411 protein-coding genes and 6 pseudogenes (2 of these 417 running past the window's edge) are annotated in these 454,852 nt (G+C 71.2%); 180 read left to right on the top strand and 237 right to left on the bottom strand.

The features are described from left to right. Positions 1–806 carry the 5' portion of a histidinol-phosphate aminotransferase family protein gene (locus ACOKM3_RS40970; RefSeq protein WP_426906377.1) on the bottom strand. It extends 961 nt beyond the left edge of the window, so the window shows 806 of its 1,767 coding nt (coding positions 1–806); it begins with the start codon at positions 804–806; its stop codon lies off the left edge, out of view. 216 nt (positions 807–1,022) lie between these two features. Here ACOKM3_RS40970 and ACOKM3_RS40965 point away from each other — a divergent pair, with 216 nt between their 5' ends. Further along, positions 1,023–2,051 (top strand): endonuclease/exonuclease/phosphatase family protein, encoded by a 1,029-nt coding sequence (locus ACOKM3_RS40965; RefSeq protein ID WP_426906376.1) that lies wholly within the window; start codon positions 1,023–1,025, stop codon positions 2,049–2,051. Here ACOKM3_RS40965 and ACOKM3_RS40960 read toward each other — a convergent pair. The 4 genes from ACOKM3_RS40960 to ACOKM3_RS40945 all read right to left on the bottom strand — a co-directional run bounded on the left by ACOKM3_RS40960 (position 2,008) and on the right by ACOKM3_RS40945 (position 5,329). After that, positions 2,008–3,186, bottom strand: coding sequence for an acyl-CoA dehydrogenase family protein (locus ACOKM3_RS40960; protein WP_426906375.1), 1,179 nt, complete (start codon positions 3,184–3,186; stop codon positions 2,008–2,010). The two genes, ACOKM3_RS40965 and ACOKM3_RS40960, sit on opposite strands and share 44 nt — an antisense overlap. A gap of 120 nt (positions 3,187–3,306) precedes the next feature. After that, entirely contained in the window at positions 3,307–3,735 is a 429-nt protein-coding gene (locus ACOKM3_RS40955; RefSeq protein WP_426907022.1) for a ferredoxin, read from the bottom strand. Between the two features lie 248 nt (positions 3,736–3,983). Further along, positions 3,984–4,976 carry an LLM class F420-dependent oxidoreductase gene (locus ACOKM3_RS40950; protein WP_426906374.1) on the bottom strand — a complete coding sequence of 331 codons (993 nt, stop codon included), beginning with the start codon at positions 4,974–4,976 and terminating at the stop codon, positions 3,984–3,986. Positions 4,977–5,158: 182 nt separating this feature from the next. Next, complete coding sequence (locus ACOKM3_RS40945; RefSeq protein ID WP_403844977.1) at positions 5,159–5,329, bottom strand: hydrophobic protein; 171 nt, start codon at positions 5,327–5,329, stop codon at positions 5,159–5,161. Between the two features lie 72 nt (positions 5,330–5,401). Here ACOKM3_RS40945 and ACOKM3_RS40940 point away from each other — a divergent pair, with 72 nt between their 5' ends. Further along, positions 5,402–6,337: a cation diffusion facilitator family transporter gene (locus ACOKM3_RS40940; protein ID WP_426906373.1), complete on the top strand. Its 936-nt coding sequence runs from the start codon at positions 5,402–5,404 to the stop codon at positions 6,335–6,337. An 11-nt stretch (positions 6,338–6,348) separates the two neighbouring features. Here ACOKM3_RS40940 and ACOKM3_RS40935 read toward each other — a convergent pair. The 3 genes and pseudogenes from ACOKM3_RS40935 to ACOKM3_RS40925 form a co-directional block, all read right to left on the bottom strand. Next, positions 6,349–7,764 (bottom strand): annotated as a pseudogene (locus tag ACOKM3_RS40935) (VWA domain-containing protein). Beyond that, positions 7,761–8,993, bottom strand: coding sequence for an AAA family ATPase (locus ACOKM3_RS40930; protein ID WP_426907021.1), 1,233 nt, complete (start codon positions 8,991–8,993; stop codon positions 7,761–7,763). Before ACOKM3_RS40930 ends, ACOKM3_RS40935 begins: the two are co-directional and overlap by 4 nt. Before the next feature lie 83 nt (positions 8,994–9,076). Continuing rightward, positions 9,077–10,876 (bottom strand): thiamine pyrophosphate-requiring protein, encoded by a 1,800-nt coding sequence (locus ACOKM3_RS40925; protein WP_426906372.1) that lies wholly within the window; start codon positions 10,874–10,876, stop codon positions 9,077–9,079. A gap of 135 nt (positions 10,877–11,011) precedes the next feature. Here ACOKM3_RS40925 and ACOKM3_RS40920 point away from each other — a divergent pair, with 135 nt between their 5' ends. From ACOKM3_RS40920 to ACOKM3_RS40905, 4 genes are all read left to right on the top strand, one after another. Next, positions 11,012–11,413 (top strand): VOC family protein, encoded by a 402-nt coding sequence (locus tag ACOKM3_RS40920; protein ID WP_426906371.1) that lies wholly within the window; start codon positions 11,012–11,014, stop codon positions 11,411–11,413. Positions 11,414–11,524: 111 nt separating this feature from the next. After that, entirely contained in the window at positions 11,525–11,683 is a 159-nt protein-coding gene (locus ACOKM3_RS40915; protein ID WP_426906370.1) for a hypothetical protein, read from the top strand. Between the two features lie 66 nt (positions 11,684–11,749). After that, complete coding sequence (locus ACOKM3_RS40910) at positions 11,750–12,247, top strand: response regulator (protein WP_426906369.1); 498 nt, start codon at positions 11,750–11,752, stop codon at positions 12,245–12,247. A 129-nt stretch (positions 12,248–12,376) separates the two neighbouring features. Continuing rightward, the gene (locus tag ACOKM3_RS40905) at positions 12,377–13,441 is read left to right on the top strand and encodes a hypothetical protein (protein ID WP_426906368.1); all 1,065 of its coding nucleotides are present in this window, start codon (positions 12,377–12,379) and stop codon (positions 13,439–13,441) included. 86 nt (positions 13,442–13,527) lie between these two features. Here ACOKM3_RS40905 and ACOKM3_RS40900 read toward each other — a convergent pair whose 3' ends face one another. Next, a complete protein-coding gene (locus ACOKM3_RS40900) occupies positions 13,528–14,154 on the bottom strand; it encodes an HdeD family acid-resistance protein (protein ID WP_426906367.1) in 627 nt (208 codons plus the stop codon). 139 nt (positions 14,155–14,293) lie between these two features. Here ACOKM3_RS40900 and ACOKM3_RS40895 point away from each other — a divergent pair, with 139 nt between their 5' ends. Beyond that, positions 14,294–14,683, top strand: a complete 390-nt coding sequence (locus tag ACOKM3_RS40895; protein WP_426906366.1) for a DUF488 domain-containing protein — start codon at positions 14,294–14,296, stop codon at positions 14,681–14,683. 7 nt (positions 14,684–14,690) lie between these two features. On the opposite strand, the gene ACOKM3_RS40890 is transcribed toward ACOKM3_RS40895, so the two are convergent. The 10 genes from ACOKM3_RS40890 to ACOKM3_RS40845 form a co-directional block, all read right to left on the bottom strand. Then, positions 14,691–15,068, bottom strand: coding sequence for a helix-turn-helix domain-containing protein (locus ACOKM3_RS40890; protein WP_426906365.1), 378 nt, complete (start codon positions 15,066–15,068; stop codon positions 14,691–14,693). 61 nt (positions 15,069–15,129) lie between these two features. After that, positions 15,130–15,708 carry a dihydrofolate reductase family protein gene (locus tag ACOKM3_RS40885; protein ID WP_426906364.1) on the bottom strand — a complete coding sequence of 193 codons (579 nt, stop codon included), beginning with the start codon at positions 15,706–15,708 and terminating at the stop codon, positions 15,130–15,132. 19 nt (positions 15,709–15,727) lie between these two features. Then, a complete protein-coding gene (locus tag ACOKM3_RS40880) occupies positions 15,728–16,078 on the bottom strand; it encodes a luciferase domain-containing protein (RefSeq protein WP_426906363.1) in 351 nt (116 codons plus the stop codon). 54 nt (positions 16,079–16,132) lie between these two features. Further along, the gene (locus ACOKM3_RS40875) at positions 16,133–16,894 is read right to left on the bottom strand and encodes an SDR family oxidoreductase (protein ID WP_426906362.1); all 762 of its coding nucleotides are present in this window, start codon (positions 16,892–16,894) and stop codon (positions 16,133–16,135) included. Beyond that, positions 16,891–18,111: an acyl-CoA dehydrogenase family protein gene (locus tag ACOKM3_RS40870; protein WP_426906361.1), complete on the bottom strand. Its 1,221-nt coding sequence runs from the start codon at positions 18,109–18,111 to the stop codon at positions 16,891–16,893. The genes ACOKM3_RS40875 and ACOKM3_RS40870 overlap by 4 nt, the downstream gene beginning before the upstream one ends. Positions 18,112–18,143: 32 nt before the next feature. Continuing rightward, positions 18,144–18,773, bottom strand: a complete 630-nt coding sequence (locus tag ACOKM3_RS40865) for an HAD family hydrolase (protein WP_426906360.1) — start codon at positions 18,771–18,773, stop codon at positions 18,144–18,146. Continuing rightward, positions 18,770–19,582 carry an SDR family oxidoreductase gene (locus tag ACOKM3_RS40860; protein WP_426906359.1) on the bottom strand — a complete coding sequence of 271 codons (813 nt, stop codon included), beginning with the start codon at positions 19,580–19,582 and terminating at the stop codon, positions 18,770–18,772. Before ACOKM3_RS40860 ends, ACOKM3_RS40865 begins: the two co-directional genes overlap by 4 nt. 101 nt (positions 19,583–19,683) lie before the next feature. Next, a complete protein-coding gene (locus tag ACOKM3_RS40855) occupies positions 19,684–21,204 on the bottom strand; it encodes a long-chain-fatty-acid--CoA ligase (protein WP_426906358.1) in 1,521 nt (506 codons plus the stop codon). A 184-nt stretch (positions 21,205–21,388) separates the two neighbouring features. After that, positions 21,389–22,192, bottom strand: coding sequence for an enoyl-CoA hydratase-related protein (locus ACOKM3_RS40850; RefSeq protein ID WP_426906357.1), 804 nt, complete (start codon positions 22,190–22,192; stop codon positions 21,389–21,391). Next, positions 22,189–23,583, bottom strand: coding sequence for an MFS transporter (locus tag ACOKM3_RS40845; RefSeq protein ID WP_426906356.1), 1,395 nt, complete (start codon positions 23,581–23,583; stop codon positions 22,189–22,191). The genes ACOKM3_RS40850 and ACOKM3_RS40845 overlap by 4 nt, the downstream gene beginning before the upstream one ends. Positions 23,584–23,743: 160 nt before the next feature. Between ACOKM3_RS40845 and ACOKM3_RS40840 the strand changes: the two genes are divergently transcribed. Together ACOKM3_RS40840 and ACOKM3_RS40835 are read left to right on the top strand one after the other, a co-directional pair. Further along, positions 23,744–24,694, top strand: a complete 951-nt coding sequence (locus tag ACOKM3_RS40840; protein ID WP_426906355.1) for an alpha/beta fold hydrolase — start codon at positions 23,744–23,746, stop codon at positions 24,692–24,694. Between the two features lie 57 nt (positions 24,695–24,751). Then, positions 24,752–25,438: a TetR/AcrR family transcriptional regulator gene (locus ACOKM3_RS40835; RefSeq protein WP_426906354.1), complete on the top strand. Its 687-nt coding sequence runs from the start codon at positions 24,752–24,754 to the stop codon at positions 25,436–25,438. On the opposite strand, the gene ACOKM3_RS40830 is transcribed toward ACOKM3_RS40835, so the two are convergent. Next, on the bottom strand, positions 25,378–25,998 hold the full coding sequence (locus ACOKM3_RS40830) for a PadR family transcriptional regulator (RefSeq protein WP_426906353.1): 621 nt from the start codon (positions 25,996–25,998) through the stop codon (positions 25,378–25,380). The two genes, ACOKM3_RS40835 and ACOKM3_RS40830, sit on opposite strands and share 61 nt — an antisense overlap. Positions 25,999–26,089: 91 nt before the next feature. Here ACOKM3_RS40830 and ACOKM3_RS40825 point away from each other — a divergent pair, with 91 nt between their 5' ends. From ACOKM3_RS40825 to ACOKM3_RS40815, 3 genes are all read left to right on the top strand, one after another. Beyond that, complete coding sequence (locus ACOKM3_RS40825; protein ID WP_426906352.1) at positions 26,090–26,491, top strand: nuclear transport factor 2 family protein; 402 nt, start codon at positions 26,090–26,092, stop codon at positions 26,489–26,491. 176 nt (positions 26,492–26,667) lie between these two features. Beyond that, positions 26,668–29,013: a molybdopterin cofactor-binding domain-containing protein gene (locus ACOKM3_RS40820; RefSeq protein ID WP_426906351.1), complete on the top strand. Its 2,346-nt coding sequence runs from the start codon at positions 26,668–26,670 to the stop codon at positions 29,011–29,013. Positions 29,014–29,060: 47 nt separating this feature from the next. Further along, entirely contained in the window at positions 29,061–29,537 is a 477-nt protein-coding gene (locus ACOKM3_RS40815; RefSeq protein ID WP_426906350.1) for a (2Fe-2S)-binding protein, read from the top strand. A 17-nt stretch (positions 29,538–29,554) separates the two neighbouring features. Here the strand turns inward: ACOKM3_RS40815 and ACOKM3_RS40810 are convergent, their stop codons facing one another. Both ACOKM3_RS40810 and ACOKM3_RS40805 read right to left on the bottom strand, forming a co-directional pair. Then, positions 29,555–29,968, bottom strand: coding sequence for a Zn-ribbon domain-containing OB-fold protein (locus tag ACOKM3_RS40810; RefSeq protein ID WP_426906349.1), 414 nt, complete (start codon positions 29,966–29,968; stop codon positions 29,555–29,557). A gap of 134 nt (positions 29,969–30,102) precedes the next feature. Further along, complete coding sequence (locus tag ACOKM3_RS40805) at positions 30,103–30,822, bottom strand: TetR family transcriptional regulator (protein WP_426906348.1); 720 nt, start codon at positions 30,820–30,822, stop codon at positions 30,103–30,105. Positions 30,823–30,957: 135 nt separating this feature from the next. Here ACOKM3_RS40805 and ACOKM3_RS40800 point away from each other — a divergent pair, with 135 nt between their 5' ends. Then, positions 30,958–31,746 (top strand): electron transfer flavoprotein subunit beta/FixA family protein, encoded by a 789-nt coding sequence (locus ACOKM3_RS40800; RefSeq protein WP_426905438.1) that lies wholly within the window; start codon positions 30,958–30,960, stop codon positions 31,744–31,746. Between the two features lie 59 nt (positions 31,747–31,805). Next, the gene (locus tag ACOKM3_RS40795; RefSeq protein WP_426906347.1) at positions 31,806–32,768 is read left to right on the top strand and encodes an electron transfer flavoprotein subunit alpha/FixB family protein; all 963 of its coding nucleotides are present in this window, start codon (positions 31,806–31,808) and stop codon (positions 32,766–32,768) included. Between the two features lie 33 nt (positions 32,769–32,801). Here the strand turns inward: ACOKM3_RS40795 and ACOKM3_RS40790 are convergent, their stop codons facing one another. Both ACOKM3_RS40790 and ACOKM3_RS40785 read right to left on the bottom strand, forming a co-directional pair. Then, entirely contained in the window at positions 32,802–33,371 is a 570-nt protein-coding gene (locus ACOKM3_RS40790; RefSeq protein ID WP_426906346.1) for a hypothetical protein, read from the bottom strand. Between the two features lie 184 nt (positions 33,372–33,555). Then, the gene (locus ACOKM3_RS40785; RefSeq protein WP_426906345.1) at positions 33,556–34,005 is read right to left on the bottom strand and encodes a cyclic nucleotide-binding domain-containing protein; all 450 of its coding nucleotides are present in this window, start codon (positions 34,003–34,005) and stop codon (positions 33,556–33,558) included. A gap of 224 nt (positions 34,006–34,229) precedes the next feature. Here ACOKM3_RS40785 and ACOKM3_RS40780 point away from each other — a divergent pair, with 224 nt between their 5' ends. Further along, the gene (locus tag ACOKM3_RS40780) at positions 34,230–35,351 is read left to right on the top strand and encodes a D-alanyl-D-alanine carboxypeptidase family protein (protein WP_426906344.1); all 1,122 of its coding nucleotides are present in this window, start codon (positions 34,230–34,232) and stop codon (positions 35,349–35,351) included. Continuing rightward, complete coding sequence (locus tag ACOKM3_RS40775; RefSeq protein WP_426906343.1) at positions 35,351–35,998, top strand: class F sortase; 648 nt, start codon at positions 35,351–35,353, stop codon at positions 35,996–35,998. The genes ACOKM3_RS40780 and ACOKM3_RS40775 overlap by 1 nt, the downstream gene beginning before the upstream one ends. Before the next feature lie 30 nt (positions 35,999–36,028). Here ACOKM3_RS40775 and ACOKM3_RS40770 read toward each other — a convergent pair whose 3' ends face one another. Continuing rightward, entirely contained in the window at positions 36,029–36,388 is a 360-nt protein-coding gene (locus ACOKM3_RS40770) for an ArsR/SmtB family transcription factor (protein WP_426906342.1), read from the bottom strand. 128 nt (positions 36,389–36,516) lie between these two features. On the opposite strand from ACOKM3_RS40770, the gene ACOKM3_RS40765 reads away from it, so the two are divergent. After that, entirely contained in the window at positions 36,517–37,863 is a 1,347-nt protein-coding gene (locus tag ACOKM3_RS40765; protein ID WP_426906341.1) for an MFS transporter, read from the top strand. Between the two features lie 157 nt (positions 37,864–38,020). Next, the gene (locus ACOKM3_RS40760; protein ID WP_426906340.1) at positions 38,021–39,169 is read left to right on the top strand and encodes a PLP-dependent aminotransferase family protein; all 1,149 of its coding nucleotides are present in this window, start codon (positions 38,021–38,023) and stop codon (positions 39,167–39,169) included. On the opposite strand, the gene ACOKM3_RS40755 is transcribed toward ACOKM3_RS40760, so the two are convergent. Next, positions 39,159–40,490: a carboxypeptidase regulatory-like domain-containing protein gene (locus ACOKM3_RS40755; RefSeq protein ID WP_426906339.1), complete on the bottom strand. Its 1,332-nt coding sequence runs from the start codon at positions 40,488–40,490 to the stop codon at positions 39,159–39,161. The genes ACOKM3_RS40760 and ACOKM3_RS40755 overlap by 11 nt on opposite strands. 53 nt (positions 40,491–40,543) lie before the next feature. Between ACOKM3_RS40755 and ACOKM3_RS40750 the strand changes: the two genes are divergently transcribed. Then, a complete protein-coding gene (locus tag ACOKM3_RS40750) occupies positions 40,544–41,098 on the top strand; it encodes a TetR/AcrR family transcriptional regulator (protein ID WP_426906338.1) in 555 nt (184 codons plus the stop codon). Between the two features lie 181 nt (positions 41,099–41,279). Here ACOKM3_RS40750 and ACOKM3_RS40745 read toward each other — a convergent pair whose 3' ends face one another. Continuing rightward, the gene (locus ACOKM3_RS40745; RefSeq protein ID WP_426907020.1) at positions 41,280–41,633 is read right to left on the bottom strand and encodes an ANTAR domain-containing protein; all 354 of its coding nucleotides are present in this window, start codon (positions 41,631–41,633) and stop codon (positions 41,280–41,282) included. A gap of 164 nt (positions 41,634–41,797) precedes the next feature. Continuing rightward, positions 41,798–43,255: an MFS transporter gene (locus tag ACOKM3_RS40740; protein WP_426906337.1), complete on the bottom strand. Its 1,458-nt coding sequence runs from the start codon at positions 43,253–43,255 to the stop codon at positions 41,798–41,800. A 192-nt stretch (positions 43,256–43,447) separates the two neighbouring features. On the opposite strand from ACOKM3_RS40740, the gene ACOKM3_RS40735 reads away from it, so the two are divergent. The 3 genes from ACOKM3_RS40735 (at position 43,448) to ACOKM3_RS40725 (ending at position 46,005) form a co-directional block, all read left to right on the top strand. Next, complete coding sequence (locus tag ACOKM3_RS40735; protein ID WP_426906336.1) at positions 43,448–43,900, top strand: MarR family winged helix-turn-helix transcriptional regulator; 453 nt, start codon at positions 43,448–43,450, stop codon at positions 43,898–43,900. A 123-nt stretch (positions 43,901–44,023) separates the two neighbouring features. After that, complete coding sequence (locus ACOKM3_RS40730) at positions 44,024–44,926, top strand: LLM class F420-dependent oxidoreductase (protein WP_426906335.1); 903 nt, start codon at positions 44,024–44,026, stop codon at positions 44,924–44,926. A gap of 92 nt (positions 44,927–45,018) precedes the next feature. After that, the gene (locus tag ACOKM3_RS40725) at positions 45,019–46,005 is read left to right on the top strand and encodes a hypothetical protein (RefSeq protein WP_426906334.1); all 987 of its coding nucleotides are present in this window, start codon (positions 45,019–45,021) and stop codon (positions 46,003–46,005) included. On the opposite strand, the gene mftF is transcribed toward ACOKM3_RS40725, so the two are convergent. The 6 genes from mftF to mftA are packed head-to-tail and all read right to left on the bottom strand — an operon-like array spanning position 45,887 to position 51,018. Then, complete coding sequence (mftF, locus tag ACOKM3_RS40720) at positions 45,887–47,413, bottom strand: mycofactocin biosynthesis glycosyltransferase MftF (RefSeq protein ID WP_426906333.1); 1,527 nt, start codon at positions 47,411–47,413, stop codon at positions 45,887–45,889. The genes ACOKM3_RS40725 and mftF overlap by 119 nt on opposite strands. After that, positions 47,410–48,141 carry a mycofactocin biosynthesis peptidyl-dipeptidase MftE gene (gene mftE / locus ACOKM3_RS40715; RefSeq protein WP_426906332.1) on the bottom strand — a complete coding sequence of 244 codons (732 nt, stop codon included), beginning with the start codon at positions 48,139–48,141 and terminating at the stop codon, positions 47,410–47,412. The genes mftF and mftE overlap by 4 nt, the downstream gene beginning before the upstream one ends. Continuing rightward, a complete protein-coding gene (mftD, locus tag ACOKM3_RS40710) occupies positions 48,134–49,318 on the bottom strand; it encodes a pre-mycofactocin synthase MftD (RefSeq protein WP_426906331.1) in 1,185 nt (394 codons plus the stop codon). The genes mftE and mftD overlap by 8 nt, the downstream gene beginning before the upstream one ends. 34 nt (positions 49,319–49,352) lie before the next feature. Then, the gene (gene mftC / locus ACOKM3_RS40705) at positions 49,353–50,567 is read right to left on the bottom strand and encodes a mycofactocin radical SAM maturase (protein WP_426906330.1); all 1,215 of its coding nucleotides are present in this window, start codon (positions 50,565–50,567) and stop codon (positions 49,353–49,355) included. Then, on the bottom strand, positions 50,564–50,863 hold the full coding sequence (gene mftB / locus ACOKM3_RS40700) for a mycofactocin biosynthesis chaperone MftB (RefSeq protein WP_426906329.1): 300 nt from the start codon (positions 50,861–50,863) through the stop codon (positions 50,564–50,566). Before mftB ends, mftC begins: the two co-directional genes overlap by 4 nt. A gap of 2 nt (positions 50,864–50,865) precedes the next feature. Beyond that, positions 50,866–51,018 carry a mycofactocin precursor MftA gene (gene mftA / locus ACOKM3_RS40695; RefSeq protein ID WP_426906328.1) on the bottom strand — a complete coding sequence of 51 codons (153 nt, stop codon included), beginning with the start codon at positions 51,016–51,018 and terminating at the stop codon, positions 50,866–50,868. 142 nt (positions 51,019–51,160) lie between these two features. Between mftA and ACOKM3_RS40690 the strand changes: the two genes are divergently transcribed. After that, positions 51,161–52,705, top strand: coding sequence for a GMC family oxidoreductase (locus tag ACOKM3_RS40690; protein ID WP_426906327.1), 1,545 nt, complete (start codon positions 51,161–51,163; stop codon positions 52,703–52,705). Positions 52,706–52,741: 36 nt separating this feature from the next. On the opposite strand, the gene mftR is transcribed toward ACOKM3_RS40690, so the two are convergent. Together mftR and ACOKM3_RS40680 are read right to left on the bottom strand one after the other, a co-directional pair. After that, complete coding sequence (gene mftR, locus ACOKM3_RS40685) at positions 52,742–53,365, bottom strand: mycofactocin system transcriptional regulator (RefSeq protein WP_426906326.1); 624 nt, start codon at positions 53,363–53,365, stop codon at positions 52,742–52,744. Positions 53,366–53,479: 114 nt separating this feature from the next. Beyond that, positions 53,480–53,788 carry a hypothetical protein gene (locus ACOKM3_RS40680; protein ID WP_426906325.1) on the bottom strand — a complete coding sequence of 103 codons (309 nt, stop codon included), beginning with the start codon at positions 53,786–53,788 and terminating at the stop codon, positions 53,480–53,482. A 453-nt stretch (positions 53,789–54,241) separates the two neighbouring features. On the opposite strand from ACOKM3_RS40680, the gene ACOKM3_RS40675 reads away from it, so the two are divergent. From ACOKM3_RS40675 to ACOKM3_RS40640, 8 genes are all read left to right on the top strand, one after another. Then, the gene (locus ACOKM3_RS40675; protein WP_426906324.1) at positions 54,242–55,156 is read left to right on the top strand and encodes a hypothetical protein; all 915 of its coding nucleotides are present in this window, start codon (positions 54,242–54,244) and stop codon (positions 55,154–55,156) included. A gap of 3 nt (positions 55,157–55,159) precedes the next feature. Next, on the top strand, positions 55,160–55,510 hold the full coding sequence (locus ACOKM3_RS40670) for a hypothetical protein (RefSeq protein ID WP_426906323.1): 351 nt from the start codon (positions 55,160–55,162) through the stop codon (positions 55,508–55,510). A 125-nt stretch (positions 55,511–55,635) separates the two neighbouring features. After that, complete coding sequence (locus ACOKM3_RS40665; protein ID WP_426906322.1) at positions 55,636–57,840, top strand: YfgM family protein; 2,205 nt, start codon at positions 55,636–55,638, stop codon at positions 57,838–57,840. Between the two features lie 86 nt (positions 57,841–57,926). Continuing rightward, positions 57,927–58,445, top strand: coding sequence for a hypothetical protein (locus ACOKM3_RS40660; RefSeq protein WP_426906321.1), 519 nt, complete (start codon positions 57,927–57,929; stop codon positions 58,443–58,445). Positions 58,446–58,616: 171 nt separating this feature from the next. After that, positions 58,617–59,402, top strand: coding sequence for an SDR family NAD(P)-dependent oxidoreductase (locus ACOKM3_RS40655; protein ID WP_426906320.1), 786 nt, complete (start codon positions 58,617–58,619; stop codon positions 59,400–59,402). Between the two features lie 137 nt (positions 59,403–59,539). Next, on the top strand, positions 59,540–60,367 hold the full coding sequence (locus ACOKM3_RS40650; protein ID WP_426906319.1) for a phosphotransferase enzyme family protein: 828 nt from the start codon (positions 59,540–59,542) through the stop codon (positions 60,365–60,367). 54 nt (positions 60,368–60,421) lie between these two features. Beyond that, on the top strand, positions 60,422–61,153 hold the full coding sequence (locus tag ACOKM3_RS40645) for a phosphotransferase family protein (RefSeq protein ID WP_426906318.1): 732 nt from the start codon (positions 60,422–60,424) through the stop codon (positions 61,151–61,153). Between the two features lie 132 nt (positions 61,154–61,285). After that, on the top strand, positions 61,286–62,440 hold the full coding sequence (locus tag ACOKM3_RS40640; RefSeq protein ID WP_426906317.1) for an LLM class flavin-dependent oxidoreductase: 1,155 nt from the start codon (positions 61,286–61,288) through the stop codon (positions 62,438–62,440). A gap of 12 nt (positions 62,441–62,452) precedes the next feature. On the opposite strand, the gene ACOKM3_RS40635 is transcribed toward ACOKM3_RS40640, so the two are convergent. Continuing rightward, a complete protein-coding gene (locus ACOKM3_RS40635) occupies positions 62,453–63,307 on the bottom strand; it encodes an IclR family transcriptional regulator (RefSeq protein ID WP_426906316.1) in 855 nt (284 codons plus the stop codon). A 186-nt stretch (positions 63,308–63,493) separates the two neighbouring features. On the opposite strand from ACOKM3_RS40635, the gene ACOKM3_RS40630 reads away from it, so the two are divergent. Further along, complete coding sequence (locus tag ACOKM3_RS40630) at positions 63,494–64,408, top strand: alpha/beta hydrolase fold domain-containing protein (RefSeq protein ID WP_426906315.1); 915 nt, start codon at positions 63,494–63,496, stop codon at positions 64,406–64,408. Positions 64,409–64,417: 9 nt separating this feature from the next. Here the strand turns inward: ACOKM3_RS40630 and ACOKM3_RS40625 are convergent, their stop codons facing one another. Further along, a complete protein-coding gene (locus ACOKM3_RS40625) occupies positions 64,418–65,302 on the bottom strand; it encodes an NAD-dependent protein deacetylase (RefSeq protein ID WP_426906314.1) in 885 nt (294 codons plus the stop codon). A gap of 150 nt (positions 65,303–65,452) precedes the next feature. Beyond that, positions 65,453–66,421 carry an SDR family oxidoreductase gene (locus tag ACOKM3_RS40620; RefSeq protein WP_426906313.1) on the bottom strand — a complete coding sequence of 323 codons (969 nt, stop codon included), beginning with the start codon at positions 66,419–66,421 and terminating at the stop codon, positions 65,453–65,455. 141 nt (positions 66,422–66,562) lie between these two features. Between ACOKM3_RS40620 and ACOKM3_RS40615 the strand changes: the two genes are divergently transcribed. Further along, positions 66,563–67,402, top strand: a complete 840-nt coding sequence (locus ACOKM3_RS40615) for a helix-turn-helix transcriptional regulator (protein ID WP_426906312.1) — start codon at positions 66,563–66,565, stop codon at positions 67,400–67,402. Positions 67,403–67,417: 15 nt separating this feature from the next. Here ACOKM3_RS40615 and ACOKM3_RS40610 read toward each other — a convergent pair whose 3' ends face one another. Beyond that, a complete protein-coding gene (locus ACOKM3_RS40610; protein WP_426906311.1) occupies positions 67,418–68,011 on the bottom strand; it encodes a TetR/AcrR family transcriptional regulator in 594 nt (197 codons plus the stop codon). Between the two features lie 169 nt (positions 68,012–68,180). On the opposite strand from ACOKM3_RS40610, the gene ACOKM3_RS40605 reads away from it, so the two are divergent. From ACOKM3_RS40605 to ACOKM3_RS40595, 3 genes are read left to right on the top strand one after another with little or no spacing between them, the layout of a single operon-like run. Continuing rightward, entirely contained in the window at positions 68,181–68,606 is a 426-nt protein-coding gene (locus ACOKM3_RS40605; protein ID WP_426907019.1) for a nuclear transport factor 2 family protein, read from the top strand. After that, positions 68,603–69,469, top strand: coding sequence for an NmrA family NAD(P)-binding protein (locus ACOKM3_RS40600; protein ID WP_426906310.1), 867 nt, complete (start codon positions 68,603–68,605; stop codon positions 69,467–69,469). Before ACOKM3_RS40605 ends, ACOKM3_RS40600 begins: the two co-directional genes overlap by 4 nt. 31 nt (positions 69,470–69,500) lie before the next feature. Then, positions 69,501–69,803, top strand: coding sequence for a hypothetical protein (locus ACOKM3_RS40595; protein ID WP_426906309.1), 303 nt, complete (start codon positions 69,501–69,503; stop codon positions 69,801–69,803). A 51-nt stretch (positions 69,804–69,854) separates the two neighbouring features. Here ACOKM3_RS40595 and ACOKM3_RS40590 read toward each other — a convergent pair whose 3' ends face one another. From ACOKM3_RS40590 to ACOKM3_RS40580, 3 genes are all read right to left on the bottom strand, one after another. Beyond that, positions 69,855–70,595, bottom strand: a complete 741-nt coding sequence (locus tag ACOKM3_RS40590) for an IclR family transcriptional regulator (RefSeq protein WP_426906308.1) — start codon at positions 70,593–70,595, stop codon at positions 69,855–69,857. A 102-nt stretch (positions 70,596–70,697) separates the two neighbouring features. Next, complete coding sequence (locus tag ACOKM3_RS40585) at positions 70,698–71,624, bottom strand: dihydrodipicolinate synthase family protein (RefSeq protein ID WP_426906307.1); 927 nt, start codon at positions 71,622–71,624, stop codon at positions 70,698–70,700. Between the two features lie 3 nt (positions 71,625–71,627). Beyond that, a complete protein-coding gene (locus ACOKM3_RS40580) occupies positions 71,628–72,806 on the bottom strand; it encodes a mandelate racemase/muconate lactonizing enzyme family protein (protein WP_426906306.1) in 1,179 nt (392 codons plus the stop codon). A gap of 170 nt (positions 72,807–72,976) precedes the next feature. On the opposite strand from ACOKM3_RS40580, the gene ACOKM3_RS40575 reads away from it, so the two are divergent. Continuing rightward, on the top strand, positions 72,977–74,308 hold the full coding sequence (locus ACOKM3_RS40575) for an MFS transporter (protein ID WP_426906305.1): 1,332 nt from the start codon (positions 72,977–72,979) through the stop codon (positions 74,306–74,308). On the opposite strand, the gene ACOKM3_RS40570 is transcribed toward ACOKM3_RS40575, so the two are convergent. Beyond that, entirely contained in the window at positions 74,287–75,183 is an 897-nt protein-coding gene (locus ACOKM3_RS40570) for an EamA family transporter (protein WP_426906304.1), read from the bottom strand. The two genes, ACOKM3_RS40575 and ACOKM3_RS40570, sit on opposite strands and share 22 nt — an antisense overlap. A 68-nt stretch (positions 75,184–75,251) precedes the next feature. On the opposite strand from ACOKM3_RS40570, the gene ACOKM3_RS40565 reads away from it, so the two are divergent. Beyond that, a complete protein-coding gene (locus ACOKM3_RS40565; RefSeq protein ID WP_426906303.1) occupies positions 75,252–76,127 on the top strand; it encodes a LysR family transcriptional regulator in 876 nt (291 codons plus the stop codon). Between the two features lie 12 nt (positions 76,128–76,139). Here the strand turns inward: ACOKM3_RS40565 and ACOKM3_RS40560 are convergent, their stop codons facing one another. Next, the gene (locus ACOKM3_RS40560) at positions 76,140–77,666 is read right to left on the bottom strand and encodes an alpha/beta fold hydrolase (RefSeq protein WP_426906302.1); all 1,527 of its coding nucleotides are present in this window, start codon (positions 77,664–77,666) and stop codon (positions 76,140–76,142) included. 70 nt (positions 77,667–77,736) lie between these two features. On the opposite strand from ACOKM3_RS40560, the gene ACOKM3_RS40555 reads away from it, so the two are divergent. Beyond that, entirely contained in the window at positions 77,737–78,708 is a 972-nt protein-coding gene (locus ACOKM3_RS40555) for a helix-turn-helix domain-containing protein (RefSeq protein ID WP_426906301.1), read from the top strand. 43 nt (positions 78,709–78,751) lie between these two features. On the opposite strand, the gene ACOKM3_RS40550 is transcribed toward ACOKM3_RS40555, so the two are convergent. From ACOKM3_RS40550 to ACOKM3_RS40515, 8 genes are all read right to left on the bottom strand, one after another. Then, entirely contained in the window at positions 78,752–79,867 is a 1,116-nt protein-coding gene (locus ACOKM3_RS40550) for a lytic transglycosylase domain-containing protein (RefSeq protein WP_426906300.1), read from the bottom strand. Beyond that, positions 79,864–81,255 (bottom strand): ABC transporter substrate-binding protein, encoded by a 1,392-nt coding sequence (locus ACOKM3_RS40545; protein ID WP_426906299.1) that lies wholly within the window; start codon positions 81,253–81,255, stop codon positions 79,864–79,866. The genes ACOKM3_RS40550 and ACOKM3_RS40545 overlap by 4 nt, the downstream gene beginning before the upstream one ends. A gap of 77 nt (positions 81,256–81,332) precedes the next feature. Further along, entirely contained in the window at positions 81,333–82,028 is a 696-nt protein-coding gene (locus ACOKM3_RS40540) for an ABC transporter ATP-binding protein (protein WP_426906298.1), read from the bottom strand. Continuing rightward, positions 82,028–82,813, bottom strand: coding sequence for an ABC transporter ATP-binding protein (locus ACOKM3_RS40535; protein ID WP_426906297.1), 786 nt, complete (start codon positions 82,811–82,813; stop codon positions 82,028–82,030). The genes ACOKM3_RS40540 and ACOKM3_RS40535 overlap by 1 nt, the downstream gene beginning before the upstream one ends. Next, a complete protein-coding gene (locus ACOKM3_RS40530; protein ID WP_426906296.1) occupies positions 82,810–84,795 on the bottom strand; it encodes a branched-chain amino acid ABC transporter permease in 1,986 nt (661 codons plus the stop codon). The genes ACOKM3_RS40535 and ACOKM3_RS40530 overlap by 4 nt, the downstream gene beginning before the upstream one ends. After that, positions 84,783–85,238 (bottom strand): hypothetical protein, encoded by a 456-nt coding sequence (locus tag ACOKM3_RS40525; protein ID WP_426906295.1) that lies wholly within the window; start codon positions 85,236–85,238, stop codon positions 84,783–84,785. The genes ACOKM3_RS40530 and ACOKM3_RS40525 overlap by 13 nt, the downstream gene beginning before the upstream one ends. Continuing rightward, entirely contained in the window at positions 85,235–85,615 is a 381-nt protein-coding gene (locus ACOKM3_RS40520) for a hypothetical protein (protein WP_426906294.1), read from the bottom strand. The genes ACOKM3_RS40525 and ACOKM3_RS40520 overlap by 4 nt, the downstream gene beginning before the upstream one ends. Next, the gene (locus tag ACOKM3_RS40515; protein WP_426906293.1) at positions 85,603–86,892 is read right to left on the bottom strand and encodes a hypothetical protein; all 1,290 of its coding nucleotides are present in this window, start codon (positions 86,890–86,892) and stop codon (positions 85,603–85,605) included. Before ACOKM3_RS40515 ends, ACOKM3_RS40520 begins: the two co-directional genes overlap by 13 nt. A gap of 334 nt (positions 86,893–87,226) precedes the next feature. Here ACOKM3_RS40515 and ACOKM3_RS40510 point away from each other — a divergent pair, with 334 nt between their 5' ends. The 5 genes from ACOKM3_RS40510 to ACOKM3_RS40490 all read left to right on the top strand — a co-directional run bounded on the left by ACOKM3_RS40510 (position 87,227) and on the right by ACOKM3_RS40490 (position 93,097). Further along, positions 87,227–88,039 (top strand): IclR family transcriptional regulator, encoded by an 813-nt coding sequence (locus ACOKM3_RS40510; RefSeq protein WP_426906292.1) that lies wholly within the window; start codon positions 87,227–87,229, stop codon positions 88,037–88,039. Positions 88,040–88,126: 87 nt separating this feature from the next. Further along, positions 88,127–89,728, top strand: coding sequence for an AMP-binding protein (locus ACOKM3_RS40505; protein WP_426906291.1), 1,602 nt, complete (start codon positions 88,127–88,129; stop codon positions 89,726–89,728). A gap of 44 nt (positions 89,729–89,772) precedes the next feature. Then, positions 89,773–90,309 carry a helix-turn-helix domain-containing protein gene (locus ACOKM3_RS40500; RefSeq protein WP_426906290.1) on the top strand — a complete coding sequence of 179 codons (537 nt, stop codon included), beginning with the start codon at positions 89,773–89,775 and terminating at the stop codon, positions 90,307–90,309. Between the two features lie 109 nt (positions 90,310–90,418). Continuing rightward, positions 90,419–91,564, top strand: a complete 1,146-nt coding sequence (locus tag ACOKM3_RS40495; RefSeq protein ID WP_426906289.1) for an aminotransferase class V-fold PLP-dependent enzyme — start codon at positions 90,419–90,421, stop codon at positions 91,562–91,564. 42 nt (positions 91,565–91,606) lie between these two features. After that, on the top strand, positions 91,607–93,097 hold the full coding sequence (locus tag ACOKM3_RS40490; RefSeq protein WP_426906288.1) for an amino acid permease: 1,491 nt from the start codon (positions 91,607–91,609) through the stop codon (positions 93,095–93,097). On the opposite strand, the gene ACOKM3_RS40485 is transcribed toward ACOKM3_RS40490, so the two are convergent. From ACOKM3_RS40485 to ACOKM3_RS40465, 5 genes are all read right to left on the bottom strand, one after another. Next, on the bottom strand, positions 93,085–93,474 hold the full coding sequence (locus tag ACOKM3_RS40485) for a VOC family protein (protein ID WP_426906287.1): 390 nt from the start codon (positions 93,472–93,474) through the stop codon (positions 93,085–93,087). The genes ACOKM3_RS40490 and ACOKM3_RS40485 overlap by 13 nt on opposite strands. A gap of 46 nt (positions 93,475–93,520) precedes the next feature. Next, a complete protein-coding gene (locus ACOKM3_RS40480; RefSeq protein WP_426906286.1) occupies positions 93,521–94,222 on the bottom strand; it encodes a type 1 glutamine amidotransferase domain-containing protein in 702 nt (233 codons plus the stop codon). A 98-nt stretch (positions 94,223–94,320) separates the two neighbouring features. Continuing rightward, positions 94,321–95,586, bottom strand: coding sequence for an NADH:flavin oxidoreductase/NADH oxidase family protein (locus ACOKM3_RS40475; RefSeq protein WP_426906285.1), 1,266 nt, complete (start codon positions 95,584–95,586; stop codon positions 94,321–94,323). A 152-nt stretch (positions 95,587–95,738) separates the two neighbouring features. Beyond that, on the bottom strand, positions 95,739–97,565 hold the full coding sequence (locus tag ACOKM3_RS40470; protein WP_426906284.1) for a glycoside hydrolase family 2 protein: 1,827 nt from the start codon (positions 97,563–97,565) through the stop codon (positions 95,739–95,741). Between the two features lie 164 nt (positions 97,566–97,729). Further along, a complete protein-coding gene (locus ACOKM3_RS40465) occupies positions 97,730–98,746 on the bottom strand; it encodes a LacI family DNA-binding transcriptional regulator (RefSeq protein WP_426906283.1) in 1,017 nt (338 codons plus the stop codon). A gap of 267 nt (positions 98,747–99,013) precedes the next feature. Between ACOKM3_RS40465 and ACOKM3_RS40460 the strand changes: the two genes are divergently transcribed. Further along, complete coding sequence (locus tag ACOKM3_RS40460; protein ID WP_426906282.1) at positions 99,014–99,280, top strand: hypothetical protein; 267 nt, start codon at positions 99,014–99,016, stop codon at positions 99,278–99,280. Next, positions 99,277–101,640: a glycoside hydrolase family 31 protein gene (locus ACOKM3_RS40455; RefSeq protein ID WP_426906281.1), complete on the top strand. Its 2,364-nt coding sequence runs from the start codon at positions 99,277–99,279 to the stop codon at positions 101,638–101,640. The genes ACOKM3_RS40460 and ACOKM3_RS40455 overlap by 4 nt, the downstream gene beginning before the upstream one ends. A 66-nt stretch (positions 101,641–101,706) precedes the next feature. Here ACOKM3_RS40455 and ACOKM3_RS40450 read toward each other — a convergent pair whose 3' ends face one another. The 6 genes from ACOKM3_RS40450 to ACOKM3_RS40425 all read right to left on the bottom strand — a co-directional run bounded on the left by ACOKM3_RS40450 (position 101,707) and on the right by ACOKM3_RS40425 (position 108,181). Then, entirely contained in the window at positions 101,707–102,558 is an 852-nt protein-coding gene (locus ACOKM3_RS40450; protein WP_426906280.1) for an alpha/beta fold hydrolase, read from the bottom strand. Beyond that, entirely contained in the window at positions 102,555–103,205 is a 651-nt protein-coding gene (locus tag ACOKM3_RS40445; RefSeq protein ID WP_426906279.1) for a LuxR C-terminal-related transcriptional regulator, read from the bottom strand. Before ACOKM3_RS40445 ends, ACOKM3_RS40450 begins: the two co-directional genes overlap by 4 nt. A gap of 31 nt (positions 103,206–103,236) precedes the next feature. Continuing rightward, positions 103,237–104,541, bottom strand: coding sequence for a sensor histidine kinase (locus ACOKM3_RS40440; protein WP_426906278.1), 1,305 nt, complete (start codon positions 104,539–104,541; stop codon positions 103,237–103,239). A gap of 67 nt (positions 104,542–104,608) precedes the next feature. Next, positions 104,609–105,946, bottom strand: coding sequence for an ABC transporter permease (locus ACOKM3_RS40435; protein ID WP_426906277.1), 1,338 nt, complete (start codon positions 105,944–105,946; stop codon positions 104,609–104,611). 4 nt (positions 105,947–105,950) lie between these two features. After that, the gene (locus tag ACOKM3_RS40430; RefSeq protein ID WP_426906276.1) at positions 105,951–106,778 is read right to left on the bottom strand and encodes an ABC transporter ATP-binding protein; all 828 of its coding nucleotides are present in this window, start codon (positions 106,776–106,778) and stop codon (positions 105,951–105,953) included. Between the two features lie 113 nt (positions 106,779–106,891). After that, a complete protein-coding gene (locus tag ACOKM3_RS40425) occupies positions 106,892–108,181 on the bottom strand; it encodes an MFS transporter (protein WP_426906275.1) in 1,290 nt (429 codons plus the stop codon). Between the two features lie 331 nt (positions 108,182–108,512). On the opposite strand from ACOKM3_RS40425, the gene ACOKM3_RS40420 reads away from it, so the two are divergent. The 6 genes from ACOKM3_RS40420 to ACOKM3_RS40395 all read left to right on the top strand — a co-directional run bounded on the left by ACOKM3_RS40420 (position 108,513) and on the right by ACOKM3_RS40395 (position 114,314). Next, positions 108,513–109,322, top strand: a complete 810-nt coding sequence (locus ACOKM3_RS40420; RefSeq protein ID WP_426906274.1) for a Rossmann-like domain-containing protein — start codon at positions 108,513–108,515, stop codon at positions 109,320–109,322. 137 nt (positions 109,323–109,459) lie between these two features. Next, positions 109,460–110,344 carry a GHMP family kinase ATP-binding protein gene (locus ACOKM3_RS40415; RefSeq protein WP_426906273.1) on the top strand — a complete coding sequence of 295 codons (885 nt, stop codon included), beginning with the start codon at positions 109,460–109,462 and terminating at the stop codon, positions 110,342–110,344. Continuing rightward, entirely contained in the window at positions 110,265–111,278 is a 1,014-nt protein-coding gene (locus ACOKM3_RS40410; RefSeq protein ID WP_426906272.1) for a pyridoxal-phosphate dependent enzyme, read from the top strand. Before ACOKM3_RS40415 ends, ACOKM3_RS40410 begins: the two co-directional genes overlap by 80 nt. 168 nt (positions 111,279–111,446) lie before the next feature. Next, positions 111,447–112,469, top strand: coding sequence for a FecCD family ABC transporter permease (locus ACOKM3_RS40405; protein ID WP_426907018.1), 1,023 nt, complete (start codon positions 111,447–111,449; stop codon positions 112,467–112,469). A 1-nt stretch (position 112,470) separates the two neighbouring features. Then, positions 112,471–113,256 (top strand): ABC transporter ATP-binding protein, encoded by a 786-nt coding sequence (locus ACOKM3_RS40400; protein WP_426906271.1) that lies wholly within the window; start codon positions 112,471–112,473, stop codon positions 113,254–113,256. Between the two features lie 38 nt (positions 113,257–113,294). Then, the gene (locus ACOKM3_RS40395; protein ID WP_426906270.1) at positions 113,295–114,314 is read left to right on the top strand and encodes an ABC transporter substrate-binding protein; all 1,020 of its coding nucleotides are present in this window, start codon (positions 113,295–113,297) and stop codon (positions 114,312–114,314) included. A gap of 2 nt (positions 114,315–114,316) precedes the next feature. On the opposite strand, the pseudogene ACOKM3_RS40390 reads toward ACOKM3_RS40395, so the two are convergent. The 4 genes and pseudogenes from ACOKM3_RS40390 to ACOKM3_RS40375 form a co-directional block, all read right to left on the bottom strand. Further along, positions 114,317–115,593: pseudogene (locus tag ACOKM3_RS40390) on the bottom strand (3-hydroxybutyrate oligomer hydrolase family protein). A 35-nt stretch (positions 115,594–115,628) separates the two neighbouring features. Beyond that, a pseudogene (locus ACOKM3_RS40385) lies at positions 115,629–116,648 on the bottom strand (extracellular catalytic domain type 1 short-chain-length polyhydroxyalkanoate depolymerase); the annotation flags it as partial. A gap of 174 nt (positions 116,649–116,822) precedes the next feature. Beyond that, complete coding sequence (locus ACOKM3_RS40380; RefSeq protein ID WP_426906269.1) at positions 116,823–117,500, bottom strand: response regulator; 678 nt, start codon at positions 117,498–117,500, stop codon at positions 116,823–116,825. After that, complete coding sequence (locus tag ACOKM3_RS40375; protein ID WP_426906268.1) at positions 117,497–118,687, bottom strand: sensor histidine kinase; 1,191 nt, start codon at positions 118,685–118,687, stop codon at positions 117,497–117,499. Before ACOKM3_RS40375 ends, ACOKM3_RS40380 begins: the two co-directional genes overlap by 4 nt. A gap of 191 nt (positions 118,688–118,878) precedes the next feature. Here ACOKM3_RS40375 and ACOKM3_RS40370 point away from each other — a divergent pair, with 191 nt between their 5' ends. Continuing rightward, positions 118,879–120,378, top strand: coding sequence for an alpha/beta hydrolase (locus ACOKM3_RS40370; RefSeq protein ID WP_426906267.1), 1,500 nt, complete (start codon positions 118,879–118,881; stop codon positions 120,376–120,378). Between the two features lie 13 nt (positions 120,379–120,391). Then, complete coding sequence (locus ACOKM3_RS40365) at positions 120,392–121,045, top strand: hypothetical protein (protein ID WP_426906266.1); 654 nt, start codon at positions 120,392–120,394, stop codon at positions 121,043–121,045. Between the two features lie 31 nt (positions 121,046–121,076). Here ACOKM3_RS40365 and ACOKM3_RS40360 read toward each other — a convergent pair whose 3' ends face one another. Then, positions 121,077–122,096, bottom strand: a complete 1,020-nt coding sequence (locus ACOKM3_RS40360; protein WP_426906265.1) for a LacI family DNA-binding transcriptional regulator — start codon at positions 122,094–122,096, stop codon at positions 121,077–121,079. A gap of 206 nt (positions 122,097–122,302) precedes the next feature. Between ACOKM3_RS40360 and ACOKM3_RS40355 the strand changes: the two genes are divergently transcribed. From ACOKM3_RS40355 to ACOKM3_RS40340, 4 genes are read left to right on the top strand one after another with little or no spacing between them, the layout of a single operon-like run. Beyond that, on the top strand, positions 122,303–123,607 hold the full coding sequence (locus ACOKM3_RS40355) for an extracellular solute-binding protein (protein ID WP_426906264.1): 1,305 nt from the start codon (positions 122,303–122,305) through the stop codon (positions 123,605–123,607). Continuing rightward, on the top strand, positions 123,604–124,587 hold the full coding sequence (locus ACOKM3_RS40350) for a carbohydrate ABC transporter permease (protein ID WP_426906263.1): 984 nt from the start codon (positions 123,604–123,606) through the stop codon (positions 124,585–124,587). Before ACOKM3_RS40355 ends, ACOKM3_RS40350 begins: the two co-directional genes overlap by 4 nt. Next, a complete protein-coding gene (locus ACOKM3_RS40345) occupies positions 124,584–125,435 on the top strand; it encodes a carbohydrate ABC transporter permease (protein ID WP_426906262.1) in 852 nt (283 codons plus the stop codon). Before ACOKM3_RS40350 ends, ACOKM3_RS40345 begins: the two co-directional genes overlap by 4 nt. 49 nt (positions 125,436–125,484) lie before the next feature. Further along, complete coding sequence (locus tag ACOKM3_RS40340) at positions 125,485–127,212, top strand: glycoside hydrolase family 13 protein (RefSeq protein ID WP_426906261.1); 1,728 nt, start codon at positions 125,485–125,487, stop codon at positions 127,210–127,212. Positions 127,213–127,256: 44 nt separating this feature from the next. Here the strand turns inward: ACOKM3_RS40340 and ACOKM3_RS40335 are convergent, their stop codons facing one another. Continuing rightward, on the bottom strand, positions 127,257–128,810 hold the full coding sequence (locus ACOKM3_RS40335) for a DUF1593 domain-containing protein (RefSeq protein ID WP_426906260.1): 1,554 nt from the start codon (positions 128,808–128,810) through the stop codon (positions 127,257–127,259). A gap of 210 nt (positions 128,811–129,020) precedes the next feature. Between ACOKM3_RS40335 and ACOKM3_RS40330 the strand changes: the two genes are divergently transcribed. The 9 genes from ACOKM3_RS40330 to ACOKM3_RS40290 all read left to right on the top strand — a co-directional run bounded on the left by ACOKM3_RS40330 (position 129,021) and on the right by ACOKM3_RS40290 (position 138,921). Beyond that, positions 129,021–130,055 (top strand): sugar phosphate isomerase/epimerase family protein, encoded by a 1,035-nt coding sequence (locus ACOKM3_RS40330; RefSeq protein ID WP_426906259.1) that lies wholly within the window; start codon positions 129,021–129,023, stop codon positions 130,053–130,055. Beyond that, the gene (locus tag ACOKM3_RS40325; RefSeq protein ID WP_426906258.1) at positions 130,052–130,960 is read left to right on the top strand and encodes a transketolase; all 909 of its coding nucleotides are present in this window, start codon (positions 130,052–130,054) and stop codon (positions 130,958–130,960) included. Before ACOKM3_RS40330 ends, ACOKM3_RS40325 begins: the two co-directional genes overlap by 4 nt. After that, positions 130,957–131,910, top strand: coding sequence for a transketolase family protein (locus tag ACOKM3_RS40320; protein ID WP_426906257.1), 954 nt, complete (start codon positions 130,957–130,959; stop codon positions 131,908–131,910). The genes ACOKM3_RS40325 and ACOKM3_RS40320 overlap by 4 nt, the downstream gene beginning before the upstream one ends. A 5-nt stretch (positions 131,911–131,915) precedes the next feature. Then, on the top strand, positions 131,916–133,403 hold the full coding sequence (locus tag ACOKM3_RS40315; protein ID WP_426907017.1) for an FGGY-family carbohydrate kinase: 1,488 nt from the start codon (positions 131,916–131,918) through the stop codon (positions 133,401–133,403). Between the two features lie 49 nt (positions 133,404–133,452). Beyond that, positions 133,453–134,088 carry a DUF2291 family protein gene (locus ACOKM3_RS40310; protein ID WP_426906256.1) on the top strand — a complete coding sequence of 212 codons (636 nt, stop codon included), beginning with the start codon at positions 133,453–133,455 and terminating at the stop codon, positions 134,086–134,088. Beyond that, a complete protein-coding gene (locus ACOKM3_RS40305; RefSeq protein ID WP_426906255.1) occupies positions 134,085–135,650 on the top strand; it encodes a sugar ABC transporter ATP-binding protein in 1,566 nt (521 codons plus the stop codon). Before ACOKM3_RS40310 ends, ACOKM3_RS40305 begins: the two co-directional genes overlap by 4 nt. After that, complete coding sequence (locus tag ACOKM3_RS40300) at positions 135,643–136,776, top strand: ABC transporter permease (protein ID WP_426906254.1); 1,134 nt, start codon at positions 135,643–135,645, stop codon at positions 136,774–136,776. Before ACOKM3_RS40305 ends, ACOKM3_RS40300 begins: the two co-directional genes overlap by 8 nt. A gap of 55 nt (positions 136,777–136,831) precedes the next feature. After that, on the top strand, positions 136,832–137,839 hold the full coding sequence (locus ACOKM3_RS40295; protein ID WP_426906253.1) for a D-ribose ABC transporter substrate-binding protein: 1,008 nt from the start codon (positions 136,832–136,834) through the stop codon (positions 137,837–137,839). Between the two features lie 116 nt (positions 137,840–137,955). Then, complete coding sequence (locus ACOKM3_RS40290; RefSeq protein WP_426906252.1) at positions 137,956–138,921, top strand: sugar-binding transcriptional regulator; 966 nt, start codon at positions 137,956–137,958, stop codon at positions 138,919–138,921. Positions 138,922–138,942: 21 nt separating this feature from the next. Here the strand turns inward: ACOKM3_RS40290 and ACOKM3_RS40285 are convergent, their stop codons facing one another. The 3 genes from ACOKM3_RS40285 to ACOKM3_RS40275 are packed head-to-tail and all read right to left on the bottom strand — an operon-like array spanning position 138,943 to position 143,008. Continuing rightward, a complete protein-coding gene (locus ACOKM3_RS40285; protein WP_327674490.1) occupies positions 138,943–139,419 on the bottom strand; it encodes a (2Fe-2S)-binding protein in 477 nt (158 codons plus the stop codon). A gap of 47 nt (positions 139,420–139,466) precedes the next feature. Then, complete coding sequence (locus ACOKM3_RS40280) at positions 139,467–141,776, bottom strand: molybdopterin cofactor-binding domain-containing protein (RefSeq protein ID WP_426906251.1); 2,310 nt, start codon at positions 141,774–141,776, stop codon at positions 139,467–139,469. Between the two features lie 8 nt (positions 141,777–141,784). Beyond that, positions 141,785–143,008, bottom strand: a complete 1,224-nt coding sequence (locus ACOKM3_RS40275; RefSeq protein ID WP_426906250.1) for an oxygenase MpaB family protein — start codon at positions 143,006–143,008, stop codon at positions 141,785–141,787. Between the two features lie 171 nt (positions 143,009–143,179). Here ACOKM3_RS40275 and ACOKM3_RS40270 point away from each other — a divergent pair, with 171 nt between their 5' ends. From ACOKM3_RS40270 to ACOKM3_RS40250, 5 genes are all read left to right on the top strand, one after another. Next, entirely contained in the window at positions 143,180–143,815 is a 636-nt protein-coding gene (locus tag ACOKM3_RS40270) for a TetR/AcrR family transcriptional regulator (RefSeq protein ID WP_426906249.1), read from the top strand. A gap of 138 nt (positions 143,816–143,953) precedes the next feature. Further along, entirely contained in the window at positions 143,954–145,816 is a 1,863-nt protein-coding gene (locus ACOKM3_RS40265; protein ID WP_426906248.1) for an AMP-dependent synthetase/ligase, read from the top strand. A 6-nt stretch (positions 145,817–145,822) separates the two neighbouring features. Continuing rightward, a complete protein-coding gene (locus ACOKM3_RS40260) occupies positions 145,823–146,449 on the top strand; it encodes a TetR/AcrR family transcriptional regulator (protein ID WP_426906247.1) in 627 nt (208 codons plus the stop codon). Between the two features lie 50 nt (positions 146,450–146,499). Further along, positions 146,500–147,642: an acyl-CoA dehydrogenase family protein gene (locus tag ACOKM3_RS40255; protein ID WP_426906246.1), complete on the top strand. Its 1,143-nt coding sequence runs from the start codon at positions 146,500–146,502 to the stop codon at positions 147,640–147,642. Positions 147,643–147,729: 87 nt separating this feature from the next. Then, positions 147,730–148,335, top strand: coding sequence for a dihydrofolate reductase family protein (locus tag ACOKM3_RS40250; RefSeq protein WP_426906245.1), 606 nt, complete (start codon positions 147,730–147,732; stop codon positions 148,333–148,335). Here ACOKM3_RS40250 and ACOKM3_RS40245 read toward each other — a convergent pair. Beyond that, positions 148,329–149,237 carry a LysR substrate-binding domain-containing protein gene (locus ACOKM3_RS40245; RefSeq protein ID WP_426906244.1) on the bottom strand — a complete coding sequence of 303 codons (909 nt, stop codon included), beginning with the start codon at positions 149,235–149,237 and terminating at the stop codon, positions 148,329–148,331. The two genes, ACOKM3_RS40250 and ACOKM3_RS40245, sit on opposite strands and share 7 nt — an antisense overlap. 84 nt (positions 149,238–149,321) lie before the next feature. Here ACOKM3_RS40245 and ACOKM3_RS40240 point away from each other — a divergent pair, with 84 nt between their 5' ends. After that, positions 149,322–150,257 (top strand): EamA family transporter, encoded by a 936-nt coding sequence (locus tag ACOKM3_RS40240; RefSeq protein ID WP_426906243.1) that lies wholly within the window; start codon positions 149,322–149,324, stop codon positions 150,255–150,257. A gap of 45 nt (positions 150,258–150,302) precedes the next feature. After that, a complete protein-coding gene (locus tag ACOKM3_RS40235) occupies positions 150,303–150,668 on the top strand; it encodes an iron chaperone (RefSeq protein WP_426906242.1) in 366 nt (121 codons plus the stop codon). Here ACOKM3_RS40235 and ACOKM3_RS40230 read toward each other — a convergent pair whose 3' ends face one another. Beyond that, the gene (locus ACOKM3_RS40230) at positions 150,669–151,109 is read right to left on the bottom strand and encodes a DUF6194 family protein (protein WP_426907016.1); all 441 of its coding nucleotides are present in this window, start codon (positions 151,107–151,109) and stop codon (positions 150,669–150,671) included. It lies immediately after the preceding gene. Positions 151,110–151,188: 79 nt separating this feature from the next. Here ACOKM3_RS40230 and ACOKM3_RS40225 point away from each other — a divergent pair, with 79 nt between their 5' ends. Beyond that, entirely contained in the window at positions 151,189–151,980 is a 792-nt protein-coding gene (locus tag ACOKM3_RS40225; protein ID WP_426906241.1) for a MerR family transcriptional regulator, read from the top strand. Here the strand turns inward: ACOKM3_RS40225 and ACOKM3_RS40220 are convergent. The 3 genes from ACOKM3_RS40220 to ACOKM3_RS40210 form a co-directional block, all read right to left on the bottom strand. After that, entirely contained in the window at positions 151,949–152,593 is a 645-nt protein-coding gene (locus ACOKM3_RS40220; protein WP_426906240.1) for a class I SAM-dependent methyltransferase, read from the bottom strand. The two genes, ACOKM3_RS40225 and ACOKM3_RS40220, sit on opposite strands and share 32 nt — an antisense overlap. Positions 152,594–152,685: 92 nt before the next feature. Beyond that, positions 152,686–153,966, bottom strand: a complete 1,281-nt coding sequence (locus ACOKM3_RS40215) for an MFS transporter (protein WP_426906239.1) — start codon at positions 153,964–153,966, stop codon at positions 152,686–152,688. 331 nt (positions 153,967–154,297) lie between these two features. Beyond that, positions 154,298–154,858, bottom strand: a complete 561-nt coding sequence (locus ACOKM3_RS40210; RefSeq protein WP_426906238.1) for a TetR/AcrR family transcriptional regulator — start codon at positions 154,856–154,858, stop codon at positions 154,298–154,300. Between the two features lie 381 nt (positions 154,859–155,239). On the opposite strand from ACOKM3_RS40210, the gene ACOKM3_RS40205 reads away from it, so the two are divergent. Continuing rightward, positions 155,240–156,049, top strand: a complete 810-nt coding sequence (locus ACOKM3_RS40205) for an ArsR/SmtB family transcription factor (RefSeq protein WP_426906237.1) — start codon at positions 155,240–155,242, stop codon at positions 156,047–156,049. A 7-nt stretch (positions 156,050–156,056) separates the two neighbouring features. Here the strand turns inward: ACOKM3_RS40205 and ACOKM3_RS40200 are convergent, their stop codons facing one another. After that, positions 156,057–156,416: a hypothetical protein gene (locus ACOKM3_RS40200; protein ID WP_426906236.1), complete on the bottom strand. Its 360-nt coding sequence runs from the start codon at positions 156,414–156,416 to the stop codon at positions 156,057–156,059. Between the two features lie 40 nt (positions 156,417–156,456). On the opposite strand from ACOKM3_RS40200, the gene ACOKM3_RS40195 reads away from it, so the two are divergent. Next, on the top strand, positions 156,457–156,957 hold the full coding sequence (locus tag ACOKM3_RS40195; RefSeq protein ID WP_426906235.1) for a hypothetical protein: 501 nt from the start codon (positions 156,457–156,459) through the stop codon (positions 156,955–156,957). A 99-nt stretch (positions 156,958–157,056) separates the two neighbouring features. On the opposite strand, the gene ACOKM3_RS40190 is transcribed toward ACOKM3_RS40195, so the two are convergent. The 6 genes from ACOKM3_RS40190 to ACOKM3_RS40165 all read right to left on the bottom strand — a co-directional run bounded on the left by ACOKM3_RS40190 (position 157,057) and on the right by ACOKM3_RS40165 (position 164,330). Next, a complete protein-coding gene (locus tag ACOKM3_RS40190; RefSeq protein WP_426906234.1) occupies positions 157,057–159,516 on the bottom strand; it encodes a GcvT family protein in 2,460 nt (819 codons plus the stop codon). A 151-nt stretch (positions 159,517–159,667) separates the two neighbouring features. Beyond that, entirely contained in the window at positions 159,668–160,342 is a 675-nt protein-coding gene (locus ACOKM3_RS40185; RefSeq protein WP_426906233.1) for a GntR family transcriptional regulator, read from the bottom strand. A gap of 112 nt (positions 160,343–160,454) precedes the next feature. Then, complete coding sequence (locus tag ACOKM3_RS40180) at positions 160,455–161,648, bottom strand: NAD(P)/FAD-dependent oxidoreductase (RefSeq protein WP_426906232.1); 1,194 nt, start codon at positions 161,646–161,648, stop codon at positions 160,455–160,457. Continuing rightward, on the bottom strand, positions 161,645–161,965 hold the full coding sequence (locus tag ACOKM3_RS40175; protein ID WP_327659154.1) for a bifunctional 3-phenylpropionate/cinnamic acid dioxygenase ferredoxin subunit: 321 nt from the start codon (positions 161,963–161,965) through the stop codon (positions 161,645–161,647). Before ACOKM3_RS40175 ends, ACOKM3_RS40180 begins: the two co-directional genes overlap by 4 nt. A gap of 28 nt (positions 161,966–161,993) precedes the next feature. Beyond that, positions 161,994–163,127 carry an aromatic ring-hydroxylating oxygenase subunit alpha gene (locus ACOKM3_RS40170; protein WP_426906231.1) on the bottom strand — a complete coding sequence of 378 codons (1,134 nt, stop codon included), beginning with the start codon at positions 163,125–163,127 and terminating at the stop codon, positions 161,994–161,996. Between the two features lie 117 nt (positions 163,128–163,244). Beyond that, the gene (locus ACOKM3_RS40165; RefSeq protein WP_426906230.1) at positions 163,245–164,330 is read right to left on the bottom strand and encodes an S-(hydroxymethyl)mycothiol dehydrogenase; all 1,086 of its coding nucleotides are present in this window, start codon (positions 164,328–164,330) and stop codon (positions 163,245–163,247) included. 432 nt (positions 164,331–164,762) lie between these two features. Here ACOKM3_RS40165 and ACOKM3_RS40160 point away from each other — a divergent pair, with 432 nt between their 5' ends. Continuing rightward, entirely contained in the window at positions 164,763–165,560 is a 798-nt protein-coding gene (locus ACOKM3_RS40160; RefSeq protein WP_426906229.1) for an IclR family transcriptional regulator, read from the top strand. Here the strand turns inward: ACOKM3_RS40160 and ACOKM3_RS40155 are convergent. Then, the gene (locus ACOKM3_RS40155; RefSeq protein WP_426906228.1) at positions 165,548–167,860 is read right to left on the bottom strand and encodes an FdhF/YdeP family oxidoreductase; all 2,313 of its coding nucleotides are present in this window, start codon (positions 167,858–167,860) and stop codon (positions 165,548–165,550) included. The genes ACOKM3_RS40160 and ACOKM3_RS40155 overlap by 13 nt on opposite strands. A gap of 161 nt (positions 167,861–168,021) precedes the next feature. Between ACOKM3_RS40155 and ACOKM3_RS40150 the strand changes: the two genes are divergently transcribed. From ACOKM3_RS40150 to purU, 6 genes are all read left to right on the top strand, one after another. Next, positions 168,022–168,927, top strand: coding sequence for a LysR family transcriptional regulator (locus ACOKM3_RS40150; RefSeq protein ID WP_426906227.1), 906 nt, complete (start codon positions 168,022–168,024; stop codon positions 168,925–168,927). Positions 168,928–169,083: 156 nt separating this feature from the next. After that, positions 169,084–170,310, top strand: a complete 1,227-nt coding sequence (locus ACOKM3_RS40145) for a sarcosine oxidase subunit beta family protein (RefSeq protein WP_426906226.1) — start codon at positions 169,084–169,086, stop codon at positions 170,308–170,310. A 21-nt stretch (positions 170,311–170,331) separates the two neighbouring features. Beyond that, positions 170,332–170,640: a sarcosine oxidase subunit delta gene (locus ACOKM3_RS40140; protein WP_426906225.1), complete on the top strand. Its 309-nt coding sequence runs from the start codon at positions 170,332–170,334 to the stop codon at positions 170,638–170,640. Then, positions 170,637–173,501: a 2Fe-2S iron-sulfur cluster-binding protein gene (locus ACOKM3_RS40135; RefSeq protein ID WP_426906224.1), complete on the top strand. Its 2,865-nt coding sequence runs from the start codon at positions 170,637–170,639 to the stop codon at positions 173,499–173,501. Before ACOKM3_RS40140 ends, ACOKM3_RS40135 begins: the two co-directional genes overlap by 4 nt. Then, positions 173,491–174,096 (top strand): sarcosine oxidase subunit gamma, encoded by a 606-nt coding sequence (locus ACOKM3_RS40130; protein ID WP_426906223.1) that lies wholly within the window; start codon positions 173,491–173,493, stop codon positions 174,094–174,096. The genes ACOKM3_RS40135 and ACOKM3_RS40130 overlap by 11 nt, the downstream gene beginning before the upstream one ends. A gap of 13 nt (positions 174,097–174,109) precedes the next feature. Then, on the top strand, positions 174,110–174,988 hold the full coding sequence (gene purU, locus ACOKM3_RS40125) for a formyltetrahydrofolate deformylase (RefSeq protein WP_426906222.1): 879 nt from the start codon (positions 174,110–174,112) through the stop codon (positions 174,986–174,988). Positions 174,989–175,054: 66 nt separating this feature from the next. Here the strand turns inward: purU and ACOKM3_RS40120 are convergent, their stop codons facing one another. Both ACOKM3_RS40120 and ACOKM3_RS40115 read right to left on the bottom strand, forming a co-directional pair. Next, positions 175,055–178,951, bottom strand: coding sequence for a glycoside hydrolase family 2 TIM barrel-domain containing protein (locus ACOKM3_RS40120; protein ID WP_426906221.1), 3,897 nt, complete (start codon positions 178,949–178,951; stop codon positions 175,055–175,057). Between the two features lie 209 nt (positions 178,952–179,160). Next, complete coding sequence (locus ACOKM3_RS40115) at positions 179,161–180,474, bottom strand: MFS transporter (RefSeq protein ID WP_426906220.1); 1,314 nt, start codon at positions 180,472–180,474, stop codon at positions 179,161–179,163. Between the two features lie 340 nt (positions 180,475–180,814). Here ACOKM3_RS40115 and ACOKM3_RS40110 point away from each other — a divergent pair, with 340 nt between their 5' ends. From ACOKM3_RS40110 to ACOKM3_RS40100, 3 genes are all read left to right on the top strand, one after another. Continuing rightward, complete coding sequence (locus ACOKM3_RS40110) at positions 180,815–182,881, top strand: TerD family protein (protein ID WP_426906219.1); 2,067 nt, start codon at positions 180,815–180,817, stop codon at positions 182,879–182,881. A gap of 79 nt (positions 182,882–182,960) precedes the next feature. Further along, positions 182,961–183,383, top strand: coding sequence for a helix-turn-helix domain-containing protein (locus tag ACOKM3_RS40105; RefSeq protein ID WP_426906218.1), 423 nt, complete (start codon positions 182,961–182,963; stop codon positions 183,381–183,383). An 80-nt stretch (positions 183,384–183,463) separates the two neighbouring features. After that, on the top strand, positions 183,464–183,904 hold the full coding sequence (locus ACOKM3_RS40100) for a VOC family protein (protein ID WP_426906217.1): 441 nt from the start codon (positions 183,464–183,466) through the stop codon (positions 183,902–183,904). 21 nt (positions 183,905–183,925) lie between these two features. Here ACOKM3_RS40100 and ACOKM3_RS40095 read toward each other — a convergent pair whose 3' ends face one another. The 3 genes from ACOKM3_RS40095 to ACOKM3_RS40085 form a co-directional block, all read right to left on the bottom strand. Beyond that, positions 183,926–184,222, bottom strand: a complete 297-nt coding sequence (locus ACOKM3_RS40095; protein WP_267073742.1) for a WhiB family transcriptional regulator — start codon at positions 184,220–184,222, stop codon at positions 183,926–183,928. A 236-nt stretch (positions 184,223–184,458) separates the two neighbouring features. Continuing rightward, positions 184,459–184,824, bottom strand: a complete 366-nt coding sequence (locus ACOKM3_RS40090) for a hypothetical protein (RefSeq protein ID WP_426906216.1) — start codon at positions 184,822–184,824, stop codon at positions 184,459–184,461. A gap of 61 nt (positions 184,825–184,885) precedes the next feature. After that, positions 184,886–187,426 (bottom strand): PEP/pyruvate-binding domain-containing protein, encoded by a 2,541-nt coding sequence (locus ACOKM3_RS40085; protein ID WP_426906215.1) that lies wholly within the window; start codon positions 187,424–187,426, stop codon positions 184,886–184,888. A 129-nt stretch (positions 187,427–187,555) separates the two neighbouring features. On the opposite strand from ACOKM3_RS40085, the gene ACOKM3_RS40080 reads away from it, so the two are divergent. Continuing rightward, positions 187,556–188,317, top strand: a complete 762-nt coding sequence (locus tag ACOKM3_RS40080; protein ID WP_426906214.1) for a class I SAM-dependent methyltransferase — start codon at positions 187,556–187,558, stop codon at positions 188,315–188,317. Positions 188,318–188,348: 31 nt separating this feature from the next. Here the strand turns inward: ACOKM3_RS40080 and ACOKM3_RS40075 are convergent, their stop codons facing one another. Both ACOKM3_RS40075 and ACOKM3_RS40070 read right to left on the bottom strand, forming a co-directional pair. Then, complete coding sequence (locus ACOKM3_RS40075; protein WP_426906213.1) at positions 188,349–190,373, bottom strand: hypothetical protein; 2,025 nt, start codon at positions 190,371–190,373, stop codon at positions 188,349–188,351. A gap of 130 nt (positions 190,374–190,503) precedes the next feature. Then, on the bottom strand, positions 190,504–191,367 hold the full coding sequence (locus ACOKM3_RS40070) for an ArsR/SmtB family transcription factor (RefSeq protein WP_426906212.1): 864 nt from the start codon (positions 191,365–191,367) through the stop codon (positions 190,504–190,506). 174 nt (positions 191,368–191,541) lie between these two features. Between ACOKM3_RS40070 and ACOKM3_RS40065 the strand changes: the two genes are divergently transcribed. Further along, entirely contained in the window at positions 191,542–191,862 is a 321-nt protein-coding gene (locus ACOKM3_RS40065) for a DUF6191 domain-containing protein (RefSeq protein WP_426907015.1), read from the top strand. Between the two features lie 45 nt (positions 191,863–191,907). Here ACOKM3_RS40065 and ACOKM3_RS40060 read toward each other — a convergent pair whose 3' ends face one another. After that, positions 191,908–192,084, bottom strand: coding sequence for a hypothetical protein (locus ACOKM3_RS40060; protein WP_426906211.1), 177 nt, complete (start codon positions 192,082–192,084; stop codon positions 191,908–191,910). 110 nt (positions 192,085–192,194) lie between these two features. Between ACOKM3_RS40060 and ACOKM3_RS40055 the strand changes: the two genes are divergently transcribed. Then, positions 192,195–192,908 (top strand): N-acyl homoserine lactonase family protein, encoded by a 714-nt coding sequence (locus tag ACOKM3_RS40055; protein ID WP_426906210.1) that lies wholly within the window; start codon positions 192,195–192,197, stop codon positions 192,906–192,908. On the opposite strand, the gene ACOKM3_RS40050 is transcribed toward ACOKM3_RS40055, so the two are convergent. Beyond that, positions 192,905–193,786 (bottom strand): MurR/RpiR family transcriptional regulator, encoded by an 882-nt coding sequence (locus ACOKM3_RS40050; protein WP_426906209.1) that lies wholly within the window; start codon positions 193,784–193,786, stop codon positions 192,905–192,907. The two genes, ACOKM3_RS40055 and ACOKM3_RS40050, sit on opposite strands and share 4 nt — an antisense overlap. Positions 193,787–193,973: 187 nt before the next feature. On the opposite strand from ACOKM3_RS40050, the gene ACOKM3_RS40045 reads away from it, so the two are divergent. Both ACOKM3_RS40045 and ACOKM3_RS40040 read left to right on the top strand, forming a co-directional pair. Continuing rightward, a complete protein-coding gene (locus tag ACOKM3_RS40045; RefSeq protein WP_426906208.1) occupies positions 193,974–195,389 on the top strand; it encodes an MFS transporter in 1,416 nt (471 codons plus the stop codon). A 9-nt stretch (positions 195,390–195,398) separates the two neighbouring features. Next, complete coding sequence (locus tag ACOKM3_RS40040; RefSeq protein WP_426906207.1) at positions 195,399–196,634, top strand: metal-dependent hydrolase family protein; 1,236 nt, start codon at positions 195,399–195,401, stop codon at positions 196,632–196,634. Positions 196,635–196,704: 70 nt separating this feature from the next. On the opposite strand, the gene ACOKM3_RS40035 is transcribed toward ACOKM3_RS40040, so the two are convergent. The 6 genes from ACOKM3_RS40035 to ACOKM3_RS40010 all read right to left on the bottom strand — a co-directional run bounded on the left by ACOKM3_RS40035 (position 196,705) and on the right by ACOKM3_RS40010 (position 203,833). Continuing rightward, positions 196,705–197,928, bottom strand: coding sequence for an amidohydrolase family protein (locus ACOKM3_RS40035; protein WP_426906206.1), 1,224 nt, complete (start codon positions 197,926–197,928; stop codon positions 196,705–196,707). A 66-nt stretch (positions 197,929–197,994) separates the two neighbouring features. Beyond that, positions 197,995–199,002 carry an ABC transporter ATP-binding protein gene (locus tag ACOKM3_RS40030; RefSeq protein WP_426906205.1) on the bottom strand — a complete coding sequence of 336 codons (1,008 nt, stop codon included), beginning with the start codon at positions 199,000–199,002 and terminating at the stop codon, positions 197,995–197,997. Next, on the bottom strand, positions 198,999–200,009 hold the full coding sequence (locus ACOKM3_RS40025; RefSeq protein ID WP_426906204.1) for an ABC transporter ATP-binding protein: 1,011 nt from the start codon (positions 200,007–200,009) through the stop codon (positions 198,999–199,001). Before ACOKM3_RS40025 ends, ACOKM3_RS40030 begins: the two co-directional genes overlap by 4 nt. After that, positions 200,009–201,010: an ABC transporter permease gene (locus ACOKM3_RS40020; protein WP_426906203.1), complete on the bottom strand. Its 1,002-nt coding sequence runs from the start codon at positions 201,008–201,010 to the stop codon at positions 200,009–200,011. Before ACOKM3_RS40020 ends, ACOKM3_RS40025 begins: the two co-directional genes overlap by 1 nt. A gap of 6 nt (positions 201,011–201,016) precedes the next feature. Continuing rightward, positions 201,017–202,759, bottom strand: a complete 1,743-nt coding sequence (locus ACOKM3_RS40015) for an ABC transporter substrate-binding protein (protein ID WP_426906202.1) — start codon at positions 202,757–202,759, stop codon at positions 201,017–201,019. Between the two features lie 36 nt (positions 202,760–202,795). Next, positions 202,796–203,833 (bottom strand): ABC transporter permease, encoded by a 1,038-nt coding sequence (locus ACOKM3_RS40010; RefSeq protein WP_426907013.1) that lies wholly within the window; start codon positions 203,831–203,833, stop codon positions 202,796–202,798. Positions 203,834–204,098: 265 nt separating this feature from the next. Between ACOKM3_RS40010 and ACOKM3_RS40005 the strand changes: the two genes are divergently transcribed. From ACOKM3_RS40005 to ACOKM3_RS39995, 3 genes are all read left to right on the top strand, one after another. Beyond that, positions 204,099–205,604, top strand: coding sequence for a chlorohydrolase family protein (locus ACOKM3_RS40005; RefSeq protein WP_426906201.1), 1,506 nt, complete (start codon positions 204,099–204,101; stop codon positions 205,602–205,604). A gap of 113 nt (positions 205,605–205,717) precedes the next feature. Beyond that, positions 205,718–206,356 carry a GntR family transcriptional regulator gene (locus tag ACOKM3_RS40000; protein ID WP_426906200.1) on the top strand — a complete coding sequence of 213 codons (639 nt, stop codon included), beginning with the start codon at positions 205,718–205,720 and terminating at the stop codon, positions 206,354–206,356. A gap of 149 nt (positions 206,357–206,505) precedes the next feature. Next, the gene (locus tag ACOKM3_RS39995; RefSeq protein ID WP_426906199.1) at positions 206,506–207,888 is read left to right on the top strand and encodes a phosphatase PAP2 family protein; all 1,383 of its coding nucleotides are present in this window, start codon (positions 206,506–206,508) and stop codon (positions 207,886–207,888) included. A gap of 61 nt (positions 207,889–207,949) precedes the next feature. On the opposite strand, the gene ACOKM3_RS39990 is transcribed toward ACOKM3_RS39995, so the two are convergent. Beyond that, the gene (locus ACOKM3_RS39990; RefSeq protein WP_426906198.1) at positions 207,950–208,591 is read right to left on the bottom strand and encodes a maleylpyruvate isomerase family mycothiol-dependent enzyme; all 642 of its coding nucleotides are present in this window, start codon (positions 208,589–208,591) and stop codon (positions 207,950–207,952) included. A 126-nt stretch (positions 208,592–208,717) separates the two neighbouring features. On the opposite strand from ACOKM3_RS39990, the gene ACOKM3_RS39985 reads away from it, so the two are divergent. Both ACOKM3_RS39985 and ACOKM3_RS39980 read left to right on the top strand, forming a co-directional pair. Continuing rightward, positions 208,718–209,335: a DUF1707 SHOCT-like domain-containing protein gene (locus tag ACOKM3_RS39985; RefSeq protein ID WP_426906197.1), complete on the top strand. Its 618-nt coding sequence runs from the start codon at positions 208,718–208,720 to the stop codon at positions 209,333–209,335. A gap of 27 nt (positions 209,336–209,362) precedes the next feature. Further along, positions 209,363–210,127, top strand: a complete 765-nt coding sequence (locus ACOKM3_RS39980; RefSeq protein WP_426906196.1) for a class I SAM-dependent methyltransferase — start codon at positions 209,363–209,365, stop codon at positions 210,125–210,127. 58 nt (positions 210,128–210,185) lie between these two features. On the opposite strand, the gene ACOKM3_RS39975 is transcribed toward ACOKM3_RS39980, so the two are convergent. Continuing rightward, positions 210,186–211,400 carry a beta-ketoacyl-[acyl-carrier-protein] synthase family protein gene (locus ACOKM3_RS39975; protein ID WP_426906195.1) on the bottom strand — a complete coding sequence of 405 codons (1,215 nt, stop codon included), beginning with the start codon at positions 211,398–211,400 and terminating at the stop codon, positions 210,186–210,188. A gap of 358 nt (positions 211,401–211,758) precedes the next feature. Here ACOKM3_RS39975 and ACOKM3_RS39970 point away from each other — a divergent pair, with 358 nt between their 5' ends. The 10 genes from ACOKM3_RS39970 to ACOKM3_RS39925 all read left to right on the top strand — a co-directional run bounded on the left by ACOKM3_RS39970 (position 211,759) and on the right by ACOKM3_RS39925 (position 223,098). After that, on the top strand, positions 211,759–212,790 hold the full coding sequence (locus ACOKM3_RS39970) for a hypothetical protein (RefSeq protein ID WP_426906194.1): 1,032 nt from the start codon (positions 211,759–211,761) through the stop codon (positions 212,788–212,790). A 40-nt stretch (positions 212,791–212,830) separates the two neighbouring features. Then, a complete protein-coding gene (locus tag ACOKM3_RS39965) occupies positions 212,831–214,102 on the top strand; it encodes an FAD-dependent monooxygenase (RefSeq protein ID WP_426906193.1) in 1,272 nt (423 codons plus the stop codon). Between the two features lie 22 nt (positions 214,103–214,124). Further along, the gene (locus ACOKM3_RS39960; RefSeq protein ID WP_426906192.1) at positions 214,125–214,775 is read left to right on the top strand and encodes an isochorismatase family protein; all 651 of its coding nucleotides are present in this window, start codon (positions 214,125–214,127) and stop codon (positions 214,773–214,775) included. 4 nt (positions 214,776–214,779) lie between these two features. Beyond that, positions 214,780–216,234: an alpha/beta fold hydrolase gene (locus ACOKM3_RS39955; RefSeq protein WP_426906191.1), complete on the top strand. Its 1,455-nt coding sequence runs from the start codon at positions 214,780–214,782 to the stop codon at positions 216,232–216,234. Between the two features lie 79 nt (positions 216,235–216,313). After that, the gene (locus ACOKM3_RS39950) at positions 216,314–217,072 is read left to right on the top strand and encodes a maleate cis-trans isomerase family protein (RefSeq protein ID WP_426906190.1); all 759 of its coding nucleotides are present in this window, start codon (positions 216,314–216,316) and stop codon (positions 217,070–217,072) included. Between the two features lie 157 nt (positions 217,073–217,229). After that, positions 217,230–218,678: an MFS transporter gene (locus ACOKM3_RS39945; protein ID WP_426906189.1), complete on the top strand. Its 1,449-nt coding sequence runs from the start codon at positions 217,230–217,232 to the stop codon at positions 218,676–218,678. Beyond that, complete coding sequence (locus ACOKM3_RS39940) at positions 218,641–219,489, top strand: FAD binding domain-containing protein (RefSeq protein ID WP_426906188.1); 849 nt, start codon at positions 218,641–218,643, stop codon at positions 219,487–219,489. Before ACOKM3_RS39945 ends, ACOKM3_RS39940 begins: the two co-directional genes overlap by 38 nt. After that, the gene (locus tag ACOKM3_RS39935) at positions 219,486–221,858 is read left to right on the top strand and encodes a xanthine dehydrogenase family protein molybdopterin-binding subunit (protein ID WP_426906187.1); all 2,373 of its coding nucleotides are present in this window, start codon (positions 219,486–219,488) and stop codon (positions 221,856–221,858) included. Before ACOKM3_RS39940 ends, ACOKM3_RS39935 begins: the two co-directional genes overlap by 4 nt. Continuing rightward, the gene (locus ACOKM3_RS39930) at positions 221,855–222,406 is read left to right on the top strand and encodes a (2Fe-2S)-binding protein (protein ID WP_426906186.1); all 552 of its coding nucleotides are present in this window, start codon (positions 221,855–221,857) and stop codon (positions 222,404–222,406) included. The genes ACOKM3_RS39935 and ACOKM3_RS39930 overlap by 4 nt, the downstream gene beginning before the upstream one ends. Continuing rightward, positions 222,397–223,098, top strand: coding sequence for an SRPBCC family protein (locus tag ACOKM3_RS39925; RefSeq protein ID WP_426906185.1), 702 nt, complete (start codon positions 222,397–222,399; stop codon positions 223,096–223,098). Before ACOKM3_RS39930 ends, ACOKM3_RS39925 begins: the two co-directional genes overlap by 10 nt. Before the next feature lie 12 nt (positions 223,099–223,110). Here the strand turns inward: ACOKM3_RS39925 and ACOKM3_RS39920 are convergent, their stop codons facing one another. After that, positions 223,111–223,863 (bottom strand): IclR family transcriptional regulator, encoded by a 753-nt coding sequence (locus ACOKM3_RS39920; RefSeq protein ID WP_426906184.1) that lies wholly within the window; start codon positions 223,861–223,863, stop codon positions 223,111–223,113. Between the two features lie 63 nt (positions 223,864–223,926). After that, positions 223,927–225,243: an MFS transporter gene (locus ACOKM3_RS39915; protein WP_426906183.1), complete on the bottom strand. Its 1,317-nt coding sequence runs from the start codon at positions 225,241–225,243 to the stop codon at positions 223,927–223,929. Positions 225,244–225,425: 182 nt separating this feature from the next. On the opposite strand from ACOKM3_RS39915, the gene ACOKM3_RS39910 reads away from it, so the two are divergent. Beyond that, the gene (locus tag ACOKM3_RS39910) at positions 225,426–226,397 is read left to right on the top strand and encodes a 2-hydroxyacid dehydrogenase (protein ID WP_426906182.1); all 972 of its coding nucleotides are present in this window, start codon (positions 225,426–225,428) and stop codon (positions 226,395–226,397) included. Between the two features lie 15 nt (positions 226,398–226,412). Here ACOKM3_RS39910 and ACOKM3_RS39905 read toward each other — a convergent pair whose 3' ends face one another. The 3 genes from ACOKM3_RS39905 to ACOKM3_RS39895 are packed head-to-tail and all read right to left on the bottom strand — an operon-like array spanning position 226,413 to position 228,054. Beyond that, positions 226,413–226,832 (bottom strand): (R)-mandelonitrile lyase, encoded by a 420-nt coding sequence (locus ACOKM3_RS39905; RefSeq protein WP_426906181.1) that lies wholly within the window; start codon positions 226,830–226,832, stop codon positions 226,413–226,415. 29 nt (positions 226,833–226,861) lie between these two features. Then, positions 226,862–227,698, bottom strand: coding sequence for an SDR family oxidoreductase (locus ACOKM3_RS39900; RefSeq protein WP_426906180.1), 837 nt, complete (start codon positions 227,696–227,698; stop codon positions 226,862–226,864). 32 nt (positions 227,699–227,730) lie between these two features. After that, the gene (locus ACOKM3_RS39895; protein ID WP_426906179.1) at positions 227,731–228,054 is read right to left on the bottom strand and encodes a carboxymuconolactone decarboxylase family protein; all 324 of its coding nucleotides are present in this window, start codon (positions 228,052–228,054) and stop codon (positions 227,731–227,733) included. Positions 228,055–228,188: 134 nt separating this feature from the next. On the opposite strand from ACOKM3_RS39895, the gene ACOKM3_RS39890 reads away from it, so the two are divergent. Next, a complete protein-coding gene (locus tag ACOKM3_RS39890; RefSeq protein ID WP_426906178.1) occupies positions 228,189–229,055 on the top strand; it encodes a helix-turn-helix transcriptional regulator in 867 nt (288 codons plus the stop codon). 28 nt (positions 229,056–229,083) lie between these two features. Here the strand turns inward: ACOKM3_RS39890 and ACOKM3_RS39885 are convergent, their stop codons facing one another. The 3 genes from ACOKM3_RS39885 to ACOKM3_RS39875 are packed head-to-tail and all read right to left on the bottom strand — an operon-like array spanning position 229,084 to position 232,646. Then, entirely contained in the window at positions 229,084–230,586 is a 1,503-nt protein-coding gene (locus tag ACOKM3_RS39885) for a peptide MFS transporter (protein ID WP_426906177.1), read from the bottom strand. Beyond that, the gene (locus ACOKM3_RS39880) at positions 230,583–232,022 is read right to left on the bottom strand and encodes an NAD(P)/FAD-dependent oxidoreductase (protein ID WP_426906176.1); all 1,440 of its coding nucleotides are present in this window, start codon (positions 232,020–232,022) and stop codon (positions 230,583–230,585) included. The genes ACOKM3_RS39885 and ACOKM3_RS39880 overlap by 4 nt, the downstream gene beginning before the upstream one ends. Positions 232,023–232,073: 51 nt before the next feature. Continuing rightward, the gene (locus tag ACOKM3_RS39875; protein ID WP_426906175.1) at positions 232,074–232,646 is read right to left on the bottom strand and encodes a helix-turn-helix domain-containing protein; all 573 of its coding nucleotides are present in this window, start codon (positions 232,644–232,646) and stop codon (positions 232,074–232,076) included. A gap of 150 nt (positions 232,647–232,796) precedes the next feature. On the opposite strand from ACOKM3_RS39875, the gene ACOKM3_RS39870 reads away from it, so the two are divergent. The 5 genes from ACOKM3_RS39870 to ACOKM3_RS39850 are packed head-to-tail and all read left to right on the top strand — an operon-like array spanning position 232,797 to position 235,838. Continuing rightward, a complete protein-coding gene (locus ACOKM3_RS39870) occupies positions 232,797–233,312 on the top strand; it encodes a hypothetical protein (protein WP_403717032.1) in 516 nt (171 codons plus the stop codon). After that, positions 233,309–233,638 carry a transcriptional regulator gene (locus ACOKM3_RS39865; RefSeq protein WP_426906174.1) on the top strand — a complete coding sequence of 110 codons (330 nt, stop codon included), beginning with the start codon at positions 233,309–233,311 and terminating at the stop codon, positions 233,636–233,638. The genes ACOKM3_RS39870 and ACOKM3_RS39865 overlap by 4 nt, the downstream gene beginning before the upstream one ends. Further along, on the top strand, positions 233,635–234,549 hold the full coding sequence (locus tag ACOKM3_RS39860) for an ABC transporter ATP-binding protein (protein ID WP_426906173.1): 915 nt from the start codon (positions 233,635–233,637) through the stop codon (positions 234,547–234,549). Before ACOKM3_RS39865 ends, ACOKM3_RS39860 begins: the two co-directional genes overlap by 4 nt. Positions 234,550–234,560: 11 nt before the next feature. Continuing rightward, the gene (locus ACOKM3_RS39855) at positions 234,561–235,400 is read left to right on the top strand and encodes an ABC transporter permease (protein ID WP_426906172.1); all 840 of its coding nucleotides are present in this window, start codon (positions 234,561–234,563) and stop codon (positions 235,398–235,400) included. 57 nt (positions 235,401–235,457) lie between these two features. Beyond that, the gene (locus tag ACOKM3_RS39850; RefSeq protein ID WP_426906171.1) at positions 235,458–235,838 is read left to right on the top strand and encodes a hypothetical protein; all 381 of its coding nucleotides are present in this window, start codon (positions 235,458–235,460) and stop codon (positions 235,836–235,838) included. 101 nt (positions 235,839–235,939) lie between these two features. Here the strand turns inward: ACOKM3_RS39850 and ACOKM3_RS39845 are convergent, their stop codons facing one another. Both ACOKM3_RS39845 and ACOKM3_RS39840 read right to left on the bottom strand, forming a co-directional pair. Beyond that, positions 235,940–236,506 carry a DinB family protein gene (locus ACOKM3_RS39845; protein WP_426906170.1) on the bottom strand — a complete coding sequence of 189 codons (567 nt, stop codon included), beginning with the start codon at positions 236,504–236,506 and terminating at the stop codon, positions 235,940–235,942. A 59-nt stretch (positions 236,507–236,565) separates the two neighbouring features. Continuing rightward, positions 236,566–237,444: an NADP-dependent oxidoreductase gene (locus ACOKM3_RS39840; protein ID WP_426906169.1), complete on the bottom strand. Its 879-nt coding sequence runs from the start codon at positions 237,442–237,444 to the stop codon at positions 236,566–236,568. Positions 237,445–237,594: 150 nt separating this feature from the next. On the opposite strand from ACOKM3_RS39840, the gene ACOKM3_RS39835 reads away from it, so the two are divergent. Beyond that, positions 237,595–237,987, top strand: a complete 393-nt coding sequence (locus ACOKM3_RS39835; protein WP_426906168.1) for a MerR family transcriptional regulator — start codon at positions 237,595–237,597, stop codon at positions 237,985–237,987. Positions 237,988–237,990: 3 nt separating this feature from the next. Here ACOKM3_RS39835 and ssuE read toward each other — a convergent pair whose 3' ends face one another. The 10 genes from ssuE to ACOKM3_RS39785 form a co-directional block, all read right to left on the bottom strand. After that, a complete protein-coding gene (gene ssuE / locus ACOKM3_RS39830) occupies positions 237,991–238,548 on the bottom strand; it encodes an NADPH-dependent FMN reductase (protein ID WP_266724607.1) in 558 nt (185 codons plus the stop codon). 59 nt (positions 238,549–238,607) lie between these two features. Next, positions 238,608–239,384, bottom strand: coding sequence for an alpha/beta hydrolase (locus tag ACOKM3_RS39825; RefSeq protein WP_426906167.1), 777 nt, complete (start codon positions 239,382–239,384; stop codon positions 238,608–238,610). Further along, complete coding sequence (locus tag ACOKM3_RS39820) at positions 239,381–240,730, bottom strand: LLM class flavin-dependent oxidoreductase (RefSeq protein WP_426906166.1); 1,350 nt, start codon at positions 240,728–240,730, stop codon at positions 239,381–239,383. The genes ACOKM3_RS39825 and ACOKM3_RS39820 overlap by 4 nt, the downstream gene beginning before the upstream one ends. 36 nt (positions 240,731–240,766) lie before the next feature. Next, the gene (locus tag ACOKM3_RS39815; RefSeq protein WP_426907012.1) at positions 240,767–241,612 is read right to left on the bottom strand and encodes an ABC transporter ATP-binding protein; all 846 of its coding nucleotides are present in this window, start codon (positions 241,610–241,612) and stop codon (positions 240,767–240,769) included. A gap of 23 nt (positions 241,613–241,635) precedes the next feature. Beyond that, positions 241,636–242,535, bottom strand: a complete 900-nt coding sequence (locus ACOKM3_RS39810) for an ABC transporter ATP-binding protein (RefSeq protein ID WP_426906165.1) — start codon at positions 242,533–242,535, stop codon at positions 241,636–241,638. Next, positions 242,532–243,413 (bottom strand): ABC transporter permease, encoded by an 882-nt coding sequence (locus ACOKM3_RS39805; protein ID WP_426906164.1) that lies wholly within the window; start codon positions 243,411–243,413, stop codon positions 242,532–242,534. The genes ACOKM3_RS39810 and ACOKM3_RS39805 overlap by 4 nt, the downstream gene beginning before the upstream one ends. A gap of 6 nt (positions 243,414–243,419) precedes the next feature. Beyond that, positions 243,420–244,421: an ABC transporter permease gene (locus tag ACOKM3_RS39800; RefSeq protein WP_426907011.1), complete on the bottom strand. Its 1,002-nt coding sequence runs from the start codon at positions 244,419–244,421 to the stop codon at positions 243,420–243,422. Positions 244,422–244,426: 5 nt separating this feature from the next. Further along, complete coding sequence (locus ACOKM3_RS39795; protein WP_426906163.1) at positions 244,427–245,962, bottom strand: ABC transporter substrate-binding protein; 1,536 nt, start codon at positions 245,960–245,962, stop codon at positions 244,427–244,429. 426 nt (positions 245,963–246,388) lie between these two features. Next, positions 246,389–247,348 (bottom strand): DsbA family oxidoreductase, encoded by a 960-nt coding sequence (locus tag ACOKM3_RS39790; protein WP_426906162.1) that lies wholly within the window; start codon positions 247,346–247,348, stop codon positions 246,389–246,391. Further along, the gene (locus ACOKM3_RS39785) at positions 247,345–247,785 is read right to left on the bottom strand and encodes an RrF2 family transcriptional regulator (RefSeq protein WP_426906161.1); all 441 of its coding nucleotides are present in this window, start codon (positions 247,783–247,785) and stop codon (positions 247,345–247,347) included. The genes ACOKM3_RS39790 and ACOKM3_RS39785 overlap by 4 nt, the downstream gene beginning before the upstream one ends. A 137-nt stretch (positions 247,786–247,922) precedes the next feature. On the opposite strand from ACOKM3_RS39785, the gene ACOKM3_RS39780 reads away from it, so the two are divergent. Continuing rightward, a complete protein-coding gene (locus tag ACOKM3_RS39780) occupies positions 247,923–248,447 on the top strand; it encodes a cupin domain-containing protein (protein WP_426906160.1) in 525 nt (174 codons plus the stop codon). A 46-nt stretch (positions 248,448–248,493) separates the two neighbouring features. After that, complete coding sequence (locus ACOKM3_RS39775; protein WP_426906159.1) at positions 248,494–249,423, top strand: aldo/keto reductase; 930 nt, start codon at positions 248,494–248,496, stop codon at positions 249,421–249,423. A gap of 70 nt (positions 249,424–249,493) precedes the next feature. Here the strand turns inward: ACOKM3_RS39775 and ACOKM3_RS39770 are convergent, their stop codons facing one another. The 4 genes and pseudogenes from ACOKM3_RS39770 to ACOKM3_RS39755 all read right to left on the bottom strand — a co-directional run bounded on the left by ACOKM3_RS39770 (position 249,494) and on the right by ACOKM3_RS39755 (position 254,740). Then, entirely contained in the window at positions 249,494–250,723 is a 1,230-nt protein-coding gene (locus tag ACOKM3_RS39770; RefSeq protein ID WP_426906158.1) for an MFS transporter, read from the bottom strand. A gap of 163 nt (positions 250,724–250,886) precedes the next feature. Then, the gene (locus tag ACOKM3_RS39765; RefSeq protein ID WP_426907010.1) at positions 250,887–251,702 is read right to left on the bottom strand and encodes an MSCRAMM family protein; all 816 of its coding nucleotides are present in this window, start codon (positions 251,700–251,702) and stop codon (positions 250,887–250,889) included. Between the two features lie 126 nt (positions 251,703–251,828). Next, positions 251,829–254,033, bottom strand: a pseudogene (locus tag ACOKM3_RS39760) (MMPL family transporter); the annotation flags it as partial. Between the two features lie 116 nt (positions 254,034–254,149). Continuing rightward, positions 254,150–254,740: a TetR/AcrR family transcriptional regulator gene (locus tag ACOKM3_RS39755; protein ID WP_426906157.1), complete on the bottom strand. Its 591-nt coding sequence runs from the start codon at positions 254,738–254,740 to the stop codon at positions 254,150–254,152. Positions 254,741–254,884: 144 nt separating this feature from the next. Here ACOKM3_RS39755 and ACOKM3_RS39750 point away from each other — a divergent pair, with 144 nt between their 5' ends. Next, the gene (locus ACOKM3_RS39750; RefSeq protein ID WP_426906156.1) at positions 254,885–255,289 is read left to right on the top strand and encodes a GNAT family N-acetyltransferase; all 405 of its coding nucleotides are present in this window, start codon (positions 254,885–254,887) and stop codon (positions 255,287–255,289) included. Positions 255,290–255,292: 3 nt separating this feature from the next. Here the strand turns inward: ACOKM3_RS39750 and ACOKM3_RS39745 are convergent, their stop codons facing one another. The 5 genes from ACOKM3_RS39745 to ureA are packed head-to-tail and all read right to left on the bottom strand — an operon-like array spanning position 255,293 to position 262,327. Next, positions 255,293–256,978, bottom strand: a complete 1,686-nt coding sequence (locus ACOKM3_RS39745; protein ID WP_426906155.1) for a thiamine pyrophosphate-dependent enzyme — start codon at positions 256,976–256,978, stop codon at positions 255,293–255,295. Next, complete coding sequence (locus tag ACOKM3_RS39740; protein ID WP_426906154.1) at positions 256,975–258,309, bottom strand: MFS transporter; 1,335 nt, start codon at positions 258,307–258,309, stop codon at positions 256,975–256,977. The genes ACOKM3_RS39745 and ACOKM3_RS39740 overlap by 4 nt, the downstream gene beginning before the upstream one ends. Next, positions 258,306–260,024, bottom strand: a complete 1,719-nt coding sequence (locus ACOKM3_RS39735) for an amidohydrolase (protein ID WP_426906153.1) — start codon at positions 260,022–260,024, stop codon at positions 258,306–258,308. The genes ACOKM3_RS39740 and ACOKM3_RS39735 overlap by 4 nt, the downstream gene beginning before the upstream one ends. A 21-nt stretch (positions 260,025–260,045) precedes the next feature. Next, a complete protein-coding gene (locus tag ACOKM3_RS39730) occupies positions 260,046–261,731 on the bottom strand; it encodes an urease subunit alpha (protein WP_426906152.1) in 1,686 nt (561 codons plus the stop codon). Then, positions 261,728–262,327, bottom strand: a complete 600-nt coding sequence (gene ureA / locus ACOKM3_RS39725) for an urease subunit gamma (RefSeq protein ID WP_426906151.1) — start codon at positions 262,325–262,327, stop codon at positions 261,728–261,730. The genes ACOKM3_RS39730 and ureA overlap by 4 nt, the downstream gene beginning before the upstream one ends. Before the next feature lie 124 nt (positions 262,328–262,451). Here ureA and ACOKM3_RS39720 point away from each other — a divergent pair, with 124 nt between their 5' ends. Beyond that, positions 262,452–263,636, top strand: a complete 1,185-nt coding sequence (locus ACOKM3_RS39720; RefSeq protein WP_426906150.1) for a PucR family transcriptional regulator — start codon at positions 262,452–262,454, stop codon at positions 263,634–263,636. A 24-nt stretch (positions 263,637–263,660) separates the two neighbouring features. Further along, positions 263,661–264,494, top strand: a complete 834-nt coding sequence (gene mltG / locus ACOKM3_RS39715) for an endolytic transglycosylase MltG (protein WP_426906149.1) — start codon at positions 263,661–263,663, stop codon at positions 264,492–264,494. Here mltG and ACOKM3_RS39710 read toward each other — a convergent pair. The 12 genes and pseudogenes from ACOKM3_RS39710 to ACOKM3_RS39655 all read right to left on the bottom strand — a co-directional run bounded on the left by ACOKM3_RS39710 (position 264,473) and on the right by ACOKM3_RS39655 (position 276,644). Beyond that, positions 264,473–265,183 (bottom strand): glutathione S-transferase C-terminal domain-containing protein, encoded by a 711-nt coding sequence (locus ACOKM3_RS39710; RefSeq protein ID WP_426906148.1) that lies wholly within the window; start codon positions 265,181–265,183, stop codon positions 264,473–264,475. The two genes, mltG and ACOKM3_RS39710, sit on opposite strands and share 22 nt — an antisense overlap. A 53-nt stretch (positions 265,184–265,236) precedes the next feature. Then, the gene (locus tag ACOKM3_RS39705; RefSeq protein WP_426906147.1) at positions 265,237–265,392 is read right to left on the bottom strand and encodes a hypothetical protein; all 156 of its coding nucleotides are present in this window, start codon (positions 265,390–265,392) and stop codon (positions 265,237–265,239) included. A gap of 60 nt (positions 265,393–265,452) precedes the next feature. Then, positions 265,453–266,580, bottom strand: a complete 1,128-nt coding sequence (locus ACOKM3_RS39700; RefSeq protein WP_426906146.1) for an LLM class flavin-dependent oxidoreductase — start codon at positions 266,578–266,580, stop codon at positions 265,453–265,455. Next, positions 266,573–267,955 carry an NtaA/DmoA family FMN-dependent monooxygenase gene (locus ACOKM3_RS39695; protein WP_426906145.1) on the bottom strand — a complete coding sequence of 461 codons (1,383 nt, stop codon included), beginning with the start codon at positions 267,953–267,955 and terminating at the stop codon, positions 266,573–266,575. Before ACOKM3_RS39695 ends, ACOKM3_RS39700 begins: the two co-directional genes overlap by 8 nt. 16 nt (positions 267,956–267,971) lie before the next feature. Beyond that, positions 267,972–269,174, bottom strand: coding sequence for an LLM class flavin-dependent oxidoreductase (locus ACOKM3_RS39690; protein ID WP_426906144.1), 1,203 nt, complete (start codon positions 269,172–269,174; stop codon positions 267,972–267,974). 52 nt (positions 269,175–269,226) lie between these two features. Next, entirely contained in the window at positions 269,227–270,219 is a 993-nt protein-coding gene (locus ACOKM3_RS39685; protein WP_426906143.1) for an ABC transporter substrate-binding protein, read from the bottom strand. Positions 270,220–270,271: 52 nt separating this feature from the next. Further along, positions 270,272–271,036, bottom strand: a complete 765-nt coding sequence (locus ACOKM3_RS39680; RefSeq protein WP_426906142.1) for an amino acid ABC transporter ATP-binding protein — start codon at positions 271,034–271,036, stop codon at positions 270,272–270,274. Then, entirely contained in the window at positions 271,033–271,893 is an 861-nt protein-coding gene (locus ACOKM3_RS39675) for an amino acid ABC transporter permease (protein WP_426907009.1), read from the bottom strand. The genes ACOKM3_RS39680 and ACOKM3_RS39675 overlap by 4 nt, the downstream gene beginning before the upstream one ends. A gap of 171 nt (positions 271,894–272,064) precedes the next feature. Next, positions 272,065–272,418 (bottom strand): annotated as a pseudogene (locus ACOKM3_RS39670) (GNAT family N-acetyltransferase); the annotation flags it as partial. A gap of 35 nt (positions 272,419–272,453) precedes the next feature. Further along, positions 272,454–273,590 carry an LLM class flavin-dependent oxidoreductase gene (locus ACOKM3_RS39665; protein ID WP_426906141.1) on the bottom strand — a complete coding sequence of 379 codons (1,137 nt, stop codon included), beginning with the start codon at positions 273,588–273,590 and terminating at the stop codon, positions 272,454–272,456. Between the two features lie 448 nt (positions 273,591–274,038). Further along, positions 274,039–275,250 carry an amidohydrolase gene (locus ACOKM3_RS39660; RefSeq protein ID WP_426906140.1) on the bottom strand — a complete coding sequence of 404 codons (1,212 nt, stop codon included), beginning with the start codon at positions 275,248–275,250 and terminating at the stop codon, positions 274,039–274,041. Further along, a complete protein-coding gene (locus ACOKM3_RS39655; protein ID WP_426906139.1) occupies positions 275,247–276,644 on the bottom strand; it encodes an MFS transporter in 1,398 nt (465 codons plus the stop codon). Before ACOKM3_RS39655 ends, ACOKM3_RS39660 begins: the two co-directional genes overlap by 4 nt. Before the next feature lie 137 nt (positions 276,645–276,781). Between ACOKM3_RS39655 and ACOKM3_RS39650 the strand changes: the two genes are divergently transcribed. Then, complete coding sequence (locus tag ACOKM3_RS39650) at positions 276,782–277,801, top strand: Lrp/AsnC family transcriptional regulator (protein ID WP_426906138.1); 1,020 nt, start codon at positions 276,782–276,784, stop codon at positions 277,799–277,801. A 3-nt stretch (positions 277,802–277,804) separates the two neighbouring features. On the opposite strand, the gene ACOKM3_RS39645 is transcribed toward ACOKM3_RS39650, so the two are convergent. Continuing rightward, the gene (locus ACOKM3_RS39645; RefSeq protein WP_426906137.1) at positions 277,805–278,230 is read right to left on the bottom strand and encodes a hypothetical protein; all 426 of its coding nucleotides are present in this window, start codon (positions 278,228–278,230) and stop codon (positions 277,805–277,807) included. Between the two features lie 60 nt (positions 278,231–278,290). After that, positions 278,291–278,728, bottom strand: a complete 438-nt coding sequence (locus ACOKM3_RS39640) for a YdeI/OmpD-associated family protein (RefSeq protein ID WP_426906136.1) — start codon at positions 278,726–278,728, stop codon at positions 278,291–278,293. 190 nt (positions 278,729–278,918) lie between these two features. Here ACOKM3_RS39640 and ACOKM3_RS39635 point away from each other — a divergent pair, with 190 nt between their 5' ends. Then, positions 278,919–280,625, top strand: coding sequence for an amidohydrolase (locus tag ACOKM3_RS39635; protein ID WP_426906135.1), 1,707 nt, complete (start codon positions 278,919–278,921; stop codon positions 280,623–280,625). Between the two features lie 40 nt (positions 280,626–280,665). On the opposite strand, the gene ACOKM3_RS39630 is transcribed toward ACOKM3_RS39635, so the two are convergent. Further along, entirely contained in the window at positions 280,666–281,547 is an 882-nt protein-coding gene (locus tag ACOKM3_RS39630; RefSeq protein ID WP_426906134.1) for a LysR family transcriptional regulator, read from the bottom strand. Positions 281,548–281,672: 125 nt separating this feature from the next. Here ACOKM3_RS39630 and ACOKM3_RS39625 point away from each other — a divergent pair, with 125 nt between their 5' ends. Further along, positions 281,673–282,038 carry a YybH family protein gene (locus ACOKM3_RS39625; RefSeq protein ID WP_426906133.1) on the top strand — a complete coding sequence of 122 codons (366 nt, stop codon included), beginning with the start codon at positions 281,673–281,675 and terminating at the stop codon, positions 282,036–282,038. Positions 282,039–282,046: 8 nt separating this feature from the next. On the opposite strand, the gene ACOKM3_RS39620 is transcribed toward ACOKM3_RS39625, so the two are convergent. Both ACOKM3_RS39620 and ACOKM3_RS39615 read right to left on the bottom strand, forming a co-directional pair. Next, on the bottom strand, positions 282,047–282,844 hold the full coding sequence (locus ACOKM3_RS39620; RefSeq protein WP_426906132.1) for a hypothetical protein: 798 nt from the start codon (positions 282,842–282,844) through the stop codon (positions 282,047–282,049). Positions 282,845–282,963: 119 nt separating this feature from the next. Further along, the gene (locus ACOKM3_RS39615; RefSeq protein ID WP_426906131.1) at positions 282,964–283,593 is read right to left on the bottom strand and encodes a TetR/AcrR family transcriptional regulator; all 630 of its coding nucleotides are present in this window, start codon (positions 283,591–283,593) and stop codon (positions 282,964–282,966) included. 87 nt (positions 283,594–283,680) lie between these two features. Between ACOKM3_RS39615 and ACOKM3_RS39610 the strand changes: the two genes are divergently transcribed. Further along, positions 283,681–284,667: a zinc-dependent alcohol dehydrogenase family protein gene (locus tag ACOKM3_RS39610; protein WP_426906130.1), complete on the top strand. Its 987-nt coding sequence runs from the start codon at positions 283,681–283,683 to the stop codon at positions 284,665–284,667. A 29-nt stretch (positions 284,668–284,696) separates the two neighbouring features. Here the strand turns inward: ACOKM3_RS39610 and ACOKM3_RS39605 are convergent, their stop codons facing one another. Beyond that, on the bottom strand, positions 284,697–285,443 hold the full coding sequence (locus tag ACOKM3_RS39605) for an IclR family transcriptional regulator (RefSeq protein ID WP_426906129.1): 747 nt from the start codon (positions 285,441–285,443) through the stop codon (positions 284,697–284,699). Between the two features lie 123 nt (positions 285,444–285,566). On the opposite strand from ACOKM3_RS39605, the gene ACOKM3_RS39600 reads away from it, so the two are divergent. Both ACOKM3_RS39600 and ACOKM3_RS39595 read left to right on the top strand, forming a co-directional pair. Further along, on the top strand, positions 285,567–286,262 hold the full coding sequence (locus tag ACOKM3_RS39600; RefSeq protein ID WP_426906128.1) for a type 1 glutamine amidotransferase domain-containing protein: 696 nt from the start codon (positions 285,567–285,569) through the stop codon (positions 286,260–286,262). A gap of 92 nt (positions 286,263–286,354) precedes the next feature. Beyond that, positions 286,355–286,972: a histidine phosphatase family protein gene (locus ACOKM3_RS39595; RefSeq protein ID WP_426906127.1), complete on the top strand. Its 618-nt coding sequence runs from the start codon at positions 286,355–286,357 to the stop codon at positions 286,970–286,972. Positions 286,973–286,993: 21 nt separating this feature from the next. Here ACOKM3_RS39595 and ACOKM3_RS39590 read toward each other — a convergent pair whose 3' ends face one another. The 3 genes from ACOKM3_RS39590 to ACOKM3_RS39580 all read right to left on the bottom strand — a co-directional run bounded on the left by ACOKM3_RS39590 (position 286,994) and on the right by ACOKM3_RS39580 (position 289,809). Continuing rightward, a complete protein-coding gene (locus ACOKM3_RS39590; protein WP_426906126.1) occupies positions 286,994–287,824 on the bottom strand; it encodes an aldo/keto reductase in 831 nt (276 codons plus the stop codon). A gap of 147 nt (positions 287,825–287,971) precedes the next feature. Beyond that, positions 287,972–289,081, bottom strand: coding sequence for a pyridoxal-phosphate dependent enzyme (locus tag ACOKM3_RS39585; RefSeq protein ID WP_426906125.1), 1,110 nt, complete (start codon positions 289,079–289,081; stop codon positions 287,972–287,974). Between the two features lie 83 nt (positions 289,082–289,164). Beyond that, entirely contained in the window at positions 289,165–289,809 is a 645-nt protein-coding gene (locus tag ACOKM3_RS39580) for a hypothetical protein (RefSeq protein ID WP_426907008.1), read from the bottom strand. Positions 289,810–290,032: 223 nt separating this feature from the next. On the opposite strand from ACOKM3_RS39580, the gene ACOKM3_RS39575 reads away from it, so the two are divergent. After that, positions 290,033–291,829: a DUF4091 domain-containing protein gene (locus ACOKM3_RS39575; protein WP_426906124.1), complete on the top strand. Its 1,797-nt coding sequence runs from the start codon at positions 290,033–290,035 to the stop codon at positions 291,827–291,829. Then, positions 291,826–295,002, top strand: a complete 3,177-nt coding sequence (locus ACOKM3_RS39570; protein WP_426906123.1) for an alpha-N-acetylglucosaminidase TIM-barrel domain-containing protein — start codon at positions 291,826–291,828, stop codon at positions 295,000–295,002. Before ACOKM3_RS39575 ends, ACOKM3_RS39570 begins: the two co-directional genes overlap by 4 nt. A 124-nt stretch (positions 295,003–295,126) precedes the next feature. Here ACOKM3_RS39570 and ACOKM3_RS39565 read toward each other — a convergent pair whose 3' ends face one another. The 4 genes from ACOKM3_RS39565 to ACOKM3_RS39550 are packed head-to-tail and all read right to left on the bottom strand — an operon-like array spanning position 295,127 to position 298,273. After that, on the bottom strand, positions 295,127–296,140 hold the full coding sequence (locus tag ACOKM3_RS39565; RefSeq protein ID WP_426906122.1) for an LLM class flavin-dependent oxidoreductase: 1,014 nt from the start codon (positions 296,138–296,140) through the stop codon (positions 295,127–295,129). Continuing rightward, entirely contained in the window at positions 296,137–296,472 is a 336-nt protein-coding gene (locus ACOKM3_RS39560; protein ID WP_327659260.1) for a TIGR04076 family protein, read from the bottom strand. Before ACOKM3_RS39560 ends, ACOKM3_RS39565 begins: the two co-directional genes overlap by 4 nt. Then, positions 296,469–297,995, bottom strand: a complete 1,527-nt coding sequence (locus tag ACOKM3_RS39555) for a sodium:solute symporter family protein (RefSeq protein WP_426906121.1) — start codon at positions 297,993–297,995, stop codon at positions 296,469–296,471. The genes ACOKM3_RS39560 and ACOKM3_RS39555 overlap by 4 nt, the downstream gene beginning before the upstream one ends. Further along, a complete protein-coding gene (locus ACOKM3_RS39550) occupies positions 297,992–298,273 on the bottom strand; it encodes a DUF3311 domain-containing protein (RefSeq protein ID WP_426906120.1) in 282 nt (93 codons plus the stop codon). The genes ACOKM3_RS39555 and ACOKM3_RS39550 overlap by 4 nt, the downstream gene beginning before the upstream one ends. Positions 298,274–298,435: 162 nt before the next feature. Here ACOKM3_RS39550 and ACOKM3_RS39545 point away from each other — a divergent pair, with 162 nt between their 5' ends. Beyond that, positions 298,436–298,972, top strand: coding sequence for a helix-turn-helix domain-containing protein (locus ACOKM3_RS39545; protein ID WP_426906119.1), 537 nt, complete (start codon positions 298,436–298,438; stop codon positions 298,970–298,972). Positions 298,973–299,017: 45 nt separating this feature from the next. On the opposite strand, the gene ACOKM3_RS39540 is transcribed toward ACOKM3_RS39545, so the two are convergent. Next, positions 299,018–300,502 (bottom strand): GntP family permease, encoded by a 1,485-nt coding sequence (locus ACOKM3_RS39540; RefSeq protein ID WP_426906118.1) that lies wholly within the window; start codon positions 300,500–300,502, stop codon positions 299,018–299,020. A 147-nt stretch (positions 300,503–300,649) separates the two neighbouring features. Here ACOKM3_RS39540 and ACOKM3_RS39535 point away from each other — a divergent pair, with 147 nt between their 5' ends. Continuing rightward, a complete protein-coding gene (locus tag ACOKM3_RS39535) occupies positions 300,650–301,576 on the top strand; it encodes a LysR family transcriptional regulator (RefSeq protein WP_426906117.1) in 927 nt (308 codons plus the stop codon). Positions 301,577–301,646: 70 nt separating this feature from the next. Continuing rightward, the gene (locus ACOKM3_RS39530) at positions 301,647–302,714 is read left to right on the top strand and encodes a tartrate dehydrogenase (protein WP_426906116.1); all 1,068 of its coding nucleotides are present in this window, start codon (positions 301,647–301,649) and stop codon (positions 302,712–302,714) included. A gap of 26 nt (positions 302,715–302,740) precedes the next feature. Here ACOKM3_RS39530 and ACOKM3_RS39525 read toward each other — a convergent pair whose 3' ends face one another. Both ACOKM3_RS39525 and ACOKM3_RS39520 read right to left on the bottom strand, forming a co-directional pair. Then, positions 302,741–303,841: an ArsR/SmtB family transcription factor gene (locus tag ACOKM3_RS39525; RefSeq protein ID WP_426906115.1), complete on the bottom strand. Its 1,101-nt coding sequence runs from the start codon at positions 303,839–303,841 to the stop codon at positions 302,741–302,743. A 28-nt stretch (positions 303,842–303,869) separates the two neighbouring features. Continuing rightward, entirely contained in the window at positions 303,870–305,438 is a 1,569-nt protein-coding gene (locus ACOKM3_RS39520) for an AbgT family transporter (protein ID WP_426906114.1), read from the bottom strand. Between the two features lie 198 nt (positions 305,439–305,636). On the opposite strand from ACOKM3_RS39520, the gene ACOKM3_RS39515 reads away from it, so the two are divergent. After that, positions 305,637–307,547: a CocE/NonD family hydrolase gene (locus tag ACOKM3_RS39515; protein WP_426906113.1), complete on the top strand. Its 1,911-nt coding sequence runs from the start codon at positions 305,637–305,639 to the stop codon at positions 307,545–307,547. A 20-nt stretch (positions 307,548–307,567) separates the two neighbouring features. Here ACOKM3_RS39515 and ACOKM3_RS39510 read toward each other — a convergent pair whose 3' ends face one another. Then, on the bottom strand, positions 307,568–308,029 hold the full coding sequence (locus ACOKM3_RS39510; protein ID WP_426906112.1) for a hypothetical protein: 462 nt from the start codon (positions 308,027–308,029) through the stop codon (positions 307,568–307,570). Positions 308,030–308,269: 240 nt separating this feature from the next. Between ACOKM3_RS39510 and ACOKM3_RS39505 the strand changes: the two genes are divergently transcribed. Further along, entirely contained in the window at positions 308,270–309,886 is a 1,617-nt protein-coding gene (locus tag ACOKM3_RS39505; RefSeq protein WP_426906111.1) for a translation initiation factor 2, read from the top strand. 22 nt (positions 309,887–309,908) lie between these two features. On the opposite strand, the gene ACOKM3_RS39500 is transcribed toward ACOKM3_RS39505, so the two are convergent. Both ACOKM3_RS39500 and ACOKM3_RS39495 read right to left on the bottom strand, forming a co-directional pair. Further along, positions 309,909–311,873, bottom strand: coding sequence for a hypothetical protein (locus tag ACOKM3_RS39500; RefSeq protein ID WP_426906110.1), 1,965 nt, complete (start codon positions 311,871–311,873; stop codon positions 309,909–309,911). A gap of 85 nt (positions 311,874–311,958) precedes the next feature. Beyond that, positions 311,959–312,540, bottom strand: coding sequence for a TetR/AcrR family transcriptional regulator (locus ACOKM3_RS39495; protein WP_426906109.1), 582 nt, complete (start codon positions 312,538–312,540; stop codon positions 311,959–311,961). A gap of 127 nt (positions 312,541–312,667) precedes the next feature. On the opposite strand from ACOKM3_RS39495, the gene ACOKM3_RS39490 reads away from it, so the two are divergent. After that, positions 312,668–313,549, top strand: a complete 882-nt coding sequence (locus tag ACOKM3_RS39490) for an SDR family oxidoreductase (RefSeq protein WP_426906108.1) — start codon at positions 312,668–312,670, stop codon at positions 313,547–313,549. A 49-nt stretch (positions 313,550–313,598) separates the two neighbouring features. Here ACOKM3_RS39490 and ACOKM3_RS39485 read toward each other — a convergent pair whose 3' ends face one another. Then, complete coding sequence (locus ACOKM3_RS39485) at positions 313,599–314,918, bottom strand: amidohydrolase (protein ID WP_426906107.1); 1,320 nt, start codon at positions 314,916–314,918, stop codon at positions 313,599–313,601. Between the two features lie 75 nt (positions 314,919–314,993). After that, complete coding sequence (locus ACOKM3_RS39480; protein ID WP_426906106.1) at positions 314,994–316,295, bottom strand: MFS transporter; 1,302 nt, start codon at positions 316,293–316,295, stop codon at positions 314,994–314,996. A gap of 157 nt (positions 316,296–316,452) precedes the next feature. Here ACOKM3_RS39480 and ACOKM3_RS39475 point away from each other — a divergent pair, with 157 nt between their 5' ends. Then, complete coding sequence (locus tag ACOKM3_RS39475; RefSeq protein WP_426906105.1) at positions 316,453–317,577, top strand: Lrp/AsnC family transcriptional regulator; 1,125 nt, start codon at positions 316,453–316,455, stop codon at positions 317,575–317,577. Between the two features lie 66 nt (positions 317,578–317,643). Here ACOKM3_RS39475 and ACOKM3_RS39470 read toward each other — a convergent pair whose 3' ends face one another. Genes ACOKM3_RS39470 through ACOKM3_RS39460 form a run of 3 tightly spaced genes read right to left on the bottom strand, consistent with a single transcriptional unit; the run spans position 317,644 to position 320,764 of the window. Next, positions 317,644–318,696: an NAD(P)-dependent alcohol dehydrogenase gene (locus ACOKM3_RS39470; protein ID WP_426906104.1), complete on the bottom strand. Its 1,053-nt coding sequence runs from the start codon at positions 318,694–318,696 to the stop codon at positions 317,644–317,646. Continuing rightward, positions 318,693–319,175: a DUF4334 domain-containing protein gene (locus ACOKM3_RS39465; protein WP_426906103.1), complete on the bottom strand. Its 483-nt coding sequence runs from the start codon at positions 319,173–319,175 to the stop codon at positions 318,693–318,695. Before ACOKM3_RS39465 ends, ACOKM3_RS39470 begins: the two co-directional genes overlap by 4 nt. Beyond that, the gene (locus ACOKM3_RS39460) at positions 319,172–320,764 is read right to left on the bottom strand and encodes a succinic semialdehyde dehydrogenase (RefSeq protein WP_426906102.1); all 1,593 of its coding nucleotides are present in this window, start codon (positions 320,762–320,764) and stop codon (positions 319,172–319,174) included. Before ACOKM3_RS39460 ends, ACOKM3_RS39465 begins: the two co-directional genes overlap by 4 nt. Before the next feature lie 220 nt (positions 320,765–320,984). Between ACOKM3_RS39460 and ACOKM3_RS39455 the strand changes: the two genes are divergently transcribed. Further along, complete coding sequence (locus ACOKM3_RS39455) at positions 320,985–322,193, top strand: oxygenase MpaB family protein (RefSeq protein ID WP_426906101.1); 1,209 nt, start codon at positions 320,985–320,987, stop codon at positions 322,191–322,193. Positions 322,194–322,228: 35 nt separating this feature from the next. Here ACOKM3_RS39455 and ACOKM3_RS39450 read toward each other — a convergent pair whose 3' ends face one another. After that, positions 322,229–323,401 carry a TetR/AcrR family transcriptional regulator gene (locus tag ACOKM3_RS39450; protein WP_426906100.1) on the bottom strand — a complete coding sequence of 391 codons (1,173 nt, stop codon included), beginning with the start codon at positions 323,399–323,401 and terminating at the stop codon, positions 322,229–322,231. A gap of 226 nt (positions 323,402–323,627) precedes the next feature. Between ACOKM3_RS39450 and ACOKM3_RS39445 the strand changes: the two genes are divergently transcribed. The 3 genes from ACOKM3_RS39445 to ACOKM3_RS39435 all read left to right on the top strand — a co-directional run bounded on the left by ACOKM3_RS39445 (position 323,628) and on the right by ACOKM3_RS39435 (position 328,092). Beyond that, positions 323,628–324,833: an EfeM/EfeO family lipoprotein gene (locus tag ACOKM3_RS39445; protein WP_426906099.1), complete on the top strand. Its 1,206-nt coding sequence runs from the start codon at positions 323,628–323,630 to the stop codon at positions 324,831–324,833. After that, positions 324,830–326,065, top strand: a complete 1,236-nt coding sequence (gene efeB, locus ACOKM3_RS39440) for an iron uptake transporter deferrochelatase/peroxidase subunit (protein ID WP_426906098.1) — start codon at positions 324,830–324,832, stop codon at positions 326,063–326,065. The genes ACOKM3_RS39445 and efeB overlap by 4 nt, the downstream gene beginning before the upstream one ends. Before the next feature lie 158 nt (positions 326,066–326,223). Next, positions 326,224–328,092 carry a phospholipase C gene (locus tag ACOKM3_RS39435; protein ID WP_426906097.1) on the top strand — a complete coding sequence of 623 codons (1,869 nt, stop codon included), beginning with the start codon at positions 326,224–326,226 and terminating at the stop codon, positions 328,090–328,092. 69 nt (positions 328,093–328,161) lie between these two features. On the opposite strand, the gene ACOKM3_RS39430 is transcribed toward ACOKM3_RS39435, so the two are convergent. The 5 genes from ACOKM3_RS39430 to ACOKM3_RS39410 form a co-directional block, all read right to left on the bottom strand. Continuing rightward, positions 328,162–328,575, bottom strand: coding sequence for a VOC family protein (locus ACOKM3_RS39430; protein ID WP_426906096.1), 414 nt, complete (start codon positions 328,573–328,575; stop codon positions 328,162–328,164). Positions 328,576–328,635: 60 nt separating this feature from the next. Continuing rightward, entirely contained in the window at positions 328,636–329,790 is a 1,155-nt protein-coding gene (locus ACOKM3_RS39425; RefSeq protein WP_426906095.1) for an FAD-dependent oxidoreductase, read from the bottom strand. Positions 329,791–329,978: 188 nt separating this feature from the next. After that, the gene (locus tag ACOKM3_RS39420; RefSeq protein ID WP_426906094.1) at positions 329,979–330,626 is read right to left on the bottom strand and encodes a class I SAM-dependent DNA methyltransferase; all 648 of its coding nucleotides are present in this window, start codon (positions 330,624–330,626) and stop codon (positions 329,979–329,981) included. 127 nt (positions 330,627–330,753) lie between these two features. Beyond that, positions 330,754–331,860 carry an o-succinylbenzoate synthase gene (gene menC, locus ACOKM3_RS39415; protein ID WP_426906093.1) on the bottom strand — a complete coding sequence of 369 codons (1,107 nt, stop codon included), beginning with the start codon at positions 331,858–331,860 and terminating at the stop codon, positions 330,754–330,756. After that, entirely contained in the window at positions 331,857–332,687 is an 831-nt protein-coding gene (locus ACOKM3_RS39410) for a chorismate synthase (protein ID WP_426906092.1), read from the bottom strand. Before ACOKM3_RS39410 ends, menC begins: the two co-directional genes overlap by 4 nt. Before the next feature lie 117 nt (positions 332,688–332,804). Here ACOKM3_RS39410 and ACOKM3_RS39405 point away from each other — a divergent pair, with 117 nt between their 5' ends. Then, on the top strand, positions 332,805–334,382 hold the full coding sequence (locus ACOKM3_RS39405) for a PucR family transcriptional regulator (protein WP_426906091.1): 1,578 nt from the start codon (positions 332,805–332,807) through the stop codon (positions 334,380–334,382). On the opposite strand, the gene dapE is transcribed toward ACOKM3_RS39405, so the two are convergent. After that, complete coding sequence (gene dapE / locus ACOKM3_RS39400) at positions 334,371–335,510, bottom strand: succinyl-diaminopimelate desuccinylase (protein WP_426906090.1); 1,140 nt, start codon at positions 335,508–335,510, stop codon at positions 334,371–334,373. The genes ACOKM3_RS39405 and dapE overlap by 12 nt on opposite strands. Before the next feature lie 140 nt (positions 335,511–335,650). On the opposite strand from dapE, the gene ACOKM3_RS39395 reads away from it, so the two are divergent. After that, positions 335,651–337,123: an APC family permease gene (locus ACOKM3_RS39395; RefSeq protein ID WP_426906089.1), complete on the top strand. Its 1,473-nt coding sequence runs from the start codon at positions 335,651–335,653 to the stop codon at positions 337,121–337,123. Between the two features lie 4 nt (positions 337,124–337,127). Here ACOKM3_RS39395 and ACOKM3_RS39390 read toward each other — a convergent pair whose 3' ends face one another. From ACOKM3_RS39390 to ACOKM3_RS39365, 6 genes are read right to left on the bottom strand one after another with little or no spacing between them, the layout of a single operon-like run. Next, positions 337,128–338,759: a fucose isomerase gene (locus ACOKM3_RS39390; protein ID WP_426906088.1), complete on the bottom strand. Its 1,632-nt coding sequence runs from the start codon at positions 338,757–338,759 to the stop codon at positions 337,128–337,130. A 38-nt stretch (positions 338,760–338,797) separates the two neighbouring features. After that, positions 338,798–340,291, bottom strand: a complete 1,494-nt coding sequence (locus ACOKM3_RS39385; RefSeq protein ID WP_426906087.1) for an FGGY-family carbohydrate kinase — start codon at positions 340,289–340,291, stop codon at positions 338,798–338,800. A gap of 32 nt (positions 340,292–340,323) precedes the next feature. Next, positions 340,324–341,163 carry a carbohydrate ABC transporter permease gene (locus ACOKM3_RS39380; RefSeq protein WP_426906086.1) on the bottom strand — a complete coding sequence of 280 codons (840 nt, stop codon included), beginning with the start codon at positions 341,161–341,163 and terminating at the stop codon, positions 340,324–340,326. Further along, complete coding sequence (locus tag ACOKM3_RS39375; RefSeq protein ID WP_426906085.1) at positions 341,153–342,115, bottom strand: carbohydrate ABC transporter permease; 963 nt, start codon at positions 342,113–342,115, stop codon at positions 341,153–341,155. Before ACOKM3_RS39375 ends, ACOKM3_RS39380 begins: the two co-directional genes overlap by 11 nt. Next, on the bottom strand, positions 342,112–343,470 hold the full coding sequence (locus tag ACOKM3_RS39370; RefSeq protein WP_426906084.1) for an ABC transporter substrate-binding protein: 1,359 nt from the start codon (positions 343,468–343,470) through the stop codon (positions 342,112–342,114). Before ACOKM3_RS39370 ends, ACOKM3_RS39375 begins: the two co-directional genes overlap by 4 nt. A 44-nt stretch (positions 343,471–343,514) precedes the next feature. Continuing rightward, positions 343,515–344,618, bottom strand: a complete 1,104-nt coding sequence (locus ACOKM3_RS39365) for a glycoside hydrolase family 172 protein (protein WP_426906083.1) — start codon at positions 344,616–344,618, stop codon at positions 343,515–343,517. A 274-nt stretch (positions 344,619–344,892) separates the two neighbouring features. Between ACOKM3_RS39365 and ACOKM3_RS39360 the strand changes: the two genes are divergently transcribed. Beyond that, positions 344,893–345,924: a LacI family DNA-binding transcriptional regulator gene (locus tag ACOKM3_RS39360; protein ID WP_426906082.1), complete on the top strand. Its 1,032-nt coding sequence runs from the start codon at positions 344,893–344,895 to the stop codon at positions 345,922–345,924. Positions 345,925–345,974: 50 nt separating this feature from the next. After that, on the top strand, positions 345,975–346,919 hold the full coding sequence (locus ACOKM3_RS39355) for a fumarylacetoacetate hydrolase family protein (RefSeq protein WP_426906081.1): 945 nt from the start codon (positions 345,975–345,977) through the stop codon (positions 346,917–346,919). 26 nt (positions 346,920–346,945) lie between these two features. On the opposite strand, the gene ACOKM3_RS39350 is transcribed toward ACOKM3_RS39355, so the two are convergent. From ACOKM3_RS39350 to ACOKM3_RS39315, 8 genes are all read right to left on the bottom strand, one after another. After that, entirely contained in the window at positions 346,946–348,418 is a 1,473-nt protein-coding gene (locus ACOKM3_RS39350) for an FAD-dependent monooxygenase (RefSeq protein WP_426906080.1), read from the bottom strand. A 28-nt stretch (positions 348,419–348,446) separates the two neighbouring features. Beyond that, positions 348,447–349,264 (bottom strand): IS5 family transposase gene (locus ACOKM3_RS39345; protein ID WP_426906669.1). Its coding sequence is split into 2 segments (ribosomal slippage): positions 348,447–348,919 and positions 348,919–349,264, totalling 819 coding nucleotides; the frame shifts between segments, so codons are not numbered across the junction. Between the two features lie 106 nt (positions 349,265–349,370). Beyond that, positions 349,371–349,982: an acyl-CoA-like ligand-binding transcription factor gene (locus ACOKM3_RS39340; RefSeq protein WP_426906079.1), complete on the bottom strand. Its 612-nt coding sequence runs from the start codon at positions 349,980–349,982 to the stop codon at positions 349,371–349,373. 142 nt (positions 349,983–350,124) lie between these two features. After that, entirely contained in the window at positions 350,125–351,024 is a 900-nt protein-coding gene (locus tag ACOKM3_RS39335; RefSeq protein WP_426906078.1) for an LLM class F420-dependent oxidoreductase, read from the bottom strand. 25 nt (positions 351,025–351,049) lie between these two features. Beyond that, positions 351,050–352,783: an IlvD/Edd family dehydratase gene (locus tag ACOKM3_RS39330; RefSeq protein WP_426906077.1), complete on the bottom strand. Its 1,734-nt coding sequence runs from the start codon at positions 352,781–352,783 to the stop codon at positions 351,050–351,052. 74 nt (positions 352,784–352,857) lie between these two features. After that, complete coding sequence (locus ACOKM3_RS39325) at positions 352,858–354,303, bottom strand: Nramp family divalent metal transporter (protein WP_426906076.1); 1,446 nt, start codon at positions 354,301–354,303, stop codon at positions 352,858–352,860. A gap of 146 nt (positions 354,304–354,449) precedes the next feature. Next, positions 354,450–355,823, bottom strand: a complete 1,374-nt coding sequence (locus ACOKM3_RS39320) for a sodium/glutamate symporter (protein WP_426906075.1) — start codon at positions 355,821–355,823, stop codon at positions 354,450–354,452. A gap of 128 nt (positions 355,824–355,951) precedes the next feature. Continuing rightward, on the bottom strand, positions 355,952–357,040 hold the full coding sequence (locus tag ACOKM3_RS39315) for an alcohol dehydrogenase catalytic domain-containing protein (RefSeq protein ID WP_426906074.1): 1,089 nt from the start codon (positions 357,038–357,040) through the stop codon (positions 355,952–355,954). A gap of 156 nt (positions 357,041–357,196) precedes the next feature. On the opposite strand from ACOKM3_RS39315, the gene ACOKM3_RS39310 reads away from it, so the two are divergent. After that, positions 357,197–358,087 (top strand): LysR family transcriptional regulator, encoded by an 891-nt coding sequence (locus tag ACOKM3_RS39310; RefSeq protein ID WP_426906073.1) that lies wholly within the window; start codon positions 357,197–357,199, stop codon positions 358,085–358,087. 47 nt (positions 358,088–358,134) lie between these two features. Here ACOKM3_RS39310 and ACOKM3_RS39305 read toward each other — a convergent pair whose 3' ends face one another. The 3 genes from ACOKM3_RS39305 to kdgD form a co-directional block, all read right to left on the bottom strand. Next, complete coding sequence (locus tag ACOKM3_RS39305) at positions 358,135–359,457, bottom strand: gluconate:H+ symporter (RefSeq protein ID WP_426906072.1); 1,323 nt, start codon at positions 359,455–359,457, stop codon at positions 358,135–358,137. 119 nt (positions 359,458–359,576) lie between these two features. Further along, a complete protein-coding gene (gudD, locus tag ACOKM3_RS39300) occupies positions 359,577–360,926 on the bottom strand; it encodes a glucarate dehydratase (RefSeq protein ID WP_426906071.1) in 1,350 nt (449 codons plus the stop codon). A gap of 87 nt (positions 360,927–361,013) precedes the next feature. After that, positions 361,014–361,946, bottom strand: coding sequence for a 5-dehydro-4-deoxyglucarate dehydratase (kdgD, locus tag ACOKM3_RS39295; RefSeq protein ID WP_426906070.1), 933 nt, complete (start codon positions 361,944–361,946; stop codon positions 361,014–361,016). Positions 361,947–362,256: 310 nt separating this feature from the next. Between kdgD and ACOKM3_RS39290 the strand changes: the two genes are divergently transcribed. Together ACOKM3_RS39290 and ACOKM3_RS39285 are read left to right on the top strand one after the other, a co-directional pair. Continuing rightward, on the top strand, positions 362,257–362,856 hold the full coding sequence (locus tag ACOKM3_RS39290) for a TetR/AcrR family transcriptional regulator (protein ID WP_426906069.1): 600 nt from the start codon (positions 362,257–362,259) through the stop codon (positions 362,854–362,856). 55 nt (positions 362,857–362,911) lie between these two features. Beyond that, positions 362,912–365,281 carry an MFS transporter gene (locus ACOKM3_RS39285; RefSeq protein ID WP_426906068.1) on the top strand — a complete coding sequence of 790 codons (2,370 nt, stop codon included), beginning with the start codon at positions 362,912–362,914 and terminating at the stop codon, positions 365,279–365,281. 97 nt (positions 365,282–365,378) lie between these two features. On the opposite strand, the gene ACOKM3_RS39280 is transcribed toward ACOKM3_RS39285, so the two are convergent. Continuing rightward, the gene (locus tag ACOKM3_RS39280; RefSeq protein WP_426906067.1) at positions 365,379–366,278 is read right to left on the bottom strand and encodes a LysR family transcriptional regulator; all 900 of its coding nucleotides are present in this window, start codon (positions 366,276–366,278) and stop codon (positions 365,379–365,381) included. Positions 366,279–366,442: 164 nt separating this feature from the next. On the opposite strand from ACOKM3_RS39280, the gene ACOKM3_RS39275 reads away from it, so the two are divergent. From ACOKM3_RS39275 to ACOKM3_RS39265, 3 genes are read left to right on the top strand one after another with little or no spacing between them, the layout of a single operon-like run. Beyond that, positions 366,443–367,873, top strand: coding sequence for a M20 family metallopeptidase (locus ACOKM3_RS39275; protein WP_426906066.1), 1,431 nt, complete (start codon positions 366,443–366,445; stop codon positions 367,871–367,873). Then, positions 367,870–369,159: an MFS transporter gene (locus ACOKM3_RS39270; protein ID WP_426906065.1), complete on the top strand. Its 1,290-nt coding sequence runs from the start codon at positions 367,870–367,872 to the stop codon at positions 369,157–369,159. The genes ACOKM3_RS39275 and ACOKM3_RS39270 overlap by 4 nt, the downstream gene beginning before the upstream one ends. A 37-nt stretch (positions 369,160–369,196) precedes the next feature. Beyond that, positions 369,197–370,204 (top strand): 1-aminocyclopropane-1-carboxylate deaminase, encoded by a 1,008-nt coding sequence (locus ACOKM3_RS39265; protein WP_426906064.1) that lies wholly within the window; start codon positions 369,197–369,199, stop codon positions 370,202–370,204. Here the strand turns inward: ACOKM3_RS39265 and ACOKM3_RS39260 are convergent. After that, the gene (locus ACOKM3_RS39260) at positions 370,183–371,076 is read right to left on the bottom strand and encodes an NAD(P)H-binding protein (protein WP_426907007.1); all 894 of its coding nucleotides are present in this window, start codon (positions 371,074–371,076) and stop codon (positions 370,183–370,185) included. The genes ACOKM3_RS39265 and ACOKM3_RS39260 overlap by 22 nt on opposite strands. 50 nt (positions 371,077–371,126) lie before the next feature. Continuing rightward, positions 371,127–373,052, bottom strand: a complete 1,926-nt coding sequence (locus ACOKM3_RS39255) for an alkyl/aryl-sulfatase (protein ID WP_426906063.1) — start codon at positions 373,050–373,052, stop codon at positions 371,127–371,129. 197 nt (positions 373,053–373,249) lie between these two features. Here ACOKM3_RS39255 and ACOKM3_RS39250 point away from each other — a divergent pair, with 197 nt between their 5' ends. Then, entirely contained in the window at positions 373,250–373,798 is a 549-nt protein-coding gene (locus ACOKM3_RS39250; RefSeq protein ID WP_426906062.1) for a DapH/DapD/GlmU-related protein, read from the top strand. Between the two features lie 22 nt (positions 373,799–373,820). Here ACOKM3_RS39250 and ACOKM3_RS39245 read toward each other — a convergent pair whose 3' ends face one another. Together ACOKM3_RS39245 and ACOKM3_RS39240 are read right to left on the bottom strand one after the other, a co-directional pair. Then, positions 373,821–374,774 (bottom strand): IS481 family transposase, encoded by a 954-nt coding sequence (locus ACOKM3_RS39245; RefSeq protein WP_426906061.1) that lies wholly within the window; start codon positions 374,772–374,774, stop codon positions 373,821–373,823. A 107-nt stretch (positions 374,775–374,881) separates the two neighbouring features. Further along, positions 374,882–375,307, bottom strand: coding sequence for a nitroreductase/quinone reductase family protein (locus tag ACOKM3_RS39240; RefSeq protein ID WP_426906060.1), 426 nt, complete (start codon positions 375,305–375,307; stop codon positions 374,882–374,884). 115 nt (positions 375,308–375,422) lie between these two features. On the opposite strand from ACOKM3_RS39240, the gene ACOKM3_RS39235 reads away from it, so the two are divergent. Beyond that, positions 375,423–375,860 carry a MarR family winged helix-turn-helix transcriptional regulator gene (locus tag ACOKM3_RS39235; RefSeq protein ID WP_426906059.1) on the top strand — a complete coding sequence of 146 codons (438 nt, stop codon included), beginning with the start codon at positions 375,423–375,425 and terminating at the stop codon, positions 375,858–375,860. Between the two features lie 25 nt (positions 375,861–375,885). Here ACOKM3_RS39235 and lysA read toward each other — a convergent pair whose 3' ends face one another. From lysA to ACOKM3_RS39210, 5 genes are all read right to left on the bottom strand, one after another. Then, the gene (lysA, locus tag ACOKM3_RS39230; protein WP_426906058.1) at positions 375,886–377,223 is read right to left on the bottom strand and encodes a diaminopimelate decarboxylase; all 1,338 of its coding nucleotides are present in this window, start codon (positions 377,221–377,223) and stop codon (positions 375,886–375,888) included. 17 nt (positions 377,224–377,240) lie between these two features. Continuing rightward, positions 377,241–377,627 (bottom strand): SAV_915 family protein, encoded by a 387-nt coding sequence (locus ACOKM3_RS39225; RefSeq protein WP_426906057.1) that lies wholly within the window; start codon positions 377,625–377,627, stop codon positions 377,241–377,243. 291 nt (positions 377,628–377,918) lie between these two features. Continuing rightward, the gene (locus tag ACOKM3_RS39220; protein WP_426906056.1) at positions 377,919–379,892 is read right to left on the bottom strand and encodes an enoyl-CoA hydratase; all 1,974 of its coding nucleotides are present in this window, start codon (positions 379,890–379,892) and stop codon (positions 377,919–377,921) included. Continuing rightward, positions 379,889–382,792 carry an FAD-binding and (Fe-S)-binding domain-containing protein gene (locus tag ACOKM3_RS39215; RefSeq protein ID WP_426906055.1) on the bottom strand — a complete coding sequence of 968 codons (2,904 nt, stop codon included), beginning with the start codon at positions 382,790–382,792 and terminating at the stop codon, positions 379,889–379,891. The genes ACOKM3_RS39220 and ACOKM3_RS39215 overlap by 4 nt, the downstream gene beginning before the upstream one ends. Further along, entirely contained in the window at positions 382,789–383,955 is a 1,167-nt protein-coding gene (locus ACOKM3_RS39210; protein WP_426906054.1) for a pyridoxal-phosphate-dependent aminotransferase family protein, read from the bottom strand. Before ACOKM3_RS39210 ends, ACOKM3_RS39215 begins: the two co-directional genes overlap by 4 nt. Before the next feature lie 206 nt (positions 383,956–384,161). Here ACOKM3_RS39210 and ACOKM3_RS39205 point away from each other — a divergent pair, with 206 nt between their 5' ends. Together ACOKM3_RS39205 and ACOKM3_RS39200 are read left to right on the top strand one after the other, a co-directional pair. Next, on the top strand, positions 384,162–384,902 hold the full coding sequence (locus ACOKM3_RS39205; protein WP_426906053.1) for an IclR family transcriptional regulator: 741 nt from the start codon (positions 384,162–384,164) through the stop codon (positions 384,900–384,902). A gap of 125 nt (positions 384,903–385,027) precedes the next feature. Then, positions 385,028–386,425, top strand: coding sequence for an SLC13 family permease (locus tag ACOKM3_RS39200; protein WP_426906052.1), 1,398 nt, complete (start codon positions 385,028–385,030; stop codon positions 386,423–386,425). Positions 386,426–386,446: 21 nt separating this feature from the next. On the opposite strand, the gene ACOKM3_RS39195 is transcribed toward ACOKM3_RS39200, so the two are convergent. The 4 genes from ACOKM3_RS39195 to kdpF are packed head-to-tail and all read right to left on the bottom strand — an operon-like array spanning position 386,447 to position 391,016. Further along, positions 386,447–387,091, bottom strand: coding sequence for a potassium-transporting ATPase subunit C (locus tag ACOKM3_RS39195; protein WP_426906051.1), 645 nt, complete (start codon positions 387,089–387,091; stop codon positions 386,447–386,449). Positions 387,092–387,115: 24 nt separating this feature from the next. Next, a complete protein-coding gene (gene kdpB / locus ACOKM3_RS39190; RefSeq protein ID WP_426906050.1) occupies positions 387,116–389,257 on the bottom strand; it encodes a potassium-transporting ATPase subunit KdpB in 2,142 nt (713 codons plus the stop codon). Further along, complete coding sequence (gene kdpA / locus ACOKM3_RS39185; protein WP_426906049.1) at positions 389,254–390,918, bottom strand: potassium-transporting ATPase subunit KdpA; 1,665 nt, start codon at positions 390,916–390,918, stop codon at positions 389,254–389,256. Before kdpA ends, kdpB begins: the two co-directional genes overlap by 4 nt. Before the next feature lie 8 nt (positions 390,919–390,926). Continuing rightward, the gene (gene kdpF / locus ACOKM3_RS39180) at positions 390,927–391,016 is read right to left on the bottom strand and encodes a K(+)-transporting ATPase subunit F (RefSeq protein ID WP_175264873.1); all 90 of its coding nucleotides are present in this window, start codon (positions 391,014–391,016) and stop codon (positions 390,927–390,929) included. A gap of 369 nt (positions 391,017–391,385) precedes the next feature. Here kdpF and ACOKM3_RS39175 point away from each other — a divergent pair, with 369 nt between their 5' ends. Continuing rightward, on the top strand, positions 391,386–391,571 hold the full coding sequence (locus ACOKM3_RS39175) for a DUF5999 family protein (protein ID WP_266724424.1): 186 nt from the start codon (positions 391,386–391,388) through the stop codon (positions 391,569–391,571). Between the two features lie 31 nt (positions 391,572–391,602). On the opposite strand, the gene crcB (ACOKM3_RS39170) is transcribed toward ACOKM3_RS39175, so the two are convergent. Together crcB (ACOKM3_RS39170) and crcB (ACOKM3_RS39165) are read right to left on the bottom strand one after the other, a co-directional pair. Next, positions 391,603–391,977, bottom strand: coding sequence for a fluoride efflux transporter CrcB (gene crcB / locus ACOKM3_RS39170; protein ID WP_426906048.1), 375 nt, complete (start codon positions 391,975–391,977; stop codon positions 391,603–391,605). 28 nt (positions 391,978–392,005) lie between these two features. Further along, the gene (gene crcB / locus ACOKM3_RS39165; RefSeq protein WP_426906047.1) at positions 392,006–392,470 is read right to left on the bottom strand and encodes a fluoride efflux transporter CrcB; all 465 of its coding nucleotides are present in this window, start codon (positions 392,468–392,470) and stop codon (positions 392,006–392,008) included. Between the two features lie 212 nt (positions 392,471–392,682). Here crcB (ACOKM3_RS39165) and ACOKM3_RS39160 point away from each other — a divergent pair, with 212 nt between their 5' ends. The 3 genes from ACOKM3_RS39160 (at position 392,683) to ACOKM3_RS39150 (ending at position 394,701) form a co-directional block, all read left to right on the top strand. Next, on the top strand, positions 392,683–393,654 hold the full coding sequence (locus ACOKM3_RS39160) for a lysylphosphatidylglycerol synthase transmembrane domain-containing protein (protein ID WP_426906046.1): 972 nt from the start codon (positions 392,683–392,685) through the stop codon (positions 393,652–393,654). 85 nt (positions 393,655–393,739) lie between these two features. Continuing rightward, complete coding sequence (locus tag ACOKM3_RS39155) at positions 393,740–393,874, top strand: hypothetical protein (RefSeq protein ID WP_426906045.1); 135 nt, start codon at positions 393,740–393,742, stop codon at positions 393,872–393,874. Positions 393,875–394,317: 443 nt separating this feature from the next. Beyond that, the gene (locus tag ACOKM3_RS39150) at positions 394,318–394,701 is read left to right on the top strand and encodes a VOC family protein (RefSeq protein WP_426906044.1); all 384 of its coding nucleotides are present in this window, start codon (positions 394,318–394,320) and stop codon (positions 394,699–394,701) included. A 54-nt stretch (positions 394,702–394,755) separates the two neighbouring features. Here the strand turns inward: ACOKM3_RS39150 and ACOKM3_RS39145 are convergent, their stop codons facing one another. Continuing rightward, a complete protein-coding gene (locus ACOKM3_RS39145) occupies positions 394,756–396,129 on the bottom strand; it encodes an NAD-dependent succinate-semialdehyde dehydrogenase (protein WP_426906043.1) in 1,374 nt (457 codons plus the stop codon). Between the two features lie 143 nt (positions 396,130–396,272). On the opposite strand from ACOKM3_RS39145, the gene boxC reads away from it, so the two are divergent. The 4 genes from boxC to ACOKM3_RS39125 are packed head-to-tail and all read left to right on the top strand — an operon-like array spanning position 396,273 to position 401,823. Next, positions 396,273–397,934, top strand: coding sequence for a 2,3-epoxybenzoyl-CoA dihydrolase (boxC, locus tag ACOKM3_RS39140; RefSeq protein WP_426906042.1), 1,662 nt, complete (start codon positions 396,273–396,275; stop codon positions 397,932–397,934). Positions 397,935–397,936: 2 nt separating this feature from the next. Next, positions 397,937–399,355 (top strand): benzoyl-CoA 2,3-epoxidase subunit BoxB, encoded by a 1,419-nt coding sequence (gene boxB, locus ACOKM3_RS39135; RefSeq protein WP_426906041.1) that lies wholly within the window; start codon positions 397,937–397,939, stop codon positions 399,353–399,355. Between the two features lie 36 nt (positions 399,356–399,391). Next, positions 399,392–400,966 carry a benzoate-CoA ligase family protein gene (locus ACOKM3_RS39130; RefSeq protein WP_426906040.1) on the top strand — a complete coding sequence of 525 codons (1,575 nt, stop codon included), beginning with the start codon at positions 399,392–399,394 and terminating at the stop codon, positions 400,964–400,966. After that, positions 400,966–401,823, top strand: coding sequence for an amidohydrolase family protein (locus ACOKM3_RS39125; RefSeq protein ID WP_426906039.1), 858 nt, complete (start codon positions 400,966–400,968; stop codon positions 401,821–401,823). The genes ACOKM3_RS39130 and ACOKM3_RS39125 overlap by 1 nt, the downstream gene beginning before the upstream one ends. On the opposite strand, the gene ACOKM3_RS39120 is transcribed toward ACOKM3_RS39125, so the two are convergent. The 5 genes from ACOKM3_RS39120 to ACOKM3_RS39100 form a co-directional block, all read right to left on the bottom strand. Continuing rightward, positions 401,807–402,634, bottom strand: a complete 828-nt coding sequence (locus ACOKM3_RS39120) for a PaaX family transcriptional regulator (protein ID WP_426906038.1) — start codon at positions 402,632–402,634, stop codon at positions 401,807–401,809. The two genes, ACOKM3_RS39125 and ACOKM3_RS39120, sit on opposite strands and share 17 nt — an antisense overlap. A 95-nt stretch (positions 402,635–402,729) precedes the next feature. Continuing rightward, on the bottom strand, positions 402,730–403,539 hold the full coding sequence (locus ACOKM3_RS39115) for an SAM-dependent methyltransferase (protein WP_426906037.1): 810 nt from the start codon (positions 403,537–403,539) through the stop codon (positions 402,730–402,732). Between the two features lie 118 nt (positions 403,540–403,657). Beyond that, entirely contained in the window at positions 403,658–403,921 is a 264-nt protein-coding gene (locus ACOKM3_RS39110) for a GlsB/YeaQ/YmgE family stress response membrane protein (protein WP_426906036.1), read from the bottom strand. A gap of 113 nt (positions 403,922–404,034) precedes the next feature. After that, the gene (locus ACOKM3_RS39105; RefSeq protein ID WP_426906035.1) at positions 404,035–405,057 is read right to left on the bottom strand and encodes a hemolysin family protein; all 1,023 of its coding nucleotides are present in this window, start codon (positions 405,055–405,057) and stop codon (positions 404,035–404,037) included. Then, positions 405,054–406,400 (bottom strand): hemolysin family protein, encoded by a 1,347-nt coding sequence (locus ACOKM3_RS39100; protein ID WP_426907006.1) that lies wholly within the window; start codon positions 406,398–406,400, stop codon positions 405,054–405,056. Before ACOKM3_RS39100 ends, ACOKM3_RS39105 begins: the two co-directional genes overlap by 4 nt. Positions 406,401–406,677: 277 nt before the next feature. Here ACOKM3_RS39100 and ACOKM3_RS39095 point away from each other — a divergent pair, with 277 nt between their 5' ends. Then, entirely contained in the window at positions 406,678–407,118 is a 441-nt protein-coding gene (locus ACOKM3_RS39095) for a BlaI/MecI/CopY family transcriptional regulator (RefSeq protein ID WP_426906034.1), read from the top strand. 3 nt (positions 407,119–407,121) lie between these two features. Further along, entirely contained in the window at positions 407,122–408,054 is a 933-nt protein-coding gene (locus ACOKM3_RS39090; protein ID WP_426906033.1) for a M56 family metallopeptidase, read from the top strand. A gap of 32 nt (positions 408,055–408,086) precedes the next feature. Here ACOKM3_RS39090 and ACOKM3_RS39085 read toward each other — a convergent pair whose 3' ends face one another. Continuing rightward, positions 408,087–408,542, bottom strand: a complete 456-nt coding sequence (locus tag ACOKM3_RS39085) for a tellurite resistance TerB family protein (RefSeq protein ID WP_426906032.1) — start codon at positions 408,540–408,542, stop codon at positions 408,087–408,089. A gap of 161 nt (positions 408,543–408,703) precedes the next feature. Here ACOKM3_RS39085 and ACOKM3_RS39080 point away from each other — a divergent pair, with 161 nt between their 5' ends. Together ACOKM3_RS39080 and ACOKM3_RS39075 are read left to right on the top strand one after the other, a co-directional pair. Beyond that, positions 408,704–409,711, top strand: coding sequence for a sporulation protein (locus tag ACOKM3_RS39080; RefSeq protein ID WP_426906031.1), 1,008 nt, complete (start codon positions 408,704–408,706; stop codon positions 409,709–409,711). 2 nt (positions 409,712–409,713) lie between these two features. Next, positions 409,714–409,959, top strand: a complete 246-nt coding sequence (locus ACOKM3_RS39075; protein ID WP_426906030.1) for a twin-arginine translocase TatA/TatE family subunit — start codon at positions 409,714–409,716, stop codon at positions 409,957–409,959. Between the two features lie 6 nt (positions 409,960–409,965). Here the strand turns inward: ACOKM3_RS39075 and ACOKM3_RS39070 are convergent, their stop codons facing one another. Together ACOKM3_RS39070 and ACOKM3_RS39065 are read right to left on the bottom strand one after the other, a co-directional pair. Continuing rightward, a complete protein-coding gene (locus ACOKM3_RS39070) occupies positions 409,966–410,235 on the bottom strand; it encodes a hypothetical protein (RefSeq protein ID WP_426906029.1) in 270 nt (89 codons plus the stop codon). Then, positions 410,232–411,050 (bottom strand): phytanoyl-CoA dioxygenase family protein, encoded by an 819-nt coding sequence (locus ACOKM3_RS39065; RefSeq protein ID WP_426906028.1) that lies wholly within the window; start codon positions 411,048–411,050, stop codon positions 410,232–410,234. The genes ACOKM3_RS39070 and ACOKM3_RS39065 overlap by 4 nt, the downstream gene beginning before the upstream one ends. A gap of 70 nt (positions 411,051–411,120) precedes the next feature. Between ACOKM3_RS39065 and ACOKM3_RS39060 the strand changes: the two genes are divergently transcribed. Then, entirely contained in the window at positions 411,121–411,906 is a 786-nt protein-coding gene (locus ACOKM3_RS39060; protein ID WP_426906027.1) for an AraC family transcriptional regulator, read from the top strand. A gap of 6 nt (positions 411,907–411,912) precedes the next feature. Here the strand turns inward: ACOKM3_RS39060 and ACOKM3_RS39055 are convergent, their stop codons facing one another. The 7 genes and pseudogenes from ACOKM3_RS39055 to ACOKM3_RS39025 all read right to left on the bottom strand — a co-directional run bounded on the left by ACOKM3_RS39055 (position 411,913) and on the right by ACOKM3_RS39025 (position 419,162). After that, positions 411,913–412,683, bottom strand: a complete 771-nt coding sequence (locus ACOKM3_RS39055) for a GNAT family N-acetyltransferase (protein ID WP_426906026.1) — start codon at positions 412,681–412,683, stop codon at positions 411,913–411,915. Positions 412,684–412,727: 44 nt separating this feature from the next. Then, entirely contained in the window at positions 412,728–414,200 is a 1,473-nt protein-coding gene (locus ACOKM3_RS39050) for an arylsulfatase (RefSeq protein WP_426906025.1), read from the bottom strand. Between the two features lie 50 nt (positions 414,201–414,250). Next, the gene (locus ACOKM3_RS39045) at positions 414,251–414,796 is read right to left on the bottom strand and encodes a YciI family protein (RefSeq protein ID WP_426906024.1); all 546 of its coding nucleotides are present in this window, start codon (positions 414,794–414,796) and stop codon (positions 414,251–414,253) included. A 78-nt stretch (positions 414,797–414,874) separates the two neighbouring features. Further along, entirely contained in the window at positions 414,875–415,816 is a 942-nt protein-coding gene (locus ACOKM3_RS39040; RefSeq protein WP_426906023.1) for a carbohydrate kinase family protein, read from the bottom strand. Between the two features lie 59 nt (positions 415,817–415,875). Then, a pseudogene (locus tag ACOKM3_RS39035) lies at positions 415,876–417,312 on the bottom strand (sugar porter family MFS transporter); the annotation flags it as partial. Next, complete coding sequence (locus ACOKM3_RS39030; protein ID WP_426906022.1) at positions 417,302–418,300, bottom strand: zinc-dependent alcohol dehydrogenase family protein; 999 nt, start codon at positions 418,298–418,300, stop codon at positions 417,302–417,304. The gene ACOKM3_RS39030 and the pseudogene ACOKM3_RS39035, both read right to left, overlap by 11 nt. 100 nt (positions 418,301–418,400) lie before the next feature. Beyond that, positions 418,401–419,162, bottom strand: coding sequence for a DeoR/GlpR family DNA-binding transcription regulator (locus ACOKM3_RS39025; protein ID WP_426906021.1), 762 nt, complete (start codon positions 419,160–419,162; stop codon positions 418,401–418,403). 322 nt (positions 419,163–419,484) lie between these two features. On the opposite strand from ACOKM3_RS39025, the gene ACOKM3_RS39020 reads away from it, so the two are divergent. From ACOKM3_RS39020 to ACOKM3_RS39005, 4 genes are all read left to right on the top strand, one after another. Next, on the top strand, positions 419,485–420,246 hold the full coding sequence (locus tag ACOKM3_RS39020; protein ID WP_426906020.1) for a GntR family transcriptional regulator: 762 nt from the start codon (positions 419,485–419,487) through the stop codon (positions 420,244–420,246). A 31-nt stretch (positions 420,247–420,277) separates the two neighbouring features. Then, positions 420,278–421,420, top strand: coding sequence for an N-methyl-L-tryptophan oxidase (solA, locus tag ACOKM3_RS39015; RefSeq protein WP_426906019.1), 1,143 nt, complete (start codon positions 420,278–420,280; stop codon positions 421,418–421,420). A gap of 95 nt (positions 421,421–421,515) precedes the next feature. Then, positions 421,516–422,976, top strand: a complete 1,461-nt coding sequence (locus tag ACOKM3_RS39010) for a sodium:solute symporter family protein (RefSeq protein ID WP_426906018.1) — start codon at positions 421,516–421,518, stop codon at positions 422,974–422,976. Continuing rightward, positions 422,973–424,163: an NAD(P)/FAD-dependent oxidoreductase gene (locus ACOKM3_RS39005; RefSeq protein ID WP_426906017.1), complete on the top strand. Its 1,191-nt coding sequence runs from the start codon at positions 422,973–422,975 to the stop codon at positions 424,161–424,163. The genes ACOKM3_RS39010 and ACOKM3_RS39005 overlap by 4 nt, the downstream gene beginning before the upstream one ends. Positions 424,164–424,210: 47 nt before the next feature. Here the strand turns inward: ACOKM3_RS39005 and ACOKM3_RS39000 are convergent, their stop codons facing one another. Beyond that, positions 424,211–425,395 (bottom strand): 4-hydroxybenzoate 3-monooxygenase, encoded by a 1,185-nt coding sequence (locus ACOKM3_RS39000; protein WP_426906016.1) that lies wholly within the window; start codon positions 425,393–425,395, stop codon positions 424,211–424,213. A 249-nt stretch (positions 425,396–425,644) separates the two neighbouring features. Between ACOKM3_RS39000 and ACOKM3_RS38995 the strand changes: the two genes are divergently transcribed. The 7 genes from ACOKM3_RS38995 to ACOKM3_RS38965 all read left to right on the top strand — a co-directional run bounded on the left by ACOKM3_RS38995 (position 425,645) and on the right by ACOKM3_RS38965 (position 435,039). Beyond that, the gene (locus tag ACOKM3_RS38995) at positions 425,645–426,763 is read left to right on the top strand and encodes an NADH:flavin oxidoreductase (protein WP_426906015.1); all 1,119 of its coding nucleotides are present in this window, start codon (positions 425,645–425,647) and stop codon (positions 426,761–426,763) included. A gap of 195 nt (positions 426,764–426,958) precedes the next feature. After that, positions 426,959–428,059, top strand: a complete 1,101-nt coding sequence (locus tag ACOKM3_RS38990; protein ID WP_426906014.1) for a carbohydrate kinase family protein — start codon at positions 426,959–426,961, stop codon at positions 428,057–428,059. Positions 428,060–428,078: 19 nt separating this feature from the next. After that, on the top strand, positions 428,079–429,491 hold the full coding sequence (locus tag ACOKM3_RS38985) for an extracellular solute-binding protein (protein WP_426906013.1): 1,413 nt from the start codon (positions 428,079–428,081) through the stop codon (positions 429,489–429,491). Continuing rightward, positions 429,488–430,387, top strand: a complete 900-nt coding sequence (locus ACOKM3_RS38980; RefSeq protein WP_426906012.1) for a carbohydrate ABC transporter permease — start codon at positions 429,488–429,490, stop codon at positions 430,385–430,387. The genes ACOKM3_RS38985 and ACOKM3_RS38980 overlap by 4 nt, the downstream gene beginning before the upstream one ends. Then, positions 430,384–431,205, top strand: coding sequence for a carbohydrate ABC transporter permease (locus ACOKM3_RS38975; RefSeq protein WP_426906011.1), 822 nt, complete (start codon positions 430,384–430,386; stop codon positions 431,203–431,205). Before ACOKM3_RS38980 ends, ACOKM3_RS38975 begins: the two co-directional genes overlap by 4 nt. Positions 431,206–431,214: 9 nt before the next feature. Then, entirely contained in the window at positions 431,215–432,354 is a 1,140-nt protein-coding gene (locus tag ACOKM3_RS38970) for a helix-turn-helix domain-containing protein (protein ID WP_426906010.1), read from the top strand. Positions 432,355–432,438: 84 nt separating this feature from the next. Beyond that, positions 432,439–435,039, top strand: coding sequence for a flavin-containing monooxygenase (locus tag ACOKM3_RS38965; protein ID WP_426906009.1), 2,601 nt, complete (start codon positions 432,439–432,441; stop codon positions 435,037–435,039). 94 nt (positions 435,040–435,133) lie between these two features. Here the strand turns inward: ACOKM3_RS38965 and ACOKM3_RS38960 are convergent, their stop codons facing one another. The 8 genes from ACOKM3_RS38960 to ACOKM3_RS38925 all read right to left on the bottom strand — a co-directional run bounded on the left by ACOKM3_RS38960 (position 435,134) and on the right by ACOKM3_RS38925 (position 446,051). Further along, complete coding sequence (locus ACOKM3_RS38960) at positions 435,134–437,557, bottom strand: glycoside hydrolase family 2 protein (protein WP_426906008.1); 2,424 nt, start codon at positions 437,555–437,557, stop codon at positions 435,134–435,136. 14 nt (positions 437,558–437,571) lie between these two features. Beyond that, entirely contained in the window at positions 437,572–438,846 is a 1,275-nt protein-coding gene (locus ACOKM3_RS38955; protein WP_426906007.1) for an alpha-L-fucosidase, read from the bottom strand. A gap of 31 nt (positions 438,847–438,877) precedes the next feature. Beyond that, positions 438,878–439,909, bottom strand: a complete 1,032-nt coding sequence (locus ACOKM3_RS38950) for an ABC transporter ATP-binding protein (protein WP_426906006.1) — start codon at positions 439,907–439,909, stop codon at positions 438,878–438,880. Then, positions 439,896–440,951, bottom strand: coding sequence for an ABC transporter ATP-binding protein (locus ACOKM3_RS38945; protein ID WP_426906005.1), 1,056 nt, complete (start codon positions 440,949–440,951; stop codon positions 439,896–439,898). Before ACOKM3_RS38945 ends, ACOKM3_RS38950 begins: the two co-directional genes overlap by 14 nt. Further along, positions 440,948–441,946 (bottom strand): ABC transporter permease, encoded by a 999-nt coding sequence (locus tag ACOKM3_RS38940; RefSeq protein ID WP_426906004.1) that lies wholly within the window; start codon positions 441,944–441,946, stop codon positions 440,948–440,950. Before ACOKM3_RS38940 ends, ACOKM3_RS38945 begins: the two co-directional genes overlap by 4 nt. Next, positions 441,943–443,016, bottom strand: coding sequence for an ABC transporter permease (locus ACOKM3_RS38935; protein ID WP_426906003.1), 1,074 nt, complete (start codon positions 443,014–443,016; stop codon positions 441,943–441,945). The genes ACOKM3_RS38940 and ACOKM3_RS38935 overlap by 4 nt, the downstream gene beginning before the upstream one ends. A 5-nt stretch (positions 443,017–443,021) precedes the next feature. Beyond that, positions 443,022–444,710: an ABC transporter substrate-binding protein gene (locus ACOKM3_RS38930; RefSeq protein WP_426906002.1), complete on the bottom strand. Its 1,689-nt coding sequence runs from the start codon at positions 444,708–444,710 to the stop codon at positions 443,022–443,024. A 117-nt stretch (positions 444,711–444,827) separates the two neighbouring features. After that, positions 444,828–446,051 carry a LacI family DNA-binding transcriptional regulator gene (locus ACOKM3_RS38925; RefSeq protein WP_426906001.1) on the bottom strand — a complete coding sequence of 408 codons (1,224 nt, stop codon included), beginning with the start codon at positions 446,049–446,051 and terminating at the stop codon, positions 444,828–444,830. 562 nt (positions 446,052–446,613) lie between these two features. On the opposite strand from ACOKM3_RS38925, the gene ACOKM3_RS38920 reads away from it, so the two are divergent. After that, positions 446,614–448,515, top strand: a complete 1,902-nt coding sequence (locus ACOKM3_RS38920; protein ID WP_426906000.1) for an ATP-binding protein — start codon at positions 446,614–446,616, stop codon at positions 448,513–448,515. 69 nt (positions 448,516–448,584) lie between these two features. Beyond that, a complete protein-coding gene (locus ACOKM3_RS38915) occupies positions 448,585–448,986 on the top strand; it encodes a hypothetical protein (RefSeq protein ID WP_426905999.1) in 402 nt (133 codons plus the stop codon). Here ACOKM3_RS38915 and ACOKM3_RS38910 read toward each other — a convergent pair. The 3 genes from ACOKM3_RS38910 to gdhA form a co-directional block, all read right to left on the bottom strand. Then, the gene (locus ACOKM3_RS38910; RefSeq protein ID WP_426905998.1) at positions 448,906–451,299 is read right to left on the bottom strand and encodes an MFS transporter; all 2,394 of its coding nucleotides are present in this window, start codon (positions 451,297–451,299) and stop codon (positions 448,906–448,908) included. The genes ACOKM3_RS38915 and ACOKM3_RS38910 overlap by 81 nt on opposite strands. A 111-nt stretch (positions 451,300–451,410) precedes the next feature. Continuing rightward, positions 451,411–451,857: a spore germination protein GerW family protein gene (locus ACOKM3_RS38905; protein ID WP_426905997.1), complete on the bottom strand. Its 447-nt coding sequence runs from the start codon at positions 451,855–451,857 to the stop codon at positions 451,411–451,413. Between the two features lie 159 nt (positions 451,858–452,016). Continuing rightward, complete coding sequence (gene gdhA / locus ACOKM3_RS38900) at positions 452,017–453,372, bottom strand: NADP-specific glutamate dehydrogenase (protein WP_426905996.1); 1,356 nt, start codon at positions 453,370–453,372, stop codon at positions 452,017–452,019. 307 nt (positions 453,373–453,679) lie between these two features. Between gdhA and ACOKM3_RS38895 the strand changes: the two genes are divergently transcribed. After that, on the top strand, positions 453,680–454,123 hold the full coding sequence (locus tag ACOKM3_RS38895; protein WP_426905995.1) for a hypothetical protein: 444 nt from the start codon (positions 453,680–453,682) through the stop codon (positions 454,121–454,123). Positions 454,124–454,350: 227 nt separating this feature from the next. Here ACOKM3_RS38895 and ACOKM3_RS38890 read toward each other — a convergent pair whose 3' ends face one another. Next, positions 454,351–454,852, bottom strand: the 3' portion of a protein-coding gene (locus ACOKM3_RS38890) for a TetR/AcrR family transcriptional regulator (RefSeq protein WP_426905994.1). Its footprint extends 77 nt past the window's final position; the window shows 502 of its 579 coding nt (coding positions 78–579); its start codon lies beyond the right edge, outside the window — the gene reads right to left on this strand; its stop codon occupies positions 454,351–454,353.

Here is a 454,852-nt window from a genome sequence, read left to right as displayed (position 1 = left end):
GCCACGAGGCCCTCGGCGGCGGCCGGCGGCGAGGTGCGGGCGATCCAGCCCGGATCGTCGGTGAGCGCCGCCCGTACGCCGGGAGCCGGCGGGAACCAGGCGTCCAGCACATCGGCCGCGACGATCTGCTGCCTGCGGTGCAGGGTGCGGAAGTCCGTACCGATGGCCGTGAAGGAGTCGCCGCCGTGCTCGCAGCCGTCGGGGCGCGCGTCGAAGGGCGTGTCGAGCCGCCAGTCCGCGGCGTCCCGCAGCCGTTCGAGCAGGCGGTGGTGCCGGGTACGGGCGGCGCGGGTCAGTTCGCGTACGTCGCCGGTCAGCACCTCGAAGGTCCGGGCGCCGCTGCGCAGGGTGCGGCCGACGGCGCGCAGTCCGGTGGCGAGGTACATGTCCAGCAGGTCGCTGCGGCCCATGGCGACGATCCGGCGGCCGCCGCGCGCGGCGATCCAGCGCAGCGCCGCGTACATCAGCAGGGGCGCCGCCGCGGTGGCCCGTGCGCGGGGCTCGACGGTGAGGATGCGCACCTCGAACACGTCGGGGTCGGCGAGGAGCGGCAGTTCGTCGCGGGTCAGGTACTTGTCGAGGCCGTAGTGGCCGGCCCAGGGCGGGGTGAGGCTGACGAAACCGGCCCGGTCGTCGCCGCGCGCGGCGACCAAGTACACGTTGTCGCCGTCGAGTCCGTCGCGCAGCCGGCCGTCCGGGGTCGGGGCGTGCTGGCCCAACTCCTGGGCGTACACCCGGTGTCGGAGCTCGTGGATCCAGTCCAGGTCCTCGGGTGTGGCGGCGCGCAGTTGCAGGGGACGGCTCATGGCTCCCTCGTTCCGGACGGCGTGGGGGGCCGTCACATCGTGCGCGCCGGGACGCGGCGGACGGCAGGGCTGCCGTGCGCAGTGCGTCTGAGTACGGATACTCAGGCGCGCCCGCCGCCCGGCGCACTCAGGACCGCGCACTCAGGACCACCGGAACCCGATCAAGGGCTTCTTCGTCCTGATGAGCAGGGACAACGGGCGAGCGGGCGGGAAGACATGAGCGAGCGGGCCGACGGGGCGACGACACCCACGGACGGTACGGGCGACAGACGCCCGCGGTGGCGTCGCGGCCGGGTGCTCGCCGCACTCGCCGCCCTGACGGCGCTCGTCCTCCTCTTCCACCGGCGGATCCCGAACACGCCGGGGCGTCTTGGGAGCCTGGTGGAGTCGTTCCTGCCGTGGTCCTGGGTGGTCGTGGTCGTCCTCTTCGGCCTGGGGATGCTGCGCCGGGCGCCGCTCGCGATGTCGGCTGCGCTGCTGGCGGCGGCGGTCTGGGGTCATCACTGCGGCGTACTGCTGCCCGAACCCCGGTCCGACGGGCACGACCTTGTCGTCGTGCAGCACAACGTCAGTGACGAGAACACCGACCCGCAGGGCACGATGCACTCGCTGTCCGGGCCGTCCCCCGATCTCATCGCCCTGGAGGAGCTGCTGCCGAAGGCGCGCGCGGTGTACGAGCGCGGTCTCGCCACGAGCCATCCGCACCATGCGGTGATCGGCACCGTCGGGCTCTGGTCGAGGTACCCGCTCACCGGCGTCCGGGCCGCGGACATCAAGCCCGCCGGGATCACGGAGCCGTGGAGCCGCGGCCTGCGCGCGGTCGTCGAGGCCCCGCAGCGCGACATCGCCGTGTACGTCGCCCACCTGCCCTCCATACGGATCGGCGCGAGCGGCCTGGCGTCGCGGTGGCGGGACGAGAGCGCCCGCAGGCTCGGCGCGGAGGTCGCCGCCGAGAAGACGGGCACGGTCCTCGTCCTCGGCGACTTCAACGCGACGGTGGACGACCGCGGACTCGCCCCGCTGACCTCACAACTGGACGTGCCGGATCGCGGGTTGGCCTTCAGTTATCCCGCCGCGTTCCCCGTGGCCCGGATCGACCAGATCATGGCCCGCTCGGCGAACGTCGGCCCCATCCGCCCCCTGCCCGGGACCGGCAGTGACCACCTTCCCGTGCTCGCCAGGATCGCCCTGGACGATCCGGTCAGCGCCGCACCCTCGGCATCCCGAGGCCGATCCACGAGATGATCTCCCGCTGGATCTCGTTGTTCCCGCCGCCGAACGTGAAGATGACCGCCGACCGGTAGCCGCGTTCCAGCTCCCCGTGCAGGACGGTGCCCGCGCTGCCCTCCTTGAGCGCGCCCGCCGCGCCCACCACCTCCATCAACCAGGCGTACGCGTCCCTGCGGGCCTCTGAGCCGTAGACCTTGACGGCGGAGGCGTCCTGCGGGAGGAGGGTGCCCTGCTGAACGGCGTTCACCATCTGCCAGTTGAGGAGCTTCATCGCGTCAAGCTTGGTGTGGGTCTGGGCGAGCCGCTTCCTGACCCAGCCGAGGTCGATGACGCGGCGGCCGTCGGCGAGTTTCGTCTCCATGGCCCAGCGCTGCACGTCGTGCAGGGCGCGGATCGCCATGGTGCCGTGGGCGGCCAGCGTGACGCGTTCGTGGTTGAGCTGGTTGGTGATCAGCCGCCAGCCCTTGTTCTCCTCGCCCACCCGACGGGAGACCGGGACGCGGATGTTCTCGTAGTAGCTGGCCGTGGTGTCGTGCGAGGCCAGGGTGTTGATGACGGTGCAGGAGTAGCCGGGGTCGCTCGTCGGGACGAGGAGCATGGTGATGCCCTTGTGCGGGGGCGCGTCCGGGTCGGTGCGGACGGCGAGCCAGACCCAGTCGGCGGTGTCCCCGTTGGTCGTCCAGATCTTCTGGCCGTTGACGACATAGTCGTCGCCGTCCCTGACCGCACGGGTCTTGAGCGCCGCGAGATCCGTGCCCGCGTCGGGCTCGCTGTAGCCGATCGCGAAGTCGAGCTCACCGGAGAGGATCTTGGGAAGGAAGAACTCCTTCTGCTCGTCGGTGCCGAACTGCATGATGGTCGGACCGACGGTGTTCAGCGCCATCAGCGGCAGCGGCACGCCCGCCTGGGCGGCCTCGTCGAAGAAGATGAACTGTTCCATCGGGGACAGGCCACGGCCGCCGTACTCCTTCGGCCAGCCCACGCCGAGCCATCCGTCGCCGCCGAGCCTGCGCACCGTCTCCCGGTAGAACCGCTTCTGCGCGGCCGGGTCCTCGTAGCGCGCGTACGCGTTCTCGGGGACGAGCTCGGCGAAGTAGGCGCGCAGCTCGGTGCGCAACTGCTGCTGCTCAGGCGTGTATTCGAGGTGCACGGCCCCTCCTGGCGTTCGACTGCGTGGTCCGGGAGCCGGCTTGCGCCAGCCTGACAGCGCACACAGTAGAACGCGTTCCAGAAATAGGGAATGCCGTGGACCTCGGGAACTGATGGAACGTCAGCCGAGGGTCGCGAGGAAGTCCGTGCAGGCCCGCGCGCAGGCCCGGCACTGCTCGGCACAGTCGGCCGCGTCGCGCGTGCGGTCGCAGGCGTGCGCGCACTCCAGGGTGACGGCCCGGCACCACTCGACCTGGAGCCGGATCCCGTACTCGTCCTGGTGCGCCTCCTCGGACAGCAGTCGGCAGGTCGCGTCGCACACCTCGACGCTGAGCAGCAGTGCGCGCCGCAGTCCGAGCGGCGCGTCGGCCTGTTCCGGGCCCTCGTCCGCGACCGGACGTACGGGCCCGTGCACCTGCGGGGCGGCGGGGCCGAGGTCGGTGGAGCTGACCAGCAGGGCGCAGGAGCGGGCGCACTCCGTGCACGCCTGCGCGCAGGCGAAGCGGTCCTCGAGGAAGCGGACGAGGTCGTCCTTGGGTGGTTCGGTCATCAGGCCACGGTCGGCGCCCGTGGGGGCCTCGGCGTATGGGTGCGGATACTTCGCCAGGGAGGTCACCGGCCCGGCTCCTTTCCAGGGGACGTACGGCTTCGGTGCGGGTAGCCGGATCGGCGTGCGCGAAACCGGTGCCCGGTGGCTTGAACGGCTCGGGGTCCGGGACGCCCGCGAAGAACGTCGAAGGCGTCGCGTCCCTCGACGAGCACGGCGAGTCGGTCCCGGTCGTCGTCGTCCGCCGTGCCTCACCCTGCCGAGCCGCTGGTCGCGGAGCCGGGCGTGGCGTCCTTGAGCTGCGGCAGCACCTTCGTCCGGTAGAAGTCGAAGAACTCCTGCTGGTCCGGGCCGATCTGGTTGACGTAGACACGGTCGAAGCCGGCCCGGGCGAAGGCGTCGAGGGCGCCCACGTGCTCGTCGACGTCGGGGCCGCAGGGCAGCGCGCCGTCGACCATCTGCTCGGTGACGAGGGTCTCGGCCTGCTCGAAGTGGCGTGGCGTGGGCAGCACTTGGCCCAGTTCGCCGGGCAGCAGCTGGTTGGCCCACAGCCCGTGCACCCGGCGCACGGCCTCCGCCCTGTCGGGCCCGTAGCAGACCTTGAGGCCGCCGGCGACGGGCTTCGCACCGCCTCCGCCCTTACGGAACCGGGTAACCAGCGCCTCGTCGGGGCTCATGGTGATGTAGCCGTCGCCGACGCGGGCGGCGAGCGCGGTGGCCTGCGGGCCGAAGCCGGAGATGTCGATGGGCACGGGGCCTTCGGGCAGCGTGTAGATGCGGGCGTTCTCCACCGTGTAGTGCTCGCCGCGGTGGGTGACCTCGCCGCCTTCGAGGAGCTTGCGGATGATCGCGACGGCCTCTTCGAGCATCTCCATGCGCACGTGCGCGGAGGGCCAGGGCCCACCGAGGATGTGCTCGTTGAGCGCCTCACCGGTGCCGACACCGAAGCGGAAGCGCCCCTCCAGCTGCACCGCGCTGGTGGCGACGGCCTGGGCGAGGACGGCGGGGTGGATACGGACGGTGGGGCAGGTGACCGCGGTCTCCACGGGCAGCGACACGGCCTCCGCGAGGGCGCCGATCACGTTCCACACGAAGGGGCTCTGGCCCTGGGCGTCGTTCCACGGGTGGTAATGGTCGGAGATCCACAGGCAGTCGAAGCCCGCCTGTTCCGCCATTCGGGCCTGTTCGACGAGCTCGTGCGGCCCGAATTCCTCCGACGCCAGAAAGTAGCCGTACTCGGGCATGCCACCCTCCCGGTGGTGTCGTTTGTGCCAGGCCTTCCGGGTAACCCCGGCACCCCGCCGGGAAACCCGTCGTGACATCACACGAGTGCCGTCCGGGCCGGTATTTCGCGGATCATTCCCGCGGGCCCGGACGGCACTTCGAAGGTTTCGTGCCGGGGTTTATCGGTACCTGGTGCGGTTACTCACCACCGGTACCATCGTGACCTCGATCCACTCGTCGTCGTACTGCGCATCACGAATCCGAGCAGCCACACGACCAGCACGGCAATGGCCACCCACCACAACAGTTTCACGGCGAATCCCGCGCCGAAAAGCAGCAGCGCGAGCAACAGAACCAGCAGAACAGGAATCACGGTAAATACCTCCTTGAGGCGCCGAGTTCCCGAGAATTCCCCCTGTACTCCACTCACCCTCTGCGAGTTGACGTGACCGCGAAGAATTCCAAGGAAGACGACCGGCGGACCCGGATCACCGTTCTTGTGGCGCTCGCCGCCAATCTGCTGATCGCCGTGGCCAAGGCCGTCGGCGGTCTGATCGCCGCGTCACCCGCGCTGCTCTCGGAGGCGGCGCACTCGGTGGCCGACAGCCTCAACGAGGTGTTCCTGCTGGCCGCGCTGCGCCGCAGCCGCCGGCCCGCCGACCGCAGGCATCCGTTCGGGTACGGCAAGGAGCGGTTCTTCTGGTCGCTGCTCGCCGCCGTCGGCATCTTCGTGATGGGCGGCTGCTTCTCGTTCTTCCAGGCGTTCGAGGCGCTGACGTCGGGCGGCCAGGAGGAGTCCCGCAGCGGGTACGTCGTCGGGCTCGCGGTCCTCGGGGTGGCGCTGCTCGCGGAGGGCAGCTCGCTGGTCCGGGCCGTGCACCAGGTGCGCACCCAGCCGGGCGAGGGCATCGGCTCCGACCCGGCTCTCCGTACGGTCCTCGCCGAGGACGGCACGGCGGTGATCGGCGTGCTCCTCGCGGCGGGCGGAATGGTGCTGCACATGGTGACGGGGCGGATCGAGTGGGAGGCGGCCGCCTCGTTCTGCATCGGCCTGCTGCTCGTGTACGTGGCGTACCGGCTCGGCAGGAGCGCCCGCGACCAGCTGATCGGCGAGGCCGGCGACCCCGAGCTGCACCGCGGCATCCGTGAACTCCTCGCCGCGCAGCCCGAGATCGACAATGTGGCGGCGCTGCACACGATGCAGCTGGGCACCGACTCGACGCTGGTCGCGGCGCGGATCGATCTCGCGCCCGGCATCGAGAGCGAGCGCCTGGAGCTGGTCCTCGAACGCATCAAGCGGGCGGTGGGCGAACGCTGGCCCGAGGCCGACCAGGTGTTCCTGGACGTGGTGGACGCGCCGAAGCCGGTACGTGAGGGGTGACCGGGGCGCGGTCAGATCACGCGGAACAGGTCGGCGGCCGCGTGCACGTCGGTGAAGTCCTCCACCGAGCGGAGGTTGTCGCACAGCGCGTCCAGGACGGAGTCGCTCTCCGCGGCGCGCGGCGCGCCGACGGCCACGCCGAAGACGCGGAAGCCCAGGCGGTGCTTGGCCGCGTTCCAGCCGCGCATCCACTCCTCGGTGACGCCGCAGTCGTCGTCGGTGAGGAGCACGATGTCGCCGCGGGACCGGGCGGCGTCGTCGAACTCCCGCTCAAGGAGGTCGCGGGCGGCGCCCAGCGGCGCCTGGTAGCTGGTGCCGCCGCCGAGGAAGGTCTCCGCGAACTCCAGGGTCGTCTCCAGCGCCGCCGGCCGGTCGGCGGGGAAGCGGAAGACGCGGACCTTGTCGGCGGAGGAGAACAGGATGCCGACGAAGTCGCGCCCACCGGCGCGGGCCTGGTCGAGCAGCGCGAGCGCGCACGCCTTCGCCCACACCTCACGGGTGACTCCGCCGGGCCCCGCCTCGTACATGGAGTGCGAGGTGTCGACGCAGGCGATGACGGCGCCGCGGCCGGTGGGCTGCTCGCCCCGGCTGTCTTAGAGCATCAGCTCGCCGGCGGCGTACCGGGCGGCGAACACCGCGCGCAGGGCGGGCACGCCGAGTCCGGCGAGTTCGGAGGGGACGACGCGGGACAGGTCGTCTCCGAGGGTGACGCCGACGAGTTCCCCAGTGGTGTTCTCCACCTTGCGGGCGCGTTCGCCCGCGGCCATCCGCCGGAAGCGGCCGATGAGTTCGGCCCACTCGGCGAGCCGCCCGGTACGCAGCCGCTCGGCGAGCCGGGCCCGCTCTTGAAACGGCAGCCGCTCCAGTTCGCCGGGGCCTACGCCCCAGGCCCGCATCAGGGAGGCCTCCTGGCGGACGGCGCGGGAGGCCTGCGCGGCGGCGCTGCGGGCGGCGGCGCGGACGCCGGGAGAACCTGGGGAGCCCGGGGCGCCCGGAGTGCCCACGGCTGCCGCGTCGGCGTCCCTGCCTTCGCGCCCGGCGGCCTCTCCCGTTCGCTCCTGCATTTCCCGCTCCAGCAGCCCCCGCAGCGCGGAACCTTGCGCCAGTAGTGCCATGGCCGCGGCGTACGGGTCTCCGACGGTGTCCCGGCGCAGCTCCACGAACTCGGGCGACTCCACGAGCGCGCTCACGAACGCGTGGTTCACCAACCGCGAGCGCGCCATCTCCGTACGCTCGCACACCTGTACCCGCGCCTTGTACGCGGCCAGGAACACATCGACGAGCAGATCCTCCGCGCACTCGTGACGCGCGGCGAGCTCCACCACCAACTCCCGTACTCCAGAGGCCTGTTCGTACGTGTCGCGCCATGTCAGCCGGTCGAACCGGTCCGCCGCGACGGCCGCGCGGGCGGGCTCCGGCGCGTTCAGGGCCGGTCCCGCACCATGTTGGCGTCCACGCCGAGTGCCTCGGTGAGGATGCGCGCGCGGACGGCACGCTGGCGTCCCGTGACCCGGTCGATGGCGGCGGTGGAGCGGCCCGCGCCCGCCGCCTCGGCGCGGAGCTTCTCCAGGCGCTGCCCCGCCGTGGCGAGCTGGTGGTGGGCCTTCTTGATGACCCAGTCGCTCAGCGCCTCGCGGGACTGCCCGGCCATGGAGTCGAGTTGGGTCTCCAGCTCCTCGATGGTGTCGGCGAGGTCGAGCGCTTCCTTGGCGTCGGGGTTGACCAGGTGCAGCACCTCGCGCTCGACGGTCGGGCGCTGGGCGGGTGAGTCCCACAGGACGTGGGTGAGCACCGACAGGTCGGTCTCGGCGACTTCCGGGCGGCCGTCGAGGTACGCGGACGCCTGGAGCAGGCCCACCGCCTGTCGCCAGCGCCGGTCGGACGCGACGAGTTCCTTGCGGCGCAGGGCCGCCCGCAGCGTGCACACCGCGTCGACGATGGCGTCGGGCACGTCCACGGAGGGGACGGTTTCGGTCACGGCCCGCTGAAGGTCGGCCAGTTGGACCGTGGTGCGCGCCGGGGCCTCGGAACGGCCGCCGACGGCCGAGCGGACGAGGGCGGCGAAGTTCGAGGGGTCCTCGAGGTAGCCGACCTCGATCCGCACGAGGAGCCGGTCGTAGATCGCGGCGGTGTCCTCGCCCTCGGGCAGTTCGTTGCTGGCCGTGATGGCGCCGATCAGCGGGCAGTGGATCGGGGCGCCGCCGTTCTCGGGGTGGTAGATCCGCTCGTTGAGGTAGCCCAGTGTCTCGTTGAGGGCGGCGGTGGAGCACTTGAAGATCTCGTCGATGAACGCGATGTGCGCGGTCGTGGCCCGGCCGTCGTAGACCTGCCGGTACTCGCCGCGGGCCAGGGCGGCGACGTCGATGGGCCCGAACATCCGGGTGGGCGCGGTGAACTTGGACAGCAGGATCTCCCAGTACGCCGCCCCCTCGACCCGGCCGGTGAGCTCGCGAGCCAGCTCGGACTTGGCCGTGCCGGGCGGCCCGAGCACCAGGGAGTGCTGCCCTGCGAGCAGCGCCGTCACCAGGGTCCGTACGACGTCGGCTCGTTCGTAGAAGCGCTCCGACAGCTCGTCACAGATGGCGCGCAGCCGCCCGGCCGTGTCGTCCCGCCCGGCCGTGTCATCACGCTCAGCCGTGTCGTCCCGCTCCCCCAGCGCGTCCCGCGCGTCCACTGCCGCTCCCCCTGCCCGCAAGGCCCCACCGACACCTGTCTATCCGAGTAGGACCCCAAACTACGTCAGTGGCCGCGCTTGCCGACGCCCGGCATGAACTCCTGCACCTTCGCCTTGAAGCCCTGCTTGACCACGTCCGTGCTCTGCGGATCACCCTTGAGGATCGCCTCCGCCGTGGACTCCATCTGCTCCCACGTCGCGTGCGGCGGGATCGGAGGGACGGACGGGTCGGTGCGGAAGTCGACGACGGCAGGTCGGTCGGCAGCGAGCGCCGCGCTCCAGGCGTCCGCGACCGCGTCGGGCTTCTCCACGCGGATGCCGGTGAGCCCCAACTGCCGGGCGAACGCGGCGTAGTCGACGTCGGGGAGCTCCTGCGAGGGCACGAAGGACGGCGCGCCGCCCATGGCGCGCAGCTCCCACGTCACCTGGTTGAGGTCCCGGTTGTTGAACACGCCGACGACGAACCGCTGATCGGTCCAGCGGTGCCGGTACTTGGCGGCGGTGATGAGTTCGGCGAGACCGTTCATCTGCATCGCGCCGTCGCCGACGAGCGCGACGACGGGCCGGTCGGGATGGGCGTACTTGGCACCGATCGCGTACGGGACGCCGCAGCCCATCGTGGCGAGGGTGCCGGACAGGGAGCCGCGCATCGTGCCGCGCATGGTGATGTGGCGGGCGTACCAGTTGGCGGCGGAGCCGGAGTCCGAGGTGAGGATCGCGTTGTCCGGGAGCAGCGGGTCGAGGGCGCGGGCGACGTGTTCCGGGTTGATCGGGTCGGCGCTCAACTCGGCCCGGCGGCCCATGACTTCGTGCCAGCGCCGGACGCTCGCGCAGGTCTCGTCGAACCAGTCGCGGGCCTCGTTGCGACGCAGCAGCGGCAGCAGCCGGCGGAGGGTGGCGCGCGCGTCGCCGACGAGGTTCACCTCGTACGGGTAGCGCATGCCGATCATGTGCGGGTCGATGTCGATCTGCACGCCGCGCGCCTTGCCGTACGCGGGCAGGAACTGCGCGTACGGGAAGCTGGAGCCGATGGTGAGGAGAGTGTCGCAGTCCCGCATCAGCTCGTACGAGGGGCGGGTGCCGAGCAGGCCCGACGCCCCGGTCACATACGGGAGTTCGTCGGAGAGCACGTCCTTGCCGAGCAGCACCTTGGCGATTCCGGCGCCGAGGAGTTCGGCGACCTCGCACACCTCGTCCTTCGCGCCGGCCGCGCCCTGGCCGACGAGGACGGCCACCTTGTCGCCCGCGTTGAGCACCTCGGCGGCCCGTTCCACCGCGTCCTGCGCGGGCTCGGCGGTCCACGAGCTGTGGTCGAGGCTGGAGGGCACCATCTTGAACGCGTGCGGGGGCGGGGTGTGGTCGAGTTCCTGCACGTCCCCCGGGATGATCACGGCGGTGGGGGCGCGCCGCGCGTACGCGGTGCGGATGGCCCGGTCGAGGACGTTGGGCAGCTGCTCGGGGACGTTGACGGTCTCCACGAAGTCGGAGGCGACGTCCTTGTACAGCGTGTGCAGGTCGACCTCCTGCTGGTACGAGCCGCCCATGGCGCTGCGGGCGGTCTGCCCGACGATGGCGACGACCGGTACGTGGTCGAGCTTGGCGTCGTACAGGCCGTTCAGGAGGTGGATCGCCCCGGGTCCTGACGTGGCGGCGCAGACACCGAGGCGGCCGCTGAACTTCGCGTAGCCGACCGCTTCGAAGGCGGCCATCTCCTCGTGCCGCGCCTGGACGAACTCGGGCCGGTTGTCGGCCCGGCCCCAGGCGGCGAGCAGGCCGTTGATGCCGTCGCCCGGGTACCCGAAGACCTGTTCCACGCCCCATGCGCGCAGCCGGTCGAGGACGTGATCGGCGACCTTGGTGCTCATGCCGGGACCTTTCGCTTCGAGGAACGCTGCCGGAGGCCGGGTGACCAGTCGGGGACCGGGGAAACCCGGTTGGCACCGCCCTCGCGGGGTACTCGGCGCCCCGACGCGCCACGGGGGTGCGACGGAGGAGGAGACATGAGCCTGGTGCGGGCTGGAGTGCTGGTCCTGGACTGTGCGGAACCCGAGGAACTGGCCGAGTTCTACCGGACGTTGCTGGGCGGCGAGATCGAGACACTGCCCGGCAGCAACCGCATCGACGTCGTCGGCGAGCAGGGCATGCGGATGGCCTTCCGCCGCGACCTGAACGCCGCCCCGCCCAGCTGGCCGCGCCCCGACGACTCGCAGCAGGCCCATCTCGACTTCCTGGTGGACCAGGAGAACCTCGACGAGGTGGAGCGCCGGCTCATCGGCCTCGGCGCCCGCCCGCTGGAGACGCGTGGCGCACGCGGCCCGAACGAGATGCGCCTGTACTCCGATCCGGCCGGGCATCCGTTCGCGACGCACTGCGCCCGGCACCCGGCGCCGAAGACCGGCTGAGCCGGCCGCCGGGAAGGCGTACGGAGCGCCCCCGAACGTGGCGTCTACAGAACCGTCTACAACCGAACTCGACCGAATTCCATCGGATTTCGGTCGGAGAGGGATCCGATCATGAACACAAAGGAGCGCGCTCCACACCCCGCAGAGACCAAGCGCGAGGTCAAGGGCAGGATCCGCACCTGCAGGCCCGCGCGGCGCGACGGACGCGAGTCCTCCGGTGGCCAGAACGACCGCGACACGGACTGGAATCTGGTGCGCGGAGAGGACTGAGCGACCTCTTCCCTCCCGTTGATTCCGGCATATGCTGTCGGTGCCGACGAGGGGAGGCGCCCCGCGATGCCCACCGCTGCACGGCCGAGGATTCTCGTCGTCGACGACCGGGACGACACTCTTTTCGCGATGGAGAGCGCGCTGGCCCCGCTCGGCTATCCGATCATCCGGGCCCAGACCGGGGACGACGCGCTCAAGGCGGTGCTGCGCGGCGGCATCGGCCTGGTCCTGCTCGATGTGCTGATGCCCGACGTCGGCGGCTTCGAGGTCGCGCACTACATGACGCGCCTCGAACAGACGCAGGACATACCGATCATGCTGATCACCGGTGCGGGCCAGGACACCAAGCTCGCCGCCAGGGCCTTCGAGCTCGGCGTCGCCGACTACGTGGTGAAGCCGATCGAGCCATGGATGATGCGGACGAAGGTCCGCTATCTGTACGAGACGAGCCTGCGCATGAACGCGCTGCGCGAGCGTCTTCGGACGTATGAGAACGGCGACGCCAAGAAGCCCGCGCCACCGGCGCACGCCACCGCGGGCCGCCCCCTGTCACGCCCCGCCTGACCTGCCGCTCCCCTGTCGGGTGGCCATGGTCACACCGGCTCAGGGACTTCCGACCCCCTCCATGGTTGTAGAGTACAACTGCACCATGAGTTGTAAATGCCAACTGATTCGACCGTGGAGGTCCTGCTCATGAGCGGCACGCGCGAACCTGCGCTGCGCCACGTTCTGACGCATCTGCTCACCCCGCTCCTGATGTGCGTCGGCATGGGCCTCGCCTATCTCGGCGCCTTCGCCTCGCCCGAGCCGCACCATCTGCCCATCGCCGTCGTCGGCTCGGGCCCGGAGGCGAAGGTCTTCGCTCAGACGGTCAAGGACAAGGCGGGCGACGCGCTCGACGTACGTACGGTCGCGTCCCGCTCGGCCGCCGTCGACCAGCTGAAGACCCGGGACATCGACGGCGCCTACGTTCTCGGCGACAAGCCCGAGCTCGTCGTGGCGTCGGCCGGGTCCGACACCACCGTCTCGGTCGTCCAGAAGATCTTCACGCCGGTCGCCGCCGAGCAGGGCGCGCCCCTGAAGGTGACCGACGTCGTGCCCTCGGTGGACGACGACCCGACGGGTCAGGGCCTGTTCTTCCTGCTCGTGGCGGTCAGCATCGGCTCGTACGCCTCGGTCGCGGTGATCGGCGGAGCGGGCGGAGCGCTGCGGATGCGCACCCGTGCGCTGCTCGTCGTCGGAGCATCCGGCGTGGTCAGCCTGATCGGTGCGGCGTTCGCGGGACCCGTCTTCCACCTGGCGCACACCCACCTGTGGGGCCTGTGGGGCATGACGTGGCTGTACTCGGCGGGCGTGCTGCTGATCGGCGTAGGGCTGCACACGTTCCTGAAGAAGTGGACGACGCTCGGCGTGATGGTGCTGTTCGTGATGCTGAACTTCACCAGCTCCGGCGGGATCTTCCGGCCCGAGCTGCAGGACGGCTTCTTCGCGAGCCTGCACGGCTTCTGGAACGGCGCGGGGTACGTCGAGGGCGCCCGCAGCCTCCTGTACTTCGGCCGGCACGATCTGGCCCGCAACATCTGGACGCTCGTGGCCTGGCTGCTCGTGGGCGTGGCCATGATCACGGTGGCGGGTCTCGCCGAGCGCCGGCGCGGCACCCCGGCCGCCGTCGAGCCGGCCCCCGCGCACAAGCACAAGCGGGAGGCCGTGCGCGATCAGGATCAGGAGGAGGAGATGGAGGAGGCCGTGGGCGTCTGAGGCGCACTCCCCCATCCCGCATACGGCGAGGGCCCCGCTGCTCCAGCGGGGCCCTCGCCGTGTGCGTTACGTGGCTGCGGTTCCGGTCACACGCCGGCCGGGATGTCCTTCGCCCGCTTGCGCACCGCGAACGACGTGCCGATCTCCACGACTCCGACGACGAGCAGCCAGATGCCGGTGACCAGGGTGAGGACCGCGAGCGTCTCGAACGGCGACACGATCAGGACGACACCCGCGAGCGCGGTGATGACGCCGAGGAAGATCTGCCAGCCGCGGGTGGGCATCGCGGGGTCGGAGGTCGCGGCGACGGTCTGGGTGATGCCGCGGAACAGCCAGCCGATGCCGATCCACAGGGCGAGCAGCAGCGTCGACTCCATCGCGTCGCGGAAACAGAACAGGCCGAGCAGCACCGACAGGGCGCCGCTGATGAAGCCGATGACGCGCATCCCGGCCGTCGCGTGCGTGCCGAACGCGGCGACGAGCTGGAAGATGCCGCTCACCAGCAGGTACACGCCGAACAGGACACCCGCCACGCGCAGCGAGGCGCCCGGCCAGACCAGGACGAGCACTCCGAGGATCACCGAGGCGACGCCCATGAGCAGCACGGCCTGCCAGGCGGATTGGGCGAGTCTGCCGAGCGGGCCCTGCCCCTGCGGGGCGTCACCGCCGGGCGTCCGGTGGGGAGTCTGCGGGTCGTACGGTGCTTGGGTCATGCTCGACTGTCGCTACGGAACGCCGGGCTCCGCCATCGCGCGTGAGCCGAACGGCTGACACCGGACGGCTGACACGACCGCTGTTCGTCGCACCACCGCACCCATGACGCAAAGCGGAGGAAAGCAGCACAATGGGTCCATGACCGCGAAACACGGCTCCGGAACCTTCGCCGTCCGCCGGGTCTACGACCCGCCCGCCCCGGCCGACGGCACCCGTCTGCTGGTCGACCGGCTCTGGCCGCGCGGCATCTCGAAGGAGCGCGCCGATGTCGACGAGTGGCTCAAGGACATCGCGCCGTCGAAGGAGCTGCGCTCCTGGTACCACGAGGACAAGGACGACCGGTACGACACGTTCGCCGAGCGCTACGCGGCGGAGCTGGCGGAACCGGAGCGCGCCGAACTCGTGGACCGGGTGCGCGAGCTGGCCGGGCACGAGCGGGTGACGCTCGTGACGTCGGTGAAGGACATCGAGCACAGCCACGTGCCCGTGCTGCGGCGCCACCTCGAAGAGGGCCTCGAAGGGGGCTGATCCCGGCTCAGGCGGCGAGGCAGACGGTACCCCGCGAGCCCTGGCCCGATGTGGTCACGCCGGTCGTGGAGACCAGCCGGACCGGCCGCACCGCCTGCGCCAACTCCCCCTGTGCGAGGGCGAGTACGTCGACGAGCCCGAGCCCGAGCGCTCCTGCCACGGCGGCCAGCATCTCCGACGAGGCCTCCTTGCGGCCGCGCTCGATCTCCGACAGGTAGGGCATCGAGATCCCGGCGACGTCCGCCACGTCCTGCAACGTCCGCCCCTGCGCCCGCCTGCGCCGCCGCAGCACTCCGCCGACGACATGGCGCCACAGCGGCTCCTGGGCGGGAGCGGAGTCCCGGACCGGAGTGGGACGGGGGCGGCGGCTCTCCTGGATGCTCATCGACACACCGTACGAGCGCGCGTGTCGACCGCGCCCCGTACTTCGCCCACGGCGATATCGCTCAGCCGCGGTCCCGCTCGTGCCGCAGCAGGACGACCCCGTTCCCGAACGTGTGCGTCTCCGCGAGGCGCAGCGGACGCACGGCGAAGGTGGTGGCGGGATGGAACATCGGGGTGCCCGTGCCGACCATGACGGGGTGCACGTAGACCCGGAACTCGTCCACGAGGTCGTGTTCGAGGAAGGTCTTCGCCATGTTCGCCCCGTCGATGACCAGGTCTCCCCCGGCCTGTTCCTTGAGGGCGCGGATCGCCTCGGGCGCCACCTCGTTCATGACGGTGGTGTTCCAGTCCGCGGGGCCGGGCTTCAGGGTCCGGGAGAACACGATCTTCGGCACGTCGCGCCAGATGCCCGCGAACTCGACCACGGCGGCCGACGCCTCCGGGTCCTTGTCCGCCGTGGGCCAGAATTCGGCCATGAGCTCGTGCGTGACGCGCCCGCTGAGGATGCCGCCGAAGGTCCGGCACACGTCGTTCATGTGCTGGTGCAGTTCCTCGTCGACGCGGTGCCAGCCGATGTCCCGGCCGGGTCCCTCCATATAGCCGTCGAGGGAGATGCCCATCATGAAAACGATCTTGCGCATCGGAGTCCGCCTCTCGCCGTCAGCCGCGCTCCCAGTCACACGGAGGTGAGGGGCAGGCGTGCGCATCGTGCTCCTTCAGGGCGACGCTCACCAGGCTCAGCAACAGCTGCACATCCGTGTCGCATTCGAGAAGCACGGTAATCCAGGAGGCACCCGGTTGCACCCTGATCGCACTGTTGTGTCGCAGTTGGGGCAGCAGTCGCTGCACGGCCGACGACGTCAGGTACAGATCGGCGCAGTCGTCGGCGTGGAAGTGCACAAGATCGTGGCCCGCCGCGCGAAACGCGTGCCCAACCGAGCACCGGGGCGGGCCACTTACCAGGGTGGGCCATGTTCCGAGCTCGGTCATGGCGCGCTGGGCCGCGGTCATGCCTCCATCCTCGCGCACGCTTCACCTGGAGGACCACCCCCATCCATCAGGCCTTTACAGCGGGCCCGATCCGACGAGTTGGCCGCCGTCGACGACGAGGGTCTCCCCCGTGATCCAGCGGGCGCCCTCACCGGCGAGGAAGGCGACCGCCTCGCCGATGTCCTCGGGTTCGCCGATCCGGCCGAGCGGTGTCGCGCCCGCGACGACCTCCTCGTTGTCCTGCCAGAGCGCCTCGGCGAGGCGGGTGCGCACGATGCCGGGGGCGATGGCGTTCACCCGTACCTTGGGGCCGAGTTCGAGGGCGAGGTGCTTGGTGAGGTGGATCAGGGCGGCCTTCGAGACGTGGTAGATCCCGACGTCCTTGGCGACCGAAAGCCCCCCGATCGAGGCCGTGTTGACGACCGCGCCGCCGTGTTCGCCCATCCATGCCTTCACCGCGAGCGACGTCCACAGGATCGGCGCCCACAGATTGACGTCCATGGTCTTGGCGAAGCGCGCGTGGTCCTGGTCCACGATCGGGCCGTACGCCGGGTTCGTACCGGCGTTGTTGACGAGGATGTCGAGGCGGCCGTACGTCGCCACGACGTGCTCGACGCAGGCGCGCGCGGCGTTCTCGTCGGTGGCGTGCGCCCCGAACCCCTCGACGCCGTCACCGAGCCCGCGGGCCGCCTCCTTGGCGCGCTCCTCGTCGCGCGAGGTCACCACGACCCGGGCGCCGCGGTCGCGCAGGGCGCCGGCCGCCGCGAGGCCGATGCCCCGCGACGCGCCGGTGACGAGCGCGACCCGTCCGTGCAAAGAGGCCTCCGGAGAGGTCACTTCTCACCCCGTTCCTTCTGCCGACGGCGCAGCTCGCGCCGGGCGATCGTCCGCTTGTGCACCTCGTCGGGGCCGTCGGCCAGGCGCAGGGTGCGCAGGTGCGCGTACATGCTGGCGAGCGGGAAGTCGTCGGAGACACCGCCGCCGCCGTGCACCTGGATGGCGCGGTCGACGACCTTGAGCGCGACGTTCGGCGCGGCGACCTTGATCGCGGCGATCTCGGTGCGCGCTTCCTTGTTGCCGACGGTGTCCATCAGGTACGCGGCCTTGAGCGTGAGCAGCCGCGCCATGTCGATCTCGATACGGGCCTCGGCGATCCAGTCCTGGATGTTGCCGCGGTCGGCGACCGGGGAGCCGAAGGTCATGCGGGCCTGGGCGCGGTCGATCATCAGGTCGAGGGCGCGCTCGGCCATGCCGATGGAGCGCATGCAGTGGTGGATGCGGCCGGGGCCGAGCCGGGCCTGGCTGATCAGGAACCCGTCACCCTCGCCGGAGAGCAGGGCGGTGGCCGGGACCCGTACGTTCTCGAAGAGGACCTCGGCGTGGCCCTCGCGGTCCTGGTAGCCGAAGACGGGCAGCCCGCGCACGATCGTGACACCGGGGGTGTCGATCGGCACGACCATCATCGACTGCTGGCGGAAGGCGGGCCCGTCGGGGTCCGTCTTGCCCATGACGATGAGGACCTTGCAGTTGGGGTGCAGGGCGTTGGACGTCCACCACTTGCGGCCGTTGAGCACGTAGTCGTCGCCGTCGCGCTCCATCCGCATCTGGATGTTGCTGGCGTCCGAACTGGCCACGGCGGGCTCGGTCATGGCGAACGCGGAGGCGATCTCACCGTTGAGCAGCGGCTTGAGCCACTTCTCCTTGTGCTCCTCGGTGCCGAAGAGGGTGAGGACCTCCATGTTGCCGGTGTCCGGCGCGTTGCAGTTGGTGGCCTCGGGTGCCAGGCCCGCGCTGCGGCCCATGATCTCGGCGAGCGGCGCGTACTCGAGGTTGGTGAGTCCGGGGCCCCACTCGGGGTGCGGGTGGAAGAGGTTCCACAGGCCGCGCTTCTTCGCCTCGGTCTTCAGCTCCTCGATGACCGGCGGGTGGAAGTGCGGGTCGCCGGACTCGGCCATCTGCGCGGCGTAGACCGCCTCCGCGGGGTAGATGTGCTCGTCCATGAAGGCGAGCAGCTTGTCCTGGTACTCCTTGCCCCTGGCGGACTGTTCGTACACGAGTGGTTCCTCCCAAGTCTTTACGTACGGTGTCACACGCGGCTCGACGCGCCCAGCAGGCGGTCGAGTTCGGCGGCGGTCGTGGCGGCGTCGCGATGCACGACGCCGGCGATGCCGATGCGGGCCGCGGACGTGATGTTCTGTTCCAGGTCGTCGACCATGACGGTCTGTTCGGGTGCGACGCCGAGGCGTTCGCAGGCGATGGCGTAGGCGCGCCGCGAGGGTTTGCGGACGCCGATCTCGCCGGAGATGGTGACGGCGTCGAACAGCGCGGGCAGGTCGAAGCCCGCGTAGCAGTCGTCACCGAGGGAGTTGGAGAGCAGGCCGACGCGGTGCCCTTCGGCGCGCAGCTTGGCGACGAGCGCGACCACGTCGGGGTCGGGGCGCAGCCCGGCCTGCATGCGGGTGACGAGGCCGGGTGCCTCCACGTCGGCGCCGTGGGCGCGAAGCCGCGCCGCGAAGCCCTCTTCGAACGCGCGCTGCCCGATGAGCCCCTTCTCGTGCTCGACGAGCAGGGCGCTGCTCTCCTGATCGTGCGTCAGCAGACGCAGCAACAGGCCGGGCTCACCGGTGAGTTCGCGCCCCAGGCCCTCGAAGGCGTCGATGAGGCTCGTGGTGAGAACACCGCCGAAGTCGAAGAGGACGGCGCTGCGCGCGGTCATCGCACGGACTTCTGGTAGCGGCGCATGCCGCGCAGCCACCGGTCGTAATCGCTGCCCTTGTGGCGGTAGAAGTCGAGCACCTGCTGGTGCGGCAGGACGAGGAACCGCTCGTCGCCGACGGCCGCGAGCACCTCGTCGGCGACGTCGAGCGGCTTGAGCAGGTTCCCGGCGTCCAGTACGGCGCGCGCCGCGGCCTGCTCGGTGGGGTCCGAGGAACGGGTGCCCGCCATCAGCAGCTCGGTCTCGACGCCCTGCGGACACAGGCAGCTCACGCGCACACCCTCGTCGCCGTACGTGACCGAGAGCCACTCGGAGAAGGCGACGGCGGCGTGCTTGCTCACCGCGTACGTAGCCGAGCCGATCTGCGTGAGCAGGCCCGCGGCCGACGCGGTGCTGAAGAAGTAGCCCTCGCCGCGCTCCACCCAGCCCGGCACGAGGAGCTTCGCGGCGCGCACGTGCGCCATGACGTTGATGTCGAGGGCGCGGCTCCACTCGTCCTCGCTCGCGTCGAGGCCAGCCGCGCCGCTGATCCCGGCGTTGGCGAAGTACAGGTCGACGGGCCCGAAGCCCTCCTCCGCCGCCGCGATGAGGCCGCGCAGGTGCTCGGTGTCACCGGCGTCCCCTGCCCGGCCCGCGACGCGCTCCCCATGGCTCTCGGCGAGCCGCCGCACGGTCTCGTCCAGGCGGGCCGCGTCGAGGTCGGTGAGCAGCACACCTCGGGCGCCGGTCTCCAGGAGGCGCTGGGCGACGGCGGCGCCGATGCCTCCGGCGGCTCCCGTCACGATCGCGACCTTGTCGTTGATCAACATCCCGCTGTCCGCTCCTTCGCTTCCTTCGTCCCACCCGGTGCGTGGCACTCACCGTACTTGAATCCGACGTCAAGTTCTAGAGATTCCGGGGAGGTCACAGGTCACACCTGGCCGCCGGTGACGACCTCCGGGTCGATGGCACGCTTGAGGATCTTGCCGGTGGCGCCCTTCGGCAACTCGTCGACCACGGCGAGCAGATGGGGCACCTTGTAAGCGGACAGCCGCTCCTTGGCCCAGGCCCGCAACGCCTGTATGTCGAGCGCGGCGCCGGGGCGCAGGGCGACGACGGCCGCGACCTCCTCTCCGTAGTGCGGGTCGGGCACGCCGATGACGGCGGCCTCGACGATGTCGGGGTGCTCGTACAGCACCTCCTCGACCTCGCGCGGGTAGACGTTGTAGCCGCCGCGGATGACGAGGTCCTTCTTGCGGTCGACGATGCGCAGATCGCCTTCGGCGTCGAGGCTGCCGAGGTCGCCGGTGCGCAGCCAGCCGTCGGCGTCGAGGGCCTCCTCGGTCGCGTCGGGCCGGTTCCAGTACCCCTTCATGACCACGGGGCCCTTGATGTGCACCTCGCCCACCTCCCCCGGCGGCAGCTCGGCGCCCTCGTCGTCGCGGACGGCGACGGCGCAGCCCGGCAGCGCGCGCCCCACGGTCCCCGGCCTGGCGGGTTCGCCCGCGAGATGACAGGTACCGGCGCCTGTGGTCTCGGTGAGGCCGTACCCCTCGACGATGGTGCACCCGAACCGCTTCTCGAAGGCCCGCATGACCTCGACGGGCAGGGAGGCCCCGCCGGAGGAGGCGAGGCGCAGGCCCGCGAAGTCGGCTCCCTCCTCGCCGGATCCCGCCTCGTCGGTGGCCCGCAGCAGGGCGTTCCACATGGTCGGCACGCCCGCGATGAAGGTGGGCCGGTCGCGTCGGATGAGCGCCGTCATGGCACCGGCGTCGAACCGGTCGAGCAGGGTGAGCGAGCCACCCGCACGCATCGTCGTCCCCATCACGCAGGCCTGCCCGAACACATGGAAGAGCGGAAGGCCCGTGACGGCGCGGTCGTCGGCGCCGATCGCGTGGATGTCGCAGAAGATGGCGGCGCACGATGCGAGGTTGCCGTGGGTGAGCTGGGCACCCTTGGGCCTGCCCGTGGTGCCGGAGGTGTAGAGGAGCGCGGCGGTGTCATCGGCGTCGACGGGGTGCGGCTCGGGCGTGGCGGAGGCAGGCACGATGCCCGCCAGGCCTTCCCTCATCTCCCGGAACGGCACCCCGAGTTCGTCGGCCGTGCGCCGGGCCGCCGGGGCGAGCGCGGTCCACGCCAGAACGAGCCGCACGTCCGCGTCCCGCGCCATGTACGTCAACTCGCGCTCCGTGGCCATGGTGTTGGCGGTGACCGCGATGGCGCCCGCGCCGAGGATCCCGTAGTACGCCATGGCGAACTCGGGCACGGACGGCGCGACGAGCAACACGCGATCCCCGGGCCGTACACCGTGCGCGTCCAGCAACTCCCTGACTGCTGAGGCGCGTTCACGGAGCTGACCGTACGTCCAGGTGGCCGCGGTCGAACCGCGCAACGCGATCCGGTCGGGGGCTACGGCCGCGTGGGCCCAGACGGGTGCGGAGGCGTTGGGCATGCGGAACCTTCCGTATGTGGTTCGGGAACTTCAAGAGCAGTCCGGCCAGGGCAGTTCTGCCCATCCAGCAAACGCAAGACGGGCTCCAGAGCGGTCCGCCGGCAAAATCAAGCCCCGCCGGCGTTTGAGGCGCGGGGCCCGGGGCAGCGCCCCACGACCCCGCGCCGGGTAACCGCAACAACACTCAGGCCGGACCCAATGGCCTGAACGCCGGCTCCCGCCCCTCCAAATAGCTCCGCACGCCCTCCCCCGCGTCAGGCCGCGCGAACGACTCCACCATCAACGCCTCCGCCTGCCGCGCGGCACCGTCGAAGTCCGTGTCGAACGCCTCGCTGAGCTGCCGCTTCATCACGCTCATCGACGTCGGCGACGACCAGGTCGCCAACTCCGTGGCGTAGCCGACCGCCTCGTCGAGCAGCGCGTCCCGCTCGACGACCCGGTTCACGAGCCCCATCTCGTACGCCTCCGTGCCACGCACCACCCGCCCCGAGAACAGCAGGTCCGCCGCGCGCGCCGGCCCGACGATGCGGGGCAGCAGCCACGCGATCCCGTACTCGGCGATCAGCCCTCGGCGCGCGAACGACGTGGTGAACTTGGCGTCCGGTGTGCTGAACCGAATGTCGCAGTACAGCGCTTCGACGAGGCCGAGCCCCGCCGCCGCCCCGTTGATCGCGCCGATCAGCGGCTTGCGCAGGCTCATCGGGAACCAGCGGGGCCGCTCCCTCTTCGGTCGTTCCTCGCTCGCCGCGTCGGCGGAGCCGACCCGTTCCAGCTCGGCCATGTCGGCGCCGGCGCAGAACCCGCGGCCCGCCCCGGTGACGACGACCGCGCGCACCTCGGGGTCGGTCTCCGCCTCGTCGAGGAGCGCGAAGTAGCGGTCCTCCAGCTCGTTGGTCCAGGCGTTGAGCCGGTCGGGGCGGTTGAGTGTCACCACGGTCACGGCGCCGCGCCGCTCGGCGTACGCCAGGTCCTGCTCGCTCGTCGTCACGCTCGCACTCCTTCCACGGCGCCCGGCACCGCTGTCGGGTCCTCGCGCACCTCGCGCGGGTTGGTCTCGCGCAGCACCCAGGCGCAGCCGAAGGTGAGCAGGCCCATCGCCGCGACGAACACGGACACCCAGGTGGTGCCGCCGGTGCCGCCGATGATCGCGGTCATGATGAGCGGGGTGCCGCCGCTGATGGTCAGGGCGGCGATCTGGTAGGCGAGCGAGGCGCCGGAGTAGCGCACCCGCGGCTCGAAGAGTTCACCGATGTACGCGGCGAGCGGCCCGTACGTGAGGGACTGGCCGAACCCGCCGATCAGCACGGCGACGCCGAGCCACAGCAGCGAGGCGGTGTTGACCAGCCAGAAGTAGGGGAACGCCCACAGCACGATGATGGCCGCCCCGACGAGCACGGCGGGCCGCCGCCCGACCCGGTCGGACAGCCGTCCCGCCCACAGCACGAACAGGGCGCCGACCGCGGTGACCGGCATCGCGACCAGGAGTATGGAGTCCTTGTCGAGGCCGAGGTGCTCGGCGGCATAGCTGATAACGCCCGCGATGCTGATGTAGAAGAGGCAGTTGGTGCCGGCGAGGAGTCCGGCCGCGAGCAGCACGGTGCGCCACTTGGTGCGGAGCACCTCGACGACGGGCGCCCGTGCCACCTTCTCCTTGGAACTCTTGGCGGCGGCCTCCTCTGAAAGCCGCCGGAACTCCGGCGAGTCCTCCACCTTGTTCTGCACGTACATCACGACGGGCAGCAGCACGGCGCTCACCAGGAACGGGATGCGCCAGCCCCAACTCATGAACGCCTCGTCCGAGGTGACCGTGCTCGCCAGCAGGAAGACGCCGTTGCCGAGGAACACACCGAGCGAGACACCCATCTGCCCGAAGGTGCCCGCGTACCCCTTGCGTTTGGGTGACGCGGACTCGGTGAGCAGCAGCGCGATGCCGCCCCACTGGGCGCCGCAGGCGAGGCCCTGCACGAAGCGGAGCAGCACCAGGAGCAGCGGCGCCGCGGCGCCGAGAACTCCGGCGCCCGGCAGGCAGCCGATCAGGAACGTGCAGGCGCCCATCAGCGCCATGGAGAGGACGACCATGGCCTTGCGGCCGTGCCGGTCGCCGAGGTGTCCCGCGACGACACCGCCGATGGGCCGGGCGACGAAGCCCGCCCAGAAGGTGCTGAACGACAGCAGGGTGCCGGTCAGCGCCGATGAGTCGGGGAAGAAGACCTGCGGGAAGACCAGCGCTGCGGCTGTCCCGTAAAGGAAGAAGTCGTACCACTCGATGGAACTGCCGATGAGTCCCGCGGCGAGCAGCTTGCCCGAGGCGCGCCCCGGAGCTGTCTCGGCGGCTGCCTGCTGGGCGCCTTTTCTGGGCTGTGCGGTGGGCGGATTCACGTGCGGGGCTCCTCCGTCGTCCAAACATGTCACGACCGCTGCGGCCCTGCGGCCGCCCCCTGTATATTTGAACCCAACGTCAACTTCAATACCTTGAACACGCCCTTGAACAGGCACTGTTCAAGCTGTCACCCGGTGCCGAGATCGAGGAGTCGCCCCTATGAGTGCCCCCACAGCCCTGACCGAGTGGAAGCGCGTGAGCGCGCGGCAGGTCGATGTGAACGGGATCTCGCTGCGCGTCTTCGAGCACGGTCCGGCGGATACCGACCAGCACGACAAGCCCCTGGTGGTGCTCTGCCACGGCTTCCCGGAGCTGGCGTTCTCGTGGCGCCACCAGGTGCTCGCGCTCGGCGCGGCGGGGTACCGGGTGCTCGCCCCGGACATGCGCGGGTTCGGCGGGAGTTCGCGGCCCGCGGATGTCGACGCGTACGACACGCTCACCATCTGTGAGGACCTCGTCGGGCTCCTCGACGCCGAGGGCGCGGACGACGCGGTGTTCGTGGGGCACGACTGGGGTTCGATGGTGGTGTGGCAGATGGCCCTGGCGCACCCGGAGCGGGTGCGGGGCGTGGTGGGGATGAGCGTGCCGGCGGCGCCCCGCTCCCCCGTGGCACCCCTTCCCGTGATGCGGCGACGACTCGGCGACGCCTTCTACATCGTGTGGTTCCAGGAGCCGGGTGTCGCCGACCGCGCGCTCGCGCAGAACGTGCGCAGGACGCTGGTGACGCGGGAGATCTGGTCGGCCAAGTGGGCCGAGCGCCCGGACGAGAAGTTCCCGCCCCCGTCGTGGCTGAGCGAGGAGGAACTCGCCTACTACGTCGAGGAGTTCGAGCGCACAGGGTTCACCGGCGGCCTCAACTACTACCGGAACATGGACCGCACCTGGGAGCTGACGGAGCACCTCGACGGACGCACCATCGACTGCCCCTCGCTGTTCGTCACCGGATCCGCGGACCCGGTGGGCCAGTTCATGCCCGCCGACCGCCTTGAGGAGGTGCTGACCGATCTGCGCGGGCGCGTCGTGCTCGACGGGGCGGGGCACTGGATCCAGCAGGAGCGGGCCGGCGCGGTCAGCGCCGCTCTCCTGGAGTTTCTCGCGGATGTCGGCTGATAACATCCGCAGCCACCAGCAGCGCAAGCGCTGGTGACACGAACGAAGGGACCCGCGTTGGCTGCCCACGCCCCGGCCGCAGACGGCGGACAGAAGCAACCCATCACACCGCGCAGCGCCCGAGGCGTCCGCACGCGCAACGCGCTGGTCCTCGCCGCCCGCGAGGTGTTTGAGCGCGACGGGTATCTCGACGCCCGGATCACGGACATCTCCAAGGCCGCGCATGTGGCGTCCGGCTCGTTCTACACGTACTTCAACAGCAAGGAAGAGATCTTCCAGGCGCTCGTCGCGCAGGTGCAGGAGGAGATGCTCCACCCGCATCTGCGTGAGCGCACGGGGATCACCGATCCGCGCGAGATGATCGACGCGTCGAACCGCGAGTATCTGCGCGCCTACAAGAAGAACGCCCGCCTCATGGCGCTCTTCGAGCAGGTCGCGCAGGTCGACGAGACGTTCAAGCAGCTGCGCATCGAGCGGGGCAACGCGTTCGCGCGCCGCAACGCCAAGTTGATCCGCTCCTTGCAGGACGCCGGCGCCGCCGACCCGGCCCTCGACCCGCTGGTGACGGCCCACGCCCTGTCCGTCATGGTGAGCCGCATGGCGTACCTGGTGTTCGTCCTCGGCCAGCGCATCCCGTACGAGAAGCTGGTGACGACGCTCAACAAGATCTGGGAGAACGGGCTTCAGCTCAGGGAGCCCGACTCCCTCAAGGCCCCCGAGTCACCCGGGGCACCCGAGTCCTGAGCCGCGCGGGCGGCGCGCCGCTCCAGGATCGCCAGGACGCGCCGCCCCCAGCGCAGGTTCTCCTCCTCGAAGGAGATGCCGCGCAGCAGCGTCAGATACGGTCCGACGCGCTCCCCCTCGGCGAGGAATTCGTCCTCGTCCAGCTCGCCGAGCAGATGCCTTCGCACCCGCTCGTAGCGGGCGAGTTTTCCGCGCGCCCAGTCCATGCGCTCCTCGATGTGCGCGCGGACGGCGTCGAGCTCGCCGACGTCGACGGCCTGCACCTTCACCATGAGTTCGTCGCGCAGCGCCAGCGGTTTCGGCTGCCGCCGCGTGAACGCGGCCAGGTCGGCGCGGCCGGCCGCGGACAGCGTGAACATCCGCTTGTTCGGCCTGCGCTCCTGCGGCACCACCCGCGCGTCGATCAGCCCGTCGGCGGTCAGCCGGTCCAGCTCCCGGTACAGCTGCTGAGGCGTCGCCGCCCAGAAGTTCGACACCGAGACGTCGAAGATCTTCGCCAGGTCGTACCCGGAGGCCTCGCCCTCCAGCAGGGCGGACAGGACGGCGTACTTGAGCGACATGTGGACACCATACAGCGATGCGATTACTGTCACCCGCACCTATTCAATTTGTTGCCTATGACCCTGTGGGCGAGGAACCGAGGTGGCACCCGTGCATCCCTTCCGTGCAGCCGTGGAGAAGGACGATCTCGACGCGGTCGAGGCCATGCTGGCCGAGGACGTGGTCTTCACCAGCCCGGTCGTGTTCAAGCCCTACCCGGGCAAGGCCATCACCGCGGCGATCCTGCGCGGCGTGACCCGCGTCTTCGAGGACTTCCGCTACGTGCGGGAGATCGGCGACGCCGACGGGCGGGATCACGTGCTCGTCTTCGAGGCGCGGGTCGGCGAGCGGAAGATCACCGGCGCGGACTTCCTGCACTTCGACGAGGACGGCCTGATCGACGACTTCATGGTGATGGTGCGTCCGCTGTCCGCCGCGCAGGCGCTGGCCGAGGCGATGGGCGCCCAGTTCGACAAGATCGCCGAGGAGGCGGCGCGGGCCGACGGCTCCTGAGGCGTACGCGCGGCAAGTGTGACGGTCCTGTGGACCAGCGGCGAGGAACGTGCCGTGTCCATGTCGGGCGCGCGGGCGGCGTGTCAGGCTCCCCCGTGGTGCCGGGCCGATCCCGCCCGAGGGCCTGATTCAAACGACAGGCCCGAGCGCCCGCCCGCGTTCCGGAGGACCGCCGCATGGCCGAGCAGAGTCGCTCACCTCAGCACGACGAACCGTCGACGTCCGCCGCACCGGGGCGGCGCAGAGTGCTCGCCTATCTGCTGGCCGCGCCGACGCTCGCCGTGGGCGCCCGGTTCGCCCTGGACGCCGCGGACCCGGCCGAGGCCGAGGCCGCGGTGCCCTCGCCGCCGCAGCCCGAGGAGCTGTTCGACCTCGGTGACATGCAGAATCTCGCGGCAGCCCCGACGTCGGGCCTGATCACCGTGCGCGTGCACGAGGACGGCACCGCCTCGTTCGCGGTGCCGCGGGCCGAGGTCGGGCAGGGTATGACCACGGCGGTGGCGATGATGATCGCGGAGGAGTTGGACCTGCCGCTCGACGCCGTGCGGGTCTCCCTGGCCGACGCCCGCCCGGAGTTGCTGATGAACCAGCTCACCGGCGGCTCCAACTCGATGCGCAGCATCTACCGCCCCGTGCGCACCGCGGCCGCCCTCGCCCGGCAGCAGCTGATCGCCACGGCGGCGCGGCAGTGGGGCGTCGCGGCCTCGGAACTGACCACGCGGGAAGGCGTCGTCTCGTACGGCTCCGGTTCCTCGGCGAAGCGCGCCGCGTACGGCTCCCTTGCGAAGGCGGCGGCGAGCGGGCAGTCGCTGGAGGTGGCGGCGGCGCCGCTGAAGGAGCGGTCCGAGTTCAAGGTGCTCGGCACCCCGCAGAACCGCGTCGACGCGCTGGAGGCCGTGACCGGGCGCAAGAAGTTCGGCATGGACTACGCGGTGCCCGACGCCAAGCCCGCCATGGTGCGCAGGCCGCCGACGCTCGGCGGGACCGTACGGACGGTGCGCAACGCGGACGCCGTGCGGCGGATGCCCGGCATCACGGACGTGGCGACGTTGAAGCACGGCGTCGCGGTGCGCGGCGAGACGTTCGGCCAATGCATCGACGCGCTGCGGGAGTTGGACGTCGACTGGGGGCCGGGCGACGTCGACGGCGAGTCCGACGACTCGGTGGAGCGAAAGCTCAAGGCGGCCACTCCCCCGATGATCGTGCCGCCGGTTCTGACGAAGAAACTCGACGCCGAGTTCACCTTCGCGTTCGCCAGCAACAGCCCGCTGGAGCCGGACAACGCCATCGCCGACGTACGCGAAGGACGCGCCGAGATCTGGTCGAGCCTGAAGGTCCCGATCGTCGCCCAGCGCGACATCGCGACGCGGCTCGGCCTGCCGCAGCACGCCGTGACGGTGCATGTGGTGGAGGGCGGCGGCTCGTTCGGCCGGCATCTGTTCCACGACGTCGCTGCCGAGGCGGCGGAGATCTCGCAGAAGATGGGCAAGCCGGTCAAGCTGTCCTGGTCACGCACCGACAGCTTCCGGCACGGCCGCGCCCACCCCATGTCCGTCTCCCGCGTGCGCGCCACGTACACCGGCAAGGAAGTCCTCAGCTACGAACAGCGGCACGCCAGTTCAGAAACCGACTTCGGGCACGGGCTCGGCGAGATGATCACGTCGACGGCCGCGAAGCTGCCCGTGGCCGGCAACCTCACCTTCGCCGAGACCATCTTCACGCTCACGCAGACCACCCCGTACGACTTCGGTGTCACCACGCAACTGCTCAGCGAGGTACCGCTCAAGTTCGCGACCGGCAGCATGCGCAACATCTACTCGCCGAACGTGGCGTGCGCGCGCGAGCTGATGGTCGACGAGCTGGCGCGGAAGACGGACCGGGACCCGGTGGAGTTCCGGCGCTCGTTCCTCAAGGACGAGCGCCTGCAGGCCGTCCTCGACAAGGCGGCCGAGGAGGGCGAGTGGGGCCGGTCGCTGCCCGACGGGATGGCACAAGGGATCGCCCTGCACACCGAGTACCGGGGCGCCGTCGCGATCCTCGCCGAGATCGACTGCCGGCCGGAGACCGTCGGCCGCGAGGTCAGGGACGGGGTGACGGGACCGCGGGTCACGAAGGCGCTGATCGTGGTGGACGCCGGGTTCGCGATCAACCCGCGGGGCCTGGGCGCCCAGATGATGGGCTGCTTCAACGACGGCCTCGCCATGGCGCTCACCTCCAGCCTGCACATCGAGGACGGCCTTCCGCTGGAGGGCAGTTGGGACAACTACTTCTATACGCGGCAGTGGAACACCCCGCCCGAACTCCGGGTCATCGTGATGCCGAACAGCGGCGAAACACCTTCGGGCGCCGGGGAGTTGGGCGTCGCGCCCGCCTTCGCCGCCGTCGCGTGCGCCTACGCGCGGGCGACCGGCACGCTGCCGACGCGCTTCCCCATCGACCACGCGGAGCTCGCGTTCGAGCCGCTGCCGCGCGAGCCGTCGACACCGCAGTCACCGACGGACGGGCTCGACCGGGCGTACTGAGCAGGGCCCCGCACTCCCCCCGACTACCGAGGAGACCTGATACTCCGATGCCGCGCCACACTTTCACGCTGAACGGCGAGCGGATCACCGTCGAGGCCGAGGACGACGTGCGGCTGCTGTGGGTGCTGCGCGATCTGCTCGGCGTCACAGGACCCAAGTACGGCTGCGGGATCGGCGTCTGCCAGGCCTGCACGTCACACATCAACGGCAAGGCGTTCAACCCGTGTTCGGTGCCGGTGTCGCAGATCGGCGAGGACGACGAGGTGACGACGATCGAGGGGCTGCCCGCCACCGTCGGCCGCGAGCTGCACCCGATGCAGGAGGCCTGGCTGGAACGCGACGTGGCACAGTGCGGCTACTGCCAGCCGGGCCAGATCATGGCCGCCGTCGCCACGGTGCGCAAGGTGCGGGACGAGGGCCGCGAGATCACCGAGGCGGACCTCGACGCGATCCGCAACGTGTGCCGCTGCGGGACGTACAACCGGATCCGTGAGGCGATCAAGTCGGGGGCGCGGACCATGTGATGCCCGCGCACCCGCGGTCAGCGCAGGCCGTAGTCGACGGTGAAGTCGTCCTCGAGCTCGAAGAAGACCTCACCGGAATCGGCGGCCGCGTCGGCCACGGGGCGCACGGTGGCGCCGAGCCACACCATGTGCGGTGCGGTGCCCACGATGCGGCAGGGCACGATGAAGTCCTCGGGGAAGCGGACCAGCGCCTCGTTGCGCGCGACTCCGGTGCCGCGATTGACGACGCGGGACTGGACCACGACGCCGGGCCCCGCACTGTGCTCGGTCTTCAGGTCGCTCGACGCGCAGACCGGACACAGCAGCCGCCGGAAGGAAGGGGTGCGGCACCAACGGCAGCGCTGATAAGGGAATCCCGGCTCCGCTTCCGCGGCGCCCTCGACACCCTTCGGCGCCATGACACCGATGCCACTCGTGAACGTCCCCGACATCACTGACATCCTTCGGCCTCCCGCACTCGCCGGCGCGCGCCGGGCGGCGGTGCCTCGACGCACTCTCAGCGTATGACACTCAGTGCCAGCCGGTAAAGACACTGAGTACCATCAAGTTGCTTCGGGCTCCGTTGTCAGTCGTCCCGCAGCGCCGATTCCACCCGTTGGATGACCCGCCACATCGGGGCCCCCTTGGTCGCCACCATCACGACGACATCCTCCTGCGGGGGCTCGGGCGCGGCCGTACCGTCGCCACCCTCGCCCCACGTCCGCCGTACGAGCCGCAGCGCGCGGTCCACCGCGACCTCGGCGTCGCCCTCGCCACCCGAACGCAGCCAGGAGCGAAGGCCGTTGTTGTGCGCGGCGACGACGGACGCGGCCACCACCTCGGCGCGCAGCGCGCCGTCCTCCGCGTCGGCCCAGCGCCGCCGCAGATACCCGGCGAGCATGCGCTCGTAGCGCCGCACGACGGACAGCTCGTACGTCCGAAGACCCGGCACCTCACGCGTCAACTTGTAGCGCTGCACGGAGAATTCGGGGTTCGTGGCGTAGACGCGCAACACCAGGCGCGCGGCATCCGACACCACGTCCACGGCGTCGCTCTCGTCGCTCGCGGCCTCCAGGAAGGCCGTCATGTCGGCGAGGCAGCTCTCGTGGTCCGGGAAGACCACGTCCTCCTTCGACGGGAAGTAGCGGAAGAACGACCGCCGCCCCACACCGGCCCGCGCCACGATGTCGTCCACGGTCGTCCGCTCGAACCCGCGCTCCAGGAACAGCTGGAACGCCGCTTCGGCCAGCACCTCCCGCATCGGTGCCTTCTTCTGTGACCCGTTGACCTCGCGCGCCTCGCTCATGCCGGGAACGTAACACCGGAAGGTCACCCTTGGCACTAGGTACCTTTACAGAGGGAACTGAGTGCCATACGTTGGCGGGAGTAGTTGGACGACTGCAGTAGCGCAGTAGGGCAGCAGGGTTGTGGAGGAGTCGGCGTGAGCTTGAGGATCGTTGTCACCGTGAAGTACGTGCCGGACGCCACGGGCGACCGGGGTTTCGCCGATGACCTGACCTTGGACCGTGACGATGTCGATGGTCTGCTGTCGGAGCTCGACGAGTACGCGGTGGAGCAGGCGCTGCAGATCTCGGAGAACTCCGATGACGACGTGGAGATCACCGTGTTGACGGTGGGTCCGGAGGACGCCAAGGACGCGCTGCGCAAGGCGCTGTCGATGGGTGCGGACAAGGCGATCCACGTGGAGGACGACGACCTGCACGGCACGGACGCGATCGGCACCTCGCTGGTGCTGGCCAAGGCGATCGAGAAGGCCGGCTACGACCTGGTGGTCTCCGGCATGGCCTCCACGGACGGCACCGCGGGCATCGTGCCCGCGCTGGTCGCCGAGCGCCTGGGTGTGCCGCAGGTGACGCTCCTGTCGGAGGTCGCGGTCGAGGGCGGCAAGGTGACCGGGCGTCGTGACGGTGACACCGCTTCCGAGCAGCTGGAGGCCTCGCTTCCGGCCGTGGTGTCGGTGACGGACCAGTCGGGTGAGGCGCGCTACCCCTCGTTCAAGGGGATCATGGCGGCGAAGAAGAAGCCGGTCGAGGCCTGGGACCTGTCGGACCTGGACCTCGAGGCCGAGCAGGTGGGTCTGGAGGGTGCCTGGACGAAGGTCGCGTCCGCCGATGAGCGTCCGGCGCGGACCGCGGGCACGATCGTCAAGGACGAGGGCGAGGGCGGCAAGCAGCTCGCCGAGTTCCTCGCGGGCCAGAAGTTCATCTGAGCTTCAGCCATCACCACCCATCGCCCAAGTTCTTTGTGATTGCAGGAGATTGAAGTCCCATGGCTGAAGTTCTGGTCTTTGTCGACCACGTGGACGGTGCCGTCCGCAAGCCCACCCTGGAGCTGCTGACGCTCGCGCGCCGCATCGGCGACCCGGTCGCCGTCGCGCTCGGTAACGGCGCCGCCGACACGCAGGCCGCGCTCGCCGAGCACGGCGCGGTCAAGGTCCTCACCCACGAGGCCGCCGAGTACGCCGACTACCTGGTCGTGCCGAAGGTGGACGCGCTGCAGGCCGCCTACGACGCCGTTTCCCCGGCCGCGGTGCTGGTGCCGTCCTCCGCGGAGGGCAAGGAGATCGCCGCGCGTCTGGCGCTGCGGATCGGGTCGGGCATCATCACCGACGCCGTCGACCTGGAGGCCGGCGACGGCGCCCCGGTGGCCACGCAGTCGGTGTTCGCCGCGTCCTACACCACCAAGTCGACGGTGTCGAAGGGCACGCCGGTCATCACCGTCAAGCCCAACTCCGCCGCCGTCGAGCCGGCCCCGGCCGCCGGTACGGTCGAGGCGCTGACCGTGTCGTTCTCGGAGCAGGCCACCGGCACGAAGGTGACCTCGCGCACCGCGCGTGAGTCGACCGGGCGTCCGGACCTGACGGAGGCCGCGATCGTGGTGTCCGGTGGTCGTGGTGTCAACGGTGCCGAGAACTTCTCGGTCATCGAGGCGCTCGCCGACTCCCTGGGTGCGGCCGTGGGTGCCTCGCGTGCCGCGGTGGACGCGGGCTGGTACCCGCACTCCAACCAGGTCGGCCAGACCGGCAAGAGTGTCTCCCCGCAGCTGTACATCGCGTCCGGTATCTCGGGTGCGATCCAGCACCGTGCCGGTATGCAGACCTCGAAGACGATCGTCGCGATCAACAAGGACGCGGAGGCGCCGATCTTCGACCTCGTCGACTACGGCGTCGTCGGCGACCTCTTCGACGTCGTCCCCGCCCTGACCGAAGAGGTCAAGACCCGCAAGGGTTAAGGGAGTTCGAGACCGCCACCGCGCCCGGGACCTTCAGGCATCCTGGGCGCGGCGGCGTGCGTAATGCCCGGCCGCGACCAGCGCGCCGGTGATGAGGACACCGCCCAGGGCGAGTTGCGCGACGCTCAGCGTGCCCAGGGAGCCGCCGTCCCCGGCATTGACCCCGCCCAGTTCGGTGCCGCCCCGCCCCGACACGGTGAGCGTCTGCCGCACCTCGGTGCCGCTCTCGCAGACCACGGTGATCGGGAAGGTGCCGGACCTGGCGCCCGCCGGCACTTTGAACTGGCCCGTGACCGAGCCCTCCTGGGTCGCCGTCTGCAAGGGGAACTCCCCCGCCCCGAGGCTGTCGGCGTCCCCCGTCGCGGTCAGGTCCTCGCCGCAGGCGCTCGTGCTCGCCGTCACGCTCGCTCCCGGCCCCGGGTCGGCGGGCACGAGCTCCAGCGTGCCCGCCGTGTCGGCCACCGGCGGGCTCTCGGTCCATGACGTGTCGGTGTCCCAGGCCGGATCGCTGTCATCGGCCCAGGCCGCGGGGCACATCAGGGCCCCGAAGGCGAACGTGGCCGCGGCGACGGCGGCGGTCGGCCAGGACGCGGTGCGGCCCATGCGGATCCTCTCGGCGGGCCCGGCGGACGGACCACGGATGTGCGGATACTCCGCGACCGATCCCACCGCGTGGACGCGCCCACCGCCTGTCGAGACGTCGAGTCGGGTGACGCAGACGCCCCTTTCGAACCCAAAACGCCTCTTCCAAACCCCAGGGGACGCGCCTGGACGCACCTCGACGCGCCTATATGTGCCCGTGCATCCGATGCGCCTCGACCAGCTTGACCCGCGCCGACTCCAGCCGGTGCGCCATCACCTCGGCCACCCCGTGCAGCACCGCCACGCCGAGCCTCGGTTCCTGCTCGCACAGCGTGCGTACGGACGCGCCGTCGAACTCGTAGGCCCGCACCGGGCTGAACGCCTCCGCACCGAAGTCCCACTCGTACGGCTCGAAGAGCCAGGACCAGCCCAGCAGATCACCGGGGCCGAGCGGGTCGATGGGCAGCAGGGCGCGGTCGGAGACGCGGACGTCGAGGGTGACCATCCCGGTCCGGATGATCCAGAACCGGTCCGCCCGGTCCCCCTCCTCGAAGATGCGCGTGTCCTGGGCGAACGAGACCTCTTTGGCCAGGGGCATCAACCGGTCCCGGTCCGCGTGCGAGAGCCGGTTCAGGAGTCGTGTCTGGGCCGTCATGGCGGCCACCTCCACCGTCGTGTCATTCCAGCGTACGTACGTCACTTTCGTGGCCCGCCCGGCTCGGCGGGGAGGATCACGGCCACCCCGATCGGAGCGGCCGTCACCCGAACAGCCTATTTCCGGGTGATATCGAGCGCACCTCGAACGGGCGTCCCCCTTGTGCGGAGGCCGTATGGCGTACGTGGAGCGCGGGCGCGGGACGCCGGTTCTACGTTTCCGGCATGGCGTCTTTCCTCCGCTTTCGCCCTGCCTTCGGCAGGGCCGTTGTTTCGTGTGGCGTGTGCGCGGCGGTGTCCGCGGGCACGGCAGGACCCGCCGGTGCCGATCCACCGGTGCCGGACCCGCCCGCGCCACCGTCCGTCTCCGCGCTGTCGTGGGAGGTCATGGACGCGCGCACCGGTGATGTCCTCGCCGCGAAGGCGCCGCACCGCAGGCTGCCGCCCGCGAGCACGCTCAAGACCCTCTTCGCCCTGACCGTGCTGCCGAAGCTGCGCCAGGACGAGGTGCACCGGGCCACGTACGGGGATCTCTCCGACGTGTCCGAGGGCAGCAGCCTCGTCGGGGTCGACGAAGGCAACCGGTACACGGTCGCCGACCTGTGGCGCGGCGTGTTCCTCAGTTCCGGCAACGACGCCGTGCACACGCTCGCCCACATGAACGGCGGCGTCCCCCGCACCGTCGCGCAGATGCAGGCGACCGCCCGCCGGATCGGCGCCCGCGACACCCAGGTCCGCTCCCCCGACGGCTACGACACACGCGGCCAGTTCTCCTCGGCGCACGATCTCGCGCTGATCGCCAGGGAGGGCCTCAAGAACCACGACTTCCGGCGCTACATGGCCACGAAGTGGGCCCGCTTCCCGGCGGCCGGCGGCCCGAAGGCGTTCGGCATCGAGAACACCAACCGGCTCCTCGTGGGCTCGCACGGGGTGGCGCCCTATCCGGGCCTGATCGGCGTCAAGAACGGCTATACGTCCAAGGCCGGCTGCACCCTGGTCACCGCCGCGACCCACAACGGCCGCACGGTTCTGGTGACCGTCATGAACCCGCAGGACGGGGACTTCAACGCGGTCTACGAGGAGAGCCGCGCGCTGCTCGACTGGGGCGCGGAGGCGGCTCCCCTGCACGCACGGCAGGCGGCCGCCACACGGCGCCCCTCGGCCCCGCAGCAGTTGGCCGTGGCCGCCCCGCCCGCGCCCGCCACGGGGGCCGAGCAGCCCGACGACACCTCGGGCGGGCTCGGCCGGCACCTCGGCGCGGCGGCCGGGCTGCTCGCCCTGGCGTGTGTGCCCGTCCTCATCGGCAGGCGGCTGCGCCGGCGACGGCACGCGGCCGGGGGACGCTGATGCCGGCGATAGCCGAGTCCGCGCCCGCTGTGCGGCGTCGCCGCCCCGCGTGGTCCTTCCTCGCGGCGACGCTGCTCGCCGGTGTGCTGCTCGTGCATCACGGGATCTCCGGCGACGGGCCGCCGCAGCCCGAACCGGGCGCCGCGAAGCTCGGCACCGACACGCCGCCGGCCGACCCGCTGCCCGCCGCCGCTCCGCAGCGCATCCGCATCCCCGAGATCGGTGTGAACGCGCCGCTCACGCGCGTCGGCCGGGACGCGGAGGGCTGGCTGGACGCGCCGCCGCCGGACAAGGCGAATCTGGCGGGCTGGTTCCCGGGGGCGGTCACACCCGGCGAGCGCGGCACGGCGGTCATCGACGGGCACGTCGACAACGCCGAGGGCCGCGCCGTCTTCTACGGGCTCGGCGCGCTCAAGAAGGGCGAGCACATCGAGATCGACCGTGCCGACGGGAAGACGGCCGTCTTCGAGATCCACGGCATCGACGTCGTCGACAAGAAGCACTTCCCGTCCCGCCGGGTCTACGGCGGCACGGGCCTGCCCGAACTCCGCGTCATCACCTGCGGCGGCACGTACAGCAAGAGCACCGGGTACGCGGGGAACGTCGTCCTCTACGGCCTGCTCACCTCGGTCCGCGACCGTACGTGAGGCAGTGCCGTGGCGACGCAGCAGCGCCCGCTAGTCGTGCGGGGCCTCTCCGGTCACCCGGTGGTCAGCGTGGCTCAGTGCCTCCGCCACCAGGCGCCGCAGGTGCCCGTCGGCGAGGCGGTAGTGCATGTGCCGGCCCTCGCGGCGCGCCTCGACGAGGCCCGCGAGGCGCAGCTTCGCCAGGTGCTGGCTGACGGCCGTGCGCGAGGCCGCGACGCGGTCGGCCAGCGATCCCACGTCCGACTCCTCCAGGGCGAGCAGCCACAGCACGTGCAACCGGGTCGCGTCCGACAGCAGGGCGAACACCCGCGTCGCCTCGGCGAGTCGGGCGGCGTCGGGCTCGCGCGGGTGCGCGGCGGCCGCGGTGGGGGTCGGATCGCTTGCGGGCATGGCCCCAGCCTAGATGCCCGGTCATGGAGCCCTTGTGCGAACGGCGCACCGAACGGCAACATACTCGTCATGTGCGCAGGTGCGCACATGACGAGTACCGAGTCGACGCACCTTCGGGAGGGGCCCGCATGCTCACGGTTCTGCGCCACCGCACGTACCGCCGTCTGTTCGGCGCCCAGGTCGTCGCCCTCGTCGGCACCGGTCTCGCCACCGTGGCGCTCGGGCTCCTGGCGTACGACATCGCGGGGGCGGACGCGGGTGCCGTGCTCGGCACCGCGCTCGCGATCAAGATGACGGCGTATGTGCTGGTCGCCCCGCTGGTGGGGGCTTTCGCGGAGCGTCTGCCGCGGCGCGCGGTGCTGGTGGGCTCCGATCTGCTGCGGGCGGCCGTGGCCCTGACGCTGCCGTTCGTGGACCAGGTGTGGCAGGTCTACGTCCTGGTGTTCGTGCTCCAGTCCGCGTCGGCCGTCTTCACGCCGACCTTCCAGGCGCTGATCCCGGACGTGCTGCCCGACGAACGCGACTACACGCGCGCGTTGTCACTCGCCCGACTCGCGTACGACATGGAGAGCCTGTTCAGTCCGGCGCTCGCCGCGGCGCTGCTGTCCGTGCTCTCGTACCACCGACTGTTCACGGGAACGGTCGTGGGCTTCCTCGCCTCGGCCGCGCTCGTCGTCTCGACGACGCTGCCGGATCGCGCACCCGCGCCCGCGCGCGCGGGTGGTGTGTTCGCCAAGGCGACGGCCGGCACTCGGCTCTTCCTCACGCTCCCCCAACTGCGGGGACTGCTGGCGCTGAACCTGGCCGTGGCGGCGGCGAGCGCGATGGTGACCGTCAACTCCGTCGTCTACGTAAGGGACTTCCTCGGCCTGTCGTCGGGCGCGGTGCCGGTGGCGCTCGGGGCGTACGGGGCCGGGTCGATGGCGGTGGCGCTCGTGGTGCCGCGGCTGTTGGAGCGGGTCGGCGAGCGGGCGGTGATGGTGCGCGGGGCGCTGGCGCTGGGTGGCGTGTTCGCCGCCGTAGGGGTGATCACGGCGGCGCACTCCGGGAATTGGCGGGTGCCCGCGCTGCTCGCCGCCTGGGCCGCGTTCGGTGGTGCGTGCTCGATGGTGCTCACGCCGACCGGTCGGCTGGTCCGGCGGGCCGCGCCGGAGCGGGAACGTACGGCGGCGTTCGCCGCGCAGTTCTCCCTGTCGCACGCGTGCTGGCTGCTCACGTACCCGCTGGCGGGGTGGCTGGGCGCGCGGGCCGGGCTCGGCGCGGCCGTGGTCGGGCTCGCCCTGGTGGCGGTGGGCGCGGGGGTCGCGGCGGCGCGGCTGTGGCCGGTGGGCGTGGACGGCCCGGCCTCGGAGGTGGAGCACGAGCACGTGGGGCTCTCCGCGGACCATCCGCATGTGCGCGACGCCGTACGGATCACGGGCGGCTGGCGGCACAGCCACCGCCGGTTCGGCGACGCGCTGCACGCGACCCGCTGAGGCGCTGGGCCGGTCGCCGGGCACGCGGCACCGACCAGGCACCATGCTGCTCATGGGACTTCACGGACAGCAGGGGCGTCACGGACAGCAAGGGCCTCACAGACAGCGGGAGCTTCGTAAGCAGCAGGGGCTTCACGAGCGTTACGGACTGACGCGGTTGATCAACGCCCGGGGGCCGTTCACCCCGGCCGGTGTCTCGCGCAGTGACGAGCGGGTCGGGCGCGCGGTCGCGGACGCGCTTTCCGGCTTCTTCGTCATGGAGGAGCTGCACGAACTCGCCGACCGCACCCTCGCACGCGCCACGGGGGCGGAGGCCGGAACGGTCGTGCACTGCACGTCGTCGGCGATCACGCTGTCGGTCGCGGCCGCGATGACCGGCGAATCGGCGGATCGGATCGCCGCGCTGCCGGACACCGGCGGGCTGCCCGCGCGCGTGGTGCTGCCCGCGGGGCACGCGGTCGACTACGGGCACCCGCTGGTCCAGGACATCCGCCTCGCGGGCGGGACACCCGTCCTGTCGGGCTCCGATTCCGCGTGCACTCCGGAGGAGTTGGAGAAGGACCTCGCCCACCCCGGCACCGCATGCCTCGTACTGGTGTCGTCGCGGCTCACGCGCGGGGCGCGCATTCCTCTCGCCGACGCCGTCGCGGCGGCGCACCGGCGCGGGGTCCCCGCGATCATCGACGGGGCCGCGCAGGACTTGCGGATCGGTGAACTCCTGGACACCGGGGCCGATCTCGTCCTCGTCAGCGGTCAGAAGTACCTGGGCGGCCCGACCGCCGGCCTGGTGCTCGGCCGCGCCGCGGCGGTCCGTGCGGTGCGGGCGCAGGGCAGGGGAATCGGCCGGGCGATGAAGGCGAGCAAGGAGTCGATCGTCGGCACGCTCGCCGCACTGGAAGCACGGCAGGAGCTGCACGTGTCCGCGTGGCGGCGGTGCCAGGAGGACAAGGTCGCGCGCTTCGCCGCCCGCGCGGGCACGCTGCCCGGTCTCACCGCCCACCCCGTCCCCGACCCGACCGGCCTGCCCTTCCCGCGCGCGGCGCTGCGAGTGGACGCGACGCGGGCCGGGCTCGACGCATCCGCCCTCGCGGAGGCACTCAAGGCCGGGGACCCGCGGATCTGGCTCTACACGGACCGCCAGGACGAGGACGAGCTGACCCTGGAACTCGTACCGCTGTCGGACGAGGAGGTCGACGTGGTGCTCGGCAGAATGGCCGAGATCGTCGCCGGGGAGACCGGAGGAGCCGAAGAAACCGGAGTGACCGGAGTAACCGGAGAGTCCGCAGCGGCCGACCTCACCGACTGACCAGGGCCCCCTCCCGCGCCCGCAGCGTGAAGTCCGCGGTGGCCGGGGCTCCTTGACGTACGAGGATGCGCTGAGCCTCGGGGTGTCTGCCGGGGGCCGACGCCACCAGGCTGAGGTGGTCCTCGGGCAGGCCCGCCACCGCGTAGCGGCCCCGGTCGTCAGTGAACGTGGAGACCAGCTGACGTCCGCGGCCGTCGAGGACGACGACGGCGGCGCCCCGCAGCGGCTCGTGCGCGGCGTCGACGACCACGCCGGTCAGCGTCGGGACCGGTTCGCCGAAGTGGTGGCGCTGGGCGGGCAGCGCGGTGGGCACGGGGGTCTCGGCGGCGGGATCGTCGACCGGGGCGGCCTCGTCCCCTGCCGCGCGCCGGTGCCGCGCGTGGTCGAGGGCGAGCAGGGCCAGGCCCGCCACGATCCAGCCGCACAGGACGAGCAGCGGCTTGAGGACCCCGGCCCCGTCGAAGTACAGCACTCCGCGCAGCGCGTCGACGGCGTTGGCGAGCGGCATCACGGCGTGCACGCCCTGGAAGAACTCCGGCAGCATCGGCGCGGGCACCGCTCCCCCGCTGGTCGGGATCGACATCACGATGAACAGCGTCATGCCGACGGCGGGCAGGAACTGCCGGGTGAACGGCGCGAGCCCGGAGGCGACCGTGGCGACCGCCGCGCTGAGGAGGAACGCGACGCCGAGGACCGCCGGGTGGGCGTCGAAGTAGCCGAGCCCGACGCCCGCCCCGTATCCGACGAGGCTGAACACGGCGGCGACGGCGGCGATGGCCAGGAGCTTGCGGCGCCGGTCGAGGGCGACGGCGCGCAGCAGGGTCGTGGCGAGGATGTACGCGGGGATGTTCCAGGCGATGGCGAAGTACAGCACCGTCGAGCCGAGCAGGTCCTTCCGCGCGGTGGGCGCGACGTCGCGGACCGTGGGGGCGCCGCCCTTGAGCCCGCTGAACGCGCCGGTGAGCGTCTGTTCCAGGGAGACGCCGTTGCCCTTGGCGACGTAGAGGACGGGCCGGTCCCCGGTGACGTATCCGGCGTAGGCGTCCCGGTCGAGGACCGCTTGGCGTGCCTCGCGGGCGGTGTCCACGGGGGTCACGTCGAAGCCGTCGGGGTACCGCGCGCGCAGCTCGTCCTGGACCCGGTCCGCCGAACCCGCCACCACCACCTCGACGTGGTGCGGCTTCGGGGCGTGCAGGGCCGGGGCGAAGAAGCAGAGGATGCCGAGGAAGAGGACGGCGGGGAACCAGGCCGCCTCGGCGAAGGCCTTGATCGCGACGGCCCGCGGTCGCTCGTACTTGTACCGATCGGAACAGGAATCCATGATGAATGGAAGATACATGTACCTTCCGGTACGTTCAACGGGTGCCCCGAACCGTGAACACCGAGAAACGCGCCGAGCTGCTCGGCCAGGTGGTGGAGTACGTGCAGCGGCACGGCCTCGCGCATCTGTCGCTCGCCCCGCTCGCCGTGGAGATCGGCACGACGAAGCGGATGCTGCTCTACTACTTCGGCAGCCGCGAGCAGCTCATCGCGCGCACCCTCGCCGCGAGCCGGCCCGACGCCCACGCACTGTTCGACCCGGTCGAGGACGTCGAGGCGCTGCGCGGCTCGGCCCGCGCCCTGTGGCAGGCGATCACGGTGGGCGAGCAGGCCGGCCCGATCCGGATGCTGCTCCAGCTGCTGAGCCTGGCGGCGACCGATCCCGAGCAGTACGGCGAGCTCGCCCGCGAGACCGTCGCGTTCATGGTCGACCCGATCGCGGACGCGTACGCCCGCCTCGGACACCCGGAGCCGGCGGCGCGCGAGCGCGCGACGCTGCTCGTGTCCGGGCTGCGCGGACTCTGCCAGGACCGGCTGGTGACGGGCGATGCGGCCCGCACCGACGCGGCGGCCCGACGCCTCATCGAGGCGGCGCTGTCACCCGCGTGACGGAACCCGGTGACCGTCCGGTCCGGCCCGCGTGAAGATTCCGGGCACGTTTGCGTTAGTGATCGCGCCTGCGTGTTACCCCGAGGGGCAGAGCGGTCATCCGTGGCCGTGGCGGGTTCGGCAGTGAGCCCGCACCCGCTTCTCGGCCGGAGCCTTCCGGCCCGGGCCGGGGAGCGGGGCTTCAGCCCGGTTCCGTCGCCACAGGACCCGCCGTCTCCCGGCGTCCGGCGAGTTGCCGCTCCAGCTCGGCGCGGGTCACCGGGTCGAGCTCCCGGGTGCGCGGCCAGGCGATCAGCCGGCGGGCCACCAGCCGGAGCCCGGTGTTGGTGCGCATGGAGATCTCGCGCAGCACGTCCCACGCCTCCGCGGGTCCGACCCCGCCCACCGCGATCACCACACCGATGGCCTGGTCGACCTCGGCGTGCGAGGTCACGGCCTCCTTCAACTGCTCGACCTGCTCCTCGAGTTCGGCGGACGCGGACCGTTCTGCCCTCTCGCAGGCAGCGTCCGCTGCGCTTCGGCGAGCCGGGAGCATCACGGTGCAGCACCTCCAAGTGCCGTTCCTGGCAAGGGAACCCGAGTGCCGTTGTACCACTCCTGCCCGGCCCCTCGCTCGACAACCGTCCCCTCGCGTATGCGTGGGGCAGATGCCGGGCGGCCCTCCGTACGGGCCGCCCCCCCTCTGACCCACGGACGGCCTCAGGTGCGGGCCGGGGCCTGGTCGCCCTCGGTCGGCTGCGCTTCGGCGGACTGGTCCGCACCCTCCTTGCGCAGCGCCGGGATGAGCGTCGCGACGGCGGCGGAGACCAGGGCGACCCCGCAGCCGATCATCAGTCCGGTGCGGAATCCGTCCTCGGAGGCGAGTGTGTAGCCACCCATGGAGATGGTCATCTGCGCGAGGACCACACCGATCACGGCCGAGCCGATGGTCGTACCCAGCGAGCGCATCAGGGTGTTGAAGCCGTTGGCCGCGGCCGTCTCGGAGAGCGGCACCGAGCCCATGATGAGCGCGGGCATCGCGCCGTAGGCGAGGGCGACTCCACTGTTGATCACGACGCCGGCGAGCATGATGCCCCAAGCCGTCCCCATGAGCGGCAGTGCGACCCCGTATCCGACGGCGATCACGAGCGCGCCGCAGATGAGCGCGGACTTCGGACCGCGCGCGTTGATCAGTTTTCCGCCGAGCGGCGAGATGAGCATCATCATGACGCCGCCGGGCGCCATCCACAGACCGGCCGCCAGCATCGACTGGCCCAGACCGAACCCGGTGGCCTCGGGGAACTGCAGGACCTGCGGCGCGATCAGCATGAACGAGTACATGCCGACGCCGATGAGGATCGAGGCGGCGTTGGTGAACAGCACGCGCGGGCGGGCGGTGGTCCGCAGGTCGACCAGCGGGTCACGCGTGCGCAACTCGTAGAAGCCCCATACGAGAAGCGCCACGGCGGCGACTCCGAAGAGCCCCGACGTGGTGGCCGAGGACCAGCCCCAGTCGGCGCCCTTGGAGATCGCGAGCAGCAGCGAGACAAGTCCGATGGCCAGGCCGATCGCGCCAGGAGCGTCGAAGCGCTGCCCCTTGGCGGCCGCCGGAACGTCCGGCACGATCAGGTAGATCATGGCGCCGATGATCGCGGCGAGCGCGGCGGCGCCCCAGAACAGCACGCGCCAGTTCGCGTACTGCGCGACCGCGGCGGCGATCGGCAGGCCTATCGCGCCGCCGATCCCCATGGAGGCGCTGACCAGGGCGATGGAGCCGCTGAGCTTCTCGGTGGGCACGACATCCCGCAGCAGGGCGATGCCGAGCGGCACCATGCCCATCCCCATCCCCTGCAGCCCGCGTCCGACGATCATCGGCACGACGGACGACGAGAGGGCGCACACCACCGAGCCGACGAACAGCGGAACGGCGCAGACCAGCATCATGCGGCGCTTGCCGATCAGGTCACCGAGGCGGCCGGAGACGGGCACGCACACGCCCGAGACGAGCAGGGTGACCGTGATCACCCATGCCGCGTTCGAGGCGGACGTGTCCAGGATCCGGGGCAGTTCGGCGATGAGCGGGGTCACCAGCGTCTGCATGATCGCTGCGACGGTTCCGGCGAGCGCGAGGGTGGCGACGACGGCGCCCGCCCGACTGCCCGACTGGGGCGCATCCATGAAGGACTCCTCAATCTCTTCAAACTCTTCAGCATGTGCAACGATGTGCATCGTACACACGATATGCACCGCGCATACTCCATGCATGACACACATACGTAACGGCGCGGCGCACGAGCGGGGAAGGAGTCCGGACGGCGCGCATGTCCTGCGACGCCCTGCGATACGGTCGACCTGGGAGGAAGCACGTACATGGACAAGCCATCGCACCTGGTCGAGTTCGAGCACATGGTGCTCGGCCGGCATCAGCTCGGCAGCGAGAAGCGGCGCCGCGAGGCCGAACGCATGGAGCGCAGCGCCTACATCCTGCTGAGCCGGATCCGGGTCCAGGGCCCGATGTCGATCGGGCAGCTCAGTGAGGCGCTGCTGCTCGACGCGTCCACGCTCAACCGGCAGACGGCGAGCGCGATGCGGGCCGGCCTCCTGGAGCGGATCCCCGATCCCGACGGGGGCATGGCACGCAAGTTCCGGCTCACCGAGGAGGGCGAGCAGCGGCTCGACCACGAGCGCGCGACCCACATCCAGGAACTGGACAAGGTCTTCGAGGACTGGTCGGCCGACGACGTGGAGACCTTCGCCCACTACCTGCAGCGCTTCAACACCAGCATCGAGCGGCTCAGCGGTCAGCCCTGGCCACGCTCCTGAGCCACTACAGCAGAGTCTTCGTGGCTCTTGCATTCTTCGGCGCGCATCGGTACGCCCCTGCACAGGCCCGCCAACGGGGGCCGTACGGGCGGCAGTTCCGCACAGGACCGGAGGATGCGTGACATGCGATTCCTGTTTCACTACCCGGAGGCGCACGGACCGGACGCCGACATACTGGACGCCGGTCCGCTGACCGAAGTGGCCCGCGCTGCCGAGCAGTTCGGCTTCTCCGGGCTCTCCTTCAGCGAGCACCCTGCCCCCGGCGCGCGGTGGCTGAACCACGGCGGGCACCAGACGCTCGACCCCTTTGTGGCGCTCTCCCACGCGGCAGCGGTCACCAGTCGGCTGCGTCTCCTCACCTATCTGGCCGTCGCCCCGTACCGCAATCCACTGCTGCTGGCCAAGCAGGCGGCCACGCTCGACCGGCTCTCCGGCGGGCGGCTGACCCTGGGCCTCGGCGCCGGGTACCTGAAGGGCGAATTCCACGCGCTGGGCGTCGACTTCGAGGAGCGCAACACGCTGTTCGACGAGGTACTCGACGTGCTGCCGCTGCACTGGAGCGGCGAGCCGTTCAGCTACGCGGGCCGGCACTTCGACGTCCGCGACGTGCAGGCCCTGCCCCAGCCGGCGCAGCGGCCCATACCCCTGTGGATCGGCGGCAATTCACGGCTGACCCGGCGCCGGGTCGCCGAGCGGGCGCAGGGCTGGATGCCGATGTCCGGCGGCGCCGAACTGAGCACCACCGCCCGCACCCCGACGCTGGGCCCGCTGCCCCAACTGGCGGGCGCGATAGCGGAGGTGCGCGACGCCAGGGCCGCGGCCGGGCGCGGTGACGACGTCGACGTACTGCACTCGTACCGCGACGACGCCCTCACGGATCCGACCCTGGAGGCGGACCGGCACCGGGAGTCGTTCGCCGCTCTGGAGAAGGCCGGGGTGACGTGGACGGCCGTCTCATGTCCCCACCTGTCGACGGCGGCGACGCTGGAGTTCCTGGAGGCGTTCGGGACGACGTACGCGGGTTGACGGCCGGGTATCGGGAACCTCACGCGTCACCTGTGGCGTCTTGATCGCCACAAGCACGCGACCGCGGTACCGCACGGAGGTAGGGCCCGACCATGGAAAACGACGTCAGGCCCTACCGGGGCACGCTGTACCGCTTCACCCTGTGGGTGTCGCTGGCCACCGCCGTGCTCGGGTTCGCGATCCTCGCCGGCGCCTTCGCGGCGTCATGGGACGGCTTCGAACACGTCCGGGAGTACGCGGACCGCAACATGGCCAACGAGGACTCCTACTACGCGTACGCGGACGAGAACATGGACCCCATGCGGGCCGTCGGCGCCGTGGCGGCGCCGGTGTTCCTCCTGCTGGCGCTGGTCGTCGTCTCCGTGCTCCACAGCGCGTACGCGGTCGGCGATTCCCATGCCCGGCGCGACGGCGGGCCGCTGTCCGTCGGCGAGTTGTGGCGGCGCACCCGTCCACGCCTGTTCGCCGCCGTCGTGGCCAACTTCCTGACCGGCGTCTTCGTGGCCGCCGTGGTGTGGGCGGGCCTGTACCTGTTCATCCTGGTCGACACACACAGGGTGCCCGGCGTCGAACCCACGCCCATAGGCGAGACCGCGTCCTGGCAGTACACGCTGGTGGGTTGGGTGCTGCCGATCGTCATCTGGTCCCTCGGCCCGCTGCTCTGGTTCCGGCTGTCCGGCGCCACCGCCGAGACGGTGCTGGAGCGCCGTAACCCCTTTGCGGCGGTGTACCGCTCCTGGGTGCTGACCCGTCGCGCTCGTCGGCGCACGTTCGGCCTGGGGTTGCTGTCCTGCGCGGCGGCCGTGCTCGCCTTCGTCGTCGTCCTGTACGCGGCCGGTCCCCTGAACCACTACGCCGGGCTCGGCATGCTGTGGCTCAACGACGACAACGTGTGGATGACCGGCGTACTGATGATCATCTTCCCCACGGCGGTGGCCCTGCTCCTGCTGCCGCCGCTGGTCATGCCGCTGGTGTGCGGCGGGGTCGCGCGTCTTCACGGGGACATGCGCGCTCGTGAGGAAGCGGGGAGCGAGGACGAGCGGTCGCCCGTACGATCCGGGGACGCAGCGCGGCCGTAGAGCGACCCTTGAGCGCCGACAGCCACACCCCGGAGCCGTACGCGAGATCGTCGAGGCGGCGGGCCACGGCGTAGCGGACCGGATCGAGACGAGTGGGCCCCGGGCCGCGGCCGAGGGTTTCCAGGGCGACGTCCGTGACCGCCGCGAGGGCCGTCGCTCGGCGCAGGCGACGCGAGGCCAGGCAGCCCACGGCCGTCAGCGGCCACCAGTGGCGGGTGAGCAGCGCCGTGCCCTGGGTGAACGACGCGAGCGAGCCGAGGGCCGTGAGGCGGGCCGCGTGCCGCAGGGGGTGCTCGATGCCCTTCAGCTTCTCGGCGTTGCGGACGGTGGCGACGGCCGCGAGTCCGCCCGCCACCGGCAGCGACCAGCGGCGCTGCGCGAGCAGGGCGACGAGCAGGGCGGCGCTCCACGGCGCGAGGATCGCGGGGGCGATGTTGTCGGGGTGGCGGCGGGCCAGGGGATGCGCGCCGGTGCCGTACACGGCCTTGCGGCAAAACCAGTCGGCGAGTTGCACGCGGTGTTCGTGCGCGGCCCGCACGGCGGGCTCGTAGCGGATGCGTCCGCCGTCCGCGGTCAGCCGCCAGCACAGGTCGACGTCCTCCCCCACGCGCATCCCGGCGTCGAAGCCGTCGGCCTTGGTGAGCGCGTCGGTGCGGGCGAGCATGCAGGCGCTGGGGACCCAGGAGACGGGGGTGCCGGTGCGCACGGCTGCCGGGTGGCGGCCCAGGTCGAGCGAGGAGCGGGTGCTCTCGTAGCGGCCCAGCCAACGCTCGGCGTCGGGGCCCGGCAGTGCGGTGATCCGGGGCACGGCCAGCACGACGGCCGGGTCGGCGAAGTGCCGCAGCAGGACGTCGACCGTGTCTTCAGCGAGGACGATGTCCGAGTCGATGAACACCACGTACGGCGTGGTGACTTCACGCAGCCCCGCATTGCGGGCGCCGGCCGGGCCGAGGTTGTCGGCGAGCGGGAGCACGCGCGCGTGGTGGCGCCCGGCTACGGCGGCGACGGCGGCCGGTTCGTGCGAGGCGTCGTCGACGACGATCACCGGGGCGTCGGTCGTGGTGGCACGGATGCTCGCGAGCGCGCGGTCCAGCTGGTCGGGGCGGTCGCGTACGGGGATGACGTACGTGACCGTGCCGTTCAGGGCGTTCGGCTCGCTCGGTGGCAGTTCGGTGACCAGCGGGTGGGCGAGGCCGGTGGCGAGCAGCCGGTCGGCGAGGAGTGCGCCTGCCCGGTCGCGTACACGCAGGGTGCGACCGGTCAGGAGGTCACGGGCGCGTGCTGTCAGCCGCAGCAGTCGTGTCGGGTGGCCGCCGAGCAGCGCGCGCCCGCCGTCGAGGACGCGGGTGTGCCGGTCGAGACCGACGACGTATCCGTGCGGGAGGGTCATGCCGCCCATGCCGCTCATGCGGCTCCTTGCGGTACGGCGGTCACGAGCCGGCCTCGTGGGTCGGTGCGGCCCTCCGTGACGAGGCGGACGGCGTCAGACACCATCGCCTCGACCAGCGCCCGCCCCTCCTCGGCGGTGGCGCCGGTCGGATCGCCGAGGACGCCGTTCGGGGAGACACCGCGTACACCGTGGGCCATGAGGTGGGGCAGCAGCTCGGGCAGCGGGCGGATGTCGCCGGCGGCCGCCTCCGAGAGCCGTACGTCGCCCGGGGCGAGGTGCAACATGACGGAGGTCTCTGTGCGACCGGCGTGGGCGTCGCCGCCGGGTGGGGCGCAGCCGAGCCAGGCCACGTCGTGGCCCTCGTAACGGAGTTGGGCGCAGGCGCCGTCGAGGGTGGTGACGTTGCCGCCGTGGCCGTTGAGGAGGACGACACGGCGCGCCCACAGGGACAGGGACCGCACCGTCTCTACGAGGACCGCGTGCAGCGCCTCGTGGCCGATGGAGAGGGTGCCGGGGAATCCGGCGTGCTCACCGCTCGCACCGTACGCAAGGGTGGGCGCCAGGACGACGTTCTCGTACGGGAGTTGGTGCGCCACGCGGCGCGCCACGGCTTCGGCGATCGTGCTGTCCGTGTGGAACGGCAGGTGCGGGCCGTGCTGTTCGGTGGAGCCGACGGGGGCCAGGACCAGGGCGCCCTTCAGCACCGTGGGCCAGGTCGCGCGCGCAAGCTCCACCGGTTCAGGCACGCGGGACCCCGATGGTGCGGGTGAAGCCGTCCGGGATCGCCAGGTCGTCCGGGCCCAGTTCGTCGACGGAGGCATGCCCGAGGCCGAGGACCGCCGAGTCGAGGCCGCCGCGCAGGATGTCCAGGACGTTCTCCACGCCCGCCTGCCCGTTCGCCGCCAGGCCCCACAGGTAGGCGCGGCCGATGAGGACGGCTCGGGCGCCGAGCGCGAGTGCCTTGGCGACATCGCCGCCGCGCCGCACACCACCGTCGAGGAGGACCTCGATGTCGGCGCCGACCGCCTCGGCGATGGACGGCAGGAGGCGGATGGTGGCTGGGGTGGTGTCGAGGTTGTTTCCGCCGTGGTTGGAGACCGAGATGGCGGTGACGCCGGCGTCGACGGCCCGCTTGGCGTCGTCGACCCTGCTGACACCCTTGAGCAGGAAGGGGCCGCCCCACTCCTTGCGCATCCACTCCACGTCGTCCCAGGTGGGCGGGGCCGTCTGCATCCACTCGCCGTAGGCGCCGAAGAACGTCGGGGCCTGCCCGCCGGGAGCCCGGAGGTTGGGGGTGGTCAGGTCGGGGATCCGGCGTGACCTGGCGAAGGCGAGGAGCCAGCGCGGGTGCGGCAGCACGTCGGGGGCGAACTTCACGGCCGTGCGCAGGTCGATGCGTTCCGGGATCGGCGGGCTGCCCCAGTCACGGCCGTTGGAGAACGACCAGTCCAGGGTGGCGATGAGCGCCTTGGCGCCGGCCGCCCTGGCGCGCTCCATGCGCTGCGTCATGGAGTCGCGGCTGCCCATCCAGTACATCTGGTAGAAGGTGTTCGGGTTGGCTTCGGTCACCTCCTCCACGGACCGGCTCGCGAACGAGCTGAGCCCCATGATCACGCCCCGGTTGGCGGCGGCGCGGGCCACCGCCACCTCGCCGTCGGGGTGGACGGCCTGCACACCGGTCGGCGAGATCAGCACGGGGAACGCGGACTCGACACCAAGGACGGTGGTCGTCAGGTTCCGTTCGGCGTGATGCCCCACCACCCTTGGGGCGAAGCCGAGTTCGGCGAAAGCGCCGATGTTGTCGTTGACGGTGCGGCCGCGTTCCGAACCGGCGACCAGGGCGCCGTAGACGCTGCTCGGCAGGTACTTCTTGGCGCGCCGCTGGGCCTCGGCGACCGTTTCGAACCATGGGTTTCTTGCCATGGGGCGGCTGACTCCTCGTCGGGTGATCGCGTCGTCAGGTGGCGGCCGGGCGGAGTCCCGCCACGGGGTTCTCGTCGCAGTCCGACACGGGCGGCCGTCGCATGAGCGGTACGACGACGGGGCCGGTGCGGTGGGAGTGGTCTCCGGACGGCTTCGGGATCGTGGCGCCGTCCCGCGCGCGCTCCGCGAGGAGTTGCTCCCCGTACCCCTGGACGCACTCCGGGTCGGGGCCGTCCAGCGGCAGGCCGGTGAAGAACTTCGCGGCCATGCAGCCGCCCTTGCAGGTGTCGTAGAAGGTGCAGGAGGCGCAGGCCCCGCCCTGCTGCGGCTCGCGCAGCCGCCGGAACAGGTCGGAGTCCCGCCACACACCGGCGAAGCCGCCCGCCTCGCGCACACTCCCCGCGAGGAACTCGTCGTGGATGGCGAACGGGCAGGCGTACACGTCCCCGATGGGGTCGATGAGACAGACGACGCGGCCCGCCCCGCACAGGTTCAGGCCCGACAGCGCCTCCCCGTAGGCGGACAGGTGGAAGAACGAGTCTCCGGTGAGAACTTCGCCGTCGTGCGCCACCAGCCAGTCGTACAGCTGGCGTTGCTGTTCCGGCAGCGGGTGCAGCTCGTCCCACACGTCGGCGCCGCGTCCGGAGGGGCGAAGGCGGGTGAGGCGGAGTTGGGCGCCGTACTGGTCGGCGAGGGCCTTGAAGTCGTCCATCTGCGGGATGTTGTGGCGGGTGCAGACGACGGAGAGCTTGAAGTTCTTCATGCCCGCGTCGGACAGATTGCGCATCGCACGCAGAGCCGTGTCGTACGAACCCGCCCCGCGTACGGCGTCGTTGACGTCTGCGGTGGCTCCGTCGAGGGAGATCTGTACGTCGATGTAGTCATTGGCGGCGAGGCGCCGGGCGACCTCCGGGGTGATGCGCACGCCGTTGGTGGAGAACTTGACGCCGACGTGGTGGACGGTGGCGTAGTCGAGCAGCTCGAAGAAGTCCGGGCGCACGGTCGGCTCGCCGCCGCCGATGTTGACGTAGAAGACCTGCATGGCCTCCAGCTCGTCGATGACCGCCTTGGCCTCCGCGGTGGACAGCTCGCGCGGATCGCGGCGGCCGGAGCTGGACAGGCAGTGGGCGCAGGACAGATTGCAGGCGTAGGTGAGTTCCCAGGTGAGGCAGATCGGCGCGTCCAGACCGTACTCGAACAGATCCACAAGGCGCTCACCGGGCTTGGCCGCCACGGGAGTTGAGGTCACGGTATCGGGCTCCTTTCGACCAGCATCGACGAGCGGGCCAGGACGGCGAGGGCGCGCGCGTACCGGGCGGTTTCGGCGTCGCCCGCGCCCGCACTCGCGCAGGCGGCGCGTGCGGTGGGCGAGGTCGCGAGCGCCTGGACGACGGCGAGCAGTCCCCGGTCCTTGAGGAAGGACAGTTTGCGCGTGCCGAAGTGGTACAGCAGCGCGCCGAAGGGCTCGGGCCTGACCGACACCTGGGGGTGCACGTCCCAGGCGCTGTCCAGGTCGAACGTGGAGGTGTGCGCATGGGTGGGCACGGTCAGTACACGCCGCACATGCCGTCGATCGAGACCTCTTCGACCAGGTCGTCGGCCTCGACGAGGGGTTCGTCGGCCGAAGCGGCGGAGGCGATGGAGGCGGTGGGGACGGCGGGCGCCTCGGGGGCAGCGGTGGCTTCTAGCTGCTCGTTCATGCGGAACTCCCTGATACCGAAGGGTGGTTGAGGGTGTACGCGAACGGGTTCGAGAGTATTGGCATGCGATGCCAAAAGAAAGGGTGCGGGCACCGCCGGGGGTCTTGCGCACCGGTGTCGCTGCGGGATTGGATCCGGCCCCATGGGTCCGATCGCGCCTGCCCGTCCCGATGTGCTGGTCGTCGGTGCCGGTGGCGCGGGTGCCGTGCTGGCGGCGCGGCTGAGCGAGGACGCCGACCGGAGCGTGCTGCTGGTGGAGGCCGGTCCGGTGTCAGCGGCCTTCGATCCGGCCCTGCTGGACGCGCGGCTCGTACCGGGCGCCCGCCCCGACCATCCCGCCACCCGCTCCCATGCCGTACGGCTCACTCCGCAGCGGCCGTGGTCCGTGCCGCGCGGGCGGGTGCTGGGCGGCTCGACCACGGTCAACGGCGGGTACTTCGTCAGGGCCCGGCGCGAGGACTTCGACCGGTGGGCCGGGGCCGGAAATCCGGCCTGGGCGTACGAACGGGTGCTGCCGTTGCTGCGCATCCTGGAGGACGATCTCGACTTCGGCCGCAGTGCGGTGCACGGGGCCGGTGGGCCGATGACCGTCACGCGCGGCCGGTTGACCCATCCCGCCGCCGTGGCCTTCCGCGAGGCCGCCCGGGGACTGGGGTTCGCCGCCGAGCCCGACAAGAACGACCAGGGCCCGCCCGGCTTCGGCCCCGTGCCGTCGAACTCCTTCGACGGCGTGCGGTGGAACACCGGGCTCGCCCACCTGTCGGCGCCGGTCCTGGAGCGGGCCAACCTCACTGTCGTGGGCGGTTGTTCGGTACGGCGGGTGGTGGTCGAGCGCGGGCGCGCCACGGGGGTCGAAGTCGAGCGCGACGGGGTGCGGGAGACGCTCGACGCCGGGTGCGTGGTGCTGAGCGCGGGTGCGCTCGTCACGCCCCATCTGCTCCTGGTCTCCGGGATCGGGCCCCGTGGGGATCTCGAACGGGCCGGGGTCCCCGTCGTCCGCGACGCGCCCGCGGTCGGCACCCACCTGTCCGACCATCCGCAACTGGTCCTGGACTGGCAGCCGCGCGACGACCTCGACCCACCCACCACCAACTGGCTGGGCGGCTGCCTGCACCTCAACTCCCCCGGCGTGGCTATGAATTGCCCCGGTGACATCGAGATCCTCCAGTCACTGGTGCCGATGGCCGGGCTCGTCGGCGGGGCCGCCCGGGTGCCGGGTGCGCCGCTCTCGTTCCTCGCCTCCGTCCAGACGCCGCGCCCCACCGGCCGACTACGGCTGGTCTCCGCCGATCCGGAGGCCCCGCCCGCCGTCGACTACGACTATCTGCGCGACGGCGAGGTCCTGCGCCGCCTGCACGCGGCCGTCCGTGTCACGGCCGAGCTCCTGGACACCACGCCGTTCACCAAGCTCACCGGCGGCGGCCTGCTCGCTCCCGGGGGCGAGGTGCTCCGCGACGACGGCGCCCTTGACTCCTGGATCCGCGAGCACCTCGGCACGGCTCAACACACCTGCGGCACCGTCCCGATGGGCCTCGCCGTCGATCAGTACGGTCGTGTGCACGGGATACGCGGGCTGCGGGTCGCCGACACGTCCATGCTGCCCGACACACCACACCGTGGCCCGGCCGCGACCGCCGTGCTGATCGGTGAGCTGATCGCCGACGCGATGCGGCGCGAGCTGCCCTGAGGAACCTGAGGCACCTGAAGGCGCCGACCACGCGGGTCAAGCCCCGCCGAGGCCGTCCTCCAGGCGCCGGATCGCCGTGTCCAGCAGCTCGCTCAACTCCGCGTCCGGCACCGCGAGCCAGTGCTCGTACGCCGTGACCGCCGCGGCCAAGAGCGTGTGACCGAAGAGCCGAGGGATCGCGTCGGACACGGCGAGGCCGAGGCGCCGGGCCGCGAAGTCCGTCACGATGGCGCGCCAAGAGCCGTACCGCAGGGTGGCGTCCGCCTGGAGGGTGGGCACGGTCAGGATCAGCCGCATGCGCTGCCGGTGCCAGGGCACGACGGTGGCGTCGAACCGGTTGAAGTCGACGACGGCCGCGCGCAGCGCCGTCATGACCGGAACACCTGGACCGGTGGCGTTCAACAGGTTACGGAAACCCGCCAGTTGCTGCTCGAAGTCACCCCACACCAGGTCGTTCTTCGACGCGAAGTAGCGGAAGAAGGTCCGCCGCGCGATGCCCGCCGCGCCCGCGATGTCATCGACGGTCGTCGCGTCGAAGCCCTGCCGGGCGAAGAGTTCGAAGCCGATCCGTTCGAGGTCGGGTCGCGTCGTGGCGCGCGGGCGGCCGCCCTTGGGCGCACGGACGACCGGTTCGACCGTGCTGCTCGTCGGCGACTCCACATCCGCTCCTTCGTCCCGGGGGAACAAGATACTGCCGCCCCTGCACGTAGGAGGGCGTGGCGTCCGTGGTCGTCGACGAGTACGAACGAGCCGCCGCCACTGCCCCGACGGCCGTCAGACCGCCATGCCGTACACGATGGTGAAGACGGTGCCGAGCGAGCCGATGATGAACACCCCGGTGAGCCCGGCGATGATCAGGCCCTTGCCCTGCTCGGCGCTGAACGTGTCGCGCAGCGCGGTCGCACCGATCCGCTGCTTCGCGGCGCCCCAGATCGCGACGCCGAGGCAGAGCAGGATCGCGACGGCCATGACGACCTGGATCATCGTCTTCGCCTCGGTGCCCAGGGCACCGAACGGGCCCCAGTCGGGGGCGATGCCCCCGATGATCGTGGTGATGTCGCCCTTTTCGGCGGCGAGCAGCATGTCGAATCCTCCGTGGGGGTGCTTGCGGTCGCCCGCCCGCAGGCGGGCAGGTCCTGCCCTCCATGGTGTCCTCCACGGTGCGATTTCGGGGCCGGTTCACCCGCACCGGACGAGCACGGCTCACGGTCCAGCGGGTCCGCAGGCGCATACCGGCGCCTCTTCGTCGGATCGGCGTGGCGTGGCGTGGAATGCTCTTCTTCTGGATATCCGGCCGCGATAGGGAACTTGGGGTATTGATCCGCTGCAAGTGCCGTAGCTGTTGGCCGAATGACCCCGGCAGTCCTTTGATCGGCGTTGACGCCTGATGAGGCGCGAGATATACCCCTAACCATTCCCATCTGAACAGCACAATGATCGGTTTCCCACCGGCCCTTGGGGTCGACGGGAAACCGACACAGGCAGGTGTAATTTCCCTGCAACCAGTGCCGCGAAAAAGCAACGGGGGACGGATACATGCTGCGCATCACCGCCGACATATTCTCGGGTCGGCCCAATCCGGTGGCCGATGTCACCGACGAGAACGAAGTGCAGGCGCTGCTCCGCGAGGTGGACGGCAACAGGAACCTGTTCACCAGTGAACCGCCCGCCACGGGCGACCTCGGAGTCCGGGGATTCTCGATCGAACCGCTCAACGACGAGATCGGAAGCGACTTCGCCGCCGAACCGAGGCTGTACCTGCCCGTCGGCCCGCAGGCCCGCGGCGGCCGTGCCGCCGAGATCGGCGAGCGACTCGTGACGTTGATGGAGCGCGGCCAGGCCGCCGCTTCCCGCGAACCCGCACAGCCCCTGGACCAGACCCTGCGCGACTACCTGATCCCGCAACTGTCGTCCGCCACCCGGCTCAGCGTCATGGACGGAGCCTCGACGACGGAGGCGGAGCCCACACCGGAGGAAACAACTCCGGCGGCCACCTGCACCATTGAGCTCGGAGCGTTCAACCCGGGGTTCTGGAACAACGACTCCACCGTCCGACTCAGCAACAATTGCTACAACTACGCGAGCAACTGGCGTACCAATACGTTCGCCCAGCCGGGCCGTGGTTGCGGCAGCATGTACAAAGCCATCACCACTGCCGAAATGATCCGTGCGTCCCTGTGCGACGGAATGCATCACCGGTTCGACTGCTTCCCGGACTCCGAAAAGCCGCGCTACTTGGTCGCGTTGGTCATCGCTCCCGGCGTCGACTTCCACTGGTACCGCAAGCAGAAGGAAGGTTTCTGGGGGCACAAGCCCGGAGGCACGGCCGCCAAGAACACGGACAACAGCAACAACGTCATCTACAACCCGGAGACCGCCAACCGTGGTCCGTACACGGTATTCTGCGGCTACTTCTACGGCTGCAATTCGCAGCGCCAGAGGATCAGGTAGCGGGTGGACGTCGAGATCGATCTCTACAGCGGGCGGCGGAATCCGGTGTTCGGTCTCGCGCCGGACGTCGGGGACGCGCTGGTGGCCCGGATCACCGCCCTGCCACCCGCGCCTGCCGGTGCCGCGCCGCTCGAGGGCCTCGGCTACCGAGGGCTGCGCATCACCGGCGACCCGGCGGCCGACTTCACCGAGATCGTGGTCTCCGGTGGAGTGGTCGTCGTCCGGGACCGCGGCGGCACGCGGCGGCTGCTCCACGACGAGGGGCGCCAGGTGGAACGCTCGCTGGCCGACCTCGCCGCCGCCCGGGTCCACCCGGACGACATGTCGCTGCTGCGCCGGGGGTTGAACGGCTGACCGGCGCGGCGGCGCCGGCACCACCACCCGGACCACGCCCTCCGGGCCCACTGCGTATCCCGGCACGCCCCAGCACGCCCCAGCACTTCCCAGCACTTCCCAGGCTGAACGAAGGACTTGACGTCATGTCATCACAGAGCGGGGACCCGACAACCGGATCGGCCGAATTCTTCGTCCCGAGCGGTCAGGACCAGGAGGAAGGCACGGAACAGGCCGCCACGGAGCCCACCATGGCCGACGGCGCCGAAGAACTGCCGACGTCGGCACAGCACGAGACCTCGGCGACACAGGAGGAGGCGGCCGCCCTCCCCAAGTACCGTCCGGCAAGTGGCCGGTACCGCAGCAGCGGCGGCAGCTTCCAGCTGGAACTGCGCGTCGACGTCGACAGCACGCGCAGCGGGTCCAAGGTCCTGCGCAAGGTCAGCGGCGACTTCTTCACGACCACCGGTGGCACGACCGCGTACTTCGGCTCGTTCACCGTGCACGGTCCGACCGTCACATGGTCGGCGACCCAGGTCGTGATCAACGGGCTCGGCAGCTACACCTGGCAGGCCGGGGCGCCGGTCGTGCGGGTCACCATCCCGCGGCGCCCGGTCGGGCAGCCGCCGGCCGCCGCCACCGTGCAGTTCGTCACGGTGGCCGGTCAGGCGGGCGCGAGCTATCTGTGCCCGTACATCTCCCCGTACTTCCGCGCCCTCACGTGGGAACAGGACTCGGTGACCGGCAAGATACCGTTCCTCGCCTACAACACCGGCTCGCTGCCGCGGCCACCGGGCAGTCCCGCCCGCTCGCTGAGTGTTCCCGGCGCGTTCGCCGAGGCCGGTATCCAGCTCCTGGTGTCGGGCGCCGCGAACGTCGTCGCCGACAGCCCCAATGGCTGGACCGACTCCGAGCTGCACGGCGCCATGCAGACCAACTTCAGCCAGTGGCAGAACATCCCGCAGTGGAAGGTGTGGCTCTTCGTGGCCGGCGCCTACGAGGGCCTGGCGGGAGTGCGCGGCATCATGTTCGACGCCGCCGACTCCTTCCAGCGGCAGGGCTGCGCGGTCTTCTACGACATGATCAAGGGGGCCGACGCCGAATCGCAGCGCGCCCAGCTCCGCACGTACGTGCACGAGCTCGGACACTCCTTCAACCTGCTGCACTCCTGGCAGAAGAACCTGGCCCGGCCGCCGGCCCCGCTCGGCCCCAAGGGCGGCTTCGGTGATCTGTCGTGGATGAACTATCCGCAGAACTACCAGTCGGCGTCGGGGCCGACCGGGACCGCCGCGTACTGGAGCGACTTCCCGTTCCAGTTCACCGACAACGAGCTGATCCATCTGCGGCACGGCTACTACCGCAACGTCATCATGGGCGCCAACGCGTTCGCGACCGGCGCCGCGGACATCGAGCCCGAACTCTTCGACGAGCCGCTCGCCGACGAATCGGGCCTCCGCCTCGGTCTGCGGGGCGCCAAGAGCGGCTTCGCGTTCGGTGAACCGGTCGTCGTGGAGCTGAAGTTGGAGACGACCGACCTGCGCGGCCGCTCCACCCACGGCCACCTCCACCCGGACGACGAGCTCGTCAACATCGCCATCCGGCAGCCCTCAGGCCGTACCGTCCTGTACCGGCCACTGCGGGTGCGGTGCGTCGACCACGACGAGACCGTGCGCCTGGACACCGGCCGCCCGGCGGTCTACGCCAGCGCCTACATCGGCTACGGCCGCGACGGGCACTACTTCCAGCAGCCGGGCACCTACCAGCTGCGCGCCTCCTACCGGGCCTCCGACGGCTCCCGGATCGTCTCGCCGGTGCTGCGCATCGCCGTACGCCACCCGGTCACCGCCGCCGACTCCGAGCTCGCCGAGCTGATGATGGGTGAGGAGCAGGGCAAGCTGCTCGTGCTGCGTGGTTCCGACTCGCCGTCGCTGCGCTCGGGCAACGTCGCGCTCCAAGAGGTCATCGAGCGGCACGCCAATCACCCCTTCGCGGTGTACGCACGCCTTGCGAAGGGGCTCAACGCCGAGCACGAGTTCAAGAGCCTGAAACCCGACAAGGCCGGGCTCGCGGTACGTGCGCCGGACACCAAGGCCGCGATCGAGCAGCTCGCTCCGGTCGTGAAGGCCTCCCAGCAGGGCAAGGGCGTGGACAACCTCACCCTGAACCTGGCGACCCGCAGGCTGGCGCGCGCGTACGCCCGCCAGGGCGACCTGGAAGAGTCCAGTACCATCCTCGACCGCCTGGTGCGGCACTTCGACACCTCGGCGTTCAACCCGCATGTGGTGGAGGCCGTGCGCGCGCAGGCGGAGTCCACGAAGGCCAAGCTCATGTCCGACTTCGGTCCTGCCTGAGCCATCGGCGCGGGCCGCTCACGGTTGTCGTCCAGCCGTGAGCGGTCCGCGCACGGCTGTGCGCGACAGCACGGAAGGAGCCCGTCGTGCTCGATCTCGTGCTGTACGGGCCCGAGCGCCCGCAGCCCGTCGGCCGTCCGGCCCCGATCCGGGTCCAGGTGCGGAACACGGGTGCACGGGAGGTGTGGATCGCGGGGGTGCTCGACGGGTCCGAGGCCGGTCTGCGCCATCCGCACTACCTGCCGTCCGTCACCCTCGTCGACAGCGGGCGGACCGTCGCCGGACCGGGGCCCGTCGAAGATCCGCTCGTCGGGCCGCTGCGGTCGCAAGACCTACGGCGACTGGCACCGGGTGAATCCTTCGACCCCACGGCCGGAGCGGGCTGTCTGCCCCTACTCACGTTCGCGAATTTCGCGCCCGAGGCCCCTGGCCGCTACGGCTATGCGCTGACGCTCTCCACCGAGGCCCGGCGTGACGAGGAGTGGCTGGGCGCGTTCGGGCTGCCGTCCGGGACGGAACGGAAGGTGCTTCTCGGCCTGGTCGCGCAGGTGCCACGGGTCACCGTGACGGCACCGTTGCTGGTGGTGGAGTTCCGCCGCGGGTGAAGCCGTTCCGCACGGGGCGCGGGCACGCCGCGTGGACCGGGGCCTTCAACTCTTCGGCGGTTACGGCTATATCGGTTACGGCGATTTCGGTTACGGCCATATACGCGAGTACCAGCGAGGTCATGACGATGATCATCGCGAAGTCTCTGACGCTGTGAGGGAGTTGACGAGTTGACGGACGACGACAACCAGGACTTCGGTGGCCGCAAGGGCGCCGCGCTCGTCGCGGGCGGCACCGGCGGCATCGGCGCGGCGACCGTCCGCATGCTGGCGCGGCGCGGCAGCGCGGTGCTGTTCACGTACCGCTCGAACGAGAAGTCCGCCGAGGCTCTTGCCGGCGAACTCCGCGCGGAGGGCGCCCAGGTGGAGTCCGTACGGGCGGACCTGACGGACGAGCACGGAGCTGCCTCCGCGATCCATTCCACGCTGGACCGGTTCGGCGCACTGCACACACTCGTCTACGCGGCGGGCCCGCACGTCCCGATGGTGCACCTCAGCAAGGTCCCGCCGTCCCAGTACCGCCACCAGCTGCACGCCGACACCCTGGCCTTCTACAACTTGGTCCACCCGGCACTCGACGCCCTCCGCGCGACCGCCGGCAGTGTCGTCGCGGTCACCACCGCGGCCACTCGTCGCTACCCCGTCCGCGACGGCCTGTCGTCCGGTACGAAGGGCGCGGTGGAGGCGGTGGTCCGCGCGCTCGCGGCCGAGGAGGGCCGCTACGGCGTGCGCTTCAACTGCGTGGGCCCCGGCATGCTCACCGACGGCATCGCCGCCCGCCTCATCGAGACCGGCGAACTCGACGACGCCGCCCTCCAGGTGACCCGCGCCAACATCCCCCTGCGCCGCTTCGGCACCGCCCAGGACATCGCGGAGGCGGTGACCTTCCTGGCCTCGGACCGCGCCGGATTCATCACGGGCCAGCACCTGTCGGTGGACGGCGGCTACACGGTCTGAAACCCGAATGCGCCACACCACACACCGCCCGCATACTCTCCCCATGCCTCCGCACTCCACCACCACCACCCGGTTCCGGGACCCACGCGACACCGTGTACGACTTCCTGCGGCCCATCGGCCGGTTGTTCCACGCGCATGCGATCGTCTGACGCCTCCCGCGCGGCGGGCGCCGCCAGGGCCGTCGCGGCGTCGTTGGGGCTGGACGTCGACGACGTGACGGTGCTGCACGACTCGAACAAGCTCACGCTGCGACTGCTGCCGTGTGACGTGCTGGCCCGGGTCGCGCCGGTCGACGATCAGATCGCGGAGTTCGAGGTGGGGCTGGCGCAGAAGCTGGCGGAATCCGGGTGCCCGGTGGCCGCGCTCGACCCTCGGGTGGAGCCGCGTACGTACGAGCTGGACGGTTTCGTCATCACGCTGTGGACCTATTACGAGTCCGTGGCACCGCGCGATGTCCCGCCCGCCGACTACGCCCGCGCGCTCGCGCGGCTCCATGCCGGCATGCGCAAGGTCGACGCCTGGACTCCGCACTTCACGGATCGCGTCACGCACGCGCAACGGCTGCTGGCGGACCGCGAACGCACCCCGGAACTCTCCGACCCGGACCGGGAGTTGCTGCGCGACGCGTTGCGAGGCGCGGTGCGGGCGATCGGCGAGCGCGGCGCCGGCGAGCATCTGCTGCACGGGGAGCCGCACCCCGGCAACCTGCTCGCCACCCGGCACGGCCCGGTCTTCATCGACCTGGAGACCTGTTGCCGGGGCCCCGTCGAACTCGACCTCGCCCATGCACCGGACGACGTCGCCGCGCACTACCCGGGCGTGGACGAGGAGTTGCTGCGGACGTGCCGACTGCTCGTTCTGGCCGTCGTCACGACCTGGCGCTGGGATCGGCACGACCAATACCCGGGCGGACGCGACATGGGCCTGGAGTGGCTCGCCCGAATCCGCGCGACGCTCAACTGACCACGGCCGTGGACCGGCGACCCGTCCCCTCTCCACCTCACGCATGCTGGGGCGATGACCGAATCCCCCTTGCCCGGAGGCTCCATCAACGCCGTCGTACGTGTCCGGGACACCGTGCGCCGCCCTGCGTCCCCGGAATTCACACGTGCCCTGTTGAGATGGTTCGAGGTACACGGCTGGAGCGGGGCTCCCCGGCATCACGGCTCCGACGGCGAGGGCCGTGATGTCCTCGACTTTCTTGACGGCCATGTCGCGTGGGAGCCGCGACAGCCGGCGGCCGTCTCCTCGGACGAGAGCCTCGTCGCGCTGGCCCGGCTGGTGCGCGCGTTCCACGACCTCACTGCCGGTACGGTGTTGGCCGGCGCCGAGGAGGTCGTGTGCCATAACGACCTGTCGCCCAAGAACACGGTCTACCGCCCGGTCGACGGCGCGCTGAGGCCGGTGGCGTTCATCGACTGGGATCTCGCGGCGCCGGGCAGGCGGATCCATGATGTGGCGCACGTGTGCTGGCAGTACCTCGGCCTCGGCCCTTCGGTGACCGACATCGAAGACGCGGCCCGGCGCATGCGGCTGATCGCCGACGCCTACGGGCTGACCGACCGGCGCGAACTCGTGGCGACGGTGCTGTGGTGGCAGGACCGTTGTTGGCGCGGCATCCAGGCGGGCGCCGACAGCGGTGATGCCGTCATGACGCGCCTGCGTGACAGTGGGGCGGTCGACGAGGTGCGTGGGGCGTGTGAGTGGGTGCGTGAGCGGCGGGGTGAGTTGGAGCGGGTGGTGGGGTGATGCGGGCACTGCCTCTTGGCGTCAACAGGGCGCCAGTTATTGACAGTTGGTGCGTGCGGTCTGACACTCGTGGCGACCGCGAAGGCTGTTTCGTTATTGCGAAACTACGCAGGTGGCATCGGGAGTGATTCGATGAAGCTCGATCTGCTCTACGAGTTCCAGCCGAAGATCGGCCCCTCGGCCGAGCCGTTCCCGCTCGGGCAGAAGCGGGCCGAGCAGCAGACGTACGCCGAGGCGATCGAAGAGATCAAGTTCGCCGACCGGCTCGGGTTCCAGACCGCGTGGGTGGTCGAGCACCACTTCCGCAAGGGGCGGTCCGCCTCGCCGTCCAACGAGACGATTCTCGGGGCACTGTCGCAGGCGACCGAGAACATCCGGCTCGGCTTCGGTGTGGTCCTGCTCCCCTCCGGGTTCCAGCATCCGGTGCGCGTCGCCGAGAAGGTCGCCACCGTCGACGTGCTCAGCGGCGGCCGGGTGGAGTGGGGCTCGGGCCGCTCGACGCCCAACGAGCAGCTCGCGTTCAACGTCCCGGCCGACGACCGCTCCCGGGACATGTGGCGGGAGGCCTTCGAGTTCGTCATCGCCGCGTGGACGCACGAGAAGCTGAAGTGGAAGTCCGAGACGATCGACTTCCCCGAGCGTTTCATCACCCCGCGCCCCTTCCAGGACCCGCATCCGCCGGCCTGGCTCGCCGCCGCCAGCTCCCAGTCCGCCCACAACGCTGGGAAGCTCGGTCTCGGGCTGCTGTCGTTCGCGCTGATGCAGCCGGTGGAGAAGATGGCCGAGCAGATCGCCGTGTATCGCGCGGGACAGGCCGAGTGTGTCGAGCCACTGCCGCGCGCCACCAATGACCGGGTCGGCGCCTACACCCTGGTGCACTGCACCGACGACCCCGAGGAGGCTGCACGCTACGGGCTGTGGGAGTCGGTGAAGTGGTGGTACCAGAACCTCGCCGAGTTCACCCTCGAATGGGAGCTGGCGCATCTCCCGGAGGAGGAGAAGGAGCAGGCGTTCCCGCTGCTGCGGCCCACCATGCGGGGCGATATCGACCTCGCGAAGTACACCGAGCAGGACATGATCATCGTAGGGACGCCCGAGCAGTGCCTGGAGAAGATCCTGCGGTACGAACAGGCCGGTGTGGACCAGCTGTTGTGCTACACGCAGTTCGGCACGCTGCCGCACGAGAAGGTCATGCGCAGCCTCGAACTCCTCGGCACCCGGGTCATCCCCGAGCTGGAGCGGCGCGGCCACCGCGTCGACTACGAGGCCCTGTTCGGCGGCGCGTGAACGGGCGCCGCCTCAGCCGGGGAACCGGCCCCGCGCCTGCTTGGTGACGACGGTGGCGCACGCCTTGACCGCCTCGGCGACGCGGACGACCTCCGTGCCACCGAGACCCGGCGAGAACCCGGACGCCGTGATCGCGACGAGCACCCGCCCGTCGGCATCGAAGACCGGCGCCGACGCCATGCCGAGGTCGTACTCCCGCTCGGCGTCGACCACCGGCAGGTCGTAATCGGTGTCGAACGAAGCCGTCCACGTCCAGGTGTCGCGGTCCCGCTCCCGATCGCCCCTCCCTGGGCCGTCGGACGGCGACGGCGCGAGGCCGAGCGCGTACCCCCGGCCCCGTACCGCCGAGAGCGCAAGCTCGACCCGGTCGCGGTCGACCGCCTCGGGGGCGCGCGCCAGCCACGACTCCACCTCCGGCGCAGGAGCCCATGCCATGAACACGAGGCCGAGCGGCGGCACCAGCGGCACCCGTTCCCCCTCCCGGAATCCGGGCCCGTACCGCGAACCTGTACCGCCCACGGCCACCGACACGATCTCGGTGGGTGTTCCCGCGCTCACCACCACGTCGGCCTCGAGCTCGGCGGCGAGCGGTCCGATGTGCTCGGTGGCGGCCCGGATCGCCGGATGCTGCTCCAGGGCGGCCATGCCCGCGCTCACCAGGGCGGGGCCGAGTCCGTAGGTCCGCCGGGCCGGGTGCCGGGTCAGATAGCCGCTCTCCTCCAGGACGGCGAGGATCGCGTGGGCGGAGCCGAGGCTGCTCCCGGTGCGCCGGGCGATGTCGGAGATCGTGAACTGCTCACCGCGGTGCGACACCAGCAGGTCGATGATCTTCAACGCCTTCGCGGCGGCGGGCGCCGGTCGCGCCATCGAGTCCTCCCCGGGGGCGGGTGCGGTGCGCCGTCAACTTACCGCATCAGCAGGGGATTTCGTCCCGCCGAAGAATTTTTCACGCAGGCGATCGCTGCACCCCATGACTCGCCGCCCACCACGACTCGCCGCCCACCACGACTCGACGCACAACCCGAATCGACGCACACCACGAAGGGACCGCTCATGAGACGCGACGGTACGCCGACGGGCGCGCCCGCCTCGTACGCCTGGGAGTTGCCGCCGATCAGGAGTTCCACCCTGGCGCCCCCGCCCGAACTCGCCGCGCGCCGCGCCTCGATGGGCTCTCTGCCCCGACCGACACATCCCGGTGTGGACATCGACGACGCACGGTACGGGGACGTGCCCTGCGTGGTGTGCACGCCGCCCCGGCCGCGCGGCACCGTGCTGTACCTGCACGGCGGCGGCTACCGGCTGGGGTCCGCGGCACTGTTCACGGCGTTCGCCGCACGGCTCGCCGCCGCGACGGGCGCCCGGGTGGTGGCCGCCGACTACCGGCTCGCACCCGAGCACCCCTTCCCCGCGGCGCCGCACGACGCGGCGCGGGTGTACGAGCGGCTGCTGTCCGAGTGCGATGTCCCGCCCGTGGTGCTGGGCGACTCGGCGGGCGGTGGCCTCGGGGCGGCGCTCGTGGTGGCGTGCGCGCGGTCCGGCATGGCCGTCCCGAGCGGGCTCGTGCTGCTGTCGGCGTGGCTCGATCTGCGCTGTGCGGCGGGGAGTTACCGCTCGCGGGCCGCCACGGACCAGCTGTTCTCCCACGAAGCGGCCCGGCAGGCCGCGGACCAGTACCTTCAGGGGCATCCGGCGGACGATCCGCTGGCCTCCCCGCTGCTCGGCGACCTCCGCGCGTTCCCTCCGACGCTGCTGTGCGCGAGCACGGACGAGGTGCTGCTCGACGACTCCGTGGCGTTCGCCGCGGCGCTCGCCCGGGCCGGGGTGGCGACGTCCGCCTCGTACGTTCCCGGTGTGCCGCACGCGTGGCCGAGTGTCTTCCTGGATCTGCCGGCGTCGGCGCAGGCGCTCGACGTCGTCGCACGGTTCGCCCGCCCCCTGCTGGCGAAGGAGCCGACGGCGGTGTGACCTCCGGGCTCAGACCCCCGCCACCACGTCCCGCAACGCCTCCCCCAAGGGCAGCTCCACCCGTACACCCCAGCGGTCGCCGCGCGTGGGCTGGTTGTTGACGATCAGGACCGGGGTTCCGGCGTCCGCGGCCTGGCGCACGAACCGGAGGCCGGACATCACGGTCAGCGAGGAGCCCAGGACGAGGAGCGAGGTGGCCCCGGCGACGAGCTCCCGGCAGGCGGTGACCCGCTCGGGCGGAACGTTCTCGCCGAAGAAGACGACGTCCGGCTTGAGCACCCCGACGCCGCAGGCCGCGCACGGCACGACCCGGAAGTCGCGCACGGCCTCGTCGGGCAGATCCACGTCGCCGTCCGGATTGACCCGAGCGGAGCGGTGCCGCTCGGACTCGGCCTCGAAGTGCGGGTTGGCCTCGCGCAGTCGCCGGTCGACTTCCGCGCGGGTGGTGAAGGCGCGGCAGTGCAGGCAGAGCACCCGACTCAGGCTCCCGTGCAGTTCGATGACGTCCGGGGCGCCTGCGGCCTGCTGCAGTCCGTCGACGTTCTGCGTGATCACGCCGGTGATCAGGCCCGCCTCGGCCAGTTCGGCCACGGCGAGGTGTCCGGCGTTGGGCCGGGCCCGGATCATGGCCCGCCAGCCCAGCTGACTGCGCGCCCAGTACCGCTGCCGCGCCTGCTCGCTCCCGATGAACTCCTGGTACGTCATGGGGGTGTGCTGCCGTAGCGAACCGTGCTCACCGCGGTAGTCCGGGATGCCCGACTCGGTGGAGAGCCCGGCCCCGCTCAGCACGACGACCCCGCCCGCGCGCACGGCCTCGACGACGGGGGCCAGATCGGTGGTGGCGGGCGGCAGGTCGCCGGACGGTTCCCAGGTCAGAGTCGGTCGGGTACGCATGCGGGCCAGCTTACGTACGCGCCCGCCGGGATGCCGCCCCTTCGCGTGGCCCGCACGGTCGGCGGCTCGGCGCACGAGCAGGTCTCCCCTGCTCCCGCGAGGGTGGGTCCACTCCCCGCGGGGGTGGGTCTACTCCCCTCGGAAAAGGGTCTACTCCCCTCGGAGGAGGGTCTGCTCCCCGTCGGGAAAGGTCACCTTCGTGAGCTCCTCGGAGACCTCCCACACACGCCCCGCCTCCTCCGTTCCACGAAGGCGCGAGTAGAGCTTCTGCTCCGCGGGCGGGCCGCCCATGTGCCCGATTCCGCGCGGCCCGTAGAACCGGCCGCGCTCGGCGTCGGGGGACGTGGCGGCGTAGAGGGCCGGGAGCTGCGCGCTGTGGACCGTCCCGACGACGATGCCGCGGGCGGACAGCGCCCGGATCAGGCGGACGCCCATGGTGTCCTCGGCGCGGCCGACCTCGGGGCGCGCGGCGAGCAGGTTCGTCGGGGCGACGCCGGGGTGGGAGAGGTTGCTGGTGATGCCCCAGTCGTGGGCGCGGCTGCGCCGGTCGAGTTCGAGGCCGAAGAGACCGAACGCGATCTTCGACTGGCTGTAGGCCTTCATGCCGTCGTAGGAACGTTCCCAGTTGAGGTCGTCCCAGTTGATGGCGCCTTGGTTGGCCGCGACGCTGACCTGCGACGTCACCCGTGCGCGGCCGGCGCGCAGCAGCGGCAGCAGGTGGGCGACCAGGGCGAAGTGGCCGAGGTGGTTGGTGCCGAACTGCAGCTCGAAACCGTCGGCGGTCGTCTGTCGGTCGGGCGGGGTCATGACGCCGGCGTTGTTGATGAGCAGGTGGATCGGCCGGTCCTGTGCCCGCAGGGTTTCGCCGAGGGCCGCGACGGAGTCGAGCGAGGACAGGTCGAGCTCGCCGAGCGACACGTTCGCGTGCGGCGCCTTCTCGCGGATCCCGGCGAGCGCGGCCTCGCCCTTGCGCGGATTGCGCACGGGCAGCAGCACTTCGGCCCCGGCCGCGGCGAGCCTCGTGGCGAGGCCGAGCCCGATGCCGTCGCTCGCTCCGGTGACGACGGCGCGCTTGCCGGACAGGTCGGGGACGGTGATGTCGATGGGTTGGCGTGGCATGCCCAGAGCTTCGACCGGTGCCGAGCCGACGGCAACCGGTGAAGGGGGGATCGACAGTCCGTGGTTACCGCGCCGCGCGGGCGGTAGAAAGGGACGTCAGGACAGGCGCGGACGGCGCCGCGTACGGCGATGGAGGCACGGGTGATCGACAGGACCGGCCTCGCGGAGTTCCTCCGGCGCCGCAGGGAGTCGCTGCAGCCGGAGGACGTGGGCCTCCCGCGCGGACGACGCCGCAGGACGGCCGGACTGCGCCGGGAGGAAGTGGCCGCGCTGTGCCACATGTCGACCGACTACTACGCGCGGCTGGAACGTGAACGCGGACCCCACCCGTCCGAGCAGATGATCGCCTCCATCGCGCAGGGGCTCCACCTCTCCCTCGACGAGCGCGACCACCTGTTCCGGCTCGCCGGCCACACCCCACCGCCGCGCGGCGCGGACAGCGCGCACATCGGCCCCGGCCTGCTGCGCATCCTCGACCGCCTTCACGACACCCCCGCGGAGATCGTCACCGAGCTCGGCGAGACACTGCGCCAGACCCCGCTCGGCGTCGCCCTGACCGGAGACCAGACCGTCCACACGGGTCCCGCCCGCAGCATCGGCTACCGCTGGTTCACCGACCCCGCCACGCGCCGGCTCTACGCCCCCGAGGAGCACGCCTTCCTCACCCGCATGTTCGTCTCGGGTCTGCGGGGCGTGGCGACGCTCCGAGGGCCCGGTTCCCGCGCGGCCCACTACGCCGACCTGCTGCTCGCCCAGAGCGAGGAGTTCCGTCGCGTGTGGGACGACCACGAGGTCGGCATCCGCCCCCACGAGGTGAAGCGCTTCGTCCACCCCGAGGTCGGCGCGCTGGAACTGACCTGCCAGACGCTCGTCGACCCTGCCCAGTCGCATCTGCTCCTCGTCTACACGGCCGTCCCCGGCAGCGAGAGCCACGAGAAGCTGCAACTGCTGTCCGTCATAGGAGCGCAGGCGCTCCGCTGAGACAGCGACGCGGTCTCAGGACCCGCTGGCCGCGCCGGCCATGACACGCGCCGCGAAGTCCGCCAGTTGGGCCCGCATCCGTTCACGCGGCAGACCCTCCTGTCCGGCCAGGTACTCGACGAGGTCGGCGCGGACGGCGGCCAGCAGGGCGTGGGCGGTGAAGTCGCCGTCGGTCAGACCGGGAATCTGCTCCAGTACGGAGCGGAGCAGGCCGTGCCACCGCTCGTAGTGCTCCGCCTGGTACGGGCTGCCGCTCCCGCTTCCTTCCAGGGCCAGCGCGAGGCGCCGGTTGTCCAGCTTGAAGCACAGCACGGCGTCGAGCAGGGCGGGGACACGCTCCTGCGCCGGGGTGCCGGGGCCGAGCGGCGCGGGTCCGGATTCGACAGCATCGGTGACCGGTTCGAGCCGCGCCTCGTACAGCGCGCGGAGCAGCCCGGACCGGTCGCCGTAGGCGCGAAAAAGAGTCCCCTTGCCGACGCCGGCCTCCGCCGCGATGTCGGCCATGGTGATGTCCTCGGGGCTCGTACCACGGGCGAACAGCGCGTCGGCGGCCGCGAGGACGGCCTCCCGGTTACGGGCGGCGTCCTTGCGGGGCTTGCGCTCGGGCATGCGATTCCTCTCGTGGCTGCCATCTGGTCGCCGTGTTCACCGTCATTGCAAAACGGACCACGGGTCCGCTACCTTTTAAATCCGGACCCTGGGTCCGGATCCCGATCCTACGCTCTGGAGGACACCCATGCCCACACCCATGCCCACGCCCACGCCCACGCCCACACCGGTGTCCGCACCGACGTCTCCGGCGGAGCTGTACCGCCACAGCCTGCAGCTGCTCCTGGACAAGAACATCGCCGGCTGGGTCGAGCTGTGGGCCGAGGACGGCGTGATGGAGTTCCCCTTCGCTCCTCCCGGCTGGCCGCGGCGACTGGACGGCAGGGAAGCCGTCGCCTCGTACATGCGCCACTATCCCGACCACATCGACCTGCACGACTTCCCGGAACTGCGGATCCATCAGACCACCGACCCGCGGACGATCGTGGTCGAAATGCGCGCCGTCGGCCGCCTGGTGGAGCCGGACGGGCCTCTCGACATGACCTACGTCGCGGTGGTCACGGTCGAGGACGGACACATCACGTCCTACCGCGACTACTGGAATCCCCTGGTCGTCCAGCAGGACGGCGCCGACTTCGCCGGGAGCACCCGATGACCACCACCGACAGCGCACGGCCCACCGGCACCACCCTGGTCATCGGCGCCACCGGCACCACGGGCAGCCGCGTCGCCGCACAGCTCACGGCGGCCGGCCATCACGTCAAGTCCGCCGGCCGTCGCGCGACCCCGGTCCCCGGCACGGAGCCGGTCGCCTTCGACTGGTACGAGCCCACCACCCACGACGCCGCCCTCGACGGAGTCGACCGTGTCCACCTCGTACCGCCCGTGGGCGACTTCGACCCTGCGGCGGTCATGCTGCCGTTCCTTCGACGGGCCCGCGCCGCCGGCGTCCACCGCGCGGTGCTGTTGAGCTCCTCGGCCGTCCCCGAGGGCGGACCGGCGGTAGGGGCGGTCCACCAGGAGCTGCCCACGCTCTTCGACGACTGGGCGGTGCTGCGGCCCTCCTGGTTCATGCAGAACTTCACCGGCGCGCACGTACACGCCGTGAGCATCCGCGAGGAGGGTGTCATCCGGACCGCGACAGGGAGCGGCCGGGTCGGCTTCATCGACGCCGAGGACATCGCGGCCGTCGCCGTCCGCGCCCTGACCGACGACGTCGCCCCCAACACCGATCTCGTACTCACTGGCCCCGAATCCCTCACCTACGACGACATCGCGACGCTCCTCACCGAGGCCACCGGCCGCACCGTGACCCACCGTCAACTCTCCTACGAGCAACTGCGCGCCCGCCTCGCGGCGGAGCTCCCGGGAGCGTTCGCCGCGATGCTGGCCGCCATGGACCGTGCGATCGCCGAAGGATCGGAGGACCGCACCACGGACACCGTCGAACGCGTCACCGGCCGCCCCCCGCGCAGCTTCCGCACCCTCCTCGATCACGAACTACGGCACGCCGCCTGACCCTCACGCCGCCGTGGCCGATGATCGGCACATGCGTCCACTGAAGCACGGCTACACCAACCGCACTCTCACCAACGACGCGACCGTGGAGAAGACCTACGACGGCCCCGACGCGGAACTGAGACTGCACCGCGAACGCACGCTTCTCCCCTACGCGCTCGGCCACTTCTTCCGCTCCTACGGCGACGAGGTGCCACCCTGGCCGCTGCGCCGGACGGCCATGCTGGCCAGATGCGAGGAACTGCGCCGCTTCTGCGAGCGGTGGGAGCCGGGTGGCCGGGGCGCGCGTCAGTGGCGGGAGCGGGCCGCCGCGACGGCCGGGTGGGAGGAGTGATCCGGCGCACGGCCCCTCAGTACACGTAGCGACCCAGCCACCCTCGGCCCCTCAGTGCAAATACCCGAGCGCCGACGACACTTGGTCCGCGTACTCGATGGCCCTGCCCGCGAGTTCGCGTTCCCGGGTTGCCAGGTCGAGCGCCGACAGGGAGCCGGAGACCGACAGCGCTGCCACGATGTCACCGGAGCGGTCGCGGACCGGGACCGCGAGGCAGGCGCGCCCGAGTGCCAGCTCCTCCACTTCCGTCGCGTAGCCGCGGCCGCGTACCTCGTCGAGGTCCTTGAGGAGGCTCTTGAGGGTGGTGAGGGTGTGCGCGGTGTATGAGGAGTACTCGGGGCCGATCAGCGCCTCGACCTCGTCGCCCTTCAGGCCGGACAGGAGCACCTTGCCCATGGCGGTGGCGTGCAGGGGGGCGAGTCGGCCGGTGAGCGTGAAGGAGCGCTGGGTGCGCGGGCCTTCGAAGTGGCAGAGGTAGAACATCTGGTCGCCCTGACGCTCCGCGACGTTCGCGCCGAGGCCGGTCTCGTGCGCGAAGTTCTGCGCGACCTGGCGCGAGGCGCGGAACACCGGGGACTGATTGAGGGCGATGCCGGCGAGGCCGACGAGGCGGGGGCCGAGCCGGTGCAGGCCGGTGCGTTCGTCGCGGGCCAGGTAGCCGAGCGATTCGAGCGCGCCGACGAGGCGGGAGACCGTCGACTGGCCCAGCCCCGAGAGTTCGACGAGTTCCGCGATCCGGCGCTCGGGCTGCTCCTCGGTGAAGTAGGTGAGCAGCGAGAGGGCGCGTTCCACGCTCTGGGTCCCGATCCCAGCGGCACGAGATGTAGCATCCATATCGTGGATGCTACATCCTCGCGGGCGGATCGACCCCCGGAATCCGCAGGGTGATCCGGTCTAGCCGGCGGCGGAGGCGGCGGCGGAGGCATCCCGGGGCGCCCACGCGATGTCCTCGAGGACTTCCTCGAGTGCCCGGCGCGTGACCACGTCCAGGGGCGCCGCGGGCAGCCGGACCCGCGAGGACGCAATCACCCCGCGGCGCACCAGGACCTCCTTGTGGACCGCCCAGGCCTGCCCCGCGCGCACGCCGAGGTGGACGAGCGGCCGAACGTTCGCGAACAGCGCCCGCGCCCGGCTCCGGTCGCCCCGGTCCAGGGCGTCGAGGACGTCGCGCAACACGTCGGAGAACTCGCATGCCGGCATGGTGCCGACCGCGCCGTTCGCATGTTCGTCGAGGAGGTACTGGGCGTTCTGGCCGCCCAGTACGGCGAAGTCGGAGCCGGTCGCGGCGGCGACGGCGGCCACCTTGGCCGGGGGCGAGGGCACTTCCACCTTCACCGAAGTGATGTGGGGTTCGGCTGCCAGGGAGACGATCTGCTCGACGCTCATCGACACCCCGGTCACCCCCGGCGCGTCCTGGATCATGACGGAGGCGTCGGTCGCGGCGGCCACCTCGGCGAAGAACTCGACGACCTGCGCCGGGGAGGGCTTGGTCAGGAACGGGGGCAGGACCATGAGGTGGTCGGCGCCGCCGTCGACCGCCCGCAGCGCGAGCTCGCGCGAGGTGACGGTGCTCGTTCCATTGACGCCGGCGACCAGCGGAAGTTCCGGTCCTGCCACGGCGCGCACCTCGCGCAGGATCGTGGCGCGTTCGGCCTCCGTGAGGGCGAAGCCCTCGCTGGCCATGCCGAAGACGGCGAGACCGTCGACACCGCAGGCGAGTTCGAACTCGACCAGCGAGCGCAGCGACGGCACGTCCAGCTCTCCGCTGTCGGTGAAGGGGGTGGCGAGGATCGGCATCAGGCCCTGGGGCAGTGCGGGCACGATTCAGCTCTCCTTGGCGAGTTCGGCGAGTTCGGCGATCTTCTCGGCGTCCACCTCGACGCCGAGGCCCGGCCCGGTGGGCAGCACGTAGCCGTCGGGGCGGGCGTCGATCGGGGTGCGCAGGATGCTCTGCGCGACGGACAGGGAGTCGGCCTGGAACTCGAAGAACGGGGAGTTCTCGACGGCCGCGCTCAGCTGGATCCCGGCGGCCAGGGCCACGCCCAGGCCGACCGAGTGGTGGCAGGCCACCGGAAGGTGCGCCGCCGCGGCGAGTTCCGCGATGGACTGGGCCTCGGTGATGCCGGTGCGGGCGACGTCGGGCTGGGCGAGGCGCAGTGCGCGGCGGCCGATCCAGTCGGCGAACTCGTAGCGGTTGCGCATCGCCTCGCCGACGGCGACCGGTGTGGTGATGCGGCCCGCCAACTCCCGGTGCCCCTCGACGTCCTCGGGTGCCAGCGGCGCCTCGAAGAACAGCGCGCCGCGCCGGTCCAGCTCCTGGCCGAGGGTCAGCGCCTCGCCGATGGAGTACGCCCAGTGGGCGTCCACCGCGAGCCGCACACCGGGGGCCGCCGCGGCCACGGCGTCGTAGGTGGCCAGGTCCGTCTCGATGCCCTTGCCGAGCGCCAGCTTGATCATGGTGGCGCCCTGGTTCGCGTACGAGGCGGCGAGCGCGGCACGCTCCTCGTCGGTCGGTTCGGGCAGGCCGGAGACATAGGCGGGGACGCGGTCCCGGTGGGCGCCGCCGAGCAGTTCGGCCACCGAAAGGCCGGTCAGCCTGCCGTGCAGGTCCCACAGGGCGATGTCGACGGCGGCCATGGCGTCGGCCTGGTGTCCGGTCAGGTGCCCGCGCTCCCGCATCAGCTCACGCATGCGGTGCCACAGTGGGCGGACCCGCGTGGGGTCCTGGCCGATCAGCTGGTCGGCCAGCAGCCGGTCCACGACGGCGGCCGGGACCTCTGGGCCGACCGGCGCGAGCGCCTCGCCCCAGCCCGTGCAGCCCTCGTCCGTGCGGATCTCCACCAGGAGGGTCTCGAATCGCCCCGAGTACAGGCTGCGCCAGGGCTCTCGTACGACGTAGCCGCGCTCCGGCGTGAGCTCCTGCCCGTCGTCCAGGCGTCCCAGGTAGGCCCGTGATCCCTCCAGCTTCAGTACGTGGGTGAGCACCTCGGTGATTCGGGCCATGCCGCTTCCCTCCATCGTCTTGCTTGGACAATCCACATTCTGCATAGGCCTTGTAAATAGAGCAAGCATGGTTAACATCGTGGCCATGAACGCTCAACGCTGAGGCAATGTGCCCGGCTCCGGCGTTATCGCACCCCGCGTTGTCCGACCCATCCGTATGCGAGGCCCCCATGCCCGAGCAGACCGCAGCGCCCTCCGCCCCCGACACCGATCCCGCCGATGCGACGCCGTCGAAGCGGGTCCTTGTCGCGGGCAGCATCGGCAACTTCGTCGAGTGGTTCGACATCGGCATCTACGGCACGCTCTCGTCCGTCATCGCCGGGAACTTCTTCGCGCACGGCGACCGGACGGCGGCGCTCCTGTCGACGTTCGCCATCTTCGCCGTCGGCTTCGCCATCAGGCCGATCGGCGCGCTCTACTTCGGCCCGCTGGCCGACCGCGTCGGGCGCAACCGTGTCCTCGCCATCACCGTGCTCGTCACTTCGGCGTCGACGTTCGCCATCGGCGTGCTGCCCACGTACGCCAGCATCGGCGCCGCCGCTCCCCTACTGCTCGTACTTGCCCGCCTGGTGCAGGGGTTCGCGGCGGGCGGCGAGACATCAAGTGCGGTCAGCCTGCTGTTCGAGTACGCGCCGCGCAACCGCCGCGGCTACTACACGAGTTACGGCGCCGCCCTCGGCTTCGTCGCCTTCGTGTGCGGAGCCGGTGTGGCGCTCGTGCTCTCGCTGACGTTCGGTGACGACCAAATGGCGTCGTACGCCTGGCGGATCCCGTTCCTCCTCGCACTGCCCCTGGGCATCGCGGGTCTGTATCTGCGGCTCAAGCTCGACGACACCCCGGAGTTCCGGCGCCTGGAGGAGGCGGGCGAGGTCGCCGACTCACCCATCAAGGAGACGTTCCGCACCAGCGGTCGACCGATGATGATCCTCGCCGGTGTCATCGTCCTGAAGGGCGTCGCCCACTGGACGTTGCAGACGTTCATGGTCAGCTACCTCACGGACACCATGCACTTCAGCCAGGCCCAGTCCTTCGCCGCCTCGACGATCTGCATGGGAGCCGTGGCCGTGCTCATCCCGTGCGCCGGGCTGCTCTCCGACCGGGTCGGCCGCAAGCCCCTGCTCATCGCCGGCGCCCTCGGCCTGATCCTGCTCGCCTGGCCCTGCCTGCTCCTGATGTCGTACGAGAACGCCGTGCTCGCGATCGTCGCGATGGTGATCCTCGGCCTGCCCATCGCCGCCTACGACGGCGCGGTCAACGCCAGCATGGCCGAACTGTTCCCGGCCCGGATCCGCACCGGCGCCATCGCCATCCCGTACAACATCTCGGTCAGCCTCTTCGGCGGCACAGCACCGTACATCGCCACCTGGCTGGTCACCTCCACCGGCTACGACCTGGCCCCCTCCTACTACTTGATGGCCGCGGGCCTCGTCACACTCGTCACGGTCGTGCTGGGCGTGCGCGAGACCGCCGGCCCTCGGGTTCAGATGTCGGTCGCCCGCTGAGCGGCTCGCCCACCGGTCCCCACCGCGACCGTGTTCGCCCCCACGATCACGGCGATCGCCAACCACGCGAGGTGGTCGAGGTGTTGGTCGAGGATGAGGAGGCCGATGAGGGCCGCGAAGAGTGGGTTGACGCTCATGAAGATGCCGAAGAAGCGGGCGGGGACGCGGCGCAGGGCCAGGAGGTCGGACAGGAACGGCACCGCCGAGGAGAGGATGCCCGCCGCCAGGGCGCAGAGGAGGGCCGTGACGGTCGGCGGGTGCAGGTGCAGGACCGTGAGGCCGATCGGCAGGTAGAGCAGGCCCGAGACACCGGCCGCCGCGGCCGAGCCCTGGAGGCCGGGCAGGCGGTGGCCGACGGCCCGGTTGAGCAGGATGTAGCAGCCCCAGCACACCGCGGCGACCAGGGCGAGCGCGATGCCGAGGTAGTCCGTGCTCGGTCGTGGGCGGGTGAGTACGACGACCGCCGATGCCGCCGCAAGGGCGCAGAGCAGGTCCAGGCGGCGGCGCGTTCCCGCGAGGGCGACGGTGAGCGGGCCGAGGAATTCGAGGGTGACCGCGAGGCCCAGGCCGATCCGGTCGATGGCCAGGTACAGCGTCAGGTTCATCGTGGCGAAGACCGCCGCCAGGGCGAGGACGAGGCGCCATTGGGCGGCGGTGAAGCTCCGTATGCGCGGGCGGCCCGCCGTCAACAGCACCACGGCGGCGACCCATTGACGTACAGCCACGACTCCCGCGGGGCCGAGCACGGGGAAGGCCAGCGCACCCAGGGACGCTCCGAGCTGGTTCGACAGGCCGCTGCCGAGCATCAGCGCGACACCGCCGACGTGGGGGGAGGGTTCGGTAGCCGCAGTGGAGGGGTGGGGTGTGGTCGCCATGGGGCGAGATTCGCCTTGCTCGGCATATACGCAAAATGCATGGCATGGCGCTCGGATACGCTGAGCGTATGGATGAAGGAAGTGGGCTCGCCGGGCTCGAGCTGCGGCATCTGCGCTGTCTGCTCGCGATCCTCGACACGGGCAGCTTCACCGACGCCGCGATCCAACTCGGCGTCTCCCAGGCCTCGGTGTCCCGCACCCTGCACGCGCTGGAGACCGTGCTCGGCGTGCGCCTCCTGCACCGCACGAGCCGCGCCGTCACCCCCACCACCACCGGCGTCCGCGTCGTCCACCGCGCCCGGCAGCTGCTCGGCGAGGCCGAGAACCTCGTGCGCGAGGCCACCACGGGCCATACGCGGCTGCGGATCGGGCACGCCTGGGGAGCGTTCGGGCGGCACACCACCGAGTTCCAGCGCCGCTGGCACCAGCGGTACCCGGACGTCGAGTTGCTCCTGGTGCGGCACAACAGCCCCACCGGCGGACTCGCCGAGGAGGCCGGCGACCTGGCCGTCGTACGCCACCGGACCGATCTGCGCCGCCGGTACGCGTCAGCCGTCGTCGGCCACGAGCCCCGCTACGTCGTCATGGCCGCCGACGACCCCTGGGCCAGGCGCCGCCGCGTCCCCCTCGCCGACATCCGCGAGCGCACCGTCGTCGTGGACCGGCGCACCGGCACGACCACCGCCGACCTGTGGCCCGGCGACCCGCACGGCGACGTCGAGTACACGGCCGACGTCGACGACTGGCTCGCCGCCATCGCCACCGGCCGCCGCGTCGGCGTCACCCCGCAGGCCACCGTCGCCCAGTACCGGCGCGAGGGTGTCGTGTTCCGCCCGGTGTCGGGCGCGGATCCGGTGCCGGTGCGGGTGATCTGGGACGAGCGGGATCCTCATCCCAGTACGCACGCGGCCATCGCGCTGCTCACCGAGTTGTACGGAGGCTGAGCGTACGTCCCGTCACTCCAGGCCCAACCGTCCCAGCACCCGGCCCATCGCCTCCCCCACCGCATCCCGCGCGGCGTCACTGTGATCGAGGCCCTCGAAGGCGTGCGGCGCCCCCGGTACGTCGATCACCTCGACCGGGGCGCCGCCCGCCTCGGCCGCCCCGACGAACTCGGCCACCGTCGTCGCGACCGCGGGGGCCTCGCGGCCGACCCGGATGAGGACGAAGGGCGGCGTTCCCCCGTGGGCGACCACGTCCGCGGGCCGGAACCGGGAGTCGTTGACACCCCAGTTGGGCAGCGGCGCCATGATCGGATAGCTCGCCGCCAGGCACCGCAGCCACGGCGGGGCCTCGGCCAGCCACGGCGCTGTGAGAGGGCCGCCGCCGGAGAAGAACCACAGCGCGATCCGGTCCGCGTCGACCCGCGGATCCGCGCGCACCTCGGCCACCGCGGCAGCCACGTCCTCTGCCGCCGTCGGATACGCGGTGACCGCGTGCAGCCGGTGGTCGAGGGTCACCCCGATCGCGCCCCGTGATGCCGCGAGGCGGGCGTAGCCGATCAGCGTCGGCCAGTCGCGCGGTGTCGGTCGTGCGTCCTCCGGCACGGGGCCGCCGTGCACGAACACGATCGCCGGGCGCGGCTCCCCGGATTCCGTGCCCTCGGAAACGTGGCCGCCCTCGGGTACGTACAGGTCGATGGCGCCGCGCCGTTCGCGCGGGATCTCCGGTACGTCCAGGAGGAACGGCCGGAGGTATCCGGACTCCCCCGCTTCCTCCTCGCCCGCTTCCTCCTCGCCCACGGCTTCGAGGCGAGTGCCTTCGCCGGCCGCCGCTCGCAGCAGCACGTCGGCGAGCTCGTCCGGGCAGGACAGCATCGGCCAGTGCCCGGTGGGCAGTTCGAAGAAGGTCACGTCCGGGCGGACGAGCGCCTTCATCGTCGGGTCGCCGAAGCGCAGCAGCATGCGGACCGTGTCGATGGTCGCGCCGCTCTCCGCGCAGAGCACTCCCGTGGTCGGCAGGCCGTCCCCCGCGCCGGTCAGACGCAGCGGTCGCAGCAGGGTGCCGAGCGGCTGGGGCGAGGCGTGCGCGGTCAGCCGGTCCAGGGCCTCGCCTGACACCCCGGCGGTGCTCCCCCAGCGCGACCACTCCTCCCGGGACGGAACCGGCAGCTCCCCCTTCATGTCCCCGTCCTCGGCGAGGCGCTCGCGCAGTTCCTGGTCGGGGACCGCGGCGAGCGCCACGGCGCCGTCCTGCACCGGCCCGGTGTCCAGGTACACGATCCGCGCGACCCGGTGGGCCCGCCGGTCCGCCGCCCCCACCGCCGGATACACGCCGTAGTCGTGCCCGACGAGGACGATGTCCTGCCCCTCCGCGATGGTGTCGATGGCCGCGACGACCCTTGCGATGTGCGCTTCCAGGTCCCTGACCGGACCGACGTCCACCACCTGGACCCGCGCGCCCTCGGCCGCCAGTTTCCCGGCCGTGTCCCGCCACACGGCCTGGCCCGTGAACAGGCCCGGCACCAGCACGAACTCCGTCATCTCCACGTCCTCCATCAGTGGCTGTCAGCGATGGCGGGTACGTTAGGAACTCCCCCTGAGGGAGGTTCAAGTGCACCTGCCGATCGACTCGCCCGCGGAATCCGGCTCGTCCGACGGACTGTGGAGCATCGGTGAGCTCGCCGAGCACGCGGGCACGACCGTCAAGACCGTCCGCTTCTACTCCGACAACGGACTGCTCCCGGAGCGCGCCCGCAGCGTGGGCGGGCACCGCCGGTACGGCGCCGACGCGCTGGACCGGCTCCGGACGATCCGCTCGCTGCGCGGACTGGGGCTGCCCGTCCCCGAGGTGCGGCGCATCGTCGACGAGCGGGCGGGGGCGGACGGTGCGCTGGAGGACGCCGTCGCGGGCCAGCTGCGGACGATCGGCTCCCGGCTCAGCGAGTTGCGCTGGCAAGAGGCGGCGCTGCGCCTCGTTCAGGAGTGCCCGCCCCAGGAGCGGGCGGACCGGCTGCGACTCGTCGGTTCGCTGGATACGCCGCCGAGCACGGCGCCACTGGCCAGGTTCTGGCGGGCCTGGCTGCCACCACGGATGCCGACCGCCTCGCGAACGGCCTTTCTGGAGGCGACCGTTCCGACACCTCCCGACTCCCCGTCCCCGGGCCAGGTGCTCGCCTTCGCCCGGCTGTGCGCGCTGGTGTCACGCCCGTGCTCGCCGGACACGGGGCCCACACAGCCCGCCGCGCACCGCACGGCGGGCGCGCGCGAATCCGCCGTGCTGTACGCCGGGTTGGCCGAGTCCTACGACCTGGCGGCGAAGCCCATGCGGGCGGGCGGGGCCCCCGCGCCGGGCGAGGCACTCGACTGCTTCGTCACGACGTACGCGAGTGTGACCAGGTCCCGCGACACACCGGCCTTCCGCCGCGGCCTCTCCCGGCAGCTCGCTTCCGATCCGCGCCTCGACCGCTACTGGGACCTGGTGGCGGAACTGACCACCCCGGACGGCGCGCAACCGGAGCCGACCCCGGGCACGGCCCACGACTGGCTCCTCGCGGCGCTGGACACGCAGCTCGCCGGCGCCTGACCTCGCGATCGACTGCCCCCGCGCCCCCTGCGAGCTACCTCTCTTACCGGGAGGGAAACAAGGGCGAGGGTGTGTGGCCGGAGGTCGGCAATCGGAACGTGGGGAGGCTCGGTACCTTCGGTTTCGACGGGCGCTTGCCGCCGTCCGACGGGCTCTCCGACGGCGGGGGGCTGGGCGTGGACGAGGGGGAGCCCGACTCCTTGCCGCCCTTTCCGTGCCCCTTCTCCTTTCCGCTGCCCTTCCCGCCCTCCTTCCCCTTGTCCTTGTCCTTGTCCGGCGTCTCGGACTTCCCGGGCTCGCCCGACGGTTCCCCGCCTCCCGGCAGCCCGGCCGTCGGCACGGCCCCACTCCCGTACACCCGCATCCAGCTCAGCACCAACTCCAGGTACGAATCGGAGTGGTTGTACGCGAGCACCGCCCTGCGGATTCCGGCGCCCCGGGTCAGGTCGCCGCCCGCCGCGCACAGGTAGCGGCCCGCGGCCAGCCACGCGTCGTCGATCTGGTGCGGGTCGCGGACGCCGTCTCCGTTGCCGTCGCTGCCCCAGCGGCGCCACGTGGAGGGGATGAACTGGGCGGGGCCCACGGCGCGGTCCCAGGTGCGGTCGCCGTCCCAGGCTCCGTCGTCCGAGTCGTGGATCGCGGCCACGCCCGGGCCACCGTCAAGTCGAGGCCCCAGTATGGGAGTTCGGGTACGGCCGTGCCCGTCCAGGGCGCCGCCGCGCGCGTGCCCGGACTCCACCCGGCCGATCGCCGCGAGCAGCGGCATCCGTACCCCGCACTCCGGTGACTCAGCCGCGAGGTCCTTGACGACGGTCCGGTAGGCGGCGAGGACGCGGCCCGGAATCCCGTGCGTCGTCGGCAGCGCCGGGAGTGTCTTCGCAGCCTCGCCACCGTCGCGTTTCTCGCTCTTGAACGGCACCGGTCGCGTTCCCGGTATCTCCGTCGGCGTCTGCGGGTACAGCGGCGGGCTGCCGCCGCCCGCCTGGGACCGGTCGGACGCGGGTGCCGTGGCCGACACCGGTGACATGTCCGCCAGCTGCCAGACCGTCGCCGTCGCCATGCCGCCCGTCGCCGCGACGGCGACCGCCCCGGTGAGGATCTGGTGCCAGAGCAGGCTGCGACGCCGCCCGCGGGCCCGGTCCTCGGGTCGGCGGCTCACCAGCAGAACGCCTTTCCACCGGACATCGCCGTCCACTGGCCGCCCGAACCCCGCATCCCGAAGGCGCACTTGGTGTCGTTCGAGCCCTTGCTGGTGTACGTAAGCGGGACGGTCAGGCCGTCGAAGCGCTGGCCGTGGAAGGTGCGCAGCTCCTTGATCAGTCCGGCCCGCGTGATGTCGCCCGCGCCGCGCGCCGCCTTCTCGAACACCTTCGCCGAGGCCCAGCCCTGTGCGGCCGAGGGACCCGGTGCCTTGCCGCCGCCGTACTTGTTCCAGGCCGAGTTGAACTGGCCGAAGCCGGCCGCCGACGACCCCTTGAAGGGGAACACCGGGGTCACCGCCAGTACGTTCTTCAGGCCCGGCTTCGAGGCGGTGGCGCCGTCGACCGTGGCGCCCGGTTGCAGGAACTGCGGGTTGAAGTTCTGCCGGCTGCACGAGGAGGCGACCCGGTTCACGGTGTTGGGGTCACCGGTCACCAGCATCAGGTCGACGTCCGCGTTGCGCGCCTGGATGCACTCGGCCGTGAAGTCGGGCTGGGTGACCGAGATCTTCGCGTTGTAGACGGGGTCGAGGCCGTAGCGTTTGGCGGCGTTCCCACTGCCGAAGAACCGCTCGTGGACGTGGGTGCAGGCGTCGGAGTCGGTGCAGAAGAGGGCACCGAGCTTCTTGCCCTTGCCGTACTTCGCGCCGACCTGGGCGAGCCCGTCGAGCGCGGAGTTGGTGCCGGGGCACTCGCTGAACAGCATCGGGCTCGCGGTCCACGCGGTGGTCGAGCAGTCGCCGCCGATGACGGGGACCTGCTTCTTCTCCACGTAGCTCTTCCAGGCGTTCATGGTCTGCGTGGTGGTGAACGAGGCGACGATCGCGACGACCTTGCGCTGTTCGACGAGTTCCTGCATCTGGCTGCGCCCCTTGGAGGCGTCGGCGCCGTCGTCCATGACGATGACCTGGACCTTGCGGCCGTCGATGCCGCCGCTCGCGTTGACGCTCGCCGCCCAGGCCTGGAGGGCGCGCGGGCCCTGGGCGAAGGCGACGCCGCCGGGTCCCGATGTCGTACCGACGCTGCCGATGACGATGGGGCCGCCGCCGGACTTGCCGCCTCCCGCCTTTCCGCCACTGCCGCCGGAGGCGGAGCCACCCCCGCCGCCCCCGCTGGTTCCGCTGCCGGACTTCGCGTCCGTCTTCGAGCCGTCGTCCGACGTGGCGGTGTCGGACGAGCCGTCGGCGCCGACCTCGGTGTCCGAGCCCGCGGCCCCGGTGGCGACCTTCCCGCCGCTTCCCACGGAACGTACGACGGTGTCGTGGTCGACCCGGCTGCCGCAGGCGGCGAGCACCAGGCTCAGCGCCGCCACGGCCGCCAGGGTGGCGCGTGTACGGGTTGCGGTCATGGTCTCCTCCACGGAGCGGGGTACTGATCGGTGTGCGCGGTCAGGAGTGCGGGGGGGGCGGTGCAGGTGTGCGCGGGTCAGGTGTGTGCGCCCAGGTACTGGGCGACGAGCCGGTCGCTGTCCAACTCGCCCGGTTCCCCGGCGAATTCGATGCGGCCCCGGTTCATCAGGTAGACGTAGTCGGCGAGTTCGAGGGCGCGGGAGACGTACTGCTCGACGAGGAGCAGGGCGCGGCCGTCCTCGGCCAGCCTGCCGAGGAACTCGAAGATCTCGTCGACGACGACGGGAGCGAGGCCCATCGACACCTCGTCGAGGAGTACGTAGTCGGCGTCGGTGACGTAGGCGCGGGCGAGGGCGAGCATCTGCTGCTGGCCGCCGCTGAGCGAGCCCGCGAGCTGGCCGAGCTTCTCCCCGAGGATCGGGAAGGCGGTGACGGCGCGCTCGACGGCCTCGTCGAGGTCGCCGCCGGCCGCCTGGATGAGGATGTTCTCCTTGACCGTCAGGGTCGCGAACACCCCACGTCCTTCGGGGACATGGCAGACGCCGGCGCGCGCCAGGTCGTGCGGGCGCTTGCCCGTGAGGTCCTTGCCGTCGATGGTGAGGCGCCCCGAGGTGGGTGCGAGAAGCCCGGACGCGACGCGCAGCAGGGTCGTCTTGCCCGCACCGTTGGTGCCGAGCAGCGCCACGACGGACTTCGGCGGCAGCCAGGCACTCACCTCGCGCAGCACGCGGGCGCCGCCGTATCCGGCGTCGATGTCTTCGAGTTCCAGCACTAGGCGGCCTCCGATCCCAGGTAGGCGGCGCGCACGGCGGGGCTCGCGCGCACCTCGGCCGGACTGCCCTCAAAGATCATCCGGCCAAAGTCGAGTACGTAGAGGTGGTCGCAGACCGACATGACGAGACCCATGTCGTGCTCCACGAGGAGCACACCGCAGCCGCGTTCGGCGACGACCCTGGTGACGATCGCGCCGAACTTCTCCGTCTCGGCGGTGTCGAGGCCCGACGACGGCTCGTCGAGCAGCAGCAGCTTGAAGTCTCCGGCGAGGACCCGGCCGAGGTCGACGAGGCGGCGCTGCCCCGTGGAAAGGGAGCCCGCGATCTCGTGGCGCAGGGCGCGAAGTCCGCACAGGTCGAGCACCTCCTCCGTGACCGCCCGTACGGACTTCGTCTCGGCGGGGGTGGCCAGGAGTTGCTTGAGGGGGTTGCCGCGGGCGAGGCCGGCCTCGCGTCCGAGCGCGATGTTCTGCTCGACCGTGAGCGAGTCGAACAGGTCCATGCGCTGGAAGGTCCGGCCGAGGCCGAGTTGGGCGCGGGCGGCGGGCGGCCGCCCGGTGATGTCCTTGCCGAAGAGCCGGATGCCGCCCTGGGACGGCCGCAGCAGCCCGGAGCAGGCGTTGAAGGTGGTCGTCTTCCCGGCCCCGTTGGGCCCGATGAGTCCGGTGACGCGGCCGAGCGGGGCGGCGAAGGTGGCCGAGTCGACGGCGGTGTTGCCACCGAAACGGATGGTGAGGTCGTCGATTTCGAGGCCCCGCCCGCTCGGGCCCAGCCTGTCGTTCATCGCGCCGCCTCCTTGCTCAGCCCTGAGCCGACCCGGATCCGTGCCGGTGCCGTCTGAGCTGTTCGTGCCTTCCGCGCCGCCGTCAGGCGCTGCGTCGCCGGGCCCGGTGCCCCGAGGCGTTCGTCGGAGCGTGAGGCGCCCGGGTCGTCCGGCGCGGGCGCCCCCGTGCCGCGCCGCTTCGACGCGCCCGCCTCGTGCAGGGCGACGAGGAGCGCGCCGAAGCCGAAGACCACCGGGAGGGCCTGGGCGAAGGTGTCGTCGGTGAGGTAGGCGGGGACGACCGCGACCAGGACCGCCGCCAGGGGCGGTCCCGCCGCGCGCAGGCCCGCGCACAGAACCAGGACGGTCAGCCAGGTCAGCGAGGTGTACGAGAGGAAGGGCGCGCCCGTGGCCGAGCGGCCCTGGGACGCGTACAGGGCGCCCGCGACGCCGGCGACGAACGCCGAGATGGCGAAGACGGTGACGCGGGTGACGTTCACCCCGAGGCCGAGCGTGGAGAGCGTCGTGGGCGAGTCGGCCATCGCGCGCAGCAGGCGTCCGAGGCGGCTGCGGCCGACCAGTGCGATGAGCAGGGAGCCCGCGACGGCGAAGGCCAGCAGGACGAAGTAGAAGGATTCGTCGCCCTCGAAGAGGCCGGGGCGGGGCGCGGGCAGGGTGTTGGTCTTGCCGAACATCCAGGACGTGCCGTAGATCGCCCGTTCCAGGAGCAGCCCCAACCCGAAGGTGGCCAGGGCGAGATAGAGGCCGGAGAGCCGGATCGCGGGGATCGCCACCAGCATGCCGACAGGCACGGCGACCACCCCGGCGAGGAGCACGGCCAGCAGCCACGGCAGCCCGGCGCCGACCGCGAGGTGGGAGAACGTCGAGGCCCCCACCGCGACCAGCGCGGCGTGCGCGAGCGAGACCTGCCCCGAGGTGCGGACGAGGAGTTGCAGCGAGGCGAAGATCAGGACGTACACCAACGCCGAGGAATAGACGGGGAGTTTGGACGCCGCGACGAGCGGGACGCAGCCCGCGAGCAGCACCGCGGCCACGGCCACGATCCGGCCGGTCGCGGGGCTCACCAGCGGTTTCGACGGGGGCGCGGGCCGGTGTCCGCCGATCTCGGCGAGCCTGCCCCGGCCGACCAGCAGCAGCACGGCGAACAGCACCACGAACGGCATCGCGGGCGGCAGACCGGAGAGTGTCTCGGACGTGGCGACCCACTTGGTGGCGAGGGCGGAGAGGATGCCGATGAGCAGCCCGCCCGCGTAGGTGAGGGGGAGGCTGGAGAAGAGGCCGACGGCCGCGGCGCCGTACGCCTGCACCACCAGGAGCGTCAACAGCAGGACGTCCAGGCCGAGTTGGGGCGCCAGCAGGATGCCGGACGCGGCGGCGACCCAGCAGCCGATGAGCCAGGCCCGGGTGCGTACCGCGAACGCGCTGGTGCCGGAGAGTTCCAGCAGGTCCGGGTCGTCGACGACCGCCCGCATCCGTACGCCCATCGAGGACAGCCGGAAGAAGGCGAAGAATCCGAGCGCGCCCGCCGCCGCCACGATGGCCGAGGTCAGCTGGTCGATGCCGACGTGCACGCCGATCACCGTGACCGTGTCGGTGGGCAGGAAGCCGGGGAAGTCGAGGGCGGAGCTGCCGTATCCGGCGATCAGCGCGCTCGTGATGACGAGTTGCAGTCCGACGGTGGCGACGACCTTGGTGGCCACCGTGGCCGCGGCGAGCGTGCGTGTGACGCGTTCCATGAGCAGCGCGACGACCGGCGGCACGACGACCACGGCGACGGCGAGCGCCACCGGCCAGGGCAGCCCCCGCAGCGTCCGCAGGTCGTAGTACACGAACGCGGAGATCGCGGCGATGGCGCCGTGCGCGAAGTTGAAGATGCCCGAGGTCTTGTAGGTGAGGACGAGGCCCATGGCCGCGAGCCCGTACACGGATCCGGTGGTGACACCGACGACGAGGAACGGCAGCAGTTCGTTCACGGCGCGCACACCCCGCACGGTTCACCGGTGCCGACCGCGGCCGGCGTCACCTCCTTGCCCGCGACCAGCGGGCAGTCCGGGCGGTGCGGCCGGTCCATGCCCGCGGCGCGCACGAGCGGCAGGGCGAGCGTGTCGTCCGTGCTCCCGGTACGACGGGCGGGCCCGGGCCGCGCGTCCCCGTCGTCGTCCACGGGCGCGAGGGCGATGAGCGATACGCGCCGCTCCCCCAGCGCCCGGCGCGCCCGCAGCAGCCACAGGCAGAACCCGCCTGCGCCGACCGCGAATCCGGCGACGCCGAGGTTCAGCCAGGCCGCCTGCCGCGCGGTCGACACCGTGGCGCTCGCGCCGAACCACGCGGTCACGATCAGGGCGAGCCCGGCGAGGCTGGTGCCGCAGACGGTGACCACGTCACGGTCGCGCCAGGGCACGGCGCGCGCGTCGACGCCGCTCATCGAACGCTCCCTTCGGGGGCGGGAGCCACGGGAGTCGGTGTCCCGGCGCTGCCAGGAGCCGAAGCGGTCGGCTCCGCGGAGGTCGTCGGCCCGGACGCGGAGGGGGTCGCCCCACCACCCGTCCGCAGCGCCTGCTCGATGCGGTCGAGCTTGCGCCACTCGTCGCGCAGGTCGGCCGAGAGCCACAGCGCGCTGGAGAGGCCGAGCAGGAACAGGCTGCCGAGCCCGGCACTGACCATGTACGGCAACTGCTCGGCGGGATACGGCGTACCGCTCACCCCGCGCCAGCCGAGGACGAGGGTCACGGCGCCCGCGAGCGCGGTGAGCGCGGCGGTCAGCCGGTCCCACTGACTGCGTATCCGGGTCACGAGGTCCATCGAGTCTTCACTCCCAACAGGCGCAGCAGGGTGCCGGCGGCGAACGTGGCCACGGCGCCGAACGCGAGCACGATGTAGAGGCCGGTGACACCCATGTCGGTCGGATTGGTGGCGAGTCGGACGGTCCGGGTGTCCTCGGGCCGGGACGACGATCCGCCGCCGTCCGGCGGCGATTTCGGGGTGTCGGCGCCGCCTCCGCCGCCGGGTGCGGGCGCACCCGCGCCGCCACCTCCCGCCCCCGAGGGGGTCTGCGGGGCAGGCACGGATGGTATGTCGCCGCTGCCGGGCGGTGCCTCGACGCGGTCGGCGTCGGCGGAGGCGCGGCCGAACACGTAGGTGACGGTGTAGACGGATCCGGACCGGGTGTCCTGCTGGCGGGCCTGCACCTCGAGACCGGCGGACACGATGCCGTGCTCGGTGCGTTTCTCGTCCAGGTAGCGGATCTTCACGCCGGCCTTCGCGAGGGCCTGCGTGAGCGCCTTCGCCGGGTCGGCCGCGCCCGCACCGCCGCCGGGCAGCTTCAGGGCCTTTCCCGCGACCTTGAGGCCGTCCGGTGTGATCTCCACGCCCTGGCCCGCGATCTCGGTGCGGCCGATGGTGAGTTCGGAGTCGCGTACGACCTTGCCGGACCGGTCGACACCGGCGCTTGCGGAGCTGAGGATGCGGCCGATGTCGAGGACGCCGTTGACGGACCAGGGCCGGGTGTCGGCGCTCGCCTCCGCCTTGCCGGTGAGGGCGTCCGGGTCGACGGAGGATTCGGCGGTCGCCTTGGTGGAGGCCCCCGTCCCGTCCTGCCCGAGGACCGTACGGGCCTCCGCCTCGGTGGCCGTCTTGGCGCTGTGCGCACGCATGACGTGCGGGTCCTGGCCGGCCTTGGCAGTGCCGTCGGACGGGTACTTGGAGGTCGCGTACAGCGGGTAGTCGGGAAACTTCTGCCCGGTCTGGCTGCCGATGAGCGCGGGGGCGGAGATGACCGTCTCACCCGGGTACGGGCTGCTCGCCCATCCCGAGGACTCGCCGACGGCGTAGTTCACACAGGACTTGGCCACCGGGACGCCCACCCCTGCGGGCGCCGACAGCAGTGTGTCGTTGCTCGCGCTCACGGTCACCTGCACGCCCTGCGCCATCGCGGTCACCGGACAGTCCTCGGCCTCCGACGCTTCCGGTTCGGCGGCGCCCGCCGGACCGGCCGCCGTGGGCAGCAGCACCAGAAGCGCGGCCGTGCCCGCCCCGCAGAGCGCGCGGGCCCGCCGGGGGACGGCGTGAGATCCTCGCACGGACATCGATGCCCTTCACGTAGCACGTAGGTTCAGCTGGAACGACAGGGAGTTGACGGGCCGTCAGATCCGACCGGCCTGCCGCACTCTGTGGGCGCGAGGCGCCACCCGGAAGGGGCCCGGCGGCAGCATCCCGCTCACCGGGCCCGGCACTCCCGCTCAGTGGGACTCACCGACGGACGGCCACACCTTGGCGTCCGGGCATCCGGGCATCGGCCGAAGAAGTGAGGATTCTGTATATGCGCGGCAGGAGCCCCGCAAGGGACTCCCCCGCACCCCTGCCTACGGTCGACACTTGGCGATCCCGGTCAGCACACCCACCAGGGAGGCGACCATGACGACACCGGCGACGGTCGACACCGGCACAGCGGAGCACCGCGGCACGTCCCCCGCCCCGAGCTCCATGATCGAACGCATGACGGTCATCCTCGACGCGTTCGACCCGCACACCCCGAGCCTCTCCCTGCTCGACCTCGCCGACCGCACGGGGCTGCCACGCTCGACGCTGCACCGCATCCTCGACCAGATGATCCGGCTGCGCTGGCTCACCCACTCCACCGGCGGCTACCGCCTCGGCATGCGACCGCTGGAGCTCGGCGGCCGGGCCGCGGGGCACAACGAGGTCAGGGACATCGTCACGCCGCTGCTGCACGAGATGTGCCGGCGCACCGGACTCGCCGGGCACCTCGCCGTCCTCGACGGGCGCGAGGTGGTCTTCCTCGACAAGGCGGGCGGCCGCCCGGCGGCCCGCCTTCCCACCCGGCTCGGCGCCCGGCTGCCCGCGCACACGACGGCCGTCGGCAAGGCGATCCTCGCCACCCTCGAACCCGGTCTCGTCGACTCGGCGTACCGCGGGGCGCTGCCCCTGAGCACCGCGCGCAGCCTGCGCACGGCCGCTGATCTGCGCCAGGAACTGGCCAGGATCCGGGGGCGCGAGGGCCTGGCCGTCGACAACGAGGAGACCCTGTCCGGCATCCGCTGCATCGCCGCGCCCCTGCGCGGCTGCGGCCCGGCCACGGCGGCGCTGTCCCTGTGCGGGGATCAGCAGGCGGTCGACTTCAAGGAGTTGGCGCCGCTGGTGCACGACCTCGCGGGAGAGGCGCGGCGGGCGTTGTTCCCACGACTTGGCGGACATCGGACGGGGTAGGCAAGCTCCGACTCCCGCCGGGGTCCGATCCCCGCCGGGGTCCGACTCCCGCCCGGGAGGACGCCATGTTCCGTCAGGGAGGACGCCATGCCGGATCCCGCAGCCACCCCGCCTCTCGACGCCCCGTCGCTCGACGCGCTGTCGTACGAGCCGCTCACCCCCACCGCGTATCTGGACCGTGCCGCCGCCGCGCACGGCGACCGGATCGGTGTCATCGACGGTGAACGGCGGTGGACCTACGCGGAGTTGCACGACCGGTGCACCCGCCTGGCGGGCGGACTGGCTCCACTGGCCGGCGGGCGCCCGGTGGCGGTGCTCGCGCCGAACACACACGTGCTCCTGGAGGCGCACTACGGCGTGCCGTGGGCAGGTGTGCCGCTCGTGGCGGTGAACACGCGGCTCGCGGCGGCCGAAGTGGCGTACATCCTGAGCCATTCGAAGGCGGCCGTGCTGATCCACGACCCGTCGCTCGACGTCCTGGTGGACGACGCGCTGGCCCGCCTGGACACCCCGCCGCGCCGGATCAGGGCAGGCGCGGAGTACGAGTCCCTGCTGGCCGGGGCCGAGCCGCTCCACCGCACCCCGTCCGACGAGCGCTCCCTCCTCGCCGTCAACTACACATCGGGTACGACGGGCCGCCCCAAGGGTGTGATGTACCACCACAGAGGCGCGTACCTGCAAGCGGTGGCGATGGTCGGCCACACGGGACTTACGCCCTCCGCCGTGCACCTGTGGACCCTGCCGATGTTCCACTGCAACGGCTGGTGCTTCCCCTGGGCGGTGACCGCGGCGGCCGCCACGCACGTGTGTCTGCCGAAGCTCGATCCCGCCGAGGTGTGGCGGCTGATCCGCGAAGAGGGCGTGACGCACCTCAACGGCGCGCCCACGGTCCTCTCGATGATCGCCTACGCCCGGGAGGCGGCCCCGCTGCCGAAGAACCGCACCATCCGCATGGCGACCGGCGGCGCCCCGCCCTCCCCCGCGATCCTGCGCAGGATGGGCGAGTTGGGCTTCGACGTCACGCATCTGTACGGGCTCACGGAGACGTACGGACCGGCGATGCTGTGCGACTGGCGCCCCGAGTGGGACTCCCTGGACGGCGCAGCGCAGGCCCGTCTCAAGGCCCGCCAGGGCGTGGGCAACATGATCTCGTGCACGGCCCGCGTGATCGCCGACGACGGCACCGACGTCCCGGCCGACGGCACGACCACCGGTCAGATCGCGCTGCGCGGCAACAACGTCATGCTCGGCTACTTGGACGACCCGGAGGCGACGGTGGCCGCCGCCCCGGACGGCTGGTTCCGCACCGGTGACATCGGCGTCGTGCACGCCGACGGTTATGTGGAGCTGCGGGACCGATCCAAGGACGTCATCGTCTCGGGCGGCGAGAACATCGCGTCGGTCGAGGTCGAACAGGCCATCATGGACCACTCCGCGGTGCTCGAAGCAGCGGTGATCGCGGTCCCCGACGAACGCTGGGGCGAGGTCCCGGCCGCGTACGTCACCCTCCGGGAGGGCGCTTCGGCGACCGCCGCGGAGATCATCGACCACGTCCGCACCCGCCTCGCCCGCTTCAAGGCCCCGAAGTCGGTGACCTTCGGCGACCTGCCCAAGACATCGACCGGGAAGATCCAGAAGTACGTGCTGCGGGACAAGGCGTGGGCGGGGGCGGCGCGGCACATCAATTGACCGGCGGCCTCGGAGGACGGGCCACCGTGGTCTAACCTCGCCCCGTGATCGGCAATCGGATACGTGAGCTGCGCAAGGCCCACAAGATGACCGTGCGGGAGCTGGCCGCGGCGGCCGGGGTGTCGACCGGGCTCGTCAGTCAGGTCGAGCGCGGGCTCACCGACCCCAGCCTCGAGACGCTGCGCCGGCTCTCCGCCGCGCTCGGGCTCCCGCTCTTCGACCTGTTCCGGCAGGACGAGGCGGAGGAGGTCGCGCTGGTGCGGTGCGAGCGGCGGATCCAGGTGCGCTCGCCGCAGGGCGGGATCGAGTACACGCGGGTGTCGGCCGGGTCGGCGCGGCTGGAGGTCCTGGAGGGCACGCTGGAGCCGGGCGGGGCGTCCTCCGAGGCCCGCTACAGCCACCCGTCCGAGGAGTGCGTGCTGCTGGTGAGCGGCAGCCTGGTCGTCGAAGCGGGCGACGGGCGCTACGAGTTGGGCCCCGGCGACAGCTGCACGTTCGATTCCCGTGTCCCGCACCGGTACGTCAACGAGGGCGGGGAGACCGCGCGGTTCCTGGTGAGTGTGACACCGCCGAGCCGGTGACCCCGGCTCCCAAGTACCGGTGCCCGCACACCCATTGACGCGGCACGCACCGGACTGATTCGATCACCCGCACTGAACACGTTCACCGGGATTGAATGCGAGTCGCCCCGTGCCGATCGACACCCTGGACACACCCGAACGCTTCCGCGCCCGGTTCCCCTCCCTCAAGGACACGGTCCACCTCGCCAGTTGCAGCCAGGGAGCGGCGTCCGAGCACGTACTGGCGGCGCTCCAGGAGTTCCAGTGGTCCATGCGCAGCCACGGCGCTCCATGGGGCGAGTGGATGGTGCAGGTCGACGCCGCGCGGTCCGCGTTCGCCGCGCACATCGGTGCCACCACGGACGAGATCGCCGTCGTGAGCTGCGCCTCCGAGGGGGCGTACCAGGTGGCTTCGACTCTGGACTGGTCACACCGTCCGGGGCTTGTCACGACGGACATGGAGTTCCCGTCCATCGCGCATGTGTGGCTGGCGCAGGGCGGTCGGGGCGCGCAGGTGCGACACGTGCCGGACGAGGACGGGGTCGTCCCCGCCGCCGGGTACGCGGACGCCATCGACGAGTCCACACATGTCGTCTCCGTCCCCCTGGTGTCGTACCGCAACGGCGTCCGGCTGCCGGTCGCCGAGACCGTCCGGGCGGCGCGGGCCGCGGGCGCTCGGGTGTTCATCGACGCGTACCAGGGGCTCGGCGTACTCCCCGTCGACGTACGGGAGTTGGACTGCGACTACCTGGTGTGCGGGGCGCTGAAGTATCTGCTGGGCGTTCCCGGTATCGCCTTTCTGTATGTGCGGGGCGGGGTGCGGGACGAGGTGGCGCCGCAGCTCACCGGGTGGTTCGGGCGGGTCGATCCCTTCGGTTTCGATCCCCGTTCGCTCGACTTCCCCGACACCGCGCGGCGCTTCGAGACCGGCACGCCGTCGATACCCTCCGCGTACGCCGCCGCGGCCGGACTGCGCACCCTGGCGGAGCTCGACGGCAAGGACGTCGAGGCGCACATCCGCGAGCTCACCGCGTACGCCCACCAGCGCCTCACCGAGGCCGGCGAGACATTGGCCTCGCCCGCCGACCCCGAACTGCGCGGACCGCAGGTGGCGTTCGCCGACCCGGAGCCGGACGCTCTGGCCGGCGCGCTCGCCGAGCGTCGCATCGTCACCAGTCCGCGGGGCACCCTGCTCCGCGTCTCGTTCCACTACTACAACACCCTCTCCGACGTCGACGCGCTGATGGCCGCGCTCGGTGAGATACGCGCCAAGTAGCAGCACGCCCAGGAACACCGCACCCACGACGGAGCGAGTGACATGCCCGACGAGCCGCGCACCGACTCGGCACCACCGCAAGACCACGGCCTGAAGCGGTCCTTGACCGGGCGCCAGCTCAGCATGATGGGACTCGGTGGCGCCATCGGCACCGGTCTGTTCCTCGGTTCGAGTCTCGCCATCTCGGCCGCGGGCCCGGCCACGGTGATCGCCTACGTGGTCTGCGCGCTGATCGCCCTGGTGATCGGCTGGGCGCTCGCCGAGATGACGTCCGTGCACCCGGCGGCCGGTTCCTTCGGCAGCATCGCGCGGCACTATCTGGGCCCGCTCGCGGGGTTCGTGATCCGCTGGACGTACTGGACGATCCAGGTGATCGCGATCGGCGGCGAGGTGATCGCGGCCGGCATCTACGTGCGTTTCTGGTGGCCCGAACTCCCGCTCTGGCTCCCGGTGGTGGCGTTCTCGCTGCTGCTCCTCGCGGCGAACGCGCTGAGCGTCGGGGTGTTCGGCCGCCTGGAGTACTGGTTCTCCACCATCAAGATCACCGCGATCGGTGTGTTCGTCCTGCTCGGCTGCGCGTACGTGTTCCTCGGCCTGCCGGGCCACCCGGCGGTCGGCACCTCGAACCTCTCCGGCCACGGCGGACTGCTGCCGCACGGCATGAGCGGCCTCGCCACCGCCTTCGTCTTCGTGATCTTCAGTTACATCGGCACCGAGATCATCGCGGTGACCGCGGCCGAGTCCGAGAACCCGGTGCGGGACATCCCCCGTGCCGCCCGGCGGATGGTCGTCCGCCTCGCGCTGTTCTACGTCCTGGCCATGGCGATCGTCGTCACCGTCGTGCCCTGGACGCGCACCGCCAAGGGCGGCGACGTCACGGCCAGCCCCTTCGTGCAACTCTTCGACGTCGCGGGCATCCCGGCGGCGGCCGGCATCATGAACTTCGTCGTCCTCACCGCGGCCCTCTCCAGCGCCAACGCCAACACGTACCTGGCCACCCGCATGATCCACTCCCTGGCCGTGGACCGGCACGCGCCACGCCTCTTCGCACGCGTCGGCACGCGGGGCGTCCCGCACCGGGCGCTCGCCGTCTCCGGCATCGGCCTCGGCGCGGCGGCGCTCCTCTCGGTGCACTCCGAGGACACGGCGTACATCCTGCTCTTCGGCATCTCGGTGTTCGGCGCGCTGGTGGCGTGGATCCTCATCCTGGCCACGCACCTGGCCTTCCGCCGCCACCGCACCCGGCACGGGCTGCCCGCCTCGCCGGCCAGGCTGCGCGGCGCCCCCTTCACCACCGTCGCGGCCGCCCTCGCCCTCGCGGCGATCCTGGTCTCCACCGTGTTCATCGAGGGCCTGGAGGACTCCTGGAAGGCGGGCCTGCCGTTCTTCGCGGTGCTGGTGGTGGTGTACCGGTTCGGGGCCCGGCGGTACGAGACGGCGGGGGCGCTGCCGGACAGTACGGTGCCGGAGGGGGCGGTCCCTGCCTCCCGCGAGCCGGCCGACCGCTCCGGCGAGCGGGATCACTCCAGGTAGTGGGCGCGCCCGTCGTCGTCCATGTCCACGGACCCTTCGGGCAGGATGCAGAACTCGTTGCCTTCCGGGTCCGCCATCACCAGGAACCCGCCCTCGTCGTACTCGGTGAGCCGCCGCCCACCGAGCGCTTCGACCCGGTGCTGCTCGGCGGCCAGGTCGGGCGAGGTGAGGTCGACGTGCATCCGGTCCTTGCCCGGCGTGGGCTTCGGATTCCGCTGGAATCCGAACACCAGGCCGCCCTCCCGGCGCAGCCAGATGTACGGGCCCGTACGCTGCTCGATCGGCCGCCCAAGCAGCTCCGACCAGAAGGCGGCCAGCCGCTCGGGATCCTCGGCGTCGACGACAAGGGCCGCGATCTGCACGGGTGTTGCCGGCATGCGGTGACCTCCAGGAGTGCGTGTCCGGTGTGTCCATGCGTGCTGTTCAGGTTGCCAGGTCGTCCACGAGGCGCCTTGCGAGCAGTTCGGAGGACGCGGGGTTCTGGCCGGTGTAGAGGTTGCGGTCGACCTGCATGAACGGGCGCAGTGGCAGGCGTCCCTTGCGGTAGTCGGCGCCGCCTTCGCGCAGCCGGTCCTCCAGGAGCCAGTTCGCCCTGCGGCCGAAGCTGTTGAACTTCTCCTCCAGGTTGGACAGGCCCGTCATCCGGTACCCGGCGAACGGCCACGTTCCGTCCTCGTTGCGCGCCGCGAGCGTGGCGGCCGGCGCGTGGCACAGCAGCGCCAGCGGCCTGCCCGAGTGCAGCACGCGGGTGAGCAGCGCCCCCGACACCGGGTCGACGGCGAGGTCCTCCATCGGCCCGTGTCCGCCCGGGTAGAAGACCAGGTCGAACGCGTCGGGGTCGATCTCCTCCAGGGCCCTGGGCTTGTTCAGCTCGTCCTGGATGGAGTCGAGGTACCCGGCGACCTCGCGCAGCTTGGACGGCAGTCCGGCGGTGCGGGACATGCTCAGCCGGTCCAGCGTGGGAGCCCTGCCGCCGGGCGTCGCGATCGTGATCTCCCATCCCGCGCGGCTGAAGATCTTGTGCGGCATGGCGAGTTCCTCACCCCAGTAACCCGAGGGGTGCACTTCTCCGCCCTTCAGCGTCCAGCGGTCGGCCGCGGACACGACGAAGAGGACTCGGGTCATCGCCGGCTCCCAGGTGCAATCGGTTTCACTCTTTCCCTCTGTTCATCGTCGGGGCTCAGCCGTGGTGCGCAAGCTGTCGCGGCGTTTCCCGCCTTGGGTCACGCTGCCCGGCTCGTGCTCGCGCCGGTGGGCCGGGACGCGGTCAGCCAGGTGCGGTAGCGGCGCAGGGCACGTCGCTGCCGGCCCTGTTCGCAGAGCAGGGCGCGCGCCGGGTGGGTGTCGGGCCTCGGGTCCCGGCCGTGGGCGATGCGGCGCATCTGGTGGCGGACCTGGGCCATGGTGGCGGCCGAGGCGAGGGACTTGTCGGACCAGGCCACCGGGCGCATGCCGCGGTCCGCCTCGCGGCCGCCGCGCCAGCGGTCGGGCAGGTCGGGCGTGACGGAGAGTGCGGTGCCGATCCCGACGACCGCGACGCCGCCGTCGAGGACACGCTCCGCGGTCTCGCGGCGGGTGATGCCGCCGGTGAGGACGAGGGGGATCGGGCTCGTCTTGACCAGGTCCGTGGCGAGGTCGAGGAAGTAGGCCTCGCGGGCCTGGGTGCGGTCGTCGGCGGGGCGGCCGGTCATCGCCGGGCTCTCGTAGCTGCCGCCGGACAGTTCGACGAGGTCCACGCCGAGCGGTTCGAGCATCGCGATCACCTGGCGCGCGTCGTCGGCGTCGAATCCGCCGCGCTGGAAGTCGGCGGAGTTGAGCTTCACCCCGACTCCGAAGGAGGCCGGGACGACGGCGCGCACGGCCCGGACGATGTCCAGGAGCAGCCGCGCCCGGTTCTCCAGCGATCCACCCCACTCATCCGTGCGCTTGTTGACCAGCGGAGACAGGAACTGCGACAGCAGATAGCCGTGCGCGGCGTGGATCTCGACGCCGTCGAAGCCCGCCTCCGCGGCGCGGCGGGCCGTGACCGCGAAGCGGTTCACCGTGGCGTCGATCTGTTCGGCAGTCATGGCGGTGGGGCGGCCGAAGCGGCCGCTGTGCCTGCCCAGGTCGACGCCCACGGCGGAGGGGCCCCACACGACGCCGGGCATGCCTGACTGCACTTGGCGGCCGGGGTGGTTGATCTGCATCCACATCGCGCCGCCGCCCGACTTGCCGGCCTCGGCCCACGCGGCGAACGGCTCGATGGGCGCGTCCTCGTCGAGCACGACGCCCGCGGGGCCGGTCAGTGCCTCGGCGTGCACCATGACGTTGCCGGTGATCAGCAGTCCGGTGCCGCCCGCGGCCCAGCGCCGGTACAGCGCCAGAAGGTGCTCTCCCGGCAGCTGCCCCTCGTCGGCCAGGTTCTCCTCCATGGCCGCCTTCGCGATCCGGTTGCCCAGTACCTGCCCGGAGCGCAGGGCCAACGGCGAGAACAGCTCGCTGGTCATCGGAGTCCCTCTCTTCTGCGGCCACGTCCGTCGCCGTCAGGACGACAGCTCGGGGTGCCCACCTAGAATGTGTGCAGCACTCACATTAACCAGAGGATGTGAGCGGTGCACACATGAGAGGGTGTGTCCTGTGCCACAAGCGGCCTCAGAGATCAGGCCGTCCCGTCTCCCTCGATGGCGGCGGGCCGCACCTGCGCCGCGCGGACGCGCGCCACGTCCAGCTTTTCGGAGCGGTCGAAGCGGTAGATGCCGTTCTGCTCCTGGAAGAGGTCGGTGAGCTGCGTGTAGCAGTAGCCGAACATGTCCGGGTCGTCCAGGAGTACGCCGGTGAGACCGGCGAAGCGGCGCTGGAACTCCTCCTCGTCGCGCGGGCGTTGGCCGTATCCCCACGAGACGTCGCGGTCCTCGCCCGCGGCCTCCGCCTCGTCCGGGTTCCACCAGATGCCGCCGAACTCGCTGCAGAAGTACGGCTGTCCGCGGTACGGGACGGACCAGGTGGCGTCCGGTGTCTCGTCCTGCGGGTTGATGAACGGCTCGTCCTTGGCGAGGCCGCTCATCAGCTTTCCGAAGACCTCCGGGTTCTGCTCGTAGCAGTGGGAGTCGTAGACGTCCGTCTCCGGGACGCGGTGCGCGTAGCCGGAGGCGTCGAGGACGGGGCGGGTGGTGTCTGCGGCCTTGGTGGCGAGGAACATGGCGCGGGTGACCTCGTCGAGGACGCTGCGGCGGTCGGAGAGCCGCTGGCGTGTCTCGTTGAGCGGGCACCAGCCGATGATCGACGGGTGGTTGTAGTCGCGCTCGACGGCCTCCAGCCACTGCGCCACGAAGCCGCTGGTGGGCTGCTGGTTGTCCGCGCTCACAGGGCCGGTGCTCGCGCCCCAGTCGCCGAACTCGCCCCACACCAGGTAACCGAGGCGGTCGGCGTGGTGCAGGAAGCGCTCCTCGAACACCTTCTGGTGCAGGCGGGCACCGTTGAAGCCGGCGGCGAGGGAGAGTTCGATGTCGCGGACGAGCGCGGCGTCGTCGGGGGCCGTCATCAGGCCGTCGGGGTAGTAGCCCTGGTCGAGGACGAGGCGCTGGAAGACGGGTTCGCCGTTGAGGAGCACGCGCTTGCCGTCGACGGTGACCGAGCGCAGGCCCGCCGTGCACACGGCCGAGTCGACGACCGCGCCGGACGCGTCGACGACGTCGAGGTGGATCTCGTACAGGTGCGGGTCCTCGGGCGACCAACTCCTGCGCCGTTCCTCGGGGATGACCAGCACCAGGCGCGGCGCGAGGTCGAGGTGGGCGGCGACCGAGGCCTCGGCCACGGCGCCCTGCGCGTCGGTGAGGCGGGCGCGGACGCGGTGGCCCGCGCGGCTTCCGGACAGCGGGAGTTCGAGGTGGAAGCAGCCCGCGGCGAGGTCGGGGGTGATGCGGGGGCGGCCGAGGTGGGTGTCGGCGACCGGTTCCATCCACACCGTCTGCCAGATTCCCGTCGTACGGGTGTAGAGGCAGCTGTAGTTGGCGTAGCGGTCGGACTGCTTGCCGCGCGCCTGCGGGCCCTTGGCCTCGTCCCTGGCCCGGACCACGATCGTGGCGTCCTCGCCGGGCCGCACCGCGTCGCCCAGGTCGGCGCTGAACGAGGTGAACCCGCCGCTGTGCCGGGCCACTTCCCGCCCGTTGACCCAGACCGTCGCGTCGTGGTCGACGGCCCCGAAGTGCAGCACGGCCCTGCGTCCGGCCCACTCGGCGGGCACCCGTACGGTGCGCCGGTACCAGACGGCGGCGTGGAAATCGGTGTCACCGATGCCGGACAGCTCCGACTCCGGGCAGAACGGGACGGTGATCCGCTCGGGCAACTCGGCGTCGACCAGACCGCGTTCGAGGCCGCTGTCCCCGGGATCCCGGGCGAACTGCCACGGACCGTTGAGGTTGAGCCAGTCCGTCCGGACGAAGCCGGGGCGCGGGTACTCGGGGCGGGGAAGGTCCTGGGCGGCCATGCACTCTCCTGGGTCCTCGTGACGGGCGCGTTCGAGGAGCACGGCGCGGCGCGGTCCACGCGCAGTCGAACCGGCTGCCCTCGACACACTCATCTCAGCACCGATTTACATCGCTGTAAACGAGAACGGGAGAACTACCGGGCCGCCGCGGGCCCGGGCGCTGTTCAGGCAGTCGGCTGCGGCGCGCTCTCCCGGACCACCAGCGAGTGCGGCACGAACTCGTGCCGGCCAAGCCCGTCGAAGCCTTCGATCCGCTCGATCAGCAAGTCGAGCGCGCGCCGGGCCAGTTCGGCCTCGTCGGCCCGTACGCAGGTCAGGCTCGGCCGCACCGCCGACGCGAGCGTGCTGTCGTCCCAGCCGGTGACGGCGACGTCCTCCGGCACCCGCAGCCCCCGCTCCCCCAGCGCGCGCAGGGCCCCCAGTGCGACCAGGTCGTCGCGGCAGAAGACGGCGTCCGGCGCCATGCCGCCGTCGAGCGCGGCCCCGAGGGTCTGCGCGGCGGAGTGCGCGTCGGCCACCCGCCCGGTGACGATCAGGGCGGGGTCGACCGGGAGTCCGCAGGCTTCCAGCCCCTGTTGGTACCCGATGAGGCGCTGACGCGAGGTCTCGCTCGGCGCCGACTCCTCGGCGCACAGGAACGCGATGCGGCGGCGCCCGAGGGCGGCGAGATGCTCGACGACCTCCGCCGCCGCACCGATGTTGTCGATCCGCACGTGGTCGAGGGTGAGCGGCGCGGCGCTCTCGCCAAGGAGCACGACCGGGACCCCTCTGCGGTGCTGGGCGATCTCCGTGGAGCTCAGCCAGGACGGCTGAAGGAGCACACCGTCGACGACGCCCGCCTCCTGCGCGGACAGCATGGCCCTCTCGACGTCCGGGGCGTCGCCCGACTCCTCGAGCAGCAGCCGGTATCCGCGCTCCCCCGCCGCCCGCGAAAGGACGTGGGCGAGTTCGGCGAAGTACGGAATGCGCAGGTCGGGGAAGGCGAGCGCGATCATCCCGGTGCGTCCTGTGGCGAGGTTGCGGCCGCGCAGGTTGGGCCGGTAGCCCAGCTCGTCGATGGCGCGCTGGACCTTGGCGCGCGTGCTCTCTCGTACGTGCACATAGCCGTGGACGACGTTCGAGACCGTCTTCGTCGAGACGCCGGCGTGCTGGGCGACATCGCTCAGGCGGACGTTGGGCACTTCGCCTCCCGGTGGGCCGACGCGGGGTCCGCCGCGTGGACGTGTGGACCGACGCGGGTTCCGCGCCTGCTGGGGCGCCGCGCCGACTGCGCGCCGAACCCTACCTGTTGACACCCAAATTTACAGCGCTGTAAGTTCGCCGCGCTCTGCTCGTAACTCAACTCACACACCTCGGGGCCCGCACGCCCCGAGGTCGCGTGACACCACTCCCAGGAGGCGACGAGGTGACGATCGGACCAGAGCGAGCCGCGATCCGGGGTGCGGGTGGTGCATGACACGACGGATGCCATCGCGCCACAGTTCGTCCGCGCCCAGCCCGCCGACGTGGGCTGCTTCAACAACAACCGGGAGCTGGCCCGGTACATCGAGCGCGGCGTGCTCGCCGACGTCTCGGACCGGCCCGCGGCCCGCCGCATCACCGGCAGCGTCGCCTTCGCCTCGTACCTCATGGCGATGGCACCGACCGTACTCGTCTACCTGTTCTCCCAGCGCTGGGTGATCAGTGGACTGACCCAAGGGGCCGTCAAGCAATGACAGCGACAGCACTCAGCAGGATCCCGGCCCACCCCCGCGCCCGGGACGCGTCGGTCCTGCGCGGCGAACACTGGCGTGTCACCGTGCTCACCGAGGGGCTGCTGCGTCTGGAGTGGTCCGAGGACGGCGGGTTCGAGGACCGCGCGTCGAGCTTCGCGCTCCACCGCGACCGGCCTACGCCAGAGTTCACGGTCCGGGAGGGCGACGACGTCCTTGAGGTGTCCACGAGTCGCCTCCATCTCCTCTACGACCGCCGAGAGTTCAGCGCGAACGGCCTGGTCGTCACGGCCCCGACCGGTGGCCGCTGGCGCTTCGGGGAGAGGCGTTCGGACAACCTGGGCGGCACGGCCCGTACCCTCGACGACGCGGACGGGCGCATCCCGCTGGAGGACGGTGTCGCCGCCCGCGACGGGATCGCCGTCATCGACGACTCGACGTCGTTCCTCTTCGACGACGAGGGCTGGGTGGCGTCGCGCGAGCCCGGCCGGCTCGACCTGTACGTCTTCGCGTACGGCCACGACTACGACGAGGCGGTGCGGGCGCTGTACGGGCTGTCGGGGCGGCCGCCCGTGCTGCCGCGATGGGCGCTGGGCAACTGGTGGAGCCGCTACCACGCGTACACCACCGACTCGTACCTGGAGCTGTTCGACCGCTTCGACGCGGAGAAGCTGCCGTTCTCCGTGGCCGTGATCGACATGGACTGGCACCGCGTCGACTCGGTGCCGGCGAAGTACGGCACCGGCTGGACGGGCTACTCGTGGGAGCGCGAGCTCATCCCCGACCCGGAGGCCTTCCTCGGCGAGCTGCACCGCCGTGGCCTGCGGACCACCCTGAACCTGCACCCCGCCGACGGGGTCCGCCCGTTCGAGGACGCGTACCCGGAGGTGGCGCGGGCGGTCGGCGTCGATCCCGCCTCCGACGCGACGATCCCCTTCGACCTCACCGACCGGGCTTTCCTCGACGCCTACTTCCGCCTCCTGCACCACCCGCTGGAGGACCAGGGTGTCGACTTCTGGTGGGTCGACTGGCAGCAGGGCAGCACGTCACGGATCCCCGACGTGGACCCGCTGTGGCTCCTGAACCACTTCCACTTCCTCGACTCCGGGCGCGAGGGCCGCCGCCCGATGGCGTTCTCCCGCTACGCCGGTCCCGGCAGCCAGCGCTACGGTGTCGGCTTCTCCGGCGACACGGTGGTGTCGTGGGAATCCCTCGCCTTCCAGCCGGAGTTCACCGCGTCGTCGGCCAACATCGGTTACGGCTGGTGGAGTCACGACATCGGCGGCCACACCCGCGGCGTCCGCGACGACGAACTGGCCACGCGCTGGCTCCAGTTGGGTGTCTTCTCCCCCGTCCTGCGTCTGCACTCGGCGAACAACCCGTTCATCCGCAAGGAGCCGTGGCAGTTCCCGTCCGAGCCCCGGCAGGCGATGGGCGAGGCGCTCCGGTTCAGGCACCGGCTGGTGCCGTACCTGCACACCATGAACCACGTCGCGGCGACGGGCACACCGCTGGTGCGTCCGATGTACCACGTCGCGCCGGAGCGTCACGAGGCGTACGACGTGCCCAACCAGTTCACCTTCGGCAGCGAGCTGATCGTGGCGCCCCTCACCACCCGTCGGGACGAGGTGACACTGCTCGCCTCCACGCCTGCCTGGCTGCCGCCCGGTACCTGGACCGACATCTTCACCGGCACGGTGTACGACGGCGACCGCCACATCGAGCTGCACCGCGGCCTTGACGCGATGCCCGCCCTGCTGCGCGGCGGTGGCATCCTCCCGCTGGCCGGGCCCGACGACCTGGACGCCACCCGCAACCCCGAACACCTGGAACTGCTCGTCGCGCCCTCGGAGAACGGCACGTTCACCCTGATCGAGGACGACGGCCAGGGCGACGGCACGAACCTGCGCACGGTCACCACGCGCCTGGAGTGGGACGCCGGGTCCGGCATCCTGCTCATCGGTCCGGCGGACGGCCCCGAGGGCATCGTTCCCGCCGCCCGCACCTGGACGGTCACGTTCCTGGCGAACCTGCCCACGGGCCCGGCCCTCGTCGACGGCGAACCCTGCGACGTCACCGGCGGGCCGGGCCGGTTCAGCGTCACGGTCAGGGCCGCGGCCACCTCCTCCGCCACGACGGTCGAGGTGAAGCTCGGCTCGCCGATCCACCCGGACCGCACGCGGGACACGATCCAGGGCATCCTCGCCGCGGCTCAGTTCGACAACCCCACGAAGCTGGAGATGTGGCGCATCGTCACCTCGTCAGGACCGCTGACGTCGAAGATCTCGGCGCTGCACGCGCTGCGGGTTCCGGCGGAATTGTTGAGCGCGGTGATGGAACAGTTGACGGCCCGGGAGCGGTGATCCGGAGCCGCCACTGACCCGGAGCCGCCACTGATCAGGGGCCGTCACTGGCCCGGCTCCGCCCCGTCACCCCAGGAAATCCATCAGCGGGGCGTTCAACTCCTCCGGTGCGGTGAGCGGCAGGGAGTGGTGCGTGGCTCCGCGGAGCACGGCCACCTCGCCATGTGGGAGTGTCCGCCGGGCCCTCTCGGCGACCTTGCCCGCGTCGTGGGCGCGGCTGTGCTCCGCGAGCAGCGTCAGCACCGGCATCCGGAGACCGGCGACCCGCGGGCGGCCGCCGGCGATGAGCTTGCGGCCGGGAACCGTGTAGGCCAGCGCGTACAGGCGTTGCCAGTCCTCGTCCGGGTGGGCGTCCCCCGTCTCCCAGGCCAGAAAGGCGCGGGCACGGGCCTCACTCGGGCGGACCAGGGTGGGCAGCGCGCGCAGCAGGTAGCCGGGGCGGAACCCGGCGAAGACCTGTGTGGGGTCGACGAGGGCGAGCCGGTCGATCCGCCGCGGCGCGTGCAGCGCGTACCGGACGGCTGTCCAGGCGCCGTACGAGTGGCCGCACAGGTGCGTGCGGGTGAGGCCGAGCCCGTCGAGGAGCGCGTCCATCCAGGCCGTCAGGTCGTCGGCATTCCGCAGCGGTACGCCACGGCGTTCGGTGCGACCCGCGTCGCCCAGCAGGTCAACCGCGTAAATCCGGTATCTCTTGCCCAGGGCCGGTGCGTTGGCGAACCAGACCAGGCCGGTCGCCGAGCCGCCGGGCAGCAGTACGAGCGGACGTCCGTCCGCCGGTCCGTGCACATGGACCCGGGTGCGCCCGTACGGCGTGACGACGTCGCGCTCCTCCGTGAACTCGGGCCAGCGGGAAAGGAGTTCGTCATAGGCACGGTCGAAGGCGGACAGGGACACGGGGTTTCCTCCCGCTCGGCTCATCCTCGGTCCAGATACGCCAGCACCGCGAGTACCCGCCGGTTGTCGTCGTCCGACGGGGTGAGCTCCAGCCTCTGGAAGATGCTCGCGGTGTGCTTGGACACCGCGCGTTCCGTGACGACGAGCTTCTCGGCGATGGCGGCGTTGGAGCGGCCCTGCGCCATCAGTTCGAGCACCTCGGTCTCCCGGGGCGTGAGGCGGTTCACGGCGCGGTCGCGGGTGGAACTGCGGGCCAGGAGCTGCGAGATGACCTCGGGGTCCATCGCGGTGCCGCCCGCGGCGACGCGGCGTACGGAGTCGACGAACTGCGCGGCGTCGAACACACGGTCCTTGAGCAGGTAGCCGGTGCCGCCCCTGCCGTCGGCCAGGAGTTCGCGCGCGTACAACTGCTCGACGTGCTGGGAGAGGACGAGGATCGGCAGGCCGGGGCGGGCGCGGCGGGCGGCGAGGGCGCACCGCAGTCCCTCGTCGGTCTGGGTCGGCGGGAGCCGGACGTCGACGACCGCGACCTCGAGGCTCGGTTCCTCGAGCGCGCGGGCGAGTGCGGGTCCGTTGTCCACCGCGGCGAGCACCTCGAAGCCGAACGCCTCCAGCATGCGGACGAGTCCGTCGCGCAGCAGGAAGAGGTCCTCGGCGATCACTACGCGCACGCTGGCTCCCGTGGGGATCTCGGCAATCGGCTCACGCCACGCTACCGGGCGGGAGCAGCTTGCACGGGATCTCCATCGTGACGCTGGTGGGTCCGCCGTCGGGGCTGTGGACGGTGAGGGTGCCGTCGAAGGCGTCGAGCCGGCGGGCGATGCCGCGCAGGCCGGAGCCTTCGGGGTCGGCGCCGCCGCGGCCGTCGTCGGTGACGTCGATGCGCAGGACGCCGTATTCGTGGGTGAGTTGGAGGCGTACGTGGGTGGCGGCGGCGTGCTTGGCGGCGTTCGTCAGCGCCTCGCTCGTCGCGAAGTAGGCGGCGGATTCGACGGCGGCCTCGGGTCGGCCGGGCAGTTCGGTCCGGGGCTCCACGGGCACGGGCATCCGCAGGGCCAGCGCGCGGACGGCATCGGAGAGGCCTCGTTCGGCGAGGACGGGCGGGTAGATGCCGCGGACGAGCTCGCGCAGTTCCTCCAGCGCCCGCACGGAGTCGGCGCGGGCCCGGGCGAGCAGCGCCCGGGCGGCCGCCGGGTCGCTCTCCATGAGTGCGTCGACGGTGCCGAGGTGCATGCCCATCGCGACGAGCCGGGCCTGCGCGCCGTCGTGCAAGTCGCGTTCGATGCGGCGCAGTTCGGCGGCGGAGGCGTCGACGGCGTCGTGCCGGGTCCGGGCGAGTTCCTCGACGCGCCGGCGCAGCTCGGCGCCGCGCGGGGCGAGCAGCCTGCGGGTGAGCGTGAAGTGGACGCGGAGCATGGGTTCCGCCGCGTAAGAGGCGATGACGGCGATGAGGGTGGCGAGTACCGCGGCGGCCAGCGCGGTGCCCTGACCACTGACCGGGATGAAGCCGTACCACCACGCTCCCCCGTCGAGCGCGCGCCAGAGTCCCGCCGCGACCACGTAGCCCTCGACCGGGTACACGACGAGCGCGGCGGGCAGCAGCGCGGTGCCGAAACCGGCGGTCATGTCGGCCACGAGCCAGCGCAGGTTCCGCCAGGTCGCCGGGTCGCGCAGCAGCCGCAGACACGCGCCCGGCTGTCCGAGCGGACCGGGCAGCCGGTCGCCGGGCTCGGGCCGGTACGCGGCCCGCGGGATCGTCACGCCGCACCAGCGCGCCGCCAGCTCCCGCCGTACGTCGGCGTGGGAGCGGACGAGTCGCAGCAGCGGCGGGGTGGTGAACAGGCCGACGCCGACCACGATGCAGACGATCGAGACGACGGACGTCACGAACAGGACGAGGGAGCCGGCGAGCGACAGCAGGGACAGCGCGAGGCCACGGGCCCCGGCCAGCGCCGCCCCCTTGATCCGTTCGATCCGTTCGATCCGTTCGATCCGTGTGCCGCGCATGTCGGTGATCCGTCCGCCGCCCCGTAGGCCCGCTCCGCTCAGATTATGCCGGGTCGGCTCCGGCGCCTCAGGCGGCAACGGCCACCGCCTCGACCGCCGGGGCGCGCAACACCCGCCGCGTCGTGACGAGTCCGGTGCCGAACGTCGCCGCGCCGGCGACGGCCACCGTGGCCGCCCAGATCCACGGCCCCTGCCCCGGCAGCACTCCGTCGGCACGCACCGCGGTGAACGGCACGAGCCCGGCGAGCGCCGCGATCGTCCCGGCGACCACGCCGGTGACCGTCAGGACCGCGCTCTCCGCGCCGACCATCGTGAGGACCTGGCCCGGGGTCGCGCCCGCGAGCCGCTGGCCGCCGAACTCGCGGCGCCGGTGGACGGTCGCCGCGTACAGGCTGTTGACCAGCATGATGCAGGCGAAGACGACGATGACGCCGACGACGATCAGGTTGAGCGTCGCGAGGTTCTTGTCGTCGACGCTGCGCGCGAGGCCGGAGGACGCGACCGCGTCGTTCTCCACGGCCTGCATGGAGAGCGTCGCCGTCGCGACACCGATGAAGAGGATCAGCGGCATCAGCACGGCGGAGAGGTCGCCGGCGCGCTGTCGTAGGTTGTGGACCGTCAAGTAACCGCTCGCGCCGGTCAGCGCGGTGAGCGGCCAGGTCAGCACCGCGAGCGCGGCGCGCAGCAGCGCGGGGGCGAACGCCGCGAAGCCGATGGAGAGCAGGATCGCGCCGTACGCGGGGAGCGCCATCAGCGCCGGATCGGTCGTGTCGAACGCGAAGGTGGCGCTCGCCGAGCAGACGCCGAGCACGAGCGCGGCGGTCCCGCCGACGGTCCGCAGGCGTCCGCGCGGGCGTCGCTCGCCGGCCTGCTGCCGGGTGGCGCGGCGCACCGCGAGGAACGCGGCACCGGTCGACGCCAGCACCGTCACCGCGGCGCCGCTGCCCGCCGCGACCGGCCCGAACACCGCATCGACGCCGTGCGCGACCTGCGCGGTGTCGTGGAAGGCACCCACCAGTGCGCGCCCGCCGAGCACCGCGGGTCCGATGGCGAGCAGGGACGCGACGACCCCGATCACGGCCGCCTCGCCGACGACCATGCGCTTGATCTGTGCAGGTGTCGCGCCGCAACTGCGGAGCAGGGACAGTTCCACGGCGCGCTGGCGTACGTTCACGGTCAGCGTGGAGGCGATCGCGAAGAACACCAGGAGCGTGCCGTACCCGCCGACCACGCTCGCGGACGTGGTCAGGGTCTCGGCGCTGGTGTCGTCGACGCCGGCCTGGGCGGCGGTGTCGTAGAGCGAGTCGAAGGACATGACGATCACGGCGCCGAGGAACGCGGACAGCAGTGTCGCGGCGAACCGTCCGGGGCGGTGCCGTACGGACCGCAGGGCCAGGGAGAACATGCGCTCACACCTCCATCTCGGTGTGCGTCGCGGCGTTGGCCGTGGTGGTCGCCGTCGGGCGGTCCCCGAGGTGCGCGAGCCGTTCGGCGACGGCGTCCACGCTCGGCGCGTCGAGGCGCCCGGCGAGCCGTCCGTCCGCGAGGAACAGCACCGTGTCGGCGTACGAGGCGGCCACCGGGTCGTGCGTGACCATCACGACGGTGCGGCCGTGCAGCCGCGCCGCCTCCCGGAGCAGGGTGAGGACTTCCCGCGCGCTGCGGGTGTCGAGCGCGCCGGTCGGCTCGTCGGCGAAGACCACGGCCGGTTCCGCGACCAGCGCGCGGGCGATCGCGACGCGCTGGCGCTGCCCGCCGGACAGTTCGGCGGGCCGATGCCCGAGGCGCTCCGCGAGCCCCACCTGGCGCAGCGTCTCGCGCACCCGCGCCCGGTCGACGCGCCGCCCGGCGAGTCGCAGCGGGAGGCTCGTGTTCTGCTCCACGGTGAGGGTGTCGAGGAGGTTGTACTGCTGGAACACGAACCCGATCCGGGTGCGGCGGAACTTGGTGAGCGCCGCTTCGGTGCCTCCGGTCAGCTCTTCCCCGTCGACCGTGACGATCCCGGCGTCCGGCCGGTCGAGGCCGGCCGCGCACTGGAGCAGTGTCGACTTGCCGGAGCCGGACGGCCCCATGACCGCGGTGAAACTCCCGGTGGGCAGACTCAGCGACACCCCGTCCAGCGCGGTCACCGCGGCCTCGTCCGTCCCGTACACCTTGTGCACCCGGTCGAGCCGGAGGGCCTCCGGGCTGCGTGCCGGCCGGGCCTTCCTGCGCGCACGACTCGTACGACCGACCATCGTCGGCACCTCCACGTCTTCACGTGGGGCACCGCTTGTGCCCCGGTGACGACGCTATGGAGCGACGGGTGCGGACACATTGGGCGCAGAGCCCCTCGGTGGGGTGGAGTTTCCTACACCTGGTGGTGGGGGTTCTCCTGGGCGCCCGGCGCTCGCGTGAAGTGTCGCGCCGTGGGGGCGAGGGCTGCGGCCGCCGGGGCCAGGAAGCAGATCGACGCGCAGCTGAGCAGCACCGGCCCGGCCCCGAAGGTGGTGATCGCTGGCGCGATGAGGGCGAGGCCGAGCGGGGCCAGGCCGTAGGAGAGCAGGAAGTCGAGGGAGGAAACGCGGGCGAGTTTGTCGGGGGCGATCTCGCGCTGCGTGGCCGTGAACCAGGGCACGTTGAACAGTTCGATGCCAAGGCCGGCCACCGCGTAGGCGGCGACGACCACCGCGGGGTGCACCGGCAGGGTCAGGCTGAGCGGGGCGAAACCGTAGACCGCGAGGCCCGCGAGCGCCGACCAGCCCTGGGAGCGCGGCCGCCAGCGGGCGATGACCAGGGCGCCGACGAGGGCTCCGACGGCGTACGCGGTGGTGGCCGCGGCGAGCACCGCCTCGGTGTCGTAGCGGTCGCGGCTGATCAACGGCAGGGCCACCCCCGTGGCGGAGTAGCCGGTGGCGATGACGGCGGTGAGGGCGCCGAGGCCGGCGACGAACCACGGGTGGCGGCGGGCCTCCCGCACACCCTCCAGGAACTCACGCCGGAACGAGGCCCGTTGGGGCGCCTGCGGCTCGGCCTCGACCCCCACTGGGGGTGTCTTCGCGCCGCGGCCGGGGACGAGCGCCGCCACCAGCCAGAGCGCTCCGATGCCCAGGAGCAGGGCCTTGATGTCGAGCACGGCGGCGAGCAGCGCGGCGAGCGAGGGACCCATCAACGTGCTCGCGCGGACCGCCAACGTCATTGCGGCATTGGCCTGTTGGCGTCGTCCGGGCTCGACGACCTCCGCCGCGAGCGCCTGGAACGCCGGTCGGCACGCCCCCTGCCCGGCGCCCGCGAGCAGCGCGGCACCGGCCATCAGGAGCAGCGAGCGCCCCAGGCCCGCGGCCAGCAGCGGCGCTGCCACGGCCGCGGCCAGCGCCGACCACAGGACCACGGCGCGGCGCGAGTGCCGGTCGGCCAGTACTCCGCCGATGGCGACCGCGCCGAGGAATCCGGCGGTGCGGGCCGCCAGGGCGAGGCCCAGGCCCGCCGCCGTGAGGTCGCGTTCGAGTACGGCGAGCCCGAGGACGAACGGCAGGGCCCAGGTCGCGAGGCCGGATGCGGTGGTGCCGGTCCACAGACGCAGGAAGACGGGGTCGAGCAGGACGGGCCGCGGGCGCGACGGCCGGGCGATGGCGGGGTCCTGGGGTGGCGAGGTGGTCACGGTTGGCGACTCCTATGGGTCGGCGATCGACGGGGATCGGGGGTGTTTTCGCCCAACAGGCAGGCGACGGGTTCGGTGGATTTTTTCGCCCAACAGGCAGGCAATCGCGCGGTATTAACCCGCAGCGCGCAGGTCTGCCGCCGGACCGCATGTCGGGCACGGACTAGCTTAGTGAAAACGATTGTCGTTACAGTACCCCTCGGGTTCCACCACCCCGCACCGGGGTGACGGCTCCCGTGCCTCCCCCTGCCCGCCACCACGAACACCCTTGAGGAGCAAGCCCCTTGCACCGCACCAACACACCGACCCCCACCACCGAAGGGACCCCCGCGTGAAGCACACCGACGAGGTGTTCGCGGCGGCACTCGGCGGCGAACTCGGTCCCGTTCCCTCGACGTTGACGGCCACCAGCGTCTTCTGGATCCACCACGGCACCCGGCTCGCGGGCGGTGATGTGACGTACCTCAACCAGTACGTTCTCGTCCGGCTCGGCGGCTCCTTCGGCGGCTGTGCCTTCGAGGCGGGCGAGATCGGGCCCGAGCTGTGCCGGGAGGTCTCCGGCAGCCCCCTCGACACGCTGCTCCGGGAGGGGCCGCGCCCGCTGCGGATCGCCGCCCTCGACGCGTATCTCGCTGAGCAGCGTCCGCACCGGGAGGCGGCCGGCGCCGAGCCCGTGACGCTCCCCGCGGGTCCGCCCGAGGTGCGCGCCGTCGCGCGGGACACCGCCATCGCCGGGCTCCTCGACCTTCCGGCGGGAGCCCGCGTCGGCCTCATCGGCGTCGTCAACCCGCTGGTCGCGGCGATCCGGGAGCGCGGCGGGGTTCCGCTCCCCTGCGATTTCAATCTGCGCGCCACCCAGTGGGGCGACGAGGTCACCGACGACATGCATCAGGTCCTCGACACCGCCGACGCGGTGGTCGCCACGGGCATGACGCTCGGCAACGGCAGCTTCGACACCATCCTGGAGCGCTGCCGCGCCCGCGCCGTCCCGCTGATCGTCTACGCGCAGTCCGGCAGCGCCGTCGCCCGCGCCTTCCTCGGGGACGGGGTGTCCGCGCTGTCCGCGGAGCCCTTCCCGTTCTCGCAGTTCAGCGCCGACCCGAGCACCCTGTATCGCTACCGGTCCGCGAGCGGCTCGTGACGGCTGGAACCCGTCGGGCCGCCCCCGGTGCCGTCCGCACCGGCACCGGGTACGCGCCCTGTCACCACGGCGAGATCCTGCAAGGCGTCTTCCGGGACGAGCACGGGCGATGTCGCCCGGGCCTCGTCACGCTCCCGATGAGCGAGCCGGGAACGCACGCCCATTTCACCCCCGGGCCCGGCGTGCTCACCGTCGTCCCCGCCGACCGCACGAAGGCGCTGCGCGCAGCCTCCCTCACCGTCGAGGAGTGCGCCTCGCAGTGTGAACGGGAGCCGTGCGGCGGCGTGTTGACACTGGTCGGCGACATTCCCGTCGGCCTCGGCATGGGCAGTTCCACCAGCGACGTGCTCGCCACCGTACGGGCCGTGGCCGACGCCTTCGGGCTGTGTCTCGCTCCCGACATGGTCACCCGGATCGCGCTGAGCGCCGAGCTGGCCTGCGACCCGCTGATGCTGGACGGCCGCCCGCGCCTGTTCGCCCAGCGGCACGGCCGCGTCCTCGAAGTGCTCGGCGAGGCGCTGCCCCCGGTGGTCGTCGTGGGCTGCACCCTGGCCGGCGGCGCCCCGGTCGACACCCTCGCCCTGCCCGCCCCCACCTGCGCCGACAGCGACGTCGACGCCTACGAGACACTGCGCGCCCAGCTGCGTCGCGCCGTGCGTGACCGCGACCCCGCCCTGCTCGGCCGCGTCGCCACGGCCAGCGCCCGCCGCGCTCAACTGCGGCTCGGTCACGCCGGGTTCGAGACGCTCACCGCCCTCGCGGACCGGGCAGGAGCCGTCGGCGTACAGATCGCGCACAGCGGGTCCGTCGCCGGTGTCCTCTTCGATCCGGCGGCCCCCGGGGCCCGGCGTCGCATCCGCCGCTGCGCGCGGGACCTGGACCGTGCGGGCCTGCCCGTCACCCGGACGTTCACGACCTTCCCCACACCTGAGGAGTTCGCCCATGGAGCAGCACATAGCCGAGGCGATCGGCCGACCGGACCTGATACGCCTCGACGACCGGCTCGTCTGTCTGCGCTTTGAGACCATGAAGGTGGTCTCCGCCCTGACCGCCGTCGAGCATCTGCTCGTCACGGGCGCGGTCCGCCGCGGCGACACCCTCCTCGACAGCTCGAGCGGCATCTACGCCTACGCGCTCGCGCTGGCCTGCCACCGGCACGGCATGCGCTGCCACATCGTCGGTTCCACCACCGTCGACCACACGCTGCGCACCCAACTCGCGCTGCTGGGCGCCACGTTGGAGCAGATGGAGCCGTGCGCCGACCTCAAGCTGGACCAGAAGCGGCGCGTCGCCCGCATCCAGGAGATCCTCGCCGAGCACCCCGACTACCACTGGATGCGCCAGTACCACGACGACATCCACTATCTCGGCTATCGCGCGGTCGCCGACCACGTACGCGAGCAGTTGGGCGCGGGCGAGCCGCTCACGGTCGTCGGCGGCGTCGGGTCCGGTGTCTCGACCGGGGCCCTCGCCCGCTATCTGCGGGAGTCGGGCGGCGATGTCCGCCTCGTCGGTGTGCAGCCCTTCGGGAGCATCACCTTCGGCAGCGAACACGTCGCCGACCCCGACATCATCATCGCCGGGATCGGCAGCTCCATCCCGTTCGGCAACGTCGACCACGCGTCGTACGACGTCGTCCACTGGGTCTCGTTCGACGCCGCGCTCGCCGGCAGCGTCGATCTGCTGCGCCGCCATGCCGTGTTCGCCGGCCTGTCCACGGGGGCCGGGCACCTCGCGGCCGGCTGGGAACGGGGCCAGGACCCGGGGCGCACCGTGCTGTTCATCGCCGCAGACACCGGCCACCGCTATGTGGACAGTGTCTTCGCCCGCCACCACGAGGCCGCCCGCGTGGCGGACCTCGCCCCGCGCGCCGTCGCCTCCCTCGACGAACTCGCCCCGCCCTGGTGCCGGATGAGCTGGGACGGGGCGGACGCGCCCGCCTCCGCGGTGGCGTAGGCGGGCGCCGATCCCGACGAGGCACCGATCCCGACGAGCCCCACGACCGTTCCTCTCCATGGAAAGGGTGGCCGCATGCCCCCGCCCCTCACCACCGCGCCGACCACACGGGCCGCCGACCCGGAGTCGACGCCCGCCAAGAAGAGGCTCCTCGCCACCCTCCCCGGCATGCTTCTGACCTGCGTGGTTCTCGGTGCGTTGCTCGTCGTCTCGGTCGTGGTCGCCATCGGCCTCGGAGCCGCCGTGGTCACCCCGGGCGAGACCGCGCACTACCTGTTGGCCGCGCTGACCGGCGGGACGATCCGGGCCGACGAGGTCACCACGTACCAGATCGTCTGGCAGATCCGGACGCCGCGCGTCCTGCTCGCCGCGCTGGTCGGTGCGGGCCTGAGCGCGGTCGGTGTCGCCGTCCAGGCCATGGTGCGCAACGCGCTCGCCGACCCGTTCGTCCTTGGTGTCTCGTCCGGGGCCTCGGTCGGAGCGGTCACCGTCACGGTCACAGGAGGGCTCGCCGCGCTCGGCATCTACGCGGTGTCGGCGGGCGCGTTCCTCGGCGCGCTGGCCGCGTCCGTCCTCGTGTACGTGGCCTCCGCGCGCCGCGGCGCGCTCTCGCCGCTGCGCCTCGTCCTGACCGGCGTGGCCCTGTCGTTCGGCTTCCAGGCGCTGATGAGCGTCATCGTCTACCTCGCCCCCGACAGCGAGGCCACCAGCACCGTCCTGCACTGGACGCTCGGCGGCTTCGGTGCAGCCACCTGGGGTGCGCTGCCCCTCGTGGCCGCCGTGGTGGTGGTCGGCGTGGTCGTCCTGCACCGGCACGCCCGCGCCCTCGACCTCCTCGCGCTCGGCGACGAGGCCGCGACGAGCCTGGGCATCGACCCCGACCGGCACCGCAAAGCACTGCTCCTGCTGGTCTCCCTCGTCACCGGAGTCCTGGTCTCGGTCAGCGGTGCCATCGCCTTCGTCGGTCTGGTGCTGCCGCATCTGGTGCGCATGGTGGTCGGCGCCACCCACGCCCGGGTGCTGACCGTCGCGCCGCTCGCAGGAGCCGTGTTCATGGTCTGGGTCGACCTGGTCTCCCGCACGCTGGCCGCCCCGCGCGAACTGCCCCTCGGTGTCATCACCGCGCTCGTCGGCGTGCCGGTCTTCATCACGTTGATGCGCCGCAACGGCTATGTGTTCGGGGGCCGTTGACATGGAACTGCGACTCGACGGCCTCTCGGTCGTCACCGACGGGAAGAGCCTCGTACGCGACCTGTCCCTCGACGTACCCGAGGCCGAGGTCGTGGGCCTCGTCGGCCCCAACGGCAGCGGCAAGTCCACCGCGCTGCGCTGCGTCTACCGGGCACTGCGCCCCACCTCGGGCGCCGTACAAGTAGGCGGGGACGACGTGTCAGGGCTGCCGCTGCGGCGCAGTGCGCAGCTCATCGCGGCCATGACACAGGACGGCGCCGTCGACCTCGACTTCACCGTCGAAGAGGCCGTCGCGTTGGGCCGCGCGCCCCACCTGCGGGGCAATCAGCGCCTGAGCCGGCACGAACGCGAAGTGTGCGCCGCGACCATGGACCGTCTCGGCATCGGCCACCTCGCCGACCGCGGCGTCCTGACCCTGTCCGGCGGCGAACGCCAACGCGTTCTGCTCGCCCGCGCGCTCGTGCAGGACCCCGAGATCCTGGTCCTGGACGAGCCGACCAACCACCTCGACGTACGCCACCAGGTACAACTCCTGTCCCTGCTAAGGGAGTCGGGGCTGACCGTGCTGATCGTCCTGCACGACCTCAACCTCGCCGCGGCCGCCTGCGACCGGATCGGCGTGCTGTCGCAGGGACGGCTGGTGACGGCCGGGACGCCCAAGGACGTCCTGACACCCGAGCTGGTCGAGGACGTGTTCGGGGTCGAGGCGAGCGTCGTGCCGCACCCGCTGACGGGCGATCCCCAGCTGCTCTACTCGCTCACCCCCGCCTCCGACCCGACCACCTGACCCCACCCACTCGCCACACACCGAAAGGTGCATCACGCATGCCGCAACTCCTCCCGCCCCGTGCCTCGTTCCGCAGACGGGCCGCCCTGAGCGCCGCCGTGGCCACCGCATTCCTGGCCACCGCCTGCGGCGCCTCCGTGGATCCCGGCTCCAAGGCGGCCGCCGCCGAGAAGACCACCGTCAAGCGGTGCGGCGAGAGCGTCGCGTACACGAAGCCGAAGCGCGCCGTCGCCTATGAGGGCGGCAGCGCCGACAAGCTGTTCAGCCTGGGCCTGACCGACCGGGTGCTCGGCTACGTCATGCCGCCCGCGAACCCGCCGGTGGAGCTGTCGCCGTGGGCCAAGGAGTACGCCAAGGTCAAGAAGCTCAGCGACGACCTCCTCAACAAGGAGATCGTGGTCGACGCCAAGGCCGACTTCGTGGTCGCGGGCTGGAACTCCGGCTTCAGCGATCAGCGGGGCATCACCCCCGCGATCCTCGACAAGCTGGGCGTGCAGAGCTTCCTGCACACCGAGAGCTGCTTCAACTATCCCAAGTACCCGCAGAAACTCACCCCGTTCAAGGCCCTCTACTCCGACCTGGAGCGACTCGGGAAGATCTTCGGAGTGGAGGGGCGGGCGAAGGACGTCGTCGGCGACCTCGAGCAGCGCGTGCGGGCCGTCGAGGCGAAGGCGCCCAAGGGCGAGCGCGTGCCGGTCTTCCTCTACGACTCGGGCACGGACCAGCCGTTCACGGCGGGCGCCCAGGTCCCGCCCACCGACATCATCAAGAGCGCCGGTGGGCGCAACGTCTTCGCCGACGTCGATCAGCGCTGGACACAGGTCAACTGGGAGGCCGTCGCCACCAGTCGGCCCGAGGTCGTCATCATCCTCGACTACGGCGACCAGCCCGCCAAGAAGAAGATCCAATTCCTGAGGAGCTCGCCGCACACCAGGGATCTGCCCGCGGTCAAGAAGAACAACTTCTTCGTCCTCGACTACAACGAGGGCATCAGTGGACCGCGCAACATCGACGGCCTGGAGAAGTTCGGCAAGTATCTGCGCGACCTGAAGCGCTGACGCTACTCCAAAGGACAACTGGTGAGCAGCGTCGCGGAGTTCGCGTCCGCCGGGCGCCGGACGGTGTGACCGGCCGGGGGCCGCCCTTTGCCCGCGATCCACTCCTCCATGGCCTCGAAGGCGGCCCGGTGGCACGGCACGATCGGGCGGAGCTTGTCGGGGAAGGCGTCGACGAGGGAGTCGACGTGGGTGCCGACCTCGATGCGGTAGTAGCGCAGCAGGGCGCCCCGGCCGGACTCCCGCACCATGTCGGCGTAGACGTCTGAGCCCTGGCTGGCAGGGAGCAGAACGTCGAGGGTGCCCTGGAGGGTGATCAGGGGTTTGCCGATGCGGCCGGTCAGAGCGATGCGGTCGACGGCGCGGTGAACCGCGGCGGGGCGGTCCGCGTAGGCGTAGTCGGCATCGCACGCCGGGGTTCCCGGGGCGCAGTAGGGGGTCCCGGCCTCGGTCGCGCCGTCGTAGTCCGGGTCGAGTTCCTCGCGGTAGATGCGCTGGGTGAGGTCCCAGTAGACCTTGTGGTGGTAGGGCCACAGGAACTCGGATCCGGCCGGGTAGCCCGCCTTGTGCATGGCCTGCTGCGCGGCTTCGGCGCCCTCGCCCCCGGCCGCGTACGTCGGGTAATCGCGCAGGGCCGGGGGCAGGAAGGTGAGCGGGTTGGGGCCGTCGGTGCGCCAGAGGGTGCCCTCCCAGTCCACTCCTCCGTCGTACAGCTCCGGTGGTTCTCCAGTTGCCAGCGCACCAGGTAGCCGCCGTTGGACATGCCGGTGGCGAGGGTACGGGTGGGCGGACTGTGGTAGCGCCAGTCGGCGATCGCCCGGTCGTTGGCGTACTGCTCGCGGTTTGCCGGGGTTCCGGAGACCACGAGGCCGCCGTTCCAGTGGTCGGGCAGCCGGATCACGAACTGGGCGTCGTGGTTCCACCCGTGGTTGGTGTTCGTGGTGGAGGTGTCGGGGAAGTAGCCGTCGATCTGGATGCCGGGGACGCCGGTGGGGGTCGGCAGATCCTTGGGCGTGAGGCCGTTGTAGTCGGCCGGGTCCGTGTGACCGGACCCGGCCGTGCCCGCTGTCGTCAACTCGTCCAGACAGTAGGCCTGTTGGCGTTCGGCGCCGGGTACGCGCAGTTGGGCGCGGGCGGCGCAGTGACCGCCGCCGGTCGCCGCTCCGGCTGCCGGTGCCGTCGCGGTGGACGCGAGGAACAGTGAGCAGATTCCCGCGAGCGACAGTGCCGCGCGTGCGGTCCGTCTGCGGTGCGTACGGGTTTCCGTGCGGGCCGGGGGCATCCGTTCCTCCAAGTGACGTGTGACGGGGCTTGTCAGCCGCCGAGGCCGAAGAACTTGCTGATCCAGTGGCTTGAGCAGATCGAGTCCAGGAAGTACGGAGCGCCGGTGCTGCCGCACTGCTCGGCGCCGGTTCCCGGGTCGACGGGGGTGCCGTGGTTGATGCCCGGCACCTTGTCGACCTCGACGGCCACCGTGCCGTCGGACGTCGCGTACGAGTCCTGCTGGGTCGCGTTCGGGCCGATGCTCGCGGTCCTTGTGGGTGTCTGGCCCACGCCGTGCAACTCCGTCCACTGGTCGCGGAGTTCGGTGCCGTTGCGCGGTGCGACGGTGGTGTCCTTGTCGCCGTACCAGATGGCGACGCGCGGCCAGGGGCCGGAGTACGACGGGTTGGCGTCACGCACAAGCCGGGCCCATTCGCTCGGGCTCTTGTCCACGCCCGGGTTCATGCAGGAGTACGCGCCGAGGACGTCCTTCGCGCACCCGGAGGGCAGGCCCGCGACGATCGCGCCGGCGGCGAACACGTCCGGGTAGGCGGCCAGCACGGCCGAGGTCATGGCGCCGCCCGCGGACAGACCCGTCACGAACACCTTCTCGGCGTCGCCGCCGTAGGACGACACCGCGTGGTCGGCCATCTGCTTGATCGACAGCGCCTCGCCCTGGTCACGCCGGACATCGCCGGGCTGGAACCAGTTGAAGCACTTGTTCAGGTTGTTCGACGACGTCGTCTCGGCGAGCACGAGCACGAACCCGTCGCGGTCGGCCATCTCGGGCAGGCCCGAGTTGTCGGCGTACGTCTGAGCGTTCTGCGTGCATCCGTGCAGCGCGAGCACCACGGGCGCGTTGTCCGGCAGTGCCGGCGGCTTGTAGACGTACATGTTCAACCCACCAGGGTTTGAGCCGAAGTTGCCGACCCGCGTGAGGGTCACGGCGGCACTCGCCGAGGGCGCGGGACCGATGAGGACGGACGCGAGCACGAGCGAGGCGACGGCGGCGAAACCGGCCGTCAAACGGCTCCACCGGCTGCGGGGCCGCGCATGGTGTGAGGGCACTGACATGCGGAACGCTCCTCGATTCGACACATGCCCGTTAGCACCGGGCATGTTCGGAACCGTAGGGTCGGGCCCGTCGCGTCACTATGGTTCCGGGCACCACAGGGACACGTACCGGTTTCGGTGCCGGACGGATTGCCGGGCCCCGGCGCGTCTGCTACACGCCCCCGCTTCGGCCGGTCACTGCTCGGCGTCGCGGACCAATAGGGCGATCTGTACCCGGTTCTCGACCCCCAACTTGGCGAACAGGCTGCCCGTGTGCGCCTTGACGGTCCCGACGCTGATGCGCAGCCGTTCGGCGATCTCCGGGTTGCCGAGCCCGTCCGCGATGGCCCTGGCGGTGTCGAGTTCGCGCGCGGTCAACGCGGACAGCCGCCTCCGTGCCCTCTCGCGTGATGTGTCGCGGGAGTGCGCGGAGTCCGGTGCGGTGGCTGCCGCGATCACCCGCGCCGTGGCCGCGGGGGACAGCACGGGTTGGCCGTCCGCGACGGTGCGCACCGCGTCGACGAGGTGCGCGGGCCTGGTGTCCTTGAGGACGAATCCGAGAGCTCCCGAGCGCAGCGCGCCCAGCACCAGCTCGTCGGAGTCGAAGGTGGTCAGCATGAGCACCCGCGGAGGATCCGGCCGGCCGAGCAGTTCCCGGGTCGTGTCGAGACCGTCGCGTCCCGGCATCCGTACGTCCATCAGCACGACGTCCGGCCGCAGCTCCTCGGCCGCCGCGAGCCCGCTGTCGCCGTCGGCCGCCTCGCCGACGACGGTCAGGTCGGGTTCGCCGTCGACCACGAGCCGCAGTGCCATCCGGACGAGTTCCTCGTCGTCGACGATGAGGACGCGTACCGGCTGCTGTCGGCTGTTCACTCGTGCCCTCTTTCGCCGTGGTGCTTCGCGTTCGGCCAGGGTAGGCGTGCCGTGAGGACGTATCCATGGTCGGACGTGGGGTGGTGGTCGAGTTCGCCGCCGGCGAGGGTGATGCGTTCGCCGAGGCCGAGCAGGCCGTAGCCCGAGCTCGGCGGTGGTGCGGTGCCCGTGGTGGCCCGGGAGTTGCGGACCGTGACGTGCAGGGTGTCGCCGGGCGTTCCGTCCAGCGTGATGTGCACACGGGCTCCGGGAGCGTGTTTCGCGGCGTTGGTGAGTCCTTCTTGGACGAAGCGGTAGCAGGTGCGCCCCAGGGCGTCGGGCGGGTTGCTTGTCACGGTGGTGGTGTAGTCGACATCCACCCCGGACGAGCGGGCGTCGGCCACCAGGTCCGGGATCCGGTCCAAGGAGGGCTGCGGTGGTTCCGGTCCGGCCGGGTCGGCGCGGAGCACCCCGAGTACGTCACGTAGTTCCTCGAGTGCCTGCCGGGAGCCGTCGGCGATGCCGCGGACCAGTGTGCGGTTCTCCTCCGCCGGCAGATCGGCGCGGTGGTCCAGGGCTCCGGCCTGCATGGCGACCAGGGAGATCCGGTGTGCGAGCACGTCGTGCATCTCGCGGGCGATCCGGTTGCGCTCCACCGCCCGCACCTGTGCCACGCGGGCGGCGTGCTCGCGCTCCATGCTGTCCGCCCGGTCCCGCAGCGAGCGCACTTCGACGCGCCGCGCGCCGATGGCCATGCCCACGGCCACCGCGATCCCCGCGGCCAGCGCCGGGAGCACGATCTCGAGCCACCACGAGCCCTCCGGCGTCCGGATCGCGTAGACCCGGTCGGTGAACTGTCCCCCGGTCACGTAGGCGAGTACGACGGCCCCGATCTCCAGGGGGCGGCGGCGGGCGGCGACCGAGCCCAGCGCCCACAGGGCCGCTCCGGCGGCGGCCGCCGAGACGGTCGCCGCGGCCACGACCGTGAGGGCGACGGCGACCGGGAAGCGCCGCCGCCACAGCAGCACCGCGAGACATCCGAGCGCCACCAGCGGATCGCCGAGGCGGAACCAGGTTCCCGTCCCGCCGCCCTGCCAATGCACCGCCACACCGGTGTAGAGCCAAGCGACCGCGCCCACGGCCGCGGCCGCCAGCAGCCGCCAGGTCTGCTGCCACGCTCCGAGGCGCGGCGAGAGGTCCGTGTTCACCCGGCAATTATCGCGAGGGCAACCCGCCGGTACGTCCGACCTGAGGCGGGTGCGCCTATGACCAAGGTCGAAGACGGGCCGGGCCGCCGGGCCGATGTGCGGGCCGCGCCGGACGGCGAGAGTCGTTCACGCGCCGTGCCGACCGGATCCGCCGTGCGCTCCCCCATGTCATCTCCTCAGGAGGAAAACAGATGCGCAGAAGGCCCCTGTCCCTCGCCCTCGCCATCCTCACGGTCGCGGCGACCGCGACGACCGGCGCGTCGGCGGCGACACCGGACACCGAGGCGGGAGCGGCGGACTCCCCGCGCTGGGGCGCGTGCCCGCAGCAGGACCCGCCGAAGGACTCACCGAAGGACCCGCACCAGAAATCGTCATCGCGCCTCGAATGCTCGACGCTCCAAGTCCCCCTCGACTACGGCGAACCCGACGGCCGGCGGATCGAGATCGCGATCTCCCGTCTGGCGAGCGACAAGCCCGCCAAGCGTCGCGGTGTGCTGTTCGTCAACCCCGGCGGCCCCGGCGGCGAGGGGCTCGACTACCCGGCCCTGCTCGCACCCACGCTGCCGCAGAGCGTGCTCGACTCGTACGACGTGATCGGCTTTGACCCCCGTGGCGTCGGCCGGAGCACACCCGTGACCTGCGACCTGACGCCACAGCAGCGGCAACGCGGCAACTTTCCGCAGTACGCGCACACCGCGGCCGACGTCCTGCGGGAGACGAAGCACGCGCGGACCGTCGCCCGGCAGTGCGCCGCCTCGCGCACGTCGTGGATGCTCCCGCACATCACCACCGCGAACACGGCGCGCGACATGGACCGCGTCCGGGCGGCACTGGGCGCGCCGAAGCTGTCGTACCTCGGTCACTCCTACGGCACCCACCTCGGCGCGGTGTACACGACGCTGTTCCCCGAGCGCAGCGACCGGATCGTGCTCGACAGCAACCTGGGGCCCGACGGCTATGACCGCACCGCCTTCCGGATGCTGGGCCGTGGCATGCAGGACCGGTTCCCGGACTTCGCCGCGTACGCCGCCGCGCACCCCGAGTACGGTCTCGGCGCCACTCCGCGGCAGGTGACCGCCACGTTCTTCCGGCTCGCGAAACGGCTGGACGCACACCCGGTCGACGGCATCGACGGGACGGCGTTTCGCGGGCTGACCTTCGACCGCCTCTACAGCGACGCCCTCATGCCGACGCTGGCGAAGGACTGGCAGGCGCTCGACCAGGGCAAGCCGCCGTCGCCCGCCCCGTCGGCGCCGGAGAACCTCATGGCCGCCTGGCTCCACGTGCTCTGCAATGACACCCGCTGGCCGAGGCAGGTCCGTGACTACCAGCGCGACGCGGCGCTCGACCGCCTCAGGTACCCGATGGTGGGCGGGTCCACCGGAAGCATCGGCCCGTGCGCGTACTGGCCGGACCAGCACGCCGAGCCACCGGTGCGCATCACCGACCGGGGCCCCTCGAACGTCCTGATGGCGCAGAACGAGCGGGACCCCGGGACGCCACTGGCCGGGGCGAGGAAGCTGCGCCAGGCCCTCGGCAAGCGGGCCACGATGGTGACGGTCGATCAGGGCGGCCACGGTGTCTATCCGTTCGGCCGCAACACGTGCGCGAACGACACGGTGACCGCGTTCCTGACCACCGGACAGCGCCCGTCGCGGGACCTCGCGTGCGCTGCCGAGCCGGGCAAGTGAAGGGGGCGCGCACATGATCCGGGAATGGCGGCGGGGACGGGCCCTGCGGCGTGTGGAGCCGGGCGACGGGCGTCCGTTGAAGCGGTTCCGTTGGTGGCAGATTCCGTTCCGGGCGCTGTTCCATCTGCCCCTGACGCTCCCCGACGGTCGGCAGGAGGTGTACTCCGTCGACGTCAGGCACGGCCAGAACCAGTCGTCCGGCAACGTCAGGGCCCGCCTCTACCTCGGCGGCAGGCTCCACTCGCAGTCCCGGATCCCCGCCGTGCTGCCCGTGCCCGGCGGCGTCGTCGAGGTCCGGATGAGCGGCTTCGGGCTGAAGCGCTGCCACTACGTCACCGATGACGGGGCCGAGTATCAACTCACCCCGGACCCCGCCTCGGCCGAGGGACGCCGGGCGCGACTCGACCGGTCTCACCCCGCGCTGAGCCGCTGCCTGGCAGCTATCTCGGTGCTCGTCCTCGTCGCCGCGCTGGCCCTCCTCGTGCCGCAACTCGTCGAACAGCTCACGGCGCCGCCCCCCATCGCTGAACACACCGGCCGGTTCCACTCCCCCGTCGACCTGTCGAAGTGGGGCAACATCGCGGTCGGTATCGCCACGGCGGTGGCCAGCACGGAGCGGGCGCTGCGGTTGCGCTACAGCCGGCTGCTCGACGGCGCGGCGGGCTGAACGAGCAGACACCATCCGGCGGCGCGGCCGGTCAGCGCGCGGGCGGCACCGTCGACGCCCTCGGGATCAGCCGCAGCGGCAGCTCCCGATGGGCGGCGGGGTCGGCGTCCGGGGCCGCGATCAGGTCCGTGACCATGCCGCCGGCCACCGCACCCAGGCTCACCGGGTCCTGCGCCACGGTGGTCAGGCGGGCCCACTCCGCCACCGGATGGTCGTCGAAGCCCACCACGGAGAGCTGTTCGGGGACCTCGATCCGGGCCTCGCGCAGGGCCGTGAGCAGGTCGAGCGCGAGTTCGTCGGTCTCGGCGAAGACCGCGGTGGGCGGGTCGGCGAGGGTCGTCATGTCCCCGATGGCCTCCAGCGCCGAACGCCGTCCGTGCGGCACCTCGCGTACGAGGGCGGGTTCGGTCCCCGCCTCGGCCAGGGCTTCGAGGCATCCCGTCCTGCGCTGCCGGGAGCTGTAGGTGAAACCGTCGCTCCGGCTGCCGCAGAGGTACGCGATGCGGCGGTGGCCGAGGGTGAGCAGATGCCGGGTGGCGGTGCGGCCGCCCGCGACATCGTCCACGTACACGCTCGGCCGGCCCTCGACCTTGCGGCTGACGTACACGACCGGCATGCCGAGGCCGTCGAGGCGGGCCGTCTCCTCCTCGGTGAGGTCGAAGCTGAGCACCATCAGCGCGTCGGCGTTGCGCCGGGCCGGGAGCCGCTCGAAGAAGGCCTTCCGCTCGGCCAGTTCGGCGACGGGGTAGATCAGCAGATCCAGGCCCGCGCCGCTCAACTGCGTGCTCAGGCCCTGCAATACGCAGCCCACGAACCAGGAGGAGAGCGTGGGGGCCAGCACCGCGACGTTGCCCGTGCGTCCCGTGACCAGCGAGGACGCCTGGCGGGACACCACGAACTCCAGCTCCCTCGCGGCCTGTTCGACACGTTGGCGCGCGTCCGGCGAGACGGTGGACATGCCGCGCAGGGTGCGCGAGACGGTGGAGACCGAGACCCCGGCCCGCTCGGCCACGTCGGCCATCGTCGGGTATCGCTGGTCGGATATCGGCATGGCGGGAACGTAGCACGGTGGTGACACGCGTCGACAGACTCCTGAGAACGTTGTCTCCAACTCCGGTCTGTGCAGACCCATTGACCGTGCCGGACAGCTCTGCCTAGCGTGCAAGCGTTCTCAGGAAGTTGTCAGCGATGGGTCAGCCGCCACCTCGGCAGGAGCAACTCCCCATGACATTGAGCCGTAGAAGAACCCTGTCCTCCTTGGGTATCGCTGCCGGTACCGCCGCCGCTGCCCCGCTCGTCCCGGCCTGTTCGCGGGCCTCGGCCACTCCCCCGGATCCGGCCGAGGCACAGCAGGTGCCGCGCGGGAAGACGACCATCGACTGGTGGTACAGCTCGGTGGCCGCCAAGGACGGCGGTGATCTGGCACCCCGTCTGATCAGCGCTTTCCGCAAGCGGTATCCGCAGATCTCGGTGAACATCATCAAGGCGCCGGCCAGCACCGACACCCAACGCTCGGCGCTGTCCACCCAGTTGGCGGCCGGCAGCGCGAGCCCGGACGTCTACCAGGGTGACATCACCTGGGCCGCCCAGTTCGGCGCCGCCTCCTTCGCGCTGCCGGTGGAGTCGCTGCTGGACGAGGAGGAGTGGCAGCGTTATCCCAAGGCCCTGCTCACCTCGCTCGGTTATCAGGGTCACCGGTACGCCTTTCCCCTGTACCAGGACCAGCCGTACCTCTACTACCGCCGCGATCTGCTGCACAAGCACGGGCTGCGGGTGCCGCGCACGTGGGAGGAGCTGATGCGTACCGCACAGCGGGTCCAGCGGGCCGGGGACATCAAGCACGGCTTCGTCTGGCAGGGCAATGTCTACGAGGGGATGACCTGCAACGTCACCGAGATCCTCGCGGACGCCGGCGGCCAGGCGCTGTCTCCCGACGGCAGCCGCGCCACCTTCGCGGGGCCGGCCGCCGAACGGGCCCTCGGCCTGATGCGGGACCTGGTGACCAGCCGCGTCTCCCCGTCCGCCGTCTCCACGTTCATCGAGCAGAACACGATCGACGACTTCTCCGCCGGCCGCTCGCTGTTCCTGCGGAACTGGCCCTACGCGTGGGGAGTGGTCGCCAACCCGGACTCCTCCTCCGTGGCCGGGAAGGTCGGCGCCGCGCTGCGTCCCGGCTTCGAGGGGCGCGAGGGCGGCCTCGGCTGCCTGGGCGGCTGGTGCAACTACCTCAACCCGCACTCCCGCAAGCTGGGCGCGGCCGCGGCCTTCGCCAAGTTCATCGCCCAGGAGGGTCAGATGGTTCTCGCCGAGCACGGCGCGCAGCTGCCCACGACCCGCGAGGCCCTCAACAGCCGCTGGATCCGCGGCTCGAAGAACCCCGTCTACGCCCTGGCACCGGAGATGAAGCTCGTCGCGCGCCCGACCCGCAATCCGTCGTACCCGCAGGTGAGCAAGGCGATCTATACGCATGCGAACCGGGTCCTCACCGGTGTGCCGGTGGCCCGTGCGGTCGCCGACGCGCAGGACCAGCTGACCGCCGCGCTCGCCGGGGAGTCGCTGTGACGGCCCCGGTGCGGCAGTCGCGTCCCCGCCCGGACGCGGCGACGAGCGTGCCGGGTTCCGCGCCGTCGGGTCGGGCGGACGATTCGAGTCTGCGGCGCCGCAAGGCACGGACCGGGTGGCTGTTCACCGCTCCGACGCTGGTCGTGGTGGCTCTGGTGACGCTCTTCCCGGTGCTGTACTCCGTCGTGACCAGCTTCGCCAAGATCCGCTTCACCTTCGGCGGCATGGAGGTCCAGGAGTGGACGGTCGCCAACTACGCGACGATGTTCTCCAGTTCCGCATGGTTGGACGCGCTGGTGTTCACCGTGGGCTACACGCTGGGCACGGTGGCGGTCGAGATCGTGCTCGGCATCGCGGTGGCGGTGCTCCTCGAGCGTCTCGAGGCGGGGCGCGGCTGGATCCTGGCGCTGCTCCTCATCCCCTGGTCGCTGATCACCGTCGTCTCGGCGCAGCTGTGGGCGTATCTGTACGACGCCGGGTACGGGGCGGTGACCTGGCTGTTCGGCCTGGTCATGGATGCGCCGCCGGTGATCCTCGGCAAGCCCGTGCCGGCCATCGCGGGGCTGGCGGTGGCGGACATCTGGAAGACGACCCCGTTCGTCGCCGTGATCATCCTGGCCGGCCTGGTGAAGATCCCTCAGGAACGGTACGAGGCGGCAGAGGTGGACGGCGCCAACGCCTGGACGACGTTCCGCCTGGTGGTGCTGCCCGCGCTGCGGCCGGTCATCGCGGTGGCGGTGCTGTTCCGCGTCCTTCAGGCCTTCGGCATCTTCGACCTGCCGTTCGTCCTCACCCAGGGCGGTCCCGGCACGGCCACGCAGTCGCTGGCGATCCTCGGCTACAAGGCGCTGTTCCAGGACCTCAACGTCGGCCTCGGGGCGGCGATCGCCACGGCGACGGGGGCGCTGGTGGCCATCGGCTGTCTGCTGTTCCTACGGGCCTTCAAGATGCAGGTGGACGAGGGAGGGGTGGGCCGATGAGCCGCCGCGGACGACAGGCGACCGGCGTGCGGCGCTGGCTGAACGTCGTGAACATCGGGGCGTTCGTCCTCGTCATCGTGGTCTCCCTGCCGCTGCTGTGGATGGCGGTGACGTCCTTCAAGTCGGAGGCCGAGCTGGGCGCCTCGCCGCCCTCCGTGCTGCCCAAGGACCCCACGTGGGCGCATTACGCGCGGGCGCTGACCTCGGCCGGCTTCGACCGCTATCTCCTCAACAGCGCGGTGGTGTGCCTCAGTGCCACCGCCATCGTCCTCGGCCTCGGCCTGTTCTCCGGCTACGCCCTGGGCAGGCTGCCACTGCGCGGCCGCGGCCCCATCATGGTGGCACTGCTGATGATCTCGGTGTTCCCGACCATCGCCGTGGTCACCCCGCTCTATCTGGTCGAACGCCGGCTCGACCTGCTCAACAGCTACTGGGGCCTGATCATCCCGTACGTCGCCTTCCACCTGCCGTTCGCGGTGTGGATCCTGCGCAACTCGCTGCTCGACATCCCCCATGAGCTGGAGGAGTCGGCGACGGTCGACGGCGCGTCCCCGGTCCGCACCCTCCTGTCGGTGATCCTGCCGCAGGCCAGGCCCGCCCTGTTCACCGCCGGGGTGTTCACGTTCACCGCCACCTGGACCGAGTTCCTGATGGCCCTGACCTTCAACTCCGCCGACGACTTCCGCACCGTGCCGGTGGGCATCGCCCTCTTCTCCGGTGTCTACGAGATCCCCTTCGGCACGATCTTCGCCGGTGCCATGGCCGCGACGGTTCCCATCGCGCTCCTGGTGCTGATCTTCCGCCGCAGCGTGCTCTCCGGTCTGACCGACGGCGCGGTCAAGGGATGACTCTGCGGCCGCCTTCCTCCCCCACCACCCGACAACGTACGGAGTCCGCATGACCAAGCACACCACGGACCGCGCTCCCCACACCGTCGACAACTCCCCGCAGAACGCCGACTGGTGGCGTCAGGCCGTCGTCTACCAGATCTATCCGCGCAGCTTCGCCGACTCCAACGGTGACGGCATCGGCGACCTCGTCGGCATCACCCGCCGCCTCGACCACCTCGCCGATCTGGGCGTGGACGCGATCTGGCTGAGCCCGTTCTACCCGTCGGAGCTGAAGGACGGCGGCTACGACGTCGCCGACTACCGGGATGTCGACCCGCGGCTCGGCACCCTCGACGACTTCGACGCCATGGTCGCCGAGGCGCACCGCCTCGGCCTGAAGGTGTTCGTCGACATCGTCCCCAATCACACCTCCGACCAGCACGTCTGGTTCCAGGAGGCGCTGGCGTCCCCGCCGGGCTCGCCGGCCCGCGCACGCTATGTCTTCCGCGACGGCTCGGGCCCCGACGGCTCGCTGCCGCCCACCGACTGGGAGGCCAGCTTCTCCGGCAACGCCTGGAAGCAGGTGCCCGACGGGCAGTGGTACCTGCACCTGTTCGCCCCCGAACAGCCCGACCTGAACTGGGAACACGACGACGTACGGGCCGACTTCCAGGAGACCCTGCGGTTCTGGTCCGACCGCGGCGTCGACGGCTTCCGTATCGACGTGGCCCACGGCTGCGCCAAGGACCTGTCCGGGCCGCTGGCCGACATCGGCCGCCCTCAGTACAAGGGCATCCACGACGACATGCCGCCGGGCACCCACCCGTACTGGGACCGCGACGAGGTGCACGAGATCTACCGGGACTGGCGGGCGGTCCTCGACTCCTACTCCCCGCCGCGCGTCGCCGTGGCCGAGGCCTGGGTGACCAACTCGCGCAGGGTGCTCTACACCCGCCCCGACGAGCTGCACCAGGCCTTCAACTTCGAGTTCCTGTCGGCCCCTTGGCGCACGCCCGACCTCGCGAAGGTGATCTCGGAATCGCTGCACGCGGCAGGATCGGTGGGTGCGACGGCGACCTGGGTGCTGTCCAACCACGACGTGGTCCGGCACGCCTCCCGCCTCGGCCTGCCGCCGGGCACCGACCTGGAGGCCTGGCTGCGCGCCGACGGCCGCTCCCCCGAGCCCGACCGCGAACTCGGCCTGCGCCGCGCCCGCGCGGCCACCCTGCTGATGCTGGCCCTGCCCGGCTCCGCCTACATCTACCAGGGCGAGGAGCTGGGCCTGCCGGAGGTCGCCGACCTGCGCGTCGAGGACCTTCAGGACCCGGTGTACGGACAGTCCGGCGGCCGCCGCAAGGGCAGGGACGGCTGCCGCGTGCCACTGCCCTGGGACACTGAGGGCCCCTCGTACGGCTTCGGTGACGCGCCGGGCTGGCTGCCGCAGCCGGAGGGCTTCGGCGCCCTGTCGGTGGCGGCCCAGGACCGCGACCCCGACTCGCACCTCGCGTTCTACCGTACGGCGCTGCGCCTGCGCCGCGAGCTGCTGCGACCGGGGGCGCCCGGCAGCGAGGTACTGGGCGAGGCAGGGATGGCGGAGGCCGAGCAACTGCTGCACTTCACCCGCTCCGGCGGCTGGGAGTGCGTGGTGAACGTCGACGGCCCGCCCGCCCATCTCCCGCCCGGCGAGGTCCTGTTGGCGAGCGGCCCCCTGACGGAGGACGGCCTCCTGCCTGCGGACACGGCGGTGTGGCTGCGGGCGGCCGGCAGTGACACCGCCGCCGGGGGCGAGGGCTGACGGATCGGTGGGCGGCCACGCTTTCGGGCGGCCGCCCACCGGTGTCATCGGCGTACGGTGACGACGACCCGCTGGTAATGGGTGAGCGCGGGTGTGCCGTCGTCGGTGGCCTGGAGGATCAGGTGGACGGTTTGACCGGGCTCGGCATCCTTCGGGACCGTGAACCGTGCAGCCCCGCCGTCGCGCCGCGTGATCCCGACCGTCCCCGGACAGGTGCCCGCCTCCCGGTACTGCCACCACTTGAGGGTGACCGCGTCGCCGTCGGGGTCGCTCGCCCGAGGCGTGAGGGTGAATGACTCGCCTGGACGGGCGCTGATGTCGAGGCCCTGCGGGACGCGGGCGCGGGGCGCGTGGTTGGCACCCTCGGGGCCGCCCACCGTCCACCGCAGCCGGGCGGCGAAGTCGTTCTGGATCGCCGAGAACCAGCGCGCGGCCGCGTAGTCGCGGGGCTTCGCGCCCGTCTCGTCCGCGTCCTGCGCACCCGCGTTGGACCACCGGTGGGCGTCGTCCGGGTCCACGATCTGTCGCCCGCCCCAGCCACCCCATCGGGGGTCCTGCCAACTACGCAGCCCGTTGTCGAGCAGGAGCGCGAAGTTCGAGGAGTCGCCCTCGGAGATGAACGCGCCCTTGGCCTGCGGCGGTGTCCAGACCGTGTAACCCATGGCCTTCAGCTCCTCGGCCGTGTATCCGCTCAGGCCGAAGTAGTCCTCGTTGTCGAATCCGGCAGCCATCTGCTTGCCGTCGCCCCAGACCCGGTAGGCGGCGCCCATCGGGCCCACGCCGCTGACGTTCGCCTTCGTCCATGGGGCGGAGAGGTAGTGCGCGTCTTCGGGGCGGGCCACGTCCCGGGCGCCGTAACCCCATATGGAGGTGGCGACTTCACGGTTCTGGAGGTCGGGCCAATGGAGCTTGATGTACTTCTCGAACGTGGTGTCCTGCTGGCCGAAACTGGTGATGACCGCCTTGTTCACGATCTTCTTGTGGACCGCGCGCCACCGGTGCGTGCCCCGGTACTCGTCCTCGATCGATTTGAGCGCCCGCGCGATGGTGTTGGGCCCGCCCCATGCCTGGAGGAACACCTGACCCGGCTTGTCGTCGAGCAGGACCCGCTTGATCAGGTCGGAACCCTGGGTGTCGGTCGCCATGTCTCCCACGTCGGCGACATTGCCCGTGGCGACGAGTGAGCGCAGGTGGCGGGGCGTGGGGTATCGCGGGTCGTTGCGTACAAGGTTCGGGTAGGCCTTGGCGTACGCGTCGACGGCCTGGTCGATGTGCAGCCGGTCGCCGGGCTCGGGCCAGCGGTGCGGTTCGATGCCGCGGGCGGGGTCGCCTCGATAGTGGTGCCGGCTGGAGGAGTACACCAGGCCGGCGAGGTCGAGTTCGTTGCTGTAGAGCAGCATGCGCAGCATCGAGTTCAGGTCGTCGAGTTCGGGGTCGGTCGTCACGATGGTGCGCGGGCGGGCGGTGTGCTCCGTTCCGGCGGACGTCGTGACCCGCGTAGTTCCTGATACGGCGGCTGCCGCGGGGGGCCCGGCCGCCGCCATGGGCAGGGTCAGACCGATCACGGTGACGCCTGCCACCAGCATTCGTCTGTTCACGTCGCCGACTCCTCGATGAGTTCCGCGTGCGGTCACGTGCGCGAGCGTGGTCACGGTACCCGCTCCTGAACGTTCTATCGATGGTGAATTTCCATTCACCCACGTAATCGACGGAAGTCCCCGGCCTCCCCAACTGGCCGTCCAGAGAGTCAAGATGAGTGCCCACACACGCCTTGACACCACTCCACGCCCCTCCGTACGGTCCGCTACATGTCCAATCGTGAGCGCATAGACATTCACCCCCATGCGTCCGATCCGGTGTACGGCGCGGGCGTCTGGCACTTCGCCACCTATGTCGACCGCTACGCCACGGACGGCTACGGCGAGCCCCGCACGGCCCTCGACGCCATCAAGCTGGCCGGCGCCGTCGGTGACCTGTCGGTGCTCGACCTCAACTGGCCTTTTCCGCCGGGCGACATCAGTACGGAGGAGGTCAAGGGCGCGCTCGCCGAACAGAATCTGCGGGCCATCGCCGTGACCCCGGAGTTCTACACCGGCAAGTTCGCCAAGGGCGGCTTCACCAACCCCGATCCCGCCGTGCGCCGCCAGGCGATCGAGCTGGTGGCCGGCGCGGCCGAGGTGGGACGCGAACTCGGCGTGGAGTACGTCAAGTTGTGGCCGGGACAGGACGGCTACGACTATCCGTTCCAGGCCGACTACACCGACCTGTGGGACAAGTCCGTGGGCGCCGTCCGTGAACTCGCCAAGGCCTACCCCGACTTGAACTTCGCCATCGAGTACAAACCGCGCGAGCCGCGCAACCGCATGGTGTTCTCCTCCGTCGCACGGACCCTGCTGGCCATCGAGGACATGGGCGTCGACAACGTCGGCGTGCTGCTCGACTTCGGGCACTCGCTGTACGGGGGCGAGACCCCGGCGGAGGCCGCGCGCATGGCGATCGCCCGCGACAGACTCTTCGCCATCGACGTCAACGACAACTTCCGCGGCTGGGACGACGACATGGTCGTCGGCTCCGTACACCTCCTGGAGACGTTCGAGTTCTTCTACGCGCTGCACGACGCGGGCTGGGAGGGCGTGTGGCAGCTGGACCAGTTCCCGTTCCGTGAGGATCCCGTCGAGGCGGCACGCACCGGGATCCGCACGATGCGCGCCTTCCACCGGGCGCTGGGCTACCTGGACCGGGAGGAACTCGCCGCGCGCCAGGCCGCACAGGACGGACTCGGCGCCCAACGCATCGCGAAGCGTGCCCTGTTCCGGGCGCTGGCCGAGAGCGAGGCGCCGTGACGGCCACCCTGGAGGCCGCCCCGCCGCTGCGGGTCGACGAGGCGGCGGCCGACGCGTACCGGCAGCGCAACGCGCGGCTGCGGTCCGCGTCCCCGGACGCGGCCGCCGCGGAACTCGCCCGGATCTCCACCGCTGTACGCCGCGACATCCTCACCACCATTCAGGCCGCCGGCATGGGGCATGTCGGCGGCGACCTGTCGGTGACGGATCTGCTGGTGACCGCGTTGTGGGGGACGCTGCGGGTCGAACCGGCCGATCCGTGCGCACCGCTGCGGGACAGGTTCGTCCTCAGCAAGGGACACTGCGCCGCCGCCCTGTACTCCACGCTCGCCTCCTGCGGCTTCTTCCCGCGGGCACGGCTGACCGAGTTCATGGCTCCGCTGTCACCGCTCAACGGTCATCCGGCACGCCTCAAGGTGCCGGGCGTCGAGACCAACACCGGCCCGCTGGGGCACGGTTTCCCGGTCGCGACCGGTTGTGCGCTCGGCGCCCGGATCCGGGGCGAGGACTGGCGCACACTCGTCGTCCTGGGCGACGGCGAGATGCAGGAGGGCAGCAACTGGGAGGCCGCGATGACCGCCGCCCACTACGGCTTGTCCAACCTGACGGCCGTCGTCGACCGCAACCGGCTGCAGCAGGGCGCCCGCACCGAGGACACCAAGAGCCTCGAGCCGCTGAACGAGAAGTGGGCGAGCTTCGGCTGGGAGGTGCGCGTGATCGACGGCCACGACCACCGGGCCATCAAGGAGGCATACGCGCCGTCCACCACGGGACGCCCGGTCGCCGTGATCGCCAACACCGTGAAGGGGAAGGGTGTGTCGTTCATGGAGGACCGCGTCGAGTGGCACCACAAGGTGCCGACCGACGAACAAGTCGCGCTCGCACTCCAGGAGTTGGGCCGATGACCGCCGTGGCCGAACAGGCGCCGACGTACGACTGCCGCGCGGACTTCGCCGACGAGCTCGCCGCCCTGGCCCGCGCCGACGAGCGCATCGTCGCCGTCTGCAACGACTCGGTCGGCTCCAGCAATCTCGTGGCGTTCCGCGAGGAGTTCCCCGACCGGCTCGTCAACGTCGGCATCGCCGAGCAGGACATGGTTGGCGTCGCGGCGGGCCTGGCCAACGCGGGGTTCATCCCCTTCGTGTCCGCCGCGGCGCCCTTCCTGACCGGCCGCGCCCTGGAGCAGATCAAGGCCGACATCGCCTACACCCACCGGCACGTGGTCCTGTGCGGGCAGAGCCCGGGCATGGCCTACGGGGAGCTGGGCCCCACGCACCACTCCATCGAGGATCTGTCGTGGCTGCGCGCGGTGTCGGGCCTGGGCGTCGTCGTTCCGGCCGACCCTGCCGAGACCCGCGCCGCGGTGCGCTGGGCAGCCGCGTCGGGCACACCCACGTACCTGCGGATCCCGCGGTTCAAGGTGCCCGCCGTCACCCCATCCGATACGGCGTTCACCATCGGCAGGGCCACGCGCCTCACGGACGGAACCGACGTCACCGTCATCGCGGTGGGCACGATGGTCTCGCGCGCGATGGAGGCGGCCGAGGTCCTTGCCGATGGGGGGATTTCGGCTCGGGTGCTCAACATGGCGTCCGTGGAACCGCTGGACACCGAGGCCGTCGTGGCCGCGGCCCAGGAGACCGGTGGCATCGTCACCGCGGAGGAAGGACTGCTGTCCGGTGGTCTCGGCGCCGCGGTGGCGCGCGTCGTCGCCGAGCAGTGTCCCGTCCCCTTCCGCATGCTCGGCGTGCCGGCGTTCGCCCCGACGGGGAGCACCGCGTTCCTGCTGGAGCACTTCGGGCTGACCGCCCAGGGCATTGCCGCCGCCGCGCGCCGGACCCTGGGCCGGGCGTGAGCACGATGGCCGGAGCCAGGACCAGAGCCGAACACATACTCGCCGTCGACCAGGGCACGAGCTCCACCAAGGCACTGCTGCTCGACGCGTCCGGAGCCGTGGTGGCACGGTCGGGCGTGCCCCTCACCCAGACCCATCCGGGCCCCGGCCTGGTGGAGCAGGACGCGTCGGCGATTCTCGACAGTGTCCGGGCGGCGGTCGCCGCCTGCATGACGGAGGTGGGGCCGGGCGCCGTGGCCGGCCTCGCGCTCAGCACCCAGCGCGAGTCGGCCGTCCTGTGGGACGCCGACACCGGGCTGCCCGTCGCCCCGCTCGTCAGCTGGCAGGACCGGCGGGGCATCGACAGGGCGGCCCGCATCGAACGGGCGGGGATGAGCGGGGAGGTGCGGCGGCGCACCGGCCTCCCGCTCGATCCGATGTTCTCCGCCCTGAAAATGGCCGCACTCCTCGACGCACACGATCCGGCGCGCTCGCTCAGTAAGGTGGGCCGGCTGCGGCTCGGCACGCTCGACGCGTTCCTGCTGCACCACCTCACCGGGCAGCCGGTCACGGAGATCGGCAACGCCTCGCGCACCCAGCTGCTGGACCTCACCACCGGCGACTGGGACGCGGAACTGCTCGCGCTCTTCGGCATACCGCGAGCGGCGCTCGGCCGCGTCGTCCCCTCCGACGGGCCGTTCGGCGAGGTCGAAGGCGTGGCGGGCCTCGACGGGACGCCCGTCCTGGCAGTCCTGGGCGACTCGCACGCCGCGCTGTTCGCCCACGCGGGCTGGCGGCCCGGCATCGTCAAGGCCACGTACGGCACCGGGTCCTCGGTCATGACCGTGACCGGGACACCGGACGAAGCCGGCACCGTGTGCACCACCATCGCGTGGCAGACGCGGGCCGCCGGGAAGCCGACGTACGCGCACGAGGCGAACATCCGCTCCGCGGGCCGCACCCTGACCTGGCTGGCCGACCTCCTCGGCACCACCGCGGAGCAGCTCATCGAGTTGGCGGGCGGCACCGACGAGGCCGCGGACGGCGTGACGCTCGTCCCCGCCTTCGGCGGCCTCGGCGCCCCCTGGTGGGATCCGGTGGCCGTACCAGTGCTCGCCGGCTTCGACCTCGGCACCGGCCGGGCCGAACTCGCCCGCGCGGCCGTGCGGTCGGTGGCCCATCAGGTGGCCGATGTCCTGGCCGCGCTGCCGCCCGTGCGCCGCGTGGTCGCCGACGGCGGACTGAGCCGCAGCGACACCGTCATGCAGTTGCAGGCCGACCTGTCGGCCGTGGCGGTGGCCCGCACGCGGCACCACGAGCTGTCCGCCGTCGGAGCCGCACAGCTCGCAGGCCTCGGCCTCGGCCTGTGGACGACCGAGACGCTCGAACAACAGGCGGACGACGGCCTGACGGTCTTCTCCCCCGCCTGGGACGACACCCGACGCCGCGAAGCCGTCAAGCGCTGGCACCGGCACCTCGCAGCCGCCCGCGACCTCGGGACACGCGGAAAGTAGAGGACCCTTCATGGCACCCGGACACCCCATCGACCAGGAGAGGAGCACCGTGAGCGGCCCCACGTGGCTGACGCTCGGCCGCGGTTGCGCCGCCGCGCTCGTGCTCCTCGCCCTGGCCATCGGCCTGAGCACCACCTACCGGTCGCCGGACGCGGCCCGCGCCGCCGGAAAGCCGACGTTCCGCCCGGCGACGTACGCGAAGCAGACCTACGAGCCGAAGGTCGTGCCCGCGATCAAGAAGAACGCCGTGGCCGTCACGACCCTGCACAAGGCGATCACGGCCGACGCCGCTGCCGCCGGCAAGCGCTACGGCCACCGCTCGGGCACCGGACCGTACAGCTACGCCGTCACTGTGACCGGCACGGCCGGCAGCGCACGCGGCGGGCTGCTTCGGGTCGCCGTCCCCGGCCTCGACAAGGCGCGCGTCTCCGTGCAGATCGGCCCGGCCGTCAACGGCACGGCGCTGCGGGACGCGCCCGGCTTCATCAGCTTCGGCCAGTTCACCAATCAGGTCGAGTACGCCGACGCGGCGACCGCCCTGAACGCGGCGATGAAGGCGGACGTACTCGAGTCCTTCGACGCGGCGGGGGCCAAGGGCAAGAAGGTCACCGTCGTCGGCGCGGTGACACCGCTGACCGCGGATGTGCTCACCGTGACGCCCGTCTCGATCGAGCCGGCGTCATGACGGGGCCGGGAGCAGCCGCGCGCGGCACATCCGTGCTGCGGGCCGCCGAGATCACCAAGGTGTACGGGGGCACGCAGGCCCTCCAGGGGGTTTCGCTTGACATCGCCGCGGGCCGCACCACGGTGCTGTTCGGCGAGAACGGGGCGGGCAAGTCGACCCTGATGAAGATCCTCAGCGCCGTCGAGGCGCCCAGCACCGGTCACATCGAACTCGACGGTGAGGCCGTGGCGTTCGGGTCGGCGCGCGTGGCCGCAGACCACGGCGTCTCGATCATCCACCAGGAACTCAGCCTCTGCCCGAACCTCACCGTCCTGGACAATCTGTTTCTCGGCCGTGAACACACGCGGTACGGCGGCACCGTCATCGACCGCAAGGATCAACGCGCCCTGGCACAACAGATGTTGGGACGGCTGGACGGAACGCTCGACCCCGGCGCCATGGTCGGCGAACTCCGTCTCGGCCAGCAACAGTTGGTGGAGATCGCGCGCGCCCTGCTGCAGCGGGCAAGGGTGCTCATCATGGATGAGCCGACCTCGGCGCTGAGCGCCCCCGAGGTCGAGGTGCTCTTCCAGGTGATCGGCGATCTCAAGGCGGAGGGTGTCGCGATCGTCTACATCTCCCACCACCTGGAGGAGGCACTGAGCATCGCCGATGATGTCGCCGTGCTCCGCGACGGGCGGATGGTGGCCACAGCAGTCGCTGCCGACGTCGACCTGGCGTGGGTCGTGCGCACGATGGTCGGCCGGGAGCGGGCCGCCCTGTTCCCGGACCGTGCACCGGCTCTGGGGGACATCGCGCTGGACATCGAGGAGCTTTCCGTCGCCGACCCGGCGAGCGCGGACCGGCTCGCCGTCGACGGCGTCTCGCTCACGGTGCGCGCGGGCGAGACGGTGGGCGTCTACGGGCTGATGGGCAGTGGCCGCACGGAGCTGCTCGAATGTCTCGCGGGCCGTCTCGCGCCCGTGTCGGGCGTGGTGAGGCTGCACGGTGAACCTCTCGCGGGCGGTATCCGAGAGCGCATCGGGGCCGGGCTCGCGCTCGTTCCCGAGGACCGCCAACGGGACGGCCTCGTACCGTCGATGACAGTGGGTCAGAACCTGTCGCTCGCGTCGGTGGCGGGCTTCGTGCGGCGGCTGCTTGTCGACCGGCGGGCGGAGTCCACCGCCGTCGACGCGATGATCGACGACGTCACCGTGAAGACACCCGGGGCCGACGCCCCCATCGGCTCGCTCAGCGGCGGCAACCAGCAGAAGGTCGTCATCGGCAAGGCGCTGATGACAGGCCCCCGCGTCCTGCTCCTCGACGAGCCCACCCGCGGAGTCGACGTGGGCGCCAAGGCCGACGTCTTCACGATGATGGCGCAGCAGGCCGAACGCGGTCTCGCCGTCCTGTTCACCACGTCCGAGGCCGAGGAGGCCCTGCACATCCCCGACCGTCTGCTGGTCCTGGTCCGCGGCCGCCTCGTGGCCGACGTACGGCCCGGCGACCTCACCCGCGACCGCCTGATGAGCCTGGCCGACGGGGCCGAGGCCACGGACCCCGATGAGGCACACCATGTCTGACACCACCGTGGCGCAGACCCACGACCAGGACCACGAGACCGTCGTCAAGCAGCGGCAGGAGGTGGCGGCGCAGGCCCGCCGTCTCAGGACACTGGACTCGCTCTTCGAGCTCCGTGCCTTCATCGCCCTCGGTGTGCTGATCGTCGTCTTCAGCCTGCTGTCCGACTCGTTCCTGACCGTCGACAACGTCATCACCATGACCAAGCACGTCGCCATCAACGCGATCCTCGCGCTCGGCATGCTCCTGGTCATCCTCAAGGGCGGCATCGACCTGTCCGTCGGCTCGACCGTCGGCCTGTCCGGGGTCGTCGCCGGTGAGCTCCTGCAGGGCCTGCACCTCGGCCTGTTCGACGTGGTCGCCTACCCGCAGGTGTGGGCGGTCGTCGTGCTGTGCGTCGCGGTCGGCGCGCTCGTCGGCACGGTCAACGGCATCCTCATCACGCGCCTCAACGTCGCCCCGTTCATCGCCACCCTCGGCATGCTCTACGTGGCACGGGCCACCGCCATGCTCATCTCGGGCGGCACCACCTACCCCGACCTGGGCGGCTCCCCCGCCACCCACAACACCGGCTTCGACTGGCTCGGGCAGGGGCGGCCCCTCGGCCTCCCGGTCGCCGTGTGGATCATGGTGGTGCTCGCCGCGCTCACCGCGATACTGCTGCGCTCCACGCCTTTCGGCCGCTGGCTCTACGCGACCGGGGGCAACGAGCGCGCCACCGAGCTCAGCGGCGTCCCCGTCAAGCGCGTCAAGCTGATCGCCTACGTCGTCTCCGGGGCCTGCGCCGCCATGGCGGGCCTCATCATCGCCTCCGAACTCACCTCGGCCGCACCACAGGCCGGTGACACCTTCGAACTCAACGCCATCGCAGCCGTGGTCATCGGCGGCGCCGCACTCTCCGGCGGCAGGGGTAACGTCCGCGGCACGCTCGTCGGCGCCTTCGTCATCGGCTTCCTCGCGGACGGTCTGGTGATCCTCGGCGTATCGACGTTCTGGCAGATGCTGATCAAGGGCGCGGTCATCATCGTCGCGGTCATCCTCGACCAGAGCCAGCAGCGCTTCCGGCGGCGCAGGGCGGCGGCGTCCGCCGTCGCGGTCGCCGCCCGACGCGACACGTCGGACACCTGAACTCCGCACCACGCCGAGCCCGTTCCCGTACGACGCCGTTCCCAGGAGCCCTCTCATGCACCAGGCCAAGCACAGCCACCGCCGTCTCCTCAAGAGTGCCACCGCCCTCACCGCGGGTCTCCTCCTGCTGACCGCGTGCGGTTCGTCGGGAGACTCGGACGCGTCCGACTCCTCGAAGCCGAAGCCGAAGTCGGACTCGGCCGGCAAGCTCGTCGCGATCATCACCCCCTCCCCCGACAATCCGTTCTTCAAGGCGGAGGCCGAGACGGCGCGGAAGAAGGCCAAGAGCCTCGGCTACACGACCTCGGTCGCCTCGCACGACGACGACCCCAACAAGCAGAGCGAGCTGATCGACGCCGCGCTCTCCCGCAAGGCCGCCGCGATCGTCCTCGACAACGCCGGGGCCGACGCGTCGATCGGCCCCGTCCGCAAGGCCACCAAGGCGGGCGTCCCCGTCTTCCTCATCGACCGCGAGATCAACAAGACCGGAATCGCCAAGGCGCAGATCGTCTCCAACAACGCGCAAGGGGCGCAGCTCGCCGCCCAGGAGTTCGTCAAGGGCATGAAGGGCAAAGGCAGTTACGTCGAACTCACCGGCAAGGAGTCCGACACCAACGCCGGTGTCCGCTCCAAGGGGTACGCCGATGTCATCTCCCAGTACCCGGACATGAAGCGGGTGTCCCGGCAGACCGCCAACTGGGACCAGCAGGAGGCGTACACGAAGATGGAAACGGTCCTGCAGCGCTATCCGAAGCTCAAGGGTGTCATCGCCGGCAATGACACCATGGCGGTGGGCGCGGTCGCGGCGCTGAAGTCCGCCAAACGCACGGGAGTTGTCGTGGTCGGGCTCGACGGTAGCCCGGATGCGATCGCCCAGATCAAGGCCGGGACCATGCGGGCGACGGCGCTTCAGCCGGCGGCGCTCGGCGCGCAGCGGGCGGTCGAGCAGGCCGACAAGTTCATCAGGACCGGGAAGACGGGGCAGCCCGAGAAGCAGGCCATCGACTGCGAGCTGGTCACCAAGGCCAACGCGGACGAGTTCGGCCTCTTCGCCCGCCGCTGAGCGGTCCGCCGGGCGGGCCGCGCCGGAGCGCCCGGCCGCCCCGGCCCCCGCCGCCCATCTGCGGCGATAGCATGACGAAACCCGGTCGGGACACGGAACGAGAAGGAGGCCGCGCGGTGGCGGGAGCGACGACGCCGAGCCCGGACCATGTCCGGCTGCTGGTCAAGGTGGCCCGGCTCTATCACGAACGCGGCGTGCGGCAGCCCGAGATCGCGGCCCGCCTCAACCTGTCGCAGCCCCGGGTCTCGCGACTCCTGAAGGAGGCGGTGGATCGCGGCGTGGTGCGCACGGTCGTGATGTCCCCGGAGGGTGTGCACGCGGAGTTGGAGGACGCGCTGGTCGAGCGGTACGGGCTGCGCGACGCGCTCGTGGTGGAGGTCGAGGGTGCGGGCCCCGAGGTGCTGCCCGCACTCGCCTCGGCCACGGCCACCTACCTCGACGCCACTCTCACCGGCGGTGATGTCATCGGCATCTCGTCCTGGAGCGCCACGCTCCTGGAGGCGGTCAACGTGATGCGCGCCAAGACGCCGTCCGTGGCCCAGGAGGTGGTCCAGCTCCTGGGCGGCACCGGCAGCCCGGAAGTACAGCTGCACGCCACGCGTCTCACCAGCCGGCTCGCCGAACTCACCGGCGCAAGGCCGGTGTTCGCGCCGTCCGCGGCCCTTGTCGGCAGCAGCGAACTGCGAGACCTCCTGGTGCAGGAACCCGCCATGGCCGAGGCCATCAAGGCCTGGTCGCGCCTCACCCTGGCGCTCCTCGGCATCGGCACCCTCGAACCGTCCCCGCTCCTGCGCCGCTCCGGAAACGCGATCCCGCCCGAGGACCAGCGGGCCCTCAAGAAGCTCGGCGCGGTGGGCGACGTCTGCGCCCGCTACTTCGACAGCGCGGGCGAACCGGTCGATGCCCCGTTCAACAACCGCGTCCTCGGCATCGACCGGGACCAACTCCGCGCGGTGGAGCGCCGGGTCGGTGTCGCGGGCGGCCTGGACAAGGTGGCGGCGATCCGTGGGGCGCTGCGCGGCGAGTGGATCAACATCCTGATCACCGACGTCGAGGCGGCGCGCGAACTGCTCGCGCAGTGAGTACGCCGCCGCCCCCGCCCCTCACATCCCCTTCGCGCCCTCCCGGATCGCCTCCCGGATCCGGAAGTACGTGCCGCACCGGCACACGTTGCGGATGCCGTCCAGGTCGGCGTCGGTGATCGCGCGGCCCTCCTCCTTCGCGCGGCGGACCACCGCGACCGCGGCCATGATCTGGCCGGGCTGGCAGTAGCCGCACTGGGCGACGTCCTGGTCGAGCCAGGCCTGTTGCATCGGGTGCAGGTCGGCGTCGACCGTGTCGGCGAGGCCTTCGATGGTCGTCACCTCGTCGTCGGAGGCCAGTGCCTTGACGGGGATCGAGCAGGGGTTGACGGCCTTGCCGTTGAGATGGCTGGTGCAGGCCTTGCAGACGTTGATGCCGCAGCCGTACTTCGGGCCTGTGACGCCCAGGATGTCGCGCAGCACCCACAGCAGGCGTACGTCGTCCTCTACGTCGACCGTCACCTGCTCGCCGTTGACGCGAAAAGTGTGCTTGGGCACGGGGGTTCCAGTCTCCCTGATTCGTCGGTGGGTCGGATGGCGGTGGGTCAGATGGCGTGGTCGCGGCCGTCGGTCGGCGACTGCGGGACCGGCGGGACGGTCGGCTTGGGGGTGAAGGAGAGGGTGTCGTGGTTGATGGGGAACGTCGTCGGCATCGTGCCGGTCGCCCTCGCATAGGCGCACGCCACGGCGGCCATGGCTGCCGCGACCCCCAACTCCCCTGCCCCGCCCGGCTTTTCGCTCGTGTTGGGCATGACGATGATGTCGAGTTCGGGCGGGGTGTTCCACTGCCGCGTGTAGAGGTAGTTGTCCCAGCTCGCTTCGAGGAAGTGGCCGTCCTTCAGGTGCAGGCTCGACGTCAGGGTCTGCGCGATGCCGTCCATGAGGCAGCCCATCATCTGGGCCTCCAGGCCGCGGGGGTTCACGGCGAGGCCCACGTCCACCGCACACACCGCCTTGGTGACACGGGGTCCCGTGACACCGTCGCGGATCGGCCGGTCGACCGTCTCCGGCCGGCAGTCAATCTCCACGAGGACCGCGTTGACCGCGTGGTACTCCGTGTGCACGGCCACGCCTTGTGCGACGCCGTCCGGGAGGCTCCGCCCCCACTGTCCGGCCTCGGCGACCTTGTCGAGGACGGCGCGGGCCCGCTCGTCGTGCAGGAATTCGCGGCGGAACGCGAGTGGATCCTTGCCCATCTTCGCGGCGAGCCGGTCGACGATGAGTTCGCGGGCGCAGGTCACGTCGGGCGAGTAGACGTTGCGCATGCTCCCGGTGTTGAAGCCCTTGTCCGTCTCGTTGAGGACCCGGCTGTACGCGCCGAACTCGTACGGCATCGACTGCGACAGCTGGAAGAACGTCTCGGAGAAGGCGAGGTCGGCGACCGGCAGCTTCGCGGCCACGGAGGTGAGGGCCTCACCGAAGCCCATGGTGAGGTCGGTGGAGACGCTGGTGTGCCGCTGCTTGAAGCTGAGCACCTTGTCGCCCGAGTACGCGGCTCGTACGCGCGAGGTGGCCATGGGGTGGGCGCGGCCCTGGCGTGCGTCGTCGGCGCGGTGCCACATGAGCCGGACGGGCTTGCCCAGCTTCTGGGAGATCTCGGCGGCTTCGAGGGCAGCGTCGAAGAACAGCTTGCGGCCGAAGGAGCCGCCGCTCTCGGTGACATGGACGGTGACGGCGCCGACCGGCAGGCCGAGGCGGGCCGCGATGGTCTGCTTCGCGACGATCGGCGACTTGAGGCCGCCCCAGATCTCTGCCTTGTCCGAACGGACGTCGGCTATCGCACAGTTGGGCTCAAGCGCGCTGTTGCCGCGGAAGTGGAAGGTGAAGCGCTCCTCCACGGTGCGGGCCAACGACGGAAGACCCATGGACGGTTCGGCCTTCTTCAGCTCGGCAAGGACCGTGTCGTCGGACTTGCCCTCCGCCGTGCCGCCCCGCCATGACACGTCCAGGGCCCGTACGGCGTCGATGCACTGGCCGAAGGTGCGGGCGCGCACGGCGACACCGGTGGAGACGACCACGGCGTCGGTGACACCGGGCATGGCCCGCACCGCGTCGAGGTTGGCCACCGAGTCGACCTTGCCGTTGATGGTGGGAGCGCGGCACACCATGGTGGGCAGCGCGTCCGGCACGGCGAGGTCCATGGCGAACTTCTTGGCTCCGGTGACCGCGGCGCGGGCGTCGACGCGGCCCTGAGGTGTGCCGATGACGGTGAACTCGTCGGCGGACTTGAGCCGCGCCGTGGCCTTCTGCGTCGTGGCCGCGGCGGCCTTCTCCGCCAGCTCCCCGATACCGATGCTCTTGCCCGCGGGGCCGAGGACGACACCCGCCTTCACCTTCAACTCAGTGACCAGCGCGCCCAGTTCGAGCGCCGCCGCCTCAAGAAGTCGACCGCGCGCGATGGCGGCCGCCACCCGCACCGGGGTGTAGGTGGCAATCGTCGTGTTGGAGGCGCCGGTGAGCTGGTTGAAGAGGAGTTCGGGGCGGGCGTCGGCGAGCGTGACGTGCACCCGGTCGAGGGGCACGTCCATCTCCTCCGCGATCAGCATCGCGGTCGAAGTCGTGATGCCCTGGCCCACTTCGGCGCGCGGCAGCGCGAAGGACACCGTGCCGTCCTTGTTCACCTGGACCGTGATGAGCGCGGAGGTCGGCGCGGCAGCCAGGGACAGGGCGTCGTTGAGGTCGACGACTTCCGTGATGTCGAGGGACGGCAGACCGCCGGCTCCCGCCACATCATTGGCCGCCATGCCCTTCGCCGACGCCCCCTCGGCCGCCGCTTCCTTCGCCGGTGCGAGTTCGGCCGCGGCCACCAGCGTAGGTGCCGCCAGTACGTAGCCGAGCAACTGTCGTCTGCGCATACTCCCTCTCACTCCGGCCGGTTCATGTCCGGAAGATTGATGGCGATCGGCTGCCCCTCGGCCAGGAACAGGAGCACGAACCGTCGGATCGCCTCTTCCAATGTCCACATGACCGACGGCACCCCCGGCAGGGGGATGAGCCCCTCGCGGAAGGCCACGAGCAGCGGCCAGGCACCCGCGACGAGCGGCTCCAGGATCGGTTCCTTGGACAGGCCGATCATGTCGCCGACCCGGTCGCCCAGCGTATACCGGGAGAACGCGCTGATCAGGGGGCGGGTCAGCCCCAAGTCCAGTTCGGCCACGATGCCGAGGAGGACATCGGCCAGCGCCTCGCCCTCCTTGGTGTGCGCGAGGATCGGGTCGAGCACCTGCTTCGACTGCGCGTTCGCGGCGTCCCACGTCTTCGGGATGTACTCGTCCTGGACGCCGAGCATGGCCGCGCTCACCTGCCACACGTGCAGATACGCGTCCGCGTCGGCGGCGCCGACCCGCACACCCCAGTCCTTCAACTTGCGCATGACGAAGGTGGCGAGGCTGTGCCAGGTGACGAGGATGTCGGCCTGGCTGATCGGGATCTTCTGGCCGCCGCTGACCTGCGTCCACGCCGGGGACTGCGGCAGCAGGTGCCGCACCGCGGCGTGCACCATCCGCGTCTTGACCGCGGTCACGACCATCGAGCCCTCGGGCTTGTAGGCGTCCAAGTCCCCGATGTCGTAGCCGAGTTTGGCGGTCTTGGCGATGCGGTCCTTCATGTCCGCGCCGCCCTTGGAGTAGTACACGGCGCGTGACTCGCGGGGTATGGCGGTGCTCATGAGGCCGCTGCCGAGGCCGTACAGGGCGCCGACGTAAATGCCCTTGGTCCTGCTGAACCTGGAGCCGCGGTCGAGCTTGGCCGGGTCCGCCCAGGAGGGCAGCTTGCGGGCGTCCTCCATGAACTCCCGCAGGTCCGCGGGGAGTCCGTCGGGCAGCGGCTGGTCGTTGCGCTTCCACTGCGCGAGGAGGCCGTTGACCTTGGCCACTTCACCTCGCTCGATGACTCCCGCGATCACCGGGTCGGCCTGTTCGTCCCACACCCACTCGGGGTCGACGCCCGCGCCGGACCCGGCGACGGAGGCCGTCGGTGACCAGGTCCACAGGGACCGGGCGCTCGCGGGTGACGCGAGACCGATCGCGCCGAACGCGCCTAACGCCCCGCCCGCGAGCAACATGTTCCGCCTGCTCATACCATCCATCGCTCCGAACTCCTCCTTGAGTTCCGTGACTCTCTCGACCATCAACGAGCCCTGCCTGTATGGCAGTTGCCTTGGTACGATGAAACACGTTGAGCATCTCTGTATCAGTACCACAGGGGAGCACAGACGCGGCATGAACGCCAGAGGCTTCACGCGATCAGGGAGGCACCTGTGGAACCGAACGTGCTCGAGCTGGCCTTCAGCAACTCCACCACCGGGGCCGATGACACGGACGACGTGACCGTCCGACTGCTCGACGCCGCCTACGAGCAGTTCTGCCGCATGGGCATCAAGCGCTCCACGATGGCCGACGTGGCACGGCTCGCGGGTGTATCCCGGATCACCGTCTACCGCCGGTTCGACACGAAGGAGGCGCTGGTCGAGCACGTCGTACGGCGGGAGTTCCGGCGCTACTTCGAGCAGTTCGCGACCGAGATCCGGGGCGCGGACACGGTCGCCGACCGGGTCGTCCTCGGCTTCGTGAGCTCGCTCCGCGCCATCCGCCACAACCGGCTCATCGGCGGCCTGATGGCGGTCGAACCGGACTCCGTGGTGCCGTCGATGACCACCGACGGGGGCCGCACCCAGCACGTGGTGCAGCAGTTCGTCGCCGCGCGGCTGCGCGAGGAGCAGCGGGCGGGGCAGGTGGCCGCCGGGGTGGACGTGGACGTGGTGGCCGAGATGATGGTGCGTGTGTGCACGTCGTTCCTGGTCGTGCCGAGTCATGTCATCGACCTGGACGACGACGCGCGCATGCGGGAGGTGGCCCGGCAGTTCCTGGTCCCGATGCTGGATCCGCCGGCGTAGACCTTGTCGTCGAATTCGGTCCCCTGTGGCGATGACGCGACTTATTGACACAGCGCCAATAACGGTCCACGGTGGGCACCGCTCACGCACAGTCCGCCCAACCCGCACGTTCAACGTCGTACGTTCCCGGGAGCCGCCGTGACGCCAACAGAGCCGCTGCGCCAGTCCATCGACGGGCTGACGATCACCAAACTATTGCGCCGCAACGCCGAGGAATTCGGCGACCGGCCGGCCCTCACCACCGGCATCGATCCGGACTCGGGCACGCTGACCTGGTCCCAGCTGCGCGCCGAGACCGCCGCGCTCACCCGCGGCCTCGCCCAACTCGGCCTGAGTCGCGGCGATCGCCTGCTCATCGCGATGTCGAAGCGCGCCGAGCACTGGGTCACCGATCTGGCCGCCGCCCACATCGGCGCACTGCCCTGCAGCACGTACGACACCCTGAGCGGCGAACAGATCGGGGTCATCGCCCGGCACAGCGCGGCCACCGTGCTTGTGCTTGAGGGCGCGGAGCAGGTGCGGCGCTGGGCGCCCGTCCTGGACGATCTGCCGAACCTGCGCGCCGTGGTCGTCCTCGACTGGTCGGCCGCCCCCGCCGACGATCCACGGTTCGTCAGCTACGCGGCGGTGCGCAATGCCCTGCCGCCCGACGACGCCGCCTTCGAGTCACTCACGGATGCCGTGACCCCGGACCAGCCGCTGGCCCTCGTCTACACCTCGGGCACCACCGGCGACCCCAAGGGTGTGGTGCTCTCGCACCGCAACGTGGTCCACGAGTCCGTGATGCAGGAGCAGTTGGTGCCGCTGCCGCCGCATCCGCGCTCGGTCGCGTATCTGCCGATGGCGCACATCGCGGAGCGGGTCCTCGGGATCTACATGCCGATCTGCAGCGCCGGCCACGTCACCATCTGCCCCTCCCCCGACCAGCTGCTGCCCGCGCTCCAGAAGGTCCGCCCGCACGGCTTCTTCGGTGTGCCGCGGGTGTGGGAGAAGCTCACCACCGGCCTGCGCGCCCAGCTCGCCGCGCTCCCGGAGCAGCAGGCGACGGCCCTGGCGCAGGCCCAGAAGACGGCACTCGAAGTGTTCCGACTACGCTCCGCCGGCAAGAGCGTGCCTCCCGAACTGACAGAACAGCTACGGAAGTTGGACGAGCTCGCACTGCGGCCGCTGCGCGCCGCGATCGGCTTCGACGACTGCCTGCGGGCATTCAGCGGCGCCGCCCCGATCCCCACGGCCGTCCTGGAGTTCCTCGCGAGCGTGGGCCTGCCGGTGTACGAGGTGTGGGGCCTGAGCGAGACCACTGGCGCGGCCACCGTCAGCACGCCCGATGTGTTCGCCCTCGGCTCGGTCGGCCGTCCGGGGCCCGGGATCGAGGTCAAGGAGGCCAAGGACGGCGAGCTGTTCGTCCGCGGCCCCGTCGTCTTCTCCGGGTACCTCCAGGCGGACGGCGGCATCGCGCCCGGCACGGACGCCGAGGGCTGGCTGCCGACGGGTGACGTCGGCACCGTCGACTCCCGGGGCATCGTCACCGTCACGGACCGCAAGAAGGAACTCATCATCACCGCCGGCGGCAAGAACATCGCCCCGACGAGGATCGAATCCCTGCTGCGCGCACACCCGTTGATCGGCCAGGCCGTCGCGATCGGCGACCGGCGCCGCTACCTCACGGCGCTGCTCGTCCTCGACGAGGAAGCGGCCCCGCCCTGGGCTCGCGCCCACGGCATCACCACGACCGCGCTCGACGAACTCGCCGTGCACCCCGAGGTGTTGACGGCGCTCGATGCCGCGGTCGAGGAGGCCAACGCGGTGCTCTCGCGGGTGGAACAGGTCAAGCGGTACCGGGTCGTCGCCGGGCCGTGGACGGCGGAGACGGGCGAGCTGACGCCCAAGCTGAGTCTGCGCCGCAAGGCCATCGACGACCTGCACGCGGCGACGATCGAGTCGATGTACGAGTCCGACGAACCGGTGGACAGGGACCCTGCGGACAGGGACAAGGAGTAGCCGCCCATGGGAGGCAAGGCCCAGGCCACCCGGCGCCGCCGGATGGAACCGGATGCGCGCCGCGCCGAGATCCTCGCCGTCGCCCGCCGGCGGTTCGGTTCCACCGGCTACGCCTCGGTGTCGATCTCGGACATCGCGGCCGAGGCCGGCGTGGCCCGGGCCCTGGTCAACCACTATTTCGGTGACAAGCGGCAGCTGTACCTGGAAGTGGTGCGGCAGATGATGGTCATCCCGGCCTCCGTGTCACAGCGGCTGCCACCGACCACGGCCGAGGAACGCCTGGCCGTCTGCGTCGACCGCTGGCTCGAAGTCGTCGAGCGGAACCGGGAGATGTGGCTCGCGGCCATCGGCATGGAGTCACTCGGCGACCCGGAGGTCGACCGGATCATGCTGGAGGCCGACGAGATCGCCACCGACCGGATCCTCGAGGCCGCGATGATGACGGACGTCGCCGAGGACGCGGGCCGGGAGAAGCTCCGCGCGATGATCCGCGCCCACAGCGCCATGCTCAAGTCCGCGTCCCACGAGTGGCTGGAGCGCGGCACGCTCACCCGCGACGACCTGCACGTGCTGCTCACCCGCTCGGTGCTCCACCTGCTGCACACGGTCTTCCCCGCGGTACGCGACAGCTGACCGCGGCCACCGTCACGTACACACCTATCTTCTTCCTCAGGAGACACACCATGCCCCGAGTCCTGTCCGACGAGCGCCGTGATCTGGTCAAGGCCATCGCGGACTTCTGCTCCCGCGAGTGCGGCACGAAGGAACAGCGCGACAAGCTGACGTCCAACGGCGCGGAGCATCACAACCAGCGGCTGTACGAGAAGATGGCGAAGCTCGGCTGGCTCGGCATCGCCGTCCCCGAGGAGTACGGCGGCGCGGGCCGCGGCATGGTGGACCTCTCCCTCTTCCTCCAGGAGACGTCCTACGGCCGCGCCCCCATCAGCGGTTTCGGCACGACGATCATCACCGCGGCGGCGTACGACAAGTTCGGCACGGAGGAGCAGAAGCGCACCATCCTCGAAGGCGTGGTGAACGGCCGGGTCGAGTCGGTCTCGATGTCCGAGCCGGGGGCCGGTTCCGACGTGGGCGCGCTGACCTGCCGTGCGGAGCGCACCGCGGGCGGCTATCTGGTCAACGGGCAGAAGACGTGGTGCTCGAACGCCCACTTCGCCGACCACATCCTGCTGATCGCCCGTACGGAACCGGGTTCGTCGAAGCACGAGGGCCTGACCCAGTTCATGGTGCCGACGGACGCCGAGGGCCTGACCATCCGCGGCATCGACACGATGGGCGGCAAGGAGGTCAACGACCTCTACTTCACGGACTGTTACGTCCCGGACTCGGCGGTGGTCGGCACGCCGGGGAAGGCCTGGACGCAGCTGATGGCGGGCCTGAACCTGGAGCGGATGATCCTCGCCGCGATGATGCTGGGCGTGGCGCGCCGGGCCTTCGACGACACCTTGGCGTACGTCCGCCAGCGCGAGCAGTTCGGCCGCCCCATCGGCTCCTTCCAGGCACTCAAGCACCGCATCGCGGACATGGCGACGGAACTGGAGTGCGCGCAGCTCCTCCTGGACGACACCGCCGCGACGATCGACGCGGAACCGGGCAAGGTGTTCCCCCGCGAGGCCTCGATGGCGAAGCTCAAGTGCACGGAGCTGGCGAAGCACATCACTCTGGAGGGCATGCAGATGATGGGCGGCTACGGCTACGCCACCGAGTACGGCATGGAGGCCATGCTGCGCGCGACGGTCGTGTCGACGGTGTACGGCGGGACGAGCGAGATCCAGCGGGACATCATCGGCAAGACGTACGGGTTGTAGGCGCGCCGCGCGGCCGTCCTCCCGGTGTGTTCCGTCGATGAGTTCCCGGCGCTCGTCCGGTCTATCTGTCGACGAAGGGAACACACCATGAGCAAGGTCATTGTTTGTACGTTCCTGACCCTGGACGGCGTCATGCAGGCGCCCGGTGGTTCGGACGAGGACGTGGAGGACGGCTTCCGGCACGGCGGCTGGCAGAAGCCGACGGACGACGAGGAGGTCGGCGCGGCCATCGCCGGCTGGTACGAGAACGCCGAGGGGATGCTGCTCGGCCGCAAGACGTACGACCTCTTCGCGTCGTACTGGCCGAACGCCGATCCCGGCAACCCGTTCACCGAGCGCATGAACAGCATGCGCAAGTACGTGGCGTCCCGGACCCTGAAGTCCGTCGAGTGGCGGAACTCCACGCTCCTGGAGGGCGATGTGGTCGACGCCGTGCGGAAGTTGCAGACGTCCGGCGGCGGCGACATCAACGTCGTCGGCAGCGGCGACCTCGCGCAGACCCTGATGCGGAACAACCTCGTCGACGAGTACCGGCTGACCATCCACCCGGTCATCATCGGCACCGGCAAGCGGCTGTTCGCCGACGGGGCGATCCCCACCGCGCTGGAGCCGGTCACCGTCTCGACGACGAAGGGCGGCACCGTCGTCGGCGTCTACCGGCCGAACGGTGAGCCGAGCTACGACAGCTACTGAGGGGTCGGCCGGGACGCGGTCCGCCGGGTGAGGAGGTCGGTGACCAGTGCGATCGGCGGCCAGCCCAGGCGTCCCTGGCGTGCGACGACATGGGCGCGCAGCACCACCTCGGGGCCGGTGAGGGGAAGCAGCCGGACCCCGGGGACGGTGGGGGTGTCGACGGGGAGCAGCCCCACCCCGAGCCCGGCTGTGATCATGCCCTGGACCAGGTCGAGGCTGTCGGCCTGATGGGTGACGCGGGGCGTGAACCCTGCCATGGCGGCCAGGGTGTGGATGACCGTCGCGTCGGAGGTGCCGCGGGAGTTCACGATCCAGTCCTGCGCGCGGAACCGGGCGAAGACGTCGAGGGTGTCGGCCCCTTCGGGCACCTCGGCGTCGGCCGGGACGCCGAGCCCCCAGGAGGCGGTCCACAGGGCGGTGGTGTGCAGTGCGGGGTCCGGGTCGGCGGGGGCCAGGTTGTAGTCGTAGGTGAGCGCGAGATCGGTCTCGTCCGAGGCGAGCAGCTCCAGCGCCTCGGCGGGTTCGTGCTCGCGGACGAGGATGTTCAGCCGGGGATGGCCGGCCGCCAGCTCGGTGACGAGGGGCAGCAGGTGGACGCGGATGGCGGTGGCGAACCCGGCCACCCGCAGCGTCCCGTTCGGCTCGGCCCCTGGCGCGAGGTCGAGGCGCGCGGCCTCGACGGCGGCGAGGATCACCGCGGCGTGCTCGGCCAGCCGTCGGCCGGCCGGGGTGAGTCGCACCCGCCGCCCCTCCGGCTCGATCAGATCGGCCCCCATCTCCCGTGCCAGGACGGCGAGTTGCTGCGAGACCGTCGACGTCGTGGTGCCCACCGTGTCCGCGACCGCGCGCATCGAGCCCAGCCGGGACAGTTCCACCAGTAGCCGCAGACGCCGTGTCTCCATCTCCCCATTGTCCAGGATCATCGAACAGAACGTCCAGGATCGGCACGTGGACGCGAACGGTGCAGGGGGCATTGACTGTCGACCATGAGTTCGCCCCAGCCCCAGCACCGATCCCGCCTGCATCCATCCCGTCCGAGCGGCGCGCAAGCCGGATTCGCGATGGCGGTCGCCTCCATGTCCACCGTCCAGCTCGGCTCGGCCCTGACCGTGCCGCTCTTCGGCCAGCTCAGCGCGCTGGGCACGGCGGGGCTCCGCCTGGGCTGGGCCGGCGTGCTGCTGCTCGTCCTCGTCCGTCCCCGCCGCCGTGACTTCACCGCATCCGACCTACTGGCCTGCACGGTGCTCGGCGCCGCGACCGCGGGCATGATGGTCTTCTTCATGCTGGCCCTCTCCCGTCTGCCCCTGGGCACGGCGAGCGCGCTGGAGTTCCTGGGCCCGCTGGCCGTCTCCCTGTTCGGGCCGGGTCACGGCCGCAGGACATGGGCCGCGGCGGCGGCGATCGGTGTCGTCCTGCTGACCGAGCCCTGGCACGGCGGCCTCGACGCGCTCGGTGCGGTGTACGCGCTGGCAGCGGCTGCCTGCTGGGCCTCCTACATCCTGCTGACCCAGCGCGTCGGCGACCGTGTCACGGGCCTGAAGGGGCTCGCCGTCTCCATGCCCGTCGCCGGCGTGCTCGGCATGCTGATCGCCGCGCCCGCCGTCACGGCCCACGTCACCTGGCCGACCCTGTGGATCATGCTCGCCCTGGCCGCCCTGAGTCCCGTACTGCCCTTCGCCCTCGAGTTCCTCGCCCTGCGACGCCTCACCACGTCGGCCTTCGGGACCCTGATGAGCCTCGAACCCGCCATCGCGCTGCTGGTCGGCCTCCTCGTCCTCGGGCAGACACCCGGCCTGGCACCCGCCGCCGGTATCGCCTTCGTGGTCGCCGCCGGCATCGGCGCCACCCGCGCGGGCGCCAGGCGACCGACAGCGCCGACACTCGACGTCTCGGATCCCGCCCCGGCGTCGAGTGGGGCGTGAGCGAGCACGCCGACGGCCGTGCGACCGCCCGCGTACGATCCCGCCATGGTGCAAAGCTCCGCCCGGACCGTGGACGACTACCTCGACGAGGTGCCCGCCGAGCGCCGCGCCGCGCTCGGCGAACTCCGGCGGCTGTGCCGCGCCGAGCTGGCCGGCTTCGCGGAGGTCATGGCGTACGGCATGCCCACCTACGAGCGGGAGGGTGTCGCCGAGATCGCGTTCGCGAGCCAGAAGCAGTACATCTCCTTCTACCTGATGCGCGGCGATGTGCGTGAGGCCTTCACCGAGCGGCTCGCGGGCCAGGACATGGGCAAGGGGTGTCTGCGGTTCCGGAAGGTGACGGCCGTCGACTTCGAGCTCGTGCGGGAGCTGTTGCGGGCGACGGCGGCCCGGCCGGGCACGGCCTGCTGATCACGGCTGCCGACGGCGCTCGAAGCGGGCGCGTGCGGCGTCGTGCGCGGCGCGCAGCAGCCGCAGGACCGTGTCGTGCGTCCGCTCGCCGGGATTGACGACGCAGATCCAGTTCTGGGCGCCGTACACGGGATGGGGCAGCACGGTGTCGACGGCCGCGTGGTCCACCGGGGAGTCTCCAGTGAGCTGGTGGAACGTGGCCCGGTCGAGCTGGATGTTCACGCGCAGGCGGCCGGGTGCGTCCAGTGCCGACAGCACGTCGCCCGGGTAGTTCTTGGTGACGATCGTCCCGTACGGCTGGACGGCCTGCGGGACCTCGCCGTCCGGCGCGTAGTAGAAGAACGCGTCGCCCCACGCGATCTCCGGGAAGTCGCCGCCCGGCTCGGGAGCGAGGACGAGCGCGCCGTCGAAGCCGCGCACGGTCGTGATGATCTGTTCCATACTCGTGTTGCTGGTCATGGTTCAAGCATCGGCTTGAAGTGCCTATGTGGGGTTGTTCGGGGGGGGCGAAAGGGAATCGATGGCCGACGAGAGCGCGCTCAGGACCGTCGATGTCGCCAGGGAGTCGGGGTACTCCGTGCAACAGGTGCGCGATCTGGAACGGCTCGGTGTCATTCCGGCGGCCACGCGCTCGGGCAATGGCTACCGGGCGTACGCACCCGTCCATGTACGGGCACTGCGTGCCTACCGGGGGCTCGCCGGGGCCGTCGGGCCCGTCGCCGCCCGGCAGCTGATGGCGGACCTGTGGACGCGGACCGTCACGGAGGCGGCTGCCGCGATCAGCGCCGTGCATGTCGGCCTGGCGCGCGAACGCGACGAGGTGCTGCGCGCCCAGCAGGCGTTGTGGGCGATCGAGTCCGAGGCGACGGCCCACCACGGCGCGGTCGAAACCGAGGCAGCACGCCAGGGCGCGGCCGAAGGCGCCGACACCATGACCATCACCGAACTCGCCGCCGCGCTCGGCGTCCGCACCTCCACGCTGCGCTTCTGGGAGCGGGAGGGACTCGTCGCGCCCGAGCGTGTGACCTCGCTGCGGGCGCGCCGCTACGACGCGTCGGCGATCGGCGCGGCCAGGATCGTCGCGGCGCTGCGCGGCAGCGGATACGGCATCCCCGCGGTGCGGGACATCATCGACTCGCTGCACTCCCTGCATTCGTTGCAGGAGGGCGGCGGCCCCGAGCGGGTCCGGCACATCCTCGCGGAACGCCTCGACCGGATCGCCGCGCGCTCCGTGGAGCTCCTGCGCGCGGGCGCGGACCTCGCCGCCGTCCTGGACTCCCTCACTCCGGCTCGGGCTCCGGCTCCGGCTTGACCGCGACGAGCCTTTCGATCACGCCGAAGCTGTAGCGCTCACGCTCGACGACGCCGAATCCCGCCTCCCGTACGAGGTGCAGCGGGCGGCGCAGTTGATGGTCGTCGGCGAGCTTCATCATCACGGGTTCGAGCGCCCGCTGGAGCGTACGGACGGCGAACCGGTGGCTGATGACATGGTCGATCAGGAGGAGCGTGCCGCCCGGCGCGAGGACGCGGTGCATCTCGGCGACGGCCGAGCGGTCGTCGGGGATGCAGCACAGGGCCAGCGCGCAGACGACCGTGTCGAAGGAGCCGTCGGGGAACGGGAGCCGGGTCGCGGACGCCTCGCTGAGGACGGCGTCGACACCGAGATCCGCGGCGCGTACCCGGGCGCGGGCCAGCATGTCCGGGGAGAGGTCGATCCCGGTCAGGTCGGTGCCCTTGGGATAGTGCGGCAGGTTGAGGCCGGTGCCGACGGCGACCTCGAGGACCCGGCCGTGGGCCCGCTCGCACAGCCGGGCGCGCCCGCCGCGCAGCAGGTGCCGGTCGATGCGGCGCATCCAGCCGTCGTAGTGGGGCGCGTCGCGGGCCCAGATCTTCTGGGTACGCAGGTCCTGATCGCGAGCAGTCACGGCTGCCTCCCCTTCGGCGCGGACGTCCGGTCCCAGCATGCGGCCCGTCCGCGCCGAAGGCGAGCACCCTGCGCGGGTGCCGTCAGGGGCCCTCAGGCGAGCCGCGCGCCCTTGCGCTCCGGGATCACGAACATGGCGAGGATGTCGGCTACGTAGATCGCGGACAGCAGGCCGATGGCGACGGCGAAGCCCCACCGGTCCGCGCACAGGGCCACGACGACGGGCGCGAAACCGCCCACCGCACGGCCGATGTTGAACAGGGTGTTCTGCGCGGTGGCCCGCACCTGCGTCGGGTACAGCTCGGCCATCAGCGCGCCGTAGCCACCGGTCATGCCGTTGGCGAAGAGGCCCATCACGGCGCCGCCGACGAGCAGCGCCCAGGGCGAGACGAGCTGGCTGTACGCGAGGACGGAGACGGCCGCGCCGACCTGGAACAGCCAGAACGTCCTGCGCCTGCCGAGCCGGTCGGCGAGTTCACCGAAAAGAAGAATCCCGAGCGCCATGCCGACGACGGTGACGGCGGTCCAGCCGGAGGACTTGGTGAGGCTGTAGCCGAACCGCTCGCTCAGGTAGGTGGGCAGCCAGGTCATGATGCCGTAGTAGCCGAAGTTCTGGACCGAGGTCAGGACCAGGACGCCGAAGCTGGCACGCGCGGTGGGCCCGTCCTTCACCAGCAGCTTCAGGGAGGCGAGGGTGGAGAGTGCCGCCCCCTCGCTGCGGCTGCGCGTGAAGTGCTCGGGCTCGTGCAGCCGGGAGCGGAGCGCGATGGCGACCACGGCGGGCACCGCGCCGATCAGGAACAGTCCCTGCCAGCCCCATGCGGCGAGCACGGGCGCCGAGATGAGCGCCGCGGCCAGCACACCCGCCTGGAAGCCGAGCGCGACCAGCGACGTGGCGCGCGCCCGCTTCTTGCTCGGCCATGCCTCGGCGGCGAGCGTCATACCGATGCCGAACTCGCCGCCGATACCGACGCCGGCCAGGAACCGGAACGCGGACAGCTCCCCGTACGAGGTCGCCAGCGCCGACAGGCCGGTGAAGACGGCGAAGAAGATCACCGAGTACGTGAGGACCTTCACCCGCCCGATCCGGTCGGCGAGCATCCCGAAGCCGAGTCCACCGACGACGGCGCCGATGAGCGTGATGGTGGCGAGCGAGCCGCCCTGCGCCTTGTCCAGGCCCAGGTCTGCGGAGATCGCGGAGAGGGCGAAGCTCAGGATCAGCAGGTCGAAGCCGTCCATCGCGTAGCCGAGGGAGGAGGCGAACACCGCCTTCTTCGCGTAACGGCTCGGCTTGTCACCGCCGTCGCCGCCGTCCGCACTGTCCACCGGGCCCGCGGCGCTCGGGGTCGCGGCCATCTCATCCAGTTGTGTCATGTGGCTTGGTTCCGTCGTTCCGTCGCGCGAGGTGGGCTGGGGCAGGCGCCGGGGCGGGCGTCCTGCCCCACCCGCTCATGCCGACGTCCGGACACGGCGCGACCGGGGGAAACGGTCGTGGCATCCGGAGAACGGAAGAACAGATGGTGGCGTCGACGGTCTCCATCGGGACCGTGCTCACACCGGCAGGGTGAAATTATTTCACACTGCACCCAGTGCCCTCGACACGGCCTCCGCCCGGCCTCGCGCAGACCTCACCGGCTGGAGCGCGCGAGCCGCCCGCGCCGTCCCGGACTGTGACGTCTGACGACGCATTCTGCGTCGTCAGACGTCACAGTTCCGCCGCCAGCACCGCCTGCGCCGCCTTGCGCGCGTGCAGCGCGGCGTCCCTGTCCCCCGCGAACGTCGCGAGGGCCATCGCCCCGTCGAAGAGCACGGCCAACTGGGCGCCCAACGCTGCCGAGTTGCGGGCGCCGGCACCCTCAGCCAGTTCGGTCAGGAGCGCGCGCAGGGCGGTCTTGTGGGTCTGCACGGCGGTCACGACCATCGGCGCGGCGGCACCCACCTCCCCGAACGCGCCCGCGAACACGCAGCCGCGGAAGCCCGGTTGGCGGAACCAGTCGTTCAGGAAGTCGAAGGGGCCGAGGAGCTTCGCGACCGGGTCCTCGATCGAGCCGACGCGCTGCCCTATCGCCGAACGCGCCACCTGGTCGCGCCGTTCGAGGCAGGCCGCGAGGAGCAGGTCCTTGGACGGGAACATCTGGTAGAGCCGCTTCAGCGGCACCCCCGCCTCGTCACGGATGCGGTGCATCGTCACCGCGTGGACACCGTGGGTGTAGAACAGCTCGTCCGCCACCTCGACCACATGAACCCGCAGGTCGTCCGGTATCAACTGGACGCCGCCTCCAAACAGCTCGCCGCCAACTCACAGCCCCCGTACGCCCCTTGAGCGCCGGACGCGCCTCGCGCGCCGCCTTGAGAACCGCCGTTCTCGCCACTATGGTCCCAGCATAGGACACTTCAGCACTTCAGGACGGTGCACGTTCCGGTTCACCTGACCACCCCGGAGCGTGTGTCCGCACCACCCAACGCCGTGGCGGATTCGGGGGAAGCCGTGCTGCGTATTCACTTCCAAGCGGGAGATCTGGCCCGCACCAGGATCGCCGAGGTACCGGACCCACTCTGGGAAATCGTGCTGAGCCTGCATCAACTCCGGGAGATGCGGCGCGAGCCGGTGCTCAACGCATGGCGGAGGCGACAGTGTCCGCGCGACATGAGCGCGTTGCGGACACTGTCGCCGCTGATGCCGCCGCGAGGCTACTTCCCGGACTTTCTGACGCCCGCCGCGGGTCTCGCCGGGCTCGAGTGCGGAATCGATGCCGTGCTCTCCACTCCTCGCCGTCAACTACGCGCGGAGATGGCGCTGTTGGCGGCCCAGAACAGCACCTTGCCCGCGTGGACCCGGCCGCTGGCCGCCGGCGATCTGGACGCGGTGCACCGGCTGGGTCAGGCCCTGCGTATCTATCACGCCTCCGTGCTCGCGCCGGCCTGGCCGCAGATCGCGGCACGCGTCGAGGGCGACCGGCGGCACCGGACCGGGGCGCAGTGCCGGCTCGGCACCGAGGAGATGCTGCGCACCTTCGCGCCCATACTGCGCTGGCAGTCACCCGTGCTGGTCGCCGACTACCCCGTCGAACGGGACATCCACCTCCAGGGGCGCGGACTGCTCCTCGTCCCCTCGTACTTCTGTCGCCGCACACCGGTCGCGCTGCTGGACGAGGCGCTGTGGCCGGTCCTGGTGTATCCGGCCATGCCGCTGAGCGCGGAGGTGGTCGACGGGCCGGTCCCGAGGCTCGCCCCACTGCTAGGACACACGCGCGCGGCGGTCCTTCAGGCGCTCCAAGAGCCCTGTACGACAACGGAGTTGGCGCGGGTAGCGGGCGTTTCGCTGTCCTCGGCGAGCGAGCACGCGGCGGTGCTGCGGCGCGCCGGGCTCATCGCCAGCACCCGGGAGCGGCACCGGATGCATCACAGCCTCACCCGGCTCGGCAGCCATCTGCTCAGCGGGGCGCTGGTGGGCTGAGCCGTCGTTACGCCTCGCCGCCCGGGCGCCCGATCTGCCCGCGCAGCGCCGCCACGACGAAGCCCACCATGTTGGCGAGGATCAGCGCCGCGGCGATCCCCCAGATGATCGGAAGCGACCGCGCGGGCCAGTCGTTGGCCGACTGCAGCCACAGCGTCAGGATGGCGGTGACGCCGAGTGGGATGCCGTGCAGGCACACCATTCTCCCGGCCGCGTCGTGCCGCCGGTTGCCACGGGAGAACGCCGACCACAGCGCACCGACCAGAGCGGCCGCGCCGAACGACAGGCACGCGAGGGCGCCCGCCGAGGCGGTCCGTCGGCCACTCCAGCGGGCCCTCGGTGGTCTCCTGGCGCTCGCCCTTGACATCGCGCAGGTCGGCCTCCGGCGACTTGTGTCTCGACCCGCGGTGCAGGTCCACACTGCGTACGGTGAACTGCTGCCTCCACCGGCAGTCCGACACCTCGACCGGGACCGAGGCACACACCGGCGCCGCCCGGAATTCCCGCTCCCGTTCCTGCGCCGCGCGGAACTCCGGAACCATCGCCGCCCCGACGGCGAGCATCAGCACCGCGCCCAGCAGCCACATGTCCCGGGTGTCGAGGGATCGGCGCCGCTGCTGAGCCCCGACACCGTCGCCACGGTCGGCCAGCAGCAGGTGCGCGGCTACGACGAGGTGCTCGACCAGCACGACCGCGCGCACGCCATCGTCTTCCAGAAGCCGAGCAAACAGCTGGCGTGGGGCGGCCCGCGCAGCCTCGGCCACGACGGTGCGTGCGGCGCGGTGGGCTGCGTCGACCCGGACACCGGGGTGGCCTTCGGCTACACGGTGGCCCGGGGGCCATGGCCGGGCGGCGCGGATCCGCGGGCGGTCGAGGTGGCTCGGGCGATCGGGGACTTGGTCGGGTGACCCGGAGCCCGATGGGGTGATCGGGCGCCGCCCGGCCGCCGATCTGGTGGCAGGCGCGCAGGTCTGCCACCGACGGCTACGTCGACGTCGCGGCCCCGCTCACCGGCGGATCCGCGTCATCTCCGGGTCGAACAGCGGCTCCGCCGCCGTCGTCGCCGGCACGCGGTCGCCGAAGTAGCCGACCTCCACTCGTGTTCCGGGTTCCGCGTGTTCGGCCGGGAGCCAGGCGTAGGCGATCGGGCGGCCGAGGGTGTAGCCGTACGCGGCGCTGGTGACGTAGCCGCAGGGCCGGCCGTGCACGTGGACCGGTTCGTGGCCCATGACCACCGAGCGGTCGTCCTCGATCAGGAGGGCGGTGAGGCGGCGGTCCACCGTGTCCTTGGTGACGTCGACGATCGCCTCGCGGCCCACGAAGTCGCCCTTCTTCTTGCGGACGGCGAAGCCGACACCGGCCTCGTAGGGGTTGTGCTCGCTGGTCATGTCGTGGCCCCAGGCCCGGTAACCCTTCTCCAGACGCAGGGAGTTGAAGGCGCTGCGGCCCGCCGCGATCACCCCGTGGTCCTGTCCGGCCCGCCAGAGTGTGTCCCACAGGCGCAGGCCCAGATCGGCGGTGGTGTACAGCTCCCAGCCCAGTTCACCGACGTAGGACAGGCGCATCGCGGTCACCGGGACGTCCCCGATGAAGGCCTGCTTCGCCTTGAAGTAGCCGAAGTTCTCGTGCGAGAAATCGGCGTCGGTGAGGGGCTGCACGAGGTCGCGGGCGCGTGGACCCCACACGCCGATGCAGCAGGTGCCTGCCGTGATGTCGCGGACCTGCACCGTGCCGTCGGCGGGCAAGTGGCGGCGCAGCCAGGCGAGGTCGAGGTTGCTGTTGGCGCCGACCTGGAAACGGTCCTGTGCGAGCCGGGCGACGGTGAGGTCGCTCAGCACGCCGCCCGCCTCGTCGAGGAGCAGGGTGTACGTCACCGCGCCGACTGCCTTGTCCAGCTGGTTCGTCGACAGGCCCTGAAGGAACGTCAGGGCGCCCGGGCCCGTGACCTCCAGGCGCTTGAGCGGGGTCATGTCGTACATCGCCACCCGCTCGCGGGTGATCAGTGCCTCGGCGCCGGCGACGGGCGACCAGAAGCGGGCCGCCCACTCGTTCCGCTCGCTGATGTGGGACACCTCGGGGAGGTCTGCGTTGGCCTCGTACCAGTGCGGGCGCTCCCAGCCCGCACCTTCCAGGAACACGGCTCCGAGCTCCTGCTGGCGTATGTGGAAGGGGCTCACGCGCAGCGGGCGGGGGCGGTCCGGCGGCTGGAGCGGGTGGATGATGTCGTAGACCTCGGAGAAGCTCTGGCAGCTGCGCTCGTGCACGTAGTCGGGGGCGAGCTGGACGTCCTCGAAGCGGTTGATGTCGCAGCCGTGGACATCGATGCCGGGCCTGCCCTCGACCATCCACTTCGCGACGGCCCTGGCGACGCCCGCCGAGTGGGTCACCCACACCGCTTCGGCCAGCCAGAAGCCGGACACGGTCGGGGACTCGCCGATCAGGGGCATGCCGTCGACGGTGAACGAGAACAGGCCGTTGAAGCCGTCGGCGATGTCCGCGTCGTTCAGTGCGGGCAGCAGCCTGCGGGTGTCGGCCCAGGCGCCCTCGAAGTCGGCCTTCGTGAAGTCCAGCTTCGAGGGCTGGTCCGGGCTGTCCGCGGGGTGGGCGACGTCGTCGGGCGACAGGGGCATGGGACGGTGGGCGTAGGAGCCGATGCCGATCCGGTCGACGAGTTCACGGTAGTAGAGGCCGGCGTCCTGGTTGCGGAGGATGGGCAGGTTGGCCTCGTCCAACTGGCTGTTGCGGCCCTTGAGTTCGGTGATCGGGGTGGTGGTGGCGTACTGGTGGCCCATGGGGACGAGCGGCACGTCCTGGCCCACCATGCGGCCGATGCGCGGGCCCCAGAATCCGGCGCAGGAGACGACGATGTCCGCGGGGAAGGTGCCGCGGTCGGTGACGACGGCGCTGACGGCTCCGCCGGATGTCTCGATGTCGGTGACGGTGTGGTGGCCGAGGAAGGTGGCGCTGCGGGCGAGGGCGCGGCGGGCCTGTGCCTCACCGATCCGCAGCGCCTTGGCGAGGCCGTCACTGGGGATGTGGTAGCCGCCGAGGATGGCGCCGGGGTCGAGCAGCGGGTGGAGCTTGGCGGACTCGTCCGCGTCGAGGAGGTGGCTCTCGACGCCCCAGGAGGTGAGCCAGCCGTGCCGGCGCTCAAGTTCCCGCAGGCGCTCGGGAGTTGTGGCGATCTCCAGGCCGCCGACCTGCCGGTAGCACCAGTCACCGTCGAGGTCGAGGGCGCTCGTCTTCTCGACGGTGTAGCGGGCGAACTCGGTCATGGTCTTGGAGGGGCTGGTCTGGAAGACCAGGCCGGGGGCGTGCGAGCTGGACCCGCCGGTCGCGAAGAGGGGGCCCTGCTCGAGGACGGTGACGTCCGTCCAGCCGAGTGCGGTGAGCTCGTCACTGAGGGAGCAGCCGACGATTCCGGCTCCGATGATGACCACCTTGGGCTGCGAAGACTGCGAGTTCATGGTGGGTCCTCCGGGAGTTCAAGGGTGCGCGAGGGGGTCGTGGGAGGGCATGGGAGGGTTCAGAGGTGGTGGTGTCGTCAGAGGTGGACGGCCGAGCGCAGCACCTCGCCGCGGCCCGTCCGGTGCGAAGGCGCGTCCTGAACCCGCGGCGTCAGATGATCGAGCGGATCGCGCGCTCGAAGTTCTCCACGTGCTCGGCGGCCACGGCCGAGGCCTTGGCCTCGTCGCCGTCGATGACGGCCCGCAGCAACTGGCCGTGTTCGTGCACGTGTTGCTCGAGTCCGGACAGGCGGTCGATGAACAGGCACCAGATCCGGGTGGCGAGGTTGTCGTAGTTGACCAGCGTGGCTTCGAGGTACGGGTTGTACGTGACCGCGTAGACGGCGCGGTGCACCGCCATGTCGAGGCGGAGCAGGCCGATCTCGCCGTGTTCCGGCGCGCCCTGCGACTCCTCCTCCACGCGGGTGAGCAGTTCGCGCAGCCGTTCCCGGTCCGCCGCGGTGGCCCGCTTGCTGGCGCGCGCGGCGGCGAGCGGTTCGAGTTCCTGGCGCACTTCGGAGATGTGGCCGAGGTCGGCGATCTGTACTTCGGTGGCGAAGGTGCCGCGCCGGGGGAAGGCGACGATGAGCCGCTCGATCTCCAGGCGCTTGAGGGCCTCGCGGACCGGGGTGCGGCCGAGGCCGAGGTCGGCGGCGAGGCGTCCGTCGTGGACGGGTTCGCCGGGGCGGATCTGCAGGGTGACGAGTCGGTCCGTGATCTCCTGGTACGCCTGGTCGGCCAGTGTCGCGCCGTGCGACTGGCCCCCGGCGGCAGGTACGGATGCCATCTCGCCCCTCCCCTGACGTGTCCGCGATGAGACCTCACCGTACCGCATCCCTGCATTGATATATCAGGGGTGCGGAGCGGCGGGAGAGGCGCAGGCATGGTGGCGGGGCCCGTCAGACGGCGGCGGGCGCGATCGTTTCCGTGGCGGGGACCAGGGTGCGGCGCAGGCGGTTGAAGATCTTGGAGCGGTTCATGGCGAGGACCGCGGTGGGCACCCCGTCCTCCTTGTAGAGGGCCGCGAAGGACCGGCTCTCGTAGGACCCCTCGACGAGTTCGACCTCGGCGCCGGGGCCGACGCGGCCCGCGAGTTGGATGCGGACGTCGTACTGGTCGGACCAGAAGGACGGCGGGGTGGCCCGCGGGATCGCGGACTCGCCGGTGAGCAGCGTGCGGGCCGCGGTGGCGGCCGACTCCGCGGCGTTCGACCAGTGCTCGATGCGGGCGTGCCGGCCGGTGAAGGGGTGCGGGCGGCGGGCCACGTCCCCGACGGCGACGACGTTGGGGACGCTGGAGGCGCCGCCCGCGTCGCACACCACGCCGTTGTCGACCCACACACCGGAGTCGGCGAGCCAGTCGTCGACCGGCCGGGCGCCCACCCCGACGAGCACGATGTCCGCGGGCAGCAGCCGCCCGTCCGTGAGCCGCACCCCGGTGACCCGGCCGCCGCCGCTCTCCAGCCCCGCCACTCCGGTGCCGCACAGCAGGCGTACGCCGTGGTCGGTGTGGAGGGAGGCGCAGACACGCCCCATCTCGGCGCCCAGCTGGCGTTCCAGCGGGGTGTCGAGCGCCTCGACCACGGTGACGTCGAGGCCCAAGTGGTGGGCGGTGGCGGCGACTTCGGCCCCGATGAACCCGGCGCCGATGACCACCATCCGGGGCGCCCCGCTCAGCAGTTCGGCGCGCAGGCTCCGGGCGTCGTCCAGGGTGCGCAGGGTGTGGACACCGGCGAGTCCGTCGGTGCCGGGGAGGCGGCGGGCGGTCGAGCCGGTGGCGACCACGACGCCGTCGGTGTCGATCCTGCGCCCGTTGGCGAGGATGACGGATGTGGTGGAGCAGTCCAGGTGTACCGCGCGTTCGCCCAACTCCCAGTGGATTCCGAGCTGTTCGTACTCCTCGGCGTCACCGAGTTCGAGGGCGTCGGCCGTGACCTCGCCCTTGAGGTAGGCCTTGGACAGGGGCGGGCGGTCGTAGGGGCGGTGCAGTTCCTCTCCTACGACGGTGATCCCTCCGTCGTATCCCTCGGAGCGCAGCGACCGGACGGCGCCGAGGCCGGCGAGCGAGGCTCCGACGACAGTGATGTGCTTCATGCGGGCTCCCCAACGGTGACGTGAAGCAGGACCTGACCGTCCTGGACGGTGACGTGGTGAGTGCGGACGGGCGTCTTGGCGGGCGGGCAGGTCGGGCGGCCGTTTCGCAGGTCGAACGACGCCTCGTGCAGGGGGCATTCGACGAAGCAGCCCTCGAGGAAGCCGTCGGCGAGCGAGGCGTCCTGGTGGGTGCAGGTGTCGTCGATGGCGTACACCGTGCCGTCGGCGTTGAAGACGGCGACGGGGGCCGGCACTCCCTCGGTCACGCGGATGGACTCGCCAGGGGGCAGATCTTCGATGCGGCACACCGGGATCATGGGGAACCTCCAGGAAACAAATGGACGGTCAGTTGGCGCGCTGTGTGCCGAGCCGGGCCTGGAGCCAGGCGTGGAACTCGCCGATGTGGTGTTCGCTGGGGACGAGGACGCCGCCCTTGGCGTAGGCGCGTGAACTCATCGCGGGCTGGGTGCGCTCGCAGGCGTCGAAGTCCTGCTGGTTGACGCGGTGGAACAGTTCGACGGAGCGCTCGACGTCGGTTCCGCTTCCCACGACGTGCGGCAGATAGAGCCAGTCGCACTCGACGATCGTGCGGTCGTGGGAGATCGGGTACATCCGGTGAAGGATCACGTGGTCCGGGACCAGGTTGATGAAGACCTGGGGCCGCACGGTGATCGCGTAGTAGCGCCGGTCCTGCTCTTCGGTGACCGAGGGGATGCGGTCGAGTCCCTCGGAGCCGTCGACGGTGAAGCCCCTGGCCTCTTCGGCGAACTCGGCGCCGTGGCCGACGAAGTACTGGGCGGCCAGTCCGTCCTTGAACTCCGGGAGGACTTCGGTGAGTTCGGGGTGGATGGTGGCGCAGTGATAACACTCCATGAAGTTCTCGATGATGAGTTTCCAGTTCGCCCGGACGTCGTACGTGATGCGCTTGCCGAGGCCGAGGTCCTCGATCGCGTAGCTCTCAATGGCGTCGGCGGCGCCGAGGCGTTCGCTGACCGCGCCGATCACCTCGTCCTCGAAGGAGGGCGGCTGCTCGGCCAGGCACACCCACACGTACCCGAGCCATTCCCTGACGTGCACGGAGACCAGGCCGTATTCGGTGCGGTCGATGTCCGGCATCGACGTCAGGTTGGGTGCGGCGATCAGCTTGCCGTCGAGGCCGTAGGTCCAGGCGTGGTACGGGCACTGGAAGTTCCGCCTGACCTCGCCGGACTCCTCGGTGCACAGCTTGGCGCCGCGGTGCCGGCAGATGTTGAGGAACGCGCGGACGGAGCCGTCGCGGGAGCGGGCGACGAGGACGCTCTCGCGCCCCACTCGATATGTGCGGAAGCTGCCCGGCTTGGTGAGGTCGGAGGCCCGGCTCACGCAGAACCACATGGACTCGAAGATGCGCTCCTGCTCCCGCTCGAAGATCTGCGGGTCGGTGTAGTAGTCGCCGGGAAGCGTGGAGATCAGACTCGGGGGCAGGCTCGTGATGCTCATCAGGAGTCACCTCGGTAGATGTCGTACGGACATGCGGCAGGTGCCGAAGCGAAGCGAGTTGTGTGGTGTGTTCTGTGGGGACTCAGAGGGCCCCGTGCGCAGAGGCGGGCCCCGCGCTCACAGCGTCACCACTGAGCGCAGTACGTCTCCGCGGCGCATGGCGTCGAACGCGGACTCCACCTCGTCCAGGCCGATCTCCTCGCTGACGAACGCGCCGAGGTCGAAGCGCCCCTGGAGGTAGAGGTCGATGAGGGCGGGGAAGTCGCGGGAGGGCAGGCAGTCGCCGTACCAGGAGGACTTGAGGGCGCCGCCGCGCCCGAAGACGTCGGCGAGCGGCAGTTCCAGTTTCATCTCGGGGGTGGGCACGCCCACGAGGACCACCGTGCCCGCCAAGTCGCGGGCGTAGAAGGCCTGTTGGTAGGTCTCGGGGCGGCCCACGGCCTCCACGACGACGTCCGCGCCGAAGCCGCCGGTGAGGGAGCGCACCGCCTCGACGGGGTCGGTCCTGGAGGAGTCGACGGTGTCGGTGGCACCGAACCGCTCGGCCTTCGCCAGCTTCCGCTCGTCGATGTCCACGGCGATGATCCGGGCGGCCCCGGCCACCTTCGCCCCGGCGATCGCCGCGATCCCGACGCCCCCGCAGCCGATGACGGCCACCGAGTCGCCCCTGCCGACACCGCCGGTGTTGACCGCGGCACCGAAGCCCGCCATGACGCCGCAGCCGAGCAGGCCCGCCGCGGCGGCCGTCGCGGACCGGTCGACCTTGGTGCACTGCCCGGCGGCGACGAGGGCCTTCTCGGCGAACGCGCCGATGCCGAGCGCGGGCGAGAGCGTGGTGCCGTCGAGGAGGGTCATGGGCTGCGTGGCATTGTGCGTGTCGAAGCAGTACCAGGGCCGGCCGCGCCGACAGGCCCGACAACTGCCGCACACGGCACGCCAGTTGAGAATCACGAAGTCGCCGGGCGCCACGTCGGTGACCCCGTCGCCGACGGACTCGACGACGCCGGCGGCCTCGTGGCCGAGCAGGAACGGGAACGCGTCGCCGATCCCGCCCTCCCGGTAGTGCAGATCGGTGTGGCAGACGCCGCAGGCCCTTACCTGCACCAGCGCCTCCCCCGGTCCTGGCTCCGGGACCAGGATCGTTTCCACGGAGACGGGGGCGCCCTGCTTGCGGGCGACCACCGCGCGTACCTCGTGAGTCACGGTTGAGCTCCTTGGGGTCTGTCGAGGGAGGCAGATGAGCCGTAGGGGCTGTGGAGGAGCTGTTCAGGAGAGCCGAACTCTGTTGCGCATGAAGAACCTTGACGCGTTCTACGCAACGCCCAAACTGTCGTCTCCGTCGACGGCGCGTGTCAAGGGGCATCTGAGATCTGTCGCGCGACACCTCAAACCCGCACGTCGGAGCGCCAGTTGACGCCGCCGCGCGCGGGTCGCCCCCGGTGCACCCGGCGGGCATCGAGACGCCACACGCGGCGCATGACTTCCGCGGTCCCGGGTAGCAGAAGTGGCTAGAAGGGCTTTCCATGCCCTAATTCAGGAGGCACCACTTATAGGAGACGAGCGTGAAGATGGGGCCGAAGATCCGCTTCCGCATCGCCCTGCCGCCCGCCCGCGGCCAGCGCCTATAGTCGCGCCATGAGAAAGCATGACGCAGACAGTGAGACAACGGGCTCGTCGGGCGCCGGAGTGCAGTCCGTCGACCGTGCCGTGAGCGTTCTGGAGATTCTCGCCCGGCGTGGGGAAGCAGGCGTCAGCGAGATCGCCGCGGAAATCGACGTGCACAAGTCGACGGCATTCCGTCTGCTGGGCGCGCTGGAGGCGCGCGATCTGGTCGAGCAGTCGGGCGACCGGGGCAAGTACCGGATCGGTTTCGGCATCGTACGCCTGGCCAGCTCGGTCACCGACAATTTCGATGTGACACAGCAGGCGCGCCCGTTCTGCGAGCAGCTCGCGGAGGAATTCGGCGAGGCCGTCAACATCGCAATTCTGCAGGAACATTATGCGGTGAACGTCCTCCAGGTGCGCGGCCCGATGGCGGTCAGCACGCACAATTGGGTCGGCCAGCTCACCCCGATGCATGCCACATCCAGTGGAAAAATATTGCTCGCTCATGTACCGGAACGGGAGCGCGCGGAAATGCTGGCCGCCTCCCACATGAAAAAGATGACACCGCACACCCTGACCGCCAAGGGAAAGCTCGAGAGGGATCTCGCGCAGACGCTTGAGCGCGGATATGCGGTGACGCTCGAGGAATTGGAGCTCGGGTTGCACGGAATGGCCGCACCCATCAGAAATGCCCAGGGTGAAGTCATCGCCGCGATCAGCGCCTCGGGTCCCGCCTACCGGTTCTCCGAGGAGCGGATGCACGAGCTCTCCCCCACGCTGCTGCGGAGCGCGCAGGACATCAGCCGCAAGATGGGCTACCTCGACTGACCGGGGCCGTCCCCCTCGGCCGGTTCCATCCGGATGATCACGGCCTTGGACGTGGGGGTGTTGCTCTTCTCCGCGACGCTGTCCAGCGGGACGAGGACGTTGGTCTCCGGGTAGTAGGCGGCCGCGGAGCCCCGGGGCGTCGGGTAGCCGACGACGCGGAACGCGGGCGCCCTGCGTTCGCTGCCATCGGTCCACACGCTGATCAGGTCGACCAGACTCCCCTCCTCGATACCGAGTTCGGCGAGGTCCTCCGCGTTCGCCAGGACGACGCGCCGCGCGCCCTTGACGCCGCGGTACCGGTCGTCCATCGCGTACGGGATGGTGTTCCACTGGTCGTGCGAGCGCAGCGTCTGCAGGATCAGGTGGCCGGGTGGCGCGGTGAGCCCGGTGAAGGTGTTCGCGGTGAAGACGGCGGTGCCGCTCGCCGTCCGGAAGACGCGCTTGTTGACGGGGTTCGGCAGGTTGAAGCCGCCCGGCTCCCGCACGCGCCGGTTGAAGTCGTCGAATCCCGGCACCACGTTCGCGATGTGCTCCCGAATGGTGTCGTAGTCGTTCTCGAATGCCTGCCAGGTGATCCCGTGCCGCTCGCCGAGGGTCCTGCGGGCGAGCCTGCTGATGATGGACACCTCGCTGAGCAGCGCGGGTGACGCGGGCGCGAGCCGGCCGCGGGTGGCGTGCACATCGCTCATCGAGTCCTCGACCGTCATGAACTGCTCACCGCCCGACTGAATGTCGCGGTCGCTGCGCCCCAGCGTGGGAAGTATCAGCGCGGTGCGGCCGCACACGGCGTGCGAGCGATTCAGTTTGGTGGAGATGTGGGCCGTCAACCGGCAATTGCGCAGGGCGCGTTCGGTCACGTCGCTGTCGGGTGTGGCGCGGACGAAATTGCCTGCCACCCCGACGAACACGTGGGCCCGCCCGTCGCGCATGGCCCGGATCGCGTCGACCGCGTCGGCCCCGTGCCGGGTGGGCGGGGCGAAGTCGAATTCCTTCTCCAGGGCGTCGAGGAACGACTGCGGCATGCGCTCCCACACGCCCATGGTGCGGTCGCCCTGCACATTGCTGTGGCCGCGCACCGGGCAGACGCCGGCGCCGGGCCTGCCGATGTTTCCGCGCAGCAGAAGGAAGTTGACGACTTCGCGGATGGTGGGGACGCCGTGCTTGTGCTGGGTCAGGCCCATGGCCCAGCACACGATGACGTTCTTGGCGCCGAGCACCCGCTGGTGGACCTGCTCGATCTCCTCGCGCGTCAGGCCGGTGGCCTTGAGGACCTCCGCCCAGTCGAGGCCGCGGATATTGTCGGTGAAGACCTCGTAGCCCGAGGTGTGGGCGTCGATGAACTCGCGGTCGAGGACCGTGCCGGGCGCCTTGTCCTCGGCCTCGAGGAGCAGCAGGTTCAGCGCCTGGAAGAGGGCGAGGTCGCCGCCCGGCCGGATCTGCAGGAACTGGTCGGCGATCTCGGTGCCCCTGCCGATGACACCCCGCGCCTTCTGCGGGTGCTTGAAGCGCAGCAGCCCCGCCTCGGGCAGCGGGTTGACCGCGACGATCTTCCCGCCGCGCCGCTTGGTCTCCTCCAGGGCCGTCAGCATCCGGGGGTGGTTGGTGCCGGGGTTCTGGCCGACGACGAAGACCAGGTCGCTGTTGTGCAGGTCGTCGAGGCTGACGCTGCCCTTGCCGATGCCCAGCGTCTCGCCCAGGGCCGAGCCGCTGGACTCGTGGCACAGGTTGGAGCAGTCGGGCAGGTTGTTGGTGCCGAAGGCGCGCGCGAAGAGCTGGAGCAGGAACGCGGGCTCGTTGGCGAGCCGGCCCGAGGTGTAGAACAGCGCCTCGTCGGGGCTGTCCAGGCCGTTCAGCTCGTCGGCGAGCAGGTCGAGCGCGCCGTCCCAGCCGATCGGCTCGTAGTGGTCGCTGTCCGGGTACTTGACCATGGGCTCGGTCAGCCGGCCCTGCTGGTTGAGCCAGTAGTCGGAGGCCTCCGCGAGCTCGCTGACCGGGTGCTCGGCGAAGAACTCGCGGGTCACGCGGCGGGTGGTGGCCTCGTCGGCGATGTGCTTGGCGCCGTTCTCGCAGTACTCGTTGCGGTGCCGCTTGTCCGGTGCGCCCTCGGGCCAGGCACAGCCCGGGCAGTCGATGCCGCCGTCCTGGTTGATGTTGAGCAGGGTGAGGGCGGTGCGCTTGGGCGAGGTCTGGCTCAGGGCGTACTGGAGCGCATGGGCCACGGCGGGCGCCCCGGTGGCCCAGGTCTTGGGCTTGCTCAGGGAAAGATCCTCTTCGGGCTCTTCGATCGCGCGCACGCCCATCACCTCTACGTTTCCGACTCACCGGGAGCCGGCACGCCCCCGTCGCCCAGCATTCGTCCACGCTCCGCCCACGGTCAAAGCGGAAAGTCCGATCGTTGATAGGCAGCTACGATCACGGGCGGACACAATCCACCGAAGTCGGCCGGGAAGGGGGTGGGACCGTGCTCCTGCGACAGCTCGAATACCTCGTCGCGCTGACCGGCACCGGCCACTTCGCCAAGGCCGCCGAGCAGTGCTTCGTGTCGCAGCCGACGCTGTCCGAGGGCATCCGCAAGCTGGAGACGGAGCTGGGGGTGCCGCTGGTGCGGCGCGGCCGGCGCTTCGAGGGTCTGACGGCGGAGGGCGAGCAGGTCGTCGTGTGGGCCCGCCGGATGCTCGCGGACCGGGACGCGATGCGGTCGGGGCTCGCGGCGCTGCGCGAAGGGCTGAGCGGTGAGCTGCGGCTCGGCGCGGTGCCCACGGCGGTCGGCGCGGTCGCCCTGCTCACACAGCCGTTCTGCGCGGCCAACCCGCACACCACGGTGAACGTCCAGGCCGATCTCCAGGGTGACGACATCGTGCGCCGGCTGCGCGCCTTCGAGCTGCACGGCGCGGTCTCGTACCACAGCCGCACCCTGGATCTGCCGTTCGTGCCGCTGTACCGGGAGCGCTATGTCGTGCTCACCCAGGAGGATCCGGAGCGCTCGGCGCAGGAGATCAGCTGGGCCCAGGCGGCCGCGCTGCCGCTGTGTCTGCTGCATCCGCGGATGCTGGGGCGCCGGGTCCTGGACGACGTGTTCGCGGAGCTGTCCCTGTCGGTGGCGCCGCGCGTCGAGACGGACTCCATCGCCTCGCTGATCGCGCATGTGCGCACGGGCCAGTGGTCGAGCATCATCCCGCACACGTGGCTGCACGTCTTCGGGATCCCCGCAGGGATGGAGGCCGTGCCGCTGCACGGTCCGCGGCGCAGCGCGCGGATCGGTCTGCTGCTGCCGCCGCGCGATCCGCTGTCGGTGATGGAGCAGGCGCTCGCGGACCTGGCCCGCGCCTCGCGGATGCACACGGTCCTGGACGTGCTGCCGGGCTGAGCGCCAGCCGCCGCAACTCGCCGCTCCGGCACGGCGGTTACAGGCTTGTTTTCCCCCTCCGGACACCATTGACGCGCCCCTGAGGCGCTGGCTACGGTGACGACGACCCGCCGCTGATATATCAGAGCGTCACCAGTCGGTTTTCAAGGAGTCCTCATGACCCCCGACGCACACGACCTGCCCGACCACCCCGACTTCCTGTGGCGCAACGCCGATCCGAAGAAGTCCTACGACGTCGTGATCGTCGGGGGCGGCGGACACGGCCTGGCGACGGCGTACTACCTCGCCAAGAACCACGGCATCACGAACATCGCCGTCCTGGAGAAGGGGTGGCTGGCCGGCGGCAACATGGCCCGCAACACCACCATCATCCGTTCCAACTATCTGTGGGACGAGAGCTCGGGCATCTACGAAAGCTCGCTCAAGCTGTGGGAGACGCTGGAGCAGGACCTCGACTACCCGATCCTGTTCAGCCAGCGCGGCGTCCTCAACCTCGCGCACAACCTCCAGGACGTCCGCGACAGCAAGCGCCGGGTGTACGCGAACCAGCTCAACGGCATCGACGCCGAGTGGCTGGAGCCGGACGAGGTCGCCAAGGTGTGCCCGATCGTCAACACCAGCCCGGACGTGCGCTATCCGGTGCACGGCGCCACGTACCAGCCGCGCGCGGGCATCGCCAAGCACGACTACGTGGCATGGGGCTTCGCCCGCCGCTGTGACGCGTACGGCATCGACCTCATCCAGAACTGCGAGGTCACCGGCATCGATGTGAGCGGGGGCCGGGTCACCGGGGTGCGGACCACCCGGGGCCGGATCGGCGCCGGGAAGGTCGCGCTCGCGGCGGCCGGACACACCTCCGTCCTCGCGCAGATGGTCGGGCTGCGGCTGCCACTGCAGAGCCACCCGCTGCAGGCGCTGGTGTCGGAGCTGCTGGAGCCCGTGCACCCGACCGTCGTGATGTCCAACGCGGTGCATGTGTACGTGTCCCAGGCGCACAAGGGCGAACTCGTCATGGGCGCGGGCATCGACAGCTACAACGGGTACGGGCAGCGCGGCGCCTTCCACATCATCGAGCGGCAGATGGCCGCCGCCCTGGAGCTGTTCCCGGTGTTCGCGCGCGCCCACATGCTGCGCACCTGGGGCGGCATCGTCGACACCACCCCGGACGCCTCCCCCATCGTCGGGCTGACCCCGGTCGAGGACCTGTACCTCAACTGCGGCTGGGGAACCGGCGGTTTCAAGGCGACGCCGGGTGTCGGCTGGGCGTACGCGCACACCATCGCGACCGGTGGACCCCATGACACCAACGCGCCGTTCACCCTCGACCGGTTCACGACCGGCGCCCTCGTCGACGAGCACGGCGCCGCCGCCGTCGCGCACTGAGCCCCTTCCTAGGAGAGACCCATGCAGCTCATCCCCTGCCCCTGGTGCGGGCCGCGCGAGGAGACCGAGTTCCACTACGGCGGCCAGGCGCACGTCGAGCACCCCGCCGACCCGCACGCGCTCGACGACGAGCAGTGGGCCCAGTACGTCTTCTTCCGCGACAACCCCAAGGGTCCCTTCGCGGAGCGGTGGGCGCACACGGCGGGCTGCCGCCGCTGGTTCAACGCCGTGCGCGACACCGTGAGTTACGAGTTCCTGACCGTGTACCCCGTGGGGTCCCCGAACCCGCTCGGCACCGCCGCGCGAGAGCGCCAGGAGGCGACCGCATGAGCACTCCCTTCCGCACCTCCTGCGACACGTACGGGCGCGTCGACCGCTCCACCACGCTGGACTTCGTCTTCGACGGAACGCCGTACACCGGACACCCCGGAGACACCCTCGCCTCCGCGCTGCTCGCGAACGGTGTGCATCGGGTGGCGACGAGCATCAAGTACGGCCGCCCGCGCGGCATCCTGGCCGCCGGTGTCGAGGAGCCCAACGCCCTCGTGCAGATCGAGGCGCCGTTCCCCGAGCCGATGCTCACCGCCACGACGGTCGAGCTCTACGACGGGCTGGTGGCGCGCGGTCTCGGCGGCCAGGGGCGGCTCGCCGGTGAGGCCGATCCCGCCCGCTACGACGCGCGGCACCTGTACGCCGAGCTGCTGGTCGTCGGCGCGGGCCCGGCCGGTCTCGCGGCCGCGCTCGCCGCGTCCGACGCCGGGGTCCGGGTCGTCCTCGTCGACAGCGCACCGGAGCTCGGCGGCAGCCTGCTCGGCACGCGGGAGACCGTCGACGGCCGGCCCGCACAGGAGTGGGTGGACTCGGTCACGCGGCGGCTCGCGGAGTCCGGGAACGTGACCGTCCTGACCCGCACCACCGCCTTCGGCCACTACGACGACAACCTCGTCCTCGCCCTGGAGAAGCGCACCGACCACCTCGGCGCCGCGGCTCCGAGCCACGTGTCCCGGCAGCGGGTGTGGCGCATCCGGGCCGAGCAGGTCGTGCACACGACCGGCGCCACCGAGCGGCCGATCGCCTTCGACGACAACGACCGCCCCGGCATCATGCTCGCCTCCGCGGCCCGTACATACCTCGGCCGGTACGGCGTCCTCGTCGGCCGCCGGGCCGCCGTCTTCACGACGAACGACTCCGCTTACGACACGGTGCTCGAACTCGCGGACGCGGGTGTGGAGTTCGCCGCCGTGGTCGACGCGCGGCCGACCGTCCCCGCCCGGCTCGCCGGGGCGCTGGCAGAGCGCGGCATCCCGCTGCACCGCGACCATGTCGTCACCGGGACCAGCGGCGGCGAGCGCATCTCCCGCGCGCACATCGCCCGGCGTTCGGCGGACGGCGCCCGGCGGCACGGCGTCGACTGCGACGTGCTGCTCGTCTCCGGCGGCTGGAATCCGGCCGTGGCCCTGTTCAGCCAGGCGCGCGGGAAGCTGCGCTACGACGCGGAGCTCGCCACGTTCGTGCCCACCGAGGCACTCCCGACCGTACGGACGGCGGGTGCGGCGGACGGTCTGCGCACGCTCGGGGAGTGCCTCGGCAGCGGTATCGCAGCGACCGCCACGGCGCTGGAGGCGCTCGGCATCACGGTCGCGCCGCTCGGCGTTCCGGCGGCCGCCACCGAACTCCCTTCCCCCAGCGCGGTGTTGTGGCGTGTGCCCAGCCCTCGGGACGGCGTGGACGGTTCGGCGCAGTTCGTCGACCTGCAACGCGACGCCCTCGTCAGCGACGTGTTCCGGGCCACCCACGCCGGGCTCCGCTCCGTCGAGCACGTGAAGCGCTACACCACCATCGGCACGGCGCACGACCAGGGCCGTACGTCCGGGATCCTCACCTCGGGCATCGTCGCCGAGGCGCTCGGCGAGGAGGTCGCCGACCTCGGCACCACCGGCTTCCGGCCGCCCGTGCAGCCCATCGCGTTCGCCGCGTTCGCGGGCCGCAACCGGGGGGATCTTTTCGACCCGGTGCGGGTGACCGCGCTGCACGCCTGGCACGAGAGGCACGGCGCGCTGTTCGAGGACGTCGGCCAGTGGAAGCGGCCCTGGTACTACCCGCTGCCCGGCGAGACGATGGACGACGCGGTGCGGCGCGAGTGCCACGCGGCGCGGGGCGGCGTGGCCATGATGGACGGTTCGACGCTCGGCAAGATCAGCGTGCAGGGACCGGACGCGGGCGAGCTGCTCAACCGGCTCTACACGAACATGATGGCCACACTGAAGCCCGGCCGGATCCGCTACGGGGTCATGTGCGGCGTCGACGGGATGGCCATCGACGACGGCACGGTCATCCGCGTCTCGGCGAACGAGTTCCTCGTCACGACCACAACGGGCAACGCGGCCAAGGTTCTTGAGTGGATGGAGGAGTGGCTCCAGACGGAGTGGCCCGAGCTGCGCGTCCACCTCACCTCGGTGACCGAGCACTGGGCGACGATCCCGCTCGTGGGCCCGCGCTCACGGGAGGTGCTCGCCGCGGTCCTCGGCGACGACCTGGATGTCTCCAACGAGGCGTTCCCGTTCATGAGTTGGCGCGACACGGTGATCGCGGGCGTCGACGCCCGGCTGTGCCGGATCAGCTTCTCCGGCGAGCTCGCGTACGAGGTCAACGTCCCGGCCTGGTACGGGACACACGTCTGGCAGGCGCTGTACGACGCCGGGCAGCCGCTCGGCCTCACCCCGTACGGCACCGAGACGATGCACGTGCTGCGCGCCGAGAAGGCGTACCCGATCATCGGGCAGGACACCGACGGCACGGTCACTCCGCAGGACCTGGGCATGAACTGGGTGATCTCCAAGAAGAAGCCGGACTTCGTCGGCAAGCGGTCCTTCGCCCGGCCCGAGAACCAGCGTCCGGACCGCAAGCAGCTCGTCGCGCTGCTGCCCACCGACGAGCGCACCCTGCTCCCGGAGGGCGCGCAGATCATCGCCACCGAGGCCGTGCCCGCGCCGCCGGTCCCGATGCTCGGCCATGTCACCTCCAGCTACCGCAGCGACGCCCTGCAGCGCACCTTCGCCCTGGCGCTCGTGCGCTCCGGCGCCGCCCGCGTCGGCGAGACCCTCTACGTCCCGCTCGACGGCGCCACCGTGCCGGTGACCGTCGCCGAACCCGTCCTCTTCGACAAGGAGGGAGCCCGCCGTGACGGATGACGCCCCCGCCCACACGCCCGTGCCCACCCCCGCACGCATCAGCCCGCTCGCCGACTGGGACCCGCGGCTCCCCACCGGCCTGAGCGCCCGCGAGCTCCCGTTCCTGACCCAGCTCACCCTCCGGGTGACACCGGGCAGCGCGGCGGCCACCGCCGTCGAGGGATACCTCGGGTACGCACTGCCCGGCGCCTGCCGCGCCCATCTCGACGCCGAGGTCAAGGCGCTCTGGCTCGGCCCCGACGAATGGCTCCTGGTCGCACCCGAAACGCGCGCCGGGGAACTGACGGCCGGGCTGCGGTCGGCGATCGGCGAGGAGTTCGCCACCGTCACCGACACCTCCGCGCAGCGCACCGTCCTCGCCCTCACGGGCCCCTTGCTGCCGCAGATCCTGTCGCAGGGCTGCGCCCTGGATCTCGCGCCGGACAAAGCCGACACGGGCGCCTGCCACACCACGCTGCTCGCGCAGGCCGGTGTCACGCTCGTGGTGCGCGAAGCGGGCCCGCGGGCGGTGTGGCTGCTCGTCCGGTCGTCCTTCGCCGGATACCTCGCGGCGTGGCTGGCCGACGCCTGCACCGAGTACGTCGTCGACTGCTGAGGAGACACCTGTCGTGACCACCACGCGCGGCGCACGCACCGACAGCGATCAGTACATCCTGACCCTCAACTGCCCGGCCCGCCCCGGCATCGTGCACGCCGTCACCGCGTTCCTGGTCGGCGAGGGCTGCGACATCACCGAGCACCAGCAGTTCGACGACACCGACAACGGCACCGTGTTCCTGCGGACGAGTTTCACCGCGCCCGCCGGTTCGCAACCGTCCCACCTGGAGGAGCGCTTCGCCGTCACGGCCGAGGCGTACGCGATGGACTGGCGGCTGCGCGACGCGGCGGCAGCGCCCCGGTTGCTCGTCATGGTGTCGAAGTTCGACCACTGCCTCGCCGACCTGCTGTACCGGTGGCGCAGCGGCACCCTCGACGGGGACATCGCCCTCGTCGTCTCCAATCACCCCGACCTGCGCGAACAGGTGGAACAGGCGGGCGTGGAGTTCCTGCACGTACCGGTCACCCGTGACACCAAGGGGGCGGCCGAGGAGCAACTGCTGCGCCTCGTGGACGAGTACGCAATCGACCTCGTCGTACTCGCCCGGTACATGCAGATCCTCTCCGACGACCTGTGCAAGGCGCTGGAGGGGCGGGCCATCAACATCCACCACTCGTTCCTGCCGAGCTTCGCCGGCGCCAAGCCCTACCACCAGGCCCACGCGCGGGGCGTCAAGCTGGTCGGCGCGACCGCCCACTACGTCACCGCCGACCTGGACGAGGGCCCCATCATCGAGCAGGAGGTGATCCGCGTGGACCACCGCCAGAGCGCCCGGGAACTCGTCCTCGTCGGCCGCGACGCGGAACGCCTGGCCCTGGCCCGCGCGGTCAACTGGCACTGTCAGCACCGCGTCCTGCTGCACGGAAACCGCACGGTCATCTTCAACTGAGCGCACGGGGTGAGCAGTTCTTCGGCGAACCGCCCGCCCCGCGCTCGACGGCGCCGCGCCCTCCCGCTACTCCTCGGCCACCACCCTCCGCGCCAGCTTCGTCGCCTCCCCCACGTCCGTGAGGGGCCGCAGCCAGTACGTGTACGCGTAGTCGCGGTCGGCGAGCAGTTTGTACGGGGCGTGCGTGTGGGCGCCCCAGCTGTCGTCGCCGCCGACGCCCATCTGGCGGTGGTTGACCCGCAGGACGACCTCGTCGCGCGGGTCGAGCTGGTAGTCGTGGCGGGCGCCGACGGACAGGTCCTCCGGGGTGAGGTGCGACGCGGTGAATTCCAGCAGCGGGTGCTCGGCGGTCGGGTCCGCGGCGACGAGAAGGCCCCGGCCACGTCCATCGGTGAGCGCCGCCCAGCGCACATCCGTCTTGTTGCCGTTCTCCTGGGGGCGGATGTACGAGGTCCACTGCTCGGCCACGGTCGAGCTCCAACGCCCCACGTCCGTACCGTCGTTGCGGTCCCAGTGGTTCTCCTCCGGGCCGCGGCCGTAGTAGTGCAGCCGTTCAAGGGCCGCGGGCAGCCGCAGGATCGTGCCGACCTCGGGGAGGTACGGGAGGCCGGCGGCGCCGGGGTGCAGAGCATTGTCGACCTTGACGGCGCCGTCGCCGAAGACCGTGTACGTGGTGGCGTAGGTGGACTCGGTGGTGGTCGGCAGGGTGCCCTTGACCTCGATGCGCACGGCCCGTCCTCCGAGCTCGCGGACGCTCACCCCGGTCACCTTGCGGCGCGCGCCCGCGTCCCGCCAGGTCTGGTTGCGGGTGTGCTGACCGTTGCCGTGGTCGTTATCGGTCGGAGCGCGCCAGAAGTTCGGGACGGGCCCGGAGTCCAGGAGCCGGACGCCGCCGGCTTCGTAGGAGGTGATGACACCGGTCGCCTTGTCGAGGGTGAGGCGGAAGCCGTTCCCGGTCACGGAGACGGCCTTGTCCCCGTCCTCGTGACGCAGTGTCGGCACGTTCTTCAGTGGGACGGGTGTCACCTTCGGGCTGCCCGCGTCGAGCGGGAGTTGCGCCCGCGCCACCTCGAAGCCCGCGTCGGCCCATGCCGTGTCGTCCTTCAGCCGGAAGGACAGGTGCAGGAAGAACTCGGCGCCTGGCGCGGGGTTGCTCGGCAGCTTGAGCGGGACGGTGATGTTCTTGCGGGCGAGCGGGGCGACGTCGAGCTGGGTGCGGCTCAGGCTGCCGCGCTGGATCACCTCGCCGTCCCGGGCCAGTTCCCAACGGCCGTCGTACTCACGCAGGTTGGTGAAGAGGAACTCGTTGGTGAGGGTGATGTCCCCCGCTCCCCCGCCGCCCTCCTTGGGCGACACCTGGATCTCCTGGTAGATCCGCTTGATCTCGGCGGCCTTGCCGGTGTGGCCGCGGTCCGCGGTGATGATGCCGTCGGCGACGAAGTTGCCGTCGTTGGGATTGTCACCCCAGTCGCCGCCGTACGCGAAGAAGGTCTTGTCACGCGGCCGCTTCTCCTCGACGCCCACCGTCTTCGCGTCGAACCAGAAGCGCACGCCCTCACCGTCCGGGCCACGTCCGTCGTCGGCGAGTTCGATGGCGCTCAGCGCGCGGGAGTACACGCGGGCGCGGCGAATGGTGCCGCTGAACTCGCGGACCATGTTGTCGACGTCCACACCGAGGGCGAGCGGCGCGGTGTTGCTGCTCGGTCTGGCGGTCGTCTTCTTCGTGGCCTTCGCCGCGCCGTCGACGTACAGCGTGAGCGTGCCCGCGCTCGCGTCGAAGACACCGGCGACGTGGTGCTCGCCGCCCGTCCAGCCGTCGGCGGGGGTGGTCCAGGAGGCCGTGATCCACTGGCCGCCGGAGTAGATGTAGAACTCCAGGTTCTTGTCGCTCTGCTTGAGCGCGTACTGGGTGTCGCCCTTGGCCAGGATCGGCTGGTGGTAGCCGGTGACATGCGGGGTCACCCAGGCTTCGAGGGTCAGCGACCCGGTCAGGTCGAGGCGGTCGTCACGGGCGAAGACGGTGGCTCCGCTCACGCCCTTGTCGCGGTCGAACTTGCCCGCTGGGTTGAGGAGTTCACCCTTCAGGCCGACGGGACCGGTCTCGGTCAGCAGCGTCCGCTTCGGTGTCGGCCAGCTCAGCGACTGGTCCACGAAGTCCCAGATCCAGCCGCCCTGGAGCACGTCGTAGCGGCGGACGAGGTCCCAGTACTCCTTGAAGTTGCCGTTCGAGTTCCCCATCGCGTGGCAGTACTCGATCATCACGTACGGGCGGGTGTCGGCGGTGTCCTTGGCCTTGGACTCGACGTGGCTCGTCGACGGGTACATCTCGGAGCGGATGTCGCTCACGCCGGGGCTGTCGTCGCCCTCGTACTGGATGACGCGGGTGGTGTCGTAGGAGCGGATCCAGTCGTGCATGGCGGTGAAGGTGGAGCCGGCGCCCGCCTCGTTACCGAGGGACCAGATGACGACGGAGGCGTGGTTCTTGTCGCGGTGGACCATGTTCTGGGCGCGGGCGACGCACGCCTTCGTCCAGTCGGGGTGGCTGGCGGGGTAGTCGTCGCGGACGCCGTGCGTCTCGAGGTTGGTCTCGTCGACGAGGTACAGGCCGTACTCGTCGGCGAGTTCGTACCAGATCGGGTTGTTCGGGTAGTGCGAGGTGCGGACGGTGTTGATGTTCATCCGCTTGATGATTTCGATGTCCTTGACCAGGTCGGCGCGGGTGAGCGCGGTGCCCCGGTCGGGGTGCATCTCGTGGCGGTTGGTGCCTCGGAAGGACACGGGCTTTCCGTTGATCCGCATCAGTCCGTCCTTGAGGGCGAACTCGCGGAGGCCGACGCGGTGCGAGAGCGTCTCGATGACCTTGCCCGCCGGGTCGCGCAGCCGGAGCACGGCGGTGTAGAGGTACGGGCTCTCGGCGGACCAAAGGCGCGGCGAGGGAACGGACCTGGCGGCCCGCACGGTCACTTCGGAGCCGGATTCGGTTTCGGTGACGGCGGCCTTCTGGGTGAGCGGCCGGGACCAGACGGGGTGGCCCGCGGCGTCGTAGAGCTGGGTCTCGACGGTGTACGCGCCCGGGTCACCGGCGTAGTCGCGCACGGTGGCGGTGACCGACAGCTCGGCCGTGGTGTGTCCGTCGCCGAGCGGGGTGTCGAGCTTGAAGTCGCGCAGATGCACGCCCGGTGTCGAGTACAGATACACCGAGCGGAAGATGCCGCTCAGCCGGATCATGTCCTGGTCTTCCATCCAGTCGCCGTCGGAGAAGCGGTAGACCTCCACGGCGAGCTGGTTGGTGCCTTCGGTGAGGTGCGGGGTGATGTCGTACTCGGCCGGGGTGAAGGAGTCCTCGTGGTAGCCGACGAGCTTGCCGTTCACCCACACGTAGTGGGCCGATTTGACGCCCTCGAAGTGCAGGAAGACGCGTCTGTCCCGCCAGCCCTTCGGCACGGTGAAGGTGCGCCGGTACTGACCGACGGGGTTGTAGCGGGTCGGCGACGCCGGCGGCCGGGCCTCCTCGCCGAGGCCGTTGGCGCCCCACCACGGGTACGTGATGTTGGTGTAGATCGGGAAGTCGTGACCGTGCAGCTGCCAGACCGCGGGCACGGGGATGGTGTCCCAGTCACCGTCGTCGAGGTCGGTCCTGTGGAAGTCCTCGTCACGCTCCGAGGGCCGGTCGACGTACGCGAACTTCCAGTCACCATCAAGGCTTTGGCGGTACGGGGAGCGGGTCCGGTCGGCGGCGAGGGCCTGGGCCACGTTCTCGTACGGCATGAGGGTGGTGTGCGGGGGCTCGGTGCCGAGCCGGAACTGGTCGATGCGACCGTTCCACTCGTCGCCGTCGGCCGCGCCGGCCCGCGTCGCGGGGAGACCCACGGGCAGGGCGAGCGCGCCGGCGACGACGGCGCCCGCCTGGAGCAGGCGGCGACGACTGAGCGGCATGGTGCGGGGGCGGTGCGGTTGCGGCATGGCTGTGCCCTTCTGCGGGTGTGGACACGTGCAACTGGTGGGGCGGGGAGTGCCTGTTGAGCCGGCACCACCCTAAGAAGACAACACAACCGACACAATGACGCCGTAGGACTTTGTTGATTTCTGAGCAGATTCTGAGCAGAAAGAGAGGCCGCACCGCCGACGCCACGACGGTACGGCCTCCTGATCCCCGTGCCCGGGGAGCCCCCTCAGGTGGACTTGATGGAGCTCGGAGGAACGGTCGCACGCCTGTCTCCCGCCGCGGGCCCGCCCTCCCCACGCTTGGGAATGAGGAACAACGCCCCCATGGACAACACGCAACAGCCCACGATGTAGAGGCTGATGCCGGTGCTGGATCCGGTGTCCTCCAGGATGGCGGCGGCGATCAGCGGGGCGGGCCCGCCGGCGATGACCGAGGCCAGCTGATAGCCGAGGCCGGCGCCGCTGTAGCGGACGTTGGCGCCGAAGCCCTCGGCGATGAGTGCGGCCTGGGGCCCGTACTGCATGTCGTGGAAGACCAGGGACAGCACGATGGCGAGCAGTACGAGCCCCGGCGCCCTGGTGTTGAGGAGAGCGAAATACGGGAACGCAAACGCACCCACGCACACAATCCCGACGCCATACACCAGGCGGCGCCCGTAGCGGTCGGAGAGGTGCCCGAAGAGGGGGATGGTGAGCAGCCCGATGGCCGCGGCGACGAGCGTGTCGTTGAGCAAGTCGCCGCGGGCGAGGCCGAGATGGGAAGTCCCGTACGTCAGAACGAAGGTGATGAAGAGATAGAACGGCGCCTGCTCGGAGAGCCGGACGAACGCGGCGGCGATCACCTCGCGCCACTGGTGCCGCAGAACGTCCCACAACGGCACCCGGACGACGGCCTCTTCACGCTTGACGGCGGTGAAGTCCGGGCTCTCCATGACCTTGAGGCGTACGTACAGCCCGATGACGACGAGAACCCCGCTCGCAAGGAACGGAATCCGCCAGCCCCAGCTCTCGAAGCCGTCGCCGGAGGCGGCGCTCAGCCACTTGACCATGCCGGTGGAGATCAGCAGCCCCAGCGGCACCCCCATCTGCGGCCAACTCGCCATCAGGCCACGGCGTTTCTTCGACCCCCACTCCATGGACAGCAGCACCGAGCCACCCCACTCGCCGCCCACCCCGATGCCCTGGAAGACGCGGAGCACCACGAGGAGGATCGGCGCGGCGAGCCCGATCGACGAGTAGGTGGGCAGACAGCCGATCAGGACGGTGCTCACGCCCATCAGCAGCAGGGTGATGACGAGCGTGGACTTCCGGCCGACCCGGTCCCCGAAGTGCCCGAAGATCGCGGCACCGAGCGGCCGGGCGGCGAACCCGACGAACTGCGTACCGAAGGAGGCGAGCACGCCCGCATACTCGGACTGCCCGGGGAAGAACAGATGCGGGAAGACGAGCGCGGCGGCCGTGCCATAGAGAAAGAAGTCGTACCACTCGATGGCGGTACCCACGGTACTGGCGACGACCGCGCGATTACGATGCCCGCGCACGTCTGACCGCCCCGCCTCTGACCCTGCGATATGCGTGTTCACGACGACTCCTGCCCTGCCATCGGTCCAGCCACGACACCCGGGAACGAAACCTTCGCGAGAGTGCTCTTCGGTCGCGTCCATGTCAAGGAAGCACGCGATGTTCAACTATCGGGTGGGGGCTACCGACCGAGCCGCCACCGCGCGCGCCCGTAACAGCCCACGTCGGCGCCGTCCACGCGACTTGCTCACGACGCCCGATTCGGGCCACTATCTCCAGGCCAGGTTCACCGTTTGTCCATATGTACCGACGGCGAGCGAGGGGGGTTCCTCGTACCTGGGCGATCGGTGGGGAGGCCGAATGTACGAGATGGTCAAGGGCGCGAACGTGGGGCTGGGGAGCCTGGTCGACGGAGAGGTCGACTCGGTGATCGTCGGTCTGGGGTGGGTCAGCCCGACCGGCGAAGGGGACGCCGATGTCTCCGTACTGTTGCTGGACGACAGCCGTAAGGTCCGCAGCGACGAGGACTTCTACTTCTACAACAACTCCTGTGCGCCGGACGGGAGCGTGCAGCTGCTCGGCAAGACGCCGACTGGCGAGGGCAGCGAGGACCGGATCAGCTTCGATCTGAGTGCCGTTCCGGGCGATGTCACCACGGTCCTCATCACGGCGAGCCGTTACGAGTCCGCCCGGTTCGACGAACTCGGCGCCCTGCAGCTGACCTTGAGCGACGGTGCCGGGGAGCCCCTCCTTCGGTTCGCGATCGACGACGCGGGCGCCGTGAGCGCGCTGATCTTCGGAGAGCTGTACCGGCGCGGGGGTGAGTGGAAGTTCCGTGCCGTGGGGCAAGGCTACGAAGCGGGATTCGCGGCCCTCGCCTCGGATCACGGCGTGGACATCGATGACGACGCCGACGACACAGCCGAGACCGAACCGGTTGCACAGGAAGACGCGGTGGAGCCGCTCCAGCCCCCGGCCGCCGAGCTGCCAGGGCAGGGTCCCGAACCGGACTCGCCGGCCACACCCGCCGCGGACGTCGCCGCGCCGGCCGCTGCCGCAACAGCCTCCGTCAAGAGAGCCACACGCCCGCGCACCTCGAAGAAGAAGGTCACGCTCCCCAGAATTCCCAAGAAGTCCCTTGCGGAGAACGACTCCTGGGCGGGTGCGCGCCTCTTCCCCGTGTCCGCGCTGAAGAGTGACAGGGACCGGGAGACCCGTGCCACGTCGGTACTGCTGGCCGTGATGGCACAGGTGCCGGAGTTCGGTCGGCGGCTGACCGCCGCTTTCGGCGCCCACGCCGGACGTATGGAGACCTTCACCGAGGTGTCGCTCCCCTACGGCGATGCGCCCCGCCGGCCCGACGGTGTCATCCGGGTGGAGCGGGCCGGCAAACTCTGGACCGCGCTCGTCGAGACCAAGACCAACGGCAATCCCCTCAAGGCCGAGCAGGTACAGGCCTACGCGGACATCGCGGCCCGCAGGGGCTACGAGGCCGTCATCACCCTGTCCAACGACGTGGCTCTGGAAGGCAGCCCGCTGGTCGAGGTGAAGATCGACCGGCGGCGGAAGAACAAGGTGGGCCTGTGGCATCTGTCGTGGGCCGAAGTCGCCCACCAGGCCCAGATGCTGCTCCGGCACGAGGGGCTCGGCAATCCGGCGCACGCCTGGCTGCTGGAGGAGCTTCTGCACTATCTCCACCACGAGAACTCGGGCTGCCACGGCTTCCACAACATGGGTCCTGCATGGGTGCCGGTACGCAACGGGATCCAGGACGAAACCCTGTGCCAGGGCGATCCGCGGGCACTCGAGGCCGTCGAGAGCTGGGAGCGGCTGGTACGCCAGGTGTCGTTGGGCCTGGGCGGCGAGCTGGGGCGGAAGGTTCTCCCGGTGCAGCGGGCGCGGCGCGGCACCGACGCCGTGGTCCGCCGCACCCGCATGGCGGACGAGCTGTGCCGGGACGGCAGGCTCCGGGCCGAGTTGCGCATCGACCAGACACCCGGGGTGCTCGCCGTCGCCGCCGACCTGCGCACGTACAAGATCCGCACGTCCATCGACATCGCTCCGCCGGCACACGGCTACCCGCTCTCCTGGGCCAAGCGGATCGTCCGGGAGCTCTCCGAGGCGCCGGCGGATCTGCACATCGAGACCCTGGTCGAGGGGGACAGTGGAGGGCCACGGGGAACCCTGGAACGACTGCGGCCCGAGCCGGGCGACCTGCTGCCGGGCGGCGGTGCGAAGATCACCGGATTCCGGCTCTCGTTGTTCAAGGGCATGGGGACGCAGCGGGGCAACACGGAATCCGGATTCATCCGGAGCGTCGACGAAGCGGTCAACAAGTTCCACGCGTCGGTGGTGACCCACCTCGATCGCATGCAGACCAGGCGGCGCGCGGCGCCGGGTCCGGCCGCCGCCGAAGACGAGAGGTAGGACCAGGTCGGTCGATGGCATCGCCCGGTGGATCCGCTCCACCGGGCAGCCGGGTGTCCGAATCCCGCACAATGGACCCGTGCCCCACGTCCCGCCCTCCCGTCATCTGCTGCGTGCCCGTGATCTTGCGGATGCGCGGTACGCGGAGGTGCTCACGGTGGGGGATCTGGCGGCGGCCGCCGCGTTGTCGCCCGCGCATTTCAGTCGGAGTTTCAAGGCCGCGTTCGGGGAGTCGCCGCATCAGTATCTGCTGACCCGGCGGCTTGAGCGGGCCGCCCATCTGCTGCTGGCCACGGACTGGACGGTGGCCGATGTCGGGGTCGCGGTGGGGCTGCGCGGGATCGGGTCGTTCACGACGAGTTTTCGGCGCATGTACGGGGTGACCCCGCAGGCGTACCGGGCGGCGAACCCTCCCGCCGCGCGTCATGTGCGCATCCCCCGGTGCGTCGCCATGGCCTACGGACGGCCGCGGAACCGCACGTTTCGAGAAGACAGCGGCTGACCGGGTGCCTAGCGTCGTCGGTGTCGGGACGGTGCTCGTCCCGGAGCAGGACAGCCGATGAGTGAAGCGCGAGGACCGACATGCCGACCACGATCAAGATCGCCAATGCGCAGTTCTGGGTGCACGACCAGGACGAGGCGCTCGATTTCTACACCACGAAGCTGGGCTGGGAGGTCCGGGCCGATGTGACGATGGAGTCCTGGGCCTTCCGGTGGCTGTGTGTCGGGCCGGCCGGTGGCGAGGGGCCCGCGCTCGTGCTGATGCCGGTGCCCCGGCCGCCGATGCTCGACGAGAAGGACAGTGTCCAGTTGTCGGAGCTGGTGGCCAAGGGGGCCGGCGGAACGCTGTTCCTGGAGACCGATGACTGCAAGGCCGCCTACGACGAGCTGTCCGCGCGGGGCGTCACGTTCAACGACCCGCCGACCGAGCAGCCGTACGGCATCGACACCTCGTTCCGGGACCCCTCGGGCAACAACATCCGCCTGACGCAGGTGCTCGCGTTCGATCCCGGGCGGAGTTGACCGCGCGCGGCGCCCCGGACCTCACGAGGCCCTGACGTGCCGGCCGTCCTGCGCGTGCTCCGCGCGGGCCGCCTCCAGGAGGTTGCGCCAGGACGTGACCGTGGGGCGCCGGCGCAGCAGGGCCCGCCGTTCGCGTTCCGTGGCGCCGCCCCAGACGCCGTACTCGATGCGCTCGTCCAGGGCGTGCGCCAGGCACTCGGTCCTGACCACGCACGTGTCGCAGAACCGCTTGGCGTGGGACTGCGCCGCGCCTTCCACGAACAGGTCCTCGGGGTCCGTGGCCTTGCACGCCGCCTTGTCCCACCACGAGTTGAAGATGTCCGTCACTCTTCGCTCCCTTGCTCCTGGCAAATTCGGTCCGTCTCAGGTGCGATTCGCGACCGTACGCCATAGATCCTCAACAGGCAGCCCATGACCAGGAGTTGAACGGTGAGTCACGACGGTTTCGAGCCGTCGGCCGTGCCCGGCCAGGGCGTCGAACCGGTAGCCGTCGCCGGTCCGTTGAAGCGGGGCGTACGCGAGGTGGCGGCGCCGTCTCGTGCCGTGACCGGATGCTAGATCCGGTCCGTGAGCTCCTCCGCGTAGACCTGGGACAGCGGCTGAGGCCCCACGTACTGCTGGCAGTTGCACTGACCCGCCTCGTAGTGGGTCGGCTTCTTGTTCTCGTCCCAGGCCGTGGGGACCTCGACCCGTTCGTGGCAGCGGCCCGTCTTGTCGTGCTTGGCGAGGTGGTGGGCGCAGCCGCAGATCGGCTCTGGCGGCTTGTTCGCGGCCTCCACCGCGAGGCGCGCCTGCTTGGCGGCCTCGAGCCGCTCCAGCCTCCGCTCGTGCCGGTTGCGCAGCGCGCCGCGTGCGGTGTCCGCCACCCAGGCGAACGCTCCTGTCCAGAACAAGATGAGGATCGCCCAAACCCAGTTCATCTACCGCCCCTTCCCCCCGGATGACCGCGCGGTGGCCTCCAGGATAGGCGCCGCGCCGCGGCTACGCGCCCTCTCGTTGCGCCCGCACCACCCCCGCGCTGCCGTCCACCGTGATCACGTCACCGGTCTCGATCCGCGTCAGGGCGTCCGGCACGCCGACCACGGCCGGGATGCCGTACTCGCGGGCCACGACCGCACCGTGGGAGTTGGCGCCGCCCATCTCCATCACGAGGCCGCCCGCGGTGAGGAACAGCGGGGTCCAGCCGGGGTCGGTGGACGGGGCGACGAGGATTTCGCCCGGCTCCAGGTGCGCGCCGACGGGATCGGTCACCACGCGCGCGTGCCCGGTGATCTCGCCCGCGGAGGCTGCGGTGCCGACCAGGTCGCCGGGGGCGCTGAGCATGGTCCGCGCGGCCGCCTCGGGTTCCGTTCCGTCGGAGAGGAGGACGCGCGGGATGTGCCGGCGCCGCAGCTCCCGCTCGTACTCCTCCTTGCGCACGGCGACCGTCGGCCGCAGGTCACCGTCCGTCGAGCGCATCTCCGCGAAGTCCAGGAAGAAGACGTCCTGCGCCGCGTCGAGGCGCCCTTGCGCGTGCAGTTCGGTTCCGCGTTCGGCGATCCGGGCACGGAGGGCGCCGAAGAGCGTGATCGCCAGATACTTCGGGTATTCGCGCAGCCCTGCCAGCAGCCGGGTTCGACGCAGGGCGAACCGGACGAGTGGGCCGCGGCCTTTGGCCCGCCGCGCGAGCCGCTCGATCATCGCCTCCGCCTCGGCCGCTCCGCGCGCGAACACGGCGTCGGGCCGGGCCTGTTCGTCGTTCAGGCGCAGATAGTTGCGGACGACACCGATGATGTGCGTGGGATCGTCGGACCAGCGCGGTAGGCCGAGGTCGATCTCGGCGACGGCGCGGTGGCCCCACTGGTCCAGGAAGGCGCGGAGCCCGTCCTGCGCGACCGGCGGCAGTCCACCGGCGCGGTAACGGGCCACCAGTTCCTGGACGTTGGCCTCCTGGAACGCTTCCGCGGCGTCCCGCTCGGCACGGATCGTACGTGCCAGGTTCCACAGGTCGAGGTCCATCTCGGTGGTGACGTTGTTCGGGAGGCTGCGCAGGACCGTCTGCAGCTCGCCGGGTTCGGTGCGAACGAGCCGGCCGGCGAGGCCCAGCATCGCGAAGCCGACCAGGGCGGTCGGGGCGACGGTGGGCAGCACCGGGATCACGCAGTCGCGCAGGGCCTCCTCGACGGACCTCGCTTCGGCCGCCTTCAGCACGCGCGCCTCCGTACGCCTTGCGCGCCGCACCGCCGCCTCCGGATTGACGAGTGCCCGCACCACGGTGGAGGGGGCGTGGAATCGGCGGGCGAGGCGCGCCACCCGCCGGATCGCGGGCCAGGGCGAGGTGTGCGTCAGGCCGAGGCGCGGATCGTCGTACAGGCCGCGCAGGACGTGCGCCGAACGGGCCTCCATGACGTCGAGTACGCGCGGGAAGAAGGCCCTTCCTGTCCTACTACGTAGGACGTTGGTGAGGTCGATGAAGACGCGGCCGGCCGCCTCGGTGCAGCCCTGCGAGCTCGGGTCGCCGATGATGATCCGGCCTGCGGCCCCGGCGATCTCACGGATGGCGGCGCGCCCGGCCGGGGTGATCGGCCGTTCCAGGCCCTGGGCGAGGCTGAAGCAGAAGTACACGCGGAAGTCGTCGTCGGCGTGTTCCGGCACAGGGAACAGGGTCGTGATGGGCCGCGACTGGGTGAGGTGCAGGGCACCCTGGGCGTCGATCGCCCACTCGGCGTCCTGCGGACTCCCGTAGTGCGCCTGCACTTCGGCGCCGAGCGCGGCGAGTTGCCGGACCTGGCGGTCGGTGAGACAGGGAGCGGAGTTCTCGCCGACGTCGACCTTCTCCGTGCCGCCGCCGGCCAGGGAGCAGACGAGGAACCGCTTGTCGCCGAGCCGCCGCTCCACGATCTCCTGGCCGTCGACGACGAAGTGGTCCGGGTTGACCGCCCCGGAGACGACGGCCTCGCCGAGGCCGGGGCTCGCGTCGATGACCGCTTGGTCCCGCCTGCCGGTGACGGGGTTGGCGGTGAACAGCACGCCGGACACCGCCGAGTCCACCATTTGCTGCACGACGACGCCGAGTTGGACCGCGCCGTGGTCGATGCCGTTGGTCTCCCGGTAGCTCACCGCGCGGTCGGTCCACAGCGAGGCCCAGCAGCGGCGTACGGCATCGAGGACGGCGTCGGTCCCGACGACGTTCAGGTACGTGTCCTGCTGCCCGGCGAAGCTGGCGAACGGCAGGTCCTCTGCGGTGGCACTGGAGCGCACCGCGACAGCCGCGTCGTCGCCAAGTCCCGCGTACGCGCGGCGGATCACCTCCGCGAGCTCCCCCGGCACCTCCGCTTCGAGGATGCGCCGCCGCGCCTTGGCGGGATCCAGACCCGCGAGGCCTTCCGTGGCCGAGATCGTCCGGTACGCGTCCGTGGTGACGCAGAAGCCGTGCGGCACGGGCAGCCCGGCCCTGGTCAGTTCGCCGAGGTTGGCCGCCTTGCCGCCGACGGTGGCGAGCATCGTCGCGTCGATGGAACGGAGGTCGAGGACGAGCGGCATGACGTTCCTTCCTGCCTGCGGTGACCGTCCGGCGCGCCTGGTGACGCCGGACCGTGCTTTATTCATCATGCGATGAATAAAGGCGGCGCGTCAACGCGCCCGACCGGGCCGATGCGCGAGAATGCGGGGATGAGCACGACCCCACGCGCCACGTCCTTCGACACGGCCGCAGGCCAGTACGCGACAAGCCGCCCCTCCTACCCGGCCGAACTCCTCGACACCATCGAGGAGTTCACGGGAGCCGACCTCCCGGGCAGCCGCGTAGCGGATGTCGGCGCGGGCACGGGGATCGCCACCGCGCTGCTGCGGGACCGGGGCGCCGAGGTGATCGCCGTGGAGCCGGGCGAGGCCATGGCGCGCGAGTGCCGCGAGCGGGTCACGGGTGTGCCGGTGGTGCGCGGCGACGGCAACGCCCTGCCGCTCGCGACGGCCTCCCGGGACCTGATCACGTACGCGCAGGCCTGGCAGTGGACCGACCCCACCCGCTCCGTGCCGGAGGTGCTGCGGGTGCTGCGGCCGGGCGGCGCGCTGGCGATCTGGTGGAACACGACGGACTTCGGCGTGCCGTGGATCCGCGACCAGCACGCGCGCATCGCACGGCACTGCGGCGTGGCGCCGAAGCCCGCCGTACGCCCCTCGGACAGCGACGCCGTCCGCCTCGCGGGCCTGACGGGGCTGCGCGTCGCGCGGCGCCACCTGCGCTGGACCCGCACCGTCCCGCTCGACACGCATCTCGCCAACATCGGCAGCCGCTCCGCGTTCCTGGTCCTCGACGAGAGCGACCGGCACGCGTTCCTCGCCCGTGAGCGCGAGCGCCTCGCCAGGACCTTCCCCGCCGGGGAGGTGGAGGAGAGCTACGTGGTGGATCTTCTGGTGGCCCGTCGCCCCTGACCCGCCGCGCGGAGGACCGCGGCGCGCCCCCTCACCTCGCCGCCCGGAACCCCGCCCCGTCCACCACCGCCTCGACCCGGGTGGCGCCCGGCCCCGCGCCCCGGCACAGCACCAGCGCCGTCGCCGACTCACCGTCGACGAGTACGTCCCGTGTGCCGTCGCAGGCGCCGCGTACCGCATCGGTGGCTCCGGCGCGCCGGATGCGGGCCCTGGGGTCGTCTTCGGTGTCCATGGCGTCGCGTTCCCGGTACTCGTAGCGGACGGCGGTCAGCAGGCCGCTCTCGCCGAGCGCGAGGACGGTGTCACGGACGCCGGGCGCGCGTCCGGGACCCACGAGGGCGGCGATGCGGTCGCCGCGGGCGGGGGTCACCGAAGGGTGGCCCTGCGCGTCGAGGTCCTCGCCCCACCCGAGCCGCACCGTGTCACCGACCGCGCCCGCGTCACCGTTGAGGAGGTTGACCACCGGTTCGAGCTGGGAGCGGTCCGCCGCGGTGCGCACCCACGGGCTGCGCGAGGGCCGGTCGTAGGAGAGGTTGAAGCTCGCGCGGGCATGGATCCGCTCGTGGCGGGCGCCGGCCCCACACCGCCAACTGCCCATCGCATACGCGTACAGCGACGACGTGGCCCGTATCCGCTCCACCGCACCGCGATCACATCCGGACGGCGAGGACACCGGCCGTTCCCGCGGCGCGAGGAGTGGCGGGAGGTCGGGGGCGCGGTAGTCGGGGCGACCGCGGCGACCCTCGCCGGGCGCGGTGACCTCCGGGAGCGTGACGAGCACGTCCTTGCCGCGGCAGCCGGTCATGAACAGCGTGCCCGGAGCGGTGTCCGTGGCGTAGTCGGCGAGGTACCGGCATCCGGAGTTGGCGGGCCTCCCCCATGCCACGAGTCGCACGTCCTTGCGCCGCAGCGCGACGATCCCGGTGTCCCCCGCGTCGACGTGCGCGAGCTCCGCACCGGTCAGCGTCACCATGCGCGGCGCCTTGGCCACGGGCTGCCGGTAGGCGGTGACGAACCGCCAGCCGGGCCGGCCCGGCATGGGCAGCACGGAGGCACCGCCCACCCTTCCCGTGTACGAGTCGAGGCCGACGACCGTCGAACCGACCAGCACCAGGACCGCACAGTCCCCGCCCACCGCGACCTGCGTGAACTCGACCCGTTTCGACAGCCGCACGGTGAACGACCAGCGCTGCCGTCCGTCCTTCGCGTCACGGCCCGACACCCGTGCCGTACGGCTGCCTTCCTCCAGGGCCACGAGGGTGCCGCGCGCCCGGCCCTCGTGGGTGCAGGTGCTGAGTGCGACGGGCCCGGCGAAGGTGTGCCGCCAGGCGACCGCTCCCGGCCTCGCGGGGGCGCCGGGTGCCCGGGCGTCCCGGGTGACCTTGCGCGAGCCGTCGTGCAGCCGCTCCCGCGGCACCGGTGAGGAGTCGGCGAACTCCGTCCACCACGGGCCGAGCGCTTCCACCCGTGCGTCCCGGACGGCGCGAGCGCCCTCCACGGTGGCGGCGGAGAGCGCCCCGCCGAGAAGCACGCCCACCAGGCTCCAGGTCAGCACGGTCCGGACCCGCCGCCCCAACTCCTCTACATCGAGCGGTAGTTCATCCGTGTCGAATCCGTGCCGTCGCGCCAGCAACACCGCCGCCACTGCCACTCCGAACCCCGCGCAGGCCGCCGCCAGCGGCGCGGCGTCGGGCCATGCCGTGAGCACGGCGTGCAGTTCGTTGTCGAACGGGCCGAAGTACCAGCCCTTCGAAGTCCCGGCGGCGCGGTCCTCGCGGAGCCCCTCGGCGATCTCGCCGGACCGGCTCCAGAGGGCGAAGGACAGCCCTCCCCCGAACACGACCGCGCCCCCGGCCGCCGCCGCACCCCAGGCCCACCACCGTCGCCCTACGCCGATGACACAGGCGACCCCGGCGCCGAGCAACAGGACGCGCAGCCACCACGGAACCTCTCCGAAGCCGTTGCCGTCCGTGCGCCCGCTCCACCAAGGGAAGGCGCCGCCCACCGCGAGTGCGAGGGCCGCGCCGGGCAGCATGAGGTGTCCCGCTCGCTTCACATCAGGCCTCAAATGCCCACCCCCGTAGGGAGGTTAAGGGCGAATGCCGCGTTCCGGGGCGGGGCTGTCGACGCTGCTGAGGCGCGGCGCGGGAGGAGGCCGACCCCGGACCGGGACCGGCCTCCCCGACTCAGCCCTGCGCCTGCGGCTCCGGCAGCGGTTCCCCGGTCTCCAGGAGCGTCTTGAGGCTGGACAGCAGGGCCGGCCAGCCGTCGCCGATCATCGTGCGCACGGTGCTGTCGGGGTCGAAGCCGTCGTGGACGACGGTGAGCTTCACGGTCTCCCCCATCGCCTCGAGATCGAAGGACACCTTCGATCGGCCCTCGCGGGCGATGCGCTGCCGCAGCTCCTCGTCGACGCCGACGGACCGCGCCCACGCGGGCGTGAAGGTGTGCCAGGTGTAGGCGAGGCGGCGCGGCGGGTCGGCCTCCAGGACGACCTGCTCGGGATCCTCGGTGCGGCCGCCGCCCTCCAGCCACACCATGGGTGAGCCGGGCTTCCAGTCGGTCTCGAAGGCCACGCCCCAGTAGCGGCGGGTGAAGGCGGGCGAGGTGAGCGCCTCCCACAGCCGCTCGGGGGTGGTGCGGATGTAGCTGGTGTGCACGAAGGGCGCTGTGGCGGCGGAGCCGTCGGGGGTGGTGTCACTCATGGGAGGTTCCTCTTCCAGTGCGGTACGGAGGTCGTCGAGGGCGGCGGCGCGATGCCGGTCGTAGCGGCTGAGCCAGCGGTCGGCGACCGCGTTGAGGGGCGCGGCGTCGAGGTAGTGCAACTTCTCGCGGCCCCGGCGCACGGTCGTGACCAGGCCGGCGGACTCCAGGACGGCGAGGTGCTTGCTGACCGACTGCCGGGCCATGCCCAGCTCCCCGCACAACTCACCCAGCGTCTGCCCGCCCCGGTCGTTGAGGCTGTCGAGCAGCCGCCGGCGCCCGGGGTCGGCGAGCGCCTTGAATATCGCGTCCACGGGGGTCGTGCCCTCTTCCGGTCGACTCGACATGCAGCCGATCGGCTGCCTTATCTCGCCATCGACGATAGGCAGCCGTTTGGCTGCATGTCAATCGGAACGGGTCTTGCTGGAGCAGACCGACCTGCCGGTCGAGGCCATCGCCACCCGCCCGGCGCCCGGCACCCTCCCGGGAACTCTGAACGGCCACTGCCAGTTGTGAGTGTCATGGAGTTCGTCTTCTTCATGACACTGCCGGGGTTGGTCATCGTGCTGACGCTGCTGGCCTTCGTCGACCAGCTGCTGTTGCGCGCGGGCCGGGCCGGTGTGCTGCCATGGCGCCCCGGTACGCGGCACGGCCAGGTCTCGGCCACCGGGTTCGAGCAGTTGCACGGCGCGCTGTCGCCCGGCAAGCAGCACGAACTCAAGGAGCGGCAGTCGGCGCTGGTCATGCCGGACAACGAGGACGACGGCGCGCCACCGAACCGGACGACGGTCAACCTGGACGGTGGCACGGCGGTCGTGCGAATACCCCGCGCCCACGGATAGCCGACACCCATGGCACACGAGGCGCCCAGGCACCCCAGGCGCCTCCTACGCGGCCTTCACAATCCCGCCACGCTCGGCCGCCGCCCACTCCGCGACCAGCACCTCGTATTCGCGACGCTGCTCCGCACTCAACCGGCCACCGGAGCGCAGCATCAGGTCGCGGATCCGCTCGTTCAGTTCATCGGCGGACCGTACGGGACCAGGCTCCGGTGTGGGGATCATGTGAAGAGAATAGTGGGCGCCACTGACAATCAGCACGCGAATTGCGCCGGACAGGACGTGCTGTGCCACACACTCACGACGCCGACGGCCCCCGCTGCCACCATGGTTCGATGACGAAGTGCACGGAAGTACGCCGTCTCGACCTCGGTTACATCGTCCGACCGGCGCAGGAGGCGGGGACCGCGCAGCCGCGTGTCGAGCCGGTGTTCGCGTACCTGGTTCGGCACGCCGACGGGCTGATTCTCTTCGACACGGGCATCGGCGCCGCCGACCCGGAGACCGAGGCCCACTACCGCCCACGGCGCAGGACCCTCCAGTCGGCACTGGCCTCGGCCGGAACGAGCGCCGCGGAAGTCTCCATGGTGGTCAACTGCCACCTGCACTTCGACCACTGCGGCGGCAACCCGCTCTTCCGCGACAAGCCCATCGTGGTGCAAGAGACGGAGTTGACCACCGCACGTCGTGGCGATTACACCATCGATGAGCTGGTCGACTTCCCCGGCGCCGGCTACCTGGAGATCTCCGGCGAGGCCGAACTCCGGCCCGGTGTCCGGGTCGTCCCCACGCCCGGCCACACCGACGGCCACCAGTCACTCGTGGTCCAGCAGCCCGACGGCACGGTGGTCCTGGCCGGGCAGGCACACGACTTCGCCACCCACTTCGCCCTGGACCACGCGGCCCGGCAAGCCGCTCTCGACGACCTCGAACCCCCGCGGCCCACCCATGCCGCCTGGTTGGACCGGATCCTCGCGTTCGACCCGCGCCGTGTGCTCTTCGCGCACGACAGCGCGGTGTGGGAGCCGTCAAGCCTCCCGGTTCGCTAGCGGCCCTTGTCCCACTTCAACGTCGCCGCCCGGTGCAGCACCCCGTACCGCACCCACCGCTCCTCCGCCGCCGCGACCGACGCGGCCGTGCGGTCGGGGTCGAGGGCGGCGAGTTCGGCGACGATGGACTGGCACAGGGCCAGGCCCGCCGTGAGGGAGGGGAAGAAGGACGTGCCTTCGGCGGGGGCCAGCAGGACGTCCTCCGCCGCGGCGGCGAGCGGGGGGCTGGCCGCGTCGGTGATGACGAAGACACGTGTGCCGCGCTCGCTCGCGTCCTCGGCCGCCGTCACCGTGCTCTGGTAGAGGCGCCAGAAGGAGATGGCGATGAGGAGGTCCTCCGGGCCCAGCGCCGCAACGGAGTTGACGAGGTCCGCGCCGCCCGTGGCCTCGAGCCGGACGTCGTATCCGGCGAGGCGCGCGTTGTGGGCGAGGGCGGTGCCCGCGGAGGCGTAGCTGCCGGCGGCGATGACGAGGGTGCGGCGGGCGGAGGCGATGGCCCGGGCGATCCGGGCGACCGCCGCGTCGTCGGCGTGGGCCGCGAGTTGGGCCAGGTTCTCCTGGTCGCGGCTGAGCGATCCTGCCCACGATGTGCCGCCCTCCTCCCGGTGCGCGGCGTTGACCTGGGCGGCGCTGAGGTGGGAGAGGTAGCGCGCCCGCAACTCCCTTTGCAGATCGGGCCAGCCGCCGTAGCCGAGCGTCTGGGCGGTGCGGGTCACGGTGGCGGGGTTGGCCCCGACGCGGCGGGCGACGTCGGCGACGGAGGCGTAGGCCGCCTGCTGGGGCTGCGAGACGAGGAAGTCCACGATCGCGGCGGCCTTGGGGCGCAGCCCGCGGGCCGGGGTGGCATCGCGCAGCCAGGTTGCCAGTTCGCCGTGCACACACAACTCCGCGGTAGAGGACGCCGGGCGCCTCCGAGCGAGGCGTACGCCCAGACTCTACGTTCCCGGAACGTAACGCAAAGATCGTTGCGGAAACAACGTTACGCAATCTACTTTGCGTGGGCGGTGAACGTCCCCCGCGTCCCCGACCCCCGAGGACGCCCCCGACACCTTCGAGGATCCGCCCATGTCCCTCCTCGCTCGCCTGGACAGACTCCCGCTGTCCAGACCCCATTACGTCCTGCTGCTCATCGGCGGGCTCGGCTACACCTTCGACGGCATGGACGCGGCCGTGGTCGCGTTCCTGCTGCCGAGCGTCCAGGATCTGTGGCACCTGGACAACGGCGCGCTCGGCCTGATCGGTTCGGCCTCGCCGTTCGGCTATCTCTTCGGTGCCGCGATCGCCGGCATCCTCGGCGACCGCATCGGCCGCAAGCGCGTGATGATGTACGCCCTCGCGTTCTACGTCGTCTTCACCCTGGTCGCCGCCGCGGCCCCGAACTTCCCCGTCTTTCTGGGCGCCCGCGTGCTGGCCGGGGCCGGTACCGGCGCGGAGAGCGCGATCATCGCGCCGTTCCTGTCGGAATTCGTGCCGTCCAAGCGGCGCGGCTGGTTCGTCGGCGCGCTCGCCGGGTTCTTCTCCTTCGGCTTCGTGGCCGCCGCGCTCATCGGCCGGTTCATCGTGCCGCTGGGGGCGGACGGCTGGCGCTGGGCGCAGGTCGTCACGGCGGTGCCCATCGTGATGCTGCTGTGGTGGCGGCGGGCGCTTCCGGAGTCGCCGCGCTATCTGCTGGAGCGGGGGCGGCACGCGGAGGCCGAGGGGGTCGTCGCCGAACTGGAACGCCGTGTGGAGAAGTCGACCGGCCGCCCGCTGCCGCCGGTTGAGCACACACATGCCGATGTCGCACCCGCATCGAAGGAGACCGCGCCACCCAGTGTCTGGACCGGGCTGCGGTTCCTGTGGTCGCGCCAGATGGCCCGACGTACCGGCGTGACCTGGGTGATGTGGTTCGTCATCACCTTCTCGTACTACGGGTTCTTCTCCTGGATCCCGACGCTGCTCGTCCAGCGCGGCATCACCGTCACCCAGAGCTTCTCGTTCTCGCTCATCATCTACGCGGCCCAGGTGCCCGGCTACTTCTCCGCCGCCTGGCTCAGCGAACGCCTCGACCGCAAGCACACCATCGCGCTCTACCTCACCGGCTCGGCCCTGTCCGCGTACTGGCTGAGCCAGACCTCGACACCGGTGGCCATCACGGTGTCCGGCGCCGTGCTGTCCTTCTTCCTCAATGGCACCTACGCGGGTCTGTACGCGTACACGCCCGAGGTCTTCCCGACCTGGATCCGGGCCACCGGCAGCGGTCTGGCCAGCGCGTTCGGCCGGATCGGCTCGATCATCGCGCCCACCGCGATCGGCCTGATGGCCGCAGGGGCGGGCTTCGCGGGTGTCTTCGGCATGACGACGGCGGTGCTCGCCGTCGGAGTCGTGGTCACGCTCGCCTTCGGCCTGTCCACGGCCAACCGCTCGCTGGAGGACATCGGCGCCCCCGTCACCTCCCCGGCTTCGCCCGCACCCGCAACCGCACCCACCACCAAGGAGTGATCCCGCACCATGACCAACACCCCTGCTCCGCACACCGGTGACGCGCTCGTTCTGCGCAACGCCCACCTCCTCGACGTGGAGGCCGGCACCTGGCGCGAGGGCGACCTCGTGTGCGTGGACGGCCGGATATCCGAGGAGGGCGCCGACCGCCCGGGCCACGCCCAAGTCCTCGACGTCCAGGGCGGATTCGTGCTGCCCGGTCTCATCGACGCGCACGTCCACGTGACCGCGTTCACCGCCGCGCTCGGCTCGCTGGCGACCACCCCGGCCAGCTATGTCACCGCGCAGGCGTCCCGCATCATGGGCGAGATGCTCGACCGCGGGTTCACCACGGTCCGCGACATGGCGGGCGCCGACTTCGGGCTCGCCAGGGCGCAGCAGGAAGGGCTCGTGCGCGGCCCCCGACTGGCCTTCGGCGGCAAGGCGTTGAGCCAGACAGGCGGGCACGGCGACAGCCGCGACGCGGGCAGTCGGCACCACGACGAGCACCCGTGCTGCGCCGACCACGGACGGGTCGCGGACGGCGAGGACGCGGTGCGCGTCGCGGCCCGCGACGAACTGCGCAAGGGCGCCCACCACATCAAGGTGATGGCCTCCGGCGGTGTCGCGTCACCCACCGACCGTATCGACTCCACGCAGTACTCCCCCGCCGAACTGCGCGCCGCCGTCGAGGAGGCGGAGGCCGCGAACCGGTACGTCGCCGCGCACGCGTACACCGCCCGCGCGGTCAACCGGGCCCTGGAGGCGGGCGTCCGGTCGATCGAGCACGGCAACCTGATCGACGACCGCAGCGTCGAACTGCTCACGGAGCACGGCGCGTTCCTCGTGCCGACGCTGGTCACGTACTGGGCGCTCAAGAAGGAGGGCCGCGAGTTCGGGCTGTCCGAGGACAGCTGGCGCAAGGTCGACGACGTGCTCGGGGCGGGCCTCGGCGCCCTCGAACGCGCGGCGCGCGGCGGGGCCCGGATCGCGTACGGATCCGACCTCCTCGGTGGCATGCACCGCCATCAGAACGAGGAGTTCCGGATCCGTTCGGAGGTGCAGAAGCCGCTCGACGTGATCCGGTCCGCGACGTCGGTCGCCGCCGAACTCCTCGGCATGAGCGGGGAGATCGGGACGCTCGCCGCCGGGGCCAGCGCCGATCTGCTGGTCCTCGACAGCGATCCGCTGGCCGACATCGCGGCCCTTGCCGATCCCGCGCGGCATCAGGTCGCCGTCGTCCAGGGCGGGCGTCCGGTCCAGTAGTGATGTGCCCGGCCCGGTAGCGAAAGAGGGGGCCGGCCGCACACACCGGCCGGCCCCCGCGCGCCACGTGTCACGCCCCGGCGGCCAGCTCCAGCCCCTCGGCCACGACCCGGCCGTCGTGCAGCACCGTGCGGTCCTTGCCTCGGTCCATGACCGCGCTGGACGGGGTCTCGCCGTCGACCAGTACGAGGTCGGCGCGGTCGCCCACGGCGAGGCCGGGGCGGTCGGTGACACCGGCCAGCCGCGGCACGTCGTGGCTCATGATGGAGGCGCCACCCATGGTCGCCACCGCCAGGGCCATCTCGATGTGGTCGTCGCGGCGGAAGTTGTTGGTGAACGCCAACTGCCAGGTGCGGTCGAGGAGATCGCAGTTGCCGTACGGGCTCCAGTAGTCGCGCTGGCCGTCCTCGCCGAGGCCGACGCGGACGCCCGCCTCGGTGAGGTCGACGAGCGAGAGGTGGCCGCGTCCGGCGGGGGCGACCGTCGCCATGGCGATGTCCAGCTCCGCGAACTCGTCGATGAGGCGGCGGCTGGTGGACTCGTTCACGGAGCCGAGCTCGTAGGCGTGCGACATCGTCACCATGCCCTGCATGCCGAGGGCGCGGACCCGCTCAAGGATCAAGTCCGTGGAGAACACGCCGAGTTCACCGGGCTCGTGCAGGTGAATGTCGACCTCGACCTGGTACTTCTCGGCGAGTCCGAAGACGACGTCGAGGTGCCCCTTGGGGTCGCGGTCCAGGGTGCACGGGTCGATGCCGCCCATGACGTCGGCGCCCGCCTTGAGCGAGGCCTCCAGGTACTGCTCGGTTCCCGGCTCGCGCAGGATGCCGGCCTGCGGGAACGTCATGATCTGGACGTCGGCGAGGTGCCCGTGCTTCTCCTTGGCCGCGACGACGGCCTCGAACTTCTCCAGCTTGCAGTCGACGTCGACCTGCGCGTACGTACGGACGCGGGTCGTCCCGCGCGCGATCATGCGCTCCAGCGTGCCGGCCACCCGCTCGTTCAGCGGGACCTCGGCGTCGCGCCAGTTCTCACGGTCGTTCATCATCATCGTCCACACGCCGGGGCCTCCGGTGTGGGGCCGGAACGGCAGGCCGATACGGGTGGAGTCCAGGTGGACGTGCACATCGCTGAAGGAGGGGAAGAGGAGCCGGCCGCGCCCCTCGACGACGTCCCCGACGTCCTCGACGGGCTCTGCCTGCGGGTCGTGCGGGCGGATCGCGGCGATGCGGGCGCCGTCGAGCTGTACGTCACTGCGCTCGCCGCCCCAGGGGCGGACGTCACGGATGAGCATGTGGTGCGACTTCTTTCTGTTCGGGATGCCAAAAGTGGGGTCGTGGGGGTGGTGTGTGCGGCTCGGTCAGTGGGTCACGAGGGCCCTGTCCGCGAAGTGGCATGCGGGGCCCTCGGGACTCGCCATCGGTGGCAACTCGCCTGCGCAGCGCGCCTGTTCGGCCTCGCCGAGGGTCGGCCGCAGCGGGCACCGCGTACGGAACACGCACCCGGAGGGAGGGTTCGCGGGGGTGGGGAGGTCGCCGCTGAGCCGGATCCTGCGGCTTCGGTCGGCGTCCGGGTCCGGCTGCGGTACGGCCGAGAGCAGGGCGCGGGTGTAGGGGTGACGCGGGTCGTCGAAGACCTCCCGCGTGGGCCCGCTCTCCATGATCCTGCCCAGGTACATCACGGCGACCCGCTCCGCGAAGTGCCGTACGACGGACAGGTCATGGGCGATGAAGACGTACGAGACACCGGTGTCGGCCTGGATGTCCTGGAGGAGGTTCACCACCTGCGCCTGCACGGAGACGTCGAGGGCGGAGACCGGTTCGTCGCAGATGATGAGGCGGGGTTCGAGGGCGAGGGCGCGGGCGATGCCCACGCGCTGCTTCTGGCCGCCGGAGAACTCGTGCGGGAACCGGTTGTAGTGGTCGGGGCGCAGGCCGACGCGGTCCATCAGCTCGCGCACCCGTGTCTTGACGCCGCCGGGCGGGTTGATGCCCTGGGCGTGCAGCGGGGCGGCGATGGCGCTGCCAACGGACTGGCGGGGGTTGAGGGAGGAGGACGGGTTCTGGAACACCATCTGGACCTGCCGCCGGTACTCCTGCGCCTCGGCCCGGTTCAGCGAGCCGAGGTCCCGGCCGTCGAGGCGGATGGTCCCGGCCGTGGGGTCGAGGAGGCGCATCAGCAGCCGCCCGGTGGTGGACTTTCCGCAGCCCGACTCGCCGACCAGGCCGAGCGTCCGCCCGGCCCCGACGGAGAAGCTCACACCGTCGACGGCCTTGACCGGCGCGCCGCCGCGGCCGAGGAACCCGCCACGTCCGGGAAAGTGCTTGGTGAGTCCGTCCGCCTCAAGGAGCGGGGTGGTTGATGTCATCGCGCGGCCTCCTCGGCGGTGGCGAGGTTCTCCTGGTGGCACCGGGAGGGGTGGTCGGCGCCGGTGCTCGCGAGGAACATGGGTCGCTCGCCGCGGCACAGGTCGCCCGGGACGAGGTGGGTCTGCGGGCAGCGGTCCGCGAACAGACAGCCGGCGGGCAGCGCGGTGAGCGACGGCGGGAACCCGGGGATGGGGCGCAGCCGCTCGCCGTCGTCGCCGAGTGTCGGCATGGAGGCGAGCAGGCCCTGCGTGTACGGGTGGCGCGGGTCGCGGAACAGTTCGCGCACGCTCCCCCGCTCCACGCACTGCCCGCCGTACATCACGGCGACATGGTGGCAGACCTCGGCGACGACACCGAGGTCATGGGTGACCATGACGATGGCGGTGCCGGTCTCCTGCTGGAGTTCGCCGAGCAGGTCGAGGATCTGCGCCTGGACGGTGACGTCGAGGGCGGTCGTCGGTTCGTCGGCGATGAGCAGTTCGGGCTCGCAGACGAGGGCCATGGCGATCATCGCGCGCTGGCGCATGCCGCCGGAGAACTCGTGCGGGTACGCGCGGGCCCGCCGCTTCGGGTCGGGGATGCCGACGCGGCCCAGCATGTCCACGGCCACCGCGAGCGCGGCCCGCTTCGACACCTTGTTGTGGACCCGGTACGCCTCGGCGATCTGGTCGCCGACCGCGTGGAAGGGGTGCATCGCGGAGAGCGGGTCCTGGAAGATCATGGCGATCTTCTTGCCGCGCCAGGCCCGCATCCGTTGCTCGGAAAGGGAGTTGAGGTCGGTGCCGTCGAGCACGATCTCGCCGCCGACCCGGGCGCGGGTCTCCTTGAGCAGGCCCATCAGGGCCTGGCTCGTGACGGTCTTGCCGGAGCCGGACTCGCCGACGAGGCCGACGGTCTCGCCCTTGGCGAGGCTGAGGTCCATGCCGTTGACGGCGTGCACGAGCCCGTCGTCGGTGGGGAACGCGACGTGCAGATCCCTGATCTGCAACAGGGGTTGACTGGTCATCAGGCGGCCCTCACTCGCGGGTCGATGACGGCGTAGACGGCGTCGACGACGACATTGGCGACGATGATGAAGAAGGCGGCGAGCAGCGTGATCGCCATGGTCACGGGCAGATCGCCGGCCTGGGCGGCACGGACGGCGGTGAAGCCGACGCCGGGTACGGAGAAGATCTGCTCGGTGAGCACGGCGCCGCCGAGCAGCAGCCCGATGTCGAGGCCCAGCATGGTGACGACGGGGGTGAGTCCGGCGCGGGCGCCGTGCCGCACGACCATGGCCGCCTTCGACAGGCCCTTGGAGCGGGCGGTGCGCATGAAGTCCTCGCCGAAGGTCTCCAGCATGGAACTGCGGGTGACACGGATGTACTGGGCGCTGAACAGCACCGCCAACGCGACCCACGGCAGCAGGTAGTTGAGGAACCAGCCGTCGAACCCGGCCGGGCCGAAGGGCGAGGTGATGGCGTTGGTGGTGAACGGCAGCACGTCGAAGGTCGAGACGAAGACGAGCAGCAGGAGCAGTCCGGTGACCGGGATCGGCAGCGAGACCCCGATGGAGGCGGCACCGACGATCAGCTTGTCGGTGAGCTTGTTCTTGCGCAGCGCGGCGAGCGTGCCGAGGGTGACACCGGCGACGGTCCACAGCACGATGGCGCCGACGGCGACCGACACCGTGTAGGGCAGGGCGCGCTCCAGGACGGCGGCGACGTCCTCGTTCGTCTGGAAGGACTTGCCGAGGCAGGGCCACTGGCAGAGCGTCTCGGCGCCGGGCGCGCCGATCATCCGGCCGTGGAACAGGCCCGACATGTAGTTCACGTACTGGGTGAGGAACGGCTTGTCCATGCCGAGGGCGACCCGTGCCTCGGCGACGCGCTGCGGGGTGCACTCCTGGCCGCAGGCGGCGGCCGCCGGGTCGGCGGGCCCGAACTGGAAGAGGGTGAAGGTGACGAAGCTGATGACGATCAGTAGGACGACGGTGGCACCGAGGCGCCGCGTCAGGAAGGCGAGCATGTCAGGTCACCCCTTTCCCGGTCCGGACGCGACAGAGACGGTCGACAGGTCGATGCCTCCGAAGAAGTAGCCGACCTGCGCGCCCCTGATGTCGGAGCCGACGACGCTGCGCGTCACGTTCCTGATCAGCGGGACGAGCGGATAGTCCTGCATGGCGCGGTCGAAGAGCGTCGACCACTTGCGGCCCAGCTCCTCGCTCGTGCCGTTCTCACCGCGCAGCGCGTACATGGCCTTGGAGATCTCCGGGTCGTGGTAGCGGGGGATGTTGGAGAAGCCGAAGGTCTTGCCGTCGACGCTCGGGCCCAGGTTGGGGTCGATGGTGGTGCGCACCGAGCCGCTGTCGGCGCCGCCGCACCAGCCGCTGCGGGCGAGGTCCGGCATCGCCTTGCCCGCGAGGGTGGTGAAGTAGTTGGCGGCGGGGATGGGGCGCAGTTCGAGGTCGATGCCGAGCTGCCTGAGGTTCTCCTGGAGCGAGGTGCCCATGTTCTTGAAGCGGGGCGTCGCGTCCGCGTAGCCGTAGACGAGCTTCTTCGGGTACGAGCGCCCCTTGAGCAGCTTCTTCGCCTCGTCCAGCTTGGGCTGGCCCGTCGGGTCGAGGTCCGTGTGCTGCTCTACGTAGCCGCGCTGTTGGGGGTTGATGTACGACTGGGTGAGCTTGCCGAAGCGGGCGCCGCCGTACTGGAGGTGGATGGCCTTGCGGTCGATGGCGAGGGCGAGGGCCTTGCGGACGACGGGGTCCTTGATGGTCTCGGTGTTGAAGTCGAGGACGTCCGTGCAGCCGATGATCCCGGAGGCGGTGCGCCGGGCGACGCTCGGCCGGTCGAGCTTGGCGGCGTCCGATGCCTGGAGCCCGCCCGCGCTGTCGAGGGTGAGGGCCGTGGGGTCGGAGTCCGCGAGCAGCTGCTGACTGATGGTGGACTGCGCGGTGGAGAGGCTGAAGGTGAACGTGTCGGGCAGGGCGCTGCGGTTCGGGTCGGTGGCCGGGTCCCAGTGCTTGTTGCGGACGAGCTTCATGGCGCGCCCGCGCTGGTACGACTCGATCTTGTACGGGCCCGTGGACACCGGGTGGTTGGTGTAGTCGAGCTTGGTGTCCTTGGCGCGCGGCACCGGCGCGGTGTTGGAGCGGGACACCAGGGCGGGGAACTCGGCGAACGGCTGCTTCAGCTTGAAGACGACGGTGCGGTCGTCGGGTGTCTCGATGCCCTTGAAGTCGCCGGCCGCTCCCTTGGCGTAGGGGCCCTTGTAGCCGTCGTCGGAGAGGGCGGCGTTCAGTTCCTGCGGAGCCTGGGTGTAGACGTCGCGGGCGTAGGTGCGCTCGACGCCGTACTTGATGTCCTTGGCCGTGATGGGCCTGCCGTCCTCGAACTTCAGCCCCTTCTTCAGGGTGTACGTCCAGGTCAGCCCGTCCTTGGAGACCTTGCCGAGGTCGGTGGCGAGATCGGGGACGACCTTCGGCGGCTTGCCGGCCTCCTCCTTCGCCATGGTGAGCGTGCGGTAGTAGAGCTGGCCCACGTTGGCGGTCTGGACGTAGTTGCTGTTGCCGGGGTCGAGGGTCTGGAAGTCGGTGGACATCAAAACGTTGACGTTGCCGCCCTTGGTGGTGTCGCCGTCACCGACCTTGACCGGGTCGAAGGCGTCGGCGGGGGCGCGGGAGCCCGATCCCGGCGCGGGCTTGGCGCCGCCGCAGGCGGTGAGGGCCATCCCGGCGGTCACCGTCAGGGCGAGTGCCGCCACGGTGCGTCGATTCACTGCTGCTCCTGTTGTTCCTGGCTTTTCCGTGCGGGGTCAGCCACGGGAGGACTTGGGGTCGAGGGCGTCGCGGACGGCGTCGCCGAGCAGGTTGAAGGCGAGCACCGTGATCACCAGGGCGCCGGCCGGCACGGCGAGGAACCAGGGGTCGGTGAGGTACCAGTTGCCCTGCTGGGCGGCGTTGAGCATCTGGCCCCAGGACGGGGTGGGGTCCTTGACGCCGACGCCGAGGAACGAGAGCGCGGCCTCGGCCGTGATGTTGGTGGGGATCATCATCGTGGCGTAGACGAGGACGACGCCCATCACGTTGGGCACGATCTGCTTGAGGATGATCGAGCGGTGCGAGGCGCCGTAGGCGCGGGCGGCCTCGACGAACTCCTGCTCCCTGATGGACAGCACCTGGCCGCGCACGACGCGGGCGAGATAGGCCCAGCCGAAGAAGCCGAGAATGATCACGAGCGAGGCGATCGGCAGCAGACTCCCGTCCCCCAGCGCCGTGTCACCGAGCCGGGACTGGAGGATCGGCGTCAGGGAGAGCACGAGCAGCAGGTGCGGAAAGGCCAGGAAGAGGTCCATGACGCGGCTGATCACCATGTCGACCTTGCCGCCGAAGTAGCCGGCCGCGGCGCCGAGCACGGTGCCGAGGACGACGGAGACGACGGTCGCGAGCAGCGCGATGATCAGGGAGACCTGGGCGCCGTGTGCCATGCGCGCGAAGATGTCGCGGCCGAGGCCCGGTTCGAGTCCGAGCCAGTGGTCGCCGGAGGGGTAGCGGTAGTAGGGCAGCGGCAGGCCCGGCGTGCCGTAGTCGTCCAGGACGTCCGGGCTGGTGCTCGTGGTGTACGCGTCCTGGCCCTCGATCGCGGTGAGCAGCGGGGCGAGCACCGCGAAAAGGATCATGAGCACCACGACGGCGAGCGCGGCGAGGGCGACCCGACTGCGGCGGATGCGCAGCCAGGCGGTGCCGATGAGGGAGCGGGCGGCGACCACGGTCGGCGCCGAAGTCGGCGCCACCGAGGGCGAGTTGGGCGCAACTTCACCGTCGGCGCCGGAGGGCGACCGGGTGGGCAGCACTGGGGAATCCGTCACGTCGCGTGATCCATTCGGCGCAAGGGGGAAGGTTGGCGGGACGGTATACCAGCTCCACCGGGCAGCGATAGAGGTAACCGCATCTTGGTATACCGACTGCCCGAACTAAGCCTTACTACGGGACATTTAGGCACTCCCTCACGCCCCTCCGACACCTGAACGACACTTCCATGAGCACCGCCTTCCCCACCCGGTATACCAACCCGTACGATCACCCACGTCCGCAACACCCCCACCCCAGGAGGCACTTATGCGCACCCGCTGGCGCGCCCGACACGTCCTCGCCCACCAGGACGGCGGCCACGCGCTGCTGCGGGACGGCGAGGTGGTGTGGCAGGACGACACCGTGATCTACGTCGGACCGCGCTACGAGGGCGAGGTCGACGAGGAGCGCGACCTGGGCGAGTCCCTGGTCATGCCGGGCCTCATCGACCTGGACGCGCTCACCGACGTGGACCACCTCGTGCTCGACTCCTGGGCCGGGCCCGAGCGGGGCAAGGGACTGCAGTGGTCCCTCGACTACTTCACCCACCGGCGCCACGACGTGTTCACCCCGCAGGAGCGGGCCACCATCCGCGAGTACGCGCTCGCCCAGCTCGCCCTGCACGGCATCACCACCTTCATGCCGATCGCCTCCGAGGTGCACAGCCGCTGGGCGGAGCCCTACGAAGAACTGGTCGACATGGCGGGGACCGCGCGCCGCATCGGCCTGCGCGGCTACCTCGGCCCGGCCTACCGTTCCGGGGTCAACGTCGTCCTGCCGGACGGCACCCGCGATGTGGCCTTCGACGAGGAGGAGGGCCGCGCGGGACTGCGCGACGCCATCCGCTTCCTGGACCACATCGACGAGCTGAACGACCCCCTGCTCACCGGCGTCCTGCTCCCCTGCCGCATCGAGACGCTCACCGAGGAGCTGCTCGTCGAGACGGCCCGGATCGCACGCGAGCGCGGGACCCTGATCCGGCTGCACGCGCTCCAGGGCCTGGCCGAACGCGAGATCATCCAGCGCCGATACGACGGCCTGACACCGCTCGAACTCCTCGACAAGCACGGCCTGTTGGCCCCGAACCTGCTCATCCCGCACACGGTGCTGCTCGACCGGCACCCGGCCGTCCACGGCGAGGACCGCGGCGACCTGGCACTGCTCGCGGCGAGCGGCATCTCGGTGATCCACTGCCCGCAGACATCGCTGCGCTACGGCGAGATGCTGCACTCGTTCCGCGCCTACCGCGAGGCCGGCGTCAACCTGTGCCTGGGCACGGACTCCTTCCCTCCGGACCTGATCCGCGGCATGGACGTCGGCGTCCACCTGGCGAAGATCGCCGAGGGGCGCACGGACGCCGCGCCCGCCGAGTACTACGTGGAGGCGGCCACGCTGGGCGGGGCCCGCGCGCTGGGCCGCGAGGACCTGGGCCGGATCGCCGTCGGCGCCCAGGCGGACCTGGTCGCGTTCTCCCTCGACGACATCCGGGACGGGGTCATGGACGACCCGGTCCGTACGTTCCTGCTCAACGGCACGGCCCGGCAGGCCACGAACTCGGTCGTCGCGGGCAACCCGGTACTGGTCGACGGCGCGCTGCCCGGCACGGACCTGCCGCAACTGGCGCGCGACGCCCAGGCGTTGTTCGAGAAGATGCGCGCGGCCTACAGCGAGCGCGACACCGAGCGCCGGGACACGGCGGCGCTCTTCCCGCCGACGTTCCCCGCGTTCCGCGCGTCCGGCTCCGCCGCGCCCGAGAGCGAGTCGCCCGCGTGACACTCACGGCAGAACGAGCAGGGACCGTGCGCGGGGCCGGGACCGGGAGCGGAACCCGAACCGGAGCCGGGACCGCAACCGGAGCCGGGACCGGGACCGGAACCGCCTCGCAGGTGGAGCGTACGGAGGAACTGATCCGGGCCGGTATCCACTCCGGCTCCTACCCGCCCGACTCGCGGCTGCGGGAGCGTGAGCTGGCGGAGGCGCTCGGTGTCTCGCGGGTCCCGGTCCGCGAGGCGCTGATGCGGCTCGCTGCCGAGGGCCTCGTCGAGCTGGAGCCGCGCCGGGGCGCCCGCGTGCGCCGCCTGACCCTGCGGGACGTCGAGGAACTCTTCGACCTGCGCCTCAGCCTGGAGGTGTTCGCGGCACGCCGGGCGGCCGAGATCGTCGCGGACGGGGGCGGCCACGAGGGCCTGCGGGCCGTGATGGCCGAGGCCGACGCGGCGACCCGGAGCGCGGACCAGGCCGGTATCGCGGCCGCGAACACGGCCTTCCACGCCGAGCTGATCACGATGACGGGCAACCGGCTGCTCCAGTCCTCGTTCCAGCGCTCGCTCGGCCTGATGCACTGGCTGTTCCGGCTCACGGCCACCGAGCACGGCGCCGCTCAGCACCGCACCGAGCACGACCAGATCTGCCGGGCGATCGGCGACGGCCGCCCCCGTCTCGCCGAGGCACTCACCTACGCGCACATCGACATCCGACGGGAGCCGGTGCTGCGGGCGTTGGCGAGGGTGCTGCCCGCGGAGTAGGGCCTGTCGTTCGGATCAGGCGATCGGGCCCCAGCCCGGGACGTGCCCCTACCTACCCGGCCTGCGCCCCGTTAGCATGTTCGAACTGCGACGATCATCCAGATCGTCGCAGTTGCCCGCAGCCGGAACCAAGCCACCAAGTCGGACAATTGAAGACCACACCACCTCCCATGTCCCTGCCGCACCAGCGCGGCGCCGAGCCCCGGCCGCCCGCCTGGCGGCAGCCGCGCACCCTCCTGTGGGTCGCGGCCGGTCTTGCGACGCTCGGCTTCCACATCGCCCTGGAGTTCGTGGCGCGCCGCTACGGGCAGCCGGGGCCGATCACCGTAGAGGCCCAAGAGGTGATCTTCGCGCCGCACTCGGGCCCGCTGCTGTACGGCGGCCTGGCGCTCACGATGGTGGTGCTCACCTGGCGGCAGCGGCTCATCGCGGCGTGCGCGGCGGTCGGCATCGACATCGTGTTCTGGCTCGTGCGGCTGATCGTCGGCGCCGACATGAACTTCGGCAACGGCGCGCTGTGGGTGATCCTGGGCGTCGCGGTCCTCGGCATCGCACGCCACACCGGCCGGGAGAGATCGGTCCTCCTCAAGGGCTCGGGCCTCGGCCTCCTCCTGGTCTTCGGTCACAAGACGGGCGACACCTGGCTCCTCATCACGTCGAAGACCCGCCCGACGGTGCTCGATCAGTACGTGGCCACCGCCGATCACGCCCTCGCCAACCCCTCATGGCTGGTCGGCCAGCTCGTCGAGATCACCTCGCCGATCAGCAGCGGCCTCCTCACCGTCGTCTACGGTCAGCTGCCCATGGCCGCCGCCCTCGTCGGCCTGTACCAGCTGCGCCACGTGGCGGCGGAACGCCGTTTCCCCGCCCACCACTTGGTGCGCACCTTCCTGGCCATCGGTCTCCTCGGGCCGGCCATCTACATGATCTTCCCGGTCGTCGGCCCGCTCTACGCCTTCGGACCCGACGGCGGCCACTGGGCGGTGGCGAACATCTGGCCGGACACCCTCCCGGCCATCGGCGCCCCGCACCCCTTCCCGTTCGACGAGATCACCCCGCGCAACTGCATGCCCAGCCTGCACACCGCGTGGGCCATCTCGCTCTTCATCCACACCCGCGAGGGCTCCCGCGCGATGCGCTGGGCGGGCACCTTCTGGCTGGCCGGCACCCTCACCGCGACCCTGGGCTTCGGCTACCACTACGGCGTGGACCTGCTCGCCGGGACGGTCTTCGCCCTGTCCATCGAGGCATCGATGCGCGCCTTCTCCCGCGGCTGGGACCGCCGGGCCACGCTGATGGCGGGCTACGGGACGGCCGTCCTCACCATGCTGCTCGTGTCCTACCGCTACCTCCCGACACACATGGCCGCACACCCCTGGGCCTTCGGCCCGCTGCTGCTCCTGCTGACGGGCTCCGTGATCCTGCTCTACGTACGCACGACGAGGCAGTGGAGCGCGCAGGCCACGCCTCCGCCTCCGCCGTCGCCCCTGCCGAAGACGGGCACGGCGGACCCGCAACCGGAGCTTGCGTAGCGGCTGTTGAGGGTGCGGCACGTCGGCGACGTACGTGCCGCCTCCTCCGCGGCGTGAGGCCTCACGCACCCCCGCAGCGCCCGCGCAGCACCTCGACTCCGTCGCCCTTGAGGTCGTCGCAGTGGGCCGCGCGGCCCGTCATCGCCATCACCAGGGCGACGGTGCTGCCGGTGACCAGTGGCCCGGCGCCGGTCGTGAAGGGGCCGTCGGTGGCGACGAGTTCGAGCCCGCCGATGCGCCCCTTCGCCACCACCACCTGGTCGGTGCCCCGGTAGTACTCGGCGACCCTCGTCACCGTCTCGACCGGATGGTCGCGGCGGATCCCCAGGGGCCGCCGGATGTCCTCCCCGTGCACGAGCGTCTCCCCCAGCATGGCGATGACGGGCAGGGGAGGCTTCGTCGTGCTCGTGACGATGCCCCGGAACCGCTCCAGCGTCTCGGCGGGGCTCGCGCCCAACTGCTCGGCCAGCCGCACGGCGACCTGCTTGTCGAAGTCGAACCGGCAGCGGATCACACCCGCCAGCCACCGCACCGCGTTGAGGCTCGCGCCCGCGGTGAGATGCGCCAGCACCTCACGGACGCTGAGCCCGGCGCACAGCGAGGGTGTCGCCCACTGGGCGGTCGTCAGTCCGTCGAGATCGGCCGCGAGAGCGGCTCGTTCCTGATGGATCAGCGTCCAGAGCGGATCGGCTGTGTCGGCCACGGGGAAGGTCTCCTGTCACGGGCGGGGACGGAACTCGGCACGCGGTACTCGGCAGGCGGTGCCCACGGTACGGTGCCACGGGTGGAGCAGCGGCGACCGACCCACGGCCGCCGCCGGGAGGGAAACATGTCGGGAGAGATCTCGCGCGCCGAGGGCGACTCCGGTGCCGGCCCGTCGTCGCCCGAACTGCGGGCCTCGCACGCCGACCGCGACCGGGTCGTGGATGTACTGCGCGTCGCGGCGGGGGACGGCCTGTTGACGGTGGAGGAGTTGGACGAGCGGCTCGAAGTCGCCCTGTCGGCACGGACGTTGGCTGAACTGGCGCCGCTCACCGCCGACCTGCGGCCCGCGGCCGAGGCCAAGGACGTCGTCCGGATCGAGCAGGCGCACAGCGGCGCCATCGAACGCCGGGGGCGCTGGGTGGTGCCGCGCAGGCTCGAACTCGCGGTGACCTTCTGCGCGGTGACGCTCGACTTCACCGAGGCCGTGCTCACCCACGACACGTTGGTGATCGACTCGTCGATGATCGGGAAGCGGCTGACGCTGGTCACGAAGCCGGGCATCGTGGTCGACACCGATGCCCTGCAACTGGCGCACTGCAAGGTCAAACAGCGGCACAGGACCGGCGATCCCGACGTGCCGGTCACCCTGCGCATCGAGCTCGTCGGCCACAAGACCCACGGCAGCGTGGTGATCGGTCCCCCGCGCCGCATGTTCGGGAACTGGCTCCGAAACAAGGGGTGACGCGCACGCCGCCGGTACCCTCCAGCCATGTCCGAACCCACCGTGGCGCGCTTCTACGACGAACTGGCCGACGACTACCACCTGATCTACCCGGACTGGGAGACGAGCGCCCGGCGGCAGGGCGCGGCGCTGGACGCCGTGATCGGCCGGGAGGGCGCCGCGGTGCTCGACTGTTCCTGCGGCATCGGCACGCAGGCCATCGGCCTGGCCCTGCGCGGGCACCGCGTCACCGGGACCGACCTCAGCCCCCGCGCCACGGCCCGCGCCGCCCGTGAGGCAGCGAACCGTGGTCTTCCGCTGCACACGGCCGCCGCCGACATGCGGCAACTCCCCTTCACCGACGGCCGGTTCGACGTCGTCGTGTGCGCCGACAACGCGCTGCCGCACCTGCTCACCGCGCAGGACGTGCGCACCGCCCTGACCGAGATGCGCCGCGTGCTGCGCCCCGGCGGACTGCTGCTGGCCAGCACGCGTCCGTATGAGGACCTGCTGCGCGAGCGCCCCGCGTCGATGCCTCCGCAGGTCCACGGGTCCGATGAGGGGCGGACGGTCACCTTTCAGCTCTGGCACTGGCAAGAGGACGGCGAGCGCTACGACTTGGAGCACTTCCAGCTCCTCCCGGACGCGGCAGACGGCTGGCATGTCCGGGTGCGCCGGACCTCCTACTGGGCGCTCGGTCAGGAGCGGCTCGCCGGGCTCGCGGCGGAGGCCGGATTCGTCGACGGCGCATGGCGAGCGCCGGAGGAAACCGGCTTCTTCCAGCCGCTGTTCGTGGCCCGCGCCGGTGCGTAGGGCCTTCCTCGGCGCGTGCAGACCGTGCTGACGTCAGCCGGTAAAGACCAGGCGGATGTCAACCGGTGAAGACCAGGCTGACGTTGTGCCCGCCGAACCCGAACGAGTTGGCCAGCGCCGCCGACCACTGCCCGGAGCGCCGCTCACCCTGAACCACGTCGAGGTCCACGCGCGGGTCGAGTTTGTCGAGGTTGCGCGTGGCGGGCAACTCCCCGTCCCTGAGCGCGAACATCGCGGCCATGGCGCCCACCGTGCCGGACGCCCCCAGCATGTGACCGGTCATCGACTTGGTCGCCGTGACAGCCGCGTGCCCGCCGATCACGCGGCCGATCGCCTCGGCCTCCGCCACGTCACCGGACTCCGTGGACGTGGCATGGGCGTGCACGACCCCGATGTCCGCCGGAGTCACGTCGGCGTCGCGCAGCGCCAGTTCCATGGCGAAGGACTGGCCGTCCGCGTCGGACGCCGTGATGTGGTCGGCGCTCGAACTCACGGCGCTGCCGGCCAGCGTGCCGTGGACGCGTGCGCCACGGGCCCGCGCGAACTCGGGGCTTTCGAGCACCATCATCCCCGCACCCTCGCCCATGACGAACCCGGACCGCTCGACGTCGAAGGGGCGGGACACCGCCTCCGGGGCGTCGGACCGCGTCGACAGAGCCTTCATCTGCGCGAACGCCGCGAGGGTGAACGGGTGCAGGCACGCCTCCACACCACCGGCGACCACCACGTCCGCGCGCCCGGCGCGGATCAGGTCCTGCCCCATGGCGAGGGCCTCCGCCCCGGACGCGCACGCGCTCACCGGGGTCCTGGCGCCGCCCTTGGCACCCAGGTCCATGCTCACCCAGGCCGCGGGCCCGTTCGCCATCAGCATGGGGACGGTGAAGGGTGAGAGCCGGCGGATCCCGGAGGCTTCGAAGACGTCGTCCTGCCCGAGCGTGGTGAGCACACCACCGGTCCCGGTGCCGATGACGACGGCGAGCCGCTCCGGCGCGACCTGCGGGGCTCCGGCGTCCTGCCATGCCTCGCGCGCGCTGAGGAGGGCCATCTGCTCACCGCGGTCCAGCTTCCGGGCCTCGGGCCGCGGCAGCAGCGAGGCCGGGTCCACCGTGAGCCCGGCCGCGACACCCACGGGCAGCTCCGCGGCCCACTCCTCCTCCAGGAGCCGCACCCCGGAGGTGCCGTCCAGCAGCGCCGCCCACGTCGTCGGCGCATCGGATCCGAGCGGCGTCATCGCGCCGACGCCCGTCACCTGCACATGACCGTTCCGAGCCACCCGAGCCTCCTTGCATTGTTCAGATGCTACATAGCTGTCGATCTGGCCTCCCTGCGATCCTGCCAGTCATCAGCTGCCCCATCAGGCGAGGAGTCGACCGATTCCGCCGCGAGACATTGTCGAGTCCTGACAAGTACCTCTCCGCCCGCTCGCACCGTCCCGCACACCCGCCCCCATCACGCGACCCCTTGATTTCCCAGATCGTACGTGCTCGGATTATCTCGGCAGGCGGGTTCGGCAGAACCCCCGGTGGCGCCCCCGTACGGCGTCCGCCGCGGTGATCCCGCATGTCCTCGCACCCTCCGCACCATCCGCACGTGCCCAGTACGTCCGCGCTCGTCTCCCGGAGGAACACCCGATGTTCGACTTCTCGTCCGTCGACGTCCTCGACGCCTTCACCCGTGAACTGCAGCTGTGCAAGGTCAGCGAGGGAGAGCACGTCGTCGTGCTCTCCGAACCCGGCAGCCGCGGTGACTACGTCGCCGCCGCGTTCGGGGCCGCCAAGAGCCTCGGCGCCCACGTCGTGTCCGCCACCGTCCCCGGCGGCAGCCCGGCCCCGCTCCCCAGCACCCACACGGGCGCGGGCCCCGGCCTCGTATCCGTCCTCAACGACACTGCCGCGCAAGAGCTGTTGAAGGCGGCCGACCTGGTCGTGGACCTGACCCGCGAGGGCTTCATCCACGCCCCGCTGCAACAGGACATCCTCAAGACCGGCACCCGCATCATCTTCGTCTGCGACGCACCCGACGTCCTCATCCGCAACCTGCCCAGCGAACAGGACAAGGTGCGCGTCCAGGAGGGCGTGGACCGGGTCCGTACCTCCTCCGTCATGCGCGTGACCTCCGAGGCCGGCACCGATCTGACGGTCCAACTGGCCGATTCCCACCCGGAGTTCCAGACCGGCTTCGCCGACGACCCGGGCCGCTGGGACCACTGGCCGAGCACCATGGTGCTGTGCTGGCCGGAGATCTCCGACGGGCGGATCGTGCTCGCCGAGGGCGACATCCTGCTGCCGTTCAAGGAGTACGTGCAGCGTCCCGTCACGCTCCATGTCGCGGGCGGACACATCCAGGAGGTCACCGGCGGGGCCGAGGCCAAGCTGCTGAACACCTTCTTCGAGGACTCGCACGACAAATGGGCCCGCAGCCTCTCCCACATGGGCTGGGGCCTGATGAAGTCCGCCGACTGGTTCGCCACCGCGATGTACGGCAAGGACGAGTTGATGGGCATGGACGCCCGCGCCTTCGCCGGCAACTTCCTGTGGTCCACGGGCCCGCACCCGCACCTCCAGCGCGACTCCTACGCCCACCTCGACATCGCGATGCGCGGCTGCACGGTCAGCCTGGACGGCACCGACGTCGTCACCGGCGGACACCTCGTCGAAGGCTGAGCCCGGTCCCCCACCCCAACGCAGCATCCCTGGAGGAGTCTTGCCTCTCAGCCAGTCCTACGAAGTCACCGTCGTCGGCGGCGGTCTCGGCGGCCTCACCGCCGCCCTGGCCCTGCGCCACAAGGGACTGCGCGTCACTGTCCTCGAACAGGCCGCCGAACTCGGTGAGGTGGGCGCCGGCATCCAGACCGCGCCGAACGCCAGCCGGGTCCTGATGCGGCTCGGCCTGCGCAAGCAGCTGGAGGCCATCCGCACCGAGCCGCAGGACCAGGTGCGCCGCCGCTGGCAGGACGGCAGCATCATCGGGCTCACCCCGCTCGGCCGCCGTGTCCAGGAGGAGTTCAACGCCCCCTACTGGCACTACCACCGCGCCGATCTGCACCGCACCATTCTCGACGCGTGCACCGACCCGCTGGGCCCGGGGCCGGTCGTCGAGATCGTCACCGGGGCGCGCGTCGTGGAACTCGACCGTACGTCCCCGGACCGTCCCGTCGCGGTCACCGACGACGGCACCCGGCACGAGGCCGACGTGCTGGTCGGCGCCGACGGCATCCACTCCCGCGTCCGCGACCTCATCGGCGCGGAGGACACGCTGGTCTTCTCCGGCGACATGGCGTTCCGCACGCTGATACCCGGCGAGCTGCTGCACGCCGACCCGGCCACCCGCTTCCTCTTCGACCGCTACCAGAGCACCATCTGGTACGGGCCCGGGCGCCATCTCGTGCACTATCTGATCCGCGGCGGCGAGTGGCTCAACATCGTCGGCTGCGTCCCGTGGAAGGACGAGTACGGCGAGAAGCAGACCTTCTCCGGCACCACCGAGATGCTCGTCGACGCGTACGCGGAGTGGGACGACCGCGCCCCGGCCATGCTCGCCAAGGCCAAGGGCGACATCACCTGCTTCCCGCTGTACCACCGCCGCCGCGACCCGAACTGGATCGACGGCCGCGTGGCCCTCCTCGGCGACGCCTGCCACGCGATGCTCCCCTACCAGGCGCAGGGCGCCTCGCAGGCCATGGAGGACGGCGCCGTGCTCGCCGAGGAGTTGGGCGCGGTGACCCGCGAGGGGATCGCAGACGCACTCCAGCGGTACGTCAACCGCCGTGCCCGGCACGCCGGGATGGTGCAGCAGGCCTCGCTGCGCAACCAGGTCTTCTACCGCTACCCGGACGGCCCGGAGCAGCAGGCCCGCGACGCCAAGCTCGGCGAGCGCTACGACGGCGAGTCCGACGTGTCCTACGAGTGGCTCTGGCGCGGCACCCCGCTGGACACCTCGGACGACGAGTCCTTCGCCTACCGCCACCACCACTGAGCCGACTACCTTCGGAGGCCTCGTGCCCACCCCGTACGACCCCGCCACCGACCGCGTCTACGAACGCGCAGGTTTCGGCGCCGCCGTCGCCCGCGGCCGGCGTCCCGCCCTGATCGTGGTCGACCTGACGCGCGGCTTCACCGAGCCGGGCTTCGCCACCGGCAGCGATCTGACCGGCCCCGTCGAGGCCACGGCGGAGCTGGTGCGCGCGGCCCGCGCCGGCGGCGTACCCGTGGTGTGGACGGTCATCTCCTACACGGCCGCCGAGGCCGAGGGCGACGCGGTCACCTGGCTCGCCAAGGCGCCCGGCATGCGGGCGCTGCGCGAGGGCGGCGAGGCCGTCGCCCTCGACCCCCGGCTGCCGTACGAGGAGGGGGACCAGTTCATCGTGAAGAAGGGCGCGTCGGCGTTCTTCGGCACCGCGCTCGCCTCCCTGCTGACCGGCCTCGGCTGCGACACGGCGGTCGTCTGCGGCGCCACGACGAGCGGCTGTGTGCGGGCCACGGCGGTGGACGCGGTGCAGTACGGCTGGCCTGTCCTCGTGCCCGCCGAGGCCTGCGGCGACCGGGCCGCGGGGCCGCACGAGGCGGCGCTCTTCGACATCCAGGCCAAGTACGGGGATGTCGTGGGCCACGAGGACATGGTGAAGTACCTGACGACGAAGGGGGTTTGAGATCATGAACGCGTCTTCCGGAGCCGCACAAGATGCCGCGCGGGATGCCGGACAGGGTGCCGCTCAGGACCGCGAGGCCCGACGGCCGGAGCGTTACCTGACGCAGCCCGGCCTCGCGGACCTCGCCGACATCCCGGCCGTCAGCCGCTGGGCCCGCAGCGGGGACGTACGGCTGCACGTGCTGGACTACGGCGGCGACGGCGTCCCCCTGCTGATCCTGCCCGGCATCACCAGCCCGGCGATCACCATGGACTTCGTCGCCCGTGAACTGACGGACCTGGCACGGCCGTTGGTCCTCGACATCCGCGGCCGCGGCCTCAGCGACGACGCGGAGGACCACTCCCTCGACGCCCTCGCCGCCGACACGGAAGCCGTGATCGAGCAGCTGGAGCTGGCTGATCCCGTGCTCTTCGGCCACTCCATGGGTGCCCGGATCGCCGCGGCCACCGCGGTGCGGGGCCATGTCCCGCTCGGTGGAACGGTGTTGGTGGACCCGCCGATGAGCGGCCCGAGCCGGGGACCCTACCCGACCACGCTCGCCGCGTTCACGCGCCAGCTGTCGCAGGCCCGGCGCGGCACGGATGCCGACGAGGTCGGCGGGTTCTGGCCGACCTGGCCGCGCCGGGAGCTGGAGCTGCGGGCCCGCTGGCTCGCCAGTTGCGGCCTGGAGGCGATCGAGCGCGCCCACCAGGGTTTCGAGAGCGAGGACTTCTTCGCCTGGTGGCCCCAGGTGCCGGGCCCCACGACGCTGCTGTACGGCGCCGACAGCCCGGTCGTCACCGCCGAGGGCGCCGCGGAGGCCGCCGCCGCGAACCCGGCGGCGCGCATGGTTCGCATCCCCGCGGCGGGACATATGGTCTTCTGGGACAACCCGGCTACGGCCCTGGACCTGCTGCGCACCGCGCTGCGGCAGACCCTCTCACCGGAGCCGGGGGACGCCTCGATCCCTGCAGACGACTCACACGACAGCGGTGCCATGACCTCGCCCTCCACCCCCAGCCAGGCCGACGATGTCGCCGCGCCGGACGAACTCACCCACGCGCCGGGCTTCCTGGCCCGCCGGCTGTACCAGGCGTACCTCGCCGCGTGGCTGCACGACGTCGACGCGACGCTGACCGGGCCGCAGTTCGCCGTCCTTCAGATCGTCGGCGAGAACCCCGGCTGCGACCAGCGCTCCATCGCCGCCCTCGCCGCGCTCGACACCTCGACGATGGCCGATGTCGCGCGGCGCCTGGAGAACCGGGGCCTGCTGTCGCGTACCCCCTCCCCCGCCGACGCGCGGCGCAAGCTCCTCAACCTCACCGAGGAGGGCCGCGCCACCGTGCACGACGCGAACCTGCGGGCCCGCAAGCTCGACGAGGAGCTGCTGCGGCCGATCCCGGCGGAGCAGCGCGCCGACGTGCTGCGGCACCTGGCGGTGCTCGCCGACCACTGGGAGCGGCTCGGCCAGGAGCACTGACCTCCGTCACCGACCCCGCCCGATGAGGACATGCAGGCCCCCGCCCTCATCAGGCATGCCTCAAAACTTGGAGCGAATCATGACGGATCGCCACATAGGGATGATCGTCCCCAGCTCGAACCTCACGATGGAGACCGAACTCCCCCGCCTGATGCGGGCGCGCGAGGCCGTCTCCCCGGAGGACCGCTTCGTCTTCCACAGCAGCCGGATGCGCATGAAGCACGTCACCCCCGAAGAGCTGCGGGCGATGAACGCGCAGACGGAGCGCGCCGTCCTGGAGCTGGCCGACGCCCGGCCCGACGTCGTGGCGACGGCCTGCCTCGTCGCCATCATGGCGCAGGGTCCAGGACACCACTGCACGGCCGAGGACGAGATCAAGGACGTGCTGCGCGCCCAGGAGGCGCTGGTCCCCGTGGTCTCCAGCGCCGGCGCGCTGCTCGACGGCATCGCCGCGCTCGGCGCGAAGAAGGTCGCCATCGTCACGCCCTATATGAAGCCGCTGACCCAGAAGGTCGCCGACTACATCGAGGACGCGGGCGTCGAGGTGGTGGACGCGCTGAGTCTGGAGGTGCCGGACAACCTGGCCGTCGCCCGGCTCGACCCGCAGGACCTGCGCGAGCACCACAAGCGCCTGAAGCTCGGCGACGCGGAGGCGCTGGTGCTCTCCGCGTGCGTGCAGATGCCGTCCCTGCCGGCGATCCAACCGGTCGAGGACGAGCTGGGGCTCCCGGTCCTGTCGGCGGCCACCGCCACGGCGTTCCGGATCCTGTCCGAGCTGGGCCTGCCGCCGGTGGCGCCGAACGCGGGCCGCCTGCTGGCCGGCCCGACCGCGCCGTGAAACCACCGCGTTAACTCCGTGCGCGAACCCTTGCCAAGCAAATTCGTACGTGCTCGGATTACATCCGTTCGCGCACTGACAGTGTCACCCGCACCGCCCCGTACCTCAGGCACCTCCCGTCGCAGTTCGTCCCCCGACACGACCCTGTGGAGCGCACGTGAGAACAGGCGATCAGATCGTTCAGGATCTCCCCTGGAGATGGCACGTCCAGGGCAAGATCTTCATCATCGGAGGTCTCGGCTACCTCTTCGACGCGTACGACATCGCCCTGAACGGCTTCCTCATGCCGCTCCTGGGCCAGCACTTCGACCTGTCCCTCGGTGCCCGAGGGCTCGTCGCCACCGCCAACCTGGTGGGCATGGCCGTCGGCGCCATCGCCTGGGGCGCGGTCGCGGACCGGATCGGCCGCAAGAAGGCGTTCAGTGTCACCCTGCTGATCTTCGCCCTGTTCTCGGTGCTCGGCGCGCTCTCGCCGACGTACTGGGTCTTCCTGCTGCTGCGGTTCCTCGCGGGAGTCGGGCTCGGCGGCTGTATCCCGGTCGACTACGCGCTGGTGGGCGAGTTCTCACCGCGCAAGTACCGGGGCCGGATCCTCACCGCGCTCGACGCCTGGTGGCCGGTCGGGGTGACCCTGTGCGGGCTCGTGTCCACGAGCATGCTGTCCCTCGACGGCAACTGGCGGTGGATGCTCGCCACGATGGTGCTGCCCGCGCTGCTGCTGTTCTGGGCGCGCCGCGGCATCCCCGAGTCACCCATCTACTTGACGAAGAAGGGCCGCGAGGCCGAGGCACGGGCCGTCATCGACGAGCTGGTGGCCCGCACGGGCGCGCCCGTCGAGCCGTACGTCATCCCCGAGCCGGTACCGGACGAGGGCCCGCGCGGGGTGGCCGCGGCCGCCCAACAGCTGCGCAACATCTGGTCGTTCAGCCCGCGCATCACCTCGGTGGCCTGGCTGCTGTTCGCCACCATCATGCTGGTCTACTATGCGGCGCTGAGCTGGATGCCGTCGATCCTGAAGGAGGAGGGGCAGGGTGACACGGCCGCGTTCATGAGCACCACGCTGATGAGCGGTGTCGGTATCGTCGGTGTCCTCGCCTCGACGGCCCTGGTCGACCTCGTCGGCCGCAAGTGGCTGATCGGTGTCTCGGCCCCGGTCGCCTCGCTCGCCCTCGTGATCTTCGCGATCGTGCGGGACATGCCGACCGGCTCGGTCATCACCATCGGCGTGTTCGGGTTCCTCGCCCAACTCGCCATCCCCGCCCTGTACGCGTACGTCTCCGAGCTGTACCCGACCGAGCTGCGGGCCAGTGGCTTCGGCTGGGCGTCCTCGGTCAGCCGGGCGCTCACCGGTTTCGCCCCGCTGTTCTTCGGCTCGGTGCTGTGGCCGCTGCTGGGCCTTCCGTTGACGTTCGCGGTGCTCGGCGCGGCCGTGCTCCTCGCCGTCGGCTGGATGGCCGTGGCGGCGCCGGAGACCAAGGGCCGGGAGCTGGACGACACGGACCACGACGGCGGCGGTCCGCTCACCCCGCGACAGGACAACCAGGCAGCCCAGGAAGACCAGGAGAACCATGAAACCAGCGCCCTTCGGCTACCACAGGGCTCGTGACGTCGACGGCGCCACCCGGCTCCTGGCCGAACTCGGCGATGACGCGAAGGTCATCGCCGGCGGCCAGAGCCTGGTCGCCATGATGAACTTCCGGCTCGCACGGCCCGGCCACCTGGTCGACATCGGCGGCCTGCGCGAACTCGACGGAATGCACCGGGACGCATCCGGAGCGCTGCACATCGGGGCGCTCACCACCCATCACACGGTGGAGAGCGACCCGGAGGGTGTGCTCGGCCGCGGGTTCGCGGTGCTGCGCGAGGCCATGCGGTGGATCGGGCATCTTCCCATCCGGACGCGCGGGACGATCGGTGGGAGCATCGCGCACGCCGACGCCACCGCCGAGTGGTGTCTGCTCGCGCTCGCGCTCCGAGCGGAGTTCGTGGCGCGCGGGCCACGCGGGGAGCGCCGGATCGCGGCAGGGGACTTCTTCCTCGGCTACTACACCAGCGTGCTCGATCCCGACGAGCTGCTGGTCGAGGTCGTCTTCCCGCGCCCGGCGCCGCACGCCGCGCTCACCGAGTTCGCCGAGCGCCAGGGCGACTTCGCGCTGGTGTCCGCCGCCGTGGACCTCGATGTCACGGACGGATCGGTGCGCGGCGGCCGGGTGGCGCTCGGCGGGGTCGCGGCCTCGGTGGTCCGGGTGCCGGAGGCGGAGGCGGTGCTCGCGGCCTGCGGCACCTTCGCCGGCTGCGCGGAGGCCGCGGCCGAGGCCGTCGAGCCCCCGACGGACGCCTCGGGCAGCGCGCACTACCGCAAGCAGCTTGTCCGCACGCTGGTCCTGCGTGCCTGTGAGGAGGCGATGAGCCGATGACCGAACCAGCAGACTCCGACGGGCGGTTGACCGGAAGGCCGGTGGCGCGGCGTGAGGACCCGCGGCTCCTCTCCGGACGCGGCCGGTTCGTCGACGACATCGCGCTGCCCGGCATGCTGCACGCCCAGTTCGTGCGCAGCACGGTCGCGCACGGCGAGATCGCCTCCGTCGACCTGACTGCGGTACGTGAGGTGCCGGGCGTGGTCGCGGCCTTCACCGCCGAGGACCTGGGCCTCACCGACATCACCGCCGAACTCGGCCGCCCCCGTTCGGAGTTCGTGCCCACGGCGATGCCGGTGCTCGCCCGCGACCGGGTGCGCTACGTCGGTGAACCCGTCGCGATCGTGGTGGCGCGCGACGCGTACGCCGCCGAGGACGGCCTGGAGGCGGCCAAGGTCCGCTACACGACCCTGCCCCCGGTGACCTCCGAGGCCGAGGCCCTGGCGCCCGGCGCCCCGCTCGTCCACGAGGAGGCCGCGCGCAACACCCTGGTGGACGTCTCCCTGTTCGCCACGGACGGCATCGACGAGGTCTTCGACACGGCTTCATGTGTCGTACGGGTCGAGTCACGCACCGGCCGGCAGAACGCACTCCCGCTGGAGACGCGCGGGGCCGTCGCCCACTGGGACGACCGGGAGGAACAGCTCGTCCTCGACACCTGCACCCAAGTACCGCACCAGGTACGGACGGTGGCCTCCCGCTGTCTGCGCCTGGACGAGCGGGCGGTGCGGGTCGTGGTGCCCGACATGGGCGGCGGCTTCGGCCAGAAGTGCGTCGTGGGCCGCGAGGAGATCGCCACGGCCGCCGCCGCGCTGCGCCTGCGCCGGCCCGTGAAGTGGATCGAGGACCGCAAGGACGCGCTGTCCGCTTCGTTCCTCGCCCGCGAGCAGCACTACGACGTCCAGGCCGCCTTCGACGCGGACGGACACATCCTCGGGCTCGACGCGGACGTGGTGTGCGACATGGGTGCGTACTCCTGCTACCCGTTCACCGCGGGCATCGAGCCGCTGATGGCCTCGGCGGAGATGCCCGGCGTCTACAAGGTGCCCGCCTACCGGGTGCGCGGCCGTGCGGTCACCACCAACAAGGCGCCCACCGCCCCGTACCGCGGAGTGAGCCGCCCGCAGTACGTGATGGTGATGGAGCGTCTCTTCGAGCGCGCCGCACGGGAGTTGGGCCTCGACGCGGTCGAGATCCGCCGCCGCAACCTCATCACCGAGTTCCCGTACACGGGCGTCAACAACATCACGTACGACCCGGGCTCCTACCTGGAGTCGCTCGACCTGTGCGAGCGGCTCGTCAAGGACGAGGGCTGGTACGAGAAGCGAGCGGCCGCGGCCGCCGAGGGCCGGTACCTCGGCATCGGCTACTCCTGCTTCAGCGAGCGCACCGGATACGGGTCCACCGCCTTCGCCCAGCGCAAGATGCAGGTCGTCCCCGGCTTCGACATCTCCGAGGTGCGGATGGACACCAGTGGAGCGGTCACCGTCACCAGCGGCACGATGAGCCACGGGCAGAGCCACGAGACGACGTTCGCGCAGATCGTCGCCGACGAACTGGGCCTGGAACTGGGCAAGGTGAAGCTGCATCAGGGCGATACCGACCGCGTCACGTACGGCTACGGCACCTTCGCCAGCCGCTCCGTCACCATCGGCGGCAGCGCGGTGCGGATCGCCGCCGCCAAGCTCGGCGAGAAGCTGTGCCGGATCGCGGCCGCGCTCTGGGAGACCGAGCCCGGCGGGGTGGAGCTGACGCGCGGCGGCGTGCGACGCAAGGGCGGCAGCGCCTCCGCGTACCTCACGTACGAGGAGCTGGCCGACATCGCGTATCTCCGCGCCCACCTGCTGCCCCGTGACATCGAGCCGGGGCTGAGCGCCACCGCCACCTTCGACGTGTTCAACGACGGCACCTTCTCCAACGCCACCCACGCCGTCGTCGTCGAACTCCACCAGGGCACCGGGCAGGTGGAGATCCTGCGCTATGTGTGCGTCGAGGACTGCGGCGTCGCCATCAACCCGCAGGTCGTGGAGGGGCAGTGCCGTGGTGGCATCGCCCAGGGCATCGCGGGCGCGCTCTTCGAGCAGGTGACGTACGACGCGCAGGGCGAGCCGTCGGCGACCAGCTTCATGGACTACAAGGTGCCGACCGCCCACGAGATCCCCGACGTGCTCATCCACCACCTCGAAACGCCGTGCGCGTTCAACGAGACCGGCGCCAAGGGCGCGGGCGAGGGCGGCACCATCGGCGCGCCCGCCGCGGTCCTCAACGCCGTCAACGACGCGCTGCGGCCCACGGCTGTCGAACTCGACCACACTCCGATCACCCCGGAGACGGTGCACCGCGCCCTGAACCTGGAGCCCACCACATGACCAGCCCCATGACCAGCTCCGACAATCTGCTGCTGCTCACCCTGGACGTCAACGGCGAGGAGCACGAGGTGATCACGGAGCCGCGCCGCACCCTCGTCGACGTACTCCGCCACGATCTGCGTCTGACCGGCACCCATGTCGGCTGCGAGCACGGCATCTGCGGGGCCTGCACGGTCCTCGTCGACGACCGGCCCGCGCGGGCCTGCCTGATGTTCGCCGCGCAGGCCGAGGGCGCCCGGATCCGTACGGTCGAGTCCCTCGCGGACCCGGCGACCGGTGAACTCAACGACCTGCAACGGTCGTTCACCGAACATCACGGCCTCCAGTGCGGCTTCTGCACACCCGGTTTCCTGATGCTCGCTGACGGCTTCCTCGCCGAGCGTCCGGAGGCCACCAAGGAAGAGATCCGGGAGGTCGTGGCCTCCAACCTGTGCCGGTGCACCGGCTACCAGACCATCGTCGAGGCGATCGACTCCTGCGCCACGGCCCGCCGCGCCGGCTGCGCCCAGACCTGTACCGCGATCGAGGAGAAGACAGCATGCAGCTGAGCAACACCGTCGTCGTAGGCGCCGCTCCGGACGCGGTGTTCGCGCTCGTCAGCGACGTGGAGAAGGTGGCGTCCTGCATGCCGGGCGCGGCCCTCGATGGCCGGGACGGCGATGCCTGGCAGGGCGCGGTCAAGGTCAAGGTGGGCCCGATCAGCGCCGCGTACGCGGGCACGGTGCGCTTCCTGGAGGTCGACCCGGAGAAGCGCCGGCTGCGCGTGCACGCCACCGGCGCCGACACGCACGGCAACGGTGACGCCGAGGCCGAGGTGGTCCTGGACATCGGCGAGGCCCCGGAAGGAGCGCGTCTTGAGCTCAGTACGGATCTGCTGATCCGCGGCAAGCTGGCCCAGTTCGGCAAGGGCGCGATCGCCACGGTCTCGGACCGGATCCTGCAACAGTTCGCGCAGAACCTCGGGAATCTGCTGCTCGACCAGGGGCCCGCCCCTGCCTCGGCGGCCCGGTCCGAAACCGCGACCGCCACCACCGCCACCAGCCCCACCACGCCCGCCGAGCTCGACGGCCTGTCGCTCGTCGCCGGGCCGCTCCTGGCCAAGTACGGCCCGGTCGCCGCGGGTCTCGCCGTCGGTCTCGTCCAAGGGTGGCTGTTCGGCAAGCTGCGGGCTCAGTCGGCCCAGCTGAAGGACCTGCGCCTGAAGGACCTGCGCCTGAAGGACCTGCGCCGGCAAGGGTGACCCACACCGCGGTCACCTGCCGTACGCCGCCGCCTCCCGCGCCGCGGTCTGGAGCAGCGGCACCATGTCGTGGAGTTCCTCGCGGCCCGTGAGGACGACGGTGGCGCCGAGGGAGAGGGCGAGCTGCGGCGGCCCGCTGTCCGGGTCGGCGGCGGGGACGCACACGGCGATGGAGCGGACCCCGCGCTCGTTCTCCTCCTCGGCCTCCGCCCACCCGAGTTTCCGGACGCGGGCCAGTTCGGCGCGCAGCTCGTCCGGATCGCTCAGCGTGTTGGGTGCGCTGCGCGGCAGCGGACCGGCCAGCAGGCGCTCCTGGTCGGCCTCGGGCCGGGCGGCGACGAGGGCCTTGCCCAGCGAGGTGGCGTGCCAGGGGTTGCGGGTGCCCTCGTCGCTGCGCAGTTGCAGGTGCTGGCTTCCCTGCACGGAGCGAACGAGGAGGACCTGGTCGCCGTCGAGGATGCCCGCGATGACGACGAGGCCCGTGCGCTCGGCCAACTGCCGCATGGGGCCGAGGAGATGGTTGAACCCGGCCGGCGTCCGGTGGAAGCCGTGCGCCAGCTCCAGGGCGCGCAGCCCCAGGGCGTAGGTGCGTGCGCTGGAGTCGTGGACGACGAAGCCCTCTTCGGTCATCCGGGCGAGCAGCCGGTGGGCGCTGCTCACCGGCAGCTGCGCGGCGCGCGCGGCGGCGCTGACGCCGAGGCCCTCGGGGTGGCGGGAGAGCGTGGTCAGCAGCCTGAGCCCGCGGCCGAGCATGTCATCGCTCATGGTTCACGCCCGCCCCCACCTGTGCCTTCGTCTCCGAGTTGCTTGTCTGTTCGCTGCCGAAGCTTACGTGGCGTGCTGTTCGCCGACCCTGGCAGCCGGTGCCTCGAGCTCCGCGGGCCGTCGCACGAAGGCCATCAGCGCGGCCGAGATCAGCGTGCCGATCGCCATGACGGCGAAGGCACCCATGTCGCCCATGGAGCTGCCGCGGATCCAGCCGACGAGGTACGTGCCGACGAACGAGCCGAGCGCGCCGAAGGAGTTGACGAGGGCGACGGCCGCTCCGGAGACGTTCTTGGGTGCCTGGTCGGCGACGAGCGCGAAGTACGGCCCGTAGGGCGCGTACAGGCACAGGCCGGCGACGATCAGGAGCACGAACGACATCGCGAACGAGGAGTGCGCGAGGTAGGAGCCGTAGAGCGTGAGGGCGGCGACCACCAGCCAGGGCCAGATCGCGACGCGGCGCCTGCCGCTGCGGTCGGAGAGCTGGGAGTTGACGAGCATCGCGATCGAGGCGAAGAGGTACGGGACCGCCGAGAGGAGGCCGGTGGCGCCGATGCCCTGGCCCGACGCCTCCTTGATGATCGAGGGCAGCCAGAACACGAACCCGTACACGCCGATCGACCAGCAGAAGTACTGGGCGGCCAGGATGAGCACCGGACGCGAGGAGAGCACCTTGCGGTACTCGGCGGTGCGGGCCACGGCGACGGTGGGCTCCTTCGCCAACTCGGCGTCCAGCTCGGCCCGTTCACCCTCGGGCAGCCACGTGGCCTCCGCGGGGTGATCCTTGATCATCTTGAGGCAGAGCAGGCCCCACAGCACGGCAGGGAAGCCCTCGATGATGAACATCTCGCGCCAGCTGGTGGCCTCGATGAGCAGTCCGGAGACGGCGGAGAGCCACATCACGGTGACCGGGTTGCCCAGGATCAGGAAGGTGTTGGCGCGTCCGCGCTCGCGCTGCGTGAACCACCGGCCCAGCAGCATCACCATGGACGGCATGACCGCACCCTCGACCACGCCGAGCAGGAAGCGGACGGCCACCAGCATGGCGGGGCTGTGCAGCAGCCCCTGGACGGCGGCGAGCACTCCCCAGGCGATGGTCGAGTACGCGACGAGGCGGCGGGCGCTGCGGCGCTCGGCGTAGATGGTGCCGGGGATCTGGAAGAAGAAGTAGCCCAGGAAGAAGGAGGCGGCGACCAGCGCGTCCATGCCGCTGGACATGTTGAGGTCGTCGGCCATGCCGCCCGCCGAGCCGATCGAGTAGTTCGACCGGTCCAGATAGGCGAGCGAGTACGTGACGAACGCGATCGGGATCATGTGCTTGGTCCGCGTGGACGACCAGAATCCACTGCCGCGTGCGGCGCGGGACGACGTCGCTGTCATCCGTCACACCTCCTGCTTTCCGTGAGGGTTTTCCGAGACACTTTCCCGGGATGCTTTTCCGTGGGGTGGAAAGTGTTCTGTGGGACGGAAAGACGTTAGGGTCGACGCGTCGCCAGGTCAACAGCCTTGGCGGATCGATGATTTGCCGCGCTTCGGCCGAAACCGCCCGGAAAGGTGCATGTATGCCCAGCCATGACTCCAGCCGCATCTCCGACCGGACCGGACCCGATCCGGAGGCGCCCGATGTGCTGGTGCCCTGGTCCGGTCTCGACCGCGCGCACGGCCCCTGGCCGGACGGGGTGCGCGTGCATGTGTGGGACGGGGTGGCTCCGGTCGGGCTCGACGCGGAGCAGCTCGCCCGGATCGGCTACTGGGTCATGCCGTACGCGACGCCCGAGGCCACGAAGCTGCTTCCCGAGCTCACGGGGCTGCGCGCCGTGCAGTCGTTGAGCGCGGGCGTGGAGAAGCTGCGGCCGCTGCTGCCCGAGGGGGTGGCACTGCACAACGGGCGCGGGCTGCACGACGCCAGCGCCGCCGAGCACGCCCTCGCGCTGACGCTCGCCGCGCAGCGTGACCTGCCGCGGTGGGTGCGCGACCAGGACGGCGGCCGCTGGGAGCCGCACTTCACGCGCTCCCTCGCGGACTCGCGGGTGGCGATCGTGGGCTACGGGTCCATCGGCGCCGCGCTCGAACAGCGCCTGCTCGCGTGCGAGGCCACCGTCGTGCGCGTGGCCCGCCGCGCCCGCCCCGACAGCGACGTCCACGCGGTCACGGACCTGCCGGAGCTGCTTCCGCAGGTGGACATCGCGGTGCTCGTGCTGCCCGAGAACCCGTCCACGGTGGGCCTGTTCGGCGCGGCCGAGCTCGCCGCGCTCCCCGATGACGCGCTCGTCGTCAACATCGGCCGCGGCCGCACCCTGGACCCCGACGCGCTGCTCGCCGAGACCCGCACCGGCCGGCTCCGTGCGGCCCTCGACGTCACGTCCCCCGAGCCGCTGCCCGCCGACCACCCGCTGCGCGCGCTGCCGGGCGTTCTCATCACTCCGCACGTGGGCGGCGGTTCGGCGACGTTCCGGCCGCGCGCCGAGCGCCTGATCGTCGACCAGGTACGCCGCTGGGCGAGCGGCGAACCCCTGGTCAACGCGATGGAGTAGGGCCTGGCGATCGGATCAGACGGTACGGGCGGTGGCTGCAAGCGCGCTCTCGTACTGCTCGTCGGTGACCGGCTCCAGCCAGGTGGTGCCGTCGCCGCCCGCGTCACCGACGACGATGGCGATGTGCGCCATGAACGTGGTGTCGGTGGCGCCGTGCCAGTGCTCCTCGCCGGGCGGGCACTTGATGGTCTCACCCGCGCTCGCGCGCACGACGTGTCCTTCGCGGGTGCCGACGAGCCCGACGCCGTCGGTGATGTGCAGGGTCTGCCCGTTGGCGTGGGAGTGCCAGTTCGTGCGGGCGCCGGGCGTGAACCGGACGTGGCCCACGGCGAGGTGGGCAGGGGCGGCGGGGGCCTCGATGAGGTTGAGGTAGACGTCGCCGGTGAAGCGTTCGGCGGGGGTCTTCACGGTGGGGGTGCTGGTGATGTGTTCCATGGCGCGTTTCCCAGGGGTAGTTGCGGTCGTCAGGAGGTGTGGTCGAGGCCCGAGCCCAGCTCACGGGAGGCCGCCACCTGGGCGAGCAGCTCGTTCGCCTTGGCCTCGACGGCGGCGAGGCAGTCGTCGCCCGCGACGAAGCGCAGCGGCGGCTCCTCCAGGGCGGCCACCTTGAGCAGGGCATCCGCCAGCTTCGCAGGGTCGCCGGACTGCTGCCCGTTCATGGACTCCCACTGCTTCTTCGTGGCGGCGGTGCGCTCGGCGTAGTCGTCGATGGAGCCCTCCGCGTACGTGGTGGAGGCGTCGACGAGCAGTTCGGTGCGGAAGAAGCCCGGTTCGACGATGGTGGTGCGGATGCCGAACGGCTCGACGTCGTGGCGCAGGCTCTCCATGAAGCCCTCGACGCCGAACTTCGCGGCGGAGTACGCCACGCAGAAGTCGACCCCGATCGCGCCGGCGAGCGACGAGATGGTGATGACATGCCCGGAGCGCTGGGCGCGTAGCACGGGCAGGGCGGCGCGGGTGACGTTCATCGGGCCGAACAGGTTGGTCTCGATCTGCGCGCGGACCTGCGCGTCGCTGAGCTCCTCGAAGAACCCGGCGTAGAAGTTCGCCGCGTTGTTGATCAGTACGTCGATGCGCCCGAAGCGCTCCACGGCGGCGCGGACGGCGCGCTCGGCGGCCTCCGGGTCGGTGATGTCGAGCGCGGTGGCCAGCAGGTTGTCCTGCTCCCCGCCGAGCGCCTCGACGACGCGCTCGGGCCGGCGCCCCGTGGCCACGACCTGGTGTCCCGCGGCGAGGGCCCGGCGCGCGATGTCGGCGCCGAGGCCACGGCCCGCGCCCGTGATGAAGAAGACCCTGGTCATGCTGTCGCTCCTGTGGCTGTTCCTGCGGTTGCTCATGCGCTTTCGGTGGCTTCGGTGATCTGCTTGAGCTGGTTGATGGCGGTCATCGCGTTGGGCCAGCCCGCGTAGAACGCGAGGTGGGTGATGGCCTCGGACAGCTCCTCGACGGTCAGCCCGTTCTTCAGGGCGACACGGAGGTGGTAGCCGAGCTGCTCACCACGGTAGAGCGCCGCGAGCACACTGACGGTGACCAGGCTGCGGTCGCGGGGCGAGAGCCCCGGCCGTTCCCAGACGTCACCGAACAGGACGTCATTGGTGACCTCGACCAGCTTCGGCGCGATCTCGGCGAGCTCCTGCGGGGCGGACTGCTTCGGCATGATGCTTCTCCTCGTTCTTCCGGCTTGACTGCCGATATCGAGGAAACCGCAGGTCACCGGCGTGGAGAAGGGTCTGCCGTTACAGGTACTGACAGGACCCCCCACACCCGCACATCCCGCCTTAGCCTGGAAACGTGAGCACCGAGAGCGACATCCGCGAATTCCTGGCCTCCCGCCGCGCCAAGATCACCCCGCAGCAGGCGGGCCTACCCGCGTACGGCGGGAACCGGCGCGTGCCGGGGCTGCGGCGCGAGGAGGTCGCACTGCTCGCGGGGGTGAGCATCGACTACTACGTCCGCCTGGAGCGCGGCCACCTGGCCGGCGCCTCCGAGGAGGTCCTCGACTCCCTCGCGAGCGCGCTCCAGCTCGACGACGCCGAGCGCGCGCACCTGTACGACCTGGCGCGCGCCGCCGCGAAGCGCCCCGCCCGCCGCACCAAGCGCAGCCGCGGCCCGCTGCCCGACAGCGTGGTGCGCGTGCTCAACTCCATGAGCGACTGCCCGGCCTTCATCCGCAACGGCCGCCTGGACGTCCTCGCCACGAACCCGCTGTGCCGCGCCCTCTACAGCCCCCTGTACGCCGACGAGTCCCGGCAGCCGGTCAACATCGCCCGCTTCCAGTTCCTCGACCCGGCCGGGCGCGCGTTCTTCCCCGAGTGGGAGGAGTCCGTGAACACCACGGTGTCCCTGCTGCGCACCGAGGCCGGGCGGGCTCCCGGCGACAGCGATCTGACCGGTCTGATCGGCGAGCTCGTCACCCGCAGCGACGAGTTCCGCGTGGCGTGGGCGAAGCACAACGTCCGCCTGCACCGCACCGGCCGCAAGTCCTTCCGGCACCCCGTCGTGGGCGAGCTCGCCCTCGACTTCGACGCCATGGAGCTCCCCGCCCAGCCGGGCCTCACCCTCACCGCGTACAGCAGCGCGCCGAACACCCCCGACCACGACAAGCTGCAGCTGCTCGCGGCGTGGGCGGCGACGCCGGAGACGTCCGTCGAGCAGTAGGGACACCGGCGCCCCGTCACCCCTCTGGTCAGCTCTCCAGGCCCGCGTTCAGCAGCCGGCCCAGCGGCTTGCGGGTGGCGATCAGCGCGAGCCCGATGCCGATGCCGCACACGGCCGTGACGGTGAAGTACGAGGCGTTGTCGATCGCCGTGAACAGCTGGCCGAGCAGGCCCGCGAGGGACGAACCCAGGGCGAGCGTCAGGAAGTTGAGGCCGACCATCTGGGAGCGGAAGGTGCTCGGGCCGATCCGGGTGGCCAGGGAGAGCCCGATGGGTCCGACGAAGACCTCCGAGGAACCGGCCGCCGCCATGAAGACGAGGATGAGGAACAGCGGGATCTGCGCGCTCCCGGTGGCCTCGGACAGCAACAGCAGGAACAGATAGGCGCAGCCGATCTGCGTCAGTCCGATGGCGACCTTGGTCACCGGACCGGGCTGGCGCGCCCCGAGGCGGGTCCACAGCCGGGCGATCAGCGGCGTGATGAGCACCGCCGCGAGCGGGCTGACCGTCGTGATCCAGGCGACGGGGAAGGTCCAGCCGCCGATGTGCAGGTCGATGCGCTCGGTGATGAGGATCGAGATCGCCGTGAACTTCTGGAACAGGAACCCGAAGTAGATCCCGGAGGCCAGGAACAGCGGCAGATAGCCGAGGACGCGGCGGCGCTCGTCGCGGCTGACCGCCTTCGAGGTGGTCATGGTCAGGAAGTAGACGGCCGCGGCCACGAGTGCGGCGACGGTCACCACCGTGGACAGGTTCTCCGCCCGCAGCAGCCCGGCGCCGACGGCGCCGATCACCACCGCGAGGAAGCCGACCGTCACGAGTGCGGCCAGGGGCCGACGGCCCGCCGGGAGCGGGTTGTTGACGGTGTGGGCCCGCGCGGGCAGGTGCTTCATCGACACGAGGTACTGGACGAGCGCGCCGGCCATCCCGATCGCGGCGAGCCCGAACCCGTAGTGGAATCCGAGCTCGTTCTGCGCAAGGCCTGTGGTGAGCGGGCCGACCACCGCACCGATGTTGATGGCCATGTAGAAGTACGTGAATCCGGCGTCGCGGTAGCGTTCGTCGGGGTGCTGGTCCAGGACGAAGCCCACGATCGAGGTGATGTTCGTCTTCAGCGCGCCGGTGCCGAGCACGATGCACACCAGGCCGGCCGCGAGTCCGGTCAGGCCCGGGGCGAACGCGAGCACCACATGTCCGGCGGTGATGACCACGGCGCCGTACAGCACCATGTTCCGCGGGCTGACGAGCCGGTCCCCCAGCCAGGATCCCAGGATCTGCGACAGGTACACGGCGCCGCCGTACGCGCCGACGATGCCCGAGGCGACGGCCGGTTCGAGGGCGAGGCCGCCGTCGGCCACCTTGTACAGCAGGTAGAAGGAGAGGATGCCCTGCAGACCGTAGAACGAATAGCGTTCCCACAGTTCGGTGAAGGCCATGCTCCACAGGCCGCGCCGCAGGGACCGCTCGTCGGCCGCTTCCCGGCGGCTGCCGTCTTCGCGAAGTGCCGTGTCGGGCACGGGAGTTCCGGTCATTCGCTGAGTCCTGCCAATCTCGATCCGACGCGGGCGATGAGCGAGGTGTTGTGGGAGTGCCGCTTCTCCTCCCAGCGGTCGGCGACGCCGAACAGCCGGTACATCGCGTGGACGCCGATCCAGCGCAGCGGTTCGGGTTCCCAGCGGCCGGAGTCGTGGTCGTTCCACGGCAGCCGCGTGAGGTCGGTGTCGCGTCCTTCAGCCCGGTCCAGGAGGGTGCGCGCGGCGAGTTGGGTGGCGGTGACTCCGTGCCCGGCGAAGCCGCGGACCACGCCGATGCGGGTGGCCGGGTCGAAGGTGACACCGGCACACCAGTCGCGGGTCACTCCGATCGCGCCGCGCCAGGCGTGGTCGACGGTGAACCGCACGTCGGGGAAGAAGAGTTGGATCCGCTCGCTCAGGGTGCGCACCGTGCGGGCGTCCACGCGGCCCTCGCCGGGCGTGCCGGAGTTGAACGCGTAGGGCGTGCCGCGGCCGCCGATGGCGATGCGGCCGTCCTCGGTGCGCTGGGCGTAGACGAAGGTGTGCGCGGCGTCGCCCAGGCACTCCCGCCCCTCCCAGCCGATCCGCTCCCACACGCCGTCGGGGAGCCGATTGGTCACGATCATCGAGGAGTTGACCGGGATGACCTCGCGGGCGCCGAGCGCGGGGACGTCGCTCTCGACCTGCCCCGAATACGCCTCCAGGCACGTCAGGACGGTGGTGGCGCGCACGGTGCCGCGCGGCGTGGTGACGGCGCCGGGTGCGATGCGGGTCGCGCGGGTGTGCTCCAGGATGCGTACGCCCTTGGCGGTCACGACGTCGGCGAGCCCGTGGACGAGCTTGGCCGGATCGACGCGCGCCGTGGTGCGGGTGTGCAGGCCGCCGAGCGCGGGCCCGATCGCGATGCGCTTCTTAACGCCTTCGGCGTCGAGGAGTTGGAGGTCTTCGGCGCGGTAGCCGTTGGCGAGGTCGGCGGCGTGGGTGAGTTCGAGGCGCTTCATCGCGGCGGGGGTGGTGGCGACGCGCAGGTGTCCGCCGCGCCGCTGGTCCGCCTTGATGCCCTCCTCGTCGAGGACGCGAAGAACGTCGTCAACGGCACCGTCCATGGCGCGCTGGAAGGCTGCGACCGCGGCGGCGCCGTCCTGGCCGTGCTTGCGGGCGGCCTTCGCGTAGACGGCGCGGTTGCCGGGGATGAGCGGGGAGAGCCAGCCGCCGTTGCGGCCGGAGGCTCCGTAGCCGACCTCTTCGGCCTCGAGGACGGTGATCTTCGCGGTGGGGTGTTCCAGGGCGGCGTGGTAGGCGGCCCAGAGGCCGGTGAGGCCGCCGCCGACGATGACGAAGTCCTGTGCCTCGTCGGGTAGTTGGCCGTCGCGTTCAGGCGGGGTGTCCGCGATCCGGGAAGGCCGGGAGGCCTGCATCCAGTGCGATATCTCGCCGTTGCGGTAGGCGGTCATCGGTGACTCCTTCGTGCACGTGCGTACGCTCAGCAGGCGCTGAATGGGCGATCAGTAGGTGGGAGGTGCCATCGCCCACAGGACCCTGGCCTCGTCGGTGCCCGTGGCCTCGGCGACGCGGTGGGGGTCACTGCTGCGGTAGTGGATGGAGTCGAGGGCGGACAGCCGGTGGTGCTGGCCGCGCACCCATACGTCCACCTCGCCGGTCAGAACGAGCAGCAACTCCTCCGAGCTGCCGTGCGTGTACGGCTCGACGCCCGTGGAACCACCGGACGCGAAGTGGCCGAGGAGGACTTCGAGGTGATCGAAGGTCCCGGGGGTGAGCTTGATCTTCGTGGCGCCTTCGCCGAATGACATCCCGTGGGTGTCACGGAACCGCAGGACGGGCCCGGCCGCGCTCCCCGCCTGGTCGAACAGGTCACCCACCGTCAGTTTCAGTACCTCGCACAGCCTTTGAAGCGTGCGCACGCTCGCGTTCGCCTGATCGCGCTCGACCTGCGAGAGGTACCCCTCCGTGAGACCTGTCCGCTCGGCCACTTCCTTCAGGGTGAGTTGGAGAGCTTTCCTGCGGCGGCGCAGCCGTGCACCGACCTCGGCCGGGGGGCCGGAGTGATCGTTCGCCATGGCCGGAACCTAACAAGGCTGTGGCCGGACAACAATGGGTTGTGCTGCCATCAATTTTTTCTTTACTGGCAGGCTTCACTTGCCTAGCGGGAAAGCCGGACGTTACTTTCCTCCTGGGAAAGTAGAGCGGGGAACGGGAGGGCGAGACGCGTGAGCACGCCGGTGGATGCCGAACAGGCATGGAGGGATCTGCAGCGCATTCGTGTGCCGCAGGAGCGGGTGTACGACGAGGTGGAGCGGTCCGCGGCGGCCGGTTCCGGCAGCCCGTGGGCCACGGCCGCGATCATGTGGCTGTTCCTGGCCGGACTGGGTCTTGAGCTGCCGGGGTGGGGCGTGGGCCTGGTCATGGCCGCGTATGTCGCGCTGCTGGGCGGACTTGCCGTGCGCCATCAGCGGCGCAGTCGGGTGCGGCTGCACCACACGCGACACACATCACGGATGTTCGCCACCTTCGTGGCGGGCGCGGTGGTGACCGGCGCGACGGTGCTGCTCTCCGGCCATCTGGTCGATTCGCTGGAGCCGTTGCACGGCAGCCTGATCCAGGCCACGGTCTCGGCTGCGGTGTTCGTGCTGTTCGTGGGACCGATGAGCCGCTGGGCGGCCAGGTCGGCGCGGGGCCACGAGGCGCGGGCGACGGACGCGGTGGACACGGGGGCGGGCCGATGAGTGTTCCCGCAGGTTTCGACGAGCTGATCCATCCCGCCACCCGGCTCTCGGTGGTCTCGCTGCTCGCCGCCACGGAGTGGGCGGAGTTCTCCTTCGTCCGCGACAGCCTCTCGCTCAGCGACTCCGCGCTCTCCAAGCAGCTGCACACCCTTGAGGAGGCGGAGTATCTGGAGGTCCGCAAGGAGGGCGGCGGCCGCAACCGGCGCACCAGGGTCCGGCTGACGGCGCGCGGGCGCACCGCCTTCGAGGGACATGTCGCGGCGCTCCGGGCGATCGTCGAGGGCGCCGGTTCCGCGGTCCCCGCAGCCTCGGGGGCAGAGCGATGACGGCGCGGCACACCACATCCGCAGGACCCGTCGTCCACGCCCGCGACGTCACGATGACGTACGGCGACATCGACGTCCTGCACGGCGTGGACCTGGACATCCACCGCGGCGAGGTCTTCGCGCTGCTCGGCCCCAACGGGGCGGGGAAGACGACCACCGTCGAGATCCTGGAGGGCTTCCGGCGCCGTTCCGCGGGGGACGTGAGCGTGCTCGGTACGGACCCGGAGCGCGGCGACGACGCCTGGCGGGCGCGGATCGGCCTGGTCCTGCAGTCCTGGCGCGATCACGGCCGCTGGCGGGTCGGCGAGCTGCTGAGGCACTTCGCCACGTACTACCCCGACCCGCGCGACCCGGCCGAGCTGCTGGCCCTGGTGGGCCTCAGCGACCAGGCCGACCGGCAGGTGGCCCGGCTCTCCGGCGGGCAGCGTCGACGCCTCGACGTGGCGCTCGGCATCGTCGGACGTCCGCAACTCCTCTTCCTGGACGAACCGACGACCGGCTTCGACCCGGAGGCGCGGTACGAGTTCCACGCCCTGGTCGAGCGTCTGGCCCGGGACGAGGGTGTCACCATCCTGCTCACGACCCACGACCTCGTGGAGGCCGAACGGCTCGCGGACCGGATCGCCATGCTGGTCGGCGGCCGGATCCGGGCCTCGGGCACCCCCGCGGAGCTGGCCCGGCGGGCAGCCGCCCGCGCCGAGGTCCGCTGGACGTCCGAAGACGGGACGCCGCGCCGCGAGCGCACCGCGGATCCCTCGCAGCTCGTGTGGGAACTGCACCGCGACGCCCCCGGGCCGATCGCCGGCCTGGAGGTACGGCGGCCGACGCTCGAGGACACGTATCTGCACATGGTGAACCTGGCGGCCGACGGCGCGGAGCCGGACGAGGACGAGGAGGCACGGGCCGCGTGAGGACGACACCCATGACGAACAGCTGGCGTGCCGGGATCCAGCGCGGCGGCATCGAGCTGCGGCACCTCGTGCGCAACGGCAAGGAGATGTCCGGCCACGTGACGAACGTCGTCGTGGCGCTGGTCATCGCCGCGTACATCAGCAGCGACGTCCCCGGCACCGAGACACCCATGGCCCACCTGGTGGTGGCGGGCTTCGCCGCGTACCTCCTCTTCCAGGTCGGTCTCGTCACGCTCCCGCAGATCCTGGTGACGGAGCGGGAGGAGGGCGCCCTGTTGCGGCTGCGTGCCACGCCCGGCGGGATTCCCGCGTACCTGGTCGCCAAGTGCCTGCTGATCGTGGTCGTTTCGGTCGCCACCCTGGCCCTGCTCCTGGCGGCCGCCGCGCTGCTGGCCGACGGGCCGCTGCCGCAGGGCCCTGGCGGCTGGCTGACGCTGGCGTGGGTCACGACGCTCGGGCTGCTTGCCGTCGTGCCGCTGGGCGCCGCGATCGGCGCGGTGCTGCCCAACCCGCGTGAGGCGCTGGCCCTGATCATGCTCCCGGTGATGGGGCTTCTCCTCACCTCCGGTGCGGTGTTCCCGATCACCGTGCTGCCCGTTCCCTTGCAGCAGGTGGCGTCGCTCTTCCCGCTCAAGTGGATGGCGCAGGGCCTGCGCTCGGCGCTGCTGCCGGATGCGGCACGGGCCGCCGAGCCGGCCGGATCCTGGGAACTGCCCATGGTCGCCCTGGTCCTGACCGCCTGGGCCGCCCTCGGCTTCCTCCTCGCGATCCCGCTGCTGCGCCGCGCCGCCCGCCGCGAATCCGGCTCCCGCCTCACGGAACGGCACCGCAAGGCGGCGCTCCAGGGGTGACTCCCCGCGTACAGCCCCGCGGCGCCGCGGGGCTGTACGCGGGAATACGATGCCCGCATGACGGATGGGACGGCAGGCGCACCGTTGGAGAGGCCGGCGCGGCACTCGGTGCTGCTGGAGCTGGAGCGAGAGGTGGCCGCTTCCCCTTCGGAGGTGTTCCAGCTACTGGTTCGCCAGATCGCGCCGACCGACGGGCAGACCCGCTTCGGGGTCTACCCGGACCACTTGTCGGCGGTCATGCAGGGCGACTGGTGGTACCGCGGAGAGTTCCGTGTGACCTCCGTTCCCGCCGGCGCCAAGGTCTCGTACGCGATCGTCAACGTTGCCCAGAAGAGGCGCCGGCTGGGCACCTGGATCGGCAGGAAGACCGTCGCGGCCGCGCCGGAGGGCTTCGCACGGCATCTTGATCGTGTCGAAGACGAACTGCGTGGAAGGTAGGCCATGGAGACCGGCAGCCGAGCAGGATCGCGACGGCGGTAGGTCGACCACCCCGACACGGGGCGCGACAACTCTCCTGCGGTGACGCCCAGTTGTCCGTGCTACTGCCCCACCCTCCCGTCGACACACTCCCGCAGCAGATCCGCGTGTCCGCAGTGCCGGGCGTATTCCTCCACCCTGTGCACCATCAGCTCGCGGACGGCGATACGTTCCCGGCCGACCCGTGCGCCCAGGTTCGCGTGCTCGGCCAAGGTCGCGTCGGTCGCGGCCTGTTCGCGTTCCAGGTCGGCGAAGGCCGCGTCCACCACGGCCGGGTCGGCGATGGCGCCTTCGAAGTCCGTGTCCTTCTTGCCGTACAGCCTGGGCAGCGGGTCGCCCTCGGTGATCCAGTTGTGCCAGTCGCGTTCCACCTCGGCGAGGTGGCGGACCAGACCGAGCAGCGACATCGTCGACGGTGGGACGGAACGCCGGGCGAGCTGCTGCGGGGTCAGGCCCGCGCACTTCATCCGCAGGGTGAGGCGATAGTTCGTCAGGAAGTCCAGCAGCGTGGGCAGTTCACCTTCGGGGCTGCTGTCGTTCTCGCGTGGGTCGTCGTCCGGGTCCGCCCACATGTCCGGGTGGACGGTGGCCTCGGTCCAGCGCGCGGGTTCGTCGGTCATGGGCTGCATGGTGGTCGGTGGCGGCCCATGACCGCCACCGATATTGATGCCCGGGCCCCGGCCGGGGCTCAGAACGTGACCAGGATTTTCCCGAGCACTCCGCCCGCCTCGAAGCGTTCGTGGGCGGCCCGGATGTCCGCCAGCGGGTAGCGGGCGGCGACGCGCACACGGAGTTCCTCGCTGTCGACCAGCTTGGCGATCCAGGCGAGGTCGGCCGCGCTCTCCTGGACGTAGCTCTTGCGCGCTCCCGGCACGTCGGGCAACGGCTCGTCGGAGATCGACACGTAGCGGCCCCCGGCGGCGAGCGCGGCGGACGCGTCGAGTCCCGCGGTGTCGAGGACGACCGGGTAGTGGGCGCGGGGCAGATCGGCCGCGCGGTGCCAGACGTGTTCGGCGCCCAGCTGCACGGCCGAAGTCTCGTGTTCGGGCCGGGACACCAGGCCGTCGACGTGGGCGCCCATCGTACGGGCCAGTTGGACGGCCAGACCGCCGACCGCCCCGGCGGCACCGACGACCAGGACCCGCTCCCCTGCCGCCAGTTCGGCGTTGCGCAGGGCCTGCAGGGCGGTCACTCCGGCCAGCGGCAACGCCGCCGCGTCCGCCAGGGGGACACCCGTCGGCGCGGCGGTCACCAGGTGGCCCGGAAGAGCGACCAGGTCGGCCCATGTGCCCCGGCCCGTGGCGATCTGGGCGGACATCGCGAACACCTCGTCGCCCACCTGGAACGAAGGGGCGTTGCTGGCGACCACGCGGCCGGAGACGTCCCAGCCGAGCGTGGCCGGCAGCGGCGGGCCGACCTCCCAGGCGCGGGTCTTCCAGTCGACCGGGTTCAGGCTGGTGGCGGTGGTACGGATGAGGACCTCGTCGGCGGCGAGGGCAGGCTCGGCGATGTCGTCGACGGTCAGGACGTCGGGGCCGCCGTGGCGGTCGATCCGGATGGCGCGCATGGTGTGAAGACCCTTCCAGGGGTGCGGTGTTGGACCACGTGGCCGAGGAGGCAGCCGTACTGCGGCCTCCCCCGCTCACACCCGGAACGGTAAAGTCTCACATCAATGTGAGAGTCAAGCTGAGACTCGAGTCGCGTCGAGGAGGATCACGTGCGGATCGGTGAGCTGTCCCGCAGGACGGGCGTCCACGAGCGGCTGCTGCGCTACTACGAGGAGCAGCGGCTGCTCGATCCCGTGCGCCGCCCCAGCGGCTACCGCGAATACGGCGAGGCCGACGTGCACACCGTGCGCCGCATCCGCAGCCTGCTCGCCGCGGGCCTGACCACGGCCACCATCGCCACGATCCTGCCGTGCCTGCGCGACGAGGACGAGCGGCTCGTGCCGACCTGCCCCGACCTCGTCGGCGACCTTCTCAGGGAGCGGGACCGCATCTCCCGGGCCATCGACGACCTGCGGTCCTCCCGTTCCGCGCTCGACGACGTCATCGCCGCCGCCCCGGCCGACGTCGCCGAGCGCGCACGAGGTGCCCTCACCACGGGCTGAGTGTCATCCCGCTTGCGCCAGTGCCACCGTCCGCCCGCCGAGCGCCGCGGAGAACCGGTCCGTGACCTCGGCGAGCGCCTCGGCGGACGGCTCGGCGACGACCAGTTCCCCGCCCTCGCCGACGGTGACATCCCGGTCGAGGGTGAACCAGCCCGGCAGGATGTGGTGCGGGCCCATCGAGTTCAGGACGGGGCGCAGGGCGTAGTCGAGGGCCAGGACGTGGGCCGTGGTGCCGCCCGTGGCCAGGGGCAGCACGGTCTTTCCGGCCAGGGCGTACTGCGGGAGCAGGTCGAGGAGCGACTTCAACAGGCCCGAGTAGGCGGCCTTGTAGACGGGCGTGCCGATGACGATGCCGTCCGCCCGCTCGAACCGGGCGATGGCCTCGACGATGGCCGGGTGCCCGAACTCCGCGCCCAGCAGCGCGTCGGCCGGCAGGGTGCGGACCTGCAACGAGGTCACCTCGTGCCCCTGGTCGCGCAGCCGTTCGTCGAGATGTTCCAGGAGTCGTGCGGTGCGGGACGTGGCGGAGGGGCTGCCGGACACGGAAAGGATGGTGGCCATGGTGGGGCCTTTCGTGAGGGGTGGGGTTCGGGACTAGTGATGCCGCCAGGCGGGGCCGTTCACCACGCGCTCGACACGACCGTGACCGCGGGCGTCAGGCCTTCGCGCAGTGCTTCGAGGAACGTCACGACCTCCGCTGCCACCGAGCGGTGCTGCTTGTCGTTGAGCACGTCGTGGTGGGCGCCGTGGACCACGGCAAGGCGGGCAGAGGCCGACTTCTCCACCGTCAGCGCGAGGGCGTCGCGGTCCGCCAGCGGGTCGGCGTCACCGACGAGGAACAACTGCGGGAGGTCCGCCGCGCTGTCGTGGGCCAGCTCCAGGACCGGTGCCGGGACGGGTGTGTTCAGCTCTCCGCGGCGTACGAGGGTGTCGTCCGTGAGCACGCCACGGTGGGTCGGGCAGGAGGTACGGACGTCGAGTTCCTCGTCCCACTCCTCGGTGGTGGCGGCCGCTCTGCCCGGCAGCCCCGCGAGGACCACGCCGTCCGCGCCCAGCCGTCGCGCCCGGGCCGGGTCCGCGACGAGGGCGGCGACCGCCGCGGCGCCGCTGTCGGAGCCCACCAGGACCAGCGGGGCGTCCGGGGCGCCGCCGGGCTCGGCCGCCGTCCCGTCGGCCGCTTCGGCGAGCCGCGCGACCAGGGTGTCGAGGGAGGCGTCGAGGTCGTCGCCGCTCAGGTCGGGGGTGTCCACGACCCGTACGCGGTAGGCGTCCGCGGCGAGCCGCCTGCCGAACCGCTCGTACACGGCACGGCTCTCGCCGCGTCCGGGCACCACGATGACGGTGCCGCGGGTGAGCAGGCCCTCGGGGGCGAGGTGGTCGGTGAACTGGCTGGTCATCGCGGGGCTCCCAGGGAGGCGGTTTCGGTGGTGTGGCGGTTGGCCGGGATCGGCAGTCCGAGGTGGCCGCGCAGGGTGTCGGCCTCGTACGCGGTGCGGAACAGGTCGCGCTTCTGGAGGATCGGTACGACGCCGTCGACGAAGAGCTCGAGTTCCTCCTCGGTGCGGAAGGCGAGGTTGATGCCGTCGAAGGTGCCGGCGTCGAACCACTCCTCGATCCGGTCGGCGACCGTATCCGGCGCGCCGACGAACGGCGACCGGCGGAACTCGGCGAGAGACTGGGCGACTTGACGGAGTGTGAGGTTCTCGGTCCGGGCCCGTTCGATGATCTTCGCGGCCCCCGTCCTGCCACCCTTCTCGGCGAGGTGGGCGACGTCGGGGAAGGGTGCGTCGAGGTCGTGGACGCTGAAGTCGTACGCGCCGAAGGAGCGGCCGAGCAGGGCGAGGTGGCGGTCGAAGTCGTTGTCCTCCTCGAAGATCTCGCGCTCGCGGCGGCGGGCGGCCTCGTCGGTGGCGGCGACGACCGGTCCGCCGTGGATGAAGATCTTGATGTGCTCGGGGTCGCGGCCGTGGGCGGCGGTGCGGCGCTTGATGTCGGTGTAGTACTCCTGGGCCTGCTGGAGGGAGCCGCCGGGCGCGTAGATGCCCTCGGCGACGCGGGCGGCAAGGTCGCGCCCCTCCTCGGAGACACCGGCCTGGAAGATCACCGGCTGGCCCTGCGGGGAGCGCGAGAGGTTGAGCGGGCCCGCGACCCTGAAGTGCTCGCCCACGTGGTTCAGTTCGTGCAGCTTGGCCGGGTCGAGGAACACGTTCCGCTCGACGTCGGCGGGGAACGCGTCGTCCTCGTACGAGTCCCACAGGCCGCGGGCGACCTCCACGAATTCCAGGGCCCTGCCGTAGCGGGTGGCGTAGTCGAGGTGCTCCTCGAACCCGTAGTTGCGCGAGGTGCCGGTGTCGAAGCTGGTGACGACGTTCCAGCCGGCCCGGCCGCCGCTGATGTGGTCGAGGGAGGCGAAGCGGCGGGCCAGGTTGAACGGCGAGTTGTACGTCGAGCTGGCCGTGCCCACGAGACCGACGTGCCGGGTGTGCGTGGCCACGGCGGAGAGCAGGGTGAGCGGTTCGAGCCGGTTGAGGTAGTGGGAGGGGTAGGTGGCGTTGATGAACTGACTGTCGACGATGAACAGGGCGTCGAACAGGGCGTGTTCGGCGGCCTGAGCCTGTCGTATGTAGTAGTTGATGTCGATGCTGGCGTTGTTCGCGACGCGCGGGTCCTTCCACAGGCCGTGCTGGCCCGGGCCGCCGACTCCGTAGGGATGCAGCGCGAGGTGGATCTTCTTGCGGGGCATGGGTGTGCCTCTCTGTGGGAGCGGGCGGCGGATGGCTCAGGCGGGCAGCAGGGCGCGCAGCGCCTCGCGTTCGGCCCGGGTGGCCGGGGCGCCGTGCAGGGTGGGTGCGGAGCCGAGCAGGAGGCGCGTGTAGGGGTGTTGCGGCTCGTTGACGACGGAGTCCGTCGCTCCGGTCTCGACGAGTTCGCCGCGGTACAGGACGGCGACACGGTCGGCGACGCCGGCGACGGAGCCGAGGTCGTGGGAGATGAAGACCAGGGCCGTACCGTCCGCTCGCAGTTCCTTGAGGATCTCCAGGATCTGGACGCGGTTGGCGGAGTCGAGGGCGCTGACGGGTTCGTCGAGGATGACGAGGCGGGGGCGTGTCACCAATGCCCGTGCCACGGCGACGCGTTGACGCTGCCCACCGGAGAGTTCACTGGGCAGCCGGCCCAGCAACTCCTCGCTCAGCCGCACCCGTTCGAGGTACTCGCGGATCCGCTCGGCCGCCTCCGCGCGCGGCACTCCACCGACGCGCAGTGGCTCGCTCAGGGACTCCTCGATGGTCAGGTCCGGGTCGAGGCTGCGCAGCGGGTCCTGGAAGACGTACTGGATGATGCCCCGGCGGCGCAGGCCGCGCCATTGGCGGCGACTGAGGGCGGTGACGTCCGCTCCCCCGACGGTGATGGTGCCGGATGTGGCGGGCACGAGGCCGAGGACGGCGCGGGCGAGCGTGGACTTCCCCGATCCTGTCTCGCCGATAAGGCCGAGCGTCTCGCCGGGTGCCACGCTGAGCGAGACCCCGTGCAGGGCTTGGCGGCGGCGCCTGCGGGGGCCGTAGTGGACGTCGAGCGAGGCGATGTCGAGGACCGAGTCCACCGAATCGTCGAGGCCCGAACTCACCGACTCTGTACGGTCGTTGTCACTCACGCGTCCCCCTTGACGGACTTGACGGAAGCGGTCGACGTCGCCGTGCGGAACCTTTCGAGGCCGTACAGCTCGTGTTCGGCGATGAGCAGTCGGGTGTACTCGTGCCGCGGGGCGTGCAGCACCTCGCTCGTAGGGCCCTGTTCGACGACGGTGCCTTCCCTCATGACCAGTACCTCGTCGCAGAGTTGGGCCACCACGGCGAGGTCGTGGGAGACGACCACGAGCGCCAGGCCCGCGCGGTCGCGCAGGTCCGCCAGGAGGTCGAGGATCTCCGCCTGGACCGTGACGTCCAGTGCCGTCGTGGCCTCGTCGGCGATGAGGATGCGGGGCTCGGCGGCGATCGCGGTGGCGATCAGGACGCGTTGCAGCATGCCGCCGGAGAGTTCGTGGGGGTACTGGCCGTAGCTGAGTTCCGGGTCACGCAGGTGCACCGTGCGGAGCAGCTCAATGGCCTTCCGCCGTGCCTCGCGCCTGTTCAGGCCCTTCTTCACGCGGAGTACCTCGGCGAGCTGTGCGCCGACGCGGATCGAGGGGTTGAGGTAGGAGGCCGGGTCCTGGAAGACGGCGGCGATGGTGGTGCCGCGCAGCCGGGTCCACTGCTTCGTGGTCAGGGTGGCGGTGTCGGTGCCGTCGAGTTCGACGTGGCCGCCGGTGATCTCGAAACCCGGCGGCAGGATGCCGAGCGCGGCGCGGCAGGTGAGGGTCTTTCCGCTGCCGGACTCGCCGACGATGCCGGTCGTCGTGCCGGGCCTGAGCTCGAAGCCGACGCCGTGCACGATCTCCCGGTCGGTGGCCGTGTCGGCGATGCGCACGTCCCGCAGGGACAGCACGGGCGCGGCCCGGACGCCGTCGTCGCGGTCCTGCTCGCGGGCGAGGTCGGTGGGCGCTGTGGTCATGTCGTACCTCCGGCGGGGGCGGTCTCGTCGAGGCGGTTCCGGCCGGCGCCGGCGGGGGCCCGGCCACTCGTGGCCGTGCCGGACACGTCACGGATCGCGTCGGCGAGCAGGTTCGCGGCCCACACCGTCGCCATGATGAGGAGGGCGGGCGGGAGCGGGGCCCAGGGCTGCTGGCCGAGGTAGCCGAGGTCGGAGGCGAGCAGCCCGCCCCAGGTGGGTTCCGGCGGCTGGACGCCGATGCCGAGGAACGTCAGGCTCGAGACGATCACGAAGCCGGTGCCGATGGTCTGCGCGAGGGCGACCGCGAGTGGCGGCAGCACCTTCGCCCAGACATGGCGTCGCACGATCCAGCCGATCGATGCCCCGGAGATCAACGCGGCTTCTACGTAAGGCGATCGGGCCACCGCAAGCGTGGCGGCGCGGGACACCCGGTAGAACAGCGGGGACACCAGCGCGCCGGTCACGAGCATCGCCTGGGTGATGCCGTTGCCGAGCAGCGCGATCACGGCGACCGCGAACAGCAGGAACGGCAGCGCGACGAGGGTGTCGGCGAGGCGCAGTGTCAGCCACTCGAAGACGCGGCCGAGGTACACCGACAGGATGCCCGGGATCGACCCCACGACCAGTGCGGTCAGGGCGACTTCGAGCGAGCCGAGGACGCTGACCCGGGATCCGTCGAGGAGCCGGCTGAGCACGTCGCGGCCGAGGTAGTCGGTGCCCAGCCAGTGCTCCCCTGAGGCGGCGGCGAGGGTGTCACCGCTCGTCGCCAAGGGGTTCTGCGGGGCGAGGAGGGGTCCGAGGAGCGCGAGCAGGGCGACGACGGTGAGGATGACGACGGCGATGCGGCCCGTGGTGAGGGCGAGGATGCGTCGGATCACGGTGGCTCACACCCCCCTCTGCGCGGCCGGCGTCACACGCGCCAGGACCAGGTTGACGATCAGGTTGAAGCCGACGACGAGGACGATCGACACCACGAGCACTCCCTGGACGGCGGGTACGTCGCCGGCCTGCGCGGCGTCGTTGGCGAACCGGCCGAAGCCCTGCAGGCCGAAGATCCATTCGGTGACGACGGAGGCACCCACGAGGGCGGGGAACTTGAGGCCGAGGGTGGCGAGCGTCGGGCCGAGGGCGTTGCGCAGGACGTGTCCGAGGAAGATCCGCCGGGGGCTGAGGCCCCGGACCACGGCCCCGGTGACGTAGTTCTCGCGGGAGGCGGCGATCAGGCTCGTGCGCAGTTGGCGCGCCACGTCGGCGACGACATCGCAGCTGAGCGCGAGGGCCGGCAACAGGATGTGCAGGGACCACGGCCCGAACCCCTGCGCCAGCGGCACGTATCCGGCGGACGGGAACCAGCCGAGGCCGACGGCGAACACGGTGACCAGGACGATGCCGACGACGAACGCCGGCATCACCGAGATCACGGTGACGAAGCCGGTGACCGCCCGGTCGATCCAGGTGGTCCGGCGCAGCGCGGCCACGGTGCCGAGGAGGAAGCCCAGGACCACGCCGATGACGAGCGCGGCGCCCGCCACGGACAGGCTCACACCGAGGCCGGTCCCGATGAGGGTCGAGATGTCGGAGCCGTTGGTCCAGCTGGTGCCCAACTGCCCGTGCAGGACGCCGTTGAACCAGTCGCCGTACTGGGCGAGGAAGGGCCGGTCGAGGCCCCACTGGGACTCGACGCGGGCGATGGCCTCCGGGGTCGCCTTCTCGCCCAACTGGATGCGGGCCGGGCTGAGTCCGCTCATCGAGCGCAGCGCGAACGTCACGAACGTCGCCACGACGAAGACGGGGATGAAGATGGCGACGGAGCGTCCGACGGTGGCCAGGACGCGGCCCAGTACATGCGCGGTTCTCTTCTGGGGGTGGGGCAGCGTGTGGGGCATGCCGTTCACGCCCCGGGCTTGATGGTGACGCCGGCCCAGTCGATGTGGGCCGGGTTCTTCGGGAGGTCGGAGACCGTTGTGCTCTTGGCGATGAGGTTCGGCTGGGAGTACGTGAAGACCAGCGCCTTGCTGTACAGGCCCGCGCGGGTCGCGGCCCGGAGCACCTTCGGGTAGTCGGGGTCGTCGATGCGGGTCTCGCGGACCTTCGCGATGGCGTCCTCGAAGCCCTTCGGCTCGTACGGGGTGCTGAGGTTGAGCGGCCCGTCGGGCCCGAAGTGCGCGGTGAGGGTCTGCGCGGCGGAGTCGCGGCCGGTCGTCGAGTACAGGGAGAACGTCAGGTCCTTGGCGAAGAACGGGGTCGCCCAGTTCTTGTCGATCTTGATGTTGACCTTGATGCCGACCTTCGCGAGCTGCGACTGGACGATCTCGGCCTCGGGCTGCTCCTCCGGGATGACGAGGTCGAGCTTGATGTCACCCGCCTTGTAGCCGGCCTGGGCGAGCAGCTTCTTCGACTTCGCCGGGTCGTACGGATAGGCGTTCGCCGACGCGGGATCGTAGGCCGTGTACCCCTTGGGGAACGGCTGGTCGGTCTCCTCCCCGTAGCCGAACGTCAGCTTGTCCACGAACTCCTGACGGTTGATCGCGTGCCGGACCGCGTCGACGACCTTGTCGTTGTCGAAGGGCTTCTTGTTGACGTTCAGGCTGATGTTGGAGGCGTTGAAGCCGGGCTGGACGAAGACGTCGAGTCCGGCCTTCTTGGCGGCGTCGGCCTGGCTGGGCTCGATGTCGGCGAAGTTGTAGACGCCGGTCTGCAGACCGGAGACGACGGTGGAGGCGTCGGGCGCCGAGGTCAGTTCGACCTGGTCGATGTGGATGTTCTTGGCGTCCCAGTACTTCGGGTTCTTCTTCAGGACGGCCTTGGTGCCGGGGATGAGCTGGGTGACGGTGAACGGTCCGGCGCCGACGGGCCGCTGGTCGAGCTTCGCGGGGGACTTCGCCGCCTTCGGGCTGGCTATCTGGAGGACGCGCTGCCCCAGCAACTGCGGTATCTGGTAGTCGACTTGCTTGAGGTCGACGATCGCGTCGAGGCCCTTCGCCCGTACCGATTCGATCGATGTGAGGTCACCGAAGAGGGCCGAGTTCTTCTGCTTCTTGGCCCGGTCGATCGCCGCCTTGACCGCTGCCCCGTCGACGGGCTCGCCGTCGCTGAACTTCTGCCCCGGGCGCAGATGGAAGGTGATCCGGTCGCCGCGCTTGTTGTAGTCCCAGCTCTTGGCGAGGTCGGGGACCGCGTTGCCCTTTTCGTCGGTGCGCGTCAACGAGGCGTAGACCATGGAGAGTTCACGGAACTGGGCGCCGCTGCCGCCGACCACCGGGTCCCAGTGGGTCGGGAAGTAGGTGGAGGTCCACTTCAAGGTGGCGCCCCCGCCCGCCGCCGAGGCGCCGTCGCCACCGCATCCGCTGAGGGTGGAGACGAGGAGGAGGGCGGCTCCCGCGGCCGGGGCGGCGGCCTTCAGGGATCGTCGGCGCGTTCTGGGCATGGGGCGTCCGGACATGTGTGTCTCTCTGCGACGGCTCCCGCGCATCGAGGGCAGCGCGAAGGAGCGAAGGACAAGGCACGCGCAGCCACCCCGCGGAATGCACTGGGCACACCGGTGGGCAGGGTGGAACGCGGTGAAGGAGGCATGACGGATGAGCGGCTCGAAGCGCCGGCCGTCAGGAAAGAGCGCCCGGGACGTCCTGGGCTCCCGGGATTCCCCAGGGAGAGCGTTCAGGCACGCGGGAGGCTACGTGGAGGGAGAGGAAGTCAGCGACAGAGTGCGCTACACGTGCGCCGCAGGTCCACGTAGCGGCACACCACGCCGGGGTGCGTCGTCAGCATGCTGCACATCCTGACCCGCCCGGCCCCCGGCTGTCAATGGACACCAATTGGTGTCTCATTACACGGGACGTCTCGATATCGCTGGTCAACGCGGTGCCAGGGGGCCGGAGTTGTCGTGGGGGCGGGTCGCCGGATGCGCCTCGGCCTCGCTCGGGCAGAGCCACAGCGGGCCGTTCGCGGTGTCGGCGCGGACCGCATCCTGGGGCGGCCAGGGCCCCCTCGTCAGGGCCGAACGCTCGGGCTCAGTCAGGGTGCGGTAGCGGCGCAGCGCCTCGTCGGCGGGCAGCGGTCGCACCGGTGCCGTCAGGCCGGGGCTCAACTCCTCCACGGCCGCGGCGTACTCGTCGTACGGCCGCCATCCCGGCACCGCCCGATGCCCCGCCTCCCCGCACACCAGCACCGTGGGCAGGGCGTACCGCAGTCCCGTCCCGTCGTCCGTCTCCTTGGCGGCGCCGGGGTGCGGCGAGTCGCCGGGCGGCGGCGCGAGCACCTCAGCGACGGGCCGCCGGGCCTCGGCGCGATCGGCAAGGACCTTCTGCCGTACGGCTTCTGATGTGGCGTCACGCCGGAGCCGGTCCGGGTCGAGCCCGGGGACGTCGCGTACGGCGTCCAGGGCGAGGTCGAGCGTGTCGGCCGGCTCCCCGAGGACGAAGACGGTCTCGCGCAAGCGGCGCAGCGCCCGCGCGGACACCTCCTCGCCCTGGGCCTCCGCCGCCTTCGCCACCAGGGACGCGGGCCAGGAGCTCGCCGCGACCCGGCTCAGGCGGGCGGCGTACGGGGCCCGGGTGTGCGCGCCGATCTCCTCGATGTAGCGCGCGTACCAGGCGGTCTCCGCGGCGGCGTCGGGGGCCGGGTCATCGTCGTCGTCGAAGAGGATGCAGTACACCCGGCGCCAGCGGACCTGCCCCTCCAGCGTCTGCCGCAGCCTGCGGAGGGTCGGCTCGGAGCCCCAGGACCAGGGGCACAACGGGTCGGTGTACTCGACGACTTCGAGCCGCGGAGCCACCGGGGCCTCGAGCCCCGGTGCCACCGGATCGCCGGTCACGCGACACCCTGGGCGGGGACGGGATCCACCCCACCGTCGGCCTCCGCCAGCAGCGCCGCCACGGTCACCCCGCCCAGCACGGCGGCGGCGTCCGCCTCGATCTGGCGCCACACGCCCGGCAAGCCGCGCGCGGCGCCGGAGTAGCCGAGTCCGGACAGTGGCTCGCCGCGCAGGGTGATCAGCTCGCCGTCGACGGCGCGGGTGACATCGAGGAGCGTGATGGTGTCGGCCGGCACACCGAGCCAGTACCCGCCCACGCAGCCGCGCTGGCTGCGCACGAGCCCGGCCCTGCGCAGCTCGCCCACCACCGATTTGAGGAACCGGAACGGAATCCCCTGGGCATCGGCGATGGCCTCGCAAGTGAGCGGTTGTTCGGGGGCGCGGGCGAGCTCGAGGAGCGCGCGCGTGGCGTAGTCCGCCTTCGCGGAGATATGCATGGCCACATGATGCCCGAAGACCGTCGTAGAGCAAGGTCCGCACCTCCCTCCCCCGAACATTGCGGGAACATTGCCGCAGGTGAGAGCCAATGGACACCTCTTGACATCTTTTCTCTCACCGCTCTAGCGTCGCCACCATGACCGAGCCGTTGACGACACCCGGTGAGGGCTTCCACCCCCATCTCCACGACGCCCCGAACTCCCCTTCCGCTTCCCTGCGTTCGCGGCTGCACCACATCCGCGCCGACGACCTGGACGGCGACACCGCGCAGAGCGGCGGCATGCGGCGCTTCGCCGCCGTCAGCGGGAACACGGTGGGGTCCGAGAAGCTGTGGATGGGCCAGACGCATGTCGCCCCGTCGACCGCCTCCTCCGATCACCACCACGGCGAGTCCGAGACCGCCATCTATGTGGTGAGCGGGCACCCGGAGTTCGTGTTCCTCGACGACTCGGGCGCCGGCGAGGAGGAGGTCAGGCTCCGCACCTCCCCCGGCGACTACATCTTCGTCCCGCCGTACGTGCCGCACCGCGAGGAGAACCCCGACCCCGCCGACGAGGCCGTGGTCGTCATCGCCCGCAGCACGCAGGAGGCCATCGTGGTCAACCTGCCTAAGCTGTACGCGCTTTCGGACACGGACACCGACACGGACCAGGAAGCGTAGCCGCGGACACTGGCATCGGGAGGGGCCACTCGGACAGGATGGCCCCATGAAATCGATCTCTTTCCCCGGTGCCAAGGCGCCGTCCTCCAACGTCGTCCTGGGCCTGATGCGCATCGCGGAGCTCGCCGACAAGGACATCCGCGTCCTCTACGACAGCGCCCGCGACGCCGGGATCAACAGCTTCGACCACGCCGACATCTACGGGCCCACCCGGCACGCCTGCGAGGAGCGCTTCGGGCAGGCGGTCACGCTGAGCGCCGCGGAGCGCGAGTCGATCGTCATCCAGAGCAAGGTCGGCATCCGGTCCGGCTTCTTCGACTTCTCGCGTGAGCACATCGTGCGCACCGTCGACGAGTCGCTCGCGGCGCTGCGCACCGACTACCTCGATGTCCTTCTCCTGCACCGCCCGGACACCCTCGTGGAGCCGGAGGAGGTCGCGGCGGCCTTCGACGAGCTGCACGCGGCGGGCAAGGTCGTGAACTTCGGTGTCTCCAACCACACGCCGGGCCAGGTCGAGCTGCTGAAGACGGCGGTGCGGCAGCCGCTGGTGGCCAACCAGGTCCAACTGAGCATCACGCACGCCCCGTTGATCGCCTCGGGCGTCGCCGCGAACATGGCCGGGCTCGACCAGTCGGTGAGCCGCGACAACGGGCTGCTCGACTACTCGCGTCTGCACAAGATGACCCTGCAGGCGTGGTCGCCGTTCCAGAAGGGCTTCTTCGACGGCGTCTTCATCGGCGACCGGGAGAACTACGCGGAGCTCAACACCGCGCTCGACGAGCTGGCCGCGAAGTACGAGGTGACTCCGACCGGCATCGCGGTCGCCTGGATCACCCGGCACCCGGCCGACATGCAGGTCGTGCTCGGCACCACCAACCCGGGCCGGGTCGCCGAGTCCGCGGCCGGCTCGGAGATCCCGCTGACCCGCGAGGAGTGGTACCGCCTGTTCCGCGCGGCGGGGCACACGCTGCCGTAGGGCTGTCGCACCGGGCACACACTGCCTGTGTCGCACCGGGCCCCGCCTCCACGGGCGGGGCCCACCGCGGTCATTCGCAGTGCTGCCGCGACCGCTCGCCGTCGCTCTGCGAGGCCACCGTCGCCTTACCGCGCGACCCCACCGCCGGAGCGAGGAAGACGGCCATCGTCGTGAACGCGAGCACGACCACCATGGCCGTCCGCAGTCCATAGTGGTCGCCGAGGAAGCCGAGACACGGCGGACCGACGAGGAACGCGATGTAGCCGAGCATCGCCACCAGGCTCACCCGCGCCGCCGGGTTCTCGCCCGAGTCACCGGCCGCCGAGAGCGCGACGGGGAAGCCGAGCGAGGCGCCGAGCCCCCAGAACAGCACGGCCGCGCTCGCGAGGGCGGCGGAGTCGGAGAAGACGACCAGGGCGATGCCGAGCGTCGCCGACACGGCGCTGGCGCGGACGACCGGCTTGCGGCCGAGCCGACCGATGAAGACCCCGCCGACGAACCGGCCGATCGTCATCGCCGCGGCGAAGCCGGTGTAGACGGCCGAGCCGAGCGCGGGGTCCATGTCGTGGCCGTCGACCATGAGCAGCGGCAGCCAGTCGTTCGCGGCTCCTTCGGCGAGCGCCATCGCGAGGATGATGCCTCCGAGGAGCAGCAACTGCCGGTCCCGCCACACCTTCGCCTTGGAGGCGCCGTCCGCGACGCCCTCCTTCGACGAGCCGCCCGTCGTCTTGCCGACGCCTACGGGGATGGCCCGGATCGCGTAGCCGAACATGGCGGTGGTGACCACGGCGACGGCGATCAGGTGCCACTGCACGGGGAACTCGACCGCCGTGCACAGGATGCCGACGGCCGCTCCCACGACCGTTCCCAGGCTGAAGAAGCCGTGCAGTGTCGGCAGGATCGTGCGCGCGGTGATCCGTTCCACCTCGGCGCCGTCGATGTTGATGGCGACCTCTCCCCCGCCCATCCCGGCGCCGAAGAGGAGCAGTCCCGCGGTGACGAGGGGCGCGGAGGACGCCATCGCGCCGAGGCCGATGACCGCCATGCTGACGGTGATCAGCACCGTGGCCACGCCCATGACGGGCCGCGAGCCGAACCGGCCGACGAGCGTGCCGGAGCACAGGATGCCGATCATCGAGCCGACCGAGAGCCCGAAGAGGATGAGCCCCATCTGCGCGGTCGACGCGCCCAGTTGGTCCCGTACGTCGGGGGTGCGGGTCACCCATGACGACATCGACAGGCCGGGTATCAGAAAGAAGAGGAACAGGGCGGTCCGTCTGCGGCGGGTGTCCAGGTCCATCGGCAACGTGCTGTCTCCTGCGTGCGGTTCAAGAAGAAAGGGATCACGGCCACGCTCCCACACCCGGGAAGCGGGCGGGACGGGCTGTCGCCCAAGAAAACGGCGGTGGCACCCGCCGGACTCGACGGGTGCCACCGCTGCGACTGCTGCTGGGGGGGGCGGGCTACGCCTCCGGGTGCCGCAGCCTGATGTCCAGATCACCCGGCTCCGCGTCGCCCACCCGCAGCGTCTGCGCGGCCGGCGGGTAGCCGGTGGCGATGACCGAGTAGTCGCCCGCGTCCAGGTCGGTGAAGGCGTACGCGCCGTCCTCACCGGTCGTCGTCGTGGCGATCACATTGCCCGCCGCGTCGACCAACGTGACCCGCGCGTCGGCCAACGGGCCGTCCTCCGTACCCGCTCGCACCACGCCCTGGACCCGCTTGCCGACCCCGAGCACGAGCTCGACCCGGGTCACGCCCTGCGCGCCGGTCTCCACCTGCTGCGCCGTCGGTCGGAAGCCCGGCGCGTTGACGGCGAGCGTGAACAGGCCGTTCACCAGGCCGCCGCAGGCGAAGTCGCCGTGCAGTCCGGTGCGCGCGGTGGCCACGACCTCGCCGCGGACATCCGTGACGACGACCAGCGCCTCGGGCACCGGGCGGCCGCCGGACTCCCGCACCAGACCCGCGAGTCCGCCGGTGCCGGTGAGCACGATGTCGTGGGAGAGGAGCTCCCCGTCCACGGTGACCGTCGAGGCCTGCGGCTGGTGCCCGTCGGCCGCGACGATCAGCACGTACGTTCCCGCGCCGGGTACGTCGAGGCTGTAGGAGCCGCCGGAGTCGGTGACGGAGCGGCTGATCTGCCGGCCGCCCGTCGAGATCAGCGTGATCGCGGCGCGCGCCACGGCGTCGCCGCCGCCCGTGCGGACAGCACCGAGGATGCCGTTGCCGCTCGGGGCGAACGACCGTGCGCTGCCGCCGGTTTCCGCGGCGGAGGCCGTCACCAGGTGCTTCTGTTCCTGCGCCGCGGCCTCGGTGCGTACCCCCGCGGACACCAGCTCGCGCTCCGGCTCCGCCGGGTGTGGAACGGCACCGCCCGGCACCCCGCCCGCGGGCCGCGCCGCGCGGGCCTCGTCGAGTTCGCGCAGGCCCTCGCCCTCGACGTCGACGTTCGGCAGCGCGCGGTCCAGCCACTTGGGCAGCCACCAGGCGCCGCGTCCGATGAGCGCGAGGACGGCCGGGACGATCGCCATGCGCACGATGAACGCGTCGAAGAAGACGGCGACGGCGAGCCCGAAGCCGATCATCTTGATCATGGATTCGGTCGAGCCGATGAAGCCCGCGAACACGGCCATCATGATGACCGCGGCCGCCGTGACCACGCGGGCGCTGTACCGGAATCCGGTGACGATCGCGTCCTTGGCCGTCTCCCCGTGGACGTACGCCTCGCGCATCCGCGTCACGAGGAAGACCTCGTAGTCCATGGCGAGGCCGAAGACGACACCCACCATGAAGATCGGCATCATCGACATCACGGGCCCGGTCTCCTCGACGCCCATGAGGTCGGCGAGCCAGCCCCACTGGAACACGGCGACGACGGCGCCGAGCGCGGCGAGAACGGACAGCAGGAAGCCGAGCGCGGCCTTCAGCGGCACCAGGATCGAACGGAAGACGACGATCAGGAGCAGGAAGGCGAGTCCGACGACGAGCGCGAGGTACGGAAGCAGCGCGTCGTTGAGCTTCTGCGACACGTCGATGTTCATCGCGGTGGTGCCGGTGACCATCAACTCGGCGCCGGTGTCGGTCTTGATGCCGTCACCCGCGTCGCGGATGTTCTGCACCAGGTCCTCGGTGTCCGTCGAGGTCGGCTTCGACTTCGGGACGACGCTGAGCATCGCGGTGTCACCGGACTTGTTGAACGTCGCCGGGGTCACCACGGCGACGTCGTCGAGCCCCTTGACGGTCTTGGTGACATCGGCGACTGCGGACTTCGGGGAGTCGCTGTCCTTCGCGTCGACGACCACCATGAGCGGCCCGTTGAAGCCGGGGCCGAAGCCCTCGGACAGCAGGTCGTACGCCTTGCGCTGCGTGGTGTCGGTGGGCTGCGAACCGTCGTCGGGCAGGCCGAGTTCGAGGTCCATCGCCGGTACGGCGGCCGTGCCGAGGGCGATCACGCCGAGCAGCAGGACGGCGACCGGGTGCTTGACGACGAGGCGCGCCCAACGGGTACCCATGGACGGCTTGGGCTCGGCGTGCTCCCCGTGGACGTGGCCGTGTTCCTGGGCCTCGCTCTCCGCCTTGCGCTGCTTGCGCTTGCTCTTGGCCCCGGCGGGGCGCACCCGGCGGCGGGCGATGCCGAGCAGGGCGGGGATCAGGGTCAGCGCGACGAGGACGGCCACGACGACGGTCCCCGCGGCCGCGAAGCCCATTTTCGTCAGCATCGGGATGTTCACGACGGCGAGGCCGACGAGGGCGATGACGACGGTCAGTCCTGCGAAGACGACGGCGGACCCGGCGGTACCGGCGGCCCGCCCGGCGGCTTCTTCGCGCTCGCGCCCCTCGGCCAGTTCGGCCCGATACCGGGACACGATGAACAGCGCGTAGTCGATGCCGACCGCGAGGCCGATCATCATCGCGAGCGTCGACGTCGTGGAGTCCAGGTCGAGCGGCTTGGCGAGCGCGGTGATGGCGGAGACGCCGATGCCGACGCCGAACAGCGCGGAGACCAGCGGCAGTCCGGCCGCGATCAGCGAGCCGAGGGTGATCACGAGGACGACGGCGGCGACGACGACACCGATGACCTCGGTCGAGCCGGTCTCGGGCACGGCTTGCAGCGCGTCACCGCCGACCTCGACGGTCAGGCCCTCGTCACGGGCGTCCTGCGCGGCGTCCTTCAGCGCGTCGCGCGAGGAGTCCTCCAGCTCCATGCCGGAGACCTTGTACGTCACCTGCGTGTACGCGATGGTGCCGTCGCGGCTGACGGCCTTGGCGGTGAAGGGGTCGGTGGCGCTCTGGACCTCGGAGCCGCCGCCGAGCTCCTTGACGGTGTCGCGCACGACGCTCTGGTTGGCGGCGGACGTGATCTTCTCGTCGTCCGGCGCCTTGAACACGACGCGCGCGGTGGCGCCGTCGGCGCTGGCGCCGGGGAAGCGCTGCTCGAGCAGGTCGAAGGCCTTCTGGGCCTCGGTGCCCGGGATCGAGAAAGAGGAGGATGCGGCCGTGGGGGCCTGGGAGGCTCCCACGCCCACGGCGGCGAGGACCACCACCCAGAAGAGGGCGACGAAGTACCGTCGCCGGAAGGCGAATCGGCCCATTTTGTAGAGGAATCGAGCCACGAGGGCGTACTCCCGGTCAGGTCGTGTTGTGTTGCTGGGCATGGGACTTCGGCCCGACGACGGTGAGCGGTGGCGTCAGGTGCAAGGGGGGAGTCTGTGGTGTGCGGGTGGGGGGATCAGGCGCAGAGGGCGGGGAGGACCACTGCGTCGATGTATGAGATCAGGTACTCCTGTGTGGGCGGCAGTTCGTCGATCACGCCGCGGGTCGCCATGGCTCCGACCATCAGGTGCAGCGTGTAGTCCATCGCCGGGTTGTCCTCGCGGATCTCACCCCGGGCGACGGCTCTCTGGAGGACCTGGTCCAGCTCCTCCAGCTCCGGTTCGATCAGCAACTCCCGGAACGCGCGCAGCAGATCCCGGTCGGTGTGCATCGCCATGGCGAGTCCCCGCATCAGCGCCGTCGACTCCTCGACCGAGCAGTCGTCGTGTCTGCCCGCGAGCGTGTGGAGGTCGCCGCGCAGGGTGCCGGTGTCGATCTGGGCGATGTCGACCGGCTTGTGGTGCCGCATCGCCTTGACGACGAGCGCGGCCTTGCCGCCCCACTGGCGGTAGAGCGTGGCCTTGCTGGACCGGGTGCGGGCCGCGACGGCGTCCATGGTCAGCGCGTCGTAGCCGACTTCACGCAGCAGCCCGAGCACGGCGTCGTACAACTCCGCCTCGCGCTCCGCCGTCATGCGTCTGCGCCGCACGGTGCCGGTCTCGGGCACGCAGCATCACGTCCAGGTCTCTCACGCACGGCATCCTTGCCGAACGAAACGGTTTCGTACGTCGGCAGGCTATCGCGCCGACGAGATGAAACGAAACCGTTTCGTACGTGGCGGCGATCACGCCTTGTGCCAGGGTGAGGCCTCATGGACGATGCGATCACCTGCACATGGCGCGACCCGGTGTCCGACGAGGAGATGGTCGACCTGGTCCGGTCCCACGGCGGCAACGATGTCGCCGGCTGGTGGGCCAAGGTCCGGAAGTACAGCCTCGGCTGGGTGACGGCCCGCGACGGGCGCGGGCTCCTCGTCGGCTTCGTGAACGTGGCGTGGGACGGCGGCGACCACGCCTTCCTGATCGACACCAAGACCCGGGGCACACACCAGCATCGCGGCATCGGCACGGAGGTGGTGCGCCTCGCGGCGTCCCGTGCGCGGGAGTCGGGCTGCGAGTGGCTCCACGTCGACTTCGAGCCCGAACTCCGCGACTTCTACTTCGAGGCGTGCGGATTCCGGCCCACCGAGGCGGGCCTGATCCATCTGCGCCCCTGAGGCTCAGCCCTTGGCGCGCCCCCTCTCGCGCAGCGAGGCGACGGTGACGCCGGGGGACAACCGCCCTTCCGTCACCTTGAGTTGGATGATCGCCGCGCGGCCGCACTCCAGCGCGCGGTCCAGGGCCGGGGCGAATTCCTCGGTCGTGGTGACCGTTTCACCGTGGGCGCCGAAGGCCTGGGCGTACACGGCGAAGTCCGGGTTGCCGAGGGCCGTGCCGCTCACCCGGCCGGGATACTCCCGCTCCTGGTGCACGCGGATCGTGCCGTACTGGGCGTTGTCCAGGACGAGGATCAGCGGCGCCGCGCCCTCGGCCATCGCGGTGGCGAGCTCCGATCCGTTCATCAGGAAGCAGCCGTCACCCGCGACGGAGACGACGCGGCGGTCCGGATGCGCGATGGCGGCCGACACGGCGGCGGGGATGCCGTAGCCCATCGAGCCGTTGCGCGGACCGAGTTGGCGCATCCCGTCGCGGTACGTCAGGAAGCGCTGCGCCCAGATCGCGTGGTTGCCCGCGCCGAACGTGACGATGGTGTCTTCCGGGAGCCGGCTGTCGAGGTGGGCGAAGACCGCGCCGAGGTCGAGCGGGTCGCCGTCCGGCTCCGGTGTGCGGGCGGTCAGGTGCGCGGCCCTGGCCTGCTTGGTGCGCTCCGCCCAGGGCACGGGCGCGGCGGGCCGCAGGGGCCGTATCGCGGTGCCGAACGCCTCGGGCGCGGCGACCAGGGAGAGTTCGGCGCGGTGGACGACGCCGGGCGGCTGCGCCTCGGGGAGCACCTGCACGAGGCGCGGGCCCGTCCCGTCGCCGCCGACCGTGGGCAGCATCCGGTACCCGTCCGTCGAGACGTCACCCGGCGCCGCGCCGACGCTCACCAGCAGGTCCGCCTCGCGCACCAGCTCGGCGAGCGGCTTGGCGCGCCCGTAGCCGAGGTTGCCCACGTAGACCTCGGCCTCGTTGTCCATCAGGTCCTGGCAGCGGAAGTCCACGGCGACGGGCAGCGACCAGGCCTCGGCCCAGGCGCGTACGTCGGCGCGTGCCCGGTCCGTCCAGCGGCTGCCGCCGAGCAGCACCACGGGCCGCTCGGCCTCCGCCAACAGGCCTTCCAGTACGGCCAGTTCCTCGGCGGACACGCCGCCCTGGGGCACCGGCAGCGGACTGGCGTCGGCCACCTCGACGACATCCGTCAGCATGTCCTCCGGCAGACCGAGGACGACGGGCCCCGGCCGGCCGCTGCGCGCGACGGCGAAGGCGCGGGCCACGTACTCGGGTATGCGGGCCGCGTCCTCGATGGTCTCGACGAGCTTGGCGTTCGTGCCGAACGTGCCCCGCAGGTCCAGCTCCTGGAACGCGTGCCGGTGGGTGTGGTCGCGCGGCACGAGGCCGACGAAGAGGACCAGCGGGGTGGCGTCCTGGTGGGCGGTGTGCAGGGCGACGAGTGCGTTGGTGGCGCCGGGTCCCCGCGTCGTGAAGCACACGCCGGGGCGCCCGGTGAGCTTGCCGGAGGCCTCGGCCATGTACCCGGCGCCGCCTTCGTGGCGGCACACCACCATGCGGACCGGCGCGTCGTACAGGGCGTCGAGGACGGCGAGGTAACTCTCTCCTGGCACGCCGTAGACGGTGTCGACGTCGTGGACCCGGAGCTGGTCGACGAGGACCTGGCCGCCGGTGCGGGCGGGGTGATGCACGGTCATGCGGAAACCTTTGCGTTGGAAGGAGTGCCGGAGGCGAGCGCGTCGTGCCGACGCAGCACCGTACCGGCCGCCACCGACCCGGCGACGGTGCAGGCGGCCACGCCGACGAGGAGCAGCGCGGCGCCCCACGAGGCGCCGCCCGCCGCGCCGGTGACCGAGGCCGCGATGAGCGGGATGAAGCCGCCGAGGACGCCGGCGAGGTTGTACGACATGGCGACGGCGCTGTAGCGGAACTCCTCGGGGAAGAGCGAGGCGACGACCGCGCCGATCGGGCCGTACGGGATGGAGAGCGCGCCGATGCCGAGCGCGACGCCGAGGTACACCAGCGGGGTCTGCTTGGTGTCGACGAGCCAGAACGCGGGGAACGCGGCCAGCATGGTGACGGCGGCGCCGATGGCACACACCCGCCACGGGCCGATGCGGTCGGCGAGGCGTCCGCCGGCGATGATGACCACGATCTCGACGACGGCGCCGACGACCGTCGCGTTGAGCATCGTCTGTTTGTCGATGCCGAGTTCACCGGTGCCGTAGCTGATGATGAACGTCGTCATGAGGAAGAAGCCGCCGACACCGAGGAGCGCGGCTCCGACACCGACGATCATGCGGCCCCAGGTGCGGCGGAACGCCTCGACGAGCGGCGCGGGCGGCGGCCCCTCGCGCTCCGCGTCCTCCTGCATGGCGCGGAAGACCGGGGACTCCTCGATGCGTACGCGCAGGTAGAGCGCGAAGCCGAGCAGCGGGAACGCGGCGAGGAACGGCAGGCGCCAGCCCCAGGAGTAGAAGGCGTCGTCGGGCAGCATGCCAACGAGAGCGAAGGCGCCACTGGACATCAACGTGCCGACCGGTGAGCCGAGTTGGGGCACGGAGGAGTAGCTGCCGTGCTTCTCCTTCGGGGTGTGCTCCAGCGTGAGCAGCATCGCGCCGGACCACTCCCCGCCGACGGAGATGCCCTGCACGAAGCGGAGCACGGTGAGCAGGATCGGCGCCCAGATGCCGATGGTGCCGTACGTGGGCAGCAGGCCGATACAGCCGGTGGTGGCGCCCATCATGACGACGGTGATGATGAGGGACACCTTGCGCCCGTAGCGGTCGCCGACGTGGCCGAAGATCGCGGCGCCGATGGGCCGGGCGACGAAGCCGACGGCGAAGGTGCCGAAGGAGGCGAGGGTGCCCGCGGCCGCGTTCAGGTCGGTGAAGAACAGCTTGTTGAAGACGAGCGCGGCGGCGGTGCCGTAGAGGAAGTAGTCGTACCACTCCAGGGCGGTGCCGCTGAACGCGCCGAACAACAGCCTTCTGATGTCCTTGAGCGGGGGCGTGGATGTCGTGCTCACGGGGTCTCCTGGGGAGGGGCGGCCTGGGTGGCCGGAGCGGAAGGGGGACCGGAGCGTGCGGGGGTGCGGGTGAGGTCGTGCGGGTCGTGGGCGGGGTCGCCGCCCACGACGGTGGCGAGGACGCCGATCGCGCCGATGCGGTCGGGGTCCGTGCGGACGGGGTCGCCGTCCAGGACGGTGAGGTCGGCCAGGTAACCGGGGGCGAGCCGCCCCTTGCGCCCGCCGAAGCCGGTGGCGAGGGCGGAACCCTCGGTCCAGGCGCGTAGCGCGGCAAGGGCCGGAACGCCTTCGTCGGGACCGTAGGGCATCTTTGTTTCGGTCAGGCGCACGACCATCGACTGGATCGCGGGCAGCGGCGCGCCCGGTGCGACGGGCCGGTCGGAGCTGCCGGGGACGGGCAGCCCGAGGTCGGTGAAGGAGCGCATCCGATACGACCAGGCGGTGCGTTCGGGGCCGAGTGCGGCGGCCATGGCGTCGCCGAAGGTGTGCAGGAAGTTGTGCTGCGGGACGGGGACGACGCCGAGTTCGGCGAAGCGGGCCAGCTGGTCCGGGCGGACGACACCGGCGTGCTCGATACGGTGCCGGACGCCCTGCCGGGGCCGTTCCTTGTGGGCGCGGGCGAAGGCGTCGAGGGCCAGGTCGACGGCGCGGTCGCCGATGGCGTGCGCGGCCACCGTCCAGCCGGAGCGGTGGGCCGCGACGACGAGGTCGGTCATGGAGCCCGCGTCGCCCTGGAAGTAGCCGGTGGGCCGGTCTTCATTGTGGGGGCAGCCGCAGAACGGTTCGGTGACGGCGGCCGTGCGGCCCAGCAGCGAGCCGTCCAGGAAGATCTTGACCGGGCCGAGGGAGAGCGTGTCGTCGCCGAAGCCGGTGCGCATGCCGAGGTCGAGCCCGAGGGTGATGTCGTCGTCGGTGTGCGCCGTCAGCGGGTGCAGCACGTCGGAGGCCGCCATCAGCTGGGCGCGGGTGTGCAACCGGCCCGTCTCGCGGGCGAGTTGGTACGCCGCCAGCTCGACCGGCGTCTGGCCGATCCAGCCGCCGCCGATCCCCGCCTCGGTGAAGCTGGTGACACCTTCGGTGAGGTAGTGCCGGGTCGCCGCGTCGACGGCGTCGGCGACGGCCTCCACCGGGTACGGCAGCACCTGGCGCTGCGCGAGGCTCTGGGCCGTCTCCTCCAACAGGCCGTCGGGGCGGCCGTGTTCGTCGCGGGACACGACGCCGCCGTCCGGGTCCCGGAACCCGTCCTCCAGCGCTCCGGCCGCGTGCAGCACGGGCGTGTTGACGACGCAGGCGTGCCCCGAGGTGTGCTTGATCCAGACGGGCCGGCCGCCCGCCGCCCGGTCGAGGGCGTCGCGGTGCGGCCAGTGGCCCCCGCAGTTGTTGTGGTCGAGTCCGGCGCCCAGCACCCAGGCGTCCGGGGCGAGCCCTTCGGCGTGCGCGGCCACGGCGGCGTACACGTCGTCGACGGAGCGGGCCGTGGAGACGTCGAGCTGGGTCAGGTTCAGGCCGAACCAGGCGGTGTGGCAGTGCGCGTCGTTGAAGCCGGGGACGACGGTGGCGCCGCCCGCGTCGAGGACTCGACGAGCGCCGAGGCCGGCCACGTCCTCGTCGAGTCCTACGACAACTCCGTTGAGGACGCCGAGCGTTGTGGCGGTGGGCCGTTCGGGGTCGAGGGTGCGGATATGGGCGTTGCGGACGAGCAGATCGAGCTGCATGTGGCGGATGCCCCCTCGGGATCAGGCGAAGTGGTGCAGCTGCGCGAGCGGCACCACGGTGGCGGCCGGCGTCCCCGTCTCGACGCCGTCGACGAGGACGGGCGCGGGCTCGCGCGGCACCACCACCCGGGGCGTCGCCGTGTTGTGCAGCATGTCCGAGCGGGTCAGGCCGCGGCTGTCGCGGATCGGGGCGTACGAGAGTCCGCTCGGCAAGGCCGCCCGCGCGGCGCGGTCGGTGAGCGCGGCCTCGGCGACGAAGACCTTGGCGAGCCGGGCGGGCGCGGCGCCGAGGGACCCGAAGTAGGGCTTGTAGGAACGCGGTTGGGTCAGTCGGGTGGAACCCGACCCCGAGCCCGTGTTGCCCCACGCCACGAACCCGGACTTGATGACCAACTCGGGCTTGCTGCCGAACCACTTGGGGTCCCACAGCACCAGGTCCGCCATCCGCCCGGCCTGCACGGTGCCCACCTCGTGGGAGAGGCCGTGCGCGAGCGCCGGGTTGAGGGTGATCTTCGCGAGGTAGCGCAACACTCGCGCGTTGTCGGGGTGTTCCACTCCCCCGCCGCCGTTCGCGAGCGCCTGGACGTGCGCGAGCTGCCACGTCCTGCGCACGGTCTCGGCGATCCGGCCCATGCCCATGGAGTCGGAGTTGACGATGGAGATGGCGCCGAGGTCGTGCAGGGCGTTCTCGGCGGCGATGGCGTGCTCGCGGATCCGCCCCTTGGAGATGGCGACGTCGCTCGCGGAGGCGTGGTTCTGGCGGTGCACGGTCATCGTCATCGGGAACAGCTCGCCGACCGTGTTCGGGGTGTACGGCACGGTGGGTGTCGTCGACGAGGGCAGGATGTTCGGCTCGGAGAGGATCTCCAGGAGATCGGGGTGACCGCCGCCGCCCTCCACGTGGTACGCGTGCACGGTACGCCCGCGGGTGGCGCCGAGGGTGTCCCTCAAGTACCCCGACTCGTTCATGGAGTCGGTGTGCAGCGCGACCGGCAGGTCGGCCTGCTCCGCCGTGTCGAGGCAGGTGTCGATGATGCGCGGGGTCGCCCCGAAGTCCTCGTGGATCTTGAAGCCGCCGGCCCCGGCGAGGGTGATCTCGTCGAGCAGCGCCCGCGAACTGGACGAACCGCGGGCCAGGAAGGCGACGTTGAGCGGGGTGTCCTGCCAGGCGCTCATCAGGGTGTGCAGGTTGTGGGTGGGGTTGCAGCCGATCTCCCAGACGCCGCCGAGCCCCATGCCGACGAGCGTGGTGACTCCGGCGGACAGCGCGGCGGGCGCGACCTCGGGCGAGGACAGGTGGACGTGGCTGTCGACGACGCCGGGGGTGGCGATGAGCCCCTCCCCCGGCACCACGGAGGTGTGCGAGTCGATGGCGTACTCGACGTCCATGACGTCCGGGTTGCCGACACCGCCGACGGCGACGATCCGGCCGTCCTTGATGCCGATGTCGGTCTTGCGCACACCGAGCACCGGGTCCATCAGGACGACCCCGGCGACCACCATGTCGAGGGCGGACTCGCGATCCGAGCGCGGCGAGGCGAGGAGACCGTCACGGACCGTCTTGCCGCAGCCGCCGAGGAGTTCATCGCCAGGAGTGCCGTCGTCGGCCTCGACCTCCACCCACAGACAGGTGTCGCCGAGCCGGATCCGGTCGCCTGTCGTGGGCCCGTACAGGGCGTGGTACGTGCGGCGGTCGACGCTGGTCATGCGCGCTCCTCGGTCGTACGGGTCTTGCGGCTTGCAGGGATGACGACGACTTCACGCTGCTCGCCGGGTTCGAAGGCGAGGGCGGTACCGGCGGCGATGTCGAGCCGCAGCCCGCGGGCGGCCTCGCGGTCGAGTTCCAGCGCCTGGTTGGCCTCGTGCAGCGGGTAGTGCGAGGAGATGTAGACGACGCGGTCGCCGGTGTTGCGGAGGGTGAGGGTGGCGCGCGGCCGCCCCACGTTGATCTCGATGGGAGTCTCGGCGGTGCGTACGGCGCCCGGGCCCTCTGCACTCGCGGGACCGATGGGCCGGTCGACGGCGACCAGTGACGTGCCGCTCGGGAACAGCGCCTCCACCTGCACCGTCGTCACGATGTCGGCGACCCCGTCCAGCACGTCGTCGACGGTGAGCACCCGCTCCGCCGTCTCGATCACCTCGTCCAGGCTCAGCCCGTCCCAGGCGGCCTCCAGGATCTCGTCGCAGATCAGGGCGATCGCCTCGGGGGCGTTGAGCCGGCGTCCGCGCGCGCGGCGCCTGCGCGCGAGTTCGGCGACGGTGAACAGCTCGAGCCGTTCCTGTTCACGAGGGGTCAAGTGCACGGTCGGATGGCCCTCCTGGTCGGTGGGCCCCGGACGCTCCGCCCAGGGATCGCACCAGGATCCTCGGCTCCGGGCACGGAACCAACGTTGAAACATCGCCCTCGCACCACCGAGAATTGGTCACATGCACAATTCCGAAGGTCAGGGCCGCCCCGGCCTGCCCCCGACCTCGCCGCGCATCGCGGAACTCGCCGGGCAGTGCCTGGACAATGTGGACGACCTGATCGGCGAGTGGCTGGCGATGGTCGGCCCGGTGCGCACCGCGTACGCGACCCAGGTACCGGACGTCCAGTTCCGCGATTCGGCCTGGCAGGCCTTCGAGCTGCTGCTGCGCACGGTGGCGCGGCTGCCGGTGCCGCCGCACATCTCGGACGTCTCACGGAGGGTGGGCGAGGAGCGGGCCCGGCAGGGCGTCCCGCTCGACGCGCTCCTGGAGGCGGCGCGGCTCGACTTCCGGGTGGTGTGGCAGGCGCTCGTGAACCGGGCGCGCCCCGAGGACATGGCCGATCTGGCGGGCTCGGCGTACCACGTGTGGGAGGCGGTCGAGCGGCATGTCACCGGCATCATGACGGCGTATCAGCGCACGGTCCTGGAGATGGGGCGCCGCGAGGAGGACGAGCGGCGCATGTGGTTCGCCCGGCTCCTGGAGACGGAGGGCCGCAACCCGACCGTCGTACGCGACGCGGGCCGCGCGCTTGGGCTCGCGGACGACGGCCGGTTCCTGTGCGCGGCGTCGTCCGCGGCGGCCGGGCCAGGCCTTCACCGTGCGGGTCTTGCGCTGCGTGGGGCGGGGGCGGCGGTGCAGCAGCAGATGGTCGGCGGGGACGCGGTCCTCGTGGTGCAGCTCAGCGGCCGGATCACCCGCCCGTACGTCCTGGACCAGTTGCAGGACTCACCGTGCGGGGTGGCTCCGCAGGCGGCCGGGCTCGCCGCCGTGCCGCGGGCCACGGTGCTCGCGGTGGCGACGGCGCAGGTGCTGCCCGCCGACACGCGCTCGCCGCGCCTTCTGGAGGACAGCTGGCTGGACGTCCTCGCGCACCGCGCCGGTGACTTCGGCCGCGACCTGGCGGCGGATGTGCTGGGCGCGCTGCGCGGCCCCGGTGTCACCAACAGCGAGGCGGACCGTCTGCTGCACACCGTCCGGGTCCATTTGTCGGGCTCCGGCTCCATCGCGGACACGGCCGACGCGCTCTACTGCCACCGCAATACGGTGCAGCACCGCTTCAACCGGTTCCACGAGCTGACCGGGCGGGATCTGCGGAGGCCGGCGGACGCGGCGTTGTTGGCGGTGGCGCTGCGGGTGCGGTGAGCGTGGATTGGTTAGCGTTCCGGTGTGCCAGAGGACAAAACTGAGAAGAAGCGGCGGCTCGGTCGACGCGGCAGGCTGATCGTGCTCGCCGTCGTGGGGCTCGCCATCATCGCGGCCGTCGTCGTGACATTGGTGGTGGTCCTCGGCGGGAAGGAGACCACCCGGTCCGAGAAGCTCGTGATCCCCGAGGGGTATCGCGCGACCCAGGTGTACGAGGCCGTGGACAAGGCGCTCGCGGTCGACGGCGGGACCACGAAGAAGGCCGCGTCGAAGGCGCACTTCACCCTGCCGGACGCGGCGGACGGCAACCCGGAGGGCTATCTGTTTCCGGCCACGTATCCCGTGGACAAGAACACCACCCCGGCGTCCCTCCTCTCCTACATGAACAACACCGCCAACCAGCGGCTGAAGGCCGACCATGTCACCAAGGGCGCGGACACCAACGGCGTATCCGTGTACGAGACGGTCGTCATCGCCAGCATCGTGCAGGCGGAGGCCGACACCCACGAGGACATGGGGAAGGTCGCCCGGGTCATCTACAACCGGCTCGACCAGGGCATGAAGCTCCAGATGGACTCCACGATCAACTACGCCCTGAACCGCTCGACCCTCGACACCAGCCATGCCGACACCAGGACCGACAGCCCGTACAACACGTACGAGCACAAGGGCCTGCCGCCCACCCCCATCGGCAATCCCGGGGAGGACGCCCTCGACGCGGCGATCGCCCCGCCCAAGGGCGACTGGCTGTACTTCGTGACGGTCGCGCCCGGGGACACCCGGTTCACGGACAGCTACGAGGAGCAGAAGAAGAACGTCGAGGAGTTCAACTCCCGTCAGGCGAGCGCCAAGGAGTAGCTCGCGAGGTGCGGCGCGAACGCGGGGTGCTCGGAGAGGCGGTGCAGGTACGCGGAGAGCCGGGGGTGGCCGGTCGTCCGATGTGCGGTGTCCGGGTGCACGAGAGTCGACCACAACCGCACGTCGGCGAGGGTGAGTTGGCCGCCAAGGACGAACTCCCTGCCCGCCAACCGCCGTTCGAGGACGTTCAGCGCGCGCAGCAGCGTGGCGAGCCCGGTGTCGTCGCCGCGCCGGGTGGACGCGGTGATGCCCCGCTCGCAGAGCCGGCCCACCGCGTCGATCGCGTCCTCGGCGCCGCGCGGGAGGAGGTCGGGCCCGTGTTCGCCGAAGTGCCGGGCGAGGTCGCGCAGGATGTCCCCGGGGTGGGTGCTGACGATCCGCCCGGTCCAGTCGTCGCTGAGCACCGGCGCCAGGGCCGGCCCGGGATACTGGTGGGACGTGGCCTCGTACAGGGGAGCCAGGGCCCGGTGCCCGCCGCCCGGTGTGTCGGACGCGGCGGGCAGCAGGGTGACCGGGAGTGTGTCGTCGAGCCGGAGCAGGCTGTGGGTGACGGCGATCTGCAGACAGTGCGGGCAGGACGGCGACAGGTGGAGGCGGTAGCGGTGCGGGGCGGCGTAGTAGCCGCTGCGCGCGTCGCAGCCGATCCTGCTCCGGAAGGTGGGCACGGCGGACGGGGCCGGTGCGGACATGCGTCTCCCTGAGGGTGCTCGATCACGGGCGTACGGGCATGCGTACGGAAGTGTCAGGCGTGGGCGGCGAGTTGACCGCCGCCGTGGGGAGAACTCGCCGCGCTGCACACCCGCGCGAGATCGATGTGACGGCGGGACGTGAGCCGGGGCAGGGCCCCGACGGCGGCGCGGGCGGCCTCGCCGCTGAGCTCGCGCGCCGCACCACCCATGATTCCCTACCAGTTCACTAGGATTCCCTTAGAGGAGTGTGTGGCCGCCGGGACTTCGCGTCAAGAGCGCTTCCACTCCTCGGCCAGCAGCTCGTAGGAACGGACCCGGTCGGCGTGGTCGTGGGTGATCGTCGTGATGAGCAGCTCGTCGGCGCCGGTGGCCTCCTGGAGTTGGGCGAGGCGGCGGGCCACGGTGGTCGGCGAGCCGACGAACTGGGTGTCGAGGCGGTCCTGCACGAGCGCCCGGTCGGCGTCGCTCCACTCGAATTCGTGGGCTTCGTCCGGTGTCGGGAAGTCGATGGCACCCTCGGCGTTGCGGATGCTGCGCACCCAGGGGCCGTAGCCGGTGGCGAGTTCGCGGGCGGTGGCATCGTCATCGGCGACGACGACGTCGGCGGAGACACTGACGTACGGCTTGTCGAGGGTGTCGGAGGGCTGGAAGAACGACCGGTAGCCCTCCACCGCCTCCAGCACCGTGGCGGGGCTGACGTGGTAGTTCGCGGCGAACGGCAGTCCGCGCGCGCCCGCCACCTCGGCGCTCTCACCGCCACTGCTGCCCAGGATCCACACGTCGACGTCGGCCCCCTCCCCGGGCACGACGTGCGCCTCGACCCCGTCCGGGGATATGTAGGCGCCGGCGAACAGCGCGAGGATGTCGTCGATCTGCTCGGCGTAGTCCTGCGCCTGCGCGCCCGGCTGCTGGAGCAGCTTGCGTTGCAGCGCGACGCGGGGCGAGCCGAGGAGGTGCTCGAAGGAGAAGCGGGGCGGGATGACGAGGCCGTTGGGGGCGGCGCCGTCGACGACCGGGGTCGCGGTGGGCGTCGGCTCCGCGGGGCGGGCGGGCGGTCGTCCGCCCGAGCGGCCGAGCCCCAGGTCGATGCGCCCGGGGTGCAGCGCGTCGAGGAGACCGAACTCCTCCACCGTGGACAGCGCGGTGCGGTGTCCGAGCTGCACGGCGCCGGAGCCGAGCCGGATGGTCTCGGTGGCGGAGGCGGTCAGGGCGAGGACGACGGCGGGCGAGGTGCCGGCGACGCCGGGGTTGAGGTGGTGCTCGGCGAACCAGTAGCGGGCGTAGCCGAACCGCTCGGCCTGCTGGGCGAGGTCGATCGAGTTGCGCAGGGCGTCGCCCGCGGTCGAGCCGGACGACACCGGGACCAGGTCGAGGACGGCGAGGGGGATGTCAGACACGGGAGAACTCCTCGGTGGTCGCGGGGGCGTCGTCGGGGTGGGCGAGGCCCAGGTGGTCGCGCAGCGTCGTGCCCTCGTACTCCGTACGGAAGACGCCCTGCTCTTGGAGGAGCGGGACCACCTTGTCGGCGAACTCGTCGAGGCCGCCGGGGGTGATGTGCGGGACGAGGATGAAGCCGTCGGAGGCGTCGGCCTGGACGTATTCGTTGATGGTTTTGGCGATGGTGGCCGGGGAGCCGACGAAGTTCTGCCGGTTGCCGGTGTGGATGACGAGGTCGCGGATGGACCACTTGTTGGCGGCGGCGAGCTCGCGCCACTCGCGGGCGGTTGCGAGGGGGTCCCGGTACATGCGGACCTGGGCGCGGCCCTCGGCGATGTGGGTGTCAGCGACGTCCGGGTCGATGTCGGGCAGCGGTCCTTCCGGGTCGTACGAGGACAGGTCCCGGTTCCAGACGAACTCCAGGTGCTTGAGGGCGGTGGCCCCGCTGACCTGGTGGCGGCGCACCTCGCGGGCGAGTTCCTCGGCCTCCGCGTCGGTGTCGGCCAGCGCGAAGGTGGCGGCGGGCAGGATGAGCAACTGGTCCTTTCCGCGGCCGTACTTGGCGAGGCGGGACTTCACGTCCGCGTAGAACTCCCGGCCCGCGTCGAGGGTGCCGTGCCGGCTGAAGATGGCGTCGGCCTCGGCCGCGGCGAACTCGCGGCCCTCGTCGGAGTCACCGGCCTGGAAGACGACCGGGCGGCCCTGCGGGGAGCGCGGGACGTTGAACTGCCCGTGGATGTCGAAGTGTTGTCCGGTGTGGACGAAGGAGCCCGCCTTGGCGTCGCGCAGGAAGGCTCCGGTCTCCTGGTCGGCGAGGATCTCGTCGTCGTGCCAGGAGTCGAACAGTTCGTTCGCGGTGGCGAGGAACTCCCGGGCGCGTGAGTAGCGTTCGCGCTGCGGGAGGAAGCCGCCTCGGCGGAAGTTCTCGCCGGTGAAGGCGTCCCAGGACGTGACGACGTTCCAGGCGGAGCGGCCGCCGGAGAGGTGGTCGAGGCTCGCGAACTGGCGGGCCACCTCGTAGGGCTCGTTGAAGGTGGAGTTGATGGTGCCGGTGAGCCCGATGCGCTCGGTGACGGCGGCGAGCGCGGCGAGGACCGTGAAGGTGTCGGGGCGGCCGACGACATCCAAGTCGTAGATCTCACCGCCCTGTTCGCGCAGGCGCAGCCCCTCGGCGAGGAACAGGAAGTCGAACTTGGCACGTTCGGCGGTGCGCGCGAAGTGGGCGAAGGAGCCGAACTCGATGTGGCTGCCGGCCCGCGGGTCGCTCCACACGGTGGTGTTGTTGACGCCGGGGAAATGGGCGGCCAGGTGGATCTGCTTCAGCGGCTTGGTCATGAGGGTTCCCTCCGGCTCACGCGGCGGCGTAGCGGTTGGCGGGGCGGTCGAGGCCGAGGAGGCCGCGCAGGGTGTCGGCCTCGTACGCGCGTCGGAAGACACCACGGCGCTGGAGTTCGGGGACGAGACCCCGGGTGATCGCCGGGAGGTCGTGTCCTGCGACGGCGGGGCGCAGCCGGAATCCCGTGAGGCCAGCGCCGCTCAACTCCTGGAGTAGATCGGCAAGTTGGACGGGCGTGCCCGCGAAGGTCGGGGCGTCGCTCACGTACGGCGTTCCGTCGAGCGCGTCGAGCCGGTCCCGGCGGGCGGTCGCGACGGCCTCGTCCTCGTCGAGGAACACCACCAGGTCGCCGAAGACATGCAAGGGCTCCCCGGACCGCCCTGCCGTCTCCTGCTCGGCACGGATCCGGCCCACGATGGCGCGGGCCTGCTCGGCGTCGCCCGGGGTGACGTATCCGACGTCGGTGGCGCGGGCGACCAGGCGGTACGGGACGGTGTCGTGCGCGAGGGCGGTGACGAGCGGCTGACCCTGCGGCGGGCGGGGTGTGATGGAGGGGCCGCGGACGCTGAAGTGGCTGCCCTGGAAGTCGATGTAGTGCAGCTTGTCCCGGTCGATGAAGCGGCCCGTCGCGGCGTCCCGAATCTCGGCGCCGTCCTCCCAGCTGTCCCACAGCCGCCGCACGACTTCCACGTAGTCGGCGGCCTCGTCGAAGAGTTCGGTCACCAACTCCCTTGAGTCCGGGCTGTCGTAGGCCTCGATGCGGTCGATGGTGCGGCGGCCGAAGTGGGCGGCCTCGTTCGGGCGGGCGGTGACCTGCACGCGCAGTCCCGCGCGGCCCTCGCTGACGTAGTCGAGGGTGGCGATCGCCTTGGAGAGGTGGAACGGTTCGGTGTGCGTGACCACGGCGGTCGGGACCAGGCCGATGTGCCGGGTCAGCGGGGCGACGCGCGAGGCGATCAGTACGGCGTCGAGGCGGCCGCGGACCTGGTCGGTGCGCTCGTCCGGATCGAGGAAGTGGGCGGACTGCGGGCCGAGTCCGTCCTCGATGGTGACGAAGTCGAGCAGGCCCCGCTCGGCCTCGGCGACGAGCTCCGCCCAGTAGGCGGCGGTGAACAGCTCGCGCGGCCGGGAGACTTGCTCGCGCCAGGAGGCGGGGTGCCACCCGGTGCCGTCGAGGGCGACGGCGAGGTGCAGATGAGGAGAGGGCGAGGGAGACACGAAGGTGCCTTTCTGTGAAAGCCGACAGGTCTGCGAGGGCCGACAGGAGTGGCTACTTGCCGGTCTTCGGCAGGCCGGGCGGGTTGATCCTCGACTTGGTCACGGCCTCGTCGGACAGCCCCCAGCGCTTGAGGACCTTCGCGTAGCTGCCGTTGTCGATGACATGGTCCAGCGCGTCGGCGAGCGGCTTCACGAGCCCGCTGTCCTTCTTGGTGGTGGCGGCGATGAGGCCCTGGAGCTTGGCTCCCGCGCCCGAGTACGTGCCGACGACCTCGGTCTTCCCGGTGCTCGCCGCGTGATAGGCGGCGGTCGGGTTGGGGCCGAGATAGATGTCGATGCGGCCGGACTGCAGGGCGAGATAGGTGTCGGCGTCGTTCTGGTAGTACTTGATGTCGACCGGCTTGCGGCCGGCCTTCGCGTTCGCCTTGCTCCACTCGATGAGCAGCTTCTCCTGGTTGGTGCCGCTGCCCACGGCGACCGTCCTGCCCGCCACGTCCTTCGGTCCCCTGACCTTCAGGCCGCTGCCCTTCTTGGCCTCGAAGCCCAGGTTGTCCTTGCGGTAGGTGGCGAAGTCGTACTTCTCCTTGCGGTCCTCGGTGACCGTGATGTTGCTGAGGCCCACGTCGTACTTGCCGCTGTCGAGGCCGACGAAGATGTTCTCCCAGGAGGCGGTGGTGCGGTGCACCTTGAGGCCGAGGACGTCCGCGACGAGATACGCGAGGTCGGGCTCGACGCCGATGACGGTCTTGTTGTCGGTGGCGTGGAAGCCGAGCGGCGCCGCGGAGCTGGAGGAGCCGATGACCTCGAGGGTGCCTCTCTTGCGGATCCGCTCGGGCACCTCGTCGGCTATGGAGTCGACCTTGCCGGTGGTGACGCGGTGCTGCTCGGGACTGAGGTTGATCTTCGCCTTGGCGCCCGATCCGTCCGCGACCTCGGTCGTGCCGCCGTCGGAGGGGTTGCTGCAGGCAGCGAGCAGCAGGGTGGCCGCGAGCGAGAGCGCGGCCGCGGTGGTGGTGCGGCGCCGGTGGGCGAGGGTGAGAGGCACGGTCGTTGTCCTTGCGTACGAAGGGGAGGGCAGGGGTGGTCGGCGCGGGGCGTTACAGGACCTTGGAGAGGAAGGCACGGGTGCGTTCCTGCTGCGGGGCGTCGAGGACGGCCGCGGGTGTGCCCTGCTCCACGACGACACCGCCGTCCATGAACACCACGGTGTCGGCGACCTCGCGGGCGAAGCCGATCTCGTGGGTGACGACGATCATGGTGGTTCCGGTGCTCGCGAGGTCCTTGATGACATCGAGGACCTCACCCACCAGTTCCGGGTCGAGCGCCGAAGTCGGCTCGTCGAAGAGCAGCACCTTGGGTTCGAGGGCGAGCGCGCGGGCGATGGCGACGCGCTGCTGCTGGCCGCCGGAGAGCTGGCGCGGATAGGAATCGGCCCGGTCGCCGAGCCCCACCCGTTCGAGCAGCGTCCGGGCGGTGTCCTCGGCCTCCTTACGGGGGCGGCGCAGGGCGGAGACGGGGGCCTCGATCAGGTTGTCGAGGACGGTGAGGTGCGGGAAGAGGTTGAAGTCCTGGAAGACGAACCCGATGTGGGTGCGCTGCTTCAGGACGTCCTTCTCCCGCAGTTCGTGCAGCTTGTCGCCCGAGCGGCGGTAGCCGATGAGTTCGCCGTCGATGCTGATCCAGCCGCTGTTCACCTTCTCCAGGTGGTTGATGGTGCGCAGCAGCGTGGACTTGCCCGATCCCGACGGGCCGAGGATCACGGTGACCTCACCGGCATGCACACGCAGGTCGACGCCGCGCAGCACCTCCAGCGGGCCGAAACTCTTGTGGACGTCCTGGATGTCCACCATGGGCTTGCTCATCGTCGGCCTCCCAGGGCACGGAGGGTCTTCGGGGTTCGCGGGGTCTTCAGGGCGGCGCCGCGGGCGTATCGACGTTCCACGTAGTGCTGGGCGATGGAGAGGAGCGAGGTGAGGACCACGTACCAGGCGGTGGCGACGAGGAGCAGCGGGATCACCCGGCCGTTGCGGCCGTAGATGACCTGGGCCTGGTAGAAGAGCTCGCCGATGGACATCACGTAGACCACCGAGGTGCCCTTGAGCAGGCCGATGATCTCGTTGCCCGCCGTGGGCAGGATGGCGCGCATGGCCTGCGGCAGCACGATCCGGCGGATCTGCCGCAGGCGCGGGATGCCGAGGGCGGCGGCGGCCTCCAGCTGGCCCCGGTCGACGGAGATGACACCACCGCGGACGATCTCCGCGGCGTACGCGGCCTGGTGCAGGGTGAGGCCGATGACGGCGGCGCCGATGGTGCCGATGAGGCTGTTGCTGTCGACGGACCAGAACACCGGGCCGAAGGGGATGCCGAGGCCCAACTCCTTGTAGAGCGCGCTGAGGTTGAACCAGAAGACGAGCTGGACGATCATCGGGATGGACCGGAAGATCCAGATGTAGGTCCAGGCCACGGTCTGCAGCACGGGACTCTGCGAGAGCCGCATGAAGGCCAGCACCGTACCGAGCAGGAACCCCAACACCGTCGCGTACGCGGTGAGTTGGAGGGTGACCCAGACGGCCTGCACGATCGTCTCGGACAGGACGTAGTCGCGGAAGACGTCCCATTCCCATACGGGATTGGTCAGCAGGCCGTGCGCGAACTGGGCGACCAGGACGAGCACGGCGGCGGCCGCGACCCAGCGGGCGTAGTGGCGGATCGGGACCACTTTGAGCGAGGCCGGGGGTGTCGGGGCCGGTTCGGTGGGCGCGGCGTCGGTGGGCGCGGCGCCGGCGAGGTGCTTCTCGAACGGCAGCGGGCCGATGGACTCGGGGTCGGCCTCGGTGTCGAAGAGCGGCGTGTACCCGGTGGCCAGGTAGAGACCGCGGGCTTCCGGCTGGCGGGGGCCTGTGGTGAGGTGGATCCGCCGGTAGCCGCGCTCGGCGGCCTCGCGCTCCAGCTCGTCGACCACGCGGCGGGCGAGTCCGCGGCGCCGGTGGGCGGAGTGCGTCCAGATCCGCTTCAGCTCGGCGGTGTCGGCGTCGTAGCGGCGGAAGGCGCCGCCCGCGACGGGCTCACCGTTCTCAAGAATGAGGAGCAGCAGCCCGCCGTGCGCAGGCGTGAACTCCTCGTCCGGGTAACGGGCGATCTCGGCGTGGGCGTCCTTCCCGTACCGGGTCGAGTACTCGTCGCCGAGCTCGCGCAGCAGTGGCTGGACACGGGGGTCGGAGACGGGGACGTGAATGACCGTCACATCCTCGGACGGGGCGGGTGGTTGGGCCAGGGAGGTCACGCGCCCACCGCCGCCCGCGTCCCGGTCCCGCGTGCCGCGCGCTCGGCGTCGCGCTTGGCGACCTCCTCGCGCACGATCGGGATCACGTACCGGCCGAAGTCGATCGCGTCGTCCAGCAGGTCGTAGCCGCGCGCGGAGAGGATGTCGACACCGAGGTCGTAATAGTCGAGGAGCGCCTGGGCCACGGTCTCCGGGGTGCCGACGAGGGCGTTGGAGTTGCCCGCGCCGCCGGTCGCGGCGGCCGTCGGGGTCCAGAGGGCGCGGTCGTAGCGCTCCCCTGCCTCGGCGATGGCGATGAGCCGCTGGGAGCCGGTGTTTTGCGGTTCGGCATGCCCGTGGTGGCGCCTGCCGACGCGCTCGCCCCGCTCCTTCCTGGCCTTGATGGCGCCGACCGTGCGGTGCGCCTTCTCCCAGGCCAGTTCCTCGGTCGGCGCGATGATCGGGCGGAAGGCGACCTGGATGCGCGGGACGTCGGTGCGGCCCGCGGCCTTCGCGGCGGCCTTCACGGTCTCGATCTGCTCGGCGGTCTTCGCCAGCGGCTCGCCCCACAGGCAGTAGATGTCGGCCTCCGCTCCCCCGGCCGCGTACGCGGCCGCCGAGGAACCTCCGAACGAGACGCCGGGACGCGGCTGTTGGACCGGGAAGACGTCACTGACGAAGTCGTGGAAGCGGTAGTGCTCGCCCTCGTGGTCGAAGGGTTCGTGGGTGGTCCAGATCTTCTTGACGAGCTGGATGTACTCGCGGGTGCGGCTGTAGCGCTCGTCCTTGGTGAGGGTGTCGCCCTCGCGGCCCTGTTCCTGGTCGTTGCCGCCGGTGATGAAGTGGACGGTGAGCCGGCCCTCGCTGATCCGGTCGAGGGTGGCGAAGGTCTTGGCGGCGAAGGTGGGGTACGAGACGTTGGGCCGGTGGGCGAGCAGGATCTGCAGGCGGTCGAGCCGGCTCGCGATGTAGGCGGCGGCCGGCGCCGGGTCGGGCGACCCGGACCCGTACGCGAACAGCACCCGGTCCCAGTCGTGGTCCTCATGGGCGCGGGCGAGACGGAGTGTGTACTCCTTGTCGAAGGCGGCGCCGGAACGGGGAGTGGTTTCGGAGCCGTCGTTGGTGGCGGCGATGCCGAGGAATTCCACGGGCATGGGGTGGGCCTTTCTCAGGCGGCGAGAACCGCGTGCGGGCAGGCCGGAACAGCCGTGCGCGCAGGCGGAATTGACGACTCGTCACGCAGACGGGTCGATACGGGCGTGACGACGCGGGGCGTCGTGTGATGCGGTGGTGTGGCAGCGCGCGAGGCGTGAGATCTCGGCCCCGGACGGGATCACAGAGAGAGCCACCAAAGGCTCATCCAGGTATCACCGGGGGAGGTCACCGAGGAGGTCACCGAGAGAGAAAAGGGCCGGTCAGAGGGCCCGCTGCCGATTCAGGCGCAACACGCCGCGGACCACACCCGACCGAAGTCGATGTGGTCACGCGAGACCAAGCGCTGGGCAGTCATGGACCAATTGAGCCGTCCGGAGGGCCGTTTCGTCAAGCCGCGCTCGAATGTCGGACGGCGTCGGGCCGGCTCGTGGGCGGCCGTCAGCCCGATCAGGCGGAGCCGACGGCCGCCTGCCGCTGGGCCCGGCGGTGCTCGACACCGCTCAGCAGCCGGTTCCGCTGTTCCTCGTCCGTCGCCGCGGCCGCCGCGGCCAGGGCCAGCGCAGAGGCCCCGTCCGTCACCGCCCGGTCCGCGCCGGGGGTCGTGCCGTGGGCCGCGAACTCGACGGTGTGCTGGCTCGCGCCCGCGGTGTCGTAGCCGATGGTGGGGTGGATCGCGGGCAGGAGGCGGGACACGTTGCCCATGTCGGTGGACGCGGTGGTGGCGCCGTGCCGGGACAGCGGGGTGCGGCCGAGGGAGCGGGCGGCCGCGACGTAGGCCTCGGTCAGGAACGGGTCCTGGCGCAGATCCGCGAAGTCCCTCCCGTGCGGGGCGAGTTCGAGGGTGGCCCCGGTGGCGAGGGCGCCCGCCTCGAAGCAGGCGCGGACCCGCCACTGGACCGCCGTGAGCTGTTCGACGGTCGGGGCCCGCACCTCGTAGCGGGCGGCGGCGGTGTCGGGGATGACGTTCGGGGCCCGGCCCCCGTCGGTGACGATGCCGTGGACCAGGGAGCCCGGCGGCAGCTGCTGGCGCAGCACGCCGATCGCGGTCTGGGCGACGGTCAGCGCGTCGAGCGCGTTCACGCCCTCCCAGGGGGCGAGGGCCGCGTGTGCCGGCCGGCCCCGGTAGATGATGTCCCAGGCGCCGATCGCGAGGGAGGAGGCTCCGACGGTGTCCTCCTGGGCGGCGTGCGCCATCAGTGCCGCGGCCACGTCGTCAAAGACGCCCGCCTCGATGAGCAGCACCTTGCCGCCGATGTCCTCCTCGGCCGGCGTGCCGATGAGCCGTACGGTGACGCCGAGCCGGTCCGCGACGGCCGCGAGGCCGAGCGCCGCGCCGACCGCCGCCGCGCCGTTCACGTTGTGCCCGCAGGCGTGGCCGATGCCGGGCAGCGCGTCGTACTCGGCACAGAAGGCGAGCACCAACTCGCCGCTGCCGTATGTCGCGTCGAGCGCGGTGGGCAGCGAGTCGAGGGGGCGGGTGACCGTGAACCCGGCCGCGTCGAGCAGCTCGGCGATCTTCGTGGCCGAGCGGTGTTCCTGGAGGGCGGTCTCGGGTTCGGCGTGCAGGCTGTGGCTGAGGGCGATGAGTTGCTCGCGCCGGCTGCGGACTGCCTGTGTCACCTCGTCGTACAGAGAGGGCAGGGAAGGCGTCGTCGTCATGCGAGGCTCTCCTTCGCGTCGGCGGGTACGACGGTGTCGGCCGTGGCACCGCTCCCGTACAGCAGCGCGAGAGCCCCGCCGAGCAGGGCGACCGCGGCGCAGGCGCCCCAGCTAAACACGTAGCCGGACAGTGCGATGTGGCCGCCGAGTTGGTGTGCGGAGAAGAGGCCGCCGATGACGGCGGCACCGATGGCCGCGCCCAGCGACAGGGCGAGTTCGTTGATGCCCACGGCCAGCGCGGTCTGCCGCTCGGGCACGATCTCCGCCGACAGGGTCCGTGTGATGGACTCGAAGACACCGGTGGCGAGGCCGACGATCAGCGCCGACGCGATGTACTGCGGGAGCGTGGCGTGGAAGAGGATCAGGCCCAGGAATCCGAGCCCGATGAGGGCTCCGCCCGCGGCCAGGACGGCGCGGTCGCCGATGCGGCGGGCCAGGCGCGGCGTGGCGGTGGAGCCGGCGAAGCCCATGACCACCATGGCCAGGGACACCGTCGCGATGGACCGCGGGCCGAGCCCCATGCCGTAGCCGACGGCGGCCGGGTCGGCCCCGAGGAACAGGGCGTTGGCGCCGAGGAACCCGATCGTGCCGAAGGCCGCGCAGAACGTGTGCGCGCTGACCGCAGCGAGCCGCCGGTCCCGCAGCATGCGGACGCTCACCAGCGGCTGGGCCGCACGGCGCTCCACCGTCACCCAGGCGAGGAACACGACCACCGCGAGGGCGCCCGTGCCCAGGGAGCGTGCCGAGGTCCACCCCCACGTGCCGCCCTGCGCGAGCAGCAGGACCAGCGCGACGAGCCCGATGGTCAACAGCGCCGCCGCCCCGTAGTGGAACCGGCCGCCGAACTCCCCGTCGCTGTCCGGCAGTACGAGGCCCGCGGCCAGGGCGAGCACGGCCACCGGCACCGCCGCCCACAGCCCGGCCTCGGCGTGCCGCTCGCTGAGGGCGCCCGCCACGAGGCCGCCCGCGCCGACGGCGATCAGCAGGGCGCCGACCAGGAGCGACATCCCGGTGCGGCCGCGTTCCGGGGCACGCGAGCGCAGGATGCCCGCGAGCAGCGGGAAGAATCCGACCACCGCGCCCTGCAGGACCATCCCCACGGCGAGCGTCACCACCGTCGGCCGCACCGCCATCAGCAGCGAACCGGCCGCGACCATCGTGAGGGCCACCCGCAGCAGCCGACGGTGGCCGTACAGATCGCCGAGGCGCGAGAGCAGTGGTGTGAGCACGGCGAACGCGCACTGCGACAGCAGATAGAGATTGTTCTGAGCCACTCCGCCGATGCCGAGCCGCTGCCCCAACTCCGGGAGGAGCGGCGTGAGATAGCCCTGTACGACGCCGCTGAACACGACGACGACCGCCATCGCTCCGAGCATGCCGCGGCCGGTGCCCACCGCTGATCCACGTGTACCCACGTCTGCGCCCACCGGGGACGTCCCTTCTGGCAGGAATCAAATCCGGTGGCTACTGTGCGGGCTGCGGTCGCACCGGTCCGCGGATTCGTCGGAAACAACCACGGAGGGGACACAGGATGCGAGAAACGGTCACCGCGAGCGAGCTGGACCTGGCACTCGTCAACGCCCTCCAGCTGCGCCCCCGCGCCTCCTGGACCGAACTCGCACCGCCGCTGGGTGTCACCGCGAGCACCCTCGCCCGCCGCTGGGACCGGCTGACCGCGGAGGGGCTCGCCTGGGTGTACGCGGCGCCGGGACGGGAGTTCTCGCGCACGCGCTGCACGGCGTTCGTCCTGGTGCGCTGCCGGCCCGGCGCCCGGATGCGTATCGCTCAAGAGCTGCGCGTGCACGACGAGGCCGTGACCATCGAGCTCACCGGCCCCGGCAGCGCCGATCTGCTCATCGACGTCCTCGCGCCCGACCTGCCCGCGCTCACCCGTTTCGTGACGACACACCTCGAACCGCTGCCCGGTGTCACCGCCGTCGACTGCCTCTTCGCCACATCCCTCTACGTGGAGGGCAGCCGCTGGCGGCTCCGCTCCCTGGACCCGGCGCAGCTCAGCGCCCTGGGCCGGGCGGGCACGCGCGCGTCCGAGCCCGCACCGACGCTCGAACTCGACGCGGTGGACCGGGCGTTGCTCGACGCGCTGGTCGGCGACGGCCGCCTCGGCCTCGCGGCGCTCGCCGAACACACCGGCACCAGCCCCGCCACCGTCCGCCGCCGCCTGCACCGGCTCACCGACTCGGGTGTCCTCACCTTCCGCTGCGACATGGCGGACGCGCTCGCGGGCCGCCCGCTCCCCGTCTCACTCCTCGGCCGTGTCCCGGCCCGTGACATCGCCTCCGTCCACCGCGCCCTCGCCGCACTGCCCGAGTGCCGCCTCGTCGCCGCGGTCACCGGCCGGACGAACATCTTCACCACCCTGTGGGTACGCGACCTCGGCGACATCCAACACCGCGAGACATCCCTGGGCACGCGCCTGCCGACGCTGGAGGTCACGGACCGGATCGTCGGCCTGCACACGGTCAAGCGCATGGGCCACCTGCTGGACGAGGACGGCAGACGCGTGGGGGTAAGGCCGATCAGGCCCTGGTGAGGGTCACCGCGGGGTGCGCACGGACGTGGCGGGGTCGGACGCCGCCTCCTGCCGACGCCCCCGCATGAGCATGATCTGGCCCAGGAGGGTCGATGCCACGCCGCCCACCGCGCCGATCAGGTAGGCGACCGCCTTGATGATCTCCGCGGTGCTGTTGGTGCTCGCGGCCGGCTCCACAGGAGGCTGGTAGGTCGGCGGCGCGGAGGGTGCCTGATCGGTCGGCGTCGGAGGGGGCGTCGCGTACGTCGGAGGGGCGGTCGCGTGAGGCGCCGGTACGCCCCCTCCGGCCGAGTCCCACGGGGCCCAACTCCCGGCGCTCCGCGCGTGGATCGCGTACACCAGCACGGTGACGAACAGGAGCAGGAATCCGGCCCAGGACAGGCTCCGCCCCAGCCTTCGGCGTCCAGGAACAACCTCGATCTCCCCCATGACACCAGCCTAGGCCGAATCGCCTGCCCCATGCACCTACTTGCGCCGCTCCGACAGGTCCTAGCTCGCTCGCAGCGACTCCAGCGCCTTCTCGATGCGTCGCGCACGCGTCTCGGGCTTCTTCGCGGACTCGATCGCGAGGACGTGCTGCCGTTTGCGGCTGTGGGAGAGGCGGTCGTAGGCCGCGCGGGCCGTCGGGTCCGCGTCGAGGGCGTGGGCGAAGTCCTCGGGCTCGGTCACGGTGCGGGGCTCGGTGTCGAGCCGCAGGTCGACCTCGACCTCCTCCCCCGTCTCGACACCCGCGGCCTCCCGGTTCGCCTTGCTCAGGCCGAGCAGACACCGGCCGCGCATGATGGCCACTCTGCTGCGCCACGTGTGCCCATTCACCGTGATGACCACCGGGGGCCGCTTGCCACCACCGAGCTCGTCCACCAGCTCCGAAGGAACCTCAAGGCCGCGCATCGGCTCCGGGGGTTCGACGTACGTCCGGAACTTCATGTGTGCTCCCGTTCTCGCGAAGGCCGTCCAATCGGGAGCGTAAGGGATCTTGACCACCAAGCAGTGACTGCTTAGCTTCGGTCCGTGATCCGCTTCGATCATCTTGCGGCCAACTCACCTGGCCGCAAGCCTTTTCGCGAGGAGCCGCCGAATGTGTGAGTCCTGCTGTCCCACGCCGCGTACACCCCGTATGAGCCGCGCGCAGTTCCTCCAGCTGGCCGGTGCCGGGGCCGCCGCGATGGCCGTGTCCGGCACGTTCGCCGGGGCCGCCTCCGCCGCTTCCCGGCCGGCGAAGGCCGAGCGGCCGGGGCCGCTGCTCGTCGACAACGTGCGCGGCTACACGCTCGCGCGCGGCAGGCTGCGCAGATTCTCCCGGATGCTGCTCACACCCGAGGGGCGTGTCGCCGCGCTCGACATCGGCGCGACCCCCAAGGGCATACGCCGCCTCGACGGACACGGCCGCGTCCTGCTGCCCGGACTGCACGACGCGCACGGTCACTTGTGGGGGCTCGGCGCCCTCGCCGTGGAGCTGAACCTCGTCGGGACCCGTTCCCTGAAGGAGGCCATGGACCGGCTCGCCGCGTACGACACCGCGCACCCCGACGACCCGTGGATTTTCGGCCGGGGCTGGAACGAGGTCGTGTGGGGGCTCGGCCGGCTGCCCAATGCCGCCGATCTGGACCCGGTCGTGGACGACCGGCCGGTGTGGCTGGGGCGGGTGGACGGGCACGCCGGTGTCGCCAACTCCGCGGCGCTGAAGGCCGTCGGCATCACCGCCGACACCCCCGACCCCGACGGCGGGCGCATCGTGCGCGACGGCGCGGGCAATCCGACCGGTGTCCTCATCGACGCCGCGCAGGCGCTCGTGGAGGGCAAGCTTCCCGAGCCCACCCTGGAGGACGTACGGGCCCGTGCGCTCGCCGCGCAGAAGCAGCTCGGCGGCGTGGGCATGACGTCCGTGTCGGAGGCGGGCACGGACGCGAGCGGAGTCGTCGTGCTGCGGCAGCTCGCGGACGAGGGTGCGCTGACCATCCGCGTGAACGCCTTCCTCTCCTACAAGGCGTTCACCGACATCGGCGCGGACGCCCGCACCGACTCCTACGCCGACGACATGATCCGCATCCGTACCGTGAAGCAGTACATCGACGGCGCGCTCGGCAGCCACGGCGCCGCGCTCCTCGCGCCGTACGCCGACGACCCGGACTCCAGCGGGCTGCTCCAGGTGGAGCCGGAGGAGTTGCAGCGCCGCGTCGAGCAAGTGGTGCGCGGCGGCTACCAGTCGGCGGTGCACGCCATCGGCGACCGCGGCAACCGTGTCGTCCTGGACGCGTACGAGCAGACGTTCCGGCGCGTCGGCGACGCCGGGATGCGGCACCGTATCGAGCATGCGCAGGTGCTCTCGCCCGAGGACATCCCGCGGCTTCGCAGGCTCGGCATCATCGCGTCGATGCAGCCGGTGCACGCCACCGACGACATGAACATGGCCGAGGACCGGATCGGGCCCGAACGCATCAAGGGCGCCTACGCCTGGCGCACCCTCATCGACCAGGGCACGCACCTGCCCTCGGGCTCGGACTTCCCCGTCTCGTCCGAGAACCCCTTCGACGGCCTGCACGCCGCCGTCACCCGCACCGACCGGGACGGGAAGCCGTCCGGCGGCTGGTACCCGGAGCAGGCCATGACGCCGGTGGAGGCGCTGCGTTCGTACACGGTGGAGCCCGCGCACGCGGCGCACCAGGAACATGTCCTCGGCACGCTGGAGCCGGGCAAGTGGGGCGACTTCGTCCTCACCGACACGGACCCGTTCGACCTGCCGTCCGGCCGGGCGGTGTGGCAGACGAAGGTGCTGCAGACGTGGGTCGCGGGGAAGCGGGTCGGCGAGTACGGCGAGCTGTGACGCGCGGCGGCGTCACGGGCGTACGAACGCGCGGCGGGCCTCACGGTCGTACGAACGCCCGCCGCGCGTGGCCCAGGAGTTCGCGCAGTGCCGGGTTGTGCGCCCGCTTCCAGACCAGGGCGAGCAGCGCCGGAGTGTCGACGTCGTCGATGGTGCGGGCGGTGAGCCCGTCGGGGTGATCCGCGACCATCGACTCGCTCAGGACGGCGACGCCGAGGCCGCGGTCGGCGAGGGCGGCGATGGAGTCCGCGGCACTGGCCTGCAGCGCGATCGTGGGGTGCAGGCCCTGCGCGGCGCAGGCCCGGTCGAACACCGTGCGCAGGCCGGTGCCGGGCGGCATGCAGACGATCGGGTGGGACATCAAGTCCTGCAGTACGACGCGTTGTTGCTCGGCCAGCGGGTGCCCGGCCGGGACCGCCACGACGAGTCGTTCGTCGATGATGGTCAGCGAGTCGAGTCCGTCGGGGGTGCTGTGCGCGGCGCCGATGAGCGCCAGGTCGACATCGCCTGCGCGCACTCCCTCGACGAGCCGGTCGGAGCCGTCCTCCAGGAGCGAGAGCTCGACGCCCGGGTGCGCCTCGTGGAACGCGGCGAGGGCGTCGAACAGCGGGGTGATGGTGCAGCCGATGACCATGCCGACGGTGAGCCGCCCCCTGATCAGTTCGGACACCTCGGCCACCGCCCGGCCGATGGTCCCGGCCGCGGCGAGGGTGGCGCGGGCGTGTTCGAGCGCGGCCTTGCCCGCGACGGTGAGCGTGACGGTGCGGGACGAGCGGTCGAACAGCTCCGCCCCGAGCTCACGCTCCAGCTGCCGGATCTGCGCGCTGACGCCGGACTGGCTGATGTGCACCCGCTCGGCGGCGCGCGTGAAGTTCTGCTCCTCGGCGACCGCGACGAAGTACTCGAGCTGCCTCATCTCCATGGCACCCATTGTCCATGACCGCAGCTTCTGGTTTCCAGCAGAAGCATCTGTTGGACTTCTGGTCGGCAGCCCGCGACGCTGGAAGCACCAAGCCAGGAACGGTGACCAGCGCCAGGAGGAATCCCATGTCGGAGTACGAGAAGGCCATGCGCCCCGAGGACATCACCCGCCTGTTCGTCGAGCGGTCCAACGCGGGCGACGCGGCCGGCGTCGCCGCGCTCTACGAAGAGAACGCGGTGCTGGCCTACCCGCCCGGCCAGGAGACGGTCGGGCGGGAGGCGATCCGCGTGCTGTGGGAGAAGGTGCTGGCGAACCGCCCCCACTTCGAGCCGGAGCAGCCGCTGCCGACGCTGGTCAGCGGTGACATCGCGCTGACGTCGACCCCGCCGAAGGACGGGACGGGGGCCCGTGCCCAGGTCGTGCGCCGACAGCCGGACGGAAGCTGGCTGCGCCTCCTCGACCAGCCCGAGTTCGCACCCCCGACGAGCTGAACGGACCGTCAGCCGAGCTTCGCGATCTGCTTCTCGATGACGTCGGTCGGCTGCGCGTAGGACTCGCCGCGGGTGACCGCCGCGATGTTGAACGACGAGAACCCGGCGAGCGTGCCGCCGACCCGTACGACGGCGACCTTGGTGTCGGCGGGCGTGCCGTCCTCCTTCGTCCCGACGGTCCACGCGACGGCGTCGTCACCGACCGCGAGCTTCTCGCTCTTGACACCGGTGACCTGCATCTTCTCGCCGTCCGTCGTCATGGAGAAGCCCGCCGCACACTTCTTGCCCGCCGCCCGCAGCGCGTCGAGGGCACGCTGCGCGCCGTCCCCGTCGTACGACCAGAGGGCGGTCATGGTCTTGGTGATGTCGAGGGAGTCGATCGTCGCGTCCTTCGCCTCCTGCTCACTCATGTCCGCGAGCTCGTCCATCGAGGGCATGCCCTTCTTGGCCTTCGCGGACTCGTGCACGGCGAGCCGCCGCACGCTCGCCTCGGGGTCGGCCGAGGGCAGCGACGAGAGGACATGACCCACCGGGTCGCACGCGGCCTTGCCGACGGAGACGGTGCCGGGCGCGAAGACATCCTTCTTGCCCGGCTCGGTGATCTTCTGCCCCTTCACGTCCCCCTGCACGAGCACCCGCTTCTCCAACTGCGCGGCGGTGAGCGCCTTCACCGCGGCCGGCGAGGCACTCGCCTTCGCGTCCGCCGCGTCACCGCCGCCCTGCCCCGCACCGCAGGCGGTGACGACGAGCGAACAAGCGGCGGCGGATACGGCCAGGGCGGTGCGACGGACAGCAGTGGAACGCATGGTGCGTGGTGCCTCTCTCGGTGCCTGCTCCGCGCCGGTCGCGGCACGGAGTTGTCGCACACATGACCACCAAGATCGGTTAAAGGTTGTACGACGCCTCGCGTTCCCAGCACTGAGGCCTACACGGAGAGCAGCGGCACCAGTCGCGCCACCGGCGGCAGTTCGTCGTGCCGCTCCGGGGAGGCCGAGAAGGCCTGGATCACGAGGGCAGCGAAGCGGCGGGAGGCGGCGACGCGGGCGGACGTCGACGCGACCTGGATGCCTTTGTTGGCCATGAGCATCAGGATCAGGTCGTCCAGCACGAAGTCGGGGCGCAGATGCCCGGCGTCCTTGGCGCGGCGGGCGAGCTCAGCGATGACCTTCAGCGTGTACGCACGGTTCTCGGCGAAGTCCAGGGCCTCGGGGAAGGCCGACATGAACGCCTCGGTGAAGCCGCGGTCGCGGGCGTGCATCTCGCAGGTCGTCTCGACGACACGGCAGAACCCGCGCCATGGATCCGGGTCGGCGAACGCTTCGTCCACGAGCCCGCGGCACACCCGCATCTCCTCCGCGAAGGCCGCCGTCACCAGGTCCTGCTTGGTCGGGAAGCGGCGGTAGAGGGTGGCGGGGCCGACCCCGGCGCGGCGGGCGATCTCCCGCATCGGCACGTTCAGGCCGTCGGCGGCGAACACGGCGCGGGCCGCGTCGAGGATGCGTTCGCGGTTGTCGAGGGCGTCGGAGCGCAGCGTCTGAGGCAAACGTTCGGTCACCTCTCTCACTTTACTCAAACGGACGGGGGCGTCCGTTAACGTCCGAAAGCCTCACCCCGAGACACCCGAGACACCCGAGGAGTCCCCGTGAAGGCCATTGCGATCCAGGAATTCGGACGCCCCGAGGGCATGGCGGTCGTCGACCTGCCGGCCCCGGCCCCCGCCGCCGGGCAGGTACTGATCGCCACGGAGGCGATCGGCGTCGGCGGGGTCGACGCCCTGATCCGCAGCGGCGCCCTCGCCTCGTACGGCTTGTTCCAGGAGGGCCATGTGCCCGGCAGCGAGGTGGCGGGCACCGTGACCGCGGTAGGCGCCGGCGTGGACACCTCGTGGGTGGGCCGGCGCGTCTGGGCGTTCACCGGCACGGGCGGCGGCTACGTCGAGCAGACCGTCGCCGCCGTGGACGCGGTCCTCCCCCTGCCCGCGGAGCTGTCCGCCGCCGACGCGGTGACCCTCGGCACCTCCGCCGTGCTCGCGCACTTCGCCCTGCGCCACGCCCACTTCGCCCCCGGCGAGTCCGTGCTGGTGCGCGGCGCGGCCGGCAGCCTGGGCATCCCGACCGTGCAGCTCGCGGCGCGCGGCGGGGCGAGCGCGGTGGCGGTCACGACCTCGTCGGCGAAGCGCGGCGAACGCCTGCGCAAGCTGGGCGCGACCCACGTACTGGACCGCACCGGCGCCCCCATCGGCGCCGATGCCGATGCCGATGCCGATGCCGATGCCCCCGAGGGGTACGACGTCATCATCGACATCATCGGCGGACCGGACATGACCTCGTTCCTCGACCGCCTCAACCCCAACGGCCGCCTGGTGGCGGTCGGCATGATCGCGGGGCCTCCGCCCGCGGACCTCGCCGCGCACATGACGACCGCGTTCCAGAAGTCGATGTCGTTCGCCACCTTCAGCACCGCCACGGTGCCCGAGGCCGCTCAACGCGCCCTGCGCACCGAGCTGTTCGCCGGAGAGATCGCCCTGGATCCGGTGGTGCACGCAGTGCTCCCGCTGGAACAGGCCGTGCGGGCACACCAGTTGATGGACTCCGGTGAGGCCTTCGGCCGGATCGTGCTCGTGCCGTAGGGCGACAGGCCCCGGGGCCTTCGGCCGGCTCAGCGCGCCAGCGCCCTGCCGATCTCCCCCGCCGCATCCATGACCTGGGCCGCGAGATCCGCCCGGGCGTGGCCCGCCTCGGTCAGGCGGCGGGTGGGGCCCGCGATGCTGATGGCGCCGACCGTACGGCCGGAGGCGGCGCGGAGCGGGGCGCCGATCGCGGCCCTGCCGTCCGCGTGCTCGTCGACGGCGGCGGCCCAGCCCCGGCGGCGTATCTCGTACAACTCGGCGGCCAGGGCGGCACGTTCGGTGATGCTGCGGTCGGTGAAGGCCGGGAGCTTCTCGGGTACGTCCAGGTCGTGGTCGAAGGCGAGCAGCGTCTTGCCCACGGCCGAGGCGTGCAGCGGCAAGTAGGCGCCCATGCGCAGGACTTGGGCGCTGTCGTCGGGGCGGAAGACGTGGTGGACGACGAGGGCCCCGTCCTCGTGCGGGGTGGCGATCCAGACCGATTCGCCGCTGCGCGCGGCGAGCGTGTCGGCGCTGTGCAGGGAGCGGGCGCGCAGCTCGTTCGTGTCGAGGTCGCCGTTGCTCAGGTGGAGCAGCGAGGCGCCGATCCGGTACTTGCCGGTGGCCGGCTCCCGTTCCACCAGGCCCGCCGCGACCAGCGTGCCGAGGATGCCGTCCAGGGACTCCTGGGGCAGCCCCATCGCCCGGGCCAGCTCCGCCACCCCGAACGCCCGGCGTCCGGACGCGAGCAGCCGCAGGACCAGCGCCGCCCGCTCCACCGACTGGATCCGCTCTGCCACGCGGGCACGGTAGCCCACCGTTGGTCGGCCGTGGCCCGCGGGCCTACCTTCGTAGACGTCAAGACATCACCGGACCGACGATTCCCGACGTTTCCCGACGATTCCCGCGGAGATGAGCACCCCATGTCGAAGATCCTTTTCGTGGTGACCGGCGCCGACCACTGGACTCTGGCCGACGGCAGCCACCACCCCACCGGGTTCTGGGCCGAGGAGGCCATCGCCCCGTACGACGCGTTCAAGGCGGCGGGGCACGAGATCGTCGTGGCGACGCCGGGCGGCGTCGTCCCCACCGTCGACGCGGGCAGCCTCGCGCCCGAGTTCAACGACGGCCAGGAGAACGCCGCCCGGATGGCCGCCGCCGTGTCCTCGAACGCCGAGCTGGCCTCCCCCGTCAAGCTGGAGGAGGTGGACCTGGACGACTACGCCGCCGTCTTCTACCCCGGCGGCCACGGCCCGATGGAGGACCTGGCCGTCAACGCCGAATCCGGCGCTCTGCTCACCCGCGCCCTGGAGTCGGGCAAGCCGCTCGGTGTCGTCTGCCACGCGCCCGCGGCGATGCTGGCGGCCACGAAGGCCGACGGCGGCAACGCGTTCGCCGGCTACGACGTCGCCGCGTTCACCAACGTCGAGGAGGCCCAGGCCGGCTTCGCCGACAAGGCACGGTGGCTGCTCCAGGACCGGCTCACGGAGGCCGGTGTGAACGTCCGGGTCGGCGAGCCGTGGGCGCCGCACGTGATCGTCGACCGCAACCTGGTCACCGGGCAGAACCCGGCCTCCGCAGCCCCGCTCGCGGCCGAACTGCTGGAAAAGCTGGCCTGATCACCGATAAAGGCTGGCCTGACCACCGATGTTCCCCACGGATGACACAGTGGACCCAAGCGTTCCGTTCGTCTCGTGGAGGTTCCCCCCGCATGCGTCTGCTGCTCATACGTCACGGCCAGACCCCGTCCAACCTCAAGCGGCTCCTGGACTCAGCGGCGCCGGGCCCCGGCCTGACGCCGCTCGGTCTGGAGCAGGCGGAGGCGCTCCCCCGGACGCTGGCCGACGAGCGGATCGACGCCCTGTACGCCTCCACCCTGATCCGCACGCAGCTCACCGCCGAGCCGCTGTCCAAGGCGACGGGTCTCGACGTCGTGATCCGGGACGGGATCCGTGAGATCGCGGCGGGTGACCTGGAGATGCGCGGCGACGACGAGTCCGCGCAGAAGTACCTCAACACCGCCTTCGCCTGGTCCTCCGGCGACACCGCGCTCCGGATGCCCGGCGGCGAGACCGGCGAGGAGACGCTCGACCGCTTCGACGCCGTGGTCGCCGAGGCGGCCGGAACGGGCGCGGACACCGTGGCCATGGTCAGCCACGGTGCCGTGATCCGGACGTGGACAGCCGCGCGGGCGGGCAACGTGGATGTCGCCTTCGTCGCCGCCCACCCGCTGCCCAACACGGGCATCGTCACCCTCTCCGGCTCGCCGGAGCAGGGCTGGGAGCTCGAGCTGTGGGAGGGTCGACCGCTCCGGCCGCTCGGTCAGTGAGCCCCGCCGGGCCCGGCTTCCTCAGGAGCCGAGGACGGCCGGGTCCGGGCCCACGCGCTCGCCCGTTTCCAGGCCTGCGAGCGCGGCCATGTCGTCCGCGGCCAGCTCGAAGTCGAAGACGGCGATGTTCTCGCGGATGCGGGACGGGGTCACCGACTTCGGGATGACGACGTTGCCGAGCTGGAGGTGCCAGCGCAGCACGATCTGCGCGGGGCTGCGGTCGTACTTGCGGGCGAGCGCGGTGACGATCTCGTCGTCCAGGACGCCGTTGCCGCGGCCCAGCGGGGACCACGCCTCCGTCGCGATGCCGTGCTTCGCGTCGTACGCGCGCAGCTCGCTCTGCTGCAGGCGCGGGTGCAGCTCGATCTGGTTGAGGGCCGGGACGACGGAGGTCTCGGCGGCGAGCCGGTCCAGGTGCTCGGGCAGGAAGTTGGAGACGCCGATGGCCCGGGCCCGGCCACTGGCGAGGATCTCCTCGAACGCCTGCCACGTCTCGACGTACTTGTCGCGCGACGGCACCGGCCAGTGGATCAGGTACAGGTCGACGTAGTCCATGCCGAGCCGGTCCAGCGAGGCGTCGAACGCGCGCAGCGCGGTGTCCCTGCCCTGCTCGGTGTTCCACAGCTTCGTGGTGACGAAGACGTCCTCACGGGCCAGACCGTAGTCGGCGATGGCGCGGCCGGTGCCCTTCTCGTTCTCGTACAGGGCCGCCGTGTCGATGCTGCGGTAGCCGGCGTCGAGGGCGCTCGTGACCGCGGCGTGCGCCTCGTCGTCGGGGACCTGGAAGACGCCGAAGCCGAGCTGCGGCATGGTCACGCCGTTGTTGAGGGTGACCTCGGGAGTGGTGCTCATGACTCGTGTGTCCTTACGTGGTGACTCAAGTCCGGTGTCTCGTCATGTCTCGTGATACAGGCGCACGTCGCTGGAGGCGCACGTCGCTGAAGGCGCACGCCCGCCCTCTCCAACGTACGTCTCTTCGGTACGGATGGTTCACGGCCGTCAGGGCGTCCCGTGCGGGTTCGCGGTGCTGCCCTCCGTACTCAGCAGGACGACGACCGACGCCGGGCCGAGGCCCAGTGCGGCGCGCCGTTCGTCGGCGCCCGTGCCGGTGAGGGCCGCGCTCAGGCCGGCGAGGGGTGCGGCGCCGCAGGGTCCCGAGGACACGCCGAGGTCGGCGAGGCGGGCGGCGGCGCGGGCGCTGTCGGTGTCCCGGACGGCGACCGCCGCGTCGAGGCCCGCGTGCAGGTACGGCCAGGCGAGCGTGGAGGGTGTGCCGCAGTTCAGGCCGGCCATGGTGGTGTCTCCCGTGGTGACGCCGACGGGTTCGCCGCGGGTGAGGCTTTCGAGGACGCAGGCCGCGGACTCCGGCTCCACGGAGAGCAGCGCGGGCGCACGCCCCGAGGGGCGGCTGCGGTAGTGCGTGACCACGGCCTGGGCCAGCGACCCGACCCCCACCGGCACGACGACGAGGTCCGGTCCCTCCGCGCCCGCTCGGCCCACTCGGCCCGCCAACTGCTCGTCCACCTCGGCGCAGAGCGTGGAGTAGCCCTCGACGATCCACCCCGGGATCCGCTCGTAGCCGGGCCACGCGGTGTCCTGGACCAGAACCGCGTCCGGCGCCGCGGCCATCTCCGCCGCGCGTCGCACCGCCTCGTCGTACGTCCCCCGCACCTCGGTGACCTGCGCGCCTTCCGCGACGATGGCCGCCACGGCGCCCGGGTGCACGCCCCGCGGTACGAGCACGTGGGCGCGCTGCCCGAACAGCCGGGCCGTGCGGGCGAGGGCCCGGCCGTGGTTGCCGTCGGTGGCGGTCACGAGGGTGACCGGGCCCCGCACCTCGGCGAGCACCCGATGAACGGCCCAGGACACACCCAACGCCTTGAACGCGGGCAGCCCGAGACGACTCGACTCGTCCTTGACGAAGACTCGGCCGACCCCGAAGTCCTGGGCCAGTTCCGGTAGTTCGGTCAACGGTGTCGGCGCGTACTCGGGCAACGCGGTATGGAATGCGCGCACATCGGCGGATGCGGGCTCACAGCGCCAGGCGCGGGCGCCGGACCGTACGGTCCACGGCAGCGGGTCACGAGGGAAGTCAGGTTTCTCGCTCACAAGATCAGCGTGCAGCCCTCCCTGGCCATCGGTCCAGCGAATGTTGTCGACAGGAACTCATCGGCAGAACCATGCGCAAGGCGCTAGCCCTGCACCCAGACCCGTAGCGGGCCGATCGTCTCGAAGCCGTGGCGGAGGGCAACCGCGAGGTCGTCGCCCTGCTCGTAGCCGACCACCGGCAGACCGGGGAACAGCCGGTGCGCCACGTCCAGCACCCCGGGCCACGCCGAGTCCGGGCCGCCGTCCGTCGCGAAGACGTTGGAGACTCCGACGACTTGGCGGCCATCGTCACCACTCACGCTCGCGACCGCTCCGGCGACCACACGCCCACCGGGGTCCCGCCCCGCGAGCACGAACGTGGCAGCGTCGTCGAGGAGTTCGGGCCGAAAGTGGCGCGTGTCGCCCCAGGCCTCCGCCCAGGACCGCAGCGCCTTCGCGTCGTCCACGACGCCCCAGGCGGGCGTCGGCGCCAGGGCGGGCGCGCCCGCCGGGCGGTGGATCCACCGGGCCTCGAACAGCACCTGGAAGCCGGCATCCGTCAGGTCGAGGTCGGCGAAGCTGTCCTTGACGGAGGCGCCGGGTGCCGCGGTGTCGATGCGGGCCGTCACGGCGGCCGGGTCGGCGCCCGGCGCGAGCGTCACCGCGTCCGGGTAGTACACCGGAGTGCGGGCGGGGGCGGTCCAGGCCTCTTCCCCGAACTCGCCCGCCACACCGTGCGATCGGCTCATCGCGGCGCACCACTCCGCGTTGTTGCGGGCGGCGGCCCGGGCCAGGAGTTGCTTCTGCGTCGACGTCGTCACAAGAGCGGATCATGGCGCGGTCGAGGACGACAGTCGAGTGCTTTTCCGTTGACACGCTGACGTTTTGTGCTCAAACATTGGGCGAATCAAGCAAGCTCTTGCACTTTGGACAGCGCTCAGTCCGGTTCCACTCGAACAAAGGACGTGAAACGTGCGCACTTCACCCCAGAGGCCGGGAAGTGCCGTCTGGCTCACCGCCAAGGTCGCCGAGGCGATGGGGACCCGGGACACCATCACGTGGGTACCGACAGGGGCCTTCGCGAGCTCCGCGGAGGTGCGGGTGCCGCGGTATCCCATGGAGGCGATCCAGGGAAAGGACACCAAGGAGCTGACGTTGTCGGCAGTGCGGGGTGAGCAGGTCTCCGCGCAGCTCGCCATCGCCTCCGGCACACCGCTCAGCGGCGTGTCCGCCCGGGTCGGTGAACTCACGGGACCGGGCGGCGTCCGGCTCGGTGGGGACGCGGGCCGGCGCGCCCAGGTGCGGTTCGTGAAGTACGTGCCCGTGCAGCGCTCCAAGTCCGAGCTGGACTGGTCCGCCACGATCGACCAGGTGAGCTCGCCCACCGAGGTGTCCGGCGACCGAAGCCCGGACGTCGTGGGCGACGCGCTGGAAGAACGGTCGGCCGTCGACGTTCCCGCGTACGCCGCGCAGCCGTTGTGGTTCACCTTCCGCATCCCGCACGGCACTCCCGCCGGGACGTACAAGGGCTCCGTCGCCGTCACCGCGAACGGGAGGACCCAGGTCACGTACCCGCTGACCATCGAGGTCGCGGACGTGAGCCTGCCCGATCCGGCCGACTACCGGTTCTTCCTGGACGTCTGGGCACAGCCGGACACCATCGCGAAGGCGCACCACGTCGCGCCGTGGTCGGAGGAGCACTGGAAGCTCATCGACACGTACAACCGCGACTTGGCGAGCCGCGGGCAGAAGGTCATCAACACGACCATCGTCGACAACCCCTGGCACTACCCGTGGCCGGGGAACAGCCGGAAGTCGCAGACGGCCACCCCGTACTCCAGCATGGTCGGCTGGAGTTGGGACGGCGACCGGTTCCGCTTCGACTTCGAACGCTGGGACAGGTACGTCACCGCCGCCGAGCGCGCCGGGCTCGGCCCGGACATCGGCGCGTTCTCCATGCTGGCCTTCCAGGGCGAGGAACACCTGACGTACGTCGACGAGCGCACCGGCAAGGAGGTCTACGAGAACGTCGAGTTGGGCGGCGACCGGTGGCGGGAGGCGTGGGGCGCGTTCCTGCGCGCGTTCGAGGACCATCTGCAAGGCACCGGACGCCTCGACCACACGTGGCTGTCCTTCGACGAGCGGCCCGTGGAGACGATGAAGGTCGTACGGGACTTCGTGCACGAGGTGGCGCCCGCCTTCGACCGGCGGATCTCGGTCGCCGGGTCCATCAGCACGGAGTCCCTCGCCTCGAACCTCTCCGTCGACTGGGGCGGCATCGACGAGCTGACCCCGGATAAGGTCGCGCGGCGCCGCGAGGACGGCAAGATCACCACGTTCTACGTGTACGGGGTGCCGGACCACCCCAACACGTTCTCGTACTCACCCGCGGTCGAGGCCCGGATGCTGCCGTGGATCTCGGCACAGCGGCAGCTCGACGGGCTGCTGCGCTGGTCGTGGAACAGCTGGACCTCCGACCCGTTCGGGCAGCCGGTGCACGTCTTCACCCAGGGCGACGAGTATCTCGTCTATCCGGGGGACGACGGGCCGATGTCGAGCATCCGATGGGAACAGCTCAAGGAAGGGATCGAGGACTTCGAGCTGATCGCGCAGGCGCGGGAGAAGCTCGCGGGCTCCGGGAGCGGTGGTGACAGCGAAGCGCTGCGGGCCGCCCTCGACCTCGCGACCAGGAACCTCGACGGCCGTACCAAGGACGTCACCGACATCGAGAAGGCCAGAGCGGCCGTCATCCGGGAGTTGACCTCGTGACCCGACCCTCACCGCAGCAGCCGAACCGGCCCCGCCCGAGCCGCAGACGGCTGCTGTCGAGCACGGCGATCGTGCTGGGTGTCACGGCCCTGCCCACACCGGGCGGGGCCGCCTTCGCGGCACCCGGCGGCAGTGCGGGATCCGGCGGCAGCGCGGGCTTCGACACCGGGCCCGCCGACGCTGCGCTGCGCCGGCTGCTCCCCCACCACCACGGCCAGGTCACCTTCCGCCCGTCGAGCGGCGGGGGCGCGGCCGACCGGTTCCGGGTCTCCGGCTCCCGCGGGCACATCGTGGTCGAGGGCTCGACCCCGGCCGTCCTCCTCGCCGGTCTGCACCGCTATCTGCGCAATGTCGCGCACGCCTCCGTCACCTGGAACGGCGAACAGCTGAACCTTCCAAAACAACTTCCCGCGCCCACCGGTGAGTTGACGGCATCGGCGAACGTCTCCCACCGCTTCGCCCTGAACGACACCAACGACGGCTACACCGGCCCCTACCGCGACTGGGACGCCTGGCAGCGCGAACTGGATGTGCTCGCGCTGCACGGCTTCAACGAGGTCCTCGTGACGACCGGCGTGGAGGCCGCCTACTTCGACACGTTCCGGCGGTTCGGGTACTCCGAGTCCGAGCTGTTGGCGTGGATCCCGGCTCCGGCACACCAACCGTGGTGGCTGCTGCAGAACATGTCCGGCTTCGCTGGCCCGATCAGCCGCCGCCTGCTGGAGCGGCGCGCCGACCTCGGGCGCAAAATCGCCGACCGCGTACGGGAATTGGGCATGACGGCGGTACTGCCGGGCTGGTTCGGCACCGTGCCCGACGGCTTCCCCGAGCGGGTCGACGGGGCGAAGGTCGTCCCGCAGGGCACCTGGAGCGGATTCAAGCGCCCCGACTGGCTCGACCCGCGCACCGGGGCCTTCGCCGAGGTGGGCGCCGAGTTCTACGCCCGGCTCGACACGCGGCTCGGCGGCACCTCCATGTACAAGATGGATCTGCTGCACGAGGGCGGCCGGCCCGGCGACGTGCCGGTCGGCGAGGCCGCGCGCGCCGTCGAGACGGCCCTGCGCACGGCCCACCCCGAGGCCGTGTGGGCGATCCTCGGCTGGCAGACGAATCCGCGCCGCGAGATCCTCGACGCGGTGGACCGCTCGCGCATGCTGATCGTCGACGGTCTGTCCGACCGGTACGCCACGGTGACCGACCGGGAGAGCGACTGGGGCGACACCCCGTACACGTACGGCAGCATCTGGAACTTCGGCGGGCACACCGCGCTCGGGGCCAACACCCCGGACTGGGTGGAGAGTTACCCGCGCTGGCGGGACAAGGACGGCAGCCGGCTGGCCGGGATCGCCGCGATGCCGGAGGGGGCCGACAACAACCCCGCGGCGCTCGCGCTGCTCGGCGACCTCGCGTGGACGGCGGGCAGTGTCGACCTGGACGACTGGTTCGCGCGGTGGGCGGCCTCCCGGTACGGCGGCGCCGACCGGCATGCGGCCGCGGCCTGGCGGGTGCTGCGCGAGACGGCGTACGGGATGCGCCGCACCGACTCCTGGAGCGAGGCACCCGACGGCCTGTTCGGGGCCCGGCCTGCGCTGAACGTACAGTCGGCCGCCGCGTGGAGCCCGAAGGGCGAGCGCTACGACACGGCCGCCTTCGACCGCGCCCTCACCGAACTCCTCGCCGTCGACGCGGAGTTGCGGGGAAGCTCTGCCTACCGGTACGACCTGCTCGACGTCGCCCGGCAGGTGCTCGCCAACCGCAGCCGGGTGCTGCTGCCGCAGATCAGGGCGGCGTACGAGGTCCGTGACACCGCGCTTTTCGGGCAGCTGACGCGGACGTGGCTCGACTGGATGAAGCTCCTCGACGACGCGCTGGCCACTTCGGAGCAGCATCTGCTGGGCCGCTGGCTCGCCGAGGCCCGCGCCTGGGGAGCCGACCGCGCGGAACAGGACCAACTGGAGTACGACGCCCGGTCGATCGTCACGACCTGGGGCGACCGGGCAGGCAGCGACGCGGGGCTGCGCGACTACGCGAACCGGGAGTGGGCGGGCCTCGTCTCCGGCCTGTACTTCCCTCGCTGGCGCAGGTACTTCACCGAGCTGGCGGCCGCGCTCGCCGAGGACCGGGAGCCCGCTGACATCGACTGGTTCGCGATGGACGATAAGTGGGCGCACGAGCACGAGACGTACCCGGAGCGCCCCTCGGGGTCCATCGAGCGGCTCGCACGCCGCATCCACGACACCCTCGCCAACACCGCGCACCAGGCCACGCTGACCGCCTCCGCCGCGCACGCCGCCGTCTCCCCGGACGAGCCGGTCACGGTCGAGGTCGCGTTCACCAACCGCAACGGCCTCGCGCCGGCGCGGGACGTCACCCTCTCGCTCGCCCTGCCCGACGGGCTGACCGCCCACGCGGAAGGCCCGGTCGCCGCGGCTTCGGTGGCTCCCGGCGAGTCCTTCACGGCACGCTTCAGGGTGTCCCTGACGGGCGCGGCGGACGGGCTCGTGCTCCGGGTGCGCGCCGACGCCACGTACCGGATGGGCACCGCGCGCGGCACGGCGGTCGACGCGGTCCGGCTCCTGGCGGGCACCGGGGTCAAGGCCCCGTACCGGACGGTGTCCTTCAACGACGCGGTGTTCGGCCAGTCCGGCGAGGCCTTCGCCATCGAGGGCGGCGGCACCGATCTGTGGGGCGGCACGAACGAGTTCGGCGCGATCTACCGCCCGGGGGCTCTGGCGGACGGCTCCTCCGCCTCGGTCCGGGTCACCGCCCAGGACCGCACGGGCGGTTGGGCACGCGCGGGCCTCATCGTCCGCAACGACCTCACCGCCAAGGGCAGTTCGGGATACATCAACCTCGCGGTCACCCCGTCCAACGGGTGCGCACTCTCCTGGGACGCCGACGGCAACGGCCGCCTCGACACCGTCACGACGGCGGGCGGCTCGGTGACCGCACCGGTACGACTGCGTCTGACCCGCCAAGGCGCCACGTACAAGGGCGAGTTCAGCACGGACGGCACCACCTGGACGACGGTCGGCACGGCGGCCCCGGCGGGGGTCGTGGGCGGTGGGCAGGACGTGGGGGTGTTCATGAGTGCGGCGAATGGTGGGAGCGGAGAGCGGGGAATCGTGACGTTCGAGGAGCTGCAGGCCCCATCAAGCCCCTCGGACGATTGAGGAGCGGGCCCATCAAGCCCCGCCGACGATTAAGGACCAGGGCCCTTCAAGCCCCTCCGGCGATTGAGGAGCGGGGTCCGGGGCAGAGCCCCGAGACCTCGACGCCGACGGCCGGTACAGTCCGTCACCGGTCCAGGAGCGGCAGCACCCTCGTACCCAGAAGGTCGACCCCACCGTCGTCCGTGAGGCCGTGCGGTGTCCCGAACTCCACGCGGGACGCGCCCGCGTCGATGAGCAACTGGGCCTGCGCCGCGACCTGTTCGGGCGTGCCGGAGAAGGCGAACAGGTCCAGGAGGTCGTCCGGGATCAGCTTCCCGGCGCCGACCGAGTCGCCGCGGGCCAGCCGCTCCTTGACGCCCGCAAGGAGCCCGGCGGGGACGTCGACCGTCGGGTCGAGATCGGCCACCACCGCGAGGTACATCGCGACCTCGGTACGGGCGTGGGCCCGCGCCCGCGCCCCGTCCTCGTCCACGACGGTCACCGCGCCGACCACGATGCCCACGTGGTCCGCCGGATCGGCGTCGGGCCCGCCCGTGATCCGGCGGCGCATCACGTCGACCATGGCGGGGTTCGCCGAACCGCCGATCTTGATCTCCCCCGCGATGCGCCCGGCGAGGGCCGCCGTGCGCGCACCCCACGTGCCGATCAGCACGGGGACGTCGGGGCGCTCCGGCCGGTAGCGGAGACGCGTGCCCGGAGCAAGCCGGAACACCTCACCCTCGTAGCCCTCCTCCGAGCCGGAGAGCAGCGCGCGGATCAGTCCCACCGCGTCCCGGATGTGCGCCAGCGGCCTCGGCTGCCCGATACCGACGTCGCCCAGCCATGTGCCGCGGGCCAGACCCAGGTACGCACGCCCGGACGAGGTCAGGTCGAGCGCGGCGACCTGGCCGGCGATCTCGTACGGATGCATCGAGTACGGGTTCCAGCAGGCGGCGCCGAGCCGTACGCGGCTCGTCGCGCGGGCCATCTCGAGCAGCGGGAAGAGCGGCGGCTGGTACATCAGGTCGCCGAACACGGAGAGCACGTCGAAGCCGTGGTCCTCGGCGCGGGCGGCGAGCCGGGCGTAGTCGCCGGGCTGCTTGTCGCTCTGCAGGCCGAGCCCGATCTCGACCTTCGCCGCGGCGGTCGTAGCGGTCACGTCAGGTCCTCCGTGTTCAAGCGGCACCGTGCCGTGCGGTCGATGCGCATGATCAGTCGTTCTTCGGGGTCGGGGCAGCACACGAGCGTGTCCCGTTCGAGCCAGTCACCGGCGGGAAGCGCCCGCTGTTTGGCCGGAAGGAGAGGGAGCACCGCCTGCAGCGCGTAGACGCAGAAGTGGCGTCCTTCGGGGATGCGCAGGCGGGCGCTGTCGACGAGTTCGAAGTAGTCGCCGACCGCCATCCCGCAGACGGAGCGCCCCTCGATGCGGTCGACGGTCACACGCAAGTCGTAGAGCTCGGTGACCAGTTCCTCGGCTTCGTTCTCGGTCATGCGATCCCCGTCCTCGTACTCTCCGCCGGTGGCTTGCAGTCCTCCGCCGAAACGGCCAGGCCCACTGCCACGGCCTCCTCCTCCGGCCTCGGCGTGATCAGGCTGACGGCCAGCACCACCACGGCATTGATCACCATGGCGATGAGGCCCGGTTCCCATTCGGGCAGGTGCGCGGCCCAGTAGTCCTTGGCGAACGGGGCGAGCAGCGCGGTGAAGCCTGCGACGAGGCCGAGCAGGACGCCGATCGCGGACGTGCGGCGCCACAGGAAGGCGAGGACGACGGCAGGGGCGAGCATGCCGATGGCCGAGTAGGCGTTCAGCAGGATGTCGACGAGGGACTGGCTGCGTCCGATGGTCAGCCACACGGCGACCGCGGCGAAGCCGATCATCGACAGGCGGGAGACGAGCAGTGTGGTGCGGTCCGACAGACCGCTGCGCGTCACGGTGCCGACCACGTTGCGGGCGAACAGGACGCCGGACGTGAGCAGCAGTACGGAGCCGGGCGCGAGCGCGAGCAGGAATCCGGTGCCTGCGACGAGGCCGACCACCCAGGCCGGGTAACTGTCCGAAACGAACTGCAGCAGCGCCGCGTTGAGGTCACCGCCCGCCGGCTTCGTCCCCGCGACGAGGGCCGCGAAGCCGAGCAGGATCACGAAGAAGTACGCCAGGGAGTACAGCGGCTGCCAGATGGCGTTGCGGCGGATCGCGGTGCCCGACGCGGCCGAGTAGGAGACCTGGAACAGGTGCGGGAACACCCAGTTGCCGAGCGCCACGTTCAGCGCCGACGTCATCAGCCAGGTCGACGTGGTCGGGGACGCGGGGTCGATGCCGGGGAACTTCCCGATGCCCGGGTGCTGTTCCTCGGCGAGTCGGAAGACGTCGAAGAGGGACGAGGCCCCGACCTTGCTCGCCACCGTGACCGTCAGCAGCACGACGACCACGACCATGAGGACGTCCTTGACGCCCGCGGAGAACGCGGCCGAGCGCAGCCCGGCGAGGAAGACGAAGGCCAGCATCACCACCGCGCCGATGACGACGGCCGCGTTCGGCGACACCGAACTCCCCAGCGTGAGCCGCACGATGAGGCTGAGGCTGACCAGTTGGATCTGTACGTAGACGACGAGGGCGGCGATGCCGACGAGCGCGGTGACGACGCCGAGCCAGGGCGCACCGAAGCGGGCGGTGAAGAAGTCGGCCTGGGTGATCAGCGCGTGCTTGCGGCCGGCCCGCCAGATCTTCGGCATGAGCCAGTAGCCGATGGCGTAGCTGAGGGAGACCGAAGTGAAGGCGAGGTAGGCGGGGGCGCCCATGGCCCACGCGTATCCGGAGATGCCGAGGACGGCGAAGGTCGTGTACACCTCTCCGGCGTTCATGAACCAGAACAGGACCGTGCCGAAGCGGCGTCCGCCAACGGCCCAGCCCGACAGGGTGGTGGCCGGGGCGCCGCTGCTCGCGCGGCGGCCGAAGCCGATCGCGCCGACGACGGTGCCCACGACGATGGCGAGCACGAGGGCGAGCGTCACGTCTCCTCACCGGCCTTCGACTCGGCGGGCCGCGCGGTGAGTTCGAGGAACCGGGCCTCCTCCTCGTCCACACCCGCCCTGCGGTCGAGGCGGAAGACGAGGGCGATGACGGCGGTCGACGCCAGGACGCCGAGCATCTGCCAGAGCATCGGGAACGGGATGTTCAGCGGCGCGAACCGCACCCCGTTGACCACGGGCACGAGCGCGACCTGCCACACGAACGGGAGGACGAGCAGCCAGCGGTGGGCCGTGGGCGGCCTCGGGACCGTCGATGCCATCGCATCTCCCAGGAGTCGGAACGGGGGCTGGGCACCTCCCGCGTGCAGTCTGGCTGCACACGGGAGGGCGATCCGAGACGCTAAGCTCCGGAAAGACAATCGTCAACGCGCGTTCACAGTACGAGATGTGCATTGTTGTGCACTCAGCCTGTACGGAGGATCATGATCGGCACCCGGTTGCGGGCACTGCGCACGGAGCGCGGTCTGAGTCTGCGCGCCCTCGCCCAGCAGGCCGGCCTCTCGGCGACGCTCCTGAGCCAGGTGGAACGCGGCGTGACGGAACCGAGTCTGGCCACGCTGCGGCGGCTCGCCGACGTGTTCGGCGCCTCGGTGGTCGCCCTGTTCGACGAGGAGGACGTCCCCGCGGTCCACATCAGCCGGCCCGGTGAGCGCTCCACCATCAGCGGCCCGCGCGGCCTGGTCCGGTACGAGCGCCTCGCCGGGAGCAACGGCCGCCTGGAGGTGCTCCGCGCGATCCTCCCGCCGGGCTCGGCCACGAGCGACGAACCGTGGGCCCATCCCTCCACGGAGTGCGCCTACGTCATCGACGGCGCGCTGACCGTGGAGATCACGGGTGTCATCCACACGGTGACCGCGCAGGAGTCCATCACCTTCGACGCCCGCCAGCCCCACCTCTACCGCAACGCGGCGGACGGCCCGGTGGAGTACATCGTGTCGGTCACTCCCCCGTCGCCGTAGGCACGGAGGCGGGAGACGGCGCGGCTCAGAAGAACCCGGAGGGGTTCAGACCACCACCGACACCGCCAGGATGATCGGCAGTGAGATCAGCGAGGCCAGGGTCATCGGGACGGTGTGGGTCTTGATGGTGCCCCGCGTGGAGAAGCCGAGCAGCGACTGGAACATCCAGAAGAAGTTGCTGGACACGTGGGGCACGAAGAGGGCGCCCAAGCCGGCCGCCAGAGCCACCAGGACCAGCGGGGTGTCCAAGTGGCCCGCGATGGGGGCGAGGATGCCCGCGGCGGTGATGCCCGCGACGGAGATGGAGCCGAGCGCGATGTGCAGCACCGCGGCCATGATCCAGACCAGCAGCAGCGGCGGGAGGATCCCCGAGGAGAACAGATCGCCCAACGTCCTGCCCATGCCCGAGCGCTCGATGACGGCTCCGAGCGAACCACTGATCCCGCTGAGCACCAGGATGGACCCGCACTGGGCCAGCGACTTTCCGATGACGTCGCCGATCTCGTCCCTGGACCTGACCCGGCGCGCCAACGCGTAGGCCACGGTGGTGCCGAGGAGAAGTGCCACCACCGGATCGGTGAGGAATCCGACCGGTGCCGCGTCCAGGGAGAGGCCGTCGGCGAGTGCGCCGCCCGCGATGAGGACGAGGACGAGCAGGACCGGGGTGACGGCCAGGGCGAGGGGCAGGGGGCGGGGCCCCTGCATCCGTGCCGCCGGTGATGGTTCGGCCGGGATGTCGGTCATGGTGCCAACGGCCGCTGGTTCGGCGGACGTTGGGACCGGGGAAGGCGTGGGGTCTCCGGACCGGGCGGCGGGAACAGCGGCGGACGCGTCGCCCCCGTCGACCACGTCACCACCCTCCTCCTCGACCTCGACCTCGGTCTCGATCTCGTCGCTCGCGGGGTTCCACTTCATCCACCGCAGGACGACCGAGAAGACGAGCACGGTCAGCAGCGCCGTCGGCAGCGCGACGACGAGGCCGAGCAGAAACATCTGGCCCAGCGGGACGTCCAGGATGCCCGCGATGGCCACGGCCGCGACGCCGGGCGCCACGAACACCAGGCCCACCTCGATGCCCGCGGTGAGCGCGCCACCCATCAGGGCGCGGCCCCGCTCGCCCAGCTTCGGGGCGAGGCGGCGCGCGAGGGGAGCCGAGAGGACGAGCAGCACATCCGAGTAGATCGCCGTGAACAGCGAACTCAACGTCGCGGCGAAGACGTAGGGGATGCTGCGCCGGCCGAACGCCTTGAGGGTCGTCTCCACGAGCCGCTGCATGGTGTCGGCCGCCGTGAGCAGCGCGCCGAGCATGACACCCAGCGACACCAGGATGCCGATCTCCCCCATGACATCGGCGAAGCCGTCCGCGACCGCGTCCGGTGTGCCCTTCGCCCCGACGGAGGTGGTCAGGCCGAGGAAGAGGGTGCCGAAGAGCAGCGCGAGCACCGGCGGGAGCTTCAGCCACGTGATCGCGACGACGATGCCGCCGATGGCGACCGCCGTGCTCAGGAACAACAGGGCTTCGTGGGACACGGGCAGGCTCCGCTCTCGTTCTCGCTCCGTTGCGACTGCCGTACATCGTGACGACGGTCACCCCTCGCGTCCAAGACTCATTTGCAGCCCGACCGATAACGTCGGCCTATCGAACGACCGCCACCACAGAGGCAGAACGGGACGACCATGGACGTACGTCAGTTGCGCCATTTCCTGGCGGTCGTGGACCACGGCAGCGTGCACCGGGCGGCCGAGCACCTCTTCGTGGCGCAGCCGTCGGTGACTCAGACGATCCGCCGCCTGGAGGCCGCGCTCGGGACCAGCCTGTTTCTGCGGCAGGGGCGCGGCCTGGTCCTGAGCCCTTCGGGCGCGGCCCTGGTCGGCCCCGCCCGCGAAGTGGTGCGTTCGCTGGACGTGGCCCGGGAGACGGTCATGGCCGTGGACGGGCTGCGGGGCGGGCAGTTGCGGATCGCGTCCATGCCGTCCCAGGTCGTCAGCCCGCTGACCGGGCTGATCGCCGCGTACGCCGAGGCGTATCCGCAGGTGCAGGTGGCGGTGGTGGCCGCTGCCCGGCCGGACGATGTGCGGGACGCGCTCGGCAGAGGTGTCGCGGAGGTGGGTGTGCTCGCGGCGGCCGGGGCGCACGAGGCGTACGCGGATCTGGACCGGGTTCCGATCGAGACGCAGTCGTTTGTGCTCGTGGCGCGCGAGGACGCCGACCTGCCCGCAGGTGAACACCCGCTCTCCGTCGAGGAGTTGCCCGCTCTCCGGCTCATAGCGGGCCAGCCGGGGACGGGCATGCGCCGCGTCGCCGACGCCATCGTCGCCGCGACGGATTCCCGTATCGCGGTCGAGATCGAGCATCGCGAGGGGCTGCTGCCGCTGGTGATGGCGGGCGTGGGGGTGGCGGTCGTCGCCGACTCGTGGCGCCCGCTCGCGGACACGGTCGGGCTGCGGGTGCGCAGGCTCGCCATCGAGGACACGCTCGACGTCGGCCTTGTGTGGCGCAGGCACCGGCTGAGCCCGGCGGCTGCGGCATTCATCGACGTCATCGAAAAATCGCGCATTACGGAGCAAGGGACTCCCGGGGAACGGATCCCGCCCAACCGATAGGCGAGCGTTATCGAACAGGCTGCAAACGCGTCTTGGACAGCCCGGGACACCTCGGCATTCCATGGTCACCATGACGACCACTCGCCACCGCATCGCGCTCATCCCTGGTGACGGCATCGGCACCGAGGTACTGCCGCCCGCCTGCGCCGTCCTCGACGCCGTCGGCAAACGCCACGGACTCGCCTTCTCCTACGACTCGTTCGACTGGTCCTGCGAGCGGTATCTCGCCGAGGGCGCGATGATGCCGACGGACGGCCTGGACCGGATCCGCCACCACGACGCGGTGCTGCTCGGCGCGGTCGGCTGGCCGGGGGTCGCGGACCATGTCTCCCTCTGGGGGCTGCTCATCCCCATCCGCCGCCAGTTCCGCCAGTACGTGAACCTGCGTCCCATCAAGGTGCTGGAGGGCGTCCCCAGCCCGGTCGCGAAGGCGGGCGCGGACGTGGACTTCGTCGTCGTGCGCGAGAACGTCGAGGGCGAGTACTCGGAGATCGGCGGGCGCCTCAACCGCGGGTTCCCCAACGAAATGGCCGTCCAGGAAGCGGTGTTCACCCGCCCCGGCGTGGAGCGCATCCTCGACTACGCGTTCACCACCGCGCAGCGCCGCGAGGGCCACCTCGTCTCGGCGACCAAGTCCAACGGCATCGTGCACACCATGCCGTTCTGGGACGAGCTGGTGCGCGAGGCCGGTGCCCGTTTCCCGGAGGTGGAGTGGCGGCAGGAGCACATCGACGCGCTCGTCGCGAAGATCGTCCTCGACCCGTCCCGCTACGACGTGATCGTCGGCTCCAACCTCTTCGGCGACATCCTCTCCGACCTCGCGGCCGCCGTCGCGGGCAGCATCGGCATCGCTCCCGCGGCCAACCTCAACCCCGAACGCGAGTACCCGTCGATGTTCGAGCCCGTCCACGGCTCGGCCCCCGACATCGCGGGCCGCGGCATCGCCAACCCGCTCGGTGCGATCTGGTGCGCCTCGATGATGCTCGACCACCTGGGCCACCCCGAGGCGGCAACGGAGGTCTTCGACGCCTTCGCGTCCGTCCTCGCGACGACGGACGCGCGGACGGCCGACCTGGGCGGAACGGCGACGACGAAGGAATTCACCCAACTCGTCCTCGACACCATCACGGACCGCTGACCGCCTGTCCTCACCGCGGCCCTTTCTCAGCGCATCACCGTCGCCAGTACGTCGTCTCCCAACGCGCGTACGACGTCCGTCGCCAGTCGGTGGCGGACGAGTTTGCCGTCGCGGGTCGAGCGGACCAGGCCCGCCTCGCGGAGTTGGCGCAGTGTGCGGGAGACCTGGGGTTCGGTGGAGCCCAGGCGGGTGGCCAGTTCGGAGGTGGTGATCGGTTCGCCGAGGAGGTGCCGGCACAGTTCCATGCGGCCGGGTGAGGCGAGTGCCGTGAGCCGGTCGTGCAGGGCGCGCAGGGAGAGTTGGCCGGGCCCGGAGGGCATCGCGGCGCGGACCGCGTACTGCACGACGACGCAGGACGGGTCCTCGTCCTTGACGACGAGGTGCGGCCAGACGCGGACCGAGGGTACGAGGACCAGCGGGCGCCGGCCGACGACCACCTCGTCGATCTGCAGCTTGTCGAGGCGGATCCGGGCGCCCGGTCCGACGCGCGACGCGGTGGGGAGCAGTTCGGTGAGCACGTCGACAGGCGGGCGTGGCCGGGCGAGCCGGCGCCGGACCTCGCGGGCGTGGTCGTCGAGTACGGGGCCCAGGGTGTGCCAGTCGTCCGCGAAGAACGCGGCGTCGGCGGCGCGCAGGACAGCGAGGAGCCGTGCGCGGAACGCGGCCGGGTCCGCGACCAGCTCGGCGGCCAGGTCGCCCCTGGAGTGCGAGCGCCGCCGGCACTGGCGTACGTACTCCTCGGCGGCCTCCGTGCCTGGACGCAGTTCGTGCGCGGCGGGCGCGGGTCGGGCGGTGGCACCGAGTACGCCGGGTGCGACGAGGCCGAGGAATTCCGTACGGGGAAGGTCCTCGATGGCCGCCAGCTCCTCCGGGAGGCCCGCCGCGACGGGCAGCGTACGGGGGTAGAAGAGGCGGCAGCGGAAGCGGGCCCACAGCGGGGCGAAGACCGCGAGTTCGTCACGGAGCGCCGGATTCACCGCGGCGGCGCGGGCGGTCCACTCGGCGGCCTCGGGGTGGTGCTCGGGTTCGGCGAGGATGTGCAGGCTCGCCATGAGTTCGGACAGCGCGGAGGGCCCGGCCGCGATGTCCGCGGGGCCGAGCCCTCCGACGTCGATGATGATGCTCACCGCATCAGGGTACGAAGGCCCGCATGTGTCAGCGGACCGCTGCCCCCGGCCCCAGCGGGATGCCGAGCAGGTACCAGGCGAAGAAGAGGACGACCCAGACCACGAGCATCGCCATCGCGACGGGCAGCGTGAAGGAGACCAGCGTGCCGATGCCCGCCTTGCGCCGCAGCGTCTGCAGATAGCCGACGGCGAGGGCGAAGGTGGTACCCATCGGACTGATGGAGTTGGTGCACGAGTCGGCGATCCGGTAGAGCGCCATCGTCGTGGCGGGGCTGGTGCCGAGCAGCATCATCATCGGGATGAGGGCGGGGGCGACCAGCGACCAGAGGGCGGAGCCGCTCGTGATCAGCAGGTTGATCAGGGAGATCGCGATGAGCAGCAGGAGGAAGAGGACGAGGGTGGGCACGCCCAGGTGCTCGATGAAGTCGGCGCCCTTCACGGCGAGCACGGTGGCGATGTTCGTCCACTGGAACAGGGCGAGGAACTGCGAGACGGCGAGGAAGAGGACGAGGAGCGGGGCGATGCCACGCACTCCCTCGGCCATCAGGGCGGGCACGTCGCGACTGCCCTCGATGCGGCCGGTCGCCTTGCCGAACACGTAGCCGATGAGGATGAAGAACGTCGCGACGAAGACGGACACGCTGTTGAGCAGGGTCGATTCGACGATGGAGCCGCCCTTGCCGCGCAGCGGGGAGTCGACCGGGAGCATCGCGGCGACGAGGAGAACGGCGTAGCCGAGGGCGACGAGTCCTGTGCGCTTGAGGGCGCGGACCTCGGTGGCGTCGTCGATACCGGCGGTGATGACGGTCTGCCGGGCCTTCTCCTCCAGGTCCGCGTCCGGCACGAGCAGATGCTCGCGCTTGGTGAGCACCTTCTCGGTGACGAAGGCGACGGTGCAGGCCAGGATGAACGCCGACGTCGTGGAGAAGTACACGTTGTCGGTGGCACGGACCACGAAGTCGGCGTCCACCAGGTGCGCTGCCTCGGTGGCGACGGAGGCGTAGAGCACGTCGCTGGAGGTGATCAGCGGGTTGGCGTCGCCCGCGGCGTTGATCGATACGAAGGCCACGATCATGCCGAGCATGGGCGAGCGGCCGACCGCGCGGAACGCCATGGCACCGAGCGGAATCAGCACGACGTACGCGGAGTCGGACAGGAACTTGCACAGCACACCGCACAGGGCGACGCCGAGCGTGACCCAGCGCGGGGACACGCCTGCCAGCATCCGCCGCGCCAACGCCTCGAACAGTCCGGCCCGTTCCGCGACGGCGACGCCCAGCATCACCACGAGCACCGTACCGAGCGGGCCGAAGGTGACGAAGTTGTCCACCGCGCCGTTGACGAGGTCGCGGACGGCATCGGCGGATATCGCGCTGCGCACGGCGATGGTGCCGTCCTTGGACGGGTCGGCGACCTGTGTCCCGGTCGCCGCGAGCGCCCAGCTGACGACCGCGACGACGCCCGCCATGATCCAGAAGAGCCAGAAGGGGTGCGGCAGCGCATTGCCCGCCCGCTCGATGAAGTCGAGCAACCGCGAGCCCCCGCCCCCGGTGGGCGGGCGTTCGGGTCGCACCTCACGGCGAGCGGTCGCGCTCATGGATTCTCCTGGGATCGAAGGGGCCACGCCGGGCGGGCGTACGAGCTCGCGCCTGCGCAGGTCGCCACTCGCTGATCGCTGAAAGCGGCGCGCACACAGTACGAAGGGGATACGCACGACGTCACGGCCTGACGGAACAGTTGACGTGATTGCGGCAAGTGATCCACCGCGCGTCGGCCGCGACCTACGGTTGCGGCCGTGACCTCGCAAGACACCCTCAAAGCCCACAGCGCCCCGAGCCCGCTGCACGCCGACGGCGCGCTGTGGCGCAGGCCCCTGACCGTCCCCATGCGCGACGGAGTCCGCCTCGCCGCAGACCTCTACACCGCCGGCTCCGCCCCCGAACCCGCGCCGTTGCCGGTGCTGTTGGAGCGGACCCCGTACGGCAAGCGCGAGCAGCGCGGCTCGGACCAGGATCGGCACGACGCCCCGGTGCCGATGCCGGAGGACATCGCACGGCACTTCACGGACGGCGGTTACCACGTCGTGCGGCAGGACTGCCGTGGGCGCGGGGAGTCGGAGGGGACGTTCGTGAAGTACCTCGGGGAGGGCCCGGACGGTGCCGACACCGTGGAGTGGATCCGGGCGCAGCCGTGGTGCGACGGCCGGGTGGTGATGACGGGGGTGTCCTACTCCGCGCACGTCCAGGCCGCCGCGGCGGCGGAGGCCCCGGCCGGTCTCGCGGCGATGTTCCAGGACTCGGGCGGCTTCGCTTCGGCGTACGAGGCCGGCATGCGGATGGGCGGTGCCTTCGAGCTGAAGCAGGCCACGTGGGCGCTCCGGCACGGAGCCAACAGCCCGGAGGCGGCGGCCGATCCGGTCCTGGCGGAGGAGATGCGCCGCCTGGACGTGGCGGGCTGGTTCACCGCGCTGCCGTGGCGGCCGGGCTCGTCACCGCTGCGGCATCTCCCGGGGTACGAGGCGTTCCTGCTGGAGCAGTGGCGCGAGGACGCCTTCGGTGACTACTACCGCAACCCCGCGCTCTACGGCCGCGGTTCCTACGACCGTTTCCCCGACGTCCCGAGCCTGCACATGGGCAGCTGGTACGACCCTTATGTCCGGTCCACCATCGAGAACTTCACGGAGCTGCGGGCACGCAAGAAGTCCCCTGCGTACCTGGTGATGGGTCCGTGGACGCACGGCCACCGCTGCGAGACGTTCGCCGGTGACGTCGACTTCGGGCCGGCAGCGACGCTCTCCGGCAACCTGGCCGAGTCGTATCTCGCGTTCCGCAGCCGGTGGTTCGACCAGGCGCTCGGGCGGCAGGTGTCACACCCTGACACCTTCCCAACCGTGCAGTACTTCCTGATGGGCGGCGGGGACAGCCGCCGCGACGCGGCCGGGCGCATGCGGCACGGCGGCGAGTGGCGCACGGACACGGTCTGGCCGCCGTCCGGGACCCGCCCGGTGTCGCTGTACCTGCACACTGACGGCGCCCTCTCCCCCGCCCGACCGACGGCGGCCGAGGCATCGGTGGCGTACGACTTCGATCCGCGCAGCCCGGTGCCGACCATGGGCGGACAGGTGACATCGGGGGAACCGGTCATGACGGGCGGCGCGTACGACCAGAACGCCCCGGACGCCCGGACGTTCGGGGCCACCGAGCCCTACCTCCCGCTCGACGCCCGCCCCGACGTCATCAGCGTCGTCACACCACCGCTGGAGCGGGATGTGGTGCTCGCGGGGCCCGTCTCCGTGCGGCTGTACGTGTCGTCCTCCGCGCCCGACACCGACTTCACCGTCAAGCTCATCGACCAGTACCCGCCCAACCCCGACCATCCGCACGGCTTCGCCATGAACCTCACCGACGGGATCTTCCGCTGCCGCTTCCACCGCTCCTTCGAGCGGCCCGAACCACTGGCCCCCGGTGAGGTGTACGAGATCGAGGTGACGGCACCGGACACGGCGAACCGCTTCGCGGCGGGCCACCGGATCCGGCTGGACGTCTCCTCCAGCAACTTCCCCCGCTTCGACGTCAACACCAACACCGGCGAACCGGAGGCGGTCACACGGCGCAGCGTGGTCGCCGTCAACCGGGTGCACATGGACGCCGTGCGACCGTCGGCGCTGCGGGTGTGGGTGGAGGGCGGGGCGGACGCGCTGGGGTGACCGAACGGCCTCCCCCGGTCTCAGCCGTCCCCCCGGCCCAGGTCCTCCCGCGCCGCCCCGATGAACGTCTCCTTGGCACGACGCAGGTCGTCCTGCGTGTCGTGTCGGCGCAGTGCGTCGACGACGTGGCGCGCCGCGTCGGAGACCGTCGGTGGCGCCTCCAGGGTCACCGCGCTCAACGCCCGGTACAGGTGCGGTTCGTCCTCGGCGGTTCCGAGGCCCGTGCGTTCGGCGACGACGGCGCTCTCCGCGGCCGCCAGGAACTCCGCGTACGTGTCGCGCCGCGCCTCACGGGCGGCGCGCTCCTCGTCGGCGCCGAGTGTCATGCGGACCGATGTGAGCAGCGCGTCCGCCTGACGGTCACCGGAGTGACGAGCCGCCTCGGCCTGACGGATGCCGGCAGAGCGGCCGTACCAGCCCGTGACGACACTGCCCGCGATCGCCGATCCCGCGGCGATCAGCGCCACTCCCCAGTCACTCATCCCCCGCCACACCCTCCCCGTCCATCGCACCGCGCGCGGTACCCCTCGAACACCCGACGGTAGGATCGGATCATGTCGCCGGACGACGCACAAGAACCAGCCCCCATCTGCGGAAACGGCACCGCAGACGCCCCGCCCCCACTAGGATTGACAATTTCCGGGCGACGGGCGACGGGCGACAGGCAGCGGACCGTTCTTTTCGCCGCGCGGTCGGCCGTAGCGCTCTACCGGCTCCTCGATGTGCTTCCCGCGCTCTCCGGTGACGACCGCGTCACCCGCTGCTTCACCCTCGTTCCCGGCTCGGACTTCGGCGCCGACGCGCTGGCCGCCATCGAGGAGGTCGGCGCCCGCACCGTGCCGTGGAGCGAGGCGGTGTCGCGGACGTACGACCTGGTCATCGCCGCGAGCCCCAAGGGCGACCTGGGCCGGCTGCGAGGGCCGCAGGTCCTGCTGCCGCACGGGGCCGGGTTCAACAAGACCATTCCGTACGAGGGGTCGGCCGACTCCGCGTCCGGCCTCGATCCGGTCTATCTGAGCCGTGCCGAGGGCGCCGCGCCGATCGTCCTGCACGCCCTGGCCCACCCCGCTCAGCTCAGCCGTCTCACGACGGTGGCCCCGCAGGCGGCACGGAGCGCGAAGGTCGTCGGCGATCCCACGCTGGAGCGCGTCCTCGCCTCGCGCGCGCACCGCGACGGCTATCGGGCCGCGCTCGGCACCGGGCCGCGCACGCTCGTCGCGCTCGCCTCCACCTGGGGGCCCGAGTCCCTGATCCGGCGTCGACCGGATCTCCCGGCGCGGCTCGCGGCCCGACTCCCGCACGACGAATACCAGTTGGCGCTCGTCGTGCACCCCAATGAGTGGAGCCGGCTCGGCGCGTTCGAGCTGCGGCAGCGGCTCGAACCCGCACTCGCGGCGGGGACGCTGCTGCCGCGCCCTCGCGACGAGTGGGCCTCGGTCCTGGTCGCCGCGGACGCCCTGGTGACGGACCACGGCTCGGCGGCCCTGTACTACGCCGCCGTCGACGACAGACCCGTCGTCACCGCCTGCCGGGGCGGCGACGAACTGCTGCCAGGCAGCCCCATGGACGTACTCCTGGGCGGTGTACCGGAGTTGGGCCCGCCGGAGGACCTGCCGAAGGCACTGCGCGCGTATCGGCCGGGGCGCGCGGCCGAAGCCGCCCGGGCCGCCTTCGCCCACCGGCACGAGGCCCTGCGGCGGCTGCGCGACGAGCTCTACGCTCTGCTCGACCTCGCCCCTTTGGACCAGCCCGCTCCCGCCGCGGCACCCTTGCCGCTCCCGGACGCGCCACGCCGCACACCCTGCGCCTTCGACGTGCAGGTCGAGCTCACCGAGGAATCCATCGGCATCGCGCGCCACCCCGCCGGGACGGGCACGCCGGGGCATCATCTCGCCGTGGAGCACGGGGCGGCGAGCGAGCAACTCGCCCGCTCCGCAGGGCTCTTGTACCGACGACCGTCGGCAGGACCCGTCGACGAGGGCCACCTCGGCTGGACCTTCGACGGGTGGGCACGGCGGGTCCTGTCCGACTACCCGGGGTGCCGGACGGCCGCCGCCGTCCTGCCCGCGGGGCGCTGCCTGCTGCGCGTACGCGGGCAGCACCGGCCCTACGTCCTCGAGGTCGGGCCCATCACGGAGAACGGCCGCGTCGCCCGCGTGGACCCGGCCGCCGCGGCGTCGGCCGCGCACGCATGGCTGACCAGGCCCACGGCCACGACCGGCGCCGACATCGACATCGACATCGACATCGACACCACACTGACGTGCATGGTCGGTGCGCGCGCGTTCCCCGTTCGCGTCAGGCCCGCGACGTCCGACGAGGCGCAGCAGGAGATCTAGGGCCTGTCGTTTGGATCAGGCCTTAGCCGAGGCCGTTCCGCCGCCGGATCTCGTGTGCGGCCTGGCGGCGCTCCGCCGCGTCCGTGGGCCGTCCGTCCGCTGTCGCCAGGTCCGCGAGGGCGTCGCGTACGCGGGCCTCGTCGAAGCCGGACCCCCTGACCTGCGCGCTCTCCAGGGACTCCTCGTACAGGCGCCGCGCCTCGACCCGTCGGCCGAGCCCGGAGAGCACGCCGGCGAGGGCGAAGCCCGTGCGGCGTGTCATGCGTTCCCGGCGCTGCTCGCGCGCGGCCTCGTGCGCCTCGGCGAGCAGGCGCCGCGCGGACTCCGTGTCACCCAGTCGCGCCCGGGCCTCGCCCATCCGGTAGGTCTGCAGCATGACGCCGTACGGGTTGGGAATCGCACGGTGCACGTCACGGGATACCTCGAAGTGCCTCGCCGCTTCCGCCCAGTTGCCCTGGGCGCTCGTCAGCATGCCCTGGAACTCGACCACGGAGGCGGCGAGTTTACGATCCGTCGCCGTCTCCCCGAGCAGGCGTGCCGCCGACGCCGCGGCGTCGAGCTCGTCCGCCGCCGCCCCGTACTGCCCCGACTCCCACAGCTGCCGGGCGAGTTGACATCGCGTACGCACCAGCCAGGCGGCGCTCCCGCCGTGCCGGACCGCCGCGTCACGCGAGAGCTTCAGCGCGTCGATCACCTCGGGCCGGCCCGGGTGGTCCAGGGCGTACGTCCACAGGGGCTCGGACAGGGCCACGGCTTCGGCGTCCGCGCCGAGCGCGTGGGCGAGGCGGACACAGGCGAACAAGGTGTGCCGTTCGGCGAAGAGCCACTTGATGCCCTGCGTGGCAGTGTCCGGCAGGGGCACGTCGGGCGCCCCGGGCACGGGTGCCATGCGGTCCGTCACCACCAGGCGGGGGCCGGCCGCGAGCAGGTCGGCCCGCTGGGCCTGGCGCACATACCAGCGCAGCAGCCGGATCCGCGCCTCCCCCGCCTCGCCGGTCGCCGCGTCACGGCGCGATCTGCGCAGGGCGTGCGCGTGCAGGGGGCCGGGGAGCCGCATGCGTCCGCCGCCCGCGCGCAGGTCCAGAACTCCGGCCCGGTCGAGCTCTTCGAGGGCTTCCTCGCAGGCGTCGGGGCCGAGGCCGAGCAGGGCCGTGGCCGACAGCGGTGTGAAGGTGGCCCCTGGGTGGTGGGGCAGCAGCCGGTACAGGCGCGCGGCCGCGTCGGACAGGGTGGCGTACGCCGCGTCCCAGACCCGCTCGATGCCGGGCACCCCTTTCTCGCCCCACTCGCCGCGCAGTTGGTCGATCAGGCGGGGCAGCGGCCGCAGCCGGTGCGCGCGGATCCAGCGGCCCGCGACGTGCAGCGCGGTCGGCAGCCCGTCGCACAGGCCGATGAGCGCGCGCACGGCTTCCGGGTCGGTGGCGAGGCGGTCGTCGCTGACGATCAGGTCGAGGAGTTCGGTCGCCGCCCGTTCCGTGAGCGGCTGCAGCGGCATGCCGACCGCGGCGCCGTCCTCCAGGTCGTACAGGGGGCCGTGACTCGCGACGATCACGAGGCTCGCGCCGGAGGCCGGGAGGAGCGGGACGAGTTCGGAGGCGTACCGGACGTTGTCGACGATCAGCGCCAGCTTCAGATCCGCCGTCATGCTCCAGTACTGCTTGCACCGGGCCTTGAACTGGCGCGCCACCAGGCCCACTTCGACGTTCAGCGACTGCAGCAGCTGCGCGAGTACGTCACCGGGGTCGAGCACCCCGTCGAGCCGGAAGTCGTCGAGGTCCACCGAGAGGACTCCGTCGGGGTACCGGTCACGCACCGTCCGGGCGATCACATACGCGAGCTCCGACTTGCCGAGCCCGGCAGGGCCGCTCAACGACATGACCAGGGGCCGGGAGCGGCCCCGCCAGTCCTCCACCGCGCGCAGCGCCCGCTCCCGCTCGTCGTGTCGGTTGACGAAGTGCACCGGCTCCGGCGGAAGTTCGATCCTCACGGGCTCCCTCTCAGCTGTGACGTCCGGTCAACTGGGCGTACAACCCGGCACTTTACTAGTCCCGATCAGCGAACCCGGGGAGCAGCTAGCGCAGGTCCACGGCCGCCGCGCGCAGTTCGTCCAGGGCGGCCAGTACGAGGGGTGCCAGGTCGCCGGGGGTCTCGTCGCGGGCGGGATCGACCCATGCGGTGAAGCCGAGTTTGAAGGCGAGGACGCCGAGTTCCGCGGCGACCTGCGCCGTGGGTTCCGGGACGTCGCGGCGACGCAGTGCCTCGACCATGGCTGCGGCCATGCCGATGCTCTTCAGCGCGTTGCGCTCCTTCAATTCCTCGTTCGCCTCGATCGCCGCGTGCAGCAGCGGGCTCAGCTCGCGGTTGAAGGAGGTCATCTCACCCGAGGCACGCTCAAGGCCCGCCGCGACCGCCTCGACCGGCGTCGCGTGGTCGGGGGCTTCGGCGATGCCCTCGACCAGCAGGCGGCTGAGGGTCTTCTGCCCTGCGGTGAGGATCTCCCGCTTGTCGGCGAAGTGCCGGTGGAACGTGCTGCGGGTGAGCCCCGCGCGCTCGGCGATCTGCGCGACCGTCGTGTCGTCGTAGCCCTGCTCGGCGAACAGCGTCAGCGCCGCCACGACCAGGCGCTGCCGGGCGTCCGGCTTCCATCTCGGCATACGACCATCCTAGATGATGCGACATGTGTCGCATCAGCGGGTGTACCGTGGGCAGTGATGCGACACGTGTCGCATCACCGATCCCATTGCTCTGCCCATTGCCATACCTCGCACCCTGGAGTCGATCATGCGTGTCTTCATCACCGGCGGTACGGGCCTGATCGGCTCGGCCGTCGTCGCCGAACTGCTCTCCGCGGGACACTCCGTCACCGCTCTTGCCCGCTCGGAAGCCTCCGCCGAGAAGGCGGCCGCGGCCGGCGCTGACGTGGTCCGCGGTGGGCTCACCGATCTCGACGTGCTGCGCAGCGGAGCCGAGCAGGCGGACGGTGTCGTCCACCTCGCCTTCAGCAACGACTTCAGCTCGCCGGAGGCGCTCGCGCGTTCCGTCGCCGAGGAGGGCGCCGCGCTCGATGCGCTCGGTGACGCCCTCGTCGGTACGGACCGGCCGCTCGTCACCGTTTCGGGCACGCCCCGTACGGAGGGGCGGGCCTCGACCGAGGAGGATCCGCTGTCCACGGACGGTCCCGTCGGCGGGCGCAGCCTGTCGGTGCAGCGCGCCCTCGACCTCGCCTCGCGCGGCGTGCGCAGCTCGGCGATCCGGCTGCCGCGCACCGTGCACAACGAGGGCGACGGCGGATTCGCCGGACTGCTCACCCAGATCGCCCGCCGCACCGGCGTCGCCGGCTACCCGGGGGACGGCACCCAGCGCTGGCCCGCCGTCCACGCGCTCGACGCCGCCGTCCTGTTCCGGCTCGCCCTGGAGAAGGGACCCGCCAAAAGCGCGTGGCACGCCGTCGCCGACGAGGGCGATGCCGTGGGTGACATCGCCGCGGTCATCGGGCGGCGGCTCGGGGTTCCGGCGGAGTCGGTGCCGGAGGAGAACTTCGGTCCGATCGGGCCGATCTTCGCGACCGATCAGCCGTCGAGCAGCGCGCACACCCGCGCCGCTCTCGGCTGGCAGCCGACGCACCCGAGCCTGCTGGAGGACCTCGAGAAGATCCAGCCCTGAGCTGTGAGCCGCTTGCCGCGGGGAGGCCGGGCCTCCCCGCGGCGCGCGGTCAGGCCGCCGGGCCGTTGAATTCGGCGGCCACCGCGCGCAGCCCGCGCACTCCGTACTCGATGACCGGCTCCGCCTGCGGGGCGAAGCGCGGCGAGTGGTTGCCGGGGATGCCCGGGCGCGGCCGCGTCGGGTCCTCGCCCTCGTAGAGCTTGGGGTCGAAGCTGCCCCACATCCAGAACACCGACGGGCAGTCGAGGGCCGTGCCGAAGATGCCGAAGTCCTCGCTGCCGGAGAGCGGGCGCACCATGTGCTGGACGCCGTTCTCGCCGTAGACGGACAGGAGGGCGGCGCGTGCGCGCTCGGTGGCGTCGTCGTCGTTGACGGTGAGCGGGAAGGCGTTGAGCGGCTCGAACTCCGGCTCGCGCGGGGCGCCCGCGGTCTGCGCCTCGCCGCGAACGATCCGCTCGATCGCGGCGAGGACCCGCTCGCGTACCTCGGGGTCGAAGGTCCGGACGTTGACCTTGAGTTCGGCGCTGTCCGGGATGATGTTCTCCTTGTGGCCCGCCCGGAACGAGCCGACCGTCACCACGGCCGCGTCCTGGGCGGCGATCTCCCGGGACACGACCGTCTGGAGCCGGGTCACCACGTGCGCGCCGAGCACGATCGGGTCGACCGTCAGCTCGGGCTGGGAGCCGTGTCCTCCGGAGCCGAACAGGCGGATGCGGAAGCTGTCCGCGGCTGACATGGTCGTGCCGGGGCGCAGCGCCACGGTGCCGGTCGGCAGCGGGCTGACGTGCTGGCCGAGGCAGACGTCCGGGCGCGGGAAGCGGTCCGCGAAGCCGTCGTCGACCATGGCCCGCGCACCCGCCGCGATCTCCTCACCGGGCTGGAAGACGGCGAGCAGCGTGCCCCGCCAGCCGGTGCGGTCCGCCGCGTACAGGGCGGTCGCGCCGAGCAGAGCGGTGACGTGGTGGTCGTGGCCGCAGCCGTGCATCACCGGCACCTCGTGGCCGTCGGGCCCCGTCGCGGTGTCGGTCGACGCGTAGGGCAAGCCCGTGTCCTCGGCCAGCGGCAGCCCGTCGGTGTCGGCGCGGAGCAGGACCGTGGGGCCCTCGCCGTTGGTGAGCGTGCCGACGACGCCGGTCGTGCCGACGTGCTCCGTGACCTCCCAGCCCTGCGCGCGCAGCACGGTCGCGATGATCGCGGCGGTGCGGGTCTCGTGCATCGACAGTTCGGGGTGGGTGTGCAGGTCCCGGTAGAGCTCGCCCAGGGCGGGCAGCAGCTGCGGCAGCCCCTCGTCGGCGGGGGTGCCGGCGGGCAGCGTGAGCCGGGCGGGGTCGACCGGGCAGGAGGGGGCGGGTGACGTGGAGGTGGTCATGCGGCAAAGCTCCTTCGCTGAACAGGGCGGGCGAGTGGGCAGTGAACAGAGAGGGCGAGTGGTCGGTCCCGGACTTCAGTCCCGGACTGTGGGGCCTAGCCGGGAGCGCAGGGTCTCGGAGGTCTGCGGGGCCAGCAGCGCGAGGCAGGCGGTGAGCGCCGCCCCGAGGGCGAGGACGGCGAAGGCGACGGTGAACGAGTAGGTGTCCGCGAGATATCCCATCAGCATCGGCACCAGGATGCCCGCGGACTGGCCGCCGAAGTTGATCATTCCGGATGCCGCGCCGCTCAGCCGCGTCGACAGCGTCCGCAGCGGCACCGCGAAGATCGGCGTGAAGCAGAACGTGCAGGCGGCGAAGGCGAGACAGAGCAGCGTCTCGAACGCGACCAGGCCTTCGGCCTGCGTCATCGCGAGCACCGCCACACCGGCGACGGTCATCGACGGCGCGACGAGAACCGCGGGGCGGCCCTTCAGCCTGTCCGCGCACCAGCCACTGGCGATCATGGCGAGGCCGCCGAAGAGCGCGGGCAGCGCGGTGAGCAGGCCCGAGCTCTCCAGCGAGAGCCCGCGCTCGGTCTGCAGATACGACGGCACCCAGGAGTTGAGGCCCCAGGCGAGCATGCCGTAGCCGAACAGCATCCCCACGTACAGCCACATCGCCGGGGTGGCGAGCAGCGCACGCGTTCCGCCGCCGCCCTCGGCGGCCTCTGTCTGCGCGGCCGGTCGCGCCGGCGGCAGCAGGAGCTGTACGAGGACGAAGGTCGCGACGCCGAGTCCCGCGACGGCGTAGAACGACATGCGCCAGCCCCACAGGGCGATGACGGGTCCCGCGATCAGCGGCGCGACGACCGCGCCGAAGGAGTTGGACGAGGAGATCCAGCCGCTCGCCGTCATCCGCTCACGGGATCCGGTGCGTTCGGCGACGGCCTTCATCGCCGCGGCGGGGAAGATGCCCTGCCCGGCGCCGAACAGCACCCGGATCACGACGAGCGCGGCGAACGACCAGGCGGTCCCGGTCAGCGCCGTGAACACGGACCAGATCAGCATCGCCCACAGCAGGATCCGCTTGGACCCGAACCGGTCGGCGAGCAGTCCGCCGGGGATCTGGCACGCCGCGTAGGCCAGGAAGAACGCGGAGAGGACCATGCCCTGCTGGGTGCGGTCGATGCCGAACTCGGTGCCGATGTGCGGCAGGGCGAGGTTGATGACGAGCCGGTCGATGTAGTCGACGATCCAGGCCAGGAACAGCAGCCCGACGGTTGTCTTCGCGGCCCGGTCGAGCCGGACCCGGCCCTCGGCGGGCGCGGGGTGCGCGGCGGGTGCGTCGGCAGCTTCGGTCGCTTCGGTCGCTTCGGTCGGTGAATCGGTGGCGCTCACGGCGGCTCCACGGTGTGTGTCGCGACTGGGGGGCGCGCACGCCTGGGCCTGCGAACGGGTCTGCGTCCTGGCCGGCGCGCACATGCGTACGGCGGGCGTACGCCCCTGTGTCGGGGCCGCCGTACGGGCGGGTGCGAGTGGCCCCACAATGGTCGCCATGCCGTCCGCCCCCGCACCGATGCCGGAATCCATCGCCCCAGAGGCGCAGGATTCCGTCTCCCCGACCGCCGACATGTACGACGACCTCGACGAGACGGACATGGCTCTCGTCGACGCCCTGCAGACCAGCCCCCGTGCCCCCTGGTCACGGATCGGCGCGGTCCTCGGCATCGACGCCACCACCGCCGCCCGCCGTTGGGAGCGGCTGCGTGCCTCCGGGCTCGCCTGGAGCACCGCGTACGAGACGTGGGAGCGGCACGGGCGGGGGCAGCGCCTGTGCATGGCCTTCGCCGATGTGGCCGTATCGCCGGGCAGCCTGGCCGCCGCCACGGAGGCGGCGTGCGCGGATCCGCGCGTGGCCAGCGTCGAACGCACCACCGGCGGCGGCAGCACCGGCACCGACGGCGCCCTCTTCCTCACCCTGTCCTGCTCCGGCACGGCGGCCCTGACGCGCTTCGCCGACGGCCCGCTCGCCGGGCTGCCGGGCGCGCGCGACGTCCAACTCTCCGTGGTGCTGCACAGTTACCGGGAAGGCGCGGACTGGAAGGTGCACGCGCTCGACCGGGGCCAGCGCTCCCGCCTGGCGTCGGCCGCCGCGGCGCACGCGGCGCCCCCGCAGCACGGCGACGCCGACCGTGCGCTGCTCCGCGCCCTGTCCCACGACGCCCGCCGCCCCTACAGCGATCTTGCCCGGGACACCGGCACCAGCGAGGCGACGGTCCGCCGCCGGCTCGCCCGGATGCTGGCCTCGGGCCAGGTCAGGATCCGCTGCGACGTGTCCCATCTGGCGGCGGGCCGACCGGTCATCAGCACGTACCGGGTCGCCGTGCCCTCCGCCGAACTGGACGCGGCGGGGCACCTGGTGGCCGCGCTGCCCGGGGTCCGGCTGTGCATGGCGGTGACCGGGGAGGCGAATCTGCTGGTGTCGACCTGGGCGCGCTCGCTGAGTGATGCCGCCGGGTTCGAGGTCCGCCTCGGCTCCCGGCTCCCCGGTGCCCGAATCCTGCGCCGTGACGTCACCCTGCTGACCGCCAAGCGGATGGGGCGGCTGCTGGACGACGAAGGGCGGGCCCGGGGGCACATCCCGGTGGACCATCGCGTCCCGGTGGAGCACCGCGTGTGAGTGACAGCCCGTCAGCCGTTCGGTTCTTCAGCCATACGCCCCAGCAGCCCGTCGGGCACTTGCCCGTCAACGCCCCGGAAGCAGCACGGCTTTCAGCGCCTTCCCCTCGCGCTGCTCCGCCACCGCCCGGTCGAACTCCCCCAGCCCGTACGTCGTCACCAGCTCGTCCAGCGGCAGCCGCCCCTTCTCGTAGCGCCCGATCAACTCCGGTACGAGCTGCGTCGGTTCGGCGTCCCCCTCGACGCAGCCCCGGAGTCGGAGCCCTCGCAGCATCAGGTCCCGCACGTCGATCTCGGCCGTCGCGGGCCCGAGGCCGACCACGGCGAGCGTGCCGCGTGGCCGGAGCAGCGACAGGGCGCGGGTCAGCAGCTCCGGGCGGCCGGTGGTGTCGAGGGCGTGGGTCACCGAGGGCAGCGGGTCGTCCAGGGACGGCACCGCCAACGCGCCGAACCGTACGGCCAGTTCGCGGCGCGCGGCCACCGGCTCCGCCATCACGACCTCCACCCCCTCGGACAGCGCGGTCAGCACGGCCGCGCTGCCGACCGCGCCCGCTCCGACCACCAGGAGCCGGTCGCCGGGGCCCGGTCGCAGGACGTTGAGGACCGCGCCCGCACCGGTCAGGAATCCGCAGCCCAGCGGGGCGGCTACCCACGGCGGTACGTCGCCGACCGGCACGCAGGAACGGGCGTCGACGAGCGCGGCCGTGGCGAAGGACGACTGGCCGAAGAAGGAGCCGAAGACCGGGACACCGTCCACGCGGATGGTGGGTGTGCCGTCCGCGCGTCGCCCCGAGTTGTTGAGGGTGGTCGCGAGGTCGCAGTAGGCCGGGTGTCCCGACCGGCACTGGCCGCAGCGGCCGCAGTGCGCGAACGACAGCACGACCCGGTCCCCCACCTCCAGGCCGGCGACCCCCGGCCCGACGCGCTCCACGACGCCGCAGCCCTCGTGGCCGAGCACCGCCGGGCGGTCGCCGAGCGCCTTCCGGGTGGCGAGGTCGGTGTGGCAGAGGCCGACCGCCTCGATCCGGACGAGCACCTCGTGCGGACGTGGGTCGTCGAGTTCGGCCTCGACGAGTGCGCTGGGCGCGGCGCCGCGCGAGAGCAATACCGCGGCCTTCATGTGCGGCCCGGGGTTTCGCGTTCCAGGCCGAAGTAGAAGTGCCTGCCGTCCGCGAGCACGACACCCGGCTTGCCGTTCATCACGCCCATGAGCGTGGTGTCGTCGACCCGCTTGAAGTGGTCGAACACGGGCATCCCGTCGTACACCATCGTGGCGGTCACCTCGCCGCGGAACTCGATGTTCCACAGGCTGGCCTCGCCGCGGCCCGCCTTGGTGTCGGAGTAGAGGCTGCCGTCCTCGGCGCGGCAGATCAGCGGCTTCGCGTCATCGAGCGCGTCGAACCGCTTGCCGTACCAGCGGCTCGCGGCCAGTACCTTCTCGATGGGGTGGCCGGTCAGGAAGGCGAAGCCGCGCCAGGGCCCGAGGAGCGAGGCCGCATCAACCGTCTCCAAGTCGGCCCACAGGGCGTCGAGTTCGACCGGATCCACCAGGCCCTCCACCGCGCGCATGGCCTTCCAGCGTTCGCTCACGCCGCTCATCGGACCCCCAGCCTGCGCAGCAGGGCCAGTTGGCCGTTCGTACGGCGGATGAAGGATGTCACCGAGCTCTCCCCCGGTTTCGTCGGGCCGAGAGGGAGCAGCCGCTGCGTGGCGAGCGTCTGGGTCTCGGTGTACTTGCGGATGCCCTCGGCCCCGTGGCGTCTGCCGAGTCCGCTGTCGCCCATGCCGCCCATCCCCGCCTCGACGCTGCCGGCGGCCGCGGCGGCGCCGTCGTTGATGTTGACCGAGCCGGACCGGATCCGGCGTGCGAGGCGGGCGGCCTCGCGGGTGTCCTTCGACCAGATCGACGCCGAGAGGCCGTAACTGCCCTGGTTGGCCAGGTCGACGGCCTCGTCGTCGGTCGTGTAGGGGTAGAGGGAGACGACCGGGCCGAAGGTCTCCTCGCCACACACCGCCATCTCCGGTGTGACACCTTCGAGGATGGTGGGGTCGTAGAAGAGCGGGCCGATGTCGGGGCGGGCCCTGCCGCCCACGAGCACCGTCGCCCCCTGGGCCACCGCCCCGCCGACATGGGACTCGACGGTCGTGAGCTGCGCCTTCGAGGTGAGGGAGCCGATGTCCGCCGAGTAGTCGTAGGTCCGGCCGAGGCGCAACGCCCGTGTCCCGCGGACGAGTTCGTCGCGGAAGGTGTCGTAGATCCTCTCGTGTACGTAGACGCGCTCGATGTGGATGCACATCTGTCCGGTGTTGGCAAAGGCGGCCGTCACCGTGCCGGCCGCGGCCGCCGTGATGTCGGCGTCCGCGCGCACGATCAGCGGGTTCTTGCCGCCGAGTTCGAGGGAGGCGCCGACGAGGCGGCGCGCGGCGCGCTCCCCGACGTCGCGTCCGGTGGCGGTCGACCCGGTGAAGCAGACGTAGTCGGCGGCGTCCACGAGCGCCGCGCCGACCACGGGGCCTGGGCCGGTCACGATCTGCCACAGGTCGGCGGGCAGCCCGGCCTCCGCCATCAGGGCCCGCGTCCACAGCAGGGTCAGCGCGGTCTGTGAATCCGCCTTGGACACCACGGCGTTGCCGGCGAGGAGGGCCGGCAGCACGTCGCCGACGCCGAGGTAGAGCGGATAGTTCCAGGGCGAGATGATGCCGACGACCCCCTTCGGCACCCGTACCTCCCGGACCCTCGTCGCGCCGGGGATCATCCCGCGTACGCGGCGGGTCGCCAGGTAGTGCCGGGCGCGCCGCGCGTAGTGCCGGGCGATCGTCGCGACCTGGGCCACCTCCATCCACGCGTGGTAGCGGGCCTTGCCCGTCTCCCACTGGATCAGGTCGAGCGCCTCCTCCTGCCGCTTCAACAGCAGGTCGTGGAAGGCGAGTACGAGGTCGGCGCGGCGCTTGTCCGGTGTTCCCGCCCATGCCGCCTGTGCGGCGCGAGCGCCCGCCACCGCCTCCGCCACATCCTCCGGGGTGCAGGTGGGAACGGCCGCGATCGGCGACAGGTCGAACGGCGCCAGTGCGGTCAGCGGTTCGGGGGCCCCGGTCTCGTCGCGTTTCGCGTCGCGGCGCACTCCGCCGCACCATCGCTCGACCGCCTCGTCCGTCACCCACGCGGGGCGGGCCTGGTCCGTGCTCATGCGGGCTCCTCGCTCGTACGGGACCGCTGCTCCGGTTCGCACCGGTCACTTCGATGCCCTGTCGGCACTCTTGCCGACTCTCTTGTCGATGCCTGCGCGCCTCGCTATGTTAATCAGAAATCACATCCTGGAACAAGATTTGAAGCGTGGCGGAGACCCCAACACCCAGCACATCCGGGCTTGTTGAACCGCCTGGCCAACCAGGAAAGCGAGTAAGTCAATGACAAATCTGAGCCGCAGAAACATCCTGTCGCTCGGTGCCGCGCTGGGACTCGTGGGCGCGACGGGTACCGCCACCAACGCGTGGGCCTGGTCGCCGACGGGCTCCGTCGCGGGCGCCGGAGCGGGCACCGACCCCGAGTACGTCTGGGACGACGAGATCGACCCGCTGATGGCCAAGATCATCACCAGCGGTCAGGTACCGGCAGTCAACAAGGCGATCGGGTCGTGGGTGAACAATGACGACCCGCTGCCCAGCGGCCTGCCTGCCGAACTCCACACGTACCTTCAGGGCGTCAACAAGCTGCCGTCCTGGGCGGATCCGAAGAAGCTGACCCGCGCCGCCGACTTCAACCGGCGCAAGGACACCTACCTCTTCATGCTCTACGGACTCGGCAGCGGGATCATGAGCACCGTGATCCCGCGCGAGGCGAAGAGCGTGTACTGGTCCGCGGGCGGCGCCGACATGCAGGACCGGGCGGCCAAGACGTTCACGTTCGGCTACGACCTGGCCCAGCTGAAAGGCTTCGAGCCCGAGGGCCAGTTCGTCGTCACCGCCAACAAGACGCGCCTGGTGCATGCCGCGGTGCGGCACATGCTGCCGCAGTCCCCGCACTGGTCGGCGGTCGCGGACCAGAAGATCCCGATCAGCAACGCCGACATCCTGGTCACCTTCCACAGCCTCGGCACGTTCGTACGCAGGAAGCTGCTCGAGTGGAAGGTCCCGTTCTCCGCGGAGGACCAGGAGGCCTTCCTGCACAGCTGGCAGGTCGCCCTGCACCTGCTCGGCGTGCGCACGGAGTACATCCCCAAGTCGTGGGCCGAGGCGGACAAGCAGTCGGCGCAGGTACTCACGCCGATCCTCTCCCCCACCACCGAGGGCATCGAACTGGCCGAGGATCTACTGGGGTTGACCGCACAGGTCGACCTCGGCGTGACGCGCGGGTTCCTCAACGAGTTCGTGCGCTACGTCCTCAGCAACGAGATCGGCGACTGGCTGGGACTCAAGCGCGACTACGCATCGGCGGCCCTGATCCGCACCGTGTGGCCGGCCTTCATCCTCTTCCGTGAAGGACTGAACCCCATAGCGCCGAGCGCGTTCTACATGTTCGACCAGTTCGTCCGCGCGCTGGCCATGGCGTTCCTGAACAAGGGGGCGTCGGGACAGACCACACCCATCGTGATCCCGACGCACAACCGGCAGGACTGACGCCCCTCCCCCACGCGGGCGTTGGGGCCCACCGCTCAGAGCCCCAGCGCCCGCACCACAAGTCCCGCCACGGTGGCCCGGTGCTCGGGGCTGTCCCGCCATCGCATGCGTCGCCCGGCCTCGACCACGACGCCGAACCCGGCGTGCACCAGGACACGGGCCTGACGCGGGTCGAGCTCGGGGCGGGCCGCCCTCAACTGCCGTTCCCATACGGCGATGTGCTCGCGCTGCGCCAGTACCGCGGGGCGCCGCAGCTCGGCCGGCAGGCCGCCGAACTCCGCCTCCGCGACACTCGTCAGCGCGGTGTGCCCGAAGCTGTACGCCACGTACGTCGCCGCCAGCGCCGCCACCGCTTCATGCGGGTCGGCCGCCCCCTCCAGGTTCTGGTCCACCGCCTGGGCGAGCAGTCCCGCCGCCTGCAGGCAGGCTGCCGCGAGGATGTCGACCTTGCCCGGGTAGTGACGGTAGAGCGCGGACGGGGCCAGGCCCACCGCCTCCGCGATCTGGCCGTTCGTGACGTTGGCGAACCCGTCCCGCGCGAACAGCGGGACGGCGGCCGCGAGGATCTCCGCGCGCCGCGAGCGCGCCACCGGGAGCGCCGGGAGTTCGATGGCCCGCTCGCTCCCCTTGGCAGGCGGAGCCGGCTCCGGGTCCTTCTCGACCAGCCGCAGGGCGCACGTCAACAGCAGGTCCTCGGAACGGCGTTGGGCGATGGACGTGCGGTGCATCGTGATCGACCCGATCGCACCGAGCGCCGCCACGACCCGCAACTCCGCGCGCCCGCCCGGGTGTTCCCGGCGCACCGCCTCGGTCACCCGCCCGACGACGCGCGCGAACTTGCCCCGGAGCAGCCGGCGGTCCTCACCGTCGAGGTACCGGGCCTCCCACCGGTACACGCCACCCTCCGCCCGGCGCTTCACGGTGATCCGGACGAGGGCCCTGAACAGCTCCGCCGTGTCCGCCTCGGGCGGCAGCTCGTCGAGCGTGGCGACGAGCCCGTCCACCATGGCGTGCGCGCACTCGGAGAACAGCGCGTACTTGTTCGGGAAGTGCCGGTACAGAGCCGCCGCGGTGATGCCCACTCCGGCGGCGATGTCCTCCATGGACGCCGCGTGATAGCCGCGTTCGCTGAAGAGTCGCCCGGCCGCCTCGACGATCAGCTGCCTGCGGTTGCGGGGCCGGGTGGCCGGCATCGGCTCCGTGGTCATGACCGGGCTGACGAGCGCGGGGACAGGGACAGGAGCGGGGCCATACGAGCCAGTCAATCACAGGCCGGGACACGCGCCGTGGCGTGCGCGGGCCTGTGTACGGAGTGTGCGCACGCGTGAACACACGTCAACTCTTGGTCATGATTTTCGGTGGACGGCTGTTCGCGTGGAGCGTGCGGCTTAGCATCGGCCCGTCACGCACCGTACGACCCTCTTGGAGGCCCGGATGTCGAGGCCCGGTGACGGGTGGCGGCGCAGACGACGGTGGTTGTTCACCGGGGCACTCGTCGTGCTGCTGTGTCTGCTGGTGGCCAATGTCATCGCGCTCACCCAGGGTGAACACGACCGCGGCGATTCCCCCGACGGTCCGCCGCGCACGCTGGTCGAGGTGTCCGGGAGCCACTGCGGCAGGGGCTGGGACGAGCCCGCGCCGGGTGTGCAGGTCTTCGCGCTGCGCAACACCTCCGCCGCCTCCGCCGAGGTGTCCTTGGAGAATCCGCGCAGCCATGTCGTGTACGGCGAGGTGGAGGACATCGGGCCTGGCACGACGCGGGAGTTGACGGTGCGGCTGGGCAGGGGCGCGTACGCGTTCAAGTGTCTTCCCGAGGATGCGGACGCCGTCACGGGGCCCACGGTCCGTATCCGCGAGGGGCGTTCGGGGCCCGCCGCCGCGCCGGTCACCACGCACGACCTGATCCCGCCGGCGATCTCCTACCAGAAGTGGGTCGGCGACGGCCTCGACAAGGTGGTCCGCCTCACCGGGACTCTGCGCGACGCCGTCGACCGGGGCGATCTCGGCGCCGCCCGCACCGCATGGCTGCCCGCCCACCTCCAGTACGAGCGGATGGGCGCGGCCTACGATGCGTTCGGCGACGCCGACGGACGGATCAACGGCACGGACGCCGGGCTGCCGGACGGCGCCCACGACAAGGACTTCACCGGCTTCCACCGCGTCGAGTACGGGCTGTGGCACGGCCAGTCGGCCCACGAACTGCGCTCCCCGGCTGCGGCGTTGCTGAAAGCGGTCACCGCGCTGCGCGAGGACTGGGCGCAGGCCCGGATGGACCCGGCACAACTGGGCCTGCGGGCGCACGAGATCCTGGAGAACACGGTGCAGTTCGAGCTGACGGGGCGTACGGACTTCGGCAGCGGCAGCAATCTCGCCACGGCCCGCGCCAACGTGGACGGCACCCGCGAGGTCCTCTCCCGCCTGCACCCGATCCTGACCCGGCGCTACGCCCATCTCCCGTCGCTGGAGCGGGACGTGAAGCAAGCCGGGCGGACCCTCGACGGACTGCGTCACGACGGTCACTGGCCACCGCTGGAGGAGCTGAGCCGTGCGCAGCGTGAGGGCGTCGACGCCCGGTTCGGAGATCTCGTCGAGCGTCTGGCCTCGGTGGCGACGCTGTGCGATCCGCGGAGGACGGTGTGAGCGGCGCGGGTGGTGTCGGGCGGCGCGGGCTGCTGCGGGGTGCGGCGCTCGCCGGGGTCGGGCTCACCGCGAGCGGCGCGGCGGCCCCGGTCACCCCGCCGGTCGGGGCGCCGGTCGACCCACTGGCCGCACCCGTCGCCGCGTTCCACGGCGCGCGGCAGGCATCCGTCGTGGCGGCGCAGCGCCGGGCCACCGCGTTCGTCTCCCTCGACGTCACCGCCGACAGGCGGGCCGAACTCGCTGATGCACTGCGGGCGTTGACCGACCGCTGCCGCTTCCTCGCCTCGGGCGGGACACCGGAGCCCGCCGGAATCACCGCGCCGCCTGCCGACTCGGGGGTGCTCGGTGAGCGGCTGCCGGGCGGGGCGCTCGCGGTGACCGTGGGCGTCGGGGCGTCGCTGTTCGACGAGCGGTTCGGGCTCGGCCGGCGCAGACCGCGCAGGCTCACCGCGATGCCCGCCTTCCCCGACGACGACCTCCGTCCCGACTGGTGTCACGGCGATCTGAGCCTGCAACTGCACGCCGACGACCGGGACACGGTGCTGCACGCGCTGCGCGACATCGCCCGGCACACGCGCGGTGCGCTCCAGGTGCGCTGGCGCATGGACGGCTTCACCAGCCCGCCGCGCCCCTCGGGGACACCGCGCAATCTGCTGGGGTTCAAGGACGGCACCGCCAACCCGGACACCGCCGACACCCGCGCGATGGGCCGCCTGGTGTGGGTCGGCAAGGACAGCGACGAACCCAAGTGGGCCGTCGGGGGCAGCTACCAAGTCGTCCGGTTGATCAGGATGTTGGTGGAGTTCTGGGACCGGGTGTCGCTGAGCGAGCAGGAGCGGATGTTCGGGCGTTCCCGCGCGTCGGGGGCGCCGCTGGACGGCGACGCGGAGCACGACACACCGAGGTTCGTCGACGACCCCAAGGGCGACGTCATCCCGCTGGACGCCCACATCCGGCTCGCCAACCCCCGCACCCCGGACACCGCGGGCCAGCGGATCCTGCGCCGCGCGTACAACTACGACCGGGGCACGGACGCCAACGGCAACCTCGACATGGGTCTGCTGTTCTCCTGCTACCAGCAGGACCCGCGGCGGCAGTTCGAGACCGTGCAGAAGCGGCTCGCGGGCGAACCGCTCACCGACTACATCTCCCCGTTCGGCGGCGGCTATTTCTTCGCGCTGCCGGGCGTACGCGACGCCGACGACTGGTACGGCCGCGCGCTGCTGTCCTGAGGCGTCTCCCAAGCGGACCTCACCACTGCGGAAAGCTTCCGCTCACAAGCGGTCAACAGGTGGTCAAGATCTGCCCGTTGATATAGATGCAGGGCTCACTCAAGTGCCACCGTACGTGCGCATGCACGCCGTCGACGTGGGTCGGAGGACGCACATCCATGGACAGCAAGGCACGTAGATCCAGGTCGGTGGCCGGTGGATCGGCGAACGGGAGATCAGTGGTGCGAGGCCTGGGCGCGCTGGCGGGAGCCGCCGCGCTCACCGTGCTCGGCGGCGCCTCCCCCACGTGGGCGGCCGCACCCACGGGGCACTCCTCCGACACCGCCACTCCCATCAAGCACGTGGTCGTGCTCTTCGACGAGAACAACTCCTTCGACCACTACTTCGCGACGTACCCGAAGGCCGCGAACACCGACGGCACCAAGTTCACGCCGGCCAAGGGCACGCCGAACAACATCGACACCCTCGCGCACGCGGGCCTGCTGAAGCGGAACCCCAACCAGTACACCCCCAAGCGGCTGAGCCCGGACCACGCGGTGACCTGCGACCAGAACCACTCCTACGGGCCCGAGCAGTACGCGTACAACGGCGGCAAGGCCGACCAGTTCGTGCAGAACACCGAGGTCGACAAGTGCAGCGGCGGCCTGTTCGGCGAACCGGGCCTGGTGATGGACTACTTCGACGGCAACACCGTCACCGCGCTGTGGAACTACGCCCAGCACTACTCCCTGAGCGACCGCTCCTACGGTTCGAACTACGGCCCGTCGACGCCGGGAGCCATCAACCTGGCCTCCGGGAACACGCACGGGGTCATCTCCACCGACCCGGCCTCCAGCACCGAGAACCCCAAGCAGACCGACAAGCCCGACAAGACCGCGGTCCAGTCGCCCGACGCGCACGGCGTCGGCACGATGATCAATGACCCGGACCCGTCGTTCGACGACTGCTCGGACAAGAACCACACAGCGGCCAGTGCGCTCGCCACCATGAAGGGCAAGAACATCGGCGACCTGCTCAACACCCGCAAGGTGTCCTGGGGTTGGTTCCAGGGCGGCTTCCGGCCGAGCTCCGCATGGAACGGCGAGGACGGCTCGTACGCCAAGTGCGAGGAAGCGCACGCCAATGTCGGCGGCGCCTCGACCCTCGACTACAGCCCGCACCACAACCCGTTCGCCTACTACAAGACGACGGCGAACCCGCACCACCTGGCGCCCACCAGCGTCGCGGAGATCGGCCACGCGGGCCGCGCCAACCACAATTACGACCTGACGGACTTCTCCGCCGCCGCGAAGGCCGGCCACCTCCCGGCCGTCAGCATGGTCAAGGCCAGCGCGTACCAGGACGGGCACGCCGGCTACTCCGACCCGGTCGACGAGCAGCACTTCCTGGTGAACCAGATCAACGCGGTGCAGAGCTCGCCGCAGTGGAAGTCGACCGCGATCGTCATCGCTTACGACGACTCGGACGGCTGGTACGACCACGCCTACATCCCGCCGCGCAACGGTTCGAAGGACACCACGGTCGGCTCCAACGGCAAGACCGCCGACTCCCCCGCCTGCCAGAACGGCCCGGCGGCGGCCGGGGGTTACCAGGATCGCTGCGGCCCCGGCACCCGGCAGCCGCTGCTCGTGATCTCCCCGTACAGCAAGGTCAACAAGGTCGACCACACCATGACCGACCAGGCGTCCATCATCCGGTTCATCGAGGACAACTGGCACACGGGACGGATCGGCGACCACTCCTTCGACGCCACCGCGGGTCCGCTGTCCGGCATGTTCGACTTCAAGCACCCCAACAACAGACAGCTGCTGCTGAACGCCGACGGCTCGGTGAAGTCGGAGGGCGCCCTGCACGCCGTCGCCCCCGTCACGACGCACATCACGCCGGGCCCGCCGATGCAGAACACGGCCGCGACGACCGACGACTCCCCGGTGCTCCCGGTGAGCCTCGGTGTGGCCGCGCTGCTCGCCACCGGCGCCACCGGCACGTACCTCACCCTGCGCCGCAGGCAGCGCACCGCCGCCTGACGGCGCGCCCCCAGACTGCCCGGCACGGTCCAGCGCCCCCTGGACCGTGCCGGGCGGGCCTCGCGCCCGCTACTGATCGCTGATGTTGACCATCCAGTTGATGCCGAAGCGGTCGGTGCACATGCCGAACTCGTCGCCCCACATCTGCTTCTCCAGCGGCATGGCGACCGTTCCATTGGCCGCCAGCTTGTCCCAGTAGCCGTGCAGTGCCCCGGCGTCGTCGCCGCTGACACTCACCGAGATGTTCGTGCCGACGGTGCGGTCCATGCCGGGCGGGGTGTCCGAACCCATGATCGTGAAGCCGGCCGGGGTCTCGAGCAGGGCGTGCATGATCTTGTCGGCGAAGTCGGCGGGCGCGCCGCCGCCACCGGCGGAGCCGAAGGTGTTCAGGGTGAGCTCGCCCCCGAACACGTCCTTGTAGAACTCCATGGCCTGGCGGGCGTCCCCGTCGAAGGCGATGTACGGGTTGAGGCGAGAAGCCACAGCGGTGTCCTTTCCAGGGGGCCGCACGCGGGTGCTGCATGCGGGTGCTCTGCGTGGGTGCTACGTGTGGGTGCTACGGACTTCCGCATTATTCGGCGTCGGCTCCGCCTGCGCACGGTGAAGCTCGGCAATCAGCTCCTGCAGGGTGTGGTCGTCGGCGTCGGCCCCGTGGGTCTCGGCGGTGCGGACGAACATGGCCTGCTCGTACGCGGCCAGCGCGGCTTCCACGTCGCCGGGGTGCGCGGCGAGCGCCTGGGCCAGCTCGGCCCCGTCCACCATGGCCAGATTGGCGCCCTCGCCGTTCGGGGGCGCGAGGTGGGCCGCGTCGCCCAGCAGAGTGACGCCCGGCACCCGCTCCCACCGGTGGCCGGTCGGCAGCGTGTACAGGCGGCGCAGGGTCGGCGCGCCGTCGGCCTCGGTGATCAGTGCGGTGAGCTCGGGCGCCCAGCCGTGGAACTCCGCCGCGATGCGCTCGGTGGCGGCGGCGTCGGTGAAGTCGATGGCGTCGAACCACTCCAGCGGCTCTTCGAGACCCACGTAGGCGTGCAGGGTGCCGCCCCGCTCCCGGTGCGCGAACAGCTCCCGGCCCGGCTTCAGCGAGATCATCATCCCGCCGCCGACCGCCTTCGCCGTGGCCGGGTGCCGGGTGTCGGACTCGTGCAGGTAGGTCTCGACGACCGACTTGCCGGAGTACGCGGGAGTGGCGGCGGAGAGCAGCGGGCGGACCCGGGACCAGGCGCCGTCCGCGCCGACCAGCAGGTCCGTGACGACGGTGGAGCCGTCGGCGAAGGTCACCTCGTGGCGTCCTGCATCGAGGGTGCGGACGCCGCTCACCTTGTGGCCCCAGCGGACGGTGTCGGCCGGGAGGGAGTCGAGCAGGATCTGGCGCAGTTCACCCCGGTAGACCTCGGGGCGGCCGCCCGTGCCGTCGTCGTCCTTCTCGAACAGCACGGTGCCGTCCGGTTCGAGGATGCGCATGGCCTCATGGCCCTCAAGTACGAGCGCGCGGAACTCGTCCATCAAGTCGGCCGCTTCGAGGGCGAGTTGCCCGTTGTAGTCGTGGATGTCGAGCAGCCCGCCCTGCGCACGTGCGGTCGGCGAGGGCTCCGCCTCGTGGACGGTGGCGGGTATGCCGTGGAGGTGCAGGACGCGGGCGAGGGTGAGCCCGCCGAGACCGGCGCCGATGATCGTGACGTGCTTGCTGTCCGTGGCCATGGGTGGGGTCCTTCCGGATCGTACGTGGGCCGCGGGGCGTACTGCCCCCCGGCCGGCACCGTTGTCGTACGGCGCCCACAGCCACCAATCTCCCTGCGGCCCACGACAGATCACCTACAGACCACCGACCGCCGCCGACATCACGCCGACAGCGGCCCCGCACACGCCGGAATCACCGGGCGGATCCGTCAGCGCAGCACCTCGAACGCCCAGTAGTCCGCGGGCCCTTCGGCCGTGTACGGCACGTCGCGCCGCCGCTCGACGACCTTGAGGGCGCCGTCGTCCGCCTGCCGCCGCACGTACTCGACGAAGTCCGAGCCGGCCAGGTACTTCGAGAAGGTGCTCACCAGGACGAGGCCGCCGGGTTTGGTGACACGCAGCAGCCCCCGCACACCGGTCGGCGGCACGTGCCCCAGCGTGAAGACTCCACAGCAGACGGCCACGTCGTAGCTGTCGTCCGCGAACTCCACCAGGCCCCGGTTCATGTCCACGCCCGCGGTGAGCGAGCGGTAGACGCCGGTCTTGCGGGCCTCGGCGACCATGCCCTCGCTGAGGTCGAAGCCGTCGATCACGGTGACACCGTGCCGCGCGAGCACGCCACCGACCAGGCCCGTTCCGCAGCCCGCGTCGAGGACCACGGACCCGGCCCCGATCGCGCCCGGATGGTCGCCCGCCATGGCGCCGAACAGTTCGCCGATCTCGTGGGGGCCCCGGTAGTCGGTGGTGCGCAGGTCCTCGTCGTACGAGGCCGCCCATTCTCCGTAGTACGAGTCGATGCGGTCGGGAACACCGTCGAGACCGTGCGCCTTCTTGATCCGGTCCTGGCTCTCTGACACCCAAGTCTCCCTTGTCGTCGGACGGTTCACGCCCCCGGCGGGCCCGATTCGACCCGCCCAGGGGTGACCGTCACGCCGCTACCCGGAAAGCCCGGATCCGAACATGACCGGGGTGTCGACCCACCGGTTACAGCCAGTGGGTGGCGGTGGTGAAGCGCGCGAGGGTGTCCGGCAGCGGGTCGATGCCGATTCCGGGGCCCGAGGGCACCGACAGGCAGCCGTCCTCGTCGAGCACGAACGGCTCGGTGATGTCCTCCGCGTAGTAGCGGCCGGAGGCCGAGGTGTCGCCGGGCAGGGTGAAGCCGGGCAGCGCGGCGAGCGCCAGGTTGGGGGCCCGGCCGATGCCGGTCTCCAGCATGCCGCCGCACCACACCGGCACACCGTTGGCGACGGCCACGTCGTGGATGCGGCGGGCCTCCAGGTAGCCGCCGACGCGGGCCGGCTTGACGTTGATGATCCGGCAGGCCTCCATGGCGATGGCCGTGGCGGCGTCCCGCGCGCTGTGGATCGACTCGTCCAGGCACACCGGCGTCGCGATGCGCTGCTGGAGCCGGGCGTGGGCGCGCAGATCGTTCTCGGTGAGCGGCTCCTCGATGAGCAGCAGCCCGAACTCGTCCAGTTTCCGCAGGTGTTCGGCGTCGGCGAGGGTGTACGCGGTGTTGGCGTCCACCTGCAGCGGCAGCGCGTCGCCGAAGCGCTCGCGCACCGCGCGCAGCGGCTCCAGGTCCCAGCCGGGCTCGATCTTCAGCTTGATGCGGACATAGCCCTCGGCCAGATACTCCTCGACGTCGTCGAGGAGTTCAGGGATGGAGTCCTTGATGCCGACGGAGACACCCGCAGGCACCTTCTGCCCGGTGGCCGAGCCGAGATACGTCGCCAACGGCATGCCGTACGCGCGCAGTTCGGCGTCGAGCAGTGCCGTCTCGAGGGCGGCCTTCGCCAGCTCGTTGCCCTTGACCGGTTCCATCGCGGCCCCGGCGGCGGCCGCCCGCGGCTCGGGGAGCGCCTTGACGCGCGGCAGCAGGAAGTCCCGGATGACGATCTCGGCGCCCGCGATGAACTCGGAGCAGTACAGCGGGTCGGGGTCGCCGGCGAACTCCGACCAGCCCTCGGCCTCGTCGGTCACCACGTGCAGCAGGAACGCGTCCTTGCTGTCGACGCTGCCGAACGAGGTGCGGAACGGCTTGACCAGCGGAATCGCGATGTGCAGCAGCTCTACGCGTTCGATCTTCATGCCTGGTCCTCCTGGGCGGTGGAAGCAGAGGATGGGGTCTCCCCTGCTCGAGCGGATCCGAGAGCTTGGGGAAGGGTGAGCAGGTACCAGCCGTCGCGGGACATCGCGGTCGCCCGCAGGCCCTCCGCGTACGCCGAGGTGAAGACCTCGCGCACGGCGTGCCGCCAGCGCAGCGCGGTGTCCGGGTCAGTGGCGCGCAGGGCGACGATGTCCTCGGGGACGCGGCACCACAGGCGGTTCGCGTCGCGGGCGGCGAGCGGGCCGCCGTCCGGGGCCTTGGCGAGCACGGCGGCCTCGGCGCGGCCCTCGGCCGGGTCGCCGACCGCCGGGGCGTCGGCCGTCAGGTCCCACAGGGCGGTGAGGCGGTCGGTCTCGTCGCCGTTGTTGATGCCGTCGTCCATGGGCCCGTAGAAGTCGACCTGGTACTCGCTGGCGACCGCGCCCAGCTTCACCAGGTTGAAGCGGGCGTTCCTGGCGACGAGCGGGTCGAAGGTCCAGCGCATGGTGCGGGCGCCGCGTTCGAGCGCCCAGGTGCGCTGGGCCTGCTTCACGAGGTAGCCGGTACCCCGGTCGGAGGTGGCGGCCGCGGCGGCCAGCGAGTAGATGTCCCGCTCGGCGGGCGGTCCGAACACGGCGACCGAGGCGCCGACCACGGCGCCGCCCGACCGGGCCGCGTGCACGGCGCCGCCCGCGTGGGCGACGCTGTGCAGCACATCGGTGTGGAAGGGCGGGGCGGCGCGGGGCATCTGCCACACGTCGGCGAGGAAGTCGGCCACCGCCCGCAGTCCCGCCACGTCGTCGACGGTCGAGGTCGTCAGATCGTTCATGGCCACGAGTCTCGGGGCGGACGGCGGGGAGGTCCTTGTGGTGGTGGCCAATCATCGGCGTCTAGCCTGTTGCGATCGGACAATCCCCCGCTGCCGCCGTCGGCGAAAGGTTCACCCATGGACACCTGCACGCTGGGAAACCTCCTCGACGCGCTCGGCGGCTCCACGCTGCGCCTGCTCAGCGCCCCGCACGGCCGCACCGTCCCGGTCACCGAGGTGCTGCTGCACGACCCGCACACGCCGCTGCCGGAGCGGGCGCCGGGCGCGCTGCTCCTCGCCGTCGGTGTGCGCGCGGGCGAGGCGGGGCCACTGGTGCGTGACGCCGGACGGGCCGGGATGGCGGGTGTCGTGGTGCGCGGCGACGGGTCGGACGCGGTTCCGGACGCCGAGGCGGCGGGTGCCGCGCTGCTCGGGACGGACCGGGACGCCGCGTGGCACCAGGTGTTCCAGCTGCTGTCGTCCGTCGTCGGCGCGCACGGCACGCGCACGGCGCCGCTGGGCGAGGACGCGCTGCCCGGTGATCTGTTCGCGCTGGCCAACGCCGTCGCGGCGGCCGTCGGCGGGGCGATCGCCGTGGAGGACCTCGGCCGCCAGATCCTCGCGTATTCGACCGTCCCCGGCCAGCCCGTCGACGAGACCAGGCGGCAGGGCATCCTCGGCCGCCAGGTCCCCGGCAGCCCGGAGAACGACGAGGACTACCGCCGCCTGTACGCCGCCGAGGGCCCGCTGAAGCTGCCCGGGGTGACCGCCGAAGAGCTGCCCCGCCTCGCCACCACGGTGCGCGCCGGGGGCGAGCTGCTCGGCTCGATCTGGGCGGTGGACACGGGGAGCCTGGCCGCCGACGCCGGGGACGCGCTGCGCCAGGGCGCCTCGGCCGCCGCGATGCTGCTGCTGCGGGCACGGGCCGCCGACGAGCTGGCCCGGCACCTGAGCAGCGACCTGCTGCGCCGTCTGCTCGACGGCTCCATCGAACCGGCCGCCGCCGCGCACCGCCTCGGCCTCGCGCCGGACGCACCGGTGCGGGTCGCTGCGTTCGCGCTCGCCGGCGCTGCGACCGCGCAGGACGGTGGGCAGGCGGCGCTGCGCCTGCTCGACCTCGTACGACTCCAGTGCCAGACCCGGTACGGGCAGCACGCCTGCGTCCTGCTCGACGGTGTGGTGTACGCGCTGCTGCCGGTGGTCGGGGCCGCGGATCACGCTGCGGACCGGCATCTGCGGATCGCCGAGGACATCGTGCGGCGCGCGGAGGAGGCGCTGCGGATCTCCGTGCGGGCCGGGCTCGGGCACGCGGTGCCGGGTGTCGGCGGGGTCCGGGACTCGCGCGACGACGCCGATCTGGTGCTGCGGGTGCTGGGGGCCGGGCAGGTGGCGGACGCCGGGCAGGTGCGGGCGCGGACCTCGCTGCTCGTGCTCGGCGAGTTCCTGGCCGACCGCAGGGACCAGGAGGCCGGGCCCTGGCGGGACGTCCTCGCGCACGACGCCGAGCACGGTACGGAGTACGCCCGTACGCTCATCTGCTGGCTGGACGCGGGGTGCGACGCGGGACGCGCGGCGGAGCGGCTGGTCGTGCACCCCAACACCTGCCGGTACCGGCTGCGCAAGGTGCAGCGGCAGCTCGGCATCGACCTCGACGATCCGGACCAGCGGCTTGTGCTGTGGGTGCAGTTGCGGACGCTGGCGGGGCTACGCGGCTGACTCCTCCGGCAGCAGCCACCCGCGCAGCCGCTCCTCGCACGCCCTTACGTCGGCCATCGGCACGAACTCCCCTGGCGTGTGCGCCAGTTGGGGGTCGCCGGGTCCGCAGTTCAGCCCCGGGACGCCGAGCGACGCGAAGCGTGCCACGTCGGTCCAGCCGAGCTTCGGGCGCGGTTCGACGCCAAGCGCCTTGACGAGCCCGGCCGCCATGAGTCGGTCGAGCCCCGGCAGCGCGCCCGGCTCCACCTCCGTGACGCGCACCTCGTACTCGGGGAAGAGCCCGCGCACATACGCCTCCGCCTCCTTCGGCGAACGGCTGGGCGCGAAACGGAGGTTGACAGTGACCACGCACTCGTCGGGCACGACGTTGGACGACACTCCGGCGCGCACGGCGACGGCGTTGAGGCCCTCCCGGTACTCCAGGCCGTCGATCGTGATCCGCTCCGGGACGTGCGCGTGCAGGCGGGTGAGGACCTCGCCCGCGAGGTGCGCGGCGTTGCTGCCCATCCAGGCGCGCGCGGTGTGCGCCCGCTGCCCCGGCACGACGATGTCGGCGAGGAGGAAGCCTTGGCAGCCCGCCTCCACTCCGGCGTCGGAGGGTTCGAGCAGCAACGCCAGGTCGCCGTGCAGGAGTTGGGGCCTGAGTGCGGCGATCACGGCGAGGCCGTTGCGGTCGCCGGCGATCTCCTCGCACTCGTAGAAGGCGAAGGTCACATCGCGGGCGAGCGATCCGCGCGCGTCCGACGCGGCGGCGGCCAGCTTCAGCGCGACCGCCACGCCGCCCTTCATGTCGCAGGCGCCGAGCCCGTACAGCCGCTCGCCGTCGCGGCGCGCCGGGAGGTTGCCCGCCTCCGGGACGGTGTCGAGGTGGCCTGCGAGCACGACCCGTTCGGGCCGGCCGAGGTCGGTGCGGGCGACGACGGAGTTGCCGACGCGCTCCACGTCCAGGCCCGGCAGCGCGCGCAGCGCGGTCTCCACGGCGTCGGCGAGCGGGCCCTCGGCGCCGCTCTCGGAGGGCATGTCGACCAGTGCCTCGGTGAGTGCGACGACGTCGGCGGCGAGGTCGAGGGGCACGGCTGATCTCCTTCGCGTCTGCGGCGCGGGGTGTCCGCGGGGTGCGTCCACCATCCTCGGACGACGGCAGCGGCGGCGGGTTGTGACATCGGCCAACACCCCACGAGGCACTTGTGCCGATCGGCCAATGTGCGGGGCCCGCCGGTCCCGAAGGATCCGGGTCCTCACCGACCACTCGTCGTACTGGAGGACCCATGGGCCCAGTGGCCACTCAGCTGTTGCGCCGCAAGCCTCTGGAAAGCATCGTCGCGGCTGCCGAGGACGAGGGCGATCCACAAGATCCGCAGGACGGCCCCCGCCTGGAACGCACCATGGGCCTGGGGCGGCTGACACTGCTCGGCATCAGCTCCGTGCTCGGCACCGGCATCTTCTTCGTCCTCGGCACGAGCGTGCCCACGGCCGGGCCGGGCGTCGTGCTGTCGTTCGTCATCGCGGGCACCGTCGCCGCCGTCGCGGCGCTCTGCTACGTGGAGTTGGCCGGGGCGATCCCGGTGGCGGGCAGCACCTACTCGTACACGTACGCCTCGCTGGGTGAGGGCATCGCGTACCTCGTCGCGTGGTGTCTGGTCCTGGAGTACGGGGTGGCGGTGTCCACCGTCGCGGTCAGCTGGGGCCAGTACCTCAACGAGGTTTCGGACGCGCTCTTCCGTGTCACGCTGCCCGACGCGATCAGCGGGCCGCCGGGCGCGGGCGGTCTGGTGAACATCCCGGCGATCGTGGTCGTCCTGGCGTGCACGGCGCTCCTCGCCCGCGGCACCCGGGAGTCCGTCCTGGTCAACTCGATCCTGGTGTGCGTGAAACTCGCCGTCCTCGTGATGTTCGCGGCGGTCGCCCTCACCGCCTTCCGGGCCGATCGCTTCGCCGACTTCGCGCCGCACGGGCTGGGCGGCATCACCGCGGCGGCCTCGGCCGTCTTCTTCTCGTACGTCGGTTTCGACACGGTCTCGACGGCGGGCGAGGAGGTGCGCAACCCGCGCCGCACCATCCCGCTCGCGCTCCTTCTGACGCTCCCCGTGGTGACGGCCCTGTACATCCTGGTCGCGGTCGCCGGCATCGGCGCGCAGCCGGAGGGGGCGTTCGCGCGCCAGGAGGCGGCGGGCGAGGCGGTGCTCGCGTCGATCCTCACGTCGGTCACCGGCTCCGGCACGGCCGCGCTGATCCTCTCCGCCGGCGCGGTCGTCTCCATCTTCAGCGTCGTCCTGGTCACCCTCTACGGGCAGACCCGCATCCTGTTCTCGATGGCGCGGGACGGCCTGGTGCCCCAGGTCTTCCGCAGGGTCGACCGCAAGCGGCACACTCCCGCGGCCAACTCCTGGATCGTGGGTGTCGCGGTCGCGGCGCTCGCCGGCTTCGTCCCGCTCCAGGAGCTGGCCGACCTGACGAGCATGGGCACGCTGATCGCCTTCGTGGCGGTGGCAGCGGCAGTGATGGTGCTGCGCCGCATCGCCCCCGACGCGCCGCGCCCCTTCCGGGTCCCGCTCTACCCGGCGGTGCCGCTCCTCACCGCCGCCGCCTGCGCCTACCTCGCGTACCAACTGCCGGGCCTGACCTGGACGTTGTTCCTGGGCTGGCTGGCTCTGGCGGCCGCGCTGTACCTGGGGTTCGGGCGGCGCAGGTCGGCGTTGCGGGAGGGGGTCGAGCGGAAGGCGGAGGCGGCGGCTCGCTGACCGGCTACATCCGCACGTCTCCGCACAGGTGGACGCGGAGCCCCAGTTCGCGGAACATCGTGGCTTTGGCGCGCAGCGCCTTGTCCGCGGTGTCCGCGTCGGGAGCGTAGGCCACGTTGAGGTGGTTGGCCTTGTGGCGGGCCATGAACTGGTCGCGGGTCACGCCGTGCAGGACCGCGTGCATGATGGGCCACTCGGGGTTGGTGGCGTTCAGGCGGCGCTCGGTCTCCGCCTCGGGGAGCTCGACGACGGTGGCCCGGCCGAGGTCCGCGTGCAGCACGCCGTCCATGATGAAGACGCGGGACCAGACGATCTCGCCGGGCTTGGAGACACCACTGAGCGTGCCGCCGCCGAGCGGGAAGAACATGGGCGGCTGCCGCTTGGCGTACGACTTGCCATAGCCGCCGTGGTGGGAGGCGGGCACCGACCCGGAGATCTCGAAGACCCAGACGAACCGCCCGTCGTACTCCTCGCCCCAGCGGATGTCGTGCAGCGTCGTCGCCGGGTCGAGGCCCATCGCGGTCCAAATGCGGTTCGTGGCAAGGGAGTCGACGGCCACGCCCTCGTCGACCTCGTTGAAGTGCGGCAGCGGGGCGCCGGCGTACAGCTCACGGGAGCCGTCGCGGGAGCGGACGGCGGGCCGCTCGACGTTGTTGAGCAGCCCCTCGGCGAGGTCGCTCGCGGGGACGGTGTCCTTGAGCCCCTGCTGGTACTGGATGCCGACCGCGTCGAGGCCGAAGTCGTCGGAGAGGCGCAGCGCCGCGATGTACATCTTGAACTGGCTGAGCAGCTGGGCGTCGGTGAGTTCGGTGGCCTCGTCGCTGCCGGTGTGGAAGGTCATGCCGGCCGCGTCCAGCCAGTCGCGGACGGCCCCCGCCTCGGCGTCCGTCACCTTGTTCATCTCGACGACGAGGGCGCTCTGCGACAGCCGTTCCTTGTAGATTCCGAGCGGGTTCAGGAGCTCGTCGTCGATGATCGCGTTGTACATGCCCATGCAGCCCTCGTCGAAGACGCCGATGACGGCCTTCTCCTCGCGGAGCTGACGGGCCAGGGCGGTACCGAGTTCCGTCTCGGCGTCGCTCTTCAGCGGCGGCAGATCCCGTACGTGACTGGTGTCATGGCTGAGTGTGCCGGTCTCCAGCCAGGTGCGCAGTCCTTCGCGGGCCCAGTCGTCGGTGAAGTCCTCGCTCCACAGCACCGAGTGGGCGATGCCCGCCTTGGTGAGGCTGGCGGTGAGGTTCAACAGGCCGACCAGGCCAGGGAATTCGCCGCTCCAGTTGGCGACGACGAGGATCGGGCCGCGGTGGCTGCGCAGGCCCGCGAGCACATGGTGGCTGTACTGCCACACGCCCTCGACGACGATCAGCGGGGCGTCCGGCGGGAGTTGCTTGAACACCTCTATCCCGGCGCGCTGGCTGTCGATGAAGCCGTGCCCCTTTGCCTCGTCGACGGGGTGGCCGCGGCGCACGGTGCGGCCGAGGTCGGTGAGCGCGGCGGCCAGGTCCGCCTCCAGCTTCTGCTGCGAGGGCCATCCGGTGATGTTCGCGGAGGGGCGCAGGTCACCGCTGGCGACGGTGTAGACGGTGCCTGGCTCGGCGGCGGGCAGGACGAGGGGCTGGGGCAGGGCGTACGTCATGCGGTGACTCCAATGCGTGCCATACGAGTGGGGGTGTGTCAGCGGGTCTGGAGGTCGGCCAGGGCGTGCGCCACGTCCGCCGACGCCGGGTAGAGGTCGCGGTAGAGCGCGTACAGCTCGTCGTAGCGGGCCGTCACCTCGGGGCGCGGGGCGAGGCGTTCGGCGACGGGGTTCCAGTCGTCGATGCGGGCGTCGTCCGTGACGAGCTGCGCGGCGAGGAGGGCGCCTCCGTAGGAGGCTCCGACGGAGGTCGTCCGCACCTCCTGCGTGCGGCCGGTGACGTCGGAGACGATCTGGGTCCACAGCCGCCCCTGCGTGCCGCCGCCGACGGCGACGACGCGGCGGATGTCACCGCCCGCGGCCTCCAGCGCCTCGATGTTGTGCCGCACGCCGAAGGCGGTGGCCTCCAGGGCGGAGCGGTACAGGTCGCCGCGTGTGTGGCCGAGGGTGAGACCGGCGATGACACCACGGGCGCGCGGGTCGTCGACGGGCGTGCGCTCCCCGGCGAAGTACGGCAGCATCAGCAGGCCGTTCGCGCCGGGCCCCGACTTCTCGGCGAGGCCCAGGAGTTCGGGGTAGTCGACGTCGCCGAACAGGTCGCGCAGCCAGCCGGTGACGGCGCCGGACGTGGCCATGCCGCCCGCGAGGTTGCGGGTGTCGGGCAGTGCGCCGACTGTGCTCCACAGCGCGGGGTCGCGCAGCAGGTCGGGCACGGTGTGCACGAGGAACATGGTCGTGCCGTACATCAGCATGAGGTCGCCGACGCCGTGCGCCCCGACGCTGAGCGCCTCGGCCCAGGCATCGACGGTCCCGGTGGTGACAGGGATACCGACGGGCAGGCCGGTGGCGCGGGCGGCCTCGGCGGTGACGGTACCGGCCGCCTCGCCGGACCAGCGCAGCGGCGGGAGTTCGACGCCGGGCGCGATCCGCTCGGCCCACGGGGCGTACCAGTCGCGGGCCAGGGTGTCGTAGAGCGGGGTGCACTGGCTGGCGGAGTGGTGGTCGAGGACGTAAGCGCCGGTGAGCTTGCGGGCGAGCCACGAGCTGGGCATGTAGAGGCGGCGGGCGCGGGCGAACAGCTCCGGCTCCTCGTCGGCGACCCACGCGACCTTGGCGCCCGCCGCCTGCGAGGTGAGCCGCGAGCCGCACCGCCGGGCGATCTCGTCCGCCCCCAACTCCCTTTCCAGGCGCTTGATCTGGGCCACGGAGCGGGTGTCGACGCCGTACAGGATCGCGGGCCGCAGCGGCGTGTCGTCGGCGTCGGTCAGCAGCACGCACGGTCCCATGCCGCTGACCCCGACGGCGACCACGTCCGTGTCCCGGGCGGACGTCAGCTCGCGGGCGAGAGACACGAACTCGTCCCACCACACCTCCCCCGGCATCTCCACGTGCCCCGGTGCGGGACGGTCGACGGAGTGCTCGCGGACGGCGGTGTGCAGCACGGTGCCGTCGAGGGCGACGAGGATCCCCTTGCTGCTGGAGGTGCCGATGTCGACGCCGATGACGGCTGACTGGGGCTGGGACTGGGGCATGGCGGTGGCCACCCTTTCTGGATCCGTTTCCGCTACTTCAGGCCGGAGGTCTTGATCGATTCGACCATCTGGCGCTGGAAGATGAGGAACAGGGCGAGCATCGGAAGGACGGCGATCACCGCGGCGGCCAGGATGTAGTTCCAGTTCGCGCCGTACTGGCTGGTGAAGGAGGCGATACCGACCTGCGTGACCGTGAGGTCGGGATTGCTGGTCGACACCAGTGGCCAGGCGAACTGGTTCCAGTTCGCGAGGAAGAAGAACACCGCGAGCGCGGAGAGGATCGGCCGGGACAGCGGCAGGATGATGTTCCAGTAGACGCGCCAGTAGCCGCAGCCGTCGACGATCGCCGCCTCCTCCAGCTCCTTGGGGATGCCGAGGTAGAACTGGCGCAGCAGGAAGATCCCGAACGCGTTGAAGATGAGCGGGATGATCAGGCCCGCGTAGCTGTCCAGCATGCCGAGCTGGCGGACGATGATGAACAGCGGGATGAGGATGACCGGTGCGGTGATCAGCAGCGTCGAGAAGATGACGGCGAAGATCGAGTCGCGGCCGGGGAACTTCAACCGGGCCAGCGCATAGGCGGCCATGGAGTGGAAGAAGAGAGCCGCGACGGTGATGACGGCCGCCATCACGAAGCTGTTCAGCAGCCAGCGCCCGAAGGGCACTTCGGTGAAGACGTAGCGGAAGTTGTCCCAGGTGAAGTCGTTCGGGAGCAGCTTGCCGTCGGTGACGGTGGCGCGCGTCTTGAAGGACGAGGAGATCATCCAGAAGGTGGGGAAGAGACTCAGCAGGGAGAGGACGACCGCGAGTACGGTCAGCCCCGTGCGCTTGCCATGGCGCCGGCGCACCACGAGGAGAGCGTTATTCGCCATCGTCGAACCTCCCGCCCTTCGTGAACTTGAAGATGACCCAGGACAGCACGACCATGATCAGCACGAGGAAGGTCCCCAGCGCCGAGGCGTAGCCGTACTCGCCGAAGACGAAGGCCTGTTGGTAGATGTAGAACATGGCGACCGCGGTCCCGTTGGCCGGACCCCCCGAGGTCAGTACGTAGACCAGGTCGAAGGTGCCCGTGATGGCGGCGACCGTGGTCATGATGAGCACGAAGAAGCTCGTCGGCCGCAGCAGCGGCCAGGTGATCTTGCGGAACGAGGTCCAGGCGCCGGCGCCGTCGATCTTCGCGGCCTCGTAGAACTCCTTGGGGATCTCATTGAGACCCGCAAGGAAAATGATCATGTAGTAGCCCATCATGTACCAGACGGTCACGAGGATGACCGCGTACAACGCGAGACCCGGATCGCCGAGCCAGGACTGGGGGCCGACGCCGACCAGGCCGACGACCTTGTTGGCGATGCCCGTCTGGTCGTCGAACATGAACTTCCACAGCAGGCCCGCGACGACCAGGCTGAGCATGTACGGCAGGAACAGCGCCGTGCGATAGGCCGCCATACCGGGCAGCTTCTGCTTCATGAGGATGCCGAGGCCGAGGCTCACGCAGAAGAGGACCGGCACCAGGATCACCACATATTTCGCGGTGACCCACATCGACGACCAGAAGTACGGGTCGTTGAACATCCGCTCGTAGTTGCCGAGTCCGATCCATTCGTACGAGCCGAAGCCCGACACCTGGAACAGGCTCAGGACGATCGAGAAGAACATGGGCAGCACGACGAAGACGAACAGGCCGAGGCTGTCGGGCAGCAGGAAGAGCGCTGCCGCGAGCCATTCGCGGTGTTTACGGCTCAGCCTGCGGCCTTGCCGACGCGTCCGGGTCACCGGAGCGGTGGTCTCGGCGGTCGGCCGCTGGGTTGCGACGCTGCTCATATCAGGCTCGCCCCCTGGTAACTCTTCATATAGGCCTCGATGGTCTGCGCAGCGCGGTCGGCCTCGGAGGCGACACCCTTGCCGCCGAGCATCGTGGCCTGGATGGCGTCCGAGATCGCCTTGTAGACGACCGGCGGATAACGGGGCTCGGCCCGGCCACCGGGGAAGATCTCGTCCTTGAACCGGGTCATGAGCGGAGAGTCGTAGCCGCCGCGGGCCGTGGCCACCTTCAACGCCGACTTACGGGGCGAGATGTCGGACTTGACGCCGGTGCACCAGGACACGGTGCGGTCGATCGACTGCTTGTTCATGCTGCCGAGCGCCCAGCCGCAGAACTCCGCGGCGGCATCCGGGTTCGACGACTGCGTGCTGGCACAGAACGACCAGCCGCCCACCGTGGTCGAGTACCTGCCGCCAGGCGGTGTGGGCAGCTTGAAGACGCCGTACTTGTGGCCCGGAGCGCCGATCTTGAAGGCGGCCACCATCCAGATCCCGCTCTGCCACATCCCGGCCTGCCCGGCCTTGAAGGCGCTGAGGTGGTCGCCGGCCGCCGGTTTGGTGCGCGGCGCGATGCCATGCCGGATCGCGTCCTGCCACAGCCCGAGGGCCTGGCGGGTGGCCTTGGAGTCGAAGGCGACGTTGCCGTGCTTGTCCAGGACGTCACCGCCGCCCTGCCACATCCAGCAGTACCACGTGAAGTTCTGGAAGTAGCCCGGGTCGGTCTCGAAGACGAGGCCCGCCCCGCCACCCTTGGACCGCAACTTGTCGCCCACGTCGAGCAGTTGGTCCCAGGTGGTGGGGATGTCCCCCTCGGACAGGCCCGCCTTCTCCCAGTTGGGCGTGTTGTAGAAGATCGCCAGCGGCTCGACCTCCATGGGCAGGGCGTAGACCTTGCCGTCGACCATGCGGCTGGCCAGCGAGGTTCCGTAGTCGGCGACGGCCTGCTTGTCCATGTGCGGGGTGAGGTCCGCCAGGATGCCGCCGTTCTGGTAGCGCAGAAAGTCGCCGGGGCTGAGCAGGAAGATGTCGGGTCCGGTTCCTGACGCGAAAGCCGTCACCATCTTCGAGCCCTGGTAGGCGAGACGCGGGACGTAGAACGGCTCGATCTTGACGTCGTGGGTGTCGTTCCACTCCTTGATCAGGGCGTTGAACCACTTCGCCTGACCGCGCATGGCCGGGTCCGTGGCGTTCTCGTCGTAGAAGTGCCAGAACTTCAACGTCCCGCCCTCGGCCCTGGCCGAACCGCCGCACCCGCTCAGCAGCGGTGCGGTCGCGCCGGCCGCGGCGAGCCCGGCGGCGCCGCCGAGGAAGCGGCGGCGGGACGGCGTCACGGCGCCTTTGCCGTGTCGGAGCATGGTGTGCTCCCGTCTCTCTCTGTGGTTACGGGTGTGGACATGGGTCACATGTGCGTGTCGACCTCGAGGTCGAGCAGGTCGGGCGTGGGCGGCAGGCCCGAGCCTGCGGGGCGGTCAAGGTAGAAGAGGGACGTGGACGCGATGTCGTCGTGGTTGGCGCGGTAGCGGTGCGGGAGGCCGTTGCCGTGACCGCGGGCGATGCCGAGGCACTGCACCGTGACGCGCAGGTCGTCCTGGAAGCGGATCGGGTCGAGGACGTGCCAGCGGTACATCCCGAACCGCTGCCGGCTGTCGTAGAGTCCGTCCGGCTTCAGGACCTGGTTGAGGCCGAGGTACGGCGTGGTGAACGCGGTGTAGCCCTGGCCGGGGACGTCGAAGTTCCAGGCGCCGCCGAAGTAGTCCTCGGTGCCGGTGCCGCAGATCGTCGGCCACTCGTCGTCGCCGTCGAGGAAGAACTTCAGCTCGCCCTCGCCCCACCAACCCGGGCTGTTGACCGCCCAGGCGAGGTACGTGCCGACGTACTGGCCCTTGCCCTCGACGCCTTCGAGGAGTGTGTGATCGGTGCCCGCCGTGACGGGGTTGCTGCGCCGCCAGTGGGCGTGGAAGTAGGCGGCGTCGTCGGCGACTTCACCCAGTTCGTAGTCGACCTGGTAGTAGAGCGTGAGCTGTTCGGGGGCCAGGTTCTCCAGCGTGATGCGGGCCGCCCGGCGAAACGGCATCGGCCAGTACGCGTTCAGGCCGCCGTTCGGGTTCGCCGCAACGGGGATGGAGCTGACCTGACTGAAGTCGTTCCAGCCGTTGCAGAAGAAGTCGCCCAGCGGGACCTCGACCGCCGGGGTGTCCTCGCCCTCCCAGTAGAAGCGCAGCAGCGTCTGGCGCCACGCGGTGTGCGGAGCCGTCGTGCACCAGATGTGGGTGATCGTGCCGGGTCCCTCGATGTCGGCGAGGACGACGGTCTCGCCCGCCTCGATGTCGATGCTCGGCGAGATCTTCCAGCCGCGACCGAGCCTGCTCGCGGCCCGCGCGCCGGTGCCCTCGGTCGCCATGCCGCCTGCGCCCTTGGCGCCCGTGAAGTTCTCCGCGCTGATCGAGCGGGTCACCGCGCTGGTGGTGCGGGCGAGGCCGGTCAGTCCGGGGGCGATGCTCATCGAAGCTCCGTCGTTTGAAATCGATTTCGCGTGACATCGCGGAGGTTCTCTCCGTCAATGTCTGGAATGCCGAGCTGAGAAGTCCGCACCCTTCGCGGGTCGCGGCCGAACGTCTTGAAATCCGTTTCACGGGAACGTAGGTTTCCCGCCAGACGCTGTCAAGAGTTCGCGTGGGAACGGGAGTTGCTCAGGCGGACAATGACCGCACCACCGGGCACAGCACGGATCGCGGGGCCGTCTCCCCCGCCTGGACGAGGGGCTGCGTGAGAGGTCTGTGGCGACGATCTACGACGTGGCACGCGAGGCCGGGGTCTCCCCCGCCACCGTGTCGCGGGTCTTCAACGGCGGCCGGGTCACCGCGGAGCGCGCCGCGACCGTGCGCGCCGCCGCGGCCGTACTCGGCTTCGCGCCCAACCGGGTCGCGCGCTCCCTTCGGATGCAGCGCGCCTCCGTGATCGGTCTGATCATCCCGGACATCGGCAACCCGTTCTTCACCGCGCTCGCCCGCGGCGTCGAGGACGCGGCGCAGGAGACCAATCTGTCGGTGGTGCTGTGCAACACCGACGAGGACGTGGACAAGGAGCACCGCTATCTGGAGGTGGCCGCGGCCGAGCAGATGGCCGGGGTGATAGTCGCCGCCGCCTCCCGGCACCGCACCGACCTGTCCGCGCTCGTCGACCGGGGCACCCCGGTCGTCGCGGTCGACCGGCGCCCGCGCGGCGCCTCCGTCGACGCCGTGATGATGGACAACCGGCACGGCGGCGAGGAGGCCACCGAGCATCTGCTGGCCCGCGGCTACCGCCGCATCGCGTGTATCGCGGGCCCCGACGGCGCCTCCACGTCCGACGAACGCCTCGCCGGGTACCGGGCGGTGCTGCGCGACCACCTGGGCGAACACCTCGGTGACGCCGGGCAGTCGGCCGAGCCGCCTCCCGAATACGTCGTGCACGGGGACTTCCGGGTGGACGGCGGCCGCGCCGCGATGGAGCGGCTGCTCGGCCTGCCCGAGCCGCCGGACGCCGTGTTCGTGGCCAACAACCTCATGACGGTGGGCGCGCTCGCGGCGCTGCGCGAGGCCGGCCTCGAACCGCCGGGCACCGGACTGCTCTCGTTCGGCGACGTGCCCTGGCCCGAGCTGGTGACACCGCCCCTCAGCTCGGTCCAACTCCCTTCGTACGAGCTGGGGTTCGCGGCCGCGCAGCTGTTGCAGGAGCGCATCGCGGGGACCGCGAAGCCGTTGCAGACGGTGGTGCTGCGCACCTCGCTCCAGGTCCGGGAGTCGACGAGCGGCCCGGCGCCCAACTGACCGCACACACCAATGGAAGTACACCGGAAGCCCGAGGAAAGGACCCCCGCATGACGCGCATCGTCCGCTTCGCCGACGACACCGGAACCGTAGGGACAGGGATCGCCGACGCATCCGGTGCGATCCGCCGCTTCGACGGGGCGCCCCGCGTCGCCGACCTGCTGCGGCTGTCGGTCGACGGGCTGCGGGAGCTGGTGGAGGCGACCGCCGCGCGGGAACGGCCCGATGTCGGCGAGGCCGATGCGCTCCTGCTGCCGCCGATGGACGGCCTGATGGAGCTGTGGGCGGCCGGTGTGACGTACGAGCGCTCGCGGGAGGCGCGCGTCGAGGAGAGCAGCGAGCAGTCGGTGTACGAGCGGGTCTATGACGCCGAGCGTCCCGAGCTGTTCCTGAAGGCGCTGCCGTGGCGCCTGGTCACCGACGACGAACCGATCGCGGTCCGGGACGACTCCGAGCTGAACGTGCCGGAGCCGGAGCTCGGCGTGGTGCTCAACCAGGCGGCGCAGACGGTCGGTTACGTGATCGTGGACGACGTCAGCTCGCGCTCCATCGAGGGCGAGAACCCGCTCTATCTTCCCCAGGCGAAGATCTACGCCGGGAGCGCGGCGGTGTCCTCGGGCATCGTCCCGGTGTGGGAGGTCGACGCCCCGCAGGCGCTGAAGATCTCGCTGACCGTGTGGCGGGACGGGGCCGCCGCGTTCCGGGGAGCGATCTCCACGGCCGCGTTCCACCGCTCGCCGGAGGAGCTCGCGGAGTACCTGTGGCGGTGTCAGCCGTTCCCGGACGGCGCCGTGCTGTCCACCGGGACCGGCATCGTGCCGGAGATCGACTTCACGCTGCGGGCGGGCGACCTGGTCGAGACGGCGGTCGACGGAGTGGGCGTGCTGACCAACCATGTGCGCGTCGGCCGGGCCGAACTCGACTGGCTGGTCGAGGCGGTGGACCGCCCGCTGATCCGCCGCGACGTCCGCCGATCCGCCTCGGGGAGCGCCTGACGTACTGACAGCGGCCGGCCCTGCCTCTACGGCGTCCCGAACCAACGGTGCAGCGCCGACTCCAGACCACTCACGTCGTCCGGGCCGTGGCCGGTCCAGGCGACATGGGTGTCGGGGCGCAGCAGCATGCCCGTCGCGTCGGTGCCCTCGGCCGTGCCGGTGATCACGTCGACCCGGTCGTGCCAGGGCTTCGCCGCGTCGGCGAATCCGCCGCCCAGGTCGAGGAGCAACGGGCGCCCGGTGGCGGTCAGTTCGGCCAGCCGGTGGGTTCCGGTGGCGGTGTGTACGACGAGGTCAGGTGCGAAGCCCTCGGTGGTGCCGGCGACCAGGTGGGCGACGCGTTCCGTGCCCGCGGTCGTGGCCAGCAGTTCGCCGAAGACGGTCCGCAGGGCGGTGACCTCCGGGCCGGGGCGCAGCAGCGCCGACTGGGCCAGGGTGGAGTCCACGACGCGTTCGGCGACGGGGCGGCGCTCCTCGTCGTACGTGTCGAGGAGGCCCGCGGGTGCCCACCCGCGCACCGTTGCGGCCAGCTTCCAGCCGAGGTTGACGGCGTCCTGGAGGCCCAGGTTGAGGCCGGGGCCACCGATGGCCGAGTGCACGTGGGCCGCGTCCCCGAGCAGCAGGATCCGCCCCTCCCGGTAGCGGTCCGCGAGCCGGGTGTTGCCCCCGACGAGGCGGCGCAGCAGGTGCGGCCCTTCCCCCTCTGGCGGGAGCACCGGCAGGGGTGCGCCCAGGACGCGTTCGGCGCTGTCGAGCAGTTCCTGGAAGGTCATCGGCGCGGACCGGTCGTCGTCGGGGGACTCGACCTCCGTGGTGTGGACGCTCGCGGGGCGGCCGGGCAACCGGGCCCAGACGATGGTGCCGCGCTCGGTGCGTACGTACATCGTGGGCGGCAGCGTCCCGTAGCCGGGAACGATCAACTCGCCTTGTGGGCCGACGTGTTCATCGCGCGCGGAGACGTTCGCGGAGCGTGACACGAAGTCGTCGTTGGTGACTCCGGGGAAGCCGATGCCGGCCAGGCGGCGCACGGTGCTGCGTCCTCCGTCGGCGGCCACCAGGTAACGGGTCGTGAGGTGTTCCCCGCTCGCCAGGGTCACGCGGACCGAGTCGGCGTCCTGGCCGACATCGGTGACTTCCTGGCCCATGCGCAGGTCGACGCCGAGTTCGGCGGCCCGTTCGGCGAGGACCGCCTCGATCCGCGCTTGCGGCGCCGGGAGAATGCCGACGGGGTTGTGCTCGAGCCGGTGGAGTTCCAGGGGGAAGGCGCCGAACATGTAGCGGGGCACGGGCCGGACGGGTTCGTCGGAGCCGCTGATCCGGGCGTAAAGGCCGCGCCGGTCCAGCATCCGCACCACCTGGCCCACCAGGCCGTTCGCCCGGGGTTCCGTCTTCGGTCCGGTGAGCCGCTCGATGACGACCGGGCGGACTCCGGCCAGCGCCAGTTCGCAGGCCAGCATCAGCCCGTTGGGGCCGCCGCCCGCAATGATCACGTCGTGCATGACATGCCTCCTTGAGGACTTAGAGGTGCTAACAAAGGCGTTGGACGTGCCGATGAGTGATCAGGCAGGCGGCCAGCCCGAGAAAGGCTTCATGGATGTCGTCACGCCGCTCCCAGCGGATGCGGAGACGGCGGAAGCCGTGCAGCCACGCGATGGTGCGCTCGACCACGTACCGGAAGGTGCCCAGTCCCGTGCCGTGTGGCTGACCGCGTTCGGCGATCACCGGACGGATCCCGCGCTGTCGTACCTGGCGCCGGTAGATGTCGTGGTCGTAGCCGCGGTCGGCGAACAGCAGGTCCGGCCGCTTGCGCGGCCGTCCGACCGTGCCGGCCACCGGTGGAACCTTGTCGAGCAGCGGAAGCAGCTGCGTGACGTCGTTGCGGTTGCCGCCGGTCAGCGACACCGCGAGCGGGATGCCCTGGCCGTCGGTGAGCACGTGGTGCTTGCTGCCCGGCCGCGCGCGATCGACCGGGCTCGGCCCGCTTTTGGGCCCCGCCGAGCGGCCCGCACGTGCGAGGAATCGATCACCGCCCGGGACCAGTCCAGCTTGCCCGCCGACCGTAGCTTCTTCAGCAGCACCAGGTGCAGTTCGTCCCACACGCCCGCCTCGTTCCAGGCGGCCAGCCGGCGCCAGCAGGTCATGCCCGAGCCGAAGCCCAACTCCTGGGGCAGGTACTCCCATTGGATGCCGGTGTGCAGCACGAAGAGGATCCCGCACAGTGCCTGCCGGTCCGGGACCCGCGGTCTGCCCTCGACCTTCTTCGGGCCCGGCTCCGGCAGCAACGGCTCGATCATCGACCACAGTTCGTCCGACACGATCCATGGCCGCAACTGACGCTCTCCCATGACCAGACCTACGGACAGACAGACCGAAACACTCATGATCAGCAGCTTTTGTTAGAGCCTTTTAGAGGGCCCAGAGGGCCTGGTGGGCCTGGTGGGCCTGGTGGGCCTAAGGGGTCGGTAGCCCTGCGGCGAGCATCGTGAGGGCCGATCGCAGCAGAGCCTCCATCGACTCCTCCGCACCGCCGTGCAGGTGCAGGTCCCTCGCGGCGCTCTCGGCGGCGGTCACACTCGCGGCCACCAGGCGGGGGTAGAGGTCGACGTCGACGGACGTGCCCGTGCGGTCGGCGATCGCCGCGGCGAGTTCGCTCTCCGCGACCTTGCCCGCCCGCAGCATCTCGGCCTGCAGCGCCGGCTCCGCCACCATCACCCGGAGCCCCGCCGCCCAGTCGGCCGGCTCCTGCGGCGGCATCTCCCGCACCTCGGGGCCCGGTTCCAACTGCCGGAGCACCGCTCGGGAGACGACCTCCCACAACGGCTCACCCTCCGGCGCGGACCGCACTTCGGCGGCCACCCGCAGGGAGCGCTGGAGGTGACGGAAGGCGATCGCCTCCGCCTTGCTGGGGAAGTAGTTGTTGAAGGTGCGCGGCGAGACGCCGACCGCCTCGGCGATGTCCTCGACCCGGACGTTGTCGAGCCCGCGTTCCACGGTGAGCCTGATGGCGGCCCAGCTCAGCGCCACGCGGGTGGCTTCCTTCTTGCGCTCCCTCAATCCGCTCATGGCACCACGGTAGCAAAAATTGCGCGCCACGCAATAATGCGTGGCGCGCAAATATGTTTCGTCGCTACGGCCTCCGGCTCACAGCCACGTTGTCGCGAGCACCACCACCACGGCGCTTGCACCGAGCCGCGTGGCCGATCCCCTAGGCGGCACCCAGGCCGAGTGCCGGGGCGAGTTCGCGCAGTGCCGGCAGCGGGTCGTCGGAGGGGTCGTCGCCGAGGACCTGGATGACGACCTGGTCGGCGCCCGCGTCCAGCTGCGCCTGCACGCGCGCGGCGACCGTCTCCGCGTCGCCCATGGCGACCATGGCCTCGGCCAGCTTGTCCGAACCGCCGATGACCACGTCGGACTCGTCGAAGCCCTGACGCAGCCAGGAATTGCGGTAGTTGGGCAGCTGCGAGTACATGTGCAGGTGCTGGTGCGCACGCCGCAGACCGGTCTCCCGGTCCGTGGTGAGCGCGACGCCCTGCTCGCTGACCACCCACTTGTCGGGGCCCAGCTGCTCGCGGGTGGACGCGGTCTGCTCCGGGGTCACCAGGTACGGGTGCGCCCCGTCGGCCGACTTGCCGGACAGCTCGATCATCTTCGGGCCCAGGGCGGCGAGGAGTCGGGCCGGGCGCTGCCCGTCCGGCTCCACCTCGGCCGGCACGGCGTCCATGGTCCGCAGGTACTCCCGCATGGTGGCCAGCGGCTTGCTGTAGGAACCGGCGTAGCTGTGCTCCACCAGCGGGGCGTGGCTGACGCCGAGGCCGAGCACGAAGCGGCCCGGGTGCAGCGCGCCGAGCGTACGGGCGCCCGCTTCGCTCGCCGGGGCGCTGCGGGCGTGGATGTTGGCGATGCCGGTGCCGACCACCAGCCGTTCGGTGCCGCCGAGCAGGGCGGCGGCCTGGGTGAAGGTCTCCTTGCCTCCGGCCTCGCCGTAGAACAGCGAGGCGTAGCCGAGGTTCTCGAGCTCACGGGCTCGGGCGACGACGTCGTTGATCGGCCACCGGTCACTGGTCCACCAGACGCCGACACGAGAACTGAAATTGATGTTGGCCATGCCTCCGAGGCTACCCACACCCGCCTCAGTGCGAGTCGCGCGGCACGGCGCTCCCGCGGCATCCGCGCAGGAAGTCGAAGTCCGCGCCCTGGTCGGCGCCCTCGACGTGCTGCGTGTACAGCCACGCGTAGCCGCTCGTGTGTCGTGGCGCCGGTGGCTGCCATGCGGCGCGCCGCTCGGCCAACTCAGCTTCGTCCACGTCCAGTTGGAGCGACCTCTTCGGTACGTCCAGGGTGATGGTGTCCCCGTCGCGTACGAGGGCCAGGGGGCCTCCGACCGCCGCTTCCGGTGCCACGTGGAGGACGACCGTGCCGTACCCCGTTCCGCTCATCCGGCCGTCACACACCCGCACCATGTCGGTGACGCCGGCCTTCAGCAGCTTGGTGGGCAGCGGCACGTTCGAGACCTCGGGCATGCCGGGGTAGCCCTTCGGGCCCGCGCCGCGGATGACGAGGACGGTGTGCTCGTCGACGTCCAGGTCCGGGTCGTCGCACACCGCGTGATAGGCCTCCGGGGAGTCGAAGACGCGGGCGACGCCGGTGTGGGTGAGCAGGTGGGGCGAGGCCGCGGACTGCTTGATGACCGCGCCGTCGGGGCAGAGGTTTCCGCGCAGGACGGCCGTCCCGGTGCCGGCCGGCTGGAACGGGGCGACCACTGGTGTGATCACCTCGTCGCCGATGCGCTCCGCGTCCGCCACGTTCTCGGCGATGCTGCGCCCGGTGACGGTGAGCTGTTCGCCGTCCAGGAGCCCGGCCCGTACCAGCTCGTGGTGGACGGCGGGCAGGCCGCCCGCGTAGCAGAAGTCCTCCATGAGGTAGGTGCCGGACGGCATCAGGTTGAGCAACGTCGGTACATCACGGGCGAGTTGGTCGAAGTCCTCGGTGTCGAGGTCGACGCCGACCCGGCCGGCGAGCGCCGTCAGGTGGATGATGGCGTTGGTGGAGCCGCCGATCGCCGCGTTCGTGCGGATCGCGTTCTCGAAGGCCTCGCGGGTGAGGATGCGGGAGGGGCGCAGGTCCTCGTCCACCATGTCCACGATGCGGCGTCCTGCGGCCTGGCCGGTCTCGTAGCGGCGCATGTCGACCGCGGGCCAGGTCGCGGAGCCGGGGAGTTGCATGCCGAGCGTCTCCGCCATGCACGCCATGGTGGAGGCGGTGCCCATCGTCATGCAGTGGCCGTTGGAGCGGGCCATGCAGCCCTCGGCGAAGAAGCACTCCTCCTCGGTCATCCGCCCGGCCTTGACCTCGGCCTCCATCTGCCACACCGCCGTGCCCGAACCGACGTCGCGACCCTGGAACTTGCCGTTGAGCATCGGCCCGCCGGTGACCATCACGGCCGGCAGGTCGACACTCGCGGCGCCCATCAGCATGGCCGGGGTCGTCTTGTCGCAGCCCGACAGCAGCACCACACCGTCCAGCGGGTTGGCGCGGATCAGCTCCTCGACCTCCATGGCCATGAGGTTGCGGTACAGCATGGCCGTGGGCCGCATCAGTGTCTCGCCGGTGGCCATGGTGGGGAATTCGAGCGGGAAGCCACCGGCCTGCCACACCCCGCGCTTCACGGCCTCGGCAACGCGCGTCAAGTGGGCGTTGCAGGGCGCGAGTTCGGAGGCGGACACGGCGATCCCGATCACCGGCCGCCCGTCGAACACCTCAGGCCCGAAGCCCTGGTTGCGCATCCACGACCGGTACACCATGCCGCCGCGTCCGGCGGCACCGAACCAGGCCTGGCTGCGTCGGGCCGCGTGACCATGTGCCATGAATTTTCTCTCCTCTATGTAGACGTATCCGTAGCCGTAGCCGTAGCCGTAGCCGTAGCCGTAGCCAGGGTCGTTCAGCCGAACAGGTCGGTGAGCTGCTGCCGCACCGTGAGCACGGACAGCACACCGAAGAGCACCACCGCCCACACCAGCGCGGCCACGCGAATGCCGCGCACCTTCAGGGGTTTGGGCAGCGCGGTGCGGTTCATGACGAGGAGCAGGATCGAGTACACGAACATCATCAGCCCGGACACGCAGGCCGAGATGACGAGCAGCACGAGCGGCTGGTCGAGACCGGAGAGCAGCACGATCGCGCCGATGGCGACGACCGCCCACACCAGGCGCGCGTACATCCGTGACTCGCTCGTCCGACTCCCGCGCAGGTAGGTCGACTTGAGGACGTCGGCCGCCATCCTGCTGGTGTAGTCGATGATGCCGGTGGCCGCGCTGAACAGGGAGAACGCGCCGACCAGCCAGAAGAACACGCCGAACCAGTCCCCGACGCGCTGCTGGAGGACCTGCCCCTCCTTCTCGATGAAGGCGACGTTGTTCTCGAGCCCGCCGGTGCCGAAGAGCGTCGAGTGCGCCAGCAGCGACGACATCACGATCGTCACGATGGTGACGAGGACGAAGGTGAGGGCCTGCTCGACGTTGGCGAAGCGCCACCAGCGGCGCCAGCGGGCCATGTTGGTCTCGTCGATCTCGAAGACATAGCCGACGACGGGGCCCGCGGCCTCCTCCTGGCCGGTGACCGGGCTGACGAGGCGGGGCACGTAGTGGCCCATGCCGAAGCCCTTGTCGCGGATCCAGTTGCTCTGCACGAGGTTCTGGCCGCCGCCCGCGCCCGCGTAGGCGAGGGCGCCCATGAGGACGGCCACGCCGAGTTCGGAGGGGAACGTCGCGTCGGTGACGGCCTTCGGCAGATCGCCCACCGTGGCGGCGGTGACGGCGAGGATCAGGGCGAGGACGAAGAAGCCGCCGATGACGAGGATCTTGACGCCGAGCAGTTTCTCCAGCGCGTTGTAGACGACGGGCGCGAGGGTGAGGATCAGGCCGATGAGGACCAGGAGGCCGATGCCGATGTAGGCGGGTGTGCCGCCGAACACGTAACTGAGCATCGTCGCCGAGCTGGTGGCCCAGCCGGGCCAGAGGTTGGCCGCGTAGGTGAACACCACCATGACGAAGCCCCAGTGCCGCCAGTAGCGGTTGAAGCCGGTCACCGCGGTCTCGCCGGTGGCGAGGGTGTAGCGCTCGATCTCCATGTTGAGGAACCACTGGGTGACCACACCCACCACGGCGCCCCAGAGGAAGACGAGGCCGGCCTGCGTGGCGATGTAGGGCCAGAGGATGAACTCACCCGAGGACACCCCGACTCCGGCGGCCACGATGCCGGGGCCGATGATCCGCCAGGTCTTCGCGGGCGGTGCGGGCAGCTCCCGTACGGCGGGTGGCGGGAGGAGCTTGGTACGCAGGGGGAACGGGGCGGGCGACGGTGCGGGGGAGCTTCCGGTCTCGGTCATCTGGGGCGTCTCCGGGGGCCGTTGGGGCGGGAGGGGAGCGCTTGCGATGCCCGGCAATCATCGGATGATTCGGGGAGCCCGTGCAATGGGTGTGCACGAAGAACGCCCCGGGCTTCCTGCCCGGGGCGTTGTCGGCGCATGGTGTCTCAGACTCCGGCGCTCTCCTTGGCGGGCGTCGCGTCCGCCTTCGCCTTGCCGCGCGGAGCCCATCCGGCCAGCCACGGCAGGACGAGCGCGAGCACACCGACCGCGGCCCACGCGCCGCCGACGGCCCAGGCGGCTCCGGCCGACAGCAGGACGGGCACGAAGGTCACGGTGGCCGTCTCGACGGGCGCGACGGGGATGTACGCGACGCCGAACTCCTCCAGTGTGCCGCTCTTCAGCTTCGGGTCGACCATGCGCAGCAGGGCGATCGCGGTCGCGGCGGCGCCGGTCGTCCAGCCCCACGTCACGAGCCCCTTCTCGAACCAGTTCCCCTCGAAGAGGCGCGGCGCGACGACCAGGAAGAGGAAGAGCACGAGGGCGAGGCCGACCGCGAACATCAGCGCCAGCGGCAGCCAGTAGTCGGCGACGAAGCTGGGCACGATGGAGGCGATGCCGCAGGTGATCAGGACGTCGGTGGCGGTGCCCGAGAGCGACTTGAGCGAGTCCCCGTCGACGTAGTTCCAGGCCTTGGTGCGGGCCACGACGGCGCGCAGGAGCAGACCGAGGATGAAGGCCAGCGCGAAGACCGGGAGCATCAGCGAGGGGAACATCCCGGTGATCCACTCGGAGACGCCGTACGCGGCGGCGGCGAGCGCGGCGATGACCGCGATCTGGAAGCAGAGCGGCTCGATCGAGGCGGGCGAGGTGGTCGCGCGGCCGGTGGGGTGGCGCTCCTCGTCGTTGCGCACGAGGCCGGTGCGCAGCTCCTCGGGGAGCGTCTCGAAGCGGCCGACGCTGCTGGTGTGGCCGCGCCGCGCGCCCCAGTTGCACAGGATGATGCCGCCGACGACGCCGACGAGCATGCCCACGGTGGCCGAGGTGAAGCCGAGCGAGCTGGCGCCCTCCCAGCCGTTCGTCTCGAAGGCGGTGCCGAGCGCGGCCGCCGTGCCGAAGCCGCCGGCCCAGCCCGCGAAGAGCAGCGCGCCGAAGGCGTCGGGCACGTCCCACACGGGTTGCAGGAGCACCAGGCCGAGGACGACACCGATGCCCACCTGGAGGGCGTAGGCGGCGACACCGTACGAGCCGAAGGAGCCGGCCGCCTTGCCGAAGCCCTTGAGGCCGAGGCCGTCGGTGAGGGCGAGGCAGGCGAACACGACGACGATGAGCACGGACGCGTAGGTGCCGAGCTGGTCGGAGAAGGGCAGCAGCCCCGCCCCTTCCGGGCCGAGCGCGAGGCCGAGGAAGCCCGCCATGACGCTGGAGGGCAGCATCAGCCGCTGGAACAGCCGGACATGGGCCCGCAGCAGTGTGCCGACGAGCAGCAGCGCGGCGATGAGACCGGCGTCGCTGAGCAGCGACCACGGCGAGTAGGACACGGGGACTCCGGGGTGGGGCAGGCACCTCAGTCAGTGCGGGACGAGCGGGGTGATCCGGAGTTTTCTATCAGCAAAGAAACGGTAAAGGGAAACCCAGGTTCCGCTTTGCCGGGTTCCGCTCTGTCGGGTCAGCCGCTCGTGGGCACCAGAACGGTGCGGTCGAACGGGCCGCCGTGGGCAGCGGCGTACGCGACGGCCTCGTTGACCTCGTCCAGCGGAAAGGTCCGGACACGTTCGGCGGCGAGGTCCGGGGCGCCGGCGGCCAGCAGCCGGATGATGCCGGTGTTCGCCTCCCGCGGGTACATCCACTGCCCGCGCACCGTGATCGAATTGCGCATCAGCCACGGGTAGGGGAACGCGAGGTCGTCGCCGCCGAGCATGCCGACGCCGCCCATGAGGACGACGCGGCCGTACTCGCGCACGGTCATCGCCGCCGCGCGCGTCACGGAACTGGGCGCGCTCGGCGGGAGCAGGTCGAGCATCATGTCGACCGGCCCCTCGGCCGCGGCGCTCGTCGCCGCGCGGTCGGCGGCCCCGTCACCGGTCAGCCGGACGGTGCGCACCCGCGGACCGAACCGGTCGGCGAGCAGATCGAGAGCGGCCCGGTTCCGGCCGGGCGCGACCACCCGCCCCGCCCCCATCGCGAGGGCGACCGCGACCGCGCAGCTGCCCAGGTTCCCGGTGGCCCCGCTGACCAGCAGCGTCTCCCCCGCCGCGAGCCCGCCGGCCAGCAGCCCTCCGTACGGGATGATGTGCGCGCCGATCGCCGCCCACCGGGCCGGGTCCTCCCCCGCCTGCGCGGGCAGCGGGAAGACGTTCTCCGTGGGGACGCGCATCAGCTCGGCGAACGCCCCGTCGTGCAGGTGCCGGGCGAGCGCGGCGCCACCCTCCCCGCGTGAACTCCAGCCCTGGAGCGCGATGTCGGGGGTCAGCGCGTCGTCGCGCGAGCGCACGGTCATGTCGCACCACACGAGGTCGCCCACGCGCAGCCGGGTGGCGCCCGGGCCGATGCGCACGATCCGGCCCACGCCGCCGATACCGGGCACGACGGGCGGGACGAGCGGGTAGTTCCGTACGCCGCCGAAGACCTCGTCCGCGTACGGGGCCACGGGCGCGGCCAGCACTTCGACCACCACCTCACCAGTGTGGGGCTTCGGGTCGGGCAGCTCACGCACCGTGAGCGGGGCGCCGAACTTCGTCAGGACCGCTGCGCGCATGGGTGGACCTCCGGGTGTGAGGGGACGGCTTCCGGGATCGACGTTAGGAGCGCGGCGGGCATGCGGGAAGCGACGATCCAGCATCCCTCCCATGCGGTGTTCGCATGGGAGGGATGCTGGTGTCCATACGGAGCGGCCCTGGTATGCGTAGGACCCATGGACATCTCCAGTGCGGGCCTGCGGGTCCTGCGGCAGATCGCGGAGTCCGGCAGTTTCACGGCGGCGGCCGCCCGGCTCGGCTACACGCAGTCGGCCGTCTCCCGCCAGGCCGCCGCCCTCGAACAGGCCACGGGCGCCGCCCTGTTCGAGCGCCGCAGGAACGGGGTGCGGCTCACACCGGCGGGCCTGACCCTGCTGCGGCACGGCCGCACGATCCTCGACGCGGTCGCGGCGGCGGAGCGTGAACTCACCGGGGCCGCGGCGCGGACCGAAGTGGTGCGCCTGGGCGCCGTCCTGAGCGCGGGCGCGGCATTTGTGCCCGCCGCGCTGCGGCGCCTCGCGCAGGCCGATCCGGGGATCACGGTCACCACGCGCGAGGGCACCACGCCCGGCCTGACGCGGGCGCTGCGCGCCGGCTCGATCGACCTGGCGCTGCTCACCTCCCGCCCGCCGCACCGGCCCTCGGACGGCGAGTCGCCGCGCTTGCGGTTCGAGACCGTCGAGGACACCGACCTGGTGGTGGCGGCTCCGTCGACCGGGGAGTTCGCGGGCCGCGCCGGCGTGCACATCGACGAGCTCGTCGACGCGGGGTGGATCGCCACCCCGTCGTCCCGCTCCGAGCCCCTTCTCGGCGTCTGGCCCGGTCTGCCCGGACGGCCGCGCGTGGTGCACTCGGCGCGCGACTGGCTGACGAAGACGCAGCTGGTCGCCGCCGGTCTCGGGGTGACCACGGTGCCGCGCCGGCTCGCTCCGGTGCTGCCGCCGGGAGTGACACTGCTGACCGTCGAGGGGGCGCCGCGCGAGGTCCGCCGCGTACACCTGGCCCGCCTCCCCGGCACCCCGACTCCGGCGATCTCAGCGGTGATCCGGGCCCTCATGCCGGCGTGACATCGGGCCGCGCCGCACGCGACCCGATGTCACTGGTTGCCCGGTCGTCACATCACGGCATTGAGCGCCAGCACCCCACCGAGGCCCAGCAGCGCCAGGACCGTCGTGTACGTGGTCCGTGCCTTGATCGCGTCGAGGACCGAGAGGTTGAAGTACTCCTTGAACATCCAGAAGCCCGGGTCGTTGACGTGGGAGAAGGCGATCGAGCCGCAGGAGACGGCCAGGACCATGAGTTCCGGGGAGGCTCCGCTGCTCGCCACCATCGGCGCCACGATGCCCGCGGCCGTGGACACGGCCACCGTGGCCGAGCCGAGGGCGATGCGCAGGATCGCGGCGATCAGCCAGGCGAGCAGCAGCGGGGAGATCGACCAGTGCTCGGTGGTGTCCTTGATGTAGTCCGAGATGCCGCCCTCGACGAGGACGTTCTTGTACGCGCCGCCCGCCGCGATCACCAGCATGATCATGGCCATGGACTTGGCGGCGTCGCCGCAGGAGGTGGCGATCTCCTTGAACGAGCGGCCGACGCGCGGGCCGAAGACGTACATCGCGAGCAGCAGGGTCAGCAGCAGCGCGAACTCGGGGGAACCGATGAACTTGACGACACCCATGCCCGGGGCGTGGTCGTCGAGGGACATCTCGGCGATGGCCGCGCCGGCGATGAGGATCACCGGCAGCAGGGCGACGGCGAGGGACCAGCCGAGGGCCGGCATCTCGTCCTCGTCGAAGACGCGCTCGGTGACGAGGCCCTCGGGTATCGACGGGTTCATCCGGCGGATGAACGGCAGCCGGGGCCAGACCAGGGCGATCAGGGCGCCGGCCGGGACGGCGATGAACAGGCCGACGAAGAGCGTCTGGCCGACGGAGGCGTCGAACATCTCGGCCACGGCGGTCGGGCCGGGGTGCGGCGGCAGGAAGCTGTGCATCGTGGAGAGCGCGATGGACATCGGCAGGCCGATCCACAGCAGGTTCTGCCGGGTGACGCGGACCAGGGTGAACGCCACCGGGACGATGATGACGAAGGCGACCTCGTAGAACATCGTGACGCCGATGAGCATCGCGGTGACGACCATCGCCACCTGGACCCATCGGTCGCCGAACGCCTTGGTCAGCTTGGTGGCGATGCGCTGGGCCGCTCCCGCGTCACCCATCACGCGGCCGACCATGGCTCCGAGGCCGATCACCGGCAGGGTGCCGGAGAGCTGATCGCCGATACCGGCCTCCAGGACATCGGAGATCTCCGGCAGGCTGATGCCCTGGACCATCGCGACGACCACCGCGACGAGAAGCAGGGACACGAAGCCGTTGAGCTTCATCTTGGTCATCAAAAACAGCAGCGCCACAACACTGAGCGCAACGACGAGCATTGGCATGATCACTTCTCCTTCGAAGTGACGGAGGTGCACGTTCTGAAGTCAGGGCATGCGAGGGCTCGGTGCGGCGTCGCGGACGGACGCCGCACCGGCAGAAGAGAGGCGCGAGCGGAGAAGGCTCAGCGCACCAGCGCGGGGCGCTTGGCGTCGAAGGTCCAGCCGGGGACCAGGTACTGCATACCGGCGGCGTCGTCGCGGCTGCCGAGGCCGAGGGAGAGGTAGCGCTGGTGGGCCGCCTCGATCTGCTCCATGTCCAACTCGACGCCCAGGCCCGGGCGTTCGGGCAGGGCGATGGCGCCGCCCTCGATGGGCAGCGGCTCACGGGTCAGGCGCTGGCCGTCCTGCCAGATCCAGTGGGTGTCGATGGCGGTGATGTCACCGGGCGCCGCGGCGGCGACGTGCGTGAACATCGCCAGCGATACGTCGAAGTGGTTGTTGGAGTGCGAACCCCAGGTCAGGCCCCAGGCGTCGCAGAGCTGCGCGACGCGCACCGAACCGTTCATGGTCCAGAAGTGCGGGTCCGCCAGCGGGATGTCGACCGCGTCGGACTTGATGGCGTGGCCCAGCTGCCGCCAGTCCGTGGCGATCATGTTGGTGGCGGTCTTGAGGCCCGTGGCGCGGCGGAACTCGGCCATCACCTCACGGCCCGAGTAGCCGCCCTCGGCGCCGCACGGGTCCTCGGCGTAGGCGAGCACGTCACGCAGCGAACGGCCGATCTCGACGGCCTCGTCCAGCAGCCAGCCGCCGTTGGGGTCGAGGGTGATGCGGGCCTCGGGGAACCGTTCGGCGAGCGCGGTGACGGCCTCGGCCTCGGCGCGTCCGTCGAGCACGCCGCCCTTGAGCTTGAAGTCCTGGAACCCGTACCGCTCCTGGGCCGCCTCGGCGAGCGCGACGACCGCCTCGGGGGTGAGCGCCTCCTCGCTGCGCAGCCGCTCCCAGGCGTCCTTCGCGTCGGACTCGTCGCGGTACGGGAGGTCGGTGCGGCGGCGGTCACCGACGTAGAAGAGGTAGCCGAGGACGGGGACGGACGTGCGCTGCACGCCCTCGCCGAGGAGCGCCGCGACCGGCACGTTCAGGTACTGGCCGAGCAGGTCGAGGAGCGCGGCCTCGACGGCGGTGACCGCGTGCACGGTGACGCGCAGGTCGAAGGTCTGCGCGCCGCGGCCGCCCGCGTCCCGGTCGCCGAACCGCTCGCGTATCGCGCGCAGCACCGCCTGCGGGTCACCGACGGGCCGGCCGACGACGAGGTCGGTGGCGTCTTCGAGGGTGCCGCGGATGGGCTCGCCGCCGGGGACCTCGCCCACGCCGGTGCGGCCGTCGGAGTCGGTGAGGATCACCAGGTTGCGGGTGAAGTACGGGGCGTGGGCGCCGCTCAGGTTCAGCAGCATGCTGTCCTGGCCTGCGACCGGGACGACCCGCATCGAGGCGACGACGGGGGTGGCGGCGGGGGGTACGGCCTTGGTGCTCATGGACGGTGAGACCTTTCGCGTGCGGCTCGCAGGCGGATGAGGGGACCTACGGAAGGGGGCGGTGCATGGGTCGTGCGGGGTGTGCTCTCAGAGGTTGATGCCCTTGATCAGCGTGCTGAGCGCGTCGAGTTCGTCGGGTTCGAGGTCGGTGAGCGGCGGGCGGACCGGGCCCGCGGGGTGGCCGGTGGCGGTGAGTCCCGCCTTGACGATGCTGACCGCGTAGCCGCTCTTGCGGTTGCGGATCTCCGTGTACGGGAGGACGAACTCGCGCAGCTTGCGCAGGACTTCGTCGTGGCGGCGGGCGCGGACGTCCGCGTAGAAGGAGAGCGCGAACTCGGGGACGAAGTTGAAGATGGCCGACGAGTAGGTGGTGACACCGAGTTCGAGGTACGGCAGGGCGAAGGTCTCGGCGGTGGGCAGGCCGCCGATGTAGGTAAGGCGGTCGCCGAGCTTCGTGTAGATGCGGGTCATGGCGTCGATGTCACCGACGCCGTCCTTGAAGCCGATCAGGTTCGGGCAGCGCTCGGCGACGCGGGCCACGGTGTCGGCGCGGTACACGGCGTTCGCGCGGCTGTAGATGATGACACCGAGGTTCGTCGCCTCGCAGACCGCTTCGACGTGCGCGGCGAGTCCGTCCTGCGGGGCCTCGGTGAGGTAGGGCGGGAAGAGCAGGATGCCGTCGGCGCCCGCGCTCTCGGCGGCCCTCGCCATCTCGACGGCGGTGGCGGTGCCGTAGCCGACCGGGGCCAGGATCGGCGTGCCCTCGGGCGCGGCGGCCACGGCGGCGGCGACGACACGCCCGACCTCGGGCACGGTCAGCGAGAAGAACTCGCCGGTGCCGCCGGCCGCGAAGAGCCCGGCCACCTCGTACGCTCCCAGGCGGCCGACGTGCTCCCGGTAGGCCTCCTCGTCGAAGTCGAGGGCGGCGGGGTGGTCCTCGTCCCGGAAGTGGGTCACGGGGAAGGACAGCAAGCCCGAACCGAGACGTCGACCGAGGTCGGCGGGCGTGTAGGCGGTCATAGCGGTGGTGCTCCCGAACTGAGGTGTGCGACAGACGTACCAGGAGGCGGGCCGACTCCCGTATGGCCTGCGTCACTGGTCTGGCGTGACGCTATGAGCTGCGGCTGATGCACGTCCAACACCGATTTCGCATCTTGCGATGCGCATTCGGAATCATTGCGGCGGCGGTCCGGACCAACCCCACAGCGAAACGTTTGCGTTTCGATGACGGGAGGGCGTACCTTTTAGCGGTACGAAACCGTTTCGGATCGCTTATCCGCGCACGACAGAACGCGAGCGGATCCGCGCACCACCATCAGGCAAGGAACCCATGGGGCTGCCCGAACCCCTCACGCGCAGAAAGCGGCGCACCCGGCTCACCCCCGAGCGGGAGCGCGAGCTCTACGGACGCACCCTCGACCTCGTACGCGACGTCGGCTACGAGACGATGACGCTCGACGCCGTCGCCGCGGAGTCGCGGTGCAGCAAGGCCACGCTCTACCGGCAGTGGGGCAGCAAGCCACGCCTGGTGTCCGAGGCGCTGCGCGAGATGCGGCCGTTCTCCCTCGAGGACCTCGACACCGGGTCCCTGAGGGGCGATCTGCACGCGCTCGCGCAGCGGATCGGCGAGGCCCGCAAGGACCTCGACCTCGTACGCGGCATCTCGCTGGCCATCCGCAAGGACGCGGAGCTCGCGGACGCCGTGCACGAGGCGCTCGTCCAGCCCGAGCTCGACCTGTTCGAGTCGATGCTCGCGCGGGCCGCGGAGCGCGGCGAGATCGACCGCTCCGCACCCGCCTGCGGTTTCCTTCCGCACATGTTCGTCGGCTCCGTCTTCTCCCGGCCGCTCCTGGAGCGGCAGGCGGCCGACACCGAATATCTCCAGCGCTACGTGGACACCGTCGTCCTCCCCTTGTTGCTGAACGCCTGACCGCCTCCGGCCCCTCCCGGCCTCCGGCTACCGACAGACCTCGAAGGACCACGCAATGCCCACCCCGCTCGACGCGCGCGAGCGTCCGGCCGCGGCCTCGTCCGCACAGCCGCCGGGCGCCCCGGCCGCGCACCACGTGCCCCACCGCTGGTGGGTGCTGGCCGTCATCGGCCTCGCCCAGCTGATGGTGGTGCTCGACGCCACCATCGTGAACATCGCCCTGCCGTCCGCCCAGGCGGACCTCGGCTTCTCCGACGACGGCCGCCAGTGGGTCGTCACCGCCTACTCGCTCGCCTTCGGCAGCCTCCTGCTGCTCGGCGGCAAGCTGTCCGACCTCTTCGGGCGCAAGAACACACTGATCATCGGCCTCATAGGGTTCGCGGGTTCGTCCGCCATCGCCGGTGCCGCCACCGGGTTCTCGATGCTCGTCGCGGGCCGCGCCCTCCAGGGTGTCTTCGGCGCGATCCTCGCGCCGACCGCGATGGCGCTGCTCACGACGACCTTCACCGAGCCGAAGGAGCGCGCCCGCGCGTTCGGCATCTTCGGTGCGATCGCCGGTTCCGGTGGCGCCATCGGCATGCTGCTCGGCGGCTTCCTCACCGAGCACCTCGACTGGCGCTGGACGCTCTACGTCAACCTGGTCATCGCCGCGGTCGCGGTCGTCGGCGCGATCGTCTTCGTCCGCAAGCCCGCGCCCGGCCCGCGTCCCAAGCTCGACCTGCTGGGCACGCTGCTCGTCGCGGCGGGCCTCTTCAGCATCGTCTTCGGCTTCTCCAACGCCGAGACGCACAGCTGGGGCAACTGGATGTGCTGGGTCTTCCTGGCCGCGGGTGTCGTGCTGCTCGCGCTCTTCATCGTGTGGCAGACGCGAGCCAAGCACCCGCTGCTGCCGCTGCGCGTCCTGGCCGACCGCAACCGTGCCGCTTCCTACGTGAGCGTGTTCATCACCGGCGCGGGCATGTTCGGGATCTTCCTGTTCCTGACCTACTACCTGCAGATCATCCTCGGCAAGAGCCCGATGGAGACCGGCGTCGCGTTCCTGCCGATGATCCTGTCGCTGATGGTGACGGCGCAGATCGCCACCATGGCGCTGGTTCCGAAGCTCGGCCCCAAGCCGGTCGTCCCGGTCGGCATGGGTCTCACCGCGGGCGGCCTTGTCTGGCTCACCGCGCTCGACGTGACCAGCAGCTACGCCTCGCACGTGCTGCCTCCGCTGATCATGATCGGTGTCGGTATCGGTCTCGTGATGCCGCCCGCGATGAGCCTCGCCACCCTCGGGGTCGACCCGAAGGACCAGGGCGTCGCCGCCGCGACCGTGAACACCATGCAGCAGGTCGGCGGTTCGATCGGTACGGCGCTGTTCAGCACCATGGCCGCGACGGCCGCATCGAACTACATCGCCGACCACGGTGCCTCGAAGCTCGACCAGGCCGAGGCCGCCGTGCACAGCTACGCGACCGCGTACTGGTGGGCCGCCGGGTTCTTCGTCGCCGGTCTCGTCATCTCGGTGCTGCTGTACCGTGCGGGCCGTCCGCTGGCCCACGCGCAGCAGAAGGTCGAGTCGTCGTCCGAGGCGGCCGAGGTCGCCGAGTCCGTGGCCTCCGCCTCTCCCGTCACTCCCGTCACTCCTGTCGCCACCGCTCCCGCGGTGGAGGGGCCGGGTGTGCACGGCCGGATCCTCGACGCCCAGGGTGCTCCCCTGACGGGCGCCGTGGTCACCCTGATCGACCGCACCGGAGCCCAGATCGGCCGCGGCGCCGCCGCATCCGACGGCAGCTACGCGGTGTCGGCCCCGTCCGGCGACGGCGACGGTTACGTCCTCGTCGGCTCGGCGCCCGGCCGTGACCCGCGGGTCGCCACGCTCGCGCTCCGCGCCGACGGACCGGTCAGCTTCGACCTCGTCCTCAGCGGCGACGGCGGCCTCTACGGCACCGTGCGGTCCGAGTCCGACTCGGCGCCCGTCATCGGCGCGCTCGTCATCACCACCGACGAGCGCGGTGAGACCGTCGGCTCGGCGCTCACCGACACGGACGGCGGCTACTCGCTGCCGCAGCTGCCGCCCGGCGCCTACACGTTCACGGCCAGCGCGGAGGGCTTCCAGCCGTACGCGGGTCAGGCCCAGGTCGCGGGCGGCACCGCCACCCGGCAGGACGCCGTGCTGCGCTCCGCCGCGACCCTGACCGGCACGGTCCGTGGCACCGACGGCTCCCCGGTGAACGACGCCCGCGTCACCCTCCTCGACCAGGCGGGCAACGTGGTCGCGGTGCACACCACGGGCGACGACGGCGCGTACGCCTTCGCCGGCCTGTCCGGCGCCACGTACACGGTGATCGCCAGCGGCTACCCGCCGGTGTCGAAGCCGGTCACGGTGTCGGGCACGGGCAACCCGAGCGACCTCGACGTCGCGCTCGGCCACGGGGACTGACGGCCCCCGACGACTGAGTGAGCACACCGCCGCGGGCGAGGCAGACTTCTGCCTCGCCCGCGGCGCTTTTGCTGGGTGCACGGCGGACCGCCCGCCCTCACACCGCCCGATGCCCCAGCGCGTCGATCACCCGGTCCATGAAATCCGCTGCGGCGGGCGGGAGTTCGCGGCCCGCGCGGCATTGGACCTGGAGGGTGCGCTGGCGGAATTCCTTCTCTTCGAGGGGGACGGCGGCCAGTGCGCGGCGGTCGGACGGGCTCAGGGTGACGCGGCTGGCCAGGGTGACCGCGCTGCTGGCGCGTACGAAGCGCAGGAGGGCGTCCACCGTCGTGCACTCGAAGACGCCCTCCACCGTGAGCTGGTGGGCCGCCGCCGAGGCCTCCAGGAGCAGCCGGCTCGTGGTGTCGGTCGACGGGAGGGCCACCGGGTGCCGGACAAGGTCGCGGACCGAGACGGCCTGCTTGTCCGCGAGGGGGTGGCCCCGACGGACGATCGCGCACAGTGGGGCTTCTTGTGTGTAACGGATCGACACACCCGCCGGCAGCGCGATGTTGAAGGTGACGCCGAGGTCGGCGATGCCCTCCGCCACCATCTGGGTCGCCTCCGTCGGGCGCGCCACGTGCAGGATGACGCGGGCCTCCGGGTGCGCCGCGTGGAAGCCCGCCGCGACGTCGGGCAGCAGGTGGTGGGTGACACCGATCGTGGCCGCGACGGTGATGACCGCCCTGCTCGTCCGGCGCTGATGCACCTCGTCGGTGAACGCCTCGGCGTCCTGGATCGCCCGCCGCGCGAAGCCCGCGAACGCGCGCCCGGCCGGGGTGGCGGTGACCCCGCTGGGCAGGCGGTCGAAGAGCGGGGCACCCACCTCCCGTTCCAGCCGGGCGAGTTGGCGGCTCACGGCGGAGGCCGCGACGAAGAGGCGGCGTGCCGCCGCGTTCACCGATCCCGTCTCGAAGACGGCGATGAAGTACTTGAGGGCCGGGTCGACCAGCGGCATCGGGTGCCTCTCCCCCTCTCGCGTTGTCTGCGCAGGCACTTTCGTATACATGCCCTGCCCGTTTGCGTTGCCGCAACGGCAACGCACGCGTTCCCATATTGTCACCGACGGACGTCCCACCACCCCTTGTTGGCCCCTTCCCCGCGGTGCCACCGTCGTGGCCCATGAGCAGACAGGACGCGATCGACAGCGCCGCACACCACTTCGACTCCGGGACGTTCAGGGAAGAGCTCACCCGCCTCGTCGCGGTCCCCACCGAGAGCCACGACCCGCGCCAGGAACCCGAGCTGCGCCGCTACTTGGCGGAGGAGGTGGCGCCCCGCCTCGACCGCATGGGGTTCGCCGTCGACATCGCGGAGAACCCCGTCTCCGCCCGCCACCCGTTCCTGGTCGCCCGCCGCACCGAGGCCGAGGGCCTGCCCACGCTCCTCACCTACGGCCACGCGGACGTCCAGCCGGGACACCCCGACCGGTGGCGCGCCGGGCTCGATCCCTGGCAACTCACCGTCGAGGGCGAGCGCTGGTACGGGCGCGGGGTCGCCGACAACAAGGGGCAGCACCTGGTCAATCTCGTCGCCCTGGAGCATGTCATCGGGCAGCGGCAAGGTTCGCTCGGGTACAACGTCGTGTTCCTGCTGGAGACCGGTGAGGAGTTCGGGTCCCCCGGCCTCGCCGAGTTCTGCGAGCAGGAGCGCGGTCGGCTGCTGGCCGCGGATCTGCTCATCGGCTCCGACGGCCCGCGCGTCGCGACGGACCGCCCCACCGTCTTCCTCGGCTCCCGCGGCGCCGTGAACTTCACGCTCTCCCTGGAGCTGCGCGAGGGGTCCCACCACTCCGGCAACCTGGGCGGGCTGCTGCGCAACCCCGGCACCGTCCTGGCCAACGCGATCGCCTGCCTCGTGGACGACCGCGGCAGCATCCGCGTCGAGGGCCTGCGCCCCGCCGGGATCCCCGACGAGGTGCGCCGGGCCCTCGCGGACATCCCCGCCGGCACCGACGGGCCCGCCCCCGATCCCGGCTGGGGCGAGCCGGGGCTCACCCCGAACGAGCGCCTCTTCGCCTGGAACACCATCGAGGTCCTCGCGATGACCACGGGCCAGCCGGACAACCCCACCAACGCCATCCCGGGCACGGCCCGCGCCCACTGCCAACTCCGCTTCGTCGTCGGCCTGGAGGCGTCCGACGTGGAGGGCGAGCTGCGCAAGCACCTCGACGAGCACGGCTTCGACATGGTCGAGGTCACCGCCGACTACGGCATGGAGGCGACCCGGCTCGACCCGGACAACCCCTGGGTGCGCTGGACGCTGGACTCGCTGGAGCGCACGACCGGCACGACGCCCGCGCTCCTGCCCAACCTCGCCGGCTCGCTGCCCAACTCCGCTTTCTCCCGCGGCCTCGGCCTGCCCACGGTGTGGGTTCCGCACTCCTACCCGGGCTGCTCCCAGCACGCCCCCGACGAGCATCTGCCCGCCCCGCTCGTCCGCGAGTCGCTCCAGGTGATGGCCGGCCTCTTCTGGGATCTCGCCGAGCTCAGCGGGCTCGGCACCTGGCCCCCGCAGGCTCCCTCCAGCGACGGCGACGGGATCACCCCATGAGCGCGCCACCAGCGAGAACCACGGGACGGGCGGCCACCACCCCGAGCCCAGGGAAGATCATCACCGCGGCGTGCGTCGGCAACGCCCTGGAGTGGTACGACATCGCGGTCTACAGCTACTTCGCGACGTACCTGTCGAAGGTCTTCTTCACCAACGACGACCCGGCCGTGTCCCTGCTCCTCACCCTGGGCACGTTCGGCGTCTCCTTCCTGATCCGGCCCGTGGGCGCTCTCGTCCTGGGTTCGTACGCCGACCGGGCCGGCCGGAAGGCCGCGCTGACCTGGTCGATCGCCTTGATGGCACTGGGCACGCTGCTGATCTGCGTGATGCCGTCGTACGCGGCGATCGGCGTGGTCGCACCGGTCGGGATCCTCCTCGCCCGGCTCATCCAGGGCTTCGCGGCGGGCGGCGAGTTCGGCAGCGCGACGGCGCTGATGGTCGAGTTCATGCCGAACCGCCGTGGCTTCGCCGCGAGTTGGCAGTTCACCAGCCAGGCCGCCAGCACCCTGCTCGCGGCCCTCCTCGGCACCGTGCTCACCTCGACGCTCAGCGAGGACCAGCTCACCTCGTGGGGCTTCAGGATCCCGTTCCTCATCGGCCTGCTCGTGGCGCCCGTGGGCCTCTACATCCGCCGCAACGTGCCCGAACCGCCCGCCGCCGCGCCGGAGTCCGAACCCGTCCGTGCGCCGGTCCGCACCATGCTGCGCGAGCACAAGGCCGGCGTGCTGCTCACCATCGGGCTGCTCGCCGTCACGACCTGCCTCAACTACCTGATCACGTACATCCCGACGTACGCGACGAAGACCCTGGGCCTCCCGGACTCCACGGGCTTCATCGCGGCCCTCGCCGGCGGTCTGGTGCTGCTCGCGGTGACGAGCGTGGCGGGCCACTTCTCCGACCGGGTGGGTCAGATCGCGATCATGATTCCGGCGGCGGGCGCGGTCCTGCTGCTGATCTACCCGATGTTCGCGCTCCTCGTGGCCGCGCCCTCGCTGGCCCTGCTGATCGGCGTCGTCATGGTGATGGCGCTCTTCAAGGGCTGCTATTACGGCCCCATGGGCGCACTCATGGCCGGCATCTTCCCGGCCGAGACCCGCGCGACCGGCATGGCGGTGGGCTACAACATCGGTGTCACCGTCTTCGGCGGCTTCACCCCGATGATCGCGGCCTGGCTGCTCGACACGACCGGGCAGTCCGCGGCCCCCAGCTACTGGGTGGCGTTCGCCGCCGTGGCGAGCCTGACCAGCCTGTTCGTGCTGCGCCGCCGCACCCTGCACTCCCGATGACCAGCGACCTACGGGCCCGCCCACGCAAGGAGTCCCCATGCCCCTGAACGACTTCGAGCGCCACCCCCTCCTGTTCGGCCCCAGCCCCGTGCACCCCCTGGACCGGCTCAGCAGGCACCTCGGCGGCCCGCGCATCTGGGCCAAGAGGGAGGACTGCAACGCCGGGCTCGCCTTCGGCGGCAACAAGACCCGCAAGCTGGAGTACCTGATCCCCGACGCGCTCGCCCAAGGCGCGGACACGCTCGTCAGCATCGGCGGCGTGCAGTCCAACCACACCCGGCAAGTGGCCGCGGTCGCCGCCACGTTGGGCCTGAAGGCCGTACTGGTGCAGGAGAGCTGGGTGGACTGGCCGGACGCGGTCAACGACAAGGTCGGCAACATCCTACTGTCCCGGATCATGGGCGCCGACGTACGCCTGGTCGAGGCCGGGTTCGGCATCGGCTTCAAGGACAGCTGGCAGCAGGCCCTGGAGGACGTGCGGACCGCGGGCGGCACCCCGTACGCGATTCCCGCCGGCGCCTCCGACCATCCGCTCGGCGGTCTCGGCTTCGCGAACTGGGCGTACGAAGTGGAGCAGCAGGAGCGGGAGTTGGGCGTCTTCTTCGACACGGTCGTGGTGTGCAGCGTCACCGGCAGCACGCACGCGGGCATGATCGCAGGATTCGCGGGCCAGGACCGGCCGCGCCGGGTGATCGGCATCGACGCCTCAGCGAAGATCGACGAGACCCGCGCCCAGGTGGCGAAGATCGCCCGCAGCACCGCCGAACTCATCGACCTCGGACGGGAGTTGCGTGAGGACGAGATCACCGTCCTGGAGGGCTGGGCCGGTGACCGCTACGGCATCCCGGTCGATTCCACCGTGGACGCGATCCGGCTGACCGGCGAACTGGAGGGCGTGCTCCTCGACCCGGTGTACGAGGGCAAGTCGATGGCCGGACTCATCGACCTCGTACACGGCGGGGACATCCCCAAAGACTCGAACGTGCTCTACGCCCACCTGGGCGGCCAGCCGGCCCTCAACGCCTACAGCGGCATCTTCCACTGATCGGCGACCCATTCGCGGAACGTCCGCGCGGGCACCCCGAGGACATCGGCCACCGTCGATGTCACGTACGCCGGATGCCCGTCGCTCGCACCCCACGCGTCGAGCAGCATGTCGACGACCGGCCGCGGCCAGACCCCTTCGGTCGCGCGCCGGAACCCGTCCGGCGTCAGCTCCTCGAACGGGACCGGGCGGCCGATGACGTCGCCGATCACGCGCACCTGCTCGGCGTGGCTGAGCGCCTCGGGGCCGGTGAGGACATAGTCGCGGCCGGTGTGTCCGTCCTCGTACAGGGTGCGGGCCGCCACGGCGGCGAGGTCGCGCTCGTCGATCGGGGCGGTCTCCACGGCGGCGTAGGGCCATCGGACGGGTTCACCCGCGGCGATCGCCGGCTCCCACCACAGGCGCACGTTCGAGGCGAACATGCCGGGTCGGAGGATCGTGGAATCGAGCCCCGAGTCCGCGATCAGGCGCTCGATCCCGGCGTGCAGTTCGGCCATCGGGTTGGGCTGCCGGAAGAACGGGTGCGGGGTCCGGTGCGGCGAGGAGAGGAAGACGATCCGTCGCGTGTGGGCCGCGATCCGCTCGATGACGGCTCCGACCGTGGCGGGCGGCGCCGTCCACAGGAGGAACACCGAGCGCACGCCGCGCAGCGCGGGTTCGAGCGAGGCGGGCTCGGCGAAGTCGCCCGCCACGACCTCGACCCCGTCCGGGAGGTCCGCGGCCGCGGGATCGCGCGTCAGCGCCCGCACGGGCACGCCCGCGGCCAGGAGTTCGTCGACCACCGCCCGGCCGATCCGGCCGGTGGCTCCTGTCACGAGGACGGGGTGCGCCCTGTCGTGCTCCACGTCGCTCTGCTGTGCCTTGTCGATCATCACGGCAGCCATTATAACGTAACCGAGTAACATTTTTTACTCGGTTGGTTTTACGGCGTGACGATCGCGAATTCCCCGTCCCCCGGGTCGAGCACCGAGGCGAGCCGGGCCAGCGCCGACACATCACCCTCCGCCAGGACACCCGCCTGCTGCAGACCCTCCGCCGTCAGGCCGGTGGCAGCAAGGCGCGCCAGCGCCGGGGCCGTGGTGGTGAGGCTGACGTCGGCCACGGTCCGCTGCGGGGCGGAGCTGTAGGTGAGCACCCCGTTGGCGAGGCGGACCCTGTAGCGCTCGTCGACGTCGGTGAGCACGATGTCGACGGCGAGCCTCTCGTTCCACGCCTTGGGGCCGTCGACCTGGATGGCGAGGGCGTCGAACAGCATGGTCGGTGAGAGGTTCGCGATGAGGTCCGGCGACGCGGAGACCGCGGGCGTGCCGAACCGGCCTTCGCGCAGTTCGGTGGCGCCGGAGAGGAAGAAGTTGCGCCAGATACCGTTCTCGGCGCCGTAGCCGAGCTGTTCGAGGGTGTCGGCGAGCAGAGTCCGGGCGGCGGCATGCTCGGGCTCCGCGAAGACGACGTGGCTGAGCACCTCGGCCGCCCAGCGGAAGTCCCCGGTGTCGAAGGAGCCGCGGGCCTTGGCCACGACCGCGTCGGCGCCGCCCATGAACTCGACGTAGCGCCTGCCGGCCTCGACCGGCGGGTGCTGCCACAGATGGGCCGGATTGCCGTCGAACCAGCCCATGTAGCGCTGGTAGACGGCCTTGACGTTGTGACTGACGGAGCCGTAGTAACCGTGGGTGTTCCAGGCATTCTCGAGAGCCGGGGGCAGTTCGAGGTGCTCGGCGATCTCGCTGCCGGTCCAGCCTTTGTTGATCAGACGCAGGCACTGGTCGTGGAGGTAGCCGTACAGATCCCGCTGGGCCTCCAGGAAGGCGATGGCACGCTCCCGCCCCCAGGTCGGCCAGTGGTGGGAGGCGAACACGACGTCCGTCGCGTCGCCGAACAGGTCGATCGTCTCGGTGAGCGCGTGCGACCAGACATGCGGGTCACGCACCACGGCGCCGCGCAGGGTCAGCAGGTTGTGCAGCGTGTGAGTGGCGTCCTCCGCGGTGCACAGGGCCCTGAAGTCGGGGAAGTGGACGAGGAGTTCGGCCGGGGCCTCGGTGTCGGGCGCCATCTGGAAGACCATGCGCACCCCGTCGACGGTCTCCTCCTGACCCGTCGTGGTGATGGTCGTCGTCGGCGGGATCAGGGTCACGGTGCCGGTCGAGTTGGTCTGGCCGAGCCCGGCGCCGACCTGCCCCTGCGGGCCGCGCGCGAGCGCCGCCCCGAACATGTAGGCGGCGCGGCGGGCCATCGCGGTACCCGCGTACACGTTCTCGGCCACGGCGTGTTCGGTGAAGCCCTCCGGCGCGATCACGGGCACCCGTCCGGCGTCGACGTCCTCCTGCGTGGTGACACCCCTGACGCCGCCGAAGTGGTCGACGTGCGAGTGGGTGTAGAGGACGCCGGCGACCGGGCGCTCGCCGCGGTGCTCCCGGTACAGGGCGAGGGCCGCCGCCGCGGTCTCGGTCGATATCAGCGGATCGATCACGATCACGCCGGTGGCGCCCTCGACGAACGTGACGTTCGACAGGTCGAGACCGCGCACCTGATAGATGCCCTCGACGACCTCGAAAAGGCCCTGCTGTGCAACGAGTTGGGACTGCCGCCACAGGCTGGGGTTCACCGTGTCGGGCGCCTCGCCCCCGAGGAAGGCGTACGTGTCGTTGTCCCAGACGACGGTGCCGTCCGCGGCCTCGACGGCGCTGGGCGTCCGCCGGGCGATGAGCCCCCGCGCGGCGTCCTCGAAGTCCTGGGTGTCCTCGAACGGGAGGCGCGAGCGCAGGTCCGCCTGGTTCCGGGCGATGATCGGCTGCGCGGGACGGGACGGGACCTTGGGTACCTTGGGTGACTCTTTGGGCGTTGAAGTCATATCGCCAGATTCGCACTTTTGCGACCCGACCGTCAGGCCTGTATCGCACCCGCATCGGTACGTCGACCACCACCCGACGCCCCCTCACCGGGCGTACAACCTGCCGTTGTCCCTGCCTGCCGAGAACGTTGTTTGATGCGGGTGTCCACCGCTCGCTTTGATGACTGCACCCAAGCCGTCCGCAGTGAGGAACCGTCATGCCCGAGCAGGATCGCCTCTACGTCCAGACACCCGAGTTCGCGCGCGTGGCCGAGCGCATCGAGTACGTCACCGCGCTGACCTCGCGGCTGAATGTCCTGCCCTTCGACGACAAGACCACACGCACGGCACTGCTCTCCGAGATCGTCGGCAGGCCGATGCCCGAGTCCGTCACCGTCTATCCGCCGTTCTACACGGACTTCGGGCTGCGCATCGAGTTCGGCGAGCACGTCTTCGTGAACCAGAGCTGTACGTTCTTCGACCAGGGCGGGATCCGCCTGGGCGACGGCGTGCTGATCGGGCCGAAGACCAACCTGATCTCCGCCAACCACCCGATCCGCGCGTCCGATCGCCCCGAGTACTACACGCGGGCGCCCATCACGATCGGGGACAACGCATGGCTCGGCGCGGCGGTGACGGTGCTGCCCGGCGTCACGATCGGCCATGGTGCCGTGGTCGGCGCCGGCGCCGTCGTCACCAAGGACGTACCACCGAACACACTGGTGACCGGGCCGGCGGGGGCCGAGCGCAAGCGCTGGGAGGACTGAGCCCGGGGGTACGGCACAGGCCCTAGGTGTGCTGTTCTGACACGTTGGTGACGCGGCTGGCTGGTGTGTGGCCGTCGATTCCGGTGTGGGGTCGGTGGTAGTTGTACCAGTCGAGCCAGTCGTCAAACGCTGCCCGGCGTTCGGCGTCCGAGGTGTAGGGCCGCTGGTAGGCCCATTCCTCGAGCAGGGTGCGGTGGAAGCGTTCGACCTTGCCGTTGGTCTGCGGCCGCCAGGGCCTGGTCCAGCGGGGGCTGATGCCCAGCCGGCGGCAGGTCTGTTCCCAGGTGTTCTTGGTGTAGGCCCAGGCGTTGTCGGTCAGCACCCGCTCGACCGGGATGCCGCGGGTGGCGAACCAGGCGGTGGCCCGCTCGAGGAAGCCGGCGCAGGTGGCGGCCTTCTCGTCGGGCAGGTCCTCGGTGTAGGCGAGGCGGGAGTGGTCGTCCAACGCCGTGTGCAGGTAGGCCACTCCGGCCGCTTGCCGGTTCTTGCGGCCCGCGGCCCGGCCCAGCGTCCGGTGTCCGCCGCCGTCGGGGATGCGGCCCAGCTTCTTGACGTCGACGTGGACGAGTTCGCCGGGCCGGGCGCGTTCGTAGCGGCGCACGGGCCGTCCGGTGGCCCGGTCCGTGCAGGACAGCGGCGGCAGCCGGTGGGCCTGCAGGATGCGGTGGACGGTCGAGGCGGCGATCCCCGTGCGCACCGCGATCCGCTGCGGCCCGATCCGGTGTTCCTGGCGCAGCCGGACCACCTCGTCCTCGACGGGGGCCGGGGTCTTGTGGCGTTGGTGGAGCGGGCGGCTGGAGCGGTCGTACATGCCGGCCCAGCCCGACTTTCGGTAGCGGCCTGCCCAGCGTTGGGCGGTGGTGTGGCTGACCTGGAAACGCTCGGCGGCGCGGCGCAGCGGCCAACCGTCCTCGACGATGCACACGGCCAGACGCAGCCTGCCCGTTGGGGTCAGCGGCGCGTTACGGTGGCACATGAGGGCCTCCTGGACTCGGCGGTAGATGTCGCAATCCCCACCGAAACCAGACGGCCCTCACCCATGCAAGACCGCGCCGGCGTCACCAACGTGCCGAGACAGCACACCTAGGCGCGCCCGCTCCCCGTGACCGTGATGCGGAAAGCGGGGTGATCGGCCGGATCCGGCAGCGCTTCGAAGGTCTTGGCGACGTTCGGGAGCTTGCCGAACTCCTTCAGATAGGCGGCCATGAGCTCCGGGAGCTCGGACGGGCCGACCTCGACCGCCGTGAACTGCTCGACGCGGCCGCGCCGGGTGAGGCGGCCCGACTTGCTGGCGCGCAGGTTGCGGGACCACTCGGTGTCGCCGTAGGCCGCCAGCAGGTACTCCGCGCCCCCGTGGTCGAGCACGGCCACGGGAGTCGAGCGCCAGGCGCCCGTGGTGCGGCCGGGGACCGAGAGCAGGCTGACCACCTTGGGCTTGACCAGGCGCGCCATGCGTCCGCCGATGACGCGCGCCGCCCAGGGCGGGCGCAGATAGTTCCTGGTGGACATGGTGGGACCTCTTCTCCTCCGTCGGGGACGCGGCGACGCCCCGCCCCTGCCCTCCAAGGGTAGACACCTAATGCTTAGACATCAAACGTTTCGACTTCGCTGTTAGGGTTCTGGCATGCCGCAGCCCACCTCCCCGCCCCTCGGTCTCGAGCTGAGCAGAGCCGCCCGCACCGTCAGCCGGGCCTTCGAAGACGCACTGGAGGAGGCCGGTGGCTCGCTGCCGGTCTGGCTGATCCTGCTGAACCTGAAGACCGGGCGTCCCGGGAATCAGCGCCGGCTGGCCGAAGCCGTCGGCGTCCGGGACGCGACGCTCACGCACCACCTCAACGCGATGGACAGGCGCGGCCTGATCACCCGGCGGCGCGACACCGCGAACCGGCGTATTCACGTGGTGGAGCTGACCGAGGCCGGCGAGGAGGCCTTCACGCGCCTACGGAAGGCCGCGACCGCCTTCGACCGCGGCCTCAACGCGGGCCTGTCTGACGCCGACCGCACCGAGTTGAGCCGCCTGCTGCAGCAGCTCACGCGGAACGTGGGGACCGAGGAGGAGTGAGCGGCAGCCGTGGTCGGGGCCGGGCCTACAGGCCCACGTCACGGCTGTGGATGTCCTCCAACGACTCGCGGCGTACGAGGAGTCGGGCGCGCCCGGCATGGACGGCGACCACCGGCGGCCTGCCAACTGCGTTGTAACCGGAGGCCATCGACAGGTGGTAGGCACCGGCCACCGGCAAGGCGATCAGGTCCCCCGCCCGTACGTCGTCGGGGAGCCGGGCATCGGCGGCGAGCACGTCACCGGCCTCACAGTGCCGGCCGACGACCGTGACCGGGGCGAGGTCCACGCTGCCCCTGCGGCCGACCAGACGCGGCGCGTAGCGCACCCCGTACAGCGCGGGTCGCGGGTTGTCGCTCATGCCGCCGTCGACGGCGACGAAGGTGCGGCCGCCGGTGTGCTTCACGGAGACGACGCGGTACAGGGCGACCCCGGCGGGCCCCGCCACGGCCCGGCCCGGTTCGATGACGAGGCGCGGCACGGTGAGCCCGGCCGCCGCGCACGCCTCGGTCAGCTCGGCGCGGACCTTGCGGGCGAGGCGGGTGAGGTCCATGGCCGGTTCGCCGGGGCGGTAGGCGATGCCGTGCCCGCCGCCGAGGTCCAACTCGGGCAGCGCGAGCCCGTGTTGCTCCTTCAGGCGGGCCATCAGGCCCACCATGCGGCGCACCGCCGCCAGATACGGTTTGACGTCGGTGATCTGGGAGCCCAAGTGGCAGTGCAGGCCGGTGAGTTCGAGCTGGGGCTGGTCGAGGATGCGGGCGATGGCGCGCTGGGCGTAGCCGTCGCTGATGGACAGGCCGAACTTCTGGTCCTCGGTGCCGGTACGGATCTTGTCGTGGCCGCCCGCGCTGATGCCGGGGACCACGCGGACCATCACCTTCTGGTGGCCGTCGGGGCCGACCGCCGCGGCGATCCGGGCGATCTCGGAGGGGCTGTCGATGACGATGCGGCCCACGCCGTACCAGAGGGCCCGCTTCAGGTCGTGCGGCGTCTTGGCGTTGCCGTGCAGGACGATCCGGTCGGCGGGGAAGCCCGCGGCGACCGCGAGTTCCAACTCACCGGCGGAGCACACGTCGAGGCCGAGGCCCTCGTCCCTCACCCAGTGCGCCATGGCCCGGCACAGGAACGCCTTGGCCGCGTAGTGGACCTCGGCCTCCGGGAAGGCGTCGCGGTAGGCGCGGCAGCGGCGGCGGACCTCGCCCTCGTCGAGGACGTACACGGGGGTGCCGTAGCGGCCCGCGACCTCCGCGAGCGACACACCGCCGACGGTCGCGCCGCCGGGGTGCGGCTCCGTGGTGGAGCTCGGCCACACCGCCAGCTCCTCGGGAGTCGCGGTGGTGGTGACAGGTTCGTGAATGGTGGTCATGGTGTCGTCGCCCTTCCTCAGCCGATCCAGTACGACAGCGCCATGACGAGCGCGGCGATCCCGGCTCCCCGGAGCGTGCCGCTCGTGTGCGAGTTCCGCGTGCGGTGCCGCGGAAGAGGGAACGGAGCGGAGAGTTGCGGGTCCACCGTGACGGTGGCGGCGCCGAGCGGCGCGGTCATGTCGCGCAGGGCGGACTCGGCCAGCCGGATCCACGGCTGGCCGGCGCCGAGGGTGGCGGCCAGCGCGCGCTCGGAGGTGAAGCCGACGGCCGTACGGTCACCGAGCGGGGTGCGGAACAGCCGGGCGGCGCAGCCGAGCGGGCCCGGCCGGACGGGAACGTAGAGGGGCCCGGCCGGGGTCCGTTCGGAGGGTTCCGGGTCTTCGTCGTTCACGGGTTGTGCCATGGGATGCCTCCTGGCGAGTCCGGGGGTGGTGGCTCACCGAGGACGCTATGCCCGTCCTCCCGCACCCCGGCGGCGTCCTGACGGGACGCTGACGGTGCCCGCGGCGATGCTGACGCGCCGCTGACGGGCATCGCTCCGAGGCGTCGCGGATTACGAGGGCGAGGTGCCGGACGCCGACGGTGGCCCGCAGCCGTCAGAAGTGCGCCAGGAAACGGCTGGTGGGAGTTAACGGCATCCCGGGCAGCCGCACCGCACGGTCAGGGGCCGTCGACCGGGAGGACGAACTCCTGGTTACCGCCCCTCCCACTCCGGCTTTCGCTTCTCCAGGAAGGCCGTCACGCCCTCTGCGAAGTCGCGGCTGCCGTAGACGCGGGCGTACAGGTCCTCGGCGTGGCCGGGGGTGGAGGCGGCCAGGACGCGGCGGTCCGCCTCCTTCAGGGCCGCCAGGGTGAGCGGGGCGCAGCGGGCGATGTCCGCCGTGAGCTCCGCGAGGCGTGTGTCCAGGTCGGCCGGGTCGACGATGTCGGCCACGAATCCGGATTCGTGGGCCTCCTCCGCCGTGATCAGACGGGCGGCGAGGAGGGACCGCAGGGTGCGGGCGCGGCCGAGTCCCGCGTAGAGGCGGGAGATCATGGCGGGGGCCAGGCAGTTGCCGAGTGTGCGGCCGATGGGGGCGCCGAAGACGGCGTCGGGGGTGCACAGCACCACGTCGCAGCAGCTCGCGAGCGCGCTGCCCGCACCGACGGCCGGGCCCTCGACCGCGGCGACGACGGGCATCCGCATCGCCGCGAGCCGGTCGACGGCGAGGCCGACGCGACGTTCGTACGCCACGCCGTCCTCCCCGCTCGTGAAGTCACGGAACTCGCGGATGTCGGTGCCGGCCGCGAACGCCCGCCCGCCCGTTCCGCGGAGGACCGTCAGCCGGATGTCGGGGTCGGCGTCGATCTCCCGGCAGGCGCGCTCCAGTTGGTCGTACATGCGCAGGGTCAGGGCGTTGCGCCGCTCCGGGTTGACCAGGGTGAGGTGGGCGGCGTACGTGTCGGTTCCGGGTACCGCGTGGCGGGTCCAGGCGACGGAGCCGCCTTCCGCCTCGTCGTCGGGCGTCAACTCCGGCCCCTTCCTGAGGAGTTCATCGTTGTGCTCGCCGAGCACCGGCGGGTGGCGGCGCAGCCGTGCCGGGGTGCGGGCGAGTTTCACCGGGAAGCCGACGACGCGGCTGCGGCCGTCGACCGGGTGGTCGTACTCCTCGACCATGCCGCGGGCCCGCGCGTGCGGGTCGTGCTCGAGGATCTGCCCGTAGTCGAGGATCGGCCCCGCGGGGACACCGGCGTCGAGGAGTTGGGCGACGCACTCCTCGGTGCTCGTCGCCGCGAGCCGGCCTTCGAGGAGGGCGATCAGTTCGGCGCGGTGGCCCATCCGGTCGGTGTTCGTCGCGAACCGCTCGTCGCCCGCGATGTGTTGCAGGTCGAGGGCCTCGCACAGCCGCAGCCACAGCCGCTGGTTGTTCGCGGCGATGGTGACATGGCCGTCCTTGGTGCGGACGACCTGGTAGGGCGCGGACATGCGGTGCGCGGAGCCGAGGCGCTGCGGGGGCGCGCCACCGGCGAAGTACTCGACCGACTCCCATACGGACATCGCCAACACGGCTTCGTACAGGGAGGTTTCGAGGTACTGCCCCTCCCCCGTGCGCAGCCGGTGGACGTGCGCGGCGGCGATGCTCAGCGCGCACAGCATGCCCGCGCCGAGGTCGCCCACCGGGAGCCCGCACTTGACCGGTGGTCCGTCCGGGTCGCCGGTGACGCTGACGGCGCCCGCCATGCCCTGGGCGATGAGGTCGTAGCCGGGCCGGTCGGCATACGGGCCGTACTGGCCGAAGCCGGAGATCGACGCGTAGATGATGTCGGGCCGTACCTCGCGGACGGCTTCGTAGCCGACGCCGAGGCGGTCGGTGACTCCGGGCCGGAAGTTCTCCACGACGACGTCCGCGTCGGCGACGAGCCGGAAGAACTCCGCGCGGTCGGCGTCGGTGCGCAGATTGAGCGTGACACTGCGCTTGTTGCGGTTGAGGGCGTGGAAGGCGGGGGTGTCGCTGCCGGGCCGCGGTGTGCCCATGGAGGTGCGGGTCTGGTCGCCGCCCTCCGGTGACTCGACCTTGATGACGTCCGCGCCGAGGTCGGCGAGCAGCATCGTGCAGTACGGGCCCGCCATGACCTGGGTGAGGTCGAGGACGCGGACACCGTCGAGCGCCCCTGCGGTGACGGTCATCGCAACGCCTCCCGTATCAGCTGGAGCGGGTGCACCGCCGTGCGCTCCGTGCCGTGGTGGATCTGCTGGCGGCAGGAGACACCGGTGGCGGCGACCACGGTGTCGTCCGGTTCGGCCCGGACCGCGGGGAAGAGCCGGTCCTCACCGACCGCCATGGACGTGTCGTAGTGCTCGGCCTCGAAGCCGAAGGAGCCCGCCATCCCGCAGCATCCGGCGTCGAGCTCGACGACTTCGGCGCCCGGGATGCGCTGGAGGAGCGCGACGGTCGCCGCGGTGCCGACCTCCGCCTTCTGGTGGCAGTGGCCGTGGAAGAGAATGCGGCGGCCCGCGGGCCCGGTGTCGTCGCGCAGTGCGAGCCTGCCGTCGTCGATGGCCTCGGTCAGCAGCTCTTCCAGCTGCTTCACCCGGCCGGACACGTCGGCGACCGCCGGGTCACCGGGCAGCAGGGCGTGGTGTTCGTCGCGCAGAGTGAGCAGGCAGGAGGGTTCGCAGCCGACGATGGGGCCGTCCCCCGCGTCCGCGAGGCGGTGCACGAGATCACCTGCCTGTGCCTTCGCCTGGTCGAGCAGGCCCTTGGAGAAGGCGGCGCGGCCGCAGCAGCCGCCGCTCTCCAACTGCACGTGCCAGCCCGCCCGTTCGAGGAGTTCGACGGCGGCGCGGCCGACGTCCGGGTCGGTGTATGTGGTGAAGGAGTCGGCGAGGAGGGTGACGGTGCCCTGGCTTCCGGCCACGCTGCCCGGCCTGCGCCGGAACCACGTCACGAGGTTGCGGCGGGCGAACACGGGCAAGGGCCGCGCGCGGGCGATGCCGAGTCCGCGTTCCAACAGCCGCCTCGGCAAAGGCAGGTTGGAGATGGGCGCGGTCGCCGACCCCAACTGGTTGAGGCGGCGGATGGCACCGAAGACCCGGGACCGGAACGGCGTGCCGTGCCGCTCGTGATGGTGGGCCAGCGTCTCGGCCTTCAGCGTGGCCATGTCGACGCCGAGCGGGCACTCGCTCTTGCACGCCTTGCACATCAGGCACAGGTCGAGGACGTCGTGCAGCCCCTCGTCGCCGAGCGCCGCCTTCGGGTCGGGCTCGGAGAGCGCCTTGACCAGCGCGTTCGCGCGGCCGCGCGTGGAGTCGTGTTCGTGCTTGGTGACCATGTACGAGGGACACATCACGCCCGCGTCGCTCTTGCGGCACAGGCCGATGTTCATGCACCGGTCGGCGGCGCCGCGCATGTCGCCGCCTCCGACGACCTCGAAGTCGAGGTGGGTACGCAGGGGCGGTGCGGGCGGCAGCGCCGCGTCCCGGAGGTGCTCGGTCATCGCCGGGGCGTCGACGATCTTGCCCGGGTTCAGCCGGTTCTCGGGGTCGAAGAGGCCCTTGACCTCGCGCATCGCCTCGTACAGGTCGTCGCCGTAGAGCTCGCGGTTGAACTCGCTGCGGGCCAGGCCGTCGCCGTGCTCACTGGAGTTGACGCCGCCGTACTCCCGTACCAGCTCCTTGATCTCCTCGGCGACCGCGCGCATCGTCCGCACCTGGGCGGGGTCTGCGACGTCGACGAAGGGCCTGATGTGCAGACAGCCGACCGAACAGTGGCCGTAGAAACCGGCGTCGAGGCCGTGCCGGTCCAGGACCTGCTTGAAGCGGCGGGTGTACGCGGCGAGGTGCTGGGGGTCGACCGCGGTGTCCTCGATGAAGGCCAGCGGGCGCCGGGTGCCCTCGCTCGCGGCCATCAGCAGCCCGAGGCTGGACTTGCGGACCTTGAGCAGCCCGGACTGCTGGGCGGGGGTGACGGCCTGGAGTGTGTGGTAGCCGTGGCCGTGCCGCTTCCACAGTGCGGTCAACTCCTGGAGTCGGCCGCTGAGTTCGGCCTCGTCGTCGCCGGTGAAGCTGACGAAGAGGAGGGCCTCGGGGTCGCCTTCGAGGATGTTTCCGAGCGAGGCGTACTCGATCTTCTGCCGGGAGAGGTCGAGGATCGTCCGGTCCATCATCTCGACGGCGGACGGATCGCAGGCGAGCGCGTCCTCGGTGGCCTCGATGGCTCCGGCGACGGAGGTGAAGTGCCCGACGGCGATGACCGTACGGGCGGGTTTGGGCACGAGATCGACCAGGGCGCGGGTGGCGACGACGAGGGTGCCTTCCGAACCGACGACGAACTTCGCGAGGTCGAAGGGGTCATCACCGGAGCGGTCGGCGAGCCGGTCGAGGCGGTAGCCGCCGGAGCGTCGCCAGTACGCCGGGAAGCCGGTGGCGATCGCCCCGGCGCGCGCCTCCACGATCTTGGGGAGCTCGCGGTAGAGCCGCCCCTCCAGGGTGTCGTGGCCGGCCCGTCGGGCGCGCTCCTCCTCGTCGACGGGGGCGAGGCGGGCCGTACTCCCGTCGGAGAGCACGACGTCCAGCTCCCGTACGTGGTCGATGGTCATGCCGTAGCGGATCGAGCCGCTGCCCGCGGAGTTGTTGCCCGCCATGCCGCCGATGGTGGCGCGGTTGCTGGTCGAGGTGTCCGGGCCGAACATCAGGCCGTGCGGTGCGGCGGCCCGGTTCAACTGGTCCTGGACGACGCCGGGTTCGACGAGTGCGGCGCGCGCGTCGGCGTCGAGTTCGACGATGCGGTGCATGTACCGGGAGAGGTCGAGGACGAGGCCGGGGCCGACGGTCTGTCCTGCCAGGCTGGTCCCCGCGCCCCGGGGCACCAGCGGCACACCGTGCTCGGCGGCCGCCGCGACCGCGGCCCGCACGTCGTCGGCGTGGCGCGGGAAGACGACGCCCTGCGGCTCGATCGCGTACATGCTGGCGTCGCGGGAGAACAGGTGACGGGTGTAGTCGTCGAAGGCGACCTCGCCTTCGAGATCGCGGCGCAGCACGGCTTCGAGGTCACGGGCGGCCGTGCGGACTTCACTCGGGGCCGTCATCGCAGCACCTCCAACGCCGCTTCGAGGCCGCCCCGTTGAACCGGCACCCCCGCGAGTTCGAGGCCCATCTGCACTCCGGCGAGCGTGCCCGCGAGGGTCAGGTCGTTGAAGTTGCCCAGGTGGCCGATGCGGAAGACACGGCCGGCGAGTTTTCCGAGGCCGGAGCCGAGTGACATGTCGAAGCGCTCCAGGATGACCTTGCGGAGCTTGTCGGCGTCGTGCCCTTCGGGCATCAGGACGGCGGTGAGCGAACCCGAGTGCTCGCGCTCGTCGGCGCACAGCACCTCAAGCCCCCAGCCCCGCACCGCGGCACGGGTGGCGGCGGCGTGCCTGGCATGCCGGGCGAAGACGTTCTCCAGGCCCTCCTCCTCCAGCATGCGCAGCGCCTCGTCCAGGCCGTAGAGCAGGTTGGTGGCCGGTGTGTACGGGAAGGCGCCCTTGGCGTTGGCGTCGATGATCGGCTGCCAGCGCCAGAAGGATGCGGGGAGCCCGGCGGTCCGGGAGGCGGCCAGGGCCTTGTCGCTCACGGCGTTGAAGCTGAGGCCCGGCGGCAGCATCAGCCCCTTCTGCGAACCGGCGACGGTGACATCGACGCCCCACTCGTCGTGCCGGTAGTCGATGGAGCCGAGCGAGGAGATGGTGTCGACGAACAGCAGCGCGGGGTGCCCCACGGAGTCGATCGCCGCGCGCAGTTCGGGGATGCGGCTGGTGACACCGGTCGATGTCTCGTTGTGGACGACGCAGACCGCCTTGATCCGGTGGTCGGTGTCGGCGGCGAGCCGCTCGGCGAGCGCCTCCGGGTCCGCGCCGTGCCGCCAGTCGCCCGGCAGGGCGTCGGTATCGGCGTCCAGGCCGAGGCCGCGGGCCATCTCGCGCCAGAGGACGGCGAAGTGCCCGGTCTCGAAGGAGAGCACCCGGTCGCCGGGGCTGAGCGTGTTGACCAGCGCGGCCTCCCAGGCGCCGGTGCCGGAGGCGGGGTAGACGACGACGGGCCCCGCAGTGCCGAACACCGGCTTCAGCGCCACGAGCAGACGCTTCGTCAGCTCGGCGAACTCCGGGCCTCGGTGGTCGATGGTGGGCGCCGCCATGGCGCGCAGGACCCGGTCGGGGACGTTGGTGGGGCCGGGGATCTGCAGGAAGTGGCGGCCGGTGCGGAGCGTCATGCGGTCGACTCCTCAAGGTGTTGTGCCGTGAGATGGCACGTCGTACCGTGAAGCGGCACGTGGAGCGTAGGCTTCCCCTCGCCGACGCGTCAACGGCCGCGTACGGGTCGCCGGTTGGGATTCGCGGCTGCGGACCGACCATCGGTTGGGGTCAGCGGATGCTCGCCGGCCATTGCCCGGGATCAACGGATGCGTGAGGACTCGCGATGATGCAGAACGTGGCCAACACCCTGCGGGCGCTGGAGGAAGTGGCGGCCATGCAGCCCGTCGGCGTCGCCGACCTGGCCAGGGCCCTCGACCTGCCGAAGAGCTCCGTCCAGCGCTCGCTCGTCACGCTGCACACCACGGGCTGGATCCGCCCCGCCGGAGGAACCCCCACCCGTTGGGTGGTGACCACCAAGGCGCTGCACGTCGGGCGGCATGCCACGGACGAGCTGGGCCTGCGCGACGCGGCGCTTCCGGTGATGGAGGAGCTGCGCCAACGAACGGACGAGACGGTCCACTTGGCGGTGCGTGAGGGCGGCAGGGTGCTGCTGGTCGAGCGGCTCCAGACCAGCAAGGCCGTGCGCATCATCCTGCCGCTCGGTCAGGACCTCCCGATGCACGCCTCGGCCAACGGCAAGGCGGTGCTCGCCGCCGATCCCGACGACGCGGTCGAGCGGTACCTCGACGAGGGGCTGCCGCGCTACACGGGCACCACCGTCACCGACCGGGAGCAACTCCTCGCGGAGATACGGGAGATCAGGGCGCGGGGCTACGCGACGAACTCGGGCGAGTGGCGCGCGGATGTCTCGGCGGTGGCCTCGGCCGTGCTCGGCACGGGGGGCCTGCCGGTGGCCAGCGTGAGTGTCAATGTGCCGACGAGCCGGATGACCGAGGACGCGGCTGCCACCTTCGGTGGCCTGGTGCAGGAGGCCGCGCGGACCATCAGCGCCCGAATCTCCTGACACGCGAGGTGTCTTGACGTCCCATCAGACGCCTTCCATACTCTCGCCCCAACCCGAAACCCAGATTCCATATTCCGGAATGTCCTGAATGTGTGGTGACCACCGACCGAAGGCGAGGAAGCCTCGTGTCAGATCAAGTCATCTCCATCATCGGCCTTGTGCTCGTGTTCGTCATTGCAACCTTCTCCAAGGTGCACATGGGCGTCATCGCCATCGTCGCCGCGTTCGTCGTCGGCACGGCCGTCGCAGGTGAGTCGGCGGACGAGCTGTTCGCCGGGTTTCCCGGCGATCTGTTCGTGGTACTCGTCGGCGTCACACTCTTGTTCGCGATCGCCAAGAACAACGGCACCGTCGACTGGCTCGTCCAGGCCTCGACGCGTGCCGTACGCGGCCGGATCGCCCTCATCCCGTGGGTGATGTTCCTCATCACGGGGGCCCTGACGGCCTCCGGCGCGGTCGTGCCCGGCGCGGTGGGCATCATGGCGCCCATCGGCATGGGCTTCGCCGTGCGGCACAAGATCAGCCCGATCCTGATGGGCCTGCTCATCATCAACGGTGCCAGCGCCGGCGGCTTCTCGCCGATCAGCATCTTCGGCACCATCACCAACGGCGTGGTACAGCGGGAGGACCTGCCCGGCAGCGAGGGCATGCTCTTCCTGACCTCGTTCCTCTTCAATCTCGCGCTCAGCGTGGTCGTCTTCTTCCTGTTCGGCGGCCGCAAGCTGCTGGGGCGCCGGGCGGAGAGCGTGACCGGGAAACCGGCCACCGAGGGCGGCGGGGGCGGCGTCCCCGCGCAACCGGCAGCCGCCGACCGGACACCGACCCCGTCGACCCCCACACCCGACGGCGCCTCCGGTGCCACCGCTACCGCGACAGCTCCGGCACCGGCACCCGCAGCCGTGGGCGTCGAAGAGGAGGTCCACCGCCTCACCCCGGTCCGCGCGCTCACCGTGCTCGGGGTGATCAGCCTGGCCGTCGGCTCGCTCGCCTTCGACCTCGACGTGGGACTGATGGCCTTCGTGGTCTCGGCCGTCCTGTGCCTCGTCTCCCCCGCCTCCGCGAAGGGAGCCGTCGAGCGCTGCGCCTGGCCGACCGTCCTGCTGGTCTGCGGCATCGTGATGTACGTCAGCCTGATGGACGAGATGGGCACCATCAAGTGGGCCGGCGAGAGCGTCAGCGACCTCGGCACACCCCTGGTGTCGGCGCTGCTCATCTGCGTGATCGGCGGCGTGGTGTCCGCGTTCGCCTCCACGACGGGCATCCTCGGCGCCCTCATCCCGCTGGCCGTCCCGTTCCTCGCCGGGGGCGAGATCGGCGCGATCGGCATGATCAGCGCCCTGGCGATCTCGTCCTCCGTGGTGGACTCCTCACCGTTCTCCACCAGTGGAGCGCTGACCGTGGCCAGCGCTCCGGAGGAGATGCGGGACACCGTCTTCCGACGGCTGATGGCATGGGGCCTGAGCATGACCGTGATCGCCCCGCTCGCGACGTGGGTCATCCTCGTGATCCCCGGCCAGTTGTGACGGCGCGCCGACCGGGGCCGTTCAGCGGGTCAACTGCCGCAGTGCGACGTTGAGTTCGAGGACGTTGACCCGCGGCTCCCCCATGAATCCGAGGTCCCGGCCGTCCTTGTGCGCGTCGACGAGCTTCTGGACCCGCGCGACGGAGAGGTGGTTCCGCTCCGCGATCCGGTGCACCTGGAGGTCGGCGTACTCGGGGGAGATCGCCGGGTCGAGGCCCGAGCCGGAGGAGGTGACGGCGTCGGCCGGGATGTCCGAGGCCTTCACCTTGTACGTCGCCGTGGAGTTGTCCTCGACGACGGCGGCCTTGGCGGACTCGACCTGCTTCACCAGCTCCTTGTTGTCACCGGAGAGGTTGGTGGCGCCGGAGAGGATCAGCTTGTACTGGGTGTTGACCGTGTTCTCGCCGAGTCCGTTGGAGGGCCGCGGCTGGAACCACGCGAGGTCCGGCTTGCCGTCCTTGGTGAGGTACGTCTGCCCTATGAGGGAGGAGCCGACGACCTTGCCGTCGGAGGTGATCTCCGAGCCGTTGGCCTTGTCGTGGAAGGCCACCTGCGCGACGCCGGTGACCGCGAGCGGGTAGAGCACACCGCACACCACGGTCAGGACGATCAGGGCGCGCAGGCCCGCCCACAGCAACCGGGCCGTGTTTCCTACTGAGTTGTTCATGTCGATCGACACGCTTTCTGAAAGTCACAGCCCGGGGACGAGGGAGATGAGGAGGTCGATGAGCTTGATGCCGATGAAGGGCGCGACGAGCCCGCCCAGGCCGTAGATCCCGAGGTTGCGGCGGAGCAGCCTGTCCGCGCTCACCGGCCGGTACTGGACGCCCTTGAGGGCGAGCGGCACCAGCGCGATGATGATGATCGCGTTGAAGATGACCGCGGAGAGGATCGCGGAGTCCGGGCTGGACAGGCCCATGATGTTGAGCTTGTCGAGGCCGGGGTAGACCGCCGCGAACAGCGCCGGGATGATCGCGAAGTACTTCGCGACGTCGTTGGCGATCGAGAAGGTCGTCAACGCGCCCCGGGTGATGAGGAGTTGCTTGCCGATCTCGACGATCTCGATGAGCTTGGTCGGGTTCGAGTCGAGGTCGACCATGTTGCCGGCCTCCTTCGCGGCCGACGTACCGGTGTTCATCGCGACACCCACGTCCGCCTGCGCGAGGGCCGGCGCGTCGTTGGTGCCGTCACCGGTCATCGCGACGAGCTTGCCGCCCGCCTGCTCCCGCTTGATGAGGGCCATCTTGTCCTCGGGCGTGGCCTCCGCGAGGAAGTCGTCGACGCCCGCCTCCTCGGCGATCGCCTTGGCGGTCAGCGGGTTGTCACCCGTGATCATCACGGTCTTGATGCCCATGCGGCGCAGCTCGGTGAACCGCTCGCGCATGCCGTCCTTGACGACGTCCTTGAGGTGGATGACGCCGAGGACGCGCGCGCCCTCGGTGTCTTCGACCGCCACGAGGAGCGGTGTGCCGCCCGCCTCGGAGATCAGGTTGGCGACGGTGTCCGCGTCCTCGGCTATGCGGCCGCCCTGCTCCTTGACCCAGGCGATGACCGAACCGGCCGCCCCCTTGCGGATCCTGCGCCCGTCCACGTCGACACCCGACATGCGCGTCTGGGCGGTGAACTCGATCCACTCGGCGCCCGTCAGCTCGCCCTGGTGCCGCTCGCGCAGCCCGTACTTCTCCTTGGCGAGGACCACGACGGAGCGGCCCTCGGGCGTCTCGTCGGACAGCGACGAGAGCTGTGCGGCGTCGGCGAGCTCGGCCTCCGTGGTGCCGCGCACCGGCACGAACTCAGCGGCCTGGCGGTTGCCCAGGGTGATGGTTCCGGTCTTGTCGAGCAGCAAGGTCGACACATCACCCGCGGCCTCGACTGCCCTGCCGGACATGGCGAGTACGTTCCTCTGCACGAGCCGGTCCATGCCCGCGATGCCGATCGCGGAGAGCAGCGCGCCGATGGTGGTCGGGATCAGACACACCAACAGGGCCACGAGCACGACCATGCTGAGGTGTTTGCCCGCGTAGTTCGCGAACGGCGGCAGCGTGGCGACCGCGAGCAGGAAGACGATGGTCAGCGACGCGAGCAGGATGTTGAGCGCGATCTCGTTGGGCGTCTTCTGCCGGGCGGCGCCCTCGACCAGGTTGATCATGCGGTCGATGAACGTCTCGCCGGGCTTCGTCGTGATCTTGACGACGATGCGGTCGGAGAGCACCTTCGTACCGCCGGTGACCGCGCACCGGTCGCCGCCGGACTCGCGGATGACCGGGGCGGATTCGCCGGTGATCGCCGACTCGTCGACGGAGGCCACACCTTCGACGACGTCACCGTCGCCCGGGATGATGTCACCGGCCTCGCAGACGACGAGGTCACCGATCGTCAGCTGCGTGCCGGCAACCTGCTCCTCGCGCTCCCCCACCAGGCGCCGCGCCACGGTGTCGGTCTTCGCCTTGCGCAGCGTGTCGGCCTGCGCCTTGCCGCGGCCCTCGGCGACGGCCTCCGCCAGGTTCGCGAAGATCACCGTCAGCCACAGCCAGACGCTGATCGTCCAGCCGAACCAGTCGGACGGGTGCAGACAGGAGAACACCGTCGTCAGCACGGACCCGATCAGCACCACGAACATCACGGGCGACTTGACCATGACCCGCGGGTGCAGCTTGCGGCAGGCGTCGGGCAGCGACTTCAGCAGCTGCTTGGGGTCGAACAGGCCCCCGCCGACCTTGCCGCCGCCGGGCTTGTGCCCGGTGGGCACGTCCGGGTGGGGCGCCCTCGTGGGTGTGGCAGTGGACATCGTGTCCTCAAGATTCTCGGAACGTTCGGTACGTACGGTCGTCATGACGCGAGCCCTTCCGCGAGCGGGCCGAGGGCGAGCGCCGGGAAGTACGTGAGGCCGGTGATGATCAGGAGCGTGCCGACCAACAGGCCGGTGAACAAAGGCTTGTTGGTGCGCAGGGTGCCCGCCGTGGCCGGGATCGGCCGCTGCTCGGCCAGCGAACCGGCGAGCGCGAGCACGAACACCATCGGCAGGAAGCGGCCGAGCAGCATCGCGAGGCCGATCGTGGTGTTGAACCACTGGGTGTCGGCGGACAGGCCGGCGAAGGCGGAGCCGTTGTTGTTGGCGCCGGACGTGTACGCGTAAAGGATCTCGGAGAAGCCGTGCGCGCCGGGGTTGAGCATGGAGTTCGGCGGCGTCGGCAGGGCCATCGCGAGGGCGGTGAAGACGAGGACGAGGGCCGGCGTGATGAGGATGTAGCAGGCCGCGAACTTGATCTCACGGGTACCGATCTTCTTGCCGAGGTACTCGGGCGTGCGGCCCACCATCAGGCCGGCGATGAACACCGCGATGATCGCCATGATCAGCATGCCGTAGAGGCCGGAGCCGGTGCCGCCGGGCGCGACCTCGCCGAGCTGCATGCCGAGCAGGTTGAGTCCGCCGCCGAGGCCGGTGTTGGAGGAGTGGAAGGAGTTCACCGCGCCGGTCGAGGTGAGCGTCGTGGAGACCGAGAAGATCGCCGAGCCGCCGATGCCGAAGCGGGTCTCCTTGCCCTCCATCGCGCCGCCCGCCGCCTGGAAGGCCGGGCCGTGGTGGGCGAACTCGGTCCACATCATCAGGGCGATGAAGCCAACCCAGATGGTCGCCATCGTGGCGAGGATCGCGTAGCCCTGCTTGACCGAGCCGACCATGCGGCCGAAGGTGCGGGTCAGCGCGAACGGGATGACGAGGATCAGGAAGACCTCGAAGAGGTTCGAGAACGCGGTGGGGTTCTCGAAGGGGTGGGCCGAGTTGGCGTTGAAGTAGCCGCCGCCGTTGGTGCCCAGCTCCTTGATGACCTCCTGGGAGGCGACCGCGCCGCCGTTCCACTGCTGCGAGCCGCCCGTGAACTGCCCGACCGAGTGGATACCGGAGAAGTTCTGGATGGCGCCGCAGGCAACGAGTACGAGCGCGCCGACGACGGAGATCGGGACAAGGATCCGGACCACACCGCGGACCAGATCGGACCAGAAGTTGCCCAGCTCACCGGTGCGGGAGCGGCCGAAGCCGCGCACGAGCGCGACCGCCACGGCGATCCCCACGGCCGCCGAGACGAAGTTCTGCACCGCGAGGCCGCCGGTCTGCACGACGTGGCCCATGGCCTGTTCGCCGTAGTACGACTGCCAGTTGGTGTTGGCGACGAAGGACGCGGCCGTGTTGAAGGCCTGGTCCGGGTCGATCGACTTGAAGCCGAGCGAGCCGGGCAGGGAGCCCTGCACGCGTTGCAGCAGGTAGAGGAACAGGACGCTCACCGCGGAGAAGGCGAGGACGCCGCGCAGGTAGGCGGTCCAGCGCATCTCGGCGTCCGGGTTGGCGCCGATGCCCTTGTAGATCCACTTCTCCACGCGCAGGTGCTTGCCGGAGGAGTAGACCCGGGCCATGTGGTCGCCGAGGGGGCGGTACGCCAGCGCCAGCGCCGCTATGAGCGCGAGCAGCTGGAGCACTCCGGCGAGTTCGGGGCTCATATCTGTACTCAGAACCTCTCCGGATAGACGAGGGCGAGGACGAGATAGCCCAAGAGGGCGACGGCCACGACGAGGCCGACGATGTTTTCGGCGGTCACAGCTTGGTCACCCCCTTGGCGACGAGTGCCACCAGCGCGAAGACCGCGATCGTGGTGGCGACGAAGGCCATGTCGGCCATCGTGAGCTCCCTGGGTGAAAGTCTTGATTCGGAACTGACACTGAGAGGAAACCCCCGGTCATGGCCGGTTTCCGCGCTCGTTGACGGCTCCCATACGCCGCCGTGCGCGCCCTTGACGCCTCTCTTACGGCCAGGGGTGGCGGGCGGCGGTCGTGGAACGGTGCCGGGAGTGTCCGGGAGCTGTCACATTCGGCGCCAGGACCTGGTTCGCGGGGCCCGACAGGCGCATCGTCGAGGTACGGGGGCAGCCCTCCAGGACCGCCCTACCGGCCGACCTCGGAGGTTCGCCATGTGTTTCCACCGCCCCACGTGCCCGCACCCCGAGCATGTCGTCGCCGCCCACCCCGAGCAGGGCTGGAGCCTGTGTTGCGACGGCACGATCGTCTTCGACGACACCGGCGAGCTGCGGCCCGACGGGGGCGTCGTGGCCCCGCACCGCTCGTACCCGGTGCAGCGGCTGGTCGTCGCGGCCTGAAGGGGTCGGGACAAGACGTACGGTGTTGGCCTCAGGCCCAGACGGCCGCCGCGAGCGCCGCGCCCGTGAAGGCGGCCCCGAGCCCCGCCGCGACGCTTGCGACGACGTTGACGGCTGCGTAGAAGCGCGCCCCGCGCTCGGCCAGGCGCAGGGTCTCGTACGAGAACGTGGAGTACGTCGTCAACGCCCCGCACAGGCCGGTGCCGAGCAGCAGTTGGACCTGGGACGAGGCGCCGCCGGCCGCGACGGCGCCGGTGACCAGGCCGAGGATCAGGGATCCCGCCACATTGACGGCGAACGTGCCCCAGGGGAACACCGTGTCGTGCCGGGACTGGACGGCGCGGTCGGTGAGGTAGCGCAGCGGGGCGCCGACCATCGCGCCCACGATCACCAACAGCCAGTTCACGCCTCGCCCCCGTCCGGGTTGCCGGTTGTCACCGCTGCCTCCGCTCGATGACGCGGCGGGTCAGCCCCGCGGCGGCCCACACCGAAGCGAGTGCCACGCACACCGTCAGGGCCAAGTAGCCGAGGGCGGTGCGCTGTTGGCCTTCGACGATCAGGTTCCGGATGTCCACGGCGTACGTGGAGAAGGTCGTGAAGCCGCCGAGGACGCCGGTGCCGAAGAACGGCCGGACGAGGCGGTGCGCCGCCCAGGCCTCGGTGATGACGACCATGAAGACGCCGATGACCGCGCAGCCGACCGCGTTGACGACGAGCGTCGTCCAAGGGAAGGTGCCGCTCGCCGTGGGCCACAGCAGGCTCGCCCCGTAGCGGGCGCTCGCGCCGACCGCGCCGCCGATCGAGACCACGGCGACGACGGGGCCCTGCCCCTGCCGGGCGGCTCTGCGCGGGGCGGGAACATGCAGGTCCGCGTCCGGATCGACGGGGTCGTTCAGCATCGGGCTGCGGGCCTCTCCTCCGTACCTCTCCTGCTCATCGGGCACACACGTTACGGGGGTGCGTCCTCGCACATGGGCACCGGCCCGCACGATTTCGCAGATTGACCGGCGCACGACACTACGATGTCGGCAAAACGGGCATCACCGTAATAGCCCCATTCCGCTCCCTCCCCTGCCTTGCGCCGTGCGCGCTCGGAAAGGACGGCTCAAGCGTGGCCACTCCCCCTCCCCCTGTCATGCGGCCTGCCCTGCGACGCCGACTCCCCGTACGGAAATGGTTTGCGCTCGTTCCGCTCGTCCTGGTCGCCGGGTGGGTGACCTGGAACTGGCCCCTGTTCACCGCGGGGCTCACGCAGCTGCGCGGCGCGGACCCCGGCTGGCTGCTGGCCGCGGCCGTGGTCACGGTCGCGTGCTGGCTGCCGGTGTGTCTGCTGCGGCAGGGCGCGGTGCTCGAACCGCTGCCCGTGGGGCGGCTGTTCGCCTCGCAGGTCGCCGCGGGTTCCGCCAATCACCTGCTGCCCGCGGGGCTCGGCGCACACGTGGTGAACCTACGGTTCATGCGCTCCTGCGGGATACCGGCGACCCGCGCCTGCGCCGCGCTGGCGCTGTACTCGCTGACGATGCCCGTCGGCCGGTACGCGCTGTTGATCACGCTGATGGCGGCCTCGCCCGACGCGCTGCCGCTGGGTGGGCTGATGTCGGCCGAGCGGGGTGGCCTGGCGGTGCTGCTGTTCGTCGCGGCGGTCGCCGTCGCGGCGGGGGTGCTGTGGTGGGTGCGGCCGCTGCGCGGGGCCGTCCGGGACTTCCTGGCCACCGCGCTCACCGATGTGCGGGCCCTGCACGCCCGGCCCGCCCGCGCGCTGGCCCTGTGGTGCGGGGCGGTCGGCTTTCCCGCCTTGCAGGCCACCGTCATGGTCGCGGTGGCGCGCTCCCTGCAGATGCCGGTGCCGTCGCTGGACATCGCCCTCGCGTATCTGGCGGGATCGGTGGTGGCCGGGGTGCTGCCGACGCCGGGCGGGATCGGGTCCGTCGAGGCGGCGCTCACCCTCACGCTCGTCGGCGCCGGGTCACCGGTCGTCGAGGCGACCGCCGCGGTCGTCGGCTTCCGGCTGCTCACGGTCTGGGGGCCGCTGCTGCCCGGCGCCCTGGTGCTGGCCGCGCTGGTGCGCCGCAAGGTGATCTGACGACCGCCGCCGCACGACGTCGCGCGGGACCCGCCTTGGTACATTCGCGACTCGGGCCCCGATATGCCGCACACGAGGAGGCGTGGTGCCGATAACGCCGCTCGCCCTGTTCCTGCCCCGGCTCGACGCGGTCCCACGCTGGCTGCAGATCACGGCGGCCGTGGTGATCCTCGGCCTCATGGCCACGCGGGTGTGGCTGTTCATCCGGCGCAGGAAATAGCGTTGCCGCGGGCGATCACCGCGCACTAATGTCAGGGGCGTGACGACCGGGTCGGCCTTGGGCCATGCACGAGTGAGGTTCCCGGCCCCGGCGTGAGCCCGGGGCGGGCTAGGGCCTGTCGTCAAACTCCCGTCGTCGCCCGGAGGGCGGCCCGGCGGCGTAGTGGGGCCTCCCCTGCTCGAGCGGAGCCGAGAGCTTGGGGAAGCGTGCGATCGCAAGGCGCCGGGAAGTCCTAGTAGCGGAGCTACTCGGGCTTTTCGGCAACGCCGCGAGCGTGCGTGCCAGGCGTCGCGGCGCAGACGGGAGTTTGACGACAGGCCCTAGGGGCCCGCCGTACTTCTTCGCGTCTTTCCCTGCCGGCGCCCCTTCGCGGCGCCGCGTTCCAGCGGATCCCGAGAAGCGGATCCCACGAAGCGGATTCCGAGACCGGAGACTCACCACTGATGCATGTCCAGCTGAACCACACCGCCGTCTACGCGAGCGACCGGCACCTGTCCGCCGAGTTCATCGCCGTGATCCTCGGTCTGAAGGTGGGCGCCCCGTTCGGGCCGTTCCTGCCCGTCGATCTCGGCAACGGCGTGACGCTCGACTACTACGAGAAGCGGGACGAGCCGATCCAGCCGCAGCACTACGCGTTCCTCGTGCCCGACGAGGAGTTCGACGCGATGATCGGCCGTCTGGAGGCGGTCGGGGTGACGTACTACGCCGACCCCGGACACACCGAGCCCGGCCGGGTCAACGACCTGTTCGGCGGGCACGGGGCCTACTTCGACGATCCGGACGGCCACAACATGGAGATCATGACCAGGCCGTACGCCCGCCCCTGACGTGCAAAAGGCGGGCAGGGCCCACCGCTCGGGTGTGCCCTGCCCGCTCCGTGCTCAGCCCTGGACGCGGATCAGCTTCTTGTTCGCGAACTCCGCCATGCCGTACTTGCCCAGCTCACGGCCGATGCCGGAGCGCTTGACGCCGCCGAAGGGCAGGTCCGCCTGGGTGCCCGCGAAGCCGTTGATCCACACCATGCCGGTGTCGAGCTGGTCGGCGACACGCTTGGCACGCTCGACGTCGCCGCTCCACACGGCGCCGCCGAGCCCGTACGGCGAGCTGTTGGCCAGCTCGACGGCGGCCTCGTCGTCCGCCACCGGGTAGACGACGGCGACGGGGCCGAACAGCTCCTCCTTGTAGGCGCGCATCTCGGGCGTGATGCCGGTCAGCACGGTCGGCTCGACGTACGCGCCCGGGCCCTCGCCGCGGCCGCCGCCGGTGTGCAGCGTGGCGCCCTTGTCGACGGCGTCCTTGATCTGCTCGAGGAGCTGGTCGGCGGCGGCGCGCGAGGACAGCGGGCCGAACTTGGTGCCGGGCTCCAGCGGGTCGCCGGCCTGCACCGCGCCGACGTTCGCGGTCAGTTCGCGCACGAAGTCCTCGTAGAGACCCTCCTGCACGAGGAAGCGCTTCGGCGAGTTGCAGGCCTGCCCCGCGTTGCCGAGCCGGCCCATCGCCGCCTTGCGGGCCGTCTTCGCCACGTCGTCGGTGTCCAGGAGGATGAAGGCGTCCGAACCGCCCAGCTCAAGGACGCACTTCTTCAGGTTGCGGCCCGCGATCTCCGCGACGGCCGAACCGGCCCGCTCGCTGCCGGTCAGCGAGACACCCTGGTTGCGCGGGTCGGCAATGATGTCGGCGACCTGGTCGTTGGTCGCGAACACGTTGATGTACGCGCCGCTCGGCAGGCCGGCGTCCGTGAAGATCTGCTCCATCGCGAGGGCCGCCTGCGGACAGCTGGGCGCGTGCTTGAGCAGGATCGTGTTGCCGAGCATCAGGTTCGGCGCGGCGAACCGGGCCACCTGGTAGTACGGGAAGTTCCACGGCATGATCCCGAGCAGCGAGCCGAGCGGGGCGGTGCGCACGGTGGCGGTGCCGCCGCCGCTGACCGAGAGCTCCTCGTCGGCGAGGAAGCCGGGGCCCTGCGTGGCGTAGTACTCGTAGATGCTGGTGACGATGTCGATCTCACCCTTGGCCTGGGCGAGCGGCTTGCCCATCTCCAGGCTGATGATGCGGGCGAGCTCGTCCTTGCGCTCCTGGTAGATCTCGCCGACGCGGCGCAGCACCGCGGAGCGGGTCTCCACGTCCGAGTTGCGCCAACTCTGGTATGCCGCATGGGAGTCGGCCAGCGCCGCCTCGATCTGCTTCGCGGTCGCCTCGGGGAATTCCTCGAGGGTCTCGCCGGTCGCCGGGTTCACCGTTTTGTAGGCCGTCATGCTCGCGACCATACCTTTTGCCTCCCGCCGCCCGTCCAGACCCTGCCCACACCCAGGAAACGTGCTACGGGTTATTGACGCTGCTACAGCAGAGCGTGGAGTGTTGTGTCATCCGAGGACTCATCGAGAACTGGGGGACCGTCATGCGCGTCGAGTTCCGGACCGCCCCGACGCACTACCGCCACTGGTCGCTGAAGGTCGACGAGGCCGTCGCCACGCTCGCGATGGACGTGGCGGAGCAGGGCGGCCTCGTTCCGGGCTACGAACTCAAGCTCAACTCCTACGACCTGGGCGTCGACATCGAGCTCTACGACGCCGTGCAGCGGCTGCGCTTCGAGCACCCCGAGGTGCGTGCGGTCGTGGTGACGAGCGGCAAGGAGAAGGTGTTCTGCGCCGGGGCGAACATCCGGATGCTGGCCGGTTCGAGTCACGCGTGGAAGGTGAACTTCTGCAAGTTCACGAACGAGACGCGGGGCGCCGTCGAGGACGCCTCCGCGCACTCCGGCCAGACCTATCTCGCGGCCCTCAACGGCACGGCCTCGGGCGGCGGTTACGAGCTGGCGCTCGCCTGCGAGCGGATCCTGCTCGTCGACGACCGGTCATCGACGGTGTCGCTGCCCGAGCTGCCGCTGCTCGGCGTACTGCCGGGCACCGGCGGCCTGACGCGGCTCGTCGACAAGCGGCACGTCCGCCGCGACCGCGCCGACTATTTCGCCACGAAGCCGGAGGGCGTGGGCGGCAAGCGGGCCGCGCAGTGGCGCCTGGTCGACGAGGCCGTGCCGCGCAAGGAGTGGGAACACACCGTCGCCGCCCGCGCGGCCGAGGCCGCCGCCCACTCCGACCGCCCGGCGGGCGAACCCCAGGGCATCCGGCTCACCCCACTGGAGAAGACCCGGACCGAGGACCGAATCGCGTACCGGTACGTGCACGCGGCCCTCGATCACGCGCGCCGCACCGTGGAGATCACCCTCGAAGGGCCCCCCGAGCACGCGCCAGCCGACCTCGCCGCCCTGCACCGGCAGGGCGACGCGAGCTGGCCGCTCGCCCTGGCCCGCGAGCTCGACGACCTCATCCTCGATCTCCGCACCAACGAACCGGAGTTGGGCACCTGGGTCGTACGGAGCCGGGGCGACGCCTCCCGCGTCCTCGACCACGACGCCCTGCTGCTCGCGCACCGCGACGACTGGCTCGCCCGCGAGATCACGCTCTACCTCAAGCGCACGCTGAAGCGCCTCGACCTGAGCAGCCGCAGTCTCATCGCCCTTATAGAGCCCGGGAGTTGCTTCGCCGGGACGCTCCTGGAGACCGTCCTCGCGGCCGACCGGTCCTTCCAACTGGCCGGTGTCTTCGAGGAGATCGACCCGGCCGCCGAACCTGCCGCGCTCGTCGTCGGCCCGATGAACCTCGGCCCGCTCCCCATGAGCAACGGGCTGAGCCGCCTCGAGACCAGGTTCTACGGGGACGCTCCCGCGTTGGCCGCGGCCCAGGAGGCAGCGGGCCGACCACTGGAGGCCGAGGAGGCCGAGCGGCTCGGCCTGGTCACCTTCGCCCCCGACGACATCGACTGGGACGAGGAGGTGCGGATCTCGCTGGAGGAGCGGGCCGGGTTCAGCCCGGACGCCCTCACCGGACTTGAGGCGAACCTGCGCTTCGCGGGCCCCGAGACCCTCGAGACCAAGATCTTCGGGCGCCTCACCGCCTGGCAGAACTGGATCTTCAACCGTCCCAATGCCTCGGGTCCCGAAGGGGCCCTGCGCAGGTACGGGACCGGACAGCGCGCCGAATTCGACCGGAAGCGGGTGTGACGATGGCGCTCACCGCCGACTACACCGACAAGATCCCCAACAACGTGGATCTGCACGAGGACCGCCGCTTGCAGCGGGCCCTGGAGTCCTGGCAGCCCAACTTCCTCACCTGGTGGGACTCCATGGGCCCCACCCTCCCCACCGACGACGTGTATCTGCGCACGGCGGTCGACGTCGGACGGGACGGCTGGGCGCAGTTCGGGCACGTAGCGATGCGCGACTACCGGTGGGGCGTATTCCTCGCCGAGCCGAAACCCGACCGTCGTATCGCCTTCGGCGCGCACCGCGGCGAGCCCGCCTGGCAGCAGGTACCCGGCGAGTACCGGGCCGACCTCCAGCGCCTCATCGTCATCCAGGGCGACACCGAACCGGCCAGCGTCGAGCAGCAGCGCAACCTCGGTGCGACCGCGCCCAGCCTCTACGACCTGCGCAATCTCTTCCAGGTGAACGTGGAGGAGGGCCGGCACCTGTGGGCGATGGTGTATCTGCTGCACGCCTACTTCGGGCGGGAGGGGCGCGAGGAGGCCGAGGAGCTGCTGCACCGCAACTCCGGCAGCGACGACTCGCCGCGCATCCTGGGCGCGTTCAACGAGGAGACGCCCGACTGGCTGTCCTTCTTCATGTTCACGTACTTCACCGACCGCGACGGCAAGTACCAGCTGGGCACGCTCAAGGAGTCGGCCTTCGACCCGCTGTCGCGCACGTGCGAGTTCATGCTGAAGGAAGAGGCGCACCACATGTTCGTCGGCACCACCGGCATCGACCGGGTGGTGCTGCGCACGGCCGAGCTGATGCGCGAGCACGACACCGAGGACCTGACCGGCTGCGGCGGCATCCCGCTCGACGTGATCCAGAAGTACATCAACTTCCACTACTCGGTCTCGCTCGACCTGTTCGGCTCGGAGACGTCGACGAACGTCGCCAACTACTACACCTCCGGCCTCAAGGGGCGCTGGGGCGAGGAGCGCCGCAAGGACGACCACGCCCTGGCCGACGACTCGTTCCTGGTCGACGCGCTGGTCGAGGGCGCGGTCGGGCAGCGGGAGGTCGCGGCGCTGGTGGGCCTCAACACCGATCTGCGCCGCGAGTACATCCGCGACTGCCACAGCGGCCTGAACCGCTGGAACCGCCTCCTCGAAGAGGCCGGGATCGACCGGCGGCTGTACCTGCCGCACATCGCGTTCAACCGGCAGGTCGGCGCCTTCGCCGCGGTCGAGGCGGCGCCGGACGGGGCGCTCCTCACCGCCGATGCATGGGAGGACGCCAAGGGTGCCTGGCTGCCGACCGAGGTGGACAAGACGTACATCCGCTCGCTGATGCGGCCCGTGCACCAGCCCGGCCGGATCGCCTCCTGGATCGCCCCACCGCGCCAGGGCATCAACGGCAAGCCGTTCGACTACGAGTACGTGCACCTGACCTGAGGACGCCGTCCGAAGCCGACGACCGGGGAGTCGACGATGAGCGAACCCTTCAACGCGTGCCGCTATCTGCTCGACCGCCGGATCGACCACGGGGACGGCGTCCGCCTCGCGCTGACCGGCCCGGCGGGCGAGTTCACCTACGCCGAGCTGCACGACCGGGTGTGCCGCACGGCGAACGGCCTGCGCGCGATCGGCCTGCGCCCGGAGCAGCGCGTGATGCTGTTCATGGCCGACTCCCCCGACTTCGTCACCGTCTTCCTCGCCGCGCTGCGGGTCGGTGCGATTCCGGTGCCGGTGTCGACCATGCTGCACGCGGGCGACCTCGCCGAGCTGCTGCGGGACGCACGGGCCGCGTTCCTGGCCGTCGACTCCCCGTACGCGGCGGTGGCCGACAAGGCGGTGCCGGACGCCCCGGAGCTGCGAGGGATGCTCGCCGGGGACGGTGTCACGTGCACGAGCGGCCTCCCGGTGCACCGTCTGCGGGAGTTGGCCGCGTCGGACCCGCACACCGACGTGTACGCCACCACGGCCGACTCCCCCGGCTTCTGGCTCTACACCTCCGGCACCACCGGCTCGCCCAAGGCCGCGATGCACCGGCACGGCGCCGTCGCCGAGGTCTGCGAGACGTATGCGGCCCGGGTCCTCGGCATCAGGACCGGCGACCGGTGTCTGTCGGCGGCCAAGGCGTTCTTCGCGTACGGCCTCGGCAACTCCCTGCTGTTCCCGCTCGCGGTGGGGGCGACGACCGTGCTCGAACCGGAGCCCTCGCGCCCGGAGTTGCTGGCCGCGCGGGCCCGGGAGTTCGGCGCGACACTGTTCTTCGCGGGTCCGACGTTCTTCGCCAATATGCTCCGCGCCGGCCTCCCCGCCGACGCGCTCGCGGGCGTCAGACTCGCGGCCTCCGCGGGCGAGCCGCTGCCCGCCGCACTCCAGTACCGCTGGAGCGAGCGCTTCGGCGTCGACATCATCGACGGCATCGGCATGACCGAGACGCTGCACATCTTCCTGTCGAACGCGCCGGGAGCGATCCACCCGGGCACGACGGGCCGCCCGGTGCCCGGCTACGAGCTGCGCGTCCTCGACGAGGAGGACCGCGAGACACCGACCGGCACACCGGGCACCCTGCACGTGCGCGGCCGCTCCGTCGCCACCGGCTACTGGTCCCGCTACGACGACTCCCGCCAGGTGTTCCGCGGCGAGTGGCTGCGCACCGGGGACACCTACGTGCGCGACGAGGACGGGTACTTCACGTGTCTCGGCCGCACCGGGGACATGCTCAAGGCCGGCGGCATCTGGGTGTCCCCCGCCGAGGTAGAGGCACGCCTGCTGGAACACCCCGCCGTCGCCCAGGCCGCGGTGGTCGCGGCGACGGACACGGACGGCCTGGAGAAGCCGGTCGCGTACGTCGTCACGTCATCGGGGCAGGACACCACCGCCGTCGAACTCATCGCGTACTGCCGCACCGGACTGCCCTCGTTCAAGCGGCCCCGGCACGTACTGTTCACCGATGCGCTGCCGACGACCGCCACCGGCAAGATCCGCCGCGTGGAGCTACGGGCCCGCGCGGCCGACGACGTGACCGCTTCCCGAGAACAGCACGAGGAGACCTGATGCTGGACGGCCACCCGCTGATCGACGTCCACCTCCACCCGGCGCGCCTGTCCACGCTGAAACCCACGTACGAGGAGTGGACGCAGGGCATCGCCGATCACGATCTCCTCGCCCGGATCTACGACGGCGACACGGTGGACCCCGAGGCGTTCAACCGCCATCTCGTCTCGGAGGGCGTCGACATCGCGCTGCTGCTGTCGGAGTACAGCCCGCGGGCGACCGGCATCCAGCCGGTGGAGGACCTGCTGCCGCTCACGGCCTACGACCCGTCGAGGGCCAAGGCGATCGCCAACATCAACCCGCACCTGCACTACCCCATCGAGGAGGAGCTCCAGCGCCAGCTCGACCTCGGCGCGGTCGCCTGCAAGCTGCACCCCGTGCACGCGGGCGTCGCCGCCAACGACCGGCGCCTCTACCCCGCGTACGAACTCTGCCAGTCGGCAGGTATTCCGCTCGTCGTGCACTGCGGCACGAGCACGTTCCCCGGCGCGCTCAACAAGTACGCCGACCCGCTGTTCCTGGACGACGTGCTGCGTGACTTCCGGCGGCTCGACGTGGCGCTCGCGCACGGTGGGCGCGGCTGGTGGTACGACGCGGCGGCCTTCATGGCGCTGTCCAACGAGCACGTGTGGATCGAGCTCTCCGGCCTCCCGCCGTCCCGCCTGCGCACGTACTACAGCAAGCACGACTGGGCCCGTCTCACCCGCCGCATGATCTTCGGCACCGACTGGCCGGGGGTGCCGGGCATCGCGAAGAACGCCCGCGCGGTGGCGGCCCTGTGCCCGGACGAGACGACCGCGGGCCTGGTCCTCGCGGGGAACGCGGCGCAGGTCTACCGGCTCAAACTGGAGGCGTGACCGCGGCGGTCAGCCGGTCCCACTCCGCCTGCGCGTCCGCGTGCCACCGCTCGTGCAGCTCGGTGAAGAGGTTCGCGGAGCGGACGCCGATCCAGTGCGGGGGCAGCAACTCCAGGGGCAGCTGCGGGTCCAGGGCCGGGAAGCGGCGCCACGCGTCGACGAGCCGGACCTGCGCGAGGAGGCTGTCCGTACCCGGCTCGGCCCGCATTCCGGCGAAGGCGCGGACGAACTCCTCGTACTCCGCGGCCAGATCGCCGAGCCGCCACGCCTGCTCGACCATGTCCCGCTCGGACCCGATCCCCGCGAAGGGCCCGCAGAACGAGGACACTTCCGGACCGAGCCCCAGCTCCTCCACCACCTGCTTGGCCTCCCCCTCGCGTGCGGTGTGCGGCCCCACCCAGAGCCCCGGCGCGGGGCTGCCGAGGCCCACCCACGTCAGCCGGGTGCGCAGCCGGTGGCGCAGTTCACGCCTGCTCTCCGGGACGCTGACCAGCAGCACCAGCCAGCGGCCGTCCCAGCGCGCCCGCGCCCGCCCGAAGGAGTAGATGCGCTCCGCGCCCTCGCTCAGCAGCGTCCTGCCGTGCTCGGTCAGCGCCCAGCGCACCCGCCGCCCGGACCTCTCGGCGGTGACGATGCCGCTCGCCGCCAGCCGGTTCAGGGCCTGGCGGGCCGCCTTCTCCTCGACGCCGAGGCCGTCCATCACGTGCAACAGCGTCGAGGTCCAGACGGGGGTCTCCCGTGGCAGTACGTACTCACCGAGCACGGTGAGCAGGAGGGAGCGCGCGCTCCCCGATCCGGTCGGCCTGGTCAATCCGGGCTCCTCCACTGGGCGTTGCCCCAGGGTAGCCGAATCCTGCTACAGGCTACTGGCGTGGCACCACACTTTCGTAGAGTGTCGAGGAACCCTCAACGTTTGATGCCGACGCCCGCGAAATGGGTGACCTCGACCTCCCCGTCCGCGGGTTCCGGGCGCCACCGGGAGCAGGAGACGATGCCCGGAGGGAGCAGTTCCACGCCGCTGAAGATGCGGGCCAGGTCCTCGCGGGTGCGCAGTGTCATGGGAGCCGAGCCCTGACTGTTCCAGTACTCGACCGCCGCCGTCATGGCCTCGCCGTCGACCTCGGTGGTGGGGTGCGAGACGACGAGGTGGCTGCCGGGTGCGGCGGCGTCGAGGAGGCGGCGCACGATGTCGACCGCCTCGTCGGTGTCCATGACGAAGTTGAGGACGCCGAGCATGGTGATCGCGACGGGCTGCTCGAGGTCCAGGGTGGCCGCGGCGCCCCGCAGGATCGCCTCCGGGTCCCGCGCGTCCGCCTCGATGTAGTCGGTGGCTCCCTCGGGCGTGCTGGTGAGCAGGGCCTGGGCGTGCTTGAGGACGACCGGGTCCTTGTCGACGTAGACGATCCGGCAGTTGGGGTCGACGCCCTGCGCGACCTCGTGGGTGTTGTTCGCGACGGGCAGGCCGGTGCCGATGTCAAGGAACTGCCGGATCCCGGCCTCGCCCGCCAGGTGGCGCACGGCGCGGGCCAGGAAGCGCCGGTCGGCGACGGCCGAGCGGGGCAGCTCCGGCACGAAGCCGAGGATCTGCCCGCCGACCTCGGCGTCGACCTCGTAGTGGTCCTTGCCGCCCAGCCAGTAGTTCCAGATCCGGGCGGAGTGGGAGACGTCCGTCCGCAGCGGGTCGGCGGCGGTGTCACGGGGCGCGGAGTCGGGCATGCCGGCAGGCTCCTTCGAACAGTGCGAATCGGGGCGAGGACCAACCTAAGCGCGTCCGATCAACTTCGTTGCCGTTTACCGAGGTTGCCGCCGGGCCCCGCGCCGGCCACCCGCTGATTCAGCGCCGCCCCTTGAGCCTCTCCACGCCCGCGACGCCGACCGCGGCGAGGCCGATCTGCATGGCGAGCTCGATCCAGTCGATGCCGTCGGTCTCGGCGACGTCGAAGGCGCCGGCGAGACCGGTTCCGATGAGCGCCGCGACGATGCCGACCAGCAGCGTCCACAGGATGCCGATGCGTTGACGGCCCGGAATGGCCAGCCGTCCCAGCACACCGATCACGATACCGATGACGATCGCGGTGAAGATGCCGGAGATCTCCATGCCTGTCTTCCTCCCCTTGATCCGACACTTCGACGTTTCGACACAGCTGTCGAATGTCGATTTACGTGTTCCCCGGCATGAGGGACGCAGTCCCGCCGACGACGGTTGAGTGCTCAGGCCGCCGCCCGCGGGTGGGTGAGGCGGGCCAGCAGGTCGTCGAGGGCGACGAGGCCGGTCAGCCGGCCGGTGTCGTCACGGACTACGGCGAGCGAGGCACGGCGGTGGCGGAGTTGCTCGATGGCCTGCCCGACCGTGTCGGACGCCAGCAACTCCGGTACGGGGCGCGCCAGTTCGCCCGCGGTGGTGGCACGCCCCCGACTGCGGGCGATCAGCGCGTCGCGGGCGTGCACGGAGCCGACGACGCGGTCCCCGGCGCGGACGAGGAGGCGGCTGCGGTCGCGCACCGCCGCCGTGGCGAGGATCGCGTCGAGATCCGCGTCCGCGGGGACGGAGGTGATCCGCGCGGCGGGGGTCTGGAGTTCGCCGACGGGGGTGAGCGGTTCGACCAGGGAGCTGGTGATCAGCTCCGAGTCGTCCTTGCTGATCAGGCCGAGCCGCTCGGACTCCACGACGAGGTGCGTGAGCTGCTCCCGGTTGTGGACCTCGGCGAGTTCGTCGCGCGGGGTGACTCGGCACATCCGCACCAGCGCGTTGCTGACCATGTTGAGGACGCTGATCAGCGGGCGGACCACCTTGACCACGGCGCGGAACGGCGGGGCCAGCAGCATCGCCGAGCGCTCGGGGTGGGCGATCGCCCAGGACTTGGGTGCCATCTCACCGACGACCATGTGCAGGAACACCACGACGATCATCGCGAAGGCGAAGGAGACGCCGTAGCTGAGGCCGCTGGGCAGCCCCCAGCCGTGCAGCAGCGGGTCCAGCTCGTGCGAGATGGCGGGCTTGGAGATCGAGCCGAGACCCAACGTGCAGATGGTGATGCCCAGTTGGGCGCCCGCGAGCATCAGCGACAGTTCCCGCATACCGGCGAGCGCCGCCTTGGCGCCGCGGGCGCCGGACGCAACCGCCTGCTCCATGCGATGCCGTTTGGCGGCGACCAGCGCGAACTCGGCGGCCACGAAGAATCCGCTGCCGATCAGCAGCAGGACCGTGATGAAGAGGGCCATGGGGAAGCTCATGGGCGCGGCTCCTCCTCGGTGTCGGCGGCGGTGGACCCGCGGGCCAGGTGGACGAGTTCGGGTACGTGGCGGTCGAGGGTGCGGACGTCGATGACGGCGTGCTCGCCGCCGGCCAGGTCGATCGTGATCCGGTCGCCGATGGCGGGGAAGCGGCCGAGGCGGTCCACGATCAGGCCCGCCACGGTGTCGTAGTCCTCCTCCTCGGGCAGCTCCACGCCCGTGGCCTCGGCGATCTCGTCGATACGGCGGCCCGCGTCGATCACCCAGCCCGTGCCGTCCGGGTCCTGGACCGCCAGCTGCGTCTCGCGGTCGGTCTCGTCGGCGATGTCACCGACCAGTTCCTCAGCGATGTCCTCGTACGTGACGACGCCCGCCACGCCGCCGTGCTCGTCGAGCACGACCGCGAACTCGTCGTCCGCCTCCCGCATCCGGTCGACCGCCGCGGGGAGCTGGAGCGTGTCCGGCAGCAGGAGGGGGCGGCGGGCCAGGGTCCCGGCCGGGGTGCTCGCGTACGCGGACTGCGGCAGCCGCATCAGTTCGCGCACGCCGAGGACGCCGGTGACGTCGTCGGGGTGGTCGCCCATGACCGGGTAGTTCGAGTGGCCGTGCTTGGCGATCAACTCGATCGCGTCGTCGGCCGTGGCCTCCTTGCGGACGAAGACCGCGTCGGCGCGCGGCACCATGACCTGGTCCAGGGTCCGCTCGTTGAACTCCAGGGCGTGGTCGAGGAGGGTGGCGGTCTCGCGGGGCAGCTCGCCCTGCTGATGGGACTCGCCGATGAGATGGCTGAGCTCCTCCAGGGTGGCGCCGTGGTGCAGTTCCTCGACGGGTTCGATGCCGACCTTGCGCAGCAGTTTGTTCGCTGCGCTGTCGAAGAGGTGCACGACGGGGCCGACGACCTTCAGGTAGCCGAGCGTGGACCCGGCGAGGGACTTGGCCAGGCGTTCGGGGACGGCGAGCGCGAGGTTCTTCGGGGCCAGCTCGCCCAGCACCATCTGGACGACCGTGGCGAGGACGAAGGCCAGGACCACCGAGATCCCGGTCACCGCGGCGTCCGGGATGCCGATGCCGTCCAGGGCCGGGCGCAGCAGGGCCGAGACGGACGGCTCGGCGAGGAAGCCGACGACCAGGCCGGTGACGGTGATGCCGAGCTGGGCGCCGGACAGCATGAAGGACAGCCGCTCGAGGACCTTGAGGGCCTTGGCCGCTCTCTTGTCCCCCGCCTCGGCGTCACGGGCGAGCGCGAGACGGTCCGCCGCGACGTAGGCGAATTCCTGGGCCACGAAGTAGCCGGTCCCTGCGGTCAGGACGAGGACCGCGAGGAGGCCGAGCACGGCACTCAGCACCTGCCACCACCTCGCCGCGTGCCGTGCTCATCGATCATGGGGCGGGGTGGTCGGGGACTGTGCCCCGCTGGGTCCGTCGGTCTGGCGGACAACCGGCTACTCCTTCGAACTTTACTTGCTCTTTGCCTTGCTATGACAACGCCCGAGCCGGAGCCGTCGTTCCCGACCACTCTCCGTCGGGTCCGTACGCGCCGCCACCGCACCTCCCGCCGGGCTCTCGCGGGCGAACAGGGATGATGGACCGGCCCGCACACCCAGCCACCAGGAGGAGCCGGTGACGACGTCCCGCCGCAGGACCCCACGACGCGCCCAGGGCGAGCTGGAGGCGCAGGTCCTGGCCGCGCTGCGCACGGCCGAGGCGCCGGTGAGCGCCGGGTGGGTGCGCGACCGGATGGGCGGCGACCTCGCGTACACCACCGTGGTCACGATCCTGGCGCGGTTGCAGGCCAAGGACGCGGTCACCCGGCGGCGCGAGGGGCGCTCGTTCGTGTGGACGCCCGTGGCCGACGAGGCCGGGCTCGCCGCGTTCAAGATGCGCAAGGTCCTGGACGCCGAGGCGGACCGGGAGGCGGTCCTTGCCAGCTTCGTCACCTCGCTGCCCGAGGGCGACGAGCAACTGCTGCGGGATCTGCTGCGGCGCGCGGAAGCGGAAGCAGTGCCTGATGCCGACTCGGGCGCGGACCCGGCGGCCGGCGACGAGGAAGGCACGGGCTGAGCCGTGGGCATCTTCGTCTTCCTGCCGCTGGTGCTGCCGCTGACGGCCTGGCCGGTCGCCCGGCTCGCCGCGCACCGGCTGCATCCGCGCACCGCGACCCGGCTCCTGACCTGCGTGGCCGCCGTGATGGCGGTGTGCAGCACGGTGTGTCTCGCCCTGTTGATGGTCGTCGGCACCGCGCAGCTGCCGGGCAATCCGCTGCCGGACGGCTGGTCGGATCCCGAGGTGCGGGCCGCGGTGCCGCAGGACGAGATCGCGGGCAAGGCGGCCATTCCGGCGCTGCTCGCCGTCGTCGCCGCCTGCGCCCGCACGCTCTGGCGCCACTTCACGCTGCGCCGCCGCGCCCATGCCGCACTCGTCGGCCTGCCGGCCACCCAGGTCGCGGTGCTGCCCGACCCACAGGCGTACGCCTACGCGCTGCCTGGTGGCGACCGCGGCCGGATCGTCGTCAGCACCTCGCTGCTCGACCGGCTCGCGCCCGCGGAGCGGCGGGCCCTGTTCGCCCATGAGCGGGCCCATCTGACGGCCCGGCACCACCGTCAGCTCCTGACCGTGCGCCTGGCCGCCCGCGCCAACCCCTTTCTGCGCCCGCTGAGTTCGGCCGTCGCGTACACGGCCGAGCGGTGGGCCGACGAGGAGGCCGCCGCGCTGGTGGGTGACCGCAAGGTGGTCGCCCGCGCGATCGGCAAGGCGGCCCTGTCCGCGGGCGGGCCGCGCGAGCCGCTCTTCGCGGCGTTCGCCGCTCCCGGTCCGCTGCCCCGTCGCGTCGCCGCTCTGCTCGCGCCGCCGCCCACCGCGCAGGGCCGGGCCACTGCGTTCACGTCCGTGGGGCTCGCCACGTGGACGGCGGGATTCGGCGCGGCGGCGTCCGCCATGTCGTCCGCCAACTCCGCGCTCACCCTGGCGGCCACGCTCCACGCGGCCACACCGCTCTGACATCTCTGACACCGAAGGAATGGCGCCGCCGACTACAGGTCGAACTCGGTCGGCGCCAGGCCGAGCATCTGGCACGCCTCGCGCACGACGCCCCGCTCGGCCTGGTCGAAGTCGCCGTCCGCGCCGCCGATGACGATGCCGATCTGGATCACGGCGCGCGCCTCGGCCTCCTTCTTCTTCGCCTTGGCGACCTCCTGCAACACGCTGACCTTGCCGAAGTCGAAGTCGGCCGTCAGCTTGTCGAGGTTCGCCTCGAAGCGCTTCTGGAGGTCCGTGGCGTCGAAGTTCTGCAGCACCTCGTTGCTCATGATGAGCTGCGCGACGCGGCGGCGCTCCGAGGCGTCGATGGTGCCGTCGGCCGCGGCCACCAGCGCGCACATCGCCATGGAGGCGTCGCGGAAGGCCCCGGACTTCAGGTCGTTCTTCTTCGCCACCAGCTGCGTCTGCATCGTCGACGCGGATTCCTTGATGCGGTCCCACAGGGCCACGGGTACTCCTCGGATTGAGATCTCGTACGTGCGCTGTTCGCGCGCCCATACTTCTACAGCACTGTAGAAACTGGCGAAGCCCCGGGAAAGTTCCGCCCCACCCCTATACTTCTACACGTCTGTAGAACATCTCCTACGCTCACAAGGGAGTTCACGCCTCGATGGTGTTCAAACGACTGCTCGGCTCGCTCGGCGTGGGCGGGCCCACCGTCGACACGGTCCTCCCCGACTGGACCACCGCCCCCGGCGGCACCGTCTCTGGACGGGTCCACCTCAAGGGCGGCAGCGGCGACTTCGAGATCGAGCACATCACCTTGGAGCTCGTCGCACACGTCGAGGCGGAGCAGGACGACGGCGAGAGCCACGGCACCGTGGCCTTCGACCGGTTCGTGGTCGGCGGCGGCTTCCGGCTCGTCGCGGGCGCCGAGCACAGCGTGCCGTTCACGGTGACGCTGCCGTGGGAGACACCGATCACCGAGCTGTACGGGCAGCCGCTCGGCATCGCCCTCGGCGTACGCACCGAGCTCTCGGTGGCCGGCGCCAGGGACAAGGGCGACCTCGACCAGCTCGCGGTCGGACCGCTCCCCGTGCAGGAGGCGATCCTCGAAGCGTTCGGGCAGCTCGGCTTCGGCTTCACGTCCGCGGACCTGGAGTACGGGCACATCGGCGGCACCGGGCAGCGGCTCCCCTTCTACCAGGAGATCGAGCTGGCGCCCTCCCCGCAGTACGCGCACGCCGTCAAGGAGATCGAGCTGACCTTCCTCACGACGCCGGACGGCACGGAGGTGGTCCTGGAGGCCGACAAGCGCGGCGGCACCTTCTCCGGCGGCCACGACGCGCTCGCCCGCTTCACCGTGGCGCACGCCGACGCGGGACGCCAGGACTGGAACGCGGTCGTCGACGGCTGGGTACGGGAGTTGGTCGACCACCACGTCGACCACCACGGCGACCACCACTCGGCCCACGACCCCCACGCCTCGTACGACCCCTCGTACGGGCATGATGGTGGGCACCGCTCCGGGCCGGGTGTGGGCACGGCCGTGGCGGTCGGCGCCGCCGGGCTCGCGGTCGGTGTGGTCGGCGGCATGGTCGCCGCCGAAGTCGTCGACGAGGTCGGGGACTTCTTCGAGGACGAGGACGAGAGCGACGACGAGGGCGGCGAGGACTGACCATGTTCGGACTGAGTGAGATTGCCATCGTCCTGATCGTGATCGCCGTGGTGATCGGCGTGAAGAAGCTGCCCGAACTGACCCGCAGCGCGGGCAAGTCGGCGCGCATCCTCAAGGCCGAGGCGCGGGTTCTGAAGGAGCAGGACGACCCGGCGGGCGACCGGCCCCGGAATCCGACACAAGTCATCCGCGGCGAGACGGTGACTCCTCCCCCGCGCGAACCGGGGCAGGAGTCACCCAACTCGTAGCCGGGCTCAGGGAGTCGGCTGCAGCTTCTCGAAGAAGAACTCGTGCTTCAGGTACGACGTGTCGTACTCGTGGCCCGGATACGGCGGGAGCAGCTGCGCGGCCTGGAAGAGGCGCCAGCCGTCGAGGAGGGCTTCGAGGCCCGTCTCGTACGGCGGGTCGTCGCTGTCGCCCGTGGTGTGGTCGGTGGTCCCGGTGCCGTCGTAGCGGGCCCAGCCGACCACCTTCGCGTCGAGCGCCGAGGTGGCGAGGTAGAGGACGAGTACCTGCTGTCTCATGCGTGGCTCCCGAGGGTGGGACGGTTGGAGACCCGGGTCACCCAGTGGTCGAGGTCGAAAGTGTCGTCGCCGGTCAGCGCGCGCCACAGCCGGATCCGGTTGTGGATCTCCAGGCGGCCGGTGGCGGGCTCGTACCAGGGGAAGACATGGCGGAGTTCGTCGCCGACCGCCGGGTCGTCGAGGTCGGAGGTGTCCCAGAGGCGCACCTGCGGCACGGTCGGATTGAACCGGATCTTGAACATGTAGCGGCGGATGTCACTGTCGTTGCGGCGCCCGCCGTGCCAGATGCCGTGGTGCATCAGCAGGACGGTGCCGGCCGGGCAGGTGAGCCGGTTCTGGCCGCGCAGGTTCTGGTAGCGGCCGGTGTCGGTCTCGTTGGTGTGCCGCAGATGGCTGCCCGGCACGCTCAGGGTGCCGCCCATGTCGAGCGTCACGTCCTGCGGGTAGTACATGAGTTGGACGTCGAAAGCGTCCGGCCGCACGTCGATGATGGCGTCCCCGTGCAGCGGCTGCGCGGTGCCCTCGCGGGCCTCGCGCACATGCACGGCGTGGTGGTCGACGGTCGGATCCGGCCCGACCAGGCTCTGCAACGCCCCTGCCACCGCGGGCAGTTCGAGGAGCCGGCGGGCGAAGGAGCCGTCCGGGTAGGCCTTCGGGACGGGGGTGCCGTACGGCGCGGACGGGATCCCGGCCTCGAACACGTCGACGGCCTGGTCGTTCAGCTCCGGTGGGACGACCGCGTCGAGGCGGAGCGAACCGTGGGCGACGAAACGCGCCATCTGTACGGAGCTCAGCAGCTGCTCACTGGTTGGCATGAGGCAAACGTAGGCAGCGGATGGCCGTTCGTCGTGGGCCCTATCGGGCCTCTGCTGGTAATTTTCCGGCATGGCCGAGAGCGTCGCGCTGCAGTTGGACCAGCCGCCCGAGGTGGTCAGCGCGGGCGTCGGCGTCCACGGCGGGCAGGCGCTGCGCGAGTCCTTCCGGCTGCCCGACCTGTGGCAGCTGCATCTCTACAGCTACGCGGGCGAGTTGACGGTCGACGGACTGCGCCATCCGATCCGGCCCGGACACATCAGCCTGATCCGGCCGGACACCGAGGCCCATTTCCGCTACGCGTCACGGCGCAGCGAGCATCTGTACGCGCACTTCCGGCTGCCGGGCCGCGACCCGCGGGGGCTGCGCCGGGTCCCGGTCATGCGGGACGCCGGCGCGCAGGCGGCACTGCTCGGCACGCTGCTCGGGAGCGCCGTGGCGGCCATGCCGATGTCACGGGCCCGGGCCGCCGCCGAGGTGTGGACGGTGTTGTGGCACACCACCCAACTGGGCCCGCCCGAACGGACCGGCCGCCCCCATCCGGCGCTCGCGGCGGCGACGGAGTACATCGAGCGGTCCCTCGCGACGCCGCTGACTGTGCCGGGGATCGCCGCGGCGGCGGGTGTCTCCCCCGGCCATCTGACACGCCTCTTCCGCGCCGACACGGGAGACACCGTGGTGGCCTGGATCCGCAGGCGCCGGATGGAGCGCGCCCGGCACCTGCTCCAGTCCTCGACACTCGCGATCCCCGCGGTCGCCGCCACGGTGGGCATCCCGGACCTCCAGGCGTTCAACAAGGCGTGCCGCAGGGAGCTGGGCGCGTCGCCGCGGGAGGTGCGGGGGCGGCGGGCGGGGTGAGGGGCGTCAGCGGCCTCGCAGGTGCGCCGCCGCGAACCGGTGCTTGGTCATGCCGAGGCGTTCATACGTGGCGATGGCCGGCGTGTTGCCGGTGAGCACCATGAGCGCGGCGCGGCCGTGGCGGCGGACGAGGTCGTCCAGGACGTAGCCGGACACGGCCCGGCCCAGACCACGGCCGCGGGCGGAGGGGTGGGTGATGACACCGCCCATGAACCCGCATCCGGCCGCGGACCAGGCGTCCGCCGCGACGGCCAGTGGCTCCGCCCCGACGCCGCCGTCCTCCTCGCCGACGACGCCGACCACACCGGCCCAGCGGCGCACGCCCGCGCGCCCCGGCTGCGCGTAGGAGTCAGGGAAGAAGCGGTCGAAGAGGGATGCCGCCTCCTTCTCCTCGCGCGAGTCCAGCCACCGGACGCCTGCGGTGGCGGCGCCGCAACAAGTCGTGGTCTCCATCCAGAAGAACTCGTGGACGGGCGCCAGTTCGGGCAGCCGCCGCACCAGCCCATCGATCAGGGCCGCCTCTCCCAGGAGCCGGTAGGTCGGGCCGACCTCCTCCAGGATCGGCCGTACGAGGACGGCGGCATCGGCGCTGTCGCCCTGGACCATGAGCCGGTCCTGCTGCCGGTTCGGGCTGGCCACCGCCCATGCCTCGCCGTGCCGCCAGGCCCGCACCCCCGGCCCCGGGCTCCCGTCACCCCGCCCCTGGGCTGCCCAGATCAACTCCCCGTGACCGGCCGCGGCCTGCTCGATCTCACTGAGTCTCGCGAGTTCCTCCATGCGACGTGTCTACCAGCCGTTCCTGGAACTCCTCGGCCCGTCGGCTATCCAACTCCCTCAAGGAGTTCACGGGTGGGGCGCAGGATCGCCACCACGGGCCGACCCGTGACGAGTCGGCCGTCCTCGACGAAGCCCTCCTCCCGCCCGGTCAGCGCCTGGATCAGGTGTCCGCGCCAGGTGTGCAGCAGGTCCTCCGCCGCCGGGTCGCCCACCAGGTTGTGCTGTTCGTGCGGATCGGCGGCGAGGTCGAAGAGCTGCTCGTGCCCGTCGCCCGACATCCACAGGTACTTGGTGCGCCCGTCGGTCACCCACTGCAGGGACTGGCCGAGGAGAACGTGCTCGCCGTGCAGCAACGGCCGCCAGGCGTCCGGCTGTTCTCCGCGCAGCAGCGGTACGAGGCTGCGTCCGTCGCACGTGTCGGGGACCGGAAGGCCGGCCAGGTCGAGGAGGGTCGGCATGATGTCGCGCAGCTCGACCACCTCGTCGGCGACGTTCCCCGCCGCGTACCCCTCGGGCAGTCCGCCGAAGAGCAGGGGGACGCGGGCCGAGCCCTCGTAGCCGAATCCCTTGCGGAACAGGTGGTGTTCGCCGAGCATCTCGCCGTGGTCCGAGGTGAAGGCGATGACCGTGTTGTCGCGCAGACCGAAGTCCTCCAGGGCGATCCGGATTCGGCTGATCTGGAGGTCGATGTGGGCCATGTGCCCGTAGTAGCCGGCCCGCGCGCGGTGCATGGTCCGGGCGTCCATGCGGCCGGCGAACGCTTCGTGGTCGCCGTCCTTGCGGTGCCCGGCGTAGTCGTCCGTCCAGTCGCCCACCACCGGTTCGTACGGCGGGAGTTGGAGGTATTCGTCGAAGGCCCACTGCGGCGGATCGTACGGCGGGTGCGGCCGGTGGAAGGACAGGTAGAGGAAGAACGGGCGTGAGGGGTCGCGCCGGTACAGCCACTCAGTGGTCTGCGTGGCGACCCAGTTCGTCGGGTGCAGGTGTTCCGGCCTGTCCCACGGGCGCCCGACGACGGAGTTGCAGCCCGCCCCGTGGTCGCTGTACTCGGCGTCGGGGCCGACGCCGGGCTGGCGGCGCAGCCACGGCACGTAGTCGTCGAAGAAGGCGAAGTTGCGGCGTTCCTCGCGGCGGGCGTAGTGCAGGAAGCCGTCGTGCAGGACGACGTCGTCGAACCCGGCGCGGGCCCGCTCGGGCCACACGTGCATCTTGCCGATGGCCTGCGTCTGGTATCCGCCGCGTCGCAACTCGCCCGCCAGGGTGGTGGGGTGGGCGGTCTCGAACGGCACCCCTTCGACGTAACCGACGCGGCCATGCCGCTCCTGGGACTGGCCGGTGAACAGGGCGGCGCGGGCCGGGATGCAGGTGGGGGTGGCGGAGTACGCGGACGTGAAGTGCGTTCCGGAGGCGGCGAGTTGGTCGAGGTGTGGGGTGCGTACGTGGGGGTGGCCCGCGGTGGAGAGGCAGTCGCCGCGCCACTGGTCGACGCAGATGAGGACGATGTTCGGTGCGGACACGGGCGTCGCCTTTCTCGGTCTTCTCAGGGGGTCGGCACGGCGAACAGCGGTCACGTCCGCCCGCCGAACTCCCAGTTGTGCACCTCGATGTCGGCGTACCGGTCCGGGGTCAGGACGGCGCGGGCCGCGTCCGGGTCCGGGGCGCGGAGCAGCGCCGCCGTACCCAGCCAGGCGGCGCCGTCGTCGGACAACAGCGGACCGTAGGCGACCAGTTCGTCCCGGTCGACGGACGGGTCCGGGTCGGCCGGGCCCGCGCCGAGTCCGAGCACGAGGTACCGGTTGCCCTCGGTCGGGCCGCCGGGGAAGTCCCACATGGTGCGCCCCAGCTCGTTGCGCCAGCGCCGCAGCAGCACGTCCCGGTAGGCGCCCGCCTGGTAGCCGGGCTCGTCGAAGGCGAAGGCGCGGGCCGCGGCGGCGTCGGGCAGGTCGACGATGTGCACGCTCCCCGTGAGCGTCTCGCCGTCGTCGGCGAACGTCGGGCCGCGTGCGATCATCTCCTTCGCGTAGCGGTCCATGTAGGACCAGTGCTTCTCCGCGAGTTCGTAGCGCAGTGCCAGGGAGCCCTTGCGGTCGCGGTGGTAGCAGAGGAATTCCATGGCATCAGGATCTCGCCCCGGGTGGTGCCGGGGCGAGGGGTTTCCCTGATGTCACCGGGGCCGCGGGTACTGCCGCTCCTACGCGTCCAACTCCGCCGCGGTCGGCGGCAGCGCCCCGGCCCGGCCGACCGTCAGCGCCGCCGAGTGGGCGGCGCGGTCCACGATGCGTGCCAGGGGCCCGGCGGGCAGGGAGGCCAGGGCAGCACGCCGGTCCGCGCCGAGCAGGTCTTCGCGGGCGAGCGAGTCGAGCAGCCCGGACATGAAGGCGTCCCCCGCCCCCACCGTGTCGACCACGTCGACCGCCAGTGCCGGACGCTCCACGACCGCCGCGTGCCCCACGGCGTAGGCGCCCCGCGCGCCGCGCGTCACCACGACGAGCGCGGGCCCGCGGCCGAGCCAGTCCTCCGCGACCTCCTCCACCTTCCGATCCCCGTACAGCCACGCGAGGTCCTCGTCGCTGACCTTGACGACGTCCGAGAGGGCCACGAGCCGCTCCACCCGCGCGAGGGCGGCGGAGCGCGAACCCATCAGCGCGGGACGGCAGTTGGGGTCGTACGTGACGGTTGCCGTGCCCCGCTCCCGTACGCCGGAGAGCAGTTCCTCCACCGCGGTGGCGCCCGGTTCCAGGGCGGCGGCGATCGAGCCGGTATGGACCGCGACGGCATCGTCGGGGAGCGGGGCGGCGGTGGGCAGGGACCACTCGATGCGGAAGTCGTACGTGGCCGCGCCCTGCGCGTCGAGGGCCACCAGGGCCATCGAGGTGGGGAAGGAATCGTCCGGGCGCAGGCCGAGTTCCACGCCCGCCGCCGCGAGATGGTCGCGCAGGATGTGTCCGAACGGGTCCTCGCCGAGCCGCGTCAGCAGGGTGACCGGGCGTGCCAACTGCCCGAGTCCGTATGCCACGTTCATGGGTGAACCGCCGGGGTGGGCGGTGTACGTGCGCCCGTCGCTCCCGCCCACGAGGTCGATGAGGGATTCGCCGACGACGGCGATGCGGGCGGGGTCGTGGGTCTGCGCCATGTCCGTGCTCCTGCTCCTGTGTGCGGTCCTGCTCCGGCGTGCGTGCGGTCGGCGGGCCATTACCGGTCGACCGCAACGGCGGCCGTCCGGCGGGGCTGCGCGCCCCCGAGCAGATCCTGCTCGATCTCCTCCAGGCTGCGCCCCTTGGTCTCGGGCAGCATCCTCCTGACGAAGACGTACGCGAGGAGCGTCATCAGCGTGAAGAAGAGGAAGTTGAGTCCGGCGCCCACCGCCTTCAGCAGCGAGGGGAACACGAGCGCGACGGCCATGTTGAACAGCCAGTTGAACGTCACGCACAGGCTGACGGCGCCCGCGCGGATGCGCAGCGGGAACAGCTCGGGCAGCATCACCCACTGCACGGGGCCCCAGGAGACAGCGAACGACGCGATGTAGAGGGCGATGCCGGTCAGGGTGAGCGCCGACAGGAGGGCTCCGTAGCCGAGGCCTGACAGGTTGGTGAGGGCGAGCAGGGCCATCGCCGCGCACATGCCGAGCGCTCCCCACAGCAGCAGCGGCCTGCGCCCGCGGCGGTCGATGAGCTTCATCGCGGGCAGTGTCATCAGCATGTTGAGGGCGCCGACGCCCATCGTCGCGACGATGGCTCCGCTGTCGCCGAAGCCGATGTCGGTGAGGAGGGTGGGGGCGTAGTAGATGATCGTGTTGATGCCGACGAAGTTCTGGAAGAAGACCAGCAGCATGCCGACGGCGAAGGTGCGGCGCAGCTTCGGGGAGAGCAGGTCGGCCAGGCGCAGGCTCTCGGTCTCGGCGCGCTCGCTGCGTACCGTCCGCTCGATCTCGCCCAGTTCGTCGCGCGCCGCGCTCTCGTCGCCGCGCAGCCGGTCGAGGACCCGGTGGGCCTCTTCGTGGCGGCCCCGGCCGACCAGCCAGCGCGGGCTCTCCGGCTGGAACAGGATGCCGAGGGCGAGGATCGCGGCGGGGACGACGCCGATGCCGATCATCCAGCGCCAGGCGCCGCTGTCGTGCAGCAGGTAGTCGGTGACGTACGCGAGGAAGATGCCGACGGTGACGAGGAGTTGCATCAGCGAGGTGAGTCCGCCGCGCAGGTGCTTGGGTGCCAGCTCGGTCAGGTACAGCGGTACGACGACGGAGGCGATGCCGACGCCGACGCCCATCACGAAACGGAACGCGACCAGTGTCCACGCGCCGGGCGCGAGAGCGCAGCCGAGCGTGCCGACGATGAAGACCGCGGAGGACGCGAGGATCGAGCGGCGCCGCCCCCAGCCGTCGCCGAGTCGGCCGCCGGCCCCGGCGCCCAGCATCGCGCCGACGAGCAGGGCGCTGACGACGGTCCCCTCCATCAGCGAGCTGAGCTCGATGTCCTTGCGGATGAACAGCAGGGCGCCGGAGATGACCCCGGTGTCGTAACCCCAGAGGATGCCGCCGAGGGCACCGAAGACCCAGATCATCGCGTTCTGCACGGTCCTGGACACGTTCCTTCTCCCTGTCTCTGCCTCTGTCTCTGTCTCAGCGCCCGGCCGGAGCGATGTGAATCTTGCGGCTGGTTCCTGCGCGGAACGCGGCGACGGCGCTGTCGAAGTCCTCGAGCGGGAACACGTCGCTGACGAGCGGGTCGAGGTCGAGTCCCGAGGAGAGCAGGTCGATGGCGGCCGGGAAGCTGTGGTGCACGGCCATCGAACCGATGATGTCGATCTCGGAGTTGTAGATGCGGAACGGGGAGATCGCCGCCGTCCGCGCCGGGTCGGCGACCCCGAACTGCAGGAAGGTGCCGCCCTTGCGCACCCGGCCGATGCCGTCCTCGATCGCCGCGACGACTCCGGTCGCGTCGGTGACCACTTCGAATCCCTCGGGCCTGGCCAGGGCGTCCGCGCTGGTCGCCACGGAGTCGGCGGCGAACTCCTTGGCGAAGGCGAGGCGTTCCTCGTTGGGGTCGACGATGGAGACGGAGGCCGCGCCCGCGTGCTTGACCAGCGCGGCCATCATCAGGCCCATCGTCCCGGCGCCGTAGACGAGATGGTGCTCGGCGGGACGCCGCGGCAGCCGGTTGAGGCCGTGCACCGCGCACGACAGGGGCTCGATCAGGCCCGCGGCAGCGGCGGACATCGACTCGGGGATGACGTACGCGCAGGCCGCGGGCACCGCCACGAGTTCGGCGAAGCCGCCGTCCCTGGTGACACCGACGGCGCTGTACGCGTCGCACAGATTGCCGCGGCCGATACGGCAGTAGTGGCAGGCGCCGCACGGCATGTTGGGGTCGACGGCGACGCGCGCCCCGACGGCCGGTGCGCGGACGCCCTCGCCGAGCGCGACGACCGTCCCGGTCAGCTCGTGCCCGGGGATCAGCGGGTAGCCCGCCATCGGCGTCTCACCGGCGAGGATGTGCATGTCGGTGCCGCACAGGCCGCACGAGTCGACGGAGACGACGATCTCGCCGGCGGCGGGAGCCGGGTCGGGCACCTCGCGGATCTCGGTCCTGCCGGGGGCTGTGACGACGACTGCGCGCATGGGGGGGCTCCTGATGGGAGAGGACTTCTGACGGGTTTCGGATCTTTTCGGGCACACGAAAGCCCGGTCCGGCGGGTGGTTCGAAAGGTGAGGGCGTGGCTCAGACGCGGATGACCTGCGGTCCGAGATAGGCGTAGCGCGCCGCCTCCGACGCGGACAGTCCGGTGTCGGTGACGATCGCCCCGAAGTCGGCCACCTCGGCGAATCTGCTGAAGCTCACCGACCCGAACTTGGTGTGCACCCCGGCGAAGACCCGGCGCCGGGCGCTGCGCACGATCTGTGCCTTGAGCTCGCCGACGACGGGGTCGGGGGTGGTCAGGCCGTGCTCGCGGGAGATGCCGTTGGCGCCGACGTACGCCAGATCGATCACGAACGTCGAGAGCATCCGCACGGCCCAGTGTCCGATGGTGGCCATCGTGCCGCCCCTGACCTGGCCGCCGAGCAGCAGCACCGAGGTCCGGTCCCGGTCGGCGAGGACCGAGGCGACGCCGAGCGAGGCCGTGACGACGGTGAGGTCACGGTCGCGGGGCAGGGCCTCGGCGATGAGCCGCGGGGTGAACCCCTCGTCCACGAAGACGGTCTCGGCCCCGTCGAGCAGGTCCACTGCCGCGGCCGCGATCCGGGACTTCTGGGGGACGTGCTGGGTGCGCCGGACGTCCAGGGTGGTCTCGTACCCGGCGCTCTCCACCGGATACGCGCCTCCATGGGTGCGCCGCACGAGCCCGTGCTCCTCGAGCACGCCCAGGTCACGCCGGACGGTCTCCTTGGACACGGCGAGCTCGGCGGCCAGCGTGGGGACCTCCACGGATCCGGCGCGGCGCGCCAGCTCCACCATCCGCCGTCGACGTTCCTCGGCGTTCACACCGCACCTCTCCCTTGAGGTCTTTCCTGCGCACCGCGCGTCGTGCCACGCGCACCGCACTCGTTCCGCGGTGCCCGTTCGGGCCCGCGCACCGATTGAAACAGGGAGCGTGCCGCCACGACCAGCGTGGACGGGCCACGGGCGGTGACCGTTTCTGCCCGTTTACCGGCGGGCGTGCCGCCGGACAGGGCGCACCCGGGGGGCCGCGGCGCCCGTCTTCGGGCACCGGCCGACCGTTTCACGCCCGAGAATGACCCGTGAACGGAGATCACCTCACTCCGCACTATTGACCGGTCAATTGGCGAATGGTTGGATCAAATCAATGGGCATTCCCAAGTATCAACTGATCCGGGCCGACATCGAGGCCCGGATCACCTCGGGTGAATGGCAGCCCGGCGCCCGCGTACCGACGGAGGCCGAGCTGCGCGAGGAGTACGGGGTGAGCCGCGCCACCGCGCAGCGCACCCTGCACGAACTCGCCCAGGCAGGCCTGGTGGTCCGCTACCGGCGGCGCGGCACGTTCGTCGCCGAAGGGGCCCGCCAGGAGAATCTGCTGCGCTTCACCGACGTGCGGCAGACCGGGCCCGAGGTACCGGGTCCGCACATCGTCCAGTCCGCCAAGGTTGTCCCGGCGGGTGACGCCGGCGTCGCCCTGCCAGGAGTGCCCGACACCGAACCCGTCAACGAGCTGCGGCGCGTCAAGTACAGCGAGGACGGCCAACCGCTCGCCGTCGAACTGTCCGCCGTCCCCTTCTCCCTCGCACCGCACCTGCTGAGCGAGGACCTTGAACAGCTGACCGTCCTGCACTACTTCCACCGCACCGGCATCCCCGTCAGCACCTCACGGATGTACGTCGAGGCCCAGGTCCTGGACGAGACGACCGCGGCCCTGCTGGAGACCGCGCCAGGCGAGGCCGTCCTGCGGCTGCGACGTCTCACACGGCTGACCGACGGCGGGCTCGCGGAGGCCATGTGGCACATCATGCGCCCGGGACTCACCGAGTTCTTCGTCGAGCAGTCGGTCCTGGATGTGCCGGAGGCGCCGGAGGTGTCACAAGCTCCGGAGGTGCCGGGCGGGTCCTGAACCCTTCTCGTACTCGCTGGAAGGAACCCCCATGCCCACTCCCCCGCTGCGCGTCGCCGTCGTCGGCACGGGTGTCATCGGCGCCATGACGGCCTGGCACCTCGCCGCCCGAGGTGCCGAGGTGCTCGCCCTCGACGCGTACGCCCCCGGCCACGACCGCGGTGCCTCCGCCGGCGAGTCCCGGATCTTCCGCACCGCGTACAAGGAGGGCGCCTCCTACGTTCCGCTGCTGCGCCGCTCGTACGAACTGTGGCGCCGCCTGGAAAGCGAGGCCGGCCGCGAGCTGCTCACCCTCTGCGGCGGGCTGACGCTCGGCCCGCCCGACCACGCCGATCTGCGCGCCGTTCAGGGCAGCGCAGCCGAACACGGCCTGGACATCGAGGTGTTGGGTGCCGCCGAGGCCGCTCGGCGCTTCCCGCAGCACCGGCTCGACGACGACGAGATCGCCGTCCTCGACCCGGGCGCCGGGGTACTGCGTCCCGAGCCCGCCGTGCAGTCCGCGCTCGCCCGTGCGCAGGAGCTGGGCGCCCAACTGCTGCCGTACCACCGGGTGGAGGGGCTCGACGAACGCCCCGGCGGCGGCTGGCACATCCGCACCCGGCAGGGCACGTACGACGTCGATCACGTCGTGCTGAGCCCCGGCCCCTGGTCCGGCTCGTTCGCCCGGCTCGCGGGGCTTCCGTTGCAGGGGCGGCGCATCACGGCCGCTTGGTTCGCCGCCAAGGACGTCGCCGCACACCGCCCCGACCGGCTGCCCATCGCCATCCGGCGCCACCACGAGGCGGGCTTCTCCTGCTTCCCCGTGCTCGACGGAACCGCCGTCAAGATCGTGCCGCACCACCTGCCCTGGCACGACACGGACGCACCCGAGGACCTGCCCCGCAGCGCGGACGCCGAATTCGCGCAGGCCGCGTCCGCCGCCGTGGCCCGGCTGCTGCCCGGCCTCGTCCCGCACCCCGTACGGATCGGTGTGTACGCCGAGGCGTTCAGCGCCGACGACCACGCCCTGGTCGGCCCGCTGCCCGGCGCCCGCGACGCCACGCTGCTCGCCGGGTTCTCCGGTCACGGCTTCAAACTCGCCCCCGTTTTCGGGGAGATCGCCGCATCCCTGGTCCTGGATGGGAAGTCGCCGCACGACATCTCGTTCCTCGACCCGGCGCGCTTCACGGGCTGACACCCACCACTCCCCCGCACACACCACATCCCCGCACCCGCACGGCACCGCACACCCTCCTGGCTCTCCCCTGCCCTCCCGAGGAGCGTGACCCCTTGCCGCACCACTCCACCGCCCAAATAGCCGCGATCGTCGTCGCGGGCCTGGTCATCATCGCCGCCGGGGCACTGCTCTCGGTGTACTTCGGGCGCCGCGCGAAGAACTCCGCCGACTGGCTCTCCGCGCCCGAGTCACTGCCCCTCATCGTCGTCGTCATCACCCAGTTCGCGACCGCGGCGGGCGGCGGCGTGCTGATCGCCCACGTCGGCATCGCGTACGCCTCGGGCTGGTCGGTCTTCGCGTACGAACTCTGCGTCGTGCTGGGCTTCTTCGGTCTCGCCCTGACCGCGCGCTGGCTGCGCGACCAGGGCTTCGGCACCGTCCCCGACGTCGTCACCCGGCTGTTCGGGCGCAGCCGGGTCGTCGTCGCGCTCGCCGGGGTGTGCGCGCTGGTCGTGCCGTTCGGCTGGCTGGCCACCCAATTCGTCGCGTTCTCCCAGCTGTTCGGGCAGCTGACCGGGCTCTCGCCGAGCCTGCTGATCGCCGTCATCGCCGCCGGTTCGCTGCTGTTCGTGCTGCCCGGCGGGCTGACATCGGTGGCCTGGACGGACTTCGTCTTCGGTATCTTCAAGATCGTGATGTCGCTCGTGGTCGCCGCCTACGCCGTGCATCTCGCGGGCGGTTGGAGCGGCATCACGACACATGTGCCCGAGCGGCTGTGGCAGCCCTCGGGCCTGTTCGCCGCCGGAGGCGACCAGGTGTGGCTGTGGGTGGCCGCGATCCTGCCCGGCACCCTCACCAACCAGCTCTACTACCAGCGCATCTTCGCCACGAAGAACGTCTCCGACGCCCGCCGCGGCATCGTCCTCAGCGGGCTCACCATCCTGGTCGGCGGTGTCTACGCGGCGGCCATCGGCCTCTCGGTCCGCGCCCAGCACCCCGGCCTGAGCAACCCGGAGGAGGCCGCCGGCTGGCTGATCACGCAGCTGCCGCCGCTCCTCCTCGTCACCTACGGCGCGTTCCTCGTTGCCACCATCGTCTCGACGTCCGGCAGCGCGCTCCAGTCGGTCGTCACCAGCCTGGTGCGCGACCTGTACAGCAGCGTCGTGGGCGGGCGGCGCACCGACCGCCGCATGGTGACACTCTCCCGGCTCTGTACGGTCGTGGTCACCGCCATCGCCGCCGTGCTCGCCATCTCCTTCCCGACCGCGCTCACTTGGCTGGTCGCCACCTACGCGTACTCGGCCGCCGCGCTCGCCGCGCCGCTCTTCCTCGGCTACGCGCTGCGCCGCAGGTTCCGGCTGACACCTGCCGCCGCCCTCGCCGCGATGCTCGCGGGCCTCGCGGGCTGCGGTGCGGCCCAGATCGCCGACACCGTCGTGCCGTACGCGGTGTACGGCATCGCCGCCTCCACCGTCGTCCTGCTCGGCTGCGCCCTGGCCTCGGGCCGCCCGTCGGCCCCCGTGCCCGCCCAGTCCTCCCCCGTCCCCGCACCGGAAGGAAGCACCTCCGTATGACCGCCCCCACCCCCCGCATCGCCGTCATCGGCGCCGGAGTCCTCGGCACCGCGACCGCCCGCGCCCTCGCCCTGCGCGGCGCCGCGGTCACCGTCTTCGAGCGCACCGGATTCGCCGCCGGAACGACCGGCACCACGTTCGCCTGGGTCAACTCCCATGCCAAGAACCCGATTTCGTACCACGAGCTGAACGTGGCGGGTGTCGCAGAGCACCATGCGCTGCGGGAGGCGGGCGGCCCGGCGCCGGACTGGTTCTTCCCGGCCGGGAACCTGGAGTGGGCGGCCGACGAGGTGGGCGACGGACGCCTCGCGGAAGCCCTCGAACTCCTGGAGGGCCGCGACTACCCCTGGCGGTGGCTGAAGCCGTTCCAGGCCCGCGAACTCGTGCCGGACCTGCGCATCCCCGACGACGTGCGGCGCATCGCGTACTTCCCCGAGGAGGGCTACGTGCTGCCGCACCCGCTCGTCGCCCGCCTGTGGGGCGAGGCCCGCGACCACGGCGCCGAGCTGCGCTGCCCGGCCGACGTGACCGGCATCGACGAACGCGCCTCCGACGTGCGGATCGAACTGGCCGACGGCACCAGCGAGACCTTCGACTTCGTCGTCAGCGCGACGGGGCGGTGGAGCGAGCGGACCGCGGCGCTGACCGGGGTGTCACTGCCCATGGCCGACACGGCCGAGCCCGGCTCCGCCACGGTCGGCCTCCTCGGCTACACCTCCCCGACGGCGGCGCGCCTCGACGCGGTGCTCACCACGCCACGCCTCAACGTCCGCCCCGACGGTGGCGGACGGCTCGTCGTCCAGGGCCTCGACCTGGACAAGGACGCCGACCCGGCCGCGCCGCCGCCGGTGGACGGCCCGCACGCCGCCCAACTCCTCGCCCGGCTGGCCGACTTGCTGCACGGAACGCGCGGCGCACGCCTCGAATCGTTCCGCGTGGGCCAACGCGCCCTTCCCGCGGACGGCCTCACGGTGGCGGGCCGACTGCGCCCGGACGGAAGGGTCTACGCGCTGGCGACGCACAGCGGCATCACGCTCGGGCCGCTGCTCGGACGCCTCGCGGCGGACGAGCTGCTGACCGGCGAACGGGACCCGCTCCTTGCCGACTTCGCGCCGGACCGGCTCACGGGCGCGGCGCCCGGCTCCTTCGGAGAGCTGGAGCGTCCGCGGTTCGCGGGCCAGCAGTGACCCGGGCCGCTCAGCGTCCGCGTGGCGCGGGCCGACAGTGACCCGGGCTACTCCGTGAGCGAGGGCCCCATGTACTGCTCCGCGAAGGACCGTACGTACGCGGGGTCGTCGCGCAGCCGCTGCCACCGGGCACGCCGCAGCCGTTCGCGGTAGGCGGCGTTCGGGGTGCCGGGCTCGTCGGCGTGCAGGAGTTCCAGCATGGTGTGGCTGAACTCCTGCACCTGCCATACGTCGGCCAGGCGCCGCCGGGAGTACGCGGCCAGCACCGCCTCCAGGGGCTCCTCCCCCTCGAAGTGACTCGGAAGGGACGCGGCGAGATCGGCGGCGTCGGCCACCGCGAGGTTCATGCCCTTGCCGCCGGAGGGCGGCACGATGTGTGCGGCGTCGCCGAGCAGCACGACGCGCCCGTGGTGCATGGGTTCGACGACCTTGGTGTGCATGTCGACGATGGCACGGTCCAGGACGGGGCCCTCGTCGAGCGTCCAGTCCGGCAGGTCGAGCCGCGTGTGCAGTTCCTTCCAGATCCGCTCGTCCGGCCACTGCTCGATGGTGTCCCCGGCGGGTATCTGGAGGTACATGCGGGTGACGTCGCGGGAGCGCAGCATGTGTCCCGCGAAGCCGTCGGGGTGCTGCGCGTAGACGGTGTGCCCGGCGGACGGCGGTGCCTCGACGAGCGCACCCAGGAGTCGGGCGTCGTGCGCGACGTCGTACCGGGTGAAGGCGAGCTCCGGCAGTGCGGCGCGGGTCGGCCCGTGCCAGCCGTCGGCGCCGGCGACGAGGTCCGCGCGGATCACGGTGCCGTCACCGCACACGACCCGCGGCGTCTCGTCCGCCACGACGTCGGTGACCGGGTTGCCGAGCAGCAGGGTGCCGCCCTCACCGACGTACGCGTCCAACAGGTCGGCCACGACGTCCTGTTGGGGGTACACATAGCTGGGCGCGTCGCCGCACCACGCCTCGTAGTCCACGGTGACCCGCTCGCCCTCGGCGTGGATCTCGCAGCGCGTGTGCGCGAGGCCCTCCGCCCGCAATCGGGTGGACAGGCCGTGCCGGTCGAGCAGTTGCACGGTCCGCCGTTCCAGGAACCCGGCCCGCGAACGCGCCAGCAACTGCTCCCGCGTGAACTTGTCGACCACCACACAGTCGACCCCACGCCGCCGCAACAACACACCGAGCGTCAGCCCGGCAGGACCGGCTCCGACAACCACCACACTCGTGTCCACCGCACGCACCAGCTCTCACTCCTTCTGCGAGGCCGGGAGGGGGGAGGCCGGCCCCGTCGCAGCACGGTACGGGAGTGATCAACGCGGCTGAGCGGCAGGTCACCCCACCTTCCGTGGCCGGGATCACACCGCGGCTCGGCCCGCTCATGGAATGCGCGCGGGAGGTGCGGCGGTTGCCACCGAAGATCGCCGTTTGTGCAGCGCCGCACAGCCGACCGATTCCGATATCCCCCATGCCCGTACTCCTGAGGAGCCCCCGTGGCCGACCCCACGTCCCGCGCCGCCGAGATACTCTCCCGCCCCGTCGCGCTGAACGGCCTGACCGTGCCGAACCGCATCGCGATGGCCCCCATGACCCGCATGTTCTCGCCGGACGGTATCCCCGGTGAAGATGTGCGCTCGTACTACGCGCGTCGGGCCGCCGCGGGCGTCGGCCTGATCATCACCGAGGGCACCTACGTGGGCCACGACTCGGCCGGTGACAGCGACCGGGTGCCGCGGTTCCACGGCGAGGAGCAGCTGGCCGGGTGGGCGAAGGTCGCCGAGGACGTGCACGCGGCGGGCGGCACGATCGTTCCGCAGCTGTGGCACATCGGCATGGTCCGCAAGGCGGGCCAGCCGCCCTTCGCCGAGGCTCCGCCCGTCGGCCCCTCCGGCATCCGCGTGGACGGCACCGAGGGCGAGGGCAAGGAGATGACGCAGTCCGACCTCGACGACGTCATCGGCGCCTTCGCGCAGGCCGCCGCGGACGCGGAGCGGATCGGTCTCGACGGTGTCGAGGTGCACGGCGCGCACGGCTATCTGCTGGACCAGTTCCTGTGGGCCGGCACCAACCGTCGTGGCGACGCCTACGGCGGTGACGCCGTGGCGCGTACGAAGTTCGCCGCCGAGGTCGTGGCCGCGATCCGCGAGCGTGTCTCCGCCGAGTTCCCGATCATCTTCCGCTACTCGCAGTGGAAGCAGGAGGCGTACAGCGCGCGGCTCGCCGAGACCCCGGAGGAGCTGGAGGCGATTCTCGCCCCGCTCTCGGCGGCCGGTGTCGATGTCTTCCACGCCTCCACCCGCCGTTACTGGCGTCCGGAGTTCGACGGCTCGGACCTGAACCTCGCGGGCTGGACCAAGAAGCTCACCGGGAAGCCGACCATCACCGTCGGCTCCGTCGGCCTCGACGGCGACTTCATCCGCGGCTTCGCGGGCGAGGGCTCCCCCGTCAAGGGCATCGACGACCTCCTCGACAGCCTGGAGCGCGACGAGTTCGACATGGTCGCGGTCGGCCGCGCCCTGCTCCAGGACCCGGACTGGGCGGCGAAGGTCCTCGCGGGCCGCTTCGACGAGCTGAAGCCGTACGACGCGGCGGCGCTGAAGACGCTGAGCTAGCAGCCGGCCCGCACCCGACGAAGGGGCGTTCGCCCTCCCGCCACACGGCCGGAGGGCGGACGCCCCTTCGTCATGCACACAGCCCGCGCCCGCGCAAAGGTGAGCAACTTCTTGCAACTGCCTGGCCGGAAGTGCATGGTATCGATCATCGTCGCGCTGTATCGGCCGACGTTCGCGAACAGGGAGGGTACGACGGTGAGTCCGAGCAGGGCGGTGTGCGACTGCATCGATCCGCTGGCGGGGGTGCGCGGCGCCGGCGATCCCGAACACGACGTGTTTCTCACGGGAACCGTCTTCATGGACCTTGTGTTCACCGGGCTCAACGGCGCCCCGCGCATCGGCACCGAGAACTGGGCCCGCGGCATGGGCTCAAGCCCCGGCGGCATCGCGAACATGGCCACCGCGCTCGCCCGCCTGGGCCTGCGCACCACGCTGGCGGCCACGTTCGGCACCGATCTGTACGGCGACTACTGCTGGGAGTCCCTCGCCGACGTCGAGCGCGTCGACCTCACCCACTCGCAGCGCCTCCCCGGCTGGCACTCGCCGCTGACGGTCTCCATGGCGTACGACGGCGAGCGCACCATGGTGACGCACGAACACCCGGCGCCCCCGCTGGAGCACACCGTGCCGCGCGCCCGCGCCGGCGTGGCCTCGCTCGAACCCGACCGTGAGGACGCCTGGCTGCGGCAGGCGCACGACCAGGGCGCCCGGATCTTCGCCGATGTCGGCTGGGACGAGTCGGGCCGCTGGGACACCGCGACGCTGACCGGGCTCCCGTACGCCCACGCCTTCCTTCCCAACGCCACCGAGGCGCTGCACTACACGCGCACCGACAACCCGCAGGATGCGGTGGCCAGGCTGGCCGACCTCGTGCCCATCGCCGTGGTCACCAAGGGGCCCGAGGGCGCCGTCGCCGTCGACTCGCTCACCGGGGAGCACGCCGACGTCCCGGGCCTGAGCGTGGAGGCACTCGACCCGACAGGCGCCGGGGACGTGTTCATGGCCGGATTCGTGACCGGCACCCTCGCCGGGTGGCCGCTCGCCGACCGCCTCGCCTTCGCCAACCTCACGGCCGCCCTGTCCGTGCAGCACTTCGGCGGTTCGCTGTCCGCGCCGGGCTGGGTCGAAGTGGCCGCCTGGTGGGGCGAGTTGACTGCGCGGGCCGCCAAGGCGGGTGACGCCGCCACCACGGAACTCGTGCGGCGCTACGGCTTCCTGGCCGATGTCGTGCCCGCCCGGCTGCACGAGGTGGCCCGCCACCGGGCGACACCCACTCTCGGCTTCCGGGCCGCGTAGGAGACACGGAGACACCACCATGAGCTCAAGATTCACGCGGCGGTCGGTGCTCGCGGCCGCCCTCGCCGTCGGCGCCGCGAGCTGCACACCGGGCACCGACGGTTCGGGCGCGGTGACCGGTGACACCGCGCCGGGTGGCGGGGGCGGCATACCCGATCCCAAGAAGGCCGGGAACGTGACGCTGCACGTGTGGGACCAGGAGGTCCGCGGCGGCACCAACGCCGAGATCGAGCAGCTCAACAAGGAGTTCCAGCACAAGTACCCGAACGTCACGATCAAGCGTGTCTCGCGGAGCTTCGACGACCTCAAGACGACGCTCAAGCTGGCCCTGTCCGGCAACAACCCGCCCGATGTCGTCCAGGCCAACCAGGGCTACCCGGACATGGTGGCGTTCGTCGAGGCGGGCCTGCTGACACCGCTCGACAACTACGCGGGCATCTACGAGTGGAACACCCGCTACCCGGCGACGCTCCTCAACCTCAACCGGGTCTCCGTGGCGGAGCCGGGCACGTCCCGCCGCTTCGGCACAGGACGCCTGTACGGGATCTCCCAGACCGGCGAGTTCGTGGGCCTCTACTACAACAAGAAGGTCCTGAAGGAGGCGGGCGTCCAACCCCCGCGCACCTGGGCGGAGTTCACCGACAGCCTCGCAAAGCTGAAGAAATCCGGAGAACTCCCGATCCAGTTCGGCAACCTCGACAAGTGGCCCGCGATCCACACCTTCGGCATGCTCCAGGACCAGCAGGGCGCCGAGCAGGCCCGCGACACGGTCCTCGGCCGCGGCGACGGCTTCGCCACGTCCCGTACGACGAAGGCGGCCACCACGCTGACCGACTGGCTGGACCGCGGCTACCTCCCCAAGGACGCCAACGGGCTCGGCTACGACGACGCCAACAAGAAGTTCATGGCCGGGCAGGGCGCGTACACGATCACCGGCACGTGGATGCTGGCCGACCTCAAGAAGCGACTCGGCGACGACCTCGGCATCATGCCCCCGCCACCCGCCACCGAGGGCGGCAAGCCCGCCACCACCGGCGGCCAGGGCCTGGCGTGGTCGGTCACCTCGCGCTCGGCGCACCCCGAGGTCGCGGCGGCGTACCTGGACTTCATCACCAACGAGCACGCGGCGGACGTGATGACGCGGAACGGCGTGCTGCCCGCGGTCCCCGGGAAGGCGGCGGACGCCCTCGACCCGAAGTCTCCCGACGGTCAAATGGTCGGCGGCTGGCGGCAGTTGACGTCGGCGGACGGACTGGTCCCGTACCTGGACTACGCGACGCCCACGTTCTACGACACGAGCTCGGCGGCCCTTCAGGACCTCATCGCGGGCAAGACCTCGCCGCGGAACTTCGCCCGCAAGCTCCAGTCCGACTACGCGCCGTTCATCAAGAAGCAGCAGGGCAAGGGCAGTTCGGGAGCGTCGGACTCGTGACAGGCAAACGCACATCCACGAGCCGGGCCCCCGGCCAGCCCCGCTCCATCGGCTACCTCTACGTCCTGCCCGCGCTGGCGGTCTACGGCCTGTTCCTCCTCTACCCCTTCGGCCAGGCGGTGGGCCTGTCCTTCCTCCACTGGGACGGCCTGACCCGAGCCACGTCCGCCGGCCTCGACAACTACACGGCCCTCTTCACGGACCCGACGCTTCGCGCCCCCTTCGGCCACGCACTCATCCTGCTGGTCTTCTACGCGGCGCTGCCCGTGGCCATCGGCCTGCTGCTCGCGGCGACGATGTCCCGCATCCGGGTCCGGGGCCTGACGTTCTTCCGTACGGTGCTGTTCCTGCCGCAGGTCCTGGCCATGGTCGTCGTCGGTGTGGCCTGGCGCTCGATCCTGGCGCCCGACGGCCTGCTCAACGATGTACTGCGGGGCGTGGGCCTCGACAGTCTGGCCCGCCCGTGGCTCGGCGACGACACGTGGGCGCTGCCCGCCGTGGGCGTGGTCGGCACCTGGGTCATGACCGGCCTCTGCATGGTCCTCTTCCTGGCCGGAGCGCAGCGCATCCCGCGCGAGCTGTACGAGGCGGCGCGGCTCGACGGAGCGGGCGCGGTACGCGAGTTCTTCGCGGTGACACTGCCCGGACTACGGGGCGAGATCTCCGTCGCCCTGACCCTCACGATCATCGCGGGCCTCCGCAATTTCGACCTGATCTACATCACCACGGGCGGCGGCCCCGGCAACACCACGTCCGTACCGGCCTACGAGGTGTACCACCGCGCCTTCGAACTGAACGAGGTCGGCTCGGCGGCCGCGATCGGCGTGGCACTCACCGTCCTCATCTTCGCCCTGACCGTCACGGTCTCCCGTCTCGTCGAAGGGCGCCGCGCATGACCTCGCGCATCGAACGCACGGCCACATACACGATCCTGGCACTCTTCGCGGTCCTGGCACTGACCCCGGTCATCGGCATCCTGTCGACCGCCTTCTCCTCCCCGGACGCGGTGGGCGGCGGCTTCGCCCTCCCGGACACCCTCCACTGGTCCAACTTCCAACAGGCGTGGCAGCGCGGCCACTTCGGCACGTACCTCGGGAACTCGGTCCTGGTGACGGTGGTCGTGGTGACGGCCTCGACGGTGCTGTCCATCCTGGCCGCGTACGCCTTCGGCACGATGCGCTTCCGCGGCTCGACGCTCCTCTTCTACCTGTTCGTCCTGGGCCTCACGCTCCCCCAGGAGGCACTGGTCGTCCCGCTCTACTTCGACCTCCGTTACTTCCACCTGACGGACACCTACTGGGCGCTGATCCTGCCCCAGACCGCGCAGTCCCTGGCCTTTGGCGTGTTCTGGATGCGCACGTACTTCATGAACAGCACCCGCTCGGTCATCGAGGCGGCACGCGTCGACGGCGCGAACACCTGGACCACACTCTGGCGCATCCTCGTCCCGATGGGCCGCCCGGCCATCACCACGCTCATCGTGATCACGTTCATGTGGACGTGGAACGAGTTCCTGATGGCCCTGGTCATGATCAGCGACGAGGCACTCAGAACGGTCCCCCTGGGCCTCGCCTTCTTCCAGGGCCAACAGAGCGCGGACACGACACTGCTGGCGGCGGCGTCGGTGCTGATCGCGTTGCCGGTGGTGGTCGTGTATGTGGCGTTGCAGCGGAAGTTCATCGAGGGGATGTTGAGTGGGGCGGTGAAGGAGTAGGAGGGCGCCGTGTCGCACACGTTCGACCCCTTCGACCTCGAAGCGGTCCTGCGGCTCGTCGACGAGCTGGCCGAGTCCGACGCGGACCTGGGTGTTCTTCTGGACCGCACCGCCGACGCCCTCGGACGCGCCGTCGGGATCCGTACCGTGCAGGGCGAAGTCCGCACGGCGAGTCCCGACGATCGTCCGGCCGACGGTGCGGAACAGGCCGCTCCCGACCGGGTGGTGACGCGCGAGCTGCCCGGCACCGGACACATCTGGATCGACACCTCCGGCCTCCCTTTGACCGAAGCCGAGACCACGCTGCTGCTGCGGCGGCTCGGAATCGCCGCGAAGGTCGCTCTCTTAGCGCAGGGCTCCCCTGCCCAGGAGGGTGACACCGCGCTGCGGTCGGTCGTCGATCCCACCGTCGACGCGGAGACCCGGGCCCGGACGTGGCTGCGTCTCGGGCTCAACGAGGCGTCGACGATCACGGTGTTCGCGCTGGCGGGGCCGCCCGGCGCGGCCGGGGCGTTCGTCGACGGGCTGCGGGGGCTCACGCCCGTCGTGCTCCACGCACCCATCGGCACCGTCGAGTTGGTGGTCGCGAAGGAGCTCGACCCCGGCGATGTTCCCGGTGTGCCGGTCGGGGCGCGTGCCGCGTTCGCCGGGCCCTGTCCCTCCGCGGACGCGCCACAGGCATGGCACCTGGCCAGGACCGCGCTGCGTTTCGCGCGGCCCAGCACGCGGGCGCGTGGGCCGTACGCCGTCGAGGAGGCGATGCTCGTGGACGCGGCCGGGCTCGGCGGGTACGCGCTGCTCGCCGAGACGTTGAGCGCCGAGCAGATCGCCCCCGTGCCCGATGTGCGGCAGCTCGGCCGGCTGGTCGACGATCACGGGGACGACATGCTGGTCTGCCTCGAAGCGGTCGCCGCCACCGACTCCGTCCGCAAGGCCGCCCGCCTGCTGCACCGGCACCACAACTCGGTCGCGTACCGGGTGGAGCGCGCCCAGCGCTACCTCGGCTTCAGCTTCACCGAACCGTACGGGCGCACCCGGCTCTTCCTCGCCCTGGTGCTGCGGCGGTTGCAGGAGTCCGGTGATCTGTACCGGGCGGATCCCACGGCGGGCGGGACAGATGGCTCGTCAACCGAGCCACCTGCCCAATGACGCGCGTCACACGTTCTGCCGATCCTGCTGGTGATCGGCCCAACCGAGCCCGGCCGTGTCGCCGGGGAGGGAGTGGTGACGCCCATGCAGCAGACCCGACAGGCCCAGCCGACCACTCAGTACGACGCCATCGTCATCGGTGCCGGTTTCGCCGGCATGTATCTCCTGCACCGGCTCCGCGACGATCTCGGCCTGCGGGTGCGGGTCTACGAGCGCGGTGGCGGCGTGGGCGGCACCTGGTACTGGAACCGGTATCCGGGCGCACGGTGCGACGTCGAGTCGATGTACTACTCGTACTCCTTCTCCGAGGAATTGCAGCAGGAGTGGGAGTGGACCGAGCGCTATCCGTCCCAGCCCGAGATCCTCCGCTACGCCGACCATGTCGCCGACCGCTTCGATCTGCGCGGGGACATCGAGTTCAACACCTCGGTACGGGGCGCCGATTACGACGCGGAGGCCGACACCTGGACCGTGACGCTGGAGGACGGGCGCCGGGTGACCGCGTCGTATCTCGTCACCGCCGTCGGCTGTCTGTCCGCCTCCCGCGTGCCGGACTTCGCCGGCCTCGACTCTTTCACCGGGCCCACGTTCCACACCGGCCGCTGGCCGCACGAAGGTGTCGACTTCAGTGGGCGGCACGTCGCCGTCATCGGCACGGGGTCCTCCGGCATCCAGGCCATCCCGGTGATCGCCGAGCAGGCCGCGCACGTCACCGTCTTCCAGCGCACCCCGAACTTCTCCGTCCCGGCGAACAACGGGCCGCTCGACCCCGACGAGCAGCGGCGCGTGAAGGCCGGCTACCGCGAGCTGCGCGCGGAGGCCCGAGCCTCGGCCTCCGGAGTCGTCGTGCCGCCGCCGCTCGGCAACGCGCTCGACCTCGACGCGGCCCGCCGCACCGCCGAACTCGACCGGCGCTGGGCCTTCGGCGGCACGACCTTCATGGGTGCCTTCGAGGACACCTCGATCGACGAGACCGCCAATCAGGTCTCCGCCGACTACGTACGCGACCGTATCCGCGCCATCGTCGACGACCCGGCCGTCGCCGAACTCCTCTGCCCGACGAACCACCCCATCGGCACCAAGCGGATCTGCGTCGACACCGGCTATTTCGAGACGTACAACCGGGACAACGTGACCCTGGTGAGTCTGGGCGACAAGGTGATCGAGCGCATCACACCCCACGGCCTCCGGGTCGGCGGCGTCGATCACACCGTCGACGCCATCGTCTTCGCCACCGGGTACGACGCCATGACCGGGCCGCTCGACGCGCTCGACATCCGCGGCCTCGACGGTGTCCCGTTGCGCGAGGAGTGGGCCGCCGGGCCGCGCACGTATCTCGGGGTCGCCTCGGCCGGCTTCCCGAACCTGTTCATGATCACCGCGCCGGGCAGTCCTTCCGTCCTCAGCAACATGATCGTCTCCATCGAGCAGCACGTGGACTGGATCACCGACGCGATCGGCCACGCGCGCCGCACCGGCGTCGTCCGGTTCGAGGCCGAGCGCGACGCCCAGGACAAGTGGGTCGACCACGTCAACGAGGCGGCGCAGGCGACCCTCTATCCGCGGGCCGCGTCCTGGTACATGGGCGCCAACGTCCCCGGGAAGCCCCGGATCTTCATGCCGTACGTCGGCGGGGTCGGCCCCTACCGGGACATCTGCGACGCGGTCGCCGAGGACGGCTATCGGGGCTTCGCCCTCACCCGTGCCGCGCCCACCGGTCCGGCGTCCGGCACCCGTCACCTGGTCGACCCCGAGATCGCTCCGATCCTGGACGTGTTCCCGCCGCTGCAACTGAGCCCGGAGACACTGCCGTTGGTCCGCGAGGTCCCCCGAGCGCCGGATGCGCCCGACCCGCAGGCGCTCTACCCGGACATCACCACAACCGAGCGGTGGGTACCGGGCTTCGAGGACGGCGAGCCCGAGGTGCGCGTCCTCCACTACGAGCCCAAGTCCCCCACCACGTCCGCCACTTCCGCACTCGTGTGGATCCACGGCGGCGGCTACGTACTCGGCGCCGCCGACGCCGACGAGATCCTGTGCCGCCGGATCGCCACCGAGACCGGCGTCCAGATCGTCTCGGTCGACTACCGGCTCGCGCCCGAGACCCGGGCGCCCGGGCAGGTGCACGACTGCTACGCCGCCCTGCGCTGGGTGCACGAGCAGGCCGCCGAACTCGGCGTCGACCGCGAACGCATCGTGATCGGGGGCGCGAGCGCCGGCGGCGGGCTCGCCGCGGCCCTCACGGTCCTGGCCCGCGACCGGGGCGAGATACCCGTCTCGTTCCAGCTCCTCATCTATCCGATGCTCGACGACCGCACCTCCAGCACGGTCGACGCCCACCCGCACGCGGGCGAGTTCATCTGGACCCCGGCCGACAACCGTTTCGGCTGGACGTCCCTGCTCGGCCGCGAGCCCGGCGGGCCCGACGTCTCCCCCTATGCCGCCGCGGCCCGCGTCGAATCCGTCGCGGGACTGCCACCCACCTACCTCAGCGTCGGCGCGCTCGACCTCTTCCTGGAGGAGGACGTCGCGTACGCCACGCGTCTGATCCGCGCCGGGGTACCGACCGAACTGCACGTGTATCCGGGGGCGTTCCACGCGTACGACATGGTGCCGGACGCACGGGTGACGCAGGCGTACTTCCGTGACTTCATCGGGGCGCTCGGGCGGCACGTGAACGGGTGAGGGTTCCGGCGGCACGGCGAAGGGGCAGCCGACGGCGTTCGTCGGCTGCCCCTTCGTGCGGAGAGATGGGAGCTCCTCAGGCGACGCAAGCGGCTCAGCTGTGGAAGAACCCGTTGCGCGTCCGCAGGGAGACCGCGTCCTCCCCGGGCAGCCTGGCGCCCTCCTGCTCCGGCCGCAGCACGACCGTCCCGCTCTCCCCCGGCAGCAGCGTGAGGAGCGCCGTGTCCGCGCGCATGCCGGGGGCCTCGACGATCACATCACCGAGCGCGGCTCCCGCCGTGAGGTGGACGAGCGCGTGGTCCGCCTTCCGCTCGACGGAGTACTTGACGTCGGGGGCGGGCCAGCGGACGCCGTCGTCGCGTACGAAGGCGTGGACGGCGCGGTCGGCTCCCTCGGTGTCCGCGACCACCAGTTCCTCGCGGCGGCGGCCCACCTGCGTGATCCGCGGGCCCACGGGGAGGGCGAGGACCGTGCGCGCGGGAACTATGAACTCCCCTTCCGTGCGGGCCACTTCGCCGTCCGTCACGTGAACGCGGTGGAGCGCCAGCTCACCCGTCCACGGCTCGTCCGTGTCGTTGACGAGGACGGCGCTGAGGCCCGCCTCCCTCGGCTGGAGCGTGACGAGGCGGTCGGCGAAGGCGCCGCGCACCGCGTACCAGGCGGGCTTGGGGCGGCCGCCGTGGTCGATCAGGGACCAGGACAGGGCGGGCCACACGTCGTTGAGCTGCCAGATCAGGGAGCCGGCCGTGCGCGGCCACCACGAGCGGTGGTGTTCGACGGCGGTGCGCAAGGCATGGGCCTGGTTGAGGCTGGTGGCCAGGTGCCAGCGGTCGGTGTCCGTGGCGATGTCGGCCGGGTCGGGGAAGCGGCCCTTCAAGCGGTCCACGAGGTGGCGCTCGCCGCCGGGTTGCTTCTGGTGCGCCAGGAGGGCCGGGTCGTCGGGCCGGTCGGGCAGCGCCCCGAGCGCCTCGGTCAGCGTGGCCCGGGTGGCCGGGGCCTGCCAGCCGAACTCGGCTGCGAAACGCGGAATCTGGTCCCGGTAGTGGGCGTAGTCGAGGAGGTTCCAGGTGTCCCAGAGGTGGGTCGGGCCGTCGCCGGGCACCTGCGGGTGGACGCCGGGCTCGCTCGCCACGGGGCTGTTCACGACGTACACGGCGCCGGGCGCGTGGGCCTCGACGGCGGCCGGGAGCAGCTCGCGGTAGTAGCCCTCGCCCCAGGTGCGGTCCCGGATCTGCGCGCGCCAGCCCCAGTCCTCGTGGCCGAGCAGGTTCTCGTTGGCGCCGTTCCAGACGACGACACTCGGGTGGGCTGCGAGGCGTCGGACGACGTCGTCGGCCTCGGCCACGACCTCCGAGCGCAGCGGCTCCTCCTCGGGGTAGGCGGCGCACGCGAACATGAAGTCCTGCCAGACCAGGACGCCGCGCTCGTCGCACGCCGCGTAGAAGGCCTCGTCCTCGTAGATGCCGCCGCCCCAGACGCGCAGGGTGTTCATGTTCGCCGCGCACGCCTGGTCGAGGCGTTCCTCGTACCGGGCGGGCGTCATGCGTGAGACGAAGAGGTCGTCGGGGATCCAGTTGGCGCCCTTGCAGAACACCGGGCGGCCGTTGACCCGCAGCGTGAACGCGCGGCCGTGCTCGTCGGGTGTCGTGTCGATGGCGATGTGCCGGAAACCGACGCGGTGGTGGGTCTCCTGGAGGGTCCTGCCGGTCGCGTCCAGCAGTCGTACGGTCGCTTCGTACCGGGTGGGCGCGCCATAGCCGCGCGGCCACCAGACGTCGGGGCTCGGGACATCAACAGCCAGCTTTTGGCGCCCTGTTGAGGTGATCAGGAAGCGCTCCGTACGCCCTGCGACGGAGACCTCGGCCTCGCACGCGCCGCCCTCCACGCCGAGACCCACGACGAGCGTCCCGCGCCGCAGGTCCTCGTCCAGGGTCGTCGTGACATCGACGTCCGCGCGGGCCGTGTCCCACACCTCAAGGCGTACGTCCCGCCAGATCCCCGCCGTGACGAGCGTCGGGCCCCAGTCCCAGCCGCCCTCGCAGGCCATCGTGCGCAGTTCGTTGTAGGGGTACGTCCAGTCGTACGGCAGCGGGTCGTCGCCGGCCGCGTCCATCATGGCCCGCGCGGAGGAGGCGAAGCGCACGGCCAGCTCGTTCGTCCCGGGCCGTACGGCGTCGGTCACGTCGAAGCGGTAACGGCGGTGCATGTTGTGGGTGTTGCCGATCTCAGTGCCGTTGACGAGGACCGTCGCGACCGTCTGGAGCCCGTCGAACACGAGGTGCACGCGGGAGCCATCAGACTGTGCGGCCAGGCCGAACTCTCTGCTGTACTCCCAGTCGGCGAGCCCCACCCACTGCGCCCCCGCCTCGTTCGTGCCGAGGAACGGGTCCGGGATGCCCCCGGCCCGCATCAGGTCGGTGTGTGCGCATCCCGGCACGACCGCCGGCACCTCGATGTCACCGTTACCACCGGTGTCACCACAGCTGCGCAGCGTCCAGCCCTCACCCGTCAGTTCCACGTTCCCGTGCCCTCTCATTCGTCCGGCCGATCCGTCGGCGCCCGGTATCCCTCGGGAACCCGCGGCAGCTCCCGCACTCCCGTCTCGAAGACCTCGACGGACTCCAACGCCGCCCCATCGCCCACGAGTTCGACGGTCAGCTCGGCGGCCGTCACCGGCTCGGTGAGGTGGATGCGCCCGACGCCCACGGTGAGCCCCTCGGCGAGGACGCGGTCGCCGGCCCGCACCACATGGCGCACGACGCGCTGCCCGTCGGTGAGGTCCTCGCGCAGCCGGATGTGGTCGAAGGCGACCGGGCCCCCGAAGGAGGCAGTCCAGGTGTCCCCGTGGGTCAGCTCGGCGGTCGCGGCCGGTGTCCCGAAGCGGCGCGCGACCTCCGCGCCGAACTCCGCCACCCGCGCGGCATCGGCGTCCGGGATCCGGCCGCGTGTGTCGGGCGGCAGGTTGAGCAGGAGGTTCGCGCCGAGGCCCACCGAGCGGTAGTGGATGGCGAGCAGGTGCTCCAGGGACTTCGGCTCGTCCTCCGGGTGCCAGAACCAGCCGCGCCTGATCGACACGTCGCACTCCGGCGGTAGGTACAGCGCCTCGGCGAACTCGGCGGTGACGACGGTGTAATTGCTCATCTGGGTGTGGTCGACGACGTACTCGACGGGGTCGGCAGCGAGCCCGTCCTCGTTGCCCACCCAGCGGATCGTCGGGTCACCCATGTTGAACACCATGGCGTCCGGCTGGTGCTCGCGGGCGACGGCCATGATGGCCGTCCAGTCGTACTCGTAGCCGTCCGAGCCCGCGCCGTCGAACCACAGCTCCATCAACGGCCCGTACCAGGTGCACAGTTCGCGGATCTGCTCGGTGTAGAGCTTGGTGTACGCGGTCGGGTCGGCGTACTCGGGCGCGTGCCGGTCCCACGGGGAGAGGTACACCCCGAAGCCGATCCCGGCCGCACGGCAGGCCGCCGCCAGTTCCCCGACGACATCGCCCTTCCCGTCCTTCCAGGGCGAGGAGGCGACGGAGTAGTCGGTGGTCCTCGTGGGCCACAGACAGAAGCCGTCGTGGTGTTTCGCGGTGATGATCGCGTAGCGGGCCCCGGCCGCGCGGGCGGTCTCGACCCACTGCTCGGCGTCGAGGTCGGTGGGGTCGAAGGACGACGCCGGGAGGGTGCCGTCGCTCCACTCCTGGCCGTGGAAGGTGTTGATGCCGAAGTGAAAGAAGGCGCCGGTGCCGCTGCGCTGCCAGGCGAGTTGGTGAGGTGTCGGAGCGATCGAGGCGATGGGGGCGTCGGATTGCAACGCGGGTCCTTTCGGGTGGTACGGGTCGGGCTCAGGCGTACTGCTCGTCCTGCGCCCAGCAGTGCACCCAGTGGCTCTCGTCGACCTGGGTCCTGGCCGGGAAGGCCGTGGCACAGACGGGCTTGGCCAGCGGGCAGCGGGTGCGGAAGCGGCAGCCGGAGGGCGGGTCGACGAGGCTCGGGGGTTCGCCGAGGGTCTCCTCGGCGTCGACAGAGTCATCGTCCCGCCCGTCGAGGAAGCCGCCGCGGTCGGGGTCGGGGGCCGAGTCCAACAGGAGCTTGGTGTAAGGGTGTTGGGGGTTGGCCACGAGTTCGTCGCCGGGGCCGGACTCGACGAGCTGACCCGCGTACAGGACCTTGATCTCGTCGGCGAAGTAGCGGGCGCTGGCGATGTCGTGGGTGATGTAGAGGATCGCCAGGCCCTCGTCGTCGCGGAGCTTGCCGAGCAGGTTGAGGATGTCCAGGCGGATGGAGACGTCCAGCATGGAGATCGGTTCGTCGCCGAGCAGGACCTTGGGGCGGGCGGCGAGCGCGCGGGCGATGGCGATGCGCTGGCGCTGGCCCCCGGAGAGCTCGTAGGGGAACTTGTCGATGAACTGGTCGGCGGGTGTGAGGTTGACGCGTTCGAGGAGCTGGAGGATCTGCTGCTCCATGTCCTCGGCGCCGGACGCCAGGCCGTGCAGTTTGAGGGGGCGGCTGAGGATGTAGCGGATCTTGTGGACCGGGCTGAGCGAGGAGAACGGGTCCTGGAAGATCATCTGGACCTGGCGGTAGTACGCGCGCTTCGCCTTCGCCGTGCGGGCCTTCTTGACGACGTCGCCGTCGAGCCGGATCTCGCCCTCGGTGGGCGGGTACGCGAGCGCGAGCATTCGGGCGAGCGTCGACTTTCCGCTGCCGGACTCTCCGACGAGCGCGGTGATGCGGCCCTTGTGCAGAGCGAGCGAGGTCGGCTCGACGGCCTTGACCTCCTTGCCGTGGCCGCCGGGCCCGTGCATCGGGAAGCGCTTGACGACCTCGCGGGCCTCCAACACCGGTGCCGGGAGGGTGGATTCAGGTGCGGGCATGGCGGTCCTCGGCTTCGGGGGTCGTCGTGGCGGGGTGCCGGTGGAGGTGGCAGGCGACGTCGCCGGCGTCACCGAGTTGCAGCAGCAGCGGCTCCTCGCGGTCGCAGGCGTCCATCCGGTGTGCGCAGCGCGGGTGGAAGGAGCATCCCGGCGGCGGGGTGCGAAGGCCGGGCGGCGAGCCGGGGATGCCGGTGATCTCGCGGCGTTCGCCGTGCAGCGGAGGGAAGGCGCCGCGCAGTGCGGTGGTGTACGGGTGCTGCGGGTCCTCGTAGAGGCGGCGCGGTGGCCCGGTCTCCACGATCTTGCCCGCGTACATCACGGCGATCCGGTCGGCGATCTCGATGAGCAGCGACAGGTCGTGGGTGATGAAGACGACCGAGAAGCCCAACTCGCGTTTCAGTCGGGCCACTTGGCGCAGGATCTGGCGCTGCATGACGACGTCGACGGCGGTCGTCGGCTCGTCCATGACGACGAGGTCGGGTTCGCAGGCGAGCGCGAGGGCGATCGTGGCGCGCTGGCGCATGCCGCCGGAGAGTTCGTGCGCGTAGCTGCGGAGCCGGTCGGCGGGGATGCCGACCATGCCGAGCAGCTCCCCCGCCCGCTCCCAGGCCTCCTTCTTCGACAGGCCGCGGTGCTTGCGGAGTACGTCGGCGAACTGGGTGCCGAGCCGGAGCACGGGGTTGAGGGCGTTCATCGCGCTCTGGAAGACGATGGCGACCTTCTCCCAGCGCAGCGCGGCCAGTTGACGCTCGGTCAGGCGCAGGATGTCGGTGTTGTCGGCGCCGTCGTGGCCGTGCAGGATCACCGAGCCCGCGGTGGTCACGGCCGGCGGCCGCTCCAGGCGGGTCATGGCGGTGACCAGGGTGGACTTTCCGCAGCCGCTCTCGCCGACGATGCCGAGGGTCTCACCGCGGCGCAGGGTGAGGTCGACGCCGCGGACGGCGTGCACGGGGTTGTCCTGGTCGAAGTAGTCGACGTGCAGATCGCGGACGGTGAGCAGCGGGGCGCCGGGGGTGCCAGGGGTTGCATGGATGGCGCTCATGAGGTGGCCTCCTTCACGGGCGTGGCCTGGGCGGGCACGGTGGTGTCGGCCGCGCCGACGCGGGCGGCGCGGGCCCGCATCCGTACCTGCTTGGAGGGCTTGCGCAGCCGGGGGTTGGACACCTCGTCGATGCCGAAGTTGATGAGCCCCGCGGCGACGCCGACCAGCGCGATGCACGCGCCTGGCGGGACGAACCACCACCAGGCGCCGCGGGTGAGCGCGGAGCCGTTCTGCGCCCAGTACAGCATCGAGCCCCAGCTGGTGATGTTGATGTTGCCGAGGCCCATGAAGGAGAGCCCGGCGTCCGCGAACATCGAGCCGACGACCGCGCCGAGGAAGCTCACGGAGATCAGCGGCGCGAGGGACGGGATGAGCTCGCGGGTGATGACACCCCAGCGGCTCTCCCCTGTCATCTCGGCGGCGGCCACGAAGTCCCGGTGCCGCAGCGACAGCGTCTGCGCCCGCTTCTGCCGCGCGGCCCAAGGCCACGCGGTGAGGCCGATGACGAGGGCCACGGTGAGCCAGCCGCCGCGCCCCTGCACATAGCTCGCCACGATGATGAGCAGCGGCATGCCGGGGATGACGAGGAAGATGTTGGTGGCGACGGTCAGGAACGAGTCCGCCCGCCCGCCGAGGTAGCCGCCCGCGACCCCGACCAGGACCGAGAGCACCGTGGTGACGACGCCTGCCACGAGCCCGACGAGCAGCGAGACACGGCTGCCGACGACGAGCTGCGCGAAGACGTCCTCGCCGTTGGCCGTGGTGCCCAGCAGGTGTGCCCCGGAGGGCGGCTGCATGGAGCCGCTGGTGTCAACGTCGGTGGGCGAGAGTCCCATCAGGTTCTCGACGACGAACGGGCCGAGCACCGCGACCAGGGCGAAGAACACGATGATGGTGATCCCGACGCGGACCTTGATGTTCCCGGGCAGCTTCGGCAGCCGCCGCCCGGCGCGTACGGGCCTGCCGGGCCGCGCACCGCGTACCGACTTCGTCATGAGCGGGTCTCCCTCGCGCGCGGGTCGATCAGTCCGTACACCGAGTCCGCGATGAAGTTCGCGGCGAGCACGGTGAGCGAGACGATCAGGAACAGGGCCTGCATCAGCGGGTAGTCGACGCTGGAGACGGCCTGGTAGAGCAGATAGCCGACGCCGGGATACGAGAAGACGATCTCGACGAGGATCTGGCCGCTGACGGCGGAGCCGATGGTGAGGGCGAAGCCGGCGACGCTTGGAAGGACCGCGTTTCGGGCCGCGTACTGGAACATCACGCGGGCCTTGGACAAGCCCTTGGCGCGGGCCAGGAGCACGTAGTCCTCGGAGACGGTGGTCACCATCATGTTGCGCATGCCGACGAGCCAGCCGCCGAACGAGGCGACGACCATCGTGACGGCGGGCAGGATGCCGTGCGTCACGACGCTGGCCAGGAACGGGCCGTTGAAGGCGACCGCCATGTCACCGTCGTACGCGCCGCTGATCGGCAGCCAGTTGAGCTGCACGCCGAACGCCATGACCAGCAGCAGCGCGACCCAGAAGAAGGGCAGCGCGCCGAGGAACATCGAGGCGGGCGTGATGAAGGAGTCGAAGCGCGAACCGACGCGGGAGCCCGCGAGGACGCCCATCGAGGTGCCGATGACGAACGCGAGCACGGCGGTCAGGCCGACGAGTCCGATCGTCCAGGGCAGCCCGGAGCGGATCACTTCCCACACGGGCGTCGGGTAGTAGGCGACGGACGCGCCGAAGTCGAAGTGGGCGATCTGGCCGAGGTAGGTGACGTACTGGTCCCACAGCGGTGCGCCGGGCGCGCCGAACAGCCGGTAGATGCTGGTCACTTGCTCGGCGGACAGGTTCTGCTTCTGCTGCATCTGGGAGATGAGCGCGGAGGCGGGGTCGCCCGGCATCAGGCGCGGGATGAGGAAGTTGAGGGTGACGGCGACGGCGGCGGCGCCGAGGTAGAAGCCGAGGCGCCGCAGGAAGTAGCGGGCGGCGCCGAACCGGCCGGCCGCGGTGCGCCGGGCGGGTGGCGGGGCCTCCGCGGCTGCGGGGGTGAGGACGGGAGCGGTGGCCATGTCCATCAGCCCTTCGCCGGGCGCAGGTTGAGCAGGATGCTCATGGCGTCGACGCCACCGCCCCAGGGGGCGGGCTGGGCGTAGGGGTTCTTCGCGCTCGGCCAGCCGGTCCAGTTCTTGCTGTTGTACTCGGACGAGACGCCGATCGTGATCAGCGGTGCGGCGGGCACGTCATCGACCATGATCTTCTCGAACTGGGCCGAGTACTTCTTGATGGTCGCGTCGTCGTTGGCGCTCGCCATGTCCTTGAGCAGCGCGTCGGCCTTCTTGCTCTTGTAGTGGCCGTAGTTGGTCCAGATTCCCGCGTTCTCGCTGTAGAGCATGTCCTTGAAGAAGTTGTACGGCGTGGAGTAGTAGATCCCGCCGCCGATCGTGACGTCGAAGTCACCGGTCTTGCGCTTCGCGTCGATCTGCGCGGCCGCGATCGGCTTCACCTCGACGTCGATGCCCGCCTTCTTCAGCTGCGAGGCGACGACCTTGTCGAACTGGACGGCGTCGCCCCACTCCTGCACCTCCATGATGGAGAAGCTGAGCTGCTTGCCGCCGCCGTCGACCAGCTTGCCGTTCTTCTTCGTGTAGCCGGCCTTCTTGAACTCGGCGAGTGCCTTGGTGAGTTCGGCCTTGGGCTGCTCGGCGTCCTTGTACTCGTCGGCGATCCACTTGCCCTGGGTCTTCGAGTCGAGGCCCGTGAGGTTGAGGGTGTTGAACATCCCCGGGTTGGTCACGTTCAACAGCTGGCTGCGGTCGACGGCCAGCGAGAGGCCCTTGCGGACGTGGACGTCGTCGAACGGCTTCTTGGTGTGGTTGAAGAACAGGAACTGGCCGCCGTAGGTGGGGTACCAGGCGTGGTGGTTCTTCGGGTCCTTGTCGATGTACTGCTTCTTGACGTCGGGCACGACGCCGCCGCTCCAGTCCAGTTCCCCGCTGAGCAGCTTGGGCACCTCGGAGGCCTGCGTGACGATGGGCGCCTTCACGGTCTTGACCGGGACGTTCTTCTGCTTCCAGTAGTCGTCGCGGGCCGCGAAGGTGAGCTGCTGCGGTGTGTACTGCTTGAGCTTGTACGGGCCCGAGCCGACCGGGTTCGGGTTGGTGTCCTTCGCGCCGTCCTTCTTCTTCCAGATCTTCTCGGGCACCGGGGTGGTCCTGCCGATGCTGTCGATCTTGGAGTAGGCGGGCTTGTCGAAGGTGATCTCTACGGTGTGCTCGTCCGGCGCGGAGGCCTTGGAGAAGTCGAAGGCCCAGGTCGGGGGCAGCTTGTTCTTCTTCACGTAGTTCAGGGTGAAGACGACGTCCTTGGCGGTGAGCTTGGAGCCGTCGCTCCAGTTGGCCCGCTCGTCGAGGTGGATGGTGATCTTCTTGCCGCCGTCGGCCCACTCGTACTTCTTCGCCAGCCAGGGCGTGAACTTGCCGCCCTGAAGGATGTTGAAGTCGAAGAGCGCCTCGTACTGGAACCCGAACGTGCCCTGCGTGGGCTTGAGGGCGAACGGGTTGAAGTTGCGGTTGATGGTGGTGCCCGCGAAGCCGAGGTTCGTGGTGAGCGCGCCGCCACCGGCGGAGCCGCCCGCCGGGGTCGGCGCGGCCGAACATCCGGCCAGGGCGAGCGAGAACACCGCGGCGCCGACGGCGGCGGCACGGACGCCGGTACGCGCGGTGGCGGGTCGGGACTTCGGGGTCACGCGGAGCTTCGGGTTCATCGGAGGCTCTCCGGAGGGGTGTTGGGGGCGGGGGACATCGCGCGGGGGGGTGGGGTGGAGCGGCACACGTTCGACATCGTTGTCAGAGCAGGGCGGTGGGCCGCCGTGGTGCGTGGATCAGCCGGGGGTGGGGCCTCGGTCGGTGGGGGCGCCTCCGGCGGGGGCGCGACCGGCGGGGGCGCCCTCTGTGGGGGCACGTCCAGTGGGGGTGCGGCCGGTGGGTGCGCGGCCGGTCGGGGCATGTTCTGAAGGTGCGCGGCCGGTGGGGGCGCGACCGCGGTCCGCCGGGGCCGGGCCGCTGCTGCCGCGCGGGACGAGGCGCGGGGTCTCGTCCTCGACGGTGCGCGCGGGCCCGCCGTCGATCAGCGCGAGCAGCTCCTCGGCGGCGTGTCGCCCGAAGGCCGGGGTGTCACGCACCAGGGCGGACAGCGGCGGGTGGGTGGAGCCCGTGAGCACGGACTCGTCCCAGGCGACGAGCGTCAGCGCACGCGGCACCTCGATGCCGAGCGAGGCGGCGACGCCGAGCCCGGCGACGGCCAGCACATCGGTGTCGTAAACAAGGGCCGTGGGCCGCCGCGGCGCAGGTGTGTCGAGCACCTGCCGGGTGGCGTCGACGCCCTGCTGCCGGGAGTAGTCGGTGGGGATGCTGCGTACGTCGGCGGGGTCGAGGCCGAGCCGCTCCGCCTCGTCCCGCAGGGAGCGGATCCGCCGCTGGGTGTGGGCGAGGTGGGGCAGCCCCGCGATGTGCACGATGCGGCGGTGCCCGAGGCCGTGCAGGTGCTGGACGATGCCGGCCATCGCCAGGGTGTCCGAGGCCCACACGCTGGAGATGCCCGGGTGGGCCGAGCCGTCCTCGCTCCGCGGCACGGGGCCGACGAAGACGGCGGGCAGGCCGAGTTCGTCGAGCAGCGCCGGGCGCGGGTCGCCGTCCCTCGGGTCGACGACCAGCACACCGTCGACCCGGCGCTCGGCCCACCAGCGGCGGTAGGCGGCACACTCGGCGTCCAGGTCGGGGACCACCTGGAAGAGCAGTCCGATGCTCCGTACGGCCAGCGCCTCCTGGATCCCGGACACCAGTTGCAGGAAGAAGAACTCCGCCCCCAGGGCATGGGCGGGCCGGGCCAGGACGAGGCCCACCGTGGCGGTGCTGTCCCCGGTCAACGCCCGTGCCGCCGCGCTCGGTTGCCACCCGAGCCGGTCCGCGACCTCGCGCACCCGCCGACGGGTGGCCGGCGAGACACCGGGCCGCCCGTTGAGCGCCAGGGACACGGCGGACTCGGACACGCGCGCCTCTTCGGCGATGTCTTTCAGGGTCGAGCGTCTGGAGGGAGTACGGCGCATGGAATTCTCCTGCCACGCCTACCGGCAGGCCGCCCCGAACGGGACGGCCCGAAACCCAACTGCCCTGAACTCAAGCGGTTGAGTGCGAGAACGCTAAAGCGCTTGAGCCGCTGGGGCAACAGGTCCCGCACCAATTGCCGCCATGAGCCCCGTATTTGCTGTGCCGATCGACGCAACAAGCCGCCATGAACCCTGATTTGACATGAATGTGCAGTCAATACGGTGTCAAGGCCGGACGAGCGCCCCGAAGACAGGCGTGACGGTGACGCACGAACGCGACCGCCCGGCCTTCGAATCCTCCACACGGGCGCCCCAGCAGGGCGCACTCATGTGGAGCTTCCGTGCACAGGCGTGCGTGAAATGTGCCTCTGGTGGGAGTTTTCCATGGAATTCGTCATCGGGTGCATCCGAATTGTCTGCCCTGCGGGTACGCCTGCGCCCACGCGCACTACCGGGGCGCGCCACCCGCGTTGAAGCTGCCGGGAGTCGCCGACAGTAACGATTCTGCTGATCTTCGCTCACCACCCTTCGTTCCATTCATCGAAGCCCCAAAGGACACAAGGTGCGCAAGCAAGCCGGTGAGGTCGGCACACTCCTCAGGCTCGTCGCGGACAGCAGGGCCGACGACTCCCTCATCGGGCGAGAGGCGGAACTGACCCGACTGCGGAGCCTGTTGGCGGGCCATCGACTGGTCACCGTCACCGGCCCGGTCGGGGTCGGCAAGAGTCTGCTGAGCGACGTCGCCGCGCAACGGCCCCGGCCCTCCCGGCGGCAGGTCGTGCGGGTGTCCTGGCCCGAGGCGTCCGGCCGGCCGGGGGACTTCCGCAACGCCGTGCGGCAGGCGCTGCTCAGCACCCCGCTCTCGCCGGACGGCCCGCCCACCGGCCGGCGGTCGGCCCCTCGGGTCCTGTTGTTCCTGGACGACATCGACCCGGTCCATGACGAGTGCGTCGGCGTGGTCCAGCGGCAGCTGCTCCACCACCCGACGCTCCAGGTGCTGATCACCGCCCGCCGCCCCCTCGGACTCGGCGACGAAGCGGTGCTGCGGCTCGGCCCGCTCCCCACCGAGCCCGAGGACGACGGCTCCCCCGCGCCCGCCGCGCGCCTGTTCCTGGCCACGGCCGGCGGTGCGCTGCGGCACCGCGACCCCGCCACCCTCGAACGCGTCCACGCCGTCTGCCGCACCCTCGACGGGCTGCCCCTGGCGATCGAACTCGCCGCCGCCCAGCTGAGGTCGTACTCCCTGCACGACCTGGCCGAGCTCGTGGAGCACGGGCAGTCCTGGCTGCACAGCCCCCGCCCGCGGCTGCGGCGGCACCGGTCCGTCGAGGCGGCCATCGGGGCCGTGCACACGTTGTGCTCCCCCTGGATGCGGATGGTGTGGAGCCGGGCCAGCATTCTGGCCGGGTCGTTCGGCGAGGCGGCGGCCGTGCTGCTGTGCACCGGCGGCGAGATCGCCCCGCACCAAGTGCCGGGTCTGCTGACCCAGTTGGCCTCGCTCGGCCTGCTCCAGCACGAGAACGACCCGCACGGCCCCGGCGAGCCGCGCTATCGCATGCCCCCGGCCGTAAGGGAGTTCGGCGAGCGCCGGCTCACCGAGGCCGGTGAGCTGGACATCGCCGTCGAACGCCGGGCCGGACACTGCCGCAGGATCGTGCACCTCGCGGAACACCTGTGGGAGCACGGCCATCAGACGCAGGCCGTACGCCTGGTGGCCGACGAGCAGCACAACCTCAACGCCATCCTGCGGTACGCGCTGACCGATCCCCGGCCCGAGGTCACCGTCGCCGCCCTGGAGACCGCCACCCGCCTGTGGTTCTGGTGGGTCACGGGCCACGCCGCGGCCGGGCTGCGCTACCTCCTCCAGCTCCTGGCCCGCTGCCCCGAGGACCACCCCTCGGCGGCCCCCGCGGCCTGGCTCGCCGCGTGGCTCGCCGCCCGCACCGACCCGGACACCGCCCTCACCCTGCTCGACCGGATCTGGCCCGGTGCCGTCCTCGACGGCGACGACATCCTGCTGGCCCGCATCGCCCATGTGCACGGCCTCATCGCCCTCACCCTCGGCGACCCCCTCCAGGCCGGGGACCTCTTCGAGCAGGCCTGCGTCCTCACCCCCGACCGTGCCACCGGCGGGCCTGGCCGCGCCGTCTACCTCGCGGCCCTCGCCTTCGCCCGGCGCGACACCGAACCCCGCGCCGCACACCGCGCGGCTCTGGCCGCCCTCGCCCAGCCCGGACTGCGTGACGACGTGTGGTCGAGCATGCGCGCCCGCTACGCCCTGGCCCTCGTCGACCACCACAACGGCCGCGCCGCCAGAGCCTGGACGCGCGCCAACCGTGCGGTGGCCGACGCCGACTCCGCCACCTGCGCACCCCAGGCCCACGCCGCGCTGCGTTCCCTCCTCACGGTCCTGCGCACGGGTCAGGCCGCCCCGGCCCCGGTCATCCCGGGGTTGTCCGGGTGACGCGACGACATCATCGCGACCGGCGAACGGCCTTGATCTGAAGTGCGGTTGAGGTACGAGACTCGAGCCATGAACACACCAGACAGCGGTCTTCTCCTGTTCCGCAACACCATGCGCGTCACCGAGGGTCACCTGGAGGAATTCCGGGGCGCGATCGACCGCGCGGTGGGCTTCGTCGAGCAGCACGGCCCCCAGCTCATGGTGGAGGTCTTCGTCGACGAGGAGCGGCTGCTCGCGCACAGCTTCCAGCTCTACCGGGACTCGGACGCCGTCCGCGAGCACTGGAAGCTGTCCGACCCGTACATCCAGGACGTCATGGCGCACTGCACCGTCGAGCACTTCGAGGTGTTCGGTGCCCCGGACGAGGACCTGGTGACAGGCATCCGGGAGTCACTCGGCGACCAGCTGGCTCCCGCGTTCTCCCCGCGTTTCACCGGCTTCGTGCGGTTCGGCGGCCTGGCGCGCGACTGAGTGCCCCCGGGCGCCCCCGGCGGATGTCCCGGCCGGGCACAGCGCGATGATCGCGATGTCGTCGGCCAGGTGGTGGGTCCAGTCGCGTACGCCCGCGTCGAGATGGCCGACGAGGTGCTCGGGGGTGCCGTACGGCGCCCGGGTCAAGCCCTCGGTGAGGGGGTAGAACTCGCCGGTCGGGTTCCGGGCCTCGCTCAGGCCGTCCGTGTGGGCCACGAGCGTCGCGCCGGCACCCAGGCGCACCGCGTGCGGGGTGGGCGGGGCGCCGGAGCCGAGCGTGCCGAAGCCCAGCGGCAGCAGGGTCGGGACGTCGATCTCCGTGACACCCGCGGGGGTGACCTCCAGCGGCGTGAGGTGGCCGCAGTTGACGACATGCAGGTCACAGGCCTCCTGCCCCGGGCCGTCGTGCTGGAGCAGCAGCGCCGTCGCGAACAGCTCCTCGTCACCGCGCGTGGCGGCGGCGCGCAGCACCTGCCGGTCGAGGCGCGCCGCGAGCTCCCCCAGCTCCTCCGTCTCGAACGCCTGGCTGCGGAAACACCCCAGCAGATCGGTGACGGTCTGCACCGCCTGGAGCCCCTTTCCACGTACGTCGCCGATGAGGATGCGGGTGCCGAACGGGGTGTGCAGGGCCTCGATGAAGTCGCCGCCTATGCCGGTGTCCGCGGTGGCGGGCCGGTACAGGCTCGCGAGGTGCAGTCGGCCCAGGTCCTCGGGTATGGGGTGGAGCACGGCGTGCTGCAGGGTGCTCGCCGTCTGGCTGATCCGGGTCAGCCGGTCGCGCTGCTCCCGCCGTGACCAGACGACGGCGCCGGCGGCGGCCCCGAAGGCGAGCGCGACGATCAGGGTGCCGGCGTCACCGATGCCCGTACGCGTCAGCAGGTACTGCAGTCCCGCGGCGCAGGCCACCGCCACGGAGACCGCGACACGGCCGAGCAGCAGCGCGGCCACGGCGAGCACGATCGTGCCGACGCGCAGCAGCTGGCGCGCCTCGGAGGGCAGCGGGGCGCTGTCGATGGCGGACGTGTAGGGCAGGGACTGCGCGGCGGCGGTGCCCAGGAGGATGGAGCCGGGCAGCAGGGCCGCGCTGGTGCCGAGGTGGGTGCGCGGGAGGGCGGCGAGGTAGCGCGCCATCTGCGGAGCGGCCGCCAGCATGACGCCGAAGCCGATCAACGCCACGACCGCGAAGTCGCCCGCCACCGGGTAGGCGTGCACGCCCAGTCCGGCGTGCAGCAGGACCAGGCCGAGCGCGGCCAGCGGCAGACCGAGCGAGGAACCCGTCACGGGTGCGATCGCGCGGCGCCGCACCAGCAGACAGCTCGCCGCGCCGCCGACGCCGAAAGCCGACAGGACGAACGCCGCGGACCCTGGGCCGCCGCCCCGCTCGGCCGCGAGCGACGGGAGGGCCATGGCGAGCACGACCTGGGTGAAGCCGAGCGCGAGGCCCGCGATCAGCGCGCCCGCCCGCAGCGCACCCGGCATCAGCGCCGGGCGCCCGCGGGACACCACCGACAGGCCGGGGCAGCGCAGCCGCGCGAGGACGAGGGCGACCGTGGCGGCGAGCAGCAGCAGGCCTACGCGCGGGTCCGCCCACCCCCACACCGGGGCGAGCTGAAGCGCGGCGGGGGCGAGGACGCCGAAGGCGATCAGGCAGGCGGCGCGCAGCCGGTCCGGCATCGGATGCCGCGTCGCCGCGGCGGGTTCGGGTACGTAGCGGTGCACCAGTAAGAGCGCCACGACCGCCGCTACGGTCATCGCGGCCATGGCCACGCGCCACCCGGTGGCGGACGCGGCCCGCGGCGCCAGGTTCACGGCGAGCACGAAGCCCACGGACATCGCGGCCAGCCAGCCGCCCATCACCTTGCGCATCCGGCCGGGCAGGAACACGGTCGGCAGAAAGGCGAGGCAGCTGACGAAGACCGCGGCCAGGGCCACGGCGACGACGATCCGCCCGAGCACGTACGACCAGCCGTCGAAGGCGACGGCGAGCAGCGCGCAGCCGGCGGCGAGCCCCGCCAGGGACACGATCAGTACGGAGCGCCGGCCCCGCAGGTCACCGGCCCGTCCCGCGACGAACAGGGTGAGCAGTGCCAGGGACGAGCCGACGACGCGGGCGACCACCTCGTGGCCGGTGCCGAGGCCGAGCTCCGCGTGGACCAGGGGGACGGCGGCGGAGTGCACCGCGGGCGCCACCACGTACAGGGCCGCCACGGCGGCGAGCAGCAGCCCGACCACGCGTGTCGGGCTCCGTGTGCCGTCCGCCGCATGTCCGGCAGCGGGTGTCGCGCCGCCGCCGGGCGCACCGGTGCCGACCATGTACTGACCTCCCTGGGTTTCCCCCTTCCGCGTGGTCCTCCAGGGACAATCGTCGGGGATCACATATGACCTTTATAAGGACCAAAAGTCCCTAAAGGAACTTTACAGACATCAGTGAGGTAACCGGACGGGTCGGCGTCCGGACCGGGCCTTCGCCGCCGCACGCAGCACCCTGCTCCCGGCGACGCCGACCAGCAGTGTGGCGAGCGGCAGGGCCACGTCCACCCACGGGTCGCGGATCGGCTTGTAGGTGGCGGTCCCGTCCTTGATCTCGATGAAGCCGAGCGGCTTGGCCCCCGCGCCGCCCCCGCCTCCGCCGCCCTCCCCGTCCTTGTCCCCCGCCTTCTCGCGCCCGGCGCCACCACCGAAGCCGAAGCCGACCTGGGCGACCGGGACGACGGTGATGCCCTCCCGGAAGACCGGCTCACCGAAGACCGCGGCGACGGAGGCCCGGCCGCCGAGCTTGTCGGCCAGCCGTTCCAGCAGTGCGGCGGATGCGTGGGCGGCGCCGAGCTCGGCCGACGAGCCGGCCACGGTCTGTCGGTCCTGACTGGTCATGCGGTGCCTCCCTGGCGTGTGTTTCCGGGGCGGAGCACTTCACGCTAGGCCGGAGGCATCCGGTCCGGCCACCGCCGTACCGGACCAACTGGCCGCACAGCAAAGGAGGGTGGGACGGCGTGCGCCGTCCCACCCTCTACAACTCACCGCCGCTCGGGCTCAGATGACACCCTGCGCCAGCATCGCGTCGGCGACGCGTTCGAAGCCCGCGATGTTCGCGCCCGTCACGTAGTCGCCGGGGGCGCCGTAGCGCTCGGCGGTCTCGTGGCACGTGGCGTGGATGTCCTTCATGATGTGCGCCAGCTCGTCCTCGACCCGCTGCGCGGACCACGACGTACGGGCGTGGTTCTGCGCCATCTCCAGCGCGCTGACGGCGACGCCGCCCGCGTTGGCCGCCTTGCCGGGGCCGAAGGCGACGCCCGCCTTCTGGAGCAGGTGCACGGCCTCGGGCGTCGTCGGCATGTTCGCGCCCTCGGAGACCGCCTTCACACCGTTGCGGATGAGGGCCGCGGCGTCGTTCTCGTCCAGCTCGTTCTGCGTGGCCGACGGCAGCGCCACGTCACCGGCGACGTCCCAGACGCGCCCGCCGGGCACGAACCGGGCGGAGGAGCCGCGGCGTTCGGCGTACGCGTCGACGCGACCGCGCTCAACTTCCTTGATCTGCTTGAGCAGTTCCAGGTCGATGCCCTTCTCGTCCACGACGTAGCCGGAGGAGTCGGAGCAGGTGATCGGGTTGGCGCCGAGAGCGTGCAGCTTCTCGATGCTGTAGATCGCGACGTTGCCGGAGCCGGACACGACGGCCGTCTGCCCCTCCAGGTCCTCGCCGCGCTCGCGCAGCATCGCCTCGGCGAACAGGACGTTGCCGTAGCCGGTCGCCTCCGGGCGGATCAGGGAACCGCCCCAGCCCTGGCCCTTGCCGGTGAGGACCGACTCCCAGCGGTTGGTGATGCGCCGGTACTGGCCGAAGAGGTAGCCGATCTCGCGGCCGCCCACGCCGATGTCTCCGGCCGGGACGTCGGTGTGCTCGCCGATGTGGCGGTACAGCTCCGTCATGAACGACTGGCAGAACCGCATGACTTCGGCGTCGCTGCGCCCGTGCGGGTCGAAGTCGCTGCCGCCCTTGCCGCCGCCGATCCCGAGACCGGTCAGCGCGTTCTTGAAGATCTGCTCGAAGCCCAGGAACTTGATGACACCGAGGTTGACCGACGAGTGGAAGCGCAGGCCGCCCTTGTACGGGCCGAGCGCGCTGTTGAACTCGACGCGGAACCCGCGGTTGACGTGGACCCGGCCGCGGTCGTCCTGCCACGGCACCCGGAACATGACCTGCCGCTCGGGCTCGCACAGCCGCTCCACGAGCGCGGCCTCGGCGTACTCGGGACGGGCCTTGAGCACCGGGGCGAGGGTCTCGAGGACCTCGTGCACGGCCTGGTGGAACTCGGGCTGCGCGGGGTTTCGCTTTTCGATCTCGGCAAGGAGGTCGCCGAGGATGTCCTGCGTGTTGGATCGCGTCGTCACTGAAAGCCTTTCGGGCTCGGCAGTCGCCATCTCCCTGCGGGTGCGGCTCGCTCGGGTCCGGTCGTTCGATGAGCGCGCGGCGCCATTGCCGTGCGTGGGACAGGGGTAAGTGTTACGCGCACGTAAACGCCTTGACCAGTGCCATCCGAATTCCGGACGCCGAGGGCCGGTGCACGCGACCAAACCACCTGCGCAATTGGCGCGGAACGCATGATTCCGACCATCCGGACCGGGACTTCCGACCGCGCGGAGCGTTGGGAGAGAATACGACCCTGGCGTCCGAACCCGGCCGGAAGGAACCGTGCGCGTGATCAAGTGGGTGTCCATCGAGAGCACCGGACCGCGTCCCGTTCCCCGGCCCGTGGCCACGCCACTGGTGTGGGCGGTGACCGGCGGCACCGCCCTGCTGCTCGTGGCGCTCATCAACACGCTCCTCGGACCGGGCCGCCCCTGGCTCGCGCTCACCGCACTCGCCGTGCTCGCCGCGGGTCTCGGCTTCTGCGCCAGATTCACCGCGGCACCCGGCACCGCCGTGCTGTGCTGGCTGTTCCTCAACGGCTTCGCGATACCGCCCGCGGGCACCCTCAACTGGATCGGCCACCGCGACACCCTCTGGCTGACCTGCCTCCTGACCGCCACCCTCGTCGGCACCCTGTGGGCCCGCCTCACCCACGCCCGCGCCGCCTACCGCACGATCACCCCGACCCCGCCCCCTCGGACCCCACTGGGCGACGATCCGTTGACCCGCTGAAAGGGAGCAGCCGGCCCCGCTGGTTCGAGGAAGCGGGGCCGGCCGGAGGGGAAGAGGCCGGCTGCGGGGTGTGCACTCCCCCGTGCGCTCATCACGCGACAGGTTCCGCAGCCGGTCTCAGTGGACGTAACGAGCCGCGATCCGCCATGTTCTGCCAGTCGGCACCGGGTTGACGAACTGCACCGGACTCCCAGGCCGCCTTCACACGGTGGGCACGTTGTTCGACCTCACATCACCGGCAGCCGCTCCACCAGCAACTCCAGCCGCTGCTCCGCGTACTCCGGCGGCAGCCGGCCCGCCCTCGACAGGGTCGCGAGGCCGTGCAGGCAGGCCCAGAACACCTCGGTGAAAAGCCCCGGGGGGACCCCCTCGCCCGCGACCTCACCGAGGGTCTCCATCAGCGCGGCGAAGCCCTCCTTCAGCGGCTCCGGGGTGTCCTCGCGCGCGAACGCCAGGCCCCCGTCGAGCCGGAACACGGCGTCGTAGACCGCGGGGTTCCTCTCGGCGAAGTCGAGATAGGCGCGGGCGAGGGCGGTGACCCGGGCGCGCGGCTCCTCCACCGCGGCGGTCGCGGCGCGCAACGCCTCGGCCAGCTCGGTGGCGCCGTCGAGGGCCACGGCGCCGATGATCTCGCGCTTGCCCCGGAAGTGGCTGTAGAGGACGGGCTGGCTGTACTCGATGCGCTCGGCCAACTTGCGGGTGGTGACCGCGTCCCAGCCCTGCTGCTCG

The organism is Streptomyces nidicola (assembly GCF_050106155.1).
Taxonomy (GTDB): domain Bacteria; phylum Actinomycetota; class Actinomycetes; order Streptomycetales; family Streptomycetaceae; genus Streptomyces.
Note: the sequence above shows the minus strand (reverse complement) of the source record. Positions and strands in the feature narration are given on the sequence as shown.

Bases quoted from the DNA above. Each gene is read 5' to 3' on its own strand.
- ACOKM3_RS40965 (WP_426906376.1), top strand. From the start codon at position 1,023: ATGAGCGAGCGGGCCGACGGGGCGACGACACCCACGGACGGTACGGGC.
- ACOKM3_RS40955 (WP_426907022.1), bottom strand. From the start codon at position 3,735: ATGACCGAACCACCCAAGGACGACCTCGTCCGCTTCCTCGAGGACCGC.
- ACOKM3_RS40950 (WP_426906374.1), bottom strand. From the start codon at position 4,976: ATGCCCGAGTACGGCTACTTTCTGGCGTCGGAGGAATTCGGGCCGCAC.
- ACOKM3_RS40925 (WP_426906372.1), bottom strand. From the start codon at position 10,876: ATGAGCACCAAGGTCGCCGATCACGTCCTCGACCGGCTGCGCGCATGG.
- ACOKM3_RS40920 (WP_426906371.1), top strand. From the start codon at position 11,012: ATGAGCCTGGTGCGGGCTGGAGTGCTGGTCCTGGACTGTGCGGAACCC.
- ACOKM3_RS40915 (WP_426906370.1), top strand. From the start codon at position 11,525: ATGAACACAAAGGAGCGCGCTCCACACCCCGCAGAGACCAAGCGCGAG.
- ACOKM3_RS40910 (WP_426906369.1), top strand. From the start codon at position 11,750: ATGCCCACCGCTGCACGGCCGAGGATTCTCGTCGTCGACGACCGGGAC.
- ACOKM3_RS40905 (WP_426906368.1), top strand. From the start codon at position 12,377: ATGAGCGGCACGCGCGAACCTGCGCTGCGCCACGTTCTGACGCATCTG.
- ACOKM3_RS40900 (WP_426906367.1), bottom strand. From the start codon at position 14,154: ATGACCCAAGCACCGTACGACCCGCAGACTCCCCACCGGACGCCCGGC.
- ACOKM3_RS40895 (WP_426906366.1), top strand. From the start codon at position 14,294: ATGACCGCGAAACACGGCTCCGGAACCTTCGCCGTCCGCCGGGTCTAC.
- ACOKM3_RS40890 (WP_426906365.1), bottom strand. From the start codon at position 15,068: ATGAGCATCCAGGAGAGCCGCCGCCCCCGTCCCACTCCGGTCCGGGAC.
- ACOKM3_RS40885 (WP_426906364.1), bottom strand. From the start codon at position 15,708: ATGCGCAAGATCGTTTTCATGATGGGCATCTCCCTCGACGGCTATATG.
- ACOKM3_RS40880 (WP_426906363.1), bottom strand. From the start codon at position 16,078: ATGACCGCGGCCCAGCGCGCCATGACCGAGCTCGGAACATGGCCCACC.
- ACOKM3_RS40865 (WP_426906360.1), bottom strand. From the start codon at position 18,773: ATGACCGCGCGCAGCGCCGTCCTCTTCGACTTCGGCGGTGTTCTCACC.
- ACOKM3_RS40860 (WP_426906359.1), bottom strand. From the start codon at position 19,582: ATGTTGATCAACGACAAGGTCGCGATCGTGACGGGAGCCGCCGGAGGC.
- ACOKM3_RS40855 (WP_426906358.1), bottom strand. From the start codon at position 21,204: ATGCCCAACGCCTCCGCACCCGTCTGGGCCCACGCGGCCGTAGCCCCC.
- ACOKM3_RS40840 (WP_426906355.1), top strand. From the start codon at position 23,744: ATGAGTGCCCCCACAGCCCTGACCGAGTGGAAGCGCGTGAGCGCGCGG.
- ACOKM3_RS40830 (WP_426906353.1), bottom strand. From the start codon at position 25,998: ATGTCGCTCAAGTACGCCGTCCTGTCCGCCCTGCTGGAGGGCGAGGCC.
- ACOKM3_RS40820 (WP_426906351.1), top strand. From the start codon at position 26,668: ATGGCCGAGCAGAGTCGCTCACCTCAGCACGACGAACCGTCGACGTCC.
- ACOKM3_RS40815 (WP_426906350.1), top strand. From the start codon at position 29,061: ATGCCGCGCCACACTTTCACGCTGAACGGCGAGCGGATCACCGTCGAG.
- ACOKM3_RS40810 (WP_426906349.1), bottom strand. From the start codon at position 29,968: ATGTCGGGGACGTTCACGAGTGGCATCGGTGTCATGGCGCCGAAGGGT.
- ACOKM3_RS40805 (WP_426906348.1), bottom strand. From the start codon at position 30,822: ATGAGCGAGGCGCGCGAGGTCAACGGGTCACAGAAGAAGGCACCGATG.
- ACOKM3_RS40795 (WP_426906347.1), top strand. From the start codon at position 31,806: ATGGCTGAAGTTCTGGTCTTTGTCGACCACGTGGACGGTGCCGTCCGC.
- ACOKM3_RS40790 (WP_426906346.1), bottom strand. From the start codon at position 33,371: ATGGGCCGCACCGCGTCCTGGCCGACCGCCGCCGTCGCCGCGGCCACG.
- ACOKM3_RS40785 (WP_426906345.1), bottom strand. From the start codon at position 34,005: ATGACGGCCCAGACACGACTCCTGAACCGGCTCTCGCACGCGGACCGG.
- ACOKM3_RS40780 (WP_426906344.1), top strand. From the start codon at position 34,230: ATGGCGTCTTTCCTCCGCTTTCGCCCTGCCTTCGGCAGGGCCGTTGTT.
- ACOKM3_RS40775 (WP_426906343.1), top strand. From the start codon at position 35,351: ATGCCGGCGATAGCCGAGTCCGCGCCCGCTGTGCGGCGTCGCCGCCCC.
- ACOKM3_RS40770 (WP_426906342.1), bottom strand. From the start codon at position 36,388: ATGCCCGCAAGCGATCCGACCCCCACCGCGGCCGCCGCGCACCCGCGC.
- ACOKM3_RS40765 (WP_426906341.1), top strand. From the start codon at position 36,517: ATGCTCACGGTTCTGCGCCACCGCACGTACCGCCGTCTGTTCGGCGCC.
- ACOKM3_RS40755 (WP_426906339.1), bottom strand. From the start codon at position 40,490: ATGGATTCCTGTTCCGATCGGTACAAGTACGAGCGACCGCGGGCCGTC.
- ACOKM3_RS40745 (WP_426907020.1), bottom strand. From the start codon at position 41,633: ATGCTCCCGGCTCGCCGAAGCGCAGCGGACGCTGCCTGCGAGAGGGCA.
- ACOKM3_RS40740 (WP_426906337.1), bottom strand. From the start codon at position 43,255: ATGGATGCGCCCCAGTCGGGCAGTCGGGCGGGCGCCGTCGTCGCCACC.
- ACOKM3_RS40735 (WP_426906336.1), top strand. From the start codon at position 43,448: ATGGACAAGCCATCGCACCTGGTCGAGTTCGAGCACATGGTGCTCGGC.
- ACOKM3_RS40730 (WP_426906335.1), top strand. From the start codon at position 44,024: ATGCGATTCCTGTTTCACTACCCGGAGGCGCACGGACCGGACGCCGAC.
- ACOKM3_RS40725 (WP_426906334.1), top strand. From the start codon at position 45,019: ATGGAAAACGACGTCAGGCCCTACCGGGGCACGCTGTACCGCTTCACC.
- mftF (WP_426906333.1), bottom strand. From the start codon at position 47,413: ATGAGCGGCATGGGCGGCATGACCCTCCCGCACGGATACGTCGTCGGT.
- mftD (WP_426906331.1), bottom strand. From the start codon at position 49,318: ATGGCAAGAAACCCATGGTTCGAAACGGTCGCCGAGGCCCAGCGGCGC.
- mftA (WP_426906328.1), bottom strand. From the start codon at position 51,018: ATGAACGAGCAGCTAGAAGCCACCGCTGCCCCCGAGGCGCCCGCCGTC.
- ACOKM3_RS40690 (WP_426906327.1), top strand. From the start codon at position 51,161: ATGGGTCCGATCGCGCCTGCCCGTCCCGATGTGCTGGTCGTCGGTGCC.
- ACOKM3_RS40680 (WP_426906325.1), bottom strand. From the start codon at position 53,788: ATGCTGCTCGCCGCCGAAAAGGGCGACATCACCACGATCATCGGGGGC.
- ACOKM3_RS40675 (WP_426906324.1), top strand. From the start codon at position 54,242: ATGCTGCGCATCACCGCCGACATATTCTCGGGTCGGCCCAATCCGGTG.
- ACOKM3_RS40665 (WP_426906322.1), top strand. From the start codon at position 55,636: ATGTCATCACAGAGCGGGGACCCGACAACCGGATCGGCCGAATTCTTC.
- ACOKM3_RS40650 (WP_426906319.1), top strand. From the start codon at position 59,540: ATGCGATCGTCTGACGCCTCCCGCGCGGCGGGCGCCGCCAGGGCCGTC.
- ACOKM3_RS40645 (WP_426906318.1), top strand. From the start codon at position 60,422: ATGACCGAATCCCCCTTGCCCGGAGGCTCCATCAACGCCGTCGTACGT.
- ACOKM3_RS40640 (WP_426906317.1), top strand. From the start codon at position 61,286: ATGAAGCTCGATCTGCTCTACGAGTTCCAGCCGAAGATCGGCCCCTCG.
- ACOKM3_RS40635 (WP_426906316.1), bottom strand. From the start codon at position 63,307: ATGGCGCGACCGGCGCCCGCCGCCGCGAAGGCGTTGAAGATCATCGAC.
- ACOKM3_RS40630 (WP_426906315.1), top strand. From the start codon at position 63,494: ATGAGACGCGACGGTACGCCGACGGGCGCGCCCGCCTCGTACGCCTGG.
- ACOKM3_RS40625 (WP_426906314.1), bottom strand. From the start codon at position 65,302: ATGCGTACCCGACCGACTCTGACCTGGGAACCGTCCGGCGACCTGCCG.
- ACOKM3_RS40620 (WP_426906313.1), bottom strand. From the start codon at position 66,421: ATGCCACGCCAACCCATCGACATCACCGTCCCCGACCTGTCCGGCAAG.
- ACOKM3_RS40610 (WP_426906311.1), bottom strand. From the start codon at position 68,011: ATGCCCGAGCGCAAGCCCCGCAAGGACGCCGCCCGTAACCGGGAGGCC.
- ACOKM3_RS40600 (WP_426906310.1), top strand. From the start codon at position 68,603: ATGACCACCACCGACAGCGCACGGCCCACCGGCACCACCCTGGTCATC.
- ACOKM3_RS40595 (WP_426906309.1), top strand. From the start codon at position 69,501: ATGCGTCCACTGAAGCACGGCTACACCAACCGCACTCTCACCAACGAC.
- ACOKM3_RS40580 (WP_426906306.1), bottom strand. From the start codon at position 72,806: ATGGCCCGAATCACCGAGGTGCTCACCCACGTACTGAAGCTGGAGGGA.
- ACOKM3_RS40575 (WP_426906305.1), top strand. From the start codon at position 72,977: ATGCCCGAGCAGACCGCAGCGCCCTCCGCCCCCGACACCGATCCCGCC.
- ACOKM3_RS40570 (WP_426906304.1), bottom strand. From the start codon at position 75,183: ATGGCGACCACACCCCACCCCTCCACTGCGGCTACCGAACCCTCCCCC.
- ACOKM3_RS40565 (WP_426906303.1), top strand. From the start codon at position 75,252: ATGGATGAAGGAAGTGGGCTCGCCGGGCTCGAGCTGCGGCATCTGCGC.
- ACOKM3_RS40560 (WP_426906302.1), bottom strand. From the start codon at position 77,666: ATGACGGAGTTCGTGCTGGTGCCGGGCCTGTTCACGGGCCAGGCCGTG.
- ACOKM3_RS40545 (WP_426906299.1), bottom strand. From the start codon at position 81,255: ATGACCGCAACCCGTACACGCGCCACCCTGGCGGCCGTGGCGGCGCTG.
- ACOKM3_RS40535 (WP_426906297.1), bottom strand. From the start codon at position 82,813: ATGAACGACAGGCTGGGCCCGAGCGGGCGGGGCCTCGAAATCGACGAC.
- ACOKM3_RS40525 (WP_426906295.1), bottom strand. From the start codon at position 85,238: ATGAGCGGCGTCGACGCGCGCGCCGTGCCCTGGCGCGACCGTGACGTG.
- ACOKM3_RS40520 (WP_426906294.1), bottom strand. From the start codon at position 85,615: ATGGACCTCGTGACCCGGATACGCAGTCAGTGGGACCGGCTGACCGCC.
- ACOKM3_RS40510 (WP_426906292.1), top strand. From the start codon at position 87,227: ATGACGACACCGGCGACGGTCGACACCGGCACAGCGGAGCACCGCGGC.
- ACOKM3_RS40505 (WP_426906291.1), top strand. From the start codon at position 88,127: ATGCCGGATCCCGCAGCCACCCCGCCTCTCGACGCCCCGTCGCTCGAC.
- ACOKM3_RS40490 (WP_426906288.1), top strand. From the start codon at position 91,607: ATGCCCGACGAGCCGCGCACCGACTCGGCACCACCGCAAGACCACGGC.
- ACOKM3_RS40485 (WP_426906287.1), bottom strand. From the start codon at position 93,474: ATGCCGGCAACACCCGTGCAGATCGCGGCCCTTGTCGTCGACGCCGAG.
- ACOKM3_RS40480 (WP_426906286.1), bottom strand. From the start codon at position 94,222: ATGACCCGAGTCCTCTTCGTCGTGTCCGCGGCCGACCGCTGGACGCTG.
- ACOKM3_RS40475 (WP_426906285.1), bottom strand. From the start codon at position 95,586: ATGACCAGCGAGCTGTTCTCGCCGTTGGCCCTGCGCTCCGGGCAGGTA.
- ACOKM3_RS40470 (WP_426906284.1), bottom strand. From the start codon at position 97,565: ATGGCCGCCCAGGACCTTCCCCGCCCCGAGTACCCGCGCCCCGGCTTC.
- ACOKM3_RS40455 (WP_426906281.1), top strand. From the start codon at position 99,277: ATGACAGCGACAGCACTCAGCAGGATCCCGGCCCACCCCCGCGCCCGG.
- ACOKM3_RS40450 (WP_426906280.1), bottom strand. From the start codon at position 102,558: ATGAGCCGAGCGGGAGGAAACCCCGTGTCCCTGTCCGCCTTCGACCGT.
- ACOKM3_RS40440 (WP_426906278.1), bottom strand. From the start codon at position 104,541: ATGCGCGGCACACGGATCGAACGGATCGAACGGATCGAACGGATCAAG.
- ACOKM3_RS40435 (WP_426906277.1), bottom strand. From the start codon at position 105,946: ATGTTCTCCCTGGCCCTGCGGTCCGTACGGCACCGCCCCGGACGGTTC.
- ACOKM3_RS40430 (WP_426906276.1), bottom strand. From the start codon at position 106,778: ATGGTCGGTCGTACGAGTCGTGCGCGCAGGAAGGCCCGGCCGGCACGC.
- ACOKM3_RS40415 (WP_426906273.1), top strand. From the start codon at position 109,460: ATGAGCGAGCCGGGAACGCACGCCCATTTCACCCCCGGGCCCGGCGTG.
- ACOKM3_RS40410 (WP_426906272.1), top strand. From the start codon at position 110,265: ATGGAGCAGCACATAGCCGAGGCGATCGGCCGACCGGACCTGATACGC.
- ACOKM3_RS40405 (WP_426907018.1), top strand. From the start codon at position 111,447: ATGCTTCTGACCTGCGTGGTTCTCGGTGCGTTGCTCGTCGTCTCGGTC.
- ACOKM3_RS40400 (WP_426906271.1), top strand. From the start codon at position 112,471: ATGGAACTGCGACTCGACGGCCTCTCGGTCGTCACCGACGGGAAGAGC.
- ACOKM3_RS40395 (WP_426906270.1), top strand. From the start codon at position 113,295: ATGCCGCAACTCCTCCCGCCCCGTGCCTCGTTCCGCAGACGGGCCGCC.
- ACOKM3_RS40370 (WP_426906267.1), top strand. From the start codon at position 118,879: ATGCGCAGAAGGCCCCTGTCCCTCGCCCTCGCCATCCTCACGGTCGCG.
- ACOKM3_RS40365 (WP_426906266.1), top strand. From the start codon at position 120,392: ATGATCCGGGAATGGCGGCGGGGACGGGCCCTGCGGCGTGTGGAGCCG.
- ACOKM3_RS40360 (WP_426906265.1), bottom strand. From the start codon at position 122,096: ATGCCGATATCCGACCAGCGATACCCGACGATGGCCGACGTGGCCGAG.
- ACOKM3_RS40345 (WP_426906262.1), top strand. From the start codon at position 124,584: ATGAGCCGCCGCGGACGACAGGCGACCGGCGTGCGGCGCTGGCTGAAC.
- ACOKM3_RS40340 (WP_426906261.1), top strand. From the start codon at position 125,485: ATGACCAAGCACACCACGGACCGCGCTCCCCACACCGTCGACAACTCC.
- ACOKM3_RS40330 (WP_426906259.1), top strand. From the start codon at position 129,021: ATGTCCAATCGTGAGCGCATAGACATTCACCCCCATGCGTCCGATCCG.
- ACOKM3_RS40320 (WP_426906257.1), top strand. From the start codon at position 130,957: ATGACCGCCGTGGCCGAACAGGCGCCGACGTACGACTGCCGCGCGGAC.
- ACOKM3_RS40315 (WP_426907017.1), top strand. From the start codon at position 131,916: ATGGCCGGAGCCAGGACCAGAGCCGAACACATACTCGCCGTCGACCAG.
- ACOKM3_RS40305 (WP_426906255.1), top strand. From the start codon at position 134,085: ATGACGGGGCCGGGAGCAGCCGCGCGCGGCACATCCGTGCTGCGGGCC.
- ACOKM3_RS40300 (WP_426906254.1), top strand. From the start codon at position 135,643: ATGTCTGACACCACCGTGGCGCAGACCCACGACCAGGACCACGAGACC.
- ACOKM3_RS40295 (WP_426906253.1), top strand. From the start codon at position 136,832: ATGCACCAGGCCAAGCACAGCCACCGCCGTCTCCTCAAGAGTGCCACC.
- ACOKM3_RS40280 (WP_426906251.1), bottom strand. From the start codon at position 141,776: ATGCGCAGACGACAGTTGCTCGGCTACGTACTGGCGGCACCTACGCTG.
- ACOKM3_RS40275 (WP_426906250.1), bottom strand. From the start codon at position 143,008: ATGGATGGTATGAGCAGGCGGAACATGTTGCTCGCGGGCGGGGCGTTA.
- ACOKM3_RS40260 (WP_426906247.1), top strand. From the start codon at position 145,823: ATGGGAGGCAAGGCCCAGGCCACCCGGCGCCGCCGGATGGAACCGGAT.
- ACOKM3_RS40255 (WP_426906246.1), top strand. From the start codon at position 146,500: ATGCCCCGAGTCCTGTCCGACGAGCGCCGTGATCTGGTCAAGGCCATC.
- ACOKM3_RS40250 (WP_426906245.1), top strand. From the start codon at position 147,730: ATGAGCAAGGTCATTGTTTGTACGTTCCTGACCCTGGACGGCGTCATG.
- ACOKM3_RS40245 (WP_426906244.1), bottom strand. From the start codon at position 149,237: ATGGAGACACGGCGTCTGCGGCTACTGGTGGAACTGTCCCGGCTGGGC.
- ACOKM3_RS40240 (WP_426906243.1), top strand. From the start codon at position 149,322: ATGAGTTCGCCCCAGCCCCAGCACCGATCCCGCCTGCATCCATCCCGT.
- ACOKM3_RS40235 (WP_426906242.1), top strand. From the start codon at position 150,303: ATGGTGCAAAGCTCCGCCCGGACCGTGGACGACTACCTCGACGAGGTG.
- ACOKM3_RS40230 (WP_426907016.1), bottom strand. From the start codon at position 151,109: ATGGAACAGATCATCACGACCGTGCGCGGCTTCGACGGCGCGCTCGTC.
- ACOKM3_RS40225 (WP_426906241.1), top strand. From the start codon at position 151,189: ATGGCCGACGAGAGCGCGCTCAGGACCGTCGATGTCGCCAGGGAGTCG.
- ACOKM3_RS40215 (WP_426906239.1), bottom strand. From the start codon at position 153,966: ATGACACAACTGGATGAGATGGCCGCGACCCCGAGCGCCGCGGGCCCG.
- ACOKM3_RS40205 (WP_426906237.1), top strand. From the start codon at position 155,240: ATGAGCGCGTTGCGGACACTGTCGCCGCTGATGCCGCCGCGAGGCTAC.
- ACOKM3_RS40200 (WP_426906236.1), bottom strand. From the start codon at position 156,416: ATGTCAAGGGCGAGCGCCAGGAGACCACCGAGGGCCCGCTGGAGTGGC.
- ACOKM3_RS40190 (WP_426906234.1), bottom strand. From the start codon at position 159,516: ATGAACTCGCAGTCTTCGCAGCCCAAGGTGGTCATCATCGGAGCCGGA.
- ACOKM3_RS40185 (WP_426906233.1), bottom strand. From the start codon at position 160,342: ATGGCATCCGTACCTGCCGCCGGGGGCCAGTCGCACGGCGCGACACTG.
- ACOKM3_RS40180 (WP_426906232.1), bottom strand. From the start codon at position 161,648: ATGAAGCACATCACTGTCGTCGGAGCCTCGCTCGCCGGCCTCGGCGCC.
- ACOKM3_RS40175 (WP_327659154.1), bottom strand. From the start codon at position 161,965: ATGATCCCGGTGTGCCGCATCGAAGATCTGCCCCCTGGCGAGTCCATC.
- ACOKM3_RS40170 (WP_426906231.1), bottom strand. From the start codon at position 163,127: ATGAGCATCACGAGCCTGCCCCCGAGTCTGATCTCCACGCTTCCCGGC.
- ACOKM3_RS40160 (WP_426906229.1), top strand. From the start codon at position 164,763: ATGAGAAAGCATGACGCAGACAGTGAGACAACGGGCTCGTCGGGCGCC.
- ACOKM3_RS40155 (WP_426906228.1), bottom strand. From the start codon at position 167,860: ATGGGCGTGCGCGCGATCGAAGAGCCCGAAGAGGATCTTTCCCTGAGC.
- ACOKM3_RS40145 (WP_426906226.1), top strand. From the start codon at position 169,084: ATGACCCCCGACGCACACGACCTGCCCGACCACCCCGACTTCCTGTGG.
- ACOKM3_RS40140 (WP_426906225.1), top strand. From the start codon at position 170,332: ATGCAGCTCATCCCCTGCCCCTGGTGCGGGCCGCGCGAGGAGACCGAG.
- ACOKM3_RS40135 (WP_426906224.1), top strand. From the start codon at position 170,637: ATGAGCACTCCCTTCCGCACCTCCTGCGACACGTACGGGCGCGTCGAC.
- ACOKM3_RS40120 (WP_426906221.1), bottom strand. From the start codon at position 178,951: ATGCCGCAACCGCACCGCCCCCGCACCATGCCGCTCAGTCGTCGCCGC.
- ACOKM3_RS40110 (WP_426906219.1), top strand. From the start codon at position 180,815: ATGTACGAGATGGTCAAGGGCGCGAACGTGGGGCTGGGGAGCCTGGTC.
- ACOKM3_RS40100 (WP_426906217.1), top strand. From the start codon at position 183,464: ATGCCGACCACGATCAAGATCGCCAATGCGCAGTTCTGGGTGCACGAC.
- ACOKM3_RS40090 (WP_426906216.1), bottom strand. From the start codon at position 184,824: ATGAACTGGGTTTGGGCGATCCTCATCTTGTTCTGGACAGGAGCGTTC.
- ACOKM3_RS40085 (WP_426906215.1), bottom strand. From the start codon at position 187,426: ATGCCGCTCGTCCTCGACCTCCGTTCCATCGACGCGACGATGCTCGCC.
- ACOKM3_RS40080 (WP_426906214.1), top strand. From the start codon at position 187,556: ATGAGCACGACCCCACGCGCCACGTCCTTCGACACGGCCGCAGGCCAG.
- ACOKM3_RS40070 (WP_426906212.1), bottom strand. From the start codon at position 191,367: ATGTCGAGTCGACCGGAAGAGGGCACGACCCCCGTGGACGCGATATTC.
- ACOKM3_RS40065 (WP_426907015.1), top strand. From the start codon at position 191,542: ATGGAGTTCGTCTTCTTCATGACACTGCCGGGGTTGGTCATCGTGCTG.
- ACOKM3_RS40060 (WP_426906211.1), bottom strand. From the start codon at position 192,084: ATGATCCCCACACCGGAGCCTGGTCCCGTACGGTCCGCCGATGAACTG.
- ACOKM3_RS40055 (WP_426906210.1), top strand. From the start codon at position 192,195: ATGACGAAGTGCACGGAAGTACGCCGTCTCGACCTCGGTTACATCGTC.
- ACOKM3_RS40045 (WP_426906208.1), top strand. From the start codon at position 193,974: ATGTCCCTCCTCGCTCGCCTGGACAGACTCCCGCTGTCCAGACCCCAT.
- ACOKM3_RS40040 (WP_426906207.1), top strand. From the start codon at position 195,399: ATGACCAACACCCCTGCTCCGCACACCGGTGACGCGCTCGTTCTGCGC.
- ACOKM3_RS40035 (WP_426906206.1), bottom strand. From the start codon at position 197,928: ATGCTCATCCGTGACGTCCGCCCCTGGGGCGGCGAGCGCAGTGACGTA.
- ACOKM3_RS40030 (WP_426906205.1), bottom strand. From the start codon at position 199,002: ATGACATCAACCACCCCGCTCCTTGAGGCGGACGGACTCACCAAGCAC.
- ACOKM3_RS40025 (WP_426906204.1), bottom strand. From the start codon at position 200,009: ATGACCAGTCAACCCCTGTTGCAGATCAGGGATCTGCACGTCGCGTTC.
- ACOKM3_RS40020 (WP_426906203.1), bottom strand. From the start codon at position 201,010: ATGCTCGCCTTCCTGACGCGGCGCCTCGGTGCCACCGTCGTCCTACTG.
- ACOKM3_RS40005 (WP_426906201.1), top strand. From the start codon at position 204,099: ATGCGCACCCGCTGGCGCGCCCGACACGTCCTCGCCCACCAGGACGGC.
- ACOKM3_RS39985 (WP_426906197.1), top strand. From the start codon at position 208,718: ATGTCGGGAGAGATCTCGCGCGCCGAGGGCGACTCCGGTGCCGGCCCG.
- ACOKM3_RS39980 (WP_426906196.1), top strand. From the start codon at position 209,363: ATGTCCGAACCCACCGTGGCGCGCTTCTACGACGAACTGGCCGACGAC.
- ACOKM3_RS39970 (WP_426906194.1), top strand. From the start codon at position 211,759: ATGTTCGACTTCTCGTCCGTCGACGTCCTCGACGCCTTCACCCGTGAA.
- ACOKM3_RS39955 (WP_426906191.1), top strand. From the start codon at position 214,780: ATGAACGCGTCTTCCGGAGCCGCACAAGATGCCGCGCGGGATGCCGGA.
- ACOKM3_RS39950 (WP_426906190.1), top strand. From the start codon at position 216,314: ATGACGGATCGCCACATAGGGATGATCGTCCCCAGCTCGAACCTCACG.
- ACOKM3_RS39940 (WP_426906188.1), top strand. From the start codon at position 218,641: ATGAAACCAGCGCCCTTCGGCTACCACAGGGCTCGTGACGTCGACGGC.
- ACOKM3_RS39935 (WP_426906187.1), top strand. From the start codon at position 219,486: ATGACCGAACCAGCAGACTCCGACGGGCGGTTGACCGGAAGGCCGGTG.
- ACOKM3_RS39930 (WP_426906186.1), top strand. From the start codon at position 221,855: ATGACCAGCCCCATGACCAGCTCCGACAATCTGCTGCTGCTCACCCTG.
- ACOKM3_RS39925 (WP_426906185.1), top strand. From the start codon at position 222,397: ATGCAGCTGAGCAACACCGTCGTCGTAGGCGCCGCTCCGGACGCGGTG.
- ACOKM3_RS39920 (WP_426906184.1), bottom strand. From the start codon at position 223,863: ATGAGCGATGACATGCTCGGCCGCGGGCTCAGGCTGCTGACCACGCTC.
- ACOKM3_RS39915 (WP_426906183.1), bottom strand. From the start codon at position 225,243: ATGACAGCGACGTCGTCCCGCGCCGCACGCGGCAGTGGATTCTGGTCG.
- ACOKM3_RS39910 (WP_426906182.1), top strand. From the start codon at position 225,426: ATGCCCAGCCATGACTCCAGCCGCATCTCCGACCGGACCGGACCCGAT.
- ACOKM3_RS39905 (WP_426906181.1), bottom strand. From the start codon at position 226,832: ATGGAACACATCACCAGCACCCCCACCGTGAAGACCCCCGCCGAACGC.
- ACOKM3_RS39900 (WP_426906180.1), bottom strand. From the start codon at position 227,698: ATGACCAGGGTCTTCTTCATCACGGGCGCGGGCCGTGGCCTCGGCGCC.
- ACOKM3_RS39895 (WP_426906179.1), bottom strand. From the start codon at position 228,054: ATGCCGAAGCAGTCCGCCCCGCAGGAGCTCGCCGAGATCGCGCCGAAG.
- ACOKM3_RS39885 (WP_426906177.1), bottom strand. From the start codon at position 230,586: ATGACCGGAACTCCCGTGCCCGACACGGCACTTCGCGAAGACGGCAGC.
- ACOKM3_RS39880 (WP_426906176.1), bottom strand. From the start codon at position 232,022: ATGACCGCCTACCGCAACGGCGAGATATCGCACTGGATGCAGGCCTCC.
- ACOKM3_RS39875 (WP_426906175.1), bottom strand. From the start codon at position 232,646: ATGGCGAACGATCACTCCGGCCCCCCGGCCGAGGTCGGTGCACGGCTG.
- ACOKM3_RS39865 (WP_426906174.1), top strand. From the start codon at position 233,309: ATGAGTGTTCCCGCAGGTTTCGACGAGCTGATCCATCCCGCCACCCGG.
- ACOKM3_RS39860 (WP_426906173.1), top strand. From the start codon at position 233,635: ATGACGGCGCGGCACACCACATCCGCAGGACCCGTCGTCCACGCCCGC.
- ACOKM3_RS39855 (WP_426906172.1), top strand. From the start codon at position 234,561: ATGACGAACAGCTGGCGTGCCGGGATCCAGCGCGGCGGCATCGAGCTG.
- ACOKM3_RS39850 (WP_426906171.1), top strand. From the start codon at position 235,458: ATGACGGATGGGACGGCAGGCGCACCGTTGGAGAGGCCGGCGCGGCAC.
- ACOKM3_RS39845 (WP_426906170.1), bottom strand. From the start codon at position 236,506: ATGCAGCCCATGACCGACGAACCCGCGCGCTGGACCGAGGCCACCGTC.
- ACOKM3_RS39840 (WP_426906169.1), bottom strand. From the start codon at position 237,444: ATGCGCGCCATCCGGATCGACCGCCACGGCGGCCCCGACGTCCTGACC.
- ssuE (WP_266724607.1), bottom strand. From the start codon at position 238,548: ATGGCCACCATCCTTTCCGTGTCCGGCAGCCCCTCCGCCACGTCCCGC.
- ACOKM3_RS39825 (WP_426906167.1), bottom strand. From the start codon at position 239,384: ATGACCAGCCAGTTCACCGACCACCTCGCCCCCGAGGGCCTGCTCACC.
- ACOKM3_RS39820 (WP_426906166.1), bottom strand. From the start codon at position 240,730: ATGCCCCGCAAGAAGATCCACCTCGCGCTGCATCCCTACGGAGTCGGC.
- ACOKM3_RS39810 (WP_426906165.1), bottom strand. From the start codon at position 242,535: ATGACCACAGCGCCCACCGACCTCGCCCGCGAGCAGGACCGCGACGAC.
- ACOKM3_RS39800 (WP_426907011.1), bottom strand. From the start codon at position 244,421: ATGCCCCACACGCTGCCCCACCCCCAGAAGAGAACCGCGCATGTACTG.
- ACOKM3_RS39795 (WP_426906163.1), bottom strand. From the start codon at position 245,962: ATGCCCAGAACGCGCCGACGATCCCTGAAGGCCGCCGCCCCGGCCGCG.
- ACOKM3_RS39785 (WP_426906161.1), bottom strand. From the start codon at position 247,785: ATGCATATCTCCGCGAAGGCGGACTACGCCACGCGCGCGCTCCTCGAG.
- ACOKM3_RS39780 (WP_426906160.1), top strand. From the start codon at position 247,923: ATGACCGAGCCGTTGACGACACCCGGTGAGGGCTTCCACCCCCATCTC.
- ACOKM3_RS39775 (WP_426906159.1), top strand. From the start codon at position 248,494: ATGAAATCGATCTCTTTCCCCGGTGCCAAGGCGCCGTCCTCCAACGTC.
- ACOKM3_RS39770 (WP_426906158.1), bottom strand. From the start codon at position 250,723: ATGGACCTGGACACCCGCCGCAGACGGACCGCCCTGTTCCTCTTCTTT.
- ACOKM3_RS39750 (WP_426906156.1), top strand. From the start codon at position 254,885: ATGGACGATGCGATCACCTGCACATGGCGCGACCCGGTGTCCGACGAG.
- ACOKM3_RS39745 (WP_426906155.1), bottom strand. From the start codon at position 256,978: ATGACCGTGCATCACCCCGCCCGCACCGGCGGCCAGGTCCTCGTCGAC.
- ACOKM3_RS39735 (WP_426906153.1), bottom strand. From the start codon at position 260,024: ATGCAGCTCGATCTGCTCGTCCGCAACGCCCATATCCGCACCCTCGAC.
- ACOKM3_RS39730 (WP_426906152.1), bottom strand. From the start codon at position 261,731: ATGACCAGCGTCGACCGCCGCACGTACCACGCCCTGTACGGGCCCACG.
- ACOKM3_RS39720 (WP_426906150.1), top strand. From the start codon at position 262,452: ATGCACAATTCCGAAGGTCAGGGCCGCCCCGGCCTGCCCCCGACCTCG.
- ACOKM3_RS39710 (WP_426906148.1), bottom strand. From the start codon at position 265,183: ATGTCCGCACCGGCCCCGTCCGCCGTGCCCACCTTCCGGAGCAGGATC.
- ACOKM3_RS39705 (WP_426906147.1), bottom strand. From the start codon at position 265,392: ATGGGTGGTGCGGCGCGCGAGCTCAGCGGCGAGGCCGCCCGCGCCGCC.
- ACOKM3_RS39695 (WP_426906145.1), bottom strand. From the start codon at position 267,955: ATGACCAAGCCGCTGAAGCAGATCCACCTGGCCGCCCATTTCCCCGGC.
- ACOKM3_RS39680 (WP_426906142.1), bottom strand. From the start codon at position 271,036: ATGAGCAAGCCCATGGTGGACATCCAGGACGTCCACAAGAGTTTCGGC.
- ACOKM3_RS39665 (WP_426906141.1), bottom strand. From the start codon at position 273,590: ATGCCCGTGGAATTCCTCGGCATCGCCGCCACCAACGACGGCTCCGAA.
- ACOKM3_RS39660 (WP_426906140.1), bottom strand. From the start codon at position 275,250: ATGACGACGACGCCTTCCCTGCCCTCTCTGTACGACGAGGTGACACAG.
- ACOKM3_RS39650 (WP_426906138.1), top strand. From the start codon at position 276,782: ATGCGAGAAACGGTCACCGCGAGCGAGCTGGACCTGGCACTCGTCAAC.
- ACOKM3_RS39645 (WP_426906137.1), bottom strand. From the start codon at position 278,230: ATGGGGGAGATCGAGGTTGTTCCTGGACGCCGAAGGCTGGGGCGGAGC.
- ACOKM3_RS39640 (WP_426906136.1), bottom strand. From the start codon at position 278,728: ATGAAGTTCCGGACGTACGTCGAACCCCCGGAGCCGATGCGCGGCCTT.
- ACOKM3_RS39635 (WP_426906135.1), top strand. From the start codon at position 278,919: ATGAGCCGCGCGCAGTTCCTCCAGCTGGCCGGTGCCGGGGCCGCCGCG.
- ACOKM3_RS39630 (WP_426906134.1), bottom strand. From the start codon at position 281,547: ATGGAGATGAGGCAGCTCGAGTACTTCGTCGCGGTCGCCGAGGAGCAG.
- ACOKM3_RS39625 (WP_426906133.1), top strand. From the start codon at position 281,673: ATGTCGGAGTACGAGAAGGCCATGCGCCCCGAGGACATCACCCGCCTG.
- ACOKM3_RS39620 (WP_426906132.1), bottom strand. From the start codon at position 282,844: ATGCGTTCCACTGCTGTCCGTCGCACCGCCCTGGCCGTATCCGCCGCC.
- ACOKM3_RS39600 (WP_426906128.1), top strand. From the start codon at position 285,567: ATGTCGAAGATCCTTTTCGTGGTGACCGGCGCCGACCACTGGACTCTG.
- ACOKM3_RS39595 (WP_426906127.1), top strand. From the start codon at position 286,355: ATGCGTCTGCTGCTCATACGTCACGGCCAGACCCCGTCCAACCTCAAG.
- ACOKM3_RS39590 (WP_426906126.1), bottom strand. From the start codon at position 287,824: ATGAGCACCACTCCCGAGGTCACCCTCAACAACGGCGTGACCATGCCG.
- ACOKM3_RS39580 (WP_426907008.1), bottom strand. From the start codon at position 289,809: ATGAGCCGATCGCACGGTGTGGCGGGCGAGTTCGGGGAAGAGGCCTGG.
- ACOKM3_RS39560 (WP_327659260.1), bottom strand. From the start codon at position 296,472: ATGACCGAGAACGAAGCCGAGGAACTGGTCACCGAGCTCTACGACTTG.
- ACOKM3_RS39550 (WP_426906120.1), bottom strand. From the start codon at position 298,273: ATGGCATCGACGGTCCCGAGGCCGCCCACGGCCCACCGCTGGCTGCTC.
- ACOKM3_RS39545 (WP_426906119.1), top strand. From the start codon at position 298,436: ATGATCGGCACCCGGTTGCGGGCACTGCGCACGGAGCGCGGTCTGAGT.
- ACOKM3_RS39535 (WP_426906117.1), top strand. From the start codon at position 300,650: ATGGACGTACGTCAGTTGCGCCATTTCCTGGCGGTCGTGGACCACGGC.
- ACOKM3_RS39530 (WP_426906116.1), top strand. From the start codon at position 301,647: ATGACGACCACTCGCCACCGCATCGCGCTCATCCCTGGTGACGGCATC.
- ACOKM3_RS39520 (WP_426906114.1), bottom strand. From the start codon at position 305,438: ATGAGCGCGACCGCTCGCCGTGAGGTGCGACCCGAACGCCCGCCCACC.
- ACOKM3_RS39510 (WP_426906112.1), bottom strand. From the start codon at position 308,029: ATGAGTGACTGGGGAGTGGCGCTGATCGCCGCGGGATCGGCGATCGCG.
- ACOKM3_RS39495 (WP_426906109.1), bottom strand. From the start codon at position 312,540: ATGCCGAGATGGAAGCCGGACGCCCGGCAGCGCCTGGTCGTGGCGGCG.
- ACOKM3_RS39490 (WP_426906108.1), top strand. From the start codon at position 312,668: ATGCGTGTCTTCATCACCGGCGGTACGGGCCTGATCGGCTCGGCCGTC.
- ACOKM3_RS39485 (WP_426906107.1), bottom strand. From the start codon at position 314,918: ATGACCACCTCCACGTCACCCGCCCCCTCCTGCCCGGTCGACCCCGCC.
- ACOKM3_RS39475 (WP_426906105.1), top strand. From the start codon at position 316,453: ATGCCGTCCGCCCCCGCACCGATGCCGGAATCCATCGCCCCAGAGGCG.
- ACOKM3_RS39470 (WP_426906104.1), bottom strand. From the start codon at position 318,696: ATGAAGGCCGCGGTATTGCTCTCGCGCGGCGCCGCGCCCAGCGCACTC.
- ACOKM3_RS39465 (WP_426906103.1), bottom strand. From the start codon at position 319,175: ATGAGCGGCGTGAGCGAACGCTGGAAGGCCATGCGCGCGGTGGAGGGC.
- ACOKM3_RS39460 (WP_426906102.1), bottom strand. From the start codon at position 320,764: ATGAGCACGGACCAGGCCCGCCCCGCGTGGGTGACGGACGAGGCGGTC.
- ACOKM3_RS39455 (WP_426906101.1), top strand. From the start codon at position 320,985: ATGACAAATCTGAGCCGCAGAAACATCCTGTCGCTCGGTGCCGCGCTG.
- ACOKM3_RS39450 (WP_426906100.1), bottom strand. From the start codon at position 323,401: ATGACCACGGAGCCGATGCCGGCCACCCGGCCCCGCAACCGCAGGCAG.
- ACOKM3_RS39445 (WP_426906099.1), top strand. From the start codon at position 323,628: ATGTCGAGGCCCGGTGACGGGTGGCGGCGCAGACGACGGTGGTTGTTC.
- ACOKM3_RS39435 (WP_426906097.1), top strand. From the start codon at position 326,224: ATGGACAGCAAGGCACGTAGATCCAGGTCGGTGGCCGGTGGATCGGCG.
- ACOKM3_RS39425 (WP_426906095.1), bottom strand. From the start codon at position 329,790: ATGGCCACGGACAGCAAGCACGTCACGATCATCGGCGCCGGTCTCGGC.
- menC (WP_426906093.1), bottom strand. From the start codon at position 331,860: ATGAAGATCGAACGCGTAGAGCTGCTGCACATCGCGATTCCGCTGGTC.
- ACOKM3_RS39410 (WP_426906092.1), bottom strand. From the start codon at position 332,687: ATGAACGATCTGACGACCTCGACCGTCGACGACGTGGCGGGACTGCGG.
- ACOKM3_RS39405 (WP_426906091.1), top strand. From the start codon at position 332,805: ATGGACACCTGCACGCTGGGAAACCTCCTCGACGCGCTCGGCGGCTCC.
- dapE (WP_426906090.1), bottom strand. From the start codon at position 335,510: ATGGTGGACGCACCCCGCGGACACCCCGCGCCGCAGACGCGAAGGAGA.
- ACOKM3_RS39395 (WP_426906089.1), top strand. From the start codon at position 335,651: ATGGGCCCAGTGGCCACTCAGCTGTTGCGCCGCAAGCCTCTGGAAAGC.
- ACOKM3_RS39390 (WP_426906088.1), bottom strand. From the start codon at position 338,759: ATGACGTACGCCCTGCCCCAGCCCCTCGTCCTGCCCGCCGCCGAGCCA.
- ACOKM3_RS39385 (WP_426906087.1), bottom strand. From the start codon at position 340,291: ATGCCCCAGTCCCAGCCCCAGTCAGCCGTCATCGGCGTCGACATCGGC.
- ACOKM3_RS39380 (WP_426906086.1), bottom strand. From the start codon at position 341,163: ATGGCGAATAACGCTCTCCTCGTGGTGCGCCGGCGCCATGGCAAGCGC.
- ACOKM3_RS39375 (WP_426906085.1), bottom strand. From the start codon at position 342,115: ATGAGCAGCGTCGCAACCCAGCGGCCGACCGCCGAGACCACCGCTCCG.
- ACOKM3_RS39370 (WP_426906084.1), bottom strand. From the start codon at position 343,470: ATGCTCCGACACGGCAAAGGCGCCGTGACGCCGTCCCGCCGCCGCTTC.
- ACOKM3_RS39365 (WP_426906083.1), bottom strand. From the start codon at position 344,618: ATGAGCATCGCCCCCGGACTGACCGGCCTCGCCCGCACCACCAGCGCG.
- ACOKM3_RS39355 (WP_426906081.1), top strand. From the start codon at position 345,975: ATGACGCGCATCGTCCGCTTCGCCGACGACACCGGAACCGTAGGGACA.
- ACOKM3_RS39350 (WP_426906080.1), bottom strand. From the start codon at position 348,418: ATGCACGACGTGATCATTGCGGGCGGCGGCCCCAACGGGCTGATGCTG.
- ACOKM3_RS39340 (WP_426906079.1), bottom strand. From the start codon at position 349,982: ATGAGCGGATTGAGGGAGCGCAAGAAGGAAGCCACCCGCGTGGCGCTG.
- ACOKM3_RS39335 (WP_426906078.1), bottom strand. From the start codon at position 351,024: ATGGCCAACATCAATTTCAGTTCTCGTGTCGGCGTCTGGTGGACCAGT.
- ACOKM3_RS39330 (WP_426906077.1), bottom strand. From the start codon at position 352,783: ATGGCACATGGTCACGCGGCCCGACGCAGCCAGGCCTGGTTCGGTGCC.
- ACOKM3_RS39325 (WP_426906076.1), bottom strand. From the start codon at position 354,303: ATGACCGAGACCGGAAGCTCCCCCGCACCGTCGCCCGCCCCGTTCCCC.
- ACOKM3_RS39315 (WP_426906074.1), bottom strand. From the start codon at position 357,040: ATGCGCGCAGCGGTCCTGACGAAGTTCGGCGCCCCGCTCACGGTGCGT.
- ACOKM3_RS39310 (WP_426906073.1), top strand. From the start codon at position 357,197: ATGGACATCTCCAGTGCGGGCCTGCGGGTCCTGCGGCAGATCGCGGAG.
- ACOKM3_RS39305 (WP_426906072.1), bottom strand. From the start codon at position 359,457: ATGCCAATGCTCGTCGTTGCGCTCAGTGTTGTGGCGCTGCTGTTTTTG.
- gudD (WP_426906071.1), bottom strand. From the start codon at position 360,926: ATGAGCACCAAGGCCGTACCCCCCGCCGCCACCCCCGTCGTCGCCTCG.
- kdgD (WP_426906070.1), bottom strand. From the start codon at position 361,946: ATGACCGCCTACACGCCCGCCGACCTCGGTCGACGTCTCGGTTCGGGC.
- ACOKM3_RS39290 (WP_426906069.1), top strand. From the start codon at position 362,257: ATGGGGCTGCCCGAACCCCTCACGCGCAGAAAGCGGCGCACCCGGCTC.
- ACOKM3_RS39285 (WP_426906068.1), top strand. From the start codon at position 362,912: ATGCCCACCCCGCTCGACGCGCGCGAGCGTCCGGCCGCGGCCTCGTCC.
- ACOKM3_RS39280 (WP_426906067.1), bottom strand. From the start codon at position 366,278: ATGCCGCTGGTCGACCCGGCCCTCAAGTACTTCATCGCCGTCTTCGAG.
- ACOKM3_RS39275 (WP_426906066.1), top strand. From the start codon at position 366,443: ATGAGCAGACAGGACGCGATCGACAGCGCCGCACACCACTTCGACTCC.
- ACOKM3_RS39270 (WP_426906065.1), top strand. From the start codon at position 367,870: ATGAGCGCGCCACCAGCGAGAACCACGGGACGGGCGGCCACCACCCCG.
- ACOKM3_RS39265 (WP_426906064.1), top strand. From the start codon at position 369,197: ATGCCCCTGAACGACTTCGAGCGCCACCCCCTCCTGTTCGGCCCCAGC.
- ACOKM3_RS39260 (WP_426907007.1), bottom strand. From the start codon at position 371,076: ATGATCGACAAGGCACAGCAGAGCGACGTGGAGCACGACAGGGCGCAC.
- ACOKM3_RS39255 (WP_426906063.1), bottom strand. From the start codon at position 373,052: ATGACTTCAACGCCCAAAGAGTCACCCAAGGTACCCAAGGTCCCGTCC.
- ACOKM3_RS39250 (WP_426906062.1), top strand. From the start codon at position 373,250: ATGCCCGAGCAGGATCGCCTCTACGTCCAGACACCCGAGTTCGCGCGC.
- ACOKM3_RS39245 (WP_426906061.1), bottom strand. From the start codon at position 374,774: ATGTGCCACCGTAACGCGCCGCTGACCCCAACGGGCAGGCTGCGTCTG.
- ACOKM3_RS39240 (WP_426906060.1), bottom strand. From the start codon at position 375,307: ATGTCCACCAGGAACTATCTGCGCCCGCCCTGGGCGGCGCGCGTCATC.
- ACOKM3_RS39235 (WP_426906059.1), top strand. From the start codon at position 375,423: ATGCCGCAGCCCACCTCCCCGCCCCTCGGTCTCGAGCTGAGCAGAGCC.
- lysA (WP_426906058.1), bottom strand. From the start codon at position 377,223: ATGACCACCATTCACGAACCTGTCACCACCACCGCGACTCCCGAGGAG.
- ACOKM3_RS39225 (WP_426906057.1), bottom strand. From the start codon at position 377,627: ATGGCACAACCCGTGAACGACGAAGACCCGGAACCCTCCGAACGGACC.
- ACOKM3_RS39220 (WP_426906056.1), bottom strand. From the start codon at position 379,892: ATGACCGTCACCGCAGGGGCGCTCGACGGTGTCCGCGTCCTCGACCTC.
- ACOKM3_RS39215 (WP_426906055.1), bottom strand. From the start codon at position 382,792: ATGACGGCCCCGAGTGAAGTCCGCACGGCCGCCCGTGACCTCGAAGCC.
- ACOKM3_RS39210 (WP_426906054.1), bottom strand. From the start codon at position 383,955: ATGACGCTCCGCACCGGCCGCCACTTCCTGCAGATCCCCGGCCCCACC.
- ACOKM3_RS39205 (WP_426906053.1), top strand. From the start codon at position 384,162: ATGATGCAGAACGTGGCCAACACCCTGCGGGCGCTGGAGGAAGTGGCG.
- ACOKM3_RS39195 (WP_426906051.1), bottom strand. From the start codon at position 387,091: ATGAACAACTCAGTAGGAAACACGGCCCGGTTGCTGTGGGCGGGCCTG.
- kdpB (WP_426906050.1), bottom strand. From the start codon at position 389,257: ATGACGACCGTACGTACCGAACGTTCCGAGAATCTTGAGGACACGATG.
- kdpA (WP_426906049.1), bottom strand. From the start codon at position 390,918: ATGAGCCCCGAACTCGCCGGAGTGCTCCAGCTGCTCGCGCTCATAGCG.
- ACOKM3_RS39175 (WP_266724424.1), top strand. From the start codon at position 391,386: ATGTGTTTCCACCGCCCCACGTGCCCGCACCCCGAGCATGTCGTCGCC.
- crcB (WP_426906047.1), bottom strand. From the start codon at position 392,470: ATGCTGAACGACCCCGTCGATCCGGACGCGGACCTGCATGTTCCCGCC.
- ACOKM3_RS39150 (WP_426906044.1), top strand. From the start codon at position 394,318: ATGCATGTCCAGCTGAACCACACCGCCGTCTACGCGAGCGACCGGCAC.
- ACOKM3_RS39145 (WP_426906043.1), bottom strand. From the start codon at position 396,129: ATGACGGCCTACAAAACGGTGAACCCGGCGACCGGCGAGACCCTCGAG.
- boxC (WP_426906042.1), top strand. From the start codon at position 396,273: ATGCGCGTCGAGTTCCGGACCGCCCCGACGCACTACCGCCACTGGTCG.
- boxB (WP_426906041.1), top strand. From the start codon at position 397,937: ATGGCGCTCACCGCCGACTACACCGACAAGATCCCCAACAACGTGGAT.
- ACOKM3_RS39130 (WP_426906040.1), top strand. From the start codon at position 399,392: ATGAGCGAACCCTTCAACGCGTGCCGCTATCTGCTCGACCGCCGGATC.
- ACOKM3_RS39125 (WP_426906039.1), top strand. From the start codon at position 400,966: ATGCTGGACGGCCACCCGCTGATCGACGTCCACCTCCACCCGGCGCGC.
- ACOKM3_RS39115 (WP_426906037.1), bottom strand. From the start codon at position 403,539: ATGCCCGACTCCGCGCCCCGTGACACCGCCGCCGACCCGCTGCGGACG.
- ACOKM3_RS39110 (WP_426906036.1), bottom strand. From the start codon at position 403,921: ATGGAGATCTCCGGCATCTTCACCGCGATCGTCATCGGTATCGTGATC.
- ACOKM3_RS39105 (WP_426906035.1), bottom strand. From the start codon at position 405,057: ATGAGCTTCCCCATGGCCCTCTTCATCACGGTCCTGCTGCTGATCGGC.
- ACOKM3_RS39080 (WP_426906031.1), top strand. From the start codon at position 408,704: ATGGTGTTCAAACGACTGCTCGGCTCGCTCGGCGTGGGCGGGCCCACC.
- ACOKM3_RS39075 (WP_426906030.1), top strand. From the start codon at position 409,714: ATGTTCGGACTGAGTGAGATTGCCATCGTCCTGATCGTGATCGCCGTG.
- ACOKM3_RS39070 (WP_426906029.1), bottom strand. From the start codon at position 410,235: ATGAGACAGCAGGTACTCGTCCTCTACCTCGCCACCTCGGCGCTCGAC.
- ACOKM3_RS39065 (WP_426906028.1), bottom strand. From the start codon at position 411,050: ATGCCAACCAGTGAGCAGCTGCTGAGCTCCGTACAGATGGCGCGTTTC.
- ACOKM3_RS39060 (WP_426906027.1), top strand. From the start codon at position 411,121: ATGGCCGAGAGCGTCGCGCTGCAGTTGGACCAGCCGCCCGAGGTGGTC.
- ACOKM3_RS39055 (WP_426906026.1), bottom strand. From the start codon at position 412,683: ATGGAGGAACTCGCGAGACTCAGTGAGATCGAGCAGGCCGCGGCCGGT.
- ACOKM3_RS39045 (WP_426906024.1), bottom strand. From the start codon at position 414,796: ATGGAATTCCTCTGCTACCACCGCGACCGCAAGGGCTCCCTGGCACTG.
- ACOKM3_RS39040 (WP_426906023.1), bottom strand. From the start codon at position 415,816: ATGGCGCAGACCCACGACCCCGCCCGCATCGCCGTCGTCGGCGAATCC.
- ACOKM3_RS39030 (WP_426906022.1), bottom strand. From the start codon at position 418,300: ATGCGCGCAGTCGTCGTCACAGCCCCCGGCAGGACCGAGATCCGCGAG.
- ACOKM3_RS39020 (WP_426906020.1), top strand. From the start codon at position 419,485: ATGGGCATTCCCAAGTATCAACTGATCCGGGCCGACATCGAGGCCCGG.
- solA (WP_426906019.1), top strand. From the start codon at position 420,278: ATGCCCACTCCCCCGCTGCGCGTCGCCGTCGTCGGCACGGGTGTCATC.
- ACOKM3_RS39005 (WP_426906017.1), top strand. From the start codon at position 422,973: ATGACCGCCCCCACCCCCCGCATCGCCGTCATCGGCGCCGGAGTCCTC.
- ACOKM3_RS38985 (WP_426906013.1), top strand. From the start codon at position 428,079: ATGAGCTCAAGATTCACGCGGCGGTCGGTGCTCGCGGCCGCCCTCGCC.
- ACOKM3_RS38975 (WP_426906011.1), top strand. From the start codon at position 430,384: ATGACCTCGCGCATCGAACGCACGGCCACATACACGATCCTGGCACTC.
- ACOKM3_RS38965 (WP_426906009.1), top strand. From the start codon at position 432,439: ATGCAGCAGACCCGACAGGCCCAGCCGACCACTCAGTACGACGCCATC.
- ACOKM3_RS38950 (WP_426906006.1), bottom strand. From the start codon at position 439,909: ATGCCCGCACCTGAATCCACCCTCCCGGCACCGGTGTTGGAGGCCCGC.
- ACOKM3_RS38945 (WP_426906005.1), bottom strand. From the start codon at position 440,951: ATGAGCGCCATCCATGCAACCCCTGGCACCCCCGGCGCCCCGCTGCTC.
- ACOKM3_RS38940 (WP_426906004.1), bottom strand. From the start codon at position 441,946: ATGACGAAGTCGGTACGCGGTGCGCGGCCCGGCAGGCCCGTACGCGCC.
- ACOKM3_RS38935 (WP_426906003.1), bottom strand. From the start codon at position 443,016: ATGGCCACCGCTCCCGTCCTCACCCCCGCAGCCGCGGAGGCCCCGCCA.
- ACOKM3_RS38930 (WP_426906002.1), bottom strand. From the start codon at position 444,710: ATGAACCCGAAGCTCCGCGTGACCCCGAAGTCCCGACCCGCCACCGCG.
- ACOKM3_RS38925 (WP_426906001.1), bottom strand. From the start codon at position 446,051: ATGCGCCGTACTCCCTCCAGACGCTCGACCCTGAAAGACATCGCCGAA.
- ACOKM3_RS38915 (WP_426905999.1), top strand. From the start codon at position 448,585: ATGAACACACCAGACAGCGGTCTTCTCCTGTTCCGCAACACCATGCGC.
- ACOKM3_RS38910 (WP_426905998.1), bottom strand. From the start codon at position 451,299: ATGGTCGGCACCGGTGCGCCCGGCGGCGGCGCGACACCCGCTGCCGGA.
- ACOKM3_RS38905 (WP_426905997.1), bottom strand. From the start codon at position 451,857: ATGACCAGTCAGGACCGACAGACCGTGGCCGGCTCGTCGGCCGAGCTC.